The following is a 453,645-nucleotide window of genomic DNA, read 5'->3' on the forward strand; positions in this document are numbered from 1 at the left end:
GCCCCGACTGGCTGCACGTGCCGATGGCGGCGATCCGGCGGCTGTCGGAGCCGCAGCGTCCCCCGTCGCACCGCACGCAGCTCCCCGCCCCAGGATCCCCCACCCTCCACCCGAAGCCCCCGAGGAGGCCGCTCGCGTGAGCGCCGCACGACAGCCGTCACCGACCGTCCGCGACGAAGCCAAGACCGCCGTTGAAGCCGCCGGCACCCCCGCCGAAACGAGTGTGAAGAAGCCCCGGGCCCCCAGGGCCCGGCGGTCCGCACCCTCGCACGGGGTCCGGCCGGCGCCGGCGCTGGGCGCGGAGGAACGGGCCCGGCTGCTGGAGGGCCGCCACCACGATCCGCACGGGGTGCTCGGCGCCCGCGTCCAGCGGAGCGGGGTGTCCTTCCGGGTGCTGCGCCCGCACGCGAAGGCGGTCACCGTCCTCGCCAAGGGGCTGCGGGCCGAGCTCCACGACGACGGCGACGGGCTGTTCTCCGGGATGCTGCCGCTGACCGGGGTGCCGGACTACCGGCTGCTGGTGACGTACGACAGCGACGAGGTGGAGGTCCACGACCCCTACCGGTTCCTGCCCGCGCTCGGCGAGCTCGACCTGCACCTGATCGGTGAGGGCCGGCACGAGGAGCTGTGGACGGCGCTCGGCGCGGAGCCGATGGAGCACCAGGGCGTGGCGGGCACCCGGTTCACGGTGTGGGCGCCGAACGCGCAGGGGGTGCGGGTCAGCGGGGACTTCTCGTACTGGGACTCGGTCGCCTACCCGATGCGCTCGCTCGGGGCGACCGGCGTGTGGGAGCTGTTCCTGCCCGGCGTCGGCGAGGGAGCCCTGTACAAGTACGACATCACCCGCCCGGACGGCTCGCACACCCTGCGCGCCGACCCGATGGCCAAGCACGCCGAGGTCCCGCCGGCCAACGCCTCGGTGGTGACGGCCTCCTCCTACGTCTGGCAGGACGCGGAGTGGATGGCGCGGCGCGGGGAGCGCCCGCCCCACCAGGCCCCCTTCTCCGTCTACGAGCTGCACCTGGCGTCCTGGCGGCCCGGGCTCTCCTACCGGCAGCTGGCCGAGCAGCTGCCGGCGTACGTGACGGAGCTCGGCTTCACGCACGTGGAGCTGATGCCGGTCGCCGAGCACCCCTTCGGCGGCTCCTGGGGCTACCAGGTCACCGGCTTCTACGCGCCGACCTCCCGGATGGGCACCCCGGACGACTTCCGCTTCCTGGTGGACTCGCTGCACCGGGCCGGGATCGGGGTGATCGTCGACTGGGTGCCGGCGCACTTCCCGCGCGACGACTGGGCGCTCGCCGAGTTCGACGGGCGGCCGCTGTACGAGCACCACGACCCGCAGCGGGCCGCGCACCCGGACTGGGGAACGCTGGAGTTCGACTACGGGCGCCGGGAGGTCCGCAACTTCCTGGTCGCCAACGCCGTCTACTGGTGCCAGGAGTTCCACGTGGACGGGCTGCGCGTGGACGCGGTGGCCTCGATGCTCTACCTCGACTACTCGCGCAAGGACGGCGAGTGGACGCCGAACGAGCACGGCGGGCGGGAGAACCTGGACGCGGTGGCGCTGCTCCAGGAGATGAACGCCACCGTCTACCGGCGCTGCCCGGGCGTGGTGACGATCGCCGAGGAGTCCACGGCGTGGCCGGGCGTCACCCGGCCCACGGACGGGGGCGGTCTCGGCTTCGGCCTGAAGTGGAACATGGGCTGGATGCACGACACCCTGCGCTACGCGTCCAAGGAGTCGGTGCACCGCAAGTACCACCACCACGACATGACCTTCGGGATGGTCTACGCGTTCAGCGAGAACTACGTGCTGCCGATCTCGCACGACGAGGTGGTGCACGGCAAGGGCTCGCTGGTGTCGAAGATGCCCGGCGACTGGTGGCAGCAGCGGGCCGCGCACCGGGCGTACCTGGGCTTCATGTGGGCCCACCCGGGCAAGCAGCTGCTCTTCATGGGGCAGGAGTTCGCGCAGGGCTCGGAGTGGTCCGAGACGTACGGCCCGGACTGGTGGCTGCTGGACTCCTCGTACGCGGCGTCCGGCGACCACCGGGGGGTGCGCAGCCTCGTGGGCGACCTGAACCACACCTACCGGGCGGCTCCGGCCCTGTGGGAGCGGGACACGGTGCCGGAGGGGTTCGCGTGGGTGGAGGCGGACGCGGCGGAGGACAACGTCTTCGCCTTCCTGCGCTTCACCCAGGACGGCTCGCAGCTGCTCTGCGTCTCGAACTTCTCGCCGGTGGTCCGGCACGGGTACCGGATCGGGGTCCCGGAAGAGGTCCCGCTGTGGCGGGAGGTCCTCAACACCGACCAGCAGCGCTACGGCGGCAGCGGCGTCCACCACACCCAGCCGGTGCGCCCCGAGCCGGTCCCCGCCCAGGGCCGGGCGGCCAGCCTGCGCCTGACCCTCCCGCCCCTGGCCACGGTCTGGCTCACCCCGATGCCGCGACGGTAGCGGCCCGCGCTCTTCCGGATCCCGGGAAGGGGTTCGCGGGGGCCCTCGCCACCCCCGTGAGCGAGGGCCTCCGCCTCATGGAGCACGGAGGGGGCGGATGGCCGGTTCGGAGCGGTCCGGTCTTGTGAGAGGGATCACGCAGGGGGCTATCGCTACGGGCGGCCGGAAACGTACGCTAGGAAGTGGATCACGGATCGCCCCGATTACCGGACAGTCGCAGGGAAAACCGTCCAAAGCACGTAACTCCATAGGACTTTCCTACGAGTTATGGGCTTGTTTGATTGGTCTGTAGTCGCCGCGCCTCAGCCACTCCTACGGTGTGCCATGTGCACTCCAGCCCCCCCTTCAATGCCCCCGCCGCGCGTCGTCTCCGCGCGGCCCTGGGCATGGCTCCCGGTCATGTCGCCTACGGCCTGCGGGCCCAGTACGGACTGCTCGTCACTCCCGAGACCGTGATGGCATGGGAGCGTGGCGAGATTTCGCCCACCTCCCCCGAGCTCACCGCCCTGGCCGGCGTCCTCTGGTGTTCCCCGGGCGAGCTGCTCGCGGAGCCCGTCACCCTGCGGGAGCACCGCATCGCCCGGGGCCTGGCCGCCGAGGATCTGGCCCGCCGGGTCGGGGTGGAGGCGGGTGCCTACCAGAAGATGGAGGACACCGGCCGCTGGAAGGGCAACGAGCGGCAGTCCGCGGCGCTGGCGACGGCGCTGGGGCTGACCCTGGCCCAGTTCGTGACGGCGACCGGCAAGCACGAGGAGCTGGCCGAGCTGCTGCGCAGCGCGGTGACCACGCGCTGGCAGGCGTACGTGAAGCCGCTGACCAAGCTGCTCCCGGTGCCCAAGGCGCACCTGGAGCGGGTACTGGAGCAGCTGCACGGCGAGTACCAGACGCGGATGGTGGCGACCCTGAGCTGGGGCGGCGGCCAGGGCGAGGCCGGCAGCGGCGATTCGGGACGTGAGTACCTCACGGACATCGTGGAGCGGTTCTGGTCCCTCGCCGGAGGTGCGGCGTAGGACACATTTCCCCCTCGGGCTCCCTACGGGAAAGGCCCCGACCGCGTCCAGACGAGGACGTGATCGGGGCCTTTCGGCGTTCGAACTCGGGGCGCAGGTCCCGCCCGGGGGGCCGGTCGGCAGCCCCGGCCGGCGGCCGCTAGTGCGGCGGCAGCGGCGCGTACACCACGGTCGCCGTGATGCCCGCCCGGGAGAGGTCCTTCGTCAGCCGGTCCGCCACCGTCCGGTCTCCGACCAGGATGGTCGGCGCGGCGGGGCCCTCGGCGAGCGCCTTCTTCAGGTGGACCAGAGAGGTGTCGTACTGCTTCGCGAACTCCTGGTTCTTGGCGTCCTTGTCGGTGGGCGGGCCGCCCATCTTGACGTAGAAGATCTCGTACAGCGCCACCATGTCGCCCGCCCGGTGGTTCAGGAGCTGGGCGAGGAAGGTGGACTTCAGGTTCAGGTACGAGTCGTTCGAGTACAGGGCGATCACCGGGCCCGGCCGGTCCTTGAGGTCCCGCCCGACGAGCGCCCGGGCCGGCGGGCCCATGTCGCTGCGGGCCTCGCCCCTGGCCCACTTGAGCATCGGGCTCTCGTTGAAGGCCGAGGTCGTGTTCAGCCGCTTGGCGAAGCTGATCCACCCCGAGGGGACGCCGAACTGCACGCCTCCGAACAGGGCCAGTGCGGTGACCACCGCGAGGCCGGACTGGAGCAGCCGCTCCGCCCGGCGGCGGCGGGCTGAGCCCTTCGGCCGTTCCGCGGGGGTCAGCAGGAGCCCGACCAGGCCCAGCGAGATCACGCTGATCACCAGACCGGCGGCGGCCAGCTTCTCGAAGTAGTACGAGAGGTAGCCGATGGTCTTCGTCTGGTAGACGCCGAAGAGGGTGAGCATCGCCATCGCGCCGAGGACCAGGACCAGGACCATCTGTCCGGTGCCGGTGCGCCGGTTCATCCGCAGGGAGGCGGCCAGCAGGGCCGCGAGGGCGCATCCGATGAGCACCGGGCGGTCGGGGACGACCATCGGGCCGGCGAGGTTCGAGGTCTTGGAGACGTCCAGCTTGGTCAGGACGGAGAAGACGCTGGGCAGCCCCGCGAGCAGCGTGCCGCCCGCGAGGACCCCGAGGAGCAGCTTGCGCCGGGGGGCGAAGCGCCGCCGGTGGACGACGAGGACCGCGGCCAGGGCCAGGCCGAGCAGGGCCCCGTAGAGGTTGTAGACGAAGGTGACGGTGACCAGGCCGGCCACTGCGACGAGGGCGAACTCGGCCCGGCCCATCGCGGGCCGCACGAGCAGCGCCAGTCCGACGGCGAGGAACAGCAGTCCGACCGTCTCGGAGTCGAAGCCCTTCTCGACGAGGTTCGCCATGGAGCCGGACAGCATGACCGCCATCACGCTGGCGCAGACCGCCGCGGCGCGCCAGCCGCGCAGGCGCGGGCCGCCGATCCAGCGGGCGGCCCAGACCAGGACGGCGCAGAGCAGGGCGTAGGCGCCGATGACGTACAGGAGGTACCGGTTCATCATCTCGGCGGCGGGGCCGCCGTCGGTCGAGGACTTCACGAGGACGTCGACCCACGCCAGCAGGAAGTGGGTGCCCTGCGGGTAGACGGCCTCCGAGGGGGTCATCATGAACGTCTTGGCGGCCTCCTGGTGGAGGAAGTTGTAGCCGCCGACGTGGTGGATGCCGTCGAAGTACGAGAAGTGCCCCATCCGGTCCTCGGACGTGACGAAGAAGGCCAGCCGCTCGGTGATCGACTTACCGGCGAGCGGGTGGTGCATGTAGTGCCAGACCACCGCGAAGGTGCCGAGCACCAGCGCGTCCGTGCCGCGCAGCCGCAGGGGGATGTGCGGGCGCCGGCCGGACAGCCAGCCGCAGACGGACACGACGGTCAGCAGGAATCCGGCGCCGGGGACCGGGGCCAGCCCCCACGGCCAGACGGAGAAGAGCAGGCCGAAGGCCATGACGGCACCGCAGAGGATGAAGGCGGAGACGACCAGGCGGTCGAGGAGGCCGCCGCCCACCCGGATCAGCGAGCCGATCGCCAGAACCAGGACGGGGATCAGCACCACGTCCAGGCTGAGCGCGTCGAGGAGCAGCGGCAGCGCCCACGACAGGCCCACGGCCGCGGCGAGCACGGGCCACCGCCGCGGTGCCGGGGACGGCGCCGCGGCCGGGCCGCCGTCCTGGCCCGCCGGCGGGTTCTCGGCGTTCCTACTGGTCAAAAGGGCAGGGCGGGTCGCCACGGGAGACGGGAACCTTCCATCGTGCGCACGGGAGCCGGATGAGGGGCCTGGACTTCGCGGCCCGATCCGGCCATGTGCGGCTCGGCCAATCAATCCCCCAACGGCGGAGTCTTCGGATCATAACGCGGGGAGGGGTCCGAACGAGGTGCGGCCCGTCCCCGTCCCGGTGGGGACGCGGACGGGCCGTCCGCGCCTGGCGGCCGGTCTCCGCGGCCCCGGAGGGGCGGTGCGGACCGGGCCGTTCGGCGGCGGAATTCGGGACGGAAGTCCCGGCCGGGGCGGTCAGAAGACGGACTCGGCCTCGTACATGCGGTCCTCGGGGACGGTCTTCAGCTCGGTGACGGCGTCGGCCAGCGGGGCCATGACGATGTCGGTGCCGCGCAGGGCGGTCATGTTGCCGAAATCACCGCGGTGGACGCCCTCGACCGCGTGCCAGCCGAAGCGGGTCGCGAGGACGCGGTCGTAGGCGGTGGGGGTGCCGCCGCGCTGGACGTGGCCGAGGATGACCGGGCGGGCTTCCTTGCCCAGGCGCCGCTCCAGCTCGACGGCGAGGCGGTTGCCGATGCCGGCGAACCGCTCGTGGCCGTACTGGTCGATCGCGCCCTTCTCGTACGGCATGGAGCCCTCGCCGGGGTGCGCGCCTTCGGCCACGCAGATGACGGCGAACTTCTTACCGCGGGCGAATCGTTCCTCCACCATCTTGACCAGGGCGTCCACCTCGAACGGGCGCTCCGGCAGGCAGATTCCGTGGGCGCCGCCGGCCATGCCGGACTCCAGGGCGATCCAGCCCGCGTGACGGCCCATGACCTCGACGACCATGACGCGCTGGTGCGATTCGGCGGTGGTCTTGAGGCGGTCGATGGCCTCCGTGGCGACCATGACGGCGGTGTCGAAGCCGAAGGTGCGGTCGGTGGAGGAGATGTCGTTGTCGATGGTCTTCGGTACGCCGACGACCGGCATGCCGGCGTCCGACAGCATCCGGGCGGCCGTCAGGGTGCCCTCGCCGCCGATCGGGATCAGGGCGTCGATGCCGTAGCGCTTCGCCAGTTCGACGGCGTTCTCGGCCGCTTCGTGGAGGCGGGCGCGCTCCATGCGGGCCGATCCGAGGATCGTGCCGCCGCGGGCCAGGATGCCGCTGACCGCGTTGATGTCGAGGGGGCGGTAGTTGCCGTCGAGGAGGCCCTTGAAGCCGTCCTCGAAGCCGATGACCTCGTCGCCGTGCCCGACCACGGCACGGTGTACGACCGACCGGATGACAGCGTTGAGGCCCGGGCAGTCGCCGCCTGCGGTGAGAACTCCGATACGCATCGTGCTGTGTCTCCTGCTCCTGGTCGTACGTGACTGTTCGCGTGCGGGCGCACAGTCGACGCGACATATGAGGTGCCATATGAGGTGCCATATGAAGGGCGTATTGATGAAGCCTGTCCGATTGTTCCACGGGCCCCGGGGGGTGCGCGCTCCGTGGCGCTCCGTCCGCGGGGGGCCCACAGGGCCTTTCGGCCCCCTCCGGCGGGCCCTTCTCCCGGCGGGCGTCCTAAGGAATCGCAGGGGTATTGTCAAGAGGTCAAGCCCACATTAACTGGGACAACCGACTCGAATTGGGACGGAGAGCACGCGTGACGCGCAGCGTGTACGTGACGGGGATCGAGCGGGGGGACGGCCGCCAGGTCGTCGAGCTGGGCATCATGGAGCTCCTGACCCGCCAGACAGGCCGGGTGGGCGTGTACCGCCCCCTGTTGCACGACGGGCCCGACCGGCTCTTCGACCTCCTCAAGGGCCGGTACCGGATCGAGCAGGACGCCGCGACGGCGTACGGCATGGAGTACCACGAGGCCTCCGCCATCCTGGCCGAGAAGGGCACCGACGAACTGGTCTCCCAGCTCGTCGGCCGCTACCACAAGGTGGCGCGCGACTACGAGGTCATGCTGGTCCTCGGCACCGACTACGCCGACACCAACCTCCCGGACGAGCTGGCGCTCAACGCCCGCCTCGCCAACGAGCTGGGCGCGCTGGTCATCCCCGTCGTGGGCGGCACCAAGCACCCGGCCGAGGCCGTGCGCGCCGAGACCCGCAACGCCTACCGCGCCTACGAGGCGCTGGGCTGCCACGTGGGCGCGATGGTCGTCAACCGCGTCGCCGCCGAGGACCGCGAGGTGATAGCCGAGCGCCTGGCCGCCAGGCTCCCCGTGCCCTGCTACGTCCTGCCGGACGACAAGCACCTGTCCGCCCCGACGGTCGCCCAGATCACCCGGGCGCTCGGCGGCGAGGTGCTCCTCGGCGACGAGGCCGGACTGGCCCGCGACGCCCTGGACTTCGTCTTCGGCGGGGCCATGCTGCCGAACTTCCTGAACGCCCTGACCCCCGGCTGCCTGGTCGTCACCCCCGGAGACCGCTCCGACCTGGTCATCGGCGCGCTCGCCGCGCACACCTCCGGCACCCCGCCGATCGCCGGCGTGCTGCTGACGCTGAACGAGCGCCCGAGCAAGGACATCCTGACGCTGGCCTCCAAGCTGGCTCCGGGCACCCCGGTGGTCTCGGTGGCCGGCAACAGCTTCCCCACGGCCGCCGAACTCTTCGCGCTGCAGAGCCGGCTGAACTCCGCGACCCCGCGCAAGCTGGAGACCGCGCTCGGCCTGTTCGAGCGCCACGTGGACACCGCCGAGCTGCGCGAGGTGCTCTCGGTGGCCCGCTCCGAGCGGGTCACGCCGATGATGTTCGAGAACCAGCTGCTGGAGCAGGCCCGCGCCGAGCGCCGCCGCGTGGTCCTCCCCGAGGGCACCGAGGAGCGCGTGCTGCGCGCCGCCGACGTGGTGCTGCGCCGCGGGGTCTGCGACATCACCCTGCTGGGCGAGGAGCAGGCGATCCTGAAGAAGGCCGCCGACCTGGGCATCGACATCTCGGCCGCCCAGCTCATCGACCCGGCGACCTCCCCGCTGCGGGAACGGTTCGCCGAGTACTACGCCAAGGCCCGTGCCCACAAGGGGATGACGGTCGAGCTGGCCCACGACGTGGTCACCGACGTCAACTACTTCGGCACCCTGATGGTCCAGGAGGGCCTCGCCGACGGCATGGTCTCCGGCTCGGTGCACTCCACCGCCGCCACCATCCGCCCGGCCTTCGAGATCATCAAGACCAAGCCCGACGCGTCCATCGTCTCCTCGGTCTTCTTCATGTGCCTGGCCGACAAGGTCCTCGCGTACGGCGACTGCGCCGTGAACCCGGACCCCAACGCCGAGCAGCTCGCCGACATCGCCGTCCAGTCGGCCACCACCGCCGCCGCGTTCGGCCTGGAGCCGCGGATCGCGATGCTCTCGTACTCGACCGGCACCTCCGGGTCGGGCGCCGACGTGGACAAGGTCCGCAAGGCCACCGAGCTCGTCCGCGAGCAGCGCCCCGACCTGCTGATCGAGGGTCCGATCCAGTACGACGCCGCCGTCGAGCCCTCGGTCGCCGCGACCAAGCTGCCCGAGTCCGAGGTGGCCGGCCGCGCGACGGTGCTGATCTTCCCCGACCTCAACACCGGCAACAACACGTACAAGGCCGTGCAGCGCTCGGCCGGCGCCGTGGCGGTCGGCCCGGTGCTGCAGGGTCTGCGCAAGCCGGTCAACGACCTCTCTCGCGGCGCCCTGGTGCAGGACATCGTCACCACCGTGGCCATCACCGCGATCCAGGCGCAGTCCCGGCCCGTGACCGGCTGAACCCGGGGCCGACTGAACCCGGGGCCGACTGAGCCCGTGGCCGGCTGAGCCCCTCCCCCACCGAGCCCCCACCGCAAAGGAAAGACCCTCATCGTGACCGCATCGCGCGTACTCGTCCTCAACTCCGGCTCCTCGTCGGTGAAGTACCAGCTGCTCGACATGGCGGACTCCTCCCGCCTGGCGGTCGGCCTGGTGGAGCGCATCGGTGAGGAGACCTCACGGCTCAGCCACGAGCCGCTGACCGGTCCGGGCGCCGCGGGCGGCAAGCGCGTGACGACCGGTCCGATCGCCGACCACGGGGCGGCGCTGCGGGCCGTCTCGGCGGAGCTGGCCGCCGACGGGCTGGGGCTGGACTCCCCCGAGCTGGCCGCCGTGGGCCACCGGGTGGTGCACGGCGGGACCAAGTTCACCCACCCGACGCTGATCGACGACGTCGTCCTGGCCGAGATCCGCGCCCTGATCCCGCTCGCCCCGCTGCACAACCCGGCGAACGTGACCGGCATCGAGGTGGCGCGGGAGCTGCGCCCCGACCTGCCGCAGGTCGCCGTCTTCGACACGGCCTTCCACTCGACCATGCCGGAGCACGTGGCGCGGTACGCGATCGACGCCGCGACGGCCGACAAGTACTCCATCCGGCGGTACGGGTTCCACGGCACCTCGCACGCCTACGTCGCCCGGGCCACGGCCCGCCTCCTCGGCAAGGCCGAGCAGGACGTGAACGTGATCGTGCTCCACCTGGGCAACGGCGCCTCGGCCTCGGCCGTGCACGGCGGGGTGTGCGTGGAGACCTCCATGGGGCTGACCCCGCTGGAGGGCCTGGTCATGGGCACCCGTTCGGGCGATCTGGACCCGGCGGTCGTCTTCCACCTGGCACGGGTGGGGGGCATGTCCATCGACGAGATCGACTCGCTGCTCAACAAGAAGAGCGGTCTGCTGGGTCTGTGCGGCGACAACGACATGCGCGAGGTGCAGCGGCGGGCCGCGGAGGGCGACGCCTCCGCACGCCTGGCACTGGCCTCGTACATCCACCGTCTGAAGAAGTACATCGGCGCCTACTCGGCGGTCCTCGGGCGGGTGGACGCGGTCGCCTTCACGGCGGGCGTGGGCGAGAACTCGTCCGAGATCCGGGAGATGGCCCTGGCCGGTCTGGCCGAGCTGGGCCTGGCCCTCGACCTGGAGGCCAACTCGGTACGGTCCCCCGAGCCGCGCCTGGTGTCCGCGGAGTACGCGCGGGTGGCGGTGGCCGTGGTCCCGACGGACGAGGAACTGGAGATCGCCAGCCAGACGTACGCGCTGGTTACCGGTTAGTCACTTTGGACTTTCCGCCAGGTGGAATATTCCGCTACGAAACAAACCGATAGGATCCGCTCCATGCGCCGTTCCAAAATCGTCTGCACGCTGGGCCCCGCCGTCGACTCTTACGAGCAGCTGAAAGCTCTCGTAGAGGCCGGTATGAACGTGGCCCGATTCAACTTCAGCCACGGCTCCCAGGCAGAACACCAGGAGCGGTACGACCGCGTCCGGAAGGTCTCCGAGGACACCGGGCGTGCCGTCGGCGTCCTCGCCGACCTCCAGGGCCCGAAGATCCGCCTGGAGACCTTCGCCGAGGGTCCCGTCGAGCTCGTCCGCGGTGACGAGTTCACCATCACCACCGAGGACGTCCCGGGCGACAAGTCCATCTGCGGCACGACCTACAAGGGTCTGCCGGGCGACGTCTCCAAGGGCGACCAGGTCCTGATCAACGACGGCAACGTCGAGCTCCGGGTGACCGAGGTCGAGGGCCCCCGGGTCAAGACCATCGTCATCGAGGGCGGTGTCATCTCGGACCACAAGGGCATCAACCTGCCGGGTGCCGCCGTCAACGTCCCCGCCCTGTCGGAGAAGGACGTCGACGACCTCCGCTTCGCCCTGCGGATGGGCTGCGACATGGTCGCCCTGTCCTTCGTGCGTGACGCCGACGACGTCAAGGACGTCCACAAGGTCATGGACGAGGAGGGCCGCCGGGTCCCCGTCATCGCCAAGGTCGAGAAGCCGCAGGCCGTCGCCAACATGGAGGGCGTCGTCGCGGCCTTCGACGCGGTCATGGTCGCCCGTGGCGACCTCGCCGTCGAGTACCCGCTCGAGAAGGTCCCGATGGTGCAGAAGCGCCTCGTGGAGATGTGCCGCCGCAACGCCAAGCCGGTGATCGTCGCGACCCAGATGATGGAGTCGATGATCACCAACTCGCGCCCGACGCGCGCGGAGGCCTCCGACGTCGCCAACGCGATCCTCGACGGCGCGGACGCGGTCATGCTGTCCGCCGAGTCCTCGGTCGGCGCCTACCCGATCGAGACCGTCAAGACGATGTCGAAGATCGTCGAGGCGGCCGAGGAGGAGCTCCTGTCCAAGGGCCTGCAGCCGCTGGTCCCGGGCAAGAAGCCCCGCACCCAGGGCGGCTCCGTCGCCCGCGCGGCCTGCGAGATCGCGGACTTCCTGGACGGCAAGGCCCTGGTCGCCTTCACCCACTCCGGTGACACCGCCCGCCGTCTGTCGCGCTACCGCGCGAACCAGCCGATCCTGGCCTTCACCACCGACGAGGGCACCCGCAACCAGCTCACGCTGAGCTGGGGCGTCGAGTCCTACGTCGTCCCGCACGTGGACAACACGGACTCCATGGTCGACCTCGTCGACGTGGAGATGCTGAAGCTCAAGCGGTACAACAAGGGCGACACCATGATCATCACGGCCGGCTCGCCCCCCGGCGTCCCGGGCACCACCAACATGGTCCGGGTCCACCACCTGGGCAGCGGCGCCCGCGACTGATTCGCACCCGCCGCACCGCTCCACCCGTAAGACTCTGCCGCACAGAGACCGAGGGCGGCACCCCGATCCGATGAGGATCAGGGTGCCGCCCTCGGTGCGTCCGGCCGCGCGAGGCCGTACGTACGGGTCTACTCCGCCGGGCCGATGTAGTTCTTGAGGCCCGGGACGGTCAGGGTGCCGCCGAACTGGCCGGCCTGGACGACCTTGACGTTCGTGAAGAACGCGAAGGGGACGTTCAGGGGCGGCGGGCTCTTCGGGGTGAACTCGATCGGGATCAGACCGAAGAGGTTGCCCTTGAGGCTCTCGGTGTACATCGTCACCTTGGCCCCGCGGATCTTCGAGGTGGACCCGGGGCGGGACTTCAGGTGGGCGATGTTCTTGCCGGTGCCGACCGTCTGGTAGAGGTCCTTGATGTCCAGCGAGTCCGCGGTGAACTTCAGGACGGTCTTGATCTTGCCGCCCGCCGTCTTCACCTCGACGATGCCCTCGTAGTCGAGGCCGTAGAGGGTCAGCAGCGAGCTGTCCAGGTACCAGGGCTCGTCCGGGAGCAGCGGGATGCCCGGCTCCAGTTCGGCGGCGGCCAGCGCCTTGGCGTCGTAGGTCGGGCAGGGGAAGGGTTCCTTGCCGCCCTTGCCCTTCGCGCCTTCACCCTCGCCCTCCGTCACCGTTTCCGGCACCGGCTTGGGCTTCGGCTTGACCGTCTTGCCCGTCTCGTCCTTCGGGAGGGTCGCGGTGCCCTTGACCTCCTCGGAGAGCTCCGAGACGGTGACGCCCGCCGTCTTCGCGGCGTCGCGGATCGCGGCCGCTGCCGGGTCCGCGGCGGGCGCGGCGGTCGCGGTGGCGGTCGGGGTCGGGGTCGGCGCGGCCGGGGTGCCCGTGAGGGGCTTGCCGAGCTCGTCGACCAGGCCCTTGATCGCGTCGCCGACGCCGAGCGGGTCCAGCGGGTTCTCCGCCTTGGCCGGAGGCACCGCCGCCGGCATGAGGCCGGGCTTCTCGGCGGGCTTCGCCGCGGGCTTGGTGGCCGACGGGCTCGTGCTCGGCGAAGGCACCGCGGTGGGCGACTTGCCCGGTGCGGGAGTCGTCCGAGGAGTCTTCGAAGGCGTCTTGGAAGGCGTCTTCGCCGACGGGGACGCCGATTCCGCGGGCTCGTCGGACCGCGTCACGCACGGTCCGGGCGCGAAGGGGATCTCCTTGTCGTCGGCCACCGCCAGCTTCGGCGCCATGCTCATGCCGACGAACACCGCGGTCGGCATGGCGGCCAGCGCCATCGTCTTGCCGACGGGTATCTGGATCTTGGTCAGCAGCGACTTCCTGGGCGCCGCGTGGCGCGGGCCCTTCCTTTCACGGGACTCCGCACCCGGAGCCTCGCCCCGTTGCGTTTCGTCACCCCGCACTGTTCCTCCCGCCATCGGCGTGGGCAGTCGTCTCGCTCGCGTATGCCGTCGTTTCCGTCTCGCGCTGTCCCGGGAAAACCTGGGGGGTCGCCTGCTGCGTCTCCTGCGGCAGCGAAGCCCCCGCGTCCTTGCCGAGGTCCACGGCCTGTGCCTGCACGGGCTCGGCCGGCCCACCCGGCACCCAGGCCAGCGCGAGGCCGCCGCCGACCAGCGCGAGGGTGAACCCGACGCCGAAGCCACCGAGGTTCGACACCGGCAGGGACACCAGCGCCAGCAGGATCGCTGCGACTCCGGCGAAGATCCGGATGCCCTGCTGGAACCAGAGCGCAAGGCCCAGGGTGACCAGCAGGACGCCGATGATCAGTGAGCCGGCGCCGGCCGTCGTCGCCATCGCGAAGGTGACGTTGCCGAGGCGGACGTCCGCGTACGGGATGTAGCCGATCGGAAGGCCGCCGAGGAGGGTGACCAGACCGGCCCAGAAGGGGCGGCGCCCGCTCCAGGCGTGGAAGTGGTAGTACGCCACCGTGAGCCAGGCGTCGTCTTCGGCGCGCACGTAAACCGGGGCCTGGGGGTTCATGGACAACAGCTCCCTGAAAACGGGTGGTACGGAGAACGATGTAGAGCCCGGACGGGCCGACGACGACGGTGGCCGTCGCCCCCGGCCCGTCCGGTCAGGAGTCCGGACGGACTACTTCTCGTCCGGGTAGCACGGCTTGTCGCCGCCGAACAGGCGCAGGTTGAGGTCGGGCAGCGTGAAGGTTCCCGCCGTCGTCGCCCACGCCTTCTGGCGCACCTTCGTCAGCGTGGCCGTCTTGGCGCGCTGCGAGAACAGGGCGCCGTCCGCCAGCGTGCCCGCCTTCGGCTTGGTGGCGTGCGAGCCGTCACCAGCCGCGACACCGATGTCGAGGTCGCCCAGGACGGCGTCCGCGTCGAGCTCGGCGACGTCGAGGTAGATGTTCTTCGCGACGGCGGGCGAGCCCTTGTGACCCGTCCTCAGCTGCATGGTGATGTTGCCGAGCGGCGTCTTCGTCACCAGCGACTGGCACATGTTGGTGATCGTGGCTTCCTTGAAGCCAGAGATGATCACCGGGTGGTAGGACTTCTTGTCCGACTCCAGGGTCGCGCCCTGGGCCACGCTGCCGTACTGGATCATGTCGGTACCGACGAGCGAGTCGGCACTGACCTTGAAGTCCTGGCCCGAGACGCTGAAGGACGCCGCGAGGGCACCCTGCGCCAGACCCACACCAACCGCCGCCGTGGCGGCGATGCTCGGCACCATGACGAGCGCGAAGCGCTTCCATCTGGTCCCGCCACGAATCTGGGAAATCATGTTCGTTCCTCCTTCTCGGACGTACATCTCCGGTCCGGGCGGTGCCCGTCCTGGGATGGGAGAAGTGCTACGTCCTCGGGAAGGAGCGCGAGCGGCCGAGCCGCGGCAATACCGCGTCCGTACACCGGCGTTCACCCCCGAGCGACAACCACTTGGCCACGCGTTCGCGCAACCTGGGGGGACAGGCCCCGCCGTGTGACGGAGACCCCCCTGTCCCGCGGCCGGTGCCACTGCCACAGGCCGGCCCGGTGGGGACCCTCCACCGCGCTCCGGGTGAGCGGCTCTGCGGGAAGGACCGGGCGTCGCCGATCGTGGTCCATTCACGAGCGGGGCACAAGGGGGTTCGTTACTGGCGGGTAACGGCCAGATAACCTGAGGGAGTCCTGCCCCTGTCGGGCCGCAACACAGGGTGTCACCAAGGGCCACGACAGAAGGGGGGAAAAGTGAACACACCGGATAGTTCACGGGGTTCGATTTACTGCGAGTAACAGCGGCCGCGATTACCAAGTTTTGGCAAAGCGCGGCCGCTGTTTATCTCTGTGTCAACAAATCACCGGTGGTGTGCCGGTGCTGTGTCGGTCCTGTGCCGGTGCTAGAACAGCACCCGCGCGAGCGCCGTACGGGCCGAGGTCACGAGCGGGTTGTCCGGGCCGACCACTTCGAACATCTCCAGCAGCCGCACGCGCACCGCGTCCCGGTCCTCACCGAACGTCACCTTCACGGTGTCCACCAGCCGCCCGAAGGCGTCCGCCACGTGACCGCCGGCCAGATCCAGGTCGGCCGCGGCGATCTGCGCCGCCGGGTCCTTCGGGTTCTCGGCCGCCGCGGCACGCACCGCCTGCGGGTTCATGTCCTTGACCCGGACGAACAGCTCGGTCTGGGCGAGGCCCAGCTTGGCGTCGGTGTTGGACGGATCGGCCGCCAGTACGTTCTTGTAGGCGCGCACCGCCCCGTCGAGGTCGTCGGCGTCCAGCGCCTCGATCGCCTCGTCGAGCAGCGCGTCGTACGGACCGGCCGGCTCCTCGGCCTCCACCGCGCCCGGACCCGGGGCGGCGCCCTCGGCGCCGGGGTCCACCTCGACGCCGATGACCCCGAAGCGCTCCTCGGCGATCTGGACCAGCTGGGCCAGGACCCCGCGGACCTCGCCCTCGGACACGAAGTCCTGGAAGAGCGGCATCGCCTGACCGGCGACCACGGCGAAGACGGCCGGGAGCGCCTGGATGCGGAACTCGCGGATCAGGTTCTGGTTGGCGGCGACGTCGAGCGCGGCCAGCGCGAGCCGGCCGTTCGCCTCGATGGTGAGCCGCTCCAGCAGCAGGCTCAGCTCCTGCCCCTGATCGAAGCCCTCGGCGCGGAAGTCGAGGATGACCGGAACCTCGCCCGAGAGCGGGACGACGTGGCTCTCGAAGCGGGTCTCGTCGGTGTCGAAGACGAGCGCGGACGGCGGAACGGCCCCGGCGGGCGCGGGTGCACCGCCCTGAGCGGCCTTCCGGGCCGCCTCGGCGCGGGCCTGCTCGGCCTTGGCCTTGGCCTCACCGGCCGCCTTCACCGCGGCGAGGTCGACGACGCCGCTCATGGACATGTTTCTGGGCTGCATGCGTACATCCTCCCCCGAGTGCGCGCGCCGACGAAAAAGATCGGCCGAAACGAACCGATCGCGGTACCTGTGCCGTCTCCTGCCGTGCCGTACCTGTACTGCTGTGGCGCCGGGTCCCCACCTGGCGCCGGTAGCTCTTCGCGTGGTTGTCGCTCTTACGCTACGAGTCGTAGCGTAACTCGCTCCGCCCACCCGCGGGCCGTGATCTGAAGCACACCTCCGGGGGGCCGATCGGTCCTGCTACCGGCGGGTATGGTCTCGGCCATGCGCAACCCCAGCTCGGACACCACTTGCCCGCCAGGCCGCACCGGCCGCCCGCGCAGCGCCGCGGCGGACGCCGCGATCCTCGCCGCGACCCGGGACGCGCTGGTGGAGCTGGGCTGGTCGAAGCTGACGATGGGGGACGTCTCGGCGCGGGCGGGGGTCGCGAAGACCACCCTCTACCGGCGCTGGTCGGGCAAGAGCGAACTGGTCGTGGACGCCGTCGCGGAGCTCTTCGACTCCCTCGAACTGCCCGACCGGGGCTCGCTCGAAGCCGACATCGAGTACGTGGTGCTCCAGTTCGCGGCGCTGCTGCGGCGCCCGGAGGCCCGTACGGCCCTGATGGCGGTCGTCGCCGAGTCCACCCGGGACGAGGCCCTGAGGGACCGGATCCGGTCGGCGATCGTGGACCGGCAGAAACGTCTCGTCGTACTGGGACGCGAACGGGCACAGGCCCGGGGCGAACTCCCCTACGAGGAGGACGAGTCCCTCGCCTCCCCCACCACGGACCTGATCTTCGACGTGATCGCGGGCACGGTGGTGCACCGGGCGCTGGTGAGCTCCGAGCCGGTGGACGAACTGTGGGTGGCCACCTTCACGGCCCTGCTCATGTACGGCCTCCAGGGCTCCCCCGCCGGCCCTTCCGGCCCCGCACCGGCGGTGTGATCACCGCGGGCCTGCCGCCGTCCGACAGGGGCGTGAAGTCCTCGCACCAGGCCGGCGCCGAGGCGATCAGCGCCTCCGAGCGCGCGTTGTGGCCGGGCCAGGGCCTCGGGCGCCCCGGCCAGTCGGCCCAGCGCAGACTGTCGGCCTCCTCCGGCGGCAGCAGCCCGGAGGCCACCAGGGCCGCCCGGCCCGCTTCGAGCCCGGCGAGCCGGTAGCCGTACTCCGAGGAGTCCACCTCGTGGAGGTGGGCGTCGGTGAGCAGCACCGAGGCCGCCACCCCGTCGAGGCCGCGCACGATGCCCGCCCGCACGCAGGAGGCGTACACCTCGGGCAGCCGTCGGTGCGCCGGCACGGCGTCGAGGACCTCCGTCAGCCCGTCCCGGCCGGGTGGCTCGAAGTCGGCGGCGATGTACGCGTACGGCCCGCAGTTGGTCTGCATGAGCACCCGGGCGGTCACCCCGTACACGGGGACGGGAAGGCGGCGGCCTGTCATGGCCGCCACCTTAGGGCGTGTCCTTCGGATCGGCCGTCAGAAGCCCGGCGGCTCCGTGTACGTGCCCCACTCGTCCCGCAGCAGGTTGCAGATCTCGCCCATCGTGGCCTCGGCGCGCGCCGCGTCCAGCATCGCCGGGATCATGTTCGACCCGTCGCGGGCGGCGGCCAGCATGGCGTCCAGCGCCGCCTTCACCTTGGCGTCGTCCCGGCCGGCCTTGCGCTCGGCGAGCTCGCGGACCTGGACCTTCTCCACCTCGTGGCTGACCCGCAGGATCTCCAGGTCCCCGGTGACCGAGCCGTGGTGGACGTTGACGCCCACGACGCGCTTGTCGCCCTTCTCCACCGAGCGCTGGTACTGGAAGGCCGACTCGGCGATCTCCCCGGTGAACCAGCCGTCCTCGATGCCCCGCAGGATGCCCGAGGTGATCGGGCCGATCGGGTGCTGCCCGTTCGGGTGGGCGCGCAGCCCGCGCTCCTTGATCTGCTCGAAGATCTTCTCGGCGTCGGCCTCGATGCGGTCGGTGAGCTGCTCGACGAACCAGGAGCCGCCCAGCGGGTCGGCCACGTTGGCCACGCCCGTCTCCTCCATCAGCACCTGCTGCGTGCGCAGGGCGATCTCGGCGGCCTGCTCGCTCGGCAGCGCGAGGGTCTCGTCGAGGGCGTTGGTGTGCAGCGAGTTGGTGCCGCCGAGGACGGCCGCGAGGGCCTCCACGGCGGTGCGCACGACGTTGTTGTAGGGCTGCTGGGCGGTGAGGGAGACCCCGGCGGTCTGGGTGTGGAAGCGCAGCCACATCGTCTTCTCGGACTTGGCCCCGTACACCTCCTTCATCCAGCGGGCCCAGATGCGGCGGGCGGCGCGGAACTTGGCGATCTCCTCGAAGAAGTCGAGGTGCGCGTCGAAGAAGAAGGAGAGCCCGGACGCGAAGTGGTCCACGTCCAGCCCGCGCGAGAGACCGAGCTCCACGTACCCGAACCCGTCGGCGAGGGTGTACGCGAGCTCCTGCGCGGCCGTGGCCCCGGCCTCGCGGATGTGGTAGCCGGAGACGGAGAGCGGCTTGTAGGCGGGGATGCCGTTCGCGCAGTACTCCATGAGGTCGCCGATGAGGCGCAGGTGCGGCTCGGGTTCGAAGAGCCACTCCTTCTGGGCGATGTACTCCTTGAAGATGTCGGTCTGGAGCGTCCCGTTGAGGACGGCCGGGTCGACGCCCTGGCGTTCGGCGGCCACCAGGTACATGCAGAAGGCGGGGACGGCGGGGCCGCTGATCGTCATGGAGGTGGTCACGTCGCCGAGCGGGATGTCCTTGAAGAGGATCTCCATGTCGGCGGCGGAGTCGATGGCGACTCCGCAGTGGCCGACCTCGCCGAGCGCGCGGGGGTCGTCGGAGTCGCGCCCCATCAGGGTGGGCATGTCGAAGGCGACGGAGAGCCCGCCGCCGCCGGCGGCCAGGATCATCTTGTAGCGCTCGTTGGTCTGCTCGGCGTTGCCGAACCCGGCGAACTGCCGGATGGTCCAGGTCCGCCCCCGGTAGCCGGTGGCGTGCAGGCCACGGGTGTACGGGTACTCCCCCGGCCAGCCGATGCGCTCGAAGCCCTCGTACGAGTCGCCGGGCCGGGGTCCGTAGACGGGATCGACGGGGTCGCCGGAGAGCGTGGTGAAATCGGCCTCGCGCGTGCGGGCCTTGTCGTACCGGGCCTGCCAGCGACGGCGGCCTTCCTCAATGGCGTCAGCGTCCATACCGATGAATTTACTAGGACGTCCTAGTAAATGTCGATGGCCAACCCCCGGGGAGTCGCCCCGGGGGTGGATGGATCACCGCAGGTGGATCACCTGGGGCCGCCGGGATCAGGCGCGGGCGGCGGCCGGATCGCCGGCGACGAGGGGCTCGACCTCGGCTCGGATCGTGCGCTCGACGAAGAACGCGGCGAGCGGGATGGTGCCGGAGAGCAGGACCCAGAGGAGCTTGCCGAACGGCCACTTGGCCTTGGAGCCCAGGTCGAAGGCGAACACCAGGTAGATCATGAACAGCACACCGTGCGCCTGCGAGACCGCGAAGGTCAGGTCGGCGCCGGTGTCGAAGCCGTACTTCGCCACCATGCAGGCACAGAGGATGAGGAGCATGACCGCGGTCACGTAGGCCATGACGCGGTAGCGGGTCAGCACGCTTCGTTTCATGCCGTCGAGCCTAGCCGTCCGGTTTGCACGATCTTGACGGGGGCCGGGTCACCGGGAGCCGGGAGGCGGGGCGGCCCGCCCCGGATCGCGGAGCGGAGGCCGGGACCAGGGCGCGTCGACGGCGCCGGAGTCCGGGCGCAGCCCCAGCTCACGGAGCTGGTTGACCGCCGACATGGCGGTGAACAGCGTGTTCGGGTTCGCTCCGGCGACGCCCGCGCCGGTCATGGCCCGCGCGTAGCGGGCGGCGAACCCGCTCGGGACGACCCGCTCCCCGGCCAGTCCGAGCGACGTCTCCCCCAGGGCGGCCGCCTGCTCCAGCAGTCCGTCCAGGTGGGACAGCGCTTCGGCGGCGCGGCGCACGGCGAAGGTGTGCCCGTCGGTGAGCAGCGCCGCCTCGCCCTCCTCGAAGAGGACGGCCGCGGAGCCCAGTACGGTCTGGATCTTGAGCTGGTCGGCGTCGGCCATGGCGCCGCAGGGCCCGTTGTCCTCGTCGGACAGGTGCAGCACACCCGGGTCCCGCAGGTGCACGATCACGTGCCCGGCGCAGTGGCCCTGGCTGCGCAGCACGCGGACCGCGCCGCTGGCGAAGGTCCAGCCGGTGAACCGGATCGGGCCGATCCGGATCCGCTCCGGCGGCCGTTCCTCGTAGGTCCGGGTCGTCTCGCCGAAGGGGCGCATCGGCCGGAAGAGCGCGACCACCCGGGCCGCGGTCCCTGCGGGGTCGGTCAGCGCCGCCGGTCCGGCGACGCGCTCGAAGGCCCGGAGCCAGTAGTCCACCGGATCCCGCATCTGGGCCGCGTCGGGGGCGGGGACCCGGTGCTCGGCCGGTACGCCCAGGTCGTCGGCCAGGTCGTTGTTGCCGATGTGGTCGAGGTGGCCGTGCGTGGTGAGCACCAGCGCCCGCGCCCAGGGCCCGACCCGGTCGGCCGCTTCCCGCAGCGCCGAGCGGAAGGCCTCCGTGACCCCGGTGTCCACGAGCACCAGGGTGTCGCCGGCCCGGTGCACCAAGGCGTTGGCCACGTCCGGCTGCCCGCGGCCGAGGTCCAGGTCCTGCCCGAGCACCAGTACGGTCCGGTCGTCGATCTCGATCAGGTCACCGAGCGCGGTCATCGGCCCTCCGCGGTCCAGTCCGGGCCCACCCCTGCCGAGCGTACGCCGCCGTCGGAGCGGGCGCCGTCGGGGACGAAGCCGCCCGCGTCAGGCGCGGGTCAGGCGCCGGTCAGCTCTCCTCGAAGTCGGCCGCGGCCACCCGGAGCGGGCGCAGGAGCGCGAAGATCTCCCCGCACTCCTCGGCGTCGTAGGCACCCAGTCCGAAGTCGATCTCCATCAGCGCCTTCGTGGCCGCCTCGACCACCTCGCGGCCCTTGTCCGTGATGGACGCGAGCGTGCCGCGCCCGTCGTTGGGGTTCGGGCGCCGGGCGACGAGCCCGGACTTCACCAGTCGGTCCACGGTGTTCGTCACCGACGTCGGATGCACCATCAGCCGCTCGCCGATCTTCGACATCGGCAGTTCCCCGGCCTTGGAGAAGGTCAGCAGCACCAGCGCCTCGTAGCGCGCGAAGGTCAGGCCGTACGGCTTGACGACCGCGTCGACCTCGCCGAGCAGGATCTGGTGCGCCCTCATGATCGAGGTGATCGCGGCCATCGAGGGCACCGGACCCCAGCGTTGCTGCCAGAGTTCGTCGGCGCGGGCGATGGGGTCGAAGGGAAGGCTGAGCGGTTTGGGCACGCACCAGACCCTACCGGGCGGTCATTTGGCGGCGGGATCCGTCTCACGCCTCGACCCGTCCGTCCGGCGCACCTCCGCGAGCAGCAGCAAGGTGACCCCTGTCCCCAGGACCGCGGCCGACGCGACCACGACATGGACGGGCAGGAACTCCGCCGCGACTCCGGCGAGCGCCATGCCGACGCCCTGAAGGGTCATCAGCCCGGTGCTGAGCAGGGTCATCGCCCGGCCGCGCAGCTCCTCGGGCACGGCCTCGACGTACCACTGGTCGAGCCCGAGGGTGTACGCGTGGGCCAGCCCGGCCAGGACGAGCGTGCCCAGCAGGAGCGGCAGGCCGGGCCGGACGGCGTACGCGAGCAGCGGCAGCAGCGAGAGCGCCGCGAGCGGGGCCGTGATCCGCGAACGCGTTCGGGCGGTGAGCGCCGAACCCGCCCACACCTCCCCGGCGATGGCACCGGCGGGCATCGCGCACATCAGCAGCCCGAGCCCGGCGGTGGAGATGCCGAGGCCGGTGGCGTACGGGGTCAGCAGCGCCTCGGGCACGACCACGAAGAGCGGCGGCAGCCAGGACAGCAAGGTGAGGGCCCGCAGCCGCCGGTGGCCCAGGACGGCACGCAGTCCGGCGAGCGGGGAGACCCGCCGCCCGGCGCCCGCACTCCGGGCGGGCCGGGCCCGGGTGCCCAGGCGCAGCAGGGCCGCGGAGCCGAGGAAACCGGCGGCCGTGAGGAGGATGGCCCCGCGCGGGGCCAGCACGGTGAGCAGCAGGCCGCCGAGCCCGAAGCCGATGAGCTGGGCGCTCTGCGCCACCATGCGCAGCAGCGAGCGGCCCAGGACGTACGCGTCGCCGGCGCCGAGGACGTCGGCGAGGGAGGCGCTGCGGGTGCCCTGGAACAGCGGCGCGACGAAGGCCATCGCGCAGCGCAGTACGAGGAGCAGCGCGACCGGGGTGCCGGGCGCGGCCATGGCCGCCGCGCAGGCCGCGCAGACGAGGTCGCAGCCGACGAGCACGCGGCGGGCGGGGAGCCGGTCGGCGAGCGGCGCGAGGAGGGTGCCGCCGAGGGCGTAGGGGAGGAAGCCGAGGGCGAAGGTGAGCGCGCTCATCAGGGGGGGAGCCGGTGGCGCGGTAGACGAGGACGGTGAGGGAGATCTCGGCGATGACGACGCCGAGCACGGACAGCAGGTGCGCGGCGAAGACCGGCCGGAACTCCCCGACCCGGAAGACGGCCCGGTACCCGGCGGGGGGCCGCTCGGGCGGCCCGGGGACGGGACGCGGCTCGGCGACGGGACGCGGCTCAGCGACGGGATGCGGCTCGGGGACGGGCTGCGGCTCGGCGGCGGGACGCGGCTGCGGCTCGGCGGCGGGACGCGGCTCGGGGACGGGATGCGGCTCGGGGACGGGATGCGGATGCGGCTGCGGCTGCGGCTCGGCGGCGGGACGCGGCTCGGTGGCGGGGGCGCCCTGGTTGGCGGTGGTCATACGGTGCACCGTGGCGGCGCCTAGGCTGAGGCGCCAGAGATTCGCCCCCACCCGAATCATCCGCCTCCGAACTGGCGTCCCGACCCGTCAGCGCGACCCGTCAGCCCAACCCGTCAGTCGGCCCGCTATGCCGGCCCGCCCGCCCTGCCCACCGTCCCGGCCCGCCAGCCCGGCCCCGCCCGCCAGCTCCGCCCGGCACCCGCCCGGCACCCGCCCGGCAGCCCAGCCCGGCCCGGCAGCTCCGCCCGGCACCCGCCCGGCACCCGCCCGGCAGCCCAGCCCGGCCCGGCAGCTCCGCCCGGCAGCCGCCCGGCAGCCCGTCGGCCGCACCGGCCACCGCCGCCCGGTACCCCCACCGCCCGCCCCGACCCCGTCCCACCCCCGGAGGGACCCGTGCCGTTCCACTTCCGCTTCGGTCCCGCCGACCTGCTGCGCTGCCGGTTCTCGCTCTCGCCCCGCTGGGAGACCCAGGAGGCGGTGCGGGTCCTGCTCGACCAGCGCCGGCACGCCTACCACCTGCCCTGGCTCCGCGGGATCCGCACGGCGGCCGCCGGGCTGGACCTGCGGCCGCTGTGGCTGTTGATGCCGCGCACGGGGCACAATCCGGACTTTCTCAGCCCGCCGCCGACGGGCCCGTCGGTCACCTTCGAGGAGGAGATCGCGCGGGTCCGGGCCGCCGATCCGCAGGAGGCGCGGGAGGACCTGCGGCGCTCCCTGGTCTGCACCCCGGGCGCACTGGAGAGCGCGGCCGGGCAGCGGATGCTGGCGGATCCGGAGCGGGCGGTCGAGGAGCTGGCCGACCTCTACGAGCAGGCCTGGCGGGTCCTGGTCGCCCCGCACTGGCCCCGGCTGCGCGCCCTGCTGGAGGCGGACGTCCTGTTCCACTCCCGGCGGCTGGCCGCGGGCGGGCTGGAGGCCCTCTTCGACGGCCTCCACCCGGATCTGAGCTGGTCGGGGAACACCCTCAGCATCGCCCGCCGGGGCCACCACGACCGTTCCCTCGACGGCCAGGGGCTCCTCCTCATGCCGAGCGCCTTCGTCTGGCCGGAGGTGGTGGGCGGCTACGACCCGCCGTGGCAGCCGACCCTGGTGTACCCGGCGCGGGGCATCGGCGCCCTGTGGACCGCCCCCGCGGGCCCGGCCCCCGAGGCCCTGGCCCGCCTCCTGGGCCGTGCCCGCGCCGACGTCCTGTGCGCCCTGGCCGAGCCGGCCTCGACCACCGCCCTGGCCCACCGCCTGTCCCTGGCCCCGTCCACGGTCTCCGCCCACCTGAAGACCCTCCAAGCGGCCGGCCTCCTCATCCCCTCCCGCCACGGCCACCAGATCCTCTACGAACGCACCCCCCTGGCCATCGCCCTGACGGGTGCTGATTCGAGCCCCGCCGGCGTTTGAGGCGCGGGGGTCCGGGGGCGGAGCCCCCGAAGGGGTCCGGGCGCAGCCCGGGGAACGGAGGAAGGGCGGGTAGGGGACGGCACCGCGCAGCGCCACCCCCTCCCCCCGCCCGGCCGCACTCGGCAGTGTCGCGGCCCGCCCCGACGGCCCGTTATGTCACGATGACCCGGCCCGGAGCCCGCCCCTTCGCCCCGAGGAAGCCGGATGCCAGCCCCCCGCAGCCGCCCCGCCACCCTCCTCACCGCAGCCCTCGCCCTCTCGGCGGCAGCCGCCTGCACGCCCGCCCCCACCCCGCACCCGGAGTCCGCCCCGCCCCGCCCCCCGGCAGGGATCGGCCTCGTCGACGAGTCCCCCTTCTGGGTGGACCCGCAGAGCGACGCCGCCCGCCAGGTCGCCGCCTGGGAGGCGCAGGGCCGCAACAGCGACGCCCAGGTGCTGCGCCGCATCGCCGACCGGCCGATGGCCCTGTGGGGCCCCGCCGGCGACCCCGGCCCGGAGATCCGCCGGGCCAGGGCGAGCGCCCGTACGGCCGGCCGCACGCTGGTCCTCGTCGCGTACAACATCCCGTACCGGGACTGCGGGCAGCACTCGGCGGGCGGCGCGAGGGACGCCACCGCCTACCGGAGCTGGATCGGCGCCTTCGCGGACAACATCGCCGATACGAAGGCCCTGGTCGTCCTGGAGCCGGACGCGGTGCCGCACCTCGTGGACGGCTGTACCCGGGCCGGCCACCGCGACGAGCGGCTGCGGCTGCTCTCCGAGGCCGTCGACCGGCTCAAGCGCAACAAGAACACCAAGGTCTACCTGGACGCCGGCAATCCGGCGTGGATCCCGGACCCGAAGAAGCTGGTCGATCCCCTCTACAAGGCCGGGCTGGAGCGCGCCGACGGCTTCTCCCTGAACGTCTCCAACTTCCAGCCCAGCGCCGCCGGCCGGGAGTACGGCGCCGCCCTCTCCAAGGCCACCAAGGGCAAGCACTTCGTCATCGACACCAGCCGCAACGGCGACGGCCCGCTCCAGGGGGACCGCGGCCAGGCCTGGTGCAACCCGCCGGGCCGGGCGCTGGGCACGCCGCCGACCGACGGGACGGGTGACCCGCTCGTGGACGCGTACCTCTGGGTCAAGCGGCCGGGCGAATCGGACGGCACCTGCCGCGGCGGCCCCCCGGCCGGGACGTGGTGGCCGGACTACGCGCTGGGCCTGGCCCGCCGCGCCACCGACTGAGGCCGGCTCCCCTGGACGGCTTAGGCCGTCTCTTTCGGATCTTGCCTGGCCCGCGCCGCCCGGCAAGATCCGAAAGAGACGGCCTAGCTCAGCCAGCCGTCCCGCGACGCCGGCGTGGGCGGGGACTCCGGCGGCGCCGGGTCCGGAGCCGGCCGCACCCGGACCCACTTCGCCGCCGACGGGGTCCCGTCCGCGTCCGTCACGAACAGCATGTACCAGCCGGGCGGCACCAGCGTCGGGTCCGCCGGCACGGCGACCGTCACCGTGTCGGCCGTCTTCTCCAGCCCGAGCTCGATCGAGCGCTGCTCCACGTCGGTGGTGTGCGTGACCGCGCTCGGCCGCATCAGCCGGGCCCGCTGGATCCGTTCCGCCTTCGGTGCCCGGAAGGTGGCGCGGCCGCCGAGCCCGACCTCCTCGGGCCCCTCCCCCAGGACCGGCCGCAGCGCCGGGTCCCGGTGCAGGTACGGCGGGCTGTACACCTCCAGCCGGTGTTCGAACCTGCCCAGTCTGGTGTTGTCCTTGTCCGCGAAGAGCGGGTCTGAGCCGAAGGTCGCCACCCGCCCGTCGGGCAGCAGCAGCGCCTCGGAGTGGTAGTTGCGCCCGACCGTCGGGGCCGCGGCGGCCACGAAGGTGTCGGTGCGCGGGTAGTAGAACTGCGCCTTGCGGACGTCGCTGGCGCCGCGGCCCCGGTAGTCGGCGGAGCCGCCCGTGGTGAAGACGGAGTCGTCGGGCAGCAGCACGCTGCTGAGGTAGCGCACCGCCTGCGGCAGCCGGGCCGTCGACCGGAAGACCGGCACCTCCGCCTTGAGGTCCACGACCGCCGTGCGGTCCGTGGACAGCCGGGACTCGCCGACTCCGCCGCCGCCGAGCACCATCACCTTCTGGTCCTGGGCCGGGGGCAGCAGGACGGACGAGGAGGTCTCCAGCTGATCGGGGTCGGCCAGTCCGCCGACCTTCCGGTACTGGTTCGTCGCCAGGTCCCACACGCCCGGCTCGCGCCCCTTGCCCTTGGGCCCGTAGCCCGCGTTGGAGCCGGTGTAGAGCAGTTTGCCGCCCTGGGTGAGGAAGAGGGCGGGGTAGGTCGGGAAGTAGCGGAAGGGGCCCTTGGACCACTTCTTGGTCTTCGGGTCGTAGTACTCGTTGTCGCCGGGGACCACGTCGCCCACGTCGTTGAGCCCGGACACGGCGAGGACCCGCCCGTCCTGGAGGCCGACCAGGGTCGGGTACCAGCGGGCGTCCCTCATCGGGTCGACCGGTACGTACTTCTCCGCCAGGGGGTCGAACTCGTAGGCGGATTTGATGCCCTGGAAGTCCTGCTTGTCGGCGCTGAGCCGCTCCGCGAGTCCGTAGACGTCGGCGGCGTCCTTGCCGGTGAGCCCGGCCACCGCGTACTGGGCGGCCTGGGTCGTCAGCCCCGCGGCGCCCTCGTGGACCGCCTCCACGAAGACCCGTGCCTCGGCGGCGACCACCTTGGTCTTCCACGGCATCATCTGCCCGCCGCTCCCGTAGGCGATCTCGAACCGGCGGGTGGCCCTGGGGACGGTGACGGCGAACTTCGACACGTACTCGACGCCGGACGGGGACCGGAAGACGGTGCCCTTCGCCAGGGTGACCGCCTTGTCGGGGCTCTCGTTCTTGACCCGCATGCCGCCGCCGGCCCGGGTGACCTTCCCGCCGAGCACCTCGTAGCGGGCGGTCCCGCCGGCCACCAGGAGCTGTCCGTCGGGGAGTTGGCTGTGGCCCGAGCAGAAGAAGTCCTCCGGGGTCGGGATCTTCTTGAAGCTGTCGTCCTCCGGGTCCCACAGGACGGTGGAGAAGGTGCCCCGGTCGAAGTTGCGCTGGTCGTTGCCGGAGCCGGCGATCAGCAGCACCTTGCCGGTGCGCAGCAGCGCCGCGTGCATGGCGTTGATCCGGTACTCCTCGGGAATCCCGGTCAGCTCCCACGAGCCGTACTGGACGCGGTAGCTGGACTGCCCGATCTTGTACGCGTGGTAGCGGTCCCCGGCGAAGGAGAGCGCGGCGGGCGCGTTGAGCGCGAGCAGCAGGGCGGCGGCTCCGGCGCCCAGGGCCGTCTTCTTGAACTGCTTCGAAGGCCGGTACGCCATGGCTCAGTTCCCTCCCGCCGTCGTCGCGAACGCCTGCTCCGGCTCCTCGCCCGGCTCGGGACCCCCGCCGGGCGCGGCCCGGGCCGACCGGGCGCGCAGCTCCGTCACGGCCCATACGGCCGGCGGGGCGAGGGTGACGGCCAGCGCGAGCAGCGCCCAGACGCGCATGGCCGCGTGGGTGTGCTCGTAGCGCACGGAGGCCGCGAGGGAGACGAGGAGGACGGCGGCCCAGACGAGGTGGATGCGGAAGGTCGCGGGCCGGTCGGTGCTGGCGGTGCCGCCCTTGGGGGTGACGATGAAGCGGCCCCGGGTGCGCAGCAGCGCCGAGCCGAGCGACATCAGGTAGACCGGCGCGCAGACGGCCGACATCGCCATGCCGGCGAGCCCGCCGGAGCCCTCGGGCTCGTGGGGCGAGACGTTGTGGCGGCGGTTCCACAGGTACAGGCCGATCTGGAGGGCCGCGGCGTCGGTGTAGAGCATCAGCCAGACCTCGGAGGAGACCTGGGTGCCGGAGGCGCCGAACCACAGGAACAGCACGCAGCTGAGGACGCCGAGGAGCCAGTTGACGGCGGTCATCGGGTAATAGACGAGCATCAGGGTGTAGTTGAGCCAGCGGCCGGGGGGCATCCGGAAGCAGCCGCGCCAGTACTGCCGCAGGAGGGTCTCGTACGTCCCTCTCGACCAGCGCAGCTGCTGCGTGAAGAAGTCGGTCCAGGTGCTCGGCCCCTCCCCCACGGCGAGCACGTCGGGGGTGTAGACGGAGCGCCAGAACCGCCCGGTGCCGGGGTTGCGGCTGCGGTGCAGCTCGAAGCCGGTGGCCATGTCCTCGGTGAGTGAGTCGTAGAGTCCGCCGACCTGGCGCAGCGCGCTGATCCGGACGGCGTTGTTGGTGCCGACGAACATGGGGGCGCCGTAGCGGTTTCCCGCGCGCTGGATCAGCGCGTGGAAGAGGTACTGCTGCGACTCGGCGGCCTTGGTGACCGAGGCGGTGTAGTTGCCGTAGACCTGCGGGCCGACGACGAAGGCGATGTCGGGGTCGCGGAAGAAGCCGAGCATCCGCTCCAGGTACTGCGGGAGCGGCACGTGGTCGGTGTCCACGGAGGCGAAGTAGTCGTAGTCCCCGCCGTACCGGGCCAGCCAGGCGTTGTAGTTGCCGTGCTTGGTCTTCGCCCGGTGCGCCCCCTGGGCCGTGTTCCACTCGGCGACGTCCTTGCGGGTGAAGTGCCGCACGCCGAGCGCCGCGCACAGTTCCCTGGCCCCGGGGTCGTCGCCCTCGTCGAGGAGCCAGACGTCGAGCGGCCCGTCGTGCCGGACGGCCACGGCCCCGCGCAGGGTGGCGGCCGCCATGGAGAGCGGTTCCTTGCCGGGGACGTAGGTGGTGAGGAAGGCGACGCGGGTGCCGGGCTCGGCGGGGACCGGGACGGGGTCGCGGGCGACCATCGTGGCGTGGGCGATCGAGACCACGTTGACCACCATGAAGAGCATGATCAGGGCGACGGATCCGAGCATCACGGTGTCGAGCCGGACGAGCCAGGACTCGCCGCCCTCCCGGACGGTCCGGTGCGTGGGCCAGACGAGGTAGAGCAGCAGTCCGACGGCGGCGACGGGGGCGAGCGTCATGAGCGCGACGGCCCGTATTCGGGTCCGCAGGTCCTCGCGCGCGAGCAGGGAGCGGTACCTCACGCGGTAGGCGGCGGCGGGATCCGGCTCCTCACAGGGGCCGGCCAGCCGGCTGTGGGTCTCGTAGTCGAAGGCTTCCTGCCGCACGGTTCCTCCAGCGCTCGAAACCGGGGTACGTATCCCAACGAAAGGGGAGATGCCTCGGCCTGTCGAACCGGATGCACCCGACCGGGCGGTTCCGTTCCGTGTCCTCGCGGGCAGGGCCGAACGGGTCACCGGGAGCCGGCCGGCCGGGAGCGGGTTCCTCAGCCGGCCCGGCCTCCCAGCAGGATCCCGCGTCCGGCGTAGAAGCGGTCCAGCTCGGCCCAGGGGACGGGCGCGTACCGCTGGGTGCCGTCGGGGAAGCCGGAGGGATTGTGCACCAGGACGGCCTCCTCCGTGGCCCCGACGGCGAGCACCAGGTGACCGCCCCGGGACTCCGGTGCGGCGGCCGGGGTGCGGATCGACCAGTGGACCGACAGCATCGCCAGCCCGCCCCGGGCGAGCACGTCCCGGACGCTCCCGTGGTCCAGCACGGGCACGGACCGCGCGTCCAGATCCCAGCGGGCGTTCACGTACGCGGCGAACGGCTGGTAGATCAGCCCCTGCACGGCGTCCCCGTCGCGCACGTACGCCCCGGCCCCGCAGAGCTCCTTCGCCAGCTCCACCGAGGGCGGCACGGGCAGCCCCAGCCGCCCGAGCACCATCCGCAGACAGGCCACCCCGCACATCCGCGGCGCCCAGAAGGCGTACTCCTCGGGGGACGCCGCCCCGGACCCTGCCCACAGGGGATCCCGGGCCGCATCGCCCCCGGCGACGAACTCGGGCACGAGCCCGGCGGACTCCCACTGGGAGTAGTAGGGGACGGCGTGCTTGATCGTGGAGACACTCATGCGTCCGAAGTCTGCCAGGCCCGACAGGGGTGTAATACGCGTCATACACTAGGGCCATGGCCAAGACCAGGATCAGCATCAGCCTTGAGCAGGAGCAGGCCGAGCGCATCAGGCAGCATGCCGAGCGGGCCGGCCTGGACGTCTCCGCGTACCTCGTGCACGCCGCGACGCGGCAGATGGCGGAGACCGAGGCCATAGAGGCGCAGTTCGCGGACGTGGACGCCCTGATCGCGGCGGCCGAGGTCGAGGCCGCGCATGCGGCGCAGGAGGAGACGCCCGTCGGGGCGCTGACGGAGCAGGAGCGGCAGGAGGTCGAGGCCGCCCTCGACCTCGTGTACGGGGCGGATCGATCCGGAGCGCGTTCCGGAAAAGCCGCGTGAGTCCGGCGAGGGTCCCCGTCTACGACACCGGGATGCTCATCGCTCTCGCCGAACGCAAGGCCAAGGCGGTCCACCTGCACGAAGCCCTGAAGGAGACCCCGCACCGGGCCCTCGTCCTCGGGCCCGTGCTGGCACAGGTGCGGCGGCCCCGTCCTGCGCTGGCCACGACGCTCAGGGACTGTTCCGTGCCGCAGGCACGGGCTTCGGCACCGCCGATGCGCGAGACCGAGGCGGGGCGCCCCGAGTGCATCGCCTGCGCGACGGGATTCGACCTGCCGGACTGGCGCCGCGTCGGCACCGCCCTCGGGGAGGCCGAACTCCCCCCGAAGAAGCGGCCGGATGCGGTGGACGCGCTCGTGGCCCTGGCCGCCGCGAAGCACGGCAGTGCGGTGATCTTCACCAGCGACCCGGAGGACATCGCCGCGTATCTGTCGGTGCTCAATCCGCCCGACGTGCACGTCCAGGTCGTCTGAGCCGGCACGTCGCGTGAGCCCGCGCACCGTGTGAGCCGGCCCGTCGTGTGAGCCGCTCAGCCCCCGGCGAGGTGGCGTTCGACCGTTGCCATCTTGGACGTCATGCCGTCCGTGACGCCGGGGCGGATGTCGGCCTTGAGGATGAAGGAGACCCGGGGGGCGCGCTCCTCCACGGCGGCGACCGCACGCTTGACCACGCCCATCACCTCGTCCCACTCACCCTCGATGGTGGTGAACATGGCGTCCGTGTGGTTCGGCAGCCCCGATGCGCGCACGACGCGGACCGCGTCGGCCACGTACTCGCCGACCTCTTCGCCGACGCCCAGCGGGGTCACCGAGAACGCGATCATCATGCGCGGGCCGCCTCACGGGCGCGGGCGGCGAGCACGCCGGCCGACTCGTCGCGCTTGAGCAGCCGGTCGCCGTAGAGCCCGCCGAAGGGGACCAGCGCCAGCAGGAAGAACAGGGCGACCTTCTTCAGGGGCCACTTCGCCTTGAACCAGACGTCCAGCAGGAAGACGCCGTAGATGACGAACAGGATCCCGTGGATGACGCCGAGCGGCATCATCAGGTAGTCGATGTCCGAGATCCGGCTCAGCACCGAGCCGAAGATCAGCAGCGCCGGGAACGAGAGCGCCTCCGGTACGGAGATGAGGCGCAGCCGGTGCAGGGCGGAAGCGGTCTTGATGTCCACGTGGAACCTTCGCGGTGGATGCCGGGGGTCCGTCCCAGTGTCTCAGCCGCCCCGGGCGATCTTGGCGCGGGGCCCGTGGTCCCGCCGGACCGGGGCGGACCGGGCCGAACCGTGACGGATATCGGCCAACGGGCCCTGTTCGGTGCCGCCCGCTGCGGATAACGTCTTCCCGTGGCTCAGTTCCGACTCCAAGGCAGCAAGGTGCTCGCCGTCGACCTGACCGGGGACGCCGTGAAAGCGAAGAACGGCGCCATGGTCGCGTACGACGGCCAGATGGCCTTCAAGAAGATGACCGGCGGCGGCGAAGGCCTCCGCGGAATGGTGACCCGGCGGCTCACCGGCGAGCAGATGACCGTGATGGAAGTGCAGGGTCACGGCACCTGCTTCTTCGCCGACCGGGCGAGTGAGATCAATCTGGTCAATCTGCGCGGCGAGAAGCTGTACGTCGAGTCCAGCAACCTGCTGTGCACCGACGCCGGTCTGCGCACCGGCACCACCTTCACCGGCCTGCGCGGTGCGACGACGGGCAACGGCCTGTTCACCACCACCGTGGAGGGCAGCGGGCAGGCGGCGATCACGTCCGACGGCCCGGCGGTGGTGCTGCGCGTCAGCTCCCAGTACCCGCTCTCCGTCGACCCGGGGGCGTACATCGCGCACACCGGGAACCTCCAGCAGTCCTTCCAGTCCGGCGTGAATTTCCGCACGCTGATCGGCGAGGGCTCCGGCGAGGCGTTCCAGATCCGCTTCGAGGGCGAGGGCCTGGTGTACGTGCAGCCCAGCGAGCGCAACACCATCGGGGGCGACGTCTGATGCCGTTCCGCGAGATCAACTCGAAGATGGTCGAGGCCCAGGTCGTACCGGGGCAGAAGATGTACAGCCAGCGGGGCGCGATGCTCGCCTACCGCGGCGAGGTCTCCTTCACCCCGAGCCTGACCGGTGGCCAGGGCGGCGTGATGGGCATGATCGGACGCCGCGTGGCGAACGAGCAGACCCCGCTGATGGAGGTCGAGGGCAGCGGCACCGTGATGTTCGGGCACGGCGGTCATCACATCCAGGTCATCAGCCTCACCGGCGAGACGCTCTACGTGGAGGCCGACCGGCTGCTCGCCTTCGACGGCACCTTGCAGCAGGGCACGATGTTCATGGGCGCGCAGGGCGGGGTCATGGGCATGGTGCGCGGCCAGGTGACCGGCCAGGGCCTGTTCACCACCACCCTCAAGGGCCACGGCTCGGTGGCCGTGATGGCCCACGGCGGGGTCATCGAGCTGCCGATCCACCCGAACCGCCCGATCCACGTGGACCCGCAGGCCTACGTCGCCCACCACGGCGAGGTCCGCAACAAGCTGTCCACGGCGCTGGGCTGGCGGGACATGGTCGGGCGCGGCTCGGGCGAGGCGTTCCAGCTGGAGCTGTCCGGTCAGGGCGCGGTGTACGTACAGGCCTCGGAGGAGAAGCTGTGAACTTTGGTCCCGTGACCGGTGGACCGGGAGGTCCGACCGTCTTCGACCCGTACACCCTGCCGTCCGACGACAACGTCAACGCCTACACCTTCTGCGTGGAGCTCAAGGGGAGCCAGTGGTTCTTGCAGAAGGGCAAGATGATCGCCTACTACGGGCGCATCGAGTTCAACGGCATCGGCCACGGCCGCTTCGACCGGCTGCTGCGCACCAGCTTCCACTCGCCGCTGCACGCGAGCGACTGGGTGGTGGCCGAGGGCCAGGGCAAGATGCTGCTGGCCGACCGGGCCTTCGACGTGAACTCGTACGACCTGGACAACGGCAACCTGACCATCCGGTCGGGCAACCTGCTCGCCTACCAGCCCTCGCTCGCGCTGAAGCAGTCGATCGTCCCGGGCTTCCTCACCCTGATCGGAACCGGGAAGTTCGTGGCGGCCTCCAGCGGCCCGGTGGTGTTCATGGAGCCGCCGCTGCGGGTGGACCCGCAGGCGCTGGTGGGGTGGGCGGACTGCCCCTCCCCCTGCCACCACTACGACCACGGGTACATGTCGGGCGTGATCGGCGGCCTGCGCTCGCTGACGGGAATCGGGGGCTCCTCCGGCGAGGAGCACCAGTTCGAGTTCGTGGGTGCGGGTACCGTGCTTCTCCAGTCCTCGGAAATGCTGATGCCGGAGCAGGCGGTCGGGGCCGTGGGCGCCGGCGCGGCCACGGGGCAGGCGCAAGGCGTTCCCGGCCAGGGCCAGGGTCCGCTGGGGCAGGCGGGTGTACCGCGGATGCCGGGGCAGCTGGGTGATCTCCAGAGGCGCTTCGGACTGTAGGAAACCTCTCACCTCGCAGTATTTTTGTACGCAATTCAACTTCTTAGGTAGAGTTCTTTCATGGAGACCATCGAGACCGAGACGGCCACACCCTGGCTGACCGACGCCGAGCAGTGCGCCTGGCGCACCCACCTGGACGTCAGCAGACTGCTGTCGCACCAGCTGGAAAAGGACCTCCAGCCGTTCGGGCTCACCAACAACGACTACGAGATCCTCGTGAACCTCTCCGAATCCGAGGAACACCGGATGCGGATGAGCGATCTCGCGACGTCGACGCTGCAGTCCAAGAGCCGGCTCTCCCACCAGATCACCCGCATGGAATCGGCGGGCCTGGTCCGCCGCGTGAACTGCGAGTCCGACCGCCGCGGGCTCTACGCCGTCCTCACGCCCGAGGGCATGGAGACGATGCGCAAGGTCGCCCCGCACCACGTGGCGTCCGTCCGCCGGCACTTCATCGACCTGCTCCCGCCGGACGCCCTCGCCGCGCTGCGCGCCGCGCTCGGCCCGGTCGCCGAGCACCTGCGCGCGGACCGCGGCAAGGCCTGACCCCCGGGCCGGTCCCCGAGCGGCGGGCCTCGGCCGCAGGCCGGAGAATGGGCGGTAACGCTCGCTCGCCGGCCGCCGCCGAGCAACCGTAAGCGCCATGGCCGGCCTGAGGAGGTCACGCCATGAAGCGCACCCTGTACGTCTCGTCGGCCGCGGCCGCCGCGGTCCTGCTGGTCGCGGGGCCGGTGGCGGCCGCCGCCGCGTCCGCGGCCGAAGCGGCCGGCGGCAGCGTTTCCGCGCCCCTGCGCGCCGCGGTCGATGCCGAGGGGGCCGCCGCGGCGGCCCTCAAGAGCCATCCCGGAGTCATCGAGTCCCTCGACAAGGACGGCCCGGTCTGGCACGTCAACGTGATCGGCAAGGACGGCGGCAACACGGAGCTGCTCGTCACCGCGGCCACCGGATCGGTCGCCGTCGAGAACGCGGACGAGAACGACGACGACGGGAACGAGGACGCCGCCCTGGTCGCCGCGAAGGTCACCGCCCAGCAGGCCATGAAGGCCGCGGTCGCCGCCCATCCCGGCCAGGTCTGGTCGGTGCAGTGGGACGACGATGACGACAACAACACGACCTACTGGGACGTGGAGGTCAAGTCCGGCGGCACCACGACGAACGTCCACGTGGACCCCACGTCCGGCAAGGCCACCGTCTCCCACTCGGACGACGAGAACGACAACGACGAGAACGACGACAACGGCTAGGGCCCCCGCCCCCGCCCCGCACGTACGGAAGCCGCACCCCGTGGACCGGGTGCGGCTTCCGTGTGTGGTCAGTCCTCACGGTCAGGCGTTGGGACGCTTTCCGTGGTTTGCCTTCTTCTTCTTGCGGGCTCGCTTCTTGTTGCCGCGCTTCGCCATGAAACCTCCCTGCGTTGGGGCATTCCGGGCGTTCGCCAGTCTATGACCGGCCCGCGGGCTCCGCATCCGGTTCCGACGGTTCCGACGCTTCCGCCGCTTCCGTCAGGGTCGCGAGCAGCGCGTCCGAAGCCGCGTACGGATCCAGCTCGCCCGCCGCCACCCGCCCGGCCAGGGCCTCCAGGCGGGCGTCGCCGTGCACGTCGGCCAGCCGGGCCCGCAGCGCGGTGATCGCGATCGTTTCCACCTCGCGCGCGGCCCGGGCCGTACGCCGCTGCGCCAGCACCCCGCGCTCGTCCATCCACGCCCGGTGCTTCTCCAGCGCCTCGACCAGCTCGTCGATGCCCGTACCGCGCGCCGCGACCGTCTTCACGATCGGCGGCCGCCAGTCGCCCTTGCCCCGGGACTCCCCCAGGCTCAGCATGTGGTTCAGCTCCCGGGCGGTGGCGTCCGCGCCGTCCCGGTCGGCCTTGTTCACCACGTAGACGTCGCCGATCTCCAGGATGCCCGCCTTCGCGGCCTGGATCCCGTCGCCCATCCCGGGGGCCAGCAGCACCACCGAGGTGTCGGCCTGCGCCGCGATCTCCACCTCCGACTGCCCGACCCCGACGGTCTCGACCAGGATCACCTCGCAGCCGGCCGCGTCCAGCACCCGGATCGCCTGCGGGGCGGCCCAGGCGAGCCCGCCCAGGTGGCCGCGGGTGGCCATGGAGCGGATGTAGACCCCCGGGTCGGAGGCGTGGTCCGACATCCGCACCCGGTCGCCGAGCAGCGCGCCCCCGCTGAACGGCGAGGACGGGTCGACGGCCAGGACGCCGACCCGCTTGCCGGCCTGCCGGTACGCGGAGACCAGCGCCGAGGTCGTCGTGGACTTGCCGACGCCCGGGGAGCCGGTCAGGCCCACCACGTACGCGTTGCCCGTGAGCGGCGCCAGCGCCGCCATCACCTCGCGCAGCTGCGGGGACGCCCCCTCGACCAGCGAGATCAGCCGGGCGACCGCTCGCGGCCTGCCCTCACGGGCCTGGGCCACCAGCTGGGGGACGTCCACCGCCGTCATTCTTGCTGCGCTCCTTCGTTCTCGCGGGTCCCGCGTGTCTCGTACGGGATACGGCTTACGGGTGCGGGTGCGGGCGGCCGGACGGCCGCCCCTCCCCTACGGGACGCGGACGATCAGGGCGTCGCCCTGGCCGCCGCCACCGCACAGGGCGGCCGCGCCGACCCCGCCGCCGCGGCGCTTGAGCTCCAGCGCCAGGTGCAGCACCACACGGGCGCCGGACATGCCGATCGGGTGACCCAGGGCGATGGCGCCGCCGTTGACGTTCACCTTTTCCGGGGTCACGCCGAGGTCCTTCATCGACTGCACGGCGACCGCCGCGAAGGCCTCGTTGATCTCGATGAGGTCGAGGTCCTCGACGCCGAGGCCCTCCTTCTTCAGGGCGTGCAGGATCGCGTTGGACGGCTGCGACTGGAGCGAGTTGTCCGGACCCGCCACATTGCCGTGGGCGCCGATCTCGGCGAGCCACTCCAGGCCCAGCTCCTCGGCCTTGGCCTTGCTCATCACGACCACGGCGGCGGCGCCGTCGCTGATCTGCGAGGAGGTGCCCGCGGTGATGGTGCCGTCCTTGGCGAAGGCCGGGCGCAGCTTGCCGAGGGATTCGACGGTGGTCTCGGCGCGGATGCCCTCGTCCTGCGAGAACACCACCGGCTCGCCCTTGCGCTGCGGGATCTCGACCGGGGTGATCTCGGCCTCGAAGACGCCGTTCTTCTGCGCGGCGGCGGCGCGCTGGTGGGAGGTGGCCGCGAACGCGTCCTGCGGGGCCCGCTCGATGCCGAGGCGGGCGTTGTGCGTCTCGGTGGACAGGCCCATCGGGATGTTCTCGAAGGCGTCGGTGAGGCCGTCGTAGGCCATCGCGTCGAGCATCTCGATGGCGCCGTACTTGAAGCCCTCGCGGGACTTCGGCAGCAGGTGCGGGGCGTTGGTCATGGACTCCTGACCGCCCGCGACCACGATGTCGAACTCCCCGGCGCGGATCAGCTGGTCGGCCAGGGCGATGGCGTCGAGGCCCGACAGGCACACCTTGTTGATGGTGAGCGCGGGCACGTTCATGGGGATCCCGCCCTTGACGGCGGCCTGGCGGGCGGGGATCTGGCCCGCGCCGGCCTGGAGCACCTGGCCCATGATCACGTACTGGACCTGGTCGCCGGAGATCCCGGCCCGCTCCAGCGCGGACTTGATGGCGAAGCCGCCGAGGTCGGCACCCGAGAAGGACTTCAGCGAGCCGAGCAGTCGCCCCATGGGCGTGCGGGCCCCGGCGACGATCACTGACGTGGTGTTGTTCGTTCCGGACATGGAGCACAGCCCCTTGAAGATGAGGAGTGAACGAGGGTTTACCCGAATGTACTGAGCGGTACCCGTGCCGTCACCGGCCCGCCAGTGTGATCGCGCGCACGTTGCGTAACCGCCCCCGGTAGCGCTGCACTGTGTCCATGCTGACAAGAATCGACCACATCGGGATCGCCTGCTTCGACCTGGACAAGACGGTTGAGTTCTACCGTGCCACGTACGGCTTCGAGGTGTTCCACTCCGAGGTCAACGAGGAACAGGGCGTCCGCGAAGCCATGCTGAAGATCAACGAGACCTCCGACGGCGGAGCCTCGTACCTCCAGCTCCTGGAGCCCACCCGCGAGGACTCCGCGGTCGGCAAGTGGCTGGCCAAGAACGGCGAGGGCGTCCACCACATCGCCTTCGGCACCGAGGACGTCCAGGGCGACTCGGAGGCCATCCGCGGCAAGGGCGTCCGCGTCCTCTACGACCAGCCCCGCACCGGCTCGATGGGCTCCTCGATCACCTTCCTGCACCCCAAGGACTGCCACGGCGTCCTCACCGAACTGGTCACGAGCAACCCCGACCACTGATGTCCCGTTTCCCCGGCCGGTAGAGTGGCTTTGGCTCGGCCGGGGTTCGGTGCGGAGACGGGGTCGGGGCCTGTATCGACCGACCCGGTATCTGACACCATTCCCCGGGGGCGTCGTTCAGCGGGCGGACGGTGCTCATTCGGTAGTGAGCTTGCGACCAGGGGACGGATGGGACCGCGCTGTGCGGGGCTACGAAAGCCAGGAGAGCCATCAGGCCGAGGCCGACCATCTCTCGCGCTTCGAAGCCGAGATGGAGCGGCTGAAGAAGGAACGCGGGAAGGCCGTCCAGCACGCCGATGACCTGGGGTACCAGGTCGAGGTGCTGCGCGCCAAGCTCCACGAGGTACGCCGCAACCTGGCGTCCCGCCCCGCCTACGACGGCGCGGACATGGGGTACCAGGCGGAGCAGCTGCTCCGTAATGCCCAGATCCAGGCCGACCAGATGCGTTCGGACGCCGAGCGCGAACTGCGCGACGTCCGGGCGCAGACCCAGCGCATCCTCCAGGAGCACGCCGAGCACCAGGCGCGGCTCCAGGCGGAACTGCACGCCGAGGCCGTCAACCGCCGCCAGCGCCTGGACCAGGAGCTCAGCGAGCGCCGCCAGACGGTGGAAGCCCACGTCAACGAGAACGTGGCCTGGGCCGAGCAGTTGCGTGCCCGCACCGAAGCGCAGGCCCGCCGGCTCATGGACGAGTCCCGCGTCGAGGCCGAGCAGACCCTGAACACCGCGCGCGCCGAGGCCGCCCGGGTCGCCTCCGAGGCCACCCGCCGGCTCGCCTCCGAGAACGAATCCGCCCGCGCCGAAGCCGAGTCGACGCTGCTGCGCGCCCGCAAGGAGGCCGAGCGGCTGCTGACCGCCGCCTCCGCGCAGGCCCAGGAAGCCACCGAGCACGCGGAGCGGCTGCGCTCCACCACCTCCGCCGAGGCCGAGCAGACCCGCCGCCAGACGATGGAACTGGGCCGGGTCGCCGAGCAGCGCACGCAGGAGGCCGAAGGGGCCCTGCGCGAGGCGCGCGCGGCCGCGGAGAAGCTGCTCGCGGAGGCCAAGGAGAGCGCCGCACGGCAGCTCGCCTCGGCCGAGTCCGTCAACGAGCAGCGCACCCGTACGGCCAAGGAACAGGTGGCCCGCCTGGTCGGCGAGGCCAACAAGGAGGCCGAGGCCCTCAAGGCCGAGGCCGAGCAGGCGCTCGCCGATGCCCGCGCGGCGACCGAGCGGCTGCGCAAGGAGGCCGGCGAGCAGGCCCGTACCGCGGCGGCCGAGGACACGGCGGCCCAGCTGGCGAAGGCGGCCCGCACCGCCGAGGAGGTCCTGAACAAGGCCTCGGAGGACGCCCGCGCCACCACCCGGGCGGCGTCCGAGGAGGCCGAGCGGATCCGCGGCGAGGCCGAGGCGGAGGCCGAGCGGCTGCGCGCCCAGGCCGCGGCCACGGCCGATGAGCTCAAGGGCGCCGCGAAGGACGACACGGAGGAGTACCGGGCCCGTACGGTCGAACTCCAGGAGGAGGCCCGCCGGCTGCGCGGCGAGGCCGAGCAGCTGCGCGCGGAGGCCGTCGCCGAGGGCGAGCGGATCCGCGGCGAGGCCCGCCGCGAGGCGGTCCAGCAGATCGAGGAGGCGGCCCGCACCGCCGAAGAGCTGCTGGGCAAGTCCCGGGCCGACGCCGACGAGGTGCGCGCCGGAGCGAACACCGAGAGCGAGCGGGTCCGCGGCGAAGCCGTCGAGCGGGCCACCACCCTGCGCAAGCAGGCCGAGGAGACCCTGGAGCGGACCCGCGCCGAGGCCGAGCGGCTGCGCGCGGAGGCCGAGGAGGAAGCGGAGTCGGTACGGGCCGAGGCGGACGCCGCGGCGGCCGTACGGCGCGAGGAGACCGAGCGGGCCCTGTCGGCGAAGCGGGCGGAGGCCGACGAGGAGCTCGTCCGGCTGCACACCGACGCCGAAGGACGCCTGGCGACCGCCGAGCAGACGCTGCGCGACGCCCGGACGGCCGCCGAGAACATCCGCAAGGAGACCGCCGAGGAGAGCGACCGGCTGCGCGCGGAGTCCGGGGAGCGGATCCGCACGCTGCAGGCGCAGTCGGAGGCGGAGGCCGAGCAGCTGCGCACCGACGCGGCCGAGGACGCCGGCCGGGTCCGTGCGGAGGCCGAGCAGGCCGCGGTACGGCTGACCGGCGAGGCCGAAGCCGAGGCGGAGCGGCTGCGTTCCGAGGCGCAGGAGACCGCGGACCGGCTGCGCGCGGAGGCCAAGGCCGCCGCCGAGCGGGTCGCGCAGGAGGCCGCCGAAGCGCTGGCCGCCGCGCAGGAGGAGGCTGCCCGGCGCCGCCGGGAGTCCGAGGAGACCCTGGCTTCGGCGCGTACGGACGCGGAGAGCGAGCGGGCGCAGGCCCGGGAGGAGAGCGAGGAGCTCCTCGCCCAGGCCCGCAAGCGTTCCGAGGAGGCCACGGCCGAGGCCGTCTGGCTCACCGAGGAGGCCGAGCGGCGCGCGTCCGAGGTGGTCGCGGCGGCCGAGGCCACCGCCCAGCAGGTGCGCGACGCCGTGGCCGGGCTGCACGAGCAGGCCGAGGAAGAGGTCGCGGGGCTGCGCAGCGCCGCGGAGCACTCCGCGGAGCGCACCAAGACGGAGGCCGAGGAAGAGGCCGGCCGGGTGCGCGCCGACGCGTACGCGGAGCGGGAGCGGGCCACCGAGGACGCCAACCGGATCCGCACCGAGGCGCGCACCGAGACGGACGCGGCGAAGGAACTGGCGGCGCGCACGGTCGGCGACGCGATCGCCGAGGCCGAGCAGCTGCGCACGGACACGGCGGAGTACGCGCAGCGGGTCCGCACGGAGGCCACCGACGCGCTGGCCGCCTCCGAGCGCGACGCGGCCCGTACGAAGGCCGACGCCCGGGACGACGCCAACCGGATCCGCGGCGAGGCCGCGGAGGCCCTGGAGGCCGCTCGCGCCGAGGGCGGCCGGATCGTCGCGGAGGCCACGGCCGAGGCCGAGCGCCGCACCGAGGAGACCCGCGCGGCCAACGAGGCCACGGTCACCACGGCCGCGGCGGAGGCGGCGCGGCTCACGGCCGAGGCCGAGGCCGCCGCCGAGGCGACCCGTACAGAGGCCGCGGGCACGCTGGACGAGGCCCGCTCCGAGGCGAACCGGCTGCGCACGGAGGCGGCCGAGCAGGCGGACCGCCTGATCTCCGAGGCCACCTCGGAGGCGGAGCGGCTCACCGAGGAGACCCGCGCGGCCAACGCGCTGACGGTCGGTGAGGCCGAGGCCGCGGCCGAGGCGCTGCGGGCCGAGGCGGCCGCCGCCCTGGACGCGGCGAAGGCGAAGGCGGAGCAGCTCACGGCGCAGGCCGCGCAGACGCTGGCCGGTGCCGAGCGGGACGCGACGGGGATCCTCGTCGACGCCCGCAACGAGGGCGACCGGCTCGTCGAGGAGACGCGCACGGCCAACGAGGCCACCGTCGGCGAGGCCGCGGCGGAGGCCGACCGGCTGCGCGCCGAGGCGGCGCGCACCCTGGACGACGCCCGCGCGGAGGGCGGCCGGATCATCGGCGAGGCCACCGCGGAGGCGGACCGGGTCACGGTCGCGGCGAACGAGACCCTGGCGGGCGCCGAGCGGGAGTCCGAGCGGACCCTGGACGAGGCGCGCGCCGAGGCGGGCCGGATCCGCACCGAGGCCGCCGAGCAGGCGGACCAGCTGGTCGGCGAGGCGGTCGCCGAGGCGGACCGGCTCACCGAGCAGACCCGCAAGGACACCGAGCGCACGGTCGGCGAGGCGGCGAACGAGGCCGAGCGGCTGCGGGCCGAGGCCTCCGAGGCGCTGTCCTCGGCGCAGGAGCACGCGACCCGTACCCGGTCCGAGGCCGAGCGGGTCAAGGCCGAGGCCGCCACCGAGGCGGAGCGGATCCGCAGCGAGGCGCGCACCGCGTCGGAGCGGGTGCTCGACGAGGCTCGCGAAGAGGCCAACAAGCGCCGCAGCGAGGCCGCGACGCAGGTCGACCGGCTCATCACGGAGGCCTCCTCGGAGGCCGAGAAGCTCACCGGGGACGCGCAGAAGCAGGCCCTGGCCGCCACGACGGCGGCCGAGGAGCAGGCGGACGCGATGGTCGACGCGGCACGCAAGGAAGCCGCGCGGATCTCCTCGGAGGCGACCGTGGAGGGCAACTCCCTGGTGGAGAAGGCCCGTACGGACGCCGATGAACTGCTGGTCGGGGCGCGCACCGACGCGTCGGCCATAAGGGATCGGGCGGAGGAGCTGCGCGGCCGCGTCGAGGCGGAGGTCGAGGAGCTGCACGAGCGGGCCCGCCGGGAGTCGGCCGAGCAGATGAAGTCGGCCGGCGAGCGCGTGGACAAGCTGGTGCGGGCGGCGACCGAGCAGAGCGTCGAGGCGGACGCGAAGGCCAAGGCGCTGGTGTCGGACGCGAGCAGCGAGGCGAGCAAGGTCCGCATCGCCGCGGTGCGCAAGGCGGAGGCGCTGCTCAAGGAGGCCGAGCAGAAGAAGGCCGAGCTGGTCCGGGCCGCCGAGGGCACGCTCGCGGAGGCGACGGCGGAGGCCGAACGGCTCGTCGAGGAGGGCCGGCGCGAGCTGGAGGTCCTCGTGCGCAGGCGCGAGGACATTCAGGCGGAGATCTCCCGTGTCCAGGACGTTCTTGAGGCGTTGGAATCATTCGAGGCGCCTTCGGGTGGCGGAAAGTCCGGGGTCGGCGGCCAGGGCGCGGGGGGCGTGAAGGCCGGTGCGACAGCGGGTTCCACTCGTTCGGGTGGCAAGACGTCGGAGGGCTAGTCAGCACGCTCGACTCTGTGCTCCTGATGGAGGTTCAGGCGAACGAGTGACAAGCATTCTGTCGCCTTGCCACTCAAAAGGGGTGTCATTGTCCAGATCAAACGCGGATTGACTCGATGACACGCCGTCTTGGCGCCTAGGATTCCCCTTAACACCTAACACCTCGCGTAGCACCTCATCGGTCTCATTCGACAGGAACCCCATGAGCGACACATCCTCCCCCTTCGGCTTCGAGCTCGTGCGGCGTGGTTACGACCGCGGTCAGGTGGACGACCGCATCACCAAGCTGGTCTCCGACCGTGACAGCGCCCTCGGACGTATCAACTCTCTGGAAAAGCGGATCGAGGAGTTGCACCTCGAGACGCAGAACGCCCAGGCTCAGGTGAACGACGCCGAGCCGTCGTACGCCGGTCTCGGCGCCCGGGTCGAGAAGATCCTGCGCCTGGCCGAGGAGGAGGCGAAGGACCTCCGTGAGGAGGCCCGTCGCGCGGCCGAGCAGCACCGCGAGCTCGCCGAGTCGGCCGCCCAGCAGGTGCGCAACGACGCCGAGTCGTTCGCCGCCGACCGGAAGTCGACCGCCGAGGACGAGGGCGTCCGGATCGTCGAGAAGGCCAAGGGCGACGCCGCTTCGCTGCGCACCGAGGCCCAGAAGGACGCGGCCTCCAAGCGCGAGGAGGCCGACGCGCTCTTCGAGGAGACCCGCGCCAAGGCCGCCCAGGCCGCCGCGGACTTCGAGACGAACCTGGCCAAGCGCCGCGAGCAGTCCGAGCGCGACCTGGCCGGCCGTCAGGCCAAGGCCGAGAAGCGCCTCGCGGAGATCGAGCACCGCGCGGAGCAGCTGCGCCTGGAGGCCGAGAAGCTCCGTACGGACGCCGAGCGCCGCGCCCGCCAGACCGTGGAGACCGCGCAGCGCCAGGCCGAGGACATCGTGGCCGACGCCAATGCCAAGGCCGACCGGATCCGCAGCGAGTCCGAGCGCGAGCTGGCGGCGCTCACCAACCGCCGCGACTCGATCAACGCGCAGCTCACCAACGTCCGCGAGATGCTGGCGACGCTGACGGGTGCCGCGGTCGCCGCCGCCTCCGCGCCGATCGACGACGAGCCGGTCACCCGCGGCGTTCCGGCGCAGCAGAGCCGCTAGTCACCAGTCGCGAGTCGCCGGAGAGTTGCCGGAAGGCGACAATCCGCTTCGACACCGAGGGCCCTTCGTCACCCGTGAGAGGTGGCGTAGGGCCCTCGGGCGTTCTAGCGTGGCGTAATGATCGAGCTTGAGGGCCTTACGAAACGATTCGGCGCGAAAACCGCCGTGGACAACCTCAGCTTCCAGGTCAGACCGGGGGTGGTCACCGGCTTCCTCGGCCCCAACGGGGCGGGCAAGTCCACGACCATGCGCATGATGCTGGACCTCGACAATCCGACCAGCGGTACGGTCCGGATCGACGGGAAGCACTACCGGGACCTGCCGGAGCCGCTGAAGTACATCGGGGCACTGCTGGACGCGAAGGCGATGAACGGCGGCCGCAGCGCGTACAACAACCTGCTCTGCCTCGCCCAGTCGAACCGGATCCCGCGCAGCCGGGTCTCCGAGGTCCTGGACCTGGTCGGCCTGAGCGCCGTGGCGAACAAGAAGTCGAAGGGATTCTCGCTGGGTATGGGCCAGCGGCTCGGCATCGCCTCCGCGCTGCTCGGCGACCCGGAGATCCTGATGTTCGACGAACCCGTCAATGGTCTGGACCCGGAGGGAATTCTCTGGATCCGCAATCTGATGAAGGGTCTCGCGGCCGAGGGAAGGACGATCTTCGTTTCTTCCCACCTGATGAGCGAAATGGCCCTGACCGCAGAGCATTTGGTCGTCATCGGACAGGGAAAGCTGCTCGCCGACCTGTCCATGGCCGATTTCATCCAGCAGAACTCCCGCAGCTTCGTCCGCATGCGATCTCCGCAGCAGGAACGGCTGAAGGACGTCCTGCACGAGGCCGGTATCGACGCGATCAGCGTCCCGGCCACCGGCACCCTGGAGATCGACGGCGTGGGAGCGGAACGGCTCGGCGAGCTGGCCGCCCAGCACCAGATCGTGCTGCACGAACTCAGCCCGCAGCGGGCCTCACTGGAGGAAGCGTTCATGCGCATGACGGCGGACTCCGTCGAGTACCACGCCCACGCACCGGGGGCGGGCGGCTTCCCGTCCGGTTCCGGCATGGCCGCGGACAACCCCGCACGACCGGCCGACGTACCCGCCTGGGGCGCCGGCTTCGAAGCTCAGCGCAAGGGCGGTAAGTGACCATGTCCGCCTTCCCCGCCGTCCTCCAGTCCGAGTGGACCAAGATCCGCTCGGTCGCCTCGACCGTCTGGACCCTGGCCTCGGCCGCCATCGTCACCGTCGGCATCAGCTCCCTGCTCTGCGTGTTCATCAACTCCTCCTTCAAGGACATGCCCGCGCAGGAGCAGGCCACCTTCGACCCGACGCTCGCCAGCTTCGCCGGCATGTCCCTCGGCCAGCTCGCGATGATCGTGTTCGGCGTGCTGGTCGTGGGCACCGAGTACAGCTCGGGCATGATCCGCACCTCGCTCGCCGCGGTACCCCGGCGCGGCAGCTTCCTGGCCGGCAAGCTCCTCGTCGCCACCGGGCTCGCCCTGATCGTGGGCCTGATCACCAGCTTCGCGTCCTTCTTCATCGGACAGGCGATCCTGGGCGACCGCAGCATCGGCATCGACGAGCCGAACGTGCTGCGCGCCGTCTTCGGGGCCGGGCTGTACATGGCGATGCTCGCGCTGTTCTCCATGGGCGTGGCCACCATGCTGCGCAGCTCGATGCTCTCGCTCGGCATCCTGATGCCGTTCTTCCTCCTGATCTCGACCATCCTCGGGGCGGTCCCGGCGACCCGGAAGGTGGCCCAGTACTTCCCCGACCAGGCCGGTTCCAAGATCATGCAGGTGATCCCGGGGGCGATGGGCAGCGAGAAGGTGCCCTACGGTCCCTGGGGCGGTTTCGGGATCATGGCCCTGTGGGTGCTGGCGGCCGTGCTCGGCGGCTACCTCGTCCTCAAGAAGAGGGACGCCTGACGTACTACGGGAGATCCCCGGGTCGGTTCTCAGGGGTAGCTCAGGGTCGGGGACGACGTGGAACCGGAAGGGACTGGATATCCTCTTAACCCTTACGCGGGCGAGAGTCGTCCCGGCCTGGCAAGGGGCAGCAAGATGATCGAGGCAGTCGGCCTGACCAAGCGCTTCGGCGCGAAGACCGCTGTCGACGACCTTTCCTTCCAGGTCAAGCCCGGTCACGTGACGGGATTCCTGGGGCCCAACGGCTCCGGGAAGTCCACCACGATGCGCATGATCGTCGGCCTGGACCGGCCCACCGCCGGCCGGGTCACGATCAACGGCCTGCCCTTCCGCGAGCTCCCGAACGCCCAGCGGCACGTCGGAGCCCTGCTCGACGCCAAGGCCGTCCACGGCGGCCGCAGGGCCCGTACCCACCTGCTGTCGATCGCCCAGCTCTCCGGGATCCCCGAGAAGCGGGTGGACGAGGTCCTGGGCGTCGTGGGGCTGCAGGACGTGGCCCGCCAGCGTGCCAAGGGCTTCTCGCTCGGCATGGGCCAGCGGCTCGGCATCGCGACCGCCCTGCTCGGCGACCCCCAGGTGCTGCTCTTCGACGAGCCGGTCAACGGCCTCGACCCCGAGGGCATCCTCTGGGTCCGCAATCTGATGCGCCGGCTCGCCTCCGAGGGCCGCACCGTCTTCGTCTCCTCCCACCTCATGAGCGAGATGGCGCTGACCGCCGACCACCTGATCGTGATCGGCCGGGGCCGGCTGCTCGCCGACATGGGCACCCAGGACTTCATCACCCACAATTCGGCCGGATTCGCCCGGGTCCGCACGGCCGACACCGACCCGGGCGGCTGGGACACCCTCGGCTCCGTCCTCACCAGGGCGGGCGGCCGGGTCCTGCGGGAGCCCGACGGGGCCCTGCGGGTGACCGGGCTGGAGCTGCCGCGGATCTCCGACCTCGCGCACGCGGCCGGCGTACGGCTGTGGGAGCTGTCGCCGCACCGGGCCTCGCTGGAGGAGGCGTACATGCGGATGACCCAGTCCTCCGTCGAGTACACCTCCACCGAGGACCCGCGCGCCGAGCTCTGGGAGCCCGAACCGCTGAGCGTCCCGAAGTGGGAGGAGGAAGAGGCCGCCGAGGCCCTCCAGGTCCCGCAGGCGGGCTTCTTCGCGCCTCCGCCGCCCGGGTCGTCCGGCAGCCGGCCGTTCCTGATGCCCACCAGCCCCGGTGAGCTCGCCGGGCCCGGGCCCGACCCCGACCCCGTGCACACCCCCGCGCAGAAGCCCGAGGACACCCGATGACCGCCCCGACGACCGCGACCGCCGGGGACCAGGGCCCGGCGGGCTACACCTCGCCGCTGCCGACCCCCCGGCCGCACCTGGGGCACGCGCTGGCCTCGGAGTGGACGAAGCTGACCTCGGTGCGTTCCACGATGTGGACGCTCGGCTCGCTGGTGCTGCTCGTCGTCGGCATCGGCGGCACGGTCATCGTGCAGACCCGGGACGTGGACTACGAGCAGATGCCGTTCATCGCCCCCGCCCTCTTCGGACTGCTGGTCGGGCAGCTCGCGGTGATGGTGCTCGGGGTGCTGACGATCACCTCCGAGCACGGCACGGGCCTGGCCCGCACCACCTTCACGGCGGCCCCCGACCGGTACCGGGTGCTCACCGCGAAGTACCTCGTCTTCGGGCTGACCGCGTTCCTCACCACGGCCGGGTCGGTCTGCCTCGTGGGGCTGACCGCGTCGATCCTGCGCGACGGCGCCGAAGCCGGGGCGCACCCGGCTTCCGAGTGGGCCTCCGGGCTGGTGGGCAGTCTGTACGTCACCCTGCTCGGCGTCCTGGCCCTGGCGATCGGGGCGCTGGTGCGGCATTCGGCGGGGGCGATCGCCGTGATGCTCGGCGTCGTCACGCTGCCGCCGGTGATAGGGGCGGTGCTCAGCATCTGGGAGGCCCTCGCCCCGGTCGGGACGGCCCTGCTCAAGTACAACGTGCCGGTGGCGATGATGGAGCTGTTCGGCATGCCGACCAACGCCTCCGACCCGTCGGGCAACGTCATGGCGCTCCCGGGCGGCCTGCACCACATGGCACTGATCCTGCTGGTGACGGGCGCCGCGGTCGCCGCCTCGTACGTGGTGGTCGGCCGCCGGGACGTCTAGGCCGTCTCCGGCCGGGCCCTCTCAGGCCGTCTCCGGCTAGTACTTGGGAGCGTTGCGGGACCGCTGCACCTTGGAGGTGCGGCGGTCCTTCGCGTTCCAGCAGGCCTTGTGCCAGTGCCGGCGGTCGTCGACCCCGCCGTACTCGGGCCAGGCCACCAGGTGCGGGGTGCCCGAGGGGATCTCCTGGTCGCAGCCGGGGCAGCGGTAGCGCTTGCCCGCGGCGCTCGCGCCCGCGACGTGCCGGACCTTCCAGTCCTCGCCCTGGTACTCCTCCGTGCGCTCCAGCCCGTACCGGTCCAGACTGCCCGGGCCCGAGCCCTGGTCCGATCGATCGGCTGGATTCTCGCCGCCCCTGGGGCGGTTGTGGCGCGGTGACACGTATACCTCACGGATGGGCGGACGGCAGTGACTTTCTCCCAGACTACGCGCAGCGAGCCCGGGTACCCGCAGGGTGGCCGAAGGACGACCGTAGTACGGATCAACCGGTTGGCGTGACTGGCCCGACAATCCCAATAACTTTCCGGTGAGGCCGTGCCTTTGGCACGTGTCAGACGTTGTTGCCAGTGAGGAAACCGGTCCGCCTGGGGGAGGCCGCGTCAGCCGCGAGGAGGCTAAAGGCGATGCGCGTAGGAGCATTTGTACTGGCGGCCCAGTTCCCGGGACAGGGACAGGGCGAGGCACTGCACCGGGCGGTGCGGACCGCCGAGGTGGCCGAGGAGGCCGGACTCGACTCGGTCTGGCTCGCCGAGCACCACTTCGTCCCGTACGGGGTCTGCCCGTCCGCCGTGACCCTGGCGGCCCTGATGCTGGGCCGCACCCGGCGGCTGCGGGTGGGGACCGCGGTGAGCGTGCTGCCGAACACCCACCCGGTGGCCCTGGGCGAGCAGGCGGCCCTGCTGCACCTGACCTCGGAGGGGCGGTTCACCCTGGGGGTGGGCCGGGGCGGTCCTTGGGTGGACCTGGAGGTCTTCGGCGGTGGGCTCGACGCGTACGAGCACCGCTTCCCGGAGGACCTGGACCTGCTGCGCCGCTGGCTGGCAGAGCCGCGCGTGGGGGCGCCGGCGGCCACGGCAGGCGGCCGGGACGGCTTCCGCGAAGTGGCCGTCGTACCCCGTGCGTCGGAGGCGCTGGACGGGGACGGGACTGGGCCGGAACTGATCGTCGCCTGCACCTCCCCGAGCTCGGTACGGCTGGCCGCGGAGCGCGGACTGCCGATGCTGCTGGGCATGCACTGCGGGGACGAGGACAAGGCCGCCATGGTCGAGCTGTGGCGGCGTACGGCGCGGGCCGCGGGGCACTCGCCCGAGGCGGGCCACGTGTCGGCCGGGGTCTGCCAGCTGGCGGACCGGACGGCGGACGCCCGCGAAACGCTGCTGAAGGCGATGCCGGGCTGGCTCAAGCAGGGCCTGGACGCGCACGTCACGGTGGACGGACGGCACCGGGCGATGCGGGACCCGGTCGCGTACACCGAGCTCCTGTGCGATCTGCACCCCGTCGGCACCCCGAAGCTCGCGGCCGACCGGCTGGCGGCCACGTCGGAACGTACGGGCATCACGCGGTTCGCCCTGCTGACGGAAGGATCGGGCGATCTCGCCTCGACCGAGGAGAACCTCCGGCGCCTCGGCGCCGAGGTGCTGCCCCGGCTCGGCTGAGACCAGGGCTGCCGCTCCGTTGGCACCGGAGCGGCAGCGAGGTACCGGTCGTGCGGCGATACGGTCGTACGGCGGTGCGGAGTGCGGTCGTACGGGCTGTGCCTGCTCGTACTGGTCGTGCTGGTTGGTGCGGTCTTCCTGCTAACAGTCACGCATTTCGGGCGACTGGTTGAGCAGCTGACCACGGATCGAAGTGAACTTGGCCAGCCGGTCGTCCACCGAGGAGTCCAGCGGGAACACCGCTACCCGGTGGCAGTTCTGGAATGCCAGGCGCACTCCGAAGTGGCGCTGCAGCGCACCCCGTATCGCGTCACTCGCAAGGGCACGCAGCAGCTGGCCACGCGCCTGCTCGTCGGGCGGCGGCGTCTGGTTGTCGGCGAACTGTCCGCCGTCCACCTTGAGCTGGGCCACCAGCGAGCTGATCATCTCCCATGCGTAGGGCAGGGAGGTCCGGACGCAGTCGACGAAAGCGGCTTCGTCGACCTCGCCTCGCTCGGCCTGTTCGAGTAGGGCCGGTGAGACGTCGAGCGACATGGGTTCTCCTCTCGCGACTCCGGCCGATTGGGTTGCCGGAGCCTTACGGGCAGGGAGGGAGATCGCGACGCAGCGTGCACGCTTCGCAACCTCCCGCTCACCACGGTAGGCGCCCGTCGGGTACCGCACCAGGAGAATGCGCATACAACGCGCCATCCTCGAACGGGGCTTTCGGGGGCGAATCGCGTGCAGGCCCATCGGTCGAGTAGCGTTGCCGACCATGCGTCTCGTCATTGCCCGCTGCTCCGTCGATTACGCGGGCCGGCTCACCGCCCATCTGCCCTCGGCACCCCGTCTGATCCTCGTGAAGGCCGACGGCAGTGTCTCGATCCACGCGGACGACCGAGCGTACAAACCGCTCAACTGGATGTCCCCGCCCTGCACCCTCAAGGAGGGGAGCGGCGACGACGCCGGCGTCTGGACCGTCGTCAACAAGGCGGGCGAGAAGCTCATCATCACCATGGAGGAAGTCCTCCACGACTCCTCGCACGAGCTGGGCACCGACCCGGGCCTGATCAAGGACGGGGTCGAGGCCCACCTGCAAGAGCTCCTGGCCGACCGGATCGAGACCCTCGGCGAGGGCTACACGCTGATCCGCCGCGAGTACATGACCGCGATCGGACCGGTCGACATCCTGTGCCGGGACGCCTCCGGCGCGACCGTGGCGGTGGAGATCAAGCGCCGCGGCGAGATCGACGGCGTCGAACAGCTCACCCGGTACCTGGAGCTCCTGAACCGGGACCCGCACCTGTCCCCCGTCAAGGGGATCTTCGCGGCCCAGGAGATCAAGCCCCAGGCCCGCGTCCTGGCGAACGACCGCGGCATGGACTGCGTCGTCCTCGACTACAACGCGATGCGCGGCATCGAGGACGACAAGCTCCGCCTGTTCTAGGGCCTGCGCGGGGCGGCGGCGACTGCCGTCCGCCCCGGCGGTGCGGACGGGCCGTCAGGGTGTGGTGGTCGCCGTCTCGACCGTAGCCGGCAACGGGGGCTTCGGTTCCTCGGTCGGCTCCGTGTGCGTGGGGCTCGGCGATACGGACACGCTCGGGCTCGGGGACGCCGGCGGGCTGCTCACCGGCGGGGCCGAGCTCGTCGGCGGCGGCGGAGGCGGGAGCGCCGGGCTCGACGAGGACGGAGTCGGCGTCGGCTTGGCCGAAGGCGTCTTGCGCGGCGACGGGGTCGTACCCGGTGCCTGCGCGGTGGGGGAGGAGACTTCCGGCTCCGGCGAGGGATCGCCACTGCTCGGACCCGGAGTGCTCGGCTGCGGCTGCTCCTCCTGCGAGGTCGGGGCCGTGGAGACCGCGGGCGCCTGCGCCGGCGGCTCCTCATCGGTGGTCATCGCCAGGGCGACCACCGTGCCCAGCACCACGACGGTCACCGCCCCGGCCGCGGCCAGCAGCAGCGGCTTGCGGCTGGGCTTCGGCTTCGGCGCGGGCGTCGTCCTGGGCGCCGGGGCCGGCTCGGGGCTGAGCGGGAAGGCGTCCTCGAACGCCTCGGCCAGGGTCGCGGGCGCGACCGAGCCCGGCGGCGCCACCGCGGGCACGACCGTCGTGAAGGGGTCCGGAGCCCGCGTCGCCGCACGCTCGGGTACGGGGGCGGCCCCGGGGCCCGCCCCGGGCAGGGCGGCGAGGGCCTTCGACAGGGTCGCCGGAGTCACGGGAGCAGCGGGTGCCACCGGAGCCCCGGGCGCGGCCGGCGTCCCGGCACCACCGGGAACCGAAGGCGTCCCGGCAGCGCCAGCAGCGCCAGCAGCGCCAGCAGCGCCAGCAGCGCCAGCAGCGCCAGCAGCGCCAGCAGCGCCAGCAGCGCCAGCAGCGCCAGCAGCCAACGGAGTCCCTGCCGCACCGGGAACGCCAGGAACCCGGGGAACCTCGGGAAGCGGCGGAGCCCCGGCGGGCCCGGCGGCCCCAGGAACCCCAGGAACCCCAGGAACGAACGGACCCCCGGGGAGACCAGGCGGAGCCGGAACCCCGGGCGGCAGTCCGGGAACCCCGGCCAGCCCGGCCAGCCCGGGCGGCAGCGGAGCCCCCGCAGCCCCGGGAACCGGCGGAAGACCCGGAACACCGGGAACCGGCGGGACACCGGTGACGCCCGGCCCACCCGCACCACCCGGTGCCCCCGAAACCGGCGCGACACCCTCGGCACCCGCGGCACCCGGGATCCCCGGCACGCCCGCACCACCCGGTGCCGCAACCGGCGGGACGCCGGCCCCGCCCGGCTGACCCGCCCTCGCCGGTCCCCCGGCGGCAGCCGCGGACGCGGTCGGCGGAGCCAGGCGCAGCGGGGGTGATGTCTGGGTCTCCGCGGCTTCCCGGTCGGTGACCAGGGCCAGGGCCCGCCGTCCCGCCACGGTGCCCCGCTTGTCGGCCAGCGCGCCGCGCAGCCCGATCGAGGCCTCCAGTTCGGCCCGTGCCCGGTCGACCCGGCCCTCGCACAGGGCCAGTACGCCCAGCTCGTGGTGGAAGTACGCCTGCTCCGCGACCTCTCCGGCCTTGCGCGCGGCCTCCGCGCCCGCGCGCAGCACCCGCTCCCAGGCCTCCCAGTGCAGCGAGGCCGCGAACGCCGGGGCCGCCGTCCGCGCCAGCAGCACCGCGGCCACCACATCGGCCCCGGCCAGCGCCGAGAGCACCGCGTCGGCCTCCGCCGCGACCCGCTCCGGGCTGACCGAGGTGTGCCCGGTCCACCAGGCGTAGTGCCGGGCGGCCGTACGGGCTTCCTCGGCCGCGGTGTCCCCGTAGCCGGTCTCCTCCAGCTGTCGCACGACGCCCGCGGCCAGCTGGTAGCGCGTCCCGACGGGGCTCAGCAGCCCGCAGTCGAGGAGCTCCGCCACGGCCGTGTCGGCGTGCGTGTCGCCGACCAGCGCGGGCAGGTGCGCGTGGTGCGGCAGCTCCCCGCCGAGCGCGCAGGCGATCCGCAGCGCGGCCCGCGCCGACTCGCTGACCCGCGAGGCGAGCAGTTCCGCCGGGGCGGCGGCCTCGGCCAGCGTCGGCAGCGGCACGAACACGGTGTCGCGCGGCTTCTCCTCGAAGACGCCGCGCTCCTCGTCCTCGCCGTCCTCGTCGTCGTAGCCGGTGCGGTTGAGTTCGTCGCGCTGTCGCAGCAGCGCGGCCGCCTGGACGAAGCGCAGCGGCAGCCCTTCGGAGGCGAAGCTCAGGTCGCCCGCCCAGGCGGTTTCCTCGTCGGTCAGCGTCCGTCCGGTGCCCGCTTCGAGCAGGGCCGCGCAGTCGGCGCGGGACAGCCCGCCGAGGAAGACCTCTTCGAGGTGCGAGTCGTCGGAGGGGGCCCGGGTGTCGGGGGTGGCGGCGAGCAGGTACGCGCACTCCGGCGTGGCCCGCAGCAGTTCGTCGAGGGCGGTGCCGCCCATCTCGAGGTCGTCGACGAGGACGACGGCGCCTATCTCCGCCACCTTGGCGAGGAGGCCGGTCCGGTCGGGGCGTTCGCCGGGAGCCTCGTAGACGGTGGCGTACAGCGCCTGGAGCAGCTCGCCGGGCTGCTGGTGTCCCTGCGCGCAGAGCCGTACGACCCCGTCGGGGGCGAGGTCCGCGCAGGCGTCGGCGACCGCGTCGAGCAGCGCCGTGCGCCCGGATCCGGACGGCCCGGTCAGCCGTACGGAGCGGCCGCGCGCGAGGAGGCGTACGAGGCGGTCGCGCTCCTCCTCGCGGCCCAGCAGGGTCCGCGCACCGGCCGGGGCGCCCGGCGGTACGGGGGGCCGTGCGGCGGCCGCCGCGGAGGCGCGGGCGGCGGGGGTGCGCTTGACCGGGACGGGGGCGGGCTCGCCTCCGGGGCGGTGCGTCCGGACGATCTCGCTGCCGTCGACGGGGTTCACGGTGAGCGTGTAATCCCCCGAGGTCAGCGTCACCACGCGCGCCGGCGGCTCCGCCGGATCGGCCTGCGCCTGCTGCCCCTGTGTGCTGCGGTCCATGACCAAGTCCCCCGATCGCGCCGTGCGCCGTCGTCTCGCCCGGCCTTCGCACACGCCGCTGTCGCTACTGGTCCGGTTTCCGCCCGAACCCTAGACCGTGCCCGGGCGGGCGTGAACCGCAGGGGTGCCTTCACCACCGGACCGTTACGTTTGCGCGGGCCCTGTGGAGCGGCCCTCCACACGCGGCGCGCGCACCGGTGTAACGGGCGTCACGCGCGCGGCAGGGACTCCGCTTCCAGGCCGCCCTCGATCGCGAGGATCCGGTGCAGCCGGGTGGCCACGAGCAGCCGCTGCATCTGCGGCGGGACGCCGCGCAGGACGAGCCGCCGGCCGGTCCGGCCGGCCCGGCGGTGGGCGCCCATGATCACGCCGAGGCCGGTCGCGTCCCAGGAGTCGAGCCCGGTGAGGTCCAGCACGAGGTCGCCGTGACCGTCGTCCAGGGCGGTGTGCAGGACCGTACGGGCGTCCGCCGCGCTGCGCACGTCGAGGCGACCCCCGACAGCGAGTTCGGCGTGGTCGCCCCTGATGTGCATGTGTACTCCCGGCAGCGCGGTACTGATTGCTTATGGTCCGACTGGTCCGTGGTCGGCAACTCTCACTGCAACTGACTGCCTCAGGGGCAGGGAAGTTGCCGACCGTGAGCGAACCGATACCTAATTCACCCTGTGGGGTGCAGGCCTTCGAACTGGTGCTCAGTGCTTGTAGAAGCCCTGACCGCTCTTGCGGCCGATGTCGCCCGCGTCGACCATGCGGCGCATCAGCTCCGGCGGCGCGAACTTCTCGTCCTGGGATTCCGTGTAGATGTTGCTGGTGGCGTGCAGCAGGATGTCGACGCCGGTGAGGTCCGCGGTGGCCAGCGGGCCCATCGCGTGCCCGAAGCCGAGCTTGCAGGCGATGTCGATGTCCTCGGCCGACGCGACGCCCGATTCGTACAGTTTCGCCGCTTCGACGACCAGTGCCGAAATGAGACGGGTCGTCACGAATCCGGCGACGTCGCGGTTGACGACGATGCAGGTCTTGCCGACCGACTCGGCGAACGCCCGGGTGGTGGCGAGGGTTTCGTCGCTCGTCTTGTAGCCGCGCACGAGCTCGCACAGCTGCATCATCGGGACCGGCGAGAAGAAGTGCGCGCCGACGACCCGCTCCGGACGCTCCGTCACGGCCGCGATCTTGGTGATCGGGATGGCGGAGGTGTTGGAGGCGAGGATCGCGTCCTCGCGCACGAGCTTGTCGAGCGCACGGAAGATCTCGTGCTTGACCTCGAGCTTCTCGAAGACGGCCTCGACGACGATGTCGGCGTCGGAGACCGCTTCCAGCTCGGTGGTCGTGGTGATGCGGGCGAGCGCCGCCTCGGCGTCCTCGGCCGTCAGCTTGCCCTTGGAGACGAAGCGGTCGTACGAGGCCTTGATCCCGTCGGTGCCACGCGTCAGCGCGGCGTCGGTGACATCGCGCAGCACGACGTCCCAACCCGCCTGAGCGGAGACCTGCGCGATTCCGGAACCCATCAGTCCGGCACCGATGACGGCAAGCTTCCCAGCCACTGCACACCCCACGTTCTTCAAATAGGACACGGCCTCGGATACGGCACAGCCTCGTTCGTTCTCCGGCGGAGACTAGCGTCCGGGAGGGGCGGAGTGACCGCGAAGTAACACGCGTCACGTCTCAGATGACGGACATCACACCGGGACGGCCCAGCAGTGCGACAGGGGGCCGTAGTTGACCCGCACTAGGGTGGCGGCATGGTGAACCTCACGCGCATCTACACCCGCACCGGCGACAAGGGCACGACCGCCCTCGGCGACATGAGCCGCACGGCCAAGACCGATCTGCGGATCTCGGCGTACGCCGACGCCAACGAGGCCAACGCGGCCATCGGGACGGCCATCGCACTCGGTTCGCTGCCCGCCGATGTCGTGAAGGTCCTGATCCGTGTGCAGAACGACCTGTTCGACGTGGGCGCCGACCTCTGCACCCCGGTCGTGGAGAACCCCGAGTACCCGCCGCTGCGCGTCGAGCAGTTCTACGTGGACAAGCTGGAGGCCGACTGCGACCTCTTCAACGACGAGCTGGAGAAGCTCCGCAGCTTCATCCTCCCCGGTGGCACCCCCGGCGCGGCCCTCCTGCACCAGGCCTGCACGGTGGTCCGGCGCGCCGAGCGCTCCACGTGGGCGGCCCTGGAGGCGCACGGCGAGGTCATGAACCCGCTGACGGCCACCTACCTCAACCGCCTCTCCGACCTCCTCTTCATCCTGGCCCGCACGGCCAACAAGGAGGTCGGCGACGTCCTGTGGGTCCCCGGCGGCGAGCGCTAGCCCGCAGCCGGGGACCCGGTCGGCCGGTGGACCGGTCCACCCGTCCACCGGTCCGCTAGTCCACCGGTCCGCTAGTCCACGGAACCCCGCAGGCCGGATGCGGCCGGTGCCCGCTTCGGCCACACGGTGTAGGTGACGGCGATCAGGGTGTGGATGCCGACCACCCGCAGGGCCGTGAGCTGCCAGCCGCGCAGCACCTCGGTGTCGCCCGAAGCACCGACGTACCAGATCGCGGCCTGCAGCAGGCCGGCCGCGACGGCCGCCGCGATGACGGTCCGCGCGACGAGCTTCCACTCGTGGACGGCCCGCGCCGCGCCGTAGCCGGCGCCGGCCGGCTTCGGGCCCCCGGCCAGCCGGTACGCGGCGTGGCCGTCGAGCCAGCGCACGGTGTAGTGCCCGTAGGCGACGGTGTAGCCGAGGTACAGCGCGGCGAGCCCGTGCTTCCAGTCCGGTTCGGCGCCGCCGCGCAGGTCCACCGCGGTGGCCGCCAGCAGTGCCAGCTCCAGGAGCGGCTCGCACAGCAGGACGGCCGCGCCGGTCTTGGGCATCTTCGCGAGGTAGCGCAGGGCCAGGCCGCCGGCCAGCAGGACCCAGAAGCCGACTTCACAGGCGATGATCAGGGTGACGAGCACGGGAGTCTCCGTTCCTGCGGTGGGGGGATGCCTCCAGCTTCCCGCCCGGTTCGCACCGTTTCCTCGTCGCCGATGACGAATGCCGGGGCGGCCGCCTGCATCCTTCGATGTACGGGCCCGTCCGAAAAGCAGCCGCGATGGCGACGCCCGGCCCCGCCGCAGCCTGTTGGATGGTCCCGTGACCCTCCAGATCCCTCCACCGCACCGCGACGACGTCCTGCTCGCCGTGGTCAGCGTGGCCGCCGGCCTGCTCCTGTGGTCGCTCGGGGTGCACAGCTCCCCCACCCGGGACCTGTTCCCGGCCTGGGCGGCCCTGGTCCCGCTCCTCGTCCTCGGCGCGATGGAGCTGCTGCGCCGCAGCATGCCCCGGGTGACCCTGGCGGTCGGCACCGCGGGGCTGATCGCCGACCAGTTCACGGTGGGAAATCTGGCCACGGTCCTGATCTTCACCGACCTGATGTACGCGGCCGTGGTCTACGGCAAACCGGCCATGGCCCGCCGCCTCCCGGTCCAGACCGGCCTGATCACCGTCGCCGTCACCATCGCCGCCGTGGCCTGGCTGCGCACCCCGCAGGCGCTGCTGATCGGCGTGGTCACCGGCATCGTGAGCTTCGGCCCGGCACTGACCGGAGCCACCCTGCGCAACCACCGGGAGGCCGCCGTGGCCGCCCGGCTGCGCGCCGAGCAGACCGCGCTGCTGGCCGAGATGGACCGGGCGCAGGCGGTCGTCGCCGAGCGGGCCCGGATGGCCCGCGAACTGCACGACATGGTGGCGAACCACCTCTCCGCCATCGCCATCCACTCCACCGCCGCGCTCTCCATCGACTCCCCCGCCACCAGCCGCGAGGCGCTCGGGGTGATCCGGGAGAACAGCGTGCAGGGGCTCGCCGAGATGCGCCGCCTGATCGGGCTGCTGCGGGACGCGGGCGCCGGGCAGGAAGCCGTCGCCACGCCCTCGCTGGACGGGCTGGACGCCCTGCTGGAGCAGGCCCGGACGAACGGGGCCGCGAGCGGGCTGGACTTCGTACTCCTCGACGACCGGCCGTCCGGGGAGCCGCTGCCCGCCCCGGTGGAGCTGGCGGCGTACCGGATCGTCCAGGAGTCGCTGACCAACGCCCTCAAGCACGCCGCTCCGGGCACGGTCACCGTCCGCCTGACCCGCGACCGCCCCGCGGACGGGGGCCGGGCCGGCGGCGGCGCGCTGCGCGTCGCGGTCGACTCCCCCTACGGGGAACGCCCCGGCCCCCGCGCGCCCGGCTCCGGCGCCGGCCTGATCGGCATGCGCGAGCGGACGGAACTGCTGGGCGGGGCATTCGAAGCGGGCCGCGCGGACGCGGTCTGGCGGGTCCGGGCGACGCTGCCCGTGGAAGAAGAGGCGGTACGGACGTGACGATCAGGGTCGTGGTGGCGGAGGACCAGAGCGCGGTACGGGCCGGGCTGGTCCTGATCCTGCGCAGCGCCGGCGACATCGAGGTGGCGGGCGAGGCCGCGGACGGGGAGGAGGCCGTGCGCCTGGCCCGCGAGCTGCGGCCCGACCTGGTGCTCATGGACGTGCAGATGCCGCGCCTGGACGGGGTCTCGGCGACCCGCCAGGTGGTCGCGGAGGGGTTGGCCGACGTCCTCGTGCTCACCACCTTCGACCTGGACGAGTACGTCTTCGGCGCGCTGCGCGCGGGCGCGTCGGGCTTCCTGCTGAAGGACGCGGACGCGGCGGAGCTGATCGGGGCGGTACGGACCGTCGCGCGCGGGGAGGGCCTGATCGCCCCGGCGGTGACCCGCCGGCTGATCGCGGAGTTCGCGGACCCGCGGCCCGTACGGGTCCCCGTTCCGGCGACGGTGGAGTCGCTGACCCCGCGCGAGCGGGAGGTGCTGGGGTGCCTGGGCCAGGGTCTGTCGAACGCGGAGATCGCGGTGCGCCTGGAGATGGCGGAGGCGACGGCGAAGACCCACGTCAGCCGGGTGCTGGCCAAACTGGAACTGCGCAGTCGGGTCCAAGCGGCGGTACTGGCCCAGGAGTTGGGGCTCTAGCCGGATCCGGCCGGAAATACATCCGAGGTTGCCCCAGGAGGTCTGGACCTCTTGACGGTTGGTCCAGACCTTTCTACTCTCACGCACAACTGTGGTGAGCGTGCCATGACAAAACGTCACACGGCGCGCTCACGGGCGGCGCAGGTCCCACCCCCATGCAGCGGCCGTCCCCACGGCCGCTGCGGACCTCGGAGGAGCACCCTTGAGCACAGCACCCCCACGACGCGCACCGCTGTTTCGAAGAGTCGCGGCCGCACTGGCCGTCCTCACCCTGCCCCTCGCGGGACTGGTGGCCATCGCCGGTCCCGCCGAGGCGGCCGCCTCGGCCACCGCGACGTACACCAAGGTCTCCGACTGGGGCTCCGGCTTCGAGGGCAAGTGGACGGTGAAGAACACCGGCACGACCACCCTCAGCAGCTGGACCGTGGAGTGGGACTACCCGGCCGGCACCGCCGTCACCTCCGCCTGGGACGCCACCGTCACCAGCGCGGGCACCCACTGGACCGGCAAGAACGTCGGCTGGAACGGCACCCTCGCCCCGGGTGCCACCGTCAGCTTCGGCTTCAACGGCACGGGCTCCGGCGCCCCCAGCGGCTGCAAGATCAACGGCGGCACCTGCGACGGCGGCACCACTCCCACCGACAACCCGCCCGGCGCCCCCGGCACCCCCACGGCCAGCGGCGTCACCGACACCGGGCTGACCCTCGGCTGGGCCGCGGCCACCGACGACAAGGGCATCAAGAACTACGACGTGTTCCGCGGCGGCGCCAAGATCGCCACCGTCACCAGCCCGTCGTACACCGACTCGGGCCTGACCAAGGGCACGTCCTACACCTACACGGTCACCGCCCGCGACACCATCGACCAGACCGGCCCCTCCTCCAGCCCCCTCACGGTGACCACCACCGGCGGAGTCGTCGATCCCCCGCCGACGGGCGGCCCGGTCAAGCTCGGCTACTTCACGAACTGGGGCGTCTACCAGCGCAACTACCACGTGAAGAACCTGGTCACCTCCGGCACCGCCGCGAAGATCACGCACATCAACTACGCCTTCGGCAACGTCCAGGGCGGCAAGTGCACGATCGGTGACGCCTACGCCGACTACCAGAAGACCTACGACGCGGGCTCCAGCGTGTCCGGCACCGCCGACACCTGGGACCAGCCGGTCGCGGGCAACTTCAACCAGCTGCGCCAGCTGAAGAAGAAGTACCCGAACATCAAGGTGCTCTACTCCTTCGGCGGCTGGACCTGGTCCGGCGGCTTCGGTCAGGCCGCCGCGAACCCGGCCGCCTTCGCCCAGTCCTGCTACGACCTGGTCGAGGACCCGCGCTGGGCCGACGTCTTCGACGGCATCGACATCGACTGGGAGTACCCGAACGCCTGCGGCCTGTCCTGCGACACCAGCGGGGCCGCCTCCCTGAAGAACGTCCTCTCCGCGCTGCGCACGAAGTTCGGCAGCAGCAACCTGGTCACCGCCGCCATCTCCGCCGACGGCTCCAACGGCGGCAAGCTCGACGCGGCCGACTACGCGGGCGCCGCCCAGTACGTCGACTTCTACAACGTCATGACCTACGACTTCTTCGGCGCGTGGGCGGCCCAGGGCCCGACGGCCCCGCACTCCCCGCTCACCTCGTACTCCGGCATCCCGATCGCCGGCTTCAACTCCGAGGCCGCCATCACCAAGCTCAAGGGCAAGGGCATCGCCGGCTCGAAGCTCAACCTCGGCATCGGCTTCTACGGCCGCGGCTGGACCGGCGTCACCCAGGCCGCCCCCGGCGGCACCGCCACCGGCCCGGCTCCGGGCACCTACGAGCAGGGCATCGAGGACTACAAGGTCCTCAAGAGCAGCTGCCCGTCGACCGGCACCATCGCGGGCACGGCGTACGCCAAGTGCGGCAGCAACTGGTGGAGCTACGACACCCCCGCCACCATCGCCTCGAAGATGACCTGGACGAAGCAGCAGGGCCTCAAGGGAGCCTTCTACTGGGAGTTCAGCGGCGACACCGCCAACGGCGAACTGGCCAACGCGGTCCACGCCGGCCTCTCGTAACCCCTGACAGCTCGGCCCGGTGAAAGACGAAGCCGGGGAGACGGGTCCGCCCCCGTCTCCCCGGCTTCTGTTTCTTTCACGCGCCGGACTCCGTCCGGCGGTGGCTGGTCGGCGACGCCGGGCCTCAGGCCACGTTCACCCGCTGGCCGGGCGGAGCCGCCTCCAGCCAGGCCAGGAAACCGGTCAGCGCGTCATCGCTCATCGCCAGCTCCAGGCGGGTGCCGCGATGCGCGCAGCACAGTACGACGGCGTCGGAGAGCAGGGCCAGCTCCTCCTCGCCCTCGGGCGCACGGCGGGCGATGACCTCGATGGAGGACCGCTCCAGCAGCCGGCGCGGCCGCGGGGAGTAGCTGAAGACACGGAACCAGTCGATGCGGTCACCGCTGTAGCGCGCGACCCCGTACACCCAGCCCTTGCCGGAGACGTCCGGTTCCTCGGACACGCCCCAGCGCATGCTGCAGTCGAAGGTGCCGCCGGAGCGCTGGATCAGCCTGCGGCGCAGACCGAACACAAACAGCCCGATCACCACCAGGGCCACGACGACCAGGCCGCTCACAAGCAGAGCGAGGAGCATCTTTCACCGACCTCCTCGCTCATCGAAGAACCCAAAACGACAGCGTTCCTGCCAGACGGAGTCTGGAGGACCTGCATCGCCTCAGCCGCGACCCGGTCCGGAAAATTCCGGAACAGGCCGCGGCTGAGGTGTGAAACTCTTACCAGTACCGGGGCTCAGCGCCCCGAAACCGCGCGCAGCCGGACATCGGCGCGACGCTCGGAGACCGAGTCGGTCTCCGCCTTCGCGCGCTCCAGTGCCCGCTCCGCCCGCTCGACATCGATCTCGTCGGCAAGCTCGGCGATCTCGGCCAGCAGCGACAACTTGTTGTCCGCGAACGAGATGAATCCGCCGTGCACCGCGGCGACAACAGTGTTGCCCCCGACGGTACGGATGGTCACCGGGCCCGATTCCAGCACACCGAGAAGCGGCTGGTGACCGGGCATGACGCCGATGTCGCCGGACGTGGTGCGGGCGACAACCAGGGTGGCCTCGCCGGACCAGACATTCCGGTCCGCCGCGACCAGCTCGACGTGCAGCTCAGCAGCCATGGTGGCTCCTCGGGTCACCACCCGGCGGAATGGCCGGGTGTTGGGTCAAATTCTAATGGGCGTGAGGAGAGGGACGGGACACACCCGCCCCTCTCCGTCATTCAGCTGTGCTCACGGATGAGCGCGGCTTCAGGAGACGCCCAGCTCCTTGGCGTTGGCCTTGAGGTCCTCAATGCCACCGCACAGGAAGAACGCCTGCTCGGGGAAGTGGTCGTAGTCTCCGTCGCAGATCGCGTTGAAGGCAACGATGGACTCCTCGAGCGGAACGTCCGAACCGTCGACGCCGGTGAACTGCTTGGCGACGTGCGTGTTCTGCGACAGGAAGCGCTCGACACGACGGGCACGGTGGACAACGAGCTTGTCCTCCTCGCCCAGCTCGTCGATACCGAGGATCGCGATGATGTCCTGGAGGTCCTTGTACTTCTGCAGGATCCCCTTGACGCGCATCGCCGTGGCGTAGTGGTCCGCCGCGATGTACCGCGGGTCGAGGATGCGGGACGTCGAGTCCAGCGGGTCCACGGCCGGGTAGATGCCCTTCTCGGAGATCGGACGGGAAAGAACCGTCGTCGCGTCGAGGTGGGCGAAGGTGGTGGCCGGCGCCGGGTCGGTCAGGTCGTCCGCGGGGACGTAGATCGCCTGCATCGAGGTGATCGAGTGACCGCGGGTCGACGTGATGCGCTCCTGCAGCAGACCCATCTCGTCAGCCAGGTTCGGCTGGTAACCCACGGCGGACGGCATGCGGCCCAGAAGGGTCGACACCTCCGAACCGGCCTGGGTGTAACGGAAGATGTTGTCGATGAAGAAGAGCACGTCCTGCTTCTGCACATCGCGGAAGTACTCCGCCATGGTCAGACCGGCAAGGGCGACGCGCAGACGGGTGCCCGGGGGCTCGTCCATCTGGCCGAAGACGAGCGCCGTCTTGTCGATGACGCCGGACTCGGCCATTTCCTCGATGAGGTCGTTGCCCTCACGGGTACGCTCACCGACGCCCGCGAAGACCGACACACCGTCGTGGTTGTTGGCGACGCGGTAGATCATTTCCTGGATCAGAACGGTCTTGCCGACACCGGCACCACCGAACAGACCGATCTTTCCACCCTTGACGTACGGGGTGAGAAGGTCGATGACCTTGACGCCGGTCTCGAACATCTCGGTCTTCGACTCGAGCTCGTCGAAGCGGGGCGCCTTGCGGTGGATCGGCCAGCGCTCGGTGACGTTGGCGTTCTCCTCCGGGTAGTTCAGCACCTCACCGAGGGTGTTGAACACCTTGCCCTTGGTGAAGTCACCGACGGGGACGGTGATGCCCTCGCCCGTGTTGACCACGGTGGCCTGGCGGACCAGACCGTCGGTGGGCTGCATGGAGATGGTGCGGACCAGGCCGTCACCCAGGTGCTGGGCGACTTCCAGGGTCAGCGTCTTCAGCTCGCCGTCCTGGGCCGGGTCGGCCACCTGGACCTTCAGCGCGTTGTAGATCTCGGGCATCGCGTCGACGGGGAACTCCACGTCGACGACCGGGCCGATGACCCGGGCGACGCGGCCCGTGGCGGCGGCCGTCTCAACAGTGGTCGTCATTACTTGTCACTCCCCGCGGTCGCGTCTGCCATGGCGCTGGCGCCACCGACGATCTCGCTGATTTCCTGGGTGATTTCGGCCTGGCGGGCCGCGTTGGCAAGCCGGGAGAGGCTCTTGATGAGATCCCCGGCGTTGTCGGTGGCCGACTTCATCGCGCGGCGGCGGGCGGCGTGCTCGGAAGCGGCCGACTGCAGCAGTGCGTTGTAGATGCGGCTCTCGACGTAGCGCGGCAGGAGGGCGTCGAGGACGTCCTCCGCCGACGGCTCGAAGTCGAACAGCGGAAGGATCTCGCCCTTCGCGCCGGTCTCCTCTTCGACCTTGTCAAGGCTGAGCGGCAGCATCCGGCCGTCCACCGCGTTCTGCGTCATCATCGACACGAATTCCGTGTAGACGATGTGCAGCTCGTCGACGCCGCCCTCGGCCGTAACCGTCTGGATGGCCTCGATCAGCGGCGCCGCGACGCGCTTGGCGTCGGCGTAGGCCGGGCTGTCGGTGAAGCCGGTCCACGACTCCGCGACCTTGCGCTCGCGGAACCCGTAGTAGGCGACACCCTTACGGCCGACGATGTACGTGTCGACCTCCTTGCCCTCGCCGCGCAGCCGCTCGGAGAGCCGCTCCGCCTGCTTGATGGCGTTCGAGGAGTAGCCGCCGGCCAGACCGCGGTCGCTCGTGATGAGCAGGACCGCGGCACGCGTCGGCGCCTCGACCTCGGTCGTCAGGGCGTGCTTGGTGTTCGAACCGGTCGCCACCGCGGTCACCGCACGGGTGAGCTCGGTCGCGTACGGCATCGATGCCGCCACCTTGCGCTGCGCCTTGACGATGCGCGAGGCGGCGATCATTTCCATCGCCTTGGTGATCTTCTTGGTCGCCGTGACGGCACGGATGCGACGCTTGTAGACCCGGAGCTGCGCTCCCATGAGTCAGGTCCCTTCCGTCGTCACTTGGAGACGTTGACGGCCGGCGCGTCCTCGCCGAGGAGCTTGCCGTCCGAGGTCTCGAACTGCCGCTTGAAGGCGGCAATGGCGTCCGCGATGGAGGACAGGGTGTCGTCCGACATCTTGCCGCCGTCCGCGATGGAGGTGAGGAGCTCCTTGCGCTCGAGGCGCAGGTGGTCCAGCAGCTCCGACTCGAAGCGACGGATGTCGTTGACCGGGACGTCGTCCATCTTGCCGGTGGTGCCGGCCCAGACGGAGACGACCTGCTCCTCGACGGGCATCGGCTGGTACTGGCCCTGCTTCAGCAGCTCCACCAGACGCTTGCCGCGCTCCAGCGAGGCCTTCGAGGCGGCGTCCAGGTCGGAACCGAAGGCGGCGAACGCCTCCAGCTCACGGTACTGGGCGAGGTCCAGGCGCAGACGGCCGGAAACCTGCTTCATGGCCTTGTGCTGGGCCGAGCCACCGACGCGGGAGACCGAGATACCGACGTTCAGCGCCGGGCGCTGGCCCGCGTTGAACAGGTCGGACTCAAGGAAGCACTGGCCGTCGGTGATGGAGATGACGTTGGTCGGGATGAACGCCGACACGTCGTTCGCCTTGGTCTCGACGATCGGCAGACCGGTCATCGAACCGGCACCCATGTCGTCGGAGAGCTTGGCGCAGCGCTCCAGCAGACGGGAGTGCAAGTAGAAGACGTCGCCCGGGTAGGCCTCGCGGCCCGGCGGACGGCGCAGCAGCAGCGACACGGCGCGGTAGGCGTCGGCCTGCTTCGACAGATCGTCGAAGATGATCAGGACGTGCTTGCCGGCGTACATCCAGTGCTGGCCGATGGCCGAACCGGTGTACGGCGCCAGGTACTTGAAGCCGGCCGGGTCGGACGCCGGGGCGGCGACGATCGTCGTGTACTCGAGCGCACCGGCGTCTTCCAGGGCGCCGCGAACGGACGCGATGGTCGAGCCCTTCTGGCCGATGGCGACGTAGATGCAGCGAACCTGCTTGTTCACGTCGCCCGAGCGCCAGTTGTCGCGCTGGTTGATGATCGTGTCGACGGCCAGAGCGGTCTTGCCGGTCTGACGGTCACCGATGATCAGCTGACGCTGACCACGGCCGACCGGCACCATCGCGTCGATGGCCTTGTAGCCGGTCTGCATCGGCTCGTGGACCGACTTGCGGACCATGACGCCGGGGGCCTGCAGCTCGAGGGCGCGGCGGCCCTCGGTCGCAATCTCGCCGAGGCCGTCGATCGGGTTGCCGAGCGGGTCGACAACGCGGCCGAGGTAACCCTCGCCGACGCCGACGGAGAGCACCTCACCGGTGCGCTGCACCGGCTGGCCCTCCTCGATACCGCTGAACTCGCCGAGTACGACGGCGCCGATCTCGCGCTCGTCGAGGTTCAGGGCGAGACCAAGGGTTCCGTCCTCGAACTTCAGCAGCTCGTTCGCCATGGCGGAGGGCAGGCCCTCCACCTTCGCGATGCCGTCGCCGGCAACGCTGACCGTCCCGACCTCCTCGCGCGAGGCCGCGTCCGGCTGGTACGACTGGACAAAGTTCTCCAGTGCGTCCCGGATCTCCTCCGGCCGGATCGTGAGCTCCGCCATCTGGGTTCCCTGCTCTCCTTGTTGGGCCTGAAGCTTCTTAGGGGTCTGGGGGCGACCCCCAGGAATCTTCTGCAAGTTCTGCACGGCCCAACCGGGCCGCTAGGAATGCTTCGTACTAATTTGTGGCTGGTCAGCCGGCCATGCGGCGCGACGCCTCGGCGATGCGGTCCGCGATGGTGCCGTCGATGACCTCGTCGCCGACCCGCACCGAGATCCCGCCGAGGACCGTGGGGTCCACGTCGAGGTTCAGGTGCATCGGGCGGCCGTACAGCTTGGCCAGCACCGCGCCGAGACGCTGCTTCTGGACGTCGCTGAGCGGAACCGCGGTGGTCACGGTGGCGACCATGCGGCCACGACGCTCGGCGGCGACCTTCGAAAGGGACTCGAGGCCCGCTTCCAGGCTACGTCCACGCGGGTGCGTGACGAGACGCGTGACCAGCCGCTCGGTGACGGCGTTCGCCTTGCCGCCGAGCAGGCTGCGGAGCAGCTGGCTCTTGGCGGCGGCGGTGGCCGACCGGTCGGTCAGTGCTGCGCGCAGCTCGGTGTTCGAGGTGACGATCCGGCCGAAGCGGAACAGCTCGTCCTCGACGTCGTCGAGGCCGCCGGCGGCCTGGGCCGCCGTGAGGTCGGCGGTGGCCGCCAGGACCTCGAGCGAATCCACCAGGTCACGGGACTGCGACCAGCGGGACCGGACCATGCCGGACACCAGGTCGAGGGTTTCCCCGCCCACCTGGCCGCCGAGCAGACGACCGGCCAGCTCGGCCTTGGCCTCGCCGGACTGCGCCGGGTCCGTGATGACCCGACGCAGCGAGACCTCACGGTCGAGCAGCGCGGTGACGGCCGCCAGCTCGCCGGCGAGCTTCGCCGCATCGACGGACGTGTTGTCCGTCAGCGCGTCGAGACGCTCGCGGGCGGTGGCCAGCGCGTCGCGGCTCGCTCCGTTCATCGGGCGGCCTCGGCCTTCTCCTCAAGCTCGCTGAGGAAACGGTCGATCGTGCGGCTCTGCCGGGCGTGGTCCTCGAGGGACTCGCCGACAAGCTTTCCGGCCAGGTCGGTCGCCAGCTTGCCGACGTCCTGACGGAGGGCGGAAGAGGCGGCCTTGCGGTCAGCCGCGATCTGGGCGTGACCGGCAGCGATGATCTCCTCACGCTGCCGCTGGCCCTCTGCGCGAAGTTCTTCCTTCAGCGCAGTGCCCTGCTCCAGAGCATCCTGGCGCAGGCGAGCGGCCTCGTGCCGGGCTTCGGCGAGCTGGGCCTTGTACTGCTCCAGAACGCTCTGAGCCTCGGTCTGAGCGGCCTCAGCCTTTTCGATACCGCCTTCGATGGCCTCGCGGCGCTCGTCCAGAACCTTGTTGATGTTCGGGAGGAGCTTCTTCGCAAGGAAACCGAAGACGATGACGAAGGCGATCAGACCGATGACGAGCTCGGGGATCGGCGGAACGAGGGGGCTGTTCGGCTCCTCGGCCGCGAGAACCAGGAGGTTCACATCAGTGCCTTTCGTCGATTCGGACTAGTCGTTGGGTTCGTCTTAGTAGACGAACGGCATGACCAGACCGATGAGGGCGAGCGCCTCACAGAAGGCGAAGCCGAGGATCTGGTTGGCGCGGATCAGACCGGCAGCCTCGGGCTGACGGGCAAGAGCCTGGGTGCCGTTACCGAAGATGATGCCGACGCCGACGCCCGGGCCGATGGCCGCGAGACCGTAGCCGACAGAGCTGAGCGAGCCGGTGACGCCTTCGGTGGCAGCGAGGATCTGGGACATGCCAGTTCTTCCTTCTCTTTCATGGACCGGTGGGGGTTGGCCACCGGACGATTCGGGGGGATTGCAGGAGCGAGCAGTCGCTCAGTGGTGCTCGGCGAGCGCGCCCTGCAGGAAGCTGCAGGCCAGGAGGACGAAGACGTACGCCTGGACAGCCTGGATGAAGAGTTCGAACGCGGTCATCACGATGACCATGACGAACGAGACGCCCGCGTAAGCGATGCCGATCCCGTTCAGCAGGTACCAGCTGGCGATGGTGAACAGCAGCAGCAGGGTGTGACCAGCGAACATGTTCGCGAAGAGTCGGACCGCGTGGGTGAACGGGCGGACCAGGACGTTCGAGAAGAACTCGATCACCATGACCAGCGGCAGAACCGGGCCGAGCGACTTGTCGTAGCCGGTCAGGTTCTTGAAGCCGCCCACGAAACCGTGGCGCTTGAAGGTCACCGACATCCACATCACGTAGATGATGAGGGCGAGGCCGGCCGGGTACGCGATGACGGCGGTCACCGGGAACTGGGCGAGCGGCACGATCGACCACAGGTTCATGATCCAGACGAAGAAGAACGTCGCGACCATGAAGGGGACGTACTTCTCGCCTTCCTTCTTACCGAGCGTCTCGTAGACGATGCCGCGGCGTACGAAGTCGTAGCCCGCTTCGGCGACCATCTGCAGCTTGCCCGGGACGACCTTCGGCTTCCGGAACGCGGCCCAGAAGAAGCCGACGATGATGATCGAGCCCAGCAGGGCGAGCAGCATCGTCTTGTTGAAGTACAGGTTGCTGTCGCCGTCACCGAAGAGCGGCTCGAACAGGAACGAGTACAGGGTCGGGCCCGGGAAGCCGCAGCCAGTCCCGTCTTCGAAATGACAGTTCAATTCGAAGGCGAGCGTCATGTCAGCAGCACTCACCGCAGGGCTCCTTCAGCGTGGCGCATAGGTACGGCAACCTCGTTGTGTCGGCGCGGCGTGCAGCCGCGGTTCGGCACTGGACAGGTATTACGGATGGTGGGGCGACAGTCAGGCATCGAGCCTCGCGATGGAACAGGCGTCAGCTCAGATGCCCGCGCCCGCAATGCCGCAGTTGAAACCGGACGATAGCAGCATCCCGAACGCGCACTTATTCCGCCCCTACCCCTCACGACTTCTGACCCGAATTTCCGGGCTTGTCGCCCTTCATCGAATCCGGTTCGACGTAGAGGATCTTGGCCTTCATATGAGCACGCGCCTGTGCGCCGATCCACACGAGGGTGGTGGCGACGAGCGTGATCGCGAAGGCCTTGGGGTTGAACAGCGTCGTGTTCTTGAACACGGCGAGAAAGACGAAGAGCAACAGGATCTGGGCCGTGTAGAGCATGAGCCCCATGGCCTGGAACAGGTGCGGAAGCGATTTCGCCGTGCGCTGCAGTACGAGGAATCCGATGCCCATGAACAGCATCACCACGACCGTCGCGACGACGGCGCCCACGGCCCCCTTGCCACCGGCGACGATCCCACTGATGACGGCGGCGAGAGCGCCGGCGACGGCCGTGGGAACGGCGGATTGCAGGAGGGATCGGACGTCATCTGACCGCATGGCGGTTTGCTCCGCGTGGTGGTGGGGGCACAGGGACTCGTACAGGACGAGCGTAAGCCCGGTCCGAGAGGGAACCTCGGGCCAATGGACCGTCGCACTACGGTCCTTCGACTCTGTCGCCGGGTTTAGTGAACGGTATCACAAAGTATTTGATGAGAGCTTTACTCGGAGGGTGTGCGGACTGTCACACATGAGAGTGACCCTGCGCGTGTGTGCGCGACAGTCAAGTGGCTTGTCTGGTAAAGGGCGTTCATGTCCGACATGCGCGCCGGACGTCAGCGAGTGGACCCGGCCTTACGCCGGTCGGGGAAGCGCGAACGGGGGCCGATGGCGGTCGCCCCGTTGACGCCGGACACACCCGCCGCGATCGGCCGGACGGGCTCCGGCTCCGCTGCCGAGTCGTCCTGCAGGGCCGCCTCGGCCGCCCGTTCCGCGTGCCGGTAGCGCGGCGGGACCAGCCGCTCCGCCCAGCGCGGGGCCCGCGGGGTGAAGCGCGGCAGCAGGAGGAGGAGCAGGCCTACGGCGCTCAGCCCGGAGATGGCCAGCACGATCCACATCGAGGCGGAATGCACCGAATAGGCCACCGTGCCGAAGGCGATCAATCCTGACCAGAAATACATGATGAGCACGGCCCGGCTGTGCGAATGCCCGAGCTCCAGGAGCCGGTGGTGGAGGTGTCCGCGGTCCGCGGCGAAGGGCGACTGGCCCTTCCAGGTGCGCCGCACGATGGCGAGGACCAGGTCCGTCATCGGAATCGCGATGATCGTGAGCGGCAGGATCAGCGGAATGAAGACCGGCAGCATCGCGTGGGTCGCGTTGCGCTCGCCGCCGACGAACAGCGCCATGGCGTCCGGGTCCACCTGTCCGGTGACGGAGATGGCGGCGGCGGCCAGCACCAGGCCGATGAGCATCGAGCCGGAGTCGCCCATGAAGATGCGGGCGGGGTGCATGTTGTGCGGCAGGAAGCCGAGGCACATGCCCATCAGGATGGCGGCGAAGAGGGTCGCGGGCGCGGCCGCCTCGATCCCGTAGCCGAACCAGATCCGGTAGGCGTAGAGGAAGAACGCACAGGTCGCGATGCAGACCATGCCGGCGGCGAGGCCGTCGAGGCCGTCCACGAAGTTCACCGCGTTGATGGTGATCACCACGAGGGCCACGGTGAGCAGGTTGCCCTGCCAGGGGGTGAGCGAGACCGAGCCGACTCCGGGGACCGGGATCCACAGGATGGTCAGGCCCTGCATGCACATCACGCCGGCGGAGATCATCTGGGCGCCGAGCTTGATCAGGGCGTCGAGCTCGAACTTGTCGTCGAGTACGCCGACCAGCCAGATCAGGGCCGCCCCGGAGAGCAGGGCCCGCGGCTCGTTCGACAGCTCGAAGACGCCGTTGAGGTTCTGCAGGTGGTCCGCGACGAGCAGGCCGGCACACAGTCCGCCGAACATCGCGATGCCGCCGAGCCGCGGTGTGGGCTCCCGGTGCACGTCGCGTGCGCGGATCTCGGGCATCGCTCCCACGGCGATCGCGAACTTCCGCACGGGCCCGGTGAGTAGATAAGTCACCGCGACCGTGACGCAAAGCGTCAGCAGATATTCACGCACGGGCTGCCCCAGATGTATCGCCGGCCATCTCAGCCCCACACACTAGCTGCGATGTACTCACTCCCGGGGACGCGCAGGGGCGGTATCCCGGTTGCGGTACGTCGGTCTTGCCCTGCTTAAACCCCATACGGCGGAAAACTTACCACCAGCTCGTTGACGTCCCTACGGATCTTCGCGGGCTCCCCGCCGGTCAGCGCGGCCGTGAACAGCGCGGCGATCCGGCCCATCTCCGCCTCCCCCATGCCCTGCGTGGTCACCGCCGCGGTGCCGAGGCGGATCCCGCGCTGGTCGCCGTACGGAAGGGCACAGGTGTCCAGCACGATGCCGGCGGCGGCCAGCCGGCCCCGGGCGCCCGCGCCGTCCACGCCCAGCGGTGCGGGGTCGGCGGTGATCAGGTGGGTGTCGGTCCCCCCGGTCGTGATCGCGAACCCGCGGGCGGCGAGCGCGTCGGCCAGGGCGCGGCCGTTGGCGACCACCCGGTGCGCGTAGGAGGTGAAGGCGGGCCCGGCGGCCTCGCCGAAGGCCACGGCCTTGGCGGCGATGCTGTGCATCTGCGGGCCGCCCTGCGTGAAGGGGAACACCGCCCGGTCGATCCGCTCCGCGAACTCGGCCCCGCACAGGATCATCCCGCCGCGCGGACCCCGGAGCACCTTGTGGGTGGTGGCCACCACGATGTCGGCGTAGGGCACGGGGCTGGGCGCGGCCCCGCCGGCCACGAGTCCGATGGGGTGGGCGGCGTCGGCGATCAGGAAGGCCCCGACCTCGTCGGCGATCTCGCGGAACACGGAGTACTCGGGGTGCCGCGGATAGGAGATGGACCCGCACACGATGGCCTTGGGCCGGTGCTCGTGCGCGAGCCGCTGCACCTGGGTGTAGTCGATGAGCCCCGTCTCGGCGTCCACTCCGTACCCGACGAAGTCGAACCAGCGCCCGGAGAAGTTCGCGGGCGAGCCATGGGTGAGGTGTCCCCCGGAGGTGAGCGCCATGGCCAGCACGGTGTCCCCGGGCCGCAGCAGCGCAGCGTACGCGGCGAGCACGGCGGCCGATCCGGAGTGCGGCTGCACGTTCGCGTGCTCGGCGCCGAAGAGGGCGCGGGCCCGCTCGACGGCGATCTGCTCGGCGAGGTCGGCGTACTCGCAGCCGCCGTGGTGGCGGGCGCCGGGATAGCCCTCGGCGTACTTGTTGGCGAGTGCCGATCCGAGTGCGGTGAGCACGGCGGCCGAGGTGAAGTTCTCGGCGGCGATCAGCTGCAGCCCGGTCGCCTGTCGCTGCCGCTCCCCGTCGAGGACGTCGGCCATCTGCGGATCCTGCTGCCGCAGCAGGTCCAGGGGCTGGGTGATGACGCTCATGGCGCGACTCCAGGGGGGTACCGCATACCGGGTACCAGCCACTGTAGGCCGCCCCTGCGCATCCCGCCCTGCGGCACCCGTCAGCGGGAAGCGGTGACGCCCGTCAGGGCCGTGACCACGGGGTCCAGCGCCTGGTTGATCTCGTCGCCGATCGAGCGGAAGAAGGTGATCGGCGCCCCGTACGGGTCGTACACCTCATCGGCGTCCGGCGAGGGGGCCAGCAGCCACCCCCGCAACGCGGCGGCCGCCCGAACCAGCGCCCGGGCCCGCTCCACCATTCCGTCTTCCAGCGGCGGCAGGGTCGCGGGGTCTATCGCCCGGACCAGCCGGGTGAACTCCTTCAGCGTGAAGGTGCGCAGACCCGCCGAATGCCCCATCGAGATCACCTGGGCACGGTGGTCGCGGGTGGCGGTCAGGACCAGGTCCGCGCGTATGACGTGCTCGTCCAGGAGTTCCCGCCCGGTGAATCCGGAGGCATCCGCTCCGAAGTCGGCCAGCACGGCGGCCGCGTTGGCCTCCATGGGCGCGCCCTCGTGGCCCCAGGTGCCCGCGCTCTCCACGATCAGGTCGCCGGTGACGGGGCCGCCGAGCCGGTGGGACAGCGCGTGCCGCGTCAGCCGCTCGGTGATGGGCGAGCGGCACACGTTGCCGGTGCTGACGTGGAGTATGCGGAAGGTGCTGTCCCCGGCTATGCCACGCCCCTCAGGGCTCACGGGGCCACCTCGAGGTCGGGCACGACCTCCCGCAGCTGCTCGGCGGTCAGGGCCCCCTCGCGCAGCAGGACGGGCACCTTCCCGGTGACGTCGACGATCGACGAGGGCAGGGTGCTCGGGGTCGGCCCGCCGTCCAGGTACACGGACACGGAGTCGCCGAGCATCTCGCGCGCCGCGTCGCAGTCCTCGGGCGCCGGGTGTCCGGTCAAGTTCGCCGAGGACACCGCCATCGGGCCGACCTCGGTCAGCAGCTCGATCGCGACGGGGTGCAGGGGCATGCGTACGGCCACGGTCCCGCCGGTCTCGCCCAGGTCCCACGCCAGCGAGGGCTGGTGCTTGGCGACGAGCGTCAGGCCGCCCGGCCAGAAGGCGTCGACGAGCTCCCACGCCTGTTCGGAGAAGTCGGTGACCAGGCCGTGCAGGGTGTTCGGGGAGCCGATGAGGACGGGGGTGGGCATGTTGCGGCCGCGCCCCTTGGCGGCGAGCAGGTCGCCGACGGCCTCCGCGCTGAAGGCGTCCGCGCCGATCCCGTACAGGGTGTCGGTGGGCAGCACGACGAGCTCGCCGCGGCGTACGGCGGAGGCGGCTTCACGCAGGCCCGTCTTGCGGTCCGTCGCGTCGTTGCAGTCGTATCGCCGGGCCATCAGCGGGCCTCCTCGTGCGGCAGGGGGGTGGCGGGAATGCGCGCGGCGACTGCGCCGGTCAGGGCAGGGCCGGTCACGGCATGGCCTTGCGGGCGGTAGCGAAGCGCGGGCGGTTGTTGAGGTCGGGGTGGTCCGCGGCGTCGGCCCAGCCCCGCTCCTCGGCGAAGATCCACGGGACCTGTCCGCCCTGGGTGTCGGCGTGCTCGACGACGACGATGCCGCCGGGCCGCAGCAGCCGGTGGGCGGTGCGCTCGATGCCTCGGATGGTGTCCAGGCCGTCCTCGCCGGAGAACAGCGCCATCTCGGGGTCGTGGTCGCGGGCCTCGGGTGCCACGTACTCCCACTCGGTGAGCGGGATGTACGGCGGGTTGGAGATGACCAGGTCGACCTGTCCGTCCAGCTCGGGCAGCGCGCTGAGCGCGTTGCCCTGGTGGACGGTGACCCGGGAGCCCTCGGCGTTCTTACGGGTCCACTGGAGGGCGTCCTCGGACAGCTCGACGGCGTGCACGCGCGAGCGCGGCACCTCCTGCGCCATGGCGAGCGCGATGGCGCCGGAGCCGGTGCAGAGGTCCACGATCAGCGGTTCCACGACGTCCATCGCCCGGACGGCCTGTATGGCCCAGTCCACGACCGACTCGGTCTCGGGCCGGGGCACGAAGACCCCGGGCCCGACCTGGAGCTCCAGGTAGCGGAAGAAGGCGCGGCCGGTGATGTGCTGGAGCGGCTCGCGCGCCTCGCGGCGGGCGACGGCCTCCCAGTAGCGGGCGTCGAAGTCCGCGTCCTTGACGTGGTGGAGTTCCCCCCGCTTGACGCCGTGCACGAAGGCCGCGAGCTCCTCCGCGTCGAAACGCGGTGAGGGCACGCCGGCGGCGGCCAGCCGCTGGGTGGCCTGGGCCACCTCGGCAAGCAGCAAGTTCACGCTGGTCCTCCGGGCTGCTGTCGTACGGGGGGTGGTGCGGGGGTCCTGCGGGGTCCTGCGAGAGGGCTCAGTGCGCGGACGCGAGCTTCGCGGCGGAGTCCGTGTCGACACAGGCCTGGATGACCGGGTCGAGGTCTCCGTCGAGCACCTGGTCCAAGTTGTACGCCTTGAAGCCCGTCCGGTGGTCCGAGATCCGGTTTTCCGGGTAGTTGTACGTACGGATCTTCTCGGAGCGGTCCACGGAGCGCACCTGGCTGCGGCGCACGTCGGAGGCCTCCTGCTCGGCGGCTTCCTGGGCGGCGGCCAGCAGGCGCGAGCGCAGGATGCGCATCGCCTGCTCCTTGTTCTGGAGCTGGCTCTTCTCGTTCTGGCAGGAGGCGACCACACCGGTCGGGATGTGCGTGATGCGCACGGCCGAGTCGGTGGTGTTGACGGACTGGCCGCCGGGGCCCGAGGAGCGGTACACGTCGATGCGGAGGTCGTTCATGTTGACCTCGACCTCCACCTCCTCGGCTTCCGGGGTGACGAGCACGCCGGCGGCGGAGGTGTGGATGCGGCCCTGGGACTCGGTGGCCGGCACGCGCTGGACGCGGTGCACGCCGCCCTCGTACTTCAGACGGGCCCAGACGCCCTGGCCGGGCTCGGTGGCGCCGTTGCCGCCCTTGGTGCGGACGGAGACCTGGACGTCCTTGTAGCCGCCGAGCTCGGACTCGGTGGCGTCGATGATCTCGGTCTTCCAGCCCACGCGCTCGGCGTAGCGCAGGTACATGCGGAGCAGGTCGCCGGCGAACAGGGCCGACTCGTCGCCGCCCGCACCCGCCTTGACCTCCAGGAGCACGTCCTTGTCGTCGCTGGGGTCGCGGGGAACGAGCAGCAGGCGGAGCTTCTCGGTGAGCTCTTCGCGCTGTGCGGTCAGTTCCTTGACCTCTGCCACGAAGTCCGGGTCGTCTGCCGCGAACTCCTTCGCCGTCTCGATGTCCTCGGCGGACTGCTTCCAGGCACGGAAGGTCGCGACGATCGGGGTCAGCTCCGCGTAGCGCTTGTTCAGCTTGCGCGCGTTGGCCTGATCCGAGTGGACCGAAGGGTCGGCGAGCTTCTTCTCAAGATCGGCGTGCTCGCCGATCAGTTCCTCGACCGCCTCGAACATCGGGGGCTCCTGAAGATGGTGAATGTGAAGAAAAGGGCTGCGGGACGAGAAAGGCGCCGGTCCGGCTGCCCCCGTGCGAACAGGGTGCAGCCGGGATCCGGCGCCTGAGGCTCGCTACTTCTGTGCAGCCTTGCCGAAGCGGGCCTCGAAGCGGGCCACGCGGCCACCGGTGTCGAGGATCTTCTGCTTGCCCGTGTAGAACGGGTGGCACTCGGAGCAGACCTCGGCTCGGATGGAGCCTTCGGTCAGGGTGCTACGGGTGGTGAACGACGCGCCACAGGTGCAGCTGACCTGGGTCTCGACGTACTGGGGGTGAACATCGCGCTTCAAGGTGTCTCCTAGATTCGGGAGGGCACCGGGTCGCAGGAGCCGAATTGCGCGCTGCGTGAACCGGGGCCGACAGACCAGTCTGCCAGGACCGGGCTGCCTGTCAAAATTCTGAGGACGCCTCCCTCAACGGCAGGGGTCCGGCATCTATTCCACGGCCCGGCGGAACCCGTCCGACCAGGCGGTTCGGTGCGGTCTACCGGACGACCGTGCCGGCCGTGCCCTTGTCGCCGGCCGAGTTCACGGTGGCCTCCGCGGGGACCTGCTGGTCGGCCAGCAGGGCGTCCCAGACCATCTTGGACTCCTTGGTGAGCGGGACGACCCGGTTGGGGTCACGGGTGTCCCCGGTCACCGGCAGGGTGATCATGTGCATGTTCTCGGGGCCGATGCCCTCGAGCCCCTGGGCGAAGCCCATGAGGGACTTCACGTCGCCGAGCGCCTTGTCCGTGGTGACGGCCTTGGTGGCGGTGTCGGCCACGTCGAGCAGCTTCTTCGGGTTGTCGAAGACGCCGATGGTCTTGACCTGCTTGATCAGCGCCTTGATGAAGGCCTGCTGGAGCTGTATTCGGCCCAGGTCGCCGCCGTCGCCGACGCCGTGGCGGGTACGGACGAGGCCGAGGGCCTGCTCGCCGTTCAGCCTGTTGGTCCCGGCGGGCAGGTCGAGGTGGCTGTAGTCGTCCTTGATCGGCTTGGTGGTCGTCACCTCGACGCCGCCGAGCTTGTCGATGATCTCCTTGAAGCCCGTGAAGTCGACTTCGAGGTAGTGGTCCATGCGGATCCCCGACAGCTTCTCCACGGTCTTGACCGCGCAGGCGGCCCCGCCGATGGTGTAGGCCTCGTTGAACTGCCTGCGCGAGCTGCCCGGGTCGGTCTTCCCGTTGGCCATCGTGCAGGAGGGCATGGCGACCATGGTGTCGCGGGGTATCGATACGACGGTGGCCTTGGTGTGGCCCTCGTTGAGGTGGACGATCATCGCCGTGTCGGAGCGTGCGGAGCCGCCGTCGTCCCGGCCGTACTCCCCGTTGGCGCCGCCGCGGGAGTCGGAGCCGAGGACGAGGATGTCCATCGAGCCGTTGTCCACGTCCTGCGGGCGGTCCGTGCCGAGGGCCGCGTCGATGTCGACCGTCTTGAGGTTGCCGTTGAACTTGAAGTAGAAGTAGCCGAGCCCCGCCCCGCCCAGGAGGACCACGCCCGCGGCGGTCCACGCGGCGATGACGACGGCCCTGCGGCGCGTGGCCGGCTTCCGTCGGCGTCGGCCCGCGCCGGCCCTTCGGCCGTGGCCCCTGTTGTCCTGGCTCATGCTCTGCTCTGCCCGCCTGTCTGTGCTCGGTTCGACTCCCCGATCCCTCTGACAGAGACGGTCGGACGCTTCCCAGGGTTCCACGGCCGCCTGTGCGTCCCGTGTGCGTCCCGTGTGGGTCCCGGCCCGTACGCCCCCGCGCCCGGCCGGGACGGACCCCCCGTGGCCCCGTACCTACCTGCGGTTTCCCCCTGCGCGCGGGGTGACCGCCCGGGGCCTCGCGGGGTACGGAGTGTGGCAAAGGTCGCACCCGTGCACGAAGCCCCGTAGACCGCCCCCGTACGACGCGACCGGCCCCCGCAACGACGCGACCGCCCCCGTCGCGGGTGCGGCGGGGGCGGTCGGGGTCACGCAGGTGGTGCTACGGGGAGACGTCAGTCGTCGTTCTTGCCCGACGGGGTCGTCTTCGCGATCTGCATGAGGAACTCGGCGTTCGACTTCGTCTGCTTCATCTTGTCGAGGAGCAGCTCGATGGCCTGCTGCGAGTCGAGCGCGTGCAGCACCCGGCGCAGCTTCCAGACGATGGCGAGCTCCTCGCTGTTGAGGAGGATCTCCTCCTTGCGGGTGCCCGAGGGGTCCACGTCCACGGCCGGGAAGATGCGCTTGTCGGCGAGCTTCCGGTCGAGCTTGAGCTCCATGTTGCCGGTGCCCTTGAACTCCTCGAAGATCACCTCGTCCATGCGCGAGCCGGTGTCGACCAGCGCGGTGGCCAGGATGGTCAGCGAGCCGCCGTCCTCGATGTTGCGCGCGGCACCGAAGAAGCGCTTCGGCGGGTACAGCGCGGTCGAGTCGACACCACCGGACAGGATGCGGCCGGAGGCGGGGGCGGCGAGGTTGTACGCGCGGCCCAGACGGGTGATGGAGTCCAGCAGGACGACCACGTCGTGGCCGAGCTCGACGAGACGCTTGGCGCGCTCGATGGCCAGCTCGGCGACGGTGGTGTGGTCCTCGGCCGGGCGGTCGAAGGTCGAGGAGATGACCTCGCCCTTCACCGACCGCTGCATGTCGGTGACCTCTTCCGGACGCTCGTCGACCAGGACGACCATCAGGTGGCACTCGGGGTTGTTGACCGTGATCGCGTTGGCGATCGCCTGCATGATCATGGTCTTACCGGTCTTCGGCGGGGCCACGATCAGACCGCGCTGGCCCTTACCGATCGGCGACACGAGGTCGATGATGCGGGTGGTCAGCACGCCCGGGTCGGTCTCCAGGCGGAGCCGGTCCTGCGGGTACAGCGGGGTCAGCTTCTGGAACTCCGGGCGGCCGCGGCCGGATTCGGGCGCCATGCCGTTGACGGAGTCCAGGCGCACGAGCGCGTTGAACTTCTCGCGGCGCTCGCCGTCCTTGGGCTGCCGGACGGCGCCGGTGGTGTGGTCGCCCTTGCGGAGCCCGGCCTTGCGGACCTGGGCGAGGGAGACGTACACGTCGTTCGGGCCGGGCAGGTAGCCCGAGGTCCGGATGAACGCGTAGTTGTCGAGGATGTCGAGGATGCCCGCGACGGGGATCAGGACGTCGTCGTCGGCGACGGGCGTCTCCGCCGGCGCGAACTCGTCGCGTCCGCGACGGCCACGGCGGTCGCGGTAGCGGCCGCGGCGGCCGCGACGGCCGTCCTCGTCGAAGTCGTCCTGGGGGCCGTTGTCCTGACGGTCCCGGTCCTGACGGCCACCCTGCTGGCCCTGACCCTGACCCTGGCCGCGGCCGCCCTGCTGGCGGTCCTGACGGTCGGTCCGGTCCTGACGGCCACCCTGCTGGCCCTGGCCCTGGCTCTGGCCCTGGCTCTGGCCCTGGCCACCCTGACCGGCCTGGCCCTGACCCTGGGCGCCCTGGCCCTGGTCGTCGGCCTTGGCACCGCGGTCACGGCGCTCGCGGCGGCCGTCGGCGCGGTCGTTGCCCCGCTCGCGGCGGTCGCGACGGCCGCGGCCCTCGCCTTCCTGGCCCTGGGCCTGGCCGGCGGGGGCGGTGGCGGCCTCGGCCTTCGCCTCGGCCTGTGCGGCCGGAGCGACGGTCTCGGGCTTCTGCTCCACCTGCACGGCGGCGGCGGGGGCCGAGCCCTCGGGGCTGCCGGAGGGGGCGGTGGCACGCCGGCGGCGGCGCTCGCCGACCGGGGCGTCCTCGCTGGCCGGCTGGCCCGGGATGTCGATCTGGGCCTGCGTGGCGGTCTTCTCGGCGGGCGCCTCGGCGGCGGCCTCGCCCGTACGGGCCTTGCTGGTGGCACGGCGCTTCGGCTTGGTCTCGCCGCTGTCGGCGGACGCGGCGGCCGGCGCGGAGGCCGCGGCCTTGGGGGCGCTGCTTCCCGCCTGCGCCTCCTTGATGACCTCGATCAGCTGGCCCTTGCGCATCCGCGCGGTGCCCCTGATGCCGAGGCCCGACGCGACCTGCTGGAGCTCGGCCAGGACCATGCCGTCAAGGCCGGTGCCGGAGCGGCGGCGCTTGGTCGGCGCGGCGCCCTCGGCGGGGGCACTGGTGTCGACGTTGGTGTCGGCAGCGCCCATCAGATCGGTGGTGTCGCTCACGAAGGGTCCTTCCCTGGAGCGGACGTCGGCCTGTCTGGCTCGGCGACCGGTTGTGCTGTCCGACGGCAGTCCGTGACTCGATGAGGTGCGGATTGCAGCCGGGGCGGTGGTCCGCCGATAGAGATACGGCGGAGAGAAACGTGCATGTGCGTGGGTGGTTCCGGCGAGAAGCCCCCGAGCTGGAAGCGTGGGAATGTCACGCCGATTCCGGAGCGTGCCCGAAACTGCTGGCAGCGATCAAAGCAGTCGGGGAGGCTCCCGGAAGAAAGGTGGTCCCTGATAGGGACACTGAGCACCAAGCCATGGCGGCTTCGGATGCGCACTTGAGACTAACACTACCGGATCCAACAGACATTCCCCCTCTCCATCACCGGCTTTAGAGCCCATCCGCGCGGGTTCCGCGCGGGCTCCGCGCGGGCGGCCTGCCCTGGCCGCCCGCCCCTGGCCGGCTGTGTCCTCTACTGAACGGATCAGCCGCCCTGGGTTCCCAGCGGAAGTACGCTCGCGCCCGCTGCGTCGAGTGCGAGCCGGTTGGCCGCCCACCCCTCGCCCGCGAGCCGTGCGACCTTGTCGGCCGCACCGTTGTCGACCAGCGCGAGGACCGTGGGGCCCGCGCCGGAGATCACCGCGGGGATGCCGTCCGCCCGCAGTCGGGCCACGAGCGCCACGCTCTCGGGCATCGCCGGGGACCGGTACTCCTGGTGGAGACGGTCCTCCGTGGCCGGCAGCAGGAACTCGGGACGCCTGGTCAGGGCCTCTACGAGCAGGCCCGCGCGGCCGGCGTTGACGGCGGCGTCCACGTGCGGGACGGTGCGCGGCAGCAGACCGCGCGCGGTCTCCGTCAGGACCGGCTTGGAGGGGACGAAGACCACCGGAACGATGGAATCGGCGGGCTCCATGCGGATCGCCTTGGCGCTGCCGCCGTCCATCCACGCGAGGGTGAAACCGCCGAGCAGACAGGCGGCGACGTTGTCGGGGTGGCCCTCGATCTCGGTGGCGAGCTCCAGCAGCGCCGTGTCGTCGAGCTTTGCCTCTCCGCCTATGGTCACGGCGCGGGCGGCCACGATGCCCGCGCAGATGGCGGCGGAGGAGGAGCCGAGGCCGCGGCCGTGCGGGATGCGGTTGGCGCAGACGACCTCGAGGCCTCGCGGCTGGCCGCCCAGCAGGTCGAAGGCGGTGCGCATGGAACGTACGAGGAGGTGGCTCTCGTCCCGGGGAAGGGTGTCGGCACCTTCGCCCGCAATGTCGATGTTCAGGCCGGAATCGGCCACGCGTACGACGACGTCGTCGTAGAGCCCCAAGGCCAGCCCGAAGGCGTCGAAGCCCGGGCCGAGGTTGGCACTGCTGGCGGGAACGCGCACCCGTACGGCGGCGGCGCGGAAGGCGGGACCGGCCATCTTCCGATGACACTCCTTGTGACTGTGCGAGACGGGATCTTCGCTGGCTCGCTGTGAATGTACTGGAGAACGTACGACACCCGAAGGCCCTGTGGGCAGCACCGCGGTCATATGCGCGGCGGCGGATGTAAGTACAGCCTATCGAAGGAAGGTTCTTCTCCGACATAGGGCGCACAGCAGGCGCACGATGCGTGTCGCCGGCTCCCGCCGGTCGGGTCGGGTTTCCGCCGCGATATCTGGCGGGTTTCCGTCGGTTTTCGGGCCGTACGGCCCGAGTTGCCGGATTCCTCAGCCTTCGAAAGACTTCCGGAATCCGGCCACTCGGTTACTGCGGTTCCTGCGTTACTGCGGTACTGCGGTTACTGCGGTTACTGCGGTACTTCCGCTCAGACGAGGCCGAGACGGATGGCGGCGGCCTCGGCGTCGACCGGAATGGTGACCGGCTGCGGAGCGCCGGCGACCGCCCAGTCGGGGTCCTTCAGGCCGTTGCCGGTGACGGTGCACACGATCTTCTGGCCGGGGTCGACCAGGCCGAGCTCGGCCGCCTTGAGCAGACCGGCCACGGACGCGGCCGAGGCGGGCTCGACGAAGACGCCCTCCTGAGCGGCCAACAGCCGGTAGGCGGACAGGATCTGGCGGTCCGTCACCTCATCGATGAAGCCGCCCGACTCGTCCCGGGCCTGCAGGGCGTAGTCCCACGAGGCCGGGTTGCCGATGCGGATCGCCGTGGCGATGGTGTGCGGCTCCTTGACGACCTCGCCGCGCACGATCGGCGCGGAACCGGAGGCCTGGAAACCCCACACGCGGGGCGTACGGGAGGCCAGGCCATCGGCCTTGTACTCCTTGAAGCCCTTCCAGTACGCGGTGATGTTGCCGGCGTTGCCGACGGGCAGCACGTGGATGTCGGGGGCGTCGCCGAGCGCGTCCACGATCTCGAACGCGGCCGTCTTCTGACCCTCGATGCGCACCGGGTTGACGGAATTGACCAGCGCCACCGGGTAGTTGTCGGACAGCGCGCGGGCCAGGTCCAGGCAGTCGTCGAAGTTGCCGTCGACCTGAAGGATCTTGGCGCCGTGGATCAGGGCCTGGCCCATCTTGCCGAGCGCGATCTTGCCGCGGGGCACGAGGACGGCGGAGACCATCCCGGCGCGCACCGCGTAGGCGGCGGCGGAGGCCGAGGTGTTGCCCGTGGAGGCGCAGATGACGGCCTTGGCACCGTCCTCCTTCGCCTTGGTGATCGCCATGGTCATGCCGCGGTCCTTGAAGGACCCGGTGGGGTTGGCCCCCTCGACCTTGAGGTGTACCTCGCAGCCGGTGCGCTCGGAGAGCACCTGGGCGGGGACGAGGGGAGTGCCGCCCTCGCGGAGCGTGACCACCGGAGTCGTGGCCGTGACCGGCAGGCGGTCCCGGTACTCCTCGATGATGCCGCGCCACTGGTGGGTGCGATTGCTGCTCATGGGTCCTTACTCCCCTTCAACACGCATGATGCTGGCGACACCGCGGACGGTGTCCAGCTTCCGCAGCGCCTCGACGGTCCCGGAGAGGGCCGCGTCGGGCGCACGGTGAGTGACGACGACGAGGGAGGCCTCGCCGTCCTTTCCCTGCTGGCGGACGGTGTCGATCGAGACACCGTGCTCCGCGAAGGTGGTCGCCACCTGGGCGAGGACGCCCGGCTTGTCCGCCACATCGAGGCTGATGTGGTAGCGGGTGACGACATCCCCCATGGGGCTGACCGGCAGCTGGGTGTACGCCGACTCGCCCGGCCCCTTTGCCTCGGCGAGCTTGTTGCGGCAGACGGCGACGAGGTCGCCGAGGACCGCGGACGCGGTCGGCGCGCCGCCCGCGCCCGGACCGTAGAACATGAGCCGCCCGGCGGCCTCCGCCTCGACGAACACCGCGTTGTACGCCTCGCGGACCGAGGCGAGCGGGTGGGTCAGCGGGATCATCGCCGGGTGGACGCGCGCGGTGACGGACTCGCCGTCGGCGGCGCGCTCCAGGATGGCGAGGAGCTTGATGGTGCAGCCCATGCGCTTGGCGGACGCGAAGTCCGCGGCGCTGACCTCCGTCATGCCCTCGCGGTAGACGTCGTCGAGGCGGACCCGGGTGTGGAAGGCGATGCCGGCCAGGATCGCGGCCTTGGCGGCGGCGTCATAGCCCTCCACGTCGGCGGTGGGGTCGGCCTCGGCGTACCCGAGGGCGGTGGCCTCGTCGAGGGCCTCCTGGTACCCGGCGCCGGTGGAGTCCATCTTGTCGAGGATGAAGTTCGTCGTGCCGTTGACGATGCCCATCACCCGGTTGATCTTGTCGCCCGCGAGGGACTCGCGCATGGGGCGGACCAGCGGGATGGCTCCGGCGACGGCGGCCTCGTAGTAGAGGTCCAGCCCGGCCGCCTCGGCGGCGGCGTGCAGCGCGGCGCCGTCCTGGGCGAGCAGCGCCTTGTTCGCCGAGACGACGGAGATGCCGTGCTCGAAGGCGGTGGTGATCAGGGTGCGGGCCGGCTCGATGCCGCCGATGACCTCGATCGCGATGTCGATGTCACCGCGTTTGAGCAGCGCGGTCGCATCGGTGGTGACCAGCGCCGGGTCGATGCCCTCGCGCACCTTGGAGGGACGGCGCACGGCGACGCCGGCGAGCTCGACGGGCGCGCCGATCCTGGCCGTCAGGTCGTCGGCGTGCGTCGTCATGATGCGGGCAACTTCCGAGCCGACCACTCCACAGCCCAGCAGCGCCACCTTCAGCGGACGCGTACGCATCATTCGACCTACGCCTTTCGATCTTCACATCATTACCTGTTGCGCGGTTTGCACCCCAGGTGTGAACCAGTCTCACTCAATGGACAACAGTTTCCACCCTCGGTCCATTGAGTGAGACACCTATTCGGGGGTCTGGGGGCCGTCCCCCAGAAGAATCCGCATCAGCCGACGTCGAGGCGCAGGAGATCCTCTTCCGTCTCCCGGCGGACGATGACACGGGCCTCGCCGTCACGCACGGCGACGACCGGCGGGCGGAGCACGTGGTTGTAGTTGCTCGCCATCGAACGGCAGTACGCGCCGGTGGCCGGGACCGCGAGGAGGTCCCCGGGAGCGATGTCGGCGGGCAGGAACGCGTCCTTGACCACGATGTCGCCGCTCTCGCAGTGCTTGCCCACGACCCGCACGAGCATGGGCTCGGCGTCGGAGGTCCGGGAGACGAGGCTGACCGAGTACTCGGCGTCGTAGAGGGCCGTCCGGATGTTGTCGGACATCCCGCCGTCGACGGAGACGTACGTCCGCAGGCCCTCCAGCGGCTTGACCGTGCCCACCTCGTAGAGGGTGAAGGCGGTCGGGCCCACGATCGCCCGTCCGGGTTCCACGGAGATCCGCGGGGCGCGCAGGCCGGCCGTCTCGCACTCGCGGGCGACGATCTCGTGCAGGGCCTTGGCGATCTCGTGCGGCTCGCGCGGGTCGTCGGCGGAGGTGTAGGCGATGCCCAGTCCGCCGCCGAGGTCGATCTCGGGCAGCTCCACGCCGTGCTCGTCGCGCACCGCGGCGAGGAGCCGTACGACGCGCTTGGCGGAGACCTCGAAGCCGGCCATGTCGAAGATCTGCGACCCGATGTGGGAGTGGACGCCGAGCAGCTCCAGGCTGTCGTGCCCCAGCGCGCGCCGTACGGCCTCTGCGGCCGAGCCGTCGGCGACGGCGATGCCGAACTTCTGGTCCTCGTGCGCGGTGGCGATGAACTCGTGGGTGTGCGCCTCCACGCCCACGGTGACGCGGATCTGCACGGGCTGGCGCACGCCGAGCTCGCGGGCGATGTGCGCGACGCGGGCGATCTCCTGGAAGGAGTCGAGCACGATCCGGCCGACGCCGGCCTCGATGGCGCGGGTGATCTCGCTCGTCGACTTGTTGTTGCCGTGGAAGGCGATCCGGGCGGCCGGCATCTCAGCGGCGAGCGCGGTGGCCAGCTCCCCGCCGGAGCACACGTCGAGGTTGAGCCCCTCCTCCTTGAGCCACTTCACGACGGCCTTGGAGAGGAACGCCTTGCCTGCGTAGAAGACGTCGGCGTCCGGCCCGAAGGCGTGCGCCCAGGCGCGGCAGCGCGCCCGGAAGTCCTCCTCGTCGAGGAAGTAGGCGGGCGTCCCGAACTCCTCGGCGAGACGGGTCACTTCGATCCCGCCGACAGTGACGACCCCGTCGCCGTTCCGGCCGACCGTCCGGGCCCAGACCTTCTCGTCGAGCACGTTGAGGTCGGCGGCCGGCGGGGAGTAGTGGCCCTCGGGCAGCACGTCGGCGTGACGGGGCCCGGCGGGGTGTGCGGAACGGCTCATCTCAGCATTCTCTCTTCGCAAATCATCCGGAACGCAGGCGAATCACATCGGATCACACGCGTCTCGCGGGCTTCACAGGTGGTGGTCGGGCGCGTCTATACCGAGCAGGGCCAGGCCGCCGGCCAGCACCGTCCCGGCGGCTTCGGCAAGGGCCAGCCGGGCACGGTGGGCGGCCGAGGGTTTCTCGTCCCCCTTGGGCAGGACGTGGTACTGGAAGTCGAGCAGGGCGTCCGCCAGCACGACGAGCTGCCGGACGAGCCGCTCGGGCGCACGGTGGTGCGCGGCGGCTTCGAGCACGAGGGGATGGTCGCGCAGCGCACCGAGCAGGGCGCCGGCGCCGTGCCCCTCGCCCGGCTCCCCGGGCTCGCCCCGGAACCCCAACTGCTCTGCGTTGCGGGTCAGCGCCCGCGCCCGGGCGTGGGCGTACCGCACCCGGAAGAACTCGCTCGACTCGTCCTGGACGAGCAGCCACGCGGGGAACACGGGCGTCTCGTGCCCGGGAACACAGAGCATCGCCCAGGCGGCGGCGTCGGGCCCGAACCGGGCGCGGACGTCCCCGTCCCGCTTGGCGACGGGGGCGATGCGGGCGGCGCCGAGGTCCCCTCCCGCCAACCCCTGGCTGGTCACGATCTGCCGCACGGCGGCGTGCACGACGCGCTCGCGCAGGACCCCGACGGGCACGCCGGCGAACTCGGCGGTGCCGGGGGTCTCGCGCCCCCCGGGGGCCAAGCCGTACGAGGCCGCCCCACCGGCTCGAATGCTCCGTACGTACTCCCCCACCGAACTCTCGGCGAGTACGAAGTTCAGGAACCCGGCGCCGGTGATCTCCACGCGCTCGATCCCGGGCAGGCCCGCCAGCCGCGGGGCCAGTACCTCGGCCACTCCGCGGGGCGCGACTCCGGCACCCTTCGCCACCCCGAACGCGACGGGCGAGGCGTAGTCCCCCACTCCCCCGGGCCGGGTCCGCTCGACGACGACCCGCTCGGGCACGACCACACCGGCGGGCAGCTCCCCGTCCTCGACGGCGCGGCGCAGGGCGCGCACGACGGAGCGGGAGAGGTCGACGGGGGTCACGTGACCAGCCTAGGGGAGAAGCCCCCAGGTCACGCGAACGGTTTCGCCATGTGGAATACGGCCCTTGACGCGGCCCCCGCGGAAGGGCCGGGGGTCATCCCCTCCCTCTCCCGGCGGGAGCACCTTTCCGTTCCCTCCGGTCGCGGCGCTCGATGAGCCGGCGCACGACCCGCACCAGCTCGGCGGGCTCGAAGGGCTTGGCGAGGAAGGCGTCCACGCCTGCGGCGATCCCGGCCTCGACCTCGTTCTGCGTACAGGCACTCACGATCGCGACGGGCAGGTGCCGCGTCCTCGGATCGGCCCGCAACTGCGCGGCGGCCCCGAACCCGTCCAGGCGAGGCATGACCACATCAAGGGTGATCACATCGGGCAGCACCTGATGGACGACGTCCAGGCATTCGGCACCATCGTTCGCGGTCACGACCTCGAAGCCCTCCAGCTCGAGATTGACCTTGATCAGCTGCCGGATGACCTTGTTGTCATCGACAACAAGCACCCGGCCCGAGGCGCCCGACACAACTCGAGAGTAGGTCGGCCCCGGCCCCCGCGTCCGGGTTTTTGCCACTTCCACCCCCTCCGGGCGACCCACGTCCCCCTCCCCGTCAATCCGTTCCTGATCACCGTCCGGAAGCTGGTAGTGTTCAACCCGTCGCAGCAACACCAGCGACAGCGCCCCCGTAGCTCAGGGGATAGAGCAACGGCCTCCGGAGCCGTGTGCGCAGGTTCGAATCCTGCCGGGGGCACTTCGCAGGAAGTGCCCAAGACCCCGTCTCAGCGAGTTCGCTGAGACGGGGTCTTCGCGTTTTTGCGGCCAACTGCGGTTCTGGGCACCAGCGGAGACGAGTGCGGTGCTCGACGCGGGGACGGGGTCGCGCCGGCCGGCCGGTCTCCGTCGGTTCGTTGAGATCGGGGTCCGCTGTCTGCTCGCCTACCCCCCCCCTGTTTCTCAAGCGGGATGGTCGCCTGGCCTGTACGGACATCTGGGGTGTGCCGGGGGCCGGTTCGGGTGGTCCGTACGAAGGATGTGGGGGTGGGTCTGTGGGTTTTGGGGGGTGGGGGGCGGGGGTGTGCGTGCGTAGGTTGGAGGTGAGGCCACTTTGTGTCGTTGACCTGGTGCTCTGTGGCGTGCTCTGACGGTGAGGATGGGGCGGCGCGGATGCGTGACTTGGTGGAGACGGCGCGGCAGTGGGTGGCCGAGGGGCGGGTCGGGTTTCTGGCGCGGCCCGTGACCGAGCAGGGGTTCGGGCCCCGGGATCCGGCCGGGGCGGTGCTCGTGGATGCGCGCGGGGAGTGCGTCGGGGCCCTGTACCGGGGGGTGTTCGATGCCGAGCTGGTCGCGGAGGCCGCTGCCATGGGGGCCGGGGAGACCGCGCGGGTGTGTGAGGTTTCCGTGGGGGCCGGGGAGGCCGTCGAGGCCAAGCTGACGTGTGGCGGGCAGGCCGAGGTGCTCCTGCAGCCGCTCGGTGCGATTCCCGCCGAGTGGTGGGAGCTGCTCGGGCAGGGGGTCGGGGTCGCCCTCGTGACGCAGCTGAACGAGCGGGCGGATCAGGCCGTGAGTGTTGTCGTGCGGGGGGCCGATCAGCCTTCCGGTGACGCCGAGCGGCGGGCCGGGGAGCTGCTGAGGACGCGGCGGCCGGGTCGGGACGCGCTGTACGCGGGGTCCGGGCTGGTGCTCGTGGAGGCGTACCCGTCGGCTCCGTACGTGGTGATCGGCGGGGGCGGGGAGCTGGCCGAGGTCATCGAGGCCCAGGCCCGGCTGCTCGGGTGGGAGGTGAGTGTCGTCACCGACGTCGGCGAGGCCGAGAAGCTGCTCGGGGCGCGGCGGGACGCCGCCTGCCTGGCGATGCTGAGCCATGATCCGGACTTCGACGTGCCGACGCTGCGGACCGCGCTCGCGCTCGGGATTCCGTACGTCGGCGCGCTCGGCTCCCGCAAGACCACCGCGCGGCGCCGCGAGGGGCTGCTCGCGGCGGGGGTGAGCGAGGAACGGCTGCGGACGGTGCACGGGCCGATCGGCCTGGACCTGGGCGGGCAGACTCCGGCGGAGACGGCGCTGGCCATCTGCGCGGAGATCCTGGCGGTGCTCGGGGGCCGGCAGGTGCGCGGGGTGCGGGACGCGGACGGGCCGCTCAAGGGGTGAGGAGGCCGGGCAGGGGTGCGATCGGGTGAATTCGTCGCCGATGCGGGAAAATGGGTTGTATGGACACGACTCTGATCTTCCTCGCGGTGGACAGAACACTGACCAACATCGCGTGGTTCCTGGTCGTCGGGCTCATCGTGGTCGGCTTCCTGCTCGGCGGCTTCTTGCTGGGCAAGCGGGTCCGGGCACAGGAACCCGCACCCCCCACTCCCGAGAGCCAGCCGCACCTGCCCGACGGCGGCGCGGTGTACGAGGTCTCCGAGGAGCGGGAGTACGTCGAATTCCCCGAGAGCGGACTGCGCCCGCACGAGATGCAGGGGTACGGGAACTTCGGCTCGCAGACCCACAGCCATCAGGACGAGGCCCGGGCCGAGCGGGAATCCGGGTACGAGCATCCCAATCCGCGGCCCCGGAAGCAGCCCCCGACCCTGCCGCCGCTGGGCGGCGCCAAGCCCGCCTGACGGGTGGGTGAAGGCTTGAAGCCGCCCCGAGCAGACCTGTGACCCGCGGCCCCGCCGCGGGTCACAGGTCTGTGCGCAGGCGCAGGACCTCCGGTGGCGGGTGGCGGGTCGACGTGTGGCGGACCTCGGCGGTCAGCGGCGGGTCCAGGGGGTGGAAGGGGACCTCGCCGAGGCCGATGGCCGTGACGGTGGCGCCCCGGGACGTGCCCGGGGTTCCTCCGGCCGCCTCCGGGCCGCCGCGGGCGGCCACCGCCGCCGCCACCTCCGCGCGGAGCGGCGCCGTCAGGGGGCTCGAGACCAGCGGGGTCTCGTCTCCGACGGGGAGGACCAGGACGAGGGCGAGCGGGCGCCGGGCGGTGCCCGTGTAGCCGACCACCGCCGCGTCGCGGACGTTGGTGTGGCGGAGCTTTTGCCAGCCGCGCCGGCCTGCGGGGTAGGGCTGGTCCATCCGCTTGACGACCAGGCCCTCGATGCCGCTGGCGGGCAGGGTCTCGAACCAGGTCTCCGCCAGCTCCGGGTCCGTGGTCATGGGCACCGGCTGGAGCGGCGGACCCAGCGGCAGGAGCAGGTCGACGAGGAGGGCGCGCCGGCGCTCGTAGGGACGGGCGCGCAGGTCCAGGCCGGCGAGTTCCAGTACGTCGAAGGCCGCGTACGAGGCCGGCAGCGTCCGGGCCAGCACGGCGGCCCGTGCGGCCGAGGCGGCGGCCGCCCGGCGCTGTACGAGCGCGAAGTCGGTGCGGCCCGCGTGCCAGACCACCACCTCCCCGTCGAGGACGGTCCCGGCGGGCAGGTGGTGTGCGGCCGCCGCGAGGTCGGGGAAGGCCGCGGTGACGATGCGGCCGGAGCGGGCCTGGAGGACGACCCCGTCAACGGCACGGTCGGTGCGGACGATGACGAGGCGGTGGCCGTCGAACTTGGGCTCGTACGCGAGACCGGGTGCCCGCGGCAGCGAGCGGACGGCGGCGGCGAGCGCGACGGTGATCACGGGAGCCGTCCGGCCAGGGAAGGGTCGAGGAGGGGCGCGAAGTGGTCTCCGTCGCGGGCCAGCCGGGGGGCGATGTCGTCGGCGAGGAAGACCAGGTCGGAGGGGGTCCGGCAGGACTCGACCTCCGCCCAGGAGAGGGGCGTGGACACGGTGGGCAGGGCGCGGGCGCGCAGGGTGTAGGGGGCCGCCGTGGTCTTGGCGGCGGCGTTCTGGCTGTGGTCGACGAAGACCTTCCCGGGGCGCAGCGCCTTGGCCATCCGGTGCACGACCAGGTCGGGGAGCGCACGCTCGGCCTCCTGGGCGAGGGTCTTCGCGTACGCCGACACGTGCTCGGAGGGGGTCGGTTCGAGGGGTACCGCCAGATGCAGGCCCTTGGAGCCGGAGGTTTTGGCGTAGGCGTGGAGGCCGTCGGCCGTGAGGCGGTCCCGGAGCCACAGGGCGGCGGCCGAGCATTCGACGGCGGTGGCGGGGGCGCCGGGGTCCAGGTCGAGGATCAGGCGGTCCGCGAGGGCGGGGGCGCCGGCCGGCCACTGGGGGGTGTGGAACTCGACGACGAGGTTGGCGGCCCACATGAGGGTGGGCAGATCGGCGATGACCACCTGTTCGGCCCGGAGGTCCTCGGAACGCGGGACCGGCGTGGTCTTCACCCAGCCGGGGGTACCGGGCGGCGGGTTCTTCGTGAAGAAGAGCTGTCCGTCCGGGCCGTCGGGATAGCGCAGGAAGGACACCGGGCGGTCGTGGACGTGGGCGAGCAGGTGGCCCGCGACCGTGGCGTAGTAGTGGAGGACCTCGCCCTTGGTGAATCCGGTCTCCGGGTAGAGGACCTTGTCGAGGTTGCTGAGCGAAATGCGACGGCCCTCCACCAGGGTGATCGGCGTCATACGATGAGACTGCCACGAAACAGGAGGAACCGTGCGATCCATATGGAACGGGGCGATCTCCTTCGGCTTGGTCAGCATTCCGATCAAGCTCGTGAACGCCACCGAGAGCCACTCGATCTCCTTCCGCCAGATCCATGTCGGCGATGGCGGACGCGTCCGCTACCGCAAGGTCTGCGAGCTGGACGGGGAGGAGGTGCCGGCCGCCGAGATCGGCAAGGGGTACGAGGAGGCGGACGGGTCGATCATCCCGATCACCGATGAGGATCTGGCGCAGCTGCCGATCGCCACGGCGAAGACCATTGAGATCGTTTCGTTCGTGCCGGCCGATCAGATCGATCCGTTGCAGATGGACGCGGCGTACTACCTCGCGGCGAGCGGGGCGACGGCGGCCAAGCCGTACACGCTGCTGCGGGAAGCGCTGAAGCGGAGCCGGAAGGTCGCCATCGCGAAGTACGCGCTGCGGGGGCGGGAGCGGCTGGGCATGCTGCGGGTCGTCGACGACGTGATCGCGATGCACGGGCTGCTGTGGCCGGACGAGATCCGGGTTCCGGAGGGGGTGGCGCCCGAGGGCGAGGTGTCGGTGCGGGAGGCCGAGCTCGACCTGGCGGATGCGCTGATGGCGACGTTGGGGGAAGTGGAGATGGACTCGCTGCGCGACGACTACCGCGAGGCGGTGGAGGCGATGATCGCGGCGAAGGCGGGTGGGGAGACGGTTGTGGCGCCGGGGCCTCCGGCGGAGGGTGCGGGTGGGCAGGTCATCGACCTGATGGCGGCGTTGGAGAACAGCGTGCGGGTGGCGAAGGCCTCGCGGGCGGGTCCGGCTGCGGTGGAGAGGGCGGCGGAGGGGGCGGCGGAGGGGGCTGGGGCGGAGGTTACGCCGATTCGGCGGAAGAAGGCGGCGGCGGGGGCGGGGGCGGCGGCAGCCCCGAAGGCCGTGGGTGGGAAGAAGTCGACTGCTTCGGCGGCGGCGTCCGGTGGTGCCGGTGGTGGTGCTGGTGCCGGTGCCGGTGCCGGTGCTGCGAAGAAGTCGACGGCTGCGGCCGCTGCGAAGAAGAAGGCCGCTACGGCGGCTGCGAAGAAGACGGCCTCGGCCAAGGCCGCGGAGGCGAAGCCGGCGCGGGCTGCCGCGAAGAAGGCGGTGACGCCGCGCAAGCGGAGCTCCGCTTGAGGGGGGCCTGGCCTGGCCCTGCGGCCCCGCTGCCCTGCGGGGCGGAGTCCCCTACCCGCCCTTCCACCGTTCCCCGGGCGCTGCCCGGACCCGCGCCTCAAACGCCGGCGAGGCTGAGGGGTGCCCCTGGGCTCCGCCCGGACCCCGGTCCTCAAACGCCGACGAGGCCGAGGGGTGACCCCGGACGCTGCCCGGATCCGGTCCTCAAACGCCGGACGGGCTGAAGGCGGGGGCCCGGGCTGCGCCCGGACCCCCTGGGGCTCCGCCCCAGACCCCGGTCCTCAAACGCCGGACGGCTGAGTTGGGCTCCGCCCGGTCTTCGAGCGCCGGACGGCTGGGTTGGGCTCCGCCCGGTGGGTTGGGATCCGCCGCGGAGTCCGGTCGGAGGGGTGACGAGCCGGTCCTCGGGACTTCCCCGGGTCGGGGGCGCTAGTGCCAGGTTCGGCGGTCTCTGGCTGTGGTGAAGAGGGCTTCTACGTCCGGGGGTTTGAGGGTGGTGGGGGTGTTTGTGAGGAAGGTCGAGGTGGTGGTCGGAGTGAGGGTGCGGACGTCGCGGAGGGTGGGGGCGATGTCCAGGCGGGTCGCGTCGACCACCGCCAGGACCGGGGTCACCGGGGTGGAGAGGGCGCGGGTCGCGTAGGCCGCCGCGCGGCGGGCCTCGCGGGGGTCCGGGGTGGGCTCGGAGCGGCCCACCGTGAGGAGGAGGTCGCCGATCACCACGCGCTGGCGGCGGCCCTGGACCGTGCGGATGCAGAAGACGCCGGGCGGCCCGATGAGCAGGTGGTCCGCGATGCCGTGGATCGAGTGCAGGACCTGCCAGTCCTCCGTCTCCGCCAGGGTGTCCAGTACGTCGCCCATCCGCTGCCTCACCGTGAGCTCCTGGCGGAGCCGGTGCCGGGCACGGGTGCCCGCGGTGCCGTACGTGAGGGCTCCGAGCTGGGCCTCCCCCGGGCGGTTCGGGGCCAGGTCCTCGTCGGCCGGGAGGGACAGGCGGAGCAGGTCCTCGGCCGTGGGAACGGGTGGCGGGCCGATGGCCACGGTTCCGGTGAGGTAGGGGCGTAACGCCGTCAGGATCTCCTCGCGGCGCTCGTCCGCCAGCACGCTGATCCGGTTGGCCCTCCGGTCGTACCAGGCCACGGCCCTGCCGTCGGGCAGGTTCACGTACAGCCGGCCGCGGCCCGGTCGGCCGCTCGGAAGTACCTTCAGTCCCCTCGAAGCCATCGTCCTCACCCCCGCCGTCCATGGGAGCAGCCCGGGCGCCCCGGGGCAATCCCCCGGTGGGGTCGGGCCCGTGGCGCGTGCCGCGGGGCCCGTGGCGTGTAACGACTCCGCCGGGTCGCTGAGGCATGGCTGTTACAGAAGCAACGGGTTACCGCAACGGCCGGTGCATACGTTTATCCCACCTGGACAGCCCAGGGCCTGACCTGCACCGAAGGACGTCCCGTGAACACCGTGAGCCGCAGCCGCCGCACTCTCGTACGCGCCGCCGCCGTGGCTGTGGGTGCCGGCACCCTGCTGGCGTTCCCCGCGGCGGCCGCGCTCGCCGACGGGGTGCCGTCGGCTTCCTCCGCGCAGGGCGTGACCGCCCCGCGGACCCTGGTCAGGACCGTGTCGCTCGCCGACGGCGTCTCCACCGCGCACGTGTACCGCGTGGCCAAGGGCGCTTACCAGGCCGATGTCCTGAACCCCGACGGCTCCACCGCCGCCACCCTGACCAGCCGTGACGGCAGCACCGGCTTCGGCGACGCCGGGGAGATGCACCTCGCGCTGCGGTCCGACGGCCGGCTCAGTTCCTGGGCCGGGCCCGGGAACGGGAACGGGAACGGGAGTGGGGGCGGGGGCGGGAGTGCGAGTGGGAGTGGTGTGGACGGCTCCGTTGACGGAAACACGGCCGGGCACAAGACCGCGAGTCGCGACGGGCGGGTCGTCCCCGTCTCCGCGCCCTCGCGTTCCGGTACGGGGACCGTCGAGGCGCTGGGCCTGAACAACCTCGCCGACGGCCCGGGTGACGGCATGCTGCTGCTCGCCGCGGGCGGCGGCATCGCCGCGATCGGCGCCGCCGGGCTGGGCTTCGCGATGCTGCGCCGCGGGCGGACGGACGCGTAGGCCGCGCAGCTGCCCCGCCTCGTCCCGCCTGGCAGCCCCCGCGCTGTCCTCCGGCCCAGCTCACGGGCAGAAACGATGCGGCTCTGCCTACTGTGGACGGGCACATGCTCATGGGAGAGGAGGGTCGACGGTGATCGGATCCGGATCCGTTCCCTCCCCCAGTCCCCTGCACCGGAGCCGGCACCGGCGTGTCCGGGCCGGTCTGCTGGCCGCCCTGCTGCTGCCGCTGGTGAGCGCCTGCGGTGACACCGGCGGGCTGGCCGGTGCCGGGGCGACCCCGACCGCGAGCGGGCCCGTACATCTGTGGCCGGGGCGCGCGGGGGCCGTCGTACCGCCCGCCGATCCGGGGGGCGCGCCGCCCGAGTACGTACCCGGGATCGCGCCCGTCCAGGACCAGAACGTGCACGCGATCGACCCGGCGGCCCTGGTGCAGGCGGAGCTGCGGGCCCATCCGAACGTGCGGACCGGCCCCGACGGGATGCCGCCCGAGACCGTCGCCGCGATCAAGGAGTGCGGGGCGGACGGGGCCGATCCGAAGAAGTGCCCGGTGCTGACGCCGTACTACCGGGACCTCACGGGCAACGGCAAGGACGAGCTGATCGTCGGCATCGAGTACCCGGATCAGCAGATGTCCGTCCGCGTGTACACGGCGGACGCCGAGGGCCGGCTCAACCGGATCATGGCGACCACCGACACCGTCATCAGCGTCGAGCTCGCCGGACGGGACGTGATCCTGCGCGTCCCCAGCGGCAACGCGGGCTACGAGGTGAACACCACCTGGTCCTGGGACGAGACGCAGCGCTCGATGCTGCCGACGTGGGAGCAGATCGTCCGGGTGCCCGGCAGCACCGCCCCGGGCCGGGCTCCGAGCCCGTCCCCGTCCCCGGGCCCCGGCTCGGCGGGGGCCTCGCGGTGAGGCTCCGGCTGCCCTCGTGGACGGCGACGCTGACCTGGAAGTCGGCGTGCTTCATCGTGCTGATGTGCTGCTCGCTCGCGGCGGTGCTGGGTGTGCTCGTGCACGTGGAGGTGACCCGGCAGACCGTCGCGACGGCCCGCGAGAAGGCCCTCGGCAAGCTGACCGACGCCTCGCGCGCCTACGAGGCCGGCGAGGTGCTGCCGCCGGAGTCCGGGCTGGACCCGGCCGGGCTGCCGGACGAACTGCGCAGGCTGGCCCTCTCCGGACAGCGCGGGACGCTCGTGGCGCAGGACGGGGGCCGGCAGCTGATGTGGGCGGCGGCCCCGGCGGACGGCAAGGCGCTGGCCACGTCCGTCGACTACGGCCAGAGCGCGCGCACGATCACCGGGCTGGACAACGCGATCATCGGCTCGTCGGTGCTGGCCATCGGCGGAACGCTGCTGGTGGGCGCCTTCGCCGTGACGCGGGTGACGCGGCGGCTGCACCAGACGGCGACGGTGGCCCGCAGGATCACCCAGGGCGACCTGGACGCACGGGTCGGCGACCCGCGCACGAAGGACGCCTCGCGGCACCAGGACGAGGTGGCGACGGTGGCGGCGGCCCTGGACACGATGGCGGGCAGCCTGCAGACGAAGCTCCAGCGGGAGCAGCGGTTCACGGCGGACGTCGCGCACGAGCTGCGGACCCCGCTGACCGGGCTGCAGGCGGCTTCGGAGCTGCTGCCCGAGAGCCGGGCGACGGAGCTGGTGCAGGAGCGGGTGCGCACGATGCGGCAGCTGACCGAGGACCTGCTCGAGATCTCGCGGCTCGACTCGGGCAGTGAGGTGGTGGAGACGGACCTGCACCAGCTCGGGCGCCTCGCGCGGCGGGTGGTGCGGGCGGCGGGGACCGATACGCAGGTGGTCGTGGTGCGGGACGCGCACGTGGAGACCGACCGGCGGCGGCTGGAGCGGGTGCTCGGGAACCTGGTCGCCAATGCCCACAAGCACGGACGGGCGCCGGTGGTGGTGACGGTGGACGGGCCGGTGGTGACGGTACGGGACCACGGCGACGGCTATCCCGAGTACCTCGTGTCCCACGGGCCCCAGCGGTTCCGCACCGGGGGCGGGAGCAAGGGGCACGGGCTGGGGCTGACGATCGCGGTGGGACAGGCGGAGGTCATCGGGGCCGGGCTGGTGTTCCGGCAGGCGGCGGATGCGGGCGGCGGGGCGGAGGCCGTACTGACCCTGGTCGAGGCCCGGCTGCCGTGACGCCCCGCCGTCACTCCCCCGGTGCGGGCGGGCCGGGCGGGGTCGGCTTGGTCCAGGGCCAGCGGAGCTTCGGCTTCTGGCCGTCCGGGGCGTAGACGTACTTCCAGCCCTTCTGGAGGCCCAGGCGCTTGGAGTACCCCGAGGGGACCCGCTCGTAGAGCAGGACCGTGGGGGCGCCGCCGTCCGGGGCCGGGACCGGGATCTCGTACCACTTGGACGGGTGGCCGGTCGGGCCGAGGAGGATCGGGAGGGACCGGCCGTCCATCGGGCCGCCCTCGAAGGGGGTGGGTTGGCTTCTCACCCCTCCAGTCTCACAGCTTCTCGGGGATCACAGCAGTTTCGGAAACTACAGCAGGTGGGCCGCCTCGGAGACCACGGGGATCACCCGGCGGGCCAGTACCCCCACCGGACCGTCCGCCGATTCGAGCGCGAGGGCGGCGCGGGCCGCCGCAGCCGTCTCCGGGTCGGTGGCGGCCGTGGCCGTGAGGAGGGCGATGAACTGGTCGACCAGCCAGTCCCGGAGCGAGTCGATCTCCGGCTGTTTGCCCTCGTCGATCCAGATCAGCGAGGCGGCCTCGACCGCCGTGATCCAGGTGCGCACCATCATGCGCAGGCGCGGGCCGGGGGCCGGCACGCCGAGGTGGAAGAGGATCGCCTCGGCGGCGGCCCGGCGGATGCCGTCGACGGTGGCGGTGGTGCGGGAGGTTTCGACCACGCTGCCGCCCTGGAGGAGGGCGGAGAAGCCGGCGTCGTGTTCGTCGACGAAGGCGAGGTACCGGTCCAGGGCCCGGGAGAGCCGCTGGGTCAGGGGGCCGGCCTGGGGTTCGGCGAAGCAGAGCCGCAGGACGTCGGCGGCCGAGCGCAGGGCGGCCTCGTAGAGCTGCTGCTTCCCGCCGGGGAAGTAGCGGTAGACGAGGGGGCGCGAGACTCCGGCGGCCTCGGCCACGTCGTCGAGCGAGACCTCCTCCGGCGCCCGGTGTGCGAACAACGTCAGGGCCGCGTCGAGGAGCTGGGCCCGGCGCTCCTCGACGCTCAACCTGCGGTACGCCCGTACGGCTGTCATGTCCGCAGGGTAGCCCCACCCCGTGGCCCTGGGGCGGGGGATGTCCGGGCGGGGGTCAGGCGAGGAGGCCCGAGCTCTTCCAGAGCTTGCGGCCGACTCCGCGCATCACACCTATGTCGTCCAGGAAGTCGGTGAGCCGCTTGGCCCCGGTCTGTATGACCTCGCGGCGGTGGCCGCTGGCCTTGACCTGGGCGAGCGCCTCGTGCCGGTCGAGGCCGATGTTGTCGTAGACCTGGGGGTTCACGAAGGCCTGTGAGAAGACGCGGGCGGCCTGGCCGCAGCTCACGCGGGTGAGTTCCTGCTCCCAGCGCGGCGCGGTGAGCATCTGGCGGCGCAGTTCCTCGCGGGCGTAGCGGACGTGGCGGGCCTCTTCGATGACGTGGATGCGGGTGACTCCGCGGACGAGGGGCTGGATGCGCTCGTCCGGGAAGGTCAGGCGCTGCATCCAGTCGAGGACCTCCTCGCCGAGGAGGGTGCAGGCGAAGGAGCCGGGGGTGGTGGAGACGGTCTTCAGGACGCGGGCGAGGTTGTGGTTGGCGCGGGAGACCGGGTACTCGGGGGCGCCGCCCGTCTTGATCATGCGGGCGAACATCATCGAGTGGCGGCACTCGTCGGCGATCTCGGTGAGCGCGTACCGGACGTGATTGCTGGTCAGGGACTTGTCGTAGACGTGCCGGACCAGGAGCTGCATGAGGATGATCTCGAACCAGATGCCGAGCGAGCCGAGCGCCGCCGCCTCGTGGCGGGAGAGTTCGATGCGCTGCTCCTCGCCCATCTTCTTCCAGAGCGGGGTGTCGAAGAGGGAGAGCAGCTCGGGCGGCCAGTAGTACTTGCCGTCGATGGGCGGGGCGTCCCAGTCGAGTTCCTTGTCCGGGTCGAAGGAGTGCTTCGCCGAGGATTCGAGCAGCCGCTCGGCGATCTGCTCGCGGTCCTTGAGCAGGCCGAGGGCGTCACGCAGCTCGGCTCGTTCGGTCACGGTGGTCATGGCTTCGGACACCTCGTCGTCGAGTTACCGGCGGTCACCCCTTATGAGACTGCCTGTCAGCAAGACCGTCAATCCCTCGCGCACGACTTGTTGACCGCGCGTCTACCAACGTGTGACGCTGCCAACTGTCCGGTCCCGTACGGAAGTACGCGGCTACGTGAGGCGAGGGGGCGTCAGTGTCGACGCACGAGCTCTACACCAACGATCCGGGCGAGACCGTCTGGCCGGTCCCCGCATCCGGCCAAGCCCGTTTCAGCTGGGAGTACGACGGCGGCCGCGAGCGGCTGCTGGCCCTGTACCAGAAGGGCAAGGACAAGCAGTGGGACGGCGCCAAGCGCATCGACTGGGACATCGAGGTGGATCCGTACGATCCCCTGGGCACCCCGGACGAGGCGCTCCCGCTGCACGGCACCCGGCATTGGGCCAAGCTCACGGAACGGGACCGGGGCGAGCTGCGCCGGCACTACAGCGCATGGAACTTCAGCCAGTTCCTGCACGGCGAGCAGGGCGCGATGGTGTGCGCGGCACGCATCGTCGAGTCGGTGCCGGACCTCGACGCGAAGTTCTACTCCGCCACGCAGACCATGGACGAGGCCCGGCACGCGGAGATCTTCGGACGGTTCCTGCACGAGAAGATCGGGATGCTCTACCCGATCAACGACAGCCTGCAGGGACTGCTCGGCGACACCCTGCGCGACTCCCGCTGGGACATGCCCTACCTGGGCATGCAGGTGCTCATCGAGGGGCTGGCGCTGGCCGCCTTCGGGATGATCCGCGACACCACGAACAAGCCGCTGCCCAAGCAGATCCTGGCCTACGTGATGCAGGACGAGGCACGGCACGTGGCCTTCGGGCGGATGGCCCTGCGCGACTACTACAAGCAGTTGTCCGACGCCGAGCTGCGCGAGCGCGAGGAGTTCGTGATCGAGGGCTGCTACTTGATGCGGGACCGGCTGCGCGGGGTGGAGGTGCTGGAGAACTTCGGCATCTCGCGCGCCGAGGCGGAGGAGTTCAGCGAGCGCTCCGAGTTCCTGGCGCTCTTCCGCAAGCTGCTCTTCAGCCGGATCGTGCCGTGCGTGAAGGACATCGGGCTGTGGGGCGAGCGGCTGCAGAAGGCGTACCTGGACATGGGCGTCTTCGAGATGGGGAACTCCAACCTGGACCTGCTGATGAGCCAGGACGAGGAGATCGCCGAGGCCCTCGACCGGGAGCGGTTCGCGGCCGAGGAGGAGCAGCGGGTGGCGGAGGTGGCGCAGGCCATCACGGAGGGCGCGGCCTAGGGCCTGGACAGGGCCGCCTCCATCACCGCCCGGGCGATCGGCGCGGCCGCGCCGTTGCCGCTGATGTCCCCGCGGACGGCCGACGCGTCCTCGACGACCACCGCGACCGCCACGGCCGGCGGCCGGCCGCCCTCCGGCTTGGCCCAGGAGATGAACCAGGCGTACGGGGTGCCCGCGTTGCCTACGCCGTGCTGGGCCGTACCGGTCTTGCCGCCGACCACCGCGCCCGGGATCGCCGCGTTCTTGCCCGTGCCGCTCTCCACCACCTTCACCATGAGCTCCTGCATCCGCATCGCGGTCAGCGGGGTCATGGCCCGGCCGAGACTGCGCTGATCGGCGCGGCGGACCGGGTCGCCGTCGTCCTGGGTCGTGCGGTCGACCAGATAGGGGGCCTTGAGCTCCCCGCCGTTGGCGACGGCCGCCGCGACCATCGCCATCTGCAGCGGGGTGGCCTTGGTGTTGAACTGGCCGATCGAGGACAGGGCCAGCTGGTCGGGGCTCATGTCGGTGTCGAAGTTCGACCGCGACACCCAGGCCGGCACCCGCAGCCCCGCGTCGTTGAAGCCGAACCGCCGCGCCGCCTCCGTCATCCCGCGCAGCCCGACCTGTACGCCGATCTTCGCCATCACCGTGTTGCACGACCACTGCACCGCGTCCGCCATCGAGGCGTCGGCGCAGCCCGTGCCGGCGTTCGGCAGCAGGGTGCTGGTGCCCGGCAGCGGGTAGGGGTCCGGGGTCTCGGTCGGCGCGTCCACGTCGGTGACCACGCCCGCGTCGAGGGCGGCGGCCGCCGTCACGATCTTGAAGGTGGAGCCGGGCGGGTACGTCTCGCGCAGCGCGCGGTTGAGCATCGGCTTGGCGGGGTCCGCGTTGAGCTTCTCCCAGGCCTCCTTGACCTGCGACCCCGTCCCGGAGAGCACCGCCGGGTCGTAGGAGGGGCTGCTGACAAGCGCGAGGATCTTGCCCGTGGCCGGCTCCACGGCGGCGACCGCGCCCCGCTTGCCCGCGAGCCCGGCGTACGCGGCCAGCTGCATGTTCGCCCGGATGGTGGTGGCGGCGTTGCCGCCGCCGGGACGGCCGCGCGAGAGCTCGTACCAGAGCGGGAAGGCCGAGAGCCCGGGGTCGGTGCCGGAGAGGACCGGGTCCTCGGCGCGTTCCAGGAAGCTGGTCCCGTAGGTCTGGGAGGCGAAGCCGGTGACGGGCGCGTAGAGCGGCCCGTTCTTGTACGTGCGCTCGTAGCGCAGCAGTTGACGGCTGTCCCGGGAACCGGTGACGGGACGGCCGTCGACGGTGATGTCCCCGCGCGGTTCCGCGTACCGCTCGATGGCGGGGCGTTTGTTGGCCGGGTTGGCGCCGTAGCCCGCGGCCTCCCAGACCTGCACGCGGGTGACGTTGACCAGCAGGGCGACGAGCAGCAGGGCGCAGAAGTACGCGCACCAGCGGATGTAGCGGATCACGCGTCGGCCTCCTCGGCCGGTCCGGGCCTGCGGGCGCTGTCGCTGAGCCGGACGAGGAGGGCGACGATGATCCAGTTGGTGACCACGGAGGAGCCGCCCTGGGCGAGGAAGGGCATGGCCATGCCGGTCAGCGGGATCAGACCGGTGACTCCGCCGGCGATGACGAACACCTGGAGCGCGACGATCGAGGCGAGTCCGGTGGCGAGGAGTCGCCCGAAGGGGTCGCGCAGCGCCAGCCCGGCGCGGAAACCGCGGGCGACGAGGAGCCCGTAGAGGAGCAGGATCGCGGTGAGGCCGACGAGGCCGAGCTCCTCCCCGGCGGTGGCGAGGATGAAGTCGGATTTGGCGGCGAACCCGATGAGGAAGGACTGGCCGTGGCCGAGCCCGGAACCGAGCAGTCCACCGGCCCCGAAGGAGAAGAGGGACTGGGCGAGCTGGCCGGGGCCGTCGCCGCGCTCGATGGAGGCGAAAGGATTCAGCCAGTCGTCCACGCGGCTGTGCACGTGCGGCTCGAACGTCCCGACCGCGTACGCTCCCACGGCCGCGAGCAGCAGCCCGATCGCGATCCAGCCGATCCGGCCGGTGGCCGTGAACAGCATGATCACGAAGAGGCCGAAGAAGAGCAGCGAGGTCCCGAGGTCGCGCTCCAGGACGAGCACGCCGACGGAGAGCAGCCAGATGGCCAGGATCGGGCCGAGGACCCGGCCGGGCAGCAGCCTCAGCTTCCAGAAGAGGGTGCGGCCGGTGAGGGCCAGGGCGGTGCGGTTCGCCGCGAGGTAGGAGGCGAAGAAGACGGCGAGCAGGATCTTGGCGAACTCCCCCGGCTGGAAGGAGAGCCCGGCGAACCGGATCCAGATGTGCGCGCCGTTCACGGCCGGGAAGAAGACGGGCACCAGCATCAGCGCGAGGGCGACGGTGACGGACAGGTACGCGTACTTCTGCAGCACCCGGTGGTCGCGCAGCAGCGCGACGGCGAGCACGAAGAGCACCACCCCGAGGGCTGACCAGCGCAGTTGCTCACCGGCGGTGGCGCGGCCGGGGGTGGTGACGTCGAGGCGCTGGATGAGGACGAGGCCGAGGCCGTTGAGCAGGACGGCGATCGGCAGCAGCAGCGGATCGGCGTACGGGGCGAACAGGCGGACGGCGAGGTGGGCGACGAGCGCGGCCACGGCGAGGCCGGCGGCGTAGTGGGCGGCGGATGCGGGGATGTGGCCGGTGGTGGCGAGCCCCACGTAGAGGTGGCCGAGGACGGCGATCAGCACGGCGCCGAAGAGCAGCGACAGCTCGACTCCACGACGCTTGGGCGCACGGGCGTCGGGTGGCGGTGGCGGGGCGGGTTCCGTCACCTTCGCCGTCAGAGCGGTCATACGGGGAAACGTAGCAAGGAGCCGGGTCGTATGTCCGCTTATGTCATAGTGTGCCGAAGAGTCGTCAGAACTGGTCGGAATTGAAGTAGCGGATCAGCGCGTCAGCGGATCAGGAGTCTCCCCTCATGGGACCTGCGGAGTTCATCGTCCTGGCCTTTCCGGAAGAACAGCTGCGGGTCGCCGCGGTCGAGGCGGTGATGGGGCTGCGCAAGGCCGGGGTCGTGCGTCTCGTCGACGGGCTGGTGGCCACCAAGACCGCGTCCGGTGAGGTGCTGTCGGCGGAGTTCGACGAGTTCGTCGAACTCCGGGGCCTGCTCGCCCACCGGGAGGCCGCCCCGCTGATCGGCCCCGAGGACGTCAGGGAATCGGCCGAACTGATGGACCGCGGCAGCTGCGCCCTCCTCCTGGTCGTCGAGCACGTCTGGGCCGAAGACGCCGCCATCGCCGTCCGCGCGGCGGGCGGCCGGATCGCCGGAGCGGTCCGCCTCCCGGCCGACCGGCTGGGGGTGGCCTGATGTTCATCCGCCCCATCGGCTCCGTCGTGAACCCTTCCCGGCGCCCCTCGGGCCACCCCCTCCTGCGCGGAACCCTGGCGCGCGGGGCCTACGTCTGGGAAGCGGCCCAGCAGCCGGCGGCGGTCGCGGCCCCGCAGCCCCAGGCCGGCACGGCCCCGGCCCCCGGCGCGGCCCCGAACCCGCAGCCCGGTCCGGCCCCCTCGCCCCCGGCGGCCCCCTCCGCCCGCCGGGAGCCCACGGCTGCCCGCCCCGCTCCCCACCCCGGCCCGGGAGCGGCCTCCCCCGGAGCCGATCTGACGGACCGCCTGACCCAGCTGGCCGCGCTGGCCCGCGAAGGCCTGCTCACCCCGGAGGAGTTCTCCGCGGCCAAGGCCCGCCTGCTGGCCGGCTGACCCCGGGCCGGGTGGCCCCGATCGGCTACTTCACGGCTCCGCCTTCTGCCCCTCCCTGGGAGGCATCAAGCACGAGCTTCGGGTCGAAGGCACTGGTGAAGTCGGGTATGCAGGACGGCAGCCGGGAGGTCTCCATCGTGCCGAAGCCCATGCCGTCGTGCATGGGGTCGCTGGACGGCTTGATCGGCCTGACGAGCACCAGGGTGTGCCCCGGCTTCACCGTCTCGGAATTGATCCTCAGTACGGGTTCGTCGGCGTTCGTATCGAGGACGTCCTCGTAGGGATCCCAGGCCTGACGCTCCTCGTTCCAGACAGGTCCGTCGAACCCACCGCCGGGCCGCGGTTCGCATTCCGCCAACGGCTTCCGCTGGATCACCACCACCGGGACTCCCAGGCCCCGGAGCTCCCGCTCCAGGCCCGGGAGGCCCTCCGAGTTGAAGAGCTTGACGATGATGGTGCCGTCCTCACCCTTGGTCAGCGCGTACGCGGCAGAGGTACCTCCCTCGTCCCCCACGACCGGCAGCGCGATCAGGCCCATGGCCGCCGTGGCCGCCAGCCCGACGGCGAGCGGTATTCGCATGCGCCGGGCGGGCTTGCGGGCGGCGAGGTCCACACCTCCCCCGGATGCCCCCAGGTCGGCGGCTATCGCCACGAGCTCCGCCTTCAGCCGCTCCTCGAACGCTGTGGGCCTGGTGCTCATCGTGCTACCTCCAACTGCTGCGCCGGGGCGGGGACGAGGGGGGCCGACGGGGTGCGCAGCGCGCGCCGGGCGCGGTGCAGGCGGACCCGGATGGTGGCCTGGGTGACTCCGAGGGCCTGGGCGGCCTCGGCCGGCGTGAGGCCGTCGACGACGACCAGGTCGAGCGCGGCCCGCAGCGGCTCCGACAGGGCGGCATGCCGCTCGGCCAGGTCGCGGAAGGCCCGCTGTGCGTCTATCCGCTCCTCCAGGGCCGCCACGTCCTGGTCGTCGAGCAGCCTGCGGCCGCTGAGCCGCTGCAGCGCTCCTCGCTCGCGGGCTCCCGCACGGGCATGACTGGCCAGCACATTGCGCGCGATTCCGTAGAGCCAGGCGATCGGCACTCCCCTGTCGGGCCGATAGCCGGCCGCGTCCTTCAACGCGGCGAGGAAGATGTCGGCCGTGAGGTCCGCCGCCAGGTGCGGGTCGGTGACCCGCCGGGTGACGAACCCGAGCACGGCGTCGATGTGCTCCTCGTAGAACGCTCCGAACCCCTCCGGCGTCCGGAGATCCGGTGGCCCGGCCCCCGCCCACCCGGAGTCCTTGCCCCTGCTCCCCGCCCGCGCGCCGCCCGCCCCCGCGCCGTCCTCGTGTGCGCTGTTCACCCCGGTCCCTCCCCTGGTAAGCGGGGCCCCGTCGGCCCCTCACCCCGTACTTGGCGAAAGCCGCATCAAGCGTTTCATCGGGTCCGGCCGGCGGACGTACGCCGACCGGGTGAGCGGAGCGGCACGGCCGCCCCGGGTGGGCGATTTGTCATACCGCGCATGGCAGCATCGGCCGCCAGGAGGTGACCCCATGTCACGACGCCGCAGACGTCGGCTGCTTCGCGCCGCGTGCCTCGCCGCCGCCCTCGTCACGGCCGGCCCGCTCCCCGTCGCCCACGCCGAGCCCGCCGCCCCCGCCGCTCCCGCCGAACCCGTCGGTGTCCTCCTCGCCCGCCTCCAGGGCCTCTACCAGCGCGCCGAGCAGGCCACCGAGGCCTACAACGCCGCCGAGAGCGCCCTCACCGCCCGGCAGCGCGAGGAGAGCCGGCTCAGCACCGAGCTCGGCAAGGCCCGTACCGCCGTCACCGACGCCCAGACCACCACGGGCCGGCTGGCGCGCGAGCAGTACAAGGGGGGCCGCGGGTTCTCCCCGTACGCCCGGATGCTGTTCGCCGGGGACCCCCAAGGGGCCCTGGAACAGCGCCGGGTCGCGGAGCGCGAGGGTGCCCGGCGGGCCGCCGCGCTGGAGCGGCTCACCCGGGGCGAGAAGCACGCCGACACCCTCGCCACCGCCGCCCGCAAGGCCCTGGACTCCGAGCAGAAGCTGACGGCGGAGACCAAGGAGCGCAAGGAGGAGGCCGCCACGCAGCTCAAGGAGGTCGAGCGGATGCTGGCCTCGCTCAGCCCCTCCCAGCTCACCGAGCTCGACGCGCGGGAAGCCGAGGACACCGCCACCGCGCAGCGGGAGCTGATCGGTTCGGGGAAGCTGGGCAGCGGCGGCGCGCAGCCGCGCAACCCGACCGCGGCCGGCGGCACGGCCCTCACGTACGCGGCCGCCCAGATCGGGAAGCCGTACGTCTGGGGCGCCGAGGGTCCGGCCTCCTTCGACTGCTCCGGGCTGACCTCGCAGGCCTGGGCGCACGCGGGCCGCGAGATCCCCCGGACCAGTCAGGAGCAGTGGGCCCGGCTGCCCAGGGTGCCGCTCGACGAACTGCGTCCGGGCGACCTGGTGGTGTACTTCCCGACCGCCACCCACGTGGCCCTGTACGTCGGCGACGGCAAGGTCATCCAGGCGCCCCGCCCGGGCGCGAAGGTGAAGGTCTCGCCGATCGCGGCGAATCCGCTGCTCGGCGCGGTCCGGCCGGACCCGGACGGGGCGCCGCTGCGCGCCTTCACCCCGCCGCCGCTGCCCGAGGGCGCGACGGCGGGGGACGACACGGGTTACGCGGAGGCCGAGGCGCCCGCGACGTCCGCCAGGTAGTCCGCCGCGTCCTCGGGGTCGTAGAAGTACGCGTCGAAGTCGGCCGGGTTGTCGAAGCCGTTGGCGAATCGGTCCGCCACCGGCTGGAGCTGCCCGGCCGCACCGATCAGGTTCAGCACGTGCTCCGGCGGGACGCCGAGCATGGCGTTCGTCCACTGGGTGGCGGGCTTGCCGCTGGTGAACCAGTACGTGTCGAAGGTCGCCTTCATCCACGCCTCGTCGAACGGGTTGTCCCCGTGCATGAGGATCGACGAGAGGTAGGAGGCCGCGCACTTGGCGGCGGAGTTCGAACCCTGCCCGGTGATCGGGTCGTTGGCGACGACCACGTCCGCCACGCCGAGCACCAGCCCGCCGCCGGGCAGCCGGCCGACGGGGTTGCGGACGACGGGTGCGTACCGCCCGGCGAGCGTGGCGCCCGCGTCCGTCAGCTCCACCTTCGTCGCCCGCGCGTACTCCCAGGGCGTGAACTTCTCCATCAGTTCCAGCGTCAGCGCGAGGTGGTCCGCCGGGTCCTTCACGCCGCCGAAGACGTCCAGCGGTCCGCCCGGGATCCCCTCCCAGAACAGGATGTCGGCCCGCCCGGAGGTGGTCAGCGTCGGCATCACGAACAGCTCGCCGGCGCCCGGGACCAGGTTGCAGCGCACGGCCTCCGTCTCGGGGTGCTCGGGGCGCGGGGCCAGCCCGTGCACGTAGGACACGGCGAGCGCGCGCTGCGGGGCGTCGTACGGGGAGCGGGCCGCGTCCCGGCCGAACAGCGAGACCAGCTCGCCCTTGCCGGCCGCGACCAGCACCAGGTCGTACGTACGGGAGAAGAAGTCCAGGTCGGAGACGGACGCGCCGTGGATGACCAGCTGTCCGCCGCGCTGCGCGAAGGTGTCGAGCCAGCCGGCCATCTTCACGCGCTGGTCGACGGACTGGGCGAAGCCCTTCAGCTTGCCGAGCCAGTCGACGGGGCGGCTGCCGTCGGGGGCGGAGACCGAGACGCCCAGGCCCTCGATCTTCGGCGCCTGCTGCTCCCAGAAGTTCAGCTGGAGGTCCCGCTCGTACTGGAGCGCCGTGTCGAACATGCACTGGGTGGACATGACCCGCCCGGTGCGGATCTCGTCCGCCGTCCGGTTGGACATGAGGGTGACCTCGTACCCCTTCGCCTGGAGTCCGAGGGCGAGCTGGAGACCGGACTGGCCGGCACCGACGACGAGTATCTTGCGCATGTGCACGTTCTCTATTCGGGGGTCGTGTCGAGGGCGTGGCCCACGAGGGTCATCAGGGATTCCAGTACGGTCACCCGGCGCCGCGCGTCCATGATCACGACGGGTACGTGCGCCGGTATGGTCAGCGCCTCCCGCACGTCCTCCGGTTCGTACGAAGGCGTGCCCTCGAAGTGGTTGACGGCCACGGCGTACGGCAGCCCGCAGCTCTCGAAGTAGTCGAGCGCGGGGAAGCAGTCGCGCAGCCGCCGGGTGTCGGCGAGGACGATCCCGCCGACGGCGCCGCGCACCAGGTCGTCCCACATGAACCAGAAGCGTTCCTGGCCGGGGGTCCCGTACACGTACAGGACGAGGTCGTCGTCGAGCGTGACGCGCCCGAAGTCCATGGCGACGGTGGTGGTGTGCTTGTCCGGGGTCGCGGACAGGTCGTCGGTGGGAGCGGCGGCCTCGGTCATCACCGCTTCGGTGCGCAGCGGCCGGATCTCGGAGACGGAACCGACGAACGTGGTCTTGCCCACCCCGAAACCGCCCGCCACCAGCACCTTCACGGCGACGGGCGCGCGCGAGCGGTCGTACTGCCAGGGCTGTACGGGCTCGTCCGGATCGGCGTGCGGATCGGCCTGCGGATCGGCCTGCGGACCGGAGTCCGGACGCGCGGAGAAGAGGCCGGTTTCAGAGACGGCGGAGCCCACTGAGCACCCTTTCGAGCAGAGCGCGGTCGGGACGGCCGCTGCCGTGGCCGGTCCCGTAGACACGGATCCGGCCCTGGTCGGCGAGGTCGCTGACCAGGACGCGGACCACGCCGAGCGGCAGCTTCAGCAGGGCGGCGATCTCGGCGATCGTCCGCATGCGGCGGCAGACCTCGACGATCGCCGGCATCTCCGGCATCCGGTCGGGCTTCCGCGGCTCGGACACCTTGGTGTCGAGGGCCGCGACGAAGGTCTCGACGTGCAGGACCTGGGTGAAGCGGGTGCGGCCGCCCGTCAGGGAGTAGGGGCGTACACGGGCGGGACGGCGGTCGGCGCCGCGTATCGGCAGCCGGTCGGAGGCCGGACTCCTCACGGGGTGTTCTCCATCGACTGGCGCAGCTCACTGCGGACTTCGGGGGTCAGGACGTGGCCGGCGCGGCCCACGAACAAGGCCATGTGGTACGCGACGACGCTCATGTCGCAGTCCGGCGTGGCGTGCACGCCGAGGAGCGATCCGTCGCTGATGGACATGACGAACACGGAACCGTGCTCCATGGCCACCATCGTCTGCTTGACCGAGCCGCCGTCCATCAGGGCGGCGGCACCCGTGGTGAGCGAGCCGAGGCCGGAGACGATCGTCGCGAGATCGGCGGACGCGCCGCGGGGGCCGCTGGGGCGGGCGGGTGCGGAGGATGCGGCGGGCGTGTCGGGTGCCACCGGATCGGAGGACAGCAGGAGGAGCCCGTCCGAGGAGACGACAGCCACCGAGTTGACCCCGGGCACCTCCTCGACGAGGTCGGTCAGCAGCCACTGAAGGTTGCGGGCCTGGGAGCTCAGTCCGTACGTACTGGACGCGTTCATGTGCGTGCCTCCTGTGCGGTGTCCCCCCGGTCGGTCTGCCCCTGGTCCCGCGGCGGGCCCTGTCGGGGGTCCTGCGGCGCGTCTTGACGGGGGGCGTGCGCGAGCTCGGCCTCCACGACGCGTCGCCCGTCCTGGGCTCCCCGGTAGAACCCGCCGAGACGGCGGCGCAGCTCGTCGGCGTCCACCCGGCCCGGCGCCGGGCGCACCTCGTCCTCGCGTCCGGCGGCCACCACGCGGGGGCTCCGCTTGGGGAGCCCCTTGTCGGTGAGGACTTCCTCCGGCTCGGTCCGGTGCGCGGGCGCCTCGGGGGCGGCCTCGACCCGGAACGGCTGCTCGGCGGGCGCGTCGGCCTGCGGCGGTACGCGGAACACCTGCTCGGCGGGCACGTCCGCGGGCGTCTCGGCCGACGGCTCTACGGGCGCCCCTACGGGCACCTCCGCGGCGGCCTGGGCCTGCGGCCGTACGCGGAACACCTGCTCGGCGGGCACCTCGACCGGTGCCGGGACCCGGAACACCTGCTCGGTGGGCGGCAGCTGCCCGGCCGGAGGCGCGAACCCCGCCGGAGCGGACTCCGGAGCCGCCCGCGCGGGCGGCTCGGCGGCGGAGGCCTGCGCGGTCTCGTGCGCGGGCTCCGGCTCGGGGAAGCCGGCGGGGGACTCGGGCTCGGGCTCGGCCCGGGCGACGGGGGCGGGCTCGGGCTCGGCGGCAGGAGCGGGCTCGGCCCAGACACCAGGGGCGGGCTCAGGCTCGGCCCACGCGGCCTCGGCCTCTGCCTCGGGGAAGGCGGCGGGGTCCGGGTCCACCGCCGGTGCCGCGGCCGCGGCTTCGGGCGGCCCGGCCGGGGCGTCGGCCCCAGCGGTGGCCGCCGGGGCCTCGGGCGTGCGGGCGGCAAGGCCCCGTACGCGTGCGGGGAGGGTGTTCTGGTTGGCCTCCGCGATCACCCCGGGCAGGTGCAGCGCGGGTGCGCCCGGTGCGCCCAGGGTGTGGACCGGCGAGGCCGGCGGGGTGGCGGGCAGCAGCGTCGCCGGTACGACGACCAGCGCCTCCGTGCCGCCGTGCCGCTGGGCGCGCAGCTCCGCGCTCACCCCGTGCCGGGCCGCGAGCCGTCCGGCCACGTACAGGCCGAGGCCCAGGCCGTGTTCCGACTCGGGCTCCTCGTCGTACGCGTCCGGCGTGGCCAGCCGCTCGTTCAGGGTCGCCAGCCGGTCCCCGGTGATCCCGATGCCCTCGTCGACGACGGAGAGCACCACGTCGCCGGAGTCCAGCAGCCAGCCGGACACCTTGACCTTGGCGTCGGGCGGCGAGAAGGTCGTCGCGTTCTCCAGCAGCTCCGCCAGGACGTGCGAGATGTCGTCGGCGGCGTGCCCGGCGACCTGCGTGTACGAGGGCAGCGCCCCGAGGTCGACGCGCTCGTAGCGCTCGATCTCGCTGACCGCCGCCCGCATGACGTCGACGAGCGGCACCGGCAGGCCCTGCCCGTGGCCGTGTTCCTGGCCGGCGAGGACGAGCAGGTTCTCGTTGTGGCGGCGCATCACGGTCGCCAGGTGGTCCAGCTTGAAGAGGGTGGAGAGGCGGTCCGGATCCGGCTCCTCGGACTCCAGCTCCTCGATGACGGCGAGTTGCCGCTCGACGAGCCCCAGGGTCCGCAGGGACAGCGACACGGACGTGGTCGACATGATGCGGCGGTGCTCTTCCAGCCCCGCCCGCAGCAGCGAGAGCTCTTCCTCCAGTGCCTCCCGGCCTGCCGAGAGCGCCTCGTTGCGGCCGATGAGGCGGCGCCGGTCGGCGTCGAGTCCGGCGATCCGGGTGTGCAGGGAGACCGTCTGGTCGCGCACCGCGTTGAGGTGGCGCACCACCTCGGCGAACTCGTCGTTGCGGCCCGTGAACCGGACCGGTTCCACCGAGCCCTCCGGCGTGGCCAGCCGCGCCGCTCCGCGCCGCAGGACCGACAGCGGCCGGGTGAGGGAGCGCGCGATGGCGGTGGAGATGCCGAGGGTGACGAGGAACAGCACGCCGAGGAAGGCGACCATGACCTCCAGCGCGGTCACGTCGTCGTCGCGCAGCGCGGCGAGCGCGGTGGCGCGCTGGCCGGCGAGGGTGGCCTCGACCGAGCGCATCCGGTCGACGCGGGCGGTGAGGGCCGGTCCGACGGTGCCGGGATCGAGCTTGCGGTCGGCGGGCGAAAGGGCCGGCCGGTCGGTGAGCCGCTTGAGGTAGTCGTCGGCCGTCTTGACCTCGGGTCCGGTGACGGTGGCGGTGAGGCTCTGGCGTACGTCGGGACGCGCGGCCCGCGCGAAGTCGTCGAGCGCGCCCTGCTCCCGTACGCGTGCCCGCTGGGCCGCGGCGGTGAGTTCGTCCACGAAGGCGGCGCCCGGCTGCTTGTCGCCGCCCGGCACGGAGAGTGCGGCGAGGAGCAGTCCGCGGGTGGCGGAGGCCTGTTCCACGGCCTGCCCGAGGGCGGCCAGCGGGCGGGCGGTGACGAGGGCGTCGGCGGCGCGCGGCGGGGTCAGCTCGGCGAGCCGGCCGCTCGGCGCGAGGAGTTCGGCGATGACGCCGGAGTAGGCCTGGTGGGCGGCGAGGGCGCTGTCCTTGCCCTCCATGGCCTCGGTGCGTACGGCGCCCACCCGGCCGAGGGCCTGGGCGAGTTCCTCGTCCGCGTCGGCCTGGACCTCGGCGAGCTGGCGGTCGGTGCCCGCGGTGCGTTCCTGGACCGCGGCGGCCTGCGCGCCCCGGGCGCCGCCGGGACGGCCCTTGGCCACGTACGCGGTGACGGCGTCGCGCTCGTCCCCGAGCAGGTGGGCGAGGGTGAGGGTCTGCCGGCTCTGGTCGGCGAGGGTGACCAGCTGCTGGGAGTCCTTCAGGTCCGCGGAGGCGGACAGGACGGCGGGGGCTCCCGCCACGAGCACGGCGAGCCCGGCCACGGCGACCCCGATGACCAGCCTGCGGCGCACGCGAACGCGGCGCCCTGCGGGAGCGGTCGCGGCGACCGGGCCGTCGGGGGCTCGTCGGTCGGGTGCGGTGCCGTCGGGTGCGGTGCCGTTCGCGACGGTGCCGTTCTTCCGAGGCCGCTTCTTCTGCACCGGTGCTCGCAATCCTGTTTACGTGTGCTGCTCGTGCTCGTTGTCTGATGCCTGGTAGGTGATGCCTGGTACGTGCTGTTCGGTACGCGCCGCTTGCGCGCGCCTACCGCCGTACCGCCTCAGACCCTCGCAGTGAGTTGGGAAGAGGGCCGCACATCGCCCGCCCGGCCACACGAAGGAGTGAACAGCACGGAGGAGTTGGCGACCAACTCGGCGACCGGCTGTCAGAGCCCCGCCGTGGACGGGTGGTTGAAAGATCGATGCGGCTTTTGGCAGGATGCCCGCCCACATCGCCGAGGGCCGCCCCGCGGACCCCGGGAGTCCCTTCCCTCCTCACCCGCCCCGCTTTGGTCCGGACCTTTCTCGGCCCGCCCTGCCCTTACGGAGCCCAGCGCGGGCAGAATGTCCCCATGCGCATCGATCTCTCCTCCGCCCCCGGCAACCCGGAACGCCCCAACGAGGACTGGCTGTCGGCCGCGATCCCCGCCTCGGGCGGCGGAGTCCTGGTGGCCCTCGACGGGGTCACCCCGCCTCCGGGCGAGGTCGGATGCGCGCACGGAGTGCCGTGGTTCGCGGCCCGACTGGGCGGCCGATTGACCGAACTGTCCGGATCGCGCCGGGACATGCCCCTCGACCGCGTCCTGGCGGAGGCCATCCGCGTCACCGCGGACGCCCACCGCGACACCTGTGACCTTTCTCACGTCCGGACGCCGCAGGCGACGGTGGTCGTGGTCCGCTGGGACGCGTCCTGGGTCGAACACCTGGTGCTCTCGGATTCCGTACTCCTCCTCCAGGCGCCGGGAGGAGAGGTGCGTGCGGTGCTCGACGACCGGCTGGACCGGATCCCGCGCGAGCGGCTGCGCACGGAGGCCTCCGCCGACGAGCTGCGCAACGCCGAGGGCGGTTTCTTCACCGCCGCCGCGGACCCGGAGGTGGCGGCCCGGGCGGTGACCGGGCGGACGCCGCGCGCGGAGGTGCGGGCGGTGGCGGCGCTCACGGACGGGGCCAGCCGGTGGACGGACACGTTCGGGGAGGGCGACTGGGCCGACTGCCTGGCGGTGCTGCGCAAGGAGGGCGCGCAGTCGCTGATCGACCGGGTGCGCGCGCTGGAATCGGACCCGGGCCGGGCACACCGCCGCGAGAAGCGCCACGACGACGCGTCGGCGGCTTACGCGGAGCTGTAGGGGCGCGGAAGCGCGGGCCGCGCGGGGCTTCGCCCGGCCGTGGCCGCGCCCCGGGTGCTACTCCCCGCCCGCGTTCAACTGGTTCAGGAGCCGCGCCAGTTCCGCCACTTCTCCGCGGTCCCAGTCCGCGAGCTTGCGCATGTACTGCTCGCGCCGGGCGCCCCGGACCCGCAGGAAGCGCTCGCGGCCCTCCTCCGTGAGTCCCACCAGGAAGGCCCGCCCGTCCGCCGGGTCCGGCTCGCGGGCCAGCAGGCCCAGCACCTCCAGGGCCCGCAGCTGCCGGCTCATCGTGGCCTTGCCGACCCCGAAGTACGCGGCGAGCTCGGTCGCCCGCTGCCGCCCGGCGGCTTCCAGCCGTACGAGGAGCCCGTACGCGGCGGGTTCCAGCTCGGGGTGCAGCTCGCGCGCCATCTCCCCGGAGGAGGCGCGGGCCCGTCGGAGGAAGACGGACAGCTCCCGCTCCAGGGCAAGGAACTCCTGGTCTTCGGTCCCGTGCACGGCCCGCTCCTTCGCTGGTGTGTGGGCCCCCAGTATTTCGCAGCGGGTACGCCGCGGGCCCGGGGCCCCGCCGGAGCGGGTAACCCCGGGCCCGCGGCCCGCCCGGACGGCCGGATCACGCCACGGCGGCCACCGGGACCCCGTCCGCGGCCAGGGCCAGTTCCAGGACCTGCCGCACGTCCGTCACCGGGTGCACCGACAGCCCTGCCAGCACCTCGGCGGGAACGTCGTCCAGATCGGCCTCGTTCCGCTTCGGGATGATGACGGTGGTCAGCCCGGCCCGGTGCGCGGCCAGCAGCTTCTGCTTGACCCCGCCGATCGGCAGCACCCGCCCGGTCAGCGAGACCTCGCCGGTCATGGCCACGTCCGTGCGGACCTGCCGGCCCGACAGCAGCGAGGCCAGCGCCGTCGTCATCGTGATGCCCGCGCTCGGACCGTCCTTGGGCACCGCGCCCGCCGGGAAGTGGATGTGCACGCCCCGGTCCTTCAGGTCGGCGACCGGGAGTTCCAGCTCGGCACCGTGGGAGCGCAGGAAGCTGAGCGCGATCTGCGCCGACTCCTTCATCACGTCTCCGAGCTGGCCCGTCAGCGTGAGCCCGGCCGCGCCCGTCTCGGGATCGGCCAGCGAGGCCTCGACGAACAGGACGTCGCCGCCCGCCCCGGTCACGGCGAGGCCGGTGGCCACGCCCGGTACCGCGGTGCGCCGCTCGGCCGGGTCCTGCGCGGACTCCGGTACGTGGTGCGGCCGCCCGATGAGGGCCCGCAGGTCCTCGGCGCCGATCCGCAGCGGCAGCTCCCGCTCCCCCAGCTCGTGCTGGGAGGCCACCTTGCGCAGCAGCCGGGCGAGGGAACGCTCCAGGGTGCGCACGCCCGCCTCGCGGGTGTACTCCCCCGCCAGCTTGCGCAGCGCGTCCTCCTCCAGGACCACTTCCTCCGCGGCCAGGCCGGCGCGCTCCAGCTGCCGGGGCAGCAGGTGGTCGCGGGCGATGACGACCTTCTCGTCCTCGGTGTAGCCGTCGAGGCGGACCAGTTCCATCCGGTCGGCGAGGGCTTCGGGGATGGCCTCCAGCACGTTCGCGGTGGCGAGGAACACCACGTCGCTCAGGTCCAGTTCCACCTCCAGGTAGTGGTCCCGGAAGGTGTGGTTCTGGGCCGGGTCGAGGACTTCGAGCAGCGCCGCCGCCGGGTCCCCCCGGAAGTCGGAGCCGACCTTGTCGATCTCGTCGAGCAGGACGACCGGGTTCATGGACCCGGCTTCCTTGATCGCCCGTACGATCCGGCCGGGCAGCGCGCCCACGTACGTACGCCGGTGCCCGCGGATCTCGGCCTCGTCGCGGACTCCGCCGAGGGCCACGCGGACGAACTTGCGCCCCATGGCGTGGGCCACGGACTCCCCGAGGGAGGTCTTTCCGACGCCGGGAGGGCCTACGAGCGCCAGCACGGCCCCGCCCCTGCGCCCGCCGACGACGCCCATCCCGCGCTCGGAGCGGCGCTTGCGCACCGCCAGGTACTCGGTGATCCGGTCCTTCACGTCGCTCAGCCCGGCGTGCTCCGCGTCCAGGACGGCGCGGGCTCCCCGGATGTCGTACTCGTCCTCGGTCCGCTCGTTCCAGGGCAGTTCGAGCACGGTGTCCAGCCAGGTGCGGATCCAGGACCCCTCCGGGGACTGGTCGCTGGAGCGCTCCAGCTTGTCGACTTCCTTGAGGGCGGCCTCCCGTACCTTCTCGGGCAGGTCGGCGGCCTCGACGCGGGCGCGGTAGTCGTCGGACTCCTCGCCCTCCTTCTCCCCGCTGAGCTCGCGCAGTTCCTTGCGCACGGCGTCGAGCTGCCGCTTCAGCAGGAACTCGCGCTGGACCTTGTCGACGCCGTCCTGGACGTCCTTGGCGATGGACTCGGCGACGTCCTGCTCGGCGAGGTGGTCGCTGAGGGCCTTGACCGCGATCCGCAGCCGGGCGACGGGGTCGGCCGTCTCCAGCAGCTCCACCTTCTGCTCGACGGTCAGGAACGGGGAGTACCCGGAGTTGTCCGCGAGGGCCCCGACGCCCTCGATCTGCTGCACCCGGTCCACGACCTGCCAGGCCCCGCGCTTCTTGAGCCAGCTCGTGGCGAGCGCCTTGTACTCCTTGACGAGCTCGGCGACGGCGCCGGGCAGCGGATCGGGGACGGCCTCGTCCACCGTTTCGCCCTCGACCCAGAGTGCGGCCCCGGGCCCGGTCGTCCCGGCCCCGATACGGACCCGGCCGCGCCCGCGGATCAGCGCCCCGGGGTCCCCGTCGGACAGCCGCCCCACCTGCTCCACGGTCCCGAGCACCCCGGTGCCGGTGTACTTCCCGTCGACCCGCGGCACGAGCAGCACCTTCGGCTTGCCGCCCGCGGCAGCTGCCTGCGCGGCCTCGACGGCACCCCGCACCTCGGCGTCGGACAGGTCCAGCGGAACGACCATCCCGGGCAGCACGACCTCGTCGTCGAGCGGCAGCACGGGCAGGGTGAGCGTTACGGACGTCGAAGCCATGATGTTCCCTCCGGCAGTGAAGTTGAGCTATGCCGACTCAATGCACGTGCGCGCCCCAATGTTCCCCAACGCCCGTTCGCCCGGGGCGAACAGCTCCGGGTGCGGCTCAGACTGCCGAGACGACGATGTCGCCCGAGGAGGTCCGTACGGCGACGCGGGCGGTCGCGGACGGGTCCGTGGGGACGGTGATCTTGCGCTCGCCGGAGGTGGTGGACACGTCGAGGGCGTAGGCGGCCGCGGGAACCTTCACTTCGGCGTCGCCCGAGCTGGTTTCCACCGCCACCGAGCCCGGTGCCTTCGCGAAGGCCAGCCGGACGTCGCCGGAGGACGAACGGGCGTCCGCGCCCGGGCCGGCCAGATCCTCGGCGGCGATCGAGCCCGAGGAGGTACGGATCTTCACCGGGCCGGCGATCCGGTCCGCCCGGACCGAGCCGGAGGAGGTCGTGACGTCGGCGGCGGCCACCCCCGACACCGTGACGCGGCCGCTGCTGCTCCCTGCCCGGACCGTGGCGGAGGCCGGAACCTCCAGCCGGTAGTCGACGGAACAGCGGTCGGAGCAATCGCCGGCGTCGAGGGTCAGGACGCCGCCGGAGAGCCGCTGGGCGGGCTCGGGCACGGTGTCGCCGTGATAGCGGACGGTACGGCGGACGACGACGCCCGGGCCGGATCCGGCGACCACCTCGATGGATCCGCTTCCGGGGTCCGACACGTCGACCGCGGTGACGGCCTCGGCCACCGTGGAGTCCGTCTTCGCCGTCTTCTCCGGTCCGCCGCGGGAGACGAGCGAGCCGAAGGAACAACCGGTGAGCAGCAGCCCGGCGGCGAGCGCCGTGGCAGTGACGGTGACGGTGGCCTTGGTGCCGCGGAGGTGCGTCTTCGTGGTCATGGTGTCGATCGTGCCCGCCGCGGCCCCCGCGCAGGCATGGTGCATGTGCCCGGATCCGGGGTGGGGTTAACCCCCGACCCCGGGGCGGCGACGGGGCCGCGCCACGGCTGATGCCCCGACTTCCCCGGCCCGGAGGCCGGGGGTATCGCGGAGAAGGAGGGCACATCGGCTGGACGTCGAGCGCCGGCGCGGTCCGCTCCCGGGCTTCGATGCGGCCGGGCGGGATCCGGGAGTGGGGGCTAACTCCCCTGTACGACCGGGCGGTCCGGGGACGGCATGCCCCACTCGCTCCAGGAGCCGTCGTACACCGCGAGGTGCTCGTACCCGGCGAGGTCCGCGCCGAGGGCGAGCACGCAGGCGGTGACCCCCGAGCCGCAGCTGAAGTACAGCCGCTCCCGCTCTCCCGCCGCCGCCCCGAAGGACGCGCGGAGCTCCGCGGCGGGGCGCATCAGGCCGTCGGGGCACTGCAGTTCACCGAACGGGAGGCTGACCGCGCCCGGCATGTGGCCCCCGCGCAGGCCCGGGCGGGGTTCGGGGGCGGTCCCGGCGAAGCGTTCGCGGGTACGGGCGTCGAGCACGGCGGCGGCCGGATCGGCCAGGGCCGCCGTAACGGTGGCGGCGTCCACCAGCAGCCCGGCGCGGGGCCGGGCCGTGAAGGAGCCGCGCGGGCCCTCGTAGCCCGGCCGGCGCTCCTCCACCGGCCGCCCGGCGGCGAGCCACGCGGGCAGCCCGCCGTCGAGGACGGCGACCCGGTCGAAGCCCATGCTGCGCAGCATCCACCAGGCGCGGGCGCTGGAGTAGATGCCGGCGCCGTCGTACACGACGACCGTGCTGCCGTCGTCCACGCCCAGGGCGCGCATCGCCTCGGCGAAGGCGGCGGGGCCGGGCATGGCGTGCGGGGCGGCGGCGGTGTGGTCGGACAGCGCGCCGTCGAGGTCGAAGGGACGGGCTCCCGCGATCCGCCGCTCCGCGTCGCGGTGCGCCCCGACGGAGGCGTCGAAGACGACGAGTCCGGGCGTACCGAGCCGCTCCGCGAGCCAGTCCCCACCGACGAGCGAACCGGGCGGCACGAGGGAGTGCGGGCGAGCTGCGTCCATAAGGCACCTCCGACAGAGTCCAACGGGCCCGGCAAAGTCGGCGCCCCACGACCCATCCTCCCCCCTGCACCCACACGCCCCACGAACGCACCCCCGCCGGGAGCGGGTTGCCGACGCGGTCGACGGCTCCCCGCGCATCCCCCTACGGCCCCGCACCCCGCGAACGCACCCGCCGCCGGAGTGCGTTGCGCCCCCACGGCAGGCCCACCCCGCGGCGGGGCGCCGCCGGTCGGCGCAGGCCACCCGGGCGCAGGCCGAGGGGAAGCGGGGAAGAGGTCAAAGGGGCCCTTGGGCGGCGCAGGCCACCGGGGAGCGGACGGCCGGACCGGGAGCGGACCCCGGCGACCCCGCGAGGGGACGGCGGACCCGGGAGCGGACGGGTGGGCCCACGGGGAGACGGGTCGGGCCCAGAAGCGGATCCGCCGACCGCCAGGGGACCGGCCGGCCCCGAACAACCGGACCCGCCGACCCACCGACCCGCCGGGAGCTACGGGCAGTTGCCCGGGCGGGCGAAGAGGGCCACGCGGGCGCCGCGCACGTCCGTCACGGAGCACAGGTCGAAGTGGGAGACCAGCGTCTGGCGTTTCACCGCCTCGGCCGGGTAGCCGTCCACCGGCTGTCCCGCCGGGTCGAGCAGGGCGATCACCCGGTCGACGGCCGGGTCCAGCAGGGCCGCCTGGATCTCCTCCGGAGTCCGCTCCACGCCCTGGAGGCTCCGCGAAACCGCCGGGGTGCGGGACAGGGCGAGGTCGCGCAGGGATCCGTAGGCCTCCGGCGAGGACAACAGCCATTCGCGCCGCCGTGAAGGGAGGAACAGCACCGCGTCGCCCGGGCGCGCGAGTTCACGGACGGCCGCCGCCACGGCCCGCGCGTCGTCCTTGCGGCTCTCGGGAGTGCGCAGCCACGCGGACCAGAACCCGACGGGGACGAGCAGGACCCCGACCAGCGGCCACACCCACCACCCCCGCGCCGTGCCGAGCCGCTCCCCCGCGAGGAGGGCGAGGCCGGCGAGTGCGTAGAGGACGTACCGGTCCACGTACCAGGGGTGCACCAGCGAGACCGCGAGCAGCAGCCCGGGCGGCAGCAACGCCAGTGGCAGGGCGACCCGTACGAGTTCCCGCGCGGCCCCCCGGGCCAGGAGCAGCGAGGCGGCCGCGAGGACCCCGTACGCCGCCCAGTCCTGCCAGCTCGGCCGTCCGAGCCAGCCCAGTTGCTGCTGCGCCTGCCGCGCGCTGACCAGCGCGAGCGGCAGCAGCGCGACCACCACGGCCCCGGCGGCGAGCCGCCAGCCGCGCGAGCGCCAGGCGGCGCACGCGTGCGCGGGCAGCGCCAGTACGGCGAACTCGTGCAGCCAGCAGCCGAGCACCAGCACCACGGCGTAGGCGACCCAGCGCTCGCGCAGCATCAGGTACGTGGCCCAGACGACGGCCGCGGCGACGAACGCGTACGAGCGCCCCTCCTGGGCGTACATCTGCACGGGCGGCAGCAACGCATACCCGACCCCGGCCACCACGGCGACCCGGCCGGCCCGGCAGGCCCGGCCGGGGCCGCCGGGCCCGTCGCCACCGCCCGGCCTGTCGGGGTCGCCGGGCCCTCCGCGGCCGGACCTCCCGCCGCGCAGCGGGCCCGTCAGGTGGTGGGCCACCGTGGCCACGCCGGCGGCGGCCAGGGCGGTGGCGGCGACCGAGGGGAGGCGCAGGGCCCAGAGGCCGGGGTCGGAGGGGGCGGTGCCCGTGGCCGCGAAGACCGCGTGCATCAGCAGGTAGTAGAGGCCGTGGACGGCGTCGACCTGGCCGAGCAGTTCCCAGAGCTCCCCGAGCGGCCGGTGCCCGACCTGCCACGTGACGGACTCGTCGCGCCACATGGACCCGCCCCGCGAGAGGCCCCAGAGGCCGAGCGCGAAGGCGGTGAGCGGCGGCAGCCAGCGCCAAAGGGCGAAGCGGCGGATGTCGGCCTCCGGGTGCTATCCGTGCGGGTGGTGCTGACTCCATACTCGGGGTTCAGCCGGATACCTGCGGGGGTGGGGCGTGCGAGCACGTGGTGGGCGAGTGGGCTTGGCGGCGGCGGCCGCGACGCTGGCCGTGGTGGCCGCCTTGGGCGGGTGCTCCTTCGGCGGGTCGAAGGACGGGGCCTCCCCGAAGCCGAACGGGAGCACGGGCGCGAGTGCGGGCACCGGAACCGGCGCCGCCACGAGCACCCCGTCCGGGACGGCGACGGACGCCCCGGGGACCCCGTCCCCCGGCCAGAGCGCCGGCCAGAGCCCGGACCCGGGCACCGGTACGACCGGTCCCGCCCCGCAGCCCGCGCCGAGCACCTCCGCGCCCGCCCCCGCACCCAGCGCCTCGCTGCCCGGCGCCGGCGAGACGCTCGTCGCGGTCACCCGCAGCGGGGGCATCGCCGGAAAGACCAGCACCTTGATCATCAAGGGTGACGGATCGTTCCTGCGTCTCAACGCGAAGGCCGAGACGGTGGACCGGGACAAGCTCTCGGCGGCCGCCCTCGCGAAGCTGCGCACCGCCCTCCAGAAGGCGGACTTCCCCCGCCTGCCGCGGATCTCGATGCCCGACCAACCGGTCTTCGACGCGTTCACGTACGCCTTCCGGCACGGCGGCTACGAGGTCGCCGCCGACCAGACCACGCTGCCGCGGCCCCTGGAGGGGGTCCTGAGCGCCCTGCCGCCCTTCGAGCCGCGCTGAAGCACGCCGAACGCACCGAGCACAGCGAGCACAGCAAGTACGTCGAGCACAGCGAGTACGTCGAGCACAGCAAGTACGTCGAGCCCCTACCGCCCCGTCACAGCCCCGTTCCCGCCACCGCGACCTCCCGCAGCCGCCGGTCCAGGTACCCGCGGAGCAGGACCGCCATGTCCACGCCCTCCGGGTCCAGCACCCACTGGATCTGGAACCCGTCCATCACCGCGATGAGCTCGCGGCCGACGGCCTCGCAGTCCGTGTCCGGCCGCACCTCGCCGCGCGCGACGCCCGCCCGGAGCAGGTCGACGCTGTAGCCGAGGACCCGGGCGTAGCGCTGCCGGAAGTAGGCGTGCGCGGGGTGGCCCGGGTTGCCGGATTCGCCGACCAGCGTGTTGTACATCCGTACGAGCCCGGGCCGGCGGGCGTTGTCCTCGGCGAGGGCGACCACGGCGGCGAAGTGCGCGGCGACCGGGGGGAGCTCCTGCGGCGGCCCGCTGAAGAGCCGTTCGACGTCGTGCTGCTCGCTCTGCGCCAGGACGGACAGCAGCAGGTCCTCCTTGCCGCGGAAGTGGTGGAGCAGGCCGCCCTGGGTGATCCCGCAGTCGTTGGCGATCCGGGCGAGCGAGGAGGCGTGGAAGCCCCACTGCGCGAAGTGCTCGACGGCGGTGTCGAGGATCTTCTGGCGACGGGCGTCGCCCACCGCGTAGCCGCCCCGGGCGGCCGCCGCCTTGGGGGCCGTTCGGCCCTTGTCCTGTGCCATGCGGACCACCCTAAACCCGACCGTTTCCGGCCATCCCGATGGAGTGATCCAGCTCACTCCACAAAAACCTAGTGGGTGCACGGTTTTCGCGCCTACGGTGAAACCGCCCGGTCGGCGACGAGGCCGACGCGGAGACGTTGGAGCCCCCATGCCGCTCACGCAGGACCCCGGAAGAGCACTCGACGCCACCGACCGACCCGATCCGGCCACCCCGGCCGACGCCCCCGCCAAGCTGATCTTCGGCCTGGTCGCCGCCCAGCTCGGCGTCTGCATCGCCGTCTTCACCCCGATCGTGGTGACCCTGGCCCTGCGCGTGGCCCAGATCGTCCCGGAGGCCGAGCGCGGCGCCGCCCTCGGCAAGGTGCTCTCCGTCGGAGCCCTCCTCGCCCTCGTCGGCAACCCGCTCTTCGGCGCCCTCTCCGACCGCACGACCAGCCGGTTCGGCCGCCGCCGGCCCTGGCTCGTGGGCGGCATGGCGGTGGCCGCCGTCGGGCTGACCGTCGTCGGCCTCGGCTCCAGCGTCACCACGCTGCTCGTCGGCTGGGCCATCGCGCAGCTCGGCTGCAACGCCGCCCTGTGCATGGTCACCGCCTGCATCCCGGACCTGATCCCGGACCACCAGCGCGGCCGCGTCTCCGGCATGGTCGGCATGATGCTGTCCGTCTCGATGGTGGCGGGCAGCTTCCTCGCGCAGCTGTTCACGGACGACATGGCGCTGGCCTTCATCGTCCCGGCCGCCGTCGGCCTCCTCGGGGTGTGCGTGCTGGCCGCCGTGATGCCGGACCGGCCGGCCCGCGCCGAGTCCGTGGCCCCGTACACCTGGCGGGAGTTCCTGCACAGCTTCTGGGTGAACCCGCGCCAGAACCCCGACTACGCGTGGAACTTCGCGAGCCGCTTCCTGGTGTTCATCGGCATCGCCTGCGTGACCAGCTACCAGGTGTACTTCCTGATGGACCGCCTCGGGGTCGCCGAGGGCGAGGTCGCCTCGAAGATGTTCACCACCACCCTCGTCACCGTCGGCGGCGTCGTGGTCGGCTCCCTCGCCGGCGGCTGGCTGTCCGACGCCACCGGGCGCCGCAAGCCCTTCGTGCTCGCGTCCGCCTTCGTCATCGGCATCGGGCTGCTGCTGATCGCCACCGCGGGCACCGTCGGGATGTTCCTCTTCGCCGTGGCCGTCTTCGGCTTCGGCGAGGGCCTCTACCTCGCGGTCGACGTGGCGCTCGCCGCCGCCGTCCTGCCCGACCCGGAGACCGCCGCGAAGGACATGGGCGTCCTGAACATCGCCAACGCCCTCCCGCAGTCCCTCGTCCCGATGCTCGCGCCGTTCGTCCTCGCCATCGGCGGAGGGGGCAACTACGGCGCCCTCTTCCTCGTCGGCGGCATCGCGGCGGCCGTGGGCGCCGCCCTCGTCCAGCTGATCCGCTCGGTCAGGTGACGGCCCGCCCGACGGGGCCCGCCCCCGCGTCCGCCCCCACCGTCTCCCCCACGCCCGCTCCCCCGCCCCCGCCCGCTCCCCAGCCCGCCCCCGCGACCTCCCGCGCGACCGACCTCCTCAGGAGCCCCGCCATGAACGCGACCCCGACGCCCCCGACCACCCCCGCCACCCTCCCCTACCGGGACGCGGCCCTCCCCGTCGACGACCGCGTCGAGGACCTGCTCTCCCGCATGACCCTGGAGGAGAAGGCCGGCCAGCTCTTCCACTCGATGCTGATGATGAACGCGGACGGCACCCCGGTCACCGAGACCGACGGCTCGATCCTCCCGTTCACCACCCCCGAGCTCATCGAGGGCCGCCACCTCACGCACTTCAACCTCCTCGGCAGCTACGGCGCCCGCGAGATGGCGACCTGGCAGAACGCCGTCCAGGAGATGGCCGCAGGCACCCGCCTCGGCATCCCGGTGACCCTGTCGACCGACCCGCGGCACTCCTTCACCGACAACGTCGGCGCCTCCTTCAACGCCGGCGCCTTCTCCGCCTGGCCCGAGGCCATCGGCATGGCCGCGATCGGCGACCCGGAGCTGGTCTTCGAGTTCGCCGACATCATGCGGCGCGAGTACCTCTCCGTCGGCTTCCGCGTCGCCCTGCACCCGCAGATCGACCTGGCCACGGAGCCGCGCTGGGCCCGCCAGTCGGGCACCTTCGGCTCGGACGCGAAGCTGACGGGCGAGCTCGTCCAGGCCTACGTACGGGGCCTGCAGGGCGAGGCGCTCGGTGCGGCCTCGGTCTCCGCGATGGTCAAGCACTTCCCGGGCGGCGGCCCGCAGAAGGACGGCGAGGACCCGCACTTCGCGCACGGCAAGGAGCAGATCTACCCGGGCGGGATGCGCGAGCACCACCTGGAGCCGTTCAAGGCGGCCATCGCGGCCGGCTGCTCGCAGATGATGCCGTACTACGGCCAGCCCATCGGAACCGACTGGGAAGAGGTCGGCTTCGGCTTCAACAAGGGCGTCGTGACGGGCCTGCTCCGCGAGGAGCTGGGCTTCCAGGGCATCGTGTGCACCGACTGGGGCCTGCTCACCGAATCGACGATCTTCGGCGAGCCGCACCCGGCCCGCGCCTGGGGCCTGGAGCACAGAAGCGTCTCCGAGCGGGCGGCCCGCGCGCTGGAGGCGGGCTCGGACCAGTTCGGCGGGGAGCAGTGCCCCGCGGTCATCGTGGAGATGGTCCGCTCGGGCCGGGTCCCCGAGGCCCGGATCGACGCGTCCGTACGCCGGCTGCTGCGCGAGAAGTTCGTCCTCGGCCTGTTCGAGAACCCGTACGTGGACCCGGACGCGGCGGCCGAGACGGTCGGCCGCGCCGACTTCACGGCGGCCGGCGCGGCGGCCCAGCGGCGCTCCCTGACGGTGCTCACCAACACCGGGACGACCCTGCCGGTCTCCGGCCGGCCGAAGCTGTACGTCAAGGACGTGGACGCGGAGGTCGCGGCGGCGTACGGGGACCTCGTGTCCGACCCGGCCGAGGCGGACCTGGCGGTGCTGCGGCTGCGCACCCCGCACGAGCCCCGCAGCAACATCTTCGAGTCCTTCTTCCACTCGGGTTCGCTGGCCTTCCCCGAGGCGGAGCTCACCGAGATCCTGGCCCTCCTGGACGCCGTCCCGACCCTGGTCTGCATCAATCTGGAGCGGGCCGCGGTGATCCCCGAGATCGCGGAGCGGGCGGCCGCGCTCATGGCGGACTACGGGGCTTCGGACGCGGCCCTCCTGGACGTGGCCTTCGGGCGGGCCGCCGCCGAGGGGCGCCTTCCCTTCGAGCTCCCGCGCTCGATGGCGGCCGTCGCGGCCTCCCGCCCGGACGTTCCGAACGACACCGCCGACCCGGTCTTCCCCCACGGCCACGGCCTGACCCTGTAGCGCCGCAGCCCTGCGGGGCGAAGTCCCCTACCCGCCCTTCCACCGTTCCCCGGGGCGGAGCCCCGGACCCGTAAACCCCCGGGCCTCCGCCCCGGACCCCGCGCCTCGAACGCCGGCGAGGCTGGATCTTCCAGCCCGCCCGGCGTTTGAACCGCAGGTCCGGGGGCAGAGGCCCCGGCAACGAACCCGCGCAGCGAACCCGTCATGGCCGGAGCTCAGCCGCTCCTCTACGCTGCACCCCTATCACGCGGGATCTTCAGGGGCGGGACATGGAACAGACGCACACCACCACCCACAACGGCGCCGCGGCCACCCCCGGCGCGCAACGCCGGGTACTCGTCGTCGAGGACGACCACACGATCGCGGAGGCCATCGCGGCGCGGCTGCGCGCCGAGGGCTTCCAGGTGCAGACGGCCACGGACGGACCGGCGGCCGTCGCCGCGGCCGAGAGCTGGCTGCCGGAGCTGCTGGTCCTGGACGTCATGCTGCCGGGCTTCGACGGCCTGGAGGTCTGCCGCCGGGTCCAGGCGCAGCGGCCCGTCCCGGTGCTGATGCTCACGGCCCGGGACGACGAGACCGACATGCTCGTCGGCCTGGGGGTCGGCGCCGACGACTACATGACGAAGCCCTTCTCGATGCGCGAGCTGGCCGCGCGGGTCCACGTACTGCTGCGGCGGGTGGAGCGGGCCACGCTGGCCGCGCACGCCCCGCGCGGGGCCACCCTGCGCCTCGGCGATCTGGAGATCGACCACGCGCAGCGCCGGGTCCGGGTGCACACCGAGGACGTGCACCTGACGCCGACGGAGTTCGACCTGCTGGTGTGCCTGGCCGGGACCCCGCGGGCGGTGCTCTCGCGGGAGCAGCTGCTCGCCGAGGTGTGGGACTGGGCCGACGCGTCCGGGACCCGTACGGTCGACAGCCACATCAAGGCGCTGCGCCGGAAGATCGGCGCCGAGCGGATCCGTACGGTCCACGGCGTCGGGTACGCCCTGGAGACCCCGGCACAGCCGTGAGCGGCTACCGGCCGCCCGGGCAGCGGCCGACCGGGGGGCTGCGGCCCTTCTCCCCGTTCTCGATCAAGACCAAGCTGGGCACGCTCGTGGTGGTGTCGGTCTTCATCACCACAGGTCTGCTGATGGTGGCCCTGCGCACGGCCACCGAGGTGCGCTTCATCACGGTGTTCTCGGTGATCGCCTCGATGCTGATCACCCAGTTCGTGGCGCACAGCCTGACGGCGCCGCTGGACGACATGACCACCGTGGCCCGGGCGATATCCCACGGGGACTACACGCGCCGGGTGCGCGGGGCGGGCCGCCGCGACGAGCTGGGCGACCTGGCCTCCACCATCAATCTGATGGCGGACGACCTGGAGGCGGTGGACCGGCACCGCAAGGAGCTCGTCGCCAACGTCTCGCACGAGCTGCGCACCCCGATCGCGGCCCTGCGGGCGGTGCTGGAGAACGTGGTGGACGGGGTTTCCGCCGCCGACCCGGAGACCATGCGCACGGCCCTGAAGCAGACCGAGCGGCTCGGCCGGCTGGTGGAGACCCTGCTGGACCTCTCCCGCGTGGACAACGGGGTGGTGCCGCTGCGGGCCCGCCGCTTCGAGGTGTGGCCCTATCTGTCCGGGGTGCTGAAGGAGTCGGGCCTGGCGGCCGCCGGCCGGCCGGGGCTGTCCTCCGGCTCGGGCGGGCACACCCGCAACGACGTCCACCTCCACCTGGACGTGTCCCCGCCGGACCTGACGGCGTACGCGGACGCCGAGCGGCTGCACCAGGTCGTGGCGAACCTGATCGACAACGCGGTCAAGCACAGCCCCCCGCACGGCCGGGTCACGGTGCACGCCCGGGCGGGCGACGCGCCCGGAGGTCTGGTGCTCGAAGTCCGGGACGAAGGTCCCGGCATCCCGGAGGCGGAGCGCCACCGGGTCTTCGAGCGGTTCAACCGGGGCAGCGCGCGGGGCGGCGACGGCGGCACGGGCCTGGGCCTGGCCATCGCCCGCTGGGCGGTCGGCCTGCACGGGGGCCACATCGGAGTGGCCGAATCGTCACGGGGCTGCCGGATCCTTGTCACACTTCCGGGCAGCTCGCAGGCACCGAGTTGACGTAGGGTTCGAGTGGGAAGGACATGATCTCGGCCACACACGCCGGGGTCCGTCAGGGGTGCGAAGCCAGGGGGCCGCAACCGCGGTGTCTCCTGCCCGAACCACGCTTGTTTCCCGCCATTCCTGGTGGTGAAACCCGCCGTTCGATGTGACCTACGCGACGTAAGTCCCGCCCGGTCTGCATCTCACGGCCTGGGAGGCGTAGCCTTTATTCCCGCTGTCCATACCTTGTGAAGCGGAAGAGGGCGGTTGCCGCCGTGTCGCCACAGTCCCCCAGTAACTCGAGCACCACGACCGAAGCAGGAGAAGGCGGGAAGAACCCCGCCCCAGGCTTCGGCGCGAATGAGTGGCTCGTCGACGAGATCTATCAGCAGTACCTCCAGGACCCGAACTCGGTCGACCGGGCCTGGTGGGACTTCTTCGCCGACTACAAGCCGGGGGGCGCTGTCGCTCCGGTGAAGGCGGATAAGCCCACGGACCGGCCCGCTCCCCCCGCCGCGACGACGACGGACGGCGCCTCCGCACAGGCCGCCGCTCCCGTCACCGCCGCGACACCGCAGGCTTCCGACGCCGCCGCCACAGGGACGGCGAGCCTCGCGCCTGCCACCCCCGTCGCTGCGCCCACGACGCCCGTGTCAGCACCTGCCCCTGTACCTGCCACCCCCTCTGGTGCCCCTGCTGTGACTGTCACCTCCCAGGCCCCGGCCGCCGCCGCACCGGCTGCCCCCGCCTCCCAGGCCGCTCCGGCCACCACCCCCTCCGTAGCCCCGCAGAAGGCCGCGCCCGCCACCGAGGCCCCCGCAGGCCCCGAACTGGTGACGCTCCGCGGCCCGGCGGCTGCCGTGGTCAAGAACATGAACGCCTCGCTGGAAGTGCCGACGGCCACGTCCGTCCGCGCCGTCCCGGTGAAGCTGCTGTTCGACAACCGCATCGTCATCAACAACCACCTGAAGCGCGCCCGGGGCGGGAAGATCTCCTTCACCCACCTCATCGGCTACGCGATGGTGCAGGCCATCAAGGCCATGCCGTCGATGAACTACTCCTTCGCGGAGAAGGACGGCAAGCCGACCCTGGTCAAGCCGGAGCACATCAACTTCGGCCTGGCGATCGACCTGGTGAAGCCCAACGGAGACCGCCAGCTCGTCGTCGCCGGCATCAAGAAGGCCGAGACCCTCAACTTCTTCGAGTTCTGGCAGGCCTACGAGGACATCGTCCGCCGGGCCCGCATCGGCAAGCTGACGATGGACGACTTCACCGGGGTGACGGTCTCCCTCACCAACCCCGGCGGCCTGGGCACCGTCCACTCCGTGCCCCGCCTGATGCCCGGACAGTCGGTCATCATGGGCGTCGGCTCCATGGACTACCCCGCCGAGTTCCAGGGCACCTCGCAGGACACCCTGAACAAGCTGGGCATCTCCAAGGTCATGACCCTGACCTCGACCTACGACCACCGGGTCATCCAGGGCGCGGCCTCCGGCGAGTTCCTGCGCATCGTCGCGAACATGCTGCTCGGCGAGAGCGGCTTCTACGACGACGTCTTCGAGGCGCTGCGCATCCCGTACGAGCCGGTCCGCTGGCTCCGGGACATCGACGCCTCGCACGACGACGACGTCACGAAGGCCGCCCGCGTCTTCGAGCTGATCCACTCCTACCGGGTCCGCGGCCACGTCATGGCCGACACCGACCCGCTGGAGTACAAGCAGCGCAAGCACCCCGACCTCGACATCACCGAGCACGGCCTCACCCTGTGGGACCTGGAGCGCGAGTTCGCGGTCGGCGGCTTCTCCGGCAAGTCGATGATGAAGCTCCGCGACATCCTCGGCGTGCTGCGCGACTCGTACTGCCGCACCACGGGCGTCGAGTTCATGCACATCCAGGACCCGAAGCAGCGCCGCTGGATCCAGGACCGCATCGAGCGCCCGCACTCCAAGCCGGAGCGCGAGGAGCAGCTGCGGATCCTGCGCCGGCTGAACGCGGCGGAGGCCTTCGAGACCTTCCTGCAGACGAAGTACGTCGGCCAGAAGCGCTTCTCCCTGGAGGGCGGCGAGTCCGTCATCCCGCTGCTCGACGCCGTCATCGACTCGGCCGCCGAGGCCCGCCTCGAAGAGGTCGCGATCGGCATGGCCCACCGCGGCCGCCTGAACGTGCTCGCGAACATCGTCGGCAAGTCGTACGCCCAGATCTTCCGCGAGTTCGAGGGCAACCTCGACCCGAAGTCCATGCACGGCTCCGGCGACGTCAAGTACCACCTGGGTGCCAACGGCACCTTCACGGGCCTGGACGGGGAGCAGATCAAGGTCTCGCTCGTCGCGAACCCCTCGCACCTGGAGGCGGTGGACCCGGTCCTGGAGGGCGTCGTCCGCGCCAAGCAGGACATCATCAACAAGGGCGGCACGGACTTCACGGTCCTGCCCGTCGCCCTGCACGGCGACGCGGCCTTCGCGGGCCAGGGCGTCGTCGCCGAGACGCTGAACATGTCGCAGCTGCGCGGTTACCGCACCGGCGGCACCGTGCACGTGGTCATCAACAACCAGGTCGGCTTCACCGCCGCCCCGGAGTCCTCGCGTTCCTCGATGTACGCGACCGACGTGGCCCGCATGATCGAGGCGCCGATCTTCCACGTGAACGGCGACGACCCGGAGGCCGTGGTCCGCATCGCGCGGCTCGCCTTCGAGTTCCGTCAGGCGTTCAACAAGGACGTGGTCATCGACCTCATCTGCTACCGCCGCCGCGGTCACAACGAGTCGGACAACCCGGCGTTCACGCAGCCGCTGATGTACGACCTGATCGACAAGAAGCGCTCGGTGCGCAAGCTGTACACCGAGTCCCTCATCGGTCGCGGCGACATCACCCTGGAAGAGGCGGAGCAGGCGCTCCAGGACTTCCAGGGCCAGCTGGAGAAGGTCTTCGCGGAGGTCCGCGAGGCCGCCACGCAGCCCGCGGTCGCCCCGGTGGCGCCCGCACAGGTCGCGCAGGAGTTCCCGGTCTTCGTGAACACCGCGATCTCCCAGGAGGTCGTCAAGCGGATCGCCGAGGCCCAGGTCAACATCCCGGACACGGTCACCGTCCACCCGCGCCTGCTGCCGCAGCTGCAGCGCCGCGCGGCGATGATCGACGACGGCACCATCGACTGGGGCATGGGCGAGACCCTGGCCTTCGGCTCGCTGCTGATGGAGGGCACCCCGGTCCGGCTGTCCGGCCAGGACTCCCGCCGCGGCACCTTCGGCCAGCGCCACGCGGTCCTGATCGACCGGGAGACGGGCGAGGACTACACCCCGCTGCTCTACCTGTCGGACGAGCAGGCCCGCTACAACGTCTACGACTCGCTGCTCTCCGAGTACGCGGCCATGGGCTTCGAGTACGGCTACTCGCTGGCCCGCCCGGACGCGCTGGTCCTCTGGGAGGCCCAGTTCGGTGACTTCGTCAACGGCGCGCAGACCGTCGTCGACGAGTTCATCTCCTCGGCCGAGCAGAAGTGGGGCCAGACGTCCGGCGTCACGCTCCTCCTGCCGCACGGGTACGAGGGCCAGGGCCCGGACCACTCCTCGGCCCGCCCGGAGCGCTTCCTGCAGATGTGCGCGCAGGACAACATGACGGTGGCCATGCCCACGCTCCCGTCGAACTACTTCCACCTGCTGCGCTGGCAGGTCCACAACCCGCACCACAAGCCGCTCATCGTCTTCACCCCGAAGTCGATGCTGCGTCTGAAGGCGGCGGCGTCGAAGGCGGAGGAGTTCACGACCGGGTCGTTCCGTCCGGTCATCGGCGACACGCGCGTCTCCTCCGGAGCCGGTGACCCGAACGAGATCCGCAAGGTCGTCTTCTGCGCGGGCAAGGTCTACTACGACCTCGAGGCCGAGCGCGAGAAGCGCGGCATCACGGACACGGCGATCATCCGCATCGAGCGCCTGTACCCGCTCCCGGGTGCCGAACTCCAGGCGGAGATCGCCAAGTTCCCGAACGCGGCGAAGTACATCTGGGCCCAGGAGGAGCCGGCGAACCAGGGCGCGTGGCCCTTCATCGCGCTCAACCTGATCGACCACCTCGACCTGGCGGTCGGCGCGGACATCCCGGCCGGCGAGCGCCTGCGCCGCATCTCCCGCCCGCACGGCTCGTCCCCGGCGGTCGGCTCGGCCAAGCGCCACCAGGCGGAGCAGCAGCTCCTCCTGAACGAGGTCTTCGAGGCCTGAGCACTGCGCTTGCTCGAACAGTGGAAGGCCCGGCCCCCCTCGGGGAGCCGGGCCTTCCGGCGTCCTCAGCCACATCCAGCCCGTCCGGCTTTTGAGGACCGGGTCCGGGCAGAGCCCGGCTGGGGGTCCCCCCGGACGGAGTCTGGGGGATGGGCGAAGGGCGGGTAGGGGACCTCGCCCCGCGCAGCGGCGGGCCCGGGGCCGTCAGCCGGGCGCGTACGGGGCCAGGTTGGGGTGCGCCGCACACCAATCCATCCGGTCCCGCTCCACCACCCCGCGGGCCACCGCGTACCTCGTACCCGGCGAGGACTCGCCGTCCATGGCGCGCTCGGCCGCCACCATGGAGGTGACGAACACCCGCCCGCCGGCGGTGAGTTCCGGGCAGGCGTCCAGGACGGGCAGCACCGCCGCCACCTGCGCCCGGACCCGCGCGTGCTGCGCCCACGCCCCCCTGGCCCCGTAGAGCGCCGCACGCTGCCAGTAGCCCGCCAGTCCGAGATGCGCGTACGCGCCCCGCAGGAGCCCCTCCAGCGGCCGTGGATCGGCCCGCCAGGGCGCCCAGTACCGCGCGGTGCGGTCGGCGGTGTGCAGCGGGAGCGCCTCCGCGAGGGCCGCCAGCTTCCCGTGCTGCACCTCGAACACGAGGGTCGCGGCCAGCGCGGGCGGCGGCTGGGCCCGTGCCAGGACGGAGCCGGCCGCGGCGGGCAGGGTCCCGCCGTAGGACCGGGAGATGCCGGACAGCGGGACCAGACAGCGCAGCAGCCTGCCGGCCTCCTCCGCGCGGGCGGTGTCGTAGCGCCGCAGCAGGGAGAGGGCCCCGGACCACTGGGTGTCCCAGCGCTTGTGCCCCTTGGGGGTGAGCCGGCGGGCGGCGGGCACCGTACCCGGGGCGCGGTACGGGTCCAGGTCGTCCAGGGCGGTACGGCCGTCGGGCAGCGCGTGCAGGGCCAGCGTCTCCGGGTTGCCGGGGTCCCAGGAGCCCTCGGTCAGGGCGAGCGGGCCCGGCCGGTCCGGGCGCAGCAGTCCGAGGGTGGGCAGGGCGAGGCGTCCGTGCGCGGGCCGCAGCGTGATCTTGAAGCCGATCCCGGCGCGCAGCGCCGCCGCGGCGGCGAGGGACCCGAGGTGTCCGAGGTCGGCGGGCGGCCCGTGCCGCGCGCGCAGCCGGCGCAGCGTCTCCTCGGCCCACACCCCGGTGGCCGGATAGTGCACCACGTCGCCCGCCGCGCCGGGGTCGCGCCGCCCGGCCTCCTCCAGCAGGGCCCAGCGCTCGGCCGCCTCCCCGGTACGGGCGCCGGGCAGTTCCGCGAGCTCCCGCAGCAGCCGCAGCCGCCGGGCCCGCCGTACGCCGCACACCAGCGCGGTCCCTTCGGCGGACGGCTCGGTGGAACCGAGGGCCCGCAGCACGCCGTCGCTCGGCTCGGGGTGATCCATGCATACCTCCCGCCGCGGACCCTTCATCCCTGCCCTGGCGAGGGGCTCCGCGAACGGCGGAAAGCGGTCAGGTCCGGGCCCGGCGGGGCGGCGGATTATCCTGACGGGACACACCCGAACACCCGACCACCGCACGGAGCCCGACTTGTACTTCACCGATCGCGGCATCGAGGAGCTGGAGAAGCGGCGCGGCGAGGAGGAGGTCACCTTCGAGTGGCTCGCCGAGCAGCTGCGCACCTTCGTCGACCTGAACCCGGACTTCGAGGTCCCCGTGGAGCGCCTCGCCACGTGGCTGGCCCGGCTGGACGACGAAGACGACGAAGACGACGACTAGGCGAGTCGACGAGTAGCCCCCGGCACGACGAAGGGGCCCGACCGCGATGCGGTCGGGCCCCTTCGTCATCGTCCCGCGGGGACGAGGCCGATCGGACGGGAGCGTCCGATCAGGCGGCCTTCGTCTCCCAGAAGATGCGGTCGATCTCGGCGATGAGCTCCAGCGCCTTGGCGCCGGTCGCCGGGTCGTTCGACGCCTTGGCGGCCGAGAGGGCCTTCAGGGTGTCGTTGACCAGGGTGTGCAGCTGCGGGTACTTCTCAAAGTGCGGCGGCTTGAAGTAGTCGCTCCACAGCACGGAAACGTGGTGCTTCGCGAGCTCGGCGCGCTGCTCCTTGATGGTGATGGCGCGCGCGCGGAAGTCGGCGTCGTCGTTGGCCTGGTACTTCTCCTGCACGGCCTTGACGGACTCGGCCTCGATGCGGGCCTGGGCAGGGTCGTACACGCCGCACGGAAGATCGCAGTGGGCGGAGACCTTCGCCTTGGGGGCGAAGAGGCGGGAAAGCATGGAGTTTGTCCTCCTCGTGATCGTCTTCTCAAGGGGGAGATTACTCCGTGAGAAAGACGATTTCGCGGCCGCCCCCTTGGGGTTGGGACAAAAGTCCAGGGGTGTGCCCGGGCCGGTGACCGAATGTACGGAAGAGTGCGGCAGCATGCGGGGGGCACGAAGAGTGCACCTGGGCTGGTGAGGAGGTCACGGATGGCGGGGAGCAGTCGCTCGCGCGGCCGGACGCGGGAGTGGGAGTCGCCGTTGAAACGGATCGGCACCGTGGAGGTGAGGGGCCCCTCGATGGCGCCGACCCTGGAGAACGGGGACCAGGTGCTGGTCCGCTACGGGGCACCCGTGCGGCCGGGCCACGTGGTGGTGCTGCGCCACCCGTTCCAGCAGGACCTGCTGGTCGTCAAGCGGGCGGCGGAGCGGCGGCCGGGCGGCTGGTGGGTGCTGGGCGACAACCCGTACAACGAGACGGGCGACAGCACGGACTACGGGGTGGTCCCCGACGAGCTGGTGCTGGCGACCGCGGTGGTGCGCTTCCGGCCGCGCCCCCGGCCGGAACACGCGGCGGAGGGTCAGCGCTCGCTGAGGGCGTGGCTCTCCTGGGCTTCCTCGGCGCTGCGCCCGCTGTGGGCGGACTCCTCGGCCTCCAGCCGCTTGCGGGCGCGGTAGGCGGCGACGTTGGCGCGGGTGGCGCACCGGTCGGAGCAGTACCGCCGGGAGCGGTTGGTGGAGGTGTCGAGGTAGGCGTTGCGGCAGGGCGGGGCCTGGCAGAGGCCGAGCCGGTCCGGGCCGTGCTCGGTGAGGTGGAAGGCCAGCCCGAAGCACGCGATCGCGGCGTAGCCGGCGGAGGCGTTGGAGGGGTGGTCGGCCAGGTGGATGTGCCAGTTCGGGCCGCCGTCCTCCTTGAGGGTCTCGTGCCCGGAGACCTGCGGGCTGACCGGGAACTCCATGAGCAGGGAGTTCAGCAGGTCGACGGCGAGGACGTGGTCCCCGCCGTCGGCGGCCTCGAAGACCCCGCGCAGCCGGCCGCGGACGTTGCGGAAGCGGGTGACGTCACCGTCCGTGACCCGGCGGGCCATCTGCACGCTGGCGCCGAAGAGCGCGCGGACGGCGTCCACGGAGGTCAGCGAGTCCTTGTTGCGGGCCGGCTCCTCGGTGTTGACCAGGCGCACGGCGTAGTCCGAGTAATGGGCCAGTTCCACTTGTAGTCCTTACGGCTGCGGATTAGTGTCTCCGTAACGGCTGAGACATGTTCGAGGGTATTACGCGTGGAGGATTTCGTGGCGGATACAGCACGCTCTGAACGCTCCGGTACGGCACGCTTCGATCCGGCCCCGCCCGACTGGCAGGCCTGGCAGGACAGCTGGGACCGGCAGCAGGAGTGGTACATGCCCGACCGCGAGGAGCGGTTCCGGGTGATGCTGGACATGGTGGAGGCGCTGGTCGGCACGGCCCCCCGGGTGCTCGATCTGGCGTGCGGTACGGGAAGTATCACGGACCGCGTCCTCAAGAGGTTCCCGGAATCCACCAGTACGGGAGTCGATCTCGACCCCGCGCTGTTGACGATCGCCCGGGGCCACTTCGCCGGCGACCCCCGCGTCACCTTCGTGACCGCCGACCTCAAGGACCCCGACTGGCGCGCCGCCCTCCCCGGCGGCTCCTACGACGCCGTCCTGACGGCCACCGCCCTGCACTGGCTGCCCAGCGAGGACCTCGCCGTCCTGTACGGGCAGCTCCCGCCGCTGCTGCGCACCGGCGGGGTGTTCATGAACGCCGACCACATGCCCGACCCCGCCACCCCCCGGATCAACGCCGCCGAGCGCGCCCACCGGCACGGCGGGATGGACCGGGCGAAGGCGGCCGGGGCGCTGGACTGGCGCGAGTGGTGGGAGCTCGCGGCCGCCGACCCCGCGCTCGCCGAGCCGACGAAGGCCCGCTTCGAGATCTACGGCGAGCACGCCGACGGCGACACCCCGCCGGAGTCCTGGCACGCGGCCACGCTGCGCGGCGCCGGCTTCTCGGAGGCCCGTACGGTCTGGCGCTCACCCTCCGACGGACTGGTGCTGGCGCTGAAGTAGCCCCCGGCCCGCAGCGCGGGCCGGTCATGCGTGAGGGGCGGTACGGATGTCCGTACCGCCCCTCACGCGTGGAACGCCGCCGCCCTACAGGACCTTCGAGAGGAAGGCCTTCGTGCGGTCGTGCTGCGGGTTGCCCAGGACCTCGCGGGGGTGGCCGGACTCGACCACGACACCGCCGTCCATGAAGACGAGGTTGTCGCCGACCTCGCGGGCGAAGCCCATCTCGTGGGTGACCACGATCATGGTCATGCCCGACTCGGCCAGGTCCCGCATGACGTCGAGGACGTCGCCGACGAGCTCCGGGTCGAGCGCCGAGGTGGGCTCGTCGAAGAGCATCAGCTTCGGCTCCATGGCCAGCGCGCGGGCGATGGCCACGCGCTGCTGCTGACCGCCGGAGAGCTGGGTGGGGTAGTTCCCGCCCTTGTCGCCGAGGCCGACCCGGTCGAGGAGCTTGACGGCGCGCGCCCGGGCGACCGCCTTGCTCTCGCCCTTGACCATGACCGGGGCTTCCATGACGTTCTCGATGGCCGTCATGTGCGGGAAGAGGTTGAAGCGCTGGAAGACCATGCCGATGTCCCGGCGCTGGGCCGCGACCTCGCTGTCCTTCAGCTCGTAGAGCTTTCCGGCCTTCTCGCGGTAGCCGACCAGCTGGCCGTCCACCGAGAGCCGCCCGGCGTTGATGCGCTCCAGGTGGTTGATGCAGCGCAGGAAGGTGGACTTGCCGGAGCCGGAGGGACCGACCAGGCAGAACACCTCGCGCGGGGCGACTTCGAGGTCGATTCCCCGCAGGATGTGGGCGGGGCCGTACGACTTGTGGACGGCCTCGGCCTTGACCATCGGCTGGGCGGTCACTTCGCCACCTCCGTACGGCGGAACATGTTCAGGTTGGCGCGCAGCCGCTGGAGCGGCGTGGGCGGCAGGGAGCGCAGCGAACCGCGTGCGTAGCGGCGCTCCAGGTAGTACTGGCCGACGCTGAACACACTGGTCAGGGCCAGGTACCAGATGGAGGCGACGAACAGCATCTCCATGATGGCGCCCGCCGTGGACCCGATGTTCGACGAGGCCCTCAGCAGTTCCGTGTACTGGACCGCTGACACCAGGGACGAGGTCTTCAGCATGTTGATGAACTCGTTGCCCGACGGCGGGATGATCACGCGCATCGCCTGCGGGAGCACCACGCGGCGCATGGTCTGCGTCTGCGTCATGCCCAGCGCGTGCGAGGCCTCGCTCTGGCCCTCGTCGACGGACTGGATGCCCGCACGGACGATCTCCGCCATGTACGCGCCCTCGTTCAGGCCGAGGCCCAGGAGCGCGACCATGAACGGGGTCATCAGTTCGACGGTCTCTTGCTTGTAGATCGGGCCGAGGTTCACGTACTGGAAGATCAGCGACAGGTTGAACCACACCAGCAGCTGTACGTAGACCGGGGTACCGCGGAAGAACCAGATGTAGAGCCACGCGACGGTGTTCGTCACCGGGTTCTTCGAGAGCCGCATGACCGCGAAGAGGATGCCGAGCGCCAGGCCCAGCGCCATCGCGGACACACTGATGATCACCGTGTTGCCGAGGCCGGCGATGATCGAGGGGTCGAAGAGCTTGTCTCCGACCGTCTTCCAGATCACGTTGCCCTGGGAGAAGGCGTAGACCAGCCAGCCCAGCAGGACGATGACCACGACGCCGCTGATCCAGCGGCCGTAGTGCCGCACGGGAATTGCCTTGATGGCCTCGTACGGGGTACCCGAGGCGCCGGGTCCGGCCGGCGGGGTCGCGGCCGGATCCTTGTCGATCTTGTCAGTCACAATGACTGCCCTTCAGTGGAGCTCAGGAACCAGGGACCGGGGGCGCGGAGCGCCCACCGGTCCGCACGGGTCACTTGCCTGCGTTGACCGTCGCCGACTGCACGGCGCTGTCCTTGACGTTCCACTTCTCCAGGACCTTGGCGTAGGAGCCGTCCTTGATGATCGCGTCGAGGGCCTGCTTCAGGGCGTCGCGCAGCTGGGTGTTCTCCTTGCTGACGCCGATGCCGAAGAGGCCGACGTCGGACTGCGCGCCGCCGACCTCGAAGTCGTTGCCGCCGCCCGAGGTCTTCGCGATGTACGCGGCGACCGGGAAGTCGTTCAGGTCGGCCACGGCGCCGCCGGCCTTGACGCGGGTCTGGGCCTCGGCGTCGGTGTCGAAGGACTCGATGGTGAGCTTCTTGTCACCGCACTTCGTCGCCTGCGCCTTGAAGGTGTCCTCGTAGATCGTGCCGCGCTGGACGGCGACGGTCTTGCCGCAGAGGTCGTCCAGGGACTTGATGTTCTGCGGGTTGCCCTTCTTGACGAGGAGCGAGACGCCGGAGGAGAAGTAGTCGACGAAGTCGATCCCCTTGCCGATCTGCTTGCCCTCGTCGTCGAGGCCCTTCTGGCGCTTCTCGTTGTCCGTGACCGAGGACATGATCGCGTCCTGGCGGCCGGAGTAGATCGAGGTGATCAGACCGTCGAAGCTGCCCGAGGTGAACTCGAACTTCACACCGAGCTGCTTGCCCAGGGCCTCGGCGATGTCGGGGTCGACACCGACGATCTTGCCGCCCTCGGTGAACTCCATCGGCGCGTACGCCGCGTCCGTGCCGACCTTGATGACACCCGCGTCCTGGATCTTCTTCGGCAGGGCGGAGAAGAGGGGGGCCGTGTTGGGCTTCGTGGCGTCCCCGGACCCCTTCTTCTCGGTCTGGTCTCCACAGCCGGTGAGGATCAGGGCGCCGGCGACCGCGATCGCGCCGACCGCGGCGATCCGGGACCGGGCGGCGGTCGTACGGCGGGTGGTGCTTGCGGTCATGAGCTGGTTCCTCCGGCAGGTGGAAAGCATCGAAAAGCGGTCGGGCACGCCCCATCGAGTGTCGCGACCTTGTGTGATTAGGGGCATCTTGCCATTCGGACTGAGTCATTCAGGCAGCCCGTCAGGTCAAAATCGGATAACGGCAGCCGCTTCGTACCCAACAGGACTGCGGACAAGGCCCCTCAGAGCCGCACGAACGGCCGTGACCTGGCCCTTTTGCCGCACTTTTTACGGCGCGTCTCGCCCATCGGACAGAGAGGTTTGGACTTTTCGCCAAAACCGGGACAAGGAGCTTATGGTCGAGCGGGAATCGACTCGTCTGGGTGAGTGTTCTTCGGGTAGAACAGATCCTTACACCCCTCATCCGGGGCTCAGGGCGCGCGTGCGGCGCGCCCGCGCGTACGAACCTCCCCTTCGCGGAGACGGGCCTACAACCGTCGTCGCGGAGACGGACGCGGTGCCCGCCCACCCCTTAACCAGGAGTGGCCACCCTCAACGATTCAAAGACTTAAGGGGTTAAGACAGTGGCAGCGGAGATCGTCAATCCTCGCAGCGACAGCGTGACGGACAACAACCCGGATGCGGTGTTCGCGCTGCACCGGGGCGGCAAGATGGCCATCGTGGCCACCGTGCCGGTCCACAACAAGGACGACCTGTCCCTGGCGTACACGCCCGGCGTTGCGAAGGTCTGCAGCGCCATTGCCGAGCAGCCCGAGCTCGTGAACGAGTACACCTGGAAGTCCAACGTGGTCGCCGTCGTCACCGACGGTACGGCCGTGCTCGGACTCGGTGACATCGGGCCGGAAGCCTCCCTCCCCGTGATGGAGGGCAAGGCCATTCTCTTCAAGCAGTTCGGTGGCGTCGACGCGGTTCCGATCGCGCTCGCCACCAAGGACACGGACGAGATCATCGAGACCGTGATCCGCCTCGCGCCGTCCTTCGGCGGGGTGAACCTGGAGGACATCTCGGCGCCCCGCTGCTTCGAGATCGAGCGCCGCCTCCAGGAGGCGCTGGACATCCCGATCTTCCACGACGACCAGCACGGCACGGCCATCGTGACGCTGGCCGCCATGCGCAACGCCGCGAAGCTCACCGGTCGCACCCTCGCCGACCTGCGCGCCGTGATCTCGGGCGCCGGTGCCGCCGGCATCGCGATCGCCAAGATCCTCGTGGACGCGGGCATCGGCGACGTCTGCGTCACCGACCGCAAGGGCGTCGTCTCCGCCGACCGCTCCGACCTGACGGACGTCAAGGCGGAGATCGCGGGCCTGACGAACAAGACCGGCCAGACCGGCTCCCTGGAGAGCGCCCTCGCCGGCGCGGACGTCTTCATCGGCGTCTCCGGCGGTACGGTCCCCGAGGCCGCGGTGGCGACGATGGCGAAGGACTGCTTCGTCTTCGCCATGGCCAACCCGAACCCGGAGGTCCACCCCGACGTCGCGCACAAGTACGCGGCGGTCGTGGCCACGGGCCGCTCGGACTTCCCGAACCAGATCAACAACGTGCTGGCGTTCCCCGGCATCTTCGCGGGCGCGCTGAAGGTCCGCGCGACCCGGATCACCGAGGGCATGAAGATCGCCGCCGCCGACGCCATCGCCGGCGTCGTGGGTGACGAGCTCGCCGCCGACTACGTGATCCCGTCGCCGTTCGACGCACGCGTCGCCGAGGCCGTCACGGCCGCGGTCGCCGCGGCGGCGAAGGCCGACGGCGTGGCCCGCCTGGCCTAAGCGTTGCACCGGCTGTACGAAGTGGGGCCCGGCCGAATGATTCGGCCGGGCCCCACTTCCGTCCGCCCGGGCCGGATCGCCGGAAACCGGCCGGGGCGGGCCGCCCCTGGATACCCGGGCTACCGGGCGGTAGCCTCGCGGCCATGTTCGCTGCCTACGCTGCCCGAATCGACCGTGACCAGCCGCTGAACGGCCTCGTGCTGGGCGAACGCCCGGCCCCGCAGGCCCGTCCCGGCTGGGTGACCGTGAACGTCAAGGCCGCCTCCCTCAACCACCACGACCTGTGGTCGCTGCGCGGGGTCGGCCTCGGGGAGGAGAAGCTCCCCATGATCCTCGGCTGTGACGCCGCCGGGATCGACCAGGACGGCAACGAGGTCGTCCTGCACTCCGTCATCGGCCAGACCGGCCACGGAGTCGGCCCGGACGAACCCCGCTCGATCCTGACCGAGCGCTACCAGGGCACCTTCGCCGAGCAGGTCACCGTCCCCGCCTGGAACGTCCTGCGCAAGCCCGCCGAGCTCTCCTTCGAACAGGCCGCCTGCCTGCCCACGGCGTGGCTCACCGCGTACCGCATGCTCTTCACCAACGCCGGCGTCCGCCCCGGCGACTCGGTCCTGGTCCAGGGCGCGGGCGGCGGGGTCGCCACGGCCGCCATCGTCCTCGGCAAGGCGGCCGGCCTGCGGGTCTTCGCGACCAGCCGCGACGAGGCCAAGCGCAAGCGCGCCGTCGAGCTGGGCGCCGTGGAGGCCTACGAGCCCGGCGCGCGGCTCCCCCAGCGGGTCGACGCGGTCATCGAAACGGTCGGCGCCGCCACCTGGTCGCACTCGGTCAAGTCCCTGCGCCCCGGCGGCACCCTGGTCATCTCGGGCGCCACGAGCGGGGACCGCCCCGCGCACGCCGAGCTGACCCGGATCTTCTTCCTGGAGCTCAAGGTGGTCGGCTCGACGATGGGCTCGAAGGACGAGCTGGAGGACCTGCTGTCCTTCTGCGCGGCCACCGGCGTCCGCCCGGTGATCGACGAGACCCTGCCGCTGGACCGGGCACGCGAGGGCTTCGAGAAGCTGGAGTCGGGCGACGTGTTCGGCAAGATCGTCCTCACCGTCTAGCCCCCGGAGCCGCCGGAGATCCCGGAGCCCCCGAACCCCGACGCCACCCGCCGCCGTCGTCAATGTGGGTTGACGCCCTCCCGTGCGTCAACCTACATTGACACCCATGACGGAAGCTACCGATCTGGCCGAGCGCGCCGGTGACCGTGACCCCCGCGTGGGCCTGCGCGCCGTGGCCGCCCTCCGGCGACTGCTGGAGCAGCTGGAGGCCGTACAGGTGCGCGGGGCCCGTGCACAGGGCTGGTCCTGGCAGGAGATCGCGGCCGAGCTGGGCGTCAGCCGGCAGGCCGTACACAAGAAGCACGGGAGGCTCTGATGTTCGAACGGTTCACCCAGGACGCCCGCTCCACCGTGACGGGCGCGGTCGCCGAGGCCGAGCGGACCGGGGCGCAGCGGGTCGGCGAGGAGCACCTGCTCCTGTCCCTGCTTGCCCTGGGCGCCCTCGACCCGCTGGGCGTCGACCGGGCCGCGATCGCCGCGGACCTGGCGGCGGCCCGCCGCCGGGGCGGGATGTCCAAGGCGGACGAGGAAGCCCTCGCGGGACTCGGCATCGACCTCACCGAGATCGTCGCCCGCATCGAGGAGACCCACGGCGAAGGCGCCCTGTCGGCCCCCGTCCCGCGCGGCCGGTCCGGCCGTACGCGGTTCAGCCCGGGCGCCAAGAAGGTCCTGGAGCAGTCCCTGCGCATCGCCCTGGGCCGCAAGGACCGCCACATCTCCACCCTCCACCTGCTCCTCTCCCTCCTCTCCCGCCCCGGCACGCCCGCCGAGGTCCTGGGCGACCACGGGGTCACCTACGCGGGAGCCGAGGCGGCCCTGACGGACTGAGCGGCGGCCCCTCCCCAACGTTCTTCGATGCGGCGTACAACCATCTGTGCGGCCGGCGAGTCATGTACTGCGAAAGAACGTTCTCCCCTGGGGGTTTTGCTGTGAAGTTGTCCCGGATCGCTGCGGCGGTCACCCTTTCCGCGCTGGCCCCAGCCGTGCTGCTCTCGTCCCCGGCCTTCGCCACCGGCGAGGAAACCGGCGTGCCCGCCAGTCCCACGGCTCCGACCGCGCCCGACCGGCCCGCCGTGATGCAGCCGCCGGCCGAGCAGCCCCCAGTGGTTCCGCCGCCGGCCGGGCAGCCGGACGACGACCAGGCCGAGCAGGACCGCAAGACGATCCTCGCGATCATCGCCGACCCGCTGGCCAGCAAGCACATGAAGGAAGCGGGCCACAAGGCCATCGCCGACGGCCCTGCGGCCATGCGCAAGTTCATCGAGACCGACCAGCACTCGATCCGCCTCGACGACTACCGGATCCTCGTCCTCCGCCTCCTGAACGGTGCCGGCCCCGGCCTGAAGGAAGGCATCAACGCGGTCCTCACCAACCACGGTTCGGACCTGGCGAAGCTGCGCCACTTCTACGAGGTCACCCAGCACGAACTGCGCGACGAGGACAACCAGGTCGACATCGCCCGGCTGATCAACGGCGCCGGCCCCAACCTGAAGGAAGGCGCCAAGAAGGCCCTCAAGGGCACTCCCGCCGACCGCGTGGAGTTCCTGAAGACCGGCCAGCACCACCTGCGCGACCAGGACAACCGGATCGAGATCGCACAGATCATGGACGGCGGGGGCCCGGAGCTGATCAAGGCAGGCCTCGCAGCGCTCAACGGAACTCCCGCCGACCGCGTCGAGTTCCTGAAGACGGGCCAGCACGAGGCGCGCGCCAAGGACAAGAAGGCCCAGGAGGACCGGGACAAGGAGAAGGAGAAGGAGAAGGAGGAGGGGAAGCAGCCCGACCCGACCCCCACCCCCACGCCCACTCCCGCCCCCACGACCACCCCCGGCTCCGGGAACACCGCTGTCACCCCCCAGGGCGGCAACAACGGTGGCCTCGCCAACACCGGCGCCGGTGACTCCGGCTGGATCGCGGGCGGCGCGGGCACCGCACTCGTCGCCGGCGCGGGTCTCCTGCTCGCCGCACGGATGCGTCGCGCGGGCTCCGAAAGCTGAACCACCTCGCCGCGGCCGTACAGGGGTCGGCCGCGGCGAGGAAGAGACGGCCGCGGGCCAGGCAGGATCCGAAAGAGACGGCCTAGGCCGGGCCGAGCGCCGCGGCGATGCGGGCGGCCGCCTCGGCCAGGTGGTTACGGGCCTGCGCCAGCTGCTCGTCGCTGACGCCCCGGTCGCGGGCCGCGTCACGGATGTCGTCGCGGAAGCGGTCCAGCAGCCGGTCCAGGTCGCGGGCCGGGTCCCCGGTCGGCGGCACGTCACGCGCCCAGTCCGGGTCGGGAGCGGGTGCCGCGGCGGCCGACCGGGCGGGGGGCTCGGACGGCGCCGAGGGCGCGGACGGCGCCGTCGGCGAGCCGGTGCCGGTGCCGCCCAGCCAGGCTCCCGCCAGGCTGCCCAGGACTCCGCCCGACTTCGCGAACTGCTCCTGCAGCTGGCCCGCGATGCGCTGGACCTCCTCACGGGCCCGCTCCTGCGCCTCCTTGGCCTGTCGGCGTGCCTGCTGGGCCTCTTCGCGGGCCCGGCGGCTCTCGTCCTTCGCGCGGCGCGCCTGTTCCTTCCACTCGGCCTTCGCCTTGCGGAACTCCTCCTTGGCGGCCGTCCAGGACTCGCCCTCCACCTGCGTGGCCGACGCGCTGGCCGCGGCCCGCAGCTCGCGCCGCAGGTCACCCGCCGCGCCGCTCACGTCCGCGCGGATCTCGGCGGCCAGTTCGGAGACCGAGTCGCGGATCTCCACTTCCAGGTCGGCCAGTTCGCCGCTGCGGTCGGCCAGTTCGGCGCGGCCCGCGTCGGTGATCGAGTACACCTTGCGCCCGCCTTCGGTCGCGTGCGTGACCAGGCCTTCGGTCTCCAGCTTGGCCAGGCGCGGGTACACCGTGCCCGCGGAGGGTGCGTACAGCCCCTGGAAACGCTCCTCCAGCAGCCGGATCACCTCGTACCCGTGGCGCGGGGCCTCGTCGAGCAGCTTGAGGAGGTAGAGGCGGAGGCGGCCGTGGGCGAAGACGGGCGGCATGTCAGAGCACCTTCTTGTCGAGCGCGAGGGGGGCGGCCGGGGCCGCCGGGTCCGTGGCCGGGCGGCGCAGCAGCGCGATGGAACCGGAGACGGTGGTGGCCCGCAGCGTGCCGGCGCCGGCACCCAGGGTGCCGGTGATCCGCTTGGCGCCCAGCTGACCGGAGACCTGCAGGTCCTCGAAGGCGTTGGAGACGCCGCCGGTGGCGGTGTTGGCCTCGACGCGGGCGTCGGCCGGGTGCGGGAGGCGGATGGCGACCTGCCCGGACACGGAGGTGAGGGAGATGTCGACCGGTCGCGGCTCGGGCCGGTCGTCGAGGGCGAGGTCGATCAGCATGTCCCCGCTGACCGAGTCGGCCCGTACGTTGCCCACGGCGCCGTCGACGACCGTCAGGCCGCCGGACACGGAGTGGAAGCCGAGCTCGCCGGTCACGGACTGGGCCTCGACCCCGCCGGAGACCGTGTGCGCCCTGACCTTTCCGGAGAGCCCGACGAGCGTGGTCTCGCCGGAGACCCCGTGGATTTCGGTGCCGCCCTCGATGCCGGACACGAAGACGGTGGCACCGACCCTGGCCAACTGGACACGGGCGGCGGCCGGGACGGTGAGGGTCACGGTCGCGCTGCGCTCCCAGGCCTTGCGGCCGAGGCCGCCGGAGGACCAGGCCTTCCAGGGCTTGGCCTCGAACCACTCCTTGAACCCCTGGGTTCCGTTCCAGGGAAGGTCCTCGTAGGAGACGGTCAGGACGCCGCCCTCCTGCACCACGTGCAGGGGCGGGCCGTCGACCTCGGAGACCTCCAGGCGGGCCGGGCCCTCATCGGCGGCGACGACGTTGACCGTGCCGCCGACCACCCTGACGCGGACCTCGGTGACCGGCTCCTCGAAGGTGAGCTTCTGCGGTGCGGCGACCGACCATACCTTCGGCGGATTCTGCGGATTCTGCGCTGCCTCTGCCATGGTGCTGGCCCTCCTCGGCGTACGTGCACGCAACATATCGCGTCTTCTGACCAACACGATATATCGCGGTTGTGGGAAGTCAAGCGAGTCGGGATGATCCAAAATCATCACTTTGGGCCGTTTTGGCTTAGCGTGTGGGCATGTCGATCTCCCAGACCACGGCGGGCGGACTGCTGCTCTGCCGCGCCGAGCCCCTCGCCGCCCGACCCGCCGCGCACATCCTGCGCGAACGCCTGCTACTGGCCCCCGCCGGTGAGTGGAGCGTGCTGGTGCCCGAGGCCAAGCCCTGGCTCGGCGGCGCGGAATCCGTGGCCGAAGTCCTGGCGGGCTGGGGTGCGGCGGTCGCGCTGAGCTCCAACTGGCCGGTGCTGAGCCTGTGGTGGGAGGAGGGCCGGACCGGCTTCGTGCTGTCCTCCGGGTTCCGCCGGTCCGCTGCCTACGCGTGGGACGCGGCGGGCCGTCCGCACGGCGAGCCGGACGCCCCGGACGCCCAGTACGCCCCGAACGCGGACGCCATGCGGGTGCTGGCGGCGCGGCTCGGACTGGACCCGGTGCTGGACCTGGAGGAACTGGAGCGCCTCACCCGCCCCGACCCGGCGGCCGACGGCGAATCCCGGCTGCTCGGCGTCATCGCGCTGCTGGCCCGCGCGGGACTGGCACTGCCGGCGGGCCTGGCCCCGGGCGAACCGGCCGACCGGCTCCGGGAGGCGGCCCGGGTCGCGCCCGGGGCGGAGCGGGTGGAGTGGGCGGGCTGGCGCGACACGGTGCGGGCGGAGCTCGCGGTGGTCGAGGACAGCCCGCTCGGCCCGTGGCTCCGGGGCCCCAAGGCCCGCCTGGCCGGTGCGGCCCAACTGGCCGCCGGAGCCCCCCTGATGCTGTGGGCGGCCCGCCGCCGCAGCCCGGGCTGGCTGGCCGCGGGCACCGTCCTGGTGACCCACGGCGCGGCCGCCCTGGCCTACGACCGGGCCCGCCGCCGGGCCTAGGACCTGCCTTCCGGTCCGGACCGGCTCCTCTACGCCGCCAGCAGCGGGCTCGCGTTGCGGCGCAGCCAGGCCCGGTAGGGCGGAGTCCCCAGCGCCGCTTCGCGGTAGGCCGCGCGGAGGTCCTCGTACACCCCGTCGGACACCTGCGCGTGCACCCCGGGGCGGGTCGCCAGGAGGAGGCGTACGGCGAGCGGATCGCCCGAGAGCGGCCGGATCGCCATGTCCTCGCGCACCCCTGAGGTGGGCTGGCAGGGGGCGACGGCCTCGCCGGAGGCGATCAGCGAGGCGGCCGTGTGGTAATCGGCGTGCAGCAGGGGCGGGTCGAGGCCGGCGCCCGCGAGGACCCGGCGCAGGCCGTCCCATTCCCCGTCCACCGACGGGTCCACGGTCCACCGGTCGGCGGCGAGGTCGCGCAGCTCCACCACGGCCCGCGCCGCCGCAGGATGGTCCCGGGACATGGACACGAACTGCGGCTCCCGCTCCATCAGCACCCGTAGCTCCAGCCCGGCCGGCACCAGCAGCGGGCTGCCCTCCACCTCGTGCACGAACGCCACGTCGAGCCGGCCCGAGGCCGTCATCCGCAGCAGCGCGTTGGCGGACACGTCAACCATCAGATCGGTCTCCGTGTCGGGCAGCCGCCGGTGCAGCCGCCGCAGCCAGCCGGGCAGGGCGCGGCTGGCCGTCGAGCCGATCCGCAGCCGGGGACCCTGCGACAGCGACCGGGCCTCCGCGACGAGGGCGGCCATCTCGGCCAGGAGCGGCCGTGCCCGCCCGAGGATGGTGCGCCCGAAGGGAGTCGGCCGGCATCCGGTGCGCTCGCGCAGGAACAGCTCCCCGTCCAGGGCGCGTTCGATGCGGCGCAACTGGGTCGTCAGGGAGGGCTGGCTCACGCCGAGTTGCCGGGCTGCCTTGTGCAGGCTGCCGGCGTCGGCGATGGCGCACAGGGCGCGCAGGTGCCTGACCTCAAGCTCCATGCCCCGAGAGTAGGCCGGGCCGAGCCGACCGCACCAGTAACCGGTATCCCCTCGAATCCCGCCATTCTCACGGGAGTTGGGCTTCCGAAACCCTCCCGATAGCTCGGCACTATCGGGGTCTGACATCATCCGCCGACCCCTCCCGCTCCCGCAGACTCCGGTACCGAACGACCCCCCACCGCACCGGATGAGCAGGAGTCCCCCACATGCGCCGCTCCCGCAAGACCACTCTGTCCGCCGTCGGTCTCGGCATCGCCGCCGTCCTCGGCGCCGTCGTCCCGGGCGCCACCGCCTCGGCCTCCCCGGGCGCCGGCAGCCCGGCCACGTACGCCGCGTACGAGCAGTCGAAGGAGAACCAGGCCGCCAACCGTGCCTTCTTCGAGGCCGTGCAGCGCTCGGTGGCCCAGCAGCGCGCCGCGACCCCGGGCCTGGCGGCCGTGACCGTCACCTACAACACCCGCAACGCGCCCAGCTTCCGCACCCAGATAGCGCGCTCCACGCAGATCTGGAACAGCTCGGTGACCAACGTCAAACTGCAGGAGGTGTCCTCGGGCGGGAACTTCGCGTACTACGAGGGCAACGACTCGCGCGGTTCGTACGCGAGCACGAACGGCCACGGCCAGGGCTACATCTTCCTGGACTACCGGCAGAACCAGCAGTACAACTCCACGCGCGTGACCTCGCACGAGACCGGCCACGTGCTCGGCCTGCCGGACCACTACTCGGGCCCATGCAGCGAGCTGATGTCCGGCGGCGGCCCCGGCACCTCCTGCCAGAACGCCACCCCGAACTCCGCCGAGCGCTCGCGCGTCAACCAGCTGTGGGCGAACGGGCTCGTCGCGTCCGGTCTGGACGCGAAGGGCTAGGACCCCTCGGCCCGGGGCTCCTCGTACCCGGGCTCGTACGCCGTGCACTCCCGGTTCCGACAGGGACCGGGGGTCCACACCGGAACGAAGATCCCCAGGGATTTGCGCCGTCCGACCATCGTGTCGACGGGGCTCCCGCAGGCCGGGCACGACTGCTGGTCGTGCCCGGCCCGCGGAGCGACCGTCCCGTGTGCCTGCTGTTCCCGCTGTTCACCGGCCATACCTCCACGGTAGGCCGGTTTCGCCGCTTCGGCGGGTCAGCGCCCGCCGGCGTACGAACGGGTCAGCGCTTGACCGCGTACGAGGTGACGACCTGGCCGCCGCCGAGGGCCTTGAAGCCGGTCAGCTCCAGGGGGCGCGCCCCGAAGCCGGCGCGCGACATCGGCATGCCGGTGCCGACGAACACCGGGTACGTCTTGACGACGAAGGCGTCGATCTCGTCGATCAGCTGCCCCGCGAGGTCCGCTCCGCCGCACAGCCAGATGCCGAGCCCGTCCTCGGCCTTCAGCTCACGGACCTTCTCCACCAGATCGCCCTCGATCAGCCGCACCGCCGGATCGGGCGCGGCGGTGAGCGAGCGCGAGACCACGTACTGCTCGCGCATGTGCCCGTAGGGGCTGGTCACGCCCTGCTTGAGGCCGGGCTCGTACGTCCCGCGCCCCATGAGCACCGTGTCGAAGTGCTTGGGTGCGGCGTCCGCGATTCCGAGCTGGGCGCGCCCCGGGGTGGAGATGGTCTCCGGGTACTCGGCCTTGAGGTGCTCGATGAACTCCTGGTCGAGGTGGCTGTAGATGAAATCGGCGTCGCCGTCCGGGGCTCCGATGAAGCCGTCGACGGTGGTGGCGACGAAGTAGGTGAGCTTGCGCAAGCGATTCTCTTCCGTTCGACAGTGCACCCCCATCGAGGCACGTCGATCAAAGTACTTCAGGTGAAGTGGTCTCGCAAGGGAATCGGCTACTGCGGCTTGCGCCACATCGGCCACATCAGCGGCCCGTCCGGCAGCCGCACCGCCTCGCCCGTGAACTGCCAGCCCAGCCGCTCGTACAGACCCTTGCTGCGCTCGCTGCTCGCCTCCAGGTACGCCGGCAGGCCCTCGCGGTCGCAGCGCTCCAGCACCGGCCGGATCAGCTCCGTGCCCAGCCCCTCGCCCTGCCGCCCGGGGGCGACCGCGATCATCAGCAGGTACTCGTGCTCCTCCGCCATCGGGTGCACCTCACCCGTGAGCCGGCCCACCAGCTCGCACCGCTCGTTGTCCGGGTCGGCCACGGCCCGCATCTTCGCCGGGACCTCGTCCTCGACGTGCCCGGCCTCCGGATCGGCCGCCGGGATCCGCAGCCACAGGGCCGCCGCCGAACCGTCCACCGCGCAGTCGATCCGGCCCTCGGCCAGTGCCACGTCCACGAAGACGCCCAGGAACTTCCCGTGCACCGCGGCCCGGTGCTCCGGGTCCGGGAACACCCAACTGCTCACGGGATCCGTGCGGAAGGCCTCGTCGAGCAGCCGCGCCACGGCATCCCGGTCCGACGGCCCGGCCTGACGTATCTCCAGCCCCATGGGTCACACCCTTCGCATTGCTCACGTGTCAACAACCTTGAGCGATCCTAGAGTTGCCCCACCGACGCAGAAAGGCCCGTTCCGGCACCGTGCGGTACCGGAACAGGCCTCCGGGGGTCCCCCTCGCCCCCTACGCGGTCACTTCGTACGCCTGCTCGCCCGTACGCCGGCCCGCCTACTTGGTGCGCCGCGTCACGAACTCCGCCAGCGCCAGCAGCCCGCCCGCCGCCCCCAGGTCCGGGACGGCCCGCGACAGCTGCTGCACCGCCCGCCCCATCCGGTCGGCGGCATGGGCCTGCGCCCAGTCCCGCCCGCCGGCCCGCTCCACCGCTGCGGCAGCCCTGCCCACGTCGTCCCCGTTCATGGGACCCGCGTACAGCGCGGCCAGCTCCTCCCCCGCCGTGGTGCCCGAGGTGAGGGCGGCCACGACCGGGAGGGACTTCTTGCGGGCCAGCAGATCGGCCCCGGCGGGCTTGCCGGTGTGGCCGGGGTCCCCCCAGATGCCGATCAGGTCGTCGATGAGCTGGAAGGCGAGCCCGGCCTCCCGGCCGAAGGCGTCCATGGCGTCGACCTCGTCCGGTCCGGCCCCCGCGTACAGGGCGCCGAGCGCGCACGCACAGCCCAGCAGGGCTCCGGTCTTGGCCGTCGCCATGGTCAGGCACTCGTCGAGCGAGACGCTGTTGCGCTGCTCGAAGGCGCAGTCCGCCTGCTGGCCCGCGCACAGTTCGACGATGCAGGCGGCGAGCCGTGCCGAGGCCGCCGCCGAGGCCGGATGCGGATCCTCGGCGAGCAGCCGCAGGGCGAGCGCCATCATGGCGTCGCCCGTGATGATCGCGTCGGAGGTGCCGAAGACCGTCCAGGCCGTCGGCCGGCCGCGCCTGCGCACGTCCTTGTCGATGACGTCGTCGTGCAGCAGCGTGAAGTTGTGCGCCAGCTCCACGGCCACCGCCGCCCGCACGGCGCCCCCGGCCACCCCGTCCCCGCGCAGGGCCTGCGCGGCGGCGAGCACCAGGGCGGGCCGGATGGCCTTGCCGGTGCTGCCCGCCGCCGGGGTGCCGTCCTCGTGCTCCCAGCCGAAGTGGTACATCGCCACGCGCCGCATCGAGCCGGGCAGGCTCTCCACGGTCCGGCGCAGTTCGGGGTTGACCGTTTCTCTCGTCCGCTCCAGCAGGACGGCGGCTTCCTGCCCCTCGCTGGTGGTGATCGCCTCAGTGGTCGACATGGCGTGTGCGCTCCGTCCCGTCCTGTCCCGTCCTGGCTCGTTCCCCTCGCTCCGGCGTCGGCGCCGGAGCCGGCCGGGTCAGCTCCAGCGGGCGATCTCCACGTTCTCCAGGACGCCGAGGGCGTCCGGCACCAGCACCGCGGCGGAGAAGTAGGTGGTGACCAGGTACGAGATGATCGCCTGCTCGCTGATCCCCATGAACCGCACCGAGGTGCTCGGCTCGATCTCGTCCGGGATCCCCGGCTGGTGCAGGCCGATCACGCCCGACTCGTCCTCGCCGGTGCGCATGCAGAGGATGGAGGTCGTACGGGCGTCGCTGATCGGGATCTTGTTGGAGGGGAACATCGGGACCCCGCGCCAGGCCGGCACCCGGTGCCCGCCGATCTCGACCGACTCCGGGTACAGCCCGCGCTTGTTGCACTCGCGGCCGAAGGCGGCGATGGCCTTGGGGTGGGCCAGGAAGAACTTGGAGCCGCGCCGCATGCTGAGCAGCTGGTCCATGTCGTCGGGGCTGGGCGCGCCGTCGTGGGACTGGATGCGCTGGTCGTAGTCGGCGTTGTGCAGGAGGCCGAAGTCGCGGTTGTTGAGCATCTCGTGCTCCTGGCGCTCGCGCAGCGCCTCGACCGTGAGCCTGAGCTGCTGCTCGGTCTGGTTCATCGGCTGGTTGTACAGGTCGGCGACGCGGGTGTGGACGCGCAGGACCGTTTGCGCAATGGAGAGTTCGTACTCGCGCGGCCGGGCCTCGTAGTCCACGAAGGTGCCCGGCAGGACGGCTTCGCCCTGGTGGCCGGCGGAGAGGTCGATCGCGGCCTCGCCGTACTTGTTGGTGCGCTGCTCGGGCAGGGACCGTACGGAGTCCACGTGCGCCCGCAGCGAGTCGACGCGGTCGGCGAGGATCTGGAAGTCCTGGCGGGAGAGGACGAGCACGGTGCCGGCGGTGGCGGCGCGGGCCGTGTACTCCCAGATGGCCTCCTCGTCGACGAGGGAGTCCTCGCCGAAGAAGGCCCCGTCGGCGACGGTCTGCAGGACGGCGTCGTCACCGTAGGGACCGGGGCCGATCTGGTCGATGCGCCCGTGGGCGAGCAGGAACACCTTGTCGGCGGGGCTGCCGAAGGAGGTGAGCTCCTGGCCCGGCTCGAAGTCGATCTGGTGGCAGCGCGCGGCGAGTTCGGCCAGCGCGTCGGGGTCGTCGTAGTCGCGCAGCACGGGGAGCTCCCCCAGCTCCGCCGGAATCACCTGCACCTGCGTGCCGGTCTTGATGAACTCCACGATGCCGTTGCCGACCGAGTAGCTCAGCCGCCGGTTGACCCGGTACGTGCCGCCCTGGACGGACACCCAGGGGAGCATCTTCAGGAGCCACCGCGAGGTGATCTCCTGCATCTGCGGCGCGGACTTGGTCGTGGTTGCCAAGTTCCGCGCGGCCGATGTTCCCAGACTGCGCTGCGGTGCCTGGGTCTCGGATTCGGAACCTGCCTGGACCGACATGTTTTCCCCTTCGATCACTCCATGAATCTGCGGGAGGAGCCTTTCAGCACGGACCGTGGTGGGACCATTACACAAAAGGGTGGGACTACTCCGTTCGTGGCTGGGCACTCTCTTGAGTTCAACTCCCGCCCCATGGGGCACTTGGACCCCACCCGTTTCAGCCATCCCGCGCGACGACCCTCTCTTTAATTTGCACCCTGGATGCAAGTTTTCTACGCTGAACCCATGCGGCTGACCCGATTCACCGACCTCGCCCTGCGCGTCCTGATGCGCCTGGCCGTCGCGGAGGAGGACCTCCCCACCACCCGCGACGTGGCGGCGACCATGGAGGTCCCGTACACCCACACCGCCAAAGTGGTCGCCAAGCTGCAGCATCTCGGCCTGGTCGAAGCCCGCCGCGGACGCGGCGGCGGCCTCACCCTGACCCCCGCCGGGCGCGCCGCCTCGGTGGGCGGGGTGATCCGCGAGCTGGAGGGCGCCGGTGACGTCGTGGACTGCGACGGCACCGTCCCGTGTCCGCTGCGGAGCGCGTGCGTCCTGCGCGGGGCGCTGCGCCGGGCCCAGGAGGCCTTCTTCGCCTCCCTGGACCCGCTGACGGTGAACGACCTGGTCGCAGCCCCGACCGGGCCGCTCCTGCTGGGCATTTCGGGCGGGTCGCCGGGGGCCGGAAGGCCCTGACGACGGGGGCCGGATGGCCGGTTCACACCGGCACGGGGCCCGCATAGCCTGATCCACGCAGACACTTCGAACATAGATCCGCATCACGACGGACGCCCGCACCCCTGCCCATAAATACGCATCTCATATTCCACTTCCGCGACCCACCCCGACCCGAGGAGTCACCCGATGCTTTCCGAGAAGTCGACCGCGACCGTACGAGCCACCCTGCCCGCCGTGGGCGCGGCCATCGGCGACATCACGGAGCTCTTCTACGGAAAGCTCTTCGCGGCCCACCCCGAACTGATCCGCGACCTCTTCAACCGCGGCAACCAGAACGCCGGCCTCCAGAAGCAGGCCCTCGCCGGTTCCATCGCCGCCTTCGCGACCCACCTGGTCGAACACCCCGACGCCCGCCCCGACGTGATGCTGAACCGCATAGCCCACAAGCACGCCTCCCTCGGCGTCACCCGCGAGCAGTACCCGATCGTCCACAAGCACCTCTTCGAGGCGATCGTGGAGATCCTCGGCGAGGCCGTCACCCCCGAGGTCGCCGAGGCCTGGGACGAGGTCTACTGGCTCATGGCCAACGCCCTCATCACCATCGAGGAGCGCCTCTACGCCGAGCAGCAGGTCCTCGCCGGAGACGTCTGGCGCGACTGGACGGTGGCCGCCCGCGTCGAGGAGACCGCGGACTGCACCACCTTCCACCTGACCCCGGCCGACGGCTCCCCGGCGCCCGGCTTCACGCCGGGCCAGTACGTCTCCGTCCAGGTCGAACTCCCCGACGGCGCCCGCCAGATCCGCCAGTACAGCCTCTCCAGCGCCCCCGGGGCCCCGGTCCGCTCGATCACCGTCAAGCGGGTCCACGGCCCGGCCGCCGCCGGCCCCGACGGCGAGGTCTCCAACCACCTGCACGCCGAGGTCGCCACCGGCGACACCCTGCGCGTCTCGGCCCCGTACGGCGACCTGGTCCTCCAGGACTCCGCCGCGCCGGTGATCCTCGCCTCCGCCGGCATCGGCTGCACCCCGATGCTCTCGATGCTGGAACACCTTGCCGACACCGCGCACGCGGCCCCCGTCACCGTCCTGCACGCCGACCGCTCCCCCGCCGACCACGCCCTGCGCACCGACCACCGCGCCCTGACCCACAAGCTCCCCGACGCCACGGCGCACTTCTGGTACGAGGCCGACGCCGGGCCGGGCGACCGCGAGGGGCTCCTCGACCTCACCTCCGTCCCGGTCGCCCCCGGCACCAAGGCCTACCTCTGCGGCCCGCTCCCCTTCATGCGGGCGGCGCGCCAGCAGCTGATGGCCAAGGGCGTGGCGCCCTCGGACATCGCCTACGAGGTCTTCGGCCCCGACCTGTGGCTCGCCTCGGCGTGATCCGTGCGCCGGGTGCGCGCCCTTGCGACGGAATGACCGCCTCCACTAAACGTTGGGTAACCATTCGGCTACTCACAGCCAAGGAGGCGGTCATGTCCGCACCCCTGTCCGCGGACCGGATCCTGAGCGCCCTGCGGGCCGAGGGCCTGACGGTCGTCGAAGTCGGCGGCTGGCGCACCCGCAACCGGAACCACAAGGGCCCCTGGGGCCCGGTGCACGGGGTGATGCTCCACCACACCGTCACGCGCGGGACCCCGTACACCGTCCAGCTCTGCCGCGACGGCCACGCGGACCTCCCCGGCCCGCTCTGCCACGGCGTGATCACCAAGGACGGCCGGGTCCACCTGGTCGGCCACGGCCGCGCCAACCACGCCGGCGCGGGCGACTCCGAGGTCCTGGCGGCGGTGATCGCGGAGAAGCGCCTCCCGCCCGACCAGCACGCGAACACCGACGGCAACAGCCACTTCTACGGCTTCGAGTGCGAGAACCTCGGCGACGGCGAGGACCCCTGGCCGGCCGCCCAACTCGACGCGATGGCCCGCGCGTCGGCCGCCCTGTGCCGCGCCCACGGCTGGACCGCCCGCTCGGTGATCGGCCACCTGGAATGGCGCCCGGGCAAGATCGACCCGAGGGGCTTCACGATGGCTTCGATGCGCACCCGCGTCGAGGAGCGCCTGAAGTAGGCCCCGCTCCCGTCCCCGGCCGCCACCTCCTCCGCCTCCTCCGACCGGACGAGCGGTCCAGGCCGCCGGCCTACAGCAGGGAGACCGAGGCGTGGTGGACGCGGGGCGGTGACCGGGAACCCCTCTCCGAGGGCCTGGAGCCGCCCACCGCCGCCCACCGCTTCGCCGCACGGACCGGCTCCGGCGCCGCCGCCTTCACCCGGCGGCACTGACCCGCGGCGCCCCTGCCGCGGACGCGGCACACAATGGGCGGGTGGAACATCCAATCGACCCCGGCCCCGGCCCCGCTCCCGACCCCGAGCTGATCCTGCGACCCCGCCCGGCCTCGCCGCTGCGGGAGGTCCGTGACGAGCGGTTCGCCGCGCACGGGGTGCGGCTGCTGCTCAAGCGGGACGACCTGGTCCATCCGGAGCTGCCCGGCAACAAGTGGCGCAAGCTCGCGCCGAATCTGCGGGCCGCCGTCGCGGAGGGCCGCGGCGAACTCGTGACCTTCGGCGGGGCCTACTCCAACCACCTCCGGGCCACCGCCGCGGCCGGCCGGCTGCTGGGGCTGGCGACGGTCGGGATCGTACGGGGCGACGAGCTCGCGGGGCGGCCGCTGAACGACTCGCTGGCCCGGTGCTCCGCGGACGGCATGAGGCTGCACTTCGTGACCCGGTCGGCCTACCGGGACAAGGCCGGGCTGCCCGCGCTCGCGGGCGCCGAGGGGGCCTACGTGATCCCCGAGGGCGGCAGCAACGCGCTCGCGCTGCACGGCTGCGCCGAGCTGGGCCGCGAGCTGAGCGGGGCCTGCGACGTGGCCGCCGCGGCCTGCGGGACCGGCGGCACGCTGGCCGGGCTGGCGGCGGGACTCGGCGCGGGCCAGCGGGCGGTGGGGGTGCCGGTGGTCGGGGGCGGGTTCCTGGAGGCGGAGATACGTTCCCTCCAGACGGCCGCTTTCGGCAGCCCGGCGGGCGACTGGTCGCTGGCCGAGGGCTACGCCCACGGGGGCTACGCCCGGGTCCCCGCCGAGCTCGCGGAGTTCGCGGCGGACTTCGAGTCCCGCCACGGCCTGCCGGTGGAGCGGATCTACGTGGCGAAGCTCCTGTGGGCCCTGCTCTCCCTGACCCGCGCGGGCACCTTCCCCCGCGGCACCACCCTGGCGGCCGTCATCACGGGCCGCCCGTAGTCCCCTAGTCCCCGCCGCTACCCCGTTTCCTCCCGGTAGGCCGCCGCCTCCTCCAGGTCCAGGCGGCGCAGCAGGGCCCGGAGCATTTCGTCGTCGATGCGGCGGGCGTCGCGCAGGGAGACGAAGACCTCGCGTTCCGCTTCGATCATCTCCCCCGCCAGGCGGCGGTAGACGTCGTCCGCGGACTCGCCCGTCACCGCGTTGACCTCGCCCAGCCGCTCCCACACGGCGTTGCGCCGCCGCTCCAGCACCGTGCGCAGCCGGTCCGCCAGCGGGGTCGGGAGGGCGTTCGCGGGGGAGGCCAGGAGTTCCGTCAGGCGGTCCTCCGCAGCCCGCGAGGCCTCGCTCTGGGCCTGGGCCTCCGCCAGGGTCTCGGCGTGGGTGTCCTTGGGCGGCAGCCGCAGCAGCCGGATCAGCGGCGGCAGGGTCAGGCCCTGGACCACCAGCGTGCCGATCACCGTCGTGAAGGTCAGGAACAGGATCAGGTTCCGGTGCGGCACGCTCATCGGCACGGAGAAGGCGATCGCCAGCGAGACCACGCCCCGCATGCCCGCCCAGCCCACGATGACCGGAGCCTTCCAGGTCGTCTCCGGCTCGCGCCCGCGGATCCGCTGCGAGAGCCTCGGCAGGAACGTCGCCGGGAAGACCCACGCGAAGCGGGCCGCCACCACGACGAGGAACACCACCACCGCGTAGCCCGCCGCGGCCGTGCCCTCGTACTCCCCCAGACCCTTCAGCACGACCGGCAGCTGGAGCCCGATCAGCGCGAAGACCACCGATTCGAGGATGAAGGCGACCATCTTCCAGACCGCCTCCTCCTGGAGCCGGGTCGCGAAGTCGACCTGCCAGTTGCGGTGCCCGAGGTACAGCGCGACCACCACCACCGCGAGCACTCCCGACGCGTGCACCCGCTCGGCGGCCGCGTAGGCCACGAAGGGGATCAGCAGCGACAGGGTGTTCTGCAGGAGCGGTTCGCGCAGCTTCGTGCGCAGGACGTGGATCGGGACCATCAGCAGCAGGCCCATCGCGACCCCGCCCACCGAGGCCACCAGGAACTCCCGGATCCCGTCCGTCCAGCCGGCGCTCGCCCCGACCGCCGCCGCCAGCGCGACCTTGTACGCGGTGATCGCGGTGGCGTCGTTGACCAGGGACTCACCCTGGAGGATGGTCGTGATCCTGTTCGGCAGCCCGAGCTTGCGCGCGATGGCCGTCGCCGCGACCGCGTCGGGCGGGGCGATGACGGCCCCCAGCACCAGCGCCACCGGCAGCGAGAGCCCCGGCACCAGCAGGTACGCCGCGTACCCGACGGCGACGGTCGCGAAGAGCACGTACCCCACCGAGAGCAGCGCCACGGGCCGGATGTTCGCCCGCAGGTCCAGGTACGAGCTGTCCACCGCGGCCGTGTAGAGCAGCGGTGGGAGCAGCAGCGGCAGCACGATGTGCGGGTCCAGGTCGTACTCGGGCACGCCCGGCACGTAGGCCGCGGCCAGTCCGGCGGCGACCAGCAGCAGCGGCGCCGGCACCGGGGTGCGGCGGGCCAGGCCCGCGACGACCGCACAGCCGGCGACCAGCGCCACCAGCGGCAATACCTCCATCGAAGATCATCCTCGCTTGAGTCATGTCATCCCGGGCGCCCGTACCTCAGTACGCTGGCCATCATGAGCGAGTGCACCCACGTTCCCGAACTGCCGCGCCCCGAGCCGGTCCCGCTTGCCCAGACCTGTCCCGAATGTCTGGCGCTCGGCAGCCATCCCGTCCAGCTCCGGCTGTGCCTGGGGTGCGGGCACGTCGGCTGCTGCGACTCCTCCCCCCACCGGCACGCCACGGCGCACCACCGGGAGACCGGACATCCGGTGATGCGCAGCTTCGAACCGGGCGAGACCTGGCGATGGTGTTTTGTCGACGGTTCGATCGTCTGAAGTGGGGTAGGTCAACCCTCCGCCGGTTCCCCTGATTTGGACCCGCAGACCCCTAGCCACTGTGCGTCCCCATGGGCTTACCATCAGTCACTGGTCGCAGGTACGGCCTTTCGGCCGGCTATGTGCAGCTAAGTTCAAAGGGGTTCTGCACCCTCCGACAGGGGTGCCGCGACACGATCGCCCGGATCGCGATAGCGTCACCGGCGAACAGAGCTCGTACCACCTTGGAGGTGAGGGTGTCCCAGATCGCAGGCGAGCCCGGGACCCAGGACTTCGTGGAAGTCCGGCTGCCCGCTGCGGGTGCCTACCTGTCGGTGCTGCGGACGGCCACGGCCGGCCTCGCGGCACGTTTGGACTTCACCCTCGACGAGATCGAGGACCTCCGCATCGCGGTGGACGAGGCCTGCGCGATCCTGCTCCAGCAGGCCGTGCCCGGCTCCGTCCTCAGCTGCGTCTTCCGGTTGGTGGACGATTCGCTGGAGGTGACCGTCTCCGCCCCGACCACCGACGGCCGGGCCCCGGAGCGCGACACGTTCGCGTGGACGGTCCTCTCGGCTCTCGCCGGGAAGGTCGAGGCCACGGTCGAGGAGAACAAGACGGTGAGCATCAGCCTCTACAAACAGCGCGGCGCGGGACCAGGCCCGGCGTGAGCGGCGGGGAGGTCCCGGTGCGGGGCGGGGATCGGCCCCGGGTAGGACACGAGGTCGACGGCGGCATTCCGGAGCAGCAGCACGCCCGGCCGCACCCGGCTGACACGGATGCGGAAAACGGCTTTTTGGACTCGGCGGAGCGACGGGCGGGCCCTGTGAGCGAGAACCAGCACGACCAAACACTGCCGGTCCAGCCACCGGGGGCCGCTGCCACGGCCCCGCCGGCGGCCCCGGCCGCGGACACCACCCCGGCCGCGGACGCCACCGAAGCCCTCCGGGCTCCGGTGTTCACGGCGCCGGCACCCCTGCCGGATCCGCGCGACCGCAGCGGCGCGCGGGCCCTCTTCATCGAGCTCCGGGCGCTGCCCGACGGCTCGCCGGAGAAGGCGGAGCTGCGCAACCGGCTCGTACGGATGCACCTGCCGCTGGTCGAACACCTGGCCCGGCGCTTCCGCAACCGCGGCGAGCCGCTGGACGACCTGACCCAGGTCGCCACCATCGGCCTGATCAAGTCGGTGGACCGCTTCGACCCGGACCGCGGGGTCGAGTTCTCCACGTACGCCACGCCCACGGTGGTCGGCGAGATCAAGCGCCACTTCCGTGACAAGGGCTGGGCGGTACGGGTCCCCCGGCGCCTGCAGGAGCTGCGGCTCTCGCTGACCACGGCGACGGCGGAACTCTCCCAGCAGCACGGCCGCTCCCCCACGGTGCACGAACTGGCCGAACGGCTGGGGATCTCCGAGGAGGAGGTGCTGGAAGGCCTGGAATCGGCCAACGCCTACAGCACGCTCTCGCTGGACGTCCCGGACACCGACGACGAATCGCCGGCGGTCGCGGACACCCTGGGTTCGGAGGACGAGGCGCTGGAGGGCGTCGAGTACCGCGAGTCCCTCAAGCCGCTGCTCGAAGGACTGCCGCCGCGGGAGAAGCGGATCCTGCTGCTGCGCTTCTTCGGCAACATGACCCAGTCGCAGATCGCCCAGGAGGTCGGCATCTCCCAGATGCACGTCTCCCGGCTGCTGGCCCGCACCCTGGCCCAGCTCCGCGAGAAGCTCCTGGTCGAGGAGTAGGAGAGCCGCCCTACGGGCTATCGGGCCTGTTCCGCGGGCCCGATGCCCAGTGCTTCGGTGGCCTTCTGGTTCACCAGGAGGGCCGTGACGGCCACCGCGGCCAGGGCCAGCGCCACGGCGGCGGCCTTCATCGCCCCTTCGGCGGTCCACAGCATCCAGGCGACCGGCAGCGACATCAGCTGGGTGATCAGCGCCGGGCCGCGGCTCCAGCGACGGCCCAGGAGCAGCCCGCGCGCCGCGACCAGCGGCAGCGCGGCCAGGACGAGCAGGGTGACCCCGCCGGTCGCGGCCTGCAGGGAGTCGCCGCCGCCGGAGACGGCCGTGTAGAGGTCGGCGACGCCGGGCCCGGCCAGGGCCAGCCCCTCCAGCGCGGTCAGCGCGGCGGCCGCGGTCAGCCGGCGGGGCAGCGGGGAGCGGACGGCGGACGCGGTGGGGGTGGGCTTCGTACTCACCCCAGCAGCGTAGCCGCGCCCCTCCCGCACCCGGAGGGGACGGCCAGTATGGGCGGCGCCGGAAGGGGTCGGTAGGCTGACGCCCATGCGTGCACTCCTCGTGGCCAACCCAGCAGCGACGACCACCAGTGCGCGCACGCGTGACGTCCTGACCCATGCGCTCGCCAGCGAGATGAAGCTGGAGGCGGTCACCACCGAATACCGCGGCCACGCCCGGGACCTGGGCCGCAGGGCGGCCGAGACCGGCATGGACCTGGTGGTGGCCCTGGGCGGTGACGGCACCGTCAACGAAGTGGTCAACGGACTGCTGCACGAGGGACCCGATCCGGACCGGCTGCCCGGACTCGCAGTGGTCCCCGGCGGCTCCACCAATGTCTTCGCCCGCGCACTCGGCCTGCCCAACGACGCGGTCGAGGCGACCGGCGCCCTGCTGGACGCACTGCGCGAGCGGCGCGAACGAACGGTCGGCCTGGGGCTCGCCGCCGGTACCCCGGGCACGGAGGACGAGTCCGTTCCGGCGCGCTGGTTCACCTTCTGCGCGGGCTTCGGCTTCGACGCGGGCGTGGTGGGCCGCGTCGAACAGCAGCGGGAACGGGGCAAGCGTTCGACCCATGCCCTGTACGTGCGACAGCTGATGCGCCAGTTCTGGGAAGAGCCCAACCGCCGGCACGGCACGGTGACGCTGGAGCGGCCCGGCGCGGATCCGGTGACGGACCTGGTGCTGTCGATAGTGTGCAACACGTCACCCTGGACATACCTGGGCAACCGGCCGCTCTACGCCTCCCCGGAGGCGTCGTTCGATACTGCGCTTGACGTATTGGCACTGGACCGTTTGTCAACTCCGGCGGTCGCTCGCTATGCGACACAGCTCCTGACCTCGACTCCTGAGCGTGGTCCGCACGGAAAGCATGCGGTGTCTCTGCACGATCTGACGGACTTCACCTTGCATTCGAAGGTGCCGCTTCCGTTCCAGATGGACGGAGACCACCTCGGCCTGCGCACCAGCGTTCGGTTCACAGGCGTACGCCGTGCACTGCGTGTGATTGTGTGAGTGGAAGGGCCGAAAGTCCTTCCACTCGAACGTTTACACGCCGGTCCACCCCTAGGAAGTAGGGCTGTGACCTAGTAGACACCGACGAATCAAAAAAAACTTTCCGGAAGGGGTTGTATCCCCGTCCGAGGTTTGCGAATCTCTACATGGCGATCGGGACAGCCCGCAGAACCCGGCACCCACACAGACCGCCAGAACCCCTCCACGAATCTCCGGCAGCCCAGGGCGAGTTTTTCCCCAAACTGGGCGGTCTCCCTTCCCTCACGAAGGGATTCGTGAAAGCGTTCACATTCACAAGCAACCTGCCCGCAATACAAGGAGATGGAGCAGCCATGGACTGGCGTCACAACGCCGTTTGCCGCGAGGAAGACCCGGAACTCTTCTTCCCCATCGGCAACACCGGTCCTGCGCTGCTGCAGATCGAGGAAGCCAAGGCCGTCTGCCGCCGTTGCCCCGTCATGGAGCAGTGCCTGCAGTGGGCGCTCGAGTCCGGTCAGGACTCCGGTGTCTGGGGCGGTCTCAGCGAGGACGAGCGCCGCGCAATGAAGCGCCGCGCCGCTCGCAATCGGGCGCGCAACGCAACCGCCTGACATCGACTTTCGAGCCTCGAGCCGCAGCGCGTAGTACCCATATAAGCGCTCAGCAACGTGCTCTTGAACCCCGTACCGAAAACCATTCGGTACGGGGTTCAGTGCTGTCCGGGGCCCGAGAGCACCCCATGACGTCACCCTGAGTCACCGGCGCGGCGCGCTACTTCTGCGGGCTGGCCGGTATGTCGAGGACGACCTTGGTGCCGCGCGGCTCGGACGCGACCATGTCGAAGGTGCCGCCGAGCTCGCCCTCCACCAGGGTCCGCACGATCTGCAGCCCGAGGTTGCCGGCCCGCTGGGGGTCGAAGCCCTCGGGCAGACCGCAGCCGTCGTCGACCACCGAGATCAGCAGCCGGGCATCGTCGCGGCCGCTTCCCGAGCGGGCCGCGGACACCTCCACGGTGCCGCCCTCCCCCTGGGTGAAGGCGTGCTCAAGGGCGTTCTGGAGGATCTCCGTCAGCACCATCGACAGCGGGGTGGCGACCTCCGCGTCCAGGATTCCGAAGCGGCCGGTGCGCCGGCAGGCGACCTTGCCCGGGGAGATCTCGGAGACCATCGCGATCACGCGGTCGGCGATCTCGTCGAACTCGACCCGCTCATCCAGGTTCTGAGACAGCGTCTCGTGCACGATCGCGATCGAACCGACGCGGCGGACGGCTTCGTTCAGCGCCTCGCGGCCCTGCGGCGAATCCATGCGGCGAGCCTGTAGCCGCAAGAGCGCCGCCACGGTCTGGAGGTTGTTCTTGACCCGGTGGTGGATCTCCCGGATGGTCGCGTCCTTGGTGATCAATTCACGTTCGCGACGGCGCAGTTCCGTGACGTCGCGGCACAGGACGAGCGAGCCGATCCGGGTGCCCTTGGGCTTGAGCGGGATGGCCCTCAGCTGGATGACCCCGCCGCTGCCCTCGGCCTCGGTCTCGCGCGGGGCCCAGCCGCTGGCGAGCTTGACCAGGGCTTCGTCCACCGGGCCGCGGGAGGGCGCGAGTTCGGAGGTGATGGTGCCCAGGTGCTGGCCGACCAGGTCGGAGGCGAGGCCGAGCCGGTGGTAGGCGGAGAGTGCGTTCGGGGACGCGTACGTCACCACGCCCTCGGCGTCGAGCCGGATCAGGCCGTCCCCGACGCGGGGGGAGGCGTCCATGTCGACCTGCTGGCCGGGGAACGGGAAGGAGCCCGCCGCGATCATCTGGGCCAGGTCGGAGGCGGACTGGAGGTAGGTGAGCTCCAGCCGGCTGGGTGTACGCACAGTGAGCAGGTTGGTATTGCGTGCGATCACGCCGAGGACCCGGCCCTCGCGGCGCACGGGGATCGACTCGACGCGGACCGGCACCTCCTCGCGCCATTCCGGATCCCCCTCGCGCACGATGCGGCCCTCGTCGAGCGCGGCGTCGAGCAGCGGGCGGCGGCCGCGCGGGACCAGGTGGCCGACCATGTCGTCCTGGTACGAGGTGGGACCGGTGTTCGGGCGCATCTGCGCGACCGAGACGTACCGGCTGCCGTCGAGCGTGGGAACCCACAGCACGAGGTCGGCGAAGGAGAGGTCGGAGAGCAGCTGCCACTCCGAGACCAGCAGGTGGAGCCACTCCAGGTCGGTTTCACTGAGAGCGGTGTGCTGGCGTACGAGGTCGTTCATGGAGGGCACCCGGCGAGCGTACCCCGGGTACGGGCCATGACTTTCCTCAGCGCGATACTCCGGAGTATCCAGGAGACCCCGCTTCCGCGTAGGGTTGGAGGAAGTGACGGTAATCAGGGTTCCGTCATTGGATGGACAGAACAGATTGGTCTAGTCCACAATTGCATCACGCTTCCGTCCTCCCCGCACAGGAGGACGGATCGAGGTAAGCCGCGCGATCTGCCCTGACCGCGCGTCACCTCCCACCGGCCGTCGGGCACCGCACACCCGTCGACCGTAAGTACTCCGGGCTACGGTGCCGGGCGGGCTGAGGGTCCCGTTCGGCACCGTGGCCCAGAGGAATACGACGCGAGGAAGCGGCGCGCGGAATGCGCCCCCGAGCGATGTGCCCCCTACTGCGGCCAGGCCCGCATGGCAAGCTCCGCCACCGCCTCCAGCTCCGCCCGGTCCGCGCCGTCGCGCGACTGCTGGGACATCCCCTGCAGCACCGCCACGGCGTAGCGCGCCAGCGCCCACGTGTCCGTACCGGCCGACAGGATCCCCGTGGCGACATCGGCCCGGATGCGGCGCTCGAAGGCCACCAGATTGGCCTCCCGTCGCACGCGCAGCGCCTGCGCCACCTCGCCCGAGGTGGTGTCGACCGCCGCGCTGATCACCGTGCAGCCCGGCGGGTGGGCGGGGTCGGTGTAGACCTCCGCCGCCTCGTGCAGGACGCGCCCCAGCGCCGCGCGGGCGGTGGGCTCCTCGGCGAGGGCCACGGCCGCGAAGTCCCCGTAGCGGCCGCCGTAGACCACCACGACCTCATCGAAGAGCTTGCGCTTGTCGCCGAAGGCCGCGTAGAGGCTCGGGGCGCTGATCCCGAGCGAGGCGGTCAGGTCGGAGATCGACGTCGCCTCAAGGGGAAGACGGCACTGGTCACGGGCGGCAGCCGGGGCATCGGGCGGGCCATCGCGGAGCGCCTCGCCCGCGACGGGGCACTCGTCGCGGTGGCCTACGGACACAACGCGGCGGCCGCCAAGGAGACCGCGGGCGCCATCGAGGAGGCCGGGGGTCGCGCCTTCGCGGTCGGGGCGGATCTCGGCGTCCCGGGCGGCGCGGAGGCCCTCTGGGCGGCGTACGCGGCCCACCCGCTGGCCGCCGAGGGAGACGGCGGGGTCGACGTCCTGGTGAACAACGCGGGCGCCGCCACCTTCGCCGGCATCGGCTCCACGGACGAGGAGACGTCCGACCGGGTGCACGCGCTCAACGCGAAGGCGCCGTTCTTCGTGATCCGGCACGGCCTGGAGCGGCTGCGGGACGGCGGCCGGATCGTGAACGTGACCGGCACCCCGGACATCGCCCTGCCCGCGATCCTCGCCACGATCATGGCCAAGGGCGTCGTGAACGCGCTGACGGTCTCGCTGGCCGCCGAGCTCGCGCCGCGGACCATCACGGTGAACTCGGTGGGTCCCGGGGTCGTGGAGACCGACCTGAACGCCGCCTGGCTCGCGGACCCGGCGGCCCGCGCGCACGCCGCCTCCCGCTCGGTCTTCGACCGGCTCGGCACCCCGCAGGAGGTCGCGGACGTGGTCGCCTTCCTCGCCTCCCCGGACTCCCGCTGGGTCACGGGCCAGCACCTCGCCGCGACGGGCGGGCTCCGGCTCGCGCTGTAGCGGAGGCGCCTTCCGGGCGCTCCGGCCTCCCCGGCCCGGGAGGCCGGAGCGGCGGATCCGGCCCACCATGGAGTGTGCGCGAAGACCCGGCAACGGGGCCTCGCCTCTGCTAGATTGGTCTATACCACAATTGTCACACTCCAGATCGGCAGGCCCCGCGTGGAAGTTGTCATCGTCCCGGACGCCAAGGCAGGCGGCGAGCTCATCGCGGAGGCCATGGCCGCCCTGGTCCGCCGCAAGCCCGACGCCCTGCTCGGCGTGGCGACCGGCTCTACCCCGCTGCCCATCTACGAGGCCCTCGCCGCCAAGGTCAAGGCCGGACTGGTCGACGCCTCCAAGGCCCGCGTCTGCCAGCTCGACGAGTACGTCGGCCTGCCGGCCGGGCACCCGGAGTCCTACCGCGCCGTCGTCCTGCGCGAGGTCGTGGAGCCGCTGGGCCTGTCCGAGGCCGCCTTCATGGGCCCGGACGGCTCGGCCGAGGACATCGTCGGCGCCTGCGACGCCTACGACCGCGCCCTCGCGGCGGCCGGCGGCGTGGACCTCCAGATCCTCGGCATCGGCACGGACGGGCACATCGGCTTCAACGAGCCCTGCTCCTCGCTCGCCTCCCGCACCCGTATCAAGACGCTGACGGAGCAGACCCGCGTGGACAACGCGCGCTTCTTCGACAACGACATAGAGCAGGTGCCCCACCACGTCATCACGCAGGGCATCGGCACCATCCTCGACGCCCGCCACCTGGTCCTGCTGGCCACCGGCGAGGGCAAGGCGGAGGCCGTCGCGCAGACCGTCGAGGGCCCGCTGTCCGCCCTCGTGCCGGCCTCCGCGCTCCAGCTGCACCGCCACGCCACGGTGATCGTGGACGAGGCCGCCGCGTCCAAGCTGAAGCTCGCGGACTACTTCCGCCACGCGTACGCCAACAAGCCCGCCTGGCAGGGCCTGTAAGCCCGTGGGCGCGTAGCCCCGTAGGCACGGCGAAGGCCGGGTCCTCCCCCCCGGGGGAAGGCCCGGCCTTCGCCGTGTCCGCCGCACCCGGCGGGCCGGACGCGGCAGGCCGGACGCGGCGGAGCCGGGCACCCCCGTGACGGGTGCCCGGCTCCGGTCCGTGTCCTCGGCTAGACGCCCGCGATGATCTCCGCGGCAGCCCTGCCGCAGACCCGGGCGGCCCCGTGCGTCGCGATGTGCAGCGCCCCCCGCGGCTCGGCCCGCGGCAGCCCCATCTCGACCACGATCGTCTCCGGACGCGCCGCGACCAGCGCGTCCAGGGCCTCGGTCATCCAGGGGTGCCGGTGCGCGTCGCGGACCACCGCGACGACGGTGCGGTTCCCCGCGGCCGCCAGCACGTCGGCGGCGGTCGAGCCCTGCGGGTACACGCCCGACTCGGTGCCCGGGACCAGCGCGGACACTTCCCCGGCCACCCCCCACGGGGTCTCGTCGCCGACGGCGATGTTCGCCACCGGGGTGAGCGTGGCGATGTACGGGGCGTTCACCGGGGCGGCCGCCTTGGGCGAACCCGTCACGACCACCGCGCGGCGGGCCGCCGCCAGTCCGATGCCGGGCGCGCTGCTCCCCTCCGGCCGCGCGCCCTGTCGGACCTGGCGGGTCCACTCCGCCAGGGAGCGGACCCGGGCGGCAGCCTCGGCGAGGCGCTCTTCCGGGAGCGAGCCCTCGCGGACGGCCGCGACCAGCGCGTCGCGCAGCCGCAGCACGGTGTCCTCGTCGGCGAGCCCGCCGCCGACGCAGATGGCGTCGGCGCCGGCCGCGATGGCCAGCACCGAGCCGCGCTCGATGCCGTACGTCCCGGCGATGGCGTTCATCTCCATGCCGTCGGTGACGATGAGGCCCTCGTAGCCGAGCTCCTTGCGCAGCAGACCGGTCAGGATCTGCGGGCTGAGGGTGGCCGGGCGGGTCGGGTCCAGGGCGGGCACCAGGATGTGGGCGCTCATGACGGCCTTGGTGCCGGCCTCGATGGCGGCCCGGAACGGTACGAGTTCCCGTGCGGCCAGGGTCTCGAGGTCCACGTCGATGCGCGGCAGCGCGTGGTGCGAGTCGACGTTGGTGTCGCCGTGGCCCGGGAAGTGCTTGGTGCAGGCGGCGACGCCGGCGGCCTGGAGGCCCTCGACGTACGCGGCGGTGTGCCGGGCGGCGAGGTGGGTGTCGGCGCCGAAGGACCGTACGCCGATGACCGGGTTGTCCGGGTTGGAGTTGACGTCCGCGGACGGGGCCCAGTTGAGGTTGACCCCGCACTCGGCGAGCCGGCGGCCCAGCTCGCGGGCGACGTCGCGGGTCAGGTCCACGTCGTCCACGGCGCCGAGGGCCAGGTTGCCGGGGAAGGAGGAGCCGCCCCGGACCTCCAGGCGGGTGACGTCGCCGCCCTCCTCGTCGATGGCGACGAGGACGTCGTCCCGCTCGGTGCGCAGCTGCGCGGTCAGCGCGGCGAGCTGCTCGGGCGAGGTGATGTTGCGGCCGAAGAGGCCGACGGCGGTGAGGCCTTCGGAGACCTGACGCAGCAGCCAGCCGGGGGCGGTGGTGCCCTCGAACCCGGGCTGGAGGACCGCGAGGGCGTCCTGCGTCAGGCCGTCGTTTGAATCAGGCGCAGTCGTGCGGTGCGCAAGGACAGTCATGGGCCGTTATCCCTTCACGGCGCCGGCGGTCATGCCGCCGACGGCCTTGCGCTGGAGGAAGACGAAGATGAGCAGCACCGGGACCGCGAAGAGCGAGGAAGCGGCCATGGTGGCGCCCCAGTCGTTGCCGAAGGCCGTCTGGAACTGGGTCAGCCACAGCGGCAGGGTCTGCGCGGTCTTGTCCTTGTTCAGGATCAGGACCATCGCGAACTCGTTCCAGGCCGTGATGAAGCCGAAGAGCGAGGTGGACATCAGGCCGGGGGCCAGCAGCGGGAAGATCACCTTGCGGAAGGCCTGGCCGCGGGTGCAGCCGTCGATCTGGGCGGCTTCCTCCAGGGTCACCGGGACGGCGGCGATGAAGCCGCGCAGGGTCCAGATGGTGAAGGGGAGGACCATCACGAAGTAGATCGCGGTGAGCAGCGGGAGGCTGTTCAGCATCTCGGAGTCACGGGCGATCATGTACATCGCGATGACCATGACCTCCCAGGGCGCCATCTGGGCCATCATCACCGCGAGGACCAGGCCCTTGCGGCCCTTGAACTTCATGCGGGCGATGGCGAAGCTCGCGGCGAGGGCCACGAGCAGGGCCAGGGAGACGGCTCCGATGGTGACGATGAAGCTGTTCGCGACGTAGGTCCAGAACAGGTCGACGCCGGTGGCCTTGGTGAAGTTCTCCATCGTCGGCGCGAAGACGAAGACGGGGTCCTTGGAGAGGATCTCGCTGGACGGCTTCAGGGCCGAGGAGAACATCCAGTAGACGGGGAAGACGAAGAGGACGGCCAGCAGCAGGGCGCCGACGTTCTTGGCGACGGCCGCGGGACGGATCGGCCGGCGGTTGCGCAGCTGCTGGGGCTTCGCGGACGGCGCGGACGGCGCGGGCTTCGGGGCGGTGCTGGTGCTCACTGCTCCTCCTCCTGCTTCAGGATCAGACGGAAGTAGAAGGACATGACGATCACGAGCATCACGATCGTCAGGACGGAGATCGCCGCGGCGAGACCGTAGTGGCCCTGGCTCTGGCCCTCTACGTACGCGTAGATCGTCAGGGTCTCCGAGGCGCGGTCGGGGCCGCCCTTGTTCATCGCGTAGATCTGCGTGAAGGCCTTGAAGATCCAGATGACCTCAAGGAACGTCGTGACCAGGAAGAACGACTTGAGGTTCGGGAAGACGACCTTCCAGAACGTCTGCCAGCCGTTGGCCCCGTCCATGCGCGCGGCCTCGTACAGCTCGCCGCTGACCGTGGTCAGGCCGGCGTACATGTTGAGGGCGACGAAGGGGATGGAGCCCCAGGCCAGCAGGACGGTGATGATCACCATGGTGGACATGCCGGTCTCGAACCAGTTGTGCTGGTCGTACCCGGCGAAGCCGAAGGTGCGCATCAGCCAGTTCATGACGCCGTACTGCTCGTCGAACAGCCACTGGAAGACGGTCACGGAGGCGACGATCGGCATGGCCCAGGCCATCACCAGCGCCATCGACAGGACCAGGCGCATCCACTTGCCGAGCCGGTTCAGCAGGAGCCCGATGAGGCTGCCGAGCACCATGATCAGGAAGACGTTGCCCGCGGTGAAGAGGAAGCTGCGGACGACCACGGTCCAGAACTGCGAGTCGCCCAGCAGCTCGGTGTAGTTGTCCACGCCGTTGAACGGCGCCTTCCGCTGAATGAACTCGATCTTGTCGACCTTCTGGAACGACAGGATGATGTTCTTGATCAGCGGGTACAGCAGCAGGGTCGCCATGCTGAGCACGGCGGGCCCGATCAGGAGGTACGGCAACCACCCTGAGGGGAGCGACTTTCTGCCCCCGCGAGGAGACTGGGACGCTGCCTTGGCTCCGGTGGGCGGCGGCGTCTTGGCCGGCCCCGCGGACTCGTGTGGTGCGTCCTGTGGAGCGGAGGTCGCCGCTCCCTGGGAGTGCACGGTCATGTCTGGGCTTCCTCGCGGTTGACTGTGGCGACTGGCACCCGCTTCCCCGCTCGGAGCAGGCGGCGCTTACGTCTGTCAATGCGCGACCGGGGACGCGGTGGGCGCTCTGGGCGCCCACCGCGCCCCCGGTGCGTTCAGTACGGGTACTTCGGGGTGTTACTTGTTGATGCGGCTCGCGATTTCCTTGTCCGCGTCCGCGCCCGCCTTGGCGGCGTCCTCACCCTTCAGGACCTTCGTCATGAACTCCTTGATGGGGTTCGGCTCGGTCTCGACGTTCGCCCAGCCCGGGGTCACCGGGGTGATGTTGCCGTTGACGCCGGCCTTGGCCATCGCCTCGGCGAAGGAGCCCGCGGCCGGGGCGAAGTTCGCGCCGACCTGGTTCGGGAGCAGCGCGCCCTTGGTCTCGGCGGCGTACTTGGTCATCTGGTCCTTGCCTGCGGCGAGGGCCAGCCACTCCTTGGCGAGGTCCTTGTTCTTGGAGCGCTCGGCGATCGCCAGGTTCGAGCCACCGAGGAAGACGGTGCCCGGCTTGTCGGCGGTCTTGCCCGGGATCGGGAAGTAACCGAAGTCGGCTTCCTTGCCCGCGTCCTTCAGCGCCTTCTCGGCACCGCCGGCCTCCCAGCCGAGGCCGATCCAGGAGGCGACGCCACCCTTGGGAACGACGTCGGTGGACTGCTGCGGGTTCGCCTCGTCCTTGTCCTTCGGGGCGGTGGAGAAGGACTGGAGCTTCTTGTAGAACTCCATCGCGGAAGCGGCCTGGGGGGTACCGAGACCACCCTTCCACTTGTCGCCGTCCTTGGTGGCGAGGTTGCCGCCCTCGTCCCAGAGGAGACCGGCGAGGACGTACCAGCTCTGGCCGGGCAGGTAGATCGGCTGCGAGGCCGGGTCGGCCGCCTTCAGCTTCTCCAGGCCGGCGACCCACTCGTCGCGGGTCTTGGGCGCCGTGACGCCCGCCTTCTCGAAGGCCTTCTTGTCGTAGATGACGACGCGGTTGGCCGCGTACCACGGAGCGGAGTAGAGCTTGCCGTCGATCTCGGCCGAGGCCAGACCGCTCTTGGCCCAGGCGTCCGCGCCGAGCTTCGCCTTGTCCTTGGTCAGGTCGGCGAGACCACCGGTGACCGCGTAACCGGCGGTCTGGGTGTTGCCGAGCTCCAGGACGTCCGGCGGGGTGTTCTCGGAGAGGGCCGTGGTGACCTTCTCCTGGATGCCCTTCCAGGGCTGGACCTCTACCTTGACCGTGACACCGGGGTGCTTGGCGGAGAACTCCGCGTTGACCGCGTCGATCCAGGTCTTCGGTGCGGAGCCGTCCATCACCCAGACGGTGATCTCCTTGGCGCCACCCGCGTCGGCCTTCGGCTTGTCGTCGCCGCCGTTGCCGCACGCCGCGACTCCGACCATCATGCCCGCGACACTGACCGCCGCGATGAGCTTGCGCTTCACGCCACCCTCCTCAGGGATGCTGCCTGCAACTTCCCTTGCCCGCCGCGGTGACTCAAAAAGCACCAAGTACTGCCCGTGGGGCCGGGATCTGATCCATATTGGTGTAGACCAGTAGCTGGAGCTTGGCCTAGACCTTTAGGGGTGTCAAGGGTCTAATGAGCGGGTGCTCGGTCCGTTATCGGACCGACACCTGGGGGAGGGAGGAGGCCCGCCCTCCCTCCCGTGTCACGATGTGACCGCACATATCGGAGGAGCCGGTGACGGCAACGAAACTGGAGTCGGGAAGGCGGGCGGCGATGGCCACCGAAGGGGCGATCACGGAGCCGGACAGCGGGGCGGCCACCCGCACGGCACGCGTGCCCAAGTACTACCGACTCAAGCGCCACTTGCTCGATATGACCGAAACCCTTCCACCGGGCACACCGGTGCCACCCGAGCGCACGCTCGCGGCCGAGTTCGACACCTCCCGCACCACGGTGCGGCAGGCGCTCCAGGAGCTCGTCGTCGAGGGACGCCTCGAGCGGATCCAGGGGAAGGGCACCTTCGTCGCGAAGCCGAAGGTCTCCCAGCCGCTCCAACTCTCCTCGTACACCGAGGACATGAGGGCCCAGGGCCTGGAACCCACCTCCCAGCTCCTGGACATCGGCTACGTCACGGCCGACGACACCCTGGCCGGCCTCCTCAAGATCGCCACCGGCGGCCGGGTCCTGCGCATCGAACGGCTCCGCCTGGCCAGCGGCGAACCGATGGCCATCGAGACCACGCACCTGTCGGCGAAGCGCTTCCCCGCGCTGCGCCGTTCGCTGGTCAAGTACACCTCCCTCTACACCGCCCTCGCCGAGGTGTACGACGTGCGCCTCGCCGAAGCGGAGGAGACCATCGAGACCTCGCTGGCCACCCCGCGTGAGGCAGGACTGCTCGGCACCGACGTCGGACTGCCGATGCTGATGCTTTCCCGCCATTCGCTGGACGCCGACGGGGAGCCCGTCGAGTGGGTGCGTTCCGTGTACCGCGGCGATCGTTACAAGTTCGTCGCCCGACTCCAGCGCCCCGCCGTCTGATTCGTAGTTGACTCTCGTTCCGCTATACGGACGGGGGCTTACGTCCAGCGGGCGGTCCCCCGTAGATTCCCTGCGCTCACGCAGATGATCAACGAGGGGACGAGGATCATGACGGAACCAGGTCCGGAAGAAACGCAGCCGAGAGCCACACGGTCGGGACGGGACGCGGCGAGTCCGGGCACCACGCCGGACTCGCCTTCTCCATCCGGGGGCATGTCCCCCAAGGCCGTGGCCGTGTGGGTGCTGGTCGGCCTCGTGGGAGCCATCGGCTGGGGCGTGCTGGCGCTCTCGCGCGGCGAGGAGATCTCGGCCGCCTGGCTGCTCGCCGCCGCCCTGGGCTCGTACGCGATCGGCTACCGCTTCTACGCGCGCTTCATCGCGCACCGCGTACTGAGGGTGGACAAGACCCGCGCCACCCCCGCCGAACGCCTTGACAACGGTGTCGACTTCCACCCGACCGACCGGCGGGTGCTTTTCGGCCACCACTTCGCCGCCATCGCCGGCGCCGGACCGCTCGTGGGTCCCGTGCTCGCCTCACAGATGGGCTACCTGCCGGGCACCATCTGGATCGTCGTGGGCGTGATCTTCGCCGGTGCCGTCCAGGACATGGTCACGCTCTTCTTCTCCACCCGGCGCAACGGACGTTCGCTCGGCCAGATGGCCCGGGACGAGATCGGCCCGGTCGGCGGCGCCGCCGCACTGATCGGCGTCTTCGCCATCATGATCATCCTGCTGGCCGTGCTGGCCCTGGTGATCGTCAACGCGCTGGCGCACTCCCCGTGGGGCGTCTTCTCCATCGGCATGACCATCCCGATCGCCCTCTTCATGGGCTTCTACCTGCGCGTCCTGCGCCCGGGCAAGGTCACCGAGGTCTCCGTCGTCGGTGTGGCGCTGCTGCTGCTCGCCATCGTCGCGGGCGGCTGGGTCGCCGAGTCCTCGCTGGCGGACTTCTTCACCCTGGAGAAGGAGACGCTGGTCCTCTGGATGATCGCCTACGGGTTCGTGGCGTCCGTCCTGCCGGTGTGGATGCTGCTCGCCCCGCGCGACTACCTCTCCACCTTCATGAAGGTGGGCACCATCGGGCTGCTCGCCCTGGGCGTGGTCATCGCCATGCCGACGCTGAAGATGCCCGCGGTCACCGACTTCGCCTCGCGCGGCGACGGCCCGGTCTTCGCCGGCTCGATGTTCCCGTTCGTCTTCATCACCATCGCCTGCGGAGCCCTGTCCGGCTTCCACTCCCTGGTCTCCTCCGGCACCACCCCGAAGATGATCCAGAAGGAGACCCAGGTCAGGGTCATCGGCTACGGCGCGATGCTGACCGAGTCCTTCGTCGCCATCATGGCGATCATCGCGGCCTGCATCATCGACCCGGGCCTGTACTTCGCCATCAACTCCCCCGGCGGGGTCGTCGGCGCCACCGTCGAGACGGCCTCGCAGGCCGTGACGAACTTCGGCTTCGCCATCTCCCCCGAGGCCCTCACCCAGGCCGCGAAGGACGTGGAGGAGACCAGCCTGCTGTCCCGTACGGGCGGCGCCCCGACCTTCGCACTCGGAATGTCGGAGATCTTCTCGGCTGTCATCGGCGGCACCGCGATGAAGGCGTTCTGGTACCACTTCGCGATCATGTTCGAGGCCCTGTTCATCCTGACGACGGTCGACGCCGGCACCCGCGTGGGCCGCTTCATGCTCCAGGACACCCTCGGCAACGTGCACAGGTCCTTCAAGGACGTCAGCTGGAAGCCGGGCGTCTGGTTCGCCAGCGCGGTCGTCGTCGGCGGCTGGGGCTACTTCCTGTGGGTCGGCGTCAAGGACCCGCTGGGCGGCATCAACCAGCTCTTCCCGCTGTTCGGCATCGCGAACCAGCTGCTCGCGGCGGTCGCCCTGGCCGTCTGCACCACCCTGCTGATCAAGTCCGGCCGGCTCAAGTGGGCCTGGGTGACGGGCGTTCCGCTGGCCTGGGACCTGGCCGTCACGCTCACCGCCAGCTACCAGAAGATCTTCTCCGACAACCCGAAGATCGGCTTCTTCGCGCAGCGGGACGTCTACCAGGACGGGATCGACGCGGGCAAGGTCCTCAAGCCCGCCAAGAACATGGACGAGATGCACACCGTGGTCACCAACGCCACGGTGGACGGCGTCCTGTCCGTGTTCTTCGCCCTGCTGATCATCATCGTGCTCGTGGACGCCGCCCGGACCTGCTTCAAGGCCATCCGCAAGCCCGAGTCGGTCACCATGGTCGAGTTCCCGTGGACCGAGTCCAAGATCGTCGCCCCGGCCGGTCTGATCCCGACCGCCGAGGAGCGGGCGGAACTCGCCGCCGCCGGCCTCGACTCGGGCGGCGGCCGCGTGCAGGACTCCGTACGGGAACCCGCGTGACGCGGCTGCGCCACGCGCTGGGCCGGGCCCGGTTCTTCGTACGGGAGTTCTCGGGCGAGGCGGCCTACGACCACTACGTGGCCCACGCCCGTACGCACGACCCCGACGCCGAGGTCCAGTCGCGCCGGGCCTTCGAACGGGCCCGCACGGACGCCCGCGAGGGCGACCCGCGCGAAGGGTTCCGCTGCTGCTGAACCGCTGAGCCGCAAAGGGCCGCCGCGTTCCGTCCACCCGACGGAACGCGGCGGCCCCTTTTCCTGCCCTGGCGCACACTCGGTGCCATGGACATCATCATCAGGACGGCGGCGGCCGCCGAATACGAAGAGCTCGGCGAGATCACCGCACGGGCGTACCTCGACGACGGACTGCTCGACTTCTCCGAGGACGACCCCTACCTGAGCCGGCTGCGCGACGTCGCCGGCCGGGCCCCCGACGGCGAGGTGCTCGTCGCGGAGTACGAGGGCACGCTGCTCGGCGGTGTGACCTTCGCGCCTCCCGGCAGCCCGCTGTGCGATATCGCGGGCCCCGGCGAGGCCGAGTTCCGGATGCTGGCCGTCTCCCCCGCGGCGCGCGGACGCGGTGCGGGCGAAGCCCTCGTACGGGCCTGCGTGAGCCGCGCCCGGGAGCTGGAGGGCGTGCGCCACCTGGTGCTGTCGACCACGGAGAAGATGCTCGGGGCACACCGGATCTACGACCGGCTGGGCTTCGTACGGACGCCCGAGCGGGACTGGTACCCGGTTCCGGGGCTCCCCCTGCTCACCTACCGCCTGGAGCTCTAGCGGTGCACCGCCCGCGAGGAGCGACACAACATGTGGGGGCTACCGCGAGCACCGGCCCCCACATGTATGCTCGTGCTCGCTGTCGTCGCAGGGGAATCCGGTGAGAATCCGGAACTGTCCCGCAACGGTATGAAATGCACCGATCCGCTCGGTGCATCCGCAAGTCCGAGGACCTGTCGACAGTGCGCCCGGCTCGACCGATCCGGGTGCAGACACGTCCGGGCCTCGCGGTTGGGCCGGTGGACGCCACGTGGCGCACGCGCACTGCCCTGCCAGGCACGCGCCCCCACGTGCGCCCCCTCGCGCCCCGCACCAACGGTGTTCCCGGAGCCGAGCGAGGGAGAGCTCCCCCCGTGACCATCGCGCCTTCCGCACCGCGCGCCGAGTCCGACCCGTCCGCCTACGAGGGTCCGGGGGCCGCGCTCCTGCGCACGCTCACCGAGCTGACCGCCGACCTGCCCGACACCGACCCCGGCCGGGTCGCCGCCGCCGCGCTGCGCGGCCGCAGCGCCGCCGCCGACGAGGCGGAGCTCCGTACGCTCGCCACCGAGGCGGCCGCCGGGCTGATCTCCGAGGACCCGGCCTACTCCCGCCTCGCCGCCCGCCTGCTGACGCTGGCCGTCCGCGACGAGGCCGCCGGCCAGGGCTCCACCTCCTTCTCCGGCTCCGTCGAGGTCGGCCACCGCGAGGGGCTCATCGCCGACCGCACCGCGGACTTCGTACGCCTGCACGCGAACCGGCTCGACGCGCTGGTCGGGCACGCGCTCGCCGAGGGCGCCGACGACCGCTTCGGCTTCTTCGGCCTGCGCACCCTGCACAGCCGCTACCTGCTGCGGCACCCGATCACCCGCCAGGTCATCGAGACCCCCCAGTACTTCATGCTGCGCGTGGCCTGCGGCCTCGCGGAGAACGAGAGCGTCCAGGCCGTCGAGGAAGTGGCCTCGCTGTACCGGCTGATGAGCCGCCTCGACTACCTGCCCTCCTCCCCCACCCTCTTCAACTCCGGCACCCGCCACCCGCAGATGTCCTCCTGCTACCTGCTGGACTCCCCGCTGGACGAGCTGGACTCGATCTACGACCGCTACCACCAGGTCGCGCGCCTCTCCAAGCACGCCGGCGGCATCGGCCTCTCGTACTCCCGCATCCGCGCCCGCGGTTCCCTGATCCGCGGTACGAACGGCCACTCCAACGGCATCGTGCCGTTCCTGAAGACCCTCGACGCCTCCGTCGCCGCCGTGAACCAGGGCGGCCGCCGCAAGGGCGCCGCCGCGGTCTACCTGGAGACCTGGCACGCGGACATCGAGGAGTTCCTGGAGCTCCGCGACAACACCGGCGAGGACCAGCGCCGCACCCACAACCTGAACCTGGCCCACTGGGTGCCGGACGAGTTCATGCGCCGCGTGAACGCCGACGCCGACTGGTCGCTGTTCTCCCCCGCCGACGTCCCCGAGCTGGTCGACCTGTGGGGCGACGCGTTCGACGCCGCGTACCGCAAGGCCGAGGAGTCGGGCCTGGCCCGCAAGTCCATGCCCGCCCGCGACCTGTACGGCCGGATGATGCGCACCCTCGCGCAGACCGGCCAGGGCTGGATGACCTTCAAGGACGCCTCCAACCGCACGGCGAACCAGACCGCCGAGCCGGGCACCGTCGTCCACTCCTCGAACCTCTGCACCGAGATCATCGAGGTCACCAACGACGGCGAGACGGCCGTCTGCAACCTCGGCTCGGTCAACCTCGGCGCCTTCGTCGTGGAGGGGGAGATCGACTGGGAGCGCCTGGACGAGACCGTCCGCACCGCGGTCACCTTCCTCGACCGCGTCGTGGACATCAACTTCTACCCGACCGAGCAGGCCGGCCGCTCCAACGCCCGCTGGCGTCCGGTGGGCCTGGGCGCGATGGGCCTCCAGGACGTCTTCTTCCAGCTGAAGCTGCCCTTCGACTCCCCCGAGGCGAAGGCGCTGTCCACGAAGCTCTCCGAGCGCATCATGCTCGCGGCGTACGAGGCCTCCTGCGACCTGGCCGAGCGCAGCGGCCCGCTCCCCGCGTGGGAGCAGACCCGCACGGCCCGCGGCGTCCTGCACCCGGACCACTACGAGGTCGAGCTGAACTGGCCGGAGCGCTGGGACGCGCTGCGCGCCCGGGTCGCGAAGTCCGGGATGCGCAACTCGCTGCTCCTCGCCATCGCCCCGACGGCGACCATCGCCTCCATCGCGGGCGTGTACGAGTGCATCGAGCCGCAGGTCTCCAACCTCTTCAAGCGCGAGACCCTGAGCGGGGAGTTCCTCCAGGTCAACGGCTATCTGGTGCAGGAGCTCAAGCGGCTCGGCGTCTGGGACGCCCAGACCCGCGAGGCGCTGCGCGAGTCCTCCGGTTCGGTCCAGGGCTTCGGCTGGATCCCGGCCGAGGTGCGCGACCTGTACCGCACGGCGTGGGAGATCCCGCAGCGCGGACTGATCGACATGGCGGCGGCCCGTACGCCGTTCCTGGACCAGTCCCAGTCGCTGAACCTGTTCCTGGAGACGCCCACCATCGGCAAGCTCAGCTCGATGTACGCGTACGCCTGGAAGCAGGGCCTCAAGACCACGTACTACCTGCGCTCGCGCCCGGCGACGAAGATCGCCCGCGCCGCGTCCGGCTCCGCCGTCCCGGCCGCCGCCACCCCGCTCCCGCAGGCCGTCGACGCCGACGCGCTGGCCTGCTCCCTTGAGAACCCCGAGTCCTGCGAGGCCTGCCAGTAATGAGCACCACCCAGTCCACCAAGAACCTCCTGGACCCGGGCTTCGAGCTCACGCTCCGCCCCATGCGCTACCCGGACTTCTACGAGCGCTACCGGGACGCGATCAAGAACACCTGGACGGTGGAGGAGGTCGACCTCCACTCGGACGTCGCCGACCTCGCGAAGCTGACGCCCTCCGAGCAGCACATGATCGGCCGGCTGGTCGCCTTCTTCGCGACGGGCGACTCGATCGTCTCGAACAACCTCGTGCTGACCCTGTACAAGCACATCAACTCCCCGGAGGCGCGCCTGTACCTGTCGCGCCAGCTCTTCGAGGAGGCCGTGCACGTCCAGTTCTACCTGACGCTGCTCGACACCTACCTGCCCGACCCGGACGACCGCGCGGCCGCCTTCGACGCGGTCGAGGAGATCCCCTCGATCCGCGAGAAGGCGCAGTTCTGCTTCCGCTGGATGGACTCGGTGGAGAAGATCGACCGCCTGGAGACGGCCGCCGACCGCCGCCGCTTCCTGCTGAACCTGATCTGCTTCGCCGCGTGCATCGAGGGCCTGTTCTTCTACGGCGCCTTCGCGTACGTGTACTGGTTCCGCTCCCGCGGCCTGCTGCACGGCCTGGCGACGGGGACGAACTGGGTCTTCCGGGACGAAACCATGCACATGAACTTCGCGTTCGAGGTCGTGGACACGGTCCGCAAGGAGGAGCCCGAGCTCTTCGACGACGCGCTCCAGCAGCAGGTCGTCGACATGCTGAAGGAGGCCGTCGAGGCGGAGCTGCAGTTCGGCCGCGACCTGTGCGGTGACGGCCTGCCGGGCATGAACACCGAGTCGATGCGCGAGTACCTGGAGTGCGTCGCGGACCAGCGCCTGGTCCGCCTCGGCTTCCCGCCGGTCTACGGCTCGCAGAACCCGTTCTCCTTCATGGAGCTCCAGGGCGTCCAGGAGCTGACGAACTTCTTCGAGCGCCGCCCGTCGGCCTACCAGGTCGCGGTCGAGGGCACGGTCGACCTGGACGAGGACTTCTAGGCCCGGGGCGGGCCGAGCGGCTCGCCCGACAGCGCCCCCGCCCACGGGGAGACCGGCCTGGCCGGCCGGTTCCCGGGGCGGGGGCGCTTCGTCGTTCCCGCCGCCCGCGCGCCCTGCCCGGCCGCCCGGACCTGCCGGTCGAGGCGGCGCTCGCGCGCGGCCCAGTAGAGGGAGGGGCCCAGGAGGACGGTGGCGACGGCCAGGACGACGAGGTAGTCGAGGAGCGTGTTCATGACTCCACTCTCGCCACCGGGGCCGAAACCGGACAGTGGCAGGACTGTCATGAAAGAGCGAATTACTGCCACACTGGAGACATGCTGAAGCCTTCCTCCCTCAACAACGTGGCCGTGGCCGTGGTGAACGGGGTCACCCCCTTCGAGATGGGCATCTTCTGCGAGGTCTTCGGGATCGACCGCAGTGCGATGGGGCTGCCCACCTACGACTTCGCCGTCTGCGCGATGGAGGGGAATCCGGTCACCGTCGGAGACGGCCACTACAGCCTCACCCTCCCCTACGGACCCGACCGGCTGGAGGAGGCGGATCTGATCTGCCTGCCCGCCGACCGCCAGGCCCCCACCCGCGTGTACCCGGAGCCGCTCCTCGAAGCCCTGCGGCGGGCCGTGGACCGGGGCGCGCGGGTGCTGAGCGTGTGCAGCGGGGCCTTCATGCTGGGGGCGGCCGGGCTGCTGGACGACCGGCGGTGCACCACGCACTGGATGCACGCCCCGGCCCTGGCCCGGCGCTTCCCGCGGGCCAGGGTCGACCCGGACGTGCTCTACGTGGACGAGGGCCAGGTGATCACCTCGGCCGGCACCGCCTCCGGGATCGACGCGTGCCTGCACCTCGTCCGGCAGGAGCAGGGCGCCGAGGTGGCCAACACCATCGCCCGGCGGATGGTCGTACCGCCGCACCGGGACGGCGGGCAGGCGCAGTACATCCAGCGTCCGCTGCCCCGCACCTCCTGCGACACGGTGGGCGAGGTGATCGGCTGGATGGCCCGCCACCTGGAGGAGGAGATCACGGTCGAGCAGCTCGCGGAGCGGGCCCACATGTCCGCGCGGACCTTCGCCCGCCGCTTCCTCCAGGAGACGGGGACCACCCCGTACCAGTGGGTGCTGCGCCAGCGCGTCCTGCTGGCGCAGGAGTTGCTGGAGGCCACCGACGAGACGGTGGACGCGATCGCGGGCCGCTGCGGCTTCGGTACCGCGGCCGCCCTGCGCCACCACTTCCTGCGGACGCTGAGCACCACCCCGAACGCCTTCCGCCGCGCGTTCCGGGGCCCGTCCGCGGCCTGAGGTCCGGCCGGATCCGTCAGCTGAACGAGAACTTCCCCCTTCTTGATCGTTTTCGCCCTACGGTTTGGTGGTTCGCATACGACAGGGGGGTTCTCATGACTCGCTCCATCCGGACCGTCGGCCGGCACCCGGTCGCGGCCGACCCGAGCGACCTGGGCTGGGACTAGCGCCGCCGACCGGCTCCGCGCCGCCGCAAGCGAAAGGCGCCCCGCTCCTGACCGGAGCGGGGCGCCTTTCGCGTATCGCGTATCGCGTACGGGAAGGTGCGGCTACGCGTTCGGAACCGTCTCGTAGCGCGGGGTGCCCTCTTCCATCTGCCGCAGCGCGTCCTTGCGGTCCCGCTTCGAGAGCCGGTCGATGTACAGGTAGCCGTACAGGTGGTCGGTCTCGTGCTGGAGGCAGCGCGCGAAGTAGCCGGTGCCCCGCACCTTGATCGGGTTGCCCTGCGCGTCCTGGCCGGTCACCTCGGCGTAGTCCGGGCGGGCCAGCGAGGCGTAGGCGGTCGGGACCGACAGGCAGCCCTCGTTCGAGTCGTCCAGGATGCGGGCGGCGGCCGGCAGCTCGACGAGCTTGGGGTTGATCACCACACCCGTGTGACGGTTGCCGTCGTCGTCCGGGCAGTCGTAGACGAAGACCTTGGCGTCGACGCCGATCTGGTTCGCGGCGAGGCCCACGCCCTCGGCGGCCTTCTGGCTGGCGAACATGTCGTCGATCAGCTGCGCCAGCTCGTCGCCGAACTCGGTGACGTCCTTGCACTCCCGGTGCAGGACCGGGTTGCCGACCACCGTGATCGGGCGGGCGGTGCCGCGCTCGCGGTGGGCGAGCTCGCGCGCCTCACAGTCCTCGGTGTCGACGACGTACCCGTCGTTCACGCTCTCGACAACGTCGTTCTCCTGCTGCGCCATGTCCGCCGTACGCCTTCCGTAAGTCCACCAGTCACCGATGTGCCGGTACAGACTACGGCCCCGGCTCAGCAGACCTCTTCGAGATCCCGCCACTCCCGGCTGTCCGGACTGTCCGCGACCCAGCCGTCGAGCAGCCCGCGCACCAGACCCGCCGGTGCCGCGATCCCGCACTCCCGCTCGGGCACCCACAGGGATCCGGACCCGGCCGTACGGTGGCCCAGCGGGCCGGGGTGGCCCGGTTCGCTGTGGTCGTGCGGGTCCAGGTGCTCGCCGTCGCCCTCACCGCTCGGCATGGCGCTCTCCGAGCAGGTCCGGCACAGCAGCCGCACCGAGGAGGACCAGTCCTCCGCGGCGAAGCCGGCGTCGGAGGCCAGCTGCTCCAGGGCGTTGCGGTCGGCCTCGGTGGCCGCCTCCAGGAGCACCACCCAGGTCGGCACCGGGGAGGGCGCCCACAGCTCGATCTCGTCGAACACGGGGTACGAGGGACCGGCCGCGGTGACGCGCTCGCCGTGCGGGACACCGTCGTGCAGGACGACCTCGCCCCAGCGCCGCCCCGAGGAGGGCAGCGGGATCGACAGGACCTCCATGCGGGCGGGGTCCAGCCTGCGGCCCCAGACCACCTCGGCCTCGCCCTCGGGCGACAGCCGCACGGCCGCACTGCCGAGCTCCATGCCGACCGGTTCGCCGTGGGCGTGACCGCTCCCGCTCGCGCCGTGCGGGTCTCCGGGCACCTTCAGCCCGTACGCCTGCCAGGCGCGGCGGGCCAGCGGCCAGTCCTGGAGCGCGGTCGCGGCGATGCCGACGTTCCACCAGTCCGGGGCGCCGGTCTCCCGGTCGAGCAGGGCCACGGCGCGCAGCCCGGCGGCCCGCGCCTGCTCCCAGTCGTGGCGGAACTTGTGGAGCAGCGCCAGGTTGAACCAGGACTCGGACAGCCAGGGTTCCAGGTCCGCCGCTCTGGTCAGCAGCGCTCCCGCGTCCTCGTACCGACCGTCGCCGATCAGCGTGAACGCGCGGTCGGTGGCCTGCCGCCACGAAGCGGATGGCCGATGCCGTACCTTCCCGAAGATCCTCACGATTCCCGCCTGCCGGACACTCTTGCTCGGGACACTCCTGCTGCGAACACTCCTGCTGGGAACACTCTCACTGGCATCCAACCATGCCCACTCGGACGGCCGCTCATTACCCATGGGTTACCCAGGCGGGACGGGTACGACTCTGGCACGTCCGCCCCGGGCGAGCACCCTGGCGAGACACTCCACGACTTCCGGCTGGTAGTCGTGCCCGGTCCCCAGGCGCAGCCGCTCCAGGGCCTCCAATGAGCCGCCCGGGTGACGGGCCCCGCCGACGAGATCGTCGTACGCGTTGACCGTGCGCACGATCCGGGCGGCGACGGGCTGGTCGCGGTACGGGTCCGCCTGCAGTTCCACGACCACCGCGACCTCGGCCGGGACCCCCGTCTGGCGGGCCACCTCGCCGCCGAGCCCGGCGATCCGGCGGGCCTCGGCCTCGGGCAGCTCGGCGGTGGCCCCGGCCGGGACCGGGTCGACGAGGGAGAGCTGCCCGATGTCGTGCATGAGGGCGGCGTACTCCAGCACCGTGATCTCCCGCTCCGAGAGGCCCAGCTCCCGGCCCACGGCGCAGCTGAGCGCGGCCACCCGGCGGGAGTGGCCGGGCCGGGTGTAGCCGGCGATCTCGGTGGCGCGGGCGAGGGAGGTGATGGTCTGGCGGTAGGTGGTGCGGATGGCGGTGATCCGGTGGAAGGACATCTGGGTCAGGAGCAGTGGCACGCTGAAGACGGGCACCGCCCACAGGCCGGCGACGGCGACCCCGAGGGCCATGACCACGCCCGTGGCGCAGATCGCGGAGCCGATGCCCAGCTGGGCGCGGAGCTCGTCGCGGAGCAGCGGGGCGAAGGGCCAGCCGGTCCGTGCGCCGGCGAGGACGGCGCCGAGGACCGCGTCGCACAGGGCCGTGAGCCCGAGCAGGAAGACCAGGAAGAGCACGAGGTACGGGCCCTGGCCGACCCAGTGCTCCAGCTGCCCGGAGTTGTAGAGCGGCTGGAAGCAGACGGCGGCGAAGGTGACGGTGAGGACGCGGCGGGCCAGGTGGTCGAGGGCGGGGCCGCGGCCCCGGGCGATGTGCGGGACGATCCCGAGGAGCGCGGCCGTGACCACCACGGCGACGATCTGCAGGACCCCGTGGTGGGTGGGGGCTCCGGCGTTCTGCCCGAGCAGGGCGTACGCGAGCGCCCCCGCGGATCCGAGCGGCGCGGGCTGCTGGCGGGCGGCGTCGCCGCTGTCCCGGCGGGCGAGCTCGCCGATGGTGATCAGGGTGCCGAAGGCGAGGGCGTTGGCCGGCTCGACGAGGCCGTTCCAGACGGTGTGCCCGAGCGCGGCCACGGTCAGCACCCCGGCGGCCCCGCGGACGACGCCGACGGCCCAGCCCCTCACGCCGTTGCTCCCGCTGCAGGGGCGGACGGGGACCGGGGCGTTCCCGCCGGGTCCGCTGCCGCCGCGGCGGAGGCGGACGGTGAGCCCGGCGTCCCCGGCCCGTCGTGCCGCCCCGTTCCGGGCCGGCCCGCGGGCACGCTCTCCACCGGGGGTTCCGGCACGCAGTGGCCGGCCTGGGGCGAAGCCCCGGCGGGGGCGGCCTGGGCGGGCAGCCCGGCCAGCACCGCACCGGTGCCGTCCGCCACCCCGCCCGGGGCGCCGCTGGGCACGGCCCGGTCCCCGTCCGCCCCTGCAGCGGGAGCAAGGGCCGGGATCACCTGGAGGTCGTCGTCCGAGGTCACCTTCGGATGCCAGCCCTGGCGGCCGATCGCGTCGACCAGCGCCCGCACCATGTCCGGGTCGAACTGGGCCCCCGCGCAGCGTTCCAGCTCGGCCAGGGCGACCCGCACCGGCCGGGCCCTGCTGTACGACCGGGTCGAGGTCATCGCGTCGAAGGCGTCGGCGACCGCCACGACCCGGGCGAGCACCGGGATCTGTTCCCCGGTCAGCCCGTACGGGTAGCCGGAGCCGTCCACCCGCTCGTGGTGGTGCAGGATCGCCGCGCGGGCCTCTCCCAGGAAGCCGATGCCGCGCACCATCTCGTGTCCGTACTCGGGGTGAAGTTCGATGATCCTGCGCTCTTCGGGGGTCAGCGGTCCGTCCTTGCGCAGCAGCCGGGTCGGGACGCCGAGCTTGCCCACGTCGTGGAGGATGCCGGCGATGCGGACGACTTCGAGGCGTTCCTCGCCCATGCCCAGCTCGCGGGCGATCATCGCCGAGGCCTGTCCGACCCGCTCGCTGTGGCCCCGCGTGTAGCGGTCCTTGATGTCGACGGCCTGGACCAGGGCCCTGATGGTGGCCTGGTGGGCGGCGCGCTCGCGGTGGTACTGGGCGAAGACCCAGCAGGAGATGTACATGGGCAGCATGACGAGCAGTGCGGCCGGAAGTCCGTACGGGCTGCGCCACATGACGGCCATCATCAGTCCGGCGAGGCCGTGCACGCAGTGCGGGGCGAGGGACCGGGTCGCGAGGCCGCGCCAGGCGGTGGCGGCGGGTCGGCGCTCGGCGGCGGCCAGGATGCAGCCGTCGAGGGCGGTCAGCACCAGGCAGAAGGCGACGGCCGCGGCGGCGGCGGGGAGCATCACGTACGGGAAGTCGGCGACCCAGGCGGCCGGACCCTCCGACGGCACGGACCCGTCCGGGCCGGTCGGCCCGGTCCCGCCGAAGGAGCCTCCGCCCAGCGCTTCGGGCCCGCCCAGCAGCCCGTAGACCTGCCCGGCGGTCCAGGCGGCTATGGACTGCTGCGCCCCGTGCCAGATGCGCCGCACCCGTGCGGGCCGCGCCGTCACGGTCCCGGCGAGTCCGCCGGGCAGTGCGACGAGGGCCGCGGCGGCCGGCGGCAGGAGGAACACGGCGGCCAGCACCACCGGGAAGAAGGAGCCGAGGCCCTCGGGCACCCGGCGGCCCATGAGCGGGCACACCTTGACGAGTTCGCAGCCGAGGTACAGGACGGCGAGCAGGCCGATGGAGGGCCACGGGGTGGCGGAACCGGTGACGGCCGGGGCGACGCACGCGCAGGCGGCCAGGACGGCGCACAGGACGTAGGCGCGCGCCAACGGCGGAAGTACCCGCATGGCGCTCTCCTCCCCCTGAGCCGTGCAAGTCAGGTACGAATCAAACCAGTACCCGAATGGGGAGAATAAGTGGGCCCGGGAGCGAGGTGGGCCACATTTTTGCATTGCGCCATGCGGACGCCCCCGGATTACCACCTTCGAGTGAAGGAAGTGCCCTTCCGGGGGCGGCTGTTCGAGATTGTTCAATCGGGTACCACTTCACCGGCGAAGCTGGCCGGTTTTCAACTTTTTCAGCCCGCCGCTGATCCCGGCATCGGCTCGACGACGGCCGGCTCGGGCGGCGCGGCCGTAATGTCATGGTCCGGCACCGCCTGCCCCGAACGGATGAGCTCGATCCGTCCCATCACCTTCGAGCGCAGATCGGTCGGCACGTCGTCCGATCCGCAGCAGCGCTTGACCAGCTTCTTCACGGCCTGTTCCAGGCCGTACTTCTCCAGACAGGGATTGCACTCGCCGAAGTGCGCCTCGAACTTCGTGCAGTCGCTGTCGGGCATCTCCTGGTCCAGGAACTCATAAAGGTGGTCCAGGACCTCGGAGCACTCCGTCTCGTGCGCATCTCCGCAGCTCATGAGCCCGAGCCTTTCAGGTCGTTCGACTCTCCCGCGCCGGCTGGGACGAGCCCGCGCTCACGGGCGTAGTCCTCAAGCATTCCACGGAGTTGACGGCGGCCACGGTGCAGTCGCGACATGACCGTACCGATGGGTGTACCCATGATGTCCGCGATCTCCTTGTACGCAAAGCCCTCTACGTCGGCAAGATAGACCGCGATGCGGAACTCCTCCGGAATGGCCTGGAGCGCTTCCTTCACATCGGAATCGGGCAGGTGATCGAGCGCCTGCGACTCGGCGGAACGCAAGCCCGTCGACATGTGCGACTCGGCGCGCGCAAGCTGCCAGTCCTCGATCTCCTCGGCCGCACTGCGCTGGGGTTCGCGCTGCTTCTTGCGGTACGAGTTGATGAAGGTGTTGGTCAGAATGCGGTACAGCCACGCCTTCAGGTTGGTGCCCTCGCGGAACTGGTGGAAGGACGCGTACGCCTTCGCGTACGTCTCCTGGACCAGGTCCTCGGCGTCGGCCGGATTGCGCGTCATGCGCAGGGCGGCCGAGTACATCTGGTCGAGGTAGCCGAGGGCGTCCCTCTCGAAACGCGCATTGCGCTCCGGGGTCGTCTCCTCCGCGTGGCCTTCGTCGGTCCCGGCGACAGGACCCACCTCCTCCGACTGCGTGGCGACTCCGAAAGCGGACCCGCTCGAATCGGAGAATAGTCGACCATCCCGGTCGCCCGCCGCCCGAACCGTGCCGCGCTTGGGCGCGGGCAGCACTGTCCAGTCCAGGTCAGCGGCCTGCGGACGGTTCTGGCTGATGACCTGGGTCATGCGTTGCCTCTCCTCCGACGTCTTCCTGTACGTACCGACATCCGGGACAACAGAAGGCCGCTGCGGCACATTCCCCGGCGGGGGCCGGGTTTCGGGACCAACGTCACACCGGCATCACAGCGGCAGCCTGCCGAGCCACCCGGCCACCGCCCCGGTGATCACCGCCAGGGACTCCTCCTGCGTGGGACCGGTCCTCTTCGGCACGGCGAAGCCGTGGTCCCCGCCCTCCACCTCCACCAGCTCGTACGAGGCTCCGCGCGCTCCCCGCGCCGGGAACTCCTCCGGCCGCCCGAAGGCGTCGCGGCCCCCCTGGACCACCAGCACCGGCCGCCCGGCGCCCAGCAGCTCCTCGGCCCGGGACTTCTCCGGCCGGCCCGGCGGGTGCAGCGGGAAGGCCAGCGCGAGCACCCCGGCCGCGCCCAGCTCCGCCGCGGTCCGGCAGGCCACCCGGGCCCCGGCGCTGCGGCCGCCCGCGACGACGGGCAGCCCGGGCTCCGCGAAGGCGGGCCACAGGGCGGTCCAGCCCGCGTCCAGCACCTTGGGCGCGGCGGCGACCTTCTTCCCGGCGACCCGCCAGGGCTGCTCGGCGAGCGCCACGGTGATCCCCAGGGCGGGCAGGGCGGCGGCCAGGGCCTGGAGGTCCCGGGCCTCGATCCCGCCGCCGGCTCCGTGGCCCAGGGCGAGCACCAGGCGGGCCTTGCCCGCCGGGGCCGGGTGCCAGGTGATGCGGGCGTCGCCCGCCGGGGTGGCAATGGTCTCGGTGCGCTCGGTGCGCTCGGTGCGCGTGCTGCTCATGCCCCGATCATGCCGTCGGCGGCGGCCGCCGGGGTAACGCCGGGGCCGTACGAAACGCCGGGGCCGCCCGACGCCCGGGCCGTCAGAAGAGCGTGCCTTCCTCCGGCCCGTCCAGTTCCTCCAGCAGTTCGGGCCCGTTGTTGCGGACGCTGCTCGCGGCCGTGGACACCGGATAGGCGCGCATCAGCCCGCCGGGCGGCGGGGCCAGCAGGGCCTGGAGCTCGTCGGGGTCGGTCCGCGCCGGGTCCAGCCAGGCGTCCCACCGGTCCGGGGTGAGCATCAGCGGCATCCGGGGGTGGATGTCGGCGAGCGAGCGCGGCCCTTCGGCGGGGGCGACGCCGAGCGGACCGGTCTCGGCCTCGGCGGTGATCACCGAGCAGGTCGCCCACCAGGCGAGCGGGTGCTCGTCGGGCAGGGTCCGGTCGCGCCAGAACTCGTATATCCCGGCCATGGCGAAGACGGAGCCGTCGGAGGGGAGGACGAAGTAGGGCTGCTTGCGCGTCCGCTTCTTCTTGCCCTCGACCTCGAGCTGCCGCTCGTCGTGGGCGGTGACCCACTCGTAGTAGCCGTCCGCCGGGATGATGCAGCGGCGCTGCGCGAAGGGGCGGCGGAAGGACGGCTTCTCGGCGATGGTCTCGGACCGGGCGTTGATCATCCGGGCGGCGCCGTCGGGATTCTGCGCCCAGGACGGGACGAGCCCCCATTTCAGGACCCTCAGCTGGCGAACCGGACGCGGGCTCGGAGCGTCTTTCAGAGGACGGTCGAGGACGACGTGGACCTCTTTCGTCGGAGCCACGTTCCAGTCGGGTGCCAGCACCTCCTCCGGCTCCCACCGCTCCACCCCGAAGACCTCGGCCAGCTCCTCCGGCCCACGACTCGCTGCATACCTTCCGCACATGGCTGCCACACTGCCATGTCACCCGATCGCCACCACAAGGAGTCCGCCACCTCATGAACACCAGCACCACGGCCGGCCTGTGGGACCGGCTCACCGGCATACAGGCGGCGCCCGACCAGTGGCTGGTGATCGCGACGGGGCTGGCGGCGCTCGTCGCGGTGGGCCCCCGGCCGGTGTGGCGGCTGTCGCGCAACGCGATCACCATCGCGCACGAGGGCGGTCACGGGCTGCTGGCGCTGCTGACGGGCCGCAGCCTGGACGGGATCCGGCTGCACTCGGACACCAGCGGGGTCACCGTCAGCCGCGGCAAGCCCACGGGCCTGGGCATGGTCCTCACGGCCGCCGCCGGATACACGGCGCCCTCCCTGCTCGGCCTCGGCGGGGCGGCCCTGCTCTCGGCGCACCGGATCACCCTGCTGCTGTGGGCGGCGACCGCCCTGCTGCTGGCGGTGCTGGTGATGATCCGCAACGCGTACGGGCTGCTGACGGTGCTGGTCACGGGCACCACCTTCGTCCTGGTCTCCTGGCTGGCCCCCGAGGACGTGCAGGCGGTCTTCGCCTACGCCGTGGTGTGGTTCCTGCTCCTCGGCGGCGTCCGGCCGGTCTTCGAGCTGGGGGCGAAGCGCCGCGGCGGCGGAGCGCCCGACTCCGACGCGGACCAGCTCGGACGGCTCACCCATGTGCACCCGGTCGTGTGGCTGCTGCTGTTCCACGTGGTGGCGCTGTGCTCGCTCATCGGCGGCGGCCGCTGGCTGCTGGCCCTCTGACCGGCCTCTGCTCGCCGTCAGACCGGCCGCCGCTCGCCCTCCGACGGGCCCCTGACCGCCGCCGCTCCCCCTGCGGCCCACCGCGGACCGGCCCGGGCCGGCGGGTGTCCGCACGCCGAGACTCCCCCGGTGATCAAGATCTGCGGCCATGGGAAGCCACTAAAGTGGGGGCCATGACCGAGACCCCCGCGCTCCCCGCCCTCTGGCCCGCCCCGCTCGCCGACTCCGCCGTCCAGGCCACCGTCACCGTGCCCGGGTCCAAATCGGTCACCAACCGCGCCCTCGTGCTCGCCGCGCTCGCCTCCGAGCCGGGCTGGGTGCGCCGCCCGCTGCGTTCGCGCGACTCCCAGCTGATGTCCGACGCGCTGCGCGCGCTGGGCGTCGGCATCGAGGAGACGGTCTCCTCCAGCTCCGCCGGCGAGGGCGACGCGGGCGAGGCCTGGCGGGTCATCCCGGCCGCGCTGCACGGTCCGGCCACGGTCGACGTCGGCAACGCGGGCACGGTCATGCGCTTCCTGCCGCCCGTCGCCACCCTCGCCTCCGGCGACATCCGCTTCGACGGGGACCCGCGCTCCTACGAGCGCCCCCTGGGCCAGGTCATCACGGCGCTGCGCACGCTCGGCGCCCGCATCGACGACGACGGCCGCGGGGCGCTGCCGCTGACCGTCCAGGGCGGCGGGGCCCTGGAGGGCGGGACCGTCGAGATCGACGCGACCAACTCCTCGCAGTTCGTGTCCGCGCTGCTGCTCTCCGCCCCGCGCTTCAACCAGGGCGTCGAGGTCCGGCACGTGGGCACCAACCTGCCGTCCATGCCGCACATCCGGATGACGGTGGAGATGCTGCGCGCGGCGGGCGCGCAGGTCGACACCCCCGAGTCCGGCGGCGAGAAGAACGTCTGGCGGGTCGCCCCCGGCGCCCTGCTCGGCCGCGACCTGGTCGTGGAGCCGGACCTCTCCAACGCGCAGCCCTTCATGGCGGCGGCCCTGATCACCGGCGGCACCGTCACCATCCCGGACTGGCCGCGCCGCACCACGCAGCCCGGCGACGCGCTGCGCCGGATCTTCACGGAGATGGGCGGCTCCTGCGAGCTGACCGACGCCGGCCTGGTCTTCACCGGCACCGGCAAGATCCACGGCATCGACGTGGACCTGGGCGAGGTCGGGGAGCTCACCCCGGGCATCGCGGCGGTCGCGGCGCTGGCCGACTCGGAGTCCGTGCTGCGCGGGGTGCAGCACCTGCGGATGCACGAGACGGACCGGCTGGCGGCGCTCACCAAGGAGATCAACGGGCTGGGCGGCGATGTCACGGAGACCGCGGACGGTCTGCGGATCCGGCCGCGCAAGCTGCACGGCGGCACGTTCCACACGTACGACGACCACCGGATGGCCACGGCCGGCGCGGTGATCGGTCTGGCGGTGGAGGGCGTGCTCATCGAGAACGTGGCGACGACCGCGAAGACGCTGCCGGACTTCCCGAAGATGTGGGCGGACATGCTCGCGCGGGCCGAAGCGGCTCCGGCAGGCGTGGGAGCGTAGGGCCCGTCATGCGCAGGTACGGGAAGCACACCGACGAGGACGACATCCGCCAGCGGCCCAACCCCAAGGGCAACCGGCCGCGTACGACCATCCGCCCCAAGCACGAGGACGCGGCCGAGGGCTTCGTCCTCACCGTGGACCGCGGCCGGCTCACGTGCCTGGTCGAGGACCGGCCCGTGCACGCGATGAAGGCCCGCGAGCTGGGCCGCAAGGCGGCGGTGGTCGGGGACCGGGTCTGGATCGTCGGTGACCTGTCCGGCAAGAAGGACACCCTCGCCCGCATCGTGCGGATCGAGGCGCGCAAGTCCGTCCTGCGGCGCACGGCCGACGACGACGACCCGTACGAGCGCGTCGTCGTCGCCAACGCCGACCAGCTCGCCATCGTGACGGCGCTGGCCGATCCGGAACCGCGCCCCCGGATGATCGACCGCTGCCTGGTGGCCGCGTACGACGCCGGGCTGGAACCGCTGCTGGTCCTCACGAAGTCCGACCTGACCTCCGCGGACAAGATCCTGGAGATCTACTCGACCTTCGGCCTGAACTACGTGGTCACCAACCGCGAGGAGCTGGCGACGGGCGACGCGGCCGAACGGGTGCGCGAGCGCCTGAACGGCCGGATCACCGCCTTCGTCGGCCACTCGGGCGTCGGCAAGACCACGCTGGTGAACTCGCTGGTCGCCGAGGGCCGCCAGCGCGCGACCGGTGTGGTCAACGCGGTGACCGGCCGGGGCCGGCACACCACCACCTCGGCGCTCGCGCTGCCGCTGCCGGGCGGGGACGGCTGGGTCATCGACACCCCGGGCGTACGGTCCTTCGGCCTGCACCACGTGGACCCGTCCCGGGTCATCCTGGCCTTCCCGGAACTGGTGCCGGGGACCGAGGGGTGCCCGCGCGCGTGCAGCCACGACGAGCCGGACTGCGCGCTCGACAAGTGGGTGGAGGACGGCCACGCGGATCCGGCGCGGCTGTATTCGCTGCGCCGGCTGCTGCAGACGCGGGAGCGCCGCGAGGGCGACTGATCGGGCGGGCGACCGAAGCGGGCAACCGATCGAAGGGTGAAGGACCGGCGGGGTTTGCCGTCCCCGATGTCTGGTAAATGCATAATCGCACCAAGTGACGCTCGGGCCGTGCCCGTGAGCGCGTCACATGACGCGGGGAGGCATACGCCATGGCGTGGCTGCTGGTCGTGGTCGCCGGGATCCTGGAAACGGGGTTCGCGGTCTGCCTCAAGCTGTCGCACGGCTTCACCCGGCTGTGGCCGACCATCGCCTTCGCGTGCTTCGCGCTCGGCAGCTTCGGTCTGCTCACCCTGGCCCTGAAGAAGCTGGACGTGGGACCGGCCTACGCGGTGTGGACCGGCATCGGGGCGGCCGGTACCGCGATCTACGGAATGGTCTTCCTCGGGGATCTGGTCTCCACCCTCAAGCTCGTCTCGATCTCGCTGGTGATCCTCGGCGTCATCGGGCTCCAGCTCTCGGGCTCGTCCCACTGAGCAGCCTGAGCAGCCCGGCGTGGCCCGCCGGCTCGGCCGGGGCGACCAGGTAGGACAGCGCGAGCCGCACGGCGAGCTCGCACCGCTGCGCCCCCTCCTGCGCCCCGAAGGCGGCGTGGGCCCGCTCGCGGACCCCGCGGATCAGCTCGGCGGGTCCCAGCGCGGGCAGCCCCGGCCGGACCCCGCGGCCGGCCGGGACGGGTAAGTTGCCGTTCCAGCACCCCGTCAGCAGGGCCCGTACGAGGGGGCGCTCCCGGCCCGCGCGGACGGTCCACTCCACGACCGCCGCCAGCCGCTCGGGCGGGGCGCCCGGGGAGGACAGGGCCCGGTCCACCCCGTCGAGGTACCAGGCCGCGTCGCGCCGGACCAGCGCGTGGCCCAGGCCCGTCTTTCCCGCGAACTCGTTGTAGAGGGTCTGGCGCGAGACCCCGGCGGTGGCCGCGACGTCGATCATCCGCACGGCAGGCCACGGGCGCGCCGCGAGCGCCGCTCCCGCCGCTTCCAGCAAGGACTCCCGGGCCGTGGGCACCGTCGCCTCCCCTTCGACGCCTCCGGTCGACGTCTCCGCCAGAGTTGACGGACCGACAGATCCTGTCAAGGGTGCCCGTGCCGCACCGTGGACGCCCGTCCCGTCGGCCCGGCCGTCTCGGTAGGGTTCTGGCATGCCCGAGTATGACGATGACCTGCGCCTTGCCCTCGAACTCGCCGACGCGGCGGACGCCGCCACGATGGAGCGGTTCCGCGCCCTCGACCTCAAGGTCGAGACCAAGCCCGACATGACCCCGGTGAGCGAGGCCGACACCGCCACCGAGGAGATCATCCGGGCCGGGATCTCCGCCGCGCGGCCCGACGACGCCATCCTGGGCGAGGAGTACGGACTCAAGGGCGACGGCCCGCGCCGCTGGGTCGTGGACCCGATCGACGGTACGAAGAACTACGTGCGCGGCGTTCCGGTGTGGGCGACGCTGATCTCGCTCATGGAGGAGCAGGCCGACGGCGTCTTCCGTCCCGTCGTCGGCGTGGTGTCCGCGCCGGCCCTGGGCCGCCGCTGGTGGGCGGCGCGCGGTCGGGGCGCCTACACGGGGGGCGCGCTCGGCGAGACCACCCCGCTCGGCGTCTCCAAGGTCGCCACCCTCGGCGACGCCTCCTTCGCCTACTCCTCGCTGAGCGGCTGGGAGGAACAGGGGCGGCTGCCCGGCTTCCTGGACCTGACCCGCGCGTGCTGGCGTACGCGGGGCTACGGCGATTTCTGGCCGTACATGATGGTGGCCGAGGGCTCGCTCGACCTGTGCGCCGAGCCCGAGCTGAACCTGTGGGACATGGCGGCCCTGGCGGTCGTGGTGGAAGAGGCCGGCGGCCGCTTCACCGCTCTGGACGGGGCGGACGGCGTACACGGCGGCAACGCGGCGGCCTCGAACGGGCTGCTGCACGCGGAGATGCTGGACCTGCTGCGCCCGCGCGGCTGACGTCCGCGGGACGGGCGCGCGCCGCCGCGCGACGGTGGCCTGCGCCCGCACGTGCCGAATGTGCCCCTTACGCGCCTCCTTGCTGGCTCTCCGTGTGCGTGGGAATCTGAGACTCCTCCGCTTGTGCGCTTGTGAAGGGCTTCTCTAAGTGCGGCTCTTCGTGCGCACCCACCCAAGCGGGGGGACTCACCAGGAGGTGGCTCTCTTCATGCTCGTCCGCGACGCCATGAGCACCGTGATCCTCACCCTCGGACCCACTCACACCCTGCGGCAGGCGGCCTGCCTGATGTCCGGCCGGCGCGTCGGCGCCGCCGTCGTCCTCGATCCCGAACACAGCGGCATCGGCATCCTGACCGAGCGCGACATCCTCAACTCGATCGGCGCGGGCCACGATCCCGACCGGGAGTCCGTGGGCGCCCACACCACCAACAACGTGGTCTTCTGCACCCCGGACGCCACCGTGCAGGAAGCCGCCGAGGCGATGGCCCACGGCGGCTTCCGTCATCTGATCGTCCTGGAGCACGGCGGCCCGGTGGGCATCGTGTCCGTCCGCGACGTCATCCGCTGCTGGGCCCCGGCGCGGCGCACCACCGTGCCCGCCTCCGTTCCCGCGTAGGAACGGCCGACGGGCCGGCGCCCCCCTCACGGGGAGCACCGGCCCGTCGGCCTGCTACGGCAAGGCGTCAATCAGGCGCGGAGGGCCTGGACCGCGGCCTCGAGACGCTTGCCGAAGTCACCGTCCGCCTGGCGGAAGTTGTTGATCGCACGCTCGACGATGTCGTCGCGGGAGACCTTGGCGATGAAGCCGGAGAGGTTCTCGACCAGACGGGTCTTCTCGTCCTCCGAGTACAGGCGGTAGAGGTTGCCCGCCTGGACGAAGTCGTTGTCCTCGGAGTGCGAGGGCGCGGCGTGGTTGCCCGTGCCGCCGGTGACGGCGGAGGAGACCCACAGCGGACGGTCCGTCTGGTGCGGGCCGCCGAAGCTGTTCGGCTCGTAGTTCTTCGCACCCTTGTGGCGGCCGTCGTACAGGTAGCCGTCACGGGAGTTGGTGCGCGCCTCGGTGGCGTGCGGGCGGTTCACCGGCAGGTGGTCGGCGTTGATGCCGACGCGGTAGCGGTGGGCGTCGCCGTAGCCGAAGAGACGGCCCTGGAGCATCTTGTCCGGGGAGGGACCGATGCCGGGAACGAAGTGCGCCGGGGAGAAGATCGACTGCTCGACCTCGGCGAAGACGTTCTCCGGGTTGCGGTTGAGCTCCAGCTTGCCGATCTCGATCGGCGGGTAGTCCTCGTGCGGCCACACCTTGGTGAGGTCGAACGGGTTGAAGCGGTACTCGGCCGCCTCGGCCGCCGGCATGATCTGGACCTGCACGGTCCAGGACGGAAACTCGCCGCGCTCGATGGACTCGCGCAGGTCGCGCTGGTGCGAGTCGGGGTCCTCACCGGCGAGCTGGTTGGCCTCGGCCTGGGTGAGGTTCTTGATGCCCTGGTCGGTCTTGAAGTGGTACTTGACCCAGAAGACCTCGCCGGCCTCGTTGTTCCACTGGAACGTGTGCGAGCCGTAGCCGTTCATGTGGCGGTAGGTCGCCGGGATGCCGCGGTCACCGAACAGCCAGGTCACCTGGTGGGTGGACTCGGGCGACAGACCCCAGAAGTCCCAGACGTTGTCCGCCTCCTGCGAGCCCGTGTACGGGTCGCGCTTCTGGGTGTGGATGAAGTCGGGGAACTTGATGGCGTCCTTGATGAAGAACACCGGGGTGTTGTTGCCGACGAGGTCGTAGTTGCCCTCTTCGGTGTAGAACTTCAGCGCCCAGCCGCGGGGGTCGCGCACGGCGTCGGCGGAACCGAGGTTGCCGGCGACGGTGGAGAAGCGCAGGAAGGTCTCGGTCTCCTTGCCGACCTCGGACAGGAACTTCGCCCGGGTCCACTGCGAGACGTCGCGGGTCAGCGTGAAGGTGCCGTACGCACCGGCGCCACGGGCATGCACCACGCGCTCCGGGATGCGCTCGCGGTTGAAGTGCGCGAGCTTCTCCAGCAGCAGCTGGTCCTGAACCAGAACGGGGCCGCCGATGCCGGCGGTCTCGCTGTTCTGGTTGTCAGCGACCGGAGCTCCGGCCTCCGTGGTGAGCGGTCCCTGCGTCACGTGCGCCTCCTGCGTAAATTTGCTGCAAACCTGTCCTGCGCCCTAACGTAACCGATCCTACGATGGACTTTGTCTAAGTCAAGTAAGCATCCAAGTCGACACTGATTCGGGAGTTACACCGAATCCCCTCGCTGTTAGGCTGGCCGCATGAGTGACCTGCTGGAACGACTTCGCGGACGCGGATGGCGCATGACCGCACAGCGGCGCGTCGTGGCCGAGGTGCTCGACGGTGACCACGTTCACCTGACGGCGGACGAGGTGCACGCGCGCGCCGTGGACAGGCTGCCGGAGATCTCCCGCGCGACCGTCTACAACACCCTGGGCGAGCTCGTCACGCTGGGCGAGGTCCTGGAGGTGTCCACGGACCGGCGCGCCAAGCGGTACGACCCGAACGCCCACCGCCCCCACCAGCACCTGGTGTGCGCGCAGTGCGGGGCGATCCGCGACGTGCACCCGGCCGGCAACCCGCTGGCCGACCTGCCGGACACCGAACGCTTCGGCTTCGTGGTGTCGGCGGTCGAGGTCACCTACCGCGGGGTGTGCCCTTCCTGCGCGGGGGCGTGACGGGGACGTAGCCAATGAAGGGGGCCGGGGCTCGTCGAGCCCCGGCCCCCTTTGCCGTCTTTCCATGCGAAACGACCGAAGGCCCGGATCCAGGGGATCCGGGCCTTCGGTTCTTCAGTAGCGGGGACAGGATTTGAACCTGCGACCTCTGGGTTATGAGCCCAGCGAGCTACCGAGCTGCTCCACCCCGCGTCGGTAAACCTGACTCTACGCGAGCGTGGCGAGCAGATGCAAATCGGTTAACCGGCGGTCTACGCGGATAGCTCCTCGGCCAGCGCTTCGCGCAGTCGGGCAGCCCGTTCGGAGACCTCCGCGGGGCCCAGTTCCATGGCGCGCACGCACCACTTCTGCCCCTCCGTCAGGTCTCCCTGCCGGGCCGCGAGCAGTCCCAGCCGCAGCGCCGCGCGCCCGTGTCCGGCCACCGCCGCCCGGGTCCACCACAGCGCCGCCTCGGGCTCGTTGCCCTCGCGCGCCAGCAGCAGCCCCAGGTTGAAGGCGCCGTTGCGGGAGCCGGCCTCCGCCGCCTCCCGGTACCACCGCGCCGCGGCCCCCAGCTCGCCCCGCGCGGCGGCCAGCATGCCGACCCGGACCTGCGCACGCCGGTGCCCCAGCTCGGCGGCACGCTCGTACCACTCCTCGCTCTCGGTGCGCGCGGCTCCGCCCACCGACTCGCCCAGCGCCACCGGCTCCGGCGGCGGCGCCAGCGACTCCAGCAGCGCGGCCAGCCGGAAGGCGGCCTCCGCGCTGCCGCCGCCGGCCGCGCAGCGCAGGTGCCGTTCCGCCGCCCGCTCCTCGCCGTCGCGGACCAGCGCGATGCCGACCTGGAGCGCCGCGTCGGTGTGTCCCGCCGAGGCCGCCCGCTCGTACCACTTCAGGGCCGTCCGGTCCTCGTCCCGGCTGGCGAAGAGGATGCCGAGGTTGAAGGCGGCGTCCACGCTCCCCGCCTCCGCCGCCTTCGAGAACCACGGCTCCGCACCCTCCGCGTCACCGCCCTGGAGCAGCAGGATGGCCAGCGCGTTGGCCGCCTCGCGGTGTCCCGCGTAGGCGGCACGGCGGTACCACTGCTCGGCCGGTCCGGTCCGCTCCTGGGCGGCGCAGAGCAGCGCGAGGTTGTACGCCCCGTTCTGGTCGCCCGCGTCCATCGCGGCCCGGTACCACTTCTCGGCCGTCTGGGTCTCGCCGCGCGCGGCGTGCAGGGCGCCCAGCGCGTTCGCCGCGTTGCCGTCGCCGTCCTGCGCGGCCCGCAGCCACCAGGTGGCCGCGTTCTCCTCGTCGCCGGCGTCGCGCAGCAGGAAGCCGAGGGCGCAGGCCGCCCGCGCCTCACCCTGCTTGGCGGAGGTGAGGTACCAGCGGCCGGCCTCCTTCAGCTCCCCGCGCGCCTCCAGGAGCGCGCCCAGGTGCAGCCCGGCGCGCCGGTGGCCCCGCGCGGCGGCCTGCCGGTACCACTGCTCGGCCTCGGCCGGGTCGCCCTTGCGCAGGTGCCGGGCCAGCCGGTACGCGGCCTCGCGGTGCCCCTGCTCGGCGGCAGCGCGGAACCACCGCTCGACACCCTTGTCCCCGCGGTGCTCCAGCAGGTCGGCGAGGCCGTAGGCCCCCAGGGCGTGGCCGGATTCCGCCGCCTGGCGCATCCAGTACTCGGCGGCGGGCTCGTCGCCGCGCTCGCGGTAGTGGCGGCCCAGGGCGTGCGCGGCGGGAGCGGATCCGGCCACGGCGGCCACGCGCCACCAGCCGGCGGCCTCCTCGGGGTAGCCGCGCTGGTGCAGCAGTACGCCCAGGTTGTTCGCGGCCGCGCGGTCGCCCTCCCCGGTCGCTCCGCGCAGGTAGGGCTCGGCCCCCGCGAGGTCGCCGCGGCGCAGCAGGAGGGCGCCCAGTACGCTCATCGCGCCCGGGTCCCCCTTGTCGGCGGCGACCCGGTGGCGGGCCTCCAGCGCGGCGTCGCCGGCCGCGTCGGTCAGCCCGAAGACCGCGTCGTCGAACAGCGCGTCGACCGACACGACTGACACGTCCGACACGTCCGGCGTGGTCGGCGCCGCGGCCGTGGTCCGTACCGCCCGCGTGGTCATCGCGGTCCGCACGTCAACGGCCTGAGCCGCCCCATCGGCCTCCGCATCCGATTCGGAGTCCGCCCTCACAAACCGCCCTGTCTCCAGCAGAGTTGACCTGTCCCCCATAAATCCCATCGTCGCATCACCTGCTACCCGCGTACACCTGGTATGTCGCAGTGAGTGAGGTCACTACAGCGTTTTGTCGACATGCCCACAGAGAGACAAGTCAAACACGCTCACACCCCAACTCACCCACCCCAGTGACCCCGCGTCGGCGAAAAACTCGATTGGGCATGACGAAGGCCCGGATCCATCGGATCCGGGCCTTCGTCTTCAGTAGCGGGGACAGGATTTGAACCTGCGACCTCTGGGTTATGAGCCCAGCGAGCTACCGAGCTGCTCCACCCCGCGTCGGTAAACCAACAGTAGCACGACGCGGGGTGGAACCATTACCGCTATCCGCTGGGGGTCGGCGCGGGCGCCGGCACCTTCGCCTCGGCCTCGATCGCCCGCTTCAGCGCGGCCTGCAGATCGCTCTGGGCCTTGCCGTACGCCGCCCAGTCGCCGGCCTTGAGCGCCTTGTCGGCGGCCTCGACCGCCTTCTGCGCATCGGCCAGGGCCGCCTTGACCGTCGGGTCCTGGCTGGTCGGCGGCGGGGTGGTCCCGTCGCCCGGCGGAGTGGTCGTTCCGTCACCCGGGGGCGGGGTCGCCGACTCGGCCCCGAACACCACGTTCAGTGCCTTCTCCAGCGTGTCCTCGAAGGCCGTCTGGTCCCCGTAGGTCACCAGGACCTTCTTCAGCAGCGGGTACTTGAGACCGCCGCCGCGCACGTACACCGGCTCGACGTAGAGCATTCCCTTGTCGAGGGGGACCGTGAGCAGGTTGCCGTACTCCACCTGGGAGTCGCCCCGGCTCAGGATGTTGATCTCCTGGGCGATCTCCGGCTTGGAGTTGAATCTCGCCTGGACGAGCTTCGGGCCGTCCACCGGGTTCTGGGTGGGCAGCTTCAGCAGCTGGATCTTGCCGTAGTCCGCGGTGGTGGGATCGGCGTTGACCGCCATGAAGGCGCTCAGGTTGTCCCTGCCGTTCGGCGTGAGCGTCGTGGTGAGCGAGAAGGCCTGGTTGGCATCCTTCTGGCCCGGCATCTTCATGGAGAGGTAGTACGGCGGGACCGCCGTACCCGCCTTGGTGGTCGGGTCGTCCGGCACCGCCCAGACCTCGCTGCCGCTGAGGAAGGTCTGCGGGTCCGTGACGTGGTAGCGGGTCAGCAGCTCACGCTGGACCTTGAAGAGGTCCTGCGGGTAGCGCAGGTGCTCCATCAGGGCCGGCGAGATCTCCTTCTTGTCCTTCACCGTGCCGGGGAAGGCCTTCATCCAGGTCTTGAGGACCGGGTCCTTGGCGTCCCACTGGTACAGCTTCACCGTGCCGTCGTAGGCGTCGACGGTGGCCTTCACCGAGTTCCGGATGTAGTTGACCTGGTTCTCCTGCGCGACCACGGCGCGCTGGGAGTTGGTCAGCGAGTCCGCCGTCGTGTCCCCGAGCTGGGTGCGGGACGCGTAGGGGTAGCCGTTGGTGGTGGTGTAGGCGTCCACGATCCACTGGACCCGGCCGTCGATCACCGCCGGGTACACGGCTCCGTCGATCGTCAGCCACGGGGCGACCGCCTCGACCCGGGCCTTGGGCGTGCGGTTGTAGAGGATCTTCGACTTGTCGTCGATGGCCCCGGAGTAGAGGATCTGCGGCTCGCTGAAGGCCAGGGCGTACGCGGCCCGGTTGACCGGGTTGCCCAGGCTCACCCCGCTGTCGCCCTGGTAGGTGGTCTCCTTCTCGCCCGCGTCGTTGGCGTAGTCGAGCTCCTTCTGCGGTCCGCCGACGATCGAGTACTGCTTCGTCTGCTCGCCGTAGTAGATCCGCTGCTCGTAGTCCCCGAGGTCGCCCTTCGCCGGCAGGCCCGACTCGGTGAACAGCGGCTCGCCGTTCGCCGTCACCTCGGTGCCCTTGGCCGCGACCACGCCGTATCCGTGGGTGTAACGGAAGTGGTCGTTGATCCAGTTGTTCTTCGGGATGCCCGCGAGGTTGATCTCACGGAGCCCGATGACCGTGTCCTGGCCCTTGTACCGGTCGACCGCCAGCGTGGCCGGGAAACCGTAGTAGCCCTTGTTCTGCTGGAGCTGCTGGAAGGCCGGGGACACGATGTTCGGGTCGAGCAGGCGGATGCTCGCCGTGGTGTTGGCGTCCTGGCGGAGCTTCTTCTTGTCCGCGTTGGGGTCCGGCAGGCCCGGGTAGTCCGTGACCGAGGCGTCGGCGACCCCGTAGGCGTCGCGCGTCGCCTTGATGTTCTTCTGGACGTACGGGGATTCCTTGGCCTGCTCGTTCGGCTGGACCTGGAACTTCTGCACGATCGCCGGGTACAGCCCGCCGATCAGGATCGCCGAGAGCACCATCAGGCCGAAGCCGATGACCGGGAGCTGCCAGGTGCGGCGCCACAGCGTCGCGAAGAACAGCACCGCGCAGATCGCCGCGATGGCGACGAGGATCGTCTTGGCCGGCAGGTACGCGTTGGCGTCGACGTAGCGCAGGCCGGTCCAGTTGTCCGCGGCCTTGAAGTCGCTGGACTTCACGGCGAGGCCGTACCGGTCGAGCCAGTACGCGACCGCCTTGAGCGTGACGAAGAGGCCGAGCAGCACCGACAGGTGGCCGGTCGCCGCGGCGGTGGCCCGGGCACCGGGGCTGGTGACGCGCAGTCCTCCGTAGAGGTAGTGCACGACGGCGGCGGCGATCACCGAGAGCACGACGGCGGCGAAGCCGAAGCCGAGCAGGAAGCGGTACCAGGGCAGGTCGAAGGTGTAGAACGACACGTCCAGGTTGAACTGGGGGTCCTTCGTGCCGAAGGGCACCCCGTTCACGTACATCAGCCAGGTCTTCCACTGGCCCGCCGCCGAGGCGCCCGCGATCAGGCCGACCAGTGCGGAGATGCCGAGCAGCAGCCACTTGCGGTACGGCGCGACGGTCATCCGGTAGCGGTCGAGGCTCTGCTGCTCCATCGACATCGCGCTGAGCGGCGGCCGCAGCCGGTGCGCCAGCCAGATGTTCAGCCCGACGGCACCGGCCATGAGGAGGCCGAAGACGGCGAAGAGGCCGACCTTGGTCCACAGGGTGGTGGTGAAGACGGTGGAGTAGTCGACGGAGCGGAACCAGAGCCAGTCCGTCCAGAAGCCGGCGAACATGATGAACGCCATGGCCAGGACGGCCAGCACGCCCAAGGTCATCAGAAGAGTCCGGGCGCGCCGGGACGGGCGGCCGACTCTCATCCGTGGCCCGGAGGGGCCTCCGCCGCGGTCCGGCATCTGGAAAGCCAAGGTGCGCACCTCGAAAGTCGCTGTGTGTAAGTGATGCTGAGATTTTTCAAAGCATGGGCCCCCGATCGTAGAGCCCACTCATGCAACTTACTGAGGCTTTAGTCAGTTCCCGGTATCCGGTGGAAAGGAGGCAGGATGTTGCCCATGTCCAACCTTTCGCCGTCCCCCGGCACCCCAATGGCGGCAAGCCCGCTGACCCGTGCCGTCCTCGAAATCGACGAGTACGCCTCCACCCTCGGCTGGGACAAGCCCGCCCGGCTCTTCGCCCTGGTCGACACGGCCAAGCTGCGCAAGCAGGCTCCGGGCGTCGCCCGCCAGCTCGGCCTCGACCAGGACGACGCGGGCAAGAACCAGCTCACCCCGATCGAGCAGGACGAGGTGCCGGCCGGGACCCCGCTGGACAAGTTCCTGGGCACCATCGCCTGGCCCGACTCGATCCTCGGCTGCGCGCTGACCGTGGAGCGGCTGATGCTGCCGCCGTCCGCGGAGTCCTCCGTACCGGAGGGGCTCACCGACAAGCAGCTCGCCAAGTGGGTCGCCGGCCACCCCGAGCGCCAGGAGGTGCGGCTGACCGTGGGCGTCCTGCGCGACGGCTCGCGGGAGTCGGCCGTACGGCTGCGGGACAAGGACTCGGCGAACGAGGTGCTGACCGGCGCGACGCTGGTGCCGGGGCTCGCCGAGGCGCTGGCCGCGACCTTCCTCGACTAGCCGCGGCCTTCCTCGACCGGGCGCGGCCTTCCTCTACCGGGCGCGTCGCTCGCGGGACGCGGTCAGGGCTTGACGCTGCACTGCGTCAGTCCGGCCGTGTCCCCCTTGCTGATCTTCTCCAGCGCCTTCACGGCGTCGTCGATGGTGGAGACCTTGACGAGCGTCAGCCCGTCGGGCACGTCGCTCGCGGCGGAGGCGCAGTTCTCGGCGGGCGTCAGGAAGTACTGGGCACCGGCCTGGCGGGCGCCGATGGTCTTCATCTGGATGCCGCCGATCGGGCCGACCTTGCCCGCGTCGTCGATGGTGCCGGTGCCGGCGACGAACTTGCCGCCGGTCAGGTTCTCCGGGGAGAGCTTGTCGACGATGCCGAGCGCGAACATCAGCCCGGCGCTGGGGCCGCCGACGTCGGCGAGCTTGATGTCGATGGTGAACGGGAAGGTGTGGTCGGTGCCGGCCCGGATGCCGACGATGGCGTGACCGTCGCCCTCCGCCTTGCCCGCGATGATCGGGACCTTCGTCGTGCCGGTGGGCTCGCGGTGCGCCTTCTCGGCCTCGGCGGCCTCGGCCGCGGGCACGATGGTGAACTCGACGGGCTCGCCGGGATTGTGCTTGGTGACCAGCTTGGCCACGTCCTCGGGAGCGTTGACGGGGGTCCCGTCCACGGCCTTGATGACGTCTCCGGCGTGCAGCTTGCCCTCGGAGGGACTGCCCTTGACCACGGAGGCGACGATCACGCGGGCGGCGACCGGGATGCCGAGCTGCTTGAGGGCGGCCACCTTGGCGCTCTCCTGCGACTGGCTGAACTCCTCGGCGTTCTCCTGCGTGGACTCCTGCTCCGTCTTGCCGTCCGGGTACAGGTTCTCGTGCGGTACGACGATGTTGTCGCCCGCGGCCCAGCCGTACACGGCCTCCAGCAGGTTCATGTCGTAGTCCGCGCCGGTGACGCGGACCGTCGTCATGTTCAGGTGCCCGGTGGTCGGGTACGTCTTGTGCCCCGAGATGTTCAGGACGGGCTCGCCGTGCGAGTCCCCGAGCGTGTTCACGGTCGGGCCCGGGCTCATCTCGGAGTACGGGGCCTTCATGAACACTCCCGCGCAGAGCAGCGCGAAGAGCATGAGGGTGGAGGCGAGCATCGTCGCAGTGCGGCGTGGCATGGATCGACAGTACGTGACGGGCCTGACGAGCGGCCCCCGGGGCCGGTCCGTACGGGGGCCCGGCGCCGCGTCAGACGGAGTCGACGGTGTCCTTCTTGCGCTGCGCCTCCACGTCCGCCTTCGCCGCGCCCGGTTCGCTCTGGCCCATGGCCTCGCGGAACCGCGCGTAGCCCGCGAGCTCGGATATGTCACCGGTCGTGCGGTCGCGTGCCGCCCAGCTGCCCCATATCGCCGCTCCGATCGCGGCGAACAGCGGAATCAGCAACCACGCCAAAGACGCCATGGGCGTGTCTCCCTACCCCGAAGTACGTGTTGTTGGTGGCTTCAACGCTGCTGCCCGGGAGGGGGTTACGCAAATCGAGGGCGTGTTGCGCGTCCGAACGGGGCAATCGGCGGGCCCCGGCCCCTGCCTCAGCAGGCGCCGACCCACTCCTCCGTGCCGTCCGAGAAGGTCTGGTGCTTCCAGATCGGGACCTCGTGCTTGAGGTCGTCGATCAGCATCCGGGAGGCCTCGAAGGCCTCGCCGCGGTGCGGGCAGGAGACGGCGACGATCACCGCGATGTCGCCGACGGCCAGGTCGCCGATGCGGTGGACGGCGGCGAGGGCGCGGACCGGGTACTTCTCCACGACGCGCTCGGCGACGCGGCGCATCTCCGCCTCCGCCGAGGGGTGGCAGGAGTAGCCGAGCTGGTCGACGTCCGCCCCGCTGTCGTGGTTGCGCACCGTGCCGACGAAGAGCGTCGTACCGCCCGACGCATCGTCGCCGACGGCCTGGAAGACCTCGTCGAGCGAGAGCGGGGTCTCACGGATTTCGAGCAGCCGGATCGGGTCCGGAGCGGCGTGCTCGCCGGGGTGGTCGAAGTGCGGTGCCATACCTTCCATCGTGCCCTAGCCGCCGACCCGGCGGAATAGCAGTTTCACCAGGGCCCCACCGGCCCCCTTGGGAGCCTCCTACAGAAATCGCCTGGTGGCGGCGCCCAGGACCGTCTTCGGGGTCGGCCCGCACATACGGGCCGACCCCCGCCACATTCAGCCCCGCCGGGGTCAGATGCCCCGGCGCCGGCGCGCGGCGCGGATCGCGGCGGCGGCGCCCAGCAGCGCGACGGTGGCTCCCGCCGCCCCCGCGGCCGTCGCGTCCTTGCGGCCCAGCCGGCGCCCCGCGACGGTGTGTCGGCCCGCGACCTCCTGGAGGAGCTCCGCCAGCACCTCCTCGTTGGTCCAGCGCGGCCGCCATCCCGCCGCGTGCAGTCCGCTGACGCTGACCACCCACGGGTGCATCGTGTACGCGAGGTCCCCGGCCGGGGACGGGGTGAGGCCGATCCGGTGCAGCCTGGCCGCCGCGCCCAGGGCCACGGCCGACGGGAGCTCCATGCGGCGGATGCCGCTCAGCTCCTCGACCTCCTCCTGCTCCAGCCAGCCCTCGCAGCCGACCGCCAGCTCGCCTTCGACCTTCTCCAGGGCCGCGTACTCCAGCGCGCTGACCAGGTCCTCGACGTGGCAGAACTGCCAGGTCGGGCGGGAGCCCGCCACGACCAGCAGGCGCGGGGACTCGAAGTAGCGGGTCAGCGCGGTGTCCGTGCCGCCGACCAGTACGGCCGGGCGGACCACGGTGACGTTCAGGCCGGGGTGCGCGCGGGGAGCCCGGCGGCCCAGCCGCTCGATCTCCAGCAGGTCGCCGACGCCGGTCGCCTCGGCGGTGGCCCGCAGCTCGGCGTCCTCGGAGAGCGGGATGTCGTTGTCCGGCAGGGCCCCGTAGACCATGGCCGAGGTGCAGAGCACGACCCGGTGCACTCCGGCCGCCGCGGCGGCGGTGAGGACGGTCTGGGTCCCCCGCACGTTGTACGCCGTACGAGCCGCCGGGTCCGTCTCCAGGTCGAGGTCGAGGGCCAGGTGGACCACGACGTCCGAGCCGCGCAGTTTCTCCGCGATCGCGGGGTCCCGTACGTCCAGGAGGTGCCACTGCGCGTCCGTGCAGTCCCCGCGCCGCTCGTCGATCGCGACGACCTGCTTGACCTCCTCGGACGCGGCCAGCCTGGCGACCAGGGCCGCCCCCACCCCGGAGGCGGCGCCGGTCACGGCGATCACGGGGCCTCGGCGCGCGGAACCGCCCGGGTTTCGCGTCCGGCGAACGCCCTGGGCGTCCTCGCCGTGCTCAGGGCGGTTTTCCGGGCCCTGCTCGTCCAAAGCGTGCGGATCTGGGGAACTCACCAGGCGTCTCCAGCGGTTGTCTTCAGTAGGGACGCACCGTGACGCGCACCCACCAGTCGATGTCCATCCTGCCGCAGCCCAGGAGTCAGCGGAGCACCGAGCCCGGAAGCGGGTCTGGTGTCTACGCTGGGTGGTGTTGTCGAAACCCATGCCCGTCGGCTCCCGCCGGCGGCCCTACGAGCCGAGGAAACCCGTGAGCGACACCCCATTCGGATTCGGCCTTCCGCCCGAGGAGCCGGACAACGGCGACGAGGGCAAGAAGAAGGGCAACCAGGGCGGTCAGAGCGGCCCGAATCCGTTCGGGTTCGGCACGGGCCTGCCCGGCGGAGCCGGCGACGCCGACAACCCCTTCGCGGCCATGTTCGGTTCCATGAACCCGAACGACCTCGGCGCCGCCTTCCAGCAGCTCGGCCAGATGCTGAGCTACGAGGGCGGTCCGGTCAACTGGGACATGGCCAAGGACATCGCCCGCCAGACCGTGGCCCAGGGCACCTCGGACGGGGTCAAGGACGCCAGCGTGGGCCTCGCCGAGAAGTCGGCGGTCGAGGAGGCCGTGCGCCTCGCCGACCACTGGCTCGACGGCGTCACCTCGCTTCCGTCGGGCGCCGCCACGGCCGTGGCGTGGAGCCGCGCCGAATGGGTCGAGGCGACCCTGCCGGTGTGGAAGGAGCTCGTGGACCCGGTCGCCGAGCGGGTCGGCGCGGCCATGGGCGGCGTCCTGCCCGAGGAGATGCAGGCCATGGCGGGCCCGCTGCTCGGGATGATGCGCTCCATGGGCGGGGCCATGTTCGGCCAGCAGATCGGCCAGGCCGTGGGCACCCTCGCGGGCGAGGTCGTCGGCTCGACCGACGTCGGGCTCCCGCTGGGCCCGGCCGGCAAGGCCGCCCTGCTGCCGCTGAACATCGAGAGCTTCGGCAAGGACCTGGGCGTCCCCTCCGACGAGGTCCGGCTGTACCTGGCGCTGCGCGAGGCCGCCCACGCACGCCTCTTCGCGCACGTGCCGTGGCTGCGCTCGCACCTGTTCGGCGCGGTCGAGGGGTACGCGCGGGGCATCAAGGTCGACACCTCGAAGCTGGAGGACGTGGTCGGCCAGCTCGACCCGTCGAACCCGGAGCAGCTTCAGGAAGCACTCCAGGGCGGCATGTTCCAGCCGCAGGACACCCCCGAGCAGAAGGCCGCGCTGGCCCGGCTGGAGACGGCGCTCGCGCTGGTCGAGGGCTGGGTGGACGCGGTCGTGCACGAGGCCGCCAAGCCCCGGCTGACCTCGGCCGACGCCATGCGCGAGACCATGCGCCGGCGGCGCGCCTCGGGCGGCCCGGCGGAGCAGACCTTCGCGACGCTGATCGGGCTGGAGCTGCGGCCGCGCCGGCTGCGCGACGCCTCGCGGCTGTGGGCCTCGCTCACCGACGCGCGCGGCGTGGACGGGCGCGACGGGCTGTGGGAGCACCCGGACATGCTGCCGACCGCTTCCGACCTGGACGACCCGGACGGGTTCGTGCACCGCGAGCAGCTGGACTTCTCCGAGATCGACAAGATGCTGGGCGAGGCCGCCCAGAAGCGCGAGCAGGACGGCGACGACACCAAGTGACCCTGCACGATGACGCGGTCCTCGTCCTGAAGGGCTACGAGGGCCAGCCCGACCTGCGCGACGTCTACCTGGAGCACCTCGCGGCCCATCCCGACGGGGTCTACAAGCCCTGCCAGGCGGGCCACGTCACCGGCAGTGCGCTGGTGATCGACCCGGAGCGCGAGCGCGTCCTGCTGACCCTGCACAAGAAGCTGGGCATGTGGCTCCAGATGGGCGGGCACTGCGAGCCCGGTGACGCCACCCTCGCCGACGCGGCCCTGCGCGAGGCCCGCGAGGAGTCCGGCATCACCGCCGGGCTGGCCCTGCTGCCCGGCGGTCCGGTGCGCCTGGACCGGCACCCGATCCCGGCTCCGTGCAACTGGCACCTGGACGTGCAGTACGCGGTGCTGGCGCCTTCGGGGGCGGTCGAAGCGATCAGCGACGAGTCGCTGGACCTGCGCTGGTTCTCGTACGCCGAGGTGACGGAGGTGGCCGACACCTCGGTGGTGCGGCTGTTGGAGGCGACCCTGGCGCGGCTCTGAGCCGGCCGGAACAGCAGGAAGGGGCGGCCCCGCATCGGCGGGGCCGCCCCTTCCTGCTGTTCGTCCGTCCGTACCCGGATCAGTTCCAGGCGTTGTTCTGGTTCTGCGCGTGGGCGCCCTGCTGGCCCATGCCGAACTGCGCGGCCGCGCCCTGCCCGATCTGGGCGTTCTGCGGCGGGAGCGCCTCGCTGGGCTGGACCAGGGCGAAACCGGTGCCGAGGAAGCTCAGCTCCCAGCCCTCGCCGGTGTTGCCGCGCCGCCGCCAGACGCCGGTGGAGTGCGTCTGGGCCTGCATCTGCACGCGCAGCGAGGTGGACCAGGCGACGATGGCGTCCGCGTCGGCGTTGACGTACTTGTCGGGCGTGACCTGCATCATCAGCGGCTGCCCGGAGGTCATCAGCGCGACCTTGCCACGGCCGGTGATGTTGAGCTGGTACTTGCCGGAGCCGGAGATCCCGTACTGGCTGTCCACCGCGATGGCCTCGGTGTGCAGGGTGGAGTCCAGGGCCAGCACGTAGCTGCTGTCGACCGTGAGGCCTTCCTGGTCCACGTCCACGACGTGGACGTACTGCGCCAGGTTGGCCAGGTAGACCGTGCCCTGACCGGAGCAGCGCATCAGGTCGAGGCCCTCACCGGTGCGGGCGCGGGCATTGCGCTGGGTGGTGCTCTGGTACTCGCCGTCGAAGTCGATGATCCCCTGGTAGGCGACCATCGCGCCCTTGCGGGCGAGCACGTCGTCGGAGCCGGTCAGCGAGACCCGCAGCAGCTGCGGGTTCTGGACGGCGTACCGCTCCTGGGTCTGCGCCTCGGCGTGGGCGAAAAGTGAGCTCTGCATGGTGTGTCTTCTCCCCCTCAGCCCCGGGCCCGGAGCCGGTCGGTGCTGTCCTCGCTGGGCTGTACGACGACGATGCCCTGGCCGGAGAAGGCCATCTGGTAGGCCTCCCCGCTGCCCCGGCCGATCATCGACGAGGCCTTGAAGCTGCGCTTGCCCTTGACCTTGAGGTTCGGGGACCAGGCGACGAGCGCGTCGGGGTCGACGTACGTCTCGTCCTCGCCACGGCCGCAGTCGACCACGATCGGCGTGCCGCGCGAGGTGATCGCGACCCAGCCGGTGCCGGCGACCGACACGTTGAACAGGCCCTGGCCGGCGAACTTGGCCATGCCCTTGACCCGCTCGACGCCCCACTGGAGGTGGGCGTCGAAGGCGAGCAGGTTGGTGCCGTTGACGGAGAGCGAGTCGTTGTTGAGGTTGATCACGACGACGTCCGCGCCGTAGTCGGCGAGGTAGAGCAGGCCGTCGCCGGAGGCCTTCATCAGCGGGGCGCCCTCGCCGGTGAGCCACGCCGAGGCCATCTGGCGGACGGCCGGCGGGTTGGGCTCGTACTGCACGAAGCCCTCGTAGGCGACCATCGATCCGGTGCGCGCGAAGAGGTCCTGGCCGCTCTGCATGGCGACCTTGAGCATCGCGCGGCCGTGGTTCTCCATGCGGGCCGTGACGGGGGTCGGGGCGTAGCCCGCGAGCTGCTGGTTCATAGCGTTCATGGCATTCATGTGGGGCTCCCTCAGACCTCGTACGGCTGGACGACGATGAAGTTGCCGGGAGCGCCGCGGAACTGGAGGTTCACGGTCTCCCCGCTGTGGCCGGGGTAGGCGTTGCGGCGCAGCCGGACCTGGCTGGAGATGATCACCTGGGCAGCCGAGGACCACGCGACGATGGCGTTGCTGTCCGCGAAGGTGGTCGGGGTGACGGGCAGGACGACGGGCACGCCGTGCGTCTTGACGATGACCGTGCCGGTGCCCTGGAACTGCATGGTGAACAGGGCGCCGCCCGGGATGCCGTGGCCCTCGATGCGGCGGATCTCGTGCTGGAGCGACTCGTCGAAGGCGAGGACGTTCTCGGCGGAGACGCAGATGCCGTCGCCCTGGAGCTCGATGGCGTGCAGGTGGGCGCCGTTCTCCGCGAGGAAGATCTGCCCGCGGCCGGAGCAGCGCATCAGCTGCATCTCCTGGCCGGTGGCGTTGCCGACGACGCGGCCGGCGAAGCCCGCGCCCTTGTAGCTGAAGTCGACCTTGCCCTGGTAGAGGACCATGCTGCCCTGGCGGGCGAGGACGGCCTGGCCGCCCATGGCCAGGTCGACGCGCATGAGCTGCTGGTTCTGCGGGGTCCAGCGGGCGCCGGTGGGGGCTTCCTTGTACGGCTGGAGGGCCGCCGCGAGTCCGGCGCCGGTGGCGGGCACCGCCTGCGGGGCCTGGCCGTAGCCCTGGGGCTGCTGGCCGAAGCCGGGCTGCTGGCCGTACGGGGGCTGCTGCTGGCCGGGGACCTGGCCGTACGAGGGCTGCGGCTGCTGCCCGTACGGCGCGGGGGCCGGGGCCGGCGGCGGAACCTGCCCGTAGGGCGCGGGGGCGGGCGGGGCCAGGGGGGCGCCCATCGGCGCCGCCATGGTGGGGGCCGCGTGGACGGGCTGCTGGTACGGCGCGGGGGCCGGGACCTGCGCCGGGGCCTGCGCGGGCGCCGGCGCCTGGGGCGGCGCACCGAAGGAGGGTGCCGGGGCCGGGGGCTGCGCCTGGACGGGAGCGCCGAAGGACGGCGCCGGGGCGGCGGCCTGCGGGGGCGGGGCGAAGCCCGGCGCACCGGCCGGAGCCTGTGCCTGCGGCGCGGGCTGCTCCTCCTCGGCGACCTCGCCGCCGAAGTTCTGGAGCAGCGCGGCGAGCCCGCCGTCGAAGCCCTGGCCGACGGCGGCGAAGCGCCATACGTCCTTGAGGTAGAAGTCGCCGATCATCAGCGCGCGCTCGGTGCTGAACTCCGAGCCCGAGAAGGAGTACCGGACGACCTCCTCGCCGCCCGCCACGACGCGGATGTAGCCGGGGCCGATCTGCGACATCTGTCCGGCGCCGTCGATCGAGGCGGCGAAGGAGAGCTTGTGGATGTTGGCCGGAATGCGGTCCAGGGTCACCCGGAAGGATTCCGTGTCGCCGGCCTGCGTGCCGAGCTGCTGGATGGACTCCTCCGGCGACTTCGGCTGGTTGAAGAAGACGAAGTAGCGGTCGTCCGAGAGCTGTTCGTTGGCGTCGAGGCCGAAGCAGCTGATGTCGATGGCGAGCCCGGGCCCGGCGATCTGGACACCCACGTAGAGGTCCGTGCCCGCCGTCAGATCACTGATTTTGGCCTTGTGACCGCGTTGGAATTCCCTGGCCATACGTAAGACCGTCCCCCATCCCGACTGTGAATGCGTGCCGCTCAGGCTAACGCCAACCTCGGACATCCGGCCAAGTCGGTACCGACCCGGTACATATCACGAGGCGTGACATCCCGGACGCATAGCGGGCAAATACGGATCATTCCTCCCGGGCGGCCGGGACTTTCGGAAGGCGTTCGGCGGCGACGACCCCTTCGAGGTACCCGCGCGCCCGCTCGGTGCGCGGATACGCCTCCAGCAGCTCCCAGAAACCGGGGCCGTGGCCGGGCACGAGGAGGTGCGCCAGCTCGTGCAGCAGCACGTAGTCGACGACGTACTCCGGCATTCCCTGGATGCGGTGCGAGAGCCGGATGCTGCCCTCGGCCGGGGTGCAGGAGCCCCAGCGGGTGTTCTGATTGGTGACCCAGCGGACCGTTCGGGGGCGGGCGCGGCCGTCGAAGTACTGCTCGGACAAACGCTCGGCGCGCTCGGCGAGTTCCGCGTCCCCGAAGGTGCGCTTGCTCTCCTGGGCCGCCAGCTTGTCGAGCATGACGCCCACCCAGCGCTGCTCCTCGGCCTCGGACATCCGGGCAGGGATGAGGACGACCGTACGATCACCCTCGCGGTAGGCGGATACGGTCCTTCGGCGGCGTGCGCTCCGGCGGACTTCGACGGCGCGCTGTGGTGGATCGGCGGACACGCCATGACGGTACCCGGTCGCCGCGGCGGAAGTCCCGCCCCTCCCCGGGTCGAACACGAACCGTTGCGCAGTCGGCGGCAGCATTCATTTCATATACCTAATACCCCTCACCTGTGGACAAACTTGCGCAGGCTTTTCGCGGGACGGGCAATCTTGCGGAAAGCGACGCGGCCTCAGGGAATGCGGCGCGTGAATCGAACCGCGAATCGAGGGAGGACCGCGATGTATCCGAAGGTGAAGCCGGCGCTGGCACGGGCCTGGCGGGATCTGCAGACGGTGCAATTCGGTGTGACGCCCGCCCACGCGGTGGTGCTCGCGCCGGTGGACACGGCGACGGGCTCGCTCCTCGACCTGATCGACGGAACGCGGGGCATGGAGCTGCTCCGGTCGGAGGGCAAGGGGATGGGGCTCCCGGACGGCCGGGTCGACGAGGTGGTGCGGAGGCTGGCGGCGGCCGGGCTGCTCGACGACGCCACCGCGGGCGGCCCCCGCGCCCAGGCGGTGCGGGACCGGCCGGAGGCCCTGGAGCGGCTCGGCCCGGACCTGGGGTCGCTGTCCTTGGTCCGTCCCCGGCCGGGCGGGGACTTACAGGGTGTCGCCGCCCGCCGGGTGATACGGGTTCAGGTGCGCGGGAGCGGCAGGGTGGGCGCGGTGATCGCCTCGGTCCTGGCGGGAGCGGGCATCGGCCGGGTCGAGGTGCTCGACGGGGGCCGCACGCAGCCCGCGGACGTGGCGCCCGGCGGTCTGGGCCCCGGCAGCGTGGGACGGCTGCGCGCCGAGGCCGCGCGGACGGCGGTCCGCGACGCGGCTCCCGGCCGCGGGCCGCGGACCGGGGAGAGCGAGGGGCCGGAGCCGGGGCTCGCGCTGGTGGTGATCGCGCCCCGGGACGGCCTGCAGTCCTGGGCCCCCGATCCGCAGACCGCGGCCGACTGGGTCACCACCGGCACCCCTCACCTCTACGCGGGGGTGCTGGAGGGCACCGGGCTGGTGGGGCCGCTGGTCCTGCCCGGAGCCACGGCCTGCGCCGGCTGCATGGAGCGCGACCGGATCGACCGGGACCCGGCCTGGCCGCGCATGCTGGTCCAGTGGCGCTCGGCCCACCGCCGCCGCACCGCCGCCGCCTGCGACCTGGGCCTCTCCACCGCCGTCGCCGGCCTGGCCGCGGCCCACGCCCTGTCCTTCCTCGACGGCGAACTCCCCGCCTCCACCGCCACCCGCTGGGAGGCCTCCCTCCCCACCCTCGACTGGCAGTCCACCCCGGTCCAACCCCACCCCGACTGCCCGTGCGAGGCGGCGAAGGTCCCGACGGGGCAGGGGGTGGGGGCATGAGGGGGCTATGGGGGAGGCGGGGCCGTGAGCCGGTCCTCGAGTACCTGGCAGAACCCCTCGATCCGGGGCTCGGCCGCCGGGACGACGGGGACGAGGCTGCGGAGAGCGATGAGCAGTTCGCGCGTCTCCCCCGGGTCCGGGTCGGCGTCCAGGAACTCCGCGAGATACTGCTCGGCCTGTTCCCAGCGTGGCCAGAGGCAGTGGGCGAGCAGGAGGTTGCCCACGGCGGATGCATGGCATTCTCGGGCACGGAGGGGGCTCAGCAGTTCGACGACGCGCGTCAGGTGCTGGTCACGGTCCGGGTGGCGGAGGGCTTCCATGACTACGGCCAGTTCGTAGTGCGTCCAGGCCTTGGTGGGGTCCAGCTCCGTGGCGCGGGAGAGTTCGGCGAACGCCTCTTCCCGGTGGCCGAGGAGACGGTGGAGCACGCCGCGGGAGGTGAGCAAGGAAACGTCAGCGGGACGGAGTTCGTCCGCGCGGGCGTAGGAGGCCAAAGCCGCCGCGTAATCGCCCAGCATGCGGTGGCAGCCGCCGCCCCTCTCGATGGCCCGGCTGTCGTCCGGGGCGATCTCGACGACTCGGTCGAAGTCGGCGAGCGCCCTCTCGAACCAGCCGAGCCCCATGAACACCCTTGCGCGCAAGTCGAACACCCATGCCACGTCCGGCAGCAGTGCGATGGCACTGTCGAGGTCGGCCAAGGCCTCGGTGTACCGCTTCAGAGACAGGAACGTCTTGCCCCTCAGGCCGAAGGCCGATCCGAGGCTCGGGTCGAGTTCGATGGCCCTGGTGTAGTCCGCCAAGGCCTCTTCGAGCCGACCGGCCATCTGGTGGACGTCGGCCCTTCCGGCCATGGGCCAGGCCTCGTCGGGCTCCAGCTCGGTGGCCCGCGTGAGGTCGGCCAGGGCCTCCTCGTACCGACCCAGATCACGGGAGGCGCGCCCACGGCTCGCGAAGGCCCAGGCGTACTCTGGGGCGAGCCCGATGGCCCGGTCGAAGTCGTCGAAGGCCTCCTCGTGGCGCCCCATCGACTCGAACGTCCCTGCCCGGTGCACCAAGGTCCAGGCGGCGTTGCCGGGTTGGATGACCACCGCCCGCGCGAAGTCGGCCAAGGCCTCCTCGTAACGGGCCGCCGCATGGTGGATCGCGCCGCGTCCGGTGAGCGCCAGCTGATGCTCCGGATCCACCTCCAGCACCACGTCGAAGTCGGCCAGGGCCTCCTGGTGCCTGCCCGACGAGTAGTGCAGCAGCCCTCGGTTGGCCAGGCTCATGACGTGACGGGGCTCGAGTTCGACTGCCCGGGTGTACTCGGCGATCGCCTCGTCGTACCTCCGTGTGAGCTCGTAGGTCCTGCCCTTGCCGAAATGGGTGAGCTCGTGGGGAGACAGGGCGAGAGCCTGGGTGCAGTCGGCCAGGGCCTGCGCGAACTCCTGCGCACCGCGGTGGTCCCGGCCGCGCAGGGTCAGGGCCCTGGCCCGCCCGTCGGTGTCGAGTCCGGCACGGGCCAGGAGCAGCGTCAACACCTCAATGCTGGGGGCTGGTTTATCCAAGGCCACCCTGAGCTCCCCGGACCAGCGGTTCAGGTCCTGGGAGTCCGTGTCGCGGCCCGCTGCGGCGAGGACCGCGATCCAGCGGCGGAGGGTGGCGATGCCGTGGCCGTAGGCGTCGACGAGGTCCCGCAGGACGGCCGGGAGGGTGGTGCGGGGGTCGGCGCAGAGGCGGTGGTAGGCCTCTTGCAGGCGGTGGCCGCGCCAGGTTTCGTCCGACCACCACCCCTCGGCCGGGGCCGTCGCCGCCTCCAAGTGCTCGCGGCGCCGCCGGAAGGCATCGGCCAGCCGGGTGTGGAGCTGCTCCCACCGGATCGGGGACTGTCTGCGCTGCAGGCGCAGCATCGCGCCGCGGACCACCTCGTGGTAGCGGCAGTGGCCGGAGCGGTCGGTGACGAAGGGCATCGACCGGAGCCAGCCGAAAAGTTCGGCCGCCTCCTCCTCCACGGCCGCCCGGTAGACGTCCTCGTCCAGCTCCTGCGGGAAGGCGCAGGCCAGGGCCGCGGCCCTGCGGGCGGGGTCGGGCACCCACTTCAGGAACCGCTCGACGGCGGTGCCGCTGGGGTCCCCGATCTCCTCCAGCTCCTCCACGCTGCCCGGCTGTGTCTCGGCCAGGGTGGAGACCAGGACCGGAAGGCGGCCCGACAGGCGCAGGATCACCTCGACGACCCGCTCGTCGGTGACCCCCTTCCCGGTGAGGAGGCGGCGTGCCTCGGTCTCGGTGAAGACCTCCAGCGGCCAGTCGGTGACCAGGTCGTGCCAGTCCTCCCAGGTGCGGGCGGCCAGATTCGACTGCCCGGCCAGGGTGACCAGTACGTTCGCGGGGAACTCCCCGTAGCGTTCGCTGCCGAGCACGTCGCGGAGCCAGGTGTCCAGCATCGGTCCGGTGCGCTCGTAGGTGTCGAAGAACAGCACGATCCAGGGGTGTTTGCGTGCCGCCTCGGCGAGGTCTTCGAGGAACACCGGGGTGAGCGTGTCCAGCGGGGAGAGGACCAGCTCTACGTCGCCGTGGTTGCGCAGTCGGGTGCTGAGGAGGGCCTTGACCCGGTCCGCGCCGGCGGCGACCTGGTTCGGGTCGACGACGCCGGTGAGCGCGCCTACGCCCGGGATCATGCCGAGCCCGGCGAGGCCGAGTTGCGAGGCGATCACGGTGGAAGGGGACGGAGGCGGGGCGCCCCCGGTCACCGGATCGGGTCCGGTGCCGGCCGCGAGGACTCCCGCGTCGGCCTCGTGCCGGCGCTGGCGATAGGTGGCCAGCAGCTTGTCGAAGGCCTTCATGGTCAGGCCGCGCTGGGCGAACTGGGCGCTGACTACTTCCATCGTCTCGATGACGTCCGCGACCGACTCGTCCACGTACGCGGTGACCGCCCCGCCCTCGCGGGCGATGGTCTCCAGGTGCCGCACCAGGGTCGACTTGCCGACTCCCGCCGGGCCCCGGACGTGGAAGAGGAACTGCGCCGCCTCCTCCGGGGGCTGGCGGAGGGCGTCGCGGAAGGCGTTCACCTCGCTCTGCCTGCCGATGAAGCCGCCGGAACGGCGTCGCCGGATCAGCTCCTGCCTCGAAGGTCCCCGTCCCGCCATCCCCCAGCACCTCCACCACCCGAACGCGGCCCGCCGTCCGTCCATGCTGGCCCACCGGGGCGGCCACCGTCTGCCGACCGCTGGATTCCCGCCTCGCGCCGGGCTGGAGCGACAGGACACGCGGAGGGGGCACGGGCCGGGGGCCATGACAGGATGCTTTTGGCCGGGAAGGCCTTCGGGGGACTCCCCCGGACCGCCGCTTACGGCTCAGCTGTCTGGGAATTGGAGGGGCGCATGTCTGATCTTCCCCGGAAGGCGGTCACCCGTACCGTCAAGCTGGCCGCGCTGCCGCTCGGCATAGCGGGCCGGGCCACCTGGGGGCTCGGCAAGCGGATCGGCGGCAAGTCGGCGGAGATAGTGGCGCGCGAGCTCCAGCAGCGCACCGCCGAGCAGCTGTTCCGTGTGCTGGGAGAGCTGAAGGGGGGCGCCATGAAGTTCGGCCAGGCGCTCTCGGTCTTCGAGTCGGCGCTGCCCGAGGAGGTCGCCGGGCCCTACCGGGCCGCGCTGACGAAGCTTCAGGAGGCGGCCCCGCCGCTGCCCGCGGCCACCGTGCACCAGGTGTTGTCGGAGCGGCTCGGCGCGGACTGGCGGGAGCTGTTCGAGGAGTTCGAGGACAAGCCCGCCGCGGCGGCCTCGATCGGGCAGGTGCACCGGGCGGTGTGGCACGACGGCCGCCAGGTGGCGGTCAAGGTCCAGTACCCGGGGGCCGGCGAGGCCCTGCTGTCGGACCTGAAGCAGCTGAGCCGGTTCGCGGGGCTGCTGGGGCCGCTCATCCCGGGCATGGACATCAAGCCCTTGATCAAGGAGCTGCGCGACCGGGTCTCGGAGGAGCTGGACTACGAGCTGGAGGCCGAGGCCCAGCGGACGCACGCGGACGCCTTCGAGGGCGACGAGGACGTGGTCGTGCCGGACGTGGTGCACCAGGGCGACCAAGTGCTGGTGACCGACTGGATCGAGGGGACCCCGCTGTCGGAGGTGATAGCCGACGGCACCCCGGAGGAGCGCGACCGTGCGGGGCAGCTGCTGGCCCGGTTCCTCTTCTCCGGCCCCGCGCGCACCGGGCTGCTGCACGCCGACCCGCACCCGGGCAACTTCCGGCTGATCTCCGGGGCGGACGGCCGGACGCGGCTGGGCGTGCTGGACTTCGGGACGGTGGACCGGCTGCCGGGCGGCTGGCCCAAGCCCATCGGCCGGTCGCTGCGGATGGCGCTGGACGGTGACGCCGAGGGGGTCTACGGGCATCTGCGCGGGGAGGGGTTCGTGCGCGAGTCCATCGAGCTGGAAGCCGACGCGGTGCTCGACTACCTGCGGCCGATGCTCGAACCGGCGGAGGCCGAGGAGTTCACCTTCACCCGGACCTGGCTGCGCGGGCAGGCCGCGCGGATCGCCGACCCCCGCTCCCCCGCGCACCAGTTGGGCCGGCAGATCAATCTGCCGCCCTCCTACCTGCTGATCCACCGGGTGACGCTGAGCACCATAGGGGTGCTGTGCCAGCTGGGCGCGACCGTCAGGCTCCGCGAGGAACTGGACTCCTGGCTGCCGGGGTTCCTGCCCGACGAGGGCTGAGCCGGACGGCGGCGGGCGGCCCCGGGCGGGCGCTCACCACCAGGAGGAGTCGAGGCGGCCTTCGATGGCGCGGAGGTTCGCACGCGCGCAGTCGACGCAGAAGTACTGTCTGGTCCCGTTCTCCACGGAGCAGGTCCAGGTGGGCGGGGCGCCGGCCGGGGACTGGGCGCCGCAGCGCGCACAGACGACGGGCGGGGCCTCGGTTCCCGGCGGTGCCGGGTGGGGAGTCGGCTGGTCCACCTCCAGACGATATCCCCGCGGGGGCCGGTGGGCGGTCCGCAACGCACCGGGGGGACCGGCCCGTTCGGGCCGGTCCCCCCGGTGGTTTCCTCCGAGCCGTGTGTGGCTCTCTCTTAGTGCATGACGGCCATGGCCAGCGCGCGCCGGGCGCGCAGCGAGACGCGCTCGGCTCGACGCTGCATGCGCCGCGCGGTGACCAGGCGTACGGCGCGACGCTCGGCGTCGACCTCACGCATGCGGTCGTCCATATGGGCACGAGCCATGGCTTCTGGGATGAGTTGCATTTCGCGGGTCCTGTTCTGACGCGAGGTGATCGCGCCGGCGGTGATGAAGTCTGCGGTGGCGGAGCCGTGCGGCTGCTCGCTCGTGGTGGCGTGGGGGGACATGAGGGCCTGCTTCAGGGGGTCGTGCGTGAGGGGGCGGTCGATGGTTCCGTTGGCGGTCATGCCGCGACAACCGGGTTCTTGCGCGGACGGCCACGGGGCCGCTTCCGGGCGACGACGACACCCTGGACGAAGAGCTCGCCTCCCCAGACACCCCAGGGCTCGCGGCGCTCCAGCGCGCCGGCGAGGCAGGCCTCGACCAGCGGGCAGGTGCCGCAGAGGGACTTGGCGTACTCGACGTCCGCCGGGGACTCGGCGAAGAAGACCTCGGGGTCGTAGGTGCGACAGGCGACGGGTACGCCGAGGTTCTCGATGGCGTCGTCGAGCGCGGTCAGCGCGGTGAGGGGAGTCAAGGTGGAGTCCTCCGGGACTGCGGGCGGGGAGAGGGTCTGGGTCTTCGGTACGGACGGGGCGTGCGCTTCGAGTTGCACGGTGGTTTCTTCCTCGTCTTGTTCGTCTAGTCGTTCCGGCCGGTCGGCCGGGGGCGGCTGGGGTACCTCGCCCCTTCGGTCCGTCGTCCCCGTTCGGGGACAAACAGAAGGGCCGCGGATCCCTGGTGGGGTTCCGCGGCCCTGAAGGCGCCGGTCTGATCGTCAGATCAGACTGGATCACTCCAGGGTTCGAGCCCGCGGTAGGCCCACATCAGGTGGTGCTGCTTCTTCGTCTGCGTCTTCTGGGATCCGGCACCGGCTGCGGCGGCAAAGGCATAGGCGCCATGCGCCTGGGCTTCTGCTGCCAGTACTGCCACCGGTGCCTTGGTCCGTCGCTCATTGCGCTCACTGGCCGGCAGCGCGCTGGGCGCGGCGGGCAGGACGGGGCTGTCAGCGCAAATGGCGGACAGACCGGTACCCGGGAGACCGGTACCCGTGAGGGCAAGGAGCGTGGAGGAGCCGAGCGTGCAGGAAGCGGCGACCGAGCGATCGGTCATTTTGGTGGTGGTGATGAAGCTGGTCACTGGTCTCGCCTCCTCTCGGCGTCTCGGGGACTTCGGCCCGGAGGCCTGATCCCATGCGTATTCGGATAAGTACAGCACGGATGAGGGGCTTCGGAGAAGCCACCGTTTCCGTTGCTAAGAACCTATGGGGCTTCGCTGGGCATGTGCAAACTATTTTTCCGACGAGTTTCTACGCGTCGTCAGGATCTTCCGTCCCAGGCTCCCCACCTGCGCAGATGGCCAGCACGTCGGCTCCGTACCGCTCGAGCTTGCGGGCGCCCACGCCGGAGATCATCGAGAGCTCTCCCTCCTGCGAGGGTGCGGCCTCCGCGATGGCCATCAGCGTCTTGTCCGTGAAGACGCAGTAGCCGGGCATGCCCTGCTCCTTCGCCTGGACGGCGCGCCAGTCGCGCAGCCGCTCGTAGAGCCCTTCGTCCATGTCGGAAGGGCAGTCTTCGCAGCGCATCAGTTTCAGCTCGCCCGCGTCGGTCAGCGTCTTGCGGCAGACCCGGCACACGGCCGGGCCGCGGCGGCCGCGCTTGCGGGCCCCGGGCTCGACCGGACCGCCCGGCCTGTTTCCCGGCGCGAGGGAGCCCGGCCTCAGGCCGTTCAGGAAGCGGCTGGGGCGTCGGGACCCCCGGCCGCCCGGAGTCCGCGAGAGGGCCCAGGAGAGCGTCAGGTGGTGCCGGGCGCGGGTGACGCCGACATAGAGCAGCCTGCGCTCCTCCTCGACCTGCTCGTCGGTCTTCGCATAGGTGATCGGGATCATGCCGTCGGTCAGGCCCACGAGGAACACGGCGTCCCACTCCAGGCCCTTCGCCGCGTGCAGCGAGGCGAGGGTGACGCCCTGGACGGTCGGGGCGTGCTGGGCGGCCTTGCGCTCGTCCAGCTCGACCGTCAGGTCGGCCAGGGTCGCGGACGGCCGGCTGCGGGCGAAGTCCTCGGCGAGCCGGACCAGCGCGGCCAGCGATTCCCACTGGTCGCGGACGGCTCCGGAACCGGCGGGCGGTGCGCTGGTCCAGCCGGTGGAGCTGAGCACGGCCCGGACCTGGGACCCGAGCTCCACGACGTCGTCGAGCAGCCGGTCGTTGCCGCCGGAGCGGGCGGCTCCGCGCAGGGCGAGGATCGCCTTCTGGACCTCGGCGCGCTCGAAGAAGCGCTCGGCCCCGCGCAGCTGGTAGGGGACTCCGGCGTCGGCGAGGGCCTGCTCGTATACCTCGGACTGGGCGTTGATCCGGTAGAGCACGGCGATCTCCCCCGCCGGGACGCCGGCCGCGACGAGGTCGCGGACCCGGTGGGCGATGCCCTCGGCCTCGGCGGGCTCGTCGGCGTACTCGGCGTAGACCGGGTCGGGGCCGGTCTCGCGCTGGGAGACCAGCTCCAGGCGGTGCTCGGCGGCGCGGCCCTTGGCCTGGGCGAGGAGCCCGTTGGCGAGGTGGACCACCTGGGGGGTGGAGCGGTAGTCGCGGACCAGCTTGACCACGGTGGCCTGCGGGTACTTGGTGCGGAAGTTCAGCAGGTGGTCGGGGGTGGCGCCGGTGAAGGAGTAGATCGTCTGGCTGGCGTCGCCGACCACGCACAGGGTGTCGCGCTCGCCGAGCCAGAGGTCCAGCAGCCGCTGCTGGAGCGGGCTGACGTCCTGGTACTCGTCGACGACGAAGTGCTGGTACTGGGTGCGGATCTGTTCGGCGATGTCGTGGCGGTCCTGCAGGATGCCGACCGTGAGGAGCAGCACGTCCTCGAAGTCGATCATGCCGCGGTCGCGCTTGAGCTGCTCGTACGTCCCGTAGATCTGGGCGATCTCGGCCAGGTCCCGGGGGGCCTCGCGGCCGGATTTGCGGGCGGCCGCCGGATAGTCGGCGGGGACCGTCTGCGTGACCTTCGCCCACTCGATCTCGCCGGTGACATCGCGCAGCTCGCCCCGGTCGAGGCGGATGCGGCAGCGCGCGCCCGCCTCGGCGACGAACTGGATCTTGCGCTCCAGCAGCCGGGGCACGTCACCGCCGACCGCCTTGGGCCAGAAGTACTGGAGCTGGCGCAGGGCGGCGGAGTGGAAGGTCCGCGCCTGCACCCCGCCCGCGCCCAGCTCGCGCAGGCGGCCGCGCATCTCACCCGCGGCGCGGTTGGTGAACGTGACGGCCAGCACGCTCGCCGGCATCAGCTGGCCGGACCGGACGCCGTAGGCGATGCGGTGGGTGATCGCCCGGGTCTTGCCCGTGCCGGCGCCCGCGAGCACGCACACCGGCCCGCGCAGGGTCGTCGCGACCTCGCGCTGCTCCGGGTCCAGGCCCAGGAGCACCGCGTCGGCCGAGTCGGCGCCGGGCGTGAAGGATGAGGAGTGCGTTGCTGATGTCACCCCGCCATGCTGCCAGGTCTCGCGGGGCGGCCGGGAAATCCGTCCACAGGCGGGCCCCGCCCGTCCGACAGGATCATGGTCGTACCGGAGCGGGGCCGTACGGGGCGCGGGAGTGCGGCCGCGCGGGAGGGCGGGCGGGAGGGCGGGCGGGAGGGCGGGCGGGCGGGCGGGCGGGCGGGCGGGAGTACGGGAGTGCGGGAGCGCGGCCGTACCGGAGCGGGATGCGGGCATTCGGGGAATGGGCGCGCGGTCCCGTACGTTCAAGCACTCGGGCCGATCGGGCCCACGAGGTCCCACGAATGGAGAGCGCAGCATGCAGGACGCGGGCACCGTCACGATGTACAGCACGACCTGGTGCGGCTACTGCCGTCGGCTGAAGAGCCAGATGGACCGGGAAGGCATCGCCTTCACCGAGATCAACATCGAGCTCGACCCCGAGTCCGCGGCGTTCGTGGAGAAGGCGAACGGCGGAAACCAGACGGTTCCCACCGTCCTCGTCACCTCCGCCGCGGGCAGCGAGTCGGTCATGACGAACCCGAGCCTGGCCCAGGTCAAGCAGGCCCTCGCCGTCTGACGTGCTGAGCACCACGCACGGGAAGGCCCCCGCCCCGGCGGGGGCTTCTGCGTTTCCGGGAGCGCCCAACTGGGCTGTTAGCGTGGGACCTTGATCACATTGATCAAGGGGGAGGAACCAACACGTGAGTACCACCGTGTTTCGCATCGGCGGGGATCTGGAAGTGCGCAGGCTCGGTTTCGGGGCCATGCGCTTGCCCACGGACCCGGGCCCGGACCGTGAGAACTCGCTCGCGGTGGCGCGGCGGGCCGTCGAGCTGGGCGTCACGCTGATCGACACCGCCCACATGTACGGCTGGGGCGCCAACGAGGAGCTGCTGGCCGAGGCCCTGCACCCGTACCCGGACGGGGTCCAGGTCACCACCAAGGTCGGCATCGCCCGATCCGTGCCGTCGGGCGAATGGACGCAGGACGCACGGCCCGCCGCGCTGCGCGAGCAGGTCGAGCAGGCGCTGCGCCGGCTGCGCGTCGAGCGGATCGAACTGCTCCAGCTGCACCGCCTCGACCCGCGGACGCCCCTCGCCGACCAGATCGGCGCGCTGCGGGACCTGCGCGCCGAGGGCAAGATCGGCCGGATCGGACTGTCGGAGGTCACCGTCGGCGAACTCGCCGCGGCCCGGGAGATCGTCGACATCGCGAGCGTGCAGAACCGCTACAACCTGCTCGACCGGGGTCACGAGCCCGTGCTCGCGGCCTGCGAGGCGGCGGGCATCGCGTTCCTGCCCTGGGCCACCGTGGCCTGGGGACGGTCCGGGGCGACGGCCGAGATCGCCGCCGTGGCCGCCGAGGCCGGAGCCACCCCCACGCAGGTCGCGCTCGCCTGGCTGCTGGGCCACTCCCCGGTCGTCCTCCCGATCCCGGGCACGTCCCGGATCGCCCACCTGGAGGAGAACCTCGCGGCGGAACACCTCCGGCTGACCGAGGCCCAGCGGGCCCGCCTCGACCGGCTGGGGGAGCAGGCGTGAGCCAGTACAACGTGCCCGTGGGCGAGGCCGCCGTGCGCGGGCCCCGGTACCTGTTCCGCAATCCGGCCGGACCGGCCCTCGTCGCCCAGTCGCTGATCGCCGCCTCGGGCCTCACCGACGTCTACGTCATCGCGACCGGCGGCAAGGACTCCCCCTGGCTCGCCGAGGACATGGTGCCGTTCCCGGCCGTGCTCCAGGTGGCGTGCTGGATCTCGTTCCTCTTTTGGTTCCACCGCGTCCGCCGCAACGCCGAGGTGCTCGCCCCGGGCAGCCACGCGTACGCCCCCGGCTTCGCCCTCGGCGCCTGGATCATCCCGCTCGCCATGTGGTGGCTGCCGCGCCGCATCACCCTCGACGTGCACCGGGCCGGCGGCCCGCCCCGCGACGCCTGGCTGATCAACGCCTGGTGGTTCGTCTGGCTCCTGGACGGCCCACTCTCGGTCGCCTTCCACCTCCTGGTCCTCCACCAGACCGACTACCGCAACCCGGTCGACGAGGGCCTCAACGTCCTGTGCGCGCTCCTCGCGCTCGCGGTCATCCGCCGCGTGACCGCCGCGCAGCCGGCCGGCCCCCTGCCCTACCTGAACATGACCTGACGGGAGACGGGACCGGGAGACGGGACACCGGCGAAGGCCCCCGCCGGAGCGGGGGCCTTCGCCGGTGTCCGGGCAGGGGCGGTCAGACGGTGGCGACGACCGGCTTCGGGAGGGGCTTGCCGTACCAGAGCTCGACCAGGCGGGCCGCGATGGAGATGCCCGCCGGCGGGAGGACCTCACCGGTCTCGATCGCCGTGCGCAGGTCATCGCGGGAGAACCAGCGGGCTTCCTGGATCTCGTCGCCGTCGACCTCGATGTCGAAGGTGACGGCGCGCGCCGTGAAGCCCAGCATCAGGCTGTACGGGAACGGCCAGGGCTGGCTGGCGACGTAGTCGACCTCGCCGACCTTGACGCCCGCCTCCTCCCACACCTCGCGGATGACCGACTGCTCGATCGACTCGCCCGGTTCGACGAACCCGGCGAGGGTGGAGAAGCGGCCCTCGGGCCAGTGCACCTGGCGGCCCAGCAGCGCACGGTCCTGGTCGTCCGTGACCAGCATGATCACCGCCGGGTCGGTGCGCGGGTAGTGCTCGGCCCCGCAGCCCGGGCAGCGGCGGATGTGCCCGGCCGCGGCGACCACCGTGCGCTCGCCGCAGCGGGAGCAGAAGCGGTGCATGCGCTGCCAGTTCTCCAGCGCCACCGCGTGCACCATCAGCCCGGCGTCCCGCGCGGAGAGCAGCATTCCGGCCTCGCGCAGGCCGGCCGGGCGGGCCGACTGGTCCATGCGGCCGGGCAGCGAGTCCTTCTGCAGCGCGAAGTACCGTACGCCGTCCTCGTCGGTCCCCAGGAAGTACCGGTGGGTCTCGGTGACCGGGGCCTCGAAGGCCGGGGTCATCACGATCGCGGTGCCGCCGTCGGGGGTGTCGTCGATCAGGACCTGGCCGCCCGAGACGACGAAGACGCGGGTGCTGGGGTGGCTCCAGGCCGCGGCGAGCCACGCCTCGTCGAGGCGGTGGTGCGCGGCGCGGTCGATTCCGCTGGGCGCGGCCAGCGAGATCGGACGCTCGGACTCGGTATGGGTGCTCACAGGTACTTCCAACTCCCCCGGTGGTGGGACACAGGCAGGCTCAGCAGGACGGACGGGTGTGCGGTGGCGGGTGGGGCGCGCTCAAGCGGACGCCGGCTTCCAGTGGGCGGCGAGGTCGCCCCAGAGGTAGGCGGCCGTCTCGACCCCCTTGGTGAGCAGGTCCAGCTCGACCTTCTCGTTCGGCGAGTGCCAGCCGTCGGAGGGTACGGAGATCCCGAGGAAGAGGACGGGGGCGTTCAGCACGTCCTGGAGGTCGGCCGCCGGACCCGAACCGCCTTCGCGGGTGAAGCGGACCTTCTGGCCGAAGGCCCTGCCCATGGCGCGGACGACCGATTGCAGCGCCGGGTGGTCCAGCGGGGTCAGGCACGGCCGGGTCGGGGCGCCGAAGGTGATGGAATGCCGGATTCCGGCCGGGACGCGCTCCGCGACCCAGGCCGTGACGGCCGTCTCGACCTCGTACGGGTCCTGCCCGGAGACCAGGCGGAACGACAGCTTCAGGTGCGCCGAGGCGGGCACGATGGTCTTGCCGCCGGGGCCCTGGTAGCCGCCGCCGATGCCGTTGACCTCGGCGGTCGGGCGGGCCCAGACGCGCTCCAGCGTGGAGTAGCCGGCCTCGCCGGAGGCCGCGTAGGACTTGGCCGTACGGAGCCACTCGGCCTCGTCGAAGGGGAGCTCGGCGATCAGCTCGCGCTCCGCGTCCGTGAGCTCGGCGATGTTGTCGTAGAAGCCGGGGATCGTGACCCGCTCGTCCGCGTCGTGCAGGGCCGCGACGAGGCGGGCCGCGACGGTGGCCGGATTCGGCACGGCGCCGCCGAAGGCACCCGAGTGGATGTCCTGGTCGGGGCCGAACAGGTCGATCTCGCAGTCGGCGACGCCGCGCATGCCGGTGCAGACGGTGGGCGTGGTCTCCGACCACATGCCGGTGTCGGAGACGATCACGACGTCGGCGGCGAGGCGGGCCGCCTCGCGCTCCACGAGGGCGCGGAAGTGCGGGGAACCGGACTCCTCCTCGCCCTCGACGATCAGCTTGAGGTGCACGGCGGGGGCGGACGCGCCGGTCGCGGCGAGGTGGGCCCGGACGCCGAGGGTGTGGAAGAAGACCTGCCCCTTGTCGTCGGCGGCGCCGCGCCCGTACATCCGGCCGTCCTTGATCACCGGCTCGAACGGGTCGGTGTGCCAGCCGTCGGCGAGGGCGGCGGGCTGCACGTCGTGGTGCCCGTAGACGAGGACGGTGGGCGCCGCGGGGTCCTCGCTCGGCCACTCGGCGAAGACGGCGGGGGCGCCGGCCGTCTGCCAGACCTCGGTGACCGGGAAACCGGTCTCCTTGAGCTTCGCGGCCAGCCAGTCGGCGCTGCGCCGTACGTCGTCCGCGTGCTCGGGCTGGGCCGAGACGGAGGGGATGCGGAGCCAGTCGGCGAGGTCGTCGAGGAAGGCCGCGCGGTGGGTGTCGATGTACGTGCGGACGACGCTGTCCGCCGGGGTGTCGCTCATGACCACGAGCCTAGCCGTCCGTTCGACGGGCACTTTCCGTGTCCGTTTTGCCTTGGAGGATCTGCTCAAGACGAGCGCGGTCCGGGAGGTTGCGGGGGCGGATGACGCGGCCGCTGCGGACGTGCAGGAACACGGCCGTGACCTCGGCGAGGGGGGTGTTCGTGGCTTCCGCCCAGGCCAGGCGGTAGACGGCCAGCTGGAGGGGGTCGGCCTCGGTGGTGCGGCCGGTCTTCCAGTCGACGATCTCGTAGCCGCCGCTGCTGCCGCTGCCGGCGCCGTCCGTGTCCGGGGTGCGGTAGACGGCGTCGATCCGGCCGCGGATCACCCGGCCGGCGAGGGTGATCTGGACCGGGACCTCCATGCGGTACGGGGTCCGGTCGGCGTACGGGCTGCGCTCGAAGGCCGCCTTGAGGGAATCGAGGTCGGCCTCGTCGGCGATGTCCTGGTCGGAGCCGTCCCCGCCCGGGGGCTGGGCGCCGGGGAGGTCCGTGAGGGGGTCGAGGACGTCGAGGTGGGGCAGCGGCAGCTCGTCGAAGCGGGACTCCACCCAGGCGTGGAACCGGGTGCCCTGGCGGGCGGCGGGCTGCGGGGGCTTGGGCATGGGACGGGCCAGGTCGCGTACGAAGCCCTGCTCGTCGGAGGCGAGGCGCAGCAGCTGGCTGGCGGAGAGCGCGGGCGGGAGCTCCACGTCACGGACGGCCTCGCGGGCGCGGCGGAGCTCGCCCTCCAGGGCGTCGAGGTCGCGGTCCCAGGAGGCGATGGCGCGTGCGTCCTCGGGGGTGAGGGGGCCTGGGCCGGAGCCGGGGCCGGGCCCGGCCTCTGGCCACAGGTCGTCGGCACGGTTTGCCGTCGCCGGGCGCGGGCGGGGTTTGGCCGCGGCCCAGGCGCCGTCCCCGGCCTCGTCCTCGTCCTCCGGCCACAGGCCAACGTCGCCGCCGAGCGCGGCGGGGCCCGGGCGGGGCGCGGGCGCGCTGTCCTCCGGCCACAGGTCGGCTGCGGGTGCGGCCGGGTGCGGGCGCGGCTCGGGCGCGGCCTCGGGCCCGTCCGCCGGGTCCGGCCACGGGGCCGGGGGCTCCTCGTCGTAGGCGGGGTCCTCGCAGTGCGGGGGCCAGAGGTAGGCGTCCTCCGGGGAGGGCTGGTGGGCCTGGGAGGCCGGATTCTCCGGGTTCTCCAGGGTTCCCGGGTAGCGCGCGTCGCCCAGGGAGCCTGGGTGGTCCGAGTGGCCCCGGCTCTCCGGGTGGCCCGCGTCGCCCCGGGTCCCCGGGTAGCCCGTGTCGCCTCGGGGGTGGAGGTAGGACTCGACCAGGGTGGCGGCCTTGCGGCGGAGGGTGAGGGAGGTGGGGTCCAGGGGGAGGGGCCAGGAGTGGTCCGGGGTGGTGGTCGTGGAGAGGGCCGGGTTTTCGGCGTCCGGGTGCGGGGTGTCGGCCCAGGCTTCGATCTCGCCGTGGCCCGCGGCGCAGTGTTCGTACAGGGCGGAGAGGAAGGAGGACGGGCCGCGCCGCTTCTTCTGCGTCGGGCCCCACCAGTGGCCCGATGCAAGGAGGAGGGAGCGCGGGCGGGTGAAGGTGACGTAACCGAGGCGGAGTTCCTCGACGGCCTTGTGGGACTTGAGGGCCGACTTGAAGGCGCGCAGGCCCGGCGAGGTCCATTCCGGGGTGGGCGGGAGGGTCGGTGCGTCCCCGCGCAGGGCGTACGGGAGGACCTTCGCGTACGAGGTCCAGGCTTCCGGGGCCTTCTCCTTCGGGAAGGAGCCGGCGGAGAGGTCGGGGACCACCACCACGTCCCATTCCAGGCCCTTGGACTTGTGGGCCGTGAGGACCTTGACCGTGTTCTCGCCGCCGGGGAGGGCGTGGTCCAGGCCCTTTTCGTACTGGGCCGCCGTGCGCAGGAAGCCGAGGAAGGCGAGGAGGGAGGCTTCGCCGTCCAGGGAGGCGAAGCCGGCGGCCACGTCCATGAAGCTCGACAGGGTCTCCCGGCGGCGGGCCGCCAGCGCGTGCGGGGACGAGGCCAGCTCCACGTCGAGGCCGGTCGTCGACAGGACCCGGTGCAGGACGTCCATCAGCGGGTCCGAGAGGGAACGGCGCAGGTCGCGCAGTTCCTGGGCGAGGTGCGCGAACCGGACCCGGGCCGCGGCGGAGAAGGGCAGCTGGTCGGGGGCGGACTGGCCCGCGCCGTCCAGGAAGGTTTCCAGGGCGTCGGCCAGCGACACGATCTCCGCCGGGTCCACGCCCTCCACCGCCGCCGCGAGGCGGTCGTCGTCGTCGGAGGAGGAGGCGGAGGAGCGGGAGATCAGGGTGCGGGCGCGGCGGCCCAGCAGGGCCAGGTCGCGGGCGCCGATGCGCCAGCGCGGTCCGATGAGCAGCCGGACGAGCGCGGCGTTGGCGCCCGGGTCCTGGAGGACCTCGCAGACGGCGACGAGGTCCGCGACCTCCGGGAGGTGGAGGAGGCCGGACAGGCCGACCACTTCGACGGGGACGTCGCGTTCGACCAGGACCGCCTGGATCCGTGCGAAGTCGCCGCCCGAGCGGCACAGTACGGCGATGTCGCGCGGCTCCGTGCCGGTGCGGACCAGGTGGGCGATGGAGTCGCCGATCCAGTCGAGCTCCTGGGCGTGGGTCTCCAGCAGGGCGCACCGGACGGAGCCCTCGCGTTCCGCGCCCGGTGCGGGGCGCAGGGCCTCGACTCCCTCGTGCATGGCGCGCAGCGGGGCGGCGAGCTCGTTGGCCAGGTCCAGGAGGCGGCCGCCGCTGCGCCGGTTCTCGCTGAGGGAGAAGCGGGTGGCGGGGCTGCCGTCGGCGTAGGGGAAGTGGTCGGGGAAGTCGTCGAGGTTGGCCACGGAGGCGCCGCGCCAGCCGTAGATGGCCTGGCAGGGGTCGCCGACGGCGGTCACCGCGTGCCCGGTGCCCCCGCCGAACAGCCCGGACAGCAGCAGCCGCTGCGCGACCGAGGTGTCCTGGTACTCGTCGAGCAGGACCACCCGGAACTCCTCGCGCAGCAGGGCTCCGACCTCGGGGCGGGTGGTGGCGAGCTGCGCGGAGAGGGCTATCTGGTCGCCGAAGTCGAGGAGGTCGCGGGAGCGTTTGGCGGCGCGGTAACGGGAGACCAGTTCGAGGAGTTCGAGGCGGCCGCGGGCCGCCTCGGGGACCTTGCGCAGGTCCTCGTTGCTGAGCTTCGCGTCCGCGAGGGCGGACAGGAGCTCCGTGTCGTACGCGCGCAGCCGCTCCGGCGGTACGAGGTGCTCGGAGAGCTCCCCGTCGAGCGCGAGCAGGTCGCTGACCAGGTCGGGAACGGATTTGGTGAGGGCGGGGTACGGGCCCGGGGCCTCGCGGAGCACGCGGGCGGCGAGCTGGAAGCGGGTGGCGTCGGCGAGCAGCCGGGAGCTGGGCTCCAGGCCGATGCGCAGGCCGTGGTCCTTGAGGAGCTGTCCGGCGAAGGCGTGGTACGTGGAGATGCGCGGCTCGCCGCCCGCGGAGCCGGCCTCGGCCGGGGAGGGGTCCGGATCGCTGATCCCGGCCCGCGCGAGGGCGGTCCGTACCCGCTCGGCCAGCTCGCCGGCGGCCTTGTTGGTGAAGGTCAGGCCGAGGACCTGCTCGGGCGCGACCGCGCCCGTGCCGACCAGCCAGACCACCCGGGCGGCCATGACGGTGGTCTTGCCGGAACCGGCGCCGGCCACGATGACCTGCGGGGCGGGCGGAGCGGTGACGCAGGCCATCTGTTCGGGCGTGAAGGGGATCCCCAGGAGCTCCTTGAGCTGCTCGGGATCGGTCAGGACCGGTGCCGGTGCCTGCGGCGCTCTTGCGGGCGGGGCGGGCGGCTGGGCCGGAGGGACGGACGGACGCGCGGACACCTGAAAAGGCTAGCCGCCCTCTCTGACAGTCCCGCCCACCCGGAGCAGGCGGGGCCCCGGGCCGGGGTGGTACCTGGGTCGGGGTGGCCCGCCCCGGCGCGGGTCCCGGGCCGGGCGGGGAGCTTGGGTGGTGGCACCGGCCGTGCAGGGCGGGGCGGCCCTGCGGGGCGGATTCCCCTACCCGCCCTTCCACCGTTCCCCGGGCTCCGCCCGGACCCCGGTCCTCAAACGCCGGACGGGCTGAAGGGGGCCGCGCCGCGGGACGGCCGCGGGACGCGTGATCGGGACCGTGCGGCCCGGGGCACCCGCCGGTGTCCGCCGCACCGGCGCGACCAGGTGCCGGGCGGAGCCCGGGGAACCCCGTCGCACCGGCGCGACGGGGTGCGCGGCCGCCGGGCCGCCGTGCGCCGTGCGCCGTGCGCCGTGCGGGCTACTCCACCGTCTGGCGGCCCTCCGGGCGGGCGCTGCACGAGGCGCGGAAGGAGCAGTGGTCGCAGTGCTTGCCGAGGGCGGGGGCGAAGCGTTCGTCGAGGACCCGGCCGGCGGCGGTGGCCAGCAGGTCGCCGACCCATTCGCCGGAGGCACCGCCCTCCAGGGCCTGCTGCGCCTGGATCTTGGGCACCGTGTCGCCGCCCTCGCGCTGGGCGGCGCCCTGGCGCAGCTGCACGAGTTCGGCGCCGCCCGGTGCGGGGCGCAGGCCGTCGAAGACCTCGTCGACGGCGCCCTCGCGCACGGCGAGCTGGTACACGGCGAGCTGCGGGTGGCGTTCGACCTCCTTGGCGGTCGGCGCGGACTTGCCGGTCTTGAAGTCGACGACGTACGCGCGGCCCTGCGGGTCCGCCTCGACCCGGTCCATGGAGCCGCGCACCCGGACGGCGTACTCCCCCGCTTCGAGGGTGACGTCGAAATCGTGCTCGGTGGCCACGGTCGCCCGGCCGCCGCGGTCGGTGGTGTGCCAGCGCAGGAAGCGCTCCAGGGCGGCGCGGGCGTTGTCCTTCTCCTGGCGGGATTTCCAGGGGGCGTCGAAGGCGAGGGAGTCCCAGACGGAGTCCAGGCGTTCCATGAGGACGGCGAGGTCGGCGGGGGTGCGGCCGGAGGCGACCTCGTCGGCGAGGACGTGGACGACGTTGCCGAAGCCCTGGGCGGCGGTGGAGGGGGCGTCGGCCTTGACCTCGCGGCCCAGGAACCACTGGAGGGAGCAGGTGTTGGCGAGCTGCTCCAGGGCGGAGCCGGACAGGGCGACGGGGTGGTCGCGGTCGCGCAGCGGGACGCCGCTGCGGGTGGGCTCGTACAGCCCCCACCAGCGCTGCGGGTGCGCGGCGGGGACGAGCGGGCGGTCCTCGTCGTCGGTGAGCACGGCGAGCCGGGCCAGGCGCCGGGCGGCGGCGTCGCGCAGGGCGGGCGAGGCGTCGGGGTCGACGGTGGTGGCGCGGAGTTCCGCGACGAGCGCGGGGACGGCGAGGGGGCGGCGGGGGCGGCCGGTGACGTCCTTGACGGGGACGCCGAGCTCGGTGAGGAGGCGGGAGGGCTGGTCGCCGTCCTCGGCGGGGGCCTTGACGGCGGTGACGACGAGGCGGTCGCGGGCGCGGGTGGCGGCGACGTAGAAGAGGCGGCGCTCCTCGGCGAGGAGCGCGCCGGGGGTGAGGGGCTCGGCTAGGCCGTCGCGGCCGATGCGGTCGGCTTCGAGAAGGGAGCCGCGGCGGCGCAGGTCGGGCCAGAGCCCTTCCTGTACGCCCGCGATGACGACGAGTCCCCACTCCAGGCCCTTGGAGCGGTGCGCGGTCATGAGGCGGACGGCTTCGCGGCGGGTGGCGCGGGGGGTGAGGGTGTCTCCGGCGATGTCCTCGGCTTCGAGCTGTTCGAGGAAGTTGAGGGCGCCGCGGCCGCCGGTACGTTCCTCCGCGCGGGCGGCGGTGTCGAAGAGCGCGCAGACGGCGTCGAGGTCACGGTCGGCGTTGCGGCCCGCGGGGCCGCCGCGGCGGGCGCTGCGTTCGAGGCGCTGCGGCCAGGGGGTGCCGTCCCAGAGGGTCCACAGGACCTCCTCGGCGGTACCGCCGCCGGCGAGGAGCTCGCGGGCCTTGCGCAGCAGCAGGCCGAGGCGTTGCGCTCCGCGGGCATAGGCGGGGTCGTGGGCGACGAGCCGCTCGGGCTCTGCGAGGGCGCGGGCGAGGAGCACGTCGGAGGGCGCGGGCGTCCTGACCCCGGCGGCCCGCTCCTCGTCGCGCAGCGCGCGGCCCAGGCGGCGGAGGTCGGCGGCGTCCATGCCGCCGAGCGGCGAGGACAGCAGCACGAGCGCGGCCTCGACCCCGATCCACGCTTCGCCTGCGGCGTCGCCGGGGGTGGGCTCGTCGCCTGCGGCGGGCTCGCCGGAGCCGGGCACGGCCCCGGTACCGGGCAGGCCGGTGCCGCCTTCGGCGGCGGGGGCTCCGGCGTCCACGGCGCCGGGCAGGCCGGTGGCGCCGTCGGCGGCCGGGGCAGTTTCCCGCCCACCCGCCCCGAAGCTGCGAGCAAGCTCGCTCACACCGGCGCCCGCGGCGCCGAAAGCGGCCCCGACTCCGTCGGAAGGCGCGCTCCCCGCCGGTGCCCCGGCGGGGCCGGGCGCGGACTCCGGCTCTGGGGCCCGGGCGTCGGCAGAGCCGGGCACCGACTCCGGGGACCGGGCGTCGGCAGAACCGGGCACCGACTCCGGCGGCCAGGAGTCGGCAGCGGCGGGCGCGGACTCCGGGGACCAGGCGTCGGCGGAGCCGGGCACGGAATCCGGCGGTCGGGCGTCGGCACAGGCGGGTTCCGGTGGGGGCGGGAGCGTGGGGTTTGCCGGGGGTGGGGTCGTGGATTCCGCGAGGGTGCGGAGGGCTGTGAGGAGGGGGGATATGGCCGGCTCGTGGCGGAGGGGGGAGTCCGTGCCGTCCGTTTCCGCCGGGACTCCCGCCGCGATCAGGGCGCGGCGCATCTGCGGCAGGGTGCGGCCGCCCGCGCGGACCAGGACGGCCATGTCCTGCCACGGCACGCCCTCCTCCAGGTGGGCCCGGCGCAGGATGTCGGCGATGTTGTCCAGTTCCGCGCCGGCCGTGGGGTAGGTGAACACCTCGACCCGGCCGCCCTCGCGGGTCGACGCGAGCGCGCGGTGGGCCCGTACGGCCGCCGAGGGCAGGCGCGGCACCGGCATGCGGGTGGTCAGGTGGCGGGTGGCGGTCAGGAGGAGCGAGGCCGAGCGGCGGGAGGTCGTGAGGGCGCGGAACTCGGCTCCGGGGAAGGAGGTCTCGAAGTCCAGGATGTTGTTGATGTCCGCGCCGCGGAAGGCGTAGATCGACTGGTCGGGGTCGCCGAAGGCGGTCAGTCGGCCGGCGGGGCCTGCCAGTGCGCGCAGCAGGCGCAGCTGCGAGGCGTCCGTGTCCTGGTACTCGTCCACGTAGATCACGTCGTAGAGGGAGGAGAGCGAGGGGGTGCGTTCCGCCAGGAGGACGGCGCGGTGGAGGAGCTCCGCGTAGTCCAGGGTGCCCTGGAGGTCCAGGACGTCCAGGTACTCGGCGAGGAAGGCCGCCGCCGCCTTCCAGTCCGGCCGGCCGAGGCGGGACGCGAAGTCGGAGAGGGCCGCCGGGCCCAGCCCCAGTTCGCGGGCGCGGGCGAGCACCGCGCGGACCTCGTCGGCGAAGCCGCGCGTGGTCAGGGCGGCCCGCAGGTCGTCCGGCCAGCGGATCGAGCGGATCCGGCGCTGGCCTTCGAGGAGGGTGCGGACCATGACGTCCTGCTCCGGGCCGGACAGGAGCCGCAGCGGGTCCGCGAAGAGTTCGGCGTCCTGGTGGGAGCGGACCAGTCCGTAACAGAAGGAGTGGAAGGTGGTGGCCTGCGGGGCGCGCGCCCCGCCGAGCCGCAGGGCGGTCCGGTCGCGCAGTTCCACGGCGGCCTTGCGGCTGAAGGTGAGGATCAGGATGCGGGCGGGGTCGGTCCCGGACTCCACGCGGGCCGCGACCGCCTCGACCAGGGTGGTCGTCTTTCCGGTGCCCGGTCCGGCCAGCACCAGCAACGGGCCGCCGGTGTGCTCAACCACCGCCCGCTGCGCTGCGTCCAGCACAGGGGGATCCACCCGCTCCGCACCGGTACGCACCAGGCGGTACGCGTCCGGGGTCCGTGTACGCCGCCGCTCGGAGCGGTGGCCGTCGGAGGAAGAGGTGTTCACGTGGGGTGCCGGTCCTGGTGGGTCTGCCGTTGCGGCGGTCGCTGCCGCAGCGGTTGGTGCTGCTCCTGTGGTGCCGTCTCGGGCGGTGGCCGAGACGGTGGCCGAAGCCGGAGCCGAAGGGGCAACGCTACGGCAAGGCGCGCGGCGGGCGCAGTTTCCCCGGGACTCCCGTCCTCACTGCCATCCGGTCCCACGCGTCCCCCGTACGGGGCTTCGCACGTCCCTTCGACCACCCCTCCGTGCCGCGCATGGCCGAAGCTGTCACATGTGACCTTCGTCCCGCGCTGCGTCCCCGCCGTCCCCGTCCCAGCGCGCCCGCCGCATGTCGAGCCGCGGTTCGCCGTCGCCGGTGAGCCGCAGCGGGGTGGCCTCGGCCCGGTAGTTCTCCAGCGCCCTGCGCTCGCTGCCGGGCAGCGGCCGGCCGTCCGCCCGCACCACCCGCCACCAGGGCACGGCTCCCCCGTACAAGGCCATGACGCGGCCCACTTGACGGGGGCCGCCCTCGCCGAGCCACTCCGCGATGTCGCCGTACGTCATCACCCGGCCGGGCGGAATCCGCTCGGCCGCCTCCAGCACCCGCTCCGCGTACGCCGGCAGCTCTTCGCTCATTCGGCCCATGGTGCCGCACCGGACCGACAAGGGAGCGTCACGAGCGCGGAAGCCCGTGTTCCGGACCGGCTCGCACCCTGCTGCCCCGCGCGGCCGCCGGTCCGTGCCACCATCTTCCGGGCGGTGACGCGTGATACGTGATCAAGAAGAGACGGAAGTGACGGGAAGGGAGCAGGGTGTGAGTCCTCCGGACGGCGCGGCGACGAACGACGGCGCGCGCCCAGACGAAGGCCCGCCACCGGGTCGCGAGGACGACATGCACGCGGACACGGACCTGCACGCCGACACGGACAAGGACGCGGACCTACACGCCGACCTGCCCGCGGACCGGACCCCGGCCCCCGATGACGTCGAGACCCCGCACGGCCACGCCCCGACGGCCGCCGACCAGGTCGAGGTCGACGAGCCGCTGCTCGCCGCCCGCGTGCACCGCCCCTCCGACCTCGTCCGCCTCCTCGTCGGGGTCCTCGGCATCGCCGTCGTCCTCGGCATCGCCGCCTTCGCCCACGGCACCACCGCGGGTCTGGAAGCCGACATCAGCAACGGCACCGGGCAGGCGCCCGACGTACTGATCAAGGTCGCCGGGCTGGTGTCGAGCATCGCGGTGCTCCTCGTCCCGGTCGCCTTCGCCATCGAGCGGCTGATCAAACGCGACGGGCTGCGCATCGCAGACGGCGTGCTCGCCGCCGTCCTCGCGCACGGGGTCACCCTCGCCACCGACCTGTGGGTCTCCCAGGGGGCGCCCGAGACCATCCAGGAGGCCCTCACCCGGCCCACCAGCGCCGGCGGGGCCCTCACGGATCCGGTGCACGGATACCTCGCGCCCGTGATCGCGTACATGACCGCCGTCGGGATGACCCGGCGCCCGCGCTGGCGCGTCGCGCTGTGGGTGGTCCTGCTGCTGGACGCCTTCGCGATGCTGGTCGGCGGCTACACCACGCCCTTCTCGATCATCCTGACCGTGCTGATCGGCTGGAGCGTCGCGTACGGAACCCTGTACGCGGTCGGCTCGCCGAACGTCCGCCCCACCGGGCAGAACCTCCTCGCGGGCCTGCGCCGGGTCGGCTTCCAGCCGGTCAGCGCGATGCGCGCCGAGTCCCCGGAAGGCGGCGACAGCACCGAGGTCAGCGACCGCGGACGGCGCTACCACGTCACCCTGGAGGACGGCCCGCCCCTCGACGTCACCGTCGTGGACCGGGAGCAGCAGGCCCAGGGCTTCTACTACCGGGTCTGGCGCCGCCTCACGCTGCGCGGGATCACCACCCGGCGCAGTCTGCAGTCCCTGCGCCAGGCGCTGGAGCAGGAGGCGCTGCTCGCGTACGCGGCCATCGCCGCCGGGGCCAACGCGCCCAAGCTCATCGCCACCTCCGAGCTGGGTCCCGACGCCGTGATGCTCGTCTACGAGCACCTGGGCGGCCGGAGCCTGGACTCGCTGGCCGACGAGGAGATCACCGACGAGCTGAGCCGCAACGCGTGGCAGCAGGTACGGGCCCTGCAGTCCCGGCGGATCGCGCACCGGCGGCTCACCGGGGACGCCCTCGTGGTGGATCGTTCCGCCGGCGGCGGAACGGCGGCCACCATCACCCTGACCGACCTGCGCGGCGGCGAGATCGCGGCCGGCGACCTGGTGCTGCGCATGGACATCGCGCAGCTGCTCACCACACTCGGCCTGCGGGTCGGCGCCGAGCGCTCGGTCGCCTCGGCGGTGTCGGTGCTCGGCCCGGACGCGGTGGCGGACTGTCTGCCGCTGCTCCAGCCGATCGCGCTGAGCCGCTCCACGCGGGCGACGCTGCGCAAGCTGGCGCGGGAGCGGGCGGACCGCGAGCGGGAAGCCGTACTGGAGTCCTCGCGGGCGGCGAAGGCCTTGCGCGAGGCGGGCTCCGCTTCGCCCGCCACCCGCTCCGCCGTCGAGAAGAAGGCCGAGAAGAAGGCCCTGGACGACGCGCTCGACGGGGCCCGCGAGGAGGATCTGCTGAGCCAGATCCGCCAGCAGGTGCTGCTGATCCGCCCGCAGGCGCCGGTGGAGCCGGCCCGGCTGGAGCGGATCCGGCCGCGCACGCTGGTGTCGTTCATCGCGGGCGCGTTCGGCGCGTACTTCCTGGTCACGCAGATCGCGCACGTCGACTTCGCCACCACCATCGGCGATGCGCAGTGGGGCTGGGTCGGGGTGGCGCTCGCCTTCTCGGCGCTCACCTATTTCGCGGCGGCGATGAGCCTGCTGGGCTTCGTACCCGAGCGGGTTCCGTTCCTGCGGACCGTACTGGCCCAGGTCGCGGGATCCTTCGTGAAGCTGGTGGCTCCGGCGGCGGTCGGCGGTGTCGCGCTGAACACCCGCTTCCTCCAGCGGGCCGGCATCCGGCCGGGGCTCGCGGTGGCCAGCGTGGGCGCCTCGCAGCTCTTCGGGCTGGCGAGCCACATCCTGCTGCTGCTGTCCTTCGGCTATCTGACGGGGACCGAGAAGACCCCCGAGATGACCCCGTCGAGGACGGTCATCGCGGGTCTGCTGACGGTGGCCGTCCTGGTGCTGGTGGTCACGGCCGTGCCGTTCCTGCGGAAGTTCGTGGCGACCCGGGTGCGGGCCCTGTTCGCGGGAGTGGTCCCGCGCATGCTGGACGTGCTCCAGCGGCCGCAGAAGCTGCTGACCGGCATCGGCGGGATGCTGCTGCTGACGGGCTGCTTCGTGATGTGCCTGGACGCCTCGATCCGTGCCTTCGGGGGCGGCGAGGCCATCAGCTACGCGAGCATCGCGGTGGTCTTCCTGGCGGGCAACGCCCTGGGCTCGGCCGCTCCCACGCCGGGCGGCATCGGAGCGGTGGAGGGTGCGCTGACGCTGGGTCTGGTCGCGGCGGGGCTGGACGGACAGGTGGCGTTCTCGGCGGTGCTGCTGTTCCGCGTGGTGACCTTCTGGCTGCCGGTGCTGCCGGGATGGATCTCCTTCAACTTCCTGACGCGCAAGGAAGCGATCTAAACCCCTGGAGCCCGGTCGGCGGCCCTGCCTAGGGTGGCCGGATGAACGGGACCAGTGGGATACGGATCGTGGCCGACCGGGCCGAGTGGCGGGGCGGCTTCGAGGAGCGGGTGCTCGCCGGGTACCGGGCAGCGGGGTGCTCGGAGCCTCTCGCCCGGGCCCTGCTGGAGCGGGCGCTGAAGGACGTCGACGGCTGGACGGTGGCCACGGACGGCGCCGGATGGATCGCGGTCGGGGTGTCCGAGGACAACGGGGCCACCGTGGGCCGGATCCACGACCTGACGGCGGCGGGACCGGAGACGGCGACCGCGGCCCGCGCGTGGGCCGAGCGGTGGTGCGCCGAGCGGGGCGCGGGGCGGGTGGAGGTCCGGCTCACCGGCGGATCGGGACCCGGGGCCCAAGCCGGGGCCCAAGCCGGAGCCGAAGCGGCAGCCGAACCGGGACCCGCGGCCACAGCCACCGCCACAACCACAACCACAGCCACAACCGGACTGTTCGCCGGCTATCCCGTGCGCGGCCAGAACCGGCTGCGCGCCGTGCCCGAGCGCCCCGAGCTGCCGCCGGGCCTGGGCGTCCGCCGGCTCACCGAGGAGGAGTACCCGGGCTGGTACGCCGACGAGGAGGCCGCATACGTCGCGGACATCGTCCGGGCCGGGGCCCTGACCCCGGAGCAGGCCAAGGCCAAGTCCGACGAGGACTTCGCCCGCCACCTCCCGCAGGGCTACCGGACCCCCGGGCACGCCTTCTACGCGCTGGAGGCCGACGGGCAGGTGATCGGCACGGGCTGGGTGAACCACGGCTACCTGCCGGGCGTCACCTTCGGCTTCTCGCTGGAGGTGCACGAGGAGCACCGCGGCAAGGGCTACGGCCGCGCCGCGATGTCCGTCGGCGCGTGGGCCGCCCGGCAGGGCGGCGACGGGGCGCTGATGTTCAACGTCTTCGGCGGCAACGAGGTGGCGATGAACTTGTACGACCGCACGGGCTTCGCCGTCCTGGACGAGTTCCGCTCGCTCCCCCTCTGAGTCGTCCCTCCGCCTGTCAGAAGATCAGCAGCAGCGAGGCCAGCAGGGCAGCCGAGCCGGCGATCTCGACGGCTCCGACCACCGCCACCTTGAACCCGCGGCCGGGGAGGGCCGCGGCCCGGGCCAGGTAGGCCGCGAAGGGCAGCGCCAGCCACGGGTGGAGGCAGGCCGCCGCGGCGGTGGCCGCAGCATGGAAGGTCACCGAACCGCGGTAGTACGTACGGGAGTTGCGCTCCCTGATCATCGTCTTCACGTACGGGACCGTGCCCGCGAAGTACAGCAGGCAGGCGGCGGCGGGCGCCCACGGCAGTCCGCCGCCGCCCAGCCGTGCGGCCACCAGGAGCATCCCGCACGCCGGGACCACCGCGGCCAGTCCGTTGGCCAGGGCCCGCTCGCGATTGTGCAGCGCGAACCAGGAGTTCACGGCCACGAAGGGCGCCGCCGCCGCGCCCGCGAGCAGCAGCCAGGGGTGCGCCACCGCGAGCGGGATCCCCGCCAGGGCGGACGCCGCGCCGAGGACGAGCGCCGGGCGGACGTGCCCCCGCGCCACCGCCGGGCGGCGGGCGGCGACCCTGCGCAGGCGCAGCCACTGCTGGGCGTGGAAGACCGCCGCGTAGCCGAGGAGCCAGGCCGCCAGGAGCAGGGCGTGCTGCCCTCCGGGCCGCGGCGAGAGGAACGCACCCGCGAGGAAGGGCACGGTGAGCATCGCCCATGCCCCGTGCTGGTCCGGGACCCAGGCCGTCTTCTTTCCCCTGTTCCGCGACACCTCGACGAAGCCTTCCGCTCACCGATGTCCGGATAACTGGTATTCGGACTCGTAATTTTCCGCCTCCGCAACGGAGTTGACCTCTTCCAGCGTGACATCCACTCGACCTGTGAAAGACCGGAATTAGGTCACGCCCGTACGGGACCTTTGTCATCGGATTCGCCTCCGCGCCGGGCGTAGCGTCGTGTCTGGGTCATCTTGCCCTTGACCCCGCACCGCCTTTATTACGGCCTGGAGGGTCGCCTTGCACGAGCGCCACGAACGCGACGGAGCCGACGGAGCCGGCGGACGCGACCGACACCAGGACGCCGTCGAATCGCTGATCAAGGCGGGCAGCTTCTTCAGGACCGCCGAGGTCTCCGACGACCTGCGCACCGTCCACCACACCGGCGGCCGCGCCGCGGAGGCCTTCTACCGGGACCGGTGGAGCCACGACAAGGTCGTGTACTCCACCCACGGCGTGAACTGCACGGGCTCCTGCCGGTGGAAGGTCTACGTCAAGGACGGGATCATCACCTGGGAGACCCAGTCCACCGACTACCCCTCCGTGGGCCCCGACAGCCCCGAGTACGAGCCCCGCGGCTGCCCGCGCGGCGCCTCGTTCTCCTGGTACTCCTACTCCCCCACCCGGGTGCGCTACCCGTACGTGCGCGGCACGCTGCTGGAGATGTACCGCGAGGCCAAGGCGCGCCTCGGGGACCCGGTCGAGGCCTGGGCCGACGTGCAGTCCGACCCGGTCCGCCGGCGTGCGTACCAGCAGGCGCGCGGCAAGGGCGGGCTGGTGCGGGCGACGTGGGAGGAGGCGACGGAGATCGTCGCCGCCGCGCACGTGCACACGATCAAGGAGCACGGCCCGGACCGGGTCGCCGGCTTCTCGCCGATCCCGGCGATGTCGATGGCCTCGCACGCGGCCGGCGCCCGCTTCCACTCGCTCATCGGCGCGCCGATGCTGTCCTTCTACGACTGGTACGCCGATCTCCCGGTCGCCTCTCCGCAGGTGTTCGGCGACCAGACGGACGTCCCGGAGTCGGGCGACTGGTGGGACGCCGCGTACCTGATGATGTGGGGCTCGAACGTCCCCGTCACGCGCACCCCGGACGCCCACTGGATGGCCGAGGCCCGCTATCGGGGCCAGAAGGTCGTCACCGTTTCCCCGGATTACGCGGACAACACCAAATTCGCCGACGAATGGATGCACCCGCACCCCGGGACGGACGGTGCGCTGGCCCTCGCGATGGGCCATGTCATCCTCAAGGAATTCTTCGTCGACAAGCAGACCCCCTTCTTCACGGATTACGTCCGGCAGTACACGGACCTGCCCTTCCTGGTTTCCCTCAGCGAAACCGAACAGGGCTTGGTTCCCGGGAAGTTCGTCACCGCCGCCGATCTCGGTCAGACGGATCTCCCGGACGCGGGCGAGAACGCGCAGTGGAAGACGGTCCTGATCGACGACACGACCGGCGAGGTCGTCGTCCCGAACGGCACGCTGGGCCACCGCTGGGGCAAGAACGAGAAGCCGGAGTGGAATCTCGAACTCGGCGACACCGTCCCGCGCCTGACCCTGCACGGCACCGCCGACGAGAGCGTGGAGATCGTCCTCCCCCGCTTCGAGGACGACGAACAGGGTGTGGACCAGGACGGGAAGCCGCGCGGCACGATCCGCCGCGGTGTGCCCGTACGGCGGCTGGGCGGCAAGCTCGTCACCACCGTCTTCGACCTGATGCTCGCCCAGTACGGGGTCGGCCGCGAGGGTCTGCCCGGCGTGTGGCCCACCGGCTACGAGGACGCGAGCGCCCCGGGCACCCCCGGCTGGCAGGAGTCGCTGACCTCGGTCCCGGCGGCCCAGGCGGCGCGCGTGGCGCGGGAGTTCGCGCAGACCGCCGAGCAGTCCAACGGCCGCTGCATGATCCTGATGGGCGCGGGCACCAACCACTGGTTCCACTCCGAGACCATCTACCGCTCCTTCCTGGCCCTGCTCACCCTCACCGGCTGCCAGGGCCGCAACGGCGGCGGCTGGGGCCACTACGTCGGCCAGGAGAAGTGCCGTCCGGTCACCGGCTGGGCGACGCTGGCCGCGGCCTCCGACTGGTCGCGCCCGCCGCGCCAGATGATCGGCGCGGCCTGGTTCTACCTGCACACCGACCAGTGGCGCTACGACACCCTCCCGGCGGAGGCGCTGGCCTCCCCGCTGGCCAAGGGGGCCTTCGAGGGCATGACGGGCTCGGACTGCCTGGCGGCGAGCACCCGGATGGGCTGGATGCCCTCGTACCCGACCTTCGACCGCAACCCGCTGGAGCTCGGCGAGGCCGAGGACCCGGTCGCGGAAGCGGTCCGGCAGCTGGGGAGCGGCGAACTCGGCTTCGCCGGCGAGGACCCGGACGCCCCGGGGAACTGGCCGCGCGTGCTCAACGTGTGGCGGGCCAACCTGCTGGGCTCCAGCTCCAAGGGCAACGAGTACTTCCTCAAGCACCTGCTGGGCACCCACTCCAACCTGCCCGAGGACGGGCCGCGCTGCACGCCCAAGGACGTGACGTACCGCGAGGAGGACGTGGAGGGCAAGCTCGACCTGCTCATGTCCATGGACTTCCGGATGACCTCCACGACGCTGCTGTCCGACGTGGTGTTCCCGGCGGCCACCTGGTACGAGAAGCACGACCTGTCCTCCACGGACATGCACCCCTTCCTGCACGCCTTCACCCCGGCCGTGGACCCGCCCTGGCAGGCCCGCTCGGACTACGACGCCTTCAAGGGCCTGGCCGAGCGCTTCGGCGAGCTCGCCGGGACCCACCTGGGCGTGCGCAAGGACCTGGTCGCCACCGCCCTCCAGCACGACACCCCGGGCGGCGAGATGGCCCAGCCCGGCGGGGTCGCGCTGGACTGGTCGAAGGGCGAGTGCGAGCCCGTACCGGGCCGGACCATGTACAACCTGGCGGTCGTGGAGCGGGACTACGGGGCGGTCGGCGAGAAGTTCGCCGCGCTCGGCCCGCTCGTGGACGAGCTGGGCGTGACGACGAAGGCGATCACCTTCGACGTGGGCGAGGAAGTGGCCTACCTCGGCGCGAAGAACGGCACGGTCCGCGGCGGCGTCGCCGACGGCCGCCCGCGCCTGGAGACCGCGCAGCAGGCCTGCGAGGCGATCCTCTCGCTGTCCGGCACCAGCAACGGCCGCCTCGCCACGCAGGGGTTCGAGACGCTGGAGAAGAAGGTCGGCACCCCGATGGCCCACCTGGCCGCCGAGGCCGAGGGCAAGCGGATCACCTTCGCGGACACCCAGGCCCGCCCGGTCCCGGTGATCACCTCGCCCGAGTGGTCGGGTTCCGAGGCCGGCGGGCGCCGGTACACGGCCTTCACGGTCAACACCGAGCACCTCAAGCCCTGGCACACCCTCACCGGCCGCCAGCACTTCTTCATCGACCACGACTGGCTGCACGAGGTCGGGGAGTCCCTCCCCGTGTACAAGCCTCCGCTGAACATGCACACCCTGTACGGGGAGCCCGAGCTCGGCACGGTCGACGAGAAGGCCAAGTCGGTGGCCGTCCGGTACCTGACCCCGCACAACAAGTGGGCGATCCACAGCCAGTACCAGGACAACCTCTACATGATGACCCTGGGCCGCGGCGGCCAGACCGTGTGGATGTCCCCGCAGGACGCCGACGCCATCGGGGTCGCGGACAACGACTGGATCGAGGCGGTCAACCGCAACGGCGTGATCACCGCCCGCGCGATCGTCTCCCACAAGATGCCGCCCGGCACGGTCTACATGAACCACGCGCAGGAGCGCACGGTCGGCGTCCCCAAGACGGAGAAGACCGGCCGCCGCGGCGGCATCCACAACTCGCTGACCCGGGTGATGCTCAAGCCCACCCACCTCATCGGCGGTTACGCCCAGCTGACCTGGGCCTTCAACTACCTCGGCCCGACCGGCAACCAGCGCGACGAGGTGACGGTCATCCGCCGCCGCGACCAGAAGGTGGAGTTCTAATCGTGCGTGTCATGGCTCAAGTGGCGATGGTCATGAACCTCGACAAGTGCATCGGCTGCCACACCTGCTCGGTCACCTGCAAGCAGGCGTGGACCAACCGGCAGGGCACCGAGTACGTCTGGTTCAACAACGTCGAAACCCTCCCCGGCCAGGGCTACCCGCGCCGCTGGGAGGACCAGGAGAAGTGGAAGGGCGGCTGGGAGCGCACCCGCTCCGGCAAGCTCCGCCTCAAGGCGGGTGGCCGCCTCGCCAAGCTGGGCAAGATCTTCGCGAATCCGGACCTGCCGGAGATCGACGACTACTACCAGCCCTGGACCTACGAGTACAAGAACCTCACCGAGGCCCCGGCGGGCGACGACATGCCCACCGCCCGGCCCGTCTCCCAGCTCACCGGCGAGCCCATCGACAAGATCGAGTGGGGTCCGAACTGGGACGACAACCTCGGCGGCGCGCCCACGCACGCCCCGCAGGACCCGATCATCGAGAAGATCCGCGACGAGGTCGGCGAGAAGATCCGCTTCGAGTTCGAGCAGAGCTTCATGTTCTACCTGCCGCGGATCTGCGAGCACTGCCTCAACCCCGCGTGCGTCTCCTCCTGCCCCTCCGGCGCGATGTACAAGCGCGAGGAGGACGGCATCGTCCTGGTCGACCAGGACCAGTGCCGCGGCTGGCGGATGTGCGTGACCGGATGCCCGTACAAGAAGGTGTACTTCAACCACCAGACCGGCAAGGCCGAGAAGTGCACCTTCTGCTTCCCGCGCATCGAGGTCGGCATGCCGACCGTGTGCTCGGAGACCTGCGTGGGCCGGATGCGCTACCTCGGCGTGATGCTCTACGACGCCGACAAGGTGGCCGAGGCCGCCGCCGTCGAGGACGAGCACGATCTGTACCCCTCCCAGGTGGAGTGCTTCCTGGACCCCGCGGACCCCGCCGTGATCGCCGCCGCCCGTGCGGCCGGCATCACCGACGAGTGGCTCGACGCGGCCCGCGACTCCCCGGTCTACGACTTGATCGCCACCTACCAGGTGGCCCTCCCGCTCCACCCGGAGTACCGGACGATGCCGATGGTCTGGTACGTCCCGCCGCTCTCCCCCGTCGTCGAGGCGGTCGCGGCCACCGGCAGCGACGGCGAGGACGCCGGGAACCTGTTCGGCGCCATCGAGGCGATGCGCATCCCCGTCGAGTACCTCGCCGAGGTGCTCACCGCCGGCGACACCGTGCCCGTGGAGGCGGTGCTGCGCCGGATGGCCGCGATGCGCGCCTACATGCGCCGCGTCAACCTGGGCGGGGAGCGCGACGAGTCGATCGCGCGGGCCGTCGGGCTGTCCGGGCAGGAGATGGAGGACATGTTCCGCCTCCTCGCCATCGCCAAGATCGAGGACCGCTTCGTGGTCCCCAGCGCCGCGCGGGCCGAGGCCGACGCGCTGGCCGACTCCCACCCGCTGGGCGATGCCGACCAGGGCTGCCCGGTCGGCGCGCTGCCCGAACCCCGGGTGATGCTCAATCTCGGTGATACGAGGAGGCGTCCGTGATCCGGCATCCGATGAGTGGTGATGCACTGGTGCGGCTGGTCGCCGGCTGCGTACTGCAGTACCCCGGCGACTACTTCCACGACGAACTCCCGCGGCTCCGTGCGGCCCTCGCCGGGGCGCCCGCCGAACCGGCCCGACTCCTCGGGGCGTTCCTCGACGAGGCCGAGCGGCAGACCCCGATCGAGCTGTGCTCCCAGTACACCTCGACCTTCGACACCCGCAACCGGCGCTGCCTCTACCTCACCTGGTGGGTCGACGGGGACACCCGGCGGCGCGGGCTGTCCCTGGTCCGGCTGAAGCGGATCTACCGGGACTTCGGGCTGGAGTTCGCGGGCGAGGAGCTGCCCGACTTCCTGCCGGTGGCCCTGGAGTTCGCCGCCCGCGAGGAGGAGGCGGGCACCGAGCTGCTCCAGGAGCACCGGGCCGGGCTGGAGCTGCTGCGCCTGGCGCTCACCGAGTCCGGGTCCCCGTACGCCCGGATCCTGGAAGCCGTCTGCGCGACGCTGCCGGGGCCCTCCCCCGAGACCAAGGCGGAGGCGAAGGCCCTCGCGAAGAACGGGCCGCCGCAGGAACTGGTCGGTGCGGGCTCGGCGCTGGAGCCCTTCGGGCCGGGCCTCGACATGCCCCTCGACTTCCCCTCGGCCGCTCCGACCGACCTCCCCTGGCCCGCCACGGCCCACTCGACCGCCTCCGAAAGGATGCCCGCCTGATGGACCTCCTCCTGTGGGGCGTACTGCCGTACGTCTCGATCGCCCTGCTGATCGCGGGCACGGTCTGGCGGGCCCGGTTCGACAAGTTCGGCTGGACCACGCACTCCTCGCAGCTGCACGAGTCGCGGCTGCTGCGGATCGGCTCGCCGCTCTTCCACTTCGGCATGCTCTTCGTGGTCCTCGGCCACGTGGTCGGCCTGCTGATCCCCAAGAGCTGGACCGACGCGGTGGGCCTGAGCGACCACGCCTACCACCTGATGGCCGTCTCCACCGGCACGGTCGCGGGCGTCGCGGCGGCCGCCGGCATCGGGATCCTGGTCTACCGCCGGTTCAAGGTGCCGGCCGTGCGCCGGGCGACGCTGCGCAGCGACCACCTGATGTACACGTTCCTGCTCGGCGCGATGGTGCTGGGCCTGACGGCCACGATCCTCAACTCGACCGGCATGACGAACGACTACAACTACCGCGACGGCATCTCGCTGTGGTTCCGAAGCCTGTTCACCTTCACCCCGGACTACCACCTGATGGCGGGCGCCCCGCTCGCCTTCAAGCTGCACATCCTGTTCGGCTTCACGCTGTTCGCACTGATCCCGTACTCGCGACTGGTGCACGCCTTCTCCGTACCGGTGAAGTACCTGTTCCGGCCGTACGTGGTCTACCGCAAGCGGGACCCGAAGCAGCTCGCCAACCGCCCGAGCAAGCGCGGCTGGGAGCGGGTCTCTTGAATCCCCGCCCCCGTCCCGTGGATCCCCGCCCCGGCCCCGCGCATGCCCGCCCCGCCCACTCGGTCGTCCGCAGCCCCCGCCACGCGGTGTCCGAGCGGCCCTTCATCGTCATCTGGGAGGCCACCCGGGCCTGCCCGCTGGCCTGTCTGCACTGCCGGGCCGAGGCGCAGACCCTGCGCCATCCCGAGGAGCTAGACGGGGCGGACGCCCGCCGGGTGATGGACCAGATCGCCGAGTTCGGCAAGCCCAGCCCGCTGTTCGTGATCACCGGCGGGGACCCCTTCCAGCGCGCCGACCTCACCGACCTGATCGCGTACGGGACCTCGCTCGGCCTGCGGGTGGCGGTGTCCCCGTCGGGTACGCCGACGCTGACCCGGGAGAACCTCGTAGCGGTGCGGGAAGCGGGGGCCATCGCGCTCTCGCTCTCCCTGGACGGTTCGACGGCCGAGCGGCACGACGCCTTCCGCGGGGTGCCCGGGGTCTACGACTGGACGCTGGAGGGCTGGCGGGCCGCCCGGGAGCTCGGTCTCAAGGTGCAGATCAACACCACGGTCACCCGCGACAGCCTGGAGGACCTGGCCGACATCGCGGCGCTGGTCAAGCGCGAGGGCGCGATGCTGTGGTCGGGCTTCGTCCTGGTCCCGACCGGACGCGGGGAACAGCTGGACTCCCTGACGGCCGCCGAGATCGAGGACGTCCTGCACTTCCTCTACGACTGCGGGGCGGTGATGGCCACCAAGACCACGGAGGGCCACCACTTCCGGCGGGTCGTCCTGCAGCGCACGATCCTGGACGCGCGCGGCGAGCGGCCCGTCCTGGGCCCGCTCCACGAGCGCCTGACGGCCCGCGCCCGCACGCTGGGAGTCTTCGACGGGGAGCGGCGGGCCGTGCGCCGGCCGCCCATGGACGTCTCCTCGGGCCGCGGCTTCGTCTTCATCTCGCACACCGGCGAGGTGCACCCCAGCGGCTTCCTGCCGCTCTCCGCGGGCAACGTGAAGAACCACCCGCTGACCGAGATCTACCGGGGCTCGGCGCTCTTCACCAAGCTCCGCGACCCCTCGCTGCTGCGCGGGAAGTGCGGGGCGTGCGAGTTCAAGACGGTGTGCGGGGGCTCGCGCTCCCGGGCGTACGGGTTCACGCGCGACGTGCTGGAAGCGGATCCGTACTGCGCGTACGAGCCCGGCAGCTTCCCCCATCAGGAGGACCTCAGGGCTTTGGCCGAAAGCATGAGGCGCTGACTCACCCCGTTCCCATAAGTTTCATATGGGAACATATCGACCACGGCTCCGGCCACGGGAGAACACAATGCGTTCAGTGATCGTCATCGGTGGCGGCATCAGCGGCCTGGCCGCCGCGTGGCAGTTGCGCGGCCAGGCCGATGTGACCGTCCTGGAGAGCCACGCCAAGGTCGGCGGGAAGCTCCGGACCGGCACCATCGCCGGCATCACCGTCGACGAGGGCGCGGAGTCCCTCATGGCCCTGCGCCCGGAGGCCGTGGAACTGGCCGCCGCCGTCGGACTCGGCGAGGCCCTCTGCGATCCCGCGAAGGCCGCCACCACCATCTGGACCAACGGCGCCCTGCGCCCGCTGCCCGCTGGACACGTCATGGGCGTCCCCACCGACCCCGCCGCGCTGATCGGCACCGGACTGCTCTCCCCCGAGGGCGTCCGGCGGGTCGCCGCCGAGGAGACCCTCCCGGCCACCCCGCTCACCGAGGACTGCTCGGTCACCGAGTACCTGGGCGGCCGCTTCGGCCAGGAGGCCGTGGACCGGCTCATCGAACCCATGCTGGGCGGGGTCTACGCCGGCCTCGCCGAGCGGCTCTCGCTGCGCGCGGCCATGCCCCGGATCGCGGCCCTCGCGGAACAGGGCACCCCGCTCCTCCCGGCCCTGCGCCGGATGCGCGCGGCCGGCGCCCCCCGCTCGGGGGCCGTGGCCGTCCAGGGCGTCGTCGGCGGCACCGGGCGCTTCCCCGCCGCCGTCGCCGAAGCCTGCGGAGCCCGCATCCTCACCGGGACGACGGCCCGCTCGCTCCAGCGGGTCGCCGACGGCCGCTGGCGCGTCCAGGCGATGACCGGCGACGGCGCGCTGACGATGGAGGCCGACGCGGTGATCCTCGCCCTGCCCGCCTTCGCGGCGGCGGAGCTGCTGCGCCCGCACTCCCCGCTCGCCGAGGCCGAGCTCTCCTCGATCCCGCACGCGTCGACGGCCGTCATCACCATGGCCTTCTCCCGCGCGCAGGCCCACTTCCTCCCCGAGGGCAACGGCTTCCTGGTCCCGCCGGTCGACGGCCACACCCTGAAGGCCGCCTCCTTCCTCTCCAACAAGTGGTCCTGGCTGCACGACTCGGCCCCCGAGACCTTCGTGCTGCGCGCCTCCATCGGCCGCATCGGCGAGGACGAGCTGCTGAGCCGCCCCGACCGCCACCTGGTCCGCTCGGCCATCGCCGAACTCCACCACGCGGTGGGCCCCATGGGAGAACCCCTGGCCACCCGCGTCACCCGCTGGGACCGGGGCCTGCCGCAGTACGGCGTCGGGCACCGCGAACGCGTCGCCCGCATCCGCGAGGCCGCCGGCAAGCTCCCCGGCATCGCCCTGTGCGGAGCCGCGTACGAGGGCGTGGGCGTGGCCGCCTGCGTCGCGACGGGGCGCGCGGCGGCGAAGCAGGTCCTGGCCCAACCGTAGGGTGCAGGCGTAGGGCGCAGGCGTAGGACGCAGCCTTCGTGGCGCGCGGGCCTACGTATCGGGTGGGTATCAGCAGGCGCTCGGCTCTTCATCCGATCGGCCCGCGGGGCCGTGGCCGCCGGATTCACGGCTGCCGCGGCCCTATCGTTCTTTATCGGTACCCGTCCGCACCCGCCCGCCGAACAGGAGTCGTCCCCGTGTCCTCCCCCACCCCGGCTCCCGCCGCTCCGCGACCCGTTCGCGTGCTGCTGGTGGAGGACGACGAGCTGATGCGCCGCTCGTTCACCGTCTCCCTGGAGCGCTACGGGTACACGGTGCGGGCCGCCGCCGACGGACTCACCGGCCTCGAATCCTTCCGCGACGAGGAATTCGACCTGCTGATCCTCGACGTGATGCTGCCCGGCCTCGACGGGATCGGCCTGTGCCGCAAGGTCCGGGAGACCAGCCTGGTCCCCGTCCTGATGATGTCGGCCCGCGGCGACGGGCTGGACATCGTCGCCGGTCTGGAGGCCGGTGCGGACGACTACGTGGTCAAGCCCGTGGACACCAACGTGCTCGTGGCCCGCATCCGCTCGCTGCTGCGGCGCGCCACCTACGCCCCCGCACCGGCGGCCGGACACGCCACGGCGCAGGAACCCGGACCGTCCGAGGGCGAGCTGCTGACCTTCGGGGACCTGACCCTGCACACCGGCGGCCTGGACGTGGCCGTCGGCGGAACCCCGGTGGCGCTCACCCCGACCGAGCTGAAGCTGCTGCTGGAGTTCGCCGCCCACCCGGGCATCGTGCTGGAGCGGCACACCCTGCTGCGCAACGTCTGGGACTACGGCTGGGACGGCGACAGCCGGGTCGTGGACCTGTGCGTGCAGCGGCTGCGCGGCAAGCTCGGCCGGGACCGGATCGAAACGGTCCGCGGCTTCGGCTACAAGCTCAGGCGCTGAGACCGGTGACCCCCTTCGAGGACGGACCGCGTCCGCGCCGCGTCCCCCTGCGCTGGAAGATCGCGGCACTGGCCGCGGCCACGGCGTGCCTGGTCGCGGCGGTGGTGGGCGTCCTCGTACACCTCTGGACCGCATCGGACATCCGCAGCCGGGCCGAGATGCAGGCCTTCAACGCCGTGTACTCGGCCATGGACACCTACCGGCGCACCGGAACCCTGATCGAGGGCGCCGAGCTCGATCCGGCCGGACTGCCCGCCTCGCTGCGCGATCCGGGCGACGGCGACCGGCACACGGCCTACGACGCGCACGTCCACGGGAACAGCGGGCCGACCGTCTGGGCCGCTCAGCGCGTGGGCGAACCGGGCAGCCCGGTACTGGCCTACTCCGTCAACACGAACGGGCAGCGCCACGACCTGGGCCGGCTCGACGCCACCATGGCGGTGGCCTCCCTGCTCGCCCTCGCCGCGGCCACCCCCCTGGCGATCTACGGAGCCGGGCTGCTCGGCCGCCGGCTGGGCCGGGTCTCCGAGACCGCGAGCCGGATCTCCGCCGGCGACCTGGACGCCCGGAGCGGGATCACCGCGGGCCGCGACGAGCTGGACGACATCGCCGCGACCGTCGACCTCATGGCCGACACCCTCGGCCGGAAGCTGCGCGACGAGCGCCGGTTCACCGCCGACGTGGCCCACGAACTGCGCACGCCCGTCGGCGGTCTGCTGGCCGCCGCCGACCTGCTGCCGGCCGGGGAGACGGAGGACATGCTCCGGGCGCGGGTGCGCGATCTGCGCGGGCTGGTCGAGGACCTCCTGGAGATCTCCCGGCTGGACGCGGGCGCCGAACTGCCGGTCCGCGACCGGGTTCCGCTCGGCGCGGTCGTCTCCGAGGCCGTGACGCGCACCGGACTGGCCACCGAGGTCGAGGTCTCCCCGTCGGCCGAGAGCGTGGAGACCGACCCGCGCCGCCTCGAACGGATCGTCGGCAACCTCGTCGTCAACGCCCACCGGCACGGGCAGACCCCGGTACGGGTCACCGTGGAGGGCTCCACGGTCGTCGTACGGGACCACGGCCCCGGCTTCCCCGCGGACCTGCTCCTCGCGGGCCCCCGCCGCTTCCACACGGGCCGGGCGGAGCGCGGTACGGGCCACGGCCTGGGCCTGACCATCGCCGCGGGCCAGGCCCTGGTGCTCGGCGCCGAACTCCGCTTCGCCAACGCCCCGGACGGCGGCGCCGTCGCCGCCCTGCACCTGCCGGGCTGACGACCGCCCCTATCCAGCCCCGCCGGCGTTTGAGGCGCGGGGTCCGGGGCGGAGCCCCAGGGGGTCCGGGCGCAGCCCGGGGAACGGTGGAAGGGCGGGTAGGGGACCTCGCCCCGCGCAGCGGCAGCCCACCCGCTACCGGACCGATACACACCGGAGCGGCCCCCGATACCCGGCGGCCCGGGCCCCGATACGTCCCCCGGACACCCTTCGAAGTGCAGCTTCCCGCGCCGAAGAGGAGTCCCCGTGACCGCCGCCCCCCTTGCCCCGCTCCACACGCCGACCGGCATCGCGGCCGCCACCGCCGGCCTCTCGAAGGTCTACGGCAGCGGCGACACCCGGGTCGTCGCCCTGGACGACGTCAGCGTCTCCTTCCGAGAGGGCGAGTTCACCGCGATCATGGGCCCTTCCGGCTGCGGCAAGTCCACCCTGATGCACTGCGCCGCCGGGCTCGACTCCTTCTCCTCCGGCTCCGTCCGCATCGGCACCACCGAGCTGGGCTCCCTGAACGACGAGCAGCTCACCCGGCTGCGCCGCGACCGGATCGGCTTCATCTTCCAGGCGTTCAACCTGCTGCCGACGCTGACCGCGCTGGAGAACATCACCCTGCCGCTGACCATCGCCGGCCGGAAGCCCGACCGGCAGTGGCTCGACCACGTGGTGGCGATGACCGGCCTCGCCGATCGCCTCGGCCACCGGCCCGGACAGCTCTCCGGCGGGCAGCAGCAGCGCGTGGCGGTGGCCCGGGCCCTGGTCTCGCGTCCCGCGATCATCTTCGGCGACGAGCCCACCGGAAACCTGGACTCCCGTGCCGGTGCCGAGGTCCTCGGCTTCCTGCGCGATTCGGTGCGCGAGCTGGGCCAGACCGTGGTCATGGTCACGCACGACCCGGTCGCCGCCGCCTACGCCGACCGCGTGGTCTTCCTCTCCGACGGACGCCTGGTCGACGAGATGACCCGGCCCACCGCGGACCGGGTCCTGGACCGGATGAAGGCGTTCGACGCCCGCTTCCGTACGAGCTGACCCCGCCGCGCTCCCGCACCGCGCACCCCGCACCGGGTTCCCGCACCGCACCAGCCGTCCGCCCGCCCGCTCCCCCGGGCCCGCCCCCCAGGATCCGCATCCCCATGTTCCGTACCGCCCTGCGCAACGTGCTCGCGCACAAGGCCCGCCTCCTGATGACCGCGTTCGCGGTCATGCTCGGGGTCACCTTCGTCACCGGCAGCCTCGTCTACGGGGACAGCCTGAAGCAGGCCGCCACCGACCGGGTGAGCGCCGGCTTCGACCGCATCTCCATCGACGTCTCGCCCAACACCGTGCCCGGAGCCCCGCCCGCCACCCTCGACGCCGGCACCACGGCCACCCTCGCCGGGGTCCAGGGCGTCGCGGCCGCCGCGGGGCGCGTCGACGGCTTCGCCGCCGTCACCGACCCCGAGGGCCGGCTGCTGGGCAACGGCACCTTCCGCAAGGGCGGCAATTTCGCCCCGGGCAAGGACGGAACGGACCCGGCCTACGCGTTCGAGGAGGGGTCCGGCCCGGTCGGCGGGAAGACCGTCGCCCTCGACGAGGCCTCCGCCGCCAAGGGCGGCTACCACGTCGGTGACACCGTCCGCGTCGGCACGAGCGCCGGCGCCGAGTCCTACGAGCTCAGCGGCACCTTCCGCACCAACGCCTCCAAGCTCTCCCCCGGCGGCAGCCTCGTGCTGTTCGACAACGCCACCGCACAGGGGCTGTACCTCCAGCCCGGCCGGTTCAAGAACATCGAGATCACGGCCGCACCCGGCACCGACGTGACACAGCTCCTCAGCCGGGTCGAAGCGGTGATCCCCAAGGACACCGCCGCGATCACCGGCGCCCGGCTCGCCCAGATCCAGGCGAACATGGCCTCCAGCGACAGCGACACCCTGAGCCAGATCATGGTGGGCTTCGCGGCGGTCGCCCTGTTCGTGGCCACCTTCCTCATCTCCAACACCTTCACCATGCTGGTCTCCCGGCGCACCCGGGAGCTGGCCCTGATGCGGGCCGTCGGCGCCACCCGCAAGCAGGTGCGCCGCATCCTGCTGACCGAGTCCGTCCTCGTCGGCCTGATCGCCTCCGTGGCCGGCATCCTGGCCGGCACCGGCGTCGCCGCCCTGCTCCAGGCCCTCTTCTCCTCCGCCGAAGCCCCGGCCGCGCCGCTGGTCCTCTCCCCCGCCACCGTGATCATCGCGCTGCTCGTCGGCACCGCCCTGCCCGTGATCGCCGCCTGGGTGCCGGTCCGCCGGGCCATGGCCATCCCGCCCGTCGCCGCACTCGGCGCCGCCGAGCCCGCCGAGCCCGCCCGGGTCGGCTCCCTGCGCACGGGCGTCAGCACCGCGCTGGTGCTCACCGGCACCGCCGCCGTGCTGTACGGAGCCCTCACGGCATCCGCCGCGACGGACGCCCGACCCGTCATCGGCCTCGGCGCCGCCCTCACCCTGACCGGGGCCATCGGCCTCATCCCGCTCCTGTCCCGGCCGTTCACCGCCCTGCTCCGGCCGCTGCTGCTCCGCTTCAGCCCGGTGCACGGCGACCTCGCCGCCCGCAACACCGTGCGCGACCCGCGGCGTACCGGCGCCACCGCCGCCGCGCTCGCCATCGCCCTCGCGCTCGCCTCGGGCCTCTCCGTCCTCGGCGCCTCCGCCACTCAGTACCTCGACGGCGCGACCACCCGTGACATCACCGCCGACTACCTGGTGCAGGGCACCGCGGGCGAGCGGGGGTTGACCCCCGCCACCGCCGAGCCCCTCAAGAAGCTGACCGGCGCCACCTACAGCCCGCTCAACCAGTCCACCGAGTACGAGATCGGCGGGATCCCCTCCGTCCTGACCGGCGTCGACCCCGCCGCCATCGGCCGCCTCCTGCGCTACGAGGTGACCTCGGGCTCCCTCGACAGCCTCGCCCGGGGCAAGGTCGCGGTCGCCGACTACAAGGCCAGGGCCAACGGCTGGAAGGTCGGCCAGAACCTCCCCGTGAAGCGGCTCGACCAGCAGGGCGAGGTCACCATCGGCGCGATCTACCACGCCGACGAACAGAGCAAGGTGCTGCCCAGCATCACCGCACCCGACTCCCTGGTCGCCCGCTTCGACTCCACCCCGCACACCGACTCGATCGTCGTGGCCACCCCGGGCGGACCCGGCCGGACCCAGCTCGCGAGCGTCGTCAAGGCGCTCGGCGACAACCCCGCCCTGTCCGTCCTCGACAAGGAGGCCATCCGGGCGGAGGACACCAGCGGCATCGGCGACCAGCTCAACATCTTCTACGCCCTGCTCAGCATGGCCCTGGTGATCGCCGCCCTGGGCATCGCCAACACCCTCGCGATGTCCGTGCTCGAACGCCGCAAGGAGATCGGCACGCTCCGCGCCCTCGGCCTGGACCGTGCCGGAGTGACCCGGATGATCCGCATGGAGGCCCTGCTCATCGGCGCCCTCGGCGCGGCCGTCGGCACCGCCCTGGGCATCTTCACGGGCTGGGCCCTCGGCAACACCCTCCAGGAGAGCGTCGCCGGATACGCCCTGGTCATCCCCTGGGGACAGCTGGCCCTCGGGGTGCTGATCGCCATGGCCGGCGCCCTGCTCGCCTCCCTCTGGCCGGCCCGCCGGGCCGCCGCCGTCGACATCCCGGCCGCCACGGCCGCCCAGTGACCGATCGCGCGCCCCGCCCCGTGACCCGGATGGGTCAGCGCGGGGGCGGGGTGCGCGAGGCGCGCACAGGATGAAGGCATGCCCACACACGCCCTGCGGGTCGCCGCTGCCGCCGCCGCTGCCGCCGCGCTGCTCGCCACCAGTGCCTGTTCCGACGGCGGAGGCAAGGAGAAGAGGGGCAAGGACGGCGCCGCCCAGGGCATCAAGAAACCGAAGTGGGGGGAGTGCCAGGCCCCCACCCCCGCCGAGGGCGCCGGGCAGGTCCCCGGCAAGGACTGGCAGTGCGCCGTCCTCGACGTGCCCCTGGACTACGCGGAGCCCGAGGGGGAGACGATCCCCCTGGCGTTGATCCGGGCCAAGGCGCGCGACGAGGACAAGCGGATCGGCTCGCTCGTCTTCAACTTCGGCGGCCCCGGCGGCTCCGGCATCACCACCCTGCCCGGCGCGGCGAAGGAGTACGCGGCCCTGCGCGAGCGGTACGACCTCGTCAGCTTCGACCCGCGCGGGGTGGGCCGCAGCGCGCCCGTGCTGTGCGAGGACGACAAACAGCTGGACGCGTACTACGCCGCCGACTCCAGCCCCTCGACGCCGGAGGAGGAGAAGCAGTTCGTCGCCACCTCCAAGAAGTACAAGGAGGCCTGCGAGGCGAAGTCCGGCAAGGTGCTGCCCCACGTCGGCACCGAGAACGCGGCCCGCGACCTGGACCGGATCCGCCAGGCCCTCGGTGACGAGAAGCTGTACTACTTCGGCATCTCCTACGGCACCGAGCTCGGCGGGGTCTACGCCCACCTCTTCCCCAAGAACGTCGGCCGGGCCGTCTTCGACGCCGTGGTCGACCCGACCAAGAACTCCGAGGAGGGCGCCCTGGGCCAGGCCAAGGGCTTCCAGCTCGCGCTCGGCAACTTCGCCCAGGACTGCGTGAACCGCGGCGACTCCTGCCAGCTGCAGGGCAGCACCGCCAAGGAGATCGAGGCGAACATCATCAAGCTCCAGAAGGAGCTGGCGGCCAAGCCCATCCCCGGCTCCGGCGACCGGCTGCTCACGGAGGACGCCGCGACCAACGGCATCGCCTTCGCCCTGTACTCCAAGGAGGCCTGGCCGCTGCTGGAACAGGGCCTGGACGAGGCCGAGGGCGGCCAGGGGCAGCTGCTGCTCGCCATGTCGGACGCCCTCAACGGCCGCGACCCCAAGGGCACGTACAGCAACATCGGGTCGGCCAACACGGCCATCAGCTGCGCCGACTCCAAGGACCGCTACACGCTCGCGCAGACCAAGGCGAAGCTGCCCGAGTTCCGCGCCGCCTCGCCCGTCTTCGGGGACTTCCTCGGCTGGGCCATGATGGGCTGCACCGACTGGCCCGTCGCCGGCGCCTGGAACACCCCGGACGTCTCCGCCCCCGGCTCGGCACCCATCCTGGTGATCGGCAACACCGGTGACCCGGCGACCCCGTACGAGGGCGCCCGCAAGATGGTGGAACGGCTCGGCCCCGGCGTCGGCGTGGAGCTCACCTTCAAGGGCGAGGGGCACGGCGCCTACAACAGCGGCGACCCCTGCGTGCAGCAGGCCGTCAACTCCTACCTGCTCGACGGGAAGGTGCCCGGCGCGGGCACGGTCTGCACGGCGTCCGCCTCCCCGGCGCCGACCTCGCCCGTCTAGGCGGGAGCCCGGCACGCCGGAGGGGCCGCACCTCGCGCGAGCGAAGTACGGCCCCTCCGGGTGACTGCCGGTGGACCGGCTACTAGTAGACCGGCTTCTCGGGCTCGATCTGGTGGACCCAGCCGATGACGCCGCCGCCGACGTGGACCGCGTCCGCGAAGCCCGCGGACTTCAGGACCGCGAGGACTTCCGCACTGCGGACACCCGTCTTGCAGTGCAAGACGATGCGCTTGTCCTGCGGCAGGTCCGCCAGGGCGGTGCCCATCAGGAACTCGCCCTTGGGGATCAGCTTCGCGCCGGGGATCGAGACGATCTCGTACTCGTTGATCTCGCGGACGTCGATGATCTCGATCGGCTCGTCGTTGTCGATCCACTCCTTGAGCTGCTTGGGAGTGATCGTCGAGCCGAGCGCGGCCTCCTGGGCCTCCTCCGACACGACGCCGCAGAAGGCCTCGTAGTCGATGAGCTCGGTGACGGTCGCGTTCGGACCGCAGACCGCGCAGTCGGGGTCCTTGCGGACCTTGACCTGGCGGTACTGCATCTCCAGGGCGTCGTAGATCATCAGGCGGCCGACCAGCGACTCGCCGACGCCGGTGAGGACCTTGATGGCCTCGGTGACCTGGATGGACCCGATGGACGCGCAGAGCACGCCCAGCACGCCGCCCTCGGCGCAGCTCGGGACCATGCCCGGCGGGGGCGGCTCCGGGTAGAGGCAGCGGTAGCACGGGCCGTGCTCGGACCAGAAGACCGAGGCCTGGCCGTCGAAGCGGTAGATCGAGCCCCAGACGTACGGCTTGTTCAGCAGCACGCAGGCGTCGTTCACGAGGTAGCGCGTGGCGAAGTTGTCCGTGCCGTCGACGATGAGGTCGTACTGGCTGAAGATCTCCATCACGTTGTCGGCTTCGAGCCGCTCTTCGTGCAGGACCACGTTCACGTACGGGTTGATGCCCAGCACGCTGTCGCGGGCCGACTCGGCCTTGGAACGGCCGATGTCCGCCTGGCTGTGGATGATCTGGCGCTGCAGGTTCGACTCGTCGACCTCGTCGAACTCCACGATGCCCAGCGTGCCCACGCCGGCCGCGGCCAGGTACATGAGGGCGGGCGAGCCGAGGCCGCCGGCACCCACGGCCAGCACCTTGGCGTTCTTCAGGCGCTTCTGGCCGTCCATCCCGACATCCGGGATGATCAGGTGCCGGGAGTACCGGCGGACCTCGTCAACGGTGAGCTCAGCGGCTGGCTCAACCAAGGGTGGCAGCGACACGGGCACTCCAGGGTCATCCCCGCGTTTGCGGGGAGCATGTAAAGGTTGTTCTGTCCCGTAACACTGCCACGCCCTTCTTCATTCCAAGACACCCGGTCCGATCCGCGAGACGATTTCGTCCCAGTACCCGGGCATCGACGCCCACGGATCCCGGTCGGCGGCCCCGCGCCGGTCGGTGAACCAGATGGTCCCCGCACCCTGCCAGCGGGCGATCCGCAGCGCCTCCTCCAGGTGGGTGCGCGGGACTCCGTGCACGAGGTGGCAGAACGTCTCGGGCGGATGGTCCGCCGTCCACTCCGCCACCTGCGACCAGCGGTAGTCCGCCCAGGTTCCGGAGAAGGTGACCAGCTGGTCGGCGGTTTCCGTGTACCCCTCATAGGGGTGGGTGCCGTGTCCGAGGACGATCCGCAGGCCCTCTCCGAGTCCCCGCAGGGTGTCCGCGACCCGGCGCACGGAGGCCAGTTCCGCCTTCCCGGCCGGGGCGTCCGCGAGGTAGAAGCCGTCGGCCCCGTACCAGTCGCGGAAGCGGTGGGCGTCGGAGACCAGCTCCCCGAACGACCGCTCCCCGTCTCGCATCGCGAGATGCCCGAGGACCGCGCCGCCCGCCCTACGGAGCTTCGCGGCCGCCTCCGTGCAGTGCGGGTCGGGCCGGCCGCCCGGCCCGTCCGTCACGTTCAGGACGGACCAGTGCAGCGGCGTGCCGGGCCGGGTCAGCTCGGCCCACTCCACCGGGGCCAGCAGCGGATGCGCGTACCCGGGGACCCCCAATCCCAGCCGGCCCGCCTCCGTGGCCGCCTGGCCGGCGGCCGGCGGGGTGGTCAGATGCGGCACGCCGCCTCCATCCAGATGTCCGCCAGGGACTCCTCCAGATTGATCCGCGGCCGCCAGCCGAGCCGGTCGCGGGCGGTACGGACGTCCGCCTGCTGCCAGGCTCCGCACCCGTCCGGGTAGGGGTAGGGCGGCTGGGCCGTCGCGGCGGCGAGCTGCTCGGCCGTGGCCTCGGAGCGCGGGGAGCCGATGGCGGCGAGCCCGGCGGGCCGGCCGGGGTGCCCGTGCGCCTGCGGGTGCTGGGCGTGCTGCGGTACGTCGATCTCGTGCAGCGAGCCTCCGTACCCCGCGACCCGTGCCAGCACGCCGGCCGCGTCGCGCAGCCGGACCGCCCGGCCGGTGCCGATGTTGACGACGCCCTGGGCCGCCGACAGCGAGGCGGCGTGCACCGCCCGCGCCACGTCCCGTACGTCGACGAAGTCGCGCTGCACGCCGAGCCCGCTGAGCTTGAGCTCGCCGTCCCCGGACTGCATCGCGCGCCGCATGGCCTCGGCGAGCCGGCCGAGGGGGGATCCGGCGGGGGTGCCGGGGCCGACGGGCGAGAAGACCCGCAGGACGACGGCGTCCAGCCCGGAGCCGAGGACCAGCTCGGTGGCGGCCAGTTTGCTGACTCCGTACGGCCCTCCCGGTCTGGGGACGGCGTCCTCGGCCGTGGACGACCCGGGCTGGCTGGGCCCGTACTCGGCGGCGCAGCCGAGCTGGACGAGCCGGGCGCCGCAGCCGCTGCGGCGCAGCGATTCGCAGATCGTGGCGACGGCGACCGTGTTGTGCCGGGTCAGCTCGCGGGCACCGCCGCGGGTGGCTCCCGCGCAGTTGATGACGACGCCCGGGTGGACGGCGTCGAGGAACCGGGTGAGCGCGCCGGGGCTGCCCGTGGCGAGGTCGAAGCGGACGTCGGCGTCGTCGCCGCGGCCGAGCGCGGTGAGCTGGACCGCGGGGTCGGCGAGCAGCCGGTCCGCGACGTAGCGCCCGAGGTATCCGTTGGCTCCGATCAGCAACACCCTCATCGCGCGGCCCCTTGGTTGGTTGGCTGGCCGGTCATGTCCTGTGTCTCCTTGCTGGATGGGTGGATCGGGGGTGGGGGGTAGGGCGCTTCGGTGTCTGCTTCCGAAGGATTCAGGGCCGCTGCGCGTGCGCGGAGGCCCGCGACAGCGCGAGGACGGCGGGTACGAGCACTCCCGCCGCGGCGGCGAGCGGCGCCGCCGGGACCGGGAGCAGGGCGAGGACGAGGGCCAGGGCGGCCGCGAGGGCTCCGCGGGGGGCTCCGTGGCCGAGGAGCAGCCGGGTCAGGAGGAGCAGCAGCGCGAGCGGTACGGCCACGGCCAGGGGGGTCCCGGCCAGTGCGGCCGCCCCCGCGGCGGCCGCGGCGTACAGCGCGAGCGTCCCCAGGAGCAGGGGTCTCACCCCGTCGGCGAAGTCCTCCAGGGCACGGCTCCCGGCGAGCCTGCGCCGGGCGCGGGCCGCGAAGACGGCGCCGGCCAGGTGTCCGGGGGCGGCGGTCACGGCGAGGGCGACCCCGAGCGGGGTGCCGTGGCGGTGGACGGCCCAGCCGAGGGCGGAGGCGGCCAGCAGGTACACGGCGGCGGGGAACCGGCCCCCGGCGGCCCGGCCGAGCGCGGCGACGGTGACGAGCACCGCCAGGGCTCCGGCCCAGGGCACGCCGGCGGCGGCCGCGCCGAGGGCGAGGGCCCCGGGCAGCAGCGCGTAGCCGAAGCCCCGTACCGCCTTGGCGCGGTCGGGGATCCCGGCCGGCGGGGCGGGCGGGGTCCCGTCGCGGGGGGTCCGCGCGTAGAGCTCCTCCGCGAGGGAGAAGACGTCGCGGTGGCGGAACCGGGCGGCGGTGCGGTCGGTGATGCCGTGCGCCTCCAGCCCGGCGGCGATCTCCAGCGGGTCCACGGCGTGCTCGCAGAGCTCCCGGTGGCGGTGGAGCAGGGCCTTGACGGGGTCCCCGCCGGAGCGGGCCCTGCGCGGCGGGGGCGGGTCCAGAGGGGGGATGGCTTCGTCCAGGGGCACGGTCATGCGGAGGCCTCCGGACTCGCGGCACGCGCGGCGGGCACCATGACCGGGTCCGGTGCCGTTCCCGCACCCGGGGCGACGGTGCCGGCCGGGGCGGTCTGCTCCGACGCGGACGCGGACGCGGCTTCGGGATGGGGGGTGGCCCAGGTGGGGGTGGCCCAGTGGCCGGGGACGCGGGCCTCGGGCGGCTGCTCGAAGGGCACCCCGGTGCCGTCGGGGCGGGCCGGGCCGCGGGCCAGCAGCCGCAGGTACGACTCCTGGAAGGCGGCGACGTTCTGCTCGACGGTGAAGAGTTCGAGGGCCCGCGCCCGGGCGGCCGAACCGAGCCGCTGGGCCCGCTCGGGGTCCCGCAGCAGCGTGACGCAGGCCTCGGCGAGCGCGCGCGGATTGCGCGGCGGCACCACGAGACCGGTCCCGCCGATCACCTCGACGACGGCGCCGACGTCGGTGGACACGGTGGCCCGGCCGCAGAACATCGCCTCGGCCAGGGTGATGGGGAAGCCCTCGATGACGGAGGAGAGCACCACCACCCGCCCGGAGCCGTACGCGTGGGCCGGGGACGGCGCGTCGGGTCCGCCGATCTCCTCGAAGGTGACCGGGTTCTCGCCGACCGCGTGCGCGTCGGCGGCCTCGTCGGGGAAGAGCTGCGCGGCGAGCGAGCGGCAGTCGGCCAGGTAGCCGTGCCCGACCGCGTGGTTCCCCGCCCCGGCGGTGCCGCCGGATCCCGCACTGCCCACCGCGGTCGCGAAGATCCGCAGCCGGGCGCGCGGTTCGGCCCTGCGCACCTCGGCGAAGGCGTGCAGCAGGGCGATCAGGTCCTTGGCGGGGTCCACCCGGCCGACCCAGACCAGCGTGTGCGGGTCCCCGCACGCCGGGTCCTCGCCCACTGCGGCGAATCGGTCCGCCTCCATCCCGGGGTAGACCGTGCGCAGCCGTTCGCGGGAGGCTCCGCAGCGTTCCTGCCAGCGCCGGGCGTGCGCGTTGCCGGGGGTGAGCAGGTCGGCCTGGGAGTAGATCTCGCCGGCCAGCCGGGTGTGGAAGGCCGCGAGCAGGGCCCGTACGGCCGGCCGCTCGTCCCGGGCGGAGTGCTCCAGATAGTGGGCCCGGAGCTGGACCCCGTACTCGGTGACCAGGAGCGGCACTCCGAAGAAGCGTTTGGCCAGGAGCCCAGGCAGCGCCGCCACTCCGCCGGCCGCCGCGTGGCAGACGTCGACCTCGCGCAGGTCCTCGTACCAGTCCAGGGACAACGGCCGCAGCATCCGCTCCAGTTCGTCCACGAACTCCAGCAGGTCCGCGACCTGCGCCCGCTGTACGGCCCTGCTCGCCTCGGGGGCGCGACAGGCGGACTCCACCGCCCGTACGGCCGTCTCCGAGCGCAGTGCCGCGTACAGCCCGCCCTCTTCCCAGGCGAGCGCGGCGAGCCCGTACAGCCCGTCGGCGAACCGTGCGGGGTCGGCTCCGCAGATCCCGCGGACCAGCTCCGTGAAGGCGGCGGCGAAGCGGCGGCGCTCGCGGCGCCGGTAGCTGCGCCCGTCATCGGCCGGCGCCCACAGCGGGGCGGTCCGCACCCGGGTGACGTGGGAGGGCAGCGGCACCCGGCCGCGCTCCTCCTGCTCGGCGCTGCGGCTCAGGGCGTAGAGCTCGAACTCGTGCTGGGGAAGCCCGCGCACGAGCCGGTCGCACCACAGCCTCGCTTCCCCCGTCGCATACGGATAACCACCTTCCGTGAGCAGTCCGATCCGCACGAGTGGCACCCCCGATCTCCCGTTTCAGGCGGTCTCCGTCGGTCCGGCGACCCGCCGGATACGAACTCAAGCGGATATGCCGAAGGCGCGACGGACGGTTGTCCGTCGCGCCACCGGAAGGGGTGAAGAGTCGTAACTTTCCCGTACGGTTCGCGTTCGAGCACGCTAAGAACTAGGAGGGCCGGCCTACGAAGCGCCCGCGAGCACTCCCCCGGGACGGCGCCGGCCGGCCCGGCGGGCGGCGGCCAGGGCCGGGTCGAGGGACGGGACGGCGGCCAGCAGTTCCCGGGTGTAGGCGTGCGCCGGCCGGTCGTAGACCTCGTCGACGGGGCCCTCCTCCACGATCACCCCGCCCCGCATGACGGCGACCCGGTGGCTGACCTGACGCACCACCGCGAGGTCGTGCGCGATGAAGACCAGCGCGATGCCGAGCTCCCGCTGGAGCTCGGCCAGCAGGGCGGTGACCTGCGCTTGCGTGGTCACGTCGAGGGCCGAGACGGGCTCGTCGCAGACGATCAGCCGGGGCCGGGGCGCGAGGGCCCGGGCGATGCCGACGCGCTGGCGCTGGCCTCCGCTGAACTCGTGCGGGTACCGGTCGTAGTGCGCCTCCTCCAGCCCCACCCGGACCAGCAGTTCACCGACCCGGTCCCGGATCGCCCGCCGGTCCTTCTCGCCCGCCGCGCGCAGCGGATCCGCGATGGACTCGCCGATGGAACGGCGCGGGTTGAGCGAGGACACCGGGTCCTGGAACACCATCTGCACCCCGGGCACCAGGCCCACGCTCTCCGCCCCGTCCCGCCGGACCTGCCCGGAGGTGGGCTCCAGCAACCCGACGAGCATCCGCCCGAGCGTGCTCTTGCCGCTGCCGCTCTCCCCGACGATCCCCAGCGTCTCCCCACCCCGCACGGCCACGGACACCCCGCCCACGGCCTCCACCCGCCGCTTCCCCCGCCCGAACTCCTTCCGCAGCGAGAAGGCCTCGACGACGGGCGCGGAATCCATGGGCGGCGCCGACTCCCGCCTCGCCCGGGGCAATTTCAGCCTCGCCGGCGTTTGAGGCGCGGGGTCCGGGGCGGAGCCCCGATCTCTGAGCTCGGCGGACGCGCCCAGCCCAGCCACATCCAGCCCCGCCGGCGCTTGAGGCGCGGGCACGGGCAGCGCCCGTACGGCCGCCGGCCGGGCCACCCGGACCGCGTCGAGCCGCGGCACCGCCGCCAGCAGCGCAGCGGTGTACGGATCGGCCGGAGCCGAGAGCACCGACTCCACCGAGCCCCGCTCCACGACACCCCCGTCCCGCATCACCAGCACCGCGTCCACGTTCTCCGCCGCCACGCCCACGTCGTGGGTGACCAGCAGCAGCCCGAGCCCCCGCTCCTCCCGCAGCCCGTGCAGCAGGTCGAGGATCTGCGCCTGGACGGTGACGTCCAGCGCCGTGGTCGGCTCGTCCGCGATCAGCAGCTTCGGCGCGCACGCCAACGCCATGGCGATCAGGGCCCGTTGGCGCATGCCCCCGCTGAACTCGTGCGGCCGCGCCCGGGACCGGCGCGCCGCGTCGGGTATGCCCACCCGGTCGAGCACCTCCACCGCCCGGGCCCGGGCCGCGCGCCGCGAAGCGGAGGCGTGCACCCGGTACACCTCGGCGATCTGGTCGCCGATGGCGTAGTACGGGTCCAGGGAGCTCAGCGGGTCCTGGAAGACCATCGCGGCGACGGCCCCGCGCAGCTCCCGGAGCCGGGCCGGGGAGGCCGCGCCCACGTCGGTGCCGCCGACCCGGACGGTGCCGCCGATCCGCGCTCCGGTCCCGTGGTGCAGCCCCAACAAGGCTGTCGCAACAGTCGACTTGCCGCTTCCGGACTCCCCCACGATGCCCAGCGCGCGGCCGGGTTCCAGGGTGAAGGACACCCCGTCCACGGCGCGTACGTACTCCCCCGGCCGGCCGACCGGGAAGTCGACGGTGAGGCCGGTGACGTCCACCAGCGATGCATCCGCATGCGTCATGCCAGAACCACCCTTCGGTCCGCGACGGCGTACAGCACGTCGGCGACGACGCCCGCGAGCACGACGGCGGCGCCGATGGCGAGGGTCACGCCCACCACCACGGGCAGGTCCACGACCCGTACGCCGTCGATGAGGGTCTTGCCGAGGCCGGGGATCCCGAACAGCGACTCGGTCAGTACGGCGCCGCCGATCATCGTGCCGAAGTCCACGGCGCTGAGTGCGATCACCGGGGCCACCGCGCCCCGCACGGCGTGCCGGGTGACGACGGCCCGCTCCCCGACCCCGTAGGCGCGGAAGGTGCGGATGTGGTCCTCGGCGAGCGTCTCCAGGATGGAACTGCGGCTCAGCCGAGCGTACTTGGCGCTCTCGAAGAAGCCGAGGGTCACCCAGGGCAGCAGCATGTTCCACGCCCACTGCTCGGGATCCTCCCCGAGCGGTACGTAGGTGGGGAAGGGCAGCCACTGGAGGTGGGCGCAGACGGCCATGAGCAGCAGCAGCCCGAGGATGAAGACGGGGGTGCCGGTGGCGGCGAGGGTGAGCACGGTCAGGGCCCGCTCGGTGAATCCGCCCCGGCGCAGCGCGGACAGCAGTCCGGTGCCGACGCCGATCACGAGCCAGATCACCAGCGCGCCCAGCGCCAGCGACAGGGTGGCGGGGAGCCGCTCCAGCAGCAGCGCGGTGACCTGCCGGTCGTTCTGGTACGAGAATCCGAGGCAGGGCGCGTCGCAGTGCAGGACGAGCCCGGCGCCGCCGGAGGAGTCCCGGCCCACCAGGAGGCCCTGGAGGAAGTGCAGGTACTGCGCGACCGCCGACTCGTTCAGCCCGAGCTGTTCGCGCACCTGGGCGATCTGCGCCGGGTTGCAGCGCTCCCCGCAGGCGAGGCGGGCGGGGTCGCCGGGGAGGAGGTAGAAGAGGGCGTAGATCGCGACGGACAGGGTGAGCAGCACGAGCAGTGCGCCGCCGGTCCGTTTGAGCACGAAGCGGGTCACCCCGTGCGCTCCTTTCTGGTGCCGACCCTCAGCCGCGAGTCCTCGCGCGGGTCGAGGGCCGTGCGGACGGCGTCGCCGAGCACCGTGAAGGCGAGCACGGTGACGAAGAGCAGCCCGGCGGGGAGCAGGACGTAGGTGGGGTCGGCGCGGAACCAGGTCTGGGCGCTGGACAGCATCTGCCCCCACGAGGGGGTGGGCGGCTTCACGCCGACCCCGAGGAAGGACAGCGAGGCCTCGGCCACCATCGCGGACGGCACCTTGATCGCGGCGAGGGTGATGACGGGCGCGGCCAGCGAGGGCAGCAGCTCCCGGCGGGCGATCCGCAGCGTGCCGCTGCCCGAGAGCCGGGCGGCGTCCACGAAGTCCAGCTCCTTGAGGGACAGGGTCTGGGCGCGCACCATCCGGGCGAGGCCGCCCCAGTCGAGGAGTCCGATGACCAGGATCAGCAGCAGCGGCCGCGGGAAGCCGGGCGGGACGACGGCGGTGAGGGCGATGGCGATCACCAGCATGGGCAGGGCGATCATCACGTCGGTGACCCGGCTGACGAGCTGGCCGGCGACCCGGCCGCCGAGCGCGGCGGCGAGCCCGACGGCCACGCCGACGAGGACCTGGACGACGGTGGCGCCGAGGGCGACGAGCAGGGAGATCCGGGCTCCGTAGAGCAGCCGGGTGAACAGGTCGCGTCCGGTGCCCGGTTCGACGCCGAGCCAGTGGTCGCCGGAGATCCCGCCGAAGGAGCCGAGCGGGACGCCGCCGCGCGCGGAGTCGACGAGCTCGTCGTGGTAGGCGTTCGGGTCCTGGCCGGTGAGGTGGGCGAACAGCGGCGCGGCGAGGGCGAGGAGGACGAGGAGCGCCAGGACGGCGGCCGCCGCCACGGCCGAGGGCCGGGCCCGCAGCCGCCGCCACACCTGCCGCCCGGCGGCCGGCCCCGGGGCGACGACCCCGGGCCCGGCCGCCGACTGCCGGTCGAGGAGCGTCACTTGACCGCGACCTGCGAGATGTCGAGGACGCCGGTCCAGTCGCTGATGACGACGTTCTTGACGTCCTTGCCGACGAGCCGCTTGTAGACCGGGTGGAAGAGCGGGACGTCGAGCGCCTGCTCGCCGATCTTCTTGTCGAGGGCGCCCCAGCGCTTGCCGGCCGCCGCGAGGTCGGTCAGCTTGGCGATCTCGTCGATCTCGGTGTTGACGGCCGGGTCGTCGAGCTGCGCGTGGTTGTAGTTGGTGCCGTTGGTGACGATCTGCCGGCCGTCGTAGATCGGGGCGAGGAAGGGGGCGCCGGACGGCCAGTCGGCGCCCCAGCGGGAGAGGAAGAAGCCGGGGGTGTTCTTGACGTCCCAGCGCTTCTCGTTGAAGGCGTTGTTCTCCAGCCCTTCCAGCTTGACGGTGATCCCGGCGGCGGCGAGCGCCTGCTGCACGGCGGTGGCCACCTCGGGGCTGGTCTGCCGGTTCTGGGCGTTGGAATGGGTGAGCGTGATGGTCAGCCCGTCCTTGAAGCCCGCCTCGGCCAGCAGTTCCCTGGCCTTGGCCGGGTCTCCGGTCTTGCCGGCCGGGAAGTGGTCGTACGGGGTGAAGCCGAAGGCCTCCTGCTCGGGCAGGAAGGTGGTGGCGGGTTCGGCGAGGGCGGAGCCGCCGGCCGCGTTGATCACGCTGGTGCGGTTGATGGCGTAGGAGATCGCCTGGCGGACCTTCGGGTTGTCGAAGGGGGCGACCTTCGGGTTGAAGGCGAGGTAGTTGACGTAGCCGAAGTGCCCGGTGCCGACCCGGCCGTTCAGCTCGTTCTTGTCGGCGGAGTCACCGATCTGGGCCAGCTCGGCCGGTCCGAGGTTGGTGTCGGTGGTGACGGCGGCCGCGTCGGCGCCGGAGCTGGTGGACAGGCGCTGGTTGATGACCGCCGCGTCGAGTCCGGAGCGGACGTCGATCTTGTCCGGGTAGGCCTTGCGCTCCTCGTCGGTCTTCTCGTCCCAGTTCTCGTTGCGCTCCAGGCTGAGGTGTTCGCCGTCGTTCTCGTTCTTGACGACCTTGTACGGGCCGGAGGAGACCGGGTGCTCCTCGTACTTGACCCCGGTGTCCTTGCCCTTGGGCACGGGCGCGAACTGCGTCTGCGTGGCGAGGAAGGGGAACTCCCCCTCGGGCTTGCGGAGTTTGAAGACGATCGTCTTCGCGTCGGGCACGACGATCGAGTCGAGCCCCTTGCCGCCGTCCTTGTACGGGCCCTCGTACGTCTCCCCGCCGACCAGCCAGTCGCGCAGGTACGGGGCTCCGCCCGACAGCTCGGCGGCGAAGGACCGCTCGATGCCGTACTTGATGTCGGCGGTGGTGATCGGCGAGCCGTCCTCGTACTTCAGCCCGTCCTTGAGCGTGTACGTCCACTCGGTGGCGTCGGCGTTGGGCTTGCCGAGGTCGGTGGCCAGGTCGGGCACCACCTTGGCGCCGGCCGGGCCGGCCTCGCGGTTGCGGGTGGTCAGCGTGCGGAAGACGAGCGAGGGGACGTTGCCGCCGCCGGAGGTGTACAGGCGGGCCGGATCGAAGTCGCTCTGCGGCTCGGCGTTGAGGACGGTCAGGGTGCCGCCCTTCTGCGGGGCGGCGCCGGAAGCGCCCGGCTTGTCGCCGGCGGAGGCCTTGTCCGCGCTGTCCTCGGGACCGCAGGCGGCTGCGCCCCCGGCCAGAACGACGCTGACGGCGACCGCGGCCACGCGGCGCGATATGAGGGACTGACGGGCCATGGGAAAGGGACCTCTCGGCGTGAAGGGAGATGCGGAAAAGGCCACGCGAGGGGCAGCGGTCCACGTCGGAGCGGTCGGCGGCATGCCGACGGCGGGGACGGAGGAACGAAAGACGCCGCACCTGCGGGCTGGAAGCCCCGGGCGCGGCGGATCGACGGAGAAAAGAGGAAGTCGCGCGCTCAGGGAGGCGTCAGCGACAGAAGATGTCGGCCACGCTGTGCGCGGTCACACCAAGCAGCGCCAGCTCAATGGCGGCGCTCGCGGTGGTGGTGTGCAGGTGCGACATGCGGAGAACAATGACCGATCATCGAACAATTTGTCAAAGCCCTATGTCAATTCCCCGGATACACCCAGGGGTTGGGCTTGCAGTGGATTCCGTTGAGGTCCAGTGACTTCGTCTGCTGCTGCATGATCGGGGCGAGTGCGCCCGGCGTCTGGCAGCTCACGTGCCCGTGGCCGAGGCGGTGGCCGACCTCGTGGTTGATGAGCATCTGACGGTAGGCGAACATCTGGTCCGGGCCGAAGGTCGCCGAACCCTGCGCCCAGCGGTACGCGTTGATCATCACGCGGTCGGTCGACGCGGAGTCGCAGGAGACGTTGTCGATGGTGGTGTCGAGTCCCGACTTCTTGCACCAGACGCCGGTGGTCCCGGGGCTGGCGAGCGTGATCACGAAATCGGCCTCGCCGCCCGGCACCCGCTCGAAGGTCTTCGTACCGCCGCGGCCCCAGCTCCGGTCGTCGTTCAGCGTGCGGTGCACGGCCTCGGCGAACAGCTGCGGATCCAGGCCGAGTCCCTGCTCCACGTCCACGCGGTAGCGGACCACCTGCCCCTTGCCGGGAGCCTGCGCCACACCGGGCACGGTGTCGAAGGCGCCGGGGCCCTTCAGCTTCTCGTCGATCGGGAACTGCTGCGCCATCTTCTGGTCGTACGAGAGCTCCGGCGCGGCCTTGATCGCCGCGGAGGCGTCCGGGGTGGGCCGGCCGTCGGACCGGGAGGCGGCGGAGTTGCCCTGCGCGGTGTGACTGTTGCCGTCATCGGCGGCGCGCACGGGGTTCTTGCCGCTGTCGTTCTCGGAGGCGGCCTGGCCCGCGACGATGACGGCGAGCGCGACGGTGACGGCCGCGGCGGCCATCCCGGCGTACGTACGGCCCTTGCCGCCGCGCCCGGCCGCGGGCGGTGCCGGCGCCGCCTCTTCGGCGGGGGTGGCGACCGGCGTGCGCGGCGCGGGGATCCGGCGGTGCGACCCGGTGGCGGTGGCGGCGTCCGCGGGGAAGGCGTCGCCGCCGGCCGGGACTCCGTGGAAGGAGCCCGTCGTGGCGAAGGCGTCCTCGTGGACCGGGATCCGGCGGTGCGAGCCCGTCGCGGTCATCGGCGAGTCGAGCGTGACCTGCGGGAAGCCGACCGCGGGGGTGCCGAAGGCAGGGGTGTCGTAGACCGGGGCGCCCTGGGCCGGAGCCTCGTAGACCGGGGCGCCCTGGGCCGGAGCCTCGTAGACCGGGGCGCCCTGGACCGGAGCCTCGTAGACCGGGGCGCCCTGGACCGGAGCCTCGTAGACCGGGGTACCGAAGGCAGGGCTGTCGTAGACCGGGGTACCGAAGGCAGGGCTGTCGTAGACCGGGGTACCGAAGGCAGGGCTTTCGTAGACCGGGGTGCCGAAGGCAGGGCTTTCGTAGACCGGGGTGCCGAAGGCAGGGCTGTCGTAGACCGGGGCGTCGAAGGCGGGACGGGTGCGCGGGGCGCCGCGCCAGTCCCCGTAGGTCGCGCCGGTACCGGCGGCCGCGCCCCAGGCTCCGCCGGGCTCGTGCTGTTCGGGATGTCCGCCGCGCGCGGCGGACACCGGCTCGCGGCGCGGCGGGGCCGCGTACCCGCGGGGGGCGGCGGCCGGCTCGGCCCAGCCGGCCGGGGCGGGGGCCGGGGCCGCCCGGGTGCCGGCCTGTTCGGCCGGCTGCGGATGGCCTGAGCCGGGGCCGGGAGCCTGGCCCGGCTCCTTGCGACTATGTCGTCCCACGTCTCAGCCCTTGCCGTCCTCGTCGGTGTTCACGGTGTGCTCCGCCGCGCCCGGATCCGCTGCGCCCGGGTCCTGCTCGGCGCCGCGCCCGTCGGTGGCGGCGGTGGCGTCCAGCAGCTCCCGGAAGGCGGCCGCGACCACCTCGGGGTACTCCATCATGGCCACGTGCCCCGCCTCGGGCAGGGACAGCAGACGCGAACCCCGGTAGGCCGCTGCGGCCTTGTGCGCCATACGGTACGAGACGAGCTGGTCCCGGCCACCGTAGACCAGCAGGGTCGGCGCGAGCACCCGCTGTGCCTGGCGCCACAGTCCGTGCTGCCCACCGAGGGTGTAGGCGTCGACGATGCCGCGCGAGGAACGGGTCATCGCGTCCCAGAAGTACGGCAGCGCGAGCCGCCGTTCCATTTCCTCGACGGCCGCCTCGAACACCTCGGGCTTCACCCGGGAGGGGTCTCCGTACAGGAGGTCCGTCAGCCCCCGGGTGCGCCGCTCGGCGCTCAGGCCGCGGGTGAGCCGGTCGAGGAGCCCGGCCATGCCGGGTACGGCGAGCAGCGCGGTCGGCACGGCCGACTTCTGCACGCGCAGTTCGGGCAGGGCCGGCGACACCAGCGTCAGCGTGCGCACCAGGTCGGGCCGGACGGCCGCGATCCGGGTGGAGACGGCGCCGCCGAGGGAGTTCCCGAACAGGTGCACCGGCCCGCGTCCGGCGGCGTCGAGGTGGCGGATGACGGCGCGCGCGAGGCCGGTGACGGAGTAGTCCCGGTCGGCGGGCGGCGGGGACCAGCCGAAGCCGGGCAGGTCCAGGGCCTCGCCCTCGACGGAATCGGCCAGCCGCGCCATGAGCGCGGACCAGTTCTGCGAGGATCCGCCGAGCCCGTGGACGAACAGCGCGGGCGGCAGTCCGGCCCGGACCGCCGGGCGGACCCGTACGGTCATTTCCAGCCCGGGCAGCCGGTCGGTGCGCAGCTGCTCCCCTTCTGCCATGCGCACGGCTCCCACCTGGGAAGACCCGTTGGAAGACGAGGGGTCGGCGGACCGCACACCCGGCAGCTCGGTCGAAGACATGGGGCAATGTTACGAGACGATCACGCGGCTCCTCTTGTGTTCGCTGTCACAGATGCTTGCGGAACCGCCTAGCGGGGTATGCGCGATCCTCCTAGGCTCGTAAGTGGAAAGGGGTGCTCCATGACTGTCGACCCTGCGGAACCGGACACCTTCCAGTCAGAGCAGCGGGAAACCCTCGACGTGGAAGCCCCCGAGGCGGACGCGGCGGAGCAGAACACGGAGTTGAATCCGGTCGAGGACGATCCGCTCACCCCCGTGGGCCAGCGCGAAGCCTCCGACGGGGACGCTGCCGAGCAGACCCGGGTGGTGGCCCTGGACGAGGACGATTACCGCTGAGCCAGCGCTGACCAGCATCTCCGGTGGGTAACCGGCGGTCCGTACCGCGAGAAAACTCGGCTTGAACCCTCCAGATTCGGTTACCGAAAAGTACGATGGCCGCGCGGCGCAAGGCGCACTGTGTTCTAGAGAAAGTGGGAGGCGGCGTGACAGCCATCGAGCAGACCGAGGCAGCGCGTCCGCGGGGCACGCGACTTCCGCGCCGGGCCCGGCGCAACCAGCTCCTGGGCGCCGCCCAGGAGGTCTTCGTCGCGCAGGGTTACCACGCAGCGGCCATGGACGACATCGCGGAGCGTGCCGGAGTCAGCAAGCCGGTGCTCTACCAGCACTTCCCCGGCAAGCTCGACCTCTACCTGGCGCTCCTGGACCAGCACTGCGAGGCCCTCCTGCTCGCCGTGCGCACCGCGCTCGCGTCGACGAACGACAACAAGATGCGCGTCGCCGCGACGATGGACGCCTATTTCGCGTACGTCGAGGACGAGGGCGGCGCCTTCCGCCTCGTCTTCGAGTCGGACCTGACCAACGAGCCGGCGGTGCGCGAGCGCGTCGATCGCGTCTCGCTGCAGTGCGCCGAGGCGATCTCGGACGTCATCGCCGAGGACACCGGCCTGTCCAAGGACGAGTCGATGCTGCTGGCCGTGGGCCTGGGCGGGGTCTCGCAGGTCGTGGCCCGGTACTGGCTGTCGAGCGAGAGCCCGGTCGCCCGTGACACCGCGGTGGGGCTGCTGACCTCCCTCGCCTGGCGCGGAATCGCCGGCTTCCCGCTGCACCCGACCGACGTCTGAGCAGCGCCGGCCCGGGTTTCCGGGCCGGCCCCGGCGGTCCCCGCCGGTCTGACCGGCGGCTGTTCGCTGCGAGCGTTTTCGCCGCGCGGCGGACACGTCCCCTCTCCGGGCTAATGTGGACCGGGTAACGGCGCGGCTGATCGCGCGAACCGGACCGTCGGAGGGACAAGGCCGTGGAGGTCAAGATCGGCGTGCAGCACGCACCCCGGGAGATCGTGCTCGAGAGCGACCTGAGTGCCGAGGAGCTGGAGAGCATCGTCACCGCCGCCCTGTCCGGCTCGGCGCCGCTGCTGAGCCTCACGGACATCAAGGGCCGCAAGGTCCTGGTGCCGTCCGAGCGCCTGTCGTACGTCGACCTGGGCGAGCCCAGCGTGCGCAAGGTCGGCTTCGGCGCTCTCTGAGCCCAGAAGTATCCAGAAGTACCGAGAACGGCCCGGTGGACGAGTCCACCGGGCCGTTTCCGTTTCCTCCGCTTCGGGTAGGACCGCTGTAAGACACGCTCCCGGTACGCCCCGGTACGTCCGCCGTTCGAGAGGAATCCCCATGCTGCTGATCGAGGCGCTCGGCTCCGCTCTCCTGGGCCTCGCCCTGGCCGGGGCGGCCGTCCGTGTGCTCGGCCCGCGGCTGCCGTCCTCGCGGGCGGTGCTGGTGAGCGGAGTGGCGGGCGCCCTCTTCGGGGCCTATCTGACGCACACCGCGCTGGGCCCCGGGCACAACACCGTGTTCGCGACCCTCATCGGCGGCGCGCTGGTCTCGGCGGTGGTCCTGTCCCTGCTGCTGCGGCCCGCCGGCCGGACTGCGAGGCCGCCCCGCCGGGCTCCGTTTTCGGTTCCGACGCGGGGCTAGGCGGCCCCACCCACTCATGACACCGGCCCCCGTGCGGAAGCTTCCGCACGGGGGCCGGTGTCATGAGTGGGGGCGTCTCGGGGCCGGGACTACGCCGCGAGGCCCAGGGCCGCCATGCGCTTGGTGTGCGCCTTGGTGATCCGGGTGAACATCTCGCCGACGGCCGCCAGGTCGAAGCCGGCCGCCATCCCGTCCACGCCGCCGACCAGCATGGTGGAGAGCGCGTCGCGCTCGGCGACCACGCGCTGCGCCTGCGACAGCGCCTCGCCCATCAGCCGGCGGGCCCACAGCGCGAGCCGGCCGCCGCAGCGCGGGTCGGCCTCGATGGCGGCGCGCACCTTCTCGACGGCGAAGCCGCCGTGGCCGGTGTCGTCGAGCACGCTCACGACGAGCCCGCGGGTGTCGGTGTCGAGGTGGGTGGCCACCTCGCGGTAGAAGTCGCTGGCGATGGAGTCGCCGACGTACGCCTTGACCAGGCCCTCCAGCCAGTCCGACGGGGCGGTCTGGCGGTGGAAGTCGTCGACGCCCTTGGCGAAGGGTTCCATCGCGGCGGTGGCGTCCTCGTCGATCGCGGCGAGCCGGTCGCGCAGGCGCTCGAAGTGGTGGAACTCGGCGGAGGCCATCTTCGCGAGCTCGGCCTTGTCCCCGAGGGTGGGGGCGAGCTTCGCGTCCTCCGCGAGGCGTTCGAAGGCCGCGAGTTCGCCGTACGCGAGCGCCCCGAGCAGATCCACCACGGCGGCCCGGTACTGCGGCGAGGCGGAGGCCGTGGCCCAGTCCTGGGCGGCGATACCGGCCGCCTCGGCGGGGGCGCTTTCGTCGGCGGGCGATGCGTTTTCAACGGTCGACATGCACCGCACAATAGCTCGCCGAAAGGCACCGTGAACCACCTGCTCAGTCCACGTAAACGCGCCTACCTGGTGAATTCACCCGACACAGCTGCGAGATTCCGGGGTACAGTGGTAATGCGCCTGCCGAACACTCGGCGGGCCATCCGAATGAGGATGCCCGGTCGGTGGCCCGATCGGCTCCACCCGACCGCCCTCGGCGTGAAGCGGACGTTCATACGTACCGCCTCCCACGAGGGGCCCCCTCAGCGGCATAAAGCGCCTGAGCGATGGCTCGTGGTCCCGCGCACAGCTTCGTACGTACGTAGTAGTACTGCAAGCCCGGCACGGTACGACCCCCCTCGCCGCCTCGCGCCGCGTCTCACAGAAGAGGCAGCACCCTGACTACGTTCCGAGACCTCGGGATCTTTCCCGAGACGGCCGAAGCCCTTGAGGCCGTCGGCATTGTGTCCCCCTTCCCGATCCAGGAGATGACCCTCCCCGTCGCCATGTCCGGCACGGACGTCATCGGCCAGGCCAAGACCGGTACCGGCAAGACGCTCGGTTTCGGCCTCCCCCTGCTGGAGCGCGTCGTCGTCCCCGCGGACGTCGAGGCGGGCCGTTCCACGCCGGAGCAGCTCACCGACGCCCCGCAGGCCCTCGTGGTGGTTCCGACCCGCGAGCTCTGCACCCAGGTCACCAACGACCTCCTCACCGCGGGCAAGGTCCGCAACGTCCGCGTCCTCGCCATATACGGCGGCCGCGCGTACGAGCCGCAGGTCGAGGCGCTCAAGAAGGGCGTCGACGTCATCGTCGGCACCCCGGGCCGCCTGCTCGACCTGGCCGGGCAGAAGAAGCTCGACCTCTCCAAGATCAAGGCCCTCGTCCTCGACGAGGCCGACGAGATGCTCGACCTGGGCTTCCTGCCCGACGTCGAGCGGATCATGAGCTACCTGCCGGCCAAGCGTCAGACGATGCTGTTCTCGGCGACCATGCCGGGTGCGGTCATCGGACTGGCCCGCCGGTACATGACGCAGCCGACGCACATCCGCGCCGTCTCCGAGGACGGTGAGGGCGCGACCGTCGCCAACACCACGCAGCACGTCTTCCGTGCGCACAACATGGACAAGCCGGAGCTCGTCTCCCGCATCCTGCAGGCCGAAGGCCGCGGGCTCGCCATGATCTTCTGCCGCACCAAGCGCACCGCGGCCGACATCGCCGAGCAGCTCGAGAAGCGCGGCTTCGCGTCCGGCGCCGTCCACGGCGACCTGGGCCAGGGCGCCCGCGAGCAGGCGCTGCGCGCCTTCCGCAACGGCAAGGTCGACGTGCTGGTCTGCACCGACGTCGCCGCGCGCGGTATCGATGTCGAGGGTGTCACCCACGTCATCAACTACCAGACGCCCGAGGACGAGAAGACCTTCCTGCACCGTGTGGGCCGCACCGGCCGCGCGGGCAAGAAGGGCATCGCCGTCACCCTGGTCGACTGGGACGACATCCCGCGCTGGCAGCTGATCAACAAGGCGCTGGAGCTGGACTTCCACGACCCGGTGGAGACGTACTCCACGTCCCCGCACCTGTACGAGCAGATGAACATCCCGGCCGGCACCAAGGGCGTCCTGCCGCGCGCCGAGCGCACGCGGGCCGGTCTGAAGGCCGAGGACCTGGAAGACCTGGGCGAGACCGGCGGCCGCGGTGGCCGTGGCGGCCGCGACGGTGGCCGTGACAGCGGTCGTGACGGTGGCCGTGACAGCGGTCGTGACCGTGGTCGCGATGCCGGCCGCGACGGTGGACGTGACGGTGGCCGCGGCGTGGCCGCCCCGGTCGCCGCCGAGGAGCGTCCGGCCCGCGCGCCGCGCCAGCGCCGCCGCACCCGTGGCGGCTCGGACTCGGGCGCCGAGCTCCTGACCCCGGTGACCACCGAGGCCGCGCCGGTCAGCCCGGTCGCCGCGGCGGTCCAGGCTCCGGAGGCTCCGGCCGCCGACGAGGCGCGCAAGCCGCGTCGTCGCCGGACCCGGTCGGCCGCTCCGGCCGCCACCTTCGTCGCCCCCGCGACGGCGCTGGAGCCCCTGGCCCCGTTCGTCGTGGAGCCCGAGCCCGACTTCCAGATGGCCCCGATGGTCGAGCCGGTCCGGGAGCGCCGCACCGGCGCCCCCCGTACCAGCGCCGCCCGTACCAGCGCCCCGCGCGCCCGCGCTCCCCGCAAGGCCGCGGCCGCTCCGGTGGCCGAGGTCGCCGCTCCGGTGGCCGAGGTCGTCGCCCAGGCCGCCGTGGTCGAGGCCCCGGCCGCTCCGGTCGTCGCCGCGGTCGCGGTCGCCGAGGAGGCTCCGGCCAAGCCGAAGCGCACGCGGACCCGCAAGGTCGCAGCCGCCGCCCCGGCCGCCGAGGTCGTCGCCGAAGCCGCCGCTCCGGTGGCGGAGGAGGCTCCGGTCAAGCCGAAGCGCACCCGCACCCGCAAGGTCGCAGCCGCCGCCCCGGAGGCTCCGGCCGCCGAGGCCGCCGCCGAGGAGGCTCCGGCCAAGCCGAAGCGCACGCGGACCCGCAAGGCCGTCGCCGCGGTGGAGACCCCGGAGGCGTAACGCCCTGCCGATGGCCCCGGTCCCCTTTCGAGGGGGCCGGGGCCATCGGCGTACCCGGGGCCGTGCGGAGCTCCCGTACGGGCGTACGGGCCGGTAACCTCGGGCCATGAGCAAGCCTCCGACCCTGACGCTCCCGCCCACGGCCCGTGCGTACCGCCTGGCCACGGCCCGCGGCGAGTTCGCCGCGCACGAGGCCGTGCCCGCCGGGCCGGCCCGCGGTACCGCCCTGCTGGTGCCCGGCTACACGGGCAGCAAGGAGGACTTCATCGGCCTCCTCGGGCCGCTGGCCGACGCCGGGTACCGGGTGGTCGCCGTCGACGGCCGCGGCCAGCACGAGAGCGGCGGGCCGCGCACGCAGGCCCCGTACGCCCTGGCGGAACTGGCGCGGGACGTCCTCGCGCAGACCGCGGCCCTGGGCGCGGCCGGTCCGGTGCACCTGCTGGGGCATTCGCTGGGCGGGCTGATCGTCCGGGCGGCCGTGGTCCGCGATCCGGCTCCGTACGCCAGCCTCACGCTGCTGAGCAGCGGCCCGGGCGCGGTCTGCGCGGACCAGCAGGGCCGTACGAAGCTCCTGGTTTCGGCGCTGGAGGCGATGGGCGACGACATGCCGGGCATCTGGGCGGCCATGCGCGCCATGGATCCGCGCGACGCGCCCCCCGAGGACCCCGCCCTGGCGGCCTTCCTGCGCGCACGCTGGCTCGGGACCGTCCCCGAGCAGCTGATGGTCACCGGCCGGGCGCTGATCGAGGAGCCGGACCGGATCGACGAGCTCGCCGCCGCGGCGCCCGGGCTGGCGAAGCTGGTGCTGTCCGGGGAGTCGGACCCGGTGTGGCCGGTGTCGGAGATGGACGGGATGGCGCGCCGGCTGGGCGCGGCGCGGGTGGTGCTACCGGGGACGGAACACTCGCCGAACGCGGAGGATCCGGCGGCCACGGCGGCGGCGCTGGCGGCGTTCTGGAGGGCTTCCGAGGAGTCCCCCGAGGGGTCTCTGACGTCTCCGGTACCTGTTAGTAGTTAGACAAGGAAAAAATTTCCTTAGCGTAGGGAATGTTTGCGGCTTACACTTCGTTAACCCTGTACAAGGAGAAACACTGACGAAGGGAGAAGCCCCATGCGCTTCGAGATTCTGCGCCTGGACGACGTCGACGGATCTGCCGTGGACAGCACCGTCGTGGACGCGGCCTCCGTCAACCGGATCGTGCAGCAGGCCGCGGCCGTCGGCCAGCGCATCCTGATCCGACCGGCTGAGACCGTGTCCAACTGACCGCGTCCACCTATTCGACGAACGCCCCCGCACCGGTCCCGGTGCGGGGGCGTTCGCATGCGCGGCGGTCGGCGCTACGAGCTCTCGATCACCTGGAGCACGCCGTTGATGATCTGCTGGACGGCGATCGCGGACAGCATCATGCCCGCCAGGCGCGTCACGAGGACCACGCCGCCGTCCTTGATCACGCGGATGATCACGAGCGAGTAGCGCATCACCACCCACAGCACGACGTGCATCGCGACGATCGCGGCCCACACCGAGAACTGTCCGGTGAACCCGTCGGCCTTCTGCACCGCCAGGATCACCGAGACGATCGCGCCGGGCCCGGCGAGCAGCGGCATCCCGAGCGGGACGAGCGCGACGTTCACGTCCTTGGTCTGCTTCGGCTCGTCGGTCTTGCCGGTGAGCAGGTCGAGCGCGATGAGCAGGAGCAGCAGCCCGCCCGCGATCATCAGGGCCGGCACGGAGACGTGCAGGTAGTCGAGGATCTGCTGGCCGCAGAGGCCGAAGACGGCGATGACGCCGAAGGCGACGCAGACGGCCTGCCAGGCCATGCGGCGCTGCACCTTGGCGGGGCGGCCGGAGGTCAGCGCCAGGAAGATGGGCGTGATCCCCGGGGGGTCCATAATCACAAAAAGCGTGAGAAAGAGGGATCCGAAGACGGCGAAATCGAGCACAGTGATGCCTTGCAGGAGAGGGGTGTCACGAGAAAAGGGGGAAACGAAGCAAAGGGGCAGGGGGCGGCGGCGGAGGTCAGCCGCGTACGCGTCCACCGGCGCCGGGGACCGGGAACGCCCCGGTGGCACGGCGGGTGATCTCGCCGTAGATCTCGGGGTCGGTCGTGTACTCCCCGAGGCGGCAGGTCTTGCGGCTGCCGTGGTAATCGCTGGACCCGGTGGTCAGCAGGCCCAGATCGGCGGCCAGGCCGCGCAGGCGCGCGCGGGTGGCGTCGTCGTGGTCCATGTGGTCGACCTCGATGCCGTCGAGGCCGGCCGACGCGAGGGCCGCTATCGCGCTCTCGGGCACGCAGGTGCCGCGCTTGACGGCGGCGGGGTGGGCGAAGACGGTGACCCCGCCGGCCGCCTTGACCAGGCGGATCGCATCGAAGGGGTCGAGCTCGTGCTTCTCGGCGTACGCGCGGCCCCCGTCGGCGAGCCAGTCCGCGGTGAACGCGTCCGACACGGTGCGCACGACGCCCAGCTCGACGAGCGCGGCGGCGATGTGCGGGCGGCCCACGGAGCCGTCACCGGCGATCCCGGCCACCTGCTCCCAGGTGATGTCCACCCCGAGGCCCTGCAGCTTGCCGATCATGGCCTGCGCGCGCGGGGTGCGGTCGTCGCGCACGAGCTCCCGCTCGCGGAAGAGCTCGGGCTCCTCGGGATCGAAGAGGTACGCCAGCATGTGCATGCCGATGCCGTCGAGCCGGCAGCTCAGCTCCGCGCCGGTCACCAGGGTCAGCCCCGGGGGCAGCGCGGCGATGGCCTCGCGGTATCCGGCGACGGTGTCGTGGTCGGTCAGCGCCACCACGTCGAGCCCCGCACCGGCGGCATTGCGCACCAGCTCGGCGGGGGTGTCCGTACCGTCCGAGGCCGTGGAGTGGGCGTGCAGATCGATGCGCACAGCCGAATCTCCAGGGTTCACACGCGGACGGGGGACACTCCAGGATACCGTCCGCTTTTCCCGGTTCGGGACCCGCCGGACCGGCCCCGGCGGGGGCCGTAGGGCGGCCCGCCCGGGGACCGCCGGACCGCCCGCGCCGGAGGCCGCCGGACGGAGTCCGGCGTCAAGAGGACAAAATCCGGGGGCTCAGGGCTCCGCAGGGCAGCAGCTCGACCTCGGATCCCGCGTCGCGCAGGTCGGTCAGGACCAGCTCGTCGTACATCAGCAGGCCCGACTGCTCCGGCCAGACGATCGCCCACAGCCACAGCCCGCGCGCCTCGCCGGCGAAGACGGCCCGGTCCTCCGGGACGCCGGTGACGTGCCAGAGCGGGGTCGGGCGCCCGGCGGCGACCACCTTGGTGTGCGGCGGGGCGGAGACGTTCATGTAGCGGCCCGGGTCGGGGGCGTCGAGGCCGGCGAAGCGCGCGCCGAGGCCGACGCCCAGCTCCTCGGCGATCAGCAGCAGCTCGCCGATGCCGCCGAGCGGGCCGGGCCCCGAGCAGGCCACCGCCGTGGCCCGGCCGCCGCTGCGGTCGTCACCGGCGGAGGCGATCCCGGTGAACAGCCAGCCGACGGGCAGCGGCCAGGGCATCCAGACCGGTACCTGTGCCCGGTTCACCACCACGCCCAGGCCTTCGACGCTCGGCGGGATCACGGGCTGCAGGGGATGGACGGTGCCGTGCACCGCGCACTGCCAGGAGTCGGCGAAAAGACCGGGCGCCCTGACCCGGCCACCACACTTCGGGCAACTCGGTTCGCCCCTCATAAACAGCCACGCTCCTCCCCGCCGCGCGCCCCGTCAAGACGCGCTCACCCGTCCGGGCGGCCGGGCGGCGGCCGGATGCTCAGTCCAGTGGGACTGCCGTACGCAGAGGGTCCCGCAGATCCGTGCCGCGCGCGAGCCAGCGTTCCTGCAGGGCGGCCGCTCCGTGGACCCGTTTCCACGCCGCCTCGTTCGCCGTCATCGGCAGGAGCGGGAAGAAGGAGACGGGGTCCATCGGGTCGTCCAGGACGAGGTCTTCCACCAGTCCGCCGGGCTCCGCGACGAGCACGGAGGTGAACGGGGCCCCGTCCCACAGGGGTTCGCCCACGTCCAGCGAGGCGCCGGGCGTCACGACGAGTCCCTCCACCTGGGGTGACGCCGCCAGTACGGCCAGCGGCCGCAGCAGCTTGTCGGTGGGCGCGAGCCCGCCCCGTACGGTCAGCACGAGCTCCGCGCGCGGGCCGCGGACCGGGTCGGAGACCACCGCCGTCGGGTCGGTCATGGGCTGGGCGGACATGCCGAGGGTCGCGTACCGCACGAGGTCGCCCTCGGTGAAGCGGAGGATCTCGAAACGGTCGGTGCCCAGGAAGGTGACGGCGGCGCGGGCATCGGGTTCGCCGAGGGCGGCGCGCAGCCGGGCTTCCACAAGGGCCAGAATTTCTGCCATGGAGCGAGCATAGAACTCGTATCAGCCGGGTAAAGAGCGGCTCTTGACCATCCGTCGGCTGATATCGTTGACCGCTGGTCGGGGACGCTCTCAGAAGAGAAGTTTCAGTGCCCCGGCGACAGGACGTCCCTCACGGGGGACCGGCCGGAGGAGGTGGGGCTGCGGTGCATCGAAGTCGATCGCACAGTACGTGCGGTACCTCTCGCTCTTCCACTTCGCCGACGGGCGCGCCGCGCCCCCTTTGATCCGCGCGTCTTTGAATCGACACGTCGGATCGGTCGAAGAGCGACGGAAGAACTGTGTCCTCCCGTCCTGATCCTTCCGCCTGCCCGCCCGGACTGCCGACCGGGTGAGCGTGCCGTCCGGAAGGACCTCCCACCCGTACGGTCCGCAGCCGTGCGCGCGAAGGAGCCTGCCATGTCGATGCTGCCCTACCTCCGTGCCGCCGTCCGCCCCGCACTGCGCAGGTCCACGCCGGCTCAGCCCGGCTACGACACCACCCGCGACCCGTCCGCGAACAGCGCGGTGGTCGACTGCGCCGTCTACCGCGACGGGCGGCGCGACGTGCGTCCGCAGGGGGCTTCCTGTCTGACGCCCCGTGAGGCGCTCCGCGAGGTCCGCGAGGACGGCGGATTCGCGTGGATCGGCCTGCACGAGCCGACGGAGGCCGAGTTCGCCGGGATCGCCGCCGTGTTCGGGCTGCACCCGCTCGCGGTGGAGGACGCGGTGCACGCGCACCAGCGGCCGAAGCTGGAGCGCTACGACGACACCCTCTTCACCGTCTTCAAGACGATCCACTACGTGGAGCACGCCGAACTCACCGCCACCAGCGAGGTGGTGGAGACCGGCGAGGTGATGTGCTTCACCGGCCCCGACTTCGTCATCACCGTCCGGCACGGCGGCCACGGCTCCCTCAAGGGCCTGCGTCACCGCCTCCAGGACGACCCGGCCCTCCTCGCCAAGGGCCCGTCCGCCGTCCTGCACTCCCTCGCCGACCACGTGGTCGACGGGTACATCGCCGTCGCCGCGGCCGTCCAGGACGACATCGACGAGGTGGAGAGCGAGGTCTTCGCCGCCCCCGCCAAGGGCAGCGCGCGCGGCGGTGACGCGGGCCGCATCTACCAGCTCAAGCGCGAGGTGCTGGAGTTCAAGCGGGCTGTCTCCCCGCTGCTGCGTCCCATGGAGCTGCTCAGCGAGCGCCCGATGCGGCTGGTGGAGCCCGACATCCAGAAGTACTTCCGCGACGTCGCCGACCACCTGGCCCGCGTGCACGAGCAGGTCGTCGGCTTCGACGAACTGCTGAACTCCATCCTCCAGGCCAACCTGGCGCAGGCGACCGTCGCGCAGAACGAGGACATGCGCAAGATCACCTCCTGGGCGGCGATCATCGCCGTGCCCACGATGATCTGCGGCGTGTACGGGATGAACTTCGAGCACATGCCGGAGCTCCAGTGGCGCTACGGCTATCCGATGGTGATGGCCGCCATCGCCGGAACCTGTTTCACCATCCACCGGGCCCTGCGCCGCCACGGCTGGCTGTGAGCGCGCACCGGCGGCGGGCGCACTGGCTGTGAGGGCGCGGGGGGCGCTGGCTACCCTGTGCGCATGACTCTCAGCGCGCTCGATCTGGCCCTCGTCGAGGAGGCCACCAAGAAGTCCGGCCTCATCTGGGTCCGCGGCTCCGGGGCGGACCGCGGCCTGTGGCACGCCTGGGTGGACGGCGCGGCGCACGTGCTCGGCGACGGGCCCGGGGAGCAGCCGTTCCCGGGGCTCGCGGACGGGGCGGCGGCCGAGGTGACCGTGCGCAGCAAGGACAAGGGCGGCCGGCTCGTCGCGTGGACGGCGACCGTACGCGAGCTCGTGCCCGGCAGCGAGCCGTGGGAGGCCGCGGTGGCCGAGCTGAAGGGCAAGCGGCTCAACGCGCCCGACTCCGCCGAGATGACCGAACGCTGGGCGCGGGAGTGCCGGCTGCTGCGCCTGGAGCCGGAGTCGGTCCGGGACGCCCTTCCCGGGGGTTCGCTGGCGGCGGCTCCGCTGGGCTCCCCGGCGACGACCCGCCGGCCGATCCCGGCCGGGCTGCCGAAGCTGCTGCTGAAGCGGAAGAAGAAGGCGGCCCGCTAGAGCGAGGGGGCGCCTAGCCCTGCGGGTTGGCGCCCTGGCCGGAACCCTGGCCGGATCCCTGGCCGGAGCCGCCCTCCTGGTCCTTGGTGGTGGGCAGTTCGGAGCCGTAGTCCACCGTCTGGTCCGGCGCGGGCGCGGTGAGCTCGACCGGCTTGCCCCATTCCGCGAGGGTCACCCGGCCGGCGCCGCCCGCGCGTTCCATGAGGAGCGGGTAGGGCGTGCCCTCCAGGGAGACCGAGAGCTTGCCGCCCTTGCCCTTGTCCGCCGAGACCTGGACGGCCCGGGTGGGCCCGACCTTGGTGTAGTCCTCGCCCTTGGTGAGCTTCCCGTCGAGCCCGAGCAGCCCGTCGAGCATGACCTGCATGTCGGTGAAGCCGCGGAACTGCTTGTAGGAGGGGTCGCCCTCGGGCACCTTGACGAACTTGTCGCCGAGCTTGCCGGCCGCTTCGGACTGGCCCCAGAAGGCGGCGCCCGCCTTGAGGTAGAGCTGCTCCCCGACCCGCAGCAGCTGGAAGGTGGTGTCGTCCTGGGACTTCACCTCGCCGGAGCCGCCGTCCGCGCCGAGCCGCATGTCCAGGGTGAAGGACTTGCCGCCGCTGACGAGCGTGCCGGAGAGGTGGACCGACTGGGCCCCGGTGACGGCCGTCTTCGCCTTGTCCTCGATCTGGTCGGCGGACAGCTTCCCGACCCCGTTCGTCCCCTCGTCGGGATCCGCTCCGCACCCCGTGCCGACGACGGCCAGGCCCGCGCACAGGGCACTGACGAAGGCGGCCCGGCGCAGCCGCGGGGCGGGGAAATAGGCGGTCACGGGCAGGGGCCCCTCTCGTTGCGTCGGCGAGCAGCTGGCAGCGTACCCGCCCGTACGCGGGCCCCCGCGCGGCGCCCGCGCGCAGCTCGTGGGGACGCACGTGCGGAGGTCGCGGGGGCGCCGTACCGAGGCGGGGGCGGTGCCCGGCCGGACGGCCCCACCAGGAGGTTGTGTGCGGTACGGGCTAACCTGAGGGACGGCAGTACCGGTGATCGACGGATGACGCAGCTCGTAGGAGGCGCTCGGATGGCGGCAGGCGCCCCACGGATCTTCGTCTCGCATCTGTCGGGTGTGCCCGTCTTCGACCCCAACGGCGACCAGGTGGGCCGGGTACGCGACCTCGTCGCGATGCTCCGCGTGGGCGGCCGGCCGCCCCGGCTGCTCGGTCTGGTGGTCGAGGTCGTCAGCCGGCGCCGGATCTTCCTGCCCATGACCCGGGTGACGGGCGTGGAGTCCGGCCAGGTGATCACCACGGGCGTGGTCAACATGCGGCGCTTCGAGCAGCGCCCCACCGAGCGGCTGATCCTCGGCGAACTGCTGGACCGGCGGGTGCGCCTGGTCGCGGACGACGAGGAGGTCACCGTCCTGGACGTGGCCATCCAGCAGCTGCCGGCCCGGCGCGACTGGGAGATCGACCGGATCTTCGTACGGAAGGGCAAGTCGGGCGCGCTGCGGCGGCGCGGCGAGACCCTGACCGTGGAGTGGTCGGCGGTGACGGGCTTCTCGCTGGAGGAGCACGGGCAGGGCGCCGAGAACCTGGTCGCCACCTTCGAGCAGATGCGCCCCGCGGACGTGGCGAACGTGCTGCACCACCTGACGCCGAAGCGGCGCGCCGAAGTGGCGAGCGCCCTCGATGACGACCGGCTCGCGGACGTCATGGAGGAGCTGCCCGAGGACGAGCAGGTGGAGATCCTCGGGAAGCTGAAGGAGGAGCGCGCGGCCGACGTCCTGGAGGCGATGGACCCGGACGACGCGGCCGACCTGCTCTCCGAGCTGCCGGAGGACGACAAGGAACGGCTGCTGACGCTGATGCGGCCGGACGACGCCGCCGACGTGCGGCGCCTGCTGTCGTACGAGGAGAACACCGCGGGCGGTCTGATGACCACGGAGCCGATCGTGCTGCGGCCCGACGCGACGGTCGCCGACGCGCTGGCCCGCGTACGGCAGTCGGACCTGTCGCCGGCGCTGGCGGCCCAGGTGTACGTGTGCCGGCCGCCGGACGAGACGCCGACGGGCAAGTACCTGGGCACGGTGCACTTCCAGCGGCTGCTGCGCGATCCGCCGTTCACCCTGGTCAGCTCGATCGTGGACACCGGCCTGGCGCCGCTGCGGCCGGACTCCTCGCTGCCGGTGGTGACCAGCTACCTGGCCGCGTACAACATGGTCGCGGTCCCGGTCGTCGACGAGAGCGGCTCGCTGCTGGGCGCGGTCACCGTCGACGACGTACTGGACCACCTGCTCCCGGACGACTGGCGGGAGACGGACTTCCATTCGGAGGGCCCCGGGGGTCCCGAGGATTCCGAGCGTGCGGAAGGGGCCCTCCGTGGGGACTGAGCGGGGGCGCGGCGAGCAGCCGCGCGAGCGGCGCAGGGAGCAGATCCGGGAACGGCGCGAGCAGGCGCGCGCGCAGGCCCGCGAGTACGGGTTGGCGGAGGCGGCCGCGGAGCGGGCGGAACGTTCCTCTTTCGAGCGCGGCGAGCGGGCGAAGGCCGGCCAGTCGACGGGGGCGAGCGCGCTGTCGCGCTCGCGCACCCGCCTCGATCTGCCGCGCCCGGCCCGGCGCCGGCTGCTGCCCGAGTACGACCCGGAGGCCTTCGGTCGGCTGTCGGAGCGGGTCGCGCGGTTCCTCGGCACGGGCCGGTTCATCGTCTGGATGACCGTCGTCATCATCGTCTGGGTGCTGTGGAACATCTTTGCGCCCGAGAGCGTGCGCTTCGACCAGTACCCCTTCATCTTCCTGACCCTGATGCTGTCGCTCCAGGCCTCCTACGCGGCCCCGCTGATCCTGCTGGCGCAGAACCGCCAGGACGACCGGGACCGGGTCAACCTGGAGCAGGACCGCAAGCAGAACGAGCGCTCGCTGGCCGACACCGAGTACCTGACCCGCGAGATCGCGGCCCTGCGGATGGGTCTGGGGGAGGTCGCCACGCGCGACTGGATCCGGTCCGAGTTCCAGGATCTGATCAAGGAGATGGACGAACGGCGGCTATTCCCCGCCGAGAGTGACGAAGGCGACCGCTAGCGGGCTTTCCTGAGGCCCGCCACCGCGCCGTACCATCGGGGCATGGCTACCGACACAAGCTCCGCCTCCGCCGCTGCCGTGCCCGAACAGGACGCGATCCTGGACGCGCTGGCGACGGTGAACGACCCCGAGATCCACCGGCCGATCACCGAGCTGGGCATGGTCAAATCGGTGGAGATCGGCGACGGCGGCGAGGTCGCCGTCACCGTGTTCCTGACCGTGTCGGGCTGCCCCATGCGCGAGACCATCACCAACCTGGTCACCGAGGCCGTGCAGCGGGTCCCCGGCGTCACCTCGGTCGCCGTCACGCTGGACGTGATGAGCGACGAGCAGCGCAAGGACCTCGCGGCGACCCTGCGCGGCGGCACCGCCGAGCGCGAGGTCCCCTTCGCCCAGCCCGGCTCGCTGACCCGCGTCTACGCGGTCGCCTCCGGCAAGGGCGGCGTCGGCAAGTCCTCGGTCACCGTGAACCTCGCGGCGGCGATGGCGGCCGACGGCCTGAAGGTCGGCGTCGTCGATGCCGACATCTACGGCCACAGCGTGCCGCGCATGCTCGGTGTGGAGGGCCGCCCCACCCAGGTCGAGAACATGATCATGCCGCCGTCCTCGCACGGCGTGAAGGTCATCTCCATCGGCATGTTCACCCCGGGCAACGCGCCCGTGGTGTGGCGCGGTCCGATGCTGCACCGGGCACTCCAGCAGTTCCTCGCCGACGTGTACTGGGGCGACCTGGACGTCCTGCTGCTCGACCTGCCGCCGGGCACCGGTGACATCGCGATCTCCGTGGCGCAGCTGGTGCCGAACGCCGAGATCCTCGTCGTGACCACCCCGCAGCAGGCCGCGGCCGAGGTCGCGGAGCGGGCCGGCTCGATCGCCGTGCAGACCCACCAGAAGATCGTCGGCGTCGTCGAGAACATGTCCGGGCTGCCCTGCCCGCACTGCGACGAGATGGTCGACGTGTTCGGCTCCGGCGGTGGCCAGAAGGTCGCCGACGGCCTGACCAAGACGGTCGGCGCGGCGGTACCGGTGCTGGGCTCGATCCCGATCGACGTCCGCCTGCGCGAGGGCGGCGACGACGGCACCCCGGTCGTCCTGTCCGACCCCGACTCCCCCGCCGGTGCGGCCCTGCGCGCCATCGCCGGCAAGCTCGGCGGCCGGGCCCGCGGCCTGGCCGGCATGTCGCTGGGCATCACCCCGCGCAACAAGTTCTGACGTAGCGTCCGACGACACGAAGAAGGGACCACCGGTGGCATTCCACCGGTGGTCCCTTCTTTCGTCTCTTGCGCCCTACTCGTACGCCGCTCTTGCGTCCTACTCGTACGCCGCCAGGTCCCCGATCACCGAGAACCCGATCCCGTACGCGCTCATCCCCCGCCCGAAGGCACCGAGGTGCACCCCGCTCCCGGTCGATCCGGCCAGGACCCAGCCGAACTCCGACTCGCGGTAGTGGAACGGCGTCGGCTCCCCGTCCACCGGCAGCGACAACGTCGACCAGTCGGGGCCCGCGAGGTCGTCCGCGAGCTCCCACGCGGCCTCGGTCTGCTGGTCGAGCCAGTCGTCGCGCAGGCTGTGGTCCATCTGCCCCGGCCAGCTGTAGGCCAGCAGCCCCGAGCCGGCCAGCCAGGCCGCCGAGGAGACCGAGGTGGCCTCCAGGACGCCGGTGCCGTCGGCGGTGCGGCGCAGCGGGTTGCTGGCCACCGTGACGACCACCGCGAAGCGCTCCTTCTCCCCGGTGGCGATCTCGCCGCGGGCGGAGGGCTCGTCACCGTGACCGGTCGAGCCGTGCTCCACGCTGCCGTCGGCGCCCGCGGCGACCTGCATCAGCCAGCGGGGGCCGGTGAAGGCCCCGTCCAGCCCGTACCAGGGGAAGTCGGCCCGCAGGTACCCTTCGGCCGCCCGGCGGGCGGCAGGGACGGGCGGGGCGGCCGCGTCCGGGGGCTGCGGATGGTCCTGGGGTGCGGGCGTCTGTGCCTCGGCGGGCTGCGTGCCTACCCGGCTACTGCTCGTCGTCTCCATCTGAGCGGCCTCTCGTTCCGTGGGATCCGGAACGGCCCACCCCCCTCGGGCGTCCTGGGTCCGGACTCAAAGGAGGATAGCCATCCGACCGCGGTTCGCCGGGCAGGCAGGCGCGCGCGTGGTCCCGGGTGGCGTCAGAACGTGGTCCCGGGGGGCATCAGAACGTGGTCCCGGGGGGCGTCGGAGCGTGGTCCCGGGGGCGTCAGGTCGCGTCGGCGTCGTAGCGCGTGCGCTGCTCCTGCGCCGGGGTCACGGGCTTCTTGACCATGTCCGGTCCGGCGCCCGGCGCGGCGGCGGGGAGGGCGCCGCCGGCGGCCGCGGCCGCTTCCGGCTCCTTGCCGTTGACCGCGTCGGTGACGTCGTTGAGCTCCTTGCGGAGATCGAAGCTGCTCCGGATCTCCTTGAGGTCCTCGTTCTCCGTCAGCTGCTTGCGGATGAAGTTCTTCGGGTTCAGGTCCTCGAACTCGAAGTCCTTGAATTCCGGCCCGAGCTCGGAGCGGATGTCCTGCTTCGCGCTGTCGGAGAACGCGCGGATCTTCCGGATGACGCCCGTGACGTCCTGGATGACCTTGGGCAGCTTGTCCGGGCCGAAGATGAGGATCGCGAGCACCACGATCGTGACCAGCTCGAGTGCGCCTATGTCGTTGAACACCTTGCCCCGCTCCTCGGCTCTCTTCACGTCAGGCCTGTCACACGGTACCCGGCCGGGTCCGCAGGCCAATACACCAGGACCGGCTGATTACCCGACCGGTTCTGCTTTCACCCGCCCGTCATGAACCGTTCGCCGACCCGAGGACCACTTCCAGCGTGCGCTCCCGGCCCTCGCGCAGCACGGTGAGGGCGAGCCGGTCGCCCGGCCGGTGGGCCCGGATCTTGATCACCAGCTCGTCGCCGCCGTGCACCCGTACCCCGTCGACCTTGGTGATCACGTCGCCCGGCCTGATGCCCGCGCGGGCTCCGGGCCCGCCCGCGGTCACGGCGGGCTTCCCGCCCTCGCCCTTCTCCCCCACCCGGGCCCCGTCGCCGGAGTAGTCCATGTCCAGGGTGACGCCGATGACGGGATGGGTGGCGCGGCCGGTGCGCATCAGCTCCTCGGCGACGCGCTTGCCCTGGTTCACCGGGATGGCGAAGCCGAGGCCGATGCTGCCGCGCTGCTGCGCGGAGCTGTCCCCGCCGTCGCCTCCGCGGATGGCGCTGTTGATGCCGATGACCTGGGCCCTGGCGTCGAGGAGCGGCCCGCCGGAGTTGCCGGGGTTGATGGGGGCGTCGGTCTGGAGTGCGTCGACGTAGCTGACGTCGCTGCCGTCGCCCTTGTCTCCCCCGGCGGTGATGGGGCGGCCGGTGGCGCTGATGATCCCCGCGGTGACGGTGTTGGAGAGGTCGAAGGGGGCGCCGATGGCCACCACCGGGTCGCCGACCTTGACGTTCTCGGAGTTGCCGAGCGCGAGCGGCCGCAGGCCCCGTACCCCGTCGACCTTGACCACGGCCAGGTCGTAGCCGGTGTCGCCGCCGACCAGCTCGGCGGCGACGCTCTCGCCGGTGCTGAAGGTGACCGTTATCGTCCGGGCCCCGTGGACCACGTGGTTGTTGGTGAGGATGTGGCCCTGCCCGTCGAGGACGAAGCCGGTGCCGGTCGAACTGCCCTCCGCGGCGTTGACGTGCAGGGTGACCACGCCGGGCAGCGCGGTGGCGGCGATCCCGGCCACGCTGTCGGGAGCCCGGCCGCCGTCGGCGGGGGCCGACTGCGGGAGTTCCAGGCGGGTACCGGCCCGCCGCTCGGCGAGCACGCCGGCGTAGCCGCCGATGCCGCCGGCCAGGAGGGCGGCCCCGAGGCCGAGGACGATGCCCTGGCGCAGCCGGAAGCGGTGCGAGCCCGCCTTGCCGTGGTCCACCGTCTGGAGCGGCCGCACGTCCCACGGGTCGTACCGCGGCCCCGCGTCCGGGTCCGTGAGCGGCTCCGGCGCGGTCCGCGGAGGCGGTACGGATCCCTCGTGCCCGGCGACCGGCCCCGCGGGGCGGCTCCACCACTGGGGCACCGGGGCGGGGGCCCGCGCGGGCGCCGTCACCGGATCCGGGTGCGGGTCCGCGTACGCAGCGGCCCTAGGGGGCGGTACGGATCCCTCGTGCGCGCCGCCGGGCTCCGCGGGGCGGCTCCACCACCGGGGCAGGGGGGCGGGGACCGGATCCGCCGCCGGATCGGTCTGCTGACTGTCGGACATGGGTGCTCCCCGCCTGCCTGTCGGTCTCCGCCGGCCGCCCGGGGCGGCGCATCTGGCGGAGATTCAACCAGGTTGCCCGCGCCGCCCGCCCCGGCGGGCCGCACGGGCGGGGCGCCGGGGCGATCCGCCGGGGCAGGAAGGGCCACCGCCCCGCACCGCTCAGCGGTACAGGGACACCGGGCGTGCGGAGCTCGTCGGGCGGGAGGGCACCGGGGAGACCGCGAGCGGGGAGACCGGGCGCAGCGTCGGGACGGTGCCCGGCTTCGGCAGCCGGTTCTCCCGGACCACCGCGTCGACCACCGGAACCACGGGTCCCGTGCGCGCGGCCGGGGCCTCGCCCCGGGCATTGGGCTCGACCGCTTCCATCGGCAGCGAACCGCCCAGCGCGATCGCGGCGAGCGACACCGCTCCGGCGGCCACGAACGCGAAGCGGCGCCGCTGCCGGCCCACCTCGTGTATCCGGAAGCCCTGCTGCTGTGGCGCGGCGGCGGCCGCGGGCGGCGCGTAGCCGAAGGAGCCGAAGGGGTCGGCTCCCGGCGGCGGGCCGAAGGGGCCGGAAGGTCCTGAGGGGCCCTCGGGGCCGCTTCCCGGCAGCCCCTGCAACCGTGCCAGCAGCCCGGCCGACAGCGGAGGGGGCGCGCTCTCCACGAACATGGTCTTCAGGCGGCGCTGCGCATCGGCCTCGGCCTTGCACTTGGAACACGTCGCCAGGTGCGCCAGTACCCGCTCGCGGGCGTCGTGGCTCAACTCCCCGTCCACGAGGGCGGCGAGCCGGTCGCCCAGGTGGTGCTCCGCGGAGGACGCCTGTTCGGCGGGCGACGGGGACGGACTGATCCCGCTCACTCCGCTCCGCCCTCTCCCCCGGCGCCGGGGGCGCCCACTGCCACGCCGGCCAGGGCGCGCTGCTCCGCACGGGCCTCGGGAGACCGGTGCTTGAGCGCCTTGCGCAGGTGCGAACGGCCCCGGTGGATACGGCTGCGCACGGTGCCGAGCTTCACGCCCAGGGTCGCGGCGATCTCCTCGTACGACAGGCCCTCGATGTCACAGAGCACCACGGCGGCACGGAACTCGGGCGCGAGGGTGTCCAGCGCCTGCTGCACGTCCGCGTCGAAGTGGGTGTCGTGCAGCACCTGCTGCGGGGACGGCTCGCGGCTCGGCAGCCGCTCGGCGGCGTCGTCGGCGAGGGCGTCGAAGCGGATCCGCTGCTTGCGGCGGACCATGTCGAGGAAGAGGTTGGTGGTGATCCGGTGCAGCCAGCCCTCGAAGGTGCCGGGCGTGTACGTGGACAGCGAGCGGAAGACGCGGACGAAGACTTCCTGCGTCAGGTCCTCGGCGTCGTGCTGGTTGCCCGTCAGCCTGTAGGCGAGGCGGTAGACCCGCGCACTGTGCGTGCTGACGATCTCCTCCCACGAGGGAGGGGTCCACGCCTGGGAGCCCGCATCGGCGGCGAAAGTCGCGGTGGTTGCGGTGTCTACGGTGCGGAAACGGTCAGCAATGTTGGTCACGGTTTTCGGCTCACCGGCCGACCAGAAGAGGCGTCGGAGGACACCCCCACGATCCACAGGCGCAGCCGCACCTCCCCTGTCGGCTCTGGTGGTGTCCAGCGGAATCCCTACCATAGCCACCCCTCCCGTCAGCTCTGGATAAGCATTTTTGCAGTAACTTTGCACGGGCTCCGGGCCCCGGGCCGCTCTTGCGTCTCTACTGCTCTCAACGCCCGGTCCCATCTGCGGGTTCCCGACTCCAGCGGATACAGTCACCGTTGCGCCAACTATGGGGACAGGAGAGGGTCATTACCGGCAACCGGCAGACGAGCTGGGCGTTCGCCGACGCGTTTGTCGCCGAAGACGACGCTCTGCGATGGGCCCGCGACCGGTCCAGGGAAGCGGGACTTCGTTCCGTCTCCCCCGGCACCGGGGCCGCGCTGCGCCTGCTCGCCGCCACCGCGGACGCCAAGGCGGTCGCCGAGATCGGCACGGGAACCGGCGTGTCCGGCATCCACCTCCTGCACGGAATGCGCGCCGACGGGGTCCTGACCACGGTGGATCCCGAAGCGGACCGGCAGGCCTTCGCCCGCCAGGCCTTCCGCGCCGCGGGCTTCGCCGGCAACCGCGCCCGCTTCATCCCGGGCCGCGCCCTGGACGTACTGCCCCGGCTGGCCGACGGCGGATACGACCTCGTCTTCTGCGACGGGGACCCGTCCGAGTCCCTCGACTACCTCGCTGAATCGTTGCGCCTGCTCCGCCCCGGCGGCCTCGTCTGTTTCGAGGGGGTCTTCTCGGACGGCCGTACGGTCGACTCCGCGGCCCAGCCGGTGGAGGTGCTCCGCGTCCGCGAACTGCTGCGCAGCGTCCGCGAGAGCCCGGCCCTGGAGGCCGCCCTGCTCCCGGTGGGCGACGGCCTGCTGTGCGCGGTCCGGCGCTGAGCCGTCAGCGCAGCAGTGCGAAGGTCAGCGCGGCCGTACCGCCCAGTGCGGTGCCTGCGAGGAGCTGCGCCGTGGTGTGCGCCTTCAGCACCAGCCGGGACCAGCCCACGCCGGCGGCGACCAGCACCGCGGGGAGCAGCACCGGGCCGAAGACCAGCAGCAGGACCATCACGGTGCCGCCGGCCACCGACATGTGGATGGATATCTGCCAGCCGACCGTCACCAGCAGCGACGAGACGAGGCCGACGAGCATCGCGACGACGAGCGCGAACACGTCGGCCGGGGCGCCGAGCACGCGCAGGAGGGTGATCCCGGCGACGACCGAGACCAGGCTCAGCCCCATCGGGACGACCCGCTGGCGCCGTACCCGGATGTGCTGGTCGGTCAGCGCCCCGCGCCGGACCCCGAGCAGGATGATGCCGATCGGGACCACTCCGCAGAACAGGGCGCCGAGCAGGCCCCAGCCGAGGCCCGCCCACGACCCGGTGCTGTGCCAGCCGATCAGCAGGAGCTGGGCCACCACCAGGTTCGCCGGCGCCAGGACCTCCGTGAGGACCCGGGCCGTCTTCTGACGGGGCGTGCAGTCGGCGAAGGCGGGCGGAGCGGGCGGGGAGAAGGACACGGTGCGGCTCCGGCGATCACGATCTGGGGCTCGGTCCGGGGCGGGCCCGGTTCCGGGGACACAACACTGCCCCGACCGCTTGGCGCGGCCGGGGCAGTGCAGAGAATGCAGCGAAAGTACGGTCAGCGCCCCTGGGGGATCAGCCGACGACCTTCTTCAGGGCGTCACCCAGGGCGTCCGCCTCGTCCGGAGTCAGCTCGACGACGAGCCGACCGCCGCCCTCGAGCGGTACGCGCATGACGATGCCCCGCCCCTCCTTGGTGACCTCGAGCGGGCCGTCGCCCGTCCGCGGCTTCATGGCCGCCATGCTCGTTCCCCTTCCTGAAACCAGTTCATCGTCAGCCGACGGCCCCATTCAGGCGCCTAGTACCCGGCATCGAACACATTGCTTCCAGGCCATTATCCCGCATGTCAGGACCCGATGACCAACATCGGCTGGGAACGCTTGTGCAACGCGCTTGACCAAAACCACTCATTTCGGGGACACGCCTGCGATACTTCGCCGCCGCGCCACGAGTCTGCCCTTCCGTTTATTTGACGCACATCACATGTGCGACCCCGGTCCGGTCCGCCATGCTGACCTTTGCACCGGCCGGTACCGGCCGGTAGCCAGCCCGCGACGAAGGGGGACCCCCGCCATGGCCGACAGCGTGCTCTACGAAGTGACCGACGGACTCGCGACCATCACGATCAACCGTCCCGAGGCCATGAACGCCATGAACACCGAGGCCAAGGTCGCCCTGCGCGACGCGGCCCGGGCGGCGGCCGAGGATCCGGCCGTACGGGCGGTCCTGCTCACCGCGGCCGGCAACCGGGCGTTCTGCGTGGGCCAGGACCTCAAGGAGCACGTCGGGTTCCTTGCGGCCGACCGGGAGCACGGTTCCTCGCTGACCATGAACACCGTCGCGGAGCACTACAACCCGATCGTCCGGGCGCTGACGGAGATGCCGAAGCCGGTGGTCGCGGGCGTCAACGGCGTGGCGGCGGGCGCGGGCTTCGGGTTCGCCCTGGCGGCGGACTTCCGCGTGGTCGCGGACACCGCCTCCTTCAACACCTCCTTCGCGGGGGTCGCCCTGACGGCCGACTCGGGCGTCTCGTGGACGCTGCCCCGCCTGATCGGCGGCTCGCGCGCCTCCGACCTGCTGCTCTTCCCCCGGTCCGTGAAGGCCCAGGAAGCCCTGGAACTCGGCATCGCGAACCGCGTCGTCCCCTCGGAGGAGCTGGCGGCCGAGGCGCTGGCCGTGGCCCGGCGACTGGCTGAGGGCCCGACGGTCGCCTACGCCGCGCTGAAGGAGTCCCTCGCGTACGGGGCCTCGCGGTCGCTGTCCGAGGCGCTGGACCGTGAGGACGTGCTCCAGGCCCGTGCGGGGTCCTCCGAGGACCACGGGATCGCCGTGGAGGCCTTCCTCGCGAAGCAGCCTCCGCGCTACCTGGGCCGCTAACGCCCCCGGGCCGGTAGGGAGCCCCGCTGCGCGAGCACGGACACCGCTGCGCGGACGCGGGCACCGCTGCGCGGGGCGAAGTCCCCTCCCCGCCCTTCGCCCGTTCCCCGGGGCTGTGCCCCGGACCCCCTGGGGCTCCGCCCCAGACCCCGCGCCTCAAACGCCGGCGAGGCTGAAGTTGTGCCGCGCAGCGGCACAACCAGCCCGTCCGGCGCTTGAGGACCGGGTCCGGGCAGAGCCCGGGGAACGGTGGAAGGGCGGGGAGGGGACTTCGCCCCGCAGGACCGACCCAGCCGCACCCAGCCGGGCCGGGCCGTGTCAGGTCAGGGCAGGTCGCGGGCCATGCAGCGTGCCAGGTGGTCGTTGACGAGGCCGCAGGCCTGCATCAGGGCGTAGGCCGTCGTGGGGCCCACGAACCGGATGCCCGCCTTCTTCAGGGCCTTGGCCAGGGCCGTGGACTCCGGGGTGACCGCCGGGATCTCGGTGGTGCTCTTCGGGGCCCGCCCCGGCGCCGGGGCGTGGGACCAGATCAGGGCGTCCAGTTCGCCCGCCCCCCACCCGGCCAGGGTCTTCGCGTTGGCGAGGGTCGCCTCGATCTTGGCCCGGTTCCGGATGATGCCCTCGTCGGCGAGGAGCCGCTCCACGTCCGCCGCCCCGAACTCCGCCACCTCGGCGATCTCGAAGCCCGCGAAGGCCGCCCGGAACCCCTCGCGCCGGCGCAGGATCGTCAGCCAGGACAGCCCCGACTGGAAGGCCTCCAGGCACAGCCGCTCGTACAGCGCGTCGTCCCCGTGGACCGGACGGCCCCACTCCGTGTCGTGGTACGCGATGTAGTCCTCGGTGGCCAGCCCCCAGGGGCACCGCAGGCCCCCGTCGGGGCCGGCGAGCACTCCGCTCACTGCTCGGCGGCCTTGGTCAGGTCCACGGACCCGTCGGCGGATCCGGACCCGGCACCCGCCCCGGCTGCCGCCGCGGCGGTCAGCTCGGCGATCCGCGCGTCGCGCTCCGCGAGCTCCGCCGCCAGCCGCTCCAGTACGTCATCCACGTCGGACATCCGGTAGCCGCGCGGGGCCACCGGCAGGCGCAGCTCGTCGATGTCCGCCCGTACGACGGGACGGTTCTCCGGGAGGGCGTCGGACAGCCGGTCGGGCTCGGCCTCCGGCAGCACGGCCTCGGACCCCCCGCCGGCCACCGCGAGGGTGACTCCCGCGACGACCACGACCAGCGCGATGAGCAAGAACGCGAACACGATCAACTCCCCTGAGAGACTCCGGCCACCAGGTTAAGGTCGCAGGCGAGGCGCAAGGGTCGCCGAAGGAGGAAAGAGCAGGATGCTGCGACTGGGCAGGCGCGAGTTCGACGACCACGAGCCGGTGATCATGGCCATCGTGAACCGGACCCCTGACTCCTTCTACGACCAGGGAGCGACCTTCCGCGACGAGCCGGCCCTGGACCGGGTCGAGCAGGCGGTGGCCGAGGGCGCCGCGATCATCGACATCGGCGGGGTGAAGGCCGGTCCCGGCGAGCACGTGGACGCGGCGGAGGAGGCCCGGCGCACGGTCGGCTTCGTCGCCGAGGTGCGCCGCCGCCACCCCGACGTGGTGATCAGTGTCGACACGTGGCGGCACGAGGTCGGCGAGGCGGTCTGCGAGGCCGGGGCCGATCTGCTCAACGACGCCTGGGGCGGCGTCGACCCGAAGCTCGCGGAGGTCGCCGCGCGCCACGGCGCGGGCATCGTCTGCACCCACGCGGGCGGGGTCGAGCCGCGGACCCGGCCGCACCGGACCGCGTACGAGGACGTGATGGCCGACATCCTCCGCGTCACGGTCGGCCTGGCCGAGCGCGCGGCGGCGCTGGGCGTACCCCGCGAGTCGATCATGATCGACCCGGGCCACGACTTCGGCAAGAACACCCGCCACTCGCTGGAGGCCACCCGGCGCCTGTCCGAGATGACGGAGACGGGCTGGCCGGTCCTGGTCTCCCTCTCCAACAAGGACTTCGTCGGCGAGACCCTCGACAAGCCCGTGAAGGAACGCCTCCTGGGCACCCTGGCCACGACGGCCGTCTCGGCCTGGCTGGGCGCCCAGGTCTACCGCGTCCACGAGGTCGCGGAAACCAAGCAGATCCTCGACATGGTCCGCTCCATCCAGGGCCACCGTCCCCCGGCGGTCGCCCGCCGGGGGCTGGCGTAACGGCCCGCGGCGGCTCCTACCTGCCGACTTCCTTCGTCACGAGCGCGATCGCCTCGTCCACGTCGTCGGTGACGTGGAACAGGTAGAGGTCCTTCTCCGAGGCCTTGCCCTGGGCGATGACCGTGCCCTTCAGCCAGTCGATGAGCCCGCTCCAGTACTCCGTGCCGAACAGCACGATCGGGAAGCGGGTGATCTTCTGCGTCTGGACCAGGGTCAGGGCCTCGAACAGCTCGTCGAGGGTGCCGAGCCCGCCCGGCAGGACCACGAAGCCCTGGCTGTACTTCACGAACATCGTCTTGCGGACGAAGAAGTAGCGGAAGTTCAGCCCGAGGTCGACGTGCTGGTTGAGCCCCTGCTCGAAGGGGAGCTCGATGCCCAGGCCCACCGAGATGCCGTTGGCCTCCCGCGCGCCCTTGTTGGCCGCCTCCATCGCGCCCGGGCCGCCGCCGGTGATCACCGCGAAGCCGGCCTCCACGAGCGCGCCGCCGATCCGCACGCCCGCCTCGTACTCGGGCGAGTCCGCCGGCGTCCGGGCGGAGCCGAACACGCTGATCGCCGGCGGCAGCTCCGCCAGGGTGCCGAAGCCCTCGATGAACTCCGACTGGATGCGCAGGACCCGCCACGGATCGGTGTGCACCCACTCGGAGGGCCCGGCCGAATCCAGCAGCCGCTGGTCCGTCGTACTGCCGGCCTGCACCTGGCCCCGCCTCCTCAGCACCGGCCCGAGCTGCTGCTCCTCGGGCCGACGACGAGCGGACCCTTCAGGGTTGCCCATGATGTGCTCCCTCCTGCTGATCGTTGGATCAGGTTAGGCGCACAAAGGTGACGAGAAGCGGAATTCAGGAGGTCAGCCAGGCGCGGAGTCGTTCCTCGCAGTGGAGGATCGCCTTTGTTTCGACGCGCTCGTCGGCCTTGTGGGCCAGGAGGGCGTCGCCCGGGCCGTAGTTGACCGCCGGGACGCCCAGGGCGCTGAAGCGGGAGACGTCCGTCCATCCGAACTTCGGCATGGCGTGTCCTCCGACGGCCTCCATGAAGGCCGCGGCGGCCGGGTGGGAGAGGCCGGGGAGGGCGCCCGGGGAGAGGTCGTCGATCACGAACTCGTCGATGTCGCAGTCCGCGAAGACCTCCCGGACGTGGGCGATGGCCTCGTCCGTGCTGCGGTCGGGGGCGAAGCGGAAGTTGACCGTCACCGTGCACGCGTGAGGGATGACGTTGTTGGCGACGCCGCCGTCGATGCGGACCGCGTTGAGGCCCTCGTGGTACTCCAGGCCGTCGATCACGGGCTTGCGGGGCTCGTAGGCCGCCAGCGTGGCCAGGATCGGGCTCGCCGCGTGGATGGCGTTGGAGCCCATCCAGCTGCGCGCGGAGTGGGCGCGCTCGCCGGACGTGCGGAGCAGGACGCGCAGGGTGCCCTGGCAGCCGCCCTCGACCTCGGCGTTGGAGGGTTCGAGGAGGACGGCGAAGTCGCCGGTGAGCCAGTCGGGGTGGGCTTCGGCGACCTTGCCGAGGCCGTTGAGGTCGGCGGCGACCTCTTCCTGGTCGTAGAAGACGAAGGTGAGGTCCCGGTTCGGCTCGGGGACGGTGGCCGCGATGCGCAGCTGTACGGCGACGCCCGACTTCATGTCGGTGGTGCCGCATCCCCACAGGACGTCGTTCTCGTCGAGGCGGGAGGGCACGTTGTCGGCGATCGGCACGGTGTCGAGGTGCCCGGCGAGTACGACGCGTTCGGCGCGGCCCAGGTGGGTGCGCGCGACCACGTTGTTGCCGAAGCGGTCCACGGTCAGGTGCGGCAGGCCGCGCAAGGCGTGTTCCACGAGGTCGGCGAGTACCTTCTCGTCGCCGCTCACGGAGGGGATGTCGACGAGCCGGGCGGTCAGCTCGGCGGCGTCCAGGGTGAGGTCCAGCTCGGATTCGGACATGGAGCTGACCCTAACGCCCCGGGCTGCGGCGAAGCCTTGTCCGTCCGGCCGATGGACGCGTCATATGGCTCAAGTACGGTGGGCGGCGTGCCGCAGACCGATCACCCCCGCCCTCGCCGCCGCCGTCGCCCGCTCCGCTGGGCGGCGGGCTTCCTGGTGCTGGTGGCGGTCGCCGGGTACTTCGTCGTGCAGCGTGCGTCGAACGACAACGGCGGCGTGCCCTACTGCACGGCTTCGGCCGACGGGAAGAGCGGCACGAAGGGGTCGGGCCAGTTCGACGAGATGTCCCCCGAGCAGGCGGCGAACGCCGCGGCGATAGCCGCCGTCGGGGTCTCCAAGGGGATGCCCGACCGGGCCGTGACCATCGCGCTGGCGACCGCCATGCAGGAGTCGGCCCTGCGCAACCTGGACCACGGCGACCGCGATTCGCTGGGCCTGTTCCAGCAGCGGCCCTCGCAGGGCTGGGGCACGCCGGACCAGATCATGGACCCCGTGTACTCGGCCGGGATCTTCTACGACCGGCTGGCCGAGGTCAAGGGGTACTCGCGGCTCCCGCTGACGGTGGCGGCGCAGAAGGTGCAGCTCAGCGGTTTCCCACAGGCCTACGCGAAGCACGAGCCGGACGCCACGGTGCTGACCGCGGCCTTCACCGGCGCCGGCCACCTGACCTGTACGGGGCCCGCGCCCGCGGGGCCCGGCGATCCGGCGAAGGTCCGGGCGGAGCTGACCCGGCTGCTCGGCAAGAACCCCCTGTACACGCTGCCCGCGGCCGCGGGCGGCGGGGCGGGAGGCAACGCCGGGGCGGCCGGCGCCGAGTCCGAGGTGACCCTGGTGGCGAAGCCCGGCGGCGGGGATCCGGCGGCGCGGACCGGGCAGGTGCTCGCGCAGTGGGCGGTGGCCAGCTCCCGCGAGCTGGGGATCACGCGGGTCTCGTACACCGCGAAGTCCTGGGTGGCGGGCAAGGACGGCGACCGGTGGCGGGAGCGGGGCGCCGCGGGCGCCGGAAACGGCGCCGGGGATCCCGGCGCCGCGGCTCCGGGCCAGGTACGGATCTTCGTGCGCGGCTGATTTCCCGGTGGACGGGCGTACGACCCGTCCCCCGTACGGGGGTGACCCGTACGGCGGACACGGGGGTCCCGGCGGGCACGCAACCGCAGGTCGGCGCGTGTTCCGAGCGGTCGGCCCGGTAGCCGATTAAACGATCCGTTACTGATCCTTTACCCACCGGCTCCGCAACTCGCGCCCCCCTCCGAGCGGTTGTCACGGCGTACTCAGCCGCTACCGCTTAGGAGCAACATGTCCCTCCCCCTGACCCGTCGGATCGCCCGTGCCGCGCTGCTCCTCGCAGCCGGGGCAGCGCCCGTGGTCGGTGCGGCCGGCGCGGCCAGCGCCGCGGGCCTGGAGTCCGTGCCGCAGCTGGGCGCGCTCACCGCGCCGGACGCGACGGTCGCCGCCGCGGGCGACACCGCCGCCGAGGCCGCGCCCGTCGCCTCCACCCTTCCGGCGCCCGCGCCCGCCGGCGAGGTGACCGGCGCCGCGGGCAGCCTGCTGGCGGGGCTGCCCCTCGCCGGCGGCGGGCTGCCGGGCGGCCTGCCGACCAGCGGCCTCCCGGCCGGGCTGCCCGGCCTCGGCTAGCCGCAGCCGTCACGGAACACCGAAGGGCCCGGGAGCACGAACTCCCGGGCCCTTCGGGCTGTTCTGCCGCTACGGCTCCAGCCGCTTGACCGCCGCCGCGACGCGTTCGTCGGTGGCCGTGAAGGCGACGCGGACGAAGTGCGCGCCCGCCTCGCCGTAGAAGTCGCCCGGTGCGACCAGGACGCCGAGCTCGGCCAGGTGGGCGACGGTGTCCCAGCAGGGCTCGTCCCGGGTCACCCACAGGTACAGGCTGGCCTCGCTGTGCTCGACCCGGAAGCCGTGCGCCTCCAGGGCCGTGCGCAGCGCCGCGCGGCGGGCCGCGTAGCGCACCCGCTGCTCCTCGACGTGTACGTCGTCGCCCAGGGCCGCCACCGTGGCCGCCTGCACGGGGGCCGGGGTCATCATGCCGCCGTGCTTGCGGATCTGGAGCAGCTCGCCCAGGACTTCGGCGTCACCGGCGATGAAGGCCGCCCGGTAGCCGGCCAGGTTGGACCGCTTGGAGAGCGAGTGGACGGCGACGATGCCCTCGTAGGAGCCGCCGCAGACCTCGTCGTGCAGGACGGAGACGGGCTCGGCTTCCCAGCCCAGTTCGAGGTAGCACTCGTCGCTGAAGATCAGGATCCCGTGCTCGCGCGCCCAGGCCACGATCCGGACGAGCTCCTCCTTGGGGAGGACCTTGCCGGTGGGGTTGGACGGGGAGTTGAGCCACAGCAGCTTGACGCGGGCCGGGTCGAGATCGGTGGTGGGGTCGTCGTAGACCACCGGCTCTGCGCCGCACAGCCGCGCACCGACCTCGTACGTCGGGTAGGCCAGCCGGGGGTACGCGATCTGGTCTCCGGCGCCCAGGCCCAGCTGGGTGGGCAGCCAGGCCACCAGTTCCTTGGAGCCGACGACCGGCAGGACGTTGCGGTGCCCGGCGGCGCTCGCGCCGAGGCGGCCGCGCACCCAGCCGGTGATCGCGTCGCGCAGGGCGGGGGTGCCCCACACCGTGGGATAGCCCGGGGAGTCCGCGGCCTCGATCAGGGCGCGCTGGATCAGCTCCGGCACCGGGTCCACGGGGGTGCCGACGGAGAGGTCGACGATCCCGTCCGGGTGGGCCGCCGCCGTCGCCTTGTACGGCTCCAGCTTGTCCCAGGGGAAGACGGGGAGACGGGCTGAGACTGCGGCCACGGTGTGCTCTCGCTTTCCGGGTGTTGCGTGCTTTCCAGAAGGTGTTCGTCGTACTGCCGACGGTGCGCCACCGAAACGGCCTCGGTCCCGTGCGGCTGTGAGCCGTACGGGACCGAGGGACGCGCGTGGGGCGTTACCCGACCGTCAGTGGCTCGGGTTGATGTCCGCCGGAAGCGCTGCGATGAAGGGGTGGTCGCGCTCGATCAGGCCGAGCTTGGAAGCACCACCGGGCGAACCGAGCTCGTCGAAGAACTCGACGTTCGCCTTGTAGTAGTCCTTCCACTCCTCCGGAGTGTCGTCCTCGTAGAAGATGGCCTCGACCGGGCAGACCGGCTCACACGCACCACAGTCGACGCACTCGTCCGGGTGGATGTACAAGGACCGCTGGCCCTCGTAGATGCAGTCGACGGGGCACTCTTCGATGCATGCCTTGTCCTTGACGTCGACACAAGGCTCCGCGATGACGTAGGTCACGCTCTCGTTCCTCCTCATAAGGGCTTTCCATATCGCGCGGGAGCGCGGCGTCGTCGATGCCCGCCTCTAGTATCTCCGTTCCCGGGCACGATCCGAACAGGAGGGGCGGACAGAGCTGTGGAAATCACTGCCGGTGGACGGCTGGAGATCCGGATTACACCCGCTGACGTGGGTAAACGTGTCTCTGTGCGACGGGTGGAGCACGGCTCGACCGGGAGCCCCTCTTTCACGGACACCGTAGGGGTTCTCACATCCTGGAACGCGGGTGTGGTGACGATCACACGAAAGACCGGCGAGTCCGTCCGCATCGCGGAATCCTCGCTGGTGGCGGGCAAGGTCGTACCGGCCGCTCCGGCCCGCCGCAGGGGCCCCGCGGCCTCCTTCGAGGAGCTCGCGCGGGTCTGCGCACGGTCCTGGGTGCCGCTGGAGAGCGAGCCGCTGGGCGAGTGGACGCTGCGCGCGGCCGGCGGATTCACCCGCCGGGCCAACTCCGTGCTGCCGCTCGGCGATCCCGGGATCCCGCTGGACGATGCACTCGCGCGGGTGACCTCCTGGTACGCGCGGAGGGACCTTCCGGCCTACGTCCAGACCTCCACGGGGGCCGCCGGCACGCAGGAGCTGCTCTGCGCGGAGCTGGAGGACCGGGGCTGGGTCAGCGAGGTGTCGGCGCAGGTGCGGGTCGGCGGGCTGGCGGCGGTCGGCGACCTGGACGTGGACGATTCCGTGGTCGCGGGCGTACGGCTGACCCGTACGCCGGACGAGGACTGGCTCTCCCGCTACGGGCGGGTGAAGGATCCCGGGACCGCCCGCCGGGTGCTGACGGCGGGGCCCTCGGTGTGGTTCGCGGCGGTGCCCGGCCGGGCGATCGGGCGGCTCGTGGTGGACGGCCGGTGGGCCGGGTTCGGTGCCGTCGAGGTCGACCCGGAGCACCGGCGCCGCGGGCACGCCACGGCCGTGATGGCGGCGCTGGCGCGGCGCGCGCTGGAGGAGGGCGCGTCGGCGGCCTGGCTCCAGGTGGAGAGCGACAACACCGGGGCGCGGGCCCTGTACGAGGGGATGGGCTTCGCGACGCACCACTCCTACCACCACTACCGCCGGGCGGCGGTGTGACCTCGCCCTGGCGGGAGCGGTTCGCCGCCGAGGCGCGGGCGGAGCGGCCCGATCTGGCCGCGCTGTGCCTGCTGCTGGCCGCGGAGGGGGACCCGGAGCTCGACGAACGGGCCATGGACTGGGCGCAGATCGAGCTGGACCGGCTGGCGGGAATGCTGCCGTACGGGCTGCGGGGCGCTCGCGCGTGGGCTTCGGCGGTGTCCGAACTGCTGGGCGGGCGGATGGGGTTCCACGGCACTCCGGGCGACTACGACCGGCTCTCGTCCTCGCTGCTGCACGAGGTGCTGCGGCGGCGCCGGGGGCTGCCCATCCTGCTGTCCGTGGTCTGGCTGGAGGTGGCCCGGCGGGCCGGGGCTCCGGTGTACGGGCTGGCCCTGCCGGGGCACTTCGTGGTGGGCTTCGGGGATCCGGAGGAGGGTGTGGTCGTCGACCCCTTCGCGGGGGGCGCCTCGCTGGGCGCGGGTCCGGCGGAGCTGGCGGCGGGGCCGCGGACCGCGGCGCGCACGATGGACATCGTGCTGCGGATCCTCAACAACATCCGGGCGTGGGCCTCGTCGCGGCCCGAGCACTCGGGGGTGGCGCTGTGGGCGCTGGACCTGGCGCTGCTGCTGCCTTCGCATCCTGCGGCGTTGCGGTACGAGCGGGCGAAGCTGCTCGTGGAGCGGGGGGAGTTCGTGGCGGGGGCGGCGGAGATGGAGTCCTACGCGGTGGTCGTGGACGTGATCGATCCGCCGTCCGCCGTGCGGATTCGCGCGGAGGCAATGGCCGCGCGGGCCCTGCTGAACTAGCCCGGCTGCGGGTGTGCCGCTGCGCGGTGCGAAGTCCCCTACCCCCCCTTCCGCCGTTCCCCGGGGCTCTGCCCCGGACCCCGGTCCTCAAACGCCGGACGGGCTGAATTCGGCTGACGTGACAACGGAGCCCCTCCCCCGGGTTCGGGGAGGGGCTCCGTTGTCAGGTCGTGGTCAGCTCGGGTTGGTCGGGATGACCGCGGTGCGCTCCGCGGTCGTCTTGCCGCGCAGGGCCTTGCCGAGGACTCCGGCGACGTCCTGCGGGGTGACGGCGGTCTTCTCGCCGGTGCCGCGCATGATGAGGACGCCGTCGAAGGTGTTCCCGTAGGCCGTCTTGAGGGCTTCCAGGTCGTACTTCTCGACGAGGTGGCCGTCGACGACCTGCATGCTCAGGATCTTCGGCAGGGACTTGGCTCCCAGCGGGATGGACTTGGTGCCCGCCTTGACGAGGACCGGCGCCGACATCGCGGGCTGGGCGAAGTCCTTCATGGCCCGGTCCAGTTCGGCCTGGTCGACGACCGGGTCCTTGGTGGCGACCGGGAGGGCGACCGGGGCGGCCTGGCCGGTGGCGACCATGTCGTGGAAGGCCTTGGTGACCAGGCTGACGGAGCCGTCCACGTCGAGCGTGGAGCCGGGCTTGCCGGGGACGGCGAGGGCCTTGCCGGTGTCGAAGGTGATGGTGCCCTCGGTGGCGGAACCGGCGGTGCCGGCCAGCTCCTGGAGGGCGACCCGCAGCTTCTCCTCGTCGGTGGGCAGGACGGCCTCGGCCTTGCGCTCGCTGCCGAAGAGCGAGCCGATGACCGTGACGGGGTTGTAGTCGCTGCCCGCCGCGTTGCGGACGGTGGTCTGGCTGTCCAGGCTCAGGCCGGCCTTCTCGGGCTTCAGCTCGACCTGCTTGCCGCCGACGGTCAGCTGGAGCGGGGCGGCCGCACGGTTGCCGAAGGACGTCTGGAGCTTGGCGACGGCCTCGTCGCGGCTGCCGCTGATGTCGACGCCCATGACGGTGGTGCCCTTGGGGACGTCGGAGTGGTTGAGGAGCAGACCGGCTCCGTAGGCCACGCCGCACAGCACGAAGAGGGCTCCGCCGAGGAGCACCACCTTGCTGCGGCCCTTCTTGGCGGGCCGCGCCGGGGTGGGCGCGGGCGCCTTGGCCTTGGGCTTGGCCTTGTTCGCGGCCGCCGGGGCGGGCGCGGGCGCGGGCTGCGGGTATCCGGCGGCGTCCAGCTCGGGGCCGGGCCAGCTCGGCTCCTGCGCCCCGCCTGCCGGTACGGAGCCCAGCGCGGGCCCGCCGGTCGGCCCGTCGGGGCCGCGGCCGCTGCCGGGCCACGCGGGGGCGGGCGGGACGGGGGCGATCAGTGCCTTGGCGACGGGACCGGTGGTGGGGCCGGAGCCGTAGTCGACGCCGGCCTGCGGCGCGGGCGGTCCGGCGGGGCCGGGGCCCTGCGCGGGGCCCGCGGGGGCGCCCGTACGGGGACCGCCGGGTCCGGCGGGCGGTGCGGGGTAACCGGCGCCGGGTCCGGTGCCGACGCCGGGGCCGCCGGGGCCGGGCCCCATCGGAGCACCCGGGCCGGGGCCCATCGGAGCGCCGGGGCCGGGACCCATGGGCGCACCCGGGCCGGGGCCCATCGGGGCGCCGGGGCGCGGACCTGCCGGGCCCTGGGCGAAGCCCTGCTGCGCGGGCCCGTCGAAGCGCGGGCCGCCGGCCTGGGCCGGGGCGGGACCGGGACCACCGGGGCCGGGGCCCATCGGAGCGCCGGGGCCGGGGCCCATCGGTGCACCGGGGCCGGGACCCATGGGTGTACCCGGGCCGGGGCCCATCGGCGCACCCGGGCGCGGACCTGCCGGGCCCTGCGCGAAGCCCTGCTGCGCGGGCCCGTCGAAGCGCGGGCCGCCGGCCGGAGCCGGGGCCGGTCCGCGCCCCGGGGCGGGGGCGGGAGCCTGCGGCGGGCCGGGCGGGGAGCCGGCCTTGCGCGGAGCGAACCAGTTGCTGGGCATGTCCTCGCCCGGACCCGGCTCGGGCGCGGCCGGCGGACCGACGGGCTCGGGCGCCTGCACGGCCTCGGCTTCGGGCATGGTCTGGCGTACGACCACGGGCGGAATCGGCCGCGAACCCGGGATGTTGATCCGGATCCGGGTCGTCAGCTGGGTCTCCGTCTTCGGCCCGTCGGAATCGGGCGTGGACGGCTTCGCGGGCGGTGCGGTCACTGAACTCTCCTCCGGAATGGTCGCCGCGCCCGGACCGGGGGGCAGTGTCGTGGTCGGATACTGGCCTGATCCGTACGGAGGCGCACCCGAGGGGTGGGCGGCTCCGCCGCGCCCGTTGGGCCCGGAGTACGGACTGTCAGTATCACGACTCAAAGCAGGTTCTCCCGATCGGCTCCGCCGCCCGTCATAGCGTGCGCGGGCAGCTCGGCGGCCGGTCCACCATACTGGCCACCGCCCGCGCGCACCCGGCCCCCGGGAACGAAGGGTTCCCCTTGACCTCCCGCACGCCCCCTGCGCGCACCTCCTGAGCACCTGTCGCCCGGCCTCCGGGGGGCTGCGCACCCGGCGGCCGAGCCGCTCGTCAAGGCGTCGCGCGCGGCCGACGCCGCGTCACCCGGCGTTCCTGGCGGCCGAAACCGGCCGGTCCCCCGGGAGGCTCATCGTGGCGCACATCACAGCGAGCACCACTCCACCCAAAAGGTAGACGTACATGCTGATTCCGGACGAACCGAGCAGGAAGTCCCCCTCCGGCCGGGGCACGCCGAGCATCACGTAGGAGAGGAACCAGCCACCCGTGGCCGCCCCGACTCCGATGCCGGTGCCCAGGGCGATCCGGCCGCCGAGGAACAGGCCGAAGAGCGCGAGGAGCGCGAGCACCAGTCCGCCCGGGAACCACAGGTCGACGACGAGCCAGCCGGCGACGCCGACCACCACCCCTGCCGCCAACAGGCCCAGCAGGGTGGCGATCCGCCCCGCGCTCCACGCACCGGTCATGCCCGCACCCCCGCGAAGAGGTCGCGCTCGCGCTCGCCCGCCGGGACGCCCGGACTGCCCACGGCCAACTCGTAGTACTCGTGGGTGAACAGCGGCTGCGCCAGGTCGTTGGAGAGCGCGAAGAAGGGCCCGTCCACCGCGATCTGGGTGGCGTGGGCGCGCATCGCGGCGGTCTTGGCGGCCACGAACGCCTGCTCGGCGGCCTCGTCCCCGCCGATCTCGGCGGTGATCCGCTCGTCGGCCACCACGCCCGGCACGTCGTCTGGCGCGGCCGGCGCCGGGAAGGGCACCTCGCTCCCGGCCTCGCGCAGCCGGGCGAAGCCCTCCTCGACGACCGTGCGCGGGACGCGGTTCCAGTAGAGCTTGTCGATGGCGTGCGGTGCGCCGAGGTCCCGGCGGTACGCGGGTTCCGCGGCCAGTTCGGCGGCGCGGGTGGCGACGCGGTGGGCCTGGATGTGGTCGGGGTGGCCGTAGCCGCCGTCCGGGTCGTACGTGACGAGGACCTGGGGGCGCAGTTCGCGGATCACCTCTACGAGGTACCCCGCGGCCTCGTCCACGTCGGCGGACCAGAAGGCGCCGGGCCGGTGGTTCTGTTCGGCGCCCATCATCCCGGAGTCCCGGAAGCGGCCGGGGCCGCCGAGGAACCGGTGGTCGGCGACGCCCAGTTCCCGCATGGCCTCGGCGAGCTCGCCGACGCGGTGGGCGCCGAGGGTGTCCTCGCGGTCGGCCGTCAGGTGGGCGAGGCCGGGCGGGATGACCTCACCCTCCTCGCCGAGCGTGCAGGTCACCAACGCGACATGGGCGCCCTCGGCCGCGTACTTGGCCATGGTGACGCCGTTGTTGATCGACTCGTCGTCCGGGTGCGCGTGCACGAGCAGGAGCCGACGGGCGGGAAGACCGTTCATGAGGTCACCCTACGACCGCGGCACGGGCCGGCGGACCCGCCGCCCGGAACCCCGCGCGGCGGCGCCCGCGGTGCCCTGGGCGGCGTCCCCTAGAACTTGAGGCCGCTGATCATGCTCGCCACGTTGTTGGTCAGCTGAGAGAGCGTCGGAGCCACGGTCGAGCTCGCCAGATAGAAGCCGAGCAGTACACAGACCACTGCGTGACCCGCCTTCAGGCCCGAACGCCGGACCAGCAGGAAGACGACGACTGCCAGCAGCACCACGGCCGAGATCGATAGTGCCACGGCGTTTCACCTCCACGTCGAGCGGACATCGGGTTCGCGTACTCGCAACTCGGTGCTCGGCAGAGTCATACCCACCGTGCGCTACGGATCATAACTATCCGTACCCCGACATCGATCGATTCCGGCAGCACGAGGGGCGCATGCCGCGCACGTCCGGGGTCACAGGAGTGCCGGCCGGGGAAGCTGTACGCCTCCCCGGCCGGCTGTCGGCACCCGCACGGCCGCACGGGATCAGGCTGCCCGGCCCAGATCTCGGGACAGAAACGGTCAAGTTGCCTGCGTGTAAACCGAGTTGTGGGGAGAGCGGGTGCCGTTCACAGCTGTGGCGAGAAATGAGCGGTCGCGGGGCCCCCTGGCTCACCCCTTGGTCGGCGATCCCGACGGCGATCCCGGCTGCGGCCCTGACTCCGGGCCCGGCGGAAGGACGGCCCGTTCGGATGCGAAATGGCACGCCGAGGGGTGGGCCGTCGGGCCGCCCGGGAGGAAGGCCGGGATCTCCAGGAGCGGGACCTCCGACGCGCAGCGCGCCTCGGCCTTCCAGCAACGGGTGCGGAAGCGGCAGCCCGAGGGCGGGTTCGCCGGGGAGGGCACGTCGCCGGAGAGGATGATCCGCTCGCGCCCCGCGCGGGCCTCCGGGTCGGGGACCGGAACGGCGGAGAGCAGCGCCTGGGTGTACGGGTGGGTGGGGTGGTCGTAGATCTGGGTGTCGGTGCCGATCTCGACGATCCGGCCCAGGTACATGACGCCGACCCGGTCGGAGATGTGGCGGACGATCGAGAGGTCGTGCGCGATGAACACGTAGGAGAGGTTGAACTCGTCCTGGAGCCGCTCCAGGAGGTTGACCACCTGGGCCTGCACGGAGACGTCGAGGGCGGAGACGGGCTCGTCGGCGACGATGATCTCGGGCTGCAGGGCGAGGCCGCGGGCGATGCCGATGCGCTGGCGCTGGCCGCCGGAGAACTGGTGCGGGTACCGGTTGATGTACTCCGGGTTGAGGCCGACCACGTCCAGGAGCTCCTGGACCTTGCGGCGCCGGTCGCCCTTGGGGGCCACCTCGGGGTGGATCTCGTAGGGCTCGCCGATGATGTCGCCGACCGTCATGCGCGGGTTCAGCGAGGTGTACGGGTCCTGGAACACCATCTGGATGTTGCGCCGGACGGCCTTCAGGGCGCGGCCGGACAGCTTGGCGAGGTCCTCGCCCTTGTACGTGATCGCGCCCGCCGTCGGGCGTTCGAGGTTGACCAGCATCTTGGCGACGGTGGACTTGCCGCAGCCCGACTCCCCGACGATGCCGAGGGTTTCGCCGGCCCGCAGGTCGAAGGAGACCCCGTCGACGGCCTTGACTGCGCCGACCTGCTTCTTGAAGAGGATGCCCTGGGTCAGCGGGTAGTGCTTGACCAGGTCCTCCACCACGAGGATGGACTCAGCCACCGAGGCACTCCTTCCAGAAGAAGCACGCGCTGGCGCGGTCCGGTCCGACCTCGGCCAGCGGCGGTACGTCGGTGCGGCAGACGGCCTGGGCCATCGGGCAGCGCGGGTTGAAGGCGCAGCCGGGCGGGATGGCGAGCAGGTTGGGCGGCAGGCCCTTGATGGCGTACAGCTCCTGGCCCTTCTGGTCCAGGCGCGGGATGGAGTCCAGCAGGCCGCGGGTGTACGGGTGGGCGGGGTTCTTGTAGATCTCGTGGACGGGGGCCGCCTCGACGATCCGGCCGGCGTACATGACGGCGATCTTGTCGGCCACGTCGGCGACGACGCCGAGGTCGTGGGTGATCAGGATCAGGCCCATGTTGAGCTCGCGCTGGAGCTCGGCGAGCAGGTCCATGACCTGGGCCTGGACGGTGACGTCCAGGGCCGTGGTCGGCTCGTCCGCGATGATGAGCGAGGGTTCGAGGGCCATCGCCATGGCGATCATGATGCGCTGGCGCATGCCCCCGGAGAACTGGTGCGGGTAGTCCCCCACCCGTTCCCGCGCCGCCGGGATCTTCACCCGGTCCATCAGCTCGACGGCCCTGGCCCGGGCGTCCTTGCGGGACATCCCGCGGTGGACCTCGTACATCTCGCCGAGCTGCGCGCCGACGCTCAGGACCGGGTTGAGGGAGGACAGGGCGTCCTGGAAGATCATGGCCATCTCGTTGCCGCGGACCTTCCTGCGCTCCTCCTCCTTCATCTTCAGCAGGTCTTTGCCCTTGAAGAGGATCTCGCCGCCCGCGATGCGGCCCGGGGGCATGTCGAGGATGCCCATGACGGCCTGGGCGGTGACCGACTTGCCGGAGCCGGACTCGCCGAGCACGGCGAGGGTCTCGCCTTCGGCCACGGAGTAGTTGACCCCGTTGACGGCCTTGGCGACTCCGTCCCGGGTCTTGAATTCCACGTGCAGATCGCGCACTTCGAGCAGCATGTGCGGGGCTCCTCAGCGCAGCTTGGGGTCGAGGGCGTCGCGCACCGCGTCGCCCAGCATGATGAACGCGAGCACGGTGATGCTGAGCGCGCCCGCCGGGTAGAGCAGCATGTGCGGGGCGTTGCGGATCTGGGAGGCGGCGTTGGAGATGTCGATGCCCCAGGAGACCGTCGGCGGGCGCAGGCCCACGCCGAGGAAGGACAGGGTGGCTTCCAGGGCGATGTAGGTGCCGAGCGCGATGGTGGCGACGACGATGACGGGTGCGATGGCGTTGGGCGCCACGTGCCGCAGCAGCATCCGGCCGTTGCCGGCGCCGAGCGCCCGCGCGGCCTGGACGTAGTCGTTCTGTTTGGCGGTGATGACCGAGCCGCGGGCGATGCGGGCCAGTTGGGGCCAGCCGAGCAGCACGATGAAGCCGACGACGGGCCAGACGGTGGTGCTGGTGACCACGGACAGGAAGACCAGGCCGCCGAGGACCACGGGGATGCCGAAGAAGATGTCGGCGACCCGGGAGAGCAGGGCGTCGCCCCAGCCGCCGAAGAACCCGGCGAGCCCGCCGAGCGCGGAGCCGAGGAGGGCCGCGCCGAGGGTGGCGCAGATGCCCACGGTGATGGAGGCGCGGGCCCCGTAGACGGTACGGGTGTACACGTCGCAGCCCTGGGTGTCGTAGCCGAAGGGGTGGCCCGGGGAGGAGCCCTGCTGCGATTTGGACAGGTCGCACTGGAGCGGGTCGCCGCTCGCGATCAGCTGGGGCCAGATGGAGATGACCACGAGGAAGAGGATCAGCAGCGTGGAGACGAGGAAGACGGGGTTGCGGCGCAGCTGGTGCCAGGCGTCTGACCACAGCGAGCGGGCCTTCTCCTGGGGGCCTACGGGGGCTCCTCCGAGCTCCTTCTCCAGCGACTCCCCCTCTTCCAGGGCGAGATCCATGGCGCCCCCCTGGCCGGTGGGGGCGATGGACTCGTGGGGGCCGGGTCCCAGCGGATCGTAGGCGGCGCGCTCGGGGTCGGGCTCAGGCATAACGGATCCTCGGGTCCAGGACCGCGTAGAGCAGGTCGACGAGCAGGTTCGCCAGCAGGAAGACGATGACGAGGATGGTCACGAAGCCGACCACCGTCGGGGAGTTGTTGCGCAGGATGCCCTGGTAGAGCTGGTAGCCGACCCCGTGGATGTTGAAGATCCGCTCGGTGACGATGGCTCCGCCCATCAGGGCGCCGATGTCGGTGCCGATGAAGGTGACCACGGGGATCAGCGAGTTGCGCAGCAGGTGGCGGGTGACGACCCGGCGCCGGGGCAGGCCCTTGGCCACGGCGGTGCGGACGTAGTCGGCCTTGACGTTCTCGGCGATGGAGGTCCGGGTGAGCCGGGTGACGTAGGCGAGGGAGACCAGCGCGAGGACGATGCCGGGCAGGATCAGCTCGCTGAAGGGGGCGTCCGGGGAGACGGTGGGCCGTACCCAGCCCCATTTGACGCCGAAGAGGTACTGGAGCAGGTAGCCGGTCACGAAGGTGGGCACCGAGATCACCACGAGGGTGAGGACGAGCACGCTGGTGTCGATGGACCTGCCGCGCTTGAGGCCGCTGATCACGCCGAGGGTGATGCCGACGACGATCTCGATGGCGATCGCGACGATGGTCAGGCGCAGGGTCACCGGGAAGGCCGAGGCCATGAGTTCGGTGACCTTCTGGCCGTTGAAGGCGGTGCCGAAGTCGCCCTGGAAGATCTGGCCCATGTAGTGGAGGTACTGCTTCCACAGGGGCTGGTCGAGGTAGAGGTCCTTGCGGATGCGCGCGGCGGTGGCGGGGTCGGGGGCCTTGTCGCCGAAGAGGGCGGCGACCGGGTCTCCGAGCGCGTACACCATGAAGAAGATCAGGAACGTGCTGCCGATGAACACGGGGATCATCTGGAGCAGTCGCCGGATCACATAACGTCCCATGGACTGCTCCAGGTTCGATCCGCGAGAGGGGTCAGCTGACCTTGATCTGGTCGTACACCGGGACGCTGAACTGGTTGAGCGCCACTTCCGAGATGCGCTCCGAGTGGCCCGCGCTGCCGTTCTGGTACCAGAGCGGGATCGACGGCATCTGGGCGGCGAGGATCTTCTCGGACTCCTGGAACTTGGCGGTCGCCTTGGCGGCGTCGCTCTCCCGGTTGGCCTCGTCGATGAGCTTGTCGAACTCCGGGTTGCTGAACTTGCCGTAGTTCGAGGAGGCGCCGGTGTAGTACAGCGGCTCCAGGAAGTTCTGGATCAGCGGGTAGTCGGCCTGCCAGCCGGAGCGGAAGGGGCCGGTGAGCTTGAAGCTGCTCTGCTGGTTGCGGAAGTCGGCGAAGGTGCCGACGGGGTTGACGGTGCAGACCGGGCCCTCGCCCAGGGCGTTGTTGACGCTGTTGCAGACGGCGTCCATCCAGTCGCGGTGCGAGCCGGTGTCCACGTTGGACGTCAGGGTGACCTTGCCGCCGGGCAGTCCGCCGGCCTCCTGGATGAGCTTCTTGGCCTCGGTGGGGTTGAAGGAGCAGGCCTCGCCGCAGGCGGTGGCGGAGAAGCCGCCCTTGTCGCCGAGGGCCGGGGAGGTCCAGTCCTTGGCCGGGGTGCGGGTCTCGCGGAAGATCTGCTTGGTGATCTCGTCGCGGTTGATGGCCATCGAGATGCCGCGGCGGACCTTCTCCATGCCCTCCTTGCTCCACTGCGGGTCGTACAGCGGGAAGGTGAGGGTCTGGATGATCAGGGCCGGCTGGTTGATGTAGCGGTCGCCGAGGTCGTTCGCGACGTTCTTCAGCTGCTGCGCCGGGATGTCGTCGACCAGGTCGAGGTTGCCGGAGATCAGGTCGGTGTAGGCGGTGTTGTTGTCGGTGTAGACCTTCAGGTCCACGCCGCCGTTGACGGCCTTGTCCTCGCCCGTGTAGGCGTCCCACTTGCGCAGCTTCATGCCGGTGCCCTTGGTGTACGAGTCCACCGTGTACGGGCCGTTGCCGACGGGCTTCTTCAGCCAGGCCTCGTGGTCGGTGAAGAAGGCCTTGGGCAGGGGGGAGAACGCCTGGTAGCCGAGGGTCTCGGGCCAGGTGGAGAACTTCTCCTTGAGGGCCACCGTGAAGGTCTTGGGGTCCTTGACGACCAGGCCGGACATGGTCTTGGACTTGGGGTCGCCCTTCTCGGGGTGGACGTCCGCGTAGCCGACGATGTCGGAGAAGAAGGGCGAGTTGTTCTGCTTCTTGGTGACGTCCGCGCCGTAGTTCCAGGCGTCCACGAAGGACTGCGCGGTGACGGGCTCGTCGTTGCTGAACTTCCAGCCGTCCTTCAGCGTGATCGTGAAGTTCTGGCTGTCGGTGGTCTCGATCTTCTCGGCGAGGAAGTTCTTCGCCTCACCGGTCTTGGGGTCGTACCGCTTGAGCCCCCGGAAGATCATGTCGAGGACCTTGCCACCCTGGACCTCGTTGGTGTTGGCGGGCTCCAGCGGGTTCTGCGGGTCTCCCCACGAGGAGCTGACGATTCCCGCATCGCCGCCCCCGCCGCTGTCGCTTCCGCCGCCGCAGGCGGTCGCCGCGAGGGCGACGGCCGCCGCACATGCGGCCCACTTGGCGTGGGTGGCTCCGCGCATGGAGTGCCTCCTACTGGATCCCAAGACTCACTTAGGGCCCAATGTCACCCTATGTGGGGTCCCGCACACTCCTGGTTGGACCGATTGCACCCTCGCGCCGCCCGCCTGTCACCCCTGCGAGTGCAAAGCGGGGGGTCCCGGCGCGGGGTCACAGCGCCAGTTCCCAGGTGTTCACCGCGTAATGCATCGTCATGCCGTGCGCCTCGTACAGCGCGAGCGCGCCGGTCGCGTTGGCCGTGTCCACGCCGAGCCCCACGGCGGTGCGGCCCCGGGCGGCGTAGGCGGCGAAGCCGTGGCGCAGCAGGAAGCCTCCGACGCCCCGGCCGCGCACGGCCTCGGCGACGCCGATGTGGCTGAACCATCCCATGCTGGTGCGGTCGTCCCGCGTCAGCAGGACGCCTACGTCGCCTTCCCCGGGCAGCGCGGCGATCCACACCAGCGACCAGTCCAGGCCCCGGCCGTCGATGTGGTCGAGCCAGGGCTCGTACGGGCGGTCCACGTGCCCGAAGTGCGCGGCGAAGGTCTGCTCGATCAGGGCGTGGGCGCGGCGGCGCTCGCTCTCGCCACCGTCGCACGGGCGAAGGGTGAGCCCGGCGGGAGGGGCCGGGGGCGGGTCGGCCGGGTCCAGCGCGCGGGTCATCACCTGGTACCGGCGCACCGTGCGGTAGCCGCGGCCGGACAGCAGGCCGACGTCGAGGGTCGGCCGGGCGTTGAGCTGGATCCGCAGGACCGGCTCCGGAGCGCCGGCGGCGAGCTCGCGGGCCCGGACCTCCATCAGGTCCAGCAGCCGGCCGGCAGCCGCTCCGTGCCCGGGCAGGACGTAGTGCTCGGAGTCGACGCGGCCGGGACCGGAGTCGGCCCACACCAGGGCGTAGGCGAGGAGCCGGCCGCCTTCGAAGGCGAGCCAGGAGTCCTTCGCCAGGTCGACGTCGGGGTGGTGCAGATCGGCTTCGACGGCGCCCAGATCGGTTTCCGGGCGGCCGATCTCCACCATGTCGATGGCGTTGAGGAGAGCGCAGATGTCCTCGGCGTCTCCGGGCCCGGCGGGGCGTACGGTCAGCATGTCGGTCATCAGATCACTGTCGGACCCGCCGGGGCGGTCCCGCAACCGGCTTTCCGCGCGCGGCGGGTGCGCGAACGCCGAAGCGCCCGGCACCGGAGAGATCCGGTACCGGGCGCCCCGGGGTGTCGCTTCGGTGAGGTCAGACGGCCAGGACGGCCTTCTCCTCGGCGAAGTGGCAGGCCGACTCGTGCGCGGCCAGCGACTTGGAGCCCTGGAAGCGCTCCGGGATCGCGAGCAGCGGCTCCTCCACGGAGCACTTCTCCTCGGCCTTCCAGCAGCGGGTGCGGAAGCGGCAGCCCGACGGCGGGTTGGCCGGCGAGGGGACGTCACCGGTGAGGATGATGCGCTCGCGGCCCTCACGGGCGGCCGGGTCCGGCACCGGCACCGCGGAGAGCAGCGCCTGGGTGTACGGGTGGGTCGGGTGCTCGTAGATCTGCTCGTCGGTGCCGATCTCGGCCATCTTGCCGAGGTACATGACGCCGACGCGGTCCGAGATGTGCCGGACGATCGACAGGTCGTGCGCGATGAAGATGTAGGAGAGGTTGAACTCCTCCTGCAGCTTCTCCATCAGGTTGATGACCTGGGCCTGCACCGACACGTCGAGCGCGGAGACCGGCTCGTCGCAGATGATGATCTCCGGGTTGAGCGCGAGGCCGCGGGCGATGCCGATGCGCTGGCGCTGGCCGCCGGAGAACTGGTGCGGGTACCGGTTGATGTACTCCGGGTTGAGACCGACGACGTCCAGGAGCTCCTGCACCTTGCGGCGCCGGTCGCCCTTGGGGGCCACCTCGGGGTGGATGTCGTACGTCTCGCCGATGATGTCGCCGACCGTCATGCGCGGGTTCAGCGAGGTGTACGGGTCCTGGAACACCATCTGGATGTTGCGCCGGACGGCCTTCAGGGCGCGGCCGGACAGCTTGGTGATGTCCTGGCCCTTGTAGAAGACCTCGCCGGCGGTGGCGCGTTCCAGGTTCATCAGCAGCTTGGCGACGGTGGACTTGCCACAGCCGGACTCGCCGACGATGCCCAGGGTCTCGCCCTGGTACAGGTCGAAGGAGATCCCGTCGACGGCCTTGACGGCGCCGACCTGCTTCTTGAACAGGATGCCCTGGGTCAGCGGGAAGTGCTTGACCAGACCGCGGACCTGGAGGATCGGCTCGCGCGCGGGGGCGTTGGTGAGCTCAGCCATGGAGCTGCTCCTTCCAGAAGTGGCAGGCGCTGTGACGGCCGGCCAGCTCGCTGCCGTCCTGCTCGGAAACGGGCTGCAGGGCGGGGATCTCGGACCGGCAGATGTCCTGCGCCGCGGGGCAGCGCGGGCTGAACGAGCAGCCGGTGGGCAGGCGCAGAAGGTTCGGCGGCAGGCCCTTGATCGCGAAGAGCTCCTGGCCCTTCTGGTCCAGGCGCGGGATCGAGTCCAGCAGACCACGGGTGTACGGGTGCGCCGGGCGCTTGTAGATCTCGTGGACCGGAGCGGTCTCGACGATCCGGCCCGCGTACATGACGGCGATCTTGTCCGCGACGTCGGCGACGACGCCGAGGTCGTGGGTGATCAGGATCAGGCCCATGTTGAGCTCGCGCTGGAGCTCGGCGAGCAGGTCCATGACCTGGGCCTGGACGGTGACGTCCAGGGCCGTGGTCGGCTCGTCCGCGATGATCAGGTCGGGCTCCAGCGCGATCGCCATGGCGATCATGATGCGCTGGCGCATACCGCCGGAGAAGTGGTGCGGGTAGTCGTCGACCCGCTCCTTCGCCGCCGGGATCTTGACCTTCTCCATCAGTTCGATGGCCTTGAGCCGGGCGTCCTTCTTCGACATGCCCTCGTGGACGCGGAACATCTCGCCCAGCTGGTAGCCGACGGTGAGCACCGGGTTCAGGGAGGACAGGGCGTCCTGGAAGATCATGGCGATCTTCCGGCCGCGCAGCTTGCGCCGCTCCTCGAAGCTCATCTTGAGCATGTCCTGGCCGCGGAAGAGGATCTCGCCCTGCGGGATCTTGCCGGGGGGCATGTCGAGGATGCCCATGATGGCCTGGGCCGTCACGGACTTGCCGGAGCCGGACTCGCCGAGCACGGCGAGGGTCTCGCCGGCGCTCACGGAGTAGTTGACGCCGTTGACTGCCTTGGCGACACCGTCACGGGTGTGGAACTCGACGTGCAGGTCGCGCACTTCGAGGAGCGGCGTCTGCGGGTCCCCGTCACGCGGGGAGGGAAGGCTGGAGGTGTTGTCCATGGTGATCACTTACGCCCTCCTCAGCGCAGCTTGGGGTCGAGGGCGTTGCGGACCGCTTCGCCGAGCATGATGAAGGCGAGGACGGTGATGCTGAGCATGATCGAGGGGTACAGCAGGATGTGCTGGGCCACTCGGATCTGCGAAGCACCGGCGGAGATGTCCACGCCCCACGAGATGGTCGGGGAGGCGAGGCCGAGACCCAGGTAGGACAGGGTCGCCTCGGCCGCGATGTAGCCGCCGAGCGCGATCGTGGAGACCACGATCACCGGGGCCATGGCGTTCGGCAGGATGTGCCGGAAGAGGATCCGGGACGTCCCGGCGCCCAGCGCCTTGGCGGCGTGCACGTAGTCCGCCTGCTTCACGGTGATGACCGCTCCGCGCATGACGCGGTTGATCTGCGTCCAGCCGAGGAAGGCCAGGGCGAAGACGACCGTCCACACGGTGCGCTCGGTGAAGGCCTGGAGGACGACCATCGCGCCGAGCAGGAAGGGGATGCCGAAGAAGATGTCGGTGATGCGCGACATGACGGCGTCGATGATGCCGCCGAAGTAGCCGGCGATCATGCCGGTGATTCCGCCGAGGACGGTGACGATCGCGGTCACGGAGATCGCGACGATGACCGAGGCGCGGGTGCCGTAGATGACGCGTGCGTAGACGCTGCGTCCCTGGCCGTCCCAGCCGAGCCACTCGGGGGAGCCGACGGCGCCCAGTTCCGGCTTGCCGAGGAAGTGGTTGACCAGGTCGCCCTTGGTGGGGTCGATGCTGGTGAACCAGCCCGGGAAGGCGGCGATCACGAGGAGTACGAAGATCAGCGCCGAGGAGACGACGAAGTACGGGTTGCGACGCAGGTCGGCCCAGGCGTCGCCCCACAGACTGCGGGCCTTCTCGGCCTTCACCGGCTCCACCGGGGCGCCGGGCGCCGCGGTGGTCTCGGCCGCCACGATGTCGGTCTTGGTCAGATCAGGCATACCGGATCCTCGGGTCCATGACCGCGTAGAGGAGGTCGACGAGCAGGCTGGCTATCAGGTAGACGACGACGAGGACGGTGACGACACCGACCACGGTCAGTCCTTCGCGGCGGACGACCGATTCGTAGATCAGACCGCCGACGCCCTTGACGTTGAAGATGCCCTCGGTGACGACGGCGCCGCCCATCAGGGCACCGATGTCGGTGCCGAGGAAAGTGACGACGGGGATCATCGAGTTGCGCATGAGGTGCACACCGATGACGCGGCGCTTGGGCAGGCCCTTGGCGACGGCGGTGCGGACGTAGTCGGCGCGCAGGTTCTCGGCCATCGAGGTGCGGGTCAGGCGGGCCACGTAGGCGAGCGAGAGCGATCCGAGCACGATGGCCGGCGCGAGCAGCTCGCCCCAGGTCTCGTTGATGCTGACGTTCGGCGAGATCCAGCCGAGCTGGAAGGCGAACACCGACTTCACGATGAAGCCGAGGACGAAGACCGGCATCGAGATGATCAGCAGGGTGAGGATCAGGATCAGGTTGTCGGCCAGCTTGCCGGCCTTGAGGCCGGCGACGATCCCGAGGGTCAGACCCAGGACGATCTCGATCGCGAACGCCAGGAAGGCCAGGCGCAGGGTGACCGGGAAGGCGGCACCGATCACTTCGGTGATCTCACGTCCGCTGCGGATCTGGGACCCGAAGTCGAAGTGGAACAGGATCCCGGATATGTAGTTCCAGTACTGATGCCAGATCGGCAGGTCCAGACCGTGCTGCTTACGCAAGGCAGCCAGCGTCGCGGGGTCGGTGCCCTTGTCCCCGAAGAGTCCGGCCACGGGATCGCCGGGCAGGCTGTACACCATAAAGAAGATGAGCAGGGTCGTCCCGAAGAAGACCGGGATCATCTGGAGCAGTCGTCGTGCGACATAGCGCCCCATCATGCCTCCGTAGAAGATGCGGCAGGCGCAGCCGGACGGGCCCTTTCGCCACGCACGCGCGTGACGGTTCCGTCACTGCGTCGCGAAAGGGCCCCCCGGGCGCTGCGTGTAGGCCCGGATGTGGGCCGGCTCCCCGCCGGCCCACATCCGTCGAAAGGAATTACGCGGTAGGACTTACTTCTTGACCTCGACCTGGTCGAGGATCGGGTCGCCGTCCTGGGCGTACTTCACGTTCGAGACCTTCTCCGAGTAGCCCGCGTTGACCTTGTAGTACCAGAGCGGGATGGAAGGCATGTAGTTGACGAGTTCCTTCTCGATGGCCTGGTAGGCCTTCACGGACTCGTCGAGGGTCGCGGCGCTGTCCGCCGCGGCGATCTTCGCGTCGAGCTCGGGGCTGGTGAAGCCACCCTGGTTGCCGCCGGCGCCCGTACGGAACAGGTCGCTGATGAAGTTGGCGTTCACCGGGTAGTCGAGGACCCAGCCGGAGCGGTAGATCGACTTGACCTGCTTGGACTTGCGGGCCTGGAGGTCGGCCTGGAAGTCCGGCTTGGCGTCACCGGTGCACTTGACGGTGGTGGCCTGGGTGATGCTGTTGCAGACAGCCTCGACCCATTCCTTGTGACCGCCATCCGAGTTGAACTGGATGAAGATCTCGTTGTTCGGGACGCCGCCGCCCTCGGCGATGAGGGCCTTGGCCTTCGCCGGGTCGAACTTGGTGACGTCACCGGAGCCGGTCGGCGTGTAGCCGAGGACGCCCTTGGCGACCCAGCCGGTCGCCGGCTCACGGGTGCCCTGGAGCACCGTCTTGGTGATGGTGTCGCGGTCGATCGCCATCGACAGGCCCTGGATGACCTTCGGGTTGACCTTCGCCGGGTTCTTCCACTGGTCGGCGTAGTACGCGATGGCCAGCGTCTGGACGGCGGAGTAGGCCTGGTCCACGGCGCGGTCGCCGAGGTCGGCACGGTAGACCGGGAGGTCCTTCGGGCCGATCTGACGCAGGACGTCGACGTTGCCCGACTTCAGGTCCTCGTAGGCGGTCTCGAGGGTGGTGTAGTTCTTGAGAATCACACCGCCGTTCTTCGCCTTGTCGACACCCTTGTAGTCGTCGAAGCGCGTGAGCTCGATCTGCTTCTTGTGCTCCCACGACTTGAACTTGTACGGGCCGTTGCCGACCGGCTTCTCACCGGCGGCCGCGGGGTCCGCGTAGAACGAGGCGGGCAGCGGGGAGAAGACCTCGTAGCCGAGCTTGTACGCGAAGTACGGAACCGCGCTGGCGAGCTCGATGGTGAAGGTGTTCTCGTCGACGATCTTCAGACCCTCGAGCGCGTCACCGGTGGGCTTGGCGCCCTCGGCCTCGGGGTGCAGGGCCTCGAAGCCCTTGATGTCGGCGAACCAGGACGCGTTGCCCTGCTTGTTGTTGATGTTCGCGGCCCAGTTCCACGCCTTGACGTAGGACTCGGCGGTCACCTTGGTGCCGTCGTGGAAGGTCCAGCCCGGCTTCAGCTTGACGGTCCACAGCTTGCTGTCCGTGCTCGTGACCGACTCGGCGTTCACGTTGACGATCTTGCCGTCGGCGTCGTAGTCGACGAGCTGGGAGAACAGACCCGACATCGCGATCGAGCCGTTGGACTCCATCGTGTCGGCCGGCTGGAGAAGCTTCTCCGGCTCGCCCACCTCGATCGAGTAGATGCCGTTCGGGTCAACCTCACCCTTGGCGCCGGCCTCGCTGCCGCCACCGCCGCCACAGGCAGTCGCCGCCAGGGCGACGACAATCGCGCCCGCTACCCACTTGGCGCTCTTGGCACCGCGCATGGGTTTCCTCCTCATGAGTCCACTGTCTGATGTGAAGGACACAGGTGTGCTTCGCCGACACCCCTGACGGCGATAGGACCGGTGTCCCGAGTGTGCTCGTGAGTCGACGCTCCCCACAGCGTGTGACCCATTGACCCGAGCTCAATGGAGCCATCCTCAGGGACTGCTTGACCGTAAACCACACTTAAGTGGTCTCGTTTTCACAACATCGCACTACGGCTAAAACCCGAAATCCGGACAAACTGATAGGAGACAGACATGAACGAAACGGACTGTTAGCTCTTCTTCCGGAGTGTCACGGTCGGTATGCGGACACCGGACCGAAACAATCCGCTTGACAAAAGCGAACAGCCCCCTTCGTCACGGTGTACGTGACGAAGGGGGCTGTTCACAAAAGCGCGTACCGGCAGGACCCAAGTGTGACCTAGGTCCTACGCGACTACTTGCCGGACTTGGCGCGCGAAGCGGTGCGCGAGCGGTCCTTCTGGTCCAGGACGACCTTGCGGATGCGGACGGCCTCCGGGGTCACCTCGACGCATTCGTCGTCGCGGCAGAACTCCAGGGACTGCTCCAGGGAGAGCCTGCGCGGGGGCACCACGTTCTCGGTGTTGTCCGCGGAAGCCGCACGCATGTTGGTGAGCTTCTTCTCCTTGGTGATGTTCACGTCCATGTCGTCGGCGCGGGAGTTCTCGCCGACGATCATGCCCTCGTACACCTCGGTGCCGGGCTCGGTGAACAGGACACCGCGCTCCTGCAGGTTGATCATCGCGAACGGCGTGACCGAACCGGAGCGGTCGGCGACCAGCGAACCGTTGTTACGGGTCACCAGCGGGCCGAACCACGGCTCCAGGCCCTCGTGGATCGAGTGGGCGATGCCCGTACCGCGCGTACCGGTCAGGAACTCGGTACGGAAGCCGATGAGGCCGCGGGACGGGACCACGAACTCCATGCGGACCCAGCCGGAGCCGTGGTTCGACATGTTGTCCATGCGGCCCTTGCGGACGCCCATGAGCTGCGTGACCGCGCCCATGTGCTCCTCGGGGACGTCGACGGTCATGCGCTCGACCGGCTCGTGCACCTTGCCGTCGATCACCTGCGTGACCACCTGCGGCTTGCCGATGGTCAGCTCGAAGCCCTCGCGGCGCATCTGCTCGACCAGGATGGCGAGCGCGAGCTCACCACGGCCCTGAACCTCCCAGGCGTCGGGACGCTCGGTGTCGAGGACGCGGAGCGAGACGTTACCGACCAGCTCGCGGTCCAGACGGTCCTTGACCTGGCGGGCGGTGACCTTGCGGTCCTTGACCGCGGACTTGGCGTCCGCGCCCTTGCCGCTGCCGCCGCGGCCGACCATCGGGGAGGTGTTCGTACCGATGGTCATCGAGATCGCCGGCTCGTCGACCGAGATCAGCGGGAGCGCGATCGGGTTCTCCGGGTCGGCCAGGGTCTCGCCGATCATGATGTCGGGGAAACCGGCGACCGCGCAGATGTCACCCGGGCCCGCCACCTCGGCCGGCTTGCGGGTGAGCGCCTCGGTCATCATCAGCTCGGTGATGCGGACGTTGGAGATGGTGCCGTCACGCTTGATCCACGCGACGGTCTGGCCCTTGCGGAGCTCGCCCTGCTCGACGCGCACCAGCGCGATGCGGCCGAGGAAGTTGTCCGCGTCCAGGTTGGTGACGTGGGCCTGAAGGGGGGCCTCCTCGTCGTACACCGGGGCCGGGACGTGGGCCAGGATGGTGGAGAAGAAGGGCTCCAGGCTGTCGCTGTCCGCGGGGACGGTGCCGTCCTCGGGCTTGGTCAGCGAGGCCACGCCGTCACGGCCACAGGCGTAGACGATCGGGAACTCGATCTGGTCCTCGTCGGCGTCCAGGTCGAGGAAGAGGTCGTACGTCTCGTTGACGACCTCGTCGATCCGGGAGTCCGGGCGGTCCGTCTTGTTGATGCAGAGGATGACCGGCATCTTCGCCTGCAGGGCCTTGCGCAGGACGAAGCGGGTCTGCGGCAGGGGACCCTCGGAGGCGTCCACCAGCAGAACGACGGCGTCCACCATCGACAGACCGCGCTCGACCTCACCACCGAAGTCGGCGTGGCCGGGGGTGTCGATGATGTTGATCGTGATCGGGGCCGACCCGTCCTTCGGGTGGTACTTCACCGCCGTGTTCTTGGCGAGGATCGTGATGCCCTTCTCACGCTCCAGGTCGTTCGAGTCCATCATGCGGTCGTCGAGGTGCTGGTGGGCGGCGAAGGCACCGGCCTGCTTGAGCATGGCATCGACGATGGTCGTCTTGCCATGGTCGACGTGGGCGACGATGGCGACGTTACGGATGTCGTGGCGCGTGGGCACTTCGGCGCTTCTCCCGGGATCGTGGATGGCGACGCGTACGGTCCGGCACGCGCGCCTCGACCGGGCGGAAAACCTGCCACGGCCTTACCCCATCGTACGTCGGCTGACGGGAACCGCCTGCCGGGGGGTCTGTCAAGAGGCCGGACGACTGAGCACGGCCGGGTCCTGGGTGGGGGGACGCGGCTGCGGGTGGAGCCTGTAAACACGCGGGTCAACGGGTACGTACGACCTTGCCCGCCGGGTGATCCGGCGGGCAAGGGACTTGAGTCACATCTGAGCTTGAGACCTTCGAATCAACCCCGGATGCACCCGTTCGTCATCACTTCTTCGCGTTGTTTCTCCTCGTTGCTTCTTCTCGCTACTTCTTCTCGTTCTTGCCCTTCGCCGGGGCCGGCTTCTTCCAGCCGATGTCCTGGTAGCGCGGGGCTCCGAGGCCGAAGGCGCCGGCATTGGTGAGACCCGGCTTCACGGCCACCAGCTCGGGGCGCTGGTAGAGCGGGATGGACCCGGCCGTCGCCCAGATCCGGGCGTCGGCCTTGCGCATCAGATCGCGGGAGGCCGCCTCGTCCAGCTCGCCGAGCGCCTGGTCGAAGAGCTGGTCGATGTGGTCGGTGCCGACCCGGGTGTAGTTCTGTTCGACCAGCAGCGAGCCGTCCGCGGCCGGCTCCGGCTTGGCGAAGATGGGCCGGGCGTCGGTGGCCGGGTAGGCGGTCGCGGGCCACGAGTAGAGCGCCAGGTCGTACTGGCCCGAGGCGATGTGGTCCTTGAAGAAGCTCTCGTCGGCCACCTTGGTCAGCTCGGTCTGCACGCCGACCTTCTGGAGCATCTGCGCGATCCGCTCACCGACGGTGCGCAGCGCCTCCGAACCGGGACCGGCCGGCAGGACGAAGCGCAGGGCGAGCGGCTTGCCGTCCTTGGCGAGCATGTTGCCGGAGGTGCGTACGGTCTGCTTGGCGGGGGCCGGGGCGGGGCTCGCGTTGGCCGGGTCCGCCGGTTCGGCGGCGGCCTCGGCGTCGAGGGCCGGGCTGCGCTTGCCGTCGTCGACGGCGTCGGCCTGGGCGGCCTCGGCCTGGGCGCGCAGGTGCTGCTCCTGGAGGTCCGCGAAGGGGGCCGGGGCGAGCACCGGGGAGGGGCGGTTCCGATCGCTCCCGTCGAAGGCGTCGGCGTCGACGATCTCCCCGTCGGGCTGTCCCTCGGGGAGCCCGTCGCCGTTGCGCCCGTCGTCCTGGCCGACGATGTAGAGGCCGTCGTTCCCGGTGCCCGGGCCCGCGGCCGGGCCCGCGGGGGTCTTGGAGTCGTCCGTCTCCTTCGCGGCCTCCGAGCCCGCCTTCGCGCCCGCCGGCTCGGTGAGCTTGCCGCCCCGGCGCCAGCCGGCGTCCGCGAGCAGGGCCTGCGAGGCCTGGGTGTCCTGGCCTCCGAGGGCGTCGCTGTTGTCGGCGTACGCCTGCTGCCCGGCCAGCGCGAGGTGGCTGCCCACCGGCTTCGCGGGCAGGCCCAGCGGCTTCAGGACGATGTCGGCGAGCGCCTGGCGGTCCAGGGCGCGGGCCACGGCACGGCGCACCCGCTCGTCGGCGAGGGGGCCGCTCGCGCCGTTCATGGCGAGCTGGGTGTAGGCGGGCTCCAGGGACTTGCGGACGGTGAAGCCGCGCAGCGCGCTCTGCTCCTCGGCGTACCGCTTCACCGACTCCGCGTGCTTCTGGCGGGTGGCCTGCGCCTCCTTGGCCTTGTCCTCGTCCAGTCCGAAGGCCAGCGCCCAGGACAGGGTGGCCTGCGCGGCCGTCACCGAGGCGGCCGGGCCGTGGGCCCCGTCGGCCTTGGCGGCGTCGCGGCGGGCCAGGGCGATCCGGTCGGCCCCGGTGCGGTCGATCTCCGCCAGGTCGAGCTTGCCGGCGGCCAGCGCGGCCGGGCGTTCGGAGCGGGGCACCGCGGTGAGGACCAGGGTGTCGAGCTTGGCGGGGCTGCCCCACCAGCGCGGGTTGCGGGTCAGCGAGGCCGTACCGGTCTTCTTGTCGATGGCGCCCAGTCCGAAGGGGCCCGCGGTGACCTTCAGGGCGCCCCGGGCCCCTTCGTTGAAGCTCTCCGGGGTGCCGGTGACCTGCTTGGGATAAAGGGGGCTGAAGAGGGAGCGCCAGTCGGCGTACGGCCGGACGAAGGTGACCTTGACCTCCAGGTCCGTCTTGCCGCGCTCGATCTTCTCGATCCGGTCGTAGCCGGCGTTGCGCGCCGTCCAGTACGCGGAGTCCTTGCCGTTCAGGGCCCGCCACTGGGCGACGAAGTCGGCGGCGCCGATCTCGCGGCCGTCGCTCCAGACCGCCTGCTGGTTCAGCTTGTACAGGACGACCTGCTTGGGCTCCCGCTCGACGACCTCGGCCTTCTCCAGGTAGTCGGGATTGGCCACCGGCCGCCCCTTGCCGTCCAGCACGAACAGCTGGGGCAGTACCGCCCCGGCGATCCGGTGGGTGGTGGCGTCCGCATCGGCCTGGAAGGCGTTGAGGGTGCCCGGCATGGAGTCCACGGCCCAGCGCAGCACCCCGCCGTCGGCCACCTTGTCGCGGGTGGCGGCCGCGATGTCCTGCCCGGCGGCGGCCGGGCCGCCCTCGTCTTCACCCGCGCCGCAGCCCGCGAGCAGCGGCAGTGCAAGAACTCCCGAGGTCAGGAGCGCCAAGGACCTGCGCCTTCTCTGGGACATGGGTGGTACCTCCGGGACGGGGCGTGGGGGGAGCCGTGAAAGGGGATGTTTTGATCACGTTCGGCGGTATATGGAGCTGATCACACTGGGTGCCGAAACCCACTGAAATCGACACCCCGCCGCACCCACCGCAGCCGACCCCCGCCACGCCGCGAACCCCACCCGTGCGGACCAATCCGGCTTGCTTTCCGGGCAGGCGTTCCCCCGTAAGAGGGATGAAAATGGGGGCAGGGAGGGGCGCACGGTTCGCGCCTGCGCGCCCGTAATCGCTGCACGTCCCTTCACAACGGGGGACGGGAGGCGCGACACTCGCAGGCGCACATGAGCGTTGCCACCGCACTCAAGCGGAAGTGAGGGCAAATCATGTCCCTGCAAGACGATTTGACCGCCGTACGGCGCAACCTGAACGAGCTGGTCCGCTCCGTGGAGCAGCTGGAGAAGGACGTCGCGCGGCAGGCACCGGCCGCCTCCCGGCCTCCCGGCGCGGGCGCGATGGTCAGCGTCCCGGACACCCCGTACGACAGCGCGCTGTGGACGGACGCCGACGACGAAGGTCTCGGCGCCCGCGACCGCCGCGCTCCCTGACACCCTCTCCCGCACACCCCACCACCCCGCCGGACCCGGTCACCCGCAGCAACGGCGGCCGGGTCCCCCGGGGCACCCCTCATCACTCCACCCGGAGTCCCTCTTGGCCACAGGCACCCAACCATCCCCACAGCGGCCCGGCGGCGTCCACGACGCCTCGCGGGCCGCGATCGCGGCCCGGCACCTGCGGACCGACCGGTGGTGGCTCTCCCCCGCCGGCACCGCGGCCGGGCTGCTCGCCTTCATCGTCTACTCGAGCTGGCGGGCCTTCGCCAACGCCGACTACTACGCGGCGCCGTACGTCTCCCCGTTCTACTCGCCGTGCCTCGCGGAGAACTGCGCCGACATGCGCGGCGGCCCGAACCTGGACCTCTTCGGCAGCTGGTGGGGCCTGTCCCCCGCGCTGCTGATCCTGGTCTTCCCGCTCGGCTTCCGGCTGACCTGCTACTACTACCGCAAGGCCTACTACCGGGGCTTCTGGGCCTCGCCGCCCGCCTGCGCCGTCGCCGAGCCGCACGCCTCGTACAGCGGTGAGACCCGCTTCCCGCTGATCTTCCAGAACATGCACCGGTACTTCTTCTACGCGGCGCTGCCGGTCGCGGGCATCCTCACCTACGACACCGTGCTGACCTTCCGCGACGAGCACTACGCGTGGGGCCACATGGGCCTCGGCACCCTGCTGTTCCTCGTCAACATCGGGCTGATCTGGGCGTACACGCTGTCCTGCCACTCCTGCCGGCACATCATGGGCGGCCGCCTGAAGCACTTCTCCAAGCACCCGGTCCGCTACCGCCTGTGGGGCTGGATCAGCCGCCTCAACACCCGTCACATGCAGCTGGCGTGGGCCTCGCTGATCAGCGTGGCCCTGTGCGACTTCTACGTGTACCTGCTGGCCAGCGGCGCCTTCACCGACCCGAGGATCTTCTAGTGACCCAAGTGGAACGGCAGCAGTGGGACGTGGTCGTCGTCGGGGCCGGCGGCGCCGGGCTGCGGGCCGCGATCGAGGCGCGCGAGCGGGGCGCCCGTACGGCCGTGATCTGCAAATCCCTCTTCGGCAAGGCCCACACCGTGATGGCGGAGGGCGGGATCGCCGCCTCCATGGGCAATGTCAACGAGGGCGACAACTGGCAGGTCCACTTCCGCGACACGATGCGCGGCGGCAAGTTCCTGAACCAGTGGCGGATGGCGGAGCTGCACGCCAAGGAGGCCCCGGACCGGGTCTGGGAGCTGGAGACCTGGGGCGCGCTCTTCGACCGCACGCCCGACGGGAAGATCTCGCAGCGCAACTTCGGCGGGCACGAGTACCCGCGGCTCGCGCACGTCGGCGACCGGACCGGGCTGGAGCTGATCCGCACCCTCCAGCAGAAGATCGTCCAGCTCCAGCAGGAGGACTTCAAGGAGTACGGGGACCACGAGGCCCGGCTCAAGGTCTTTCAGGAGTGCACGGTCACGAGGATCCTGAAGGACGGCGAACGGGTCTCCGGGACCTTCTGCTACGAGCGCGAGACCGGGCGGTTCTTCGTCCTGGAGGCCCCGGCGGTGGTGCTGGCCACGGGCGGGATCGGGAAGTCCTTCAAGACCACGTCCAACTCGTGGGAGTACACCGGCGACGGCCACGCGCTGGCGCTCCTCGCCGGGGCGCCGCTGCTGAACATGGAGTTCGTGCAGTTCCACCCGACCGGCATGGTCTGGCCGCCCTCGGTGAAGGGCATCCTCGTCACCGAGTCGGTGCGCGGCGACGGCGGGGTGCTGCGCAACAGCGAGGGCAAGCGGTTCATGTTCGACTACATCCCGGACGTGTTCAAGGAGAAGTACGCGCAGTCCGAGGAGGAGGGCGACCGCTGGTACGAGGACCCGGACCACAACCGGCGCCCGCCCGAGCTGCTCCCCCGCGACGAGGTGGCCCGCGCCATCAACTCCGAGGTCAAGGCCGGGCGCGGGTCCCCGCACGGCGGGGTGTTCCTCGACGTGTCCACCCGGATGCCGGCGGAGCGCATCAAGCGGCGGCTGCCCTCCATGTACCACCAGTTCAAGGAGCTGGCGGACGTGGACATCACCGCCGAGGCGATGGAGGTCGGCCCGACCTGCCACTACGTGATGGGCGGCATCGCGGTCGAGTCCGATACGGCCGCCACCCTCGGGGTACCGGGCCTGTTCGCCGCCGGTGAGGTCGCGGGCGGGATGCACGGCTCGAACCGGCTCGGCGGGAACTCCCTCTCCGACCTGCTGGTCTTCGGCCGCCGGGCCGGGCTGCACGCCGCCGAGTACGCGGCGCGGGACGCCCCGGCCGTCGGCGGGCGGCCCGAGGTGTCCCAGGCGCAGATCGACGCGGCGGCCGCGGAGGCGCTGGCCCCCTTCCATGCCGCCGAGGGCGCGGAGAACCCGTACACCCTCCACCAGGAGCTCCAGACGGCCATGAACGACCTCGTCGGGATCATCCGCCGCGAGGGCGAGATGGCCCAGGCCCTGGAGAAGCTCGCGACCCTGCGCGTACGGGCCGCACGGGCGGGGGTCGAGGGGCACCGGCAGTTCAACCCGGGCTGGCACCTGGCCCTGGACCTGCGCAACATGCTGCTGGTCAGCGAGTGCGTGGCCCGCGCGGCCCTGGAGCGCACCGAGAGCCGGGGCGGGCACACCCGCGAGGACTGCCCGGCGATGGAGCGGTCCTGGCGACCGGTGAACCTGCTGTGCCGGCCCGTCACTGTGCCCGATGGAAACCTCGCCCCCTCGGATCCTGCCGCGGACCGGATCGAGCTGACCCGGGTGCGCACCGATCCCATCCGATCCGACCTGCTCGCGCTCTTCGAGAAGGAAGAGCTGGTCAAGTACCTCGCCGAAGAGGAGCTGTACGAGTGAGTACCTACGATGCCGCGTTCCGGATCTGGCGGGGTGACGCGGAGGGCGGTGAGCTGCGCGACTTCACCGTGGAGGTGCACGACGGGGAGGTGGTCCTGGACATCGTCCACCGGCTCCAGGCCACCCAGGCGTCCGACCTCGCGGTGCGGTGGAACTGCAAGGCGGGCAAGTGCGGTTCGTGCAGCGCGGAGGTCAACGGGCGGCCGCGGCTGATGTGCATGACGCGGATGTCGACCTTCTCCCGCGAGGAGACGATCACCGTGACCCCGCTGCGGGCCTTCCCGGTGGTCCGCGACCTGGTGACGGACGTGTCCTTCAACTACCAGAAGGCGCGCGAGGTGCCCGCCTTCGTGCCGCCCGCGGGGGTGGCGCCGGGCGAGTACCGGATGCAGCAGATCGACGTGGAGCGCTCCCAGGAGTTCAGGAAGTGCATCGAGTGCTTCCTGTGCCAGGACACCTGTCACGTGGTGCGTGACCACGAGGAGAACAAGGCGGCCTTCGCCGGTCCGCGCTTCCTGATGCGGGTGGCGGAGCTGGACATGCACCCGCTGGACGCGGCGGCCGAAGCGGGCCTGGACCGCAAGCGCACGGCGCAGGACGAGCACGGGCTCGGCCTCTGCAACATCACCAAGTGCTGCACGGAGGTCTGCCCCGAGGGGATCAAGATCACCGACAACGCCCTGATCCCGCTGAAGGAGCGGGCCGTGGACCGCAAGTACGACCCGCTGGTGTGGCTCGGGAGCAAGATCGGGCGCCGTTCGGATCGATAACGACCCGGAAACAACCCCCTGTTGTTCACTTGGCCGTACAGAATGCCCCTTGGAGCAACGTCGTTGACGTGGTGTCAGGGGGCATTCGCAGTGCGGGTGGGGGATCAGCTGGCGGGCCGGTACCGCTTGGACCGGCGGCTCGGCCGGGGCGGCATGGGCGAGGTGTGGCGGGCGTACGACACCATGCTGAACCGGGCCGTGGCGGTGAAGGTGGTGCTGGAGGCCGTCGCGAGCGAGGAGGCGGTCGCCCGCTTCCGGCGCGAGGCCACCATCGGGGCGCAGCTCCAGCATCCCGGCATCACCGTGGTGCACGACGTGGGGCAGGAGGACGAGCAGCTCTTCATCGTGATGGAGCTGCTCGCGGGCGAGGACCTGGAGGCGGCCCTGGCCCGGGAGCCGGGCGGGCTGCCCGCGGCCGTCGCGGTGGAGCTGGCCGCGCAGAGCGCCGAGGCGCTGGCCGCCGCGCACGAGCTGGGGGTCGTGCACCGGGACCTGAAGCCGTCCAACCTCTTCCTGCTGCCCGGCGGGCGGCTGAAGATCTGCGATTTCGGCATCGCGCACTCCGCCGACGCCACGGCGGGCTGGACGGTCACCGGCCGGGGCGGTCTCGGCAGCCCGCCGTACATGGCTCCCGAGCAGTGGCGGGGCGAGCACGTGGACGCCCGGTGCGATCTGTACGCGCTGGGGTGCGTGCTGTACGCCCTGCTGAGCGGTGAGCCGCCCTTCGGGCGGACCGAGGGCTTCTGGGTGCTGATGCGCCGCCACACCGAGGAGCGGCCCGTGCCGCTGCGCGAGGCCGGCACGCAGGTCCCCGAAGAGCTGGACCGGCTGGTGCTGCGGCTGCTGGCCAAGGAACCCGCGGACCGCCCGGAGTCGGCGCTGGCGGTGGCGGCGGCCCTGCGCGGACTGGCGTGGCCCGCGGGCACGTCCCCGGCCGGAGACGTGCCCCTGTCGGGAGACGACGGCCGCGGCGGTGAGGGCGGGACCGCGACCGAAGCCCCCGGCGGACCGGAGGCCGGAGGCGAAGCCCAGGACGGAGGCGGAACCGGGGGCGGGGCCGGGGACGGGTCCGCAGCCGGGGCCGGGGGCGGGTCCGCAGCCGGGGCCGGAGGCAGCGCCGGTGTCGGGGCGGTCGCCGGGGACGGGTCCGCGACCGGAGGCGGGCACGGGTCCGCGACCGGAGGCGGGCACGGGTCCGCAGCCGGGGGCGGTGCCGGTGTCGGGGCGGGCGCCGGGGACGGGGGCGGGACCGCGTCCGGGGCGGGGCGGGAGTTCCTGCGTGATCTGCTGACCGAGGTCGAGGACACCCTCCTGCTGCTGCCCGCCGACAGCGGGGCCCGCGTCGAGATGCTGAGCACGGCCGCCGACGCCGCGGCCCGCTTCGACGCGGATCTGGCCCGCCGCCTGCTGCGCGACGCCGAGGCGGCGGCGTGGACCGCGGGCCGGGGCGACGGGGCGCGGGTGGTCCGGCATCTGCTCCTCCTGGCCGGGAACACCTCCGCGCACGCCCCGGCCCGGTCCCGCCGGCTGCTGACCGACGCGCACCAGGCGCTGTTCACCGTGCCGGCCCCCGACCGGGCGGGCCTGCTGCGGGAGGTGGCCGGGAAGTTGCTCAGGGTCGACCCCCAGCAGGCTCACCAGATCGCCGAGTACCACTTCGCGAACAACCCCGAGGACAGGCCGCTGACGGACCGGATCCACAAGGGCACGATCGCCTCGGACCCCGAACGGGCCCTTCAGTACCTGGACTTCATCACGGACCCCGGCCGAAGGGCGGCCGAGACGTACGAGATGGTCCTGGCCATGGGGGTACGGGACCTGCCCGCGGCCCTGCGGCTGACCGGGCGGATCGGTGACTCGGTGGGCCGGCTACTGGTCCTGTGCCAGCTGGTGGAGGACCTCGCCGCCGCCAAGGACCGCGAGGGCGCGGCACGCGTGCTGGAGCAGGCCGAGGCGGCTCTGCCCCCGGCCCTGTCCGAACGGGCCTCCTGGCTGCGGGAGGAGGCCGACCGGCACGCGGCGAGCGGGCAGGACGTCGAGGCCGAGCGGCTGCGCAGCAGGGCCGCGGCCCTGCTGCGCGGCCGGCTGGAGGCGGCCGCCGACGACAAGGCGAGCCACTCCGCGGCGGCCCTGGCCAGGGCCAGGGACCAGGTGGCGGTGCCCGCCCCGGCACAGCAGGACCTGGGCCATGCCGTGGAACGGGCCCACCGGGCCCGGAGCCTGCCCGACGCCGCCAAGCGGGCCGACGCACTGCTCGCCGCCGCGTGGACGTACGCGGCCGGGGGCGGCGCGCCCTGGCTGACAGCGGTGTCCGCCGACCCGGGTACCCCGCTGCCGTCCCGGACGACGGTCCACTTCGCGCCCGGCGGGACCGGCTACCGCGACACCTGGCGGGGCAACCTCGCCTGGTCCACGGACGCGATGGCGGACGAGCTGCACGTGGCCGGCGGGCTCCTCGTGCGGCGGTCGGGCAACGAGGTGGCCCTCCTGAACGCGGACACGAGCACGATCCACTGGGCGGCCCGTGCCGACGAGGGGGTGAGCGCGGCACCCCGGCTTCCGGGGGAACGGCGGCTGCGCGTCTCCTGCCTCGCCGATGCCGGCACCGTCTACGTCGAGGTGTCGCGCACCGACGGGCCCGGGGCCCGGCTGGTGGCCCGGGAGCCGGAGAACGGCCGGGTGCGCTGGTGGCGGGACATGCCGGAGCGGCTGCCCCTGCACAGTGTCGGCGCGGTGCTGCTGCAGGGGGCGCCGGGCGATCTCACCGCCCTGGACGCGGCGACCGGTGACGTGCTGTGGCGGCACCGCCTCCTGGACCCCGACTCCCGCTCCCTGGCGGCGGGCGACTTCCTGCTCCTGAAGGACTCCCGGCTGCTCCGGGCGCTGCACCTGCCGACCGGCCGCACGGTGTGGTCGTGGTCCGTGGAACCGCCCGCGAACCACGTGGTGTACGCGGACCAGGACCTCGGGGACGACCCGGTCCACTTCCTGGACGGCGCGTTCCTCATCGCCCTGCGCCGGAGCGACGGCCGGCACCTGTGGCGGTTCGAGGTGGGCCGCGCCGCGGAGGGGCTGCGGATCGCAGGGGGCACGGTGTACGTGGCCGCGTACGATCCGGGCCGGGGCGAGGACCGGGTCGTCGCGCTCGACGCCGGGACCGGGGCGCTGCGCTGGCAGCGTGCACTGGCCCGGCACGGGGGGCCTCAGTGCGCGCTGCACCTGCTGGGCCTGCGGGCGGGCGCCCTGTACGTCAACGTGCAGAACGGCGGGCGCCGCGGCCGGTTCGGCCGTACCGCGGATCCCTTCGTCGCCGTGCTGGACGCGAAAACGGGCGCGAAGCTGCGCGAGTGGGGGCACCCGAACGCGTCGGACGGCGAGACCCTGCTGGTCGGCGAGCGCCTCGTCCTGTCCCGCCCCAACCTCAGGGCGTACGCCCTGCCCTAGGCCGTCTCTTTCGGGTCCCGTCGGTCAGGCCCGCGTCATCCGGTGCCGGGCCGGGGCGGGACCACTCCGGGTGCGGGGCCACCAAAGGGCCCATACCCTCCGAAATGTGACTCCGCCGAGAAGCAGCACGAAGAGACGCACCACCGCCGGGATACCCGTCCGGACCGGCCTCGCCCTCGCCGCCGCGCTGCTCGCGCTCGCCGGCTGGGCGACGGCCGTCGCTCCGGGCGCCCGGGCCGACGACCCCGTCACCCTGTCCCAGCAGGGGCAGATCACCGACCGCGTGGGCGCGCTGGGCGACCGCAAGCCCGAGGTCACCGCCGCGCTGGACAAGCTGTACGCCGACCGCAAGGTCCAGCTGTTCGTCACGTACGTGCGCGACTTCTCCGGCCGGTCCGCGCAGAGCTGGGCCGATGCCACCGCCCAGAAGAACGGCCTCGGCCAGAACGACGTCCTGCTGGCCATCGCCACCGGGGCCCGGCAGTACGCCTATTCGGCCGATGTCGACTCCGGATTCACCGAGGCGCAGCTCGCGGCGGTCGCGCAGACCGCGATCGAGCCGGCCCTGAAGCAGAACGACTGGGCGGGCGCCGCGATCGGCGCCGCCAACGGCTACGACGCGGTCCTGGGCGGACAGCCCGTGCCGGTCCCGGCCATCGTCCCCGGCGAGGCCGACCCCGGAGGCGCCGCGGCGGGCGGCGGCGAGAGCGGCGCCGGGGACTTCGTCCTCCCCGTGGTCGCGGTCGGCGCGGCCGGCGCCCTCGGGGCGTACGCGTACACCCGCCGCAAGCGCAAGCAGGCGGGCGGCGGCAGCGGCGGTACGAGGACCACCGGGTGGTCCGGGCAGGGGCCCGCCCCGCTCCCGCTGGCGGAGCTGGACGGCAAGGCCAAGGCCCTGCTGGTGGAGACCGACGACGCGATCCGCACCAGCACCGAGGAACTCGGCTTCGCCACCGCCCAGTTCGGCGAGGAGGCGGTGGCGGCCTTCACGCAGGCGGTGGAGTTCGGGAAGGGCGAGCTGACGGCCGCCTTCCGGCTGCGCCAGCAGCTCGACGACGCGTACCCGGAGGACGACGCCACCCGCCGTCGGATGCTGGACGAGATCGTGGCCCGTTGCACGGAGGCGAGCCGGCGGCTCGACGCCGAGTCGGCTGACTTCGACCGGCTGCGGGACCTGGAGAAGAACGCCCCGCAGGCCCTCGCGACCGTGGAGGCCCACTTCCGCGCCCTGACGGGCCGTACGACCACGGCGGAGGCGACCCTGACGGCGCTCGGCCGCCAGTACGCGGACTCCGCGGCGGCGCCGGTGGCCTCCAACCCCGAACAGGCCAAGGACCGGCTGTTGTTCGCGACGACCAGCCTCGGCGAGGCCCGCGCCGCGATCGACTCCGGCGACAACGGCAAGGCCGCCGTGCACGTCCGGGCGGCCGAGGGCGCCGTGGACCAGGCGGCGACCCTGGTCGACGCGGTGGAGCGGCGCGCGCAGGAGCTGGCGGAGGCGGCCGGGAAACTTCCGGGCGCCCTCAACGAGACGGACACGGACCTCGCGGACGCGCGCGGGCTGCTGACCGGCACCACCGAGGGCTCGACCGGCGATCTGCGCGGCCGGATCAGCCGGGCGGAAGCCGTACTGGCCGACGTACGGCAGGAGCAGGCGGCCGGCCGGTACGACCCGCTGGACGCGCTGCGCCGCGTGGAGGAGGCCGACGCGGCCCTCGACGAGGCGCTGGCCGGGGCCCGCGAGCGGGAGTCGGGCCGGCAGCGGGCCGCGGCCCTGCTCGATCAGGCCCTGCTCACGGCCCGCAGCGCGATCGGCGCGGCCACGGACTACATCACCACCAGCCGGGGTGCGATCGGCAGCCAGGCCCGGACCCGGCTGGCGGAGGCCCAGCGCCACCTGGAGCGGTCCACGTCCCTGGCGGGCTCGGACCCGGCGGGCGCGCTCGCCGAGGCCCAGCAGGCGGACTCGCTCGCGCGCCAGGCGCAGCAGCTGGCCGAACAGGACGTACGGGGCTACCAGAACCCGTACGGCGGTGGCGGCGGCCGGCAGCAGGGCGGCGGGATGGGCGGCGCGGTGCTCGGCGGGATCATCCTCGGCGAGATCCTGGGCGGCGGCCGCGGCGGAGGCGGCTTCGGCGGCGGCGGGGGCGGTGGCTTCGGCGGGGGCTTCGGCGGGGGCGGCGGACGCGGCCCCGGCTCCTTCGGCGGCGGCGGCACCCGCGGCCGCATGGGCGGCGGCGGCCGCTTCTGACATGTACTCCCCCTCCACACCCCCTCTCCCTCCCCTCCCCTCCCCTCCCAAGGAGAAAGACCCCATGAGCAAGCAGAGCATCCTCGGCCGCGTCACCCAGCTCGCCAAGGCCAACATCAACTCCCTGCTGGACCAGGCGGAGGACCCGCAGAAGATGCTGGACCAGCTCATCCGCGACTACACGAACAACATCTCCGAGGCGGAGCAGGCCGTGGCCACCACCATCGGCAACCTGCGGATGCTGGAGGCGGACCACAAGGAGGACGTGGACGCCGCCGCGGAGTGGGGCGGCAAGGCCCTCGCGGCGAGCAAGAAGGCCGACGAGCTGCGGACGTCCGGGTCGGCCGCCGACGCCGACAAGTTCGACAACCTCGCGAAGGTCGCGCTCGGCCGTCAGATGCAGTCGGAGAAGGAGGCGAAGACGGCCGCGCCGACGATCGCCGCCCAGACCGAGGTGGTCGACAAGCTGAAGTCGGGCCTGGACTCGATGAAGACCAAGCTGACGGAACTGACGGCGAAGCGCGACGAGCTGGTCTCGCGGGCCAAGACCGCGCAGGCCCAGAACACGATGATGGACGCGGTCAAGAACATCGACGTGATGGACCCGACCAGCGACATCACCCGCTTCGAGGAGAAGGTCCGCCGCGAGGAGGCCATGGCCCTGGGCAAGCAGGAACTGGCCGCCTCCTCCCTGGACGCCCAGTTCGAGTCCCTGGACGACCTCGGCAAGACCTCGGAGATCGAGGCCCGCCTGGCCGCGCTGAAGGCGGGCCAGGCCGCCTGAGAACCGGGCCGGGCGAGGCGGGCCGTCCCTCCGGGGGCGGCCCGTACCCGTGTCTCACCAGGGGCTGCGGACCCTGATGCCTAGGGACCGGACCTGCTCGCGGCCCTGTTCGGGAAGCCTCAGCACCAGGTCCTCCCCGACGACCCCGTCGTGCCGCCAGATGCCGTAGAGGCTCTCCAGCGCCGCCTCGGCGACCTCCGGGTCCCGGTCGGTGGTGGCGCCCATCAGGGTTTCCACGACGGGCCGGGTGCGCAGGGAGCCGGCCGCCCGTGCGATCTCGGCCCGTCGCTCCGCCGGGACCTCCGGATCGGCGAGCGAGCGCAGGGTGGCCGCCGTGTCGCGGGAGTCCTGGCAGGGCAGCACGAAGACCGCGTAGACGAGCTGTGTGGTCAGCAGGATCAAGAACAGGTGCGGGGCGAACAGCAGCATCGGCAGCGCCGGGACCAGGACGAGCAGCACCATCCAGCCGCCCCGGATCCGCAGGGGACCGCCGGTCGGCGGCTCGTACCGGCGCCCGGCCAGCGGGGCGGTCACGAGCATGGTCCCGACGGTGAGGAGGGGCACCGCCACCAGCACCACCCGCAGCCCCAGCGAGAAGACCCCGTCGACGAGCCCTTCCGTGAAGCCCAGCACCACCGCCAGGGCCCCCACCCCGACGGCCGCGGTCACGGCGTAACGCCACAGCGCGGTCCACAGCCACTTGCCCGTACTCATTCGCGCATCCCGTTCGTTCCCCCGTGCGACGCGACCCCGGACGGATCGCGCTCCCCGTACGCACTCACTCCTACGTGCTCACTCCTACATACTCACCCGGACGGGCTCACCCGTACATGCTCAGCAGTTGCTCCGCCGACAGTTCCGTCACCGATTCCGCCACCGCTCCCGGGAGCGGGAGTTCGAACCAGACCGTCTTGCCCCGGTGGGTGCGGCGGGTGCCCCAGCCCGCCGAGAGCAGGCCGACCAGCTGGAGGCCGCGGCCGCCCTCGTCGGTGTCGCGGGCCCTGCGGCGGCGGGGCTGGACCAGGTTGGCGTCCCAGACCTCGCAGACCAGGGTCCGGTCCAGCAGGAGGCGCAGCCGGATCTCGCCCTCGCCGTAGCGCAGGGCGTTGGTGACGAGCTCGCTCACCAGGAGTTCCGTGGTGTCGAGCAGTCCCTCCAGGCCCCACGCGGGCAGCTTCGCCCGGGCCAGTTCGCGGGCCCGGCCCACCGAGCGGGCCTCGCGCGGGAGCTGCCAGTCGCCGACCGCGTCGATCGGGAGGCCTTGGACCCGGGCCATCAGCAGCGCGATGTCGTCCTCGCCGTGCCGGGTGTCCAGCGTGTTCAGGACGTGGTCGCAGACCTCCTCCAGGGGGCGGGAGGGGTCGGCCAGCGCGTCGCGCAGGCCGCGCAGGCCCTCCTCCAGCGGGTGCGTGCGGGACTCGACCAGGCCGTCGGTGTAGAGCGCGAGCAGGGCACCCTCGGGCAGTTCGACCTCGACCTCCTCGAAGGGTTCGCCGCCGACGCCCAGGGGCATTCCGGTGGGGATCTCCAGGAGCAGTCCGGGGCGGGGCGCGGCGCCCACCTCCACCGGTTCCACCAGCACCGGCGGCATGTGGCCGGCGTTGGCGATGGTGCAGCGCCGGGTGACCGGGTCGTAGACGGCGTAGACGCACGTCGCGAGGTACACCTCCGAGCGGTCGGCGTCCCGGGAGTGCAGTGCGGCCCGGGAGGCCTGCTGGGAGCCGCCGGGCGCGCCGAGGCCCCGGGCGATCTCGTCCAGCGCGGTCAGCACCTCGGCCGGTTCCAGGTCCAGCAGCGCGAGGGTCCGTACCGCGGTGCGCAGTTCGCCCATGGCCACGGCCGCGCGCAGTCCGCGGCCCATGACGTCGCCGACGACCAGGGCCGTACGGTGCCCCGGCAGCTCGATGACGTCGAACCAGTCGCCGCCGACCTCGGTGGCGGCGTTGCCCGGCAGGTAGCGGCAGGCGATGTCGAGTCCGGCGGCCTCCGGATCGCCGGGGGGCAGCAGGCTGCGCTGGAGTATCAGCGCGCGTTCGTGCTCGCGCCGGTAGAGCCGGGCGTTGTCGATGCAGACGGCGGCGCGGGCGGCGAGCTCCACCGCGACCGCCCGGTCGCGTTCGCCGAAGGGCTCGCTGCCCTTGGTGCGGGAGAACTGCGCGAGTCCGACCACCGTGTCGTGCGCGACCAGCGGGACGACGAGCGTGGACTGGACGAGGTCCCCGGACTCGGGCCCGCCGCCCTCCACCAGCCGCGGTCGCGCCGTGCGCAGGGCGAACGCCCCCGGCGATCCGGCCGGGTAGCGGTGCACCTCCCCTACGGAGACCAGCGCGCCCGGACCGGACAGCGGCGCGTCCGACACGGCCGAGGAGAAGGCCACCCGCCGCAGCGGCGCCGAGGGCGCCCGTCCCGGGCCCTGGCCGGGCAGGCTGGGCACGCCGGGGCCCTGCGGGCGGGCGGGGCGGTCGTCGTCGCCGAGCAGCAGGCCCTGGTAGAGGTCGACGGCGGCCAGGTCGCAGAAGCCGGGGACGGTGACGTCGAGGAGTTCGCGGGCGGTGGTCTCCAGGTCCAGGGAGTTGCCGATGCGGTGTCCGGCCTCGTTCAGCAGGGCCAGGTTGCGCCGGACCCCGGCCGCTTCGCGGGCGGCGAGGTGGCGGCGGGTCACGTCGATGCCGATGCCGGCGACTCCGATGGGTCGGCCGGTGCCGCCGTGGACCCGGTAGAGGTTGATGGACCAGTGGCGGTTGTCGCGGCTGCCGGGGGCGGCGCCGGTGATCTGGAGGTCGTTGACCGAGTCCCCGGTCTCCAGGACCCTGCGCAGCGCTTCGGCCATCCGGTCGGCCTCGTGCGCGGGCAGGTAGTCGTGGACGGTGCGGCCGCGGTGTTCCTCGGCGGCGCCGCCGAAGACGGTGGCGAAGCGGCGGTTGGCCCGCTGCACGGTGAGGTCGGTACCGAAGAGCAGGAACCCGAAGGGAGATTGACCGAATATCGCCTGCGAGGCGGCCAGATCGGATTCGATCCGGCGCAGCGCGCGCACGTCGACCACGACGCAGAGCGCGGCCCGCTCGGCGGTTTCGGTCTGGGTCGGCATCACATAGATCTCGGCCACCCCGTGCGCACCGTCGCCGCCGGGGATCCGGAAGGGGATCAGGCCCGTCCATTCCTTGCCGTCGAGAATCTCGGCCACCCTGCGGTGCGCGCCGGCGCGCAGCTCCGGGGGCATGAAGGCGTCGACGGGGTCGCGGCCGACGGCCTCGGCCGCGGTCAGCCCGAAGAGTTCCTCGGCGCGCAGGCTCCACTGGTCGATCAGACCGTCGGGTCCGATCGAGAAGGAAGCGACCTTTATGTAGTCATATATCGAGCCAGGCGGGCTGCTGTGCCACAGGGAGTCGCGCCAGGTCTCCCCAGACGCTTCCCCGGGCACACGGGCCTGATGTGCCTGTACAGGTATCTCGCTCACGCGACCGTCCCCTCCAGCTCACCGCAACCGGACCGGCCATGACCGAAGTATTCAGCACCACGGCGCTCTACGACACGGCCTTCGCGATCACAAAAAGATCCCGTTGTTTTCCAGCCAAGCCGTGTGATCGTCGGCTGCCCCTCACCTTGTTACTCACCAGGAAGAGCCAATTCGAACCACACGGTCTTCCCCGACTTCCCGTGGCGGGTCCCCCAGCGCTGTGCCGAGACGGCCACGAGGTGGAGTCCGCGACCCCCCTCGTCGTCGGGTTCGGCGATGCGCTCGCGGGGCGGATCCGGAAGCGGATCCGAAACCTCCACGAGAAGTGCCGGACCCGAGGGAGCCTCGGCGGCGGCTGGTTTGCGCCGTACGAGACGGACCCCGATGGGACCGGAGGCGTACCGCAGGGAGTTGGTGACCAGCTCGCTGACCAGCAGTACGGTGACGTCGCCGACGGAGTCGAGGCCCCAGTCGCGAAGGGTGCCGCGCACCGCGTGACGGGCGGTGCGGACGGCACCCGGTTCGGCGGGAAAGGCCCATTCGGCGCATTCACCGTCTGTGTCGATCACGCCGATCACTTCCCGGGCCGGCTGGCGACCCCAGTCCGGTTCGACAAGGACAGAACCACGGGGGACAAGTACGAGATAGGGATTAATAGCGACATACCCGATATTCACGGCGTCGTACCACTCGGCCCCCCACGGACCGGCGCACTGTGGCGCAGACGGCCTAGCGCGTGCGCGTCACGCGCCCCCGCGAACGCCGTGAACGCCGTGAACGCCACGGACTCCCTCGGCGGCGCTCAGCCGGCGGCCCGCCTCGGCGACGGCCGGACGGTCCTGGTCGAGCCAGTCCACCGAGTCCAGCTCCTCGGGCCGGAGCCAGCGCAGCTCGTCGTGGTCCTCCAGCGGCAGCGGATCGCCCGAGAGCAGCCGGGCCGTCCACACGTGCAGGACGAGGCCTGGCTTCAGCGGCCACTCCCCCGGGATCCGCTCCAGCGCCTCGGTCTCGACGCCGAGCTCCTCGCGCAGCTCGCGCACGAGCGCCTCGGGTACGGATTCGCCCGGCTCGGCCTTGCCGCCCGGAAGCTCCCAGCGGCCGGCGAGCTCCGGGGGTGCGCTCCGGCGGGCGGCCAGCAGGCGCCCCTCATGACAAAGGGCTCCGCCCACGACCACTCGTACAGTCATGGACGGAGCCTAAGGCAGCGGCGACGGGCGCGCCGCCCTGCTCAGTTCCTCGTGCCGGTCCGGCCGGCGGTGCTGTCCTGGCCGAGCCGCTCGATCCAGTAGAGCTGCTTGTGCCCTCTGCTTTCGAGGCTGTCGGCGACCTTCTGGGCCTCGGCCCGGGTGGCGTACCGGCCCACCCGGTAGCGGTTGCCGTTGTCGTCCTCACGTATGACCAGCCACGGGAGCAGGGCACCGCTGTCGTTCATCGCGTTTCACCCTCCGCCGACGTACCTGCCCGGGAAACCGCATTGCGCATATGCCCGAGCCTACGCCCGACCTTTACTCAGCGGATACGGTTTTTCACGAAGAGGTACCTCGCAGGCGTACGCATCCGGCCATGCGTACGAGTGGGCCGTGCGCGCCGGTTCAGACCCGGCGCACGGTCGGCAGCGGCAGGATCACCGCGCCGCCCGGGTTCGCCGTGCGGCAGACGTCCCCGCAGGTGGCGTCGAGGGAACAACAGAGCGAGCAGATCGGGCCGGAGACGACGGGGCAGTCGGCGATGTCCGGGAGCTCGTACGCGGACTCGCAGACGGAGCAGAGGTGCGTGGCGGTGACGTCCTCGACGACCACGTCGGGGCCGTTGACCGTGTTCGGCCTGGCCAGGTAGTACTTCCCCTTCGTGGCCCAGGCGATCAACGGGCAGAGGACGAGCGCGAGTCCGGCCGCGATGAAGGTGGAGAAGGCCTCCGCGTATGTCCCGAAAAGGCCGAAGAAGGCGAGGATCGAGACGGTCGAAGCGATCACCATCGAGCCGAAACCGGCCGGGTTGACCGAGTAGAGGTAGGCGCGCTTGAACTCGATGTACGGCGGGCTGAGCCCGAGCCGCTTGTTGATCACGAGGTCGGCGGCCACGGCGACGATCCAGGCGATGCCGACGTTGGAGTAGAAGCCCAGCAGTTTGCCGAGCATCGCGAACATGTTCAGCTCCATCAGCGTCAGCGCGATGCCGAGGTTGAGGAAGATGTACCAGACGCGGCCGGGGTGGCGGTGGGTCACCCGGGAGAAGAAGTTCGACCAGGACAGCGAACCGCTGTAGGCGTTCGTGACGTTGATCTTGATCTGCGACACGATGACGAACAGGGCGGCGACCGGCAGCGCGAGACCGCCGAGCCAGGGGCGCAGCGCCTCCAGTTGCGGGGCGATCGGCTCCAGCGCGTGGGTCTTGCCGACGGCCTCCAGGGCGACGAAGGCGAGGAAGGCCCCGCCGAGCTGCTTCGCGGCGCCGATGATCACCCAGCCGGGACCGGCGGCGAGCACGGCGAGGTTCCAGCGGCGGCTGTTGGCCGGGGTCTTGGCGGGCATGAACCGCAGGTAGTCGGCCTGCTCGCCGATCTGCGCGATGAGCGAGAGCGCGATGCCGGTGCCGAAGCCGAAGCCGATCCAGGAGAAGCCGGAGCCGGCTCCTTGCGTCCCGCCGAAGTGCGCGAAGGCGCCCCAGGCGTCGGGGGCCTCGAAGGCGAGCACGAGGAAGGGCAGGACCAGCCCGATCAGCCAGATCGGCTGGGTCCAGGCCTGCACCTTGGCGAGGGCTCCCATGCCCTTGAAGACGATCGGGATGACGATGAGCGTGGTGAGCAGGTACCCGATCTCCAGCGGCAGCCCGACGGCCTGGTGCATGGCCTGGGCCATGATCGAGCCTTCGAGCGCGAAGAAGATGAAGGTGAAGGAGGCGTAGATGAGGGAGGTGAGGGTGGAGCCGAAGTACCCGAAGCCCGCGCCCCGGGTGACCAGGTCCATGTCCAGGCCGTACGTGGCGCAGGCCCGGGCGATGGGGATGCCGGTCAGGAAGATGACGACGGCGGCCGCCAGGATGGCGGCGGCCCCGCTGGTGAAGCCGTAGGCGAAGACGATGGAGGCGCCGATGGCGAAGTCGGCGAGGTAGGCGATGCCGCCGAGCGCGGTGCCGGCGACGGTGCCGGGGCCCCAGCGGCGGAAGGAGTGGGGCGCGTATCTGAGCGAGTAGTCCTCGCGGCTCTCGTCGGCGGCGAGCTTGGCGTAGCTCCGGCGGGGCGGCGCGGGGGCCGGGGCGGGGGTGACGGTATCGGTCATACCGCCGGAAGGTAGGCCGCTTCCGTGACGGCCCGTCACGCTTGGGCATTGCCCGGGGGTTACACCCCCGGGCCCCGCGTCACGACGGGGTTACACCCCGCGGACCCCCTGTCCGGTGTCCGGTACGGCGGGCTCCGCCGATGCGTTCCGGCTCGCCGCCGTTGCGGGGGCCGGGCCGCCCGGGTTCACCTCACCGGTAGGTGGTACGCCAGGCGGTAGCGGTCGGCCGGGACGATGACGTCGGCGGTTTCCACGGCGCGGCCGGACGCGAAGTAGGTGCGCCCGATCACCAGCACCACGTGCCCCGGTACCCCGCCGAGCTGCATGCTCTCCTCCGCCAGGCCGGGCCGCGCCCCGACCTCCTCCACCACGTTGTCGACGACCACGTCGATCGCCGCCATCCGGTCGACGACGCCCGCGCCCCCGAGCGGCCCCTCCTCCGGCAGCATCACCGGCGTCCGCCCGGTCACCGTCAGCGGCTCCCAGGAGGTCGACAGCATCATCGCCTCGCCCGCGTCGCGGTAGACGTACCGCGTCCGCATCACCCGCTCGCCCGGCTCGATGCCGAGCCGCTTCGCGATGTCCGCCGGGGCGGCGGCCTGTTCGCTGCTGGAGTCCCAGGTGCCGCGCGCGCCCGCCTCCGCCTGTTCCTGCCGGAAGGGGGTCGAGACACCGCCCGTGCGGTAGCCGGAGCGGGCGACGCGCCGCGGGACGGGTTGTTCGCGCACGTAGGTGCCGGATCCGGACCGGCCCTCGACCAGGCCCTCCGCCATGAGGACCTTGCGCGCCTCCAGGGCCACCGTGTCGGAGACCCCGTACTCCTCACGGATCCGGGCCTGCGAAGGGAGCCGGGCGTGCGGAGGCAGGGACCCATCGACGATCTTCCGTCGCAGATCCCCGGCGACGCGCAGATAGGCCGGCTGCTCGCCGAAAGTCACAGGCCACTCCCATCAGGTTGACAGACAGCTACACCCTGGCAACCGACGGTTGTACATCGCAAGCAAGGGCCAGAGTTTCACCCGAAGTGATGAAGCCAGGTCACTCAAACCCACGCGTCCCACGCGTTACGCGGACTCCCGGGAAGGACTCCGCGCGGGACCGGGCGAGCTGCCCGGCGGACCCGACCCGTCCCTCCCGTCCCCCTCGGATCCCGCCAGCCACTGGGGAACCTTCGTCGACAGTCCGTACGCCCCGCGCAGCGCCTTCTCCAGCTCGACCGGCAGCGCGGCGGCCGCCCGGTCCCACGCGTCCAGGAAGGCCTCCTCGGTCTTCGCCCGCGCCGCCCGCTGCCACGCGAGCCGTGCGACCTCCAGCCGCTCCCGCTGCACCCCGGCCGGACCTGCCAGCTCGGGCCGCCCCTTCACCGTGTCCAGGAACCGTGACTCGGCGCCCAGCGCCTTGTCCATCTCCCACGCCCAGGCCCGGTAGGAGAGCAGGTCGTCGGCCACCTCTTCGACCGGCTGCTCGTCCACCGCCTCGTCCACCCCCCGCATGACCTTCAGGAAGGCCACCTGCTCGGGCGTCAGCATGCCCGCGTCGTTGCGCAGGCTGCCGCGGTGGTCCCGGTCCGGGGTGCCGATCACGCACACGATCCGCCGGTCCCCCTCGCTCCAGCTGCGGCGCGTGGGGGCGAAGTAGTACAGCTCCGCGTACGAGGGCAGGGCCCAGGTGTCCATCGCGTACGCGTCCTGCGCGCTCCGGCATTCCTTCGCGGCGCTGCTCCTCAGCTGCTCCGCCCCGGGAAACCGCGGCTCGCTCATCGAGGTCGCGGAGGTGACCTCCGCGTCGTGGACCTCGGCGCAGTCGATCCGGAACACCAGGGGCGCTGCGGCGAGCAGGTCACCGCCGGCCACGTTGAAGCAGTGCCCGACGCGCAGTTCGGAGGCGTCGACGAGCGTGCCCGGCACGTCCCCGCGGAGCTGCGCCGCGCGCCGGGAGCCGCTCCGTTCGTCGAGCGCGTCCGCGGCCCGTCCGAGCACGGGGACCGCCAGGACGGCGGCGAGGCTCATCACCAGCGACACCACCAGCCCGCAGACGGCGAGCGCCTTGCCCCGGTCGCCCTTCTTCGCGATCTGCGCGAGGGCCACGATCGCGAAGACGATGCCCAGCGGCGGGAAGCAGAGCAGCCCGACGAGCAGGGAGGCGAGCGCGAAGCCGTTGAGCGGGCGCGGCCCGTACGCGTACCCCTGCGGGGGCGGGGCGGGCCAGTGGTGCGGGGGCTGGGTGGTCACGGGGCTCCAGGAGGCGGGCGAACGAATGCGCGAATGGTACGCAGCGGGGGCGACCGCCGAAACGGTCGCCCCCGCCTGTTCATCGCGTCCCTACGACCCTGGCATCAGCCGGAGCGCCGGAACCCGGGCGTCAGAACTGCAGCGCCCAGGAGTCGATCTTGCCGGTGTCGATGTTCGCGTTGTCGTTGACCCGGAGCTTCCACACGCCGTTGGCCACCTCGGAGGAGGCGTTGACCGCGACGGTCTTGATGATGTTGTCCGCGCTGCCGCCCGAGCGGTTGTGCAGGTTGTACAGGGTTCCGTCGGGGGCGACCAGGTCGACCTTCAGGTCACCGATGTACGTGTGCTTGATGTCGACCGAAACGCTCAGCGTGGCCGGGGCGTTGCCGGAGATCCCGCTGACGGTGAGCGGCGAGTCGACGGTGGAGTTGTCGGCGATCGCGTAGTCGTTCAGGTTCTCGAAGCGGGTGCCCGGGTTGGGCGGGGTGGTACCGGTGCCGACGCGGAGCAGGCGGTTCGGGGAGCCGGTGCCGGGGCTGGTCACCACGTTCGGGGTCGCGGCGGCGACGAGGCCCGCGGAGATCTGGGCCGGGGTGCTGCCCGGGTTGTCCGCGAGGTAGAGGGCGGCCGCGCCCGCGACGTGCGGAGAGGCCATCGACGTGCCCGAGATGGTGTTGGTGGCCGTGTCGCCCGTGCCCCACGTGGAGGTGATCGAGGAGCCCGGCGCGAAGAGGTCCAGGACGGTTCCGAAGTTGGAGTAGCTGGCCTTGGCGTCCGTGTTGGTGGTGGCGCCCACCGTGATCGCCTCGGTGACGCGCGCCGGGGACTTGGTGGAGGCGTTGGCCGTCTCGTTGCCCGCCGCGACGGCGTAGGTGATGCCGCTGGCTATGGAGTTGCGCACCGCGGTGTCCAGGGCGGAGTCCGCGCCGCCGCCGAGGGACATGTTCGCCACGGCCGGCTTGACGGCGTTCGCGGTCACCCAGTCGATGCCCGCGACGACCTGGGCCGTCGTGCCCGAGCCCTGGTTGTTGAGCACGCGGACGCCGACGATCTTCGCCTTCTTGGCCACGCCGTACGCGCCGCCCGCGACGGTGCCGGCGACGTGCGTGCCGTGGCCGTGGCCGTCCTGGGCGGTGTTGTCGTTGTCGATGGCGTCGTAGCCGTCGGCGGCGCGGCCGCCGAAGTCCTGGTGGGTCTTACGGACACCGGTGTCGATGATGTACGCCGTCACACCCTCGCCGGCCTTGTCCGGGTAGGTGTAGCTCTGGTTCAGCGGGAGGGCCGCCTGGTCGATCCGGTCCAGGCCCCAGGAGGGCGGGTTGGGCTGGGTGGCATCGACGGTGAACACCCGGTTCTGCACGACGGACTTGACGGCGGGGTCGGCGGCGAGCTTCTTGGCCTGCGCCTCGGAGACCTCGACGGAGTAGCCGTTGAGGGCCGCGCTGTAGGTCCGGTCGATCCTCGCGCCGTACCGCTTGGCCACGGCCTTTCCGCTGTCCGCGGTGGAGCGGGCGGCGGAGTCGTTCAGGGTCACGATGTAGCTGCCGGAGATGGTGCCCTGCGCGCCGGCGTTCTCGATGACGCCCTGAGGGGCGAGCGGGGCGGCCGAGGCGGGTAAGGCGAGGGCGGCTCCGAGCGCGAGGGCCAGGGTGGCGGTCGCTCCGATGCCGGTGATCTTCCGGCGGGTGTGACGCGTCGCAGACATCTGAGGGGTCCTCCTCATAGGTGGTGCGTTGCGGGGGGTGCGCGAGCGGTCGGGCGCGGCGGTTCAGGGCAGGTTTTAGCCATGCCCATGACAATCAATTCGGCCCAACGATGCGCCGCTGACGAAAGGTTGGCCCACGGAGTCGCTCCACCACAAGAGGACAACGAACGCGTAACATCCGTGCCATACCTCGGCCATGAACGAGCAAAGGCTCTCCGCACATGACGCACGCACTACCCGGCTACGTCTGCGCCGAAGACGGCACCCGCGCCGACGTGCGGACGGCTCCGTGGTGCTGCCCGCTCTGCGGAGGTCCGTGGGACCTCGACTTCGTCCCCGACCCGGCCGCCGCGCTGGATCCCGCGGCCGGGCCCCACTCGCTCTGGCGCTACGGCTCCGCACTGCCGCTGACGGGGGCCTTCGCCGTCACGCTGGCGGAGGGCAACACCCCGCTGGTGCCCCTGTCGGAGCGGGTGCACGCCAAACTCGACTTCCTGATGCCCACGCTGTCGTTCAAGGACCGCGGCGCGGTGATGCTCGTGGAGGTCGCACGCCGGCTGGGGCCCCGGCGGGTGGTGGCCGACAGCAGCGGCAACGCCGGTACGGCCTTCGCGGCGTACTGCGCACGGGCCGGGCTGAGCTGCGAGGTCTTCGTACCGGAGGGCACCTCGGCGAAGAAGACGGAGCAGATGCGCGCGCACGGCGCGACGGTGACGGTGGTGCCGGGCGGACGCGAGGCGGCGGCGGTGGCGGCCCGCGAGGCGGCGGATCTGCCGGGGGTGTTCTACGCCAGCCACGTCTTCAACCCGTACTTCCTGCACGGCACCAAGACGTACGTCTACGAGATCTGGGAGGCGCTGGGCGGTCACCTGCCCGAGGTGATCGTCGTCCCGGTCGGCAACGGCACGCTGCTGCTCGGGGCCGCGCTGGCGGTCGGGGAACTGGGCCGCCGCGGGGTCCGCCCGCCGACGCTGGTCGCCGTCCAGTCGGCGGCCGTCGCCCCGCTGGCCTCCGCCTTCCACGCGGGCGCCGAGGACGCGGACGCCGTCCCCCAACTCCCCACCCTGGCCGAGGGGATCGCGATCCCGGCTCCGCCGCGGGCCCGCCAGATCCTGGCGGCCGTCCGCGCGTCCGGCGGGACCTTCCTGACCGTCACCGACGACCAGGTCCGCGCGGCCCAGCTCGACCTGGCCCGGCGCGGGCTCTTCGTGGAGCCCACGGCCGCCGCCTGCTGGGCCGCGGTCGGACCCACCGCGCCCGACGACCCCCTCCGGGGCCGCACCGCGGTCGTCCCGCTCTGCGGCGCGGGCGCCAAGACGGGACTGGCCGCGCCGGCTGCCTGACCGGGGGCCCGGCCAGGGCGCCCCGGTCCGGAAAACCCCCGATGGATGCAGAGGCCAACGACATAGGCTCCGCGTCATGCGCACCCCAACGGCCCGTGTCTGGATCGCCCTCGCCCTCGTCTACGTCGTCTGGGGTTCGACCTACCTCGGCATCCGGATCGTCGTCGAGACCATGCCCCCGTTCCTCTCCGCCGGGGCCCGCTTCATCACCGCCGGCCTCCTCCTGGCCGGCCTCGTCGCCTGGCGCGACGGCCCGGCCGCCCTCAAGGCCACCGGCGCCCAGGTGCGCGCCGCCGTCCTGGTCGGGCTGCTGCTGGTGCTCGGCGGCAACGGCCTCGTCGTCCTCGCCGAGACCTCGATCCCGTCCGGGCTGGCCGCCCTGCTGGTGGCCGCCGTACCGATGTGGCTGGTCGTCCTGCGCGCCGGCTCCGGAGACCGCCCCTCCCCCCGCACCGTGGCCGGGGTGCTGCTGGGGCTCGGCGGACTCGCCGTCCTGACCAGCCCGGGACTCGGCGGGGAGATCGCGCTCGGCGGCGTGCTCCTGGTGCTGGCCGGCTCGGTGTGCTGGTCGCTCGGCTCCTTCTCGGGCTCGAAGCTGACCCTGCCCGCGAACCCCTTCACCGGCAGCGCGTACCAAATGCTCGCGGGCGGGGTCGGCGGGATCCTCGTCGGCCTGTGCCGCGGCGAACAGCACGGGCTGGACCTCACCTCGTACTCCACCGCGTCCTGGCTGGCCCTCGGCTACCTCGTGCTGTTCGGCTCGCTCGTCGGCTTCACGGCGTACGTCTGGCTGCTGCGCGCGGCTCCGCTCTCGCTGGTGGCCACGTACGCCTACGTGAATCCGGTCGTGGCCGTCGCCCTGGGCCGGCTCATCCTCGACGAGGCCCTGACCTGGCCGATCCTGCTCGGTGGCGCGATCGTCGTGGCGGCGGTGTGCGTGATCGTGAGCACCGAGCGGCGCGCCTGACACCGGTCAGCCCGCGGGCTTCGCCGCCCGCTCGTACAGGGCTTTGGCCCGGTCGTCGAACAGGGCGGCCGTGGAGTCCACGTCCGTGTCCCCGCCGCTCAGCACCCCGATGAGCTGCCCCGGCCGCCCCGGCCCGCCGCGGTCGGCGATCCACGGGCTGCCGCTGGTCCCCGTCCAGAACCCGGAGCAGTTGATGTAGAGCATCGCGGGGTCGTCCTCGTCGTGCTTGCTCTGCGTCGTACAGGCGACGGGCTTGTTCTCGGGGTTGTGCTCGGACTGCGGATAGCCGACGACGGTCACCTCCCGCTCGTAGCCGGAGGTCCACACGGGCTTCGGGGCCTCGCCGCGTCCGACGACCTCTTGGAGGCTGCGCCCGTCGGCGTCCGGTTCGACGGTGAGGAAGGCGAAGTCGGCGGTGTCCTCGCCCCACTTCGTCCAGCGATCGTCGACCTGGATGGAGCGCACCTTCCACAGGCCGAGCGGCCGCTGCCCGGAGCCCTCCCCGGAGAAGGCGGGGGCGAAGGCGAGCTCGCCGATGGCCAGCCCGTCGTGCGCGGCCTCGCCCGGCCGCCCGTCCTCGCCGGCGGGGGCCACGCAGTGCGCGGCGGTGGCGACGACGTTGCCCTGCGGGCTGTCGACGACGCTGGCCGTGCACCAGTGCTCGCCGTTGGCCATGAGGACGCCGACGGTGGGGAAGGGGAGCGCGCCGCCTTCCTCGTAGTCGCCGGAGTCCCCCACGAACAGCACGGCGAGCAGCGCGGCGGCCCCCGCGAGGGCGGCCGAGACGATCCCCTTGAGCCCGGAGCTCACCGCGGGGCGGCGCCGCTCGCGCCGCCGCTCGGGGCCGGCCGGGGCTTCGGGGTGGGTGCGGACATCACCTTGCTGATCCACTCCAGCGCACCCTCCCTCATCCCGCGTACGTAGGACTTCCCGTTGTGCTCACCATCCTGGATCACCTGGAGCGTGGTGTGCACGGGACCCTTGCCGTAGTTCGTCATGAACCGCTCGGCCTTCTCCCGGCCGGATTCCGCGGTGCCGATCTGGAAGTTCACGTAGACGTCCGGGCCGCCCGCCGCGATCAGCTTCGCGGCGAGCTTCTCGGGGTTGTTCTCGTCCATGGCCTGCGTGTTTCCCTTCCACAGCGGGGAATCGGGGACGATGTCGACCCCGCTCGCGATGGCCGCCTTGAAGCGGTCGGGGTACTTCAGGACGTGCTTGAAGGCGCCGAATCCGCCCGCCGAGGAGCCCATGAAGGCCCAGCCGTCGCGGGAGGTGAAGGTCCGGAAATTGGCCTTCGTGAAATCCGGGACGTCTTCGACCATCCAGGTGCCCATCTTGGGCTCTCCGGGGATGTCCGAGGCGTCGAAGTGGTGCTTGGTGTCGGCGTTGTGCACCGGCATGACCAGGATGAAGGGCAGGCTCTTGCCGGACTTCGCCCCGTCGCTCACGGCCTGCTGGAGGCCGAGGCCGGGGCCCGTGCCCCAGTAGTTCGTGGGGTAGCCGCGGCCGCCGGGCAGCGAGATGAGGACCGGGAAGGCGCTGTCGGCGTACGCCGGGTCGTCGTACTCCTTGGGCACCCACACCCACACGTCGCCCGTGAACCCGGACTTCTTGCCCGTCAGGGTGGTCTTGGCGATCTGGGTGCCGTCCGGCAGCCGGGAGGTCCGGACGAACGCGGCCTTCGGCCCGGTGGGCATGCGCACGCCGGACGCGGACCCGGTGTCGGCGGTGGTGGAGGCCGCGGTCTTCGACTTCCCGAAGGAGACGGGATCGCCTATGTCCGAGAAGAGGCCGTAGTGGTACGCGGCCGCCCCGCCGCCGGCCAGGAGGGTGAGCCCGAGCCCCCCGCTGATCAGGATCAGGCGCAGCCGGCGCTTGGGGCGGCCGCCCCCGGTCGCGGCGGCGCCGCCGGTCCCGGCCATGCCTCCGGGTCCGGCGGCGCTTTCGGTCGTGGCGGCGCCGTCCCCGGTCGTGGCGGCCCTGTCACCCTGCAGGTCTTGGTGCACGGATCGTTCCCGTTCCCTCTCCGGCGCCCCCTGGGAGCGCGGGCTGGACCGTTTGGTCCCCCTTACATCCATAACAGAGGTGTGAACGACCGGATGGGTTGCCTGGGACGGGTGGACGTGTCGAGGGCCACGCGGGTCAGCCGGTTTCGGGCTTCGGACCCTTCAGGACCTTGCTGACCCATTCCAGTGAGCCCTCCTTCATGCCGCGCACGTAGTGCCAGCCGTTGTGCTCGCCGTTCTGGATCTCCCGGATGGTCATCTTGACCGGGCCCTTGGCGTACTTCTGCTGGAACTGCGTCATGCGGTCCTTGCCGCTCTCCTTGGTCCCGATCTGGAAGTTGATGTAGACCTCGGGACCGCCCGCGTCGATCAGCTTCTGGGCGAGCTTCTCGGGGTTGTTCGCGTCCATCTCCGCCTGGTGGCCCTTCCAGAACGGGGAGTCGGGGACGATCTCGCCGCCGCTCGCGATCACGGCCTTGAACTTGTCCGGGTGCTGGAGGACCTGCTTCATGCCGACGAAGGCGCCGGAGGAGGAGCCCATGAAGGCCCAGCCGTCGCGGGACTTGTACGTACGGAAGTTGGCGCGGGTGAAGTCCGGGACGTCCTCGGCGATCCAGGTGCCCATCTTGGGCTGGCCGGGGATGTCGGAGCCGTCGTAGTAGTACTTCGCGTCCGGGTTGAGCACCGGCATGATCACGATGAACGGCAGGCTCGTGCCGGCCTGGACGCCCTCGCTGACGGCCTTCTGGAGGCCGAGGCTGCGGTCGGCCCAGTAGTTGTTCGGGAAGCCGTTGCCGCCGGGGAGCGCGATGAGGACCGGGAAGCCGCTCTTGGCGTACTTCGGGTCCGTGTACTCCTTGGGCGTCCACACCCAGACGTCGCCCTCGAAGCCGGACTTGGCACCCTTGAGGCGGGTCTTGGCGATGATCGTGCCGTCGTCGAGCTTGGTGGTCTGCTTGAACTCGGAGGCCGGGCCGGTCGCCGGCTGTACGTCCGGGTCGCCGGTCGGGGCGGGCGGGCTCGCGGGGGTCTGGCCCGGGTTCCCCTGCGCCGCACCCGGGCCGGCGGGGGTCGGGGTCTTGCCGAAGCTCACGGAGGAGCCGTTGCCGGAGAACCAGTCCAGCTTCCAGGCGGCGAAGCCACCGCCGCCGAGGACGAGCACGAACGCGACGGCCGCGCCGGTCCACACCGCACGGCGGGAGCGGGTGCGGCGGGAGCCCCGCGGGGGCTCGGGTATGTGCGGGGGGACGTACTGCTGGTCCTGCCGGTACGGCGGGTGCGACGGGTAGGGCTGGTACGGCTGGTTCTGCTGGTCATCGGGCCGCGGGCGCTGCGGGTCCTGGTGCACGAACTTCGCTCCGAACGGTCATGACTGCCCCCCGGTGGGACAGAAGGGACTGGGATCCCCCTAGTCCTGATGTGTGAATCCCCCGGAAAGTTCCAAATCAGCGCAAAATCATGATCCGAATTTTTCCGTGTGCCTCACCTCAGCGCGTCGAGGACGCCCGCGCACCGCCCGAGCAGTCCGATCAGCAACTCCCGCTCCTCGCCGCTGAACTCGGCGGCGAGTGCCCGCTCCACCGCCACCGCTCCCGCGTCGGCCAGCTCCATCGCGGAGCGCCCCTCGTCGGTGAGCCGGGTCTCCAGGACGTTGCGGTGCAGTTCGTGCGGGGTCCGCTCGATGAGCCCGCGCTCCGCGAGGTTCTTCAGCACGGTGTTCATGGTCGGCGGCGTCACCCCGCACAGGCGCGCGAGCGAGGCGGCGGAGATCCCGGGCTTCTCGGAGAGCCAGAGCAGGGCGGCGTACTGCGGAACCGTTACTGCGGCCGGCTTCACCGCCGTGTTCTTGGCCCCGAGGAGCGCCTGCTCGGCGCGCTTGAGGTGGGAGCCGATGCGCTCCTCGGCGGGCATGGAGGTCATCCACGCATCATAAAGCCCTTGCGTGCATTAGAGCTCTAACTTACATTCGTGCCCATCCAGAGAGAAGAGGACGTCCGATGACCAAGAAGCCGGCGAAGAAGTTCTTGCCCGCCGCCCTGCTCACCCTGACCGCCGCCCTGACCCTCGGACCGGCCCCCGCCGCCACGGCCTCGGCCGGCGACGCCCCCGCCGGCCGGGATGTCCGTACGGAGATCTCCACGGCCTTCGCGCTGCCCGGCGAGCGGGTCTTCCCGGAGGGCATAGCCGCCGACCCCCGCACCGGCACGGTCTACGTCGGCTCCTACACGAACGGCGCCGTCTACCGGGCCCGCTCCGGCGCCCGCACCGCCGAGGTCTTCCTGCCCCCGGGCACCGACGGCCGCCACACCGCGAACGGACTGCGGGTCGACGGACACGGCCGGCTCTGGGTGACCGACTCCACCTCGGGCGTCTCGGTCCACGACACCCGCTCGGGGGCGCGGCTGGCCCACTTCGAGATACCCGGGAGCGGGCCGCGCTTCCTCAACGACCTGGCCGTCACCCCGGACGGCACCGCGTACCTCACCGACAGCGTCCGCGCGGTGGTCTACCGGGTCACCCCGGAACAACTCGCCACCGGCTCCGGCCCGCTGCTGCCCGCGTACGACCTGAGCGGGCACCTGACCCCCTCCCCGGCGGGCGGCTTCAGCCTCAACGGCATCACCGCGGACCCGGCCGGGCGGTTCCTGCTCACCGTCGACATGACGGCCGGCGAGCTGTACCGCATCGACCCGGTCTCCGGGGCGGTGTCCCGCGTGGTCCTGACCGGCGGGGGCCTGAAGACCGCCGACGGACTCGACCTCGCCCCCGGCGGGGTGCTGCGCGCGGCCCAGAACACGCGGAACACCCTGAGCCGCTGGCAGATGTCGGCCGACGGCACGCGGGCCCGGCTGGTGCGCACCGTCACGGACCCCGCGCTCCAGATCCCGACCACGCTGGCGCGGGTACCGGGGCGGACCCTGGTGGTCCGGTCCCAGTTCGACAAGGACGGCGGTCCGCTGCCGCCGACCGGTGGCGCGCCGACCGCGTTCACGGTCGCCTCGGTCCGCGGGTTCTGACCGCGGGCGGGCCGGGACGGCGGATCCGGACAGCGGGCCCGTCAGCCCCGCAGGTAGGCCAGGACGGCGAGGACCCGGCGGTGGGATTCCTGCGCCGGGGGCAGGTCGAGCTTCATCAGGATGTTCCCGATGTGCTTGCCCACCGCCGCCTCCGAGACGGTGAGGCGGCGGGACACCTCGGCGTTGGAGTGGCCCTCGGCGACCAGGGCCAGGACCTCCCGCTCGCGGGCCGTCAGCCGTTCCAGGGGGTCGCGCCGGCGGCTGATGAGCCGGCGCACCACCTCGGGATCGACGACGGTCCCGCCGGCCGCCACCCGCGCGACCGCGTCGCGGAACTCCTCCACCTGCCCGACGCGGTCCTTGAGCAGGTACCCGACGGCCGTCCCGTCGCCGGAGTCGAGCAGCTCGGCCGCGTACGAACGCTGCACGTACTGGGAGAGGACCAGGACGGGCAGGTCCGGCCGGGTCTCGCGCAGCCGCACGGCCGCCCGCAGTCCCTCGTCGGTGTGGTCCGGGGGCATCCGCACGTCGGTGACGACGATGTCCGGCCGGTGCTCGGCGACGGCCGCTTCGAGCGCGGCCGCGTCGCCGACGGCCGCCACCGTGCGGTGGCCGAAGCGGGCGAGCAGGCCGACGAGGCCCTCGCGGAGCAGCACGGAGTCCTCGGCGAGGACCACGCGCAGCCCCGCCGGGGGGTTTACCGGATCTTCGGTTCCTTCGGGACGCAAGGGATCTCCACACGCAGCAGGGTCGGACCTCCGGGAGGACTCGTCAGGGTCAGTCTGCCGTCCACGACGGACACCCGGTCGGCGAGCCCCGTCAGTCCGCTCCCCCGCCCCGCGTCCGCGCCGCCGCTGCCGTCGTCGGCGACCTCCACGGTGAGGAGGGTTCCGTCGTGCCGGCCGGTGACGGTGATCCGGCCCGCCCCGCTGTGCTTGGCCGCGTTGGCCAGGGCCTCGCTGACGAAGAAGTACCCGGCGGACTCGGCCTGTTCGGGCAGCCGGCCGGGGAGGTCGAAGTCGGTGTCGACCGGGATCGGCGAGCGGTCGGCGATGTCGGCGACGGCGTCGGGCAGGCCCCGGTCGCTGAGCACCTGCGGATGGATGCCGTGGACGAGCTCGCGCAGCGAAGTCAGCGCCAGCCCGGCCTCGGCGTGCGCGGCGGCCAGTTGCGCGGCGAGCGGGCTGCCGGCCGGGGCGTCGAGCCGGGCCAGGCCCAGGGTCATGGACAGCGCCACGAGCCGCTGCTGCGCGCCGTCGTGCAAGTCCCGTTCGATGCGCCGCCGTTCGGCGTCGAAGGCGGCCGCGAGCCGGGCCCGGGAGCTGGTCAGCTCGGTGACCTTGACGGCCAGGTCGCCGGGGCCGGGTCCGAGCATCAGCCGGGCCAGGGCCGCGCGGGCGGCCGCCACCGCGCCGAGCCCGTAGAGGAAGAGCGGGAGGAGGAGCAGGCCGACGGCGGCGCACAGCAGGGCCTCGGGGTAGCCGGTGATGCCGTGGATCTTGAGGGGGTTGGCCTGTTGCCCGTCGAGGGCGAGCAGGACCGGCGTGGCCAGGAGGTCGGCGGGCAGCAGGAACGCGGCGCCGACGGCGAGCAGTTCCAGCGGCCACAGCAGGGTGGCGGCGAGCACCGCGTAGCCCAGTTCCCGCCAGGTCGCCTGCTCGCCGAAGCGGGTGCGGGCCCATGCCGCGAGCCCCGTACGGTCCGGGTCGCGGTGCGGGTCGGGCAGCGGCGCGGAGCCGGGGTCGATCAGCCGCAGCCGGCGGCGCTCGACGGCCGCGAACGGTACGCCGGCCAGCGCGAGCGCGGCGAGCAGCGGGAGCCCCACGAGGAGGACGGCGAGCGCCGCCCCGGACACGGCGAGCAGGGTCAGCACGGTGAACGCGAGGGCGCCGGCGATGCCGCCGGTGAGCAGGTAGGCGGCGGCGCGCCACGGCCGGGCGGTGCGCAGGTACCGGCCCGGCGCGGGGAGGGAGAGCGGCATGCGTCCACCGTAGGCGGCGGCTGCGGGCGGCGCGGTAGGGCTGGCCATACCCCTTGTACTCACCCCTGCCCCGCTGACCGGGGGCCGTGCGGCCGGTTGGCTGGGAGCCATGCTGAAGATCGCGTTGAGGTCGCTGCGGCGGCGCTGGATGACACAGGTGGGAACGTTCGTGGCGGTGGCCCTGGGGGTCGCGCTGATGACGGTCATGGGGCTGGGGCTCGCCGCTTCGGCGGCGCTGCCGCCGGGGGCCGACGTGGTGGGCCTCAACTCGATGCTGGGCACCGCGGGCGGGGTGAGTTCGTTCGTGGCGGCCTTCGTGGTGGCGTCGACCTTCTCCTACGCCGTGGCCGCGCGGCGGCGTGAGCTGGGGCTGCTGCGGCTGGCCGGATCGACGCCGGGGCAGCTGCGGCGCCTCGTGATGACGGAGGCGGCGGCGGTCGGGCTGGCCGGGTCGGCGGCCGGGATCGCCCTGGGCCGGGCGGGTGCTCCGCTGATGGCCCGCTGGACGGTGACGCAGGGGCTGGCGCCCGCCGGGTACGCGATCGGGGACCAGGCCTGGCCGCTGCACACGGCGTTCTGGACGGGGCTGCTGGTCGCGCTGTGCGGTGCGTACGCCGCTTCCCGGCGGGCGGGCCGGGTCGGTCCGCTGGAGGCGCTGCGCGAGGCGGTGACCGACGAGCGGCCCATGACTCCAGGGCGCTGGGTGACCGGGGGCGGGCTGCTGCTGTGCGCGGTCGCCCTCCTGGGGTGGCGGCTCGGGTCGGACCCGGGCGAGCTGCTCAAGCGCAAGACGTACACCGTGCAGCCGATGCTGCTGATCTCCGCGTGCGGGATGCTGGCGCCGGTGCTCGTACGGCCCGTCGTACGGCTGCTGATGTGGGTCCCGGCCCGGCTGACCTCCTACGCGGGCCGGCTGGTGCGGGCGAACGCCGCCGCCGGGATCCGCCGGACGGCCGCGGTGGCGGCGCCGGTGCTGGTGATGGTCGCGCTGACCGGATCGCTGCTGGGATCGGCGGGGACCCTGAAGGAGGCCAAGACGGTGGAGGCCCGCGCCCGCACCGGCGCGGACTACGTGCTGACCGGTGGGCGGCTGCCGTACGAGGCGGCGGGACGGGGGTTCGCCGGCGTCCCGGCGGCGAGCGCCCTCGCGGTGGCCGACACCCGGCTGACGGTGCTGGAGGAGGGGTTCGTGAAGGTGCCGACGGAGGCCTCGGCGGTCGACCCGGCGGCGCTGGCGGAGGTCTCGCGGCTGCCGGTGGTGGCGGGCTCGGTCGCGGACCTGGACGACGGCGGCATCATCGTCACGGAGGAGTGGTGGCAGCACCGGGTGGGCGACTCGGTACCGCTGTGGCGGGCGGACGGCACCGCCGCCCGGCTGCGGATCGTGGCCGTGATGCGGACGGGCACGGGCAACAACGGGGCCTACGTCACCCCGCGCAACGCGCCCGGCGCCGAGGTGTCGCGCATCGAGGTCAGGGCTCCCGCGTCCGCGGCCTCCGCGGTCCGGGCGGCGGCGGCCCGCTACGGGGCCACGGCCCACACCAAGGAGGAGTGGCTGACGGCGACGCACCCGCGCACGAACCGCTTCACGGTGCTCGGCTACGTCCTGGTCCTGGGCATCGCCCTGCTCTACACGGCGATCGCGCTGGCCAACACCCTGCTGATGGCCACCTCCGACCGGGCCGGCGACCTGCGCCTGCTCCGGCTGGCCGGGGCCACCCGGGGCCAGGTCCTCGCGGTGACGACGGCCGAATCCCTGCTTGCGGCCGCGGTCGGCGCCGTCCTCGGGACGGCGGTCACCGCGGTCAACCTGGCGGGCATGCGCGCCGCCCTCGCGGTCCTCGGCGTCGACTCGCCGGTGGTGGTCCCCTGGCTCGAGATGGGCGCGGTCGCCGGTGTCTGCGCCGCGCTCTCGGCCCTGTGCACCCTGCTGCCCGCGGCCCGCGCCCTGCGCCGCCGGACAGGGCGGCGCAGGGCGCGGTCGGGTGAAGTACCCGGTACAGGTGCCGAGTTGGCCTCGGCCTGAGGCCGGACGGCCCGGACTGCCTGGATTACCCGGACTGCCCGGGCCACCCGGGCTGCCCGGGCCGTCGCGGCTCAGTCCAGGGTCGGGGCCTGGCGCAGGATCTCGACCTCGAGGCGCTGGAGCGCGGGGCTCGACGAGATCCCCAGGTCCTCGGCCATGCGCCGCTGGTGCATCCGCAGCACCGAGAGCGCGTCGGCCTGACGTCCGGCCCGGTACAGGGCCAGGCTGAAGAGTTCACAGCCGTATTCGCGCAGCGGATGGGACTGGGTGAAGCCCGCCAGTTCCGAGACGGCCACTTCGTGGGCGCCCACGGCGATCAGTGCCGCGCAGCGGCCCTCGACCACCGACAGGCGCAGTTCCTCCAGGCGCACCACCTCGGGCGACACGTGGGTGGCATCGGAGACTTCCGCGTACGCCTCCCCGCGCCACAGGGCGAGCCCGGCCTCGAACTCACCGAGGGCCCGCTGCGGGTCACACCGGTCCAGCGCCTGCCAGCCGGCGGTCGCGCATGTGCCGAACCGGTGGGCGTCCACGTCGACGACACTGCTGTCGAGCAAATAGCCGCGCCCCCGGGTGCGCAGTACCTTCGCGGGCTTGCGCGGCGCGCGGTCCGGCTCCAGCACCCGGCGCAGGTTGGCGATGTAGGCGTGCAGCGAGGAGATCGCCGACTGCGGCGGCTGACCGTCCCACAGCGCTTCCACCAGGACGTCGACCGATACGGGCTGGCCCACCTGGCTGACCAGCAGGGTGAGCGCCGCCCGCTGCTTCGTGGCCCCGAGGTCCACGTAGCGTCCGCCGATGGTGGCCTCGATCGGGCCCAGGACCCGGAACTCGACCTTGGTCGGCGGTACGTCCCCGGCTTCCTCCGGGTCCTCCTGCGCCCACCGGACTCCGCCGTGTGGCCGCGGAGCGGGGGGCTGGGGCGCGACGGCGTGCGCACCAGCCCGCTCGCGGGCCATCTCGAAGACGGCGGCGGGCGGCGGGGACTGGAGATCGAGCTCCAGCGCCATCGTGAAGTACATCTTCAGCGTCTCGTTCGCCTGGCGGAGTTCCCGTACTTCCCGCTCCAGCTCGGCGACGCTGCGCGTGCTCCTGCCTCCCAATCGCTGTCCGACGACAATGTCCGTACCACGTCTACCGTCGGCCCTGAGGTCTGCGGTCAACACACCGAAATCAATTTCTTCGTTCACTGCCTCTGTACTCATCAAGCTCCCCCGAAAGATGCGTACGTCCCGGCCTCAGCCGGATGACGAGTGTCGTCACCTCTGCACCAGGAAGGATCCAGCATGGCGATCAAGGATGACAACCCCCGCTGAAAATCTCGTGAGTTGAACTTTAGCCAGCCGGAAGGCATATGCCAGAAAGGTAGATCCGGGCAACGTTCGGAATCCCGCACTCCCCGGCACGATGACGTTCTACTCGTCACTGATCATGCTCGGAGCGCCGGGGTGGGGTCCATTCCGCTTCCCCTCCGACCGGCGCTCCGCAATAAGGTCCCCGACTACCGCGCGAAGATCAGCGTGGTCGGCGAAGGCGTGCTCTGGAAGGTGATTTCAGCGAAGCCGGCCTTGGTGAGCCAGGCGTGGTAATCGGCACGGCTCCACGTGCCCCCGTGCCGGCTCTTGAGCAGCATTTCCGAGGCGAAGGTCAGCGCGAAGGGAGGGCCGCTGCGGTCGTCCTCGACAATGTAGTCGGAGACGACGAGCGTACCGCCGGGCTTCAGGGCACCGCGCGCCTTGGCGAAGATCGCGATGTTGTCCTCCGCCCCTTCCTGGTGGGCGATGTTGGAGTACATCACGATGTCGTGCGCGGAGTCGCCGAACCCGGTGGTGTGGAAGTCCCCGTCGATGTAACCGACGCGATCGGCGACGCCCCGCTGCGTGAGCAGCCGGCGGGCGATCGAGTTGATCGGCTCCCAGTCGAGCTGGGTCGCGCGCGCCTCGGGGTTCAATTCCAGCCAGATGCCCGAGCAGATGCCCGAGCCGCCGCCGATGTCGAGGATCGAGATCTCCCCGGCCTCCGACAGCCGCAGCGTCTCGGCGGCGATCTTCGCGACGGGCACCGACTGCGCGGCGATGGCCTGGACGAGCTGCTCCCAGTGCGGGTTGTCGGCCACCTCCACCACGGCGTCCGTCAGCGGGCCGCCGGCGCGGACGACCTCGGGAAGCACCGAAAGGCTGCCCATGTGGCCCATCTTGAGCTGGGCGAACCCGCTCAGCGATGCGGCGCGGCCGTCCACCAGGAAGGCGGACGCCTCGGCGGTGTTGCGGTAGTCGCCGCCGTCCACCTCGACCAGGCCGATGCTGACCAGGCCGTCGAGGAGGGCTTGCGCGCCCCGCTCGGAGATCCCGGCGAGGTCGGCCAGGTGGGCGGCGGAGGTCGCACCGTCCTCCAGGTGCGTGAACAGGGAGTAGTGCGCCGCCGTGCCCAGGATGCCGGTCGCCCAGTACCCCGTGATGAGCCCCATGATCCGATCCGACGTCGGCTGGCCGTTGCTCATGCCGTCCCCACCATGCTTCCCGAGAGCTGACGCGGCACCGACCGGACGGCCGGCTTCGCTTCCACGTGCTGCGGGGCGGCCGGAACCCAGCTCCCCAGGACCATTTCGGCCGTGATTCCGGGACCGAATCCGGCAATCACGCCGGTGGATCCCGCCGACAGCCGCTCGGCTTCTTCGAACTGCCGGCGGAGGGCGTCGAACACGACCGCGCTGGCGATGTTCCCGTATTCCGTCAGCGTGGACCAGCTGTGCCGGAAGACCGTCCGGTCCACGTTGAGGAACTTGGCGAGGTCGTCCAGAATGCGGGGCCCGCCGGCGTGGATGATGTAGAAATCCAGATCGCCGATGTCCCAGCCGTGGAGCGTGGCCAGGTCGCCCAGCACAGGAGCGATCGGCTCCATCGTTCCGGGCACTCGGCGGTCGAGCTGGAAGTGGAATCCGGTGTCGCGGACGGAGTACGAGATCCAGTCCTCGGTGTTCGGAATGAGGTAGGAGGCGTTGCGCTCCAGCAGGACGCCGGCGCCGCCGCTGCCCCGCACCACCGCGGCCGCGACCGCGTCACCGAACAGCCCGTCCGACAGCAGCGAGCCGACGTCGTCGGCATCCGGCTGGTAGCACAGCGAGCACAGCTCGCAGGAGACGATCAGGACGTTGCTCTCGGGGTGCGCCACGCAGAAGTCGTGAGCGCGGTTGATCGCCGCACCACCCGCGGCACAGCCGAGCTGCGCGATGGGGAGCTGCCGCGTGTCGTAGCGGAACCCCATCTCGTTGATCAGCCACGCGGTGAGCGAGGGCATCATGAACCCGGTGCACGAGACGTAGATGATCGCGTCGATGTCCGTCGCCACCAGGCCCGCGTCCTCCAGGGCCTTTTCTATGACTTCCGGGCACCGCTTCTTCGATTCGATCTCGTAGATGCGATTGCGTTCCTGGAAACCGGGGTGGCGCAGCGTCTTTTCGATCGGCTGGACCAGGTGACGCTTGCGCACCCCCGTGTTCTCTATCAGTCGAAGGGCCAGCGGAAGCTGCGGCTTGCCCGCGTGCGCCTCCCTGGCGAATGCCAGAGTGTCTTCCATCGTGATGATGTGTTCCGGCACGCTCACCGAAGGCTTACATAGAATTGGCATACCTGGCATCTATCTCTCTGATGTAGAGAATTTCTGCTGCCCTCACAGCGTGTACGTTCCCCAACATCGCGTATGGCGCTTGCTACTGGCTTGGCGGTGACTTGCCTTCCCCGGGTCCTTTCGACCGGACCATTCGGCCGGACCTTTCTCCGGGGCCTTTCGCCTGGCCTTTCCCCCTGCGGACGGGGACCGGGGGGCGCCCCCGCCGGACGCACTGGCCGAAACTCGCCGCCCGGCGGCCCCCGGGAACGACGGAGCCCCGGCCGTGGACGGCGACCCCGAAGGTCCTCCGCCCCCGGCCGGGGCTTCCGCGCGCCGCCGGGAGGTCCCGGCGGCGTCCTGCCTGCTGCGCCTCCTGCGTCTGCGTCTACTCCGCCCGCGCGGGCGGGATCCCGCCGGCGCGGGCCAGCTCCTGGTCCACCAGGGCCGCCGCGGCGCCGGTGTACCCCTCCGGATCCAGCAGCCGGACGATCTGGGCATCCGTCAGGTGCCGCTTCACCTTGGGCAGCGCGCCCAGGATGTCGGCCAGCGAGCCGCCGGTGGCCTCCGCCTCGGCGGAGGCCCGGGTCAGCAGTTCCTTCGCCTCGGCCTTGCCGATCCGGGGCGCCAGGACGGCGGACACCCTCTCCGATACCACTTGGCTTCCCGTCAGCATCAGGTTCTCCCGCATCCGTTCGGGCCGTACGACCAGTCCCCCGGTCAGTTCCACGGCGGTGTGCGCGGCGCCGCCGGCCAGGCGCAGGCACTCGCGCAGCAACTGCCACTCGGCGTGCCACACCCCGGCCGAGCGCTCGTCCTCGCAGACCAGACACTGCGTCACCCCGGCGGCCAGCAGGGGCACTTGCAGTGCGGCGCTGCGGATCAGGGTGGCCAGGACCGGGTTGCGCTTGTGCGGCATCGCCGAGGACGCGCCGCGCCCCTCCACCGCGGGTTCGGCGACCTCTGCGACCTCGGTCCGGGTCAGCGACTGCACGTCCACGGCGATCTTGCCCAGGGCGCCCGTGACGAACGCCAGGGCGGCGGCGAGATCGGCCATCGGGGTGCGCAGCGCGTGCCACGGCAGCGGCGGGCGGGCCAGGCCGGTCTCGGCGGCGTAGGCGTCCAGGAGCCGGTCCGCGTAGGCGCCGTAGCTGCCGTGGTCGCCGTAGCTGCCGTGGTCGCCGCAGTCGCCGCCCTCCGCGGGCGGGGCGAGCTCCAGGTATCCGGCGAGGGTGCCGGCGGCTCCGCCCAGCGATACGGGCAGGCCTCCGTCGAGCACGGCGGCCACCCGGTCCCGGGCGTCCAGCAGCAGCCTGCGCCAGCCGGCCGCCTTCAGGCCGAAGGTGGTGGGTACGGCGTGCAGGGCGAGGGTGCGGCCCGCCATGGCGGTGTCACGGTGCCGGGCGGCGAGGTCCGCCAGGGCCGCGGCGGACCGTTCCAGGTCCGCGCGGACCAGCCGCAGCGTACGGTCGGCGACCAGCATGGCGCCGGTGTCGAAGACGTCCTGGCTGGTGGAGCCGTGGTGGACGAACTCGGCGGCTTCCGGGGACTCGGCGGCGACCAGCCGGGTGAGTTCCCGGACCAGTCCGACCACCGGGTTCGCGGTCTCCCGCGCGACCAGCGCGAGTGCGCGCAGGTCCAGCCGTTCGGCCCGTGCGGCGCGGCTGATGACGGCGGCCGCCTCGGCGGGCACGCTGCCGGCCTTGGCCTGGGCGCGGGCGAGGGCGGCCTCCGCGTCGAGCATGGCCTGCAGCCAGGCCAGGTCGGAGGTGGCGGCTTCGGCGGGCGTACCGGCCCGGACCGGGGACAGCAGCCCGGAGTCGGGGCCGCACCCGGCCGGCGCCGTGCCCGGCGCGCTCGCTCGGTCGTCGGCTGTCATGCGTTCACCTCGACGGGATCGGAGGACGAGTGCCGGTACTGCCCGGGCGGACGGGCCGCCTCGGGGGCGGCGGGCAGCGCGAGCACGGCGCAGGCGATGGCGTCCGCGTCGCCGAGCGTCATGGAGTTGACCCCGGGGCGGCTTCCGGCGGCGGTCACCCAGTGCACCGCTTCGGTGGGCACGCCGTAGGCGAACCGGCGCGGGTGGGCCCGGCCCCCGGCGTCGAGGAGCCGGTAGGGGCGCTCGGTGACGGCCAGGCCCTTGGTCTCGTACGCGGTGCCGCAGGCGCCCTCGATGCGGTGGCGGGCGGCCTGCCCGCTCTCCAGCAGGTCCCGCAGCAGCGGCTCCGCCGTGCGCGGCAGGTCCGGCTCCGGCAGCCGGGCCTCGATGAGGGCCGTGGCGGCCACCGGGGGCCCGGGGACGGCGTCGGAGGTGACGGTGAACACCGCCGGGCCCGCGCCTCGGGCGTCGTCCACGGCCACGGCCGCATGCGCATGCGCATCCGCAGCCGCGTCCCCCTCCCCGTCCGCGGGCGGGACGTGCACCTGTACGCCGGGGCCCATGACCTCCACGACTCCGGCCTCGATCAGCGCGATCAGTTCCTCGATGCGCGAGGCGGGCGGCCCGATGGACAGGAACGCGTTGAGCGGGGTGTACCAGCTCTGGAGGTCGTCCCGGTAGGAGGCGCCCTCCAGCTTTCCGTGGTCGACCGCCAGGCGTATCTCGTTGCGCAGATCGCGCAGGACGTCCAGGGCGGCCTTCAGCGGTCCGTGCACATTGCCGGCCCTGGCCTGGCGCACGTCCTCGGCGAGGTGGCCGAGGAGCCAGGCGCGGTGCTCGGCGCGGTCGCGCAGGGCGCGGTCCCGGTAGGGCCGGGCCAGTGTCTCCCAGTCCCAGCGGTCCTCCGCGGCGATGCCGGCGGAGTCCAGGAGCCGGGCCTCGGACTCGGGGTCCGGCGCGGCGAGGTAGTGCTCGACGAAGGACGCGCGCTGCCGCTCCCGTCCCCGGGCGGCCAGCAGGGCGCCGTAGTAGACGCCCTCCACCTCCTTGGCGATCAGCGGCCACAGGTCGGTGAGGAAGTGCAGGCGCTCGCCGTCCGCCGCGCGCCGGTGCATCCGGTCGATGGCCTGCGGGGTGAGCAGCCGCGGCTCGTGGCGCTCGTACGGGCCCTTCTGGTTCTCGCCGCGCGCGTGGTACGGCACACCGCGCCGGGAGCCGGCGACGATCCGCGGCTCGCGGCCCGAGGGCCGGTAGCGCAGCGCCTCCCCCTCGCGCGCGAAGGTGCCGCCGCGACCCTCGGTGAGCAGCGCGAGCACGTCGAAGCAGTTGAGGCCCAGGCCGCGGACGAAGACCGTCTCGCCCGGTGCCACCACGGAGAAGTCCACGTCCGCCGGGTTCGCGGGGGCGATGTACGTCAGCCCGTGCGCGGCGGCGGCCCGCGCGAGCGCGCTCTCGCCCCGGGTGGGCCTGGCCGGCACGTGACCCAGGGAGAGGACCACGGCGTCCAGGCCGGTGAGGCGCGTGCCGTCCGCCAGCTCCAGGGTCTGCGGACCGCCGTACCCGGCCCCGTCGGTCAGGGACACGGCCCGGGTGCGGTGCTCGACGATGGTGACGTGCCCGGGCGCGTTCGCGGTCACCGCGCGGAAGGCGTCCTCCAGGTAGACGCCGTAGAAGGCGCGGGTGGGGTAGTCGTCCGGGCCCAGCCGGCGCGCCTCGGCCAGCGCCTCGGCGGGGAACCGGCCGCGCACCCCGGGCTCTTCGGCGTCGCGGGCGAGCCCGGCCGCCCACTCGTACAGGCTGGGGCCCTCCTCGACGGGGCCGTCCATCAGCACGCTGTGGTCGGTGTAGACGGTGACCTGCGAGGCCACGGTGTTCATCAGCAGCTGGCGCGGCTGCTCGGTGCGCCACACCCGTCCGGGGCCCGGCGCGTGCGGCTCGACTACGTGCACGGTCACCGCTCGATGGGACGGGGATTTGCGCTCGTTGGCACAGAGCCGCTCCAGGACCGCGAAACCGCGCGGCCCCGCGCCGACAAGGGAGACCGTAAGCACCAACACTCCTCAAACACAGGTTCCGGCTCGGTCAGGGACGTACGGGCGAGGGACGCAGGCCGTGGCGGCGCGGCGGCAGCCGGGTCCTGCTGCCGCCGCGCCGGGGTTCAGCGGGCGCGCGCGTGGGTGCGCAGCTCGGTCCGCAGGACGCTCACGACGCGCTCGACCTGCGCCTCGGTCAGTTCGGCGTGCATCGGGATCGCCAGGTTGCGCTGGAAGAGATCGGCCGAGACCGGGCACTTGCGCTTGGACTGGTAGACCGGCTGCACGTGGGTGGCCCACGTGCCGTGTCCGCAGCCGATGTCCTGGGCGCGGAGCGCGGCGGCGAGCCCGGCGCGGTCCACCCGCGGGTCCAGGGTCACCATGTAGGACTGCCAGGCGTGGGTGCGGTCCTCGGGTATGTGAGGAAGCGTCAGGAGGTCTTCCTCCGCGAGGAGTTCGCCGTACTGGGCGGCGATGGTGCTGCGGCGGACCAGCAGTTCGTCGATCCGGCCCATCTGCACGCGCAGGATCGCGGCGGCGATGTCGGACATCTTGTAGTTGTAGCCGATGTCGGTGAACTCGGGGATCGGCAGCCCGACGATCTGCGACTGGTCGAAGATGCTGCCGATGCCGAAGGAGGACCGCAGCCGCGCGTCCTGCCCGATCACGGGGTCGGCGGAGAGCAGCGCGCCGCCCTCGCCGCTGCTGGCTCCCTTGCGTCCGTGGAAGGACAGGCAGGCCACCGGGGCCAGCGTGCCGGCCTGGCGCCCCTGGTAGGTGGCGCCGACCGAGCAGGCGGCGTCCTCGACCACGAACAGGCCGTGGCGGTCCGCGATCGCGTTCAGCTCGGTGTAGTCGGCGGGCAGGCCGACCGTGTCCACCGCGATGATGCCGACGGTCCGCGGCCCGATCAGGCTCTCCACGGCCTGCGGGTCCACGGTGCCGGTGTCGGCGCGCACGTCGGCGAAGACGGGCACGGCGTCGACGTAGCGCACCGCGTGGGCGGGGGCCGGGAAGGTGTAGTCGGCGACGATCACCTCGTCGCCCGGTTCGACGCCGAGGGCGAGCATCGCCAGGTGGAGCGCGGCGCCGCAGTTGCTGAGCGAGACGGCGTCACCGACTCCGTAGCGCTCGACGAGCTGGGCCTCCAGGGCCTTGCCCTGGGGGCCCTGGCCGGCCGGCCAGCCCGAGGAGAACACCTCGGCGACGGCGGCCAGTTCCTTCTCTCCCAGACTCGCGTGAACGAGGGGAATCCTGTCCATGGTGGTCACCTCTCGTTACGCCGTGCGGTCGGTCGAGGACCGAAGATTCGGAAGGACGGGCGGTTCGAAGCGCAGGGGCGTGATCTGGTTGACGTCATAGCGTTCGCGCATCAGCCGGACCGCCTCGGCGTCCACCGAGGGGCCGGCGGAGAAGATCTCGACGATCTCGTCGAAATAGTGCTCGTGGTCGGGCGAGGGATAGCTCTGGAAGAGCATGCGCGCCGGTTCGTCCGAGGCGTTGCGGAATGCGTGCGGGGTGCCCGGGGGGACGAACATGCAGCTGCCCGCGGTCGCGCGGACGGCCTTGTCCCCGGCGGCGGATTCCCAGGTGCGCCATGTGTCCGTGGTGCGTTCGGCGGGCTCGAACGCCAGGAGTTCCAACTCCCCTTCCAGGACGTAGAAGAACTCCTGCGACTTGGTGTGCGTGTGCGCGCCGACGTCGAAGCCCGGCGGCACGATCACTTCGAAGACCGAGATGGAAGAGCCGTCCGCCGCGGTGACCTTGAAGGTCACGTCCTGTGCCTTCGTGACCAGTTTTCGCCCCTGGCCTGGGGGAACAATGAGCCCGCTCATGTGATTGATTTCCTCATAGTCTGTGCGAATTCCCGCTCGAGAGCGAGCGACCCGACCCGCTTGACGGCTTTACACCGCCCCCTCATTTCCCGTACATCGGAACCCTCTCGTCCGGAGCTCCGATCAATGGGTTGCACGAAGAGGATCACCGAGCCGCGACGGATTCGTCAAGGGCTCCCTTCCGCCCGCCTAGAATTCCCCAAGCCGAATTGACGCAGTGCCGCGCCCACCGAATTGGGCGATATCCGTTGCCGGGACGGAGCCCCGTCCCGGCGGGCGGCGGCTTCCGGACACGTTGACTCAACTCGCCGTACACGAAGGCGTGTTCACAGGGCACGGTGCAGCCCGGCAGCCGTCCGGACCGGCGCCGGCCCGGCCTGGGACGACTCCGGACGGCATCACGCATTACAGCGGATCGTCCACCCGTCCGCCAACCGCGGACTTGGCCGCGACTATTCTCCCGATTGGAATCGGCTTGCCTCCAAGCCAATACCAACCCGCCCCTCAGTCCCCGGCAAGTCATTTGACCGAAGATGACCGTCACGGCTCGGAAAGACCGAAATCCTGCGGCCCGAATTCATGAGTTCCCGGCCGTCGAGCGGCCCGCGGCCCTCGGGTTCGGCGACATCCCAACCGAAGTGACTGCCAAGGAGAACGTCGTGTTGAAACTTCCCGCGGAACTAGACCGGCCGACGCCGCAGGCCCCCACCGGGAGCTCCGGCGTGGACCGCGACGCCTGCGACAGGCTGCTGGCCCGGGTCAGCGTCACGATCGATGACCTCCTGAAGGCCGAGGCCGAGCACTGGGGGGCCGTGGACGCCCGCGTGGCGGTACCGGTCGAGGCGGTCGCGGACATCGTCAGGGCGGGCGGGAAGCGGCTGCGCCCCGCCTTCTGCGTGAGCGGCTACCTGGCGGCCGGCGGCACGGCGGACGAGGGGGACGAAGAGGGCACGGCGACGGTCGTCGCGGCGGCCGCCGCCCTGGAACTCCTGCACGTGTTCGCCCTCATCCACGACGACATCATGGACAACTCCGATACCCGGCGCGGGACTCCCACCGTGCACGCCAAGCACGCCGCCCTCCACGCGGAGCACGGCTGGGCGGGCGAGCACCGCCGGTTCGGCGAGGGCATCGGCATCCTCGCCGGCGACCTGGCGCTCAGCTACGCCAACCGGCTCGCCAGCGGGCTGGCCGGCCCGGCCCTGCGGATCTGGAACGACCTGGTCACCGAGGTGATCATCGGCCAGCAGCTGGACATCGCCCTCGCCGCCGAGCTGACGGCCGATCCGGCGCTGTCCCGCTGGGTCGCCGTCTGCAAGTCCGGCCGCTACACCATCCACCGGCCCCTCTCGCTCGGGGCAGCCATCGCCGGACGGCCCGAACTCCAGTTCCCCTTCGAGGAGTACGGGGTCGCGGCCGGCGAGGCCTTCCAGCTCCGCGACGACCTGCTCGACGCCTTCGGGGACGGGGTGGCGACCGGCAAGCCCGCCGGGCTGGACCTCGTGGAGCACAAGATGACCCTGCTGCTGGCCCTGGCTGCCACCAAGGACGAGCGGGTGGCCCGGCTGGTGGAGGACGGCAGGACCGGCGGCTGGGACCCGGCCGAGCTGCGCGCGGCCCTGCTCGCCTCCGGCGTCCGCCAGGAGGTCGAGGAGCAGATCGACCAGCTCGTCGCGACGGCCTGCGCGGCCCTCGACGACGCACCGCTGGCGGACGACTGGCACAAGCGCCTGGTCAAGATGGCCGAGCAGGTGGCCTACCGCGACCGCTGAGCCGGCGGCGCACCACCACGAAGGGCCTCCCGGCGGCTGCCGGGAGGCCCTTCGTGTGTGCGGTGTGTCGCCTGTGCGGGGTGTCGTCACTTACCGCCGAGAGCGGGCTCCAGGTCGGGGGTCTCCACCAGGGGCTCGGGGTCGTCCTCCCGCAGGAACAGCTTGCTGGGCCACCACATCCAGCGGCCCACGTCCAGGGTCAGCGCCGTGACCAGCACCGAGCGGACGATCATCGTGTCGAGCAGGACGCCGAACGCCACCGCGAAGCCGAGCTCGGCCGCGAAGACCAGCGGCAGCGAGGCCATCGCCCCGAAGGTGCCGGCCAGCACCAGACCCGCCGAGGTGATCACACCACCGGTGGTGGACAGGCCCAGCAGCGCGCCGCGCCGGGTGCCCTCCTCCATCGACACCTCGCGCACCCGGGTGACCAGGAAGATGTTGTAGTCGATGCCGAGCGCGACCAGGAAGACGAAGGTCAGCAGCGGGAAGGAGGCTTCCGCGCCCGCGAAGCCGAAGACGTGGTTGAACACCAGGCTGCTCACACCGATGGCCGCACCGAAGGACAGCACCACCGTGCCCATGAGCAGCAGCGGTGCGACCACCGACCGCAGCAGCAGCATGAGGATCAGCAGCACCACGACCAGCACGATCGGGATGATCACCTTGGAGTCGCGGGCGGCGGCCGTCTGGGTGTCGAGCATGACCGCCGAGCTGCCGCCGACCTGGGCGTCGGCGCCCTCGACCGCGTGGACCGCGTCCCGGGCCTTCTCGACGGTGCTCATCGCGGTCGTGCTGCTGGGGTCGTCCTTGAGCTCCCCGAGCATGACGGCCTCGCCGTCCTTGGCCGTCGGGGGCGTGACGCTCGCGATGCCGGGGACGGTGAGCAGCGCGGTCCGCACCTGCTCCGCCGAGGCGGCCTTGCTCACGACGAAGATGGGGTCGCCGGAGCCGGCCGGGAAGTGCTCCGCCCGGATCTTCTCGCCGACGGCCATCTGCGGGGTGTTGGTGAACTGGTCCTTGTTGGCGAGCCCGTCGGCCTTGAGGCCGAGCACGCCCAGCGCCATGACGGCGAGCGCCAGCGCGGTGCCGATCCACACGAGCCGCGGCCGGCCGGAGACGGCGGTGCCGACCCGGGACCAGATTCCGCTTTCGGCGGTGGCGGGCGCCCCGTACGTGGGCTTCACCGGCCAGAAGATCCAGCGGCCGCAGGCCACGAGCAGGGCCGGCATCAGGGTGATCATGGCGAGCAGGCCGACGAGGACGCCGACGGCGCAGGCCGGGCCGAGCCCCTGGGTGGAGTTCAGGGTGGCCAGCATCAGCAGCATCAGGCTGACCGCGACGGTCGCGGCGCTGGCGATGATCGCGGGGCTGGAGCGGTACAGGGCCTCCGCCATCGCGTCGTGCCGGTCCTCGTGCCGGAGCAGCTCTTCCCGGTAGCGGGAGATGAGCAGGAGCGCGTAGTCCGTGGCGGCGCCGAACACCAGGACGGTGAGAATGAAGCTGGTCTGCTTGTTGACGACCAGGCCGGCGTTCTTCGCCAGTACGTAGATCACCGCCTCCGAGGTGACCAGGGCGACGCCCACGGTCAGCAGCGGCAACAGCGGCAGCAGCGGGCTCCGGTACGTCAGCAGCAGGATCGCGACCACCACGAGCGCGGTGATCGTCGTCAGGGCCCCGCCCCCGCTGAACGCCTTGATCGAGTCGGCCGCGTAACCACTCGGGCCGGCGACGTGGAAGCCGAGACCGTCGGCGTTCTTCTTGCCGACCTCGGTCATCGCGTCGACGACCGTGCCGATGCCCTCCCAGCCCGACTTGTCCTTCTTGACCTGGACCACCGTCTGGATGGCCTTGCCGTCTTCGGACTTCACCGGCCCCTGGGCCGGCCCGACGATGTTCGCGATGCCGTTGAAGGCCTCGACGTCGGCCTTGGCCTTGGCCAGGTCGGCATCGGTGACCCCTGCGGACCGGTCGTAGATCACGACCGCGGGCAGGGTGTCGGCAGACATGAACTTCTCGGCCCGCTCCACGACGGCGGTCGATTCCGCATTGCCGGGCAGCCAGGCCGAGTTGTCGTTCTCTTCGACGTCACCGAGCTTTCCGGCCAGCATGAGGGCCGGAACCAGCAGGGCCGCCCAGAGTGCGATGACGACCCATTTGCCCAGCCTTCCACTGGGCAGGGCCGCTATCTTGCGCATCATGTCAATTTCCTCGGTCTTCCGTCGAAGGGTAAATCGAAGGGGAAAGAGCGTCGCGATGGTGCTTCTGAGTCGTTAACGGTCATGAGGCTAGGGCACGTTGACCCCGCACGAAGGGAGGAGGAGGTCCAAGACCTCCTCCTCCCCAGGTGCTTTCACCGGCCGTGGTGACATTGAGTGGGCGATTCCTCAAACACGGCGCGAACGGTCATGTCCCGAGGCTCAGTTCGCTCCCTGGAGCACGGCAGCCGTGTCCCAGATCCGGGAGCGGACGTGACCGAAGGCGAGCAGCACGGGTGCGTCGGTCAGGATGGGGAAGCTGTACGGGAACGGGCGCGGGCCGACCATGTCGGGCGGGCCGCTGTAGCCGCCGTCCGCGTTCTGGTGCGCGAGCAGCCAGGACAGCGCGCGCCCGATGGGCCGGTGGTCGGTCCCGTAGCACAGCGTGATCAGTCCGTAGGCGGTGCTGATGTCGTCGCTGGGGTCGCCCGGCTGCATTCCCCAGCCGCCGTCCTCGTTCTGCGTCTCGAGCACCGTGCGCTCGATCCGCTCGGCCATGCGGGCCACGTGGTGGTCCTGCGGGCCCGCGGTGCACGCGGCGAGGCGCGCACGGAAGATCGTGTGCAGCCGGCTGCGGCTCCAGCCCGGCTCGAAACCGCCGTCGTCGAGCTGGCTTTCGGTGAGGAAGGTCAGCGCGCGCTGCCGGGCGGCCAGCGTGTCGGGGTGCGGGGCGAGCCCGCAGATGGCCGCGGCCGTCATGCACGGTTCGGAGGAGGCCCCGGCGACGTACGTGGGGAACCCGCCGTCGGCGCCCTGGACCGCGAGCAGCCCCTCCACCCCGCGCCGCACGGAGTCCCCGTAGGCGATCGGGTCGATGGCCTGGAGGAACTCCAGGGCGCACGAGGTGTCGTCCACGTCGTTCTGGGCCACGATCTCCGACATCGACCAGCCGTCGGTGAGCGTCGCGCCGCGGGAGAGCGACGCGGGCGCGGCGCCGCCCTGGTGGTCGACGAGCATCCCCGCCATCCGGCGCAGCAGCTCCGTCGGGGCGCCCGCCGCGACGAGGGCCGTTCCGGCCGTCGAGGTGCACCAGTTGTGCATCTCCAGGACGAACGGGAAGCCGCCGTCGGCGCGCTGGTGGCGCAGCAGCGTCCGCAGCCCGCCGCGCACGGTCTCCTCGTTGCCCGGGAAGCCGGCTAGCCCGTGCAGCACCAGCAGGTGCATCAGGGCGTAGCCCTCCCACACCGTCGTCGCGGGGTCCGTGGCGGCCAGGGTCTCCAGCGCGGCGGCGGTGACCTCGTTGTCCACCCCCGCGGCGGCGGCGAGGATCAGGGTCACCGAGGCCTGCTGTACGGCGGCCCAGGAGTGCAGGGGGTCGGAGGGGACCTCGTCGGCGACCGCGTCCAGGACCTCGGGCGGCAGCGGGCAGCCGAGCACGGACAGCACCGCGCACACCATCATGCGGCGGCGGGCGGAGATGAACCCCGGGGCGTCGCCGAGCACGCCCTCCGTCAGCTTGGCGACGAGCTCGGCGTCACCGGCGGAGGTCCGGCCGGTGGCCCGCGCGACGGCGAGCGTCGCGAGGACGCGTTCGAGCTTGTCCGGGGTGTCCCGGTGCGCCCGCAGGAAGTCGAGCAGGCGGTCCCGGGCGGGCGAGTCCGTACCGGTGCGCGTCATCAGCGACAGCGCGAGCGCCGATTCCAGCACCCTGCTCTGGCACTCCTCGCGCAGCGCGCCGTCGGCGTCGACCCGGCCGGCGACGTGGGCGATCAGCCGGTCCGTGGCCTCGCGCACGTGATCGGGGTCGACTTCGGCGGGCCACGGCATCGGGGCCGCGTACTCCAGATCCGCTATGTACACGGAATGCTCCTATCTGAACGGCTGGGGAGCGGGATCGGGTTCGGATCGGCACCGGATGCCGGGGCGCGCCACCGGGCGGCCCGGCCGGCCGTGCGCCCCAGGACACGGCCGGCCGGGCCCCTGATCAGCTGATCAGCGGACGCTCTGGGCGAACTGGAAGAACTTGTACGGGTCGTACTTGGCCTTGACCGTGCGCAGCCGCTGGTAGTTCTCGGCGTAGTACGAGCGCTCCCAGTCGGGCAGCCGCGCGTCGATGAAGTTCTGGTACGTCTCGCCGTTCGAGTACGGGTCGATGGCGGCGAAGCCCGCGTCGACCCAGCGGTTCGCCGAGGCCTTGGCCTCGTCGGCGACGGGCGCGACGGCGTTCGCGGTGAGGAAGCTGACCGAGAAGAGGGTGTCGCGGTGCACGTACGCGGTGGCGGTGCGCGCCACCTTGTTGGCCTCGCCGCCCAGGGCGGAGATCTGCAGCTGGCGCATCTGGCCGGGCATCCGGTCGCTCTCGAAGACCTCCAGGGCCTTCGCCCAGCCCTCGCGCGGCATCGTCTGCTTGAACAGACGGCTGCGCCAGGCGCCGAACGCGGCGCGCGGGACCTTGCCGCCGGGGCTGGTGTCGTCGCGGTGGCACTCGTCCACGGTGAGCTCGGCGCAGCGGTAGAGCTGCATCATCACGTTCTTGTACGGGGCGGTGAACTTCTGCTTGTACACCGGGGGCACACCGACGATCGACAGCAGGCGGGCGATCTCCTCGTCGAAGGCGGGACCGGTGTCCACGGAGCCGAGGAAGATCGACGCGGTCGGGACGGTGCCGGGCGCGGCGTCCGTGAGCGTGACGTTCATGCCGCTGCCGATCGAGTGCGGCGCGTCGACCAGCCACTTCGCCCAGCCGTCCAGCATCTCCAGCGCCTGGGCGTAGGGCCAGACGATATTGATGGCCGACACGTTGGTGAGGGGCGAGGGGGTGACGTCGTAGGAGGTCACGATGCCGAAGTTGCCGCCGCCGCCGCCGCGCAGGGCCCAGAAGAGGTCCCGGTGCTGCTCGGCCGAGGCGGTCACGATGCGGCCGTCGGCGAGGACCACCTTCGCCGCGGTGACCTTGTCCGAGGCCATGCCGATGTGCCGGGTGAACAGGCCCATGCCGCCGCCCTGGAAGAACCCGCCCGCCGCGACGGTCGGGCAGTAGCCGCCCGATATGCCCAGCCCGGCCGGCGCGAGGGTGTTCGCGATGTCGACCAGCTGCGCGCCGGTGCCGATCCGCGCGGTGCCGTTGCCGGCGCCGAGGGTGACCTCGTTGAGCCCGGACACGTCGATGACGAGGCCCTGGGTCGTGGAGTAGCCGGCGGCGCTGTGGCCGCCGCTGCGCGCCGCGACCTCGATGTCGTGGTGCTGGGCGAAGGTCAGACACTTCGCCACGTCGGAGGGGCTCTTGCAGTAGGCCACCGCGCGGGGGTTCGCGGCGTCGAACTGCACTTGGTAGAGCTGCTTGGCACGCTGGTAGTCCGCGTCGGACGGCAGGACCAGGTGTCCGCTGAGCCGCTCGTCCAGTCGGCCCCACCGGATGCCGGACCGGGTCCGGGAGCTCACGGAAGCGGAGGCGGAAGCGGGGAACACGGCGGCTGCGCCGGTCGCGGCGAGGGCGGCTCCGCCGGCGCCGACAAGGAACTTTCTGCGATCGATCATGTGCTGCACTGCCTCTTCCACCAGGTGATCTTGCGTACGGACGGGTGAGTGCCGGGGCACTCGGGGGAGGGCGCTGCCCGCGCCCTCCCTGGTGCGAGCCCTGCTACGGGGCCTTCTGCTCCAGGACCTGCGCGAGCGCGGCGGCCAGGGCCTCGGCCGGGTTCTCCTCGCCGCCCGCGCTGCGCCAGGCGACGTGGTTGTCGGGCCGGACCAGCACGGCGCCGTCGGCGGCCGTCTGGCGGACCGCCTCCCACGCGCCGTCGGCGTCGGCGTACTCCGCGCCTTCGCCGATGGACACCGCGACGACCGGGACCGAGAACGTCTCCGACGCCCGGGCGGCCGCCTCGGACCAGGCCGTCCCCTCGGGGCCGGTGATCAGGACGAAGCCGGTCCGGGCACCGGTCAGGTCGTGCGTGGACAGCCGGCGGCCGTCCCGCTCGATCCACGCGTGCGGCAGGCGGTGGCCCGGGCGGGTGGTGGGCTCGTACACGTCGCCCAGGGCGGCGCGGGCCGGCGGCCGGCTGCCGTCGGGGACGACCGCGCCCGCCTCGTAGGCGAAGCCGATCTCCACGTCGTGGGCCTGGCACTCGCCGCGGTGGGTCGCGAAGATCTCCGCGGCCCGCTGACGCTGGGCGGCGCCGACCGGGGTCGGGGCGAAGTAGCCGAAGAACACCGGCGTACGGCGCTCCGCCGGGATGTGCTGGCCGAGGCCGATGGCCCCGTCGATGACGACCTGGTGGTGGGAGGCCGCGGACATGGCCCAGCCCAGGTTGAACTGGCCGACCGGCTTGCGCTCCGCCTCGTAGGTGTCGAGCAGGCTGTCGGGAGCCTTGCCGGCGACGACCGCCGCCAGCTTCCAGGCGAGGTTGTGCGCGTCCTGGATGCCGGTGTTCAGGCCGAGTCCGACGGCGGGCGGCTGGCGGTGCGCGGCGTCACCGGCGAGGAAGACCCGTCCGTAGCGGTAGTGCTCGGCGAGCACCGCCTCCACGGTCCAGCTCGTCACGTCGTGCAGGGTCACGTCCAGCTCGGGCAGACCGAGGACCTCGCGGATCCGGGCGGTCACCGCCTGCGGGTCGGTGCGGTCGACGCCGACGAGGGAAAGGTGCAGACCCCACTCCTCGCAGTTCTTCCCCCAGGTCGGACCCATCTCGATGAGGGCGCTGGAGAGGTCCTGGCGGTAGGGGTTGAGGAACCAGGTGATGAGCGAGCCTTCGTTCCACACCTCCGACAGGTCGGCGGAGAAGTAGACCGTCGTGGCGTCGAACAGGGAGGGCAGGCCCTGCATGTTCACGCCGAGGGCCGCGCCGACCGTGCGGCCGCCGTCGGCCGCGATGGCGTACTGGGCCACGACCGTGGTGATCTCGCCGGTCTCGAGGTCGCGGACCTCGGCGGTCACGCGGTCGCCCTCCTCGGAGATCGAGGTCAGCTCGTGGCCGAACAGGACGCGTCCGGGATTGCGGCGCTCGGCGTGCTCGCGCAGGATCGGCTCCAGCCGCACCTGGGGCAGCTTCGCCGACAGGGCGGGGCCGGCCGCCGCGTACGTCTCGCTGAGCTCGCCGCCGCCGAAGCCGTCCATCTCGTGGATCAGCCGCTTGTCCAGCGGGCCCGCGCCGGTCAGCGTGGTCTGGTAGCGGACCTTGCCGAACTTCTCGAGGGGCGCGCCCTGTTCGAGCACCTCCCCGTCCAGACCGTGCTGGCGGAAGACCTCCATCGTGCGCTGGTTGATGTAGTGCGCCTTCGGCAGCCGCGAGGTGTCCGCGCGGCGCTCCACCAGCACGTGGCCGACCCCGTGGTCGGACAGGAAGGCGGAGGCCGACAGACCGGTCCCGCCCCCGCCCACGATCAGGACCGGAACTTCGATGGTTCCCATGTTCGTCTTCGTCCTTCCAGAAAATGACAGCCCGAAATGAGCAATGCGCGCGTGAGGGAGGGTCGTTGAACCGGACGCCGTGAAACCGGACGCCGTTTAGACCGGGCTTTCCAGCGCCCCGTCTTCCAGTTGCATGATGTCGAGCACTCCGGGCTGCCACCGGTAATAGGACTGGAGCTTGTAGTACTCGCCGTCGGGCTGGGAGGCGACGGCGTACACGAACTTCGTGGCCGGATCGGCCGCCAGTACGTGCTTCACGAACCGCTCGACCTTCGGGTCGAGCGGGACGGACAGCGAGGTCGGGTCCTCGGTGGCCACGGCGAAGCAGATCCGCTCGACCTTCGGGGAATCCCAGTTCAGGGTCACGTAGATGCCGAAGGCCTGCCGGCCGAGTTCGAGCATCTGCTCGCTCGGCTCCGCCTGGTCGACCTCGCGGAGCATGGACCGCACGTCATCCGGTGCGAAGCCGCCCGTGGGGGGCTCGCCGAAGTACACGTTGACGGTCTTGCTCCGGTAGTCGATCCCGAGCAGGCCGACCGTTTCGCCCATGCCGTACCGGTCGAAGAACTCGATGCTCTCTCCGAGGCTGGGCGGCATCGACGGAATTCCGGCGAGCTTCGATATCGCCTGCAGGTCGTTCCGGGGAAAGACCAGCCAGATCTTCTTGAAGCCGCGGACGACGCCGAAGTCGATTCCGTAGCTGTCGATCGGGCAGTTGTCCCGGATGTCCGAGAGCAGGGCGCCGACGGGGTGGTCCGTCCGCGGGGTCAGACCGTGTTCCACGGCGAGCGCGTACGGGTCCACGTCCAGCGGGGTCGTGAACCGGCAGTCGAGCTCGCCCTCGTGCTTCTGGCCCGTCCCGAGCCGGAACGCGACCACGGCCTGCGCGAGGGCGTCGCCGTACATGTCCAGGATGGGCAGGACCTTGTCCCGCGCGCACTCCACGTCCAGCAGGGCGGCCGATTCCTCGATGGCCGCGTAGAGAACGTGCACCGGGCTTTCTTCGGTGCCCCCGGTCGCCTCACTCATGGCTGTCATCATCTTGACGCTTCATGTGGGCAAGACTCCGACACCGATCTTGCCGTCCACTGTTCCGCGACTTGACGCCGACTTGGCGGCGATCCCGCAGGCCGGGAGCCGCTGCCCGCAGGCATGCCGAGCTCCCGGCGGACCGGGGCCCCTCGTACGAGACCCGTCCACCGGGAGCGTGGTGCGCGGCCCGCGGCCGCCCGGCCGCCGGTCGGATCAGCCCTGCGACAGGAGCTTCTCCTCGAGCCGGCGGGACAGCTCCACCCGGCGCGTCTTCATCGTGGCCGTACGGGGCAGTTCGGCCAGCGGGATCTGGATCGGGTCGGCCAGCTGGGGATAGGCGGCCACGGCCGTGCGCCAGCGGTCCCGGTCGAGCGGCTCGTCGCCGTGCGTGCAGACGATCGGGACGCCCCGGGAATCCGGGCCCAGCACGACGACGAGCTCGACCAGTTCCTCCAGCTTGTCCAGCACGAGGTCCTCGATCTCCAGGCTGCTGCCCACCCCGGGGATCATGTCGATCTCCCGGTCGAGCATGTGCAGGCAGCCGAACTTGCTGCGGTAGCCGACGTCCCCGGTGCGCCACCAGCCGTCGTGCACGTTGGCGTCGTAGCGCTCCTGCTCGCCGTGGTACGTCTTGGCGATGCCGTCCCAACGGGCGTCGATGAGCCCGGGGTTCTGCGCGGAGGGCCGCTTGCCGTTCTGGCTCACCAGCCGCACCCGCGCGCTGCCCGGCAGCGGGTAGCCCACGCAGCGCCCGTCCATCCGGTGCGCCGACCAGCGGTAGTACGGCCGGCCGACGGCCGGGCCGACCTCGCTCTGCCCGTAGATCTGGAAGAACTGCGCCCGGCGCGCGGAGGCCCCGAGGAGCCGGCGGACCGTCCTCGGGTGGATCGCGTCGAAGGTGCTGCTGAAGTACTTCACCGAGGCGAAGGGCTTGCGGGGATCGTCGGCCAGGTTCTCCCACGCCAGGAAGGAGTTGGGGAGCGCCTCGATCAGCCCGGGCCGGTGCTTCAGGAAGAACTCGGCGACCTCCTCGGGGGCGCCGCGGTTGACCAGCAGCACCGGCATGCCCTTGGCGAGGCACAGGGCCATCGCCGCGAACATCCGGGAATGGCCGAAGGCGATGTGGATCGCGACCGTCTCGCGCCCCCGCATCAGCGCCAGCAGGACCAGCTGCGGCCGCAGCCGGGCGCGCATCGTCCGCGGGGTGTGCACCACGAGCTTGGGGATCCCGGTGGTACCGGACGTGTGGGTGATCATCGCCGGCTCGTCCAGGCCCTGGAGCACGGGGCGTACCCCGGGGGACCCGGCGAGCTCGGCGAGCGAGACCACTCCGGGGGCGGACTCGCCCACGCTGATCACGCCCCGGGTGAGCTCGGCGAGCGGCAGCCCGGCCAGCGCCTCCAGCTTGGGGCCGTCCGTGAGCAGGTGCGGCTTGTCGAGCCGCTCCATGAGGGCGGCGAGGGTCGGGCCGTCCAGCGTGTGCGACAGCATGACCGGGACCGCGCCCGTGCGCGCCACGGCGGTGGCCAGCAGCCAGACGTCGAAGTTGGCCGCCTTGTGCACCACCACGTGGTCACCGGCCTTCACCCCGGCGGCCGCGATCCGGCCCGCCAGGTCCTCGACGTGCCCGGCGAGTTCGGCCACCGTCAGGTGCCGGCCCGCCTCGGGCAGGACGTCGAGGTCGTGATCGAGGGTCAGCGGCGTCGAGCCGTTCGCGACCGCCGCCCGTTCCGGCACGGACCCGAGATAGAGACCTTGCTTGTGTATCGAATTCCGCCTCATGAGACCTCCGTCCAGACCCGCGTCGCTCCGGTGTTCACTGGTCAACGGCGGTCTGTATAACGACACTTCGGAGCTCCAGCATCCGCCAGGGGACTTGGGCGGAACTGACCCCCGAGTTGGCCTCCACTTGGCCTCACCGGGTCAGGACCCGGTGAGGTGCTCCGGGCGGACCGGTGTCCTGTTCAGTTCCAGCCCGGTCGCGGCGCGGATCGCCGCGAGGACGGCCGGGGTGGACGACAGGGTCGGGGCCTCGCCGATGCCCCGGACCCCGTACGGGGAGTGCGGGTCGCCCATTTCGAGGTAGTCGACCGGGAGCGTCGGCGTGTCGAGGATGGTCGGGAGCAGGTAGTCCGTGAAGGAGGGGTTCTTCACCTTCGCGGTCTTCGGGTCCACGATGATCTCCTCCATGATCGCGACGCCCAGGCCCTGGACGGTGCCGCCCTGGATCTGGCCGACCACGGACAGCGGGTTGAGCGCCTTGCCCACGTCCTGGGCGGTGGCGAGCTCGACGACCTTGACGAGTCCGAGCTCGGTGTCCACCTCCACGACCGCGCGGTGCGCGGCGAAGGAGTACTGGACGTGGCCGTTGCCCTGGCCGGTCCGCAGGTCGAAGGCCTCGGTGGGGCGGTGGCGCCACTCCGCCTCGATCTCCACGGCCTCGTCCTCCAGGACGTCCACGAGGGCGACCAGCACCTCTCCCCCGTCGGTGACCACCTTGCCGTCCTCCAGGAGGAGTTCGGCGCCGGCCCAGGCCGGGTGGCGGTCACCGAACTTGCGCCGGCCGATCTCCAGGACCTTCTCGCGGACGAGCCCGCAGGAGTTCTTGATGGATCCGCCGGTCATGTACGTCTGGCGGCCCGCCGAGGTCGAACCGGCCGAGCCCACCTGGGTGTCGGCCGGGTGGATGGTGACCTGCTGGACGCCGAGCTCGGTACGGGCGATCTGCGCGTGGATGGTGATGCCGCCCTGGCCGACCTCCGCCATGGCCGTGTGGACCAGCGCGACGGCCTCGCCGTTGATGACCTCCAGGCGCACCTTGGCCGTGGAGTAGTCGTCGAAGCCCTCGGAGAAGCCGACGTTCTTGATGCCGACCGCGTAGCCGACGCCGCGGACGACGCCCTCGCCGTGCGTGGTGTTCGACAGACCGCCGGGCAGCGCGCGCACGTCGGGCGCGCCGTGGGCGCTCTCCCACTGGCGCTCGGGCGGCAGCGGGCGGGCCTTGACCCGGCGCAGCAGCTCGGCGACCGGGGCCGGGCCTTCGACGACCTGGCCGGTGGGCATGACCGTGCCCTGCTCCATGGCGTTGAGCTGACGGAACTCCACCGGGTCCATACCGAGCTTCGCGGCGAGCTTGTCCATCTGGGCCTCGTACGCGAAACAGGCCTGGACGGCGCCGAAACCGCGCATCGCACCGCACGGCGGGTTGTTCGTGTAGAGGCCGACCGCCTCGATGTCCACGTCGTCGATGACGTACGGGCCGAACGAGAGGGAAGCCGCGTTGCCGACGACCGAGGCCGTGGAGGAGGCGTAGGCCCCGCCGTCGAGGACGATCTTGCACTTCATGTGCGTGAGCTTGCCGTCCTTGGTGGCGCCGTGCTCGTAGTACAGCTTCGCCGGGTGGCGGTGCACGTGGCCGAAGAAGGACTCGAAGCGGTTGTAGACCATCTTCACCGGCTTGCCCGTGCGCAGCGCGAGCACGCTGGCGAGGATCTGCATCGAGATGTCCTCGCGGCCGCCGAAGGCGCCGCCGACGCCGGCCATCGTCATGCGGACCTTCTCCTCGGGCAGCCCGAGGACCGGGGCGATCTGCTTGAGGTCCGAGTGCAGCCACTGGGTGGCCACGTACAGGTCGACTCCCCCGTCCTCGCAGGGCACCGCGAGGCCGGACTCGGGGCCGAGGAAGGCCTGGTCCTGCATGCCGAAGGCGTACTCGCCGGTGACGATGACGTCGGCACGCTCCCGGGCCGCCGCCGCGTCTCCGCGGACGATGGGCTGGCGGTGCACGATGTTCGGGTGCGGGACGTGCCGGGAGTGGTGGTCGTCGCGGTTCTCGTGGACGAGGACGGCGCCGGGAGCGGTCGCCGATGCCTCGTCGGTGACGAGGGGCAGCTCCCGGTACTCGATCTTGATCTTCGCGGCGGCGCGGCGGGCCGTCTCCGGGTGGTCGGCGGCCACCAGGGCGACCGGCTCGCCGTGGTGGCGGACCTTGCCGTGCGCCAGGACCGGAGTGTCCTGGAACTCCATCCCGTAGTACTTCACCGCGGTCGGCAGGTCCTCGTAGGTCATGACCGCGTGGACGCCGGGCAGGGTCAGGGCCTCGGAGACGTCGATCGAGACGATCTCGGCGTGGGCCACGGTGCTGCGGAGCGTCTGGCCCCAGAGCATCTCCTCGTGCCACATGTCCGAGGAGTACGCGAACTCGCCGGTCACCTTCAGGGTGCCGTCCGGGCGCAGCGTGGACTCTCCGATGCCGCCCTTGGTACGGGCGGCCTGGGTGACCTCGGTGGGAATGCCGGTGGTGGTGCCAGCCATGATCAGACCGCCTCTTCCTGGAGTCCTTCGTGTTCTCGTTCTCGCCCACGACCGTGCCGGTGCCGCGACCCCCGTGCGCGACACGCTTCCCGGCGCAGGCGGCGTCGGCCGCATGCGCAGAAGTAGACCGCGGTCGCCACGGGGCGAGGCAGTCACCGATCGCTCAGAACCGGCTTCCCGGACGGCTGTGGACGAGCGTGCTTTCATCCACCCACACCCCTGTGAGCTGCACCGATCCCTCCCCCGCACACCCCGCCGCGTGCGAAAGTAGCGATCATGCGGCTACGCGAACTCCTGGACGACACCGAGCTCGGACTGCTCCTGCTCGTGGGCCATGCCACCGACGGGACCGGCTCCTCGCCCGACGGCCCGCTCGACCGGACCATTTCCGCCGTCGCCACCAACGACCTGGCCGACCCCGGCCGCTTCCTCACCGGCGGCGAGCTCGTCCTCACGGGGCTCGCCTGGTGGCGCGGGGACGGGGACGCCGAGTCGTTCGTACGGGTCCTGCACCGGGCCGGCGTCACCGCCCTCGCGGCCGGCGAGGTCGAGCACGGGCTCGTCCCGCACGACCTCGTGCGCGCCTGCCGGCGCCACGGGCTCCCGCTGATCGCCGTACGGCCGGAAACCTCGTTCGCCGAGGTCACCGAGCACGTCCTGCGCCGGCTGCACCGCCGGGACCCCGGCGGCCTCGCCGGCCTGACCGCCCTGGTGGAACGCCACCGCCGGCTCCTCACCGACCGGGCCGCCCCGGACTCCGTACTGGAGCTGCTGCGGCACACCCTCGGCCTCGACGTGCGCGTCCTGTCCGCGACCGGACGCCAGATCGCCGGAGCCCGGCCGCCGCTGCGCGCCAAGACCGCGGCGGCACTGGCCGCCCGCCACCTCGCGGCCCGCCGCGCGGGCGAGCCGGCCCCGCACACCGTCACGGTCGGCACCCGCCTCTACTCCCTCGTACCGGTCCCGGTGCCGGTGCCGGTGCCGGTGCCGGTGCCGGTCACTGCGCCGGGCACCGCGCCCGGATCCGCTCCCCGCGCCGCCGAACTGGGCGACTGGCTGCTCGTCATGGAGTCCGACACCTCCCGCTGGCCCGCCCCCGACCGGGAACTCCTCGACCGCACCGCCGAGCTGGTCGCCGACGCCCGCGCCGCCCACGAGCAGTCCAAGACGGCGCGCAACGACCTGGCCGACCGGTCCCTCGCCCTGCTGCACAGCAGCGTCCCGGCCGAGGAGATCCCCATCCGCCTGCGCAGCACCGCGCAGGCCGTGGTCAGCGGGGTCGGCCACTGGCCGCGCTGCCAGTTCGTGGTCGCCTCGGGCGAGTGGCACGGAACCCGCCCCGTCCCCGCCGCGGCCCTGCGCGTCCTCCTGGAGGAAGCCCTGGTCCAGGAGGACGGCCCGGTGCCGGTCTCCTCGCAGGACATCGCCGCCACCACCGACGCAGACCGGGCCGTCCTCCTCGTCCTGGTCCCCGAGCCCTCCGACGCCCGTCCCGACCCGGCCCTCGACCACGCCGCGCTCCAGCGCAGGCTCTCCGCGGCGCTCGCCCGCTGGCTCGGCCCGGGGGACAGCGTCTCCATCGGCGTCAGCTCCCCGGTCGGCGAGCCGGGCAACGCCCGCCGGTCACTGGAGCAGGCCCACAACGCCCTGCGCATCGCCCACGCAGCCCCCGGGCGGGTGACCGTCCGCGGCCCGGAGGACCTCACCTCGCACATCCTGACCCTGCTCCCCCTGATCCCGGCCGAAGCCCGCCGCGCCTTCGCCACCCGCCTGCTGGGCCCCCTGCGCGATCATGACGCCCGCCACCGGACCGAGCTGCTGGCCACCCTGGAGGCCTTCCTCGACTGCGACGCCTCCTGGACCGCCTGCGCCGCCCGCCTCCACCTCCACGTGAACTCCCTGCGCGGGCGCATCGCCCGCATCGAACACCTCACGCAGCGCGACCTGTCCTGCCTGGAAACCCGCCTGGACTTCCTGGCGGCCCTGAAATCGGGCTGACGGGGTCCTCTCCCGGGCGGCCGCAGTCGCTAGGGTCGACCCATGACCGCACTGCCCGACTGGATGCGCCCGCCGCGCGAGGAAGGCTGGTTCGCGGAGGACCTCGACCGCCTCCCCGAGGCGCCTCGCCACACAGAGCTCCTCGATGGAGCCCTCATCTTCATGATGTCGCCCCAGCGGTCCTGGCATGGCCGCCTTGTCACCGCGCTGACCACCACGCTGATGGCACAGGTGCCCGCCGGCTTCGAGGTCGAGCGGGAGATGACGATCCGCCTCGATGCCCGCAACCGACCCGAGCCGGACCTTCTGCTGACGGACCTGCCCTATGACCCCGACCGCACCTGCTACGCCCCGGAAGCCGTGAAGCTCGTCGTCGAGGTCGTGTCGCCCGAATCAGCCCACCGCGACCGCATCGTCAAGCTGCGCAAGTACGCGGAGGCCGGCATCCCGCACTACTGGCGCATCGAGAACGAGGACGGGGCCCCCGCCGTGCACGTCTTCGAGCTCGAAGAACCGGCAGGCGCCTACGCTCCTGCCGGTATCTTCCGCGGCACCTTCCAGCGCCCGGTGCCCTTCGAGATCAGCCTGGACCTCGACAAGCTCACCCCGCCCCGGAGCAGCTGAGACCGCTCAGAGTCGCTTCGCGCTCCGCAGGGTCGCCGCGTAGTAGCCGTTGCCGTCCAGGCGGGAGGTGCCGCCCTTGTCGCCGATGGTCGGGCCGTTGGCCTCTTCGCGGCTGGAGATGAAGATCTGGTGGCCGTCGGTGTCGGTGCCGAGGTACATGCCGGTGTGGTCCAGCCGGTCTCCGGTGCGCCCGTCCAGCTTGAAGAACAGCAGGTCGCCCGGCTGCAGGACGTCGATGGAGGTGGGCCGGCCGTCCGCGCCGACCCCCTTGAGCGGGATGACGTCCACGCCGGCCTTGGCGCGTGCCATGCCGTTCGCGGTGCGCGGCAGGCCGTCGCCGGAGGTGTCCGAGGCCATCAGCGGGAAGCGGGCCCGGTAGCCGAACACGGTCCGGATGAAGCCGGAGCAGTCCATCGAGCGGGCGCGCATCGCCTCGGGCTTCACGGTGGTCCCGCTGCGGAAGGTGTACGGGATGCCGAGGTAGTCGTAGAAGTCCGACTCCTCCAGGCGGTAGTCGTTGCCGACCGAGCCGTTGGGGTTGATCGGGCCGAAGCTCGCGTCGCCGGCGTACGAGACGCCCTCCGCGTCCTTCTTGACCGGGGCCTGGTCTCCGTACTGGAAGGCGATCGCGAAGAGGTCGTCCTCCTCGCTGCCCTGGTACTTCTTGAACCACTCCTGGAACCACTGCTCCTTCTCGGCCCCGCCGCGCCAGGTCTCCGGCATCAGCCGCACCCAGTTCTCGGTGACCACCCGGGTCTTGGTGGTGGCCGGCTCGGTGAAGGTACGGCTGGGGCCGGTGAGGGTGGCGGTGCGGGCGCCGTCGGTGAAGGTCGCGAGGATCCCGCCCTTGCCGTCGCGCAGCACGGACCGCTCGGGGTTCTTCAGCCGCTCCCACTTCTGGGCGGCCCCGTCACCGCCCCCCTTCGCGGCGACGGGGGCGTCGACGAGCGACTGGATGGCGGGCGCCTTGGCCTGCTCCTCCTTGCGCAGTTCGATGGTGAAGTAGACGCTGCCGGCCAGCAGGGCGATCACGGTGGCCGCGTGCAGGACGGGACGTGTGCGGCGCTTGGACGTGGCGGTCATCGGATACTCCGGGCGAGGTCGGGCGGACGGAAGGGCGGGCGGGGGCGGCGGGCCGGACCGGGGTCACGCGTGCGGCATGACGCCGAGCAGGATGCCGGCGGTCAGCACGACGTACGTCATGAGCGTCGCGGAGCCGGTGGCCAGCAGCGTGGCCCCCTTGGGCTGGCGGACCAGCTGGTAGGCGATGAGGCCGGGCACGATGAAGCCGAGGGTCTGGTTCGCGTACAGCAGCGGGAACTTCATCTGGAGCAGGATCACCACGCCGCCCTGGAGCAGCACGCCGATGAGCACGACGGTCGCGAACAGCCGCTTGCCGTAGAGGATCACGTAGCGCTGCGCGACGAGCGTGAGCGCGTACGTCAGGACGGTGACGCCGAGGACGATCGCGGCGCGCTGGAGGTCCTCGATGAGGGTGAGGGCGAGCCAGCCCGGGGTGATCATGCCGCCGGGTGACAGGTTCGTCGTCAGGTAGCAGACGAGGGAGAACAGCAGGCCCAGGGCGATGCCGATCGCGGCGATCTCGGGGGTGAGGACGGCGGGGATCAACGGGGTTCTCCTGGGTTGGCCCACTGTGGGGGCTGCGGGGTCTCGGGCTGGGGTCGCCGGGGCGGCGGCGGGAGCTCCGGCTGCTGCGGCGCCGCCTGGTACTGCTGCCCGGCGGGCGAGTACTGCTCGTACGAAGGGGCGTACGGCTGGGGCTGCTGCGGGAACTGCTGGTTCGGGTACTGCTGGTACTGCTCGTACTGCTGGTACTCCTGCTGCGGGTACTGCTGGTTCACGAACTGCTGGTTCACTCCGCGCGGCGCCGGGACGTGCGGGGTGCGCATCCGGCGCTCCTCCTCGGCCGCGGGCAGGTTCGCGTACGGGTCGAGGTGCTTGACGTACAGCGCCATGGTCTGGTCGTGCCGTACGTGCTGCGCAGGCGCGCCCGGCGTGGCCGGAGCCTCGCCGTCCTCCTCGAAGGAGGGCAGCTCGGCGAGGTGCTCCAGCAGGATCTCGCCCTGACCGTGGATGTTGCCGATGGCCACGAGCGAGGACTCCCGGCCGAGGTGGCCGAGGAGCTCGTGCATGAACTCCTCGCCGTCGCGCTCACCGCCGAGGTCGACCGCACGGTCGCGCCACTCGGCGGGGATCGCGTCGATGGCGCTCTTCGCCGGGTGGCCGATCACGAACACCTTGTCGGGCTGGAGGTCGGGCACGATCTGGCCCATCTGGCCGTTGCGCTCGACCCGGTCGGGCCGGCAGTTGATGACCACGTTGAGCGGGCGGCTGATCGCACCGAGGTCGAGGAGCTGGTTGATGTTCATCAGCGTGGACTCGGGGTCGTTGGCCGCGAACACGTTGGCGAAGCGCAGCCGCTTGTCGCCGGGGCCGATGTAGCGCTCGACGGAGAGCACGCCCGGGTCCGGCGGGGCGTCGTACATGCCCTGCAGCGCGGTCTCCCGGTCGATGCCGAGGAGCTCGGCCACGACCAGCGCGATGGCCACGTTCTCCTTGAAGGTGAACCAGCTGAAGCCGCGCAGCTCCTCGTCGCTGACGATCTCCGGGTCCGCGTAGAGGAGTTGGCAGTTCCGCGCGTCCGCTTCCTCCTGGAGGACGTGGAAGCGGTCCTTCTCGGCGGTGACGCAGATGCCGCCGTGCGGCATGGAGCGGGACAGCGAGCGGCCGATGTCGTCGAGGGTCGGGCCCATCTCGGCCACGTGGTCCTCGCGCACGTTGCACAGCACGCCGATGGTGGACTGGATCAGCTTTTCCTGGTTGAGCTCCTGGAGCGGGGGCATGACGGCCATGCACTCCATGACCAGCGCGTGGGGCTTGTAGGCCGCCGCGCGGCGCACGATGCCGATCTGCTCGACGACGTTGGCGATGCCGAACTTGCGGTAGACCGGCTCCTCGGTGGCGTCGGGGTGGATGAAGCGGGCCGCGGTGCCGGTGGTCTTGGCGACCGTGACCAGCCCGCCGCCGCGCAGTGCGCCCGCGACGAGCCGGGTGATGGAACTCTTGCCGCGGATGCCGTTGACCAGCACCCGGGTGGGTATCTCCGCCAGGTTCGCGAAGTGGCGCCGCTGCTCGACGATGCCGGCGATCAGCATCACCGCGCAGCACACGACCAGCACGCTGAAGAGAAAGAGCACGGGGTCAGTTCCTTCCGGCCGTGGCAGCCTGGCCGGACCGGCCGGCGGTGGTGCTCGCATCCCGCTTGCGCAGCTCCTGGAGCTGCTGCCTGACGACTTCCAGGCTGCGGGTGACGGCGCCTACCTCGTCGTGGTGGCGCGGGTAGAGGACGGTACGGCGGTCGCCGTCCGCCAGGGCTTCGGCGTGCTTCGCGAGTTCGCGCAGGGCCCGGATCACCACGATGTGGAGCCAGCCGAGGCAGACCAGGGCCGCCGTGAGGCCGAGCAGACCGGCCAGCACCGTGCGGTTCTGCAGGTTGTACTCGGGGATGGCGAGGCCCTTGGCCGGCTGCCAGCTGACCACGGTCCAGGCGAGCGGCTTCGCGGCGCCGCCGCCCGCCATCGGGATCGCGGCGGCGATGGTGATGTCGTCGCCCTTGCCGCGCAGCAGGACGCTGCTGGGGCGCGGGCCCTTGCCGACCTTCTGGTTGGTGCCGGCCGCCAGCGCCCGCATGCTCTCGTCGGGCAGCTGCTGGAAGGCCAGGTAGCCGTTGTTGCCGCCGATGACGCGCTGCTTCTCGTCGATCACCCGGATCTCGCCCAACCCGGGGCGCTTGAGCAGGGAGTTGAGGAAGTCGATGCGCAACTCTCCGACCACGGAAGCGCCCTTGAGGCCGGGGGCCGCGGCGAACTCGATGATGACCGGCGCGTTGCCCGATTCGAGCAGCACCACGGGCTCGTCGACGGGGGCCTTGACGCTCGGGCGCCGGGGCTCGGCCCCGACCTTGGCGCTGATGGTGCCGTTCTCCTGGAGCACGTACAGGGACTCGTAGCGCTGGTGCTGCGTGAGGGTGCGCTCCAGGATGCCGGTCATCTCGGCGGGGGTGGTGGCCGGGCCGATCAGCGAGCCCACGGAGGTGAGGTCGGCGTGCCCCTCGTTGAGGGCGCGGCGGACCCGGTCGGCCATGGTGTCGGTGCGTTCGCGCTGGTCGTGGACGAGCGTCTGCGGTACGGGGACGGACTCCCCGGCCCGGTTGAGCAGCAGCACCAGGGGCGCGGACCACAGCAGCAGGAGCGCGCCGCAGGTGGCGAGCAGGGCGCGGGCGCCGATCCGGCCGCGGCCGCGGCCGGGGTGGTGGGCCTTCTGGGCCTCGGCGGACTCGCCGAGCAGCTGGCGGCGCAGCCGCTCCAGGGCGGCGGCGATGCGGGCGGCCTCACCGTACTTGGGACGGGTGACCGGACGGTTCAGGTCGCCGCGGCTGAGCCGGCGGCTCTCCAGGAAGAGCTGGAGCAGCGGCCTCTGCACGGTGCCGATGAGGAGGGAGACCGCGAGGAGGCCGATGACGAGGAGCACGGCCGCGGCGGCGATCCCGAAGAACGGGTCGACGGCGGCGGCGCGGTCCTCGGTGACGCTGACGAGGGAGATGACGGTCAGCCCGAGGGCGGTGGCGGCGGTGCCCTTGCCCGCCTCGGGGCCGATCAGGTTCGCGTAGCCGACGACGGTCCGCTCACCGCCGTCGGAGGGGCCGAGCAGGCTGCCGCTGACGCCGCGGAAGCCGCCCCCGCCGGGCTCCTTGGTGGTCAGCGGGTTGGCCTTGGTCTTCCTCGCGGCGATCTTGGCGTACTTCTTGAGCTGCTTGCGGGCCCGCTCGGTCTCTTCCTTGACGTCGTCCGACTGGATCTGCTCGTCGTTGGCGAGGCCGTCACTGCTGAGGATCTGGCCGGTGGCGTCGGTGACCGCGATGGCCCGGAACTTGCCGAGGCTGACGCCGGGGAACCTCAGGCTGCTCGAGGCGACGAGCAGCTTCTGGGGCTGGCCGGGCCAGGACAGTACGGCGAAGGTGAGCAGGCGGGTCTCGCCGTTCTCGAGCCGCACCATGCGCGGGACGAGGCCGTTGGCCTCGGTGAGCTTGGTGTGGTCGATGGCCGTCAGCGGCACGTTCTCGCCGCGCTGCGCCTCCAGCCGCCCCGACTTGACCTCGATGACGGCCGTGCCGCGCCACTTCTGGTAGACGTTGCCGAGCTTGTCGAGCACCGTGTCGGCGGAGACCGGGCTGCCCGCGTTGAAGAGGGTGGCGGTGCGGGACAGGTCGATGATCGACTCGTCCAGCGAGGCCCGCATCGCGATGGCACCGTCCTCGGCGAAGTACTGCTGGGACGTGCGGACCGCCTCGGGGACGGACTCGTTGCCCACCTTGCCGAGGTGGAAGGCGGTGAGCGCGGCCAGGGCGAGCAGCAGCGCGGACAGCGCGGCGATGGGCGGCCGGATGCCGCCCAGCAGCGACATGTCCGCCCTGCGGCGGACCTTCTGCCGCCGCTTCGTGCGCGACGCGGACAACGGGACTCCTGTGGATGGGGGTAAGGGTGCGGGTGCGGGTGCGGGTGCGGGTGCGGGTGCGGGTGCGGGTGGTTCGCTGCGCGGCACTTCTTCGGCACCGCGTCCGCGCTTGCTCAGCGCTCGTCAGCGGTTGGTCAGGGGCGCCAGTCCGTCCTTGCCACCGCCCCGGTTGAGCAGGGTTCCCTGGGTGCGGTCGTACGCGAGCCGGTAGCGGGCGCGCCGCTCGGGCGTCAGCCCGCCGCCGTCCTTCAGCGCGGCGGCGAGGTCGATCAGCCGGTGGTCCTTGACCTGTCCGTTGTCGGGCACCTTGACCGCGGGGTCGGCCGCCTCCAGGTCCGGCGGCAGCTCCACGAAGGTGGGGACGTACCGGGCCCTGACGTCCCACGTGCCGTTCTTCTCGGCGAACTCGAACCAGCCGATGACGCCTTCCTCGGACAGCCCGCTGGGCACCTCGTGCCGGGCGAGCTGATTGCCGAGCCCGTACGCGACCCAGATGTCGCCGACCTTCTCCATGGGCTGGACGACGTGCGCGTGGTGGCCGATGACCAGGTTCACGCCGGTCTTCTCGGAGATCTTCCTGGCCAGGCTCAGCTGGAGGGAGTTCGGGGCGGGCTGATGCTCCTTGCCCCAGTGGATGCTGAGGATGACGACCTCGGCGCCGGCAGCCCGGGCGGCCTTCTCGGCGGCCGAGATGGCGTCCAGCGAGGTCTTGTTCACCAGCCAGGGCTTGTCCGCGGGGACCTGACGGCCGTTGAACCCGCCGGCGAAGGAGAGCTGCGCGACCTTGACGCCCTTGACGTCCATGATCAGCGGCGTACCGCCCTCTTGCGGGGTGCGGGCGGACCCGGTGTGCTTGAGGCCCGCCTTGTCGAGGGCGTCGAGGGTGTTCTTGACGCCACCCTCGCCGTGGTCGAGCGCATGGTTCGACGCGGTCGAGCAGGTGTCGTACCCGATGTCCTTGAGGGTCGTGGTGACCTGCGGCGGCGCGATGAAGTCGGGGAAGCTCTGGAACGGCCCCTCCGGCTTGCCGAGCACCGGTTCCATGTGGCAGATCGCCAGGTCGGCCTTGCTGACGACCGGCTTCACCGACGCCATCATCGGGCCGAAGTCCAACCCGCCCTTGCCCGCGGCCTTGCCGTCCTGCTCGGCCTGGGCGGTCAGCTCGGGGTGGATGAGGACGTCACCGGCCGCGGCCACCGTGAAGGAACGGCCCTTGGCTCCCACCGCCAGACGCCCCTTGGCGTCACCACCGGGTTCCCCGTCTCCGAGAAGTCCACAGCCGGTGAGGCCGACGGAGAGGAGAAGGGTGAGAACTCCGGATCGGAGCACGACGAGAGAGACGGATATCTTCACTCGGTCTATCTTTATCCGACCATGACTCCGTTCCCCCCGAAACGTATAACGATTAAGGCAACTCTGTGCACAGTGATGGCCGTGGCCGCGATTATGGCGTATTTCGCAATCTCATCCAGCCGACCATCAGATGAAGTGCAGGTTAATTCCGAACCATCGGCCGCTCCGCGGGTCGACCTGGAAGAGCGGATCACGGAATACACCCGGGGGTTCGGCGAGCGAGGGGGTTACCGGATCCCCACGGCGGACGAACGCCGCACGGTCACCCGGGGCGTCGCCCTGCTCCTTGACGGCGACCAGGAGGGGGCGCGCAAACGCCTGGCCGAGATCGACTTCACCGTGCAGTCGTTCACGGACGCCGCGAGCGGCCGTCGCTTCGCCGAAGTCGCGGATGCGGCGGGCGGTGCGGGCCCCGGGAACCGGGGGTGGGGCCGGGTGTACGTGGACCAGGGCGCGAAGCCGAGCTGGAGCGTGCAGGTCCCGCACCCCATCGCCGACCAGGAGACCGAGCGGCTCGGCGCCCGGGTGCTGCGCGGGTCGCCCGGCGGAGTCATGGTGCTGGCCGGCGCCCGCCGTACGGCCGGCGAGGGGGACTCCGCCGACGTGGCCCACCGTACGGACTCGGTATTCCACCAGGTGATCGAGGAACTGATGAAGCGCCGCCTGCCGGGCGTTCAGTTGCACGGATTCGCCAACGAGTCCTTCCCCGAATTCGACGCCGTCGTCTCGACGGGCGCCGGAGACCGCGCGATATCCGAGGCCAAGGCCCTGTCGACAGCACTGACCGAGAAGGGCCTGGAGGTCTGCCGGGCCTATGCCCGCAAATGCAAACTGGCCGGCACGTCGAACGAGCAGGGCCAAGTGGCCGCCGACGAAAAACTCCGATTCCTCCACATCGAGCTGGCCCGGGCCATAAGAACGGACACCCCCCGCACCGACGCCGTAACGGAGGCAATAACCCTCCTCACCCGGCGCTGGTCACAAGCCTGACCGCCCGCAGAGCCCTCCACGGAGACTCGGACGTGGAGGTCACGAACGGTTGCAAAGCATGCCTGTCCGTCAGTGGGGTCCGGCATGCTGAGGGGCAAGCCGAGGCCAAGGGGGATGCACCACATGGGCGGAGTCGATACGGCACGGGGCATGGGGTTCCAAACGGCTTGCGCCATGCTGCAGCTCATCCGCACCCCTGAGGAGTACCCGGATGCCGCGGCCTTCCGGGTGGAGGGAGCCGACGAGGCCATCGACTTCGAGGTGCGCGACGGGCAGGGGCAGCCGCTGCTGCTCGCGCAGGCGAAGACCCGCGTCGAGCCGGGCTCGTGGTCGGGGCTGGAGCTGGTGCGATTGGCCCGCCGCTGGGGGGCCGCGGATCCCGGCGGCACGGCAGTGCTCCGGTTCCTCTCGGATGCCCCCGTGCACCCGTCTGGACATGCGCTGCGGAAGGCGGTTGAGCGCGCCCGCGCCGTACCTGACCCTGCCCGATGGCTGGCAGAGTGCAAGGACGACGTGCCCGCCTCGATCGGGCTCACCGCAGACGACCACGGGGTGCTGCGACGGCTGGAGATCGAAACCCGGATCGGGCCGTGGGAGCAGATCCTCGACCAGGCCCGGTTGGAACTGCTGCGGCTCTCCCCCGTCGCCATGGCCGCGGGTGACGTCGACAGCACGGTCGACGCACTGTTCGTGAAGATGTTCCAGTGGTCCGGGGACCACCTGCTCGCGCGGCGCACGGTCCGGTTGGACGAGCTTCCGGGGCTCCTGCACGGCCCCGGTGCGGCGCCTGAGGCCGAAGCGGTCAAGCGGCCCGGTCCGGGCCGCGCGCTCTTCCGCGAGGTCCCCTCGGCCGCTGGTGTGCGCGGCCGGGACCTGGAACTGGCGGCGCTCGGGGAGCGGTTCGACAGCGAGCCCGATGCGGGCGCGGTTCGGATGGTGATGTCCGGGCTCGGCGGAATCGGCAAATCGAGCATCGCCCGCTTGTACGCCCACCGGAACCGCGAAAGGTACGACTTCGTCTGGTGGATCCCGTCCGACACCCGGGAGGACGTCGTCGCCGCCTATCGGCGGATGGTCGCCGAAGAGCGGCAGGAGACCGAGCCGGCCACCGACGCGGAGATCGTCACTCAGGTCGGCCTGCGCCTCGCGCATCTGGGCAGCAAGCTGCTGCTCATTTACGACAACGCCTCGGCTCGGGAGCAGATCCAAGGCCTGCTGCCTGCCTGCGAGGGCGCGCATGTGCTGGTCACCACCCGCGACTCGGCCTGGGCCGTGGCGGACGGCGGGCTGGTCGTGGAACGGATGAGCGCCGAGGAGGCCGCTGCCTGGACCGGAGAACGGCTGCCGGATTACTCCCCGTCCGAGGTGTCCGCATTGGTCGAGGCAGTGGAGGGCATTCCACTCGGCATCGCCCAGGCCACCGGCTACATCGTGGCGACCCAGTGCCCACTCGACGTCTACCTGACCGAACTCGCCGACTGCCGGGCCAAGTTGCTCGACGACACCGGATTCATCCCGCTCGACTACCGGGAGGGGGCGACCCTGACCGCGGCGGTCGCCCTCAGCGTGGGGAAGGTGCTCCATCAGGCACTGAACTCCCCCGAGGGCTCGGGACGGTATCTCGCCGCAGGGCTGCTCGCGCGTTGCGCGCTGCTCGCCCCGGACTTCATTCCGCTGCGTCTCGCGGCGCTCGACCTTCCCACCGGATCGGCCGTCTACGGTGCCGTGGCGGAGCTGCGCAGATTCTCCCTGGTCGACCCCCGGGACGGCCTGCTCGCAATCCACCGCATCGTCCAGGAAGTCGTGCACGCGATGCTGGACAGCGAGGCCGTCAGCATGATGCAGGGACGTTTCCAGGACGAGCTGGTGAAGCGGCTGGTGGACTGCCAGAAACAGGCCACCTGGGCTGAGGCCGCCACACTGATCGAGCATGCGGTCCATGTGGCGCATCGCGTGACCAGTAGTGGCTACGCGGATGCCAACACGGTGGCACTGCTGGCCAATGTCGCGGGAGCGATCTCGAACATTCACGGTGATCTGCCGCGCAGCGAGGGACTGTTGCGTGAAGCACTGGAGATCGTGGAGTGCGCCGACGAAGGGGCAGTGGACGATCCCGTCTACCGGCGAGCCGCGACGACGACCACCCTGGCCCACTGCCTGCTCAATCAGTCGCGGTTCGACGAAGCCGCGCAAGCGGCACGAATCGCTTGGAACCTGCTGGAAGGCATGGCCACGCTCGACGCCGAGGGCGTGGAGCACCTGCTCCTGGCGCACGTCGCCGACATGCGCGCGGCAGTGGCGACGGACCGCTTCGCTGACATCGCCCGTGCCGGCGCGAGGCTCGAGGCGGTTCTGCAGCGTGAGGACGTACCGCCGTCGACCGCCTTGGGAATCCGGCTGGAACGGGTGCAGTCGTTCGTGTGGACCCAGAACTGGGACGACGCGGCCATGACCATCGATCAGGCCAAAGCCGAAGCCCCGGCAGAGGCGGAGGCGAGCACGGATCTGCACTTCCTGGACGCCACCGTGAAAGCGTCCACGGGTCGGCTGGAAGAGGCCCTCGCCATCACCGCGGGAATCCCTGAACCCACCGAGCGGGTAGCCGTGACCCTCGTGCGCCACCACGCAGACAAGATGGTGGACGTGGCTCATGCCCTGATGGTTGGAAGTCTCCACAGGCACGACAGGGGGCTGGCCACCGATGCCTGGATCCTGCAAGCCGCAGGGTCGGTGATCGACCGGGCCGAAGCACTGCTCGTGGCGCACACGGAAGCAGGGCCGGAAGTAATCGCACATGTCATGCACCGGCGCGCCGTACTCGCCTGGACGCGGCACCTGGTGGGAGATCCCGACGGAGACCCGGACCTGTGCCGCACTCTGATGCGGGAGAGCCTCGGGCTGTTCGAGGCGGCGGGCCAGGGCCACGTGCCACTCGCAGTGAATGCGCGCCAGTTCCTGGAGCTGGATGAACACAGCTCCTCTGACGAACCCTTCGAAACGGTAAGCCTGGACGAGCCTGACCACGTTCCGCTGCCGCCGTCGGGCGGCAGCGGAACGCATCTGATCTCCGAATTCCCCTGGGTCAGGGCCGTGACCCTGGCCCGGGCCGTTCCGCCGGATGCGCGCTCGCTCTACGGCCTGCTCGGAGCCACGGCCTATCACCTGGGCAAGCAATCGGCCCCCTCCCCCACCTTCCTCGCCCTGGCGTTCGCCACGGCACTGCGCTCCCTGGGGCTGGGGTGCCGATTGATCCCCACCACGTTGCAGGTGACCCGGGGCAACGGTGAATCGCTCGACCTGCCCGGCTGGCAGGTTCCGCCGATGGTCACGCGGGACGGGGAGGTTCGGGGGCACGTGACCGTCTGGTGCGAGGAAGCCGCACGGTTGGTGGACCCTGCCCTGCTGCTCGGCCAGAGCCGGTTCGCCCCCGGCGCCGCGGAGCGCGAGATCTTCCGGATCCCCGTTGTCCTGCCGGCGCCCGACCTGAGCTCCCTCCTCAGGGTCAGCCCGGCCACCCACCGGGAGGGGCACCTGCTCGCGTACGGGTTCCGCCCCGACTGGGAGGAGCACCTCCACGGGGCGATCGAGCACCTGGACGCCGGGGCCGTCGCCGGCTTCGCCCGGGTGCTCGCGGCCTCCGCCACCCTGGCAGCCGCCGGTGACCCGCACGTCCGAGGCCTGCGGACCGCGGTGGACAGCAAAACGGCCTGACCTGCGTTATCGCAGGTCAGGCCGTCTTTCAGTATGCGATCAGACGTTGAAGCGGAACTTTCAACACAGAGCTCCGACCTGCAGAAATGCGGTTCTGGAAGTGGTCATCCAGCACCAATCCAGCACGGTGCGAGTTCATCCAGCACATCCAGCACGCCGGGGCCGCCTCAGAAGCCCCGAGCCCCAGTCCTGCCATACGTCGAAATCCAGTGGCCTATCGCTGGCCCAAGGTGAGCTCTGGGGCCGCCCAGGGCAAGCACGGATTGAGGACTTCCGACCCAATGGCTGGTACCCCGAGAGCCCATTGATCAAGTCCTACCCGGAGAGCGTTCCGCGGCAGATCGCCGCGACGGCCTCGGACGCCTGGAAGTGCCACAGCGTGGGGGTCCACCAGGGCGCGGCGGTCCTGGCACGCGCCGCTGTCGAGTCCGCAGCCAAGAGCAAGGGAATCGCAAGCGGCAGCTTGATCAAGAAGATCGAAGAGCTCTTGGCCGGCGGACACATCTACCCGCACGTCAAGGACGCTGCCGACGAGATCAGACATGCCGGAAGCGACATCGCGCACGGCGATCTCGTGGATGAGCCTTTCACCACCGACGAGGCAAAGGCGGTACTGGAGCTGATGGACCAGGTCCTGGACGGAGTGTTCATAGCCCCCGCGAAGTCTGCCAAGCAGAAGGCCCGGCGCCTCGCAAGGGCGTCAGATGGCACCAGCCCCACATCACCGACGGGCCTCACACCCGCGTGACGTGGCAGTGGTGTACACACGGCACACTCAGTACACTTGAGCGCATGACGCAGCCACTGCCCATAGAGTCCATCCGCGATGTGCGCGCACACCTGGCTGAAGTTGTGGAGCGCGCAGACCGCGACGACGTGCCCACGGTCATTACGCGCCGAGGCAAGGAAGTCGCCGCCGTCGTCTCCATCGAGGTCCTACGCAAGTACCAGGAGTGGGAAGAGCGCGAGATCAATCGGATCATCGATGAGCGCATGGCCAACCCGGCGCCCGGCATCCCGATCGAGGACATCATGAGGGAGACGCTGGCACGCGGTGAGTGAGTACCGAACCGTCTTCCGCCCCGAGGCGCAGGCCGAGCTTCGGAAGATTCCCCGCGACATGGCGCTGCGCATCCTGGCCAAGCTGACCGAGCTCGAGACCGACCCCCTCGGCTTCAACACCACCGCACTCGTGTCACAGCCCGAGCGCCGCCGCCTGCGCGTCGGCGACTACCGCGTCGTCTACACGATCGACAACGGAGAGCTAGTGGTCTGGGTCGTTCACGTAGGACACCGGTCCACCGTTTACGAGACCTGATCGCCGCTGACCCCACGTCAGAATATCCAGCACCAATCCAGCACGGTGACGACGAAGGGGCCGGACTCGACCGACCCCGACCCCTTCTGACCTGCATCGTTGCCAGATCAGTGACGTGGTGTTATTTCATCCGCTCACACGTTGAAGCGGAACGTGCGGTGCAGGGCTCTCACCTGCGAAAACGTGGTTCCAAGCGGGCCAAGTCGGCACAGAATCAGCACGGGATTACGCCGCTGACCTCTACTCGAAATCGTCGTCATCGCTCAGCGGTCGCATGGGGACCTCAAGGAGGGCGAGTTCCGCCAATTCGGGGTCACCCACACCCGATGTCCGCTCCGAGCTCTGCCGTCCAAGCCGCTTCCGTACCTCACTGATCAGCGCTTCGACGGAGCGGGACTGCTCCTCCTGCGCGTCTGCGCTCCTCTTGAGATGTTTCGCGATCTGATGGGTACTCCACTCCACCGAGTCGGTCTCTAGGGCACTGTCCCGGAGGGCTTCAAGATCCACCGTGTAGATGAGCGGGTCCACGCGGCCGAACGGTCCATCCGCTTCCACCCGAAACTCGTAGATCTTGGGTAGCTCCGAGGAGAACAGCTGATGGCCCATGTCCATGACGAAGGGAATTCGGCGCTTCGGAGGCAAGGTGGCGATGGGGCGACCAACAGCGCGATTGAGCGTCGCGGCCCGCTCGGCCCCAAGAGTGGTCTGCAGCGGAGGGCTCACCGAGATTCGTACATTGCGGGCCAAGGTCTGACCGATGTTCTCGATCACCAGCACGAGTAGCGATGACCCCGGGATACGAGGCCTGATGTCGACGATGACGTACGGCTCCGCCTGCTCGCGTTGCGCCTTCTCTGTGAGGGCGTTGGCTTGGGCCACTGCTCTGGCCTGGCGCCGGTTGTAGACGAGGGCCCAAAACGCGGCCGTCGTCGAGAAGACGAGAGCTGCCACGGAGATGACCACCGTGGCGACCTGGACCGATGAGTCACTCATGGCCGGATGCTAGGCGTGTGGCCGGTCATGGCGCGACAAGTTGCCGAAAACCCACGGACCGGGATCGTTGGCTCTCCAGTCTGAGCTGCGGGCCGCTACCGTGAAGCCATGACCGCACTGCCCGACTGGATGCGCCCGCCGCGCGCGGAAGGCTGGTTCGCGGAGGACCTCGACCGCCTCCCCGAGGCACCCCGCCACACCGAGCTGATCGACGGAGCCCTCGTCTTCATGATGTCGCCCCAGAGGTGGTGGCACGGCCACCTCGTCACCATGCTCACGGTCGCGCTCATGGAGCAGGTACCCGCGGACACCAGAGTCGGCCGCGAGATGACCATCAAACTCGACCCACGCAACCGTCCCGAACCGGACCTGCTGGTGACGACGGCCGACTTCGACGGTGACCGCACCTGGTTCGCTCCCGAAGACGTCCAGCTCGTCATCGAGGTCGTCTCTCCCGAGTCCGCCCATCGCGATCGCACAGTAAAGCTCCGCAAGTACGCGGAGGCCGGCATCCCGCACTACTGGTGCATCGAAGACGAGGACGGGGCACCCGTCGTCCACGTCTACGAGCTCGACGAACCCACCGGCGCCTACGCGCCCGCCGGCATCTTCCGGGGCAAGCTCCAGCGCCCGGTCCCCTTCGAAGTCAGCCTGGACCTCGACAAGCTCACACCGCCCCGAAGCAGCTGAAAAGTCAGCACCAAGTCAGCACGGGAATACAGAAGGGGTCGGACTCACTAGAGTCCGACCCCTTCTGACCTGCACACTTGACGAAACTATCTCACATGCAGTAACGAAGTGACTACACGTTGAAGCGGAACTCCACCACGTCGCCGTCCTGCATGACGTAGTCCTTGCCTTCCATGCGGGCCTTGCCCTTGGAGCGGGCCTCGGCGACCGAGCCGCAGGCGACCAGGTCCTCGAAGGAGATGATCTCCGCCTTGATGAAGCCGCGCTGGAAGTCGGTGTGGATCACGCCGGCGGCCTCGGGGGCGGTGGCGCCCTTCTTGATGGTCCAGGCGCGGGTTTCCTTCGGGCCGGCCGTCAGGTAGGTCTGGAGGCCCAGGGTGGCGAAGCCGACGCGGCCGAGGGTGGCCATGCCCGGCTCCTCCTGGCCGACCGACTGGAGGAGCTCGAGCGCCTCGTCGTCCTCGAGCTCGATGAGCTCGGCCTCCAGCTTGGCGTTCAGGAAGATCGCCTCGGCCGGGGCCACCAGCGCGCTCTGCTCGGCCTTGAAGGCGTCGTCCGTCAGCTCGTCCTCGTCCACGTTGAAGACGTAGAGGAAGGGCTTGACCGTGAGGAGGTGGAGCTCGTGGAGGAGGTCGCCCTGCTCCGTGCCCTTCGTGATGCCGTGCGAGAAGAGGGTGTCGCCCGCTTCGAGGATCTTCACGGCCTTCTCGACGGCCGCCAGGACCGCGACCTTCTCCTTCTGGAGGCGGGACTCCTTCGTCAGGCGCGGCACCGCCTTCTCGATGGACTGGAGGTCCGCGAGGATCAGCTCGGTGTTGATCGTCTCGATGTCGTCCTTCGGCGAGACCTTGCCGTCGACGTGGACGACGTTCTCGTCCTTGAAGGCGCGGATGACCTGGCAGATCGCGTCCGACTCGCGGATGTTCGCGAGGAACTTGTTGCCGAGGCCCTCGCCCTCCGAGGCACCGCGCACGATGCCCGCGATGTCGACGAAGTCGACCGTGGCCGGGAGGAGCTTCTGCGAACCGAAGATGCCGGCCAGGACGCCGAGGCGGGCGTCCGGAACGCCGACGACGCCGACGTTCGGCTCGATCGTGGCGAACGGGTAGTTGGCCGCCAGCACGTCGTTCTTGGTCAGGGCGTTGAACAGGGTCGACTTGCCGACATTCGGCAGGCCGACGATTCCGATCGTGAGCGACACGTTGGCGACTTCCCGTAGCTGGAGGGGGCGGCGGCCCGGAGTGGGCCACCGGACAGTTTACTTTCCGATGAGGGGGCCCTGATGTACGCGTGTCCGGGCACGCGATCGGCGGCCTCCCCGCCTAGTTTTGTGGGGTGGAGCGATACAAGGCGCGTACGGTACGTCACCCGGCGGAGCGGTCTGCCGGGCGGTCCCCCCAGCGAGCGCCCGCAGCGGTGCGCCGGCTGCCGCGGCCCCGGCTGACCGGGCTCGGCGGCGGGCTGTTCGCCTGCGCCGCGATGTTCCTGATCGGCGGCCTCGACTGGCTGCTGTTCGACGCCTCCCTGTTCGTCTACGGCCTGCTGTTCCTGCCCGTGGCGGCCGCCACCGCCCTGTGGGTGCGGCCCGCCGACCTGATCACCGCCCCGATCACCGCCCCGATCGCCTTCGCCGCCGGAGCGTGGCCCGTGTCGGGCGGCTCCGGCGGCTTCGCGGGCGAGGTGATGGGGCTGGTGTCCGCACTGTCCCTGCACGCCGGCTGGCTGTACGCCGGCACGCTCGTGGCGGCGCTGATCACGGTGGTGCGCAAGGCCGTCCTCATCGGCCGCCGGCGGATGCCCCGCCGCGTCGCCTGAAGGGCGGCGGGCGCTCTACTCCGCCGGCGCCGCCGAGCGCGCCGCCATCGCCGCGCCCACGATGCCCGCGTTGTTCTGCAGCTCCGCCGGCACGATCCGCGCCCGGACGCCCTCGATCAGCGGCAGGAACTTCTCCGGCTTGCGGCTCACGCCCCCGCCGATGATGAAGAGGTCCGGGGAGAACAGCATCTCCACGTGCGCCAGGTACTTCCCGACCCGGCGCGCCCAGTGCTCCCAGGTCAGGTCCCCGTCGTCCTTCGCCTTCACCGAGGCCCGCGTCTCCGCGTCGTGGCCCTTCAGCTCCAGGTGGCCCAGCTCGGTGTTGGGCACCAGGTGCCCGTCCGTGAAGAGCGCGCTGCCGATCCCGGTGCCCAGCGTGAGCAGGATGACGGTGCCGTCGACCCCGCGGCCCGCCCCGTAGGCCATCTCCGCGACGCCGGCCGCGTCCGCGTCGTTCAGGACCGTCACCGGACGGCCGTCCAGGCGCGAGGAGAGCAGCGCCGCCGTGTCCACGCCGACCCAGGCCTTGTCCATGTTGGCCGCCGACCGGGTCACCCCGCCGGTGACCACCCCGGGGAAGGTCACGCCCACCGGGCCGTCCCAGTCGAAGTGGCGCACCACCTCGACGACGCAGCCGGCCACCCCGTCGGGGGTGGCCGGCTGCGGTGTCAGTACCTTGTGGCGCTCCTGCGCCAGGTCGCCACGGTTCAGGTCCACGGGAGCGCCCTTGATCCCGGAACCGCCGATGTCCACGCCGAAGATCTCCATGGACTCACCGTACGAAAAGACCCGCCGGAGCGCCCTGCCGGGGAGATGCCTACTTCTGTACGCCCGAGGCGCCGCCCGAGGCCCCGCCCGGAGCCGCCACGAGCTCCGCCGCCTCCGCGCGCAGGTCGCGGCGCAGTTCCTTGGGCAGGGAGAAGACGATGGACTCCTCGGCCGTCTTGACGATCTCCACGTCCCCGTACCCGCGCGCGGCCAGCCACTCCAGCACCTCGTCGACGAGCACCTCCGGCACCGAGGCGCCCGAGGTCAGACCGACGGTGGTGACGCCTTCGAGCCAGGCCTCGTCGATCTCGCTGGCGAAGTCCACCAGGTACGAGGCCCTCGCGCCCGCGTCGAGGGCGACCTCGACGAGGCGGATGGAGTTCGAGGAGTTCTTGGATCCGACGACGATGACCAGGTCGCAGTCCTTGCCCATGACCTTGACCGCCTCCTGGCGGTTCGAGGTGGCGTAGCAGATGTCGTCGCTCGGCGGCGAGACGAGCAGCGGGAACTTGGTCTTCAGGGCGTCGACGGTCTCCATCGTCTCGTCGACGGAGAGGGTGGTCTGCGACAGCCAGACGACCTTCGACTCGTCGCGGACGGTGACCTTCTCCACGTCGTGCGGGCCGTCCACGATGGTGATGTGGTCCGGGGCCTCGCCGGAGGTGCCGATGACCTCCTCGTGGCCCTCGTGGCCGATGAGGAGGATGTCGAAGTCCTCGTTCGCGTAGCGGATCGCTTCCTTGTGCACCTTGGTGACCAGCGGGCAGGTGGCGTCGATCGTCGCGAGCTTGCCGCGGGCCGCCTCCTCGTGCACCACCGGGGCCACGCCGTGCGCGGAGAACATCACGATGGAGCCCTCGGGGACCTCTTCCGTCCGCTCGACGAAGATCGCGCCCTTGTTCTCCAGGGTCTTCACGACGTACTTGTTGTGCACGATCTCGTGCCGCACGTAGACCGGCGCGCCGTACTGTTCGAGAGCCTTCTCGACGGCGATCACGGCTCGGTCCACGCCCGCGCAGTAGCCGCGCGGGGCGGCGAGGAGAACGCGGCGGGATGCGGGAGCGGGGGCGTCAGCAGTCATGGGCTCCATCGTACGGGGGTGTCCAGCAGGCCGGGGGTCCCCCGTTCGGCACAAACTGGGTCGAACATCCACACCGGCCATACCCCCGGAGGAAAGATGGCGTCCGCGACGGACCCCAGTACGCCGCCCGGCCCGCCCGGCCCTTCCGGCGGCCCACCCGCCGCGCCCGGCACCTCGCTGCGCCGCAGTCTCGGCTTCCGGGACCTGGTGGTCTACGGGCTGCTCTTCATCGCCCCCATGGCCCCGGTCGGGGTCTTCGGCACCCTCGACGCCAAATCGCACGGCGCCGTCGCCCTCGTCTACCTCGTCGCGACGGTGGCGATGGCCTTCACCGCCTTCTCCTACGCACAGATGGTGCGCGTGGCCCCACAGGCCGGCTCCGTCTTCACGTACGCCCGCAAGGGCCTCGGCGAGGGTCCCGGGCTGATCGCCGGCTGGATGGCGATGCTCGACTACCTGCTGATCCCGGCGGTCGCCTACCTCTTCTCCGGGATCGCCATGAACGCCCTGGTCCCGGAGGTCTCCCGGTGGGTGTGGACGGCCCTGGCCGTGGTCGTGACCACCCTGCTCAACCTGTGGGGCGTACGGGCCGCCGCGCGCGTGGGCTTCGCCGTGCTGGCGATGGAGATCGCGGTCCTGCTGGTGTTCCTGGTCTCGGCGGTGACCGTACTGGTCCGGGGCGCGGCGCACCGCGCCTGGCTCTCCCCCTTCACCGGGGACGGCTCGCTCGGCGGGTTCTCCACGGCCGCCGTGCTCGGCGCGGTGTCGGTGGCGGTCCTGTCCTACCTGGGCTTCGACGCCATCGCCTCCTTCGCCGAGGAGGTGACGGGCGGCAGCGCCAAGGTGGCGCGGGCGGTGCTGTTCTGCCTGGCGCTGACCGGGGTGCTGTTCATCGCCCAGACCTATCTGGCGGCCCTCCTCAGCCCCCTGACGGCGGCGGAGCTGGCGGCCGACCCGGGGAAGCAGGGCGCGGCCTTCTACACGACGGTCGAGGCCTCCGTGGGGATGTGGCTGCACGACCTGGTCGCCGTCAGCAAGGCCATCGGGGCCGCCTTCGCGGCCCTGGCCGGGCAGGCCGCGGCGGGCCGGCTGCTCTTCGCGATGGCCCGCGAGCGGCGGCTGCCCCGCGCGCTGGCGCACACCTCGGACGGGACCCCGCGCCCGGCCCTGCTGGTGGCGGCGACGGTCACGCTGATCGCGGCCGTGTGGGCGGCCCGGCGCGACGACGGGCTGGACCACCTGGTGTCGGTGGTCGACATCGGGGCGCTGGTGGCGTTCACGCTGCTGCACGCCTCGGTGGTCGGCTGGTTCGTGGTCAAGCGGCGCGAGGGGGCCCCGAACTGGTTCAAGCACCTGGTGATCCCGGTCCTGGGCGCCGCCGTGACCATCGCGGTGATCGTCGAGGCCTCGTGGACGGCGCAACTGGTGGGGGCGGTGTGGCTGCTGGTGGGCCTGGGCGTCCTGGTGGCCCAGCGCGGGCGACGCGGGCGGGACGAAGGCTCCCTGCCCGACGCCGGTGTCAGTTCTGGCGGTTAGCCTGCGTGCATGGGTCTGAATTCGTCGGCTGACGCGCCGCTGCCGGTCGGTCAGGTGTCCCGGCTCATCGGGGGCTGGATCGACAAGCTCGGCCAGGTGTGGGTGGAAGGGCAGATCACGCAGCTCTCGCGGCGGCCGGGAGCGGGGGTGGTCTTCCTGACGCTGCGCGATCCCTCGCACGACATCTCCCTGAGCGTGACCTGCTTCCGGCAGGTCTTCGACGAGGTCGCGGACTCCGTGACGGAGGGCGCGCGCGTCGTCGTACTGGCCAAGCCCGAGTGGTACGCCCCGCGCGGGCAGCTGTCCCTGCGGGCCACCGAGATACGGCCCGTGGGCATCGGCGAGCTCCTCGCCCGGCTGGAGCGGCTCAAGCGCTCCCTCGCCTCCGAGGGGCTCTTCGCACTGGACCGCAAGAAGCCGCTGCCGTTCCTGCCGCAGCTGATCGGTCTGGTGGTGGGGCGGGCCTCGGCGGCCGAGCGCGATGTGCTGGAGAACGCCCGGCGCAGGTGGCCGGCGGTCCGCTTCGAGGTCCGCAACGTCGCCGTCCAGGGGGTGCACGCGGTGCCCCAGGTGGTCCAGGCGGTCAAGGAGCTGGACTCCATGCCCGAGGTCGACGTGATCATCGTGGCCCGCGGCGGCGGCAGCGTGGAGGACCTGCTGCCCTTCTCCGACGAGGAGGTCGTACGGACCGTCGCGGCGGCCCGTACCCCCGTGGTCTCGGCGATCGGGCACGAGCCGGACTCCCCGCTGCTGGACCTGGTCGCGGACCTGCGGGCGTCCACGCCCACGGACGCGGCGAAGAAGGTGGTCCCGGACGTCGGCGAGGAGCTGGAGCGGGTGCGCCAGCTGCAGGGCCGGGGGCTGCGCGCCGTGCGCGGGCTGCTCGACCGGGAGGAGCGGGGGCTCGCCCACGCGCTCGCGCGGCCGGTCTTCGTCCACCCGCAGCGGATGGTGGAGACCCGGGAGGCGGAGGTGGACGCGCTGCTGGCGCGCGGCCGCCGGACCCTGGGGCACTTGCTGGACCGGGCCGATTCGGAGCTGGCGCACACCCTCGCCCGGGTGGTGGCGCTGTCCCCGGCGGCCACCCTGGAGCGCGGGTACGCGGTGCTCCAGCGGGCCGACGGGCACGTGGTGCGCTCGCCCGGGGACGTGTCGGCCGGCGACGTGCTGCGGGCGCGGGTGGCGGAAGGCGAGTTCCCGGTGCGGGTCACCGCCGCCGAGGAGTCCTCGTAGGGCAGGCACGGCAGGCAGGGCAAGCACGGCAGGCAGGCACGGCAGGGCGGCAGGGTGCTTCGCACGGCTGCGACAAATTTCGGTGTACTACACATTTAAGGTGGGAGCGGGAATGGCCGAGACCGATACGGCGCTGGGGTACGAGCAGGCCCGGGACGAGCTGATCGAGGTCGTCCGCAAGCTGGAGGCCGGCGGGACCTCGCTGGAGGACTCCCTCGCGCTCTGGGAGCGCGGCGAGGAGCTCGCGAAGGTGTGCCGCCACTGGCTGGAGGGGGCCCGCGCCCGGCTGGACTCGGCGCTCGCGGCGCGCGAGGCGGCGGAGGGGGGCGGCGAGTGACCTCTCTCACCCGCTCCCAGATTTAGTTGAATTTTCACCTATCTCCGTCGTAGTCTCAGGACATCGCTTCAGCAGTCCCGTACAGAAGAAGGCTTTCCGATGTCTCTCGTTCTCGACGCCGCCGCTCAGGACCTCCTCTTCCGTGAGGCCCGCACCGCCAACACCTTCTCCGACGAGCCGGTGACCGAGGAGCAGGTCCAGGCGATCTACGACCTCGTGAAGTTCGGCCCGACCGCGTTCAACCAGACGCCGCTGCGCATCACCCTGGTCCGCTCCCCCGAGGCCCGCGAGCGCCTCGTGAAGCACATGGCCGAGGGCAACCAGGCCAAGACCGCCACCGCCCCGCTGGTCGCGATCCTGTCCGCGGACAACGAGTTCCACGAGGAGCTCCCGCAGCTGCTCCCGCACTTCCCGCAGGCCAAGGACGCCTTCTTCTCCGAGCGCCCGGTCCGCGAGCAGTCCGCGCTGGTCAACTCCGCGCTGCAGGCCGCGTACTTCATCATCGGCGTCCGCGCCGCCGGCCTGGCCGCCGGCCCGATGACCGGTCTGGACTTCGCCGGCCTCCAGAAGGAGTTCCTGGACGGCGACCACACCCCGCTGATGGTCATCAACATCGGCAAGCCGGGCGAGGACGCCTGGTTCCCGCGCTCCCCGCGCCTGGAGTTCGACCAGGTCATCACGACCGTCTGAGCCCCGCCCCGCAGGCAGTGAACGCAAAGGCCGCGCTCCCCGGAATCCCGGGGAGCGCGGCCTTTGCGCGTCGCGCGTCGCCCGTGCCGCGCGCTACGAACCCTGCTTGAACTCCAGCGCCGCGGCCATCGCGCCGAGCTGCTCGAAGGAGGCCGTCCCGGTCACCACCGTGACGTAGCCCTGCTCGCGGCGCACGAGGGCGTCGTACTTCTCGCCGTCCCAGCGCTCCCAGACCTGGTCCCCGACCTGCTGGGTCTGCCCGGTGGCCGCCGCCTTGCGGCTGACCTTCTCGATGTACTTGTCCGTGGCGTCCGCGGACTGCTCCACCGCCACGTACTGCTGCGCCGGGTCCAGGAAGCCCAGGTGCCAGGCGGCGGCGTCCTTGCGCGCGTAGCTCACCGAGGTCGCCCGCCACTCCGGCGGCAGCCCGACGGGCACCGCCACGGGGTACGGTGCCGCGCGCCGGGCCGTGAGGCTTTCGACGCGGTAGTCGACCACCTTCGTCGGATCGGCCTTCTCGTCATGTGGGATGACCAAATAGATCCCCCCGACCACGAGTCCGATCACCGCCAGCGACCGGATCATGTCCACGACCGTCTGCTTGCCCTTCATACCTGCCACGACACCATCGTCCCGCATGCCCCGGGGCGATCACCGCCGGGGTCCGCATGGCGCGCCACGGGCGGCGCAAGATGTCCGCTCAGGACAATCAGCTGACCGATATGGCGCTCATACGTGACCCGGTCTGCTCAATATGTCGACGTACCGATAGAGTCCAGGGACCCTCACTCCCGGCCGTCGCCGTACAGAAAGGTGCGCTCCGATGACCGAGCACAACCTGCCGCCCCAGCTCGAAGTCTCTCCGGAGGCACCCGACCGCAACCTCGCCCTGGAGCTCGTCCGGGTCACCGAGGCCGCCGCCATGGCCGCGGGCCGCTGGGTCGGGCGCGGTGACAAGCTCGGCGCCGACGGCGCCGCCGTCAACGCGATGCGGACCCTGATCTCCACCGTCTCGATGAACGGCGTCGTCGTCATCGGCGAGGGCGAGAAGGACGAAGCCCCGATGCTCTTCAACGGCGAGCGGGTCGGCGACGGCACCGGTGCCGAGGTCGACATCGCCGTGGACCCCATCGACGGCACCACCCTGAACGCCAAGGGCATGCCGAACGCCATCGCCGTTCTGGCCGCCGCCGACCGCGGCACCATGTTCGACCCGTCCGCGGTGTTCTACATGGAGAAGCTGGTCACCGGTCCCGAGGCCGCCGACTTCGTCGACATCAACGCCCCGGTCTCCGTCAACATCCGCCGCGTCGCCAAGGCCAAGAACATGGCCGTGGAGGACGTCACGGTGATCATCCTGGACCGCCCCCGCCACGAGGGCATCGTCAAGGAGATCCGCGAGACCGGCGCGCGCATCAAGTTCATCTCCGACGGAGACGTCGCCGGCTCGGTCCTGGCCGTCACGGAGGACAGCGGCATCGACCTGCTGCTCGGCATCGGCGGCACCCCCGAGGGCATCATCTCGGCCTGCGCGATCAAGTGCATGGGCGGCACCATCCAGGGCAAGCTGTGGCCCAAGGACGAGGCCGAGCGCCAGAAGGCGATCGACGCGGGCCACGACCTGGACCGCGTCCTGTTCACGGACGACCTGGTCTCCGGCGACAACGTGTTCTTCGTCGCCACCGGCATCACGGACGGCGAGCTGCTGCGCGGCGTCCACTACCGCTCGGAGACCGCGACGACCTCCTCGCTGGTCATGCGCTCGAAGTCGGGCACGATCCGGCAGATCGACTCGACCCACCGCCTCTCGAAGCTCCGCGCGTACAGCGCGATCGACTTCGACCGCGCCAAGTAGCCCACGGGCGGCACGGCATCACGGAAGGGGCGCTCCCGCGTGCGGCGGGGGCGCCCCTTCCGCATGTCCCCTGACGGAACGGCTCGCTACGAGGCTGCGACTGCTGCCCTACGGGGCTGCGGTCCTACGAGGCTGCGGCCTTACGAGGCTTCGCGCAGCTCCCCCGCCCGGCGCCGCCGGCGGGCCAGCACCACCCGGCGCTCGGCGGCCGTCAGCCCGCCCCAGACCCCGTAGGGCTCGGGCTGGATCAGTGCGTGCTCCCGGCAGGCGACCATGACGGGGCAGCGGGCGCAGACCCGTTTGGCGGCGTCCTCGCGGGACAGCCGGGCGGCGGTCGGCTCCTTGGACGGGGCGAAGAACAGCCCGGCCTCGTCGCGCCGGCACACCGCGTCCGCGTGCCATGGGCCGTCCTCTTCCCTGGCCGGCACCCGAGGCTTCGGCACGACCGCCGCCGGGCGCCCCTGAAGACTCTGGACGGCGGCTACCTGCAGGGACTGGCGCGGCGGATGCGGCACGGTCTACTCCTGACGACGTATACGCGAGCGAGAGAGGCGACGCACCTGTCCCTACCCGCTGTGCGCGCCCCTATGCACCGTGTGCCGCCGATCCGGCCGGTTCGACCGAAAGGTGCTCCCGCCCCGGCCTGCCTCAGGACCGTCTCCGGACCGCCCCGCGCGACCCCGCCCGGCCCCTCGCCCGTCACCCGGACGTCACGCGCCGGGCGGCGTCCAGTCGCTGCGGCGGCCCAGGAAGGCGAGCAGCGCACCGGCCGGATCGGCGTCCGGATCGGGCGCGGGGACGAGCGCCGGGGCGTACGCGAACCCGCGCAGCGGCTCGGCGAGCAGCCGGGCCGCCGGGCTCAGCGCCGCCGCGAGGGCGGGGGTCAGCGGGGAGACCTGGCCGGTGGCGACCGCGAGGTCCCAGGCGTGGACGGCGGCGTCGAGGGCGGCCGCGGCGACCGCGGTCTCGGCGGGGAGGGTGAACGGGGGCAGCGGCACGGCCACCTCGGCAGTGCCCGGCCGGACCCCGGCGAAGGCCTCCGCGGCGGCGGTGAGGGCGGGCTCCAGCAGCTCCGCAGGGCTGCCGGTCAGGGCGCCGGTGGGCGCGAAGGGGTCCTCGGCCGGTCCGGGCCCGCCGGTGAGGGTGCCCGCGTAGGCGAGCTGGTCGCCGGCCGCGTGCTGGAGCACTTGGCCGACATTCCACTGGTCGCAGGGCGTCGGTGCGCCGAGGGCACCGGCCGGAATGCCGTCCCCGACGGAGCGCAGCGCTGCGTGCGCCTGGTCGAGCAGGTCCCACTTGGATGAAGTCATGGGGCCGACCCTACGGTCACCTACCGGCCAAAGAGGCTGATTTCAGGGCCAGTTGCCGCCGTGTCGACATGCAGGCCTTACAGCGCGCTCCCGCGTCCCTCCCGGCCCTTGCGGAGCCGGTTCGCCAGGTCCACCAGGCGGGCGCCGAGCTTGGGGCGGGCCTCGATGTTGCCCAGCAGCGCGAAGCCGCGGACGATCACGACCGGGGCCTGCGGGTCGGTCTCGCCGCGCCCCTCGCCCCGCACCTCGAAGTTGCCGAGGACCCCGCTGCCGTAGCCGCGCAGGGTGACGTTCTCCGGGACCAGGATCTCGACGTTGCCGAGGATGCTGGTCACGTTGATCTCGGTGACCTGCTGCTCGAAGACGGCCTGGGTCAGGTCGATGCTGATGTCGCCCAGCACGGAGACCGCGCGGGTGTGCGCGCCCGGGCGCCAGCGGCCCTTGCGGGAGGAGCTGCTGCACACGGCCACGACCGTCTCGACCGGCGTGCCCGCCGGTGCTCCCGCGTACGCGGGCTCCTGCCGGCTGCCGGCGGCGGGCGCGGGCAGGTCCCGTACGAGCACGTCCAGCTCGCCGACCGTCTTCACCGCGTACAGCGAGTCGAGCCGCTCGGAGTGCTCCTCGGCGGTCAGCCGGCCCTCGGCGACGGCGTCGGCGAGGATCTGCGCGATCCGGTCCCGGTCCGCGTCGGAGGCGCGCATCCCGGTGACGTGCGCGGGGGCCGGCGCGGGCGCGGGGGCCGGCGCGGATGAGGGCTGCTTTTCCAGGTCCACGCGCCCCAGCATAGCGAGACACGATAGATCGCGATACTGGCCAGTGAGCCTTACCTCACAACAAAAGCCGCCGGAAGAGGTCCTACGCTGGATACCGCGCTGCCAAACGGTCGTCAGCGCCGTCTGCCGAGTGAGGGAATGACTGCCGTCATGCCAGAGTTTGCGTACACCGACCTGCTGCCCCTGGGCGAGGACTCCACCCCGTACCGGCTGGTGACCTCCGAAGGCGTCTCGACCTTCGAGGCCGACGGCCGTACGTTCCTCAAGGTCGAGCCGGAGGCGCTGCGCAAGCTCGCCGAAGAGGCCATCCACGACATCCAGCACTTCCTGCGCCCCGCGCACCTCGCGCAGCTGCGCCGCATCATCGACGACCCCGAGGCCTCCGCGAACGACAAGTTCGTCGCCCTCGACCTCCTCAAGAACGCGAACATCGCCGCGGCCGGCGTCCTGCCGATGTGCCAGGACACGGGCACCGCGATCGTGATGGGCAAGCGCGGCCAGAACGTCCTGACCTCCGGCGGCGACGAGGAAGCCCTCTCCCGCGGCATCTACGACGCCTACACCCGCCTGAACCTGCGCTACTCGCAGATGGCCCCGGTCACCATGTGGGAGGAGAAGAACACCGGCTCGAACCTGCCCGCGCAGATCGAGCTGTACGCGACCGACGGCGGCGCGTACAAGTTCCTCTTCATGGCCAAGGGCGGCGGCTCCGCCAACAAGTCCTTCCTCTACCAGGAGACCAAGGCGGTCCTCAACGAGGCCTCCATGATGAAGTTCCTGGAAGAGAAGATCCGCTCGCTCGGCACCGCGGCCTGCCCGCCGTACCACCTGGCGATCGTGGTCGGCGGCACCTCGGCGGAGCACGCCCTGAAGACGGCGAAGTACGCCTCCGCCCACTACCTGGACGAGCTCCCCACGGACGGCTCCCCCCTGGGCCACGGCTTCCGCGACGTCGACCTCGAACAGCAGGTCTTCGAACTCACCCAGAAGATCGGCATCGGCGCGCAGTTCGGCGGCAAGTACTTCTGCCACGACGTCCGCGTCGTCCGCCTCCCCCGCCACGGCGCGTCCCTGCCGATCGCCATCGCCGTCTCCTGCTCCGCGGACCGCCAGGCCACCGCGAAGATCACCGCCGAGGGCGTCTTCCTGGAGCAGCTGGAGCGCGACCCGGCCCGCTTCCTCCCGGAAACCACGGACGAGCACCTGGCCGCCTCCGCGGACGTGGTCTCCATCGACCTGAACCAGCCGATGGACGACATCCTCGCCACCCTCACCCAGCACCCGGTGAAGACCCGCCTCTCCCTCACGGGCCCGCTGGTCGTGGCGCGCGACATCGCGCACGCCAAGATCAAGGAACTCCTCGACTCGGGCGCGGAGATGCCGCAGTACCTGAAGGACCACCCGGTCTACTACGCGGGCCCCGCGAAGACCCCCGAGGGTTACGCGTCGGGCTCCTTCGGCCCGACCACGGCCGGCCGCATGGACTCCTACGTCGAGCAGTTCCAGGCGGCGGGCGGCTCCAAGGTCATGCTGGCCAAGGGCAACCGCTCCCAGCAGGTCACCGACGCCTGCGGCAAGCACGGCGGCTTCTACCTCGGCTCCATCGGCGGCCCGGCGGCCCGCCTCGCCCAGGACTGCATCAAGAAGGTCGAGGTCCTGGAGTACGAGGAGCTCGGCATGGAAGCCGTCTGGAAGATCGAGGTCGAGGACTTCCCGGCCTTCATCGTGGTCGACGACAAGGGCAACGACTTCTTCAGCTCGGTGGAACCGTCCCCCACGTTCCTGAGCATCCCGATCCGCCAGGGCTCATAGGCAACACGCAAGGCCGGACTCGTTCCCCGCCCGCCCTCGTCTGGGCGGGCGGGGAAGAGCCGCCCATCGCCGACACACCCGGGATTCACTGGAATGAGCGCCCGGGGTGGATCGCACCCCAGTCGATCCCTCCCTCACCGCGCTTACGCCGGGCGTTGATTTTGTATTCCAGAGTCGGCGCCTCAGCCCCATAGAGATGCTCCGGCAGCCTCAACCCTGCGGCCTCCGCCACCGCCCGCATACGAGGCATCGCAACTTTGACGACTCGGATGGCGCTGTCATCGGGGTCCACTCCAACTCGGACGCTGATCTCGTGGCGCTGCACGAACACCCGCCGTTGCTCGTCGTCCATCGCGGACCACAGCTGCCCGTACGTCCGTCCTGTATCCACGAACTCAGGCACACCCGAAGCCCGTTCGATCTCCTCCCTCAATTTGCTGACCTTCGCACTCAACGCCCTGTGCATGCGCCAGTAGGACTCTTCTTGCCCGCGCCCGTCACACTTGCCCGCAAGGAAGTCGGTCTCCATCCGCTCAAGGCGTGACGTGGCCTGAGCCAACCCGGACCTGGTCTCGGCGATGACATCGGGCGCCTTCTCGACCACAGGCAGGTCACCAAGCGCGATCTCTACGAACCTGCTCACCCCGGGATCGATGTCGTCCCTGCGCACACGTCCAGGACGGCTACACGTACCGGTCTGCATCGCATTGCAGGTGTAGTAGTGGTAGACCCTGCCCGATGACTTCACCCGCTTCGACGAGGACATACGACCTCCACACGCCTCGCAGACTGCAACACCGCCGAGCATGGACCGAGAAGGGGCCGACCGCTTGGCCCTCTTGCCGGAGTTGATCCGTGCGACCAGTTCGGACCACTCGGAATACTGCATGATCGGCTCGTCCGTGATCGGGACGGGATTCCCCTCTTCGTCCTCGACCATCCGCCCCTTGTAGGTGTAGACACCCCCCACGGTGGGGTTCTTCACTGCTACGAGGACCGCGTTCGATGTCCACTCGACACCTCGCGGTTCGCGGCCCTGCTGCACCCGAAGATGGTCGCGCCAGGTGAGAATTCCTCGCCTGTTGAGGTCGACGGCAATCTTGTACGAGGACCAGTCCCCTCTGAGCTTGTCGATGATGTCCAACAGCAGCCTGCTGTACTCCGGGTCTTGAACGAGCTTCTTACCGCCGTCCTCCTGTCGCTGGAACAGGTAGCCGAAAGGCAGCACGCCCCCAACCCACACACCCTTCCTCAGCCGCTCCAGCGAGCCCGAGAGCGCGCGGGCGCGGATAGTGTCCAACTCCCCCTCCGCGAATACGGCGATGATCTGCGCGAACACCTTGCCCATGGGGGTGGACATATCGACGCCCTCGGTCACGGAGACGATGCTCTTTCCGTGTTCCTGACACCACTCGTACATCTCGGAGAAGTGTGCGGACCGGCGGGTGAGACGGTCTAGTTTCCACACGGCAATCACGTCGAACTCGTCGGCTCGCCCGGTGAGCCATGGCCCGAGTCCGGGTCTCTTGAAGGGGTGCATGCCGCCGGAAACGTCCAGGTCTTCGGCGTAGCCGACCACCCGGCCGTTGACCGCTGGCCCGTAGGTCCAGTACTCGACCGCTTCGCGCTGCTTCTCGGGTGAGGCCGTGTCTTCCTTGGTGACGCTCAGGCGCACAACCGCAAGAACCCTTGGCTGCTCCAACATTTCAAACAACGTAATCCAGTTCCATTGAGAACAGCTCAGGAATTGGCTTCTTCGAGAATCCGCTGCCGGAGCCAACGACTACCCATATCTCGGTGCGAGGTCTGGGTCTGGGTCTGGGTCTGACGCAATGGCCGCTATGGCCGCCGCGCCCGGGCGGAGCTGCTGCGCCCGCCCGGGCATGGCACCGCACGGTTCAGCACAAACGGGCGGCCCGGTGGAAGTCGGTGACGATCCGCCGGAAGCCGGTGTGGCCACTGCGGCTCGCGTGCCTCAGCGACCACACGTCGGGGTCCGTACCGTCATCCGCCGGGCCGGAGCCCTCCAGACATGACGTGCACTCCATCTCGACCACGACGCCGCTACCGGCGCGGTCCGAACTCAGCATCCAGTCGGACGGGCTGTGCACCGCCACTACGGCCAGGGGCTCAGCCTCCATGCCGAGCGCCGCCCTCAGCCGGCACGGAGAGTTCGGCCCAAATCCGCTTCCCCGGCCCGCACCGCTCCCCCATCGCCCACCGGTCCGCGAGCGCCGCCACCAGGAACAGACCTCGCCCGTAGTCCCGTTCCATATCGGGGGGGCAGCACCTCCGCCCGTCCGGGGGCGGTGTCATGCACCTCGATCCGCACACCTGCGGGGAGCCGCACGTACCGGGTCTCAATCTCCCGGCCGACAGCAGCCCTCGCATGCCTGCCGGCGTTCGTCAGCAGCTCGGAGACCACGAGCAGCGCGTCGTCCTCGATCTGCGCGAGCCCCCAGTCAGCTAGCGCTTTGCGCAGTTCCGTCCTCGCCCGCCCGACGCAGCGCAGATCGCGGTTCCAGCGGCGTACGACGAGCCCGCCATCCGGCCCGACCAAGGGCCCGTTAGGGTTCACCATGTTGACGCTCCTTGAGTAAGCGTTGGCCATGCCCCCGGACCGTTGGCGCGGTCGCGGGGGTCTCTCTTTTCAGGCGCGCCAGGTCCACCACCGACAGCAGTCAGTGACTACGCACGCACCCTGAGCAACTCCTTCGTTCAGGATGCTCCCCTTGCCGCACAAAGTGCAACCAGAACACATGAAGTGCACGTGCACTTATCGGAATCAATCCGAGGCTCCTCAACTCAGCGGCATACTGTCCGCAGTTGCGAGCAAGAGAGGGGTGAAAGTGGTGGCCGCGATCCCCACCATGCGTCGCCGCATGCTCGGCGCCGAGCTCCGCAAGATCCGGGAGCGCCAAGCCCTCAAGGCAGAGGCCACTGCCGAGGTGATGGGCTGGCACCCGTCCAAGATCAGCCGCATCGAGAGCGGGCGCAGCGGACTGCGAACCCATGAGGTCAACGCCCTGCTCGACTTCTATGTGGTGCACGACCCGGACACCCGAGCCGCACTGGAATCCCTTGCCCGGGAAGGGAAGCGCCGGGTGTGGTGGCAGCCGTACAACGACGTGCTGACGCCCCGCTACCTCGACTACATCAGCTTCGAGGCGGAAGCGTCCGCAGCCCGCAGCTTTCAGACCGTGCTGGTGCCCGGGCTTCTGCAGACTCCGGACTATGCGCGTGCCGTCATCAGGGCCCTCAAACCCGAACGTCCCGCAGATGAGGTCAACGCCCTGGTCGATGTCCGGCTCGCCCGCCAGAACGCGGCGCTGAGCCGGGAGGAGCCTCTGGCGCTTTGGGCAATCCTCGACGAGTCGATCCTCCGGCGCGAAGTAGGGGGACACCTGACAACCGCGAAGCAGCTGATGCGGCTGGCCGAAGCCGCTGACGAACCCAATGTGACCTTGCAGGTCCTGCCGTTCGGGGCCGGGGCACACGCGGGCATGCTGGGGCCGTTCGTGATTCTCAAGTTCCCCGTACAGTCCGAACTCGACGTGGTCTACGCGGAGGGCCTCGCCAGCAGCGTCTATCTTGAACGGGATGCCGACCGCGCCGCCTACAGCGCGACATTCGACAGGTTGCGGGCCGCAGCCCTGGACGTAAATCCTTCGCGTGACGCGATCCTGCGCCGAGCGAGGGGAAACTCATGACATACACGCAGCGCCGAATGATCGACCTCAGCCAGGCCACCTGGCGAAAGAGCTCGTTCAGCGGCGACCAGGGCGATTGTCTGGAAGTGGCCGATGGCTACCCTGGGTTGATCCCACTGCGCGACAGCAAGCGGCCGCACGGACCCGTACTGCGCTTCGGCATCGGAGCATGGGGATCCTTCCTCGACACGGTCAAGGCCTGAAAGCCGGATAGGACTCATCGCTGGGGTCGTACTCCCACCTCCAGGTCACTCATTCACCGCCTGCGCGGCCTCGGCCTCAACAGCGGTCAGTTCGTCCATGGCGGGACGGAAGCCCGGATCATCCTTGCCGGTGGCGCGGTGGATGGTGGCCAGAGCGTCGTTGCGACGGGTGAGAAGATCCGGACGTCGTTCGATCTCGACCTCGCGCACCCACCGGTCGAGCCAGTGGGTGAGGTGGCCGACCTTCCCGCTGCGGATGGCGGCGGCCAGCGCCTTCTGTTGGTGCTGCTCCAGCTCCGACAGGCGGTGTGGGGCGATGCGGGCGAGGGCGACACGCACGGCGTCCGGGGGTGCGCTCGGGGCGCGGGATCAGCGCCGCGGCGTGGTCCGACGGTGTGGTCACGGTGTCCTCCAGGGGCGCCTTGGCCAGGGTACCGATGCGCCGACTGCACATTCTCGTCAGCCGCTGGGGGGTCCCGCATCCGCCCGGACGGAGCCGCCTGACTCCTCGAGGAGGGCCGTCAGGTGGCGGGCCTCCACCGGGGTGGCGCGGTAGCCGTCGCGGACGGCGGACAGGAGCTCCTGCATCGTCAGGCCGAGTGCGTCACGGAAGGCCTTGAGGGCCGCGCCCCCGGCGCCGCCCGCGCGGAGCAGGACCGTGCCCTCGGCCGCCACCACGGTCGCGCGGACCTCCTCCGGGGGCCGGCCCCACCCTTCGTCGCGGTTGCACGTCTCCGGGGCACCGAAACCGCAGGTGTCGCACTCCCACTCGGACCTCCACAGCAGCCGGCCCCGCTCGATCAGCTGCCACGCGTGGAAGACACAGCGCGAGCAGGGCTCGCAGGGCGAGATCGGCGTCCATGGCTCCGGCATGGCGACACCCTCCCCTGCCCGGCAGGGCCACCGCATCCGGTTAACGTCGGGGACACGACCCCGCACCAGCGCGTTCACCCCGGTTTGCAAGGATTTCCGTATGGCAACGACCGACCTTTCCCCGGCCCGCGGCACGCGGGTCATCGCCCATCGCGGGGCCTCCCACGAGTACCCCGAGCACACCGTCGAGGCCTACCGGCAGGCCATCGCCGACGGGGCCGACGCGCTCGAGTGCGATGTGCGGCTCACCGCCGACCGCAAGCTGGTCTGTGTGCACGACCGGCGGGTCGAGCGGACCTCCGACGGGCGCGGGGTCGTCTCCGAGATGACGTACGAGGAGCTGCGCGCCCTCGACTTCGGGGCGTGGAAGGGGTCCGGCCACGCCGGGGCCCGGGTGCTGCTGTTCGAGGACCTGCTCAAGGAGGCGCTGGCCGCGCCGTACCCCGTCGGGCTGGCCGTGGAGACCAAGCACCCGACCCGCGCGGGCGGCCGGCTGGAGACCGAGCTCGTGCGGCTGCTCGGGGAGTACGGGCTCGCCGACGGCGGAAGCGGCCGCGTCGAGGTGATGAGCTTCTCCCGGACGGCGCTGACCCGGATGCACCGCCTCGCGCCGGGGCTGCCCGCCGTGTACCTGATCGAGCACAGGATCCGGCCGGTCCGGCCCCCGTACGCCACCCACGCGGGCCCGGGCATCGATCTCGTACGGCAGGACCCGGGTCTGGTGGGCCGGCTGAAGGCGAAGGGGCTCCGGGTGCGCGTGTGGACCGTGGACGAGCCCGAGGACGTGGAGCTCTGCGTCCGCCTGGGCGTGGACACGCTCATCACCAACCGGCCCCGGGACGTGCGCAAGCTGCTGCTGGACATGTGAGCACCCCGCATGTGGCCACCCGGCCGGGGTGCGCCGGCCGGGTGTGGGGGGTCGTACGGAACGTCGGACCCACGGGGGTACGGGTCCGCGGGCGGTTATGCGAAGCGCTGGTTGGCCGAGCCGTTGCAGGGCTGGAGGCGCAGCGGCTCGTGGGCCGCGGCCACCGTCAGGCACGTGCCCGGGGCGGCGGCGGGCCGGAAGGTGGCTCCGTCGCGGACGAACTGCTGGTTGGCGCCGCCGTGGCAGTTCCAGATGATCATCGCGGTGCCGTTGCCGTAGTTGGCGCCGGGCGCGTCAAGGCAGCGGTCCTGGGTGAGTTCGATGTGGAGGGACTTCTTCGCGGAGTCGTACCACCAGCCCTGGTTGCGGCCGCCGTGGCAGTCCCAGCCGAGGACCTTGGTGTTGTTGGCGCTGGCGCCGCCGCTGGAGTCGAGGCAGTTGCCCGTCGCCTCGTTCTTCAGCGGCTTGTACAGGTCGTCCCAGGCCCCGGCCTGCAGGACGGGGGTGCCGGTGCTCGCCGGGTCGGCGCAGGAGGCCTCGCGCAGGCCGGAGGCGTAGAGCTGGGTCAGACAGGACGCGAAGGCGCCGTGGCCGCGGTAGTTGGGGTGGAAGGACTGGCGGGCGGTGTTCTCGTCCCACGGGAAGTGGTCCCCGAGGTCGAGGTAGAGGCCGCGGGCCCAGGTGTCCTCCATGCAGACCTCGTGGCCGTGGAAGAGCCGCGAGTTGTCGAGGTAGGTCGCGCCCGCGGCCAGGGCGGCCGCGCGCATGCCCTTCTCGAAGGTGGGCACCGCGTAGTTGCGGCCCCAGGAGGCGTCGGAGTCGTAGCCGGCGCAGCCTCCGGGGAGCTTGCCGGGGAAGTCGGGGTTGTCGTTGAAGTCGGGGCCGATGGGGCTGGGGTAGCCCATCACGACCAGCTTGTAGTCGGAGTCGGCGTAACCGGCATCGCGCATGACAGACTTCAGGTCGCCGATCGTCGACTGCACCTTGGGCTTCAGCCCGTCGACGCGCGCCTGCCAGCCCGGAGCGTACTTCGGTTCGCAGGTGCCCTGGCTGAGCACCCAGCGGGTGACGCAGTCGGTCATGACGGGGCCGAACTGCAGGTCGTCGTTGGCCCCGGCGACCAGCACCACCATCTTGATCCTGGTGTTGCGGGCCTTGATGGCCAGGCTGTCGCTCTGCACCAGCTCGTCGGCGTACTGCTTGCTGCCGCCGATCTTGATGTTGCCCGTGTAGCCGCCGGAGCAGGCCGCGTTGAAGGTGTAGTCGGCCGCGATGCCGGTGCGGTGGATCGCCGCGTCGGGCGAGCGGTGGCACTGGTTGGACGGGGTGTTGGTGGCGGGGTCGTAGTTGCCGACGCCCTCGCCCGAGATCTCGCTGTCGCCGAGCGAGATCAGGCCGGTCTTGCGGTCCGCGAGCGGACGGACCGCGGAGTCGCCGTAGATCTTGACGGCCTCGGCGGCCCGGATGGCCTCCAGTTCGGGCGTGAGGGCCGTGGCCACCACGGCCCCGGTCCCTGCGGACCCCGCGGTGGTCGCCGCGTGGGCCATGGGGGTGATGGCGGTGACGCCCCCGAGGGCGGCCGCCGCCGCCGCGACGGCGGCGAAGGTAGATCTGAGTCTGATCCTTGATTGTGTACGGGCACGTGCCATGAACGCCTCCCCGATCTCGGTGTTACCCCCGGTATTTACTGGCCGGTAGGCGAGTTGGGAACAGTCCGAACAAGACAATTGCTCAACTTTTTGAGGAGGCACCACAAATGACCGACGATCAGCAGCAGACCGGCGAAGGCAGCGACGCCCCTGAGGGGTTCCGCACCGAGCACGACTCCATGGGCGACGTACGCGTCCCCGCGCACGCCAAATGGCGAGCTCAGACCCAGCGCGCCGTGGAGAACTTCCCCATCTCCGGACAGCGCCTGGAGCGCGCCCACATCGAGGCACTGGCCCGGATCAAGGCCGCGGCCGCCACCGTCAACGCCCGGCTCGGCGTCATCGACGCGGACATCGCCGACGCCATCGTCTCGGCGGCCGCCGAGGTCGCCGAGGGCCGCTGGGACGAGCACTTCCCCGTCGACGTGTTTCAGACGGGTTCCGGCACCTCGTCCAACATGAACGCCAACGAGGTGATCGCCACCCTGGCCACCGAGCGCCTCGGCCGCGCCGTCCACCCCAACGACCACGTCAACGCCTCGCAGAGCTCCAACGACGTCTTCCCCTCCTCCATCCACATCGCCGCCACCGCCGCCGTCACCGGCGAGCTCGTCCCCGCCCTGGAGCACCTGGCCGGCGCGATGGAGCGCAAGTCCGCCGAGTTCTCGCAGGTGGTCAAGGCCGGCCGGACGCACCTGATGGACGCCACCCCGGTCACCCTGGGCCAGGAGTTCGGCGGGTACGCGGTACAGCTCCGCTACGGCATCGAGCGGCTGCGCGCGGCGCTGCCCCGGCTGTCCGAACTGCCGCTGGGCGGTACCGCCGTGGGCACCGGGATCAACACCCCGCCGGGGTTCTCCGCGGCCGTGATCGCCGAGGTGGCCGCGTCGACGGGGCTGCCGCTGACCGAGGCCCGGGACCACTTCGAGGCCCAGGGGGCCCGGGACGCCCTCGTGGAGACCTCCGGAATGCTCCGTACGGTCGCCGTCTCGCTGACCAAGATCTGCAACGACCTGCGCTGGATGGCCTCGGGCCCGCGCACCGGATTGGCCGAAATCAATCTCCCGGATCTCCAGCCGGGGTCCTCGATCATGCCCGGAAAGGTCAATCCGGTCGTCCCGGAGGCCGCGCTCATGGTCGCCGCCCAGGTCATGGGGAACGACGCGGCGGTCGCCGTGGCGGGCGCCGCGGGCAACTTCGAGCTCAACGTGATGCTCCCCGTGATGGCCCGCAACCTCCTGGAGTCCATCCGGCTGCTGGGCTCCGTGAGCCGCCTGCTGGCCGACCGCACCGTGGACGGAATCACCGCCAACACGGCCCGGGCCAGGGAGTACGCCGAGTCCTCGCCCTCCGTGGTGACCCCGCTGAACCGGTACATCGGCTACGAGGAGGCCGCCAAGGTCGCCAAGAAGTCCCTGGCGGAGCGCAAGACGATCCGCGAGGTCGTCCTGGAGTCCGGCTACGTGGACCGCGGCGACCTCACCCTGGAGCAGCTCGACGAAGCACTGGACGTGCTGCGCATGACCCACCCCTGACCCCGGCGCGGCCGCCCCGCACCGGGGTCCGGATCCGGTCGTTTCCCGCCCTCGGACACCTCGGTGACCTGCAGCGCGGCGATCCTCCGGACCCCCGCCCTAAGATCTGCCCATGACAGGTACCGGAGGCCGCGGGGGCGGCAGTGCGCGGAGCTCGGAGACGGGCCCGGCACGGGGCTCGGCACGGAGTGCGGAGCGGGGCGCCGCGGAGGGCGTCCGCTGGGCGCCCGGGGAGCAGATCCTCTGGCGCTACCGGGACCACGCGCCCGACGCGAAGGGCGCCGTCCACATCTGCCGGCCCGTGACCGTGGTGACCGACACCGACGAGCTGCTCGCGGTGTGGATGGCCCCGGGGACCGAGTGCGTCAAGCCGGTGCTCGCCGACGGGACCCCGGTCCACGAGGAGCCGCTCGCCACCCGGTACACCGCGCCGCGGACCACCGTACGGTCGCGCTGGTTCGGGGCGGGCGTGCTGAAGCTGGCCCGGCCCGGGGACCCCTGGTCGGTGTGGCTGTTCTGGGATCACGGCTGGGAGTTCAAGAGCTGGTACGTGAATCTGGAGGAGCCGCGGACCCGGTGGTCCGGCGGCATCGACTCCGAGGACCACTTCCTGGACATCTCCGTCTACCCGGACCGCAGCTGGAAGTGGCGGGACGAGGACGAGTTCGCACAGGCCCAGCGGTCCGGTCTGATGGACCCGGAACAGGCCCGGCGGGTGCGCGCCGCCGGCAGCGCGGCGGTGGACCTGATCCGGGCCTGGGGCCCGCCGTTCTCCGAAGGCTGGCAGGATTGGCGACCGGACCCGGCCTGGGGCGTACCGGACCTGCCGGAGGACTGGGACCGCACTCCGGCGCATATGACCTCATGAGACCCTTGATGCGCCCCCGGGGGGCAATCGTAGGATCGTCCTCCGCCGGGGCGTCGGCGTTCAAATGTCGCCAGCAGCACAGCATTTGACCTAGGCCGACGCGATAACGAGAGGTAACGAGCGGGACGCGGAAACGCGGGGTGATGGTGTCCCCGCCGCTGAGCGGGTATACCGCGACTGACCGAGTTGAGTGCAGCGCACATCGAGCGCAAACGGACGGAATGCCACGCGTGACGGAGTACCCCACCTCTCAGGAGGGCCCCCAGCCGGTTGCCTCCGGCGGTCGGACGGACGAGTCCGGCCACGGCACGGAGGAACTGGGCCACGGCAAGGCCCCGCTCCCGGCGGCCGAGGCCGTGCGCACGCATGCGCAGCCCCAGGCGGCGGACCTGCCCCGCCCCCGCGCCACCGCGGAGGCACCGTCCGCCTCCGACGGGACCGGGGGCCCCGACGAAGGCACGGACTCCGCCGCCGCGCCCGGCCAGGGCGGCGCCCGGGTCCGGGCCGGCCGTGACGAGGCCGCGGCCGCGGAGGCCGGCAGCGCGCGCACCCGCGACGGCGAAGCCGCCCGCGGGGCGGCGGCACGGCCCGGCACGTCCGGGCAGGCCGGCACGTCCGGGCAGGCCGGCACGTCCGGGCAGGCCGCCGCCTCCGGGCAGGCCGCGCCCACCGGGCTGCCCAGCGGCATCGGGGTCGACGCGACCATCGCGCGCCGGGAAGGCGACCGGCTGCGGTTCGTCGGAGCCGCCACCCGGCGGATCGCGCGCGGGATCGACCTCGACGAGATCGTGCTCGGCCTGTGCCGGGCCACCGTGCCCACCTTCTCCGACGCCATCCTCGTCTACCTGCGCGATCCGCTGCCGGTCGGCGACGAGCGGCCCGTCGGGCCGGTCGTTTTAAGGCTGCGCCGAACCGACCGGCTCCGGCCGATCGACGAGTTCACGGGAGCCGGAGCCGGTGCCGGTGCGGCTTCCGGTTCCGGTGCCGCCGGCCTCTCCGGCGCGATGACCCCCGACGGCGAGCTCGACTTCAGCCAGCTCGCCCTGGTCGGCCCGCAGGGTGACCTGCCCGCGGCCGAGCTGTGCGAGATCCGCCCCGGCGGGGCGCTGGCCGAGGTGCTGCGCGGCGTACGGCCCGTCTTCGGGTCCTCCGCCGCCGCCCGCGCCGCCCTGCCGGAGCTGCTGGGCGCCGACCACCCGGTCCCGCGCGGCCAGCGGGCCATCCTCGCCCCGCTGCGGGGCCGCCGCCGCGTCATCGGCGCGGCGGTGTTCCTGCGCACCCCCGAGCGGCCGGCCTTCGAGACGAACGACCTGCTCGTCGCCGCGCAGCTGGCCACGCACACGGCGCTGGGCATCGACAAGGCCGTGCTCTACGGCCGCGAGGCCTACATCGCCGACGAGCTCCAGCGCACGATGCTGCCCGACAGCCTCCCCCAGCCCACCGGGGTCCGGCTCGCCAGCCGCTACCTGCCCGCCGCCGAGACGGCCCGGGTCGGCGGCGACTGGTACGACGCCATACCCCTGCCCGGCAGCCGGGTCGCGCTCGTCGTCGGCGACGTCATGGGCCACTCCATGACCTCCGCCGCGATCATGGGACAGCTCCGCACGACGGCCCAGACGCTGGCGCAGCTCGACCTGCCGCCCGCCGAGGTCCTGCACCACCTGGACGAGCAGGCGCAGCGCCTGGGCTCCGACCGGATGGCCACCTGCCTCTACGCCGTCTACGACCCGGTCTCGCACCGGATCACCATCGCCAACGCCGGCCACCCGCCGCCGGTCCTGCTCCACCTCGGCGGCCGCGCCGAGGTGCTGCGCGTACCCCCCGGCGCCCCCATCGGCGTCGGCGGCGTGGACTTCGAGGCCGTGGAGCTGGACGCCCCGGCCGGGGCCACGCTCGTGCTGTACACCGACGGCCTCGTCGAGTCCCGGCTGCGCGACGTCTGGACCGGCATCGAGCAGCTCCGCGAACGCCTCGCCACCACCGCGCAGCTGACGGGCCTGGACCACCCGCCGCCGCTGGAGGCCCTGTGCGACGACATCCTGGACATGCTCGGCCCCGGTGACCGGGACGACGACATCGCCCTGCTCGCGGCCCGGTTCGACGGGATCGCGCCCAGCGACGTGGCGTACTGGTTCCTGGACCCGGAGGAGACCGCTCCGGGCCGGGCCCGCCGGTTCGCCCGCCGCGCGCTGGCCCGCTGGGGGCTGGAGGAGCTGGAGGACTCGCTGGAGCTGCTGGTCAGCGAGGTCGTCACGAATGCCGTGCGGTACGCCGAGCGGCCGGTGACCCTGCGCCTCCTGCGGACCGACGTACTGCGCTGCGAGGTCGGCGACGACTCCCCGCAGCTGCCGCGCCAGCGCCGGGCCCGGGACGACGACGAGGGCGGCCGCGGGCTGTTCCTGGTCAACCGGATGGCCCGCCGCTGGGGTGCCACCCGGCTGAGCAGCGGCAAGGTCGTCTGGTTCGAGCTCGCGCTGCCGGCCGCTCCGGGGGCCCCGGAGCGCCGCTGACCGGCCCCCTGCCACCCGGACCCGCAGGGACCCCGACGGCCTCGTACGGACCCGCGCACGGCCCCGTACGCACCACTGCCCCGCCGGCTCGAAGCCGCGGGGCAGTGGTGCGTACGGGTTTACGCGTACGGGGCTACGCGTACGGGTCCTGCGATGCCTACGGTTCGGGCACCCGGTTCGGCGGCGAAGGCTTACCCGAGGTCGACTTCGACGGCGACGGCGTCGGGGTCGGCGTGGGCGTGGGAGTCGGCGTGGGGGTCGGCGTCGACGTCCGGCTCGGCGTCCCGCTCGGTGTCCGGCCCGGCGACGGGGTGCCGCTCGGCGGCTGGCTGCTCGCGGACTGGCTCGGCGTGCCCGACGGGGAGATGCTGGCGCTCGGCGACTGGACCTTGCCCATGTCCGCCTCGTCCAGGTCGAAGGAGCCGGTCTTGCCGCCCTTGAGCGCGTCGAGGGTGTACTGCTTCCAGATCGCGGCCGGGAAGCTGGAGCCGCCCGCGCGTCCGCCGCCGGCCGTACCGGTCAGGCTGGTCTGGGTGTGGGTGCCGGGCTCGTCGCCGAACATGGCGACGACGGTGACCAGTTCCGGGGTGAAGCCGGTGAACCAGGCGGCCACGTTCTTCTCGGTGGTGCCGGTCTTGCCCGCGGCCTCGTAGGCCGAGCTCTTCACCGCCTTGCCGGAGCCGTCCTCGACGACGCCGGTGAGCACCTTGGTGACGGTGTCGGCGGTCCTGCGGCTGATGGCCGTGTCGCCGACGGCACGGACCGGCTTGAACTCGCGGTCCGCGTGCTTGGCGGACTTGATGATGCTCGGCGTGACCTTCTTGCCGTGGTTGTCGAAGGTGGCGTAGACGCCGGCCATCTCCAGGGTGTCGGCGCTCATGGTGCCGAGCGACATGGCGGGCTTGTCCTCGGGCCAGCCCTCGCGGTCCTGCATGCCCAGCTGAAGGGCGGTCTTCTTCACGTTCTTCGGCCCGACGTCCACGATCATCTGGGCGTACACGGAGTTCACCGAGGAGTTCGTGGCGGACTGCACCGTCATCATCGGGTCGCCGTAGTCGCGGTCGTCCTGGTTCTGCGGGTTGAAGGGGATGTCGCTGCCGACCACGGGGCGCTTGCTCGTGCCGTCGTAGAGGGTGTTGGGCGTGATCGGCTTGCCGTCCTGCGTGCTGGCCTTGCCCTCCATGGCGGAGGCGAGCACGATCGGCTTGAAGGTCGAGCCCGGCTGGAAGTCCTTGCGCAGGGCGTTGCTGGCCCACTGCTCGCTCTGTCCGGTGCCGCCGTACATCGCGACGATCGCGCCGGTCTTCGGGTCCACGGAGGTGGCGCCCGCCTGCACGGCGGCGTCGACGGGGCGGCCCTTGCGGTCGAGCTTGGACTCCAGCTCGTCCTGGACGGCCTTCTCCAGCGCCGCCTGCTTCTTCGGGTCGATGGAGAGGGTGATCTCCCAGCCGCCGGCCTTGAGCTGGCCGTCGGACATGCCGGTCTGGCGCTTGAGCTCCTCGTCGGCGGCCTGGATCAGGTAGCCCTTCTGGCCTTCCATGCCGCTGGGCGCCTTGGGCTTGATCGGCTCCTGGAACTTCATTTCCTTGCGCTTGGCCGGGTCCAGCTTGCCCATCTCGACCATGTTGTCGAGGACCCCGTTGAAGCGGATCATGACCAGGCTCTTGCCGTTCGGGCCGGCGGTCGCCCAGTCGTACTGACTGGGGGCCTGGAGGACGGCGGCGAGGTACGCACCCTGCTCCAGGGTCAGCTTCTCGGCGTCGACCCCGTAGTAGGCCTGGGCCGCGGCCTGGATGCCGTAGGCGTTGCGGCCGTAGAAGTTGGTGTTCAGGTAACCCGCGAGGATCTCGGGCTTCTCCATCTCCTGGTCGACCTTGAGGGAGATGATCAGCTCCTTCAGCTTGCGGGTCGCCGTCTGGTCCTGCGTCAGGTAGAAGTTCTTGACGTACTGCTGGGTGATCGTCGAACCGCCGGCCTTGCCCTTGCCGGTCACGGTGTTGAACACGCCTCGGGCGATGCCCTTGAGGTCGACGCCGCGGTCGCTGTAGAAGGACTTGTTCTCGATGGCGATGAAGGCCGTCTGCACGTCCGCCGGGATCTTGTCGATCGACACGATCTGGCGGTTCGTGGTGCCGACGCGGGCCATGACCGTGCCGTCGGAGAGCTTGTAGACGTTGTTCTGCGTCAGCGCATCGGCGTTGGGGTCCGGCGGCTCCACGTAGAAGTAGAGGCCGACCAGGGCCGCCATGCCGAGCAGTACCGCCCCGAAGAAGGTGCCGAGCACCTTCCTCCAGGTGAAGAAGCGGCGTATGCCGGTCGGCTTGCCGCCCGATGTCCCGCCCTTGCCCTTGACGCGCCCGCGCGGCGCGCGTCGCGCACCGCGCTGCTGCTGCGCCTTTCGCGCTTCTGCTCGGCCCATCGCTCCCGCTCCGCTCGATAACCCCCCGACGTCAGCTCAGAAAGCTAACACCGCAGGCTGTGACAAAAACCGGCCAACGGGCTCTCATACCGGGCAATTCGGACGTGACAATGAGCACCCGTCCCACAGGAACCGACGCAGCGGACGCCCCGGAGGTTGCCGGGCCCCGCACCGGTTTCCCGCCACCCATCCCGCCCCGATCCCACCCGGCTCCCGCTCCGTCCGAAAAAGTGATATCACTTTGCTAAGCGGCTCGACCGGCCGCCACCGAACGAAACGGGGCACATGATGACGAACACCACGGGTGGTACCGAGGCAGGCGTACGGGAGTTCCCCGCGCGGAGCGTGGGCGGCGGGCTCGCGCTGCTGCTCGGCCTGGCGGGAGTGGTGGCCGGAGCGGGCCTGATCGCGCTCGGCGCGGTGTCCGGGAGCGACGGGGCCAAGGCGGGCCTGATCGCGGCGGGCGTCCTCCTGACCATCACCGCCGTCATCGCCATGAGCGGCCTGAACACGGTCGCCCCGGGCGAGGCCCGCGTGGTCCAGCTGTTCGGCCGCTACCGCGGCACCGTCCGCACCGACGGGCTGCGCTGGGTCAACCCGCTGACCTCCCGCCGGCCCCTGTCCACCCGGGTCCGCAACCACGAGACGCCCGTCATGAAGGTCAACGACGCCTACGGCAACCCGATCGAGCTGGCGGCCGTGGTCGTGTGGCGGGTCGAGGACACCGCGCGGGCCGTCTTCGAGGTCGAGGACTTCACCGAGTTCGTCGAGACCCAGACCGAGGCGGCCGTCCGGCACATCGCGATCGAGTACCCCTACGACGCGCACGAGGACGGCGGCCTGTCGCTCCGCGGCAACGCCGAGGAGATCACCGAGAAGCTCGCCGTCGAACTGTCCGCCCGCGTCGAGGCGGCCGGCGTCCACATCATCGAGTCCCGCTTCACCCACCTCGCGTACGCCCCGGAGATCGCCTCCGCGATGCTCCAGCGCCAGCAGGCGGGTGCGATCGTCGCGGCGCGCAAGCAGATCGTCGAGGGCGCGGTCGGTATGGTCGAGCTCGCCCTGACCCGCCTCGCGGAGCAGGAGATCGTGGACCTCGACCCGGAACGGAAGGCGGCGATGGTGTCCAACCTGATGGTGGTCCTGTGCGGCGACCGCGCGGCCCAGCCGGTCATCAACACGGGCACCCTCTACCAGTGAGCCCCGACGAAGGCGCGGACCCCCGGGGCGCGGACTCCCCCGCCGCGACCCCCTCCGCCGCGGCCGGCGGCCCGGCGGCGGCCCCCAAGGCCGCGCGCCAGGCCCGCAAGCAGGTGCTGCTGCGACTCGACCCGCAGGTGCACGACGCGCTCGCGCGGTGGGCGGGGGAGGAACTGCGCAGCGCCAACGCGCAGATCGAGTTCCTGCTCCGCCGCGCCCTGGCCGACGCCGGCCGCCTTCCCGGCGGGGCGGGCCCGATCCCGCCCCGGGGCCGCCCCCGCGCCGCTCCGGATTCCTGAAACTCCCGGCCGCCCCCACGGGGCGGCCGGAGTCGTATCCCCCCACCACACCCCCCTGCCCAACGGGCACAAAACCACCCGAAGATCACCTCTGCACCCCGTGTATACATCGAGCGTATACACCGCGTGTATAGTCCTCGGCATGTCCATCAGTCATGCACTCCTCGGCCTCCTGGAGGCCGGCCCCCGGCACGGTTACGACCTCAAGCGGACCTTCGACGAGAGATTCGGCCACGACAAGCCCCTCGCCTACGGGCAGGTCTACTCGACCATGTCCCGGCTGCTGAAGAACGGTCTGGTCGAGGTCGACGGGGTGGAGAGCGGCGGCGGCCCCGAGCGCAAGCGCTACGCGATCACCGACGCCGGGATCACCGACGTCGAGGGCTGGCTCGCCCAGCCCGAGAAGCCCGAGCCGTACCTGCAGTCGACCCTCTACACGAAGGTCGTGCTCGCCCTCCTGACCGGGCGCAGCGCCCAGGAGCTGCTGGACACCCAGCGCGCCGAGCACCTGCGCCTGATGCGCATCCTCACCCAGCGCAAGCGCAAGGGGGACCTCGCCGACCAGCTGGTCTGCGACCACGCCCTGTTCCACCTCGAAGCGGACCTGCGGTGGCTCGAACTCACCGCCGCCCGTCTCGACCAGCTCGCCCAGGAGATAAGCCGATGACCCCGGCCGGCACGCTGCTCAGCGCCACGGACCTCCGCAAGTCCTACGGCACCACCCACGCCCTCGACGGCGCCGAGTTCTCCATCCACGCCGGCGAGGTCGTCGCGATCATGGGCCCGTCCGGGTCCGGCAAGTCGACCCTGCTGCACTGCCTGGCCGGGATCGTCACGCCCGACTCCGGCACCATCACCTACGCCGGACGCGAGCTCTCCGCCATGAACGACGCCGAGCGCAGCGCCCTGCGCCGCAGCGAGTTCGGCTTCGTCTTCCAGTTCGGCCAGCTCGTCCCCGAGCTCACCTGCGTCGAGAACGTCGCCCTGCCGCTCCGCCTCACCGGCGTGAAGCGCAAGCAGGCCGAGCGGACCGCCCTGGAATGGATGGAGCGGCTCCAGGTCGACGACCTCGGCCCCAAGCGCCCCGGCGAGGTCTCCGGCGGCCAGGGCCAGCGCGTGGCCGTCGCCCGCTCCCTCGTCACCAACCCGCGGCTGATCTTCGCCGACGAGCCCACCGGCGCCCTCGACTCCCTCAACGGCGAGGTGGTCATGCAGCTGCTCACCGAGGCCGCCCGGTCCACGAACGCCGCCGTCGTCCTCGTCACGCACGAGACCCGCGTGGCCGCGTACTCCGACCGCGAGATCGTCGTGCGCGACGGCAAGTCCCGCGACATGGAGCGCGCGGTATGAGTCACGGGATCCACAGCAAGCCCGGCGACCCCGGCGACCCCGGTGGGAGCGCGCTCGCCGTCTGGATGCGCGACCTCGCTCTCGGCGCCCGCTTCGCCTTCGGCGGCGGCCGCGAGGGCTGGACCCGCACCCTCCTCACCGGCGTCGGCGTCGGCCTCGGCGTCGCCCTGCTGCTCGTCACCAGCGCGCTCCCGAGCGCCATGGCGGCGCGCGACGCACGCGCCGACGCCCGCCAGACCTCCGGCGCACTCCAGATCCGGGAGGCCGGCCGCGACACCCTGCTGATCGTGGACGCGGACCAGTCGTACCGCGGTTACGGGGTCGACGGACGGCTCGTACAGCCCGAGGGGCCGGACGCCCCGCTGCCGCCCGGCCTGAAGAAGTTCCCCGGCCCCGGCGAACTGGCCGTCTCCCCCGCCCTCGACAAGCTGATGAAGACCGCCGAGGGCGAGCTGCTGCGCGACCGCCTCGACGGGAAGATCGTCGCGACCATCGGCGACGCGGGCCTGGTGGGCCCCGGCGACCTCTACTTCTACGCGGGAAGCGACAAGCTCGCCGAACTCCAGAAGACCGCGCCCAGCTCCGTCAAGCGGGTCACCGCCTTCGAGATCGCCGTCCCCGAGGAGGCGCTGGACCCCGTCCTCACCCTCCTCGTGGTGCTGACGTTCGTGGCCCTGCTGATGCCCGTCGGCGTGTTCATCGCCGCCGCGGTGCGCTTCGGCGGTGACCGGCGCGATCGCCGGCTCGCGGCGCTGCGCCTGGTGGGCGCCGACGGCCGGATGGTCCGCCGGATCGCCGCGGGCGAGGCCATGGCCGGCTCGCTGATCGGCCTGGTGCTGGGCACCGGCTTCTTCCTGGCCGCCCGGCAGCTCGCCCCGGCCATGGACCTCCACCAGCGCAGCGTCTTCGCCGCCGACCTCAACCCGACCCCCTGGCTGGCCGCGCTCGTCGCGATCGCGGTGCCCGGCGCGGCCGTCGCCGTGACCCTGTTCGCCCTGCGCGGCGTGGTCATCGAACCGCTCGGCGTGGTCCGTACGACGACCCCGCGCAGGCGCCGCATCTGGTGGCGGCTGCTGCTCCCGCTCGCCGGAATCGGCCTGCTGGCGCCGATGATGGGCCGCGGCAACGACGGCGGACAGTTCAACCAGTGGCAGGTCTCCGGCGGCGTGATCCTGCTCCTCGCCGGCATCACCGTCCTGCTCCCCTGGGTGCTGGAACGGGTCGTCGGCCGCATCGGCGGCGCGGGCCCGGTCTCCTGGCAGCTCGCCTCCCGCCGGCTCCAGCTCACCAGCGGCAGCGCCGCCCGGCTGGTCAACGGCATCGCGGTCGCGGTGGCCGGAGCCATCGCCCTGCAGATGCTCTTCGCCGGCACCGAGGCCTCGTACACCCGGGAGACCGGCCAGGACCCGACCCGGGCCTCGCTCTCCATCCTCATGCGCTCCTCCGAGGGCGTGGAGGCCGTCGGCCGGCAGCTGGCCGCGGCCGAGGGCGTCACCCAGGCCGTCGCCCTGACCTCCACCCAGGCCGCGCGCGCCCACGGCATGTCCTACGAGGACAAGTCGATCTCCCTGACGATCGGCACCTGCGCCGTCCTCAGGGAACTGGGCAACCTGCCCTCCTGCAAGGACGGAGACGTCTTCGCCCTCACCGGCGCCGCCGACTCCGGGGGCATGGACGGCGACACCGCCCGGCCGGGCGAGAAGCTGTTCGCGGGAAACGTCTACGGCAGCGAGGGCGCCCCGCCCACCGCCTGGACGGTGCCCGCCGACACGAAGACCGCACCGGCCCGCAAGGACCCGAACGGCTCGCTGCGCAGCGGCCTGCTCGTCACCCCGGCCGCGGCCCCGAAGGCGCTGGGCGACTTCCAGACCTCGCAGGTGTACGTGAAGCTGGACCCGAAGCAGCCCGACGCCCTGGAGCTGGCCCGCACGGCGGCCTTCAAGGCCGATCCGCTGGCCGTCTCCATGACCATGCAGGCCACCGAGGTCTCGACCCGGTACTCCTCCATCCGCACGGGCCTCTTCGTCGGCTCCACCTGCGTCCTGATGCTGATCGGCGCCAGCCTGCTGGTCTCCCAGCTGGAGCAGTTGCGCGAGCGCAAGAAGCTGCTGTCGGCGCTGGTCGCCTTCGGCACGAAGCGCTCCACGCTGACCATGTCGGTGTTCTGGCAGACCGCCCTGCCGATCGGCCTGGGCCTGGCCCTGGCCACGGTGGTCGGAGTCGCCCTCGGCGTGGTGCTGATGCAGATGGCCTCCGTCACCCTCCGGATCGACTGGACCTCGATCCTGTCGATGATCGCCATCGGCGGGGGCGTCTCCGTCCTGGTGACTCTGCTCAGCCTGCCGCCGCTGCTGCGCCTGATGCGCCCGGACGGGCTGCGCACGGAGTAGCCGCCGTACGCGACTCCGCCGCGCCCGCTCCTCAGTCCGTCAGCCAGACGGGGAGCGGGCGTACGGCTTCGCGCAGCGCGTCGGCGACGGCGCGGAACTCCTCCTCGCGGGCCGTGCCCGTCCGCATGGCCAGTGCGATCCGCCGCGAGGGCGCCGGTTCGGCGAAGTACCCGGTGGCCAGGTGCTCGTTGCGGGCGGTCTCCAGGCGCAGCGCGGTGCGCGGCAGCAGCGTGACGCCGAGCCCGCCGGCGACCAGTTGTACGAGGGTGGACAGCCCTGCGGCGGTCGTGGTGACGTCCGCCCCGGCCGCGCGTCCCGCGTCGTGGCAGATGTCGAGGGCCTGGTCGCGCAGGCAGTGTCCCTCGTCGAGAAGGAGCAGCCGCAGCCCGCGCAGTTCCTCGCGCGGGATGTCCTTGCGGCCGGCGAGCGGGTGATCGCGCGGCGCGAGCAGGACGAAGTCCTCGTCGAAGAGCGGCAGTTCGGTGACCCCGGGCACCCCGAGCGGTACGGCGAGCAGCAGCAGGTCGAGCCGCCCGCCGGCCAGCCCCTCCAGCAGCGAGGCCGTCTGCTCCTCGTGCACCTGGAGGTCGAGCCGGGGGTAGCGCCGGTGGAAGAGCCCGAGCACGGTCGGCAGCAGGTACGGGGCCACGGTGGGGATCACCCCGAAGCGCAGTGCCCCGGTGAAGGGTGCCCGTACCGCCTCGGCCTCCTCCAGCAGCCCGCCCATCGCGTCGAGCACGGCCCGCGCGCGGCCCGCGATCCGCTCCCCGGCGGGCGTGAGCAGCACCTTGCGCGTGGTGCGCTCCAGCAGCCGCACCCCGAGCGCCTCCTCCAGCGCGGACACGGCCCCGGAGAGCGCGGGCTGGCTCATCCCGATCGCGGCGGCCGCGTCCCGGAAGTGCAACTGCTCGGCGACGGCGGCGAAGGCCCGCAGCTGTGCGAGCGTCGGCTGTTTCGTTCCCCTGCTGCCCACGGCCATTGATAGGTTCCTCCGATCACAGCTCACTAGGGTAGCTATTTCTGCAATCAATGCTGCTGTGTCAGCATGTGAGATACGTCCAACCCCCTCGGAAAGCCCCCAAAAGGGTCACTTTCCTTTCCGCAAGGAGAGCGCGTGCTCACTGTCGGCGACCAGTTCCCCACCTACGACCTGACCGCTTGCGTCTCGCTCGACGCCGGAGCCGAGTTCGCGCAGATCGACCACAAGACCTACGAGGGCAAGTGGAAGATCATGTTCTCCTGGCCGCTCGACTTCACCTTCGTGTGCCCGACGGAGATCGCCGCCTTCGGCAAGCTGAACGACGAGTTCGCCGATCGTGACGCCCAGATCCTCGGCTTCTCGCTCGACTCCGAGTACGTCCACCACGCCTGGCGCAAGGACCACGCCGACCTGCGCGACCTGCCCTTCCCGATGATGTCCGACATCAAGCGCGAGCTCTGCGCCGACCTCGGCATCCTCGGCACGGACGGTCTCCCGATGCGCGCCGTCTTCATCGTGGACCCGAACAACGAGATCCAGTTCTCCATGGTGACCGCCGGCTCCGTCGGCCGGAACCCCAAGGAGGTCCTGCGGGTGCTCGACGCCCTGCAGACCGACGAGCTGTGCCCCTGCAACTGGAACAAGGGCGACAGCACCATCGACGCCGGCGCCCTGCTGGCCGGTGAGTGAGCGATGTCCCTCGACTCGCTCAAGTCCGCCCTGCCGGACTTCGCCAAGGACCTGAAGCTCAACCTCGGCTCGGTCATCGGCAATCAGGACACCCTGACGCAGCAGCAGCTGTGGGGCACCGTCCTGTCCTGCGCCATCGCCGCCCGCTCCCCGCGCGTCCTGCGTGAGCTGGAGCCGGAGGCCAAGGCGGCCCTGTCGCCCGAGGCGTACACCGCCGCCAAGTCGGCCGCCGCGGTCATGGCGATGAACAACGTCTTCTACCGCACCCGCCACCTGCTCTCCGACCCGGAGTACGGCAACCTGCGCGCGGGCCTGCGGATGAACGTCATCGGCAACCCCGGCGTGGAGAAGGTCGACTTCGAGCTGTGGTCGCTCGCCGTCTCCGCGATCAACGGCTGCGGCCAGTGCCTGGACTCGCACGAGCAGGTCCTGCGCAAGGCCGGCGTGGACCGCGAGACGGTCCAGGAGGCCTTCAAGATCGCCTCGGTGATCCAGGCCGTCGCCGTCACCCTCGACTCCGAGGCCGCGATCGCGGGCGAGTGACCCTCCCCCGCACGCACCGTGCGCACCGCAGGGCCCCGCGACTCCGGTCGCGGGGCCCTGCGCGCATCTGCGTGTGACGACAGGCCCTGGCTGTGCCGTCCCCCCGGGAGGTCGTGGACGGGACGCTGTCGCCCGCGATCAGCTCTGCGTCTCCTCGCGGCGTCCGACAGCGGCCGCACCGGGTATGACGAGCAGCTTGCCGGTGGTGCGCCGAGCCTCCAGATCGCTGTGGGCCTGGGCGGCCTCGGACAAGGCGTAGCGGCCCGTTACCGTGACCTCAAGCGCCTTGGAGCGCACCCACTCGAACACATCGGCGGCCCGTCGGAGCAGTTCGGACCGATCGGCGATGAAGTCCCCGAGGCTGGGCCGGATCAGGGTCAGCGAACCGCCGTGGGCGAGCCGAATCGGATCGAACGGCGGCACGGCACCACTTGCCGCGCCGAAGAGCACGAGACGGCCGCGGGTTCGCAGGCTGGCGAGGCTCGCATCGAAGGTGTGCGCGCCGACGCCGTCGAAGACGACCGGCAGTCCCTGACCGCCGTTGAGCCGCCTCACCTCGGCTGCGAGATCGTCGACCGCGGAGGAAAGGATCACCTCGGCGGCCCCGGCACGCTTCGCCAGCTCGGCCTTCGCCGTGGTCGACGTCGTGCCGATCACCCTGCCGCCGAGATGGGTGATGAGCTGGGTCAAAAGCAGCCCCATGCCACCGGCAGCCGCATGCACGAGCACCGTGTCGCCCCCCTGAACCGGGTAGGCGTCCTTGATGAGATAGTGCGCGGTCATGCCTTGGAGGAGCACGGCGGCGGCTGTCTCGAAGCCGATGTCGTCGGGCAGCGGCACCAGCCGGGAGGAGTCCACGACGGCCCGCTCGGCATACGTGCCGGGAATCTCCACCCAACCGACCCGGTCCCCGACTGCGACGTCAGCGACGCCGGGTCCGACTTCGACGACTGTGCCGGCGCCCTCGGAGCCCGGGGTGAAGGGCAGCGGGAGGCTGTACCGGCCTTCGCGGTGGTAGACGTCGAGGAAGTTGACCCCGGATGCGGCGACCTCCACGATCGCCTCGCCCGGACCCGGCCGCGGCTGGTCCACCTTGGCCTCCCGCAGCACCTCGGGACCGCCCACTTCGTACACCTGAATCGCTCGCATGGCCCTCCAATAACGGCTCGTCCCCCACCAACCCCGTTGATGGCTCGTCCCCCACCAACCCCGTTGATGGCTCGTCCCCCACCAACCCCGTTGACGGCGATGCGATTCCCGGCGAGCAGACCCGACCCGACGAGGCAACACACCTAGCGCTTCAGCTTCGCCATCAGCGTCCGCATGTCCTCGATCATCGCCGCGTCCATCGCGTTCTCGTCGATGGTGCCGGTCGTGCCGTCGTCCTTCAGCTGGAACCACTGCACGGTGAGGGTGAAGACCGCCCCTCCGTCGAGCACCATGAGCCGCGATCCGTCGTGCCCGTAGTACCGGTCGAGGACCGCCCGGTCGCCGAGCCCCGGCACGTCCCGGCGCTCGTCGATGTCCAGCCGGTTCTCCGGGTCCGTCCCGGGGCCGGTGGCGAACTCCACCTCGGGGTCGCCCTTCTTGTGCAGCTCGACCAGCAGCTGGGCCCCGTACATCATGGTCCCCTTCGCGTACGGCGTGGAGATCGTGCAGTACGACCAGTCCTGCGCGAGGAACACGCCCTCGCCGCTCTGCCGTCCCTCGAACTCCCGGCCGGCGGCCTGGCCGACCGTCTTGAGTTCGAGCTCCTTGCACAGCTCGGGAGAGTGCCGGTAGCCGAGGCGCGGAACATCGGGGAAGCGGTCCTGCACGGCCAGGGTGCCCGCCCACACCGCCGAGGCCGCCAGCACCCCGCCCAGCGCCCACAGCCACGGCGGACGCGTGCGCCGTACCCGCCCGCGTCCGGGCTCGCCCGGGAGGGCTTCCGCGGCCTCCTCCGCCCCGTTCGCCGTGTGCCAGTCCCCGTCGATCTCGGGCTCGCCGATCATCCCCGTGTCCCCCGTCGTTCCCCCGACTACCTGCGCAGCGCCTTCATCAGGCCGTGCATGTCGTCGATCATCGCAGCCTGGATGGCGTCCGAGTCGGGCTTCGGCGGATCCTCGGGAACCCCGGAGACCGGGTTGCCGTCGTCGTCCACCCCGTTCCGGCCGAATGTCCACACCGACACGTCCACGGTGAACACCGCGCCCCCGTCGAGGACGGTCAGCCGCCACGACTGCCCGTACTCCAGCTCCCAGATCAGCGCCCGCTCCCCGAGCCCCGGCACCGAGTGCGGATCCGGGCGGCTCGTGCCGATCCAGGGCGCGGGCGCGGGATCCGCGCCGAACTCCGCTTCGGGGTCGGTCCGTTTGTGCAGGCTCATCGAGGCCCGCACCTCGTACGTGAGCCCGACGCCGGGTGGCCCCGAGGGCTCCACCGGAGTACTCAGCTGGCAGTACGCCTGATCCACCCCCGGATGCTCGGACAGGCTCGCGGCGGACCGCCACTGGATCACCTCGCCCAGCCGGGCCAGCGCGGGCAGCTTCGCCTCGTCGCACAGGCTCAAGGGCAGCCCGTACCGCAGCGGCGGCCGGTCGGCCTGCGGGGTCGCCGCCCACCATGCGCCCGCCCACAGCACGGAGGCCGTCAGGGCTCCGCCGAGCGCCCACCGCCAGGGGCGGCGGCCGGGCCACCGGGACCCGGCCGGTATCCGGGGCTCCTGGAGCCCCTCGGGCCCCTCCGGCTCCTCCGGCCGTGGCAGGCCGGACGAGCCGCCGTCGAACTCAGGCTCGGTTATCACCCGTACGTGTCTCCTCCGCCTCGGCTGCCGTCTGGCCCAGGGCCGTCGCCCCGTGCGGCCCGGGGCCGACCGGGGAGAGCCCGTGGTGGAGCTGTTCACGGGAGTAGGCCCGCAGGTATCCGACCACGGTGTTGGTGACGGCGACCAGCGGAACGGCGACCACCGCTCCGCCGATGCCGGCGACCAGGCCGCCGGCCGCCACCGAGAGCACCACCGCGAGCGGGTGGACCCGTACCGCCCGGCCCAGGATGAAGGGCTGGAGCACGTGGCCCTCGATCTGCTGCACGGCCAGCACCACCAGCAGCACCATCAGCGCGGTGAACGGCCCCTGGGTCACCAGGGCCACGACCACGGCGAGGGCGCCGCTTATCACCGCACCGACGAGCGGGATGAAGGCGAACAGGAAGATGAAGACGGCGAGCGGCACGGCCATCGTCACGTCGAGGAAGTACAGCCCGAGGCCGATGAACACGGCGTCGATGAGGGCCACGAGGACCGTGCCGCGCACGTACGCGGTCAGGGTGCGCCAGGCGCGCGGACCGGCGCCTGCGACGCCGGGGCGGGCGGCGGCCGGGAGCAGGCCCGTGGTCCAGGTCCAGATGCGCTTGCCGTCGTAGAGCAGGAAGAGCGTGGAGAACATCGCGAGCAGCATGCCCGTCAGCACTTCGACGAGGACGGTGACGCCTTGCAGGCCGGCGGAGGTGATCTGCTCGGTGTTGGTGCCGATGGTCTCGCTGAGGTTCTTGGCGATCTCGTTGATCTGCTTCTCGGTCACGTGGAACGGACTGTCCAGCGCGGCGAGTTTGAAGTCGTTGATGCCTTCCCGCAGCCGGGCGGACAGATCGTCGAGGTTGTCCATGACCTGCCAGACCACGAACCAGCCGACCAGCCCGATGACCACGAACCCGAGGATCGCGGTGACCGCCGTGGCGAGTCCCCGGGGCATCCCGAGCCGGCGCAGCCGGACCACGAAGGGCTGGAGCAGCGCGGTGACCAGGAGGGCGGCCGCGAAGGCCAGGACGACGAGGCGGACTTCGCTGATGACCCGCATCAGGACCCAGAGCATCCCGGCGAGCAGCAGCAGCCGCCAGCTCGCCTCGGCGGCGACGCGCACGCCCCACGGGATGACGGACACCGGGTCGGGGCGCAGCGGGGTGGCGTAGCCGGCGTGTTCGGCGCCCGGGGCCACGGTGGGAGGGGCGGGCGGGGCGGCGGGTGCCGGGGAGGGCGCCGGGGACGCGGCGGCGTGCCCGGGGGCCGGCAGGTCGCCGGAGGTCTCGGCCTCCACCTCGGCGCGCCGCTCCGCGAGCCGGGCCTCCACGTCGCTCAGGCTCTTGCCGAGCCGGCCGAGCCAGCCTGTCTTCGCCATGTCGTTCCCTTCCCCCCGCTCTGGACCGCGCGCCGGGGCACGCCTCGAAAGACCGTACACGCGAGGAGCCCCGCACCGTAGGACGGTGCGGGGCTCCTCGGGGTTGAGGCGCGCGGGCGCGCTCTCGTCCCGGTGTCGGGCCGGGCCTAGTACCAGTTGTTCGCCTGGTGGAAGTTCCAGGCTCCGCACGGGCTGCCGTAGCGGGAGTTCATGTAGTTCAGACCCCACTCGATCTGCGTGGCGGGGTTGGTGCGCCAGTCGGCACCGGCCGAGGCCATCTTCGAACCGGGCAGGGCCTGGACGAGGCCGTAGGCGCCCGAGGACTTGTTCACGGCCAGGTAGTTCCAGGTGGATTCCTGGTTGATGATCTTGGAGAAGCACTGGAACTGCCCCGCCGGGACCATCTGCTGGGCGATCGCCTTGACCTGGGCGACCGTGTAGGAGGCCTGGGGGGCGAAGGACGAGCCGTCCCGGGAGGTGGAACGGCTGGCGGCCTGCTCCTTCTCCTCGCGCTCCTGCTTCGCCTTGTCGTCGGCGGCCTTCTGCGCGTCGGCCTTCTTCGACTTGGCGTCCTGGGCGGCCTGGATGCGGGCCGCCTCCTCCGCCGAGCGCTTGGCGTCGACGTCGGCGGCGTGCGCGATGGAGTCGGCCTGCTGCGTCAGGGACGCGTTCTGAACCTGCGCCGCCTCGCCGACCGGGATGTCAGTGAGGAGAGTCATCCCGGACGCGGTCGTCTCGAGATCGTTCGAGGCGGGGTCGCCAGTGGCAACACCCACGACGGCGCCGACGGTGGTGACGGCGGTGGCCGAAGCCACCGCGAATCCCCGAACCGAGATCCGGCTCACACGGTTTCCTTCCAGCAGCGTCCGCAGTGACTGCGCGGGCGCAATAGTGCCCTTGACGCTGGCCTCCATGATGATGCGGTCACTGGAGGCGCGGGCCCGTGGGCAACTCCCTTGCGGGAGTGCCGCGTGATGCTCCGGGCGGCATACGGCGATCGATTGTGGAGTTAGCGGTACTGCGCGCATCTCACGGGAGATACAGGTGTGCCGTATGCGGGGCCTGACGGAAAACAGACTCTGCCGGACCTCGACGCCAGAGGGCAATTCTCCGTTGCGTGGGAAAGGTCACACCTGGCATGTCGCCATCGCTTCCGGCAAACCCCTGTGCATGAGGACGCCGCCCGGCTAGGCTCTCTGGCCTTTGCCGGGCGGCGCCAACTCACCTTCCCGCTATGCGCGTTTTACCTGTTTTGCGGCCCGTCCGGACCGTCGGCCGGGCCCTACAGGTTCTCCAGCATCTCGGTGACCAGCGCGGCGATCGGGGAGCGCTCGGAACGGGTCAGCGTGATGTGCGCGAAGAGCGGATGCCCCTTCAGCTTCTCGACCACGGCGACGACTCCGTCGTACCGGCCGACCCGCAGGTTGTCCCGCTGGGCCACGTCGTGGGTGAGAACCACCCGCGAATTGGCCCCGATACGGGACAGAACGGTCAGCAGGACATTGCGTTCCAGCGACTGCGCCTCGTCCACGATCACGAACGCGTCGTGCAGCGAGCGGCCGCGGATGTGCGTGAGCGGCAGGACCTCCAGCATCCCGCGGTTCAGCACCTCCTCGATGACCGCGCGCCCGGCGACCGCCGAGAGGGTGTCGAACACCGCCTGGGCCCAGGGGCTCATCTTCTCGTTGGCGTCCCCGGGGAGGTAGCCGAGGTCCTGGCCGCCGACCGCGTACAGAGGCCGGAAGACCATCACCTTCTGATGCTGCCTCCGCTCCAGTACGGCCTCCAGCCCCGCACACAGCGCCAGGGCCGACTTTCCGGTGCCGGCCCGGCCGCCCATCGAGATGATCCCGATCTCGGGGTCGAGCAGGAGGTCGAGCGCGATCCGCTGCTCGGCGCTGCGGCCGTGCAGCCCGAAGGCCTCGCGGTCGCCCCGTACGAGCTTCACGTTGCCGTCGGCCGTGACCCGGCCGAGTGCCTTGCCGCGCTCCGACTGGAGGACCAGACCGGTGTGCACGGGAAGTTCCGCGGCCTCCGGTACGTAGAGCCGCTCCTCGGAGAAGAGCAGGTCCACCTGTTCCCCGGAGAGTGCCAGCTCGGTCATGCCGGTCCAGCCGGCATCGGTGATCGCGAGCTCGGCGCGGTACTCCTCGGCGATCAGCCCCACGGAGGAGGCCTTGATGCGCAGTGGGAGATCCTTCGAGACGACCGTGACGTCGTAGCCCTCGGCCTGGAGGTTGCGCGCGACCGCGAGGATCCGCGAATCGTTGTCCCCCAGCCGGAAGCCCGCGGGCAGGACGCTCTGGTCGGAGTGGTTGAGCTCGACGCGCAGGGTGCCGCCCAGATCGCCCAGCGGGATGGGTGCGTCGAGGCGTCCGTAGCGAACCCGGAAGTCGTCGAGCAGGCGGAGGGCCTGACGGGCGAAGTAGCCGAGTTCGGGATGGTGCCTCTTTGCCTCCAGCTCGGTGATCACCACGATCGGGAGCACGACCTCGTGCTCGTCGAATCGGGAGATCGCGTTGGGGTCTGCCAGCAGGACGCTGGTGTCGAGGACGTAGGTCCGCCTGTCGGGCAGGCGGCTCTTTGTGCTGGTCACCACGGAAGGACGTACCCCCTCGGAAGAGGTCGGGCCATGAAGACCGGACCGGTCATCGGCACCCCTGCGCGGGCCGACTTCCGGCCCTCCACTCCGTCCGTGCGAACCGCACGTGCGTCCTGGTGCAAAGGGCCTCCCGGGCGGACGACCCCATGCCGTCCGCTGAGACTCGACACCCGTGGATCGGGCGTCGACCTGCAAGGGATATTCCCCGAATGGGTCCAGCCATGCCATGGCATATGACGGACGCTCGGTGAATCCCTGATGAAGGCCTCGCGCGGAGGGTCCCCGGGGGCGTCCCGGGCGTACGGGAACACGGGTACGGCGCGCCACGGAAGGGTCCGGGCGCGCCGTGAGGTGTCCGTGATATGCCGGGGCGGTGTCAGACAACCGCAGGTCAGGCGCCGTAAGGGGGCCTGCCGGGCGGAGTCAGCTGCCGTAGCGCCGGTGGCGGGCGGCGTAGTCGCGCAGGGCGCGCAGGAAGTCGACCTTGCGGAAGGCCGGCCAGAAGACTTCGCAGAAGTAGTACTCGGAGTGCGCGCTCTGCCACAGCATGAATCCGGACAGCCGCTGCTCCCCGCTGGTGCGGATCACCAGGTCCGGGTCGGGCTGGCCGCGCGTGTAGAGGTGCTCCGCGATGTGCTCGATGTCGAGGATCTCGGCGAGCTCCTCGAAGGAGGTGCCCTTCGAGGCGTGCTCCAGGAGGAGCGAGCGGACCGCGTCGGCGATCTCCTGGCGGCCGCCGTAGCCGACCGCGACGTTGACGAGTATCCCGTCGACGGTGCGGGTGGCCTCCATGGCCTCCTTCAGGACGCTCTGGGTCCCGGCGGGCAGGATGTCGAGGTTGCCGACGTGGTGGACGCGCCAGCGGCCGTCGGCGGCGAGGCCGCGGACGGTGTTCTCGATGATGTTGAGCAACGGGCGGAGCTCGACCTCGGGCCGGTCCAGGTTGTCCGTGGAGAGCATCCACAGGGTGACGACCTCGACGTCCGTCTCGGTGCACCAGCCCAGCATCTCGGAGATCTTGTCGGCGCCGGCCTGGTGGCCCTGCACCGTCGTGCCTCCGGAGGCCTTGGCCCAGCGCCGGTTCCCGTCGAGGATCACGCCGATGTGCTTGGGCGTCTCGTCATGGTCGATGCGGCCTTCCACCCGGCGTGCGTAGAGCCTGTACACAGGACGGCGTACCAGGTCGCGCAGCTTCACGATCTTCCAGCCCCTCCGAGCGATTCCCCCGTGCGGAATGCGGTGGTCCCCCCAAGTCCGCCACAGACCGCCACATTACTGCGCGACGGGATCCTGCATCCAACTCGGTCCTGTCACAAGTCCGTGATAGGGAGGACAACGTGACTGAAAACAATCCCTATCGGGCAGAGCCCTCGCGCTACGACTCCATGGAGTACCGGCGCACCGGCCACAGCGGACTCAAGCTCCCCGCGATCTCCCTCGGCCTCTGGCACAACTTCGGAGACGACGCCTCCCTCGGGTCCCAGCGGGCGATCCTGCGCCGGGCCTTCGACCTCGGCGTGACCCACTTCGACCTGGCGAACAACTACGGCCCGCCCCCCGGCTCGGCCGAGCTGAACTTCGGCAAGATCTTCGCGCAGGACTTCGCGCCCCACCGCGAGGAGCTGGTCCTCTCCACGAAGGCCGGCTACCTCATGCACGAGGGGCCGTACGGCGAGTGGGGCAGCCGCAAGTACCTGCTCGGCTCGCTGGACGCCTCGCTGAAGCGGATGGGCGTCGACTACGTCGACATCTTCTACTCGCACCGCTTCGACCCGGAGACCCCGCTGGAGGAGACCATGGGCGCGCTGGCGTCCGCGGTCCAGCAGGGCAAGGCGCTCTACGTGGGCGTGTCCTCGTACACCGCGGAGCAGACGGCCGAGGCGGCCCGGCTGCTGCGGGAGATGGGCGTGCGCCCCCTCATCCACCAGCCCTCGTACTCCATGATCAACCGCTGGACGGAGGAGGACGCCCTGCTCGACACCCTGGAGGAGGCCGGCATGGGCTGCATCTCCTTCGTGCCGCTCGCGCAGGGGCTGCTGACCGGGAAGTACCTCAAGGGCATCCCGGAGGGCTCACGGGCCACCCAGGGCAAGTCCCTCAACCCGGACCTGCTGTCGGACGAGGTCGTGCGCCGGCTGAACGGACTGAACGAGATCGCGGCGCGGCGCGGGCAGACGCTGGCTCAGCTCGCGCTCAACTGGGTGCTGCGGGACGAGCGGATGACCTCGGCGCTGATCGGTGCGTCGAGCGTGAAGCAGCTCGAGGAAAACGTGGCTTCCCTGTCCGGCGCACCGCTGTCGGAGCAGGAGCTGAAGGAGATCGACTCCTTCGCGGTGTCCACCCCCGGCGCCAACATCTGGGCCCAGCGGGGCTGACCTGCGCCTTTGCCCGGCGCTGCGTCAGCACTGCGCGGGGACGAAAAACGGGCCGGTCCGTGGGGGGGATACGGACCGGCCCGAGGGGGGGGTTCCACCATAACCCTTCGTAAAGCCTGCTGCGTGCAACACCGCGACACGATGACGCTCCGGAGCCGTCCGGGAGCACTGCGCAGAGCCGAAACGGCCCCCACACCCCTTGCGGGGCCCGGCACAAGCCCGTACGGACCAACCTGCCGCCGTCCCTCCCCAGGGGGACCCCGCCGGGTGCGCCGGCTTGACGCCGAAGCCCGGCCTGATCGGCAAGACGCCCCCTAGGGTGGGCCGTATGGGGAACAGGGAACGCTGGCACGACGGCACGGCCATGCTCTACGTCGGCGGCCCGGAGCCCGTGGAGGTACCCCTGGAGGTGCCCGTGGAGGTGGCCGCCTCCTACCGGGCCCGCACGCGCGGCCTGCTCGGGCGGGACGGGATCGAGGGGGCGATGCTCCTGACCCCGGCGTCGAGCGTCCACACCTTCCGGATGCGCTTCGCCATCGACGTGGCCCACCTGGACCGCCGGCTCACCGTCATCGCGCTGACCACCATGGTCCCGGGCCGGCTCGGCCTCCCCCGGCTGCGCGCCCGCCACGTCCTGGAGGCCGAGGCCGGAGCCATGGCCGCCTGGGGCCTGCGCGTCGGCTCCCCGCTCACGGTCCGTCTCACCACGCGCTAGCGGGTGTCTTGTCGGTCGGGCCGGATCAGGGAGCGGGGTCCGATCGGCAAGACAACCGCTAGGCGCCACTCCGCACCGGCGGTAGGTTGGGGCGGTTGAGCTGGGGTGTGGCAGGGGAGCGGCATGACCGAGAACGCGCGCGTCAAAGCGCTGGAGCAGATCATGCCGGCGACCCACGGAGCCGACGAGGACATCGACTGGCAGGCGGCCGAGGCCGTCTGGGGCGGCCGCTTCCCCTCCGATTACATCGCCTTCATGGGCCGCTTCGGTGCGGGCTCGATCAACGGCGAGGCGAGCGTGCTGCTGCCGCTGCCCAAGCCCGGGCTCCAGTGGGACCCGGCCCAGATGGCGGAGGAGACGGCCAACGCCCGCCAGGTCTGGGAGGCGGAGGGCGGCCGGGCCGCCTTCGACGTGGACCCGGAGTCGATCCTCGCCTGGGGCGTCACCGGCGGCTCCGACATCCTCTGCTGGCTGACGACCGACCCCGACCCCGACCGCTGGCCCGTTCTGGTGGTCGGCCGGCACACCGCCGACTCCTTCGCGGTGTATCCGTACGGCATGGCCGAGTTCCTGTACCTGCTGTGCTCCGACGAGTTCGACATGAGCCCGGTCAGCATCACCTTCTGGGACGGCGGCCACCTCAGCTTCGTGCACTGGCAGAAGGCCCAGCGCCGCTGGCAGGAGGGGCGCAACCCCGAAACGGGCGAGCCCGATCCGTACGCGGGCGACTTCGCGGACTGAGCCCCGCCCGCCCGCCCGCTCTCCCGGCACCCCTCCCGCCGTTCCCACCCGTTCCCACCCGTTCCGCCGCGCTCCGTGGCCGGAAACGGGCGTTTCGGCATGTCTACGCGCGTCCGAATTGTTGATCACATATCGGAAAACACCATTCCGAAATGCCGCAGTTGGAGCATTGACCACAAGTGCCGCCCCAATGGAACCAACCGCCCTTCCTCAGGAGAGAATTCCGGCCAACGGGCCACTGAGGGACACCACAGCCCGGAGTAACTCATAAGTAATAACGGGACTCAAAAGAAAATCAGGGGAATCCACCCGTGCGACGAAGAATCTTCAGCACGGCCGCCACCACGGTCGTGCTCGGTCTGCTGATACCGCTGGCCGGCTGCGGCAGCTCCGGCGGAAGCGCTGATGACGGCGGTACCCTCCGCCTCGTCGCCGCCGAATACGGGGACAACCCGGCCACCAGTTCCAAGGCTTTCTGGGACAAGGTGACGGCTGATTTCACCGCCTCGAACCCCGGCATCAAGGTCCAGGTCGAGCTCCTGCCGTGGGCCGACATCGACCGTGAAGTCTCCCGCATGGTCAAGGCCGGCAACGCCCCGGACATGGCCCTCATGGGCGGTTACTCGGACTTCGCGGCGCAGGGCAAGCTCTATTCCGCGCCCGAGCTCCTCTCGGTCACCGCCGAGGCGAACTTCCTCCAGCCCCTCTCCGACGCCGGTTCCGTCCGCAACACCCTCTACGGCCTGCCCTTCGTGGCGAGCAGCCGCCTCCTCTTCTACAACGAGAAGCTGCTCACCGACGCCGGGGTCATCCCGAAGGACTCCAAGAACGGCTGGCAGCCCAAGACCTGGCTGGATCTGAAGGCCGCGGCCACCGCGCTCAAGGCCAAGGGCGTGAAGACGCCGTTCGCCATGCCCCTGGGCCCGGAAGAGGCGCACGCCGAGGCGATGATCTGGGAGCTCAGCAACGGCGGCGGCTACGCCGACAGCAGCGGCAACTACAGCCTGGCCTCCGACCAGAACATCGCGACCTTCAAGTGGATCAAGCAGCACCTGGTCGAACCCGGTCTGCTCGGCCCCACTCCCCCGTCGCAGCTCAACCGCGCCGACGCCTTCGCCGCCTTCGCGCGCGGCGAGGTCGGCATGCTCAACGGCTACCCCCAGCTCGCGCACGAGGCGCGCTCCAAGGGGATCACGGTCGGCGCCGTCGCAATGCCCGTCTCGGACATGCTCGGCTCCGGGGAGGTCCCGCCGAACGTGGGCGTGGCCGACTGGATGATGGCCTTCAAGCAGAACGGCCACCGCGCCGAGATCGGCAAGTTCCTGGACTTCGTCTACCGGGACAAGAACCTGGCCGACTTCGCCGGCCGCTACCACCTGCTGCCGTCCACCGTCTCGGCGTCCCGCACGCTGGCCGGATCCTCGGGCATGGACAAGAACGACCAGCAGTTCCTGAACGCCCTGCGCGGCGCGCAGCTGTACCCGGTCAACGACCCGTCCTGGGTGGTGATCAGCGACACCATCAAGCGCAACATCGGCCGCGCCGTGGACCCGTCCGGCGACCCGAAGGCCGTCCTGGAGGAGATCGCCGCCAAGGCGAACGACGCCAAGAAGGGGCGCTGACCCAGCGCCCTCCGAAGAACCCCCGAACGCCCCTGTCGAAAGGGACCTTCGCCCCCTGCCGCACCCCACCCCGGGCGGCATCATGGCTGGTACGGCTTTGATCCAAGGCCGCGGCCCAGTCGCCCGCATGCGCCCACAAGGCGCGCGGGGCGGCCGGCCCACCTCCTCCGGGACGCGACTCGGCTCAGCCCGACTCGACTCGGTCAGCTCGCGCCCTGATTCTTCGGCGTGAACGCCGTGCGGTACTGCTCGCAGCTGGAGTCCCACTGCAGGGACCCGGTGAGGGTGCCGTAGCCGGTGCGGGTGACCGACCATTCCACCGTGTACGTCCCGGTGTCGCACTTGATGCGCTTGCCGCCCGGAACCTTCGTACGGCCCGTCGCGGGCCGGTTCCGGAGCTCCTGGTGCACCTTCGCCACCTCGGCGCGCCGGGCATCGCGCAGGACCGCGTGCAGGACGAGCACCTGCTTGCCGTCCTTCGTCGTCAGCACCTTCTTGACCCCTTGCGAATCCGCCACCGACCACGCGAACTCGTACCCGGGCTCCCAGGCCAGGGTCTTGGGGTCGCCGACCTTGCGCTCGTACTCCTCGGCGCCCTTGGGGCCGGGCCGGGTGATCGTCTTGTACTGGATCGAGGGGTGGAAGCGGAACTGCGCCTCCACCTTGTGCATGTCGTCCTTGGTCCACATCGACTTCATCGACTTCTCCCCTCCGCTCGGGTCCTGGAGGTACACGCCCTCCGCGGCGGTGGCCGCGCCCGAGAGGGCCGGGGCGAGGGCCGCCGCGGCGGCGGCGAGGGCGAGGGCGGCGGTGCGGGTGCGGTTCATGCCCGGACCAACGGGACCCTCCGGCGGGCCGGAACGACACCGGGCGCCCTTTCACCCGTACGGGATCCGGCGGGGCGGTGGTGGACGGGAGGCTAGGCCTGACCGGTCTCGAAGCGGCTGATGCGGCCGCCGCCGGGGGCGATGACGAACCGCCAGGAGGTGCGCATCTCCCCCCAGGTGTCGTTGCGGTAGCCGACGGTCAGGGTGCGGCCGCCGTCGGACTCGGACTGGACGTCCATGTGGCCGCCGGAGTCGAAGATCTCCTTGTCGATCCACTCGTGGAGGTCGCGCTCCGTTCCGTCGTCGGACATGGTCGCGTCGGCGGTCAGGAGCGCGAGGAAGGCGTCCTTGTCGTGCGCGTTGACCGCGCTGACGAGGGCGCCGACGACGGGGTCGGACAGCTTTCCGGGGGCGATGGCCACGGAGACCTCCTGGTCGGGCGTACGGGGCGTACGGGCGCGGGCGGCGCCGGTACGGGCATGCGTGCGCGACCAGGGAACACCCCGGGCGGCGGCGGGGCGTCGACCCTCACCCGTTCGCCACCGGACGGCGTGTCAGGCGCTGGGGCCGGTGACCACCGGGAAGCCGGTGGGCCGGCCCTGTTCCTTCAGCCAGGCGAGGACCTGGTCGAGGGCCTCGACGCTCTGGGTGCGGTCGCCGCCGCCGTCGTGGAAGAGGATGGTGGGGCCGTTGCCTATCTCGGCCTTGACCGTGCCCACGATCGCGGCCACGCCCGGCTTGCTGAAGTCCTTGGTGTCGACGTTCCAGCCGAGCGGGCGCATGCCGTTGGCGGCGGCCAGGGCCCGGCTCTCGGGGGTGAACGCGCCTCCGGGGGCCCGGTAGTACTCCACCTTGGCCCCGCCGCCCGCGGCGTCCTCGATCTGCTTCTTCGCGTCGAGGATCTGCTGCTGCTGGTAGGCCAGGGGCTTCTTGTCCATGCCGGTGTTGTGGTCCATCGTGTGGTCGCAGAGCCGGTGACCGCCGGCGACGACCTTCTTGACCAGGTCGGGGTGGTCCTTGGCCTGCGGTCCGATCATGCAGAAGACCGCCTTCACGTCGTACTTCTTGAGCACGTCCAGCACCTTCGGGGTCCACTGCGGGTCGGGTCCGTCGTCGATGGTGATGTTGACCGCGCCGCCGCCGCTCTCCGACGCGTGGGCTATGCCGTCGGGGACCTGCCCGCTCGGCTTCCCCGGCGCCTGCGGCTCGGCGTCGCCTCCGCCCTGCGCGGGGTCCTCGGTCTGCCGGGAGACGTTCTGGTGGTTGGTGTCGTGGCCCGGGTCGACGAGGGCCGTCACCCCCCACGCGGTCGCGGCCACCGCCGCCACCGCTCCGGCGACGGCGATCCGTGCCTTCGTACCCCGCATCTGCGTGCGCGTCATGAACCCCATGTGCTGTCTCAACTCCCCATATCCACGTCCGCCGTGTGACCTCGCACTGGTCAGGACGTCGGTCGGGGATGCGGGGTTCCAGCCGAATGGCCCATAAATTCCAGGTTGTAGGACTTTGGTCCTCCATCGTCCTGAATTCCGTCCCGACTGAAACCGAGGACGATCGGACCGGCCTCATACCGGACATCCCGGTCCCAAGACCCGGGCTCCAGCCGGAGGTTCACCTACCCATGAGCAAGGCAGCAATCACGTCCTCCTTCACGCTGCTCACCCTGATCGCCCTGTCGGTGACGGCATGCGGGGGCGGCGGGGGCGGGGACGCCGCCGAGGCCTCGCGGCCGCCCGCCGAGCTGAGCGTCGTACCGGCCGACGGGTCGAAGGACGTCAAGCCGAACGAGCCGCTCACGGCGCGGGTGAACCACGGCACGCTGACCGCGCTGCCCGTGACGGGATCTGACGGGAAGCCGGCCGAGGGCACGCTCAAGGACGGGGCGTTCACGCCGGGCGACCCGGCGAAGACGCCGACGTGGAGCGGGAGGATGCCCCTCATGACCAAGGAGGGGCAGATCCAGATGACGGCCGCTTCGGTCGGCCTGACCGGCTACGACCAGTGGGTCGACAAGTCGATGCGCATGACGGTCTCGGGTACGTTCGCGCACCAGGCGGAATGGGTGGAGAGCTACATCGGCTCAGCGAACAAGAGCCACGGCTGCATCGGCAGGACTGACAGAAGCGCTCAGCCACATTCAGCCCCTCCGGCGTTTGAGGAGCGGGGGTCCGGGGGCGGAGCCCCCGGTTTCGGGAAGGGGCGGGGTGGGGGAAGGCCCCGCGCAGCGGCCCCCACTCCCCGGCCGCAGCCGACCACCCGCGGGCCGCGCCACCCCGCGCACGCCGATGGGCCCGGCCCGGAGGATCCGTAGATCCACCGAGCCGGGCCCACCACACCCGAGCGCGAGCAACTCAGTGCACGACGGCCGCCTCCGGCGCCATCTCCGGCTTCGCCGGGCCACCACCCGACGCACCGGCCGGCCCGGCCCCCCGCAGGGGGACCTCCTTGACGAACCAGGCGGCCGCGAAGCCCAGTACCGCGATCCCCGCACCCAGCAGGAACGCCGAGTGCGTACCGGCGGCCACCGCGTGCTGGTAGGCGTCCCGGACGACGTCCGGAAGCTTCGCCAGGCTCGCCGCGTCGAGCTGGGCGGAGCCCGCCTTGGCCGCGGCCTCCGGGCCGAGCCGGTCGGTCATGGTGCTGGTGACCTGGCTGGTGAACAGGGAGCCCATGAGGGCCACGCCGAAGGAGCCGCCGAGCGTGCGGAACAGGGTCGCCGAGGAGGACGCGACGCCCATGTCCTTCATCTCGACGCTGTTCTGGGCGACCAGCATCGTGATCTGCATCAGGAAGCCGAGCCCGGCACCGAGCACCGCCATGTACACACCGGACATCAGGCGGGTCGTCCCGGTGTCCATGGTGGCGAGCAGGAAGAGCCCGACGACCATGAGCCCGCCGCCGACGATCGGGAAGATCTTGTACTTGCCGCTGCTGGTGGTGATCCGGCCCGCGATCAGCGAGACGACCATCATCGAGAGCAGCATCGGCAGGAGCAGCAGGCCGGAGTTGGTGGCCGAGGCGCCCTGGACCGACTGCTGGAAGAGCGGCAGGTACAGCACGCCGCCGAACATCGCGAAGCCGACCAGGAAGCCGATCACGGACATGAGGGCGAAGTTGCGGCTGCGGAAGATGTGCAGCGGCATGACCGGGTCGGCGGCCTTGGTCTCGGCGTAGAGGAAGCCGGCGATGGAGGCGATGCCGACGGCGATCAGGCCGATGATCTCGGCGGAGCCCCAGGCGTACTCGGTGCCGCCCCAGGTGGTGACCAGGACGGTGGAGGTGATGCCGATGGTGAGCAGCGCCGCGCCGAGGTAGTCGATCTTGGGGCGTTCCCC

Annotated in this window: 399 protein-coding genes, 3 tRNA genes, 3 pseudogenes and 1 riboswitch (2 of these 406 only partly in view); of the genes and pseudogenes, 167 read left to right on the top strand and 238 right to left on the bottom strand. The window is 71.7% G+C overall.

Annotation, left to right across the window (positions count from 1 at the left end; all coding sequences use genetic code 11):
* From AC3IX6_RS10740 to AC3IX6_RS10750, 3 genes are all read left to right on the top strand, one after another.
* Window positions 1-140, top strand: the end of a protein-coding gene (locus AC3IX6_RS10740; RefSeq protein WP_489369942.1) for a maltokinase N-terminal cap-like domain-containing protein. 1,318 nt of this gene lie to the left of the window's left edge; 140 of the gene's 1,458 nt are visible here — the last part of the coding sequence; its start codon lies off the left edge, out of view; it ends in the stop codon at window positions 138-140.
* A complete protein-coding gene (gene glgB / locus AC3IX6_RS10745) occupies window positions 95-2,458 on the top strand; it encodes a 1,4-alpha-glucan branching enzyme (RefSeq protein ID WP_489371401.1) in 2,364 nt (787 codons plus the stop codon). The genes AC3IX6_RS10740 and glgB overlap by 46 nt, the downstream gene beginning before the upstream one ends.
* Window positions 2,459-2,784: 326 nt before the next feature.
* A complete protein-coding gene (locus tag AC3IX6_RS10750; protein WP_489369943.1) occupies window positions 2,785-3,468 on the top strand; it encodes an XRE family transcriptional regulator in 684 nt (227 codons plus the stop codon).
* A 139-nt stretch (window positions 3,469-3,607) separates the two neighbouring features.
* Here AC3IX6_RS10750 and AC3IX6_RS10755 read toward each other — a convergent pair whose 3' ends face one another.
* Window positions 3,608-5,665: a hypothetical protein gene (locus AC3IX6_RS10755; protein WP_489369944.1), complete on the bottom strand. Its 2,058-nt coding sequence runs from the start codon at window positions 5,663-5,665 to the stop codon at window positions 3,608-3,610.
* 303 nt (window positions 5,666-5,968) lie between these two features.
* Window positions 5,969-6,994 carry an ATP-dependent 6-phosphofructokinase gene (locus AC3IX6_RS10760; protein ID WP_383952623.1) on the bottom strand — a complete coding sequence of 342 codons (1,026 nt, stop codon included), beginning with the start codon at window positions 6,992-6,994 and terminating at the stop codon, window positions 5,969-5,971.
* A 308-nt stretch (window positions 6,995-7,302) separates the two neighbouring features.
* Between AC3IX6_RS10760 and pta the strand changes: the two genes are divergently transcribed.
* The 3 genes from pta (at window position 7,303) to pyk (ending at window position 12,186) form a co-directional block, all read left to right on the top strand.
* Entirely contained in the window at window positions 7,303-9,384 is a 2,082-nt protein-coding gene (gene pta / locus AC3IX6_RS10765) for a phosphate acetyltransferase (RefSeq protein WP_489369945.1), read from the top strand.
* Window positions 9,385-9,477: 93 nt separating this feature from the next.
* Complete coding sequence (locus tag AC3IX6_RS10770; RefSeq protein ID WP_489369946.1) at window positions 9,478-10,692, top strand: acetate/propionate family kinase; 1,215 nt, start codon at window positions 9,478-9,480, stop codon at window positions 10,690-10,692.
* 63 nt (window positions 10,693-10,755) lie between these two features.
* A complete protein-coding gene (gene pyk / locus AC3IX6_RS10775) occupies window positions 10,756-12,186 on the top strand; it encodes a pyruvate kinase (RefSeq protein ID WP_489369947.1) in 1,431 nt (476 codons plus the stop codon).
* A gap of 128 nt (window positions 12,187-12,314) precedes the next feature.
* On the opposite strand, the gene AC3IX6_RS10780 is transcribed toward pyk, so the two are convergent.
* The 4 genes from AC3IX6_RS10780 to AC3IX6_RS10795 form a co-directional block, all read right to left on the bottom strand.
* Entirely contained in the window at window positions 12,315-13,580 is a 1,266-nt protein-coding gene (locus AC3IX6_RS10780) for a hypothetical protein (RefSeq protein ID WP_489369948.1), read from the bottom strand.
* Window positions 13,570-14,157 (bottom strand): DUF6114 domain-containing protein, encoded by a 588-nt coding sequence (locus AC3IX6_RS10785; RefSeq protein WP_489369949.1) that lies wholly within the window; start codon window positions 14,155-14,157, stop codon window positions 13,570-13,572. The genes AC3IX6_RS10780 and AC3IX6_RS10785 overlap by 11 nt, the downstream gene beginning before the upstream one ends.
* Window positions 14,158-14,268: 111 nt before the next feature.
* Window positions 14,269-14,910, bottom strand: a complete 642-nt coding sequence (locus tag AC3IX6_RS10790) for a DUF6230 family protein (protein ID WP_489369950.1) — start codon at window positions 14,908-14,910, stop codon at window positions 14,269-14,271.
* A gap of 592 nt (window positions 14,911-15,502) precedes the next feature.
* Window positions 15,503-16,507 (bottom strand): tetratricopeptide repeat protein, encoded by a 1,005-nt coding sequence (locus AC3IX6_RS10795; protein ID WP_489369951.1) that lies wholly within the window; start codon window positions 16,505-16,507, stop codon window positions 15,503-15,505.
* A 264-nt stretch (window positions 16,508-16,771) separates the two neighbouring features.
* Between AC3IX6_RS10795 and AC3IX6_RS10800 the strand changes: the two genes are divergently transcribed.
* Window positions 16,772-17,434 carry a TetR/AcrR family transcriptional regulator gene (locus AC3IX6_RS10800; RefSeq protein WP_489369952.1) on the top strand — a complete coding sequence of 221 codons (663 nt, stop codon included), beginning with the start codon at window positions 16,772-16,774 and terminating at the stop codon, window positions 17,432-17,434.
* Here AC3IX6_RS10800 and AC3IX6_RS10805 read toward each other — a convergent pair.
* The 6 genes and pseudogenes from AC3IX6_RS10805 to AC3IX6_RS10830 all read right to left on the bottom strand — a co-directional run.
* A complete protein-coding gene (locus AC3IX6_RS10805; protein WP_489369953.1) occupies window positions 17,376-17,927 on the bottom strand; it encodes a hypothetical protein in 552 nt (183 codons plus the stop codon). The two genes, AC3IX6_RS10800 and AC3IX6_RS10805, sit on opposite strands and share 59 nt — an antisense overlap.
* Before the next feature lie 36 nt (window positions 17,928-17,963).
* On the bottom strand, window positions 17,964-19,664 hold the full coding sequence (gene icmA, locus AC3IX6_RS10810; RefSeq protein ID WP_489369954.1) for a coenzyme B12-dependent isobutyryl-CoA mutase large subunit: 1,701 nt from the start codon (window positions 19,662-19,664) through the stop codon (window positions 17,964-17,966).
* A gap of 108 nt (window positions 19,665-19,772) precedes the next feature.
* On the bottom strand, window positions 19,773-20,102 hold the full coding sequence (locus AC3IX6_RS10815) for a DUF3817 domain-containing protein (protein ID WP_489369955.1): 330 nt from the start codon (window positions 20,100-20,102) through the stop codon (window positions 19,773-19,775).
* 48 nt (window positions 20,103-20,150) lie between these two features.
* A complete protein-coding gene (locus AC3IX6_RS10820) occupies window positions 20,151-21,212 on the bottom strand; it encodes an MBL fold metallo-hydrolase (RefSeq protein ID WP_489369956.1) in 1,062 nt (353 codons plus the stop codon).
* Window positions 21,213-21,321: 109 nt separating this feature from the next.
* A complete protein-coding gene (locus tag AC3IX6_RS10825) occupies window positions 21,322-21,831 on the bottom strand; it encodes a MarR family winged helix-turn-helix transcriptional regulator (RefSeq protein WP_489371402.1) in 510 nt (169 codons plus the stop codon).
* Window positions 21,832-21,844: 13 nt separating this feature from the next.
* A pseudogene (locus tag AC3IX6_RS10830) lies at window positions 21,845-23,305 on the bottom strand (MFS transporter); the annotation flags it as partial.
* Window positions 23,306-23,698: 393 nt separating this feature from the next.
* Here AC3IX6_RS10830 and AC3IX6_RS10835 point away from each other — a divergent pair.
* Both AC3IX6_RS10835 and AC3IX6_RS10840 read left to right on the top strand, forming a co-directional pair.
* Complete coding sequence (locus tag AC3IX6_RS10835) at window positions 23,699-24,697, top strand: ArsR/SmtB family transcription factor (RefSeq protein WP_489369957.1); 999 nt, start codon at window positions 23,699-23,701, stop codon at window positions 24,695-24,697.
* 204 nt (window positions 24,698-24,901) lie between these two features.
* Window positions 24,902-25,921, top strand: a complete 1,020-nt coding sequence (locus AC3IX6_RS10840) for a glycoside hydrolase family 6 protein (protein WP_489369958.1) — start codon at window positions 24,902-24,904, stop codon at window positions 25,919-25,921.
* Window positions 25,922-26,004: 83 nt separating this feature from the next.
* Here the strand turns inward: AC3IX6_RS10840 and glxA are convergent, their stop codons facing one another.
* The 3 genes from glxA to AC3IX6_RS10855 all read right to left on the bottom strand — a co-directional run bounded on the left by glxA (window position 26,005) and on the right by AC3IX6_RS10855 (window position 30,578).
* Window positions 26,005-28,026: a radical copper oxidase GlxA gene (gene glxA / locus AC3IX6_RS10845; protein ID WP_489369959.1), complete on the bottom strand. Its 2,022-nt coding sequence runs from the start codon at window positions 28,024-28,026 to the stop codon at window positions 26,005-26,007.
* 3 nt (window positions 28,027-28,029) lie between these two features.
* Window positions 28,030-29,793, bottom strand: a complete 1,764-nt coding sequence (locus AC3IX6_RS10850; protein ID WP_489369960.1) for a glycosyltransferase family 2 protein — start codon at window positions 29,791-29,793, stop codon at window positions 28,030-28,032.
* Between the two features lie 158 nt (window positions 29,794-29,951).
* A complete protein-coding gene (locus AC3IX6_RS10855) occupies window positions 29,952-30,578 on the bottom strand; it encodes a cysteine peptidase family C39 domain-containing protein (protein WP_489369961.1) in 627 nt (208 codons plus the stop codon).
* 56 nt (window positions 30,579-30,634) lie between these two features.
* Here AC3IX6_RS10855 and AC3IX6_RS10860 point away from each other — a divergent pair, with 56 nt between their 5' ends.
* Both AC3IX6_RS10860 and AC3IX6_RS10865 read left to right on the top strand, forming a co-directional pair.
* On the top strand, window positions 30,635-30,958 hold the full coding sequence (locus AC3IX6_RS10860; RefSeq protein ID WP_489369962.1) for a plasmid mobilization protein: 324 nt from the start codon (window positions 30,635-30,637) through the stop codon (window positions 30,956-30,958).
* A complete protein-coding gene (locus AC3IX6_RS10865; protein ID WP_489369963.1) occupies window positions 30,955-31,431 on the top strand; it encodes a hypothetical protein in 477 nt (158 codons plus the stop codon). Before AC3IX6_RS10860 ends, AC3IX6_RS10865 begins: the two co-directional genes overlap by 4 nt.
* 56 nt (window positions 31,432-31,487) lie before the next feature.
* Here AC3IX6_RS10865 and AC3IX6_RS10870 read toward each other — a convergent pair whose 3' ends face one another.
* Both AC3IX6_RS10870 and AC3IX6_RS10875 read right to left on the bottom strand, forming a co-directional pair.
* Window positions 31,488-31,784, bottom strand: a complete 297-nt coding sequence (locus AC3IX6_RS10870; RefSeq protein WP_489369964.1) for an MTH1187 family thiamine-binding protein — start codon at window positions 31,782-31,784, stop codon at window positions 31,488-31,490.
* Entirely contained in the window at window positions 31,781-32,125 is a 345-nt protein-coding gene (locus tag AC3IX6_RS10875; protein ID WP_382970677.1) for a DUF3817 domain-containing protein, read from the bottom strand. The genes AC3IX6_RS10870 and AC3IX6_RS10875 overlap by 4 nt, the downstream gene beginning before the upstream one ends.
* A 171-nt stretch (window positions 32,126-32,296) precedes the next feature.
* On the opposite strand from AC3IX6_RS10875, the gene AC3IX6_RS10880 reads away from it, so the two are divergent.
* The 5 genes from AC3IX6_RS10880 (at window position 32,297) to AC3IX6_RS10900 (ending at window position 35,644) form a co-directional block, all read left to right on the top strand.
* On the top strand, window positions 32,297-32,935 hold the full coding sequence (locus AC3IX6_RS10880; protein WP_489369965.1) for an AIM24 family protein: 639 nt from the start codon (window positions 32,297-32,299) through the stop codon (window positions 32,933-32,935).
* The gene (locus AC3IX6_RS10885) at window positions 32,935-33,585 is read left to right on the top strand and encodes an AIM24 family protein (RefSeq protein ID WP_250744760.1); all 651 of its coding nucleotides are present in this window, start codon (window positions 32,935-32,937) and stop codon (window positions 33,583-33,585) included. Before AC3IX6_RS10880 ends, AC3IX6_RS10885 begins: the two co-directional genes overlap by 1 nt.
* A gap of 11 nt (window positions 33,586-33,596) precedes the next feature.
* Window positions 33,597-34,400: an AIM24 family protein gene (locus tag AC3IX6_RS10890; RefSeq protein WP_489371403.1), complete on the top strand. Its 804-nt coding sequence runs from the start codon at window positions 33,597-33,599 to the stop codon at window positions 34,398-34,400.
* 69 nt (window positions 34,401-34,469) lie between these two features.
* Entirely contained in the window at window positions 34,470-34,946 is a 477-nt protein-coding gene (locus AC3IX6_RS10895) for a MarR family winged helix-turn-helix transcriptional regulator (RefSeq protein WP_489371404.1), read from the top strand.
* Between the two features lie 122 nt (window positions 34,947-35,068).
* Window positions 35,069-35,644, top strand: coding sequence for a PepSY domain-containing protein (locus AC3IX6_RS10900; RefSeq protein WP_489369966.1), 576 nt, complete (start codon window positions 35,069-35,071; stop codon window positions 35,642-35,644).
* Window positions 35,645-35,725: 81 nt separating this feature from the next.
* Here AC3IX6_RS10900 and AC3IX6_RS10905 read toward each other — a convergent pair whose 3' ends face one another.
* The 3 genes from AC3IX6_RS10905 to AC3IX6_RS10915 all read right to left on the bottom strand — a co-directional run bounded on the left by AC3IX6_RS10905 (window position 35,726) and on the right by AC3IX6_RS10915 (window position 38,147).
* The gene (locus AC3IX6_RS10905) at window positions 35,726-35,800 is read right to left on the bottom strand and encodes a 50S ribosomal protein bL37 (RefSeq protein ID WP_099895366.1); all 75 of its coding nucleotides are present in this window, start codon (window positions 35,798-35,800) and stop codon (window positions 35,726-35,728) included.
* Between the two features lie 40 nt (window positions 35,801-35,840).
* The gene (gene meaB, locus AC3IX6_RS10910; RefSeq protein ID WP_489369967.1) at window positions 35,841-36,854 is read right to left on the bottom strand and encodes a methylmalonyl Co-A mutase-associated GTPase MeaB; all 1,014 of its coding nucleotides are present in this window, start codon (window positions 36,852-36,854) and stop codon (window positions 35,841-35,843) included.
* Between the two features lie 96 nt (window positions 36,855-36,950).
* A complete protein-coding gene (locus AC3IX6_RS10915) occupies window positions 36,951-38,147 on the bottom strand; it encodes an acetyl-CoA C-acetyltransferase (RefSeq protein WP_489369968.1) in 1,197 nt (398 codons plus the stop codon).
* Between the two features lie 137 nt (window positions 38,148-38,284).
* On the opposite strand from AC3IX6_RS10915, the gene mce reads away from it, so the two are divergent.
* The 7 genes from mce to AC3IX6_RS10950 all read left to right on the top strand — a co-directional run bounded on the left by mce (window position 38,285) and on the right by AC3IX6_RS10950 (window position 48,691).
* Window positions 38,285-38,713 carry a methylmalonyl-CoA epimerase gene (gene mce / locus AC3IX6_RS10920; RefSeq protein ID WP_274549601.1) on the top strand — a complete coding sequence of 143 codons (429 nt, stop codon included), beginning with the start codon at window positions 38,285-38,287 and terminating at the stop codon, window positions 38,711-38,713.
* A gap of 181 nt (window positions 38,714-38,894) precedes the next feature.
* Window positions 38,895-43,484 (top strand): polarized growth protein Scy, encoded by a 4,590-nt coding sequence (gene scy / locus AC3IX6_RS10925; protein ID WP_489369969.1) that lies wholly within the window; start codon window positions 38,895-38,897, stop codon window positions 43,482-43,484.
* 202 nt (window positions 43,485-43,686) lie between these two features.
* Window positions 43,687-44,625: a coiled-coil domain-containing protein gene (locus AC3IX6_RS10930; protein WP_243336252.1), complete on the top strand. Its 939-nt coding sequence runs from the start codon at window positions 43,687-43,689 to the stop codon at window positions 44,623-44,625.
* A gap of 117 nt (window positions 44,626-44,742) precedes the next feature.
* Window positions 44,743-45,765, top strand: coding sequence for an ATP-binding cassette domain-containing protein (locus tag AC3IX6_RS10935; protein WP_489369970.1), 1,023 nt, complete (start codon window positions 44,743-44,745; stop codon window positions 45,763-45,765).
* A gap of 2 nt (window positions 45,766-45,767) precedes the next feature.
* A complete protein-coding gene (locus AC3IX6_RS10940) occupies window positions 45,768-46,547 on the top strand; it encodes an ABC transporter permease (RefSeq protein ID WP_489371405.1) in 780 nt (259 codons plus the stop codon).
* Window positions 46,548-46,682: 135 nt separating this feature from the next.
* Window positions 46,683-47,834 (top strand): ABC transporter ATP-binding protein, encoded by a 1,152-nt coding sequence (locus tag AC3IX6_RS10945; protein WP_489369971.1) that lies wholly within the window; start codon window positions 46,683-46,685, stop codon window positions 47,832-47,834.
* Window positions 47,831-48,691 (top strand): ABC transporter permease, encoded by an 861-nt coding sequence (locus AC3IX6_RS10950; RefSeq protein ID WP_489369972.1) that lies wholly within the window; start codon window positions 47,831-47,833, stop codon window positions 48,689-48,691. The genes AC3IX6_RS10945 and AC3IX6_RS10950 overlap by 4 nt, the downstream gene beginning before the upstream one ends.
* A 36-nt stretch (window positions 48,692-48,727) precedes the next feature.
* On the opposite strand, the gene AC3IX6_RS10955 is transcribed toward AC3IX6_RS10950, so the two are convergent.
* Window positions 48,728-49,069, bottom strand: a complete 342-nt coding sequence (locus AC3IX6_RS10955; RefSeq protein ID WP_254384262.1) for an ATP/GTP-binding protein — start codon at window positions 49,067-49,069, stop codon at window positions 48,728-48,730.
* A 242-nt stretch (window positions 49,070-49,311) separates the two neighbouring features.
* Between AC3IX6_RS10955 and AC3IX6_RS10960 the strand changes: the two genes are divergently transcribed.
* Window positions 49,312-50,343, top strand: coding sequence for an LLM class flavin-dependent oxidoreductase (locus AC3IX6_RS10960; RefSeq protein ID WP_489369973.1), 1,032 nt, complete (start codon window positions 49,312-49,314; stop codon window positions 50,341-50,343).
* 141 nt (window positions 50,344-50,484) lie between these two features.
* Here the strand turns inward: AC3IX6_RS10960 and AC3IX6_RS10965 are convergent, their stop codons facing one another.
* On the bottom strand, window positions 50,485-50,877 hold the full coding sequence (locus tag AC3IX6_RS10965) for an SCO5389 family protein (RefSeq protein ID WP_243336246.1): 393 nt from the start codon (window positions 50,875-50,877) through the stop codon (window positions 50,485-50,487).
* A gap of 220 nt (window positions 50,878-51,097) precedes the next feature.
* Here AC3IX6_RS10965 and nucS point away from each other — a divergent pair, with 220 nt between their 5' ends.
* Window positions 51,098-51,769 (top strand): endonuclease NucS, encoded by a 672-nt coding sequence (nucS, locus tag AC3IX6_RS10970; RefSeq protein WP_250744748.1) that lies wholly within the window; start codon window positions 51,098-51,100, stop codon window positions 51,767-51,769.
* A 1,206-nt stretch (window positions 51,770-52,975) separates the two neighbouring features.
* On the opposite strand, the pseudogene AC3IX6_RS10975 reads toward nucS, so the two are convergent.
* From AC3IX6_RS10975 to AC3IX6_RS10985, 3 genes and pseudogenes are all read right to left on the bottom strand, one after another.
* Window positions 52,976-54,799, bottom strand: a pseudogene (locus AC3IX6_RS10975) (ATP-binding protein); the annotation flags it as partial.
* 209 nt (window positions 54,800-55,008) lie between these two features.
* Window positions 55,009-55,332, bottom strand: coding sequence for an STAS domain-containing protein (locus tag AC3IX6_RS10980; RefSeq protein WP_243336243.1), 324 nt, complete (start codon window positions 55,330-55,332; stop codon window positions 55,009-55,011).
* Window positions 55,333-55,491: 159 nt separating this feature from the next.
* Complete coding sequence (locus AC3IX6_RS10985; RefSeq protein ID WP_422524746.1) at window positions 55,492-56,340, bottom strand: 3-hydroxyacyl-CoA dehydrogenase family protein; 849 nt, start codon at window positions 56,338-56,340, stop codon at window positions 55,492-55,494.
* A 198-nt stretch (window positions 56,341-56,538) separates the two neighbouring features.
* Between AC3IX6_RS10985 and AC3IX6_RS10990 the strand changes: the two genes are divergently transcribed.
* Window positions 56,539-57,111 (top strand): cob(I)yrinic acid a,c-diamide adenosyltransferase, encoded by a 573-nt coding sequence (locus tag AC3IX6_RS10990; protein WP_489369974.1) that lies wholly within the window; start codon window positions 56,539-56,541, stop codon window positions 57,109-57,111.
* A gap of 71 nt (window positions 57,112-57,182) precedes the next feature.
* Here AC3IX6_RS10990 and AC3IX6_RS10995 read toward each other — a convergent pair whose 3' ends face one another.
* Entirely contained in the window at window positions 57,183-57,743 is a 561-nt protein-coding gene (locus tag AC3IX6_RS10995) for a hypothetical protein (protein ID WP_489369975.1), read from the bottom strand.
* A gap of 178 nt (window positions 57,744-57,921) precedes the next feature.
* On the opposite strand from AC3IX6_RS10995, the gene AC3IX6_RS11000 reads away from it, so the two are divergent.
* The 3 genes from AC3IX6_RS11000 (at window position 57,922) to AC3IX6_RS11010 (ending at window position 61,821) form a co-directional block, all read left to right on the top strand.
* Complete coding sequence (locus tag AC3IX6_RS11000; protein WP_489369976.1) at window positions 57,922-59,133, top strand: sensor histidine kinase; 1,212 nt, start codon at window positions 57,922-57,924, stop codon at window positions 59,131-59,133.
* Window positions 59,130-59,771 carry a response regulator gene (locus tag AC3IX6_RS11005; RefSeq protein WP_489369977.1) on the top strand — a complete coding sequence of 214 codons (642 nt, stop codon included), beginning with the start codon at window positions 59,130-59,132 and terminating at the stop codon, window positions 59,769-59,771. The genes AC3IX6_RS11000 and AC3IX6_RS11005 overlap by 4 nt, the downstream gene beginning before the upstream one ends.
* 202 nt (window positions 59,772-59,973) lie before the next feature.
* On the top strand, window positions 59,974-61,821 hold the full coding sequence (locus AC3IX6_RS11010) for a glycosyl hydrolase family 18 protein (protein WP_489369978.1): 1,848 nt from the start codon (window positions 59,974-59,976) through the stop codon (window positions 61,819-61,821).
* Between the two features lie 124 nt (window positions 61,822-61,945).
* Here the strand turns inward: AC3IX6_RS11010 and AC3IX6_RS11015 are convergent, their stop codons facing one another.
* The 25 genes from AC3IX6_RS11015 to AC3IX6_RS11135 form a co-directional block, all read right to left on the bottom strand.
* Window positions 61,946-62,395, bottom strand: coding sequence for a DUF2550 domain-containing protein (locus AC3IX6_RS11015; RefSeq protein ID WP_243336234.1), 450 nt, complete (start codon window positions 62,393-62,395; stop codon window positions 61,946-61,948).
* A gap of 155 nt (window positions 62,396-62,550) precedes the next feature.
* The gene (locus AC3IX6_RS11020; protein WP_243336233.1) at window positions 62,551-62,925 is read right to left on the bottom strand and encodes a F0F1 ATP synthase subunit epsilon; all 375 of its coding nucleotides are present in this window, start codon (window positions 62,923-62,925) and stop codon (window positions 62,551-62,553) included.
* Between the two features lie 129 nt (window positions 62,926-63,054).
* Window positions 63,055-64,497 (bottom strand): F0F1 ATP synthase subunit beta, encoded by a 1,443-nt coding sequence (gene atpD / locus AC3IX6_RS11025; RefSeq protein WP_327254965.1) that lies wholly within the window; start codon window positions 64,495-64,497, stop codon window positions 63,055-63,057.
* Window positions 64,497-65,414, bottom strand: a complete 918-nt coding sequence (locus AC3IX6_RS11030) for a F0F1 ATP synthase subunit gamma (protein WP_489369979.1) — start codon at window positions 65,412-65,414, stop codon at window positions 64,497-64,499. The genes atpD and AC3IX6_RS11030 overlap by 1 nt, the downstream gene beginning before the upstream one ends.
* 20 nt (window positions 65,415-65,434) lie before the next feature.
* On the bottom strand, window positions 65,435-67,030 hold the full coding sequence (gene atpA / locus AC3IX6_RS11035; protein WP_243336230.1) for a F0F1 ATP synthase subunit alpha: 1,596 nt from the start codon (window positions 67,028-67,030) through the stop codon (window positions 65,435-65,437).
* Between the two features lie 130 nt (window positions 67,031-67,160).
* Window positions 67,161-67,976, bottom strand: coding sequence for a F0F1 ATP synthase subunit delta (locus tag AC3IX6_RS11040; RefSeq protein WP_389435440.1), 816 nt, complete (start codon window positions 67,974-67,976; stop codon window positions 67,161-67,163).
* Entirely contained in the window at window positions 67,973-68,515 is a 543-nt protein-coding gene (locus tag AC3IX6_RS11045) for a F0F1 ATP synthase subunit B (RefSeq protein ID WP_403712847.1), read from the bottom strand. Before AC3IX6_RS11045 ends, AC3IX6_RS11040 begins: the two co-directional genes overlap by 4 nt.
* 42 nt (window positions 68,516-68,557) lie before the next feature.
* Entirely contained in the window at window positions 68,558-68,791 is a 234-nt protein-coding gene (gene atpE, locus AC3IX6_RS11050; RefSeq protein ID WP_073773063.1) for an ATP synthase F0 subunit C, read from the bottom strand.
* 81 nt (window positions 68,792-68,872) lie between these two features.
* Window positions 68,873-69,682, bottom strand: a complete 810-nt coding sequence (gene atpB, locus AC3IX6_RS11055; RefSeq protein ID WP_489371406.1) for a F0F1 ATP synthase subunit A — start codon at window positions 69,680-69,682, stop codon at window positions 68,873-68,875.
* 241 nt (window positions 69,683-69,923) lie between these two features.
* Window positions 69,924-70,361: a Cg1360 family ATP-synthase-associated protein gene (locus tag AC3IX6_RS11060; RefSeq protein ID WP_266955159.1), complete on the bottom strand. Its 438-nt coding sequence runs from the start codon at window positions 70,359-70,361 to the stop codon at window positions 69,924-69,926.
* 275 nt (window positions 70,362-70,636) lie between these two features.
* Window positions 70,637-71,971 carry an MraY family glycosyltransferase gene (locus tag AC3IX6_RS11065; RefSeq protein WP_489371407.1) on the bottom strand — a complete coding sequence of 445 codons (1,335 nt, stop codon included), beginning with the start codon at window positions 71,969-71,971 and terminating at the stop codon, window positions 70,637-70,639.
* 104 nt (window positions 71,972-72,075) lie between these two features.
* On the bottom strand, window positions 72,076-73,308 hold the full coding sequence (gene glyA, locus AC3IX6_RS11070) for a serine hydroxymethyltransferase (protein ID WP_489369980.1): 1,233 nt from the start codon (window positions 73,306-73,308) through the stop codon (window positions 72,076-72,078).
* 80 nt (window positions 73,309-73,388) lie between these two features.
* Entirely contained in the window at window positions 73,389-74,021 is a 633-nt protein-coding gene (locus AC3IX6_RS11075; RefSeq protein ID WP_266881145.1) for an arsenate reductase/protein-tyrosine-phosphatase family protein, read from the bottom strand.
* Entirely contained in the window at window positions 74,018-74,665 is a 648-nt protein-coding gene (locus AC3IX6_RS11080) for an L-threonylcarbamoyladenylate synthase (RefSeq protein WP_134071127.1), read from the bottom strand. Before AC3IX6_RS11080 ends, AC3IX6_RS11075 begins: the two co-directional genes overlap by 4 nt.
* Window positions 74,666-74,738: 73 nt before the next feature.
* Window positions 74,739-75,584 (bottom strand): peptide chain release factor N(5)-glutamine methyltransferase, encoded by an 846-nt coding sequence (prmC, locus tag AC3IX6_RS11085; protein ID WP_385369193.1) that lies wholly within the window; start codon window positions 75,582-75,584, stop codon window positions 74,739-74,741.
* 67 nt (window positions 75,585-75,651) lie between these two features.
* Window positions 75,652-76,731: a peptide chain release factor 1 gene (gene prfA, locus AC3IX6_RS11090; protein WP_266881142.1), complete on the bottom strand. Its 1,080-nt coding sequence runs from the start codon at window positions 76,729-76,731 to the stop codon at window positions 75,652-75,654.
* A gap of 114 nt (window positions 76,732-76,845) precedes the next feature.
* The gene (gene rpmE, locus AC3IX6_RS11095; protein WP_112448418.1) at window positions 76,846-77,061 is read right to left on the bottom strand and encodes a 50S ribosomal protein L31; all 216 of its coding nucleotides are present in this window, start codon (window positions 77,059-77,061) and stop codon (window positions 76,846-76,848) included.
* A gap of 193 nt (window positions 77,062-77,254) precedes the next feature.
* Entirely contained in the window at window positions 77,255-78,358 is a 1,104-nt protein-coding gene (locus tag AC3IX6_RS11100; protein WP_489369981.1) for an LCP family protein, read from the bottom strand.
* A 374-nt stretch (window positions 78,359-78,732) separates the two neighbouring features.
* Window positions 78,733-80,871: a transcription termination factor Rho gene (rho, locus tag AC3IX6_RS11105; RefSeq protein WP_489369982.1), complete on the bottom strand. Its 2,139-nt coding sequence runs from the start codon at window positions 80,869-80,871 to the stop codon at window positions 78,733-78,735.
* A gap of 470 nt (window positions 80,872-81,341) precedes the next feature.
* On the bottom strand, window positions 81,342-82,268 hold the full coding sequence (thrB, locus tag AC3IX6_RS11110; protein ID WP_243336217.1) for a homoserine kinase: 927 nt from the start codon (window positions 82,266-82,268) through the stop codon (window positions 81,342-81,344).
* Window positions 82,269-82,654: 386 nt separating this feature from the next.
* A complete protein-coding gene (thrC, locus tag AC3IX6_RS11115) occupies window positions 82,655-83,725 on the bottom strand; it encodes a threonine synthase (RefSeq protein WP_489369983.1) in 1,071 nt (356 codons plus the stop codon).
* 6 nt (window positions 83,726-83,731) lie between these two features.
* The gene (locus tag AC3IX6_RS11120; RefSeq protein ID WP_383947177.1) at window positions 83,732-85,021 is read right to left on the bottom strand and encodes a homoserine dehydrogenase; all 1,290 of its coding nucleotides are present in this window, start codon (window positions 85,019-85,021) and stop codon (window positions 83,732-83,734) included.
* Between the two features lie 161 nt (window positions 85,022-85,182).
* The gene (gene lysA, locus AC3IX6_RS11125) at window positions 85,183-86,574 is read right to left on the bottom strand and encodes a diaminopimelate decarboxylase (protein ID WP_489369984.1); all 1,392 of its coding nucleotides are present in this window, start codon (window positions 86,572-86,574) and stop codon (window positions 85,183-85,185) included.
* A gap of 72 nt (window positions 86,575-86,646) precedes the next feature.
* Entirely contained in the window at window positions 86,647-87,648 is a 1,002-nt protein-coding gene (gene nrtL / locus AC3IX6_RS11130; RefSeq protein WP_489369985.1) for an ArgS-related anticodon-binding protein NrtL, read from the bottom strand.
* Between the two features lie 94 nt (window positions 87,649-87,742).
* The gene (locus AC3IX6_RS11135) at window positions 87,743-88,213 is read right to left on the bottom strand and encodes a response regulator (RefSeq protein ID WP_489371408.1); all 471 of its coding nucleotides are present in this window, start codon (window positions 88,211-88,213) and stop codon (window positions 87,743-87,745) included.
* A 106-nt stretch (window positions 88,214-88,319) separates the two neighbouring features.
* Here AC3IX6_RS11135 and AC3IX6_RS11140 point away from each other — a divergent pair.
* The 3 genes from AC3IX6_RS11140 to AC3IX6_RS11150 all read left to right on the top strand — a co-directional run bounded on the left by AC3IX6_RS11140 (window position 88,320) and on the right by AC3IX6_RS11150 (window position 90,249).
* Window positions 88,320-88,391 (top strand) — tRNA-Arg (locus AC3IX6_RS11140).
* A 413-nt stretch (window positions 88,392-88,804) separates the two neighbouring features.
* Entirely contained in the window at window positions 88,805-89,788 is a 984-nt protein-coding gene (locus AC3IX6_RS11145; protein ID WP_489369986.1) for an XdhC family protein, read from the top strand.
* Between the two features lie 59 nt (window positions 89,789-89,847).
* Window positions 89,848-90,249 carry a DUF6479 family protein gene (locus AC3IX6_RS11150; protein ID WP_489369987.1) on the top strand — a complete coding sequence of 134 codons (402 nt, stop codon included), beginning with the start codon at window positions 89,848-89,850 and terminating at the stop codon, window positions 90,247-90,249.
* A 61-nt stretch (window positions 90,250-90,310) separates the two neighbouring features.
* Here AC3IX6_RS11150 and AC3IX6_RS11155 read toward each other — a convergent pair whose 3' ends face one another.
* Both AC3IX6_RS11155 and ligD read right to left on the bottom strand, forming a co-directional pair.
* On the bottom strand, window positions 90,311-91,231 hold the full coding sequence (locus AC3IX6_RS11155; protein WP_489371409.1) for an ATP-dependent DNA ligase: 921 nt from the start codon (window positions 91,229-91,231) through the stop codon (window positions 90,311-90,313).
* Window positions 91,231-92,115, bottom strand: a complete 885-nt coding sequence (gene ligD / locus AC3IX6_RS11160; RefSeq protein ID WP_489369988.1) for a non-homologous end-joining DNA ligase — start codon at window positions 92,113-92,115, stop codon at window positions 91,231-91,233. Before ligD ends, AC3IX6_RS11155 begins: the two co-directional genes overlap by 1 nt.
* Before the next feature lie 31 nt (window positions 92,116-92,146).
* Between ligD and ku the strand changes: the two genes are divergently transcribed.
* The gene (gene ku, locus AC3IX6_RS11165) at window positions 92,147-93,283 is read left to right on the top strand and encodes a non-homologous end joining protein Ku (RefSeq protein WP_489369989.1); all 1,137 of its coding nucleotides are present in this window, start codon (window positions 92,147-92,149) and stop codon (window positions 93,281-93,283) included.
* Between the two features lie 429 nt (window positions 93,284-93,712).
* Here ku and AC3IX6_RS11170 read toward each other — a convergent pair whose 3' ends face one another.
* On the bottom strand, window positions 93,713-94,504 hold the full coding sequence (locus AC3IX6_RS11170; protein ID WP_489369990.1) for an NERD domain-containing protein: 792 nt from the start codon (window positions 94,502-94,504) through the stop codon (window positions 93,713-93,715).
* A 222-nt stretch (window positions 94,505-94,726) separates the two neighbouring features.
* On the opposite strand from AC3IX6_RS11170, the gene AC3IX6_RS11175 reads away from it, so the two are divergent.
* From AC3IX6_RS11175 to AC3IX6_RS11185, 3 genes are all read left to right on the top strand, one after another.
* On the top strand, window positions 94,727-95,389 hold the full coding sequence (locus tag AC3IX6_RS11175; protein WP_489369991.1) for a hypothetical protein: 663 nt from the start codon (window positions 94,727-94,729) through the stop codon (window positions 95,387-95,389).
* 130 nt (window positions 95,390-95,519) lie between these two features.
* Window positions 95,520-96,305 carry a hypothetical protein gene (locus tag AC3IX6_RS11180; protein WP_489369992.1) on the top strand — a complete coding sequence of 262 codons (786 nt, stop codon included), beginning with the start codon at window positions 95,520-95,522 and terminating at the stop codon, window positions 96,303-96,305.
* Window positions 96,302-97,555: a histidine kinase dimerization/phospho-acceptor domain-containing protein gene (locus tag AC3IX6_RS11185; protein ID WP_489371410.1), complete on the top strand. Its 1,254-nt coding sequence runs from the start codon at window positions 96,302-96,304 to the stop codon at window positions 97,553-97,555. Before AC3IX6_RS11180 ends, AC3IX6_RS11185 begins: the two co-directional genes overlap by 4 nt.
* Window positions 97,556-97,565: 10 nt before the next feature.
* On the opposite strand, the gene AC3IX6_RS11190 is transcribed toward AC3IX6_RS11185, so the two are convergent.
* From AC3IX6_RS11190 to AC3IX6_RS11200, 3 genes are read right to left on the bottom strand one after another with little or no spacing between them, the layout of a single operon-like run.
* Window positions 97,566-97,856, bottom strand: coding sequence for a hypothetical protein (locus tag AC3IX6_RS11190; protein WP_489369993.1), 291 nt, complete (start codon window positions 97,854-97,856; stop codon window positions 97,566-97,568).
* 45 nt (window positions 97,857-97,901) lie between these two features.
* A complete protein-coding gene (locus AC3IX6_RS11195; protein ID WP_385369286.1) occupies window positions 97,902-98,618 on the bottom strand; it encodes a TetR/AcrR family transcriptional regulator in 717 nt (238 codons plus the stop codon).
* Between the two features lie 55 nt (window positions 98,619-98,673).
* A complete protein-coding gene (locus AC3IX6_RS11200; RefSeq protein WP_489369994.1) occupies window positions 98,674-99,603 on the bottom strand; it encodes an AurF N-oxygenase family protein in 930 nt (309 codons plus the stop codon).
* Between the two features lie 176 nt (window positions 99,604-99,779).
* On the opposite strand from AC3IX6_RS11200, the gene AC3IX6_RS11205 reads away from it, so the two are divergent.
* Window positions 99,780-100,883: a ferritin-like domain-containing protein gene (locus AC3IX6_RS11205; protein WP_489369995.1), complete on the top strand. Its 1,104-nt coding sequence runs from the start codon at window positions 99,780-99,782 to the stop codon at window positions 100,881-100,883.
* Here the strand turns inward: AC3IX6_RS11205 and AC3IX6_RS11210 are convergent.
* Both AC3IX6_RS11210 and AC3IX6_RS11215 read right to left on the bottom strand, forming a co-directional pair.
* Complete coding sequence (locus tag AC3IX6_RS11210; protein ID WP_489369996.1) at window positions 100,880-102,340, bottom strand: penicillin-binding transpeptidase domain-containing protein; 1,461 nt, start codon at window positions 102,338-102,340, stop codon at window positions 100,880-100,882. The two genes, AC3IX6_RS11205 and AC3IX6_RS11210, sit on opposite strands and share 4 nt — an antisense overlap.
* A complete protein-coding gene (locus AC3IX6_RS11215; RefSeq protein ID WP_489369997.1) occupies window positions 102,337-103,707 on the bottom strand; it encodes an FtsW/RodA/SpoVE family cell cycle protein in 1,371 nt (456 codons plus the stop codon). Before AC3IX6_RS11215 ends, AC3IX6_RS11210 begins: the two co-directional genes overlap by 4 nt.
* Before the next feature lie 125 nt (window positions 103,708-103,832).
* On the opposite strand from AC3IX6_RS11215, the gene AC3IX6_RS11220 reads away from it, so the two are divergent.
* Both AC3IX6_RS11220 and AC3IX6_RS11225 read left to right on the top strand, forming a co-directional pair.
* Entirely contained in the window at window positions 103,833-104,222 is a 390-nt protein-coding gene (locus AC3IX6_RS11220; RefSeq protein ID WP_382757319.1) for a DUF6325 family protein, read from the top strand.
* Window positions 104,222-104,614, top strand: coding sequence for an SHOCT domain-containing protein (locus tag AC3IX6_RS11225; RefSeq protein ID WP_489369998.1), 393 nt, complete (start codon window positions 104,222-104,224; stop codon window positions 104,612-104,614). The genes AC3IX6_RS11220 and AC3IX6_RS11225 overlap by 1 nt, the downstream gene beginning before the upstream one ends.
* 25 nt (window positions 104,615-104,639) lie before the next feature.
* Here AC3IX6_RS11225 and AC3IX6_RS11230 read toward each other — a convergent pair whose 3' ends face one another.
* A complete protein-coding gene (locus AC3IX6_RS11230) occupies window positions 104,640-105,314 on the bottom strand; it encodes a hypothetical protein (RefSeq protein WP_489369999.1) in 675 nt (224 codons plus the stop codon).
* Window positions 105,311-105,955, bottom strand: coding sequence for an RNA polymerase sigma factor (locus AC3IX6_RS11235; RefSeq protein WP_489370000.1), 645 nt, complete (start codon window positions 105,953-105,955; stop codon window positions 105,311-105,313). The genes AC3IX6_RS11230 and AC3IX6_RS11235 overlap by 4 nt, the downstream gene beginning before the upstream one ends.
* Window positions 105,956-106,145: 190 nt before the next feature.
* Between AC3IX6_RS11235 and AC3IX6_RS11240 the strand changes: the two genes are divergently transcribed.
* Entirely contained in the window at window positions 106,146-107,315 is a 1,170-nt protein-coding gene (locus AC3IX6_RS11240) for a C40 family peptidase (RefSeq protein ID WP_489370001.1), read from the top strand.
* On the opposite strand, the gene AC3IX6_RS11245 is transcribed toward AC3IX6_RS11240, so the two are convergent.
* From AC3IX6_RS11245 to AC3IX6_RS11265, 5 genes are read right to left on the bottom strand one after another with little or no spacing between them, the layout of a single operon-like run.
* Window positions 107,276-108,526 carry a styrene monooxygenase/indole monooxygenase family protein gene (locus tag AC3IX6_RS11245; protein WP_489370002.1) on the bottom strand — a complete coding sequence of 417 codons (1,251 nt, stop codon included), beginning with the start codon at window positions 108,524-108,526 and terminating at the stop codon, window positions 107,276-107,278. The two genes, AC3IX6_RS11240 and AC3IX6_RS11245, sit on opposite strands and share 40 nt — an antisense overlap.
* An 11-nt stretch (window positions 108,527-108,537) precedes the next feature.
* Window positions 108,538-109,215: a GTP-binding protein gene (locus AC3IX6_RS11250; RefSeq protein WP_489370003.1), complete on the bottom strand. Its 678-nt coding sequence runs from the start codon at window positions 109,213-109,215 to the stop codon at window positions 108,538-108,540.
* Window positions 109,196-109,585 (bottom strand): DUF742 domain-containing protein, encoded by a 390-nt coding sequence (locus AC3IX6_RS11255; protein WP_382970494.1) that lies wholly within the window; start codon window positions 109,583-109,585, stop codon window positions 109,196-109,198. The genes AC3IX6_RS11250 and AC3IX6_RS11255 overlap by 20 nt, the downstream gene beginning before the upstream one ends.
* Window positions 109,582-110,073 (bottom strand): roadblock/LC7 domain-containing protein, encoded by a 492-nt coding sequence (locus AC3IX6_RS11260; protein ID WP_489370004.1) that lies wholly within the window; start codon window positions 110,071-110,073, stop codon window positions 109,582-109,584. The genes AC3IX6_RS11255 and AC3IX6_RS11260 overlap by 4 nt, the downstream gene beginning before the upstream one ends.
* Window positions 110,070-113,153, bottom strand: a complete 3,084-nt coding sequence (locus tag AC3IX6_RS11265; RefSeq protein WP_489370005.1) for a sensor histidine kinase — start codon at window positions 113,151-113,153, stop codon at window positions 110,070-110,072. Before AC3IX6_RS11265 ends, AC3IX6_RS11260 begins: the two co-directional genes overlap by 4 nt.
* Before the next feature lie 410 nt (window positions 113,154-113,563).
* Between AC3IX6_RS11265 and AC3IX6_RS11270 the strand changes: the two genes are divergently transcribed.
* Window positions 113,564-114,337, top strand: coding sequence for a protein phosphatase 2C domain-containing protein (locus AC3IX6_RS11270; protein ID WP_489370006.1), 774 nt, complete (start codon window positions 113,564-113,566; stop codon window positions 114,335-114,337).
* Window positions 114,338-114,394: 57 nt separating this feature from the next.
* Here the strand turns inward: AC3IX6_RS11270 and AC3IX6_RS11275 are convergent, their stop codons facing one another.
* The 5 genes from AC3IX6_RS11275 to AC3IX6_RS11295 form a co-directional block, all read right to left on the bottom strand.
* Window positions 114,395-114,835, bottom strand: coding sequence for a MarR family winged helix-turn-helix transcriptional regulator (locus AC3IX6_RS11275; protein WP_243336175.1), 441 nt, complete (start codon window positions 114,833-114,835; stop codon window positions 114,395-114,397).
* A gap of 115 nt (window positions 114,836-114,950) precedes the next feature.
* Window positions 114,951-117,347 (bottom strand): endopeptidase La, encoded by a 2,397-nt coding sequence (gene lon / locus AC3IX6_RS11280; protein ID WP_489370007.1) that lies wholly within the window; start codon window positions 117,345-117,347, stop codon window positions 114,951-114,953.
* 106 nt (window positions 117,348-117,453) lie between these two features.
* The gene (locus AC3IX6_RS11285) at window positions 117,454-118,233 is read right to left on the bottom strand and encodes a DUF4097 family beta strand repeat-containing protein (RefSeq protein WP_489370008.1); all 780 of its coding nucleotides are present in this window, start codon (window positions 118,231-118,233) and stop codon (window positions 117,454-117,456) included.
* Between the two features lie 239 nt (window positions 118,234-118,472).
* Window positions 118,473-119,330, bottom strand: coding sequence for a sulfurtransferase (locus AC3IX6_RS11290; RefSeq protein ID WP_489370009.1), 858 nt, complete (start codon window positions 119,328-119,330; stop codon window positions 118,473-118,475).
* 487 nt (window positions 119,331-119,817) lie between these two features.
* The gene (locus tag AC3IX6_RS11295; RefSeq protein ID WP_489370010.1) at window positions 119,818-121,194 is read right to left on the bottom strand and encodes a glycosyltransferase family 39 protein; all 1,377 of its coding nucleotides are present in this window, start codon (window positions 121,192-121,194) and stop codon (window positions 119,818-119,820) included.
* 184 nt (window positions 121,195-121,378) lie between these two features.
* Between AC3IX6_RS11295 and AC3IX6_RS11300 the strand changes: the two genes are divergently transcribed.
* Window positions 121,379-122,026: a hypothetical protein gene (locus AC3IX6_RS11300; protein WP_489370011.1), complete on the top strand. Its 648-nt coding sequence runs from the start codon at window positions 121,379-121,381 to the stop codon at window positions 122,024-122,026.
* A 97-nt stretch (window positions 122,027-122,123) separates the two neighbouring features.
* On the opposite strand, the gene AC3IX6_RS11305 is transcribed toward AC3IX6_RS11300, so the two are convergent.
* Window positions 122,124-122,783 (bottom strand): TetR/AcrR family transcriptional regulator, encoded by a 660-nt coding sequence (locus tag AC3IX6_RS11305; RefSeq protein WP_489370012.1) that lies wholly within the window; start codon window positions 122,781-122,783, stop codon window positions 122,124-122,126.
* A gap of 148 nt (window positions 122,784-122,931) precedes the next feature.
* Between AC3IX6_RS11305 and AC3IX6_RS11310 the strand changes: the two genes are divergently transcribed.
* The 5 genes from AC3IX6_RS11310 (at window position 122,932) to AC3IX6_RS11330 (ending at window position 132,428) form a co-directional block, all read left to right on the top strand.
* A complete protein-coding gene (locus AC3IX6_RS11310) occupies window positions 122,932-124,218 on the top strand; it encodes an MFS transporter (protein ID WP_489370013.1) in 1,287 nt (428 codons plus the stop codon).
* A 131-nt stretch (window positions 124,219-124,349) separates the two neighbouring features.
* The gene (locus tag AC3IX6_RS11315; RefSeq protein WP_489370014.1) at window positions 124,350-126,134 is read left to right on the top strand and encodes a glycoside hydrolase family 3 protein; all 1,785 of its coding nucleotides are present in this window, start codon (window positions 124,350-124,352) and stop codon (window positions 126,132-126,134) included.
* Window positions 126,135-126,403: 269 nt separating this feature from the next.
* Window positions 126,404-127,147 (top strand): response regulator transcription factor, encoded by a 744-nt coding sequence (locus AC3IX6_RS11320; RefSeq protein WP_489370015.1) that lies wholly within the window; start codon window positions 126,404-126,406, stop codon window positions 127,145-127,147.
* Complete coding sequence (locus AC3IX6_RS11325) at window positions 127,144-128,238, top strand: HAMP domain-containing sensor histidine kinase (RefSeq protein WP_489370016.1); 1,095 nt, start codon at window positions 127,144-127,146, stop codon at window positions 128,236-128,238. Before AC3IX6_RS11320 ends, AC3IX6_RS11325 begins: the two co-directional genes overlap by 4 nt.
* A gap of 257 nt (window positions 128,239-128,495) precedes the next feature.
* Window positions 128,496-132,428, top strand: coding sequence for a multifunctional oxoglutarate decarboxylase/oxoglutarate dehydrogenase thiamine pyrophosphate-binding subunit/dihydrolipoyllysine-residue succinyltransferase subunit (locus AC3IX6_RS11330; RefSeq protein WP_489370017.1), 3,933 nt, complete (start codon window positions 128,496-128,498; stop codon window positions 132,426-132,428).
* Between the two features lie 204 nt (window positions 132,429-132,632).
* Here the strand turns inward: AC3IX6_RS11330 and AC3IX6_RS11335 are convergent, their stop codons facing one another.
* A complete protein-coding gene (locus tag AC3IX6_RS11335) occupies window positions 132,633-133,859 on the bottom strand; it encodes an aKG-HExxH-type peptide beta-hydroxylase (RefSeq protein WP_489370018.1) in 1,227 nt (408 codons plus the stop codon).
* 145 nt (window positions 133,860-134,004) lie between these two features.
* Between AC3IX6_RS11335 and AC3IX6_RS11340 the strand changes: the two genes are divergently transcribed.
* The gene (locus tag AC3IX6_RS11340) at window positions 134,005-134,193 is read left to right on the top strand and encodes a DUF6104 family protein (protein WP_351975005.1); all 189 of its coding nucleotides are present in this window, start codon (window positions 134,005-134,007) and stop codon (window positions 134,191-134,193) included.
* Between the two features lie 109 nt (window positions 134,194-134,302).
* On the opposite strand, the gene sodN is transcribed toward AC3IX6_RS11340, so the two are convergent.
* Window positions 134,303-134,698 carry a superoxide dismutase, Ni gene (gene sodN / locus AC3IX6_RS11345; RefSeq protein ID WP_030709803.1) on the bottom strand — a complete coding sequence of 132 codons (396 nt, stop codon included), beginning with the start codon at window positions 134,696-134,698 and terminating at the stop codon, window positions 134,303-134,305.
* A 192-nt stretch (window positions 134,699-134,890) separates the two neighbouring features.
* Here sodN and sodX point away from each other — a divergent pair, with 192 nt between their 5' ends.
* Window positions 134,891-135,358 carry a nickel-type superoxide dismutase maturation protease gene (gene sodX, locus AC3IX6_RS11350; RefSeq protein WP_489370019.1) on the top strand — a complete coding sequence of 156 codons (468 nt, stop codon included), beginning with the start codon at window positions 134,891-134,893 and terminating at the stop codon, window positions 135,356-135,358.
* Here sodX and AC3IX6_RS11355 read toward each other — a convergent pair.
* Window positions 135,262-135,891, bottom strand: a complete 630-nt coding sequence (locus tag AC3IX6_RS11355; RefSeq protein ID WP_489370020.1) for a CGNR zinc finger domain-containing protein — start codon at window positions 135,889-135,891, stop codon at window positions 135,262-135,264. The two genes, sodX and AC3IX6_RS11355, sit on opposite strands and share 97 nt — an antisense overlap.
* Window positions 135,892-136,077: 186 nt before the next feature.
* On the opposite strand from AC3IX6_RS11355, the gene AC3IX6_RS11360 reads away from it, so the two are divergent.
* Window positions 136,078-136,767, top strand: a complete 690-nt coding sequence (locus AC3IX6_RS11360) for a class I SAM-dependent methyltransferase (protein WP_489371411.1) — start codon at window positions 136,078-136,080, stop codon at window positions 136,765-136,767.
* Window positions 136,768-136,851: 84 nt separating this feature from the next.
* Here the strand turns inward: AC3IX6_RS11360 and AC3IX6_RS11365 are convergent, their stop codons facing one another.
* From AC3IX6_RS11365 to AC3IX6_RS11375, 3 genes are all read right to left on the bottom strand, one after another.
* The gene (locus AC3IX6_RS11365) at window positions 136,852-137,604 is read right to left on the bottom strand and encodes an amino acid ABC transporter ATP-binding protein (RefSeq protein WP_327309262.1); all 753 of its coding nucleotides are present in this window, start codon (window positions 137,602-137,604) and stop codon (window positions 136,852-136,854) included.
* 11 nt (window positions 137,605-137,615) lie between these two features.
* Window positions 137,616-138,566: an amino acid ABC transporter permease gene (locus AC3IX6_RS11370; RefSeq protein ID WP_489370021.1), complete on the bottom strand. Its 951-nt coding sequence runs from the start codon at window positions 138,564-138,566 to the stop codon at window positions 137,616-137,618.
* A gap of 70 nt (window positions 138,567-138,636) precedes the next feature.
* On the bottom strand, window positions 138,637-139,584 hold the full coding sequence (locus AC3IX6_RS11375; protein WP_489370022.1) for an ABC transporter substrate-binding protein: 948 nt from the start codon (window positions 139,582-139,584) through the stop codon (window positions 138,637-138,639).
* A 524-nt stretch (window positions 139,585-140,108) separates the two neighbouring features.
* Here AC3IX6_RS11375 and AC3IX6_RS11380 point away from each other — a divergent pair.
* The 5 genes from AC3IX6_RS11380 (at window position 140,109) to AC3IX6_RS11400 (ending at window position 144,414) form a co-directional block, all read left to right on the top strand.
* Entirely contained in the window at window positions 140,109-141,311 is a 1,203-nt protein-coding gene (locus AC3IX6_RS11380; RefSeq protein WP_327304596.1) for an NAD(P)-dependent malic enzyme, read from the top strand.
* A 143-nt stretch (window positions 141,312-141,454) separates the two neighbouring features.
* A complete protein-coding gene (locus tag AC3IX6_RS11385; RefSeq protein ID WP_389691427.1) occupies window positions 141,455-142,417 on the top strand; it encodes a zinc-binding dehydrogenase in 963 nt (320 codons plus the stop codon).
* 106 nt (window positions 142,418-142,523) lie between these two features.
* Window positions 142,524-142,733 (top strand): helix-turn-helix domain-containing protein, encoded by a 210-nt coding sequence (locus AC3IX6_RS11390; RefSeq protein WP_243336126.1) that lies wholly within the window; start codon window positions 142,524-142,526, stop codon window positions 142,731-142,733.
* Window positions 142,733-143,245: a Clp protease N-terminal domain-containing protein gene (locus AC3IX6_RS11395; protein ID WP_489370023.1), complete on the top strand. Its 513-nt coding sequence runs from the start codon at window positions 142,733-142,735 to the stop codon at window positions 143,243-143,245. The genes AC3IX6_RS11390 and AC3IX6_RS11395 overlap by 1 nt, the downstream gene beginning before the upstream one ends.
* A 107-nt stretch (window positions 143,246-143,352) precedes the next feature.
* Entirely contained in the window at window positions 143,353-144,414 is a 1,062-nt protein-coding gene (locus AC3IX6_RS11400) for an ALF repeat-containing protein (RefSeq protein ID WP_489370024.1), read from the top strand.
* Window positions 144,415-144,496: 82 nt separating this feature from the next.
* Here the strand turns inward: AC3IX6_RS11400 and AC3IX6_RS11405 are convergent, their stop codons facing one another.
* Complete coding sequence (locus AC3IX6_RS11405; protein WP_489370025.1) at window positions 144,497-145,423, bottom strand: PadR family transcriptional regulator; 927 nt, start codon at window positions 145,421-145,423, stop codon at window positions 144,497-144,499.
* A 1-nt stretch (window position 145,424) separates the two neighbouring features.
* Window positions 145,425-146,375 carry a DUF4097 family beta strand repeat-containing protein gene (locus AC3IX6_RS11410; protein WP_489370026.1) on the bottom strand — a complete coding sequence of 317 codons (951 nt, stop codon included), beginning with the start codon at window positions 146,373-146,375 and terminating at the stop codon, window positions 145,425-145,427.
* A 146-nt stretch (window positions 146,376-146,521) separates the two neighbouring features.
* Here AC3IX6_RS11410 and AC3IX6_RS11415 point away from each other — a divergent pair, with 146 nt between their 5' ends.
* Complete coding sequence (locus AC3IX6_RS11415) at window positions 146,522-147,358, top strand: hypothetical protein (RefSeq protein ID WP_489371412.1); 837 nt, start codon at window positions 146,522-146,524, stop codon at window positions 147,356-147,358.
* Window positions 147,359-147,387: 29 nt separating this feature from the next.
* On the opposite strand, the gene AC3IX6_RS11420 is transcribed toward AC3IX6_RS11415, so the two are convergent.
* Window positions 147,388-148,332 (bottom strand): LysR family transcriptional regulator, encoded by a 945-nt coding sequence (locus AC3IX6_RS11420; protein ID WP_489370027.1) that lies wholly within the window; start codon window positions 148,330-148,332, stop codon window positions 147,388-147,390.
* 206 nt (window positions 148,333-148,538) lie between these two features.
* Here AC3IX6_RS11420 and snpA point away from each other — a divergent pair, with 206 nt between their 5' ends.
* Entirely contained in the window at window positions 148,539-149,198 is a 660-nt protein-coding gene (snpA, locus tag AC3IX6_RS11425) for a snapalysin (protein ID WP_489370028.1), read from the top strand.
* Here the strand turns inward: snpA and AC3IX6_RS11430 are convergent.
* The 5 genes from AC3IX6_RS11430 to AC3IX6_RS11450 form a co-directional block, all read right to left on the bottom strand.
* Window positions 149,195-149,419: a hypothetical protein gene (locus tag AC3IX6_RS11430; RefSeq protein ID WP_489370029.1), complete on the bottom strand. Its 225-nt coding sequence runs from the start codon at window positions 149,417-149,419 to the stop codon at window positions 149,195-149,197. The genes snpA and AC3IX6_RS11430 overlap by 4 nt on opposite strands.
* A gap of 62 nt (window positions 149,420-149,481) precedes the next feature.
* Window positions 149,482-150,066 (bottom strand): dihydrofolate reductase family protein, encoded by a 585-nt coding sequence (locus AC3IX6_RS11435; protein ID WP_489370030.1) that lies wholly within the window; start codon window positions 150,064-150,066, stop codon window positions 149,482-149,484.
* Window positions 150,067-150,152: 86 nt separating this feature from the next.
* The gene (locus AC3IX6_RS11440) at window positions 150,153-150,752 is read right to left on the bottom strand and encodes a GNAT family N-acetyltransferase (RefSeq protein WP_489370031.1); all 600 of its coding nucleotides are present in this window, start codon (window positions 150,750-150,752) and stop codon (window positions 150,153-150,155) included.
* Between the two features lie 175 nt (window positions 150,753-150,927).
* Window positions 150,928-151,974 (bottom strand): family 2 encapsulin nanocompartment cargo protein polyprenyl transferase, encoded by a 1,047-nt coding sequence (locus AC3IX6_RS11445; protein ID WP_489370032.1) that lies wholly within the window; start codon window positions 151,972-151,974, stop codon window positions 150,928-150,930.
* A gap of 78 nt (window positions 151,975-152,052) precedes the next feature.
* Window positions 152,053-153,459 carry a family 2B encapsulin nanocompartment shell protein gene (locus AC3IX6_RS11450; protein ID WP_489370033.1) on the bottom strand — a complete coding sequence of 469 codons (1,407 nt, stop codon included), beginning with the start codon at window positions 153,457-153,459 and terminating at the stop codon, window positions 152,053-152,055.
* A gap of 225 nt (window positions 153,460-153,684) precedes the next feature.
* Between AC3IX6_RS11450 and AC3IX6_RS11455 the strand changes: the two genes are divergently transcribed.
* The 4 genes from AC3IX6_RS11455 (at window position 153,685) to AC3IX6_RS11470 (ending at window position 157,353) form a co-directional block, all read left to right on the top strand.
* Window positions 153,685-154,137: an RrF2 family transcriptional regulator gene (locus tag AC3IX6_RS11455; RefSeq protein WP_403712546.1), complete on the top strand. Its 453-nt coding sequence runs from the start codon at window positions 153,685-153,687 to the stop codon at window positions 154,135-154,137.
* 168 nt (window positions 154,138-154,305) lie between these two features.
* On the top strand, window positions 154,306-155,502 hold the full coding sequence (locus AC3IX6_RS11460; RefSeq protein WP_489370034.1) for a globin domain-containing protein: 1,197 nt from the start codon (window positions 154,306-154,308) through the stop codon (window positions 155,500-155,502).
* A gap of 92 nt (window positions 155,503-155,594) precedes the next feature.
* Entirely contained in the window at window positions 155,595-156,185 is a 591-nt protein-coding gene (locus AC3IX6_RS11465) for an N-acetylmuramoyl-L-alanine amidase (RefSeq protein ID WP_489370035.1), read from the top strand.
* A gap of 253 nt (window positions 156,186-156,438) precedes the next feature.
* The gene (locus AC3IX6_RS11470; RefSeq protein WP_489370036.1) at window positions 156,439-157,353 is read left to right on the top strand and encodes a 1-aminocyclopropane-1-carboxylate deaminase/D-cysteine desulfhydrase; all 915 of its coding nucleotides are present in this window, start codon (window positions 156,439-156,441) and stop codon (window positions 157,351-157,353) included.
* Between the two features lie 17 nt (window positions 157,354-157,370).
* On the opposite strand, the gene AC3IX6_RS11475 is transcribed toward AC3IX6_RS11470, so the two are convergent.
* A complete protein-coding gene (locus AC3IX6_RS11475; RefSeq protein ID WP_489370037.1) occupies window positions 157,371-158,948 on the bottom strand; it encodes a Na+/H+ antiporter in 1,578 nt (525 codons plus the stop codon).
* A 63-nt stretch (window positions 158,949-159,011) separates the two neighbouring features.
* Between AC3IX6_RS11475 and AC3IX6_RS11480 the strand changes: the two genes are divergently transcribed.
* From AC3IX6_RS11480 to AC3IX6_RS11490, 3 genes are all read left to right on the top strand, one after another.
* Entirely contained in the window at window positions 159,012-159,272 is a 261-nt protein-coding gene (locus AC3IX6_RS11480; protein WP_250750367.1) for a UBP-type zinc finger domain-containing protein, read from the top strand.
* Window positions 159,273-159,508: 236 nt separating this feature from the next.
* Window positions 159,509-159,922, top strand: coding sequence for an ATP-binding protein (locus AC3IX6_RS11485; RefSeq protein WP_214949331.1), 414 nt, complete (start codon window positions 159,509-159,511; stop codon window positions 159,920-159,922).
* Window positions 159,919-160,992 (top strand): RNA polymerase sigma factor SigF, encoded by a 1,074-nt coding sequence (locus AC3IX6_RS11490; RefSeq protein WP_489370038.1) that lies wholly within the window; start codon window positions 159,919-159,921, stop codon window positions 160,990-160,992. The genes AC3IX6_RS11485 and AC3IX6_RS11490 overlap by 4 nt, the downstream gene beginning before the upstream one ends.
* Before the next feature lie 17 nt (window positions 160,993-161,009).
* On the opposite strand, the gene AC3IX6_RS11495 is transcribed toward AC3IX6_RS11490, so the two are convergent.
* On the bottom strand, window positions 161,010-161,444 hold the full coding sequence (locus AC3IX6_RS11495) for a hypothetical protein (protein ID WP_489370039.1): 435 nt from the start codon (window positions 161,442-161,444) through the stop codon (window positions 161,010-161,012).
* Between the two features lie 85 nt (window positions 161,445-161,529).
* Between AC3IX6_RS11495 and AC3IX6_RS11500 the strand changes: the two genes are divergently transcribed.
* Entirely contained in the window at window positions 161,530-162,495 is a 966-nt protein-coding gene (locus AC3IX6_RS11500; protein ID WP_250750363.1) for a diacylglycerol/lipid kinase family protein, read from the top strand.
* Window positions 162,496-162,827: 332 nt separating this feature from the next.
* The gene (locus AC3IX6_RS11505; RefSeq protein WP_004937597.1) at window positions 162,828-163,085 is read left to right on the top strand and encodes a WhiB family transcriptional regulator; all 258 of its coding nucleotides are present in this window, start codon (window positions 162,828-162,830) and stop codon (window positions 163,083-163,085) included.
* A gap of 160 nt (window positions 163,086-163,245) precedes the next feature.
* Here the strand turns inward: AC3IX6_RS11505 and AC3IX6_RS11510 are convergent, their stop codons facing one another.
* Both AC3IX6_RS11510 and AC3IX6_RS11515 read right to left on the bottom strand, forming a co-directional pair.
* Entirely contained in the window at window positions 163,246-164,715 is a 1,470-nt protein-coding gene (locus AC3IX6_RS11510; protein ID WP_250750383.1) for a sensor histidine kinase, read from the bottom strand.
* A gap of 392 nt (window positions 164,716-165,107) precedes the next feature.
* Window positions 165,108-165,599, bottom strand: coding sequence for a TetR/AcrR family transcriptional regulator (locus AC3IX6_RS11515; RefSeq protein WP_489371413.1), 492 nt, complete (start codon window positions 165,597-165,599; stop codon window positions 165,108-165,110).
* Between the two features lie 27 nt (window positions 165,600-165,626).
* Between AC3IX6_RS11515 and AC3IX6_RS11520 the strand changes: the two genes are divergently transcribed.
* Window positions 165,627-166,367 carry an SDR family oxidoreductase gene (locus AC3IX6_RS11520; RefSeq protein ID WP_489371414.1) on the top strand — a complete coding sequence of 247 codons (741 nt, stop codon included), beginning with the start codon at window positions 165,627-165,629 and terminating at the stop codon, window positions 166,365-166,367.
* A 159-nt stretch (window positions 166,368-166,526) separates the two neighbouring features.
* Window positions 166,527-167,312 carry a glucosamine-6-phosphate deaminase gene (gene nagB / locus AC3IX6_RS11525; protein WP_489370040.1) on the top strand — a complete coding sequence of 262 codons (786 nt, stop codon included), beginning with the start codon at window positions 166,527-166,529 and terminating at the stop codon, window positions 167,310-167,312.
* A 170-nt stretch (window positions 167,313-167,482) separates the two neighbouring features.
* On the opposite strand, the gene AC3IX6_RS11530 is transcribed toward nagB, so the two are convergent.
* The 4 genes from AC3IX6_RS11530 to AC3IX6_RS11545 all read right to left on the bottom strand — a co-directional run bounded on the left by AC3IX6_RS11530 (window position 167,483) and on the right by AC3IX6_RS11545 (window position 172,353).
* Window positions 167,483-168,991 (bottom strand): glycoside hydrolase family 3 protein, encoded by a 1,509-nt coding sequence (locus AC3IX6_RS11530; RefSeq protein WP_489370041.1) that lies wholly within the window; start codon window positions 168,989-168,991, stop codon window positions 167,483-167,485.
* 6 nt (window positions 168,992-168,997) lie between these two features.
* Window positions 168,998-169,834, bottom strand: a complete 837-nt coding sequence (locus AC3IX6_RS11535; RefSeq protein ID WP_489371415.1) for a carbohydrate ABC transporter permease — start codon at window positions 169,832-169,834, stop codon at window positions 168,998-169,000.
* 56 nt (window positions 169,835-169,890) lie between these two features.
* Complete coding sequence (locus tag AC3IX6_RS11540; RefSeq protein WP_389691470.1) at window positions 169,891-170,913, bottom strand: carbohydrate ABC transporter permease; 1,023 nt, start codon at window positions 170,911-170,913, stop codon at window positions 169,891-169,893.
* Window positions 170,914-171,069: 156 nt separating this feature from the next.
* Window positions 171,070-172,353, bottom strand: coding sequence for an extracellular solute-binding protein (locus tag AC3IX6_RS11545; protein WP_489370042.1), 1,284 nt, complete (start codon window positions 172,351-172,353; stop codon window positions 171,070-171,072).
* Window positions 172,354-172,649: 296 nt separating this feature from the next.
* Between AC3IX6_RS11545 and AC3IX6_RS11550 the strand changes: the two genes are divergently transcribed.
* The 6 genes from AC3IX6_RS11550 to AC3IX6_RS11575 all read left to right on the top strand — a co-directional run bounded on the left by AC3IX6_RS11550 (window position 172,650) and on the right by AC3IX6_RS11575 (window position 180,326).
* Entirely contained in the window at window positions 172,650-173,414 is a 765-nt protein-coding gene (locus tag AC3IX6_RS11550) for a GntR family transcriptional regulator (protein WP_250750353.1), read from the top strand.
* Between the two features lie 213 nt (window positions 173,415-173,627).
* Window positions 173,628-175,790, top strand: coding sequence for a carbon starvation CstA family protein (locus tag AC3IX6_RS11555; protein WP_489370043.1), 2,163 nt, complete (start codon window positions 173,628-173,630; stop codon window positions 175,788-175,790).
* Window positions 175,787-175,984: a CstA-like transporter-associated (seleno)protein gene (locus AC3IX6_RS11560; RefSeq protein WP_489370044.1), complete on the top strand. Its 198-nt coding sequence runs from the start codon at window positions 175,787-175,789 to the stop codon at window positions 175,982-175,984. The genes AC3IX6_RS11555 and AC3IX6_RS11560 overlap by 4 nt, the downstream gene beginning before the upstream one ends.
* An 87-nt stretch (window positions 175,985-176,071) precedes the next feature.
* Entirely contained in the window at window positions 176,072-176,569 is a 498-nt protein-coding gene (locus AC3IX6_RS11565) for a GNAT family N-acetyltransferase (protein ID WP_489370045.1), read from the top strand.
* Window positions 176,570-176,635: 66 nt separating this feature from the next.
* Window positions 176,636-176,764: riboswitch (cobalamin riboswitch) on the top strand.
* A gap of 158 nt (window positions 176,765-176,922) precedes the next feature.
* A complete protein-coding gene (locus tag AC3IX6_RS11570) occupies window positions 176,923-179,307 on the top strand; it encodes a ribonucleoside-diphosphate reductase subunit alpha (RefSeq protein ID WP_489370046.1) in 2,385 nt (794 codons plus the stop codon).
* Complete coding sequence (locus tag AC3IX6_RS11575) at window positions 179,307-180,326, top strand: ribonucleotide-diphosphate reductase subunit beta (RefSeq protein ID WP_389691480.1); 1,020 nt, start codon at window positions 179,307-179,309, stop codon at window positions 180,324-180,326. The genes AC3IX6_RS11570 and AC3IX6_RS11575 overlap by 1 nt, the downstream gene beginning before the upstream one ends.
* Here the strand turns inward: AC3IX6_RS11575 and AC3IX6_RS11580 are convergent.
* Window positions 180,323-180,559 (bottom strand): hypothetical protein, encoded by a 237-nt coding sequence (locus AC3IX6_RS11580; protein ID WP_489370047.1) that lies wholly within the window; start codon window positions 180,557-180,559, stop codon window positions 180,323-180,325. The genes AC3IX6_RS11575 and AC3IX6_RS11580 overlap by 4 nt on opposite strands.
* 81 nt (window positions 180,560-180,640) lie before the next feature.
* Here AC3IX6_RS11580 and AC3IX6_RS11585 point away from each other — a divergent pair, with 81 nt between their 5' ends.
* The gene (locus AC3IX6_RS11585) at window positions 180,641-181,621 is read left to right on the top strand and encodes a helix-turn-helix domain-containing protein (protein ID WP_489370048.1); all 981 of its coding nucleotides are present in this window, start codon (window positions 180,641-180,643) and stop codon (window positions 181,619-181,621) included.
* 269 nt (window positions 181,622-181,890) lie between these two features.
* Here the strand turns inward: AC3IX6_RS11585 and def are convergent, their stop codons facing one another.
* The 8 genes and pseudogenes from def to AC3IX6_RS11625 form a co-directional block, all read right to left on the bottom strand.
* Window positions 181,891-182,526, bottom strand: a complete 636-nt coding sequence (def, locus tag AC3IX6_RS11590; RefSeq protein ID WP_389691486.1) for a peptide deformylase — start codon at window positions 182,524-182,526, stop codon at window positions 181,891-181,893.
* A 65-nt stretch (window positions 182,527-182,591) separates the two neighbouring features.
* Entirely contained in the window at window positions 182,592-183,599 is a 1,008-nt protein-coding gene (locus AC3IX6_RS11595) for a tetratricopeptide repeat protein (RefSeq protein ID WP_489370049.1), read from the bottom strand.
* A 117-nt stretch (window positions 183,600-183,716) separates the two neighbouring features.
* Complete coding sequence (locus tag AC3IX6_RS11600; protein WP_489370050.1) at window positions 183,717-184,976, bottom strand: HD-GYP domain-containing protein; 1,260 nt, start codon at window positions 184,974-184,976, stop codon at window positions 183,717-183,719.
* A 272-nt stretch (window positions 184,977-185,248) separates the two neighbouring features.
* Window positions 185,249-186,649 (bottom strand): annotated as a pseudogene (locus tag AC3IX6_RS11605) (HD-GYP domain-containing protein); the annotation flags it as partial.
* Between the two features lie 230 nt (window positions 186,650-186,879).
* Window positions 186,880-187,218 carry a mycothiol system anti-sigma-R factor gene (gene rsrA / locus AC3IX6_RS11610; protein ID WP_389691492.1) on the bottom strand — a complete coding sequence of 113 codons (339 nt, stop codon included), beginning with the start codon at window positions 187,216-187,218 and terminating at the stop codon, window positions 186,880-186,882.
* Window positions 187,215-187,859, bottom strand: a complete 645-nt coding sequence (locus AC3IX6_RS11615) for a sigma-70 family RNA polymerase sigma factor (RefSeq protein WP_008741505.1) — start codon at window positions 187,857-187,859, stop codon at window positions 187,215-187,217. The genes rsrA and AC3IX6_RS11615 overlap by 4 nt, the downstream gene beginning before the upstream one ends.
* Window positions 187,860-188,138: 279 nt before the next feature.
* Window positions 188,139-188,819: an alpha/beta hydrolase family protein gene (locus tag AC3IX6_RS11620; protein WP_489370051.1), complete on the bottom strand. Its 681-nt coding sequence runs from the start codon at window positions 188,817-188,819 to the stop codon at window positions 188,139-188,141.
* Window positions 188,820-188,901: 82 nt separating this feature from the next.
* Window positions 188,902-189,717: an SOS response-associated peptidase gene (locus tag AC3IX6_RS11625; RefSeq protein ID WP_489370052.1), complete on the bottom strand. Its 816-nt coding sequence runs from the start codon at window positions 189,715-189,717 to the stop codon at window positions 188,902-188,904.
* Between the two features lie 53 nt (window positions 189,718-189,770).
* Between AC3IX6_RS11625 and AC3IX6_RS11630 the strand changes: the two genes are divergently transcribed.
* From AC3IX6_RS11630 to AC3IX6_RS11645, 4 genes are all read left to right on the top strand, one after another.
* On the top strand, window positions 189,771-190,484 hold the full coding sequence (locus AC3IX6_RS11630; RefSeq protein ID WP_489370053.1) for a M50 family metallopeptidase: 714 nt from the start codon (window positions 189,771-189,773) through the stop codon (window positions 190,482-190,484).
* A 173-nt stretch (window positions 190,485-190,657) separates the two neighbouring features.
* Window positions 190,658-192,019 carry a 3-phosphoshikimate 1-carboxyvinyltransferase gene (aroA, locus tag AC3IX6_RS11635; protein WP_489370054.1) on the top strand — a complete coding sequence of 454 codons (1,362 nt, stop codon included), beginning with the start codon at window positions 190,658-190,660 and terminating at the stop codon, window positions 192,017-192,019.
* 8 nt (window positions 192,020-192,027) lie between these two features.
* A complete protein-coding gene (gene rsgA, locus AC3IX6_RS11640) occupies window positions 192,028-193,038 on the top strand; it encodes a ribosome small subunit-dependent GTPase A (protein WP_250750325.1) in 1,011 nt (336 codons plus the stop codon).
* A 149-nt stretch (window positions 193,039-193,187) separates the two neighbouring features.
* Entirely contained in the window at window positions 193,188-193,511 is a 324-nt protein-coding gene (locus tag AC3IX6_RS11645; RefSeq protein WP_112447780.1) for a DMT family transporter, read from the top strand.
* Here the strand turns inward: AC3IX6_RS11645 and AC3IX6_RS11650 are convergent.
* Window positions 193,477-194,040, bottom strand: coding sequence for a TetR/AcrR family transcriptional regulator (locus tag AC3IX6_RS11650; protein WP_489370055.1), 564 nt, complete (start codon window positions 194,038-194,040; stop codon window positions 193,477-193,479). The genes AC3IX6_RS11645 and AC3IX6_RS11650 overlap by 35 nt on opposite strands.
* A 133-nt stretch (window positions 194,041-194,173) precedes the next feature.
* Between AC3IX6_RS11650 and hisN the strand changes: the two genes are divergently transcribed.
* Window positions 194,174-194,977 carry a histidinol-phosphatase gene (gene hisN / locus AC3IX6_RS11655; RefSeq protein ID WP_489370056.1) on the top strand — a complete coding sequence of 268 codons (804 nt, stop codon included), beginning with the start codon at window positions 194,174-194,176 and terminating at the stop codon, window positions 194,975-194,977.
* A gap of 208 nt (window positions 194,978-195,185) precedes the next feature.
* Window positions 195,186-195,593 carry a CBS domain-containing protein gene (locus AC3IX6_RS11660; protein WP_250750305.1) on the top strand — a complete coding sequence of 136 codons (408 nt, stop codon included), beginning with the start codon at window positions 195,186-195,188 and terminating at the stop codon, window positions 195,591-195,593.
* A 71-nt stretch (window positions 195,594-195,664) separates the two neighbouring features.
* Here the strand turns inward: AC3IX6_RS11660 and AC3IX6_RS11665 are convergent, their stop codons facing one another.
* Complete coding sequence (locus AC3IX6_RS11665; protein ID WP_266955311.1) at window positions 195,665-197,116, bottom strand: catalase; 1,452 nt, start codon at window positions 197,114-197,116, stop codon at window positions 195,665-195,667.
* Between the two features lie 147 nt (window positions 197,117-197,263).
* Here AC3IX6_RS11665 and AC3IX6_RS11670 point away from each other — a divergent pair, with 147 nt between their 5' ends.
* On the top strand, window positions 197,264-197,680 hold the full coding sequence (locus tag AC3IX6_RS11670) for a Fur family transcriptional regulator (protein ID WP_489370057.1): 417 nt from the start codon (window positions 197,264-197,266) through the stop codon (window positions 197,678-197,680).
* A gap of 118 nt (window positions 197,681-197,798) precedes the next feature.
* Here the strand turns inward: AC3IX6_RS11670 and AC3IX6_RS11675 are convergent.
* The 4 genes from AC3IX6_RS11675 to AC3IX6_RS11690 all read right to left on the bottom strand — a co-directional run bounded on the left by AC3IX6_RS11675 (window position 197,799) and on the right by AC3IX6_RS11690 (window position 203,093).
* A tRNA-Met gene (locus AC3IX6_RS11675) sits at window positions 197,799-197,872 on the bottom strand.
* Between the two features lie 59 nt (window positions 197,873-197,931).
* Window positions 197,932-199,860, bottom strand: coding sequence for a tetratricopeptide repeat protein (locus AC3IX6_RS11680; protein ID WP_489370058.1), 1,929 nt, complete (start codon window positions 199,858-199,860; stop codon window positions 197,932-197,934).
* 202 nt (window positions 199,861-200,062) lie between these two features.
* Window positions 200,063-200,136 (bottom strand) — tRNA-Met (locus tag AC3IX6_RS11685).
* 44 nt (window positions 200,137-200,180) lie between these two features.
* Window positions 200,181-203,093, bottom strand: coding sequence for a UPF0182 family membrane protein (locus tag AC3IX6_RS11690; RefSeq protein WP_489370059.1), 2,913 nt, complete (start codon window positions 203,091-203,093; stop codon window positions 200,181-200,183).
* Window positions 203,094-203,219: 126 nt separating this feature from the next.
* On the opposite strand from AC3IX6_RS11690, the gene AC3IX6_RS11695 reads away from it, so the two are divergent.
* Window positions 203,220-203,792: a PPA1309 family protein gene (locus AC3IX6_RS11695; RefSeq protein WP_489370060.1), complete on the top strand. Its 573-nt coding sequence runs from the start codon at window positions 203,220-203,222 to the stop codon at window positions 203,790-203,792.
* Between the two features lie 62 nt (window positions 203,793-203,854).
* On the opposite strand, the gene AC3IX6_RS11700 is transcribed toward AC3IX6_RS11695, so the two are convergent.
* From AC3IX6_RS11700 to AC3IX6_RS11715, 4 genes are all read right to left on the bottom strand, one after another.
* Window positions 203,855-204,946 (bottom strand): YlbL family protein, encoded by a 1,092-nt coding sequence (locus AC3IX6_RS11700; protein ID WP_489370061.1) that lies wholly within the window; start codon window positions 204,944-204,946, stop codon window positions 203,855-203,857.
* Between the two features lie 70 nt (window positions 204,947-205,016).
* Window positions 205,017-205,229, bottom strand: coding sequence for a hypothetical protein (locus tag AC3IX6_RS11705; RefSeq protein WP_489370062.1), 213 nt, complete (start codon window positions 205,227-205,229; stop codon window positions 205,017-205,019).
* A 128-nt stretch (window positions 205,230-205,357) separates the two neighbouring features.
* Window positions 205,358-205,819 carry a molybdenum cofactor biosynthesis protein MoaE gene (locus tag AC3IX6_RS11710; protein ID WP_489370063.1) on the bottom strand — a complete coding sequence of 154 codons (462 nt, stop codon included), beginning with the start codon at window positions 205,817-205,819 and terminating at the stop codon, window positions 205,358-205,360.
* A gap of 171 nt (window positions 205,820-205,990) precedes the next feature.
* Window positions 205,991-207,154 (bottom strand): SDR family oxidoreductase, encoded by a 1,164-nt coding sequence (locus tag AC3IX6_RS11715; RefSeq protein ID WP_489370064.1) that lies wholly within the window; start codon window positions 207,152-207,154, stop codon window positions 205,991-205,993.
* A 193-nt stretch (window positions 207,155-207,347) separates the two neighbouring features.
* Here AC3IX6_RS11715 and AC3IX6_RS11720 point away from each other — a divergent pair, with 193 nt between their 5' ends.
* Together AC3IX6_RS11720 and AC3IX6_RS11725 are read left to right on the top strand one after the other, a co-directional pair.
* Window positions 207,348-208,742, top strand: coding sequence for a zinc-dependent metalloprotease (locus tag AC3IX6_RS11720; protein WP_489370065.1), 1,395 nt, complete (start codon window positions 207,348-207,350; stop codon window positions 208,740-208,742).
* The gene (locus AC3IX6_RS11725; protein ID WP_489370066.1) at window positions 208,739-209,263 is read left to right on the top strand and encodes an NUDIX hydrolase; all 525 of its coding nucleotides are present in this window, start codon (window positions 208,739-208,741) and stop codon (window positions 209,261-209,263) included. The genes AC3IX6_RS11720 and AC3IX6_RS11725 overlap by 4 nt, the downstream gene beginning before the upstream one ends.
* Window positions 209,264-209,342: 79 nt before the next feature.
* Here the strand turns inward: AC3IX6_RS11725 and AC3IX6_RS11730 are convergent, their stop codons facing one another.
* The 4 genes from AC3IX6_RS11730 to AC3IX6_RS11745 form a co-directional block, all read right to left on the bottom strand.
* The gene (locus tag AC3IX6_RS11730) at window positions 209,343-210,098 is read right to left on the bottom strand and encodes an AIM24 family protein (protein WP_489370067.1); all 756 of its coding nucleotides are present in this window, start codon (window positions 210,096-210,098) and stop codon (window positions 209,343-209,345) included.
* 17 nt (window positions 210,099-210,115) lie between these two features.
* Window positions 210,116-210,796, bottom strand: coding sequence for an AIM24 family protein (locus tag AC3IX6_RS11735; protein WP_489371416.1), 681 nt, complete (start codon window positions 210,794-210,796; stop codon window positions 210,116-210,118).
* 29 nt (window positions 210,797-210,825) lie between these two features.
* Entirely contained in the window at window positions 210,826-212,460 is a 1,635-nt protein-coding gene (locus AC3IX6_RS11740; protein WP_489370068.1) for a TerD family protein, read from the bottom strand.
* Between the two features lie 139 nt (window positions 212,461-212,599).
* Window positions 212,600-213,223 (bottom strand): M48 metallopeptidase family protein, encoded by a 624-nt coding sequence (locus AC3IX6_RS11745; protein WP_489370069.1) that lies wholly within the window; start codon window positions 213,221-213,223, stop codon window positions 212,600-212,602.
* A gap of 138 nt (window positions 213,224-213,361) precedes the next feature.
* Here AC3IX6_RS11745 and AC3IX6_RS11750 point away from each other — a divergent pair, with 138 nt between their 5' ends.
* Entirely contained in the window at window positions 213,362-214,468 is a 1,107-nt protein-coding gene (locus AC3IX6_RS11750) for a TOMM precursor leader peptide-binding protein (RefSeq protein WP_489370070.1), read from the top strand.
* 5 nt (window positions 214,469-214,473) lie between these two features.
* On the opposite strand, the gene AC3IX6_RS11755 is transcribed toward AC3IX6_RS11750, so the two are convergent.
* A complete protein-coding gene (locus AC3IX6_RS11755) occupies window positions 214,474-217,593 on the bottom strand; it encodes a tetratricopeptide repeat protein (protein ID WP_489370071.1) in 3,120 nt (1,039 codons plus the stop codon).
* 234 nt (window positions 217,594-217,827) lie between these two features.
* Here AC3IX6_RS11755 and AC3IX6_RS11760 point away from each other — a divergent pair, with 234 nt between their 5' ends.
* Window positions 217,828-219,159, top strand: a complete 1,332-nt coding sequence (locus tag AC3IX6_RS11760; RefSeq protein WP_489370072.1) for an ABC1 kinase family protein — start codon at window positions 217,828-217,830, stop codon at window positions 219,157-219,159.
* Between the two features lie 33 nt (window positions 219,160-219,192).
* Here the strand turns inward: AC3IX6_RS11760 and AC3IX6_RS11765 are convergent, their stop codons facing one another.
* The 5 genes from AC3IX6_RS11765 to AC3IX6_RS11785 all read right to left on the bottom strand — a co-directional run bounded on the left by AC3IX6_RS11765 (window position 219,193) and on the right by AC3IX6_RS11785 (window position 223,015).
* The gene (locus tag AC3IX6_RS11765; RefSeq protein ID WP_489370073.1) at window positions 219,193-219,399 is read right to left on the bottom strand and encodes a hypothetical protein; all 207 of its coding nucleotides are present in this window, start codon (window positions 219,397-219,399) and stop codon (window positions 219,193-219,195) included.
* A gap of 113 nt (window positions 219,400-219,512) precedes the next feature.
* Window positions 219,513-219,845 carry a hypothetical protein gene (locus AC3IX6_RS11770; RefSeq protein ID WP_489370074.1) on the bottom strand — a complete coding sequence of 111 codons (333 nt, stop codon included), beginning with the start codon at window positions 219,843-219,845 and terminating at the stop codon, window positions 219,513-219,515.
* A complete protein-coding gene (locus AC3IX6_RS11775; RefSeq protein ID WP_214949242.1) occupies window positions 219,842-220,213 on the bottom strand; it encodes a WhiB family transcriptional regulator in 372 nt (123 codons plus the stop codon). The genes AC3IX6_RS11770 and AC3IX6_RS11775 overlap by 4 nt, the downstream gene beginning before the upstream one ends.
* A gap of 167 nt (window positions 220,214-220,380) precedes the next feature.
* Window positions 220,381-220,737: a hypothetical protein gene (locus AC3IX6_RS11780; protein WP_489370075.1), complete on the bottom strand. Its 357-nt coding sequence runs from the start codon at window positions 220,735-220,737 to the stop codon at window positions 220,381-220,383.
* A 169-nt stretch (window positions 220,738-220,906) separates the two neighbouring features.
* A complete protein-coding gene (locus tag AC3IX6_RS11785; protein ID WP_489371417.1) occupies window positions 220,907-223,015 on the bottom strand; it encodes an ATP-dependent DNA helicase UvrD2 in 2,109 nt (702 codons plus the stop codon).
* A 370-nt stretch (window positions 223,016-223,385) separates the two neighbouring features.
* Between AC3IX6_RS11785 and AC3IX6_RS11790 the strand changes: the two genes are divergently transcribed.
* The 3 genes from AC3IX6_RS11790 to AC3IX6_RS11800 all read left to right on the top strand — a co-directional run bounded on the left by AC3IX6_RS11790 (window position 223,386) and on the right by AC3IX6_RS11800 (window position 225,206).
* Window positions 223,386-223,646, top strand: coding sequence for a glutaredoxin domain-containing protein (locus tag AC3IX6_RS11790; protein WP_489370076.1), 261 nt, complete (start codon window positions 223,386-223,388; stop codon window positions 223,644-223,646).
* A 124-nt stretch (window positions 223,647-223,770) separates the two neighbouring features.
* The gene (locus AC3IX6_RS11795; protein ID WP_489370077.1) at window positions 223,771-224,610 is read left to right on the top strand and encodes an aldo/keto reductase; all 840 of its coding nucleotides are present in this window, start codon (window positions 223,771-223,773) and stop codon (window positions 224,608-224,610) included.
* Window positions 224,607-225,206, top strand: coding sequence for a DUF4328 domain-containing protein (locus AC3IX6_RS11800; protein WP_489370078.1), 600 nt, complete (start codon window positions 224,607-224,609; stop codon window positions 225,204-225,206). Before AC3IX6_RS11795 ends, AC3IX6_RS11800 begins: the two co-directional genes overlap by 4 nt.
* An 82-nt stretch (window positions 225,207-225,288) precedes the next feature.
* Here AC3IX6_RS11800 and nudC read toward each other — a convergent pair whose 3' ends face one another.
* The 5 genes from nudC to AC3IX6_RS11825 form a co-directional block, all read right to left on the bottom strand.
* A complete protein-coding gene (gene nudC, locus AC3IX6_RS11805) occupies window positions 225,289-226,245 on the bottom strand; it encodes an NAD(+) diphosphatase (RefSeq protein WP_489370079.1) in 957 nt (318 codons plus the stop codon).
* 69 nt (window positions 226,246-226,314) lie between these two features.
* On the bottom strand, window positions 226,315-227,724 hold the full coding sequence (locus AC3IX6_RS11810; RefSeq protein ID WP_274549462.1) for a dipeptidase: 1,410 nt from the start codon (window positions 227,722-227,724) through the stop codon (window positions 226,315-226,317).
* 10 nt (window positions 227,725-227,734) lie between these two features.
* Window positions 227,735-231,493 (bottom strand): ATP-dependent helicase, encoded by a 3,759-nt coding sequence (locus tag AC3IX6_RS11815; protein WP_489371418.1) that lies wholly within the window; start codon window positions 231,491-231,493, stop codon window positions 227,735-227,737.
* Window positions 231,494-232,001: 508 nt separating this feature from the next.
* Window positions 232,002-235,748: an ATP-dependent helicase gene (locus AC3IX6_RS11820; RefSeq protein ID WP_489370080.1), complete on the bottom strand. Its 3,747-nt coding sequence runs from the start codon at window positions 235,746-235,748 to the stop codon at window positions 232,002-232,004.
* A 261-nt stretch (window positions 235,749-236,009) separates the two neighbouring features.
* Window positions 236,010-236,357, bottom strand: a complete 348-nt coding sequence (locus AC3IX6_RS11825; protein WP_267038351.1) for an MGMT family protein — start codon at window positions 236,355-236,357, stop codon at window positions 236,010-236,012.
* Between the two features lie 130 nt (window positions 236,358-236,487).
* Between AC3IX6_RS11825 and AC3IX6_RS11830 the strand changes: the two genes are divergently transcribed.
* Both AC3IX6_RS11830 and AC3IX6_RS11835 read left to right on the top strand, forming a co-directional pair.
* Window positions 236,488-239,325: a lysylphosphatidylglycerol synthase transmembrane domain-containing protein gene (locus AC3IX6_RS11830; RefSeq protein ID WP_489370081.1), complete on the top strand. Its 2,838-nt coding sequence runs from the start codon at window positions 236,488-236,490 to the stop codon at window positions 239,323-239,325.
* A 41-nt stretch (window positions 239,326-239,366) separates the two neighbouring features.
* A complete protein-coding gene (locus tag AC3IX6_RS11835) occupies window positions 239,367-240,347 on the top strand; it encodes a GNAT family N-acetyltransferase (protein ID WP_489370082.1) in 981 nt (326 codons plus the stop codon).
* Window positions 240,348-240,363: 16 nt separating this feature from the next.
* Here AC3IX6_RS11835 and AC3IX6_RS11840 read toward each other — a convergent pair whose 3' ends face one another.
* On the bottom strand, window positions 240,364-241,113 hold the full coding sequence (locus AC3IX6_RS11840; RefSeq protein WP_489370083.1) for a YwiC-like family protein: 750 nt from the start codon (window positions 241,111-241,113) through the stop codon (window positions 240,364-240,366).
* A gap of 319 nt (window positions 241,114-241,432) precedes the next feature.
* Between AC3IX6_RS11840 and AC3IX6_RS11845 the strand changes: the two genes are divergently transcribed.
* From AC3IX6_RS11845 to AC3IX6_RS11895, 11 genes are all read left to right on the top strand, one after another.
* A complete protein-coding gene (locus tag AC3IX6_RS11845) occupies window positions 241,433-245,095 on the top strand; it encodes a nitrate reductase subunit alpha (protein WP_489371419.1) in 3,663 nt (1,220 codons plus the stop codon).
* Window positions 245,096-245,097: 2 nt separating this feature from the next.
* Entirely contained in the window at window positions 245,098-246,627 is a 1,530-nt protein-coding gene (gene narH, locus AC3IX6_RS11850) for a nitrate reductase subunit beta (RefSeq protein ID WP_489370084.1), read from the top strand.
* A gap of 11 nt (window positions 246,628-246,638) precedes the next feature.
* Complete coding sequence (gene narJ / locus AC3IX6_RS11855) at window positions 246,639-247,337, top strand: nitrate reductase molybdenum cofactor assembly chaperone (RefSeq protein WP_489370085.1); 699 nt, start codon at window positions 246,639-246,641, stop codon at window positions 247,335-247,337.
* Window positions 247,337-248,062 (top strand): respiratory nitrate reductase subunit gamma, encoded by a 726-nt coding sequence (gene narI / locus AC3IX6_RS11860; RefSeq protein ID WP_489370086.1) that lies wholly within the window; start codon window positions 247,337-247,339, stop codon window positions 248,060-248,062. The genes narJ and narI overlap by 1 nt, the downstream gene beginning before the upstream one ends.
* Window positions 248,059-249,300, top strand: a complete 1,242-nt coding sequence (locus AC3IX6_RS11865; protein WP_489370087.1) for a TIGR04053 family radical SAM/SPASM domain-containing protein — start codon at window positions 248,059-248,061, stop codon at window positions 249,298-249,300. Before narI ends, AC3IX6_RS11865 begins: the two co-directional genes overlap by 4 nt.
* 67 nt (window positions 249,301-249,367) lie before the next feature.
* Window positions 249,368-250,747, top strand: coding sequence for a protoporphyrinogen oxidase (gene hemG / locus AC3IX6_RS11870; protein ID WP_489370088.1), 1,380 nt, complete (start codon window positions 249,368-249,370; stop codon window positions 250,745-250,747).
* Between the two features lie 197 nt (window positions 250,748-250,944).
* Window positions 250,945-251,685 (top strand): two-component system response regulator CseB, encoded by a 741-nt coding sequence (gene cseB / locus AC3IX6_RS11875; protein ID WP_489370089.1) that lies wholly within the window; start codon window positions 250,945-250,947, stop codon window positions 251,683-251,685.
* 5 nt (window positions 251,686-251,690) lie between these two features.
* Window positions 251,691-252,941 (top strand): sensor histidine kinase, encoded by a 1,251-nt coding sequence (locus tag AC3IX6_RS11880; RefSeq protein ID WP_489370090.1) that lies wholly within the window; start codon window positions 251,691-251,693, stop codon window positions 252,939-252,941.
* A gap of 246 nt (window positions 252,942-253,187) precedes the next feature.
* Entirely contained in the window at window positions 253,188-253,964 is a 777-nt protein-coding gene (locus AC3IX6_RS11885; RefSeq protein WP_489370091.1) for an ABC transporter ATP-binding protein, read from the top strand.
* Window positions 253,965-254,068: 104 nt separating this feature from the next.
* Window positions 254,069-256,603: an ABC transporter permease gene (locus AC3IX6_RS11890; protein ID WP_489370092.1), complete on the top strand. Its 2,535-nt coding sequence runs from the start codon at window positions 254,069-254,071 to the stop codon at window positions 256,601-256,603.
* A gap of 78 nt (window positions 256,604-256,681) precedes the next feature.
* Window positions 256,682-258,259 (top strand): alpha/beta hydrolase, encoded by a 1,578-nt coding sequence (locus tag AC3IX6_RS11895; protein WP_489370093.1) that lies wholly within the window; start codon window positions 256,682-256,684, stop codon window positions 258,257-258,259.
* 82 nt (window positions 258,260-258,341) lie between these two features.
* Here the strand turns inward: AC3IX6_RS11895 and moeZ are convergent, their stop codons facing one another.
* From moeZ to AC3IX6_RS11955, 12 genes are all read right to left on the bottom strand, one after another.
* Window positions 258,342-259,520, bottom strand: a complete 1,179-nt coding sequence (moeZ, locus tag AC3IX6_RS11900) for an adenylyltransferase/sulfurtransferase MoeZ (protein WP_327254829.1) — start codon at window positions 259,518-259,520, stop codon at window positions 258,342-258,344.
* Window positions 259,521-259,598: 78 nt separating this feature from the next.
* Window positions 259,599-260,351 (bottom strand): spherulation-specific family 4 protein, encoded by a 753-nt coding sequence (locus tag AC3IX6_RS11905; protein ID WP_489370094.1) that lies wholly within the window; start codon window positions 260,349-260,351, stop codon window positions 259,599-259,601.
* The gene (locus AC3IX6_RS11910; protein WP_489370095.1) at window positions 260,339-261,355 is read right to left on the bottom strand and encodes an NAD-dependent epimerase/dehydratase; all 1,017 of its coding nucleotides are present in this window, start codon (window positions 261,353-261,355) and stop codon (window positions 260,339-260,341) included. Before AC3IX6_RS11910 ends, AC3IX6_RS11905 begins: the two co-directional genes overlap by 13 nt.
* A gap of 109 nt (window positions 261,356-261,464) precedes the next feature.
* Window positions 261,465-262,367: a hypothetical protein gene (locus AC3IX6_RS11915; RefSeq protein ID WP_489370096.1), complete on the bottom strand. Its 903-nt coding sequence runs from the start codon at window positions 262,365-262,367 to the stop codon at window positions 261,465-261,467.
* On the bottom strand, window positions 262,364-264,109 hold the full coding sequence (locus AC3IX6_RS11920) for a DUF3492 domain-containing protein (protein ID WP_489370097.1): 1,746 nt from the start codon (window positions 264,107-264,109) through the stop codon (window positions 262,364-262,366). Before AC3IX6_RS11920 ends, AC3IX6_RS11915 begins: the two co-directional genes overlap by 4 nt.
* A 186-nt stretch (window positions 264,110-264,295) precedes the next feature.
* The gene (locus AC3IX6_RS11925) at window positions 264,296-266,107 is read right to left on the bottom strand and encodes a dipeptide ABC transporter ATP-binding protein (protein ID WP_489370098.1); all 1,812 of its coding nucleotides are present in this window, start codon (window positions 266,105-266,107) and stop codon (window positions 264,296-264,298) included.
* Window positions 266,104-267,096, bottom strand: coding sequence for an ABC transporter permease (locus tag AC3IX6_RS11930; RefSeq protein ID WP_489370099.1), 993 nt, complete (start codon window positions 267,094-267,096; stop codon window positions 266,104-266,106). Before AC3IX6_RS11930 ends, AC3IX6_RS11925 begins: the two co-directional genes overlap by 4 nt.
* The gene (locus tag AC3IX6_RS11935) at window positions 267,093-268,076 is read right to left on the bottom strand and encodes an ABC transporter permease (RefSeq protein WP_489370100.1); all 984 of its coding nucleotides are present in this window, start codon (window positions 268,074-268,076) and stop codon (window positions 267,093-267,095) included. Before AC3IX6_RS11935 ends, AC3IX6_RS11930 begins: the two co-directional genes overlap by 4 nt.
* Window positions 268,073-269,821 carry an ABC transporter substrate-binding protein gene (locus tag AC3IX6_RS11940; protein WP_489370101.1) on the bottom strand — a complete coding sequence of 583 codons (1,749 nt, stop codon included), beginning with the start codon at window positions 269,819-269,821 and terminating at the stop codon, window positions 268,073-268,075. Before AC3IX6_RS11940 ends, AC3IX6_RS11935 begins: the two co-directional genes overlap by 4 nt.
* Window positions 269,822-270,011: 190 nt before the next feature.
* The gene (locus tag AC3IX6_RS11945; protein WP_323182585.1) at window positions 270,012-270,107 is read right to left on the bottom strand and encodes an Ms4533A family Cys-rich leader peptide; all 96 of its coding nucleotides are present in this window, start codon (window positions 270,105-270,107) and stop codon (window positions 270,012-270,014) included.
* Window positions 270,108-270,153: 46 nt separating this feature from the next.
* The gene (locus AC3IX6_RS11950) at window positions 270,154-271,830 is read right to left on the bottom strand and encodes a DUF3152 domain-containing protein (protein ID WP_489370102.1); all 1,677 of its coding nucleotides are present in this window, start codon (window positions 271,828-271,830) and stop codon (window positions 270,154-270,156) included.
* A gap of 3 nt (window positions 271,831-271,833) precedes the next feature.
* Complete coding sequence (locus AC3IX6_RS11955; RefSeq protein ID WP_489370103.1) at window positions 271,834-272,895, bottom strand: alpha/beta fold hydrolase; 1,062 nt, start codon at window positions 272,893-272,895, stop codon at window positions 271,834-271,836.
* Between the two features lie 120 nt (window positions 272,896-273,015).
* Between AC3IX6_RS11955 and AC3IX6_RS11960 the strand changes: the two genes are divergently transcribed.
* The 4 genes from AC3IX6_RS11960 (at window position 273,016) to AC3IX6_RS11975 (ending at window position 274,862) form a co-directional block, all read left to right on the top strand.
* Window positions 273,016-273,231, top strand: a complete 216-nt coding sequence (locus AC3IX6_RS11960) for a hypothetical protein (RefSeq protein WP_489370104.1) — start codon at window positions 273,016-273,018, stop codon at window positions 273,229-273,231.
* 146 nt (window positions 273,232-273,377) lie between these two features.
* Window positions 273,378-274,016 carry a TetR/AcrR family transcriptional regulator gene (locus AC3IX6_RS11965; protein WP_214949215.1) on the top strand — a complete coding sequence of 213 codons (639 nt, stop codon included), beginning with the start codon at window positions 273,378-273,380 and terminating at the stop codon, window positions 274,014-274,016.
* A gap of 173 nt (window positions 274,017-274,189) precedes the next feature.
* Window positions 274,190-274,417 (top strand): DUF3107 domain-containing protein, encoded by a 228-nt coding sequence (locus tag AC3IX6_RS11970; RefSeq protein ID WP_250741766.1) that lies wholly within the window; start codon window positions 274,190-274,192, stop codon window positions 274,415-274,417.
* Window positions 274,418-274,559: 142 nt separating this feature from the next.
* Complete coding sequence (locus tag AC3IX6_RS11975) at window positions 274,560-274,862, top strand: hypothetical protein (protein WP_489370105.1); 303 nt, start codon at window positions 274,560-274,562, stop codon at window positions 274,860-274,862.
* Window positions 274,863-274,951: 89 nt separating this feature from the next.
* Here the strand turns inward: AC3IX6_RS11975 and AC3IX6_RS11980 are convergent, their stop codons facing one another.
* Window positions 274,952-275,710, bottom strand: coding sequence for a ferritin-like fold-containing protein (locus AC3IX6_RS11980; RefSeq protein WP_250741764.1), 759 nt, complete (start codon window positions 275,708-275,710; stop codon window positions 274,952-274,954).
* Between the two features lie 467 nt (window positions 275,711-276,177).
* Between AC3IX6_RS11980 and AC3IX6_RS11985 the strand changes: the two genes are divergently transcribed.
* The 3 genes from AC3IX6_RS11985 to AC3IX6_RS11995 all read left to right on the top strand — a co-directional run bounded on the left by AC3IX6_RS11985 (window position 276,178) and on the right by AC3IX6_RS11995 (window position 279,526).
* Window positions 276,178-278,262: a DEAD/DEAH box helicase gene (locus AC3IX6_RS11985; RefSeq protein WP_489370106.1), complete on the top strand. Its 2,085-nt coding sequence runs from the start codon at window positions 276,178-276,180 to the stop codon at window positions 278,260-278,262.
* A gap of 106 nt (window positions 278,263-278,368) precedes the next feature.
* A complete protein-coding gene (locus AC3IX6_RS11990) occupies window positions 278,369-279,280 on the top strand; it encodes an alpha/beta fold hydrolase (RefSeq protein WP_489370107.1) in 912 nt (303 codons plus the stop codon).
* Window positions 279,281-279,373: 93 nt separating this feature from the next.
* Window positions 279,374-279,526, top strand: coding sequence for a DUF8834 family protein (locus AC3IX6_RS11995; protein WP_243335969.1), 153 nt, complete (start codon window positions 279,374-279,376; stop codon window positions 279,524-279,526).
* 74 nt (window positions 279,527-279,600) lie between these two features.
* Here the strand turns inward: AC3IX6_RS11995 and AC3IX6_RS12000 are convergent, their stop codons facing one another.
* The 4 genes from AC3IX6_RS12000 to AC3IX6_RS12015 all read right to left on the bottom strand — a co-directional run bounded on the left by AC3IX6_RS12000 (window position 279,601) and on the right by AC3IX6_RS12015 (window position 282,618).
* Window positions 279,601-280,206, bottom strand: coding sequence for a MarC family protein (locus tag AC3IX6_RS12000; protein WP_489370108.1), 606 nt, complete (start codon window positions 280,204-280,206; stop codon window positions 279,601-279,603).
* A 76-nt stretch (window positions 280,207-280,282) separates the two neighbouring features.
* Window positions 280,283-281,149, bottom strand: coding sequence for a PHP domain-containing protein (locus AC3IX6_RS12005; protein ID WP_489370109.1), 867 nt, complete (start codon window positions 281,147-281,149; stop codon window positions 280,283-280,285).
* A 163-nt stretch (window positions 281,150-281,312) separates the two neighbouring features.
* Complete coding sequence (locus AC3IX6_RS12010; RefSeq protein ID WP_489370110.1) at window positions 281,313-281,954, bottom strand: DUF6758 family protein; 642 nt, start codon at window positions 281,952-281,954, stop codon at window positions 281,313-281,315.
* Between the two features lie 79 nt (window positions 281,955-282,033).
* Complete coding sequence (locus AC3IX6_RS12015; RefSeq protein WP_489370111.1) at window positions 282,034-282,618, bottom strand: suppressor of fused domain protein; 585 nt, start codon at window positions 282,616-282,618, stop codon at window positions 282,034-282,036.
* A 417-nt stretch (window positions 282,619-283,035) separates the two neighbouring features.
* Here AC3IX6_RS12015 and AC3IX6_RS12020 point away from each other — a divergent pair, with 417 nt between their 5' ends.
* Window positions 283,036-284,160, top strand: coding sequence for a magnesium and cobalt transport protein CorA (locus tag AC3IX6_RS12020; RefSeq protein ID WP_489370112.1), 1,125 nt, complete (start codon window positions 283,036-283,038; stop codon window positions 284,158-284,160).
* 63 nt (window positions 284,161-284,223) lie between these two features.
* A complete protein-coding gene (locus tag AC3IX6_RS12025) occupies window positions 284,224-284,739 on the top strand; it encodes a hypothetical protein (protein WP_489370113.1) in 516 nt (171 codons plus the stop codon).
* Window positions 284,740-284,752: 13 nt separating this feature from the next.
* On the opposite strand, the gene AC3IX6_RS12030 is transcribed toward AC3IX6_RS12025, so the two are convergent.
* A complete protein-coding gene (locus AC3IX6_RS12030; protein WP_489370114.1) occupies window positions 284,753-285,547 on the bottom strand; it encodes a hypothetical protein in 795 nt (264 codons plus the stop codon).
* A 246-nt stretch (window positions 285,548-285,793) separates the two neighbouring features.
* Here AC3IX6_RS12030 and AC3IX6_RS12035 point away from each other — a divergent pair, with 246 nt between their 5' ends.
* From AC3IX6_RS12035 to AC3IX6_RS12045, 3 genes are all read left to right on the top strand, one after another.
* A complete protein-coding gene (locus AC3IX6_RS12035; protein ID WP_266880959.1) occupies window positions 285,794-287,101 on the top strand; it encodes a magnesium transporter MgtE N-terminal domain-containing protein in 1,308 nt (435 codons plus the stop codon).
* 91 nt (window positions 287,102-287,192) lie between these two features.
* Entirely contained in the window at window positions 287,193-287,789 is a 597-nt protein-coding gene (locus AC3IX6_RS12040; protein WP_489371420.1) for a DUF1003 domain-containing protein, read from the top strand.
* 42 nt (window positions 287,790-287,831) lie between these two features.
* Window positions 287,832-289,001 (top strand): Mrp/NBP35 family ATP-binding protein, encoded by a 1,170-nt coding sequence (locus AC3IX6_RS12045; RefSeq protein WP_266904798.1) that lies wholly within the window; start codon window positions 287,832-287,834, stop codon window positions 288,999-289,001.
* Between the two features lie 99 nt (window positions 289,002-289,100).
* Here the strand turns inward: AC3IX6_RS12045 and AC3IX6_RS12050 are convergent, their stop codons facing one another.
* The 5 genes from AC3IX6_RS12050 to sigE all read right to left on the bottom strand — a co-directional run bounded on the left by AC3IX6_RS12050 (window position 289,101) and on the right by sigE (window position 293,643).
* Window positions 289,101-289,805, bottom strand: coding sequence for a hypothetical protein (locus AC3IX6_RS12050; protein WP_489370115.1), 705 nt, complete (start codon window positions 289,803-289,805; stop codon window positions 289,101-289,103).
* Between the two features lie 202 nt (window positions 289,806-290,007).
* Entirely contained in the window at window positions 290,008-290,457 is a 450-nt protein-coding gene (locus tag AC3IX6_RS12055) for a sec-independent translocase (RefSeq protein WP_489371421.1), read from the bottom strand.
* 118 nt (window positions 290,458-290,575) lie between these two features.
* Window positions 290,576-292,024 carry a S1C family serine protease gene (locus AC3IX6_RS12060; protein ID WP_489370116.1) on the bottom strand — a complete coding sequence of 483 codons (1,449 nt, stop codon included), beginning with the start codon at window positions 292,022-292,024 and terminating at the stop codon, window positions 290,576-290,578.
* A gap of 159 nt (window positions 292,025-292,183) precedes the next feature.
* Window positions 292,184-292,867, bottom strand: a complete 684-nt coding sequence (locus AC3IX6_RS12065; protein WP_489370117.1) for an anti-sigma factor family protein — start codon at window positions 292,865-292,867, stop codon at window positions 292,184-292,186.
* Window positions 292,864-293,643 (bottom strand): RNA polymerase sigma factor SigE, encoded by a 780-nt coding sequence (gene sigE, locus AC3IX6_RS12070; RefSeq protein ID WP_489370118.1) that lies wholly within the window; start codon window positions 293,641-293,643, stop codon window positions 292,864-292,866. The genes AC3IX6_RS12065 and sigE overlap by 4 nt, the downstream gene beginning before the upstream one ends.
* Window positions 293,644-293,786: 143 nt before the next feature.
* Here sigE and AC3IX6_RS12075 point away from each other — a divergent pair, with 143 nt between their 5' ends.
* On the top strand, window positions 293,787-294,449 hold the full coding sequence (locus AC3IX6_RS12075) for an O-methyltransferase (RefSeq protein WP_243335946.1): 663 nt from the start codon (window positions 293,787-293,789) through the stop codon (window positions 294,447-294,449).
* Between the two features lie 4 nt (window positions 294,450-294,453).
* Here AC3IX6_RS12075 and AC3IX6_RS12080 read toward each other — a convergent pair whose 3' ends face one another.
* Window positions 294,454-295,071, bottom strand: a complete 618-nt coding sequence (locus tag AC3IX6_RS12080; protein ID WP_489370119.1) for a hypothetical protein — start codon at window positions 295,069-295,071, stop codon at window positions 294,454-294,456.
* Window positions 295,072-295,210: 139 nt separating this feature from the next.
* Entirely contained in the window at window positions 295,211-295,378 is a 168-nt protein-coding gene (locus AC3IX6_RS12085) for a DUF3117 domain-containing protein (protein ID WP_003966491.1), read from the bottom strand.
* A gap of 331 nt (window positions 295,379-295,709) precedes the next feature.
* Here AC3IX6_RS12085 and chcB point away from each other — a divergent pair, with 331 nt between their 5' ends.
* Window positions 295,710-296,513, top strand: a complete 804-nt coding sequence (gene chcB / locus AC3IX6_RS12090; protein WP_489370120.1) for a 2-cyclohexenylcarbonyl CoA isomerase — start codon at window positions 295,710-295,712, stop codon at window positions 296,511-296,513.
* Between the two features lie 323 nt (window positions 296,514-296,836).
* Here chcB and AC3IX6_RS12095 read toward each other — a convergent pair whose 3' ends face one another.
* Together AC3IX6_RS12095 and AC3IX6_RS12100 are read right to left on the bottom strand one after the other, a co-directional pair.
* A complete protein-coding gene (locus AC3IX6_RS12095) occupies window positions 296,837-297,412 on the bottom strand; it encodes a DNA-3-methyladenine glycosylase I (RefSeq protein ID WP_489370121.1) in 576 nt (191 codons plus the stop codon).
* Window positions 297,409-297,768, bottom strand: coding sequence for a DivIVA domain-containing protein (locus AC3IX6_RS12100; protein WP_489370122.1), 360 nt, complete (start codon window positions 297,766-297,768; stop codon window positions 297,409-297,411). The genes AC3IX6_RS12095 and AC3IX6_RS12100 overlap by 4 nt, the downstream gene beginning before the upstream one ends.
* A 76-nt stretch (window positions 297,769-297,844) precedes the next feature.
* On the opposite strand from AC3IX6_RS12100, the gene folP reads away from it, so the two are divergent.
* On the top strand, window positions 297,845-298,705 hold the full coding sequence (folP, locus tag AC3IX6_RS12105; RefSeq protein WP_489370123.1) for a dihydropteroate synthase: 861 nt from the start codon (window positions 297,845-297,847) through the stop codon (window positions 298,703-298,705).
* A gap of 16 nt (window positions 298,706-298,721) precedes the next feature.
* On the opposite strand, the gene AC3IX6_RS12110 is transcribed toward folP, so the two are convergent.
* Together AC3IX6_RS12110 and dapE are read right to left on the bottom strand one after the other, a co-directional pair.
* Window positions 298,722-299,480 (bottom strand): LOG family protein, encoded by a 759-nt coding sequence (locus AC3IX6_RS12110; protein WP_489370124.1) that lies wholly within the window; start codon window positions 299,478-299,480, stop codon window positions 298,722-298,724.
* Window positions 299,481-299,544: 64 nt separating this feature from the next.
* On the bottom strand, window positions 299,545-300,624 hold the full coding sequence (gene dapE / locus AC3IX6_RS12115; RefSeq protein WP_351441536.1) for a succinyl-diaminopimelate desuccinylase: 1,080 nt from the start codon (window positions 300,622-300,624) through the stop codon (window positions 299,545-299,547).
* Between the two features lie 51 nt (window positions 300,625-300,675).
* On the opposite strand from dapE, the gene AC3IX6_RS12120 reads away from it, so the two are divergent.
* Both AC3IX6_RS12120 and AC3IX6_RS12125 read left to right on the top strand, forming a co-directional pair.
* Window positions 300,676-301,692 carry a hypothetical protein gene (locus AC3IX6_RS12120; protein WP_489370125.1) on the top strand — a complete coding sequence of 339 codons (1,017 nt, stop codon included), beginning with the start codon at window positions 300,676-300,678 and terminating at the stop codon, window positions 301,690-301,692.
* Window positions 301,693-301,920: 228 nt separating this feature from the next.
* Complete coding sequence (locus tag AC3IX6_RS12125; RefSeq protein WP_489370126.1) at window positions 301,921-302,259, top strand: ATP-binding protein; 339 nt, start codon at window positions 301,921-301,923, stop codon at window positions 302,257-302,259.
* A 69-nt stretch (window positions 302,260-302,328) separates the two neighbouring features.
* Here AC3IX6_RS12125 and dapC read toward each other — a convergent pair whose 3' ends face one another.
* The gene (gene dapC, locus AC3IX6_RS12130) at window positions 302,329-303,429 is read right to left on the bottom strand and encodes a succinyldiaminopimelate transaminase (protein ID WP_489370127.1); all 1,101 of its coding nucleotides are present in this window, start codon (window positions 303,427-303,429) and stop codon (window positions 302,329-302,331) included.
* Window positions 303,430-303,573: 144 nt separating this feature from the next.
* On the bottom strand, window positions 303,574-303,903 hold the full coding sequence (gene fdxA / locus AC3IX6_RS12135) for a ferredoxin (RefSeq protein ID WP_030868357.1): 330 nt from the start codon (window positions 303,901-303,903) through the stop codon (window positions 303,574-303,576).
* Window positions 303,904-304,020: 117 nt separating this feature from the next.
* Between fdxA and AC3IX6_RS12140 the strand changes: the two genes are divergently transcribed.
* Window positions 304,021-305,013 carry a GNAT family N-acetyltransferase gene (locus AC3IX6_RS12140; RefSeq protein ID WP_489370128.1) on the top strand — a complete coding sequence of 331 codons (993 nt, stop codon included), beginning with the start codon at window positions 304,021-304,023 and terminating at the stop codon, window positions 305,011-305,013.
* A complete protein-coding gene (locus AC3IX6_RS12145) occupies window positions 305,010-305,801 on the top strand; it encodes a transglutaminase family protein (RefSeq protein ID WP_489370129.1) in 792 nt (263 codons plus the stop codon). The genes AC3IX6_RS12140 and AC3IX6_RS12145 overlap by 4 nt, the downstream gene beginning before the upstream one ends.
* 174 nt (window positions 305,802-305,975) lie before the next feature.
* On the opposite strand, the gene AC3IX6_RS12150 is transcribed toward AC3IX6_RS12145, so the two are convergent.
* The 17 genes from AC3IX6_RS12150 to AC3IX6_RS12230 form a co-directional block, all read right to left on the bottom strand.
* Window positions 305,976-308,159, bottom strand: coding sequence for a peptidoglycan binding domain-containing protein (locus AC3IX6_RS12150; protein WP_489370130.1), 2,184 nt, complete (start codon window positions 308,157-308,159; stop codon window positions 305,976-305,978).
* A gap of 237 nt (window positions 308,160-308,396) precedes the next feature.
* Window positions 308,397-308,780 (bottom strand): DUF6113 family protein, encoded by a 384-nt coding sequence (locus AC3IX6_RS12155; RefSeq protein ID WP_489370131.1) that lies wholly within the window; start codon window positions 308,778-308,780, stop codon window positions 308,397-308,399.
* Window positions 308,777-309,685, bottom strand: coding sequence for an N-acetyl-1-D-myo-inositol-2-amino-2-deoxy-alpha-D-glucopyranoside deacetylase (mshB, locus tag AC3IX6_RS12160; protein ID WP_489370132.1), 909 nt, complete (start codon window positions 309,683-309,685; stop codon window positions 308,777-308,779). Before mshB ends, AC3IX6_RS12155 begins: the two co-directional genes overlap by 4 nt.
* 89 nt (window positions 309,686-309,774) lie before the next feature.
* Window positions 309,775-309,969, bottom strand: coding sequence for a hypothetical protein (locus AC3IX6_RS12165; RefSeq protein ID WP_250741735.1), 195 nt, complete (start codon window positions 309,967-309,969; stop codon window positions 309,775-309,777).
* A 357-nt stretch (window positions 309,970-310,326) separates the two neighbouring features.
* Window positions 310,327-311,400: an ABC transporter ATP-binding protein gene (locus tag AC3IX6_RS12170; protein WP_489370133.1), complete on the bottom strand. Its 1,074-nt coding sequence runs from the start codon at window positions 311,398-311,400 to the stop codon at window positions 310,327-310,329.
* A complete protein-coding gene (locus AC3IX6_RS12175) occupies window positions 311,393-312,367 on the bottom strand; it encodes an ABC transporter ATP-binding protein (protein WP_489370134.1) in 975 nt (324 codons plus the stop codon). The genes AC3IX6_RS12170 and AC3IX6_RS12175 overlap by 8 nt, the downstream gene beginning before the upstream one ends.
* 12 nt (window positions 312,368-312,379) lie before the next feature.
* Complete coding sequence (locus AC3IX6_RS12180; protein ID WP_489370135.1) at window positions 312,380-313,387, bottom strand: ABC transporter permease; 1,008 nt, start codon at window positions 313,385-313,387, stop codon at window positions 312,380-312,382.
* Window positions 313,380-314,303: an ABC transporter permease gene (locus AC3IX6_RS12185; RefSeq protein WP_489370136.1), complete on the bottom strand. Its 924-nt coding sequence runs from the start codon at window positions 314,301-314,303 to the stop codon at window positions 313,380-313,382. Before AC3IX6_RS12185 ends, AC3IX6_RS12180 begins: the two co-directional genes overlap by 8 nt.
* Before the next feature lie 31 nt (window positions 314,304-314,334).
* Window positions 314,335-315,963 carry a peptide ABC transporter substrate-binding protein gene (locus AC3IX6_RS12190; RefSeq protein WP_489370137.1) on the bottom strand — a complete coding sequence of 543 codons (1,629 nt, stop codon included), beginning with the start codon at window positions 315,961-315,963 and terminating at the stop codon, window positions 314,335-314,337.
* 148 nt (window positions 315,964-316,111) lie between these two features.
* The gene (locus AC3IX6_RS12195; RefSeq protein ID WP_489370138.1) at window positions 316,112-317,035 is read right to left on the bottom strand and encodes a GNAT family N-acetyltransferase; all 924 of its coding nucleotides are present in this window, start codon (window positions 317,033-317,035) and stop codon (window positions 316,112-316,114) included.
* A 130-nt stretch (window positions 317,036-317,165) separates the two neighbouring features.
* Entirely contained in the window at window positions 317,166-318,215 is a 1,050-nt protein-coding gene (locus AC3IX6_RS12200; protein ID WP_489370139.1) for an ABC transporter ATP-binding protein, read from the bottom strand.
* A complete protein-coding gene (locus AC3IX6_RS12205; RefSeq protein ID WP_385370351.1) occupies window positions 318,208-319,254 on the bottom strand; it encodes an ABC transporter ATP-binding protein in 1,047 nt (348 codons plus the stop codon). The genes AC3IX6_RS12200 and AC3IX6_RS12205 overlap by 8 nt, the downstream gene beginning before the upstream one ends.
* 20 nt (window positions 319,255-319,274) lie before the next feature.
* Window positions 319,275-320,222 (bottom strand): ABC transporter permease, encoded by a 948-nt coding sequence (locus tag AC3IX6_RS12210; RefSeq protein WP_489370140.1) that lies wholly within the window; start codon window positions 320,220-320,222, stop codon window positions 319,275-319,277.
* Complete coding sequence (locus tag AC3IX6_RS12215; protein WP_489371422.1) at window positions 320,215-321,147, bottom strand: ABC transporter permease; 933 nt, start codon at window positions 321,145-321,147, stop codon at window positions 320,215-320,217. Before AC3IX6_RS12215 ends, AC3IX6_RS12210 begins: the two co-directional genes overlap by 8 nt.
* Window positions 321,148-321,321: 174 nt before the next feature.
* A complete protein-coding gene (locus tag AC3IX6_RS12220) occupies window positions 321,322-322,959 on the bottom strand; it encodes a peptide ABC transporter substrate-binding protein (RefSeq protein WP_489370141.1) in 1,638 nt (545 codons plus the stop codon).
* Window positions 322,960-323,398: 439 nt separating this feature from the next.
* Window positions 323,399-325,303, bottom strand: a complete 1,905-nt coding sequence (typA, locus tag AC3IX6_RS12225; RefSeq protein ID WP_266904846.1) for a translational GTPase TypA — start codon at window positions 325,301-325,303, stop codon at window positions 323,399-323,401.
* 358 nt (window positions 325,304-325,661) lie between these two features.
* A complete protein-coding gene (locus tag AC3IX6_RS12230) occupies window positions 325,662-327,992 on the bottom strand; it encodes an ABC transporter family substrate-binding protein (protein WP_489370142.1) in 2,331 nt (776 codons plus the stop codon).
* A gap of 363 nt (window positions 327,993-328,355) precedes the next feature.
* Here AC3IX6_RS12230 and AC3IX6_RS12235 point away from each other — a divergent pair, with 363 nt between their 5' ends.
* The 7 genes from AC3IX6_RS12235 to AC3IX6_RS12265 all read left to right on the top strand — a co-directional run bounded on the left by AC3IX6_RS12235 (window position 328,356) and on the right by AC3IX6_RS12265 (window position 338,682).
* On the top strand, window positions 328,356-328,577 hold the full coding sequence (locus tag AC3IX6_RS12235; RefSeq protein ID WP_266904850.1) for a hypothetical protein: 222 nt from the start codon (window positions 328,356-328,358) through the stop codon (window positions 328,575-328,577).
* A 103-nt stretch (window positions 328,578-328,680) separates the two neighbouring features.
* A complete protein-coding gene (locus tag AC3IX6_RS12240) occupies window positions 328,681-329,505 on the top strand; it encodes a hypothetical protein (protein WP_389696427.1) in 825 nt (274 codons plus the stop codon).
* Window positions 329,505-331,433, top strand: a complete 1,929-nt coding sequence (locus AC3IX6_RS12245; protein ID WP_489370143.1) for a fumarate reductase/succinate dehydrogenase flavoprotein subunit — start codon at window positions 329,505-329,507, stop codon at window positions 331,431-331,433. The genes AC3IX6_RS12240 and AC3IX6_RS12245 overlap by 1 nt, the downstream gene beginning before the upstream one ends.
* The gene (locus AC3IX6_RS12250; protein WP_489370144.1) at window positions 331,430-332,203 is read left to right on the top strand and encodes a succinate dehydrogenase/fumarate reductase iron-sulfur subunit; all 774 of its coding nucleotides are present in this window, start codon (window positions 331,430-331,432) and stop codon (window positions 332,201-332,203) included. The genes AC3IX6_RS12245 and AC3IX6_RS12250 overlap by 4 nt, the downstream gene beginning before the upstream one ends.
* A 96-nt stretch (window positions 332,204-332,299) precedes the next feature.
* On the top strand, window positions 332,300-335,647 hold the full coding sequence (locus AC3IX6_RS12255) for a protein kinase domain-containing protein (protein ID WP_489370145.1): 3,348 nt from the start codon (window positions 332,300-332,302) through the stop codon (window positions 335,645-335,647).
* 106 nt (window positions 335,648-335,753) lie between these two features.
* On the top strand, window positions 335,754-337,898 hold the full coding sequence (locus tag AC3IX6_RS12260) for a TPM domain-containing protein (protein WP_489370146.1): 2,145 nt from the start codon (window positions 335,754-335,756) through the stop codon (window positions 337,896-337,898).
* 64 nt (window positions 337,899-337,962) lie between these two features.
* A complete protein-coding gene (locus tag AC3IX6_RS12265; protein WP_489370147.1) occupies window positions 337,963-338,682 on the top strand; it encodes a PspA/IM30 family protein in 720 nt (239 codons plus the stop codon).
* A gap of 54 nt (window positions 338,683-338,736) precedes the next feature.
* On the opposite strand, the gene AC3IX6_RS12270 is transcribed toward AC3IX6_RS12265, so the two are convergent.
* The 9 genes from AC3IX6_RS12270 to AC3IX6_RS12310 form a co-directional block, all read right to left on the bottom strand.
* Complete coding sequence (locus AC3IX6_RS12270; RefSeq protein WP_489370148.1) at window positions 338,737-339,396, bottom strand: HEAT repeat domain-containing protein; 660 nt, start codon at window positions 339,394-339,396, stop codon at window positions 338,737-338,739.
* A 106-nt stretch (window positions 339,397-339,502) separates the two neighbouring features.
* Window positions 339,503-342,103, bottom strand: coding sequence for a SpoIIE family protein phosphatase (locus tag AC3IX6_RS12275; protein ID WP_489371423.1), 2,601 nt, complete (start codon window positions 342,101-342,103; stop codon window positions 339,503-339,505).
* A gap of 185 nt (window positions 342,104-342,288) precedes the next feature.
* Complete coding sequence (locus AC3IX6_RS12280) at window positions 342,289-342,717, bottom strand: ATP-binding protein (RefSeq protein WP_489370149.1); 429 nt, start codon at window positions 342,715-342,717, stop codon at window positions 342,289-342,291.
* A 165-nt stretch (window positions 342,718-342,882) separates the two neighbouring features.
* Window positions 342,883-343,326: a (deoxy)nucleoside triphosphate pyrophosphohydrolase gene (locus AC3IX6_RS12285; RefSeq protein WP_489370150.1), complete on the bottom strand. Its 444-nt coding sequence runs from the start codon at window positions 343,324-343,326 to the stop codon at window positions 342,883-342,885.
* A 41-nt stretch (window positions 343,327-343,367) separates the two neighbouring features.
* Window positions 343,368-343,571: an SPOR domain-containing protein gene (locus AC3IX6_RS12290; protein ID WP_403712415.1), complete on the bottom strand. Its 204-nt coding sequence runs from the start codon at window positions 343,569-343,571 to the stop codon at window positions 343,368-343,370.
* 160 nt (window positions 343,572-343,731) lie between these two features.
* Window positions 343,732-345,417 (bottom strand): purine-cytosine permease family protein, encoded by a 1,686-nt coding sequence (locus tag AC3IX6_RS12295; RefSeq protein WP_489370151.1) that lies wholly within the window; start codon window positions 345,415-345,417, stop codon window positions 343,732-343,734.
* 185 nt (window positions 345,418-345,602) lie between these two features.
* Window positions 345,603-346,355 carry a GntR family transcriptional regulator gene (locus tag AC3IX6_RS12300; RefSeq protein WP_327304786.1) on the bottom strand — a complete coding sequence of 251 codons (753 nt, stop codon included), beginning with the start codon at window positions 346,353-346,355 and terminating at the stop codon, window positions 345,603-345,605.
* Between the two features lie 126 nt (window positions 346,356-346,481).
* Window positions 346,482-347,648, bottom strand: a complete 1,167-nt coding sequence (locus AC3IX6_RS12305) for a DUF4190 domain-containing protein (RefSeq protein WP_489370152.1) — start codon at window positions 347,646-347,648, stop codon at window positions 346,482-346,484.
* 130 nt (window positions 347,649-347,778) lie between these two features.
* A complete protein-coding gene (locus AC3IX6_RS12310; RefSeq protein WP_489370153.1) occupies window positions 347,779-349,353 on the bottom strand; it encodes a S8 family peptidase in 1,575 nt (524 codons plus the stop codon).
* Window positions 349,354-349,574: 221 nt separating this feature from the next.
* Between AC3IX6_RS12310 and AC3IX6_RS12315 the strand changes: the two genes are divergently transcribed.
* Both AC3IX6_RS12315 and AC3IX6_RS12320 read left to right on the top strand, forming a co-directional pair.
* Window positions 349,575-350,696 carry a threonine synthase gene (locus AC3IX6_RS12315; RefSeq protein ID WP_489370154.1) on the top strand — a complete coding sequence of 374 codons (1,122 nt, stop codon included), beginning with the start codon at window positions 349,575-349,577 and terminating at the stop codon, window positions 350,694-350,696.
* 76 nt (window positions 350,697-350,772) lie between these two features.
* Complete coding sequence (locus tag AC3IX6_RS12320; RefSeq protein ID WP_489370155.1) at window positions 350,773-351,663, top strand: EamA family transporter; 891 nt, start codon at window positions 350,773-350,775, stop codon at window positions 351,661-351,663.
* A 6-nt stretch (window positions 351,664-351,669) separates the two neighbouring features.
* Here AC3IX6_RS12320 and AC3IX6_RS12325 read toward each other — a convergent pair whose 3' ends face one another.
* The 4 genes from AC3IX6_RS12325 to AC3IX6_RS12340 form a co-directional block, all read right to left on the bottom strand.
* A complete protein-coding gene (locus AC3IX6_RS12325; RefSeq protein WP_489370156.1) occupies window positions 351,670-352,554 on the bottom strand; it encodes a trypsin-like serine peptidase in 885 nt (294 codons plus the stop codon).
* Window positions 352,470-353,585 carry an alpha/beta hydrolase gene (locus AC3IX6_RS12330; protein ID WP_489371424.1) on the bottom strand — a complete coding sequence of 372 codons (1,116 nt, stop codon included), beginning with the start codon at window positions 353,583-353,585 and terminating at the stop codon, window positions 352,470-352,472. The genes AC3IX6_RS12325 and AC3IX6_RS12330 overlap by 85 nt, the downstream gene beginning before the upstream one ends.
* Window positions 353,586-353,805: 220 nt before the next feature.
* Window positions 353,806-355,017 carry an alpha/beta hydrolase gene (locus AC3IX6_RS12335; RefSeq protein WP_489370157.1) on the bottom strand — a complete coding sequence of 404 codons (1,212 nt, stop codon included), beginning with the start codon at window positions 355,015-355,017 and terminating at the stop codon, window positions 353,806-353,808.
* Window positions 355,018-355,151: 134 nt separating this feature from the next.
* Window positions 355,152-355,589 carry a MarR family winged helix-turn-helix transcriptional regulator gene (locus tag AC3IX6_RS12340; protein ID WP_489370158.1) on the bottom strand — a complete coding sequence of 146 codons (438 nt, stop codon included), beginning with the start codon at window positions 355,587-355,589 and terminating at the stop codon, window positions 355,152-355,154.
* A 77-nt stretch (window positions 355,590-355,666) separates the two neighbouring features.
* Here AC3IX6_RS12340 and AC3IX6_RS12345 point away from each other — a divergent pair, with 77 nt between their 5' ends.
* Window positions 355,667-356,686: an SMP-30/gluconolactonase/LRE family protein gene (locus AC3IX6_RS12345; protein WP_489370159.1), complete on the top strand. Its 1,020-nt coding sequence runs from the start codon at window positions 355,667-355,669 to the stop codon at window positions 356,684-356,686.
* A 41-nt stretch (window positions 356,687-356,727) separates the two neighbouring features.
* On the opposite strand, the gene AC3IX6_RS12350 is transcribed toward AC3IX6_RS12345, so the two are convergent.
* Window positions 356,728-357,369, bottom strand: a complete 642-nt coding sequence (locus tag AC3IX6_RS12350) for a response regulator (RefSeq protein ID WP_489371425.1) — start codon at window positions 357,367-357,369, stop codon at window positions 356,728-356,730.
* 14 nt (window positions 357,370-357,383) lie between these two features.
* A complete protein-coding gene (locus AC3IX6_RS12355; RefSeq protein ID WP_489370160.1) occupies window positions 357,384-358,667 on the bottom strand; it encodes a sensor histidine kinase in 1,284 nt (427 codons plus the stop codon).
* A gap of 109 nt (window positions 358,668-358,776) precedes the next feature.
* Here AC3IX6_RS12355 and AC3IX6_RS12360 point away from each other — a divergent pair, with 109 nt between their 5' ends.
* Window positions 358,777-360,693 (top strand): FtsX-like permease family protein, encoded by a 1,917-nt coding sequence (locus AC3IX6_RS12360; RefSeq protein WP_489370161.1) that lies wholly within the window; start codon window positions 358,777-358,779, stop codon window positions 360,691-360,693.
* Between the two features lie 71 nt (window positions 360,694-360,764).
* Here the strand turns inward: AC3IX6_RS12360 and AC3IX6_RS12365 are convergent, their stop codons facing one another.
* The 7 genes from AC3IX6_RS12365 to AC3IX6_RS12395 form a co-directional block, all read right to left on the bottom strand.
* A complete protein-coding gene (locus AC3IX6_RS12365) occupies window positions 360,765-361,796 on the bottom strand; it encodes an AfsR/SARP family transcriptional regulator (RefSeq protein ID WP_489370162.1) in 1,032 nt (343 codons plus the stop codon).
* Window positions 361,797-362,194: 398 nt separating this feature from the next.
* On the bottom strand, window positions 362,195-363,160 hold the full coding sequence (locus AC3IX6_RS12370) for a methyltransferase (protein ID WP_489370163.1): 966 nt from the start codon (window positions 363,158-363,160) through the stop codon (window positions 362,195-362,197).
* A 29-nt stretch (window positions 363,161-363,189) separates the two neighbouring features.
* Complete coding sequence (locus AC3IX6_RS12375; RefSeq protein WP_489371426.1) at window positions 363,190-364,320, bottom strand: type III polyketide synthase; 1,131 nt, start codon at window positions 364,318-364,320, stop codon at window positions 363,190-363,192.
* 367 nt (window positions 364,321-364,687) lie between these two features.
* Window positions 364,688-366,178 carry a nitrosuccinate lyase gene (locus tag AC3IX6_RS12380; RefSeq protein WP_489370164.1) on the bottom strand — a complete coding sequence of 497 codons (1,491 nt, stop codon included), beginning with the start codon at window positions 366,176-366,178 and terminating at the stop codon, window positions 364,688-364,690.
* Window positions 366,175-368,232 carry an FAD/NAD(P)-binding protein gene (locus AC3IX6_RS12385; RefSeq protein WP_489370165.1) on the bottom strand — a complete coding sequence of 686 codons (2,058 nt, stop codon included), beginning with the start codon at window positions 368,230-368,232 and terminating at the stop codon, window positions 366,175-366,177. The genes AC3IX6_RS12380 and AC3IX6_RS12385 overlap by 4 nt, the downstream gene beginning before the upstream one ends.
* Before the next feature lie 104 nt (window positions 368,233-368,336).
* Window positions 368,337-369,473 (bottom strand): DegT/DnrJ/EryC1/StrS family aminotransferase, encoded by a 1,137-nt coding sequence (locus tag AC3IX6_RS12390; protein ID WP_489370166.1) that lies wholly within the window; start codon window positions 369,471-369,473, stop codon window positions 368,337-368,339.
* 15 nt (window positions 369,474-369,488) lie between these two features.
* Complete coding sequence (locus tag AC3IX6_RS12395; protein ID WP_489370167.1) at window positions 369,489-370,046, bottom strand: cupin domain-containing protein; 558 nt, start codon at window positions 370,044-370,046, stop codon at window positions 369,489-369,491.
* A 659-nt stretch (window positions 370,047-370,705) separates the two neighbouring features.
* Here AC3IX6_RS12395 and AC3IX6_RS12400 point away from each other — a divergent pair.
* Window positions 370,706-371,818 (top strand): polyprenyl synthetase family protein, encoded by a 1,113-nt coding sequence (locus AC3IX6_RS12400; RefSeq protein ID WP_489370168.1) that lies wholly within the window; start codon window positions 370,706-370,708, stop codon window positions 371,816-371,818.
* Between the two features lie 86 nt (window positions 371,819-371,904).
* On the opposite strand, the gene AC3IX6_RS12405 is transcribed toward AC3IX6_RS12400, so the two are convergent.
* The 7 genes from AC3IX6_RS12405 to AC3IX6_RS12435 all read right to left on the bottom strand — a co-directional run bounded on the left by AC3IX6_RS12405 (window position 371,905) and on the right by AC3IX6_RS12435 (window position 384,766).
* Window positions 371,905-374,016 (bottom strand): MMPL family transporter, encoded by a 2,112-nt coding sequence (locus AC3IX6_RS12405; protein WP_489370169.1) that lies wholly within the window; start codon window positions 374,014-374,016, stop codon window positions 371,905-371,907.
* 219 nt (window positions 374,017-374,235) lie between these two features.
* Window positions 374,236-375,873 (bottom strand): prenyltransferase/squalene oxidase repeat-containing protein, encoded by a 1,638-nt coding sequence (locus AC3IX6_RS12410; protein WP_489370170.1) that lies wholly within the window; start codon window positions 375,871-375,873, stop codon window positions 374,236-374,238.
* A 132-nt stretch (window positions 375,874-376,005) separates the two neighbouring features.
* Window positions 376,006-377,550: an FAD-binding oxidoreductase gene (locus AC3IX6_RS12415; RefSeq protein WP_489370171.1), complete on the bottom strand. Its 1,545-nt coding sequence runs from the start codon at window positions 377,548-377,550 to the stop codon at window positions 376,006-376,008.
* Window positions 377,551-377,653: 103 nt separating this feature from the next.
* Window positions 377,654-379,420 carry an FAD-dependent monooxygenase gene (locus AC3IX6_RS12420; RefSeq protein WP_489370172.1) on the bottom strand — a complete coding sequence of 589 codons (1,767 nt, stop codon included), beginning with the start codon at window positions 379,418-379,420 and terminating at the stop codon, window positions 377,654-377,656.
* Between the two features lie 96 nt (window positions 379,421-379,516).
* On the bottom strand, window positions 379,517-380,449 hold the full coding sequence (locus AC3IX6_RS12425; protein ID WP_489370173.1) for an aromatic prenyltransferase: 933 nt from the start codon (window positions 380,447-380,449) through the stop codon (window positions 379,517-379,519).
* A gap of 216 nt (window positions 380,450-380,665) precedes the next feature.
* Window positions 380,666-382,234: a class I adenylate-forming enzyme family protein gene (locus AC3IX6_RS12430; RefSeq protein ID WP_489370174.1), complete on the bottom strand. Its 1,569-nt coding sequence runs from the start codon at window positions 382,232-382,234 to the stop codon at window positions 380,666-380,668.
* Between the two features lie 141 nt (window positions 382,235-382,375).
* Complete coding sequence (locus AC3IX6_RS12435; RefSeq protein WP_489370175.1) at window positions 382,376-384,766, bottom strand: xanthine dehydrogenase family protein molybdopterin-binding subunit; 2,391 nt, start codon at window positions 384,764-384,766, stop codon at window positions 382,376-382,378.
* Window positions 384,767-385,042: 276 nt separating this feature from the next.
* On the opposite strand from AC3IX6_RS12435, the gene AC3IX6_RS12440 reads away from it, so the two are divergent.
* The gene (locus AC3IX6_RS12440; protein ID WP_489370176.1) at window positions 385,043-386,764 is read left to right on the top strand and encodes a PucR family transcriptional regulator; all 1,722 of its coding nucleotides are present in this window, start codon (window positions 385,043-385,045) and stop codon (window positions 386,762-386,764) included.
* 42 nt (window positions 386,765-386,806) lie between these two features.
* The gene (locus AC3IX6_RS12445; protein ID WP_489370177.1) at window positions 386,807-387,388 is read left to right on the top strand and encodes a Uma2 family endonuclease; all 582 of its coding nucleotides are present in this window, start codon (window positions 386,807-386,809) and stop codon (window positions 387,386-387,388) included.
* A gap of 6 nt (window positions 387,389-387,394) precedes the next feature.
* Here the strand turns inward: AC3IX6_RS12445 and AC3IX6_RS12450 are convergent, their stop codons facing one another.
* The 5 genes from AC3IX6_RS12450 to AC3IX6_RS12470 form a co-directional block, all read right to left on the bottom strand.
* Window positions 387,395-388,471 carry a C40 family peptidase gene (locus AC3IX6_RS12450; RefSeq protein WP_489370178.1) on the bottom strand — a complete coding sequence of 359 codons (1,077 nt, stop codon included), beginning with the start codon at window positions 388,469-388,471 and terminating at the stop codon, window positions 387,395-387,397.
* Between the two features lie 63 nt (window positions 388,472-388,534).
* Window positions 388,535-389,017 carry a poly-gamma-glutamate biosynthesis protein PgsC/CapC gene (locus AC3IX6_RS12455; protein WP_243335815.1) on the bottom strand — a complete coding sequence of 161 codons (483 nt, stop codon included), beginning with the start codon at window positions 389,015-389,017 and terminating at the stop codon, window positions 388,535-388,537.
* Window positions 389,014-390,606 carry a poly-gamma-glutamate synthase PgsB gene (gene pgsB / locus AC3IX6_RS12460; protein ID WP_489370179.1) on the bottom strand — a complete coding sequence of 531 codons (1,593 nt, stop codon included), beginning with the start codon at window positions 390,604-390,606 and terminating at the stop codon, window positions 389,014-389,016. The genes AC3IX6_RS12455 and pgsB overlap by 4 nt, the downstream gene beginning before the upstream one ends.
* A 4-nt stretch (window positions 390,607-390,610) precedes the next feature.
* Complete coding sequence (locus AC3IX6_RS12465) at window positions 390,611-392,923, bottom strand: HAMP domain-containing protein (protein ID WP_489370180.1); 2,313 nt, start codon at window positions 392,921-392,923, stop codon at window positions 390,611-390,613.
* 123 nt (window positions 392,924-393,046) lie between these two features.
* Complete coding sequence (locus AC3IX6_RS12470) at window positions 393,047-394,276, bottom strand: CapA family protein (RefSeq protein WP_489370181.1); 1,230 nt, start codon at window positions 394,274-394,276, stop codon at window positions 393,047-393,049.
* Between the two features lie 135 nt (window positions 394,277-394,411).
* Between AC3IX6_RS12470 and AC3IX6_RS12475 the strand changes: the two genes are divergently transcribed.
* The 5 genes from AC3IX6_RS12475 (at window position 394,412) to AC3IX6_RS12495 (ending at window position 400,295) form a co-directional block, all read left to right on the top strand.
* The gene (locus AC3IX6_RS12475) at window positions 394,412-395,266 is read left to right on the top strand and encodes a hypothetical protein (RefSeq protein WP_489370182.1); all 855 of its coding nucleotides are present in this window, start codon (window positions 394,412-394,414) and stop codon (window positions 395,264-395,266) included.
* Between the two features lie 174 nt (window positions 395,267-395,440).
* Window positions 395,441-398,977 (top strand): NB-ARC domain-containing protein, encoded by a 3,537-nt coding sequence (locus AC3IX6_RS12480; protein WP_489370183.1) that lies wholly within the window; start codon window positions 395,441-395,443, stop codon window positions 398,975-398,977.
* A gap of 304 nt (window positions 398,978-399,281) precedes the next feature.
* Entirely contained in the window at window positions 399,282-399,725 is a 444-nt protein-coding gene (locus tag AC3IX6_RS12485; protein WP_489370184.1) for a DUF4145 domain-containing protein, read from the top strand.
* A gap of 44 nt (window positions 399,726-399,769) precedes the next feature.
* Window positions 399,770-400,039 (top strand): type II toxin-antitoxin system Phd/YefM family antitoxin, encoded by a 270-nt coding sequence (locus AC3IX6_RS12490; RefSeq protein WP_019434848.1) that lies wholly within the window; start codon window positions 399,770-399,772, stop codon window positions 400,037-400,039.
* Window positions 400,032-400,295, top strand: a complete 264-nt coding sequence (locus tag AC3IX6_RS12495; RefSeq protein WP_054221840.1) for a type II toxin-antitoxin system RelE family toxin — start codon at window positions 400,032-400,034, stop codon at window positions 400,293-400,295. The genes AC3IX6_RS12490 and AC3IX6_RS12495 overlap by 8 nt, the downstream gene beginning before the upstream one ends.
* Before the next feature lie 240 nt (window positions 400,296-400,535).
* Here the strand turns inward: AC3IX6_RS12495 and AC3IX6_RS12500 are convergent, their stop codons facing one another.
* On the bottom strand, window positions 400,536-401,288 hold the full coding sequence (locus tag AC3IX6_RS12500; protein WP_489370185.1) for a hypothetical protein: 753 nt from the start codon (window positions 401,286-401,288) through the stop codon (window positions 400,536-400,538).
* A gap of 108 nt (window positions 401,289-401,396) precedes the next feature.
* Between AC3IX6_RS12500 and AC3IX6_RS12505 the strand changes: the two genes are divergently transcribed.
* Entirely contained in the window at window positions 401,397-401,978 is a 582-nt protein-coding gene (locus tag AC3IX6_RS12505) for a Uma2 family endonuclease (protein ID WP_489370186.1), read from the top strand.
* A gap of 112 nt (window positions 401,979-402,090) precedes the next feature.
* Here AC3IX6_RS12505 and ychF read toward each other — a convergent pair whose 3' ends face one another.
* Window positions 402,091-403,179, bottom strand: coding sequence for a redox-regulated ATPase YchF (gene ychF / locus AC3IX6_RS12510; protein ID WP_489370187.1), 1,089 nt, complete (start codon window positions 403,177-403,179; stop codon window positions 402,091-402,093).
* Window positions 403,180-403,394: 215 nt separating this feature from the next.
* Here ychF and AC3IX6_RS12515 point away from each other — a divergent pair, with 215 nt between their 5' ends.
* Window positions 403,395-403,793, top strand: coding sequence for a DUF6542 domain-containing protein (locus AC3IX6_RS12515; protein ID WP_489370188.1), 399 nt, complete (start codon window positions 403,395-403,397; stop codon window positions 403,791-403,793).
* Between the two features lie 15 nt (window positions 403,794-403,808).
* On the opposite strand, the gene ppgK is transcribed toward AC3IX6_RS12515, so the two are convergent.
* Both ppgK and AC3IX6_RS12525 read right to left on the bottom strand, forming a co-directional pair.
* A complete protein-coding gene (gene ppgK, locus AC3IX6_RS12520) occupies window positions 403,809-404,561 on the bottom strand; it encodes a polyphosphate--glucose phosphotransferase (RefSeq protein ID WP_489370189.1) in 753 nt (250 codons plus the stop codon).
* 49 nt (window positions 404,562-404,610) lie between these two features.
* Window positions 404,611-405,651 (bottom strand): 4-hydroxy-3-methylbut-2-enyl diphosphate reductase, encoded by a 1,041-nt coding sequence (locus AC3IX6_RS12525; RefSeq protein ID WP_478687258.1) that lies wholly within the window; start codon window positions 405,649-405,651, stop codon window positions 404,611-404,613.
* Window positions 405,652-405,738: 87 nt separating this feature from the next.
* Here AC3IX6_RS12525 and AC3IX6_RS12530 point away from each other — a divergent pair, with 87 nt between their 5' ends.
* The 4 genes from AC3IX6_RS12530 (at window position 405,739) to AC3IX6_RS12545 (ending at window position 409,438) form a co-directional block, all read left to right on the top strand.
* A complete protein-coding gene (locus AC3IX6_RS12530) occupies window positions 405,739-407,178 on the top strand; it encodes an APC family permease (RefSeq protein WP_489370190.1) in 1,440 nt (479 codons plus the stop codon).
* 9 nt (window positions 407,179-407,187) lie between these two features.
* The gene (gene xseA / locus AC3IX6_RS12535; RefSeq protein WP_489370191.1) at window positions 407,188-408,411 is read left to right on the top strand and encodes an exodeoxyribonuclease VII large subunit; all 1,224 of its coding nucleotides are present in this window, start codon (window positions 407,188-407,190) and stop codon (window positions 408,409-408,411) included.
* A gap of 112 nt (window positions 408,412-408,523) precedes the next feature.
* Complete coding sequence (locus AC3IX6_RS12540; RefSeq protein WP_489370192.1) at window positions 408,524-408,748, top strand: exodeoxyribonuclease VII small subunit; 225 nt, start codon at window positions 408,524-408,526, stop codon at window positions 408,746-408,748.
* 99 nt (window positions 408,749-408,847) lie between these two features.
* Window positions 408,848-409,438: a malonic semialdehyde reductase gene (locus tag AC3IX6_RS12545; protein ID WP_489370193.1), complete on the top strand. Its 591-nt coding sequence runs from the start codon at window positions 408,848-408,850 to the stop codon at window positions 409,436-409,438.
* Window positions 409,439-409,531: 93 nt separating this feature from the next.
* Here AC3IX6_RS12545 and AC3IX6_RS12550 read toward each other — a convergent pair whose 3' ends face one another.
* A complete protein-coding gene (locus tag AC3IX6_RS12550) occupies window positions 409,532-410,050 on the bottom strand; it encodes a DUF4245 domain-containing protein (RefSeq protein ID WP_489371427.1) in 519 nt (172 codons plus the stop codon).
* Window positions 410,051-410,261: 211 nt separating this feature from the next.
* Between AC3IX6_RS12550 and glpX the strand changes: the two genes are divergently transcribed.
* Window positions 410,262-411,293: a class II fructose-bisphosphatase gene (gene glpX, locus AC3IX6_RS12555; RefSeq protein WP_243335787.1), complete on the top strand. Its 1,032-nt coding sequence runs from the start codon at window positions 410,262-410,264 to the stop codon at window positions 411,291-411,293.
* Between the two features lie 140 nt (window positions 411,294-411,433).
* Here glpX and AC3IX6_RS12560 read toward each other — a convergent pair whose 3' ends face one another.
* The 3 genes from AC3IX6_RS12560 to AC3IX6_RS12570 all read right to left on the bottom strand — a co-directional run bounded on the left by AC3IX6_RS12560 (window position 411,434) and on the right by AC3IX6_RS12570 (window position 413,376).
* Window positions 411,434-411,808: a WhiB family transcriptional regulator gene (locus AC3IX6_RS12560; protein ID WP_374213444.1), complete on the bottom strand. Its 375-nt coding sequence runs from the start codon at window positions 411,806-411,808 to the stop codon at window positions 411,434-411,436.
* A gap of 195 nt (window positions 411,809-412,003) precedes the next feature.
* A complete protein-coding gene (locus tag AC3IX6_RS12565; RefSeq protein ID WP_489370194.1) occupies window positions 412,004-412,603 on the bottom strand; it encodes a TIGR03086 family metal-binding protein in 600 nt (199 codons plus the stop codon).
* Between the two features lie 77 nt (window positions 412,604-412,680).
* A complete protein-coding gene (locus tag AC3IX6_RS12570; RefSeq protein ID WP_489370195.1) occupies window positions 412,681-413,376 on the bottom strand; it encodes a DUF1707 SHOCT-like domain-containing protein in 696 nt (231 codons plus the stop codon).
* Window positions 413,377-413,526: 150 nt separating this feature from the next.
* Between AC3IX6_RS12570 and AC3IX6_RS12575 the strand changes: the two genes are divergently transcribed.
* A complete protein-coding gene (locus AC3IX6_RS12575) occupies window positions 413,527-415,188 on the top strand; it encodes a fumarate hydratase (protein WP_489370196.1) in 1,662 nt (553 codons plus the stop codon).
* An 85-nt stretch (window positions 415,189-415,273) separates the two neighbouring features.
* On the opposite strand, the gene AC3IX6_RS12580 is transcribed toward AC3IX6_RS12575, so the two are convergent.
* The 3 genes from AC3IX6_RS12580 to AC3IX6_RS12590 all read right to left on the bottom strand — a co-directional run bounded on the left by AC3IX6_RS12580 (window position 415,274) and on the right by AC3IX6_RS12590 (window position 417,799).
* On the bottom strand, window positions 415,274-416,893 hold the full coding sequence (locus tag AC3IX6_RS12580; RefSeq protein WP_489370197.1) for a recombinase family protein: 1,620 nt from the start codon (window positions 416,891-416,893) through the stop codon (window positions 415,274-415,276).
* Window positions 416,894-417,086: 193 nt separating this feature from the next.
* A complete protein-coding gene (locus tag AC3IX6_RS12585) occupies window positions 417,087-417,329 on the bottom strand; it encodes a DUF7848 domain-containing protein (RefSeq protein ID WP_489370198.1) in 243 nt (80 codons plus the stop codon).
* A gap of 14 nt (window positions 417,330-417,343) precedes the next feature.
* Complete coding sequence (locus AC3IX6_RS12590; protein WP_489370199.1) at window positions 417,344-417,799, bottom strand: ATP-binding protein; 456 nt, start codon at window positions 417,797-417,799, stop codon at window positions 417,344-417,346.
* 238 nt (window positions 417,800-418,037) lie between these two features.
* Here AC3IX6_RS12590 and AC3IX6_RS12595 point away from each other — a divergent pair, with 238 nt between their 5' ends.
* Window positions 418,038-418,898: a helix-turn-helix domain-containing protein gene (locus AC3IX6_RS12595; protein ID WP_489370200.1), complete on the top strand. Its 861-nt coding sequence runs from the start codon at window positions 418,038-418,040 to the stop codon at window positions 418,896-418,898.
* Window positions 418,895-419,101 (top strand): DUF397 domain-containing protein, encoded by a 207-nt coding sequence (locus tag AC3IX6_RS12600; RefSeq protein ID WP_489370201.1) that lies wholly within the window; start codon window positions 418,895-418,897, stop codon window positions 419,099-419,101. Before AC3IX6_RS12595 ends, AC3IX6_RS12600 begins: the two co-directional genes overlap by 4 nt.
* A 45-nt stretch (window positions 419,102-419,146) precedes the next feature.
* Here the strand turns inward: AC3IX6_RS12600 and AC3IX6_RS12605 are convergent, their stop codons facing one another.
* Together AC3IX6_RS12605 and AC3IX6_RS12610 are read right to left on the bottom strand one after the other, a co-directional pair.
* On the bottom strand, window positions 419,147-419,440 hold the full coding sequence (locus tag AC3IX6_RS12605; RefSeq protein ID WP_489370202.1) for a hypothetical protein: 294 nt from the start codon (window positions 419,438-419,440) through the stop codon (window positions 419,147-419,149).
* A gap of 120 nt (window positions 419,441-419,560) precedes the next feature.
* Entirely contained in the window at window positions 419,561-419,974 is a 414-nt protein-coding gene (locus AC3IX6_RS12610; RefSeq protein ID WP_489370203.1) for a hypothetical protein, read from the bottom strand.
* Window positions 419,975-420,074: 100 nt separating this feature from the next.
* Between AC3IX6_RS12610 and AC3IX6_RS12615 the strand changes: the two genes are divergently transcribed.
* The gene (locus tag AC3IX6_RS12615) at window positions 420,075-420,842 is read left to right on the top strand and encodes a glycerophosphodiester phosphodiesterase (protein WP_489370204.1); all 768 of its coding nucleotides are present in this window, start codon (window positions 420,075-420,077) and stop codon (window positions 420,840-420,842) included.
* A gap of 95 nt (window positions 420,843-420,937) precedes the next feature.
* On the opposite strand, the gene AC3IX6_RS12620 is transcribed toward AC3IX6_RS12615, so the two are convergent.
* Window positions 420,938-422,491 (bottom strand): ricin-type beta-trefoil lectin domain protein, encoded by a 1,554-nt coding sequence (locus AC3IX6_RS12620; protein WP_489370205.1) that lies wholly within the window; start codon window positions 422,489-422,491, stop codon window positions 420,938-420,940.
* Window positions 422,492-422,598: 107 nt separating this feature from the next.
* Here AC3IX6_RS12620 and AC3IX6_RS12625 point away from each other — a divergent pair, with 107 nt between their 5' ends.
* The 3 genes from AC3IX6_RS12625 (at window position 422,599) to AC3IX6_RS12635 (ending at window position 427,404) form a co-directional block, all read left to right on the top strand.
* Window positions 422,599-424,026: a class II fumarate hydratase gene (locus tag AC3IX6_RS12625; RefSeq protein WP_489370206.1), complete on the top strand. Its 1,428-nt coding sequence runs from the start codon at window positions 422,599-422,601 to the stop codon at window positions 424,024-424,026.
* Between the two features lie 112 nt (window positions 424,027-424,138).
* Window positions 424,139-424,894 carry a cytidylyl-2-hydroxypropylphosphonate hydrolase gene (gene fomD, locus AC3IX6_RS12630; protein ID WP_489370207.1) on the top strand — a complete coding sequence of 252 codons (756 nt, stop codon included), beginning with the start codon at window positions 424,139-424,141 and terminating at the stop codon, window positions 424,892-424,894.
* A 230-nt stretch (window positions 424,895-425,124) separates the two neighbouring features.
* Entirely contained in the window at window positions 425,125-427,404 is a 2,280-nt protein-coding gene (locus AC3IX6_RS12635; protein WP_489370208.1) for a SpoIIE family protein phosphatase, read from the top strand.
* Window positions 427,405-427,561: 157 nt separating this feature from the next.
* Here the strand turns inward: AC3IX6_RS12635 and AC3IX6_RS12640 are convergent, their stop codons facing one another.
* Window positions 427,562-429,823 carry a transglycosylase domain-containing protein gene (locus AC3IX6_RS12640; protein WP_489370209.1) on the bottom strand — a complete coding sequence of 754 codons (2,262 nt, stop codon included), beginning with the start codon at window positions 429,821-429,823 and terminating at the stop codon, window positions 427,562-427,564.
* A 285-nt stretch (window positions 429,824-430,108) separates the two neighbouring features.
* On the opposite strand from AC3IX6_RS12640, the gene AC3IX6_RS12645 reads away from it, so the two are divergent.
* The 5 genes from AC3IX6_RS12645 to AC3IX6_RS12665 all read left to right on the top strand — a co-directional run bounded on the left by AC3IX6_RS12645 (window position 430,109) and on the right by AC3IX6_RS12665 (window position 435,062).
* Window positions 430,109-431,023, top strand: a complete 915-nt coding sequence (locus AC3IX6_RS12645) for an SPFH domain-containing protein (RefSeq protein WP_489370210.1) — start codon at window positions 430,109-430,111, stop codon at window positions 431,021-431,023.
* Window positions 431,020-431,322, top strand: coding sequence for a type II toxin-antitoxin system antitoxin (locus AC3IX6_RS12650; RefSeq protein ID WP_489370211.1), 303 nt, complete (start codon window positions 431,020-431,022; stop codon window positions 431,320-431,322). The genes AC3IX6_RS12645 and AC3IX6_RS12650 overlap by 4 nt, the downstream gene beginning before the upstream one ends.
* 142 nt (window positions 431,323-431,464) lie before the next feature.
* Window positions 431,465-431,989: a PadR family transcriptional regulator gene (locus tag AC3IX6_RS12655; RefSeq protein ID WP_489370212.1), complete on the top strand. Its 525-nt coding sequence runs from the start codon at window positions 431,465-431,467 to the stop codon at window positions 431,987-431,989.
* A complete protein-coding gene (locus AC3IX6_RS12660; RefSeq protein ID WP_489370213.1) occupies window positions 431,986-432,672 on the top strand; it encodes an ABC transporter ATP-binding protein in 687 nt (228 codons plus the stop codon). Before AC3IX6_RS12655 ends, AC3IX6_RS12660 begins: the two co-directional genes overlap by 4 nt.
* The gene (locus AC3IX6_RS12665) at window positions 432,669-435,062 is read left to right on the top strand and encodes an FtsX-like permease family protein (protein ID WP_489370214.1); all 2,394 of its coding nucleotides are present in this window, start codon (window positions 432,669-432,671) and stop codon (window positions 435,060-435,062) included. The genes AC3IX6_RS12660 and AC3IX6_RS12665 overlap by 4 nt, the downstream gene beginning before the upstream one ends.
* A 31-nt stretch (window positions 435,063-435,093) precedes the next feature.
* On the opposite strand, the gene AC3IX6_RS12670 is transcribed toward AC3IX6_RS12665, so the two are convergent.
* Complete coding sequence (locus AC3IX6_RS12670; RefSeq protein ID WP_489370215.1) at window positions 435,094-436,041, bottom strand: hydrogen peroxide-inducible genes activator; 948 nt, start codon at window positions 436,039-436,041, stop codon at window positions 435,094-435,096.
* A 135-nt stretch (window positions 436,042-436,176) separates the two neighbouring features.
* Here AC3IX6_RS12670 and AC3IX6_RS12675 point away from each other — a divergent pair, with 135 nt between their 5' ends.
* Both AC3IX6_RS12675 and AC3IX6_RS12680 read left to right on the top strand, forming a co-directional pair.
* Window positions 436,177-436,731, top strand: coding sequence for a peroxiredoxin (locus AC3IX6_RS12675; protein ID WP_489370216.1), 555 nt, complete (start codon window positions 436,177-436,179; stop codon window positions 436,729-436,731).
* 3 nt (window positions 436,732-436,734) lie between these two features.
* The gene (locus AC3IX6_RS12680) at window positions 436,735-437,274 is read left to right on the top strand and encodes an alkyl hydroperoxide reductase (RefSeq protein WP_489370217.1); all 540 of its coding nucleotides are present in this window, start codon (window positions 436,735-436,737) and stop codon (window positions 437,272-437,274) included.
* 138 nt (window positions 437,275-437,412) lie between these two features.
* On the opposite strand, the gene AC3IX6_RS12685 is transcribed toward AC3IX6_RS12680, so the two are convergent.
* The 7 genes from AC3IX6_RS12685 to AC3IX6_RS12715 form a co-directional block, all read right to left on the bottom strand.
* On the bottom strand, window positions 437,413-438,423 hold the full coding sequence (locus AC3IX6_RS12685; protein ID WP_489370218.1) for a quinone oxidoreductase family protein: 1,011 nt from the start codon (window positions 438,421-438,423) through the stop codon (window positions 437,413-437,415).
* Between the two features lie 143 nt (window positions 438,424-438,566).
* Window positions 438,567-439,268 carry a hypothetical protein gene (locus AC3IX6_RS12690; RefSeq protein ID WP_489370219.1) on the bottom strand — a complete coding sequence of 234 codons (702 nt, stop codon included), beginning with the start codon at window positions 439,266-439,268 and terminating at the stop codon, window positions 438,567-438,569.
* Window positions 439,269-439,294: 26 nt separating this feature from the next.
* Window positions 439,295-440,059: a hypothetical protein gene (locus AC3IX6_RS12695; RefSeq protein ID WP_489370220.1), complete on the bottom strand. Its 765-nt coding sequence runs from the start codon at window positions 440,057-440,059 to the stop codon at window positions 439,295-439,297.
* Window positions 440,043-441,428, bottom strand: coding sequence for an AI-2E family transporter (locus AC3IX6_RS12700; protein WP_489370221.1), 1,386 nt, complete (start codon window positions 441,426-441,428; stop codon window positions 440,043-440,045). The genes AC3IX6_RS12695 and AC3IX6_RS12700 overlap by 17 nt, the downstream gene beginning before the upstream one ends.
* Before the next feature lie 146 nt (window positions 441,429-441,574).
* On the bottom strand, window positions 441,575-442,273 hold the full coding sequence (locus AC3IX6_RS12705) for an aggregation-promoting factor C-terminal-like domain-containing protein (RefSeq protein ID WP_489370222.1): 699 nt from the start codon (window positions 442,271-442,273) through the stop codon (window positions 441,575-441,577).
* Window positions 442,274-442,710: 437 nt separating this feature from the next.
* A complete protein-coding gene (gene phoH2 / locus AC3IX6_RS12710; protein ID WP_250742793.1) occupies window positions 442,711-444,027 on the bottom strand; it encodes an RNA 5'-3' helicase PhoH2 in 1,317 nt (438 codons plus the stop codon).
* A 426-nt stretch (window positions 444,028-444,453) separates the two neighbouring features.
* A complete protein-coding gene (locus AC3IX6_RS12715) occupies window positions 444,454-445,227 on the bottom strand; it encodes an isoprenyl transferase (RefSeq protein ID WP_489370223.1) in 774 nt (257 codons plus the stop codon).
* Between the two features lie 140 nt (window positions 445,228-445,367).
* On the opposite strand from AC3IX6_RS12715, the gene mgrA reads away from it, so the two are divergent.
* The 4 genes from mgrA to AC3IX6_RS12735 all read left to right on the top strand — a co-directional run bounded on the left by mgrA (window position 445,368) and on the right by AC3IX6_RS12735 (window position 449,483).
* Window positions 445,368-446,405 carry an L-glyceraldehyde 3-phosphate reductase gene (gene mgrA, locus AC3IX6_RS12720; RefSeq protein ID WP_489370224.1) on the top strand — a complete coding sequence of 346 codons (1,038 nt, stop codon included), beginning with the start codon at window positions 445,368-445,370 and terminating at the stop codon, window positions 446,403-446,405.
* Window positions 446,406-446,733: 328 nt separating this feature from the next.
* The gene (locus tag AC3IX6_RS12725; RefSeq protein ID WP_489370225.1) at window positions 446,734-447,120 is read left to right on the top strand and encodes a DUF192 domain-containing protein; all 387 of its coding nucleotides are present in this window, start codon (window positions 446,734-446,736) and stop codon (window positions 447,118-447,120) included.
* A gap of 123 nt (window positions 447,121-447,243) precedes the next feature.
* Window positions 447,244-447,861, top strand: coding sequence for an SMI1/KNR4 family protein (locus AC3IX6_RS12730; protein ID WP_489370226.1), 618 nt, complete (start codon window positions 447,244-447,246; stop codon window positions 447,859-447,861).
* A 311-nt stretch (window positions 447,862-448,172) separates the two neighbouring features.
* Window positions 448,173-449,483, top strand: a complete 1,311-nt coding sequence (locus AC3IX6_RS12735; RefSeq protein ID WP_489370227.1) for an extracellular solute-binding protein — start codon at window positions 448,173-448,175, stop codon at window positions 449,481-449,483.
* Between the two features lie 203 nt (window positions 449,484-449,686).
* On the opposite strand, the gene AC3IX6_RS12740 is transcribed toward AC3IX6_RS12735, so the two are convergent.
* The 3 genes from AC3IX6_RS12740 to AC3IX6_RS12750 all read right to left on the bottom strand — a co-directional run bounded on the left by AC3IX6_RS12740 (window position 449,687) and on the right by AC3IX6_RS12750 (window position 451,692).
* Entirely contained in the window at window positions 449,687-450,310 is a 624-nt protein-coding gene (locus AC3IX6_RS12740; RefSeq protein WP_489370228.1) for a hypothetical protein, read from the bottom strand.
* 92 nt (window positions 450,311-450,402) lie between these two features.
* A complete protein-coding gene (locus AC3IX6_RS12745; RefSeq protein WP_489370229.1) occupies window positions 450,403-450,732 on the bottom strand; it encodes a nuclear transport factor 2 family protein in 330 nt (109 codons plus the stop codon).
* A 132-nt stretch (window positions 450,733-450,864) separates the two neighbouring features.
* Entirely contained in the window at window positions 450,865-451,692 is an 828-nt protein-coding gene (locus AC3IX6_RS12750) for a polysaccharide deacetylase family protein (RefSeq protein ID WP_489370230.1), read from the bottom strand.
* A gap of 239 nt (window positions 451,693-451,931) precedes the next feature.
* Here AC3IX6_RS12750 and AC3IX6_RS12755 point away from each other — a divergent pair, with 239 nt between their 5' ends.
* Window positions 451,932-452,621 carry a hypothetical protein gene (locus AC3IX6_RS12755; protein ID WP_489370231.1) on the top strand — a complete coding sequence of 230 codons (690 nt, stop codon included), beginning with the start codon at window positions 451,932-451,934 and terminating at the stop codon, window positions 452,619-452,621.
* A gap of 40 nt (window positions 452,622-452,661) precedes the next feature.
* On the opposite strand, the gene AC3IX6_RS12760 is transcribed toward AC3IX6_RS12755, so the two are convergent.
* A protein-coding gene (locus tag AC3IX6_RS12760; protein WP_489370232.1) for an MDR family MFS transporter crosses the window boundary here: on the bottom strand, window positions 452,662-453,645 show its 3' portion. Its footprint extends 606 nt past the window's final position; 984 of the gene's 1,590 nt are visible here — the last part of the coding sequence; the start codon falls outside the window, past its right edge; it ends in the stop codon at window positions 452,662-452,664.

It is taken from the genome of Streptomyces sp. GL_141 (genome assembly GCF_057834385.1).

What these genes read in the sequence shown, in the direction of transcription:
- AC3IX6_RS12270 (WP_489370148.1), bottom strand. Translation starts at nt 339,396, where the DNA reads ATGAGTACGGGCAAGTGGCTGTGGACCGCGCTGTGGCGTTACGCCGTG.
- AC3IX6_RS12315 (WP_489370154.1), top strand. Translation starts at nt 349,575, where the DNA reads ATGACGCACGCACTACCCGGCTACGTCTGCGCCGAAGACGGCACCCGC.
- AC3IX6_RS11790 (WP_489370076.1), top strand. Translation starts at nt 223,386, where the DNA reads ATGCAGGACGCGGGCACCGTCACGATGTACAGCACGACCTGGTGCGGC.
- AC3IX6_RS12430 (WP_489370174.1), bottom strand. Translation starts at nt 382,234, where the DNA reads ATGAGGCGGAATTCGATACACAAGCAAGGTCTCTATCTCGGGTCCGTG.
- AC3IX6_RS11150 (WP_489369987.1), top strand. Translation starts at nt 89,848, where the DNA reads ATGGACACGACTCTGATCTTCCTCGCGGTGGACAGAACACTGACCAAC.
- lon (WP_489370007.1), bottom strand. Translation starts at nt 117,347, where the DNA reads ATGGCTTCGACGTCCGTAACGCTCACCCTGCCCGTGCTGCCGCTCGAC.
- AC3IX6_RS10885 (WP_250744760.1), top strand. Translation starts at nt 32,935, where the DNA reads ATGCCGTTCCGCGAGATCAACTCGAAGATGGTCGAGGCCCAGGTCGTA.
- AC3IX6_RS12200 (WP_489370139.1), bottom strand. Translation starts at nt 318,215, where the DNA reads ATGGCTGAGCTCACCAACGCCCCCGCGCGCGAGCCGATCCTCCAGGTC.
- AC3IX6_RS11835 (WP_489370082.1), top strand. Translation starts at nt 239,367, where the DNA reads ATGAACGGGACCAGTGGGATACGGATCGTGGCCGACCGGGCCGAGTGG.
- AC3IX6_RS12050 (WP_489370115.1), bottom strand. Translation starts at nt 289,805, where the DNA reads ATGGAGACGACGAGCAGTAGCCGGGTAGGCACGCAGCCCGCCGAGGCA.
- AC3IX6_RS12345 (WP_489370159.1), top strand. Translation starts at nt 355,667, where the DNA reads ATGACCAAGAAGCCGGCGAAGAAGTTCTTGCCCGCCGCCCTGCTCACC.
- AC3IX6_RS12420 (WP_489370172.1), bottom strand. Translation starts at nt 379,420, where the DNA reads ATGGGAACCATCGAAGTTCCGGTCCTGATCGTGGGCGGGGGCGGGACC.
- AC3IX6_RS11100 (WP_489369981.1), bottom strand. Translation starts at nt 78,358, where the DNA reads ATGAGCCAGGACAACAGGGGCCACGGCCGAAGGGCCGGCGCGGGCCGA.
- AC3IX6_RS10815 (WP_489369955.1), bottom strand. Translation starts at nt 20,102, where the DNA reads ATGAAACGAAGCGTGCTGACCCGCTACCGCGTCATGGCCTACGTGACC.
- sodX (WP_489370019.1), top strand. Translation starts at nt 134,891, where the DNA reads ATGGCGGGGAGCAGTCGCTCGCGCGGCCGGACGCGGGAGTGGGAGTCG.
- AC3IX6_RS12540 (WP_489370192.1), top strand. Translation starts at nt 408,524, where the DNA reads ATGGCCGAGACCGATACGGCGCTGGGGTACGAGCAGGCCCGGGACGAG.
- AC3IX6_RS11890 (WP_489370092.1), top strand. Translation starts at nt 254,069, where the DNA reads ATGTTCCGTACCGCCCTGCGCAACGTGCTCGCGCACAAGGCCCGCCTC.
- AC3IX6_RS12110 (WP_489370124.1), bottom strand. Translation starts at nt 299,480, where the DNA reads ATGGGCAACCCTGAAGGGTCCGCTCGTCGTCGGCCCGAGGAGCAGCAG.
- AC3IX6_RS12440 (WP_489370176.1), top strand. Translation starts at nt 385,043, where the DNA reads ATGCGGCTACGCGAACTCCTGGACGACACCGAGCTCGGACTGCTCCTG.
- AC3IX6_RS11620 (WP_489370051.1), bottom strand. Translation starts at nt 188,819, where the DNA reads ATGAGCAGCACGCGCACCGAGCGCACCGAGCGCACCGAGACCATTGCC.
- AC3IX6_RS12415 (WP_489370171.1), bottom strand. Translation starts at nt 377,550, where the DNA reads ATGATCGATCGCAGAAAGTTCCTTGTCGGCGCCGGCGGAGCCGCCCTC.
- AC3IX6_RS10930 (WP_243336252.1), top strand. Translation starts at nt 43,687, where the DNA reads ATGAGCGACACATCCTCCCCCTTCGGCTTCGAGCTCGTGCGGCGTGGT.
- AC3IX6_RS12085 (WP_003966491.1), bottom strand. Translation starts at nt 295,378, where the DNA reads ATGGCGGCCATGAAGCCGCGGACGGGCGACGGCCCGCTCGAGGTCACC.
- AC3IX6_RS11195 (WP_385369286.1), bottom strand. Translation starts at nt 98,618, where the DNA reads ATGACAGCCGTACGGGCGTACCGCAGGTTGAGCGTCGAGGAGCGCCGG.
- AC3IX6_RS11735 (WP_489371416.1), bottom strand. Translation starts at nt 210,796, where the DNA reads ATGAACCAGCAGCTCGCGGGCTACGCCCCGACCCCCGTCACGGCCCGC.
- AC3IX6_RS11480 (WP_250750367.1), top strand. Translation starts at nt 159,012, where the DNA reads ATGAGCGAGTGCACCCACGTTCCCGAACTGCCGCGCCCCGAGCCGGTC.
- AC3IX6_RS11375 (WP_489370022.1), bottom strand. Translation starts at nt 139,584, where the DNA reads ATGACCGCAAGCACCACCCGCCGTACGACCGCCGCCCGGTCCCGGATC.
- AC3IX6_RS11895 (WP_489370093.1), top strand. Translation starts at nt 256,682, where the DNA reads ATGCCCACACACGCCCTGCGGGTCGCCGCTGCCGCCGCCGCTGCCGCC.
- AC3IX6_RS12370 (WP_489370163.1), bottom strand. Translation starts at nt 363,160, where the DNA reads ATGGGGCTCATCACGGGGTACTGGGCGACCGGCATCCTGGGCACGGCG.
- AC3IX6_RS11510 (WP_250750383.1), bottom strand. Translation starts at nt 164,715, where the DNA reads ATGAACGACCTCGTACGCCAGCACACCGCTCTCAGTGAAACCGACCTG.
- AC3IX6_RS10855 (WP_489369961.1), bottom strand. Translation starts at nt 30,578, where the DNA reads ATGAGTGTCTCCACGATCAAGCACGCCGTCCCCTACTACTCCCAGTGG.
- AC3IX6_RS11220 (WP_382757319.1), top strand. Translation starts at nt 103,833, where the DNA reads ATGGGACCTGCGGAGTTCATCGTCCTGGCCTTTCCGGAAGAACAGCTG.
- AC3IX6_RS11245 (WP_489370002.1), bottom strand. Translation starts at nt 108,526, where the DNA reads ATGCGCAAGATACTCGTCGTCGGTGCCGGCCAGTCCGGTCTCCAGCTC.
- AC3IX6_RS12725 (WP_489370225.1), top strand. Translation starts at nt 446,734, where the DNA reads ATGGGGAACAGGGAACGCTGGCACGACGGCACGGCCATGCTCTACGTC.
- AC3IX6_RS12190 (WP_489370137.1), bottom strand. Translation starts at nt 315,963, where the DNA reads ATGCGCGGAGCCACCCACGCCAAGTGGGCCGCATGTGCGGCGGCCGTC.
- AC3IX6_RS10950 (WP_489369972.1), top strand. Translation starts at nt 47,831, where the DNA reads ATGACCGCCCCGACGACCGCGACCGCCGGGGACCAGGGCCCGGCGGGC.
- AC3IX6_RS12550 (WP_489371427.1), bottom strand. Translation starts at nt 410,050, where the DNA reads ATGAAGGGCAAGCAGACGGTCGTGGACATGATCCGGTCGCTGGCGGTG.
- AC3IX6_RS11705 (WP_489370062.1), bottom strand. Translation starts at nt 205,229, where the DNA reads ATGGCGTCTTTGGCGTGGTTGCTGATTCCGCTGTTCGCCGCGATCGGA.
- AC3IX6_RS12125 (WP_489370126.1), top strand. Translation starts at nt 301,921, where the DNA reads ATGTCCCTCCCCCTGACCCGTCGGATCGCCCGTGCCGCGCTGCTCCTC.
- AC3IX6_RS12285 (WP_489370150.1), bottom strand. Translation starts at nt 343,326, where the DNA reads ATGACTGTACGAGTGGTCGTGGGCGGAGCCCTTTGTCATGAGGGGCGC.
- AC3IX6_RS11625 (WP_489370052.1), bottom strand. Translation starts at nt 189,717, where the DNA reads ATGTGCGGAAGGTATGCAGCGAGTCGTGGGCCGGAGGAGCTGGCCGAG.
- AC3IX6_RS11990 (WP_489370107.1), top strand. Translation starts at nt 278,369, where the DNA reads ATGAGCAAGCCTCCGACCCTGACGCTCCCGCCCACGGCCCGTGCGTAC.
- AC3IX6_RS11225 (WP_489369998.1), top strand. Translation starts at nt 104,222, where the DNA reads ATGTTCATCCGCCCCATCGGCTCCGTCGTGAACCCTTCCCGGCGCCCC.
- AC3IX6_RS11910 (WP_489370095.1), bottom strand. Translation starts at nt 261,355, where the DNA reads ATGAGGGTGTTGCTGATCGGAGCCAACGGATACCTCGGGCGCTACGTC.
- lysA (WP_489369984.1), bottom strand. Translation starts at nt 86,574, where the DNA reads ATGAGCCGTTCCGCACACCCCGCCGGGCCCCGTCACGCCGACGTGCTG.
- sigE (WP_489370118.1), bottom strand. Translation starts at nt 293,643, where the DNA reads ATGGTAGGGATTCCGCTGGACACCACCAGAGCCGACAGGGGAGGTGCG.
- AC3IX6_RS11260 (WP_489370004.1), bottom strand. Translation starts at nt 110,073, where the DNA reads ATGAACGCGTCCAGTACGTACGGACTGAGCTCCCAGGCCCGCAACCTT.
- AC3IX6_RS11410 (WP_489370026.1), bottom strand. Translation starts at nt 146,375, where the DNA reads ATGGCAGAGGCAGCGCAGAATCCGCAGAATCCGCCGAAGGTATGGTCG.
- AC3IX6_RS10935 (WP_489369970.1), top strand. Translation starts at nt 44,743, where the DNA reads ATGATCGAGCTTGAGGGCCTTACGAAACGATTCGGCGCGAAAACCGCC.
- AC3IX6_RS12175 (WP_489370134.1), bottom strand. Translation starts at nt 312,367, where the DNA reads ATGCTGCTCGAAGTGCGCGATCTGCACGTGGAATTCAAGACCCGGGAC.
- nucS (WP_250744748.1), top strand. Translation starts at nt 51,098, where the DNA reads ATGCGTCTCGTCATTGCCCGCTGCTCCGTCGATTACGCGGGCCGGCTC.
- xseA (WP_489370191.1), top strand. Translation starts at nt 407,188, where the DNA reads ATGGGTCTGAATTCGTCGGCTGACGCGCCGCTGCCGGTCGGTCAGGTG.
- AC3IX6_RS12045 (WP_266904798.1), top strand. Translation starts at nt 287,832, where the DNA reads ATGGCTACCGACACAAGCTCCGCCTCCGCCGCTGCCGTGCCCGAACAG.
- AC3IX6_RS11760 (WP_489370072.1), top strand. Translation starts at nt 217,828, where the DNA reads ATGTCTGATCTTCCCCGGAAGGCGGTCACCCGTACCGTCAAGCTGGCC.
- AC3IX6_RS12450 (WP_489370178.1), bottom strand. Translation starts at nt 388,471, where the DNA reads ATGACCGCCACGTCCAAGCGCCGCACACGTCCCGTCCTGCACGCGGCC.
- AC3IX6_RS12035 (WP_266880959.1), top strand. Translation starts at nt 285,794, where the DNA reads ATGGCGGCAGGCGCCCCACGGATCTTCGTCTCGCATCTGTCGGGTGTG.
- AC3IX6_RS11440 (WP_489370031.1), bottom strand. Translation starts at nt 150,752, where the DNA reads ATGGGGCTGGAGATACGTCAGGCCGGGCCGTCGGACCGGGATGCCGTG.
- chcB (WP_489370120.1), top strand. Translation starts at nt 295,710, where the DNA reads ATGGCCGACAGCGTGCTCTACGAAGTGACCGACGGACTCGCGACCATC.
- AC3IX6_RS12730 (WP_489370226.1), top strand. Translation starts at nt 447,244, where the DNA reads ATGACCGAGAACGCGCGCGTCAAAGCGCTGGAGCAGATCATGCCGGCG.
- snpA (WP_489370028.1), top strand. Translation starts at nt 148,539, where the DNA reads ATGCGCCGCTCCCGCAAGACCACTCTGTCCGCCGTCGGTCTCGGCATC.
- AC3IX6_RS12660 (WP_489370213.1), top strand. Translation starts at nt 431,986, where the DNA reads ATGACCCCGGCCGGCACGCTGCTCAGCGCCACGGACCTCCGCAAGTCC.
- AC3IX6_RS10870 (WP_489369964.1), bottom strand. Translation starts at nt 31,784, where the DNA reads ATGATGATCGCGTTCTCGGTGACCCCGCTGGGCGTCGGCGAAGAGGTC.
- AC3IX6_RS11040 (WP_389435440.1), bottom strand. Translation starts at nt 67,976, where the DNA reads ATGAACGGAGCGAGCCGCGACGCGCTGGCCACCGCCCGCGAGCGTCTC.
- icmA (WP_489369954.1), bottom strand. Translation starts at nt 19,664, where the DNA reads ATGGACGCTGACGCCATTGAGGAAGGCCGCCGTCGCTGGCAGGCCCGG.
- dapE (WP_351441536.1), bottom strand. Translation starts at nt 300,624, where the DNA reads ATGTCCGAATCCGAGCTGGACCTCACCCTGGACGCCGCCGAGCTGACC.
- AC3IX6_RS11120 (WP_383947177.1), bottom strand. Translation starts at nt 85,021, where the DNA reads ATGCGTACGCGTCCGCTGAAGGTGGCGCTGCTGGGCTGTGGAGTGGTC.
- glpX (WP_243335787.1), top strand. Translation starts at nt 410,262, where the DNA reads ATGACCGAGCACAACCTGCCGCCCCAGCTCGAAGTCTCTCCGGAGGCA.
- AC3IX6_RS12060 (WP_489370116.1), bottom strand. Translation starts at nt 292,024, where the DNA reads ATGTCCGACAGTCAGCAGACCGATCCGGCGGCGGATCCGGTCCCCGCC.
- atpA (WP_243336230.1), bottom strand. Translation starts at nt 67,030, where the DNA reads ATGGCGGAGCTCACGATCCGGCCGGAGGAGATCCGGGACGCACTGGAG.
- AC3IX6_RS10960 (WP_489369973.1), top strand. Translation starts at nt 49,312, where the DNA reads ATGCGCGTAGGAGCATTTGTACTGGCGGCCCAGTTCCCGGGACAGGGA.
- AC3IX6_RS12320 (WP_489370155.1), top strand. Translation starts at nt 350,773, where the DNA reads ATGCGCACCCCAACGGCCCGTGTCTGGATCGCCCTCGCCCTCGTCTAC.
- AC3IX6_RS11405 (WP_489370025.1), bottom strand. Translation starts at nt 145,423, where the DNA reads ATGCCGCCCGTCTTCGCCCACGGCCGCCTCCGCCTCTACCTCCTCAAG.
- AC3IX6_RS11475 (WP_489370037.1), bottom strand. Translation starts at nt 158,948, where the DNA reads ATGGAGGTATTGCCGCTGGTGGCGCTGGTCGCCGGCTGTGCGGTCGTC.
- AC3IX6_RS11430 (WP_489370029.1), bottom strand. Translation starts at nt 149,419, where the DNA reads ATGGCCGGTGAACAGCGGGAACAGCAGGCACACGGGACGGTCGCTCCG.
- AC3IX6_RS11955 (WP_489370103.1), bottom strand. Translation starts at nt 272,895, where the DNA reads ATGTCTTCGACCGAGCTGCCGGGTGTGCGGTCCGCCGACCCCTCGTCT.
- AC3IX6_RS11030 (WP_489369979.1), bottom strand. Translation starts at nt 65,414, where the DNA reads ATGGGAGCGCAGCTCCGGGTCTACAAGCGTCGCATCCGTGCCGTCACG.
- AC3IX6_RS11960 (WP_489370104.1), top strand. Translation starts at nt 273,016, where the DNA reads ATGACTGTCGACCCTGCGGAACCGGACACCTTCCAGTCAGAGCAGCGG.
- atpD (WP_327254965.1), bottom strand. Translation starts at nt 64,497, where the DNA reads ATGACGACCACTGTTGAGACGGCCGCCGCCACGGGCCGCGTCGCCCGG.
- AC3IX6_RS12395 (WP_489370167.1), bottom strand. Translation starts at nt 370,046, where the DNA reads ATGAGCGGGCTCATTGTTCCCCCAGGCCAGGGGCGAAAACTGGTCACG.
- AC3IX6_RS11080 (WP_134071127.1), bottom strand. Translation starts at nt 74,665, where the DNA reads ATGGCCCGGCGATACGACTGCAACGACGCGACGGACCGCAAGACGGGC.
- AC3IX6_RS10820 (WP_489369956.1), bottom strand. Translation starts at nt 21,212, where the DNA reads ATGACCGCGCTCGGTGACCTGATCGAGATCGACGACCGGACCGTACTG.
- AC3IX6_RS12195 (WP_489370138.1), bottom strand. Translation starts at nt 317,035, where the DNA reads ATGACCGACATGCTGACCGTACGCCCCGCCGGGCCCGGAGACGCCGAG.
- AC3IX6_RS12670 (WP_489370215.1), bottom strand. Translation starts at nt 436,041, where the DNA reads ATGGCCGTGGGCAGCAGGGGAACGAAACAGCCGACGCTCGCACAGCTG.
- AC3IX6_RS11945 (WP_323182585.1), bottom strand. Translation starts at nt 270,107, where the DNA reads ATGTCGCACCTGCACACCACCACCGCGAGCGCCGCCATTGAGCTGGCG.
- AC3IX6_RS11455 (WP_403712546.1), top strand. Translation starts at nt 153,685, where the DNA reads ATGCGGCTGACCCGATTCACCGACCTCGCCCTGCGCGTCCTGATGCGC.
- AC3IX6_RS12590 (WP_489370199.1), bottom strand. Translation starts at nt 417,799, where the DNA reads ATGGCCAACGCTTACTCAAGGAGCGTCAACATGGTGAACCCTAACGGG.
- AC3IX6_RS12120 (WP_489370125.1), top strand. Translation starts at nt 300,676, where the DNA reads ATGGACGCGTCATATGGCTCAAGTACGGTGGGCGGCGTGCCGCAGACC.
- AC3IX6_RS11170 (WP_489369990.1), bottom strand. Translation starts at nt 94,504, where the DNA reads ATGGCTTCGAGGGGACTGAAGGTACTTCCGAGCGGCCGACCGGGCCGC.
- AC3IX6_RS12215 (WP_489371422.1), bottom strand. Translation starts at nt 321,147, where the DNA reads ATGGGGCGCTATGTCGCACGACGACTGCTCCAGATGATCCCGGTCTTC.
- AC3IX6_RS12525 (WP_478687258.1), bottom strand. Translation starts at nt 405,651, where the DNA reads ATGGAGCCCATGACTGCTGACGCCCCCGCTCCCGCATCCCGCCGCGTT.
- AC3IX6_RS12750 (WP_489370230.1), bottom strand. Translation starts at nt 451,692, where the DNA reads ATGACGCGCACGCAGATGCGGGGTACGAAGGCACGGATCGCCGTCGCC.
- AC3IX6_RS11530 (WP_489370041.1), bottom strand. Translation starts at nt 168,991, where the DNA reads ATGACTGTCCTTGCGCACCGCACGACTGCGCCTGATTCAAACGACGGC.
- AC3IX6_RS10760 (WP_383952623.1), bottom strand. Translation starts at nt 6,994, where the DNA reads ATGCGTATCGGAGTTCTCACCGCAGGCGGCGACTGCCCGGGCCTCAAC.
- AC3IX6_RS12530 (WP_489370190.1), top strand. Translation starts at nt 405,739, where the DNA reads ATGGCGTCCGCGACGGACCCCAGTACGCCGCCCGGCCCGCCCGGCCCT.
- AC3IX6_RS11285 (WP_489370008.1), bottom strand. Translation starts at nt 118,233, where the DNA reads ATGACCACGAAGACGCACCTCCGCGGCACCAAGGCCACCGTCACCGTC.
- AC3IX6_RS10860 (WP_489369962.1), top strand. Translation starts at nt 30,635, where the DNA reads ATGGCCAAGACCAGGATCAGCATCAGCCTTGAGCAGGAGCAGGCCGAG.
- AC3IX6_RS11565 (WP_489370045.1), top strand. Translation starts at nt 176,072, where the DNA reads ATGGACATCATCATCAGGACGGCGGCGGCCGCCGAATACGAAGAGCTC.
- glxA (WP_489369959.1), bottom strand. Translation starts at nt 28,026, where the DNA reads ATGGCGTACCGGCCTTCGAAGCAGTTCAAGAAGACGGCCCTGGGCGCC.
- AC3IX6_RS11395 (WP_489370023.1), top strand. Translation starts at nt 142,733, where the DNA reads ATGTTCGAACGGTTCACCCAGGACGCCCGCTCCACCGTGACGGGCGCG.
- AC3IX6_RS12755 (WP_489370231.1), top strand. Translation starts at nt 451,932, where the DNA reads ATGAGCAAGGCAGCAATCACGTCCTCCTTCACGCTGCTCACCCTGATC.
- AC3IX6_RS11310 (WP_489370013.1), top strand. Translation starts at nt 122,932, where the DNA reads ATGCCGCTCACGCAGGACCCCGGAAGAGCACTCGACGCCACCGACCGA.
- glyA (WP_489369980.1), bottom strand. Translation starts at nt 73,308, where the DNA reads ATGAGCGTCATCACCCAGCCCCTGGACCTGCTGCGGCAGCAGGATCCG.
- AC3IX6_RS12015 (WP_489370111.1), bottom strand. Translation starts at nt 282,618, where the DNA reads ATGGCAGAAATTCTGGCCCTTGTGGAAGCCCGGCTGCGCGCCGCCCTC.
- AC3IX6_RS10940 (WP_489371405.1), top strand. Translation starts at nt 45,768, where the DNA reads ATGTCCGCCTTCCCCGCCGTCCTCCAGTCCGAGTGGACCAAGATCCGC.
- AC3IX6_RS10900 (WP_489369966.1), top strand. Translation starts at nt 35,069, where the DNA reads ATGAAGCGCACCCTGTACGTCTCGTCGGCCGCGGCCGCCGCGGTCCTG.
- AC3IX6_RS11465 (WP_489370035.1), top strand. Translation starts at nt 155,595, where the DNA reads ATGTCCGCACCCCTGTCCGCGGACCGGATCCTGAGCGCCCTGCGGGCC.
- AC3IX6_RS11215 (WP_489369997.1), bottom strand. Translation starts at nt 103,707, where the DNA reads ATGACCGCTCTGACGGCGAAGGTGACGGAACCCGCCCCGCCACCGCCA.
- AC3IX6_RS10980 (WP_243336243.1), bottom strand. Translation starts at nt 55,332, where the DNA reads ATGCACATCAGGGGCGACCACGCCGAACTCGCTGTCGGGGGTCGCCTC.
- AC3IX6_RS11200 (WP_489369994.1), bottom strand. Translation starts at nt 99,603, where the DNA reads ATGACCACCGTGACCGAACGAGCCGAGCTGCGTGACGCCCTCGGCCTG.
- AC3IX6_RS12375 (WP_489371426.1), bottom strand. Translation starts at nt 364,320, where the DNA reads ATGCCAATTCTATGTAAGCCTTCGGTGAGCGTGCCGGAACACATCATC.
- AC3IX6_RS11915 (WP_489370096.1), bottom strand. Translation starts at nt 262,367, where the DNA reads ATGACCGTGCCCCTGGACGAAGCCATCCCCCCTCTGGACCCGCCCCCG.
- meaB (WP_489369967.1), bottom strand. Translation starts at nt 36,854, where the DNA reads ATGACGGCGGTGGACGTCCCCCAGCTGGTGGCCCAGGCCCGTGAGGGC.
- AC3IX6_RS12505 (WP_489370186.1), top strand. Translation starts at nt 401,397, where the DNA reads ATGACCGCACTGCCCGACTGGATGCGCCCGCCGCGCGCGGAAGGCTGG.
- AC3IX6_RS11420 (WP_489370027.1), bottom strand. Translation starts at nt 148,332, where the DNA reads ATGGAGCTTGAGGTCAGGCACCTGCGCGCCCTGTGCGCCATCGCCGAC.
- AC3IX6_RS11770 (WP_489370074.1), bottom strand. Translation starts at nt 219,845, where the DNA reads ATGACCGCCAACGGAACCATCGACCGCCCCCTCACGCACGACCCCCTG.
- AC3IX6_RS11015 (WP_243336234.1), bottom strand. Translation starts at nt 62,395, where the DNA reads ATGCTCCTCGCTCTGCTTGTGAGCGGCCTGGTCGTCGTGGCCCTGGTG.
- AC3IX6_RS10945 (WP_489369971.1), top strand. Translation starts at nt 46,683, where the DNA reads ATGATCGAGGCAGTCGGCCTGACCAAGCGCTTCGGCGCGAAGACCGCT.
- AC3IX6_RS12500 (WP_489370185.1), bottom strand. Translation starts at nt 401,288, where the DNA reads ATGAGTGACTCATCGGTCCAGGTCGCCACGGTGGTCATCTCCGTGGCA.
- AC3IX6_RS12655 (WP_489370212.1), top strand. Translation starts at nt 431,465, where the DNA reads ATGTCCATCAGTCATGCACTCCTCGGCCTCCTGGAGGCCGGCCCCCGG.
- AC3IX6_RS12390 (WP_489370166.1), bottom strand. Translation starts at nt 369,473, where the DNA reads ATGGACAGGATTCCCCTCGTTCACGCGAGTCTGGGAGAGAAGGAACTG.
- AC3IX6_RS11060 (WP_266955159.1), bottom strand. Translation starts at nt 70,361, where the DNA reads ATGCGGTCAGATGACGTCCGATCCCTCCTGCAATCCGCCGTTCCCACG.
- AC3IX6_RS12685 (WP_489370218.1), bottom strand. Translation starts at nt 438,423, where the DNA reads ATGCGAGCGATTCAGGTGTACGAAGTGGGCGGTCCCGAGGTGCTGCGG.
- AC3IX6_RS12020 (WP_489370112.1), top strand. Translation starts at nt 283,036, where the DNA reads ATGTCGATGCTGCCCTACCTCCGTGCCGCCGTCCGCCCCGCACTGCGC.
- AC3IX6_RS11290 (WP_489370009.1), bottom strand. Translation starts at nt 119,330, where the DNA reads ATGGACGCAGCTCGCCCGCACTCCCTCGTGCCGCCCGGTTCGCTCGTC.
- AC3IX6_RS11575 (WP_389691480.1), top strand. Translation starts at nt 179,307, where the DNA reads ATGAGCACCACCCAGTCCACCAAGAACCTCCTGGACCCGGGCTTCGAG.
- AC3IX6_RS12435 (WP_489370175.1), bottom strand. Translation starts at nt 384,766, where the DNA reads ATGGCTGGCACCACCACCGGCATTCCCACCGAGGTCACCCAGGCCGCC.
- AC3IX6_RS11020 (WP_243336233.1), bottom strand. Translation starts at nt 62,925, where the DNA reads ATGGCTGCTGAGCTGCACGTCGAGCTGGTCGCGGCGGACCGGAATGTC.
- thrB (WP_243336217.1), bottom strand. Translation starts at nt 82,268, where the DNA reads ATGGCCGGTCCCGCCTTCCGCGCCGCCGCCGTACGGGTGCGCGTTCCC.
- AC3IX6_RS11995 (WP_243335969.1), top strand. Translation starts at nt 279,374, where the DNA reads ATGCGCTTCGAGATTCTGCGCCTGGACGACGTCGACGGATCTGCCGTG.
- rsgA (WP_250750325.1), top strand. Translation starts at nt 192,028, where the DNA reads ATGCGCAGGTACGGGAAGCACACCGACGAGGACGACATCCGCCAGCGG.
- AC3IX6_RS12230 (WP_489370142.1), bottom strand. Translation starts at nt 327,992, where the DNA reads ATGTCCCAGAGAAGGCGCAGGTCCTTGGCGCTCCTGACCTCGGGAGTT.
- pyk (WP_489369947.1), top strand. Translation starts at nt 10,756, where the DNA reads ATGCGCCGTTCCAAAATCGTCTGCACGCTGGGCCCCGCCGTCGACTCT.
- narI (WP_489370086.1), top strand. Translation starts at nt 247,337, where the DNA reads ATGGACCTCCTCCTGTGGGGCGTACTGCCGTACGTCTCGATCGCCCTG.
- AC3IX6_RS12600 (WP_489370201.1), top strand. Translation starts at nt 418,895, where the DNA reads ATGACATACACGCAGCGCCGAATGATCGACCTCAGCCAGGCCACCTGG.
- AC3IX6_RS12545 (WP_489370193.1), top strand. Translation starts at nt 408,848, where the DNA reads ATGTCTCTCGTTCTCGACGCCGCCGCTCAGGACCTCCTCTTCCGTGAG.
- AC3IX6_RS11505 (WP_004937597.1), top strand. Translation starts at nt 162,828, where the DNA reads ATGGACTGGCGTCACAACGCCGTTTGCCGCGAGGAAGACCCGGAACTC.
- AC3IX6_RS11540 (WP_389691470.1), bottom strand. Translation starts at nt 170,913, where the DNA reads ATGACCGTGCACTCCCAGGGAGCGGCGACCTCCGCTCCACAGGACGCA.
- AC3IX6_RS11295 (WP_489370010.1), bottom strand. Translation starts at nt 121,194, where the DNA reads ATGTGGCGCGACGAGTCCGTCACGTGGCAGGTCGGGCACCGGCCGCTC.
- AC3IX6_RS11660 (WP_250750305.1), top strand. Translation starts at nt 195,186, where the DNA reads ATGCTCGTCCGCGACGCCATGAGCACCGTGATCCTCACCCTCGGACCC.
- AC3IX6_RS12155 (WP_489370131.1), bottom strand. Translation starts at nt 308,780, where the DNA reads ATGACCGGTGCGTGGAGCGCGGGGCGGATCGCCACCCTGCTGGGCCTG.
- AC3IX6_RS11335 (WP_489370018.1), bottom strand. Translation starts at nt 133,859, where the DNA reads ATGGATCACCCCGAGCCGAGCGACGGCGTGCTGCGGGCCCTCGGTTCC.
- AC3IX6_RS11680 (WP_489370058.1), bottom strand. Translation starts at nt 199,860, where the DNA reads ATGGGATTTATGGGGGACAGGTCAACTCTGCTGGAGACAGGGCGGTTT.
- aroA (WP_489370054.1), top strand. Translation starts at nt 190,658, where the DNA reads ATGACCGAGACCCCCGCGCTCCCCGCCCTCTGGCCCGCCCCGCTCGCC.
- mce (WP_274549601.1), top strand. Translation starts at nt 38,285, where the DNA reads ATGCTGACAAGAATCGACCACATCGGGATCGCCTGCTTCGACCTGGAC.
- AC3IX6_RS11240 (WP_489370001.1), top strand. Translation starts at nt 106,146, where the DNA reads ATGTCACGACGCCGCAGACGTCGGCTGCTTCGCGCCGCGTGCCTCGCC.
- AC3IX6_RS10915 (WP_489369968.1), bottom strand. Translation starts at nt 38,147, where the DNA reads ATGTCCGGAACGAACAACACCACGTCAGTGATCGTCGCCGGGGCCCGC.
- AC3IX6_RS11500 (WP_250750363.1), top strand. Translation starts at nt 161,530, where the DNA reads ATGCGTGCACTCCTCGTGGCCAACCCAGCAGCGACGACCACCAGTGCG.
- AC3IX6_RS12610 (WP_489370203.1), bottom strand. Translation starts at nt 419,974, where the DNA reads ATGCCGGAGCCATGGACGCCGATCTCGCCCTGCGAGCCCTGCTCGCGC.
- AC3IX6_RS11230 (WP_489369999.1), bottom strand. Translation starts at nt 105,314, where the DNA reads ATGAGCACCAGGCCCACAGCGTTCGAGGAGCGGCTGAAGGCGGAGCTC.
- ppgK (WP_489370189.1), bottom strand. Translation starts at nt 404,561, where the DNA reads ATGGAGATCTTCGGCGTGGACATCGGCGGTTCCGGGATCAAGGGCGCT.
- AC3IX6_RS11360 (WP_489371411.1), top strand. Translation starts at nt 136,078, where the DNA reads ATGCCCGACCGCGAGGAGCGGTTCCGGGTGATGCTGGACATGGTGGAG.
- fomD (WP_489370207.1), top strand. Translation starts at nt 424,139, where the DNA reads ATGACAGGTACCGGAGGCCGCGGGGGCGGCAGTGCGCGGAGCTCGGAG.
- AC3IX6_RS12205 (WP_385370351.1), bottom strand. Translation starts at nt 319,254, where the DNA reads ATGGACAACACCTCCAGCCTTCCCTCCCCGCGTGACGGGGACCCGCAG.
- AC3IX6_RS12290 (WP_403712415.1), bottom strand. Translation starts at nt 343,571, where the DNA reads ATGAACGACAGCGGTGCCCTGCTCCCGTGGCTGGTCATACGTGAGGAC.
- AC3IX6_RS12445 (WP_489370177.1), top strand. Translation starts at nt 386,807, where the DNA reads ATGACCGCACTGCCCGACTGGATGCGCCCGCCGCGCGAGGAAGGCTGG.
- AC3IX6_RS11460 (WP_489370034.1), top strand. Translation starts at nt 154,306, where the DNA reads ATGCTTTCCGAGAAGTCGACCGCGACCGTACGAGCCACCCTGCCCGCC.
- AC3IX6_RS12210 (WP_489370140.1), bottom strand. Translation starts at nt 320,222, where the DNA reads ATGCCTGATCTGACCAAGACCGACATCGTGGCGGCCGAGACCACCGCG.
- AC3IX6_RS12585 (WP_489370198.1), bottom strand. Translation starts at nt 417,329, where the DNA reads ATGGAGGCTGAGCCCCTGGCCGTAGTGGCGGTGCACAGCCCGTCCGAC.
- AC3IX6_RS10795 (WP_489369951.1), bottom strand. Translation starts at nt 16,507, where the DNA reads ATGCAGCCCAGAAACATGTCCATGAGCGGCGTCGTCGACCTCGCCGCG.
- AC3IX6_RS12580 (WP_489370197.1), bottom strand. Translation starts at nt 416,893, where the DNA reads ATGTTGGAGCAGCCAAGGGTTCTTGCGGTTGTGCGCCTGAGCGTCACC.
- prfA (WP_266881142.1), bottom strand. Translation starts at nt 76,731, where the DNA reads ATGTTCGAGGCGGTCGAGGAACTGATCGGCGAGCACGCCGATCTTGAG.
- AC3IX6_RS11925 (WP_489370098.1), bottom strand. Translation starts at nt 266,107, where the DNA reads ATGACGCATGCGGATGCATCGCTGGTGGACGTCACCGGCCTCACCGTC.
- AC3IX6_RS12740 (WP_489370228.1), bottom strand. Translation starts at nt 450,310, where the DNA reads ATGAACCGCACCCGCACCGCCGCCCTCGCCCTCGCCGCCGCCGCGGCG.
- AC3IX6_RS12265 (WP_489370147.1), top strand. Translation starts at nt 337,963, where the DNA reads ATGAGCAAGCAGAGCATCCTCGGCCGCGTCACCCAGCTCGCCAAGGCC.
- narJ (WP_489370085.1), top strand. Translation starts at nt 246,639, where the DNA reads ATGAGTGGTGATGCACTGGTGCGGCTGGTCGCCGGCTGCGTACTGCAG.
- AC3IX6_RS12490 (WP_019434848.1), top strand. Translation starts at nt 399,770, where the DNA reads ATGACGCAGCCACTGCCCATAGAGTCCATCCGCGATGTGCGCGCACAC.
- AC3IX6_RS12185 (WP_489370136.1), bottom strand. Translation starts at nt 314,303, where the DNA reads ATGGGACGTTATGTGATCCGGCGACTGCTCCAGATGATCCCCGTGTTC.
- ligD (WP_489369988.1), bottom strand. Translation starts at nt 92,115, where the DNA reads ATGACGCCGATCACCCTGGTGGAGGGCCGTCGCATTTCGCTCAGCAAC.
- AC3IX6_RS12310 (WP_489370153.1), bottom strand. Translation starts at nt 349,353, where the DNA reads ATGTCTGCGACGCGTCACACCCGCCGGAAGATCACCGGCATCGGAGCG.
- AC3IX6_RS10840 (WP_489369958.1), top strand. Translation starts at nt 24,902, where the DNA reads ATGCCAGCCCCCCGCAGCCGCCCCGCCACCCTCCTCACCGCAGCCCTC.
- AC3IX6_RS12680 (WP_489370217.1), top strand. Translation starts at nt 436,735, where the DNA reads ATGTCCCTCGACTCGCTCAAGTCCGCCCTGCCGGACTTCGCCAAGGAC.
- AC3IX6_RS11305 (WP_489370012.1), bottom strand. Translation starts at nt 122,783, where the DNA reads ATGGCACAGGACAAGGGCCGAACGGCCCCCAAGGCGGCGGCCGCCCGG.
- def (WP_389691486.1), bottom strand. Translation starts at nt 182,526, where the DNA reads ATGGCGCAGCAGGAGAACGACGTTGTCGAGAGCGTGAACGACGGGTAC.
- AC3IX6_RS11710 (WP_489370063.1), bottom strand. Translation starts at nt 205,819, where the DNA reads ATGGCACCGCACTTCGACCACCCCGGCGAGCACGCCGCTCCGGACCCG.
- AC3IX6_RS12625 (WP_489370206.1), top strand. Translation starts at nt 422,599, where the DNA reads ATGACCGACGATCAGCAGCAGACCGGCGAAGGCAGCGACGCCCCTGAG.
- sodN (WP_030709803.1), bottom strand. Translation starts at nt 134,698, where the DNA reads ATGCTTTCCCGCCTCTTCGCCCCCAAGGCGAAGGTCTCCGCCCACTGC.
- AC3IX6_RS10990 (WP_489369974.1), top strand. Translation starts at nt 56,539, where the DNA reads ATGGTGAACCTCACGCGCATCTACACCCGCACCGGCGACAAGGGCACG.
- AC3IX6_RS10800 (WP_489369952.1), top strand. Translation starts at nt 16,772, where the DNA reads ATGCGCAACCCCAGCTCGGACACCACTTGCCCGCCAGGCCGCACCGGC.
- AC3IX6_RS11390 (WP_243336126.1), top strand. Translation starts at nt 142,524, where the DNA reads ATGACGGAAGCTACCGATCTGGCCGAGCGCGCCGGTGACCGTGACCCC.
- AC3IX6_RS11750 (WP_489370070.1), top strand. Translation starts at nt 213,362, where the DNA reads ATGTATCCGAAGGTGAAGCCGGCGCTGGCACGGGCCTGGCGGGATCTG.
- AC3IX6_RS11145 (WP_489369986.1), top strand. Translation starts at nt 88,805, where the DNA reads ATGCGTGACTTGGTGGAGACGGCGCGGCAGTGGGTGGCCGAGGGGCGG.
- AC3IX6_RS12575 (WP_489370196.1), top strand. Translation starts at nt 413,527, where the DNA reads ATGCCAGAGTTTGCGTACACCGACCTGCTGCCCCTGGGCGAGGACTCC.
- AC3IX6_RS12640 (WP_489370209.1), bottom strand. Translation starts at nt 429,823, where the DNA reads ATGGGCCGAGCAGAAGCGCGAAAGGCGCAGCAGCAGCGCGGTGCGCGA.
- thrC (WP_489369983.1), bottom strand. Translation starts at nt 83,725, where the DNA reads ATGAGCAGCAATCGCACCCACCAGTGGCGCGGCATCATCGAGGAGTAC.
- AC3IX6_RS12380 (WP_489370164.1), bottom strand. Translation starts at nt 366,178, where the DNA reads ATGACAGCCGACGACCGAGCGAGCGCGCCGGGCACGGCGCCGGCCGGG.
- AC3IX6_RS11670 (WP_489370057.1), top strand. Translation starts at nt 197,264, where the DNA reads ATGAGTGACCTGCTGGAACGACTTCGCGGACGCGGATGGCGCATGACC.
- AC3IX6_RS12220 (WP_489370141.1), bottom strand. Translation starts at nt 322,959, where the DNA reads ATGCGCGGTGCCAAGAGCGCCAAGTGGGTAGCGGGCGCGATTGTCGTC.
- AC3IX6_RS12360 (WP_489370161.1), top strand. Translation starts at nt 358,777, where the DNA reads ATGCTGAAGATCGCGTTGAGGTCGCTGCGGCGGCGCTGGATGACACAG.
- AC3IX6_RS12405 (WP_489370169.1), bottom strand. Translation starts at nt 374,016, where the DNA reads ATGATGCGCAAGATAGCGGCCCTGCCCAGTGGAAGGCTGGGCAAATGG.
- AC3IX6_RS11745 (WP_489370069.1), bottom strand. Translation starts at nt 213,223, where the DNA reads ATGCTGCCGCCGACTGCGCAACGGTTCGTGTTCGACCCGGGGAGGGGC.
- AC3IX6_RS12340 (WP_489370158.1), bottom strand. Translation starts at nt 355,589, where the DNA reads ATGACCTCCATGCCCGCCGAGGAGCGCATCGGCTCCCACCTCAAGCGC.
- AC3IX6_RS12330 (WP_489371424.1), bottom strand. Translation starts at nt 353,585, where the DNA reads ATGGCCGGGACCGGCGGCGCCGCCGCGACCGGGGGCGGCCGCCCCAAG.
- AC3IX6_RS11365 (WP_327309262.1), bottom strand. Translation starts at nt 137,604, where the DNA reads ATGGTCAAGGCCGAGGCCGTCCACAAGTCGTACGGCCCCGCCCACATC.
- AC3IX6_RS12235 (WP_266904850.1), top strand. Translation starts at nt 328,356, where the DNA reads ATGTCCCTGCAAGACGATTTGACCGCCGTACGGCGCAACCTGAACGAG.
- hemG (WP_489370088.1), top strand. Translation starts at nt 249,368, where the DNA reads ATGCGTTCAGTGATCGTCATCGGTGGCGGCATCAGCGGCCTGGCCGCC.
- AC3IX6_RS11645 (WP_112447780.1), top strand. Translation starts at nt 193,188, where the DNA reads ATGGCGTGGCTGCTGGTCGTGGTCGCCGGGATCCTGGAAACGGGGTTC.
- AC3IX6_RS11555 (WP_489370043.1), top strand. Translation starts at nt 173,628, where the DNA reads ATGTCCCCCAAGGCCGTGGCCGTGTGGGTGCTGGTCGGCCTCGTGGGA.
- AC3IX6_RS12480 (WP_489370183.1), top strand. Translation starts at nt 395,441, where the DNA reads ATGCTGCAGCTCATCCGCACCCCTGAGGAGTACCCGGATGCCGCGGCC.
- AC3IX6_RS11580 (WP_489370047.1), bottom strand. Translation starts at nt 180,559, where the DNA reads ATGAACACGCTCCTCGACTACCTCGTCGTCCTGGCCGTCGCCACCGTC.
- AC3IX6_RS11730 (WP_489370067.1), bottom strand. Translation starts at nt 210,098, where the DNA reads ATGCAGAGCTCACTTTTCGCCCACGCCGAGGCGCAGACCCAGGAGCGG.
- AC3IX6_RS11810 (WP_274549462.1), bottom strand. Translation starts at nt 227,724, where the DNA reads ATGAGCGACACCCCGGCGGACAGCGTCGTCCGCACGTACATCGACACC.
- AC3IX6_RS10790 (WP_489369950.1), bottom strand. Translation starts at nt 14,910, where the DNA reads ATGATTTCCCAGATTCGTGGCGGGACCAGATGGAAGCGCTTCGCGCTC.
- folP (WP_489370123.1), top strand. Translation starts at nt 297,845, where the DNA reads ATGCTGCGACTGGGCAGGCGCGAGTTCGACGACCACGAGCCGGTGATC.
- AC3IX6_RS11385 (WP_389691427.1), top strand. Translation starts at nt 141,455, where the DNA reads ATGTTCGCTGCCTACGCTGCCCGAATCGACCGTGACCAGCCGCTGAAC.
- AC3IX6_RS12665 (WP_489370214.1), top strand. Translation starts at nt 432,669, where the DNA reads ATGAGTCACGGGATCCACAGCAAGCCCGGCGACCCCGGCGACCCCGGT.
- AC3IX6_RS11755 (WP_489370071.1), bottom strand. Translation starts at nt 217,593, where the DNA reads ATGGCGGGACGGGGACCTTCGAGGCAGGAGCTGATCCGGCGACGCCGT.
- AC3IX6_RS11585 (WP_489370048.1), top strand. Translation starts at nt 180,641, where the DNA reads ATGCTGAAGCCTTCCTCCCTCAACAACGTGGCCGTGGCCGTGGTGAAC.
- AC3IX6_RS11740 (WP_489370068.1), bottom strand. Translation starts at nt 212,460, where the DNA reads ATGGCCAGGGAATTCCAACGCGGTCACAAGGCCAAAATCAGTGATCTG.
- atpB (WP_489371406.1), bottom strand. Translation starts at nt 69,682, where the DNA reads ATGACGCTCGCCTTCGAATTGAACTGTCATTTCGAAGACGGGACTGGC.
- AC3IX6_RS11550 (WP_250750353.1), top strand. Translation starts at nt 172,650, where the DNA reads ATGGCCACCGAAGGGGCGATCACGGAGCCGGACAGCGGGGCGGCCACC.
- AC3IX6_RS11825 (WP_267038351.1), bottom strand. Translation starts at nt 236,357, where the DNA reads ATGAGCGAAGAGCTGCCGGCGTACGCGGAGCGGGTGCTGGAGGCGGCC.
- AC3IX6_RS12565 (WP_489370194.1), bottom strand. Translation starts at nt 412,603, where the DNA reads ATGACTTCATCCAAGTGGGACCTGCTCGACCAGGCGCACGCAGCGCTG.
- AC3IX6_RS11940 (WP_489370101.1), bottom strand. Translation starts at nt 269,821, where the DNA reads ATGGCCCGTCAGTCCCTCATATCGCGCCGCGTGGCCGCGGTCGCCGTC.
- AC3IX6_RS12180 (WP_489370135.1), bottom strand. Translation starts at nt 313,387, where the DNA reads ATGCCTGAGCCCGACCCCGAGCGCGCCGCCTACGATCCGCTGGGACCC.
- AC3IX6_RS11975 (WP_489370105.1), top strand. Translation starts at nt 274,560, where the DNA reads ATGCTGCTGATCGAGGCGCTCGGCTCCGCTCTCCTGGGCCTCGCCCTG.
- hisN (WP_489370056.1), top strand. Translation starts at nt 194,174, where the DNA reads ATGCCCGAGTATGACGATGACCTGCGCCTTGCCCTCGAACTCGCCGAC.
- AC3IX6_RS12355 (WP_489370160.1), bottom strand. Translation starts at nt 358,667, where the DNA reads ATGCCGCTCTCCCTCCCCGCGCCGGGCCGGTACCTGCGCACCGCCCGG.
- AC3IX6_RS12690 (WP_489370219.1), bottom strand. Translation starts at nt 439,268, where the DNA reads ATGATCGGCGAGCCCGAGATCGACGGGGACTGGCACACGGCGAACGGG.
- AC3IX6_RS11445 (WP_489370032.1), bottom strand. Translation starts at nt 151,974, where the DNA reads ATGTCGACCACTGAGGCGATCACCACCAGCGAGGGGCAGGAAGCCGCC.
- AC3IX6_RS11270 (WP_489370006.1), top strand. Translation starts at nt 113,564, where the DNA reads ATGCGCATCGATCTCTCCTCCGCCCCCGGCAACCCGGAACGCCCCAAC.
- AC3IX6_RS11320 (WP_489370015.1), top strand. Translation starts at nt 126,404, where the DNA reads ATGGAACAGACGCACACCACCACCCACAACGGCGCCGCGGCCACCCCC.
- AC3IX6_RS12620 (WP_489370205.1), bottom strand. Translation starts at nt 422,491, where the DNA reads ATGGCACGTGCCCGTACACAATCAAGGATCAGACTCAGATCTACCTTC.
- mshB (WP_489370132.1), bottom strand. Translation starts at nt 309,685, where the DNA reads ATGAACGGTCTTCCCGCCCGTCGGCTCCTGCTCGTGCACGCGCACCCG.
- AC3IX6_RS11695 (WP_489370060.1), top strand. Translation starts at nt 203,220, where the DNA reads ATGTTGCCCATGTCCAACCTTTCGCCGTCCCCCGGCACCCCAATGGCG.
- AC3IX6_RS10965 (WP_243336246.1), bottom strand. Translation starts at nt 50,877, where the DNA reads ATGTCGCTCGACGTCTCACCGGCCCTACTCGAACAGGCCGAGCGAGGC.
- rsrA (WP_389691492.1), bottom strand. Translation starts at nt 187,218, where the DNA reads ATGAGCTGCGGAGATGCGCACGAGACGGAGTGCTCCGAGGTCCTGGAC.
- AC3IX6_RS11700 (WP_489370061.1), bottom strand. Translation starts at nt 204,946, where the DNA reads ATGCCACGCCGCACTGCGACGATGCTCGCCTCCACCCTCATGCTCTTC.
- AC3IX6_RS11980 (WP_250741764.1), bottom strand. Translation starts at nt 275,710, where the DNA reads ATGTCGACCGTTGAAAACGCATCGCCCGCCGACGAAAGCGCCCCCGCC.
- AC3IX6_RS11450 (WP_489370033.1), bottom strand. Translation starts at nt 153,459, where the DNA reads ATGTCGGTCCAGGCAGGTTCCGAATCCGAGACCCAGGCACCGCAGCGC.
- AC3IX6_RS12425 (WP_489370173.1), bottom strand. Translation starts at nt 380,449, where the DNA reads ATGAGTGAGGCGACCGGGGGCACCGAAGAAAGCCCGGTGCACGTTCTC.
- AC3IX6_RS10785 (WP_489369949.1), bottom strand. Translation starts at nt 14,157, where the DNA reads ATGAACCCCCAGGCCCCGGTTTACGTGCGCGCCGAAGACGACGCCTGG.
- AC3IX6_RS12025 (WP_489370113.1), top strand. Translation starts at nt 284,224, where the DNA reads ATGACTCTCAGCGCGCTCGATCTGGCCCTCGTCGAGGAGGCCACCAAG.
- atpE (WP_073773063.1), bottom strand. Translation starts at nt 68,791, where the DNA reads ATGTCCCAGATCCTCGCTGCCACCGAAGGCGTCACCGGCTCGCTCAGC.
- AC3IX6_RS12615 (WP_489370204.1), top strand. Translation starts at nt 420,075, where the DNA reads ATGGCAACGACCGACCTTTCCCCGGCCCGCGGCACGCGGGTCATCGCC.
- AC3IX6_RS12700 (WP_489370221.1), bottom strand. Translation starts at nt 441,428, where the DNA reads ATGGCGAAGACAGGCTGGCTCGGCCGGCTCGGCAAGAGCCTGAGCGAC.
- AC3IX6_RS10805 (WP_489369953.1), bottom strand. Translation starts at nt 17,927, where the DNA reads ATGACAGGCCGCCGCCTTCCCGTCCCCGTGTACGGGGTGACCGCCCGG.
- AC3IX6_RS12645 (WP_489370210.1), top strand. Translation starts at nt 430,109, where the DNA reads ATGATGACGAACACCACGGGTGGTACCGAGGCAGGCGTACGGGAGTTC.
- AC3IX6_RS11630 (WP_489370053.1), top strand. Translation starts at nt 189,771, where the DNA reads ATGAACACCAGCACCACGGCCGGCCTGTGGGACCGGCTCACCGGCATA.
- AC3IX6_RS12010 (WP_489370110.1), bottom strand. Translation starts at nt 281,954, where the DNA reads ATGAGGGGCGAACCGAGTTGCCCGAAGTGTGGTGGCCGGGTCAGGGCG.
- AC3IX6_RS11315 (WP_489370014.1), top strand. Translation starts at nt 124,350, where the DNA reads ATGAACGCGACCCCGACGCCCCCGACCACCCCCGCCACCCTCCCCTAC.
- AC3IX6_RS12295 (WP_489370151.1), bottom strand. Translation starts at nt 345,417, where the DNA reads ATGACCGATACCGTCACCCCCGCCCCGGCCCCCGCGCCGCCCCGCCGG.
- AC3IX6_RS11985 (WP_489370106.1), top strand. Translation starts at nt 276,178, where the DNA reads ATGACCCTCCCCGTCGCCATGTCCGGCACGGACGTCATCGGCCAGGCC.